General features: G+C 60.0%; 426 protein-coding genes, 4 tRNA genes, 1 other RNA gene, 5 pseudogenes and 1 riboswitch (2 of these 437 cut by a window edge). Of the genes and pseudogenes, 237 read left to right on the forward strand and 199 right to left on the reverse strand.

Annotated elements, in window-relative coordinates:
• Positions 1 to 910 carry the 5' portion of a WD40 repeat domain-containing protein gene (locus tag ACS5RD_RS10700; RefSeq protein WP_489931168.1) on the reverse strand. Its footprint begins 197 nt before the window's first position, so the window shows 910 of its 1107 coding nt (coding positions 1–910); its start codon is at positions 908 to 910; the stop codon falls past the left edge of the window.
• Between the two features lie 14 nt (positions 911 to 924).
• Positions 925 to 1305, reverse strand: coding sequence for a hypothetical protein (locus ACS5RD_RS10705; protein ID WP_489931169.1), 381 nt, complete (start codon positions 1303 to 1305; stop codon positions 925 to 927).
• Between the two features lie 312 nt (positions 1306 to 1617).
• On the opposite strand from ACS5RD_RS10705, the gene ACS5RD_RS10710 reads away from it, so the two are divergent.
• The 10 genes from ACS5RD_RS10710 to ACS5RD_RS10755 all read left to right on the forward strand — a co-directional run bounded on the left by ACS5RD_RS10710 (position 1618) and on the right by ACS5RD_RS10755 (position 11799).
• Complete coding sequence (locus tag ACS5RD_RS10710; protein WP_054007555.1) at positions 1618 to 3285, forward strand: aromatic/alkene/methane monooxygenase hydroxylase/oxygenase subunit alpha; 1668 nt, start codon at positions 1618 to 1620, stop codon at positions 3283 to 3285.
• 100 nt (positions 3286 to 3385) lie between these two features.
• Positions 3386 to 4450: an NADH:ubiquinone reductase (Na(+)-transporting) subunit F gene (locus tag ACS5RD_RS10715; protein WP_489931170.1), complete on the forward strand. Its 1065-nt coding sequence runs from the start codon at positions 3386 to 3388 to the stop codon at positions 4448 to 4450.
• A 37-nt stretch (positions 4451 to 4487) separates the two neighbouring features.
• Complete coding sequence (locus tag ACS5RD_RS10720) at positions 4488 to 5546, forward strand: aromatic/alkene monooxygenase hydroxylase subunit beta (protein ID WP_489931171.1); 1059 nt, start codon at positions 4488 to 4490, stop codon at positions 5544 to 5546.
• Positions 5547 to 5557: 11 nt separating this feature from the next.
• On the forward strand, positions 5558 to 5926 hold the full coding sequence (locus ACS5RD_RS10725) for an MmoB/DmpM family protein (RefSeq protein ID WP_489931172.1): 369 nt from the start codon (positions 5558 to 5560) through the stop codon (positions 5924 to 5926).
• 58 nt (positions 5927 to 5984) lie between these two features.
• The gene (locus ACS5RD_RS10730; protein WP_489931173.1) at positions 5985 to 7010 is read left to right on the forward strand and encodes an amidohydrolase family protein; all 1026 of its coding nucleotides are present in this window, start codon (positions 5985 to 5987) and stop codon (positions 7008 to 7010) included.
• 5 nt (positions 7011 to 7015) lie between these two features.
• Positions 7016 to 7822, forward strand: a complete 807-nt coding sequence (locus ACS5RD_RS10735; protein WP_489931174.1) for an iron-sulfur cluster assembly protein — start codon at positions 7016 to 7018, stop codon at positions 7820 to 7822.
• Positions 7823 to 7873: 51 nt separating this feature from the next.
• Positions 7874 to 9505, forward strand: a complete 1632-nt coding sequence (locus ACS5RD_RS10740) for a molecular chaperone GroEL (protein ID WP_489931175.1) — start codon at positions 7874 to 7876, stop codon at positions 9503 to 9505.
• Between the two features lie 35 nt (positions 9506 to 9540).
• Entirely contained in the window at positions 9541 to 10584 is a 1044-nt protein-coding gene (locus tag ACS5RD_RS10745; protein ID WP_489931176.1) for an NAD(P)-dependent alcohol dehydrogenase, read from the forward strand.
• Between the two features lie 214 nt (positions 10585 to 10798).
• Positions 10799 to 11314 carry a DUF1097 domain-containing protein gene (locus ACS5RD_RS10750; RefSeq protein ID WP_054007563.1) on the forward strand — a complete coding sequence of 172 codons (516 nt, stop codon included), beginning with the start codon at positions 10799 to 10801 and terminating at the stop codon, positions 11312 to 11314.
• 83 nt (positions 11315 to 11397) lie between these two features.
• Positions 11398 to 11799 carry a VOC family protein gene (locus ACS5RD_RS10755; RefSeq protein WP_489931177.1) on the forward strand — a complete coding sequence of 134 codons (402 nt, stop codon included), beginning with the start codon at positions 11398 to 11400 and terminating at the stop codon, positions 11797 to 11799.
• Between the two features lie 93 nt (positions 11800 to 11892).
• Here the strand turns inward: ACS5RD_RS10755 and ACS5RD_RS10760 are convergent, their stop codons facing one another.
• From ACS5RD_RS10760 to ACS5RD_RS10790, 7 genes are all read right to left on the reverse strand, one after another.
• Complete coding sequence (locus tag ACS5RD_RS10760) at positions 11893 to 12348, reverse strand: DoxX family protein (RefSeq protein WP_489931178.1); 456 nt, start codon at positions 12346 to 12348, stop codon at positions 11893 to 11895.
• A gap of 81 nt (positions 12349 to 12429) precedes the next feature.
• Positions 12430 to 12822, reverse strand: coding sequence for a hypothetical protein (locus ACS5RD_RS10765; protein ID WP_489931179.1), 393 nt, complete (start codon positions 12820 to 12822; stop codon positions 12430 to 12432).
• 59 nt (positions 12823 to 12881) lie between these two features.
• Entirely contained in the window at positions 12882 to 14126 is a 1245-nt protein-coding gene (locus ACS5RD_RS10770; protein WP_489931180.1) for an ABC transporter substrate-binding protein, read from the reverse strand.
• Between the two features lie 72 nt (positions 14127 to 14198).
• A complete protein-coding gene (locus ACS5RD_RS10775) occupies positions 14199 to 15251 on the reverse strand; it encodes an aldo/keto reductase (protein WP_489931181.1) in 1053 nt (350 codons plus the stop codon).
• A complete protein-coding gene (locus tag ACS5RD_RS10780) occupies positions 15248 to 15589 on the reverse strand; it encodes a TIGR04076 family protein (RefSeq protein WP_489931182.1) in 342 nt (113 codons plus the stop codon). The genes ACS5RD_RS10775 and ACS5RD_RS10780 overlap by 4 nt, the downstream gene beginning before the upstream one ends.
• Positions 15589 to 16062, reverse strand: coding sequence for a DUF3830 family protein (locus tag ACS5RD_RS10785; RefSeq protein ID WP_489931183.1), 474 nt, complete (start codon positions 16060 to 16062; stop codon positions 15589 to 15591). The genes ACS5RD_RS10780 and ACS5RD_RS10785 overlap by 1 nt, the downstream gene beginning before the upstream one ends.
• On the reverse strand, positions 16059 to 16766 hold the full coding sequence (locus ACS5RD_RS10790) for a GntR family transcriptional regulator (protein WP_489931184.1): 708 nt from the start codon (positions 16764 to 16766) through the stop codon (positions 16059 to 16061). The genes ACS5RD_RS10785 and ACS5RD_RS10790 overlap by 4 nt, the downstream gene beginning before the upstream one ends.
• Positions 16767 to 16857: 91 nt before the next feature.
• Between ACS5RD_RS10790 and ACS5RD_RS10795 the strand changes: the two genes are divergently transcribed.
• Genes ACS5RD_RS10795 through ACS5RD_RS10815 form a run of 5 tightly spaced genes read left to right on the forward strand, consistent with a single transcriptional unit; the run spans position 16858 to position 21500 of the window.
• The gene (locus tag ACS5RD_RS10795) at positions 16858 to 17622 is read left to right on the forward strand and encodes an ABC transporter ATP-binding protein (RefSeq protein ID WP_489931185.1); all 765 of its coding nucleotides are present in this window, start codon (positions 16858 to 16860) and stop codon (positions 17620 to 17622) included.
• Positions 17619 to 18356: an ABC transporter ATP-binding protein gene (locus ACS5RD_RS10800; RefSeq protein ID WP_489931186.1), complete on the forward strand. Its 738-nt coding sequence runs from the start codon at positions 17619 to 17621 to the stop codon at positions 18354 to 18356. The genes ACS5RD_RS10795 and ACS5RD_RS10800 overlap by 4 nt, the downstream gene beginning before the upstream one ends.
• Entirely contained in the window at positions 18353 to 19261 is a 909-nt protein-coding gene (locus ACS5RD_RS10805) for a branched-chain amino acid ABC transporter permease (RefSeq protein WP_489931187.1), read from the forward strand. Before ACS5RD_RS10800 ends, ACS5RD_RS10805 begins: the two co-directional genes overlap by 4 nt.
• Positions 19258 to 20202 (forward strand): branched-chain amino acid ABC transporter permease, encoded by a 945-nt coding sequence (locus tag ACS5RD_RS10810; RefSeq protein ID WP_489931188.1) that lies wholly within the window; start codon positions 19258 to 19260, stop codon positions 20200 to 20202. Before ACS5RD_RS10805 ends, ACS5RD_RS10810 begins: the two co-directional genes overlap by 4 nt.
• Positions 20202 to 21500: an NAD(P)/FAD-dependent oxidoreductase gene (locus ACS5RD_RS10815; protein ID WP_489931189.1), complete on the forward strand. Its 1299-nt coding sequence runs from the start codon at positions 20202 to 20204 to the stop codon at positions 21498 to 21500. Before ACS5RD_RS10810 ends, ACS5RD_RS10815 begins: the two co-directional genes overlap by 1 nt.
• 197 nt (positions 21501 to 21697) lie before the next feature.
• Here ACS5RD_RS10815 and ACS5RD_RS10820 read toward each other — a convergent pair whose 3' ends face one another.
• The gene (locus tag ACS5RD_RS10820; protein ID WP_489931190.1) at positions 21698 to 23041 is read right to left on the reverse strand and encodes a sigma-54-dependent transcriptional regulator; all 1344 of its coding nucleotides are present in this window, start codon (positions 23039 to 23041) and stop codon (positions 21698 to 21700) included.
• Positions 23038 to 24675: a sensor histidine kinase gene (locus tag ACS5RD_RS10825; RefSeq protein WP_489931191.1), complete on the reverse strand. Its 1638-nt coding sequence runs from the start codon at positions 24673 to 24675 to the stop codon at positions 23038 to 23040. Before ACS5RD_RS10825 ends, ACS5RD_RS10820 begins: the two co-directional genes overlap by 4 nt.
• A 209-nt stretch (positions 24676 to 24884) precedes the next feature.
• On the opposite strand from ACS5RD_RS10825, the gene ACS5RD_RS10830 reads away from it, so the two are divergent.
• The 12 genes from ACS5RD_RS10830 (at position 24885) to ACS5RD_RS10885 (ending at position 37307) form a co-directional block, all read left to right on the forward strand.
• Positions 24885 to 26246: a dicarboxylate/amino acid:cation symporter gene (locus ACS5RD_RS10830; RefSeq protein ID WP_054007579.1), complete on the forward strand. Its 1362-nt coding sequence runs from the start codon at positions 24885 to 24887 to the stop codon at positions 26244 to 26246.
• A gap of 267 nt (positions 26247 to 26513) precedes the next feature.
• Positions 26514 to 27869, forward strand: coding sequence for an MATE family efflux transporter (locus ACS5RD_RS10835; protein WP_489931192.1), 1356 nt, complete (start codon positions 26514 to 26516; stop codon positions 27867 to 27869).
• Between the two features lie 74 nt (positions 27870 to 27943).
• Positions 27944 to 28036: riboswitch (glycine riboswitch) on the forward strand.
• A gap of 137 nt (positions 28037 to 28173) precedes the next feature.
• On the forward strand, positions 28174 to 29310 hold the full coding sequence (gene gcvT, locus ACS5RD_RS10840) for a glycine cleavage system aminomethyltransferase GcvT (protein ID WP_489931364.1): 1137 nt from the start codon (positions 28174 to 28176) through the stop codon (positions 29308 to 29310).
• A gap of 9 nt (positions 29311 to 29319) precedes the next feature.
• Complete coding sequence (gene gcvH / locus ACS5RD_RS10845; protein WP_054007582.1) at positions 29320 to 29679, forward strand: glycine cleavage system protein GcvH; 360 nt, start codon at positions 29320 to 29322, stop codon at positions 29677 to 29679.
• 93 nt (positions 29680 to 29772) lie between these two features.
• On the forward strand, positions 29773 to 32613 hold the full coding sequence (gcvP, locus tag ACS5RD_RS10850) for an aminomethyl-transferring glycine dehydrogenase (RefSeq protein WP_489931193.1): 2841 nt from the start codon (positions 29773 to 29775) through the stop codon (positions 32611 to 32613).
• Between the two features lie 171 nt (positions 32614 to 32784).
• A complete protein-coding gene (locus tag ACS5RD_RS10855; RefSeq protein WP_489931194.1) occupies positions 32785 to 33495 on the forward strand; it encodes an AzlC family ABC transporter permease in 711 nt (236 codons plus the stop codon).
• Positions 33485 to 33799 (forward strand): AzlD domain-containing protein, encoded by a 315-nt coding sequence (locus ACS5RD_RS10860; RefSeq protein WP_489931195.1) that lies wholly within the window; start codon positions 33485 to 33487, stop codon positions 33797 to 33799. The genes ACS5RD_RS10855 and ACS5RD_RS10860 overlap by 11 nt, the downstream gene beginning before the upstream one ends.
• A 94-nt stretch (positions 33800 to 33893) precedes the next feature.
• Positions 33894 to 34214, forward strand: coding sequence for a DUF3775 domain-containing protein (locus ACS5RD_RS10865; protein ID WP_162232893.1), 321 nt, complete (start codon positions 33894 to 33896; stop codon positions 34212 to 34214).
• Positions 34215 to 34217: 3 nt separating this feature from the next.
• Positions 34218 to 34655: a thioredoxin TrxC gene (gene trxC / locus ACS5RD_RS10870; RefSeq protein ID WP_489931196.1), complete on the forward strand. Its 438-nt coding sequence runs from the start codon at positions 34218 to 34220 to the stop codon at positions 34653 to 34655.
• An 84-nt stretch (positions 34656 to 34739) separates the two neighbouring features.
• Entirely contained in the window at positions 34740 to 36113 is a 1374-nt protein-coding gene (locus ACS5RD_RS10875; protein WP_489931197.1) for a sensor histidine kinase, read from the forward strand.
• Positions 36110 to 36751, forward strand: coding sequence for a response regulator (locus tag ACS5RD_RS10880; RefSeq protein WP_054007589.1), 642 nt, complete (start codon positions 36110 to 36112; stop codon positions 36749 to 36751). Before ACS5RD_RS10875 ends, ACS5RD_RS10880 begins: the two co-directional genes overlap by 4 nt.
• Positions 36752 to 36875: 124 nt before the next feature.
• The gene (locus tag ACS5RD_RS10885; protein WP_489931198.1) at positions 36876 to 37307 is read left to right on the forward strand and encodes a hypothetical protein; all 432 of its coding nucleotides are present in this window, start codon (positions 36876 to 36878) and stop codon (positions 37305 to 37307) included.
• A gap of 102 nt (positions 37308 to 37409) precedes the next feature.
• Here the strand turns inward: ACS5RD_RS10885 and ACS5RD_RS10890 are convergent, their stop codons facing one another.
• The 4 genes from ACS5RD_RS10890 to ppk2 all read right to left on the reverse strand — a co-directional run bounded on the left by ACS5RD_RS10890 (position 37410) and on the right by ppk2 (position 41856).
• Positions 37410 to 37787, reverse strand: coding sequence for a hypothetical protein (locus ACS5RD_RS10890; protein ID WP_054007591.1), 378 nt, complete (start codon positions 37785 to 37787; stop codon positions 37410 to 37412).
• 181 nt (positions 37788 to 37968) lie between these two features.
• On the reverse strand, positions 37969 to 39363 hold the full coding sequence (rimO, locus tag ACS5RD_RS10895) for a 30S ribosomal protein S12 methylthiotransferase RimO (protein WP_489931199.1): 1395 nt from the start codon (positions 39361 to 39363) through the stop codon (positions 37969 to 37971).
• A 295-nt stretch (positions 39364 to 39658) separates the two neighbouring features.
• Positions 39659 to 40660, reverse strand: a complete 1002-nt coding sequence (locus ACS5RD_RS10900; RefSeq protein ID WP_489931200.1) for a sensor histidine kinase — start codon at positions 40658 to 40660, stop codon at positions 39659 to 39661.
• Positions 40661 to 40923: 263 nt separating this feature from the next.
• Positions 40924 to 41856, reverse strand: a complete 933-nt coding sequence (gene ppk2, locus ACS5RD_RS10905) for a polyphosphate kinase 2 (RefSeq protein WP_489931201.1) — start codon at positions 41854 to 41856, stop codon at positions 40924 to 40926.
• A 152-nt stretch (positions 41857 to 42008) separates the two neighbouring features.
• On the opposite strand from ppk2, the gene ACS5RD_RS10910 reads away from it, so the two are divergent.
• Positions 42009 to 44000: an AsmA family protein gene (locus tag ACS5RD_RS10910; protein ID WP_489931202.1), complete on the forward strand. Its 1992-nt coding sequence runs from the start codon at positions 42009 to 42011 to the stop codon at positions 43998 to 44000.
• Positions 44001 to 44151: 151 nt separating this feature from the next.
• Here ACS5RD_RS10910 and ACS5RD_RS10915 read toward each other — a convergent pair whose 3' ends face one another.
• Complete coding sequence (locus tag ACS5RD_RS10915; protein WP_489931203.1) at positions 44152 to 44778, reverse strand: GcrA family cell cycle regulator; 627 nt, start codon at positions 44776 to 44778, stop codon at positions 44152 to 44154.
• A 158-nt stretch (positions 44779 to 44936) separates the two neighbouring features.
• Between ACS5RD_RS10915 and ACS5RD_RS10920 the strand changes: the two genes are divergently transcribed.
• Positions 44937 to 45251: a hypothetical protein gene (locus ACS5RD_RS10920; RefSeq protein WP_054007597.1), complete on the forward strand. Its 315-nt coding sequence runs from the start codon at positions 44937 to 44939 to the stop codon at positions 45249 to 45251.
• Positions 45252 to 45569: 318 nt separating this feature from the next.
• On the opposite strand, the gene ACS5RD_RS10925 is transcribed toward ACS5RD_RS10920, so the two are convergent.
• A complete protein-coding gene (locus ACS5RD_RS10925) occupies positions 45570 to 45872 on the reverse strand; it encodes a hypothetical protein (protein ID WP_489931204.1) in 303 nt (100 codons plus the stop codon).
• An 87-nt stretch (positions 45873 to 45959) separates the two neighbouring features.
• Here ACS5RD_RS10925 and ACS5RD_RS10930 point away from each other — a divergent pair.
• The 3 genes from ACS5RD_RS10930 (at position 45960) to ACS5RD_RS10940 (ending at position 48200) form a co-directional block, all read left to right on the forward strand.
• Positions 45960 to 46717 (forward strand): IS5 family transposase gene (locus tag ACS5RD_RS10930; RefSeq protein ID WP_489927796.1). Its coding sequence is split into 2 segments (ribosomal slippage): positions 45960 to 46278 and positions 46278 to 46717, totalling 759 coding nucleotides; the frame shifts between segments, so codons are not numbered across the junction.
• Between the two features lie 84 nt (positions 46718 to 46801).
• Positions 46802 to 47559 (forward strand): IS5 family transposase gene (locus ACS5RD_RS10935; protein WP_489927796.1). Its coding sequence is split into 2 segments (ribosomal slippage): positions 46802 to 47120 and positions 47120 to 47559, totalling 759 coding nucleotides; the frame shifts between segments, so codons are not numbered across the junction.
• A 428-nt stretch (positions 47560 to 47987) separates the two neighbouring features.
• Entirely contained in the window at positions 47988 to 48200 is a 213-nt protein-coding gene (locus ACS5RD_RS10940) for a DUF1993 family protein (protein ID WP_489931205.1), read from the forward strand.
• A 1615-nt stretch (positions 48201 to 49815) separates the two neighbouring features.
• Here the strand turns inward: ACS5RD_RS10940 and ACS5RD_RS10945 are convergent.
• Positions 49816 to 50736 carry a LysR family transcriptional regulator ArgP gene (locus ACS5RD_RS10945; RefSeq protein WP_489929215.1) on the reverse strand — a complete coding sequence of 307 codons (921 nt, stop codon included), beginning with the start codon at positions 50734 to 50736 and terminating at the stop codon, positions 49816 to 49818.
• 194 nt (positions 50737 to 50930) lie between these two features.
• Between ACS5RD_RS10945 and ACS5RD_RS10950 the strand changes: the two genes are divergently transcribed.
• On the forward strand, positions 50931 to 51884 hold the full coding sequence (locus ACS5RD_RS10950; RefSeq protein WP_489931206.1) for a fatty acid desaturase family protein: 954 nt from the start codon (positions 50931 to 50933) through the stop codon (positions 51882 to 51884).
• Positions 51885 to 51922: 38 nt separating this feature from the next.
• Here the strand turns inward: ACS5RD_RS10950 and ACS5RD_RS10955 are convergent, their stop codons facing one another.
• The 7 genes from ACS5RD_RS10955 to ACS5RD_RS10985 all read right to left on the reverse strand — a co-directional run bounded on the left by ACS5RD_RS10955 (position 51923) and on the right by ACS5RD_RS10985 (position 59201).
• Complete coding sequence (locus ACS5RD_RS10955; protein WP_489931207.1) at positions 51923 to 52954, reverse strand: hypothetical protein; 1032 nt, start codon at positions 52952 to 52954, stop codon at positions 51923 to 51925.
• Between the two features lie 142 nt (positions 52955 to 53096).
• Positions 53097 to 53771: an IS110 family transposase gene (locus ACS5RD_RS10960; protein WP_489931208.1), complete on the reverse strand. Its 675-nt coding sequence runs from the start codon at positions 53769 to 53771 to the stop codon at positions 53097 to 53099.
• A 206-nt stretch (positions 53772 to 53977) separates the two neighbouring features.
• A protein-coding gene (locus ACS5RD_RS10965; RefSeq protein WP_489928006.1) for an IS3 family transposase occupies positions 53978 to 55065 on the reverse strand; the annotation gives its coding sequence in 2 pieces (ribosomal slippage) (positions 53978 to 54810 and positions 54810 to 55065; 1089 coding nt in all).
• Positions 55066 to 55476: 411 nt separating this feature from the next.
• On the reverse strand, positions 55477 to 56943 hold the full coding sequence (locus ACS5RD_RS10970) for a DUF3644 domain-containing protein (protein ID WP_489931209.1): 1467 nt from the start codon (positions 56941 to 56943) through the stop codon (positions 55477 to 55479).
• A 368-nt stretch (positions 56944 to 57311) separates the two neighbouring features.
• Positions 57312 to 58202 carry a DMT family transporter gene (locus tag ACS5RD_RS10975; RefSeq protein WP_489931210.1) on the reverse strand — a complete coding sequence of 297 codons (891 nt, stop codon included), beginning with the start codon at positions 58200 to 58202 and terminating at the stop codon, positions 57312 to 57314.
• A 64-nt stretch (positions 58203 to 58266) separates the two neighbouring features.
• Positions 58267 to 59007 carry a gamma-glutamylcyclotransferase gene (locus ACS5RD_RS10980; protein ID WP_489931211.1) on the reverse strand — a complete coding sequence of 247 codons (741 nt, stop codon included), beginning with the start codon at positions 59005 to 59007 and terminating at the stop codon, positions 58267 to 58269.
• A complete protein-coding gene (locus tag ACS5RD_RS10985) occupies positions 59004 to 59201 on the reverse strand; it encodes a hypothetical protein (protein ID WP_489931212.1) in 198 nt (65 codons plus the stop codon). Before ACS5RD_RS10985 ends, ACS5RD_RS10980 begins: the two co-directional genes overlap by 4 nt.
• Positions 59202 to 59372: 171 nt before the next feature.
• On the opposite strand from ACS5RD_RS10985, the gene ACS5RD_RS10990 reads away from it, so the two are divergent.
• Positions 59373 to 61301 carry an AfsR/SARP family transcriptional regulator gene (locus ACS5RD_RS10990; RefSeq protein ID WP_489931213.1) on the forward strand — a complete coding sequence of 643 codons (1929 nt, stop codon included), beginning with the start codon at positions 59373 to 59375 and terminating at the stop codon, positions 61299 to 61301.
• A gap of 275 nt (positions 61302 to 61576) precedes the next feature.
• Here ACS5RD_RS10990 and ACS5RD_RS10995 read toward each other — a convergent pair whose 3' ends face one another.
• Complete coding sequence (locus tag ACS5RD_RS10995) at positions 61577 to 62734, reverse strand: acyl-CoA dehydrogenase family protein (RefSeq protein ID WP_489931214.1); 1158 nt, start codon at positions 62732 to 62734, stop codon at positions 61577 to 61579.
• A gap of 114 nt (positions 62735 to 62848) precedes the next feature.
• Between ACS5RD_RS10995 and ACS5RD_RS11000 the strand changes: the two genes are divergently transcribed.
• On the forward strand, positions 62849 to 63769 hold the full coding sequence (locus ACS5RD_RS11000) for a LysR substrate-binding domain-containing protein (protein ID WP_489931215.1): 921 nt from the start codon (positions 62849 to 62851) through the stop codon (positions 63767 to 63769).
• A 649-nt stretch (positions 63770 to 64418) separates the two neighbouring features.
• Here ACS5RD_RS11000 and ACS5RD_RS11005 read toward each other — a convergent pair.
• Together ACS5RD_RS11005 and ACS5RD_RS11010 are read right to left on the reverse strand one after the other, a co-directional pair.
• Entirely contained in the window at positions 64419 to 65966 is a 1548-nt protein-coding gene (locus tag ACS5RD_RS11005) for a L,D-transpeptidase family protein (protein ID WP_489931216.1), read from the reverse strand.
• Entirely contained in the window at positions 65963 to 66958 is a 996-nt protein-coding gene (locus ACS5RD_RS11010; protein ID WP_489931217.1) for an ABC transporter ATP-binding protein, read from the reverse strand. The genes ACS5RD_RS11005 and ACS5RD_RS11010 overlap by 4 nt, the downstream gene beginning before the upstream one ends.
• Before the next feature lie 129 nt (positions 66959 to 67087).
• Between ACS5RD_RS11010 and lysA the strand changes: the two genes are divergently transcribed.
• Positions 67088 to 68383 (forward strand): diaminopimelate decarboxylase, encoded by a 1296-nt coding sequence (gene lysA / locus ACS5RD_RS11015; protein ID WP_489931218.1) that lies wholly within the window; start codon positions 67088 to 67090, stop codon positions 68381 to 68383.
• A 210-nt stretch (positions 68384 to 68593) separates the two neighbouring features.
• Here the strand turns inward: lysA and ACS5RD_RS11020 are convergent, their stop codons facing one another.
• Positions 68594 to 73612 (reverse strand): RecQ family ATP-dependent DNA helicase, encoded by a 5019-nt coding sequence (locus tag ACS5RD_RS11020; RefSeq protein WP_489931365.1) that lies wholly within the window; start codon positions 73610 to 73612, stop codon positions 68594 to 68596.
• Between the two features lie 514 nt (positions 73613 to 74126).
• On the opposite strand from ACS5RD_RS11020, the gene ACS5RD_RS11025 reads away from it, so the two are divergent.
• Positions 74127 to 74759 carry a tyrosine-type recombinase/integrase gene (locus ACS5RD_RS11025; protein ID WP_489931219.1) on the forward strand — a complete coding sequence of 211 codons (633 nt, stop codon included), beginning with the start codon at positions 74127 to 74129 and terminating at the stop codon, positions 74757 to 74759.
• Positions 74760 to 75052: 293 nt separating this feature from the next.
• Complete coding sequence (locus tag ACS5RD_RS11030; RefSeq protein ID WP_489931220.1) at positions 75053 to 75451, forward strand: hypothetical protein; 399 nt, start codon at positions 75053 to 75055, stop codon at positions 75449 to 75451.
• 549 nt (positions 75452 to 76000) lie between these two features.
• Here ACS5RD_RS11030 and rlmF read toward each other — a convergent pair.
• Positions 76001 to 76906 carry a 23S rRNA (adenine(1618)-N(6))-methyltransferase RlmF gene (gene rlmF / locus ACS5RD_RS11035; RefSeq protein WP_489931221.1) on the reverse strand — a complete coding sequence of 302 codons (906 nt, stop codon included), beginning with the start codon at positions 76904 to 76906 and terminating at the stop codon, positions 76001 to 76003.
• Positions 76907 to 77055: 149 nt separating this feature from the next.
• On the opposite strand from rlmF, the gene ACS5RD_RS11040 reads away from it, so the two are divergent.
• A complete protein-coding gene (locus tag ACS5RD_RS11040) occupies positions 77056 to 78495 on the forward strand; it encodes an IS1182 family transposase (protein ID WP_489931222.1) in 1440 nt (479 codons plus the stop codon).
• Between the two features lie 342 nt (positions 78496 to 78837).
• Here ACS5RD_RS11040 and ACS5RD_RS11045 read toward each other — a convergent pair whose 3' ends face one another.
• The 9 genes from ACS5RD_RS11045 to ACS5RD_RS11085 all read right to left on the reverse strand — a co-directional run bounded on the left by ACS5RD_RS11045 (position 78838) and on the right by ACS5RD_RS11085 (position 86476).
• Entirely contained in the window at positions 78838 to 79860 is a 1023-nt protein-coding gene (locus ACS5RD_RS11045) for a 5-oxoprolinase subunit C family protein (protein ID WP_489931223.1), read from the reverse strand.
• Positions 79857 to 80582, reverse strand: a complete 726-nt coding sequence (locus ACS5RD_RS11050) for a 5-oxoprolinase subunit B family protein (RefSeq protein WP_489931224.1) — start codon at positions 80580 to 80582, stop codon at positions 79857 to 79859. Before ACS5RD_RS11050 ends, ACS5RD_RS11045 begins: the two co-directional genes overlap by 4 nt.
• 75 nt (positions 80583 to 80657) lie before the next feature.
• Positions 80658 to 81419, reverse strand: a complete 762-nt coding sequence (locus ACS5RD_RS11055; protein WP_489931225.1) for a LamB/YcsF family protein — start codon at positions 81417 to 81419, stop codon at positions 80658 to 80660.
• A gap of 6 nt (positions 81420 to 81425) precedes the next feature.
• Positions 81426 to 81869, reverse strand: a complete 444-nt coding sequence (locus tag ACS5RD_RS11060; protein ID WP_489931226.1) for a VOC family protein — start codon at positions 81867 to 81869, stop codon at positions 81426 to 81428.
• Positions 81870 to 81874: 5 nt separating this feature from the next.
• A complete protein-coding gene (locus ACS5RD_RS11065) occupies positions 81875 to 82648 on the reverse strand; it encodes an SDR family NAD(P)-dependent oxidoreductase (protein ID WP_489931227.1) in 774 nt (257 codons plus the stop codon).
• Between the two features lie 11 nt (positions 82649 to 82659).
• Positions 82660 to 83835, reverse strand: coding sequence for an NAD(P)/FAD-dependent oxidoreductase (locus tag ACS5RD_RS11070; protein WP_489931228.1), 1176 nt, complete (start codon positions 83833 to 83835; stop codon positions 82660 to 82662).
• Positions 83836 to 83839: 4 nt separating this feature from the next.
• Entirely contained in the window at positions 83840 to 85306 is a 1467-nt protein-coding gene (locus tag ACS5RD_RS11075) for an aldehyde dehydrogenase (protein ID WP_489931229.1), read from the reverse strand.
• A gap of 25 nt (positions 85307 to 85331) precedes the next feature.
• Positions 85332 to 85916 carry a thiamine pyrophosphate-dependent enzyme gene (locus tag ACS5RD_RS11080; RefSeq protein ID WP_489931230.1) on the reverse strand — a complete coding sequence of 195 codons (585 nt, stop codon included), beginning with the start codon at positions 85914 to 85916 and terminating at the stop codon, positions 85332 to 85334.
• Between the two features lie 5 nt (positions 85917 to 85921).
• Positions 85922 to 86476 carry a hypothetical protein gene (locus ACS5RD_RS11085; protein WP_489931231.1) on the reverse strand — a complete coding sequence of 185 codons (555 nt, stop codon included), beginning with the start codon at positions 86474 to 86476 and terminating at the stop codon, positions 85922 to 85924.
• A gap of 100 nt (positions 86477 to 86576) precedes the next feature.
• Between ACS5RD_RS11085 and ACS5RD_RS11090 the strand changes: the two genes are divergently transcribed.
• The 7 genes from ACS5RD_RS11090 (at position 86577) to ACS5RD_RS11120 (ending at position 94753) form a co-directional block, all read left to right on the forward strand.
• The gene (locus ACS5RD_RS11090) at positions 86577 to 87560 is read left to right on the forward strand and encodes a LysR family transcriptional regulator (RefSeq protein ID WP_489931232.1); all 984 of its coding nucleotides are present in this window, start codon (positions 86577 to 86579) and stop codon (positions 87558 to 87560) included.
• A gap of 78 nt (positions 87561 to 87638) precedes the next feature.
• A complete protein-coding gene (locus ACS5RD_RS11095; RefSeq protein ID WP_489931233.1) occupies positions 87639 to 88799 on the forward strand; it encodes an acyl-CoA dehydrogenase family protein in 1161 nt (386 codons plus the stop codon).
• A gap of 8 nt (positions 88800 to 88807) precedes the next feature.
• Complete coding sequence (locus tag ACS5RD_RS11100) at positions 88808 to 89548, forward strand: NAD(P)H-dependent oxidoreductase (RefSeq protein WP_489931234.1); 741 nt, start codon at positions 88808 to 88810, stop codon at positions 89546 to 89548.
• Positions 89541 to 90668 carry a CaiB/BaiF CoA transferase family protein gene (locus tag ACS5RD_RS11105; protein WP_489931235.1) on the forward strand — a complete coding sequence of 376 codons (1128 nt, stop codon included), beginning with the start codon at positions 89541 to 89543 and terminating at the stop codon, positions 90666 to 90668. Before ACS5RD_RS11100 ends, ACS5RD_RS11105 begins: the two co-directional genes overlap by 8 nt.
• Entirely contained in the window at positions 90665 to 91507 is an 843-nt protein-coding gene (locus ACS5RD_RS11110; RefSeq protein WP_489931236.1) for an HTD2 family dehydratase, read from the forward strand. Before ACS5RD_RS11105 ends, ACS5RD_RS11110 begins: the two co-directional genes overlap by 4 nt.
• Positions 91501 to 92301 carry an HpcH/HpaI aldolase/citrate lyase family protein gene (locus ACS5RD_RS11115; protein ID WP_489931237.1) on the forward strand — a complete coding sequence of 267 codons (801 nt, stop codon included), beginning with the start codon at positions 91501 to 91503 and terminating at the stop codon, positions 92299 to 92301. The genes ACS5RD_RS11110 and ACS5RD_RS11115 overlap by 7 nt, the downstream gene beginning before the upstream one ends.
• A 622-nt stretch (positions 92302 to 92923) precedes the next feature.
• Entirely contained in the window at positions 92924 to 94753 is a 1830-nt protein-coding gene (locus tag ACS5RD_RS11120) for a TniQ family protein (protein WP_489931238.1), read from the forward strand.
• A gap of 104 nt (positions 94754 to 94857) precedes the next feature.
• On the opposite strand, the gene guaD is transcribed toward ACS5RD_RS11120, so the two are convergent.
• Positions 94858 to 96174, reverse strand: coding sequence for a guanine deaminase (guaD, locus tag ACS5RD_RS11125; protein ID WP_489931239.1), 1317 nt, complete (start codon positions 96172 to 96174; stop codon positions 94858 to 94860).
• Between the two features lie 119 nt (positions 96175 to 96293).
• Here guaD and mgtE point away from each other — a divergent pair, with 119 nt between their 5' ends.
• The gene (mgtE, locus tag ACS5RD_RS11130) at positions 96294 to 97664 is read left to right on the forward strand and encodes a magnesium transporter (protein ID WP_054007600.1); all 1371 of its coding nucleotides are present in this window, start codon (positions 96294 to 96296) and stop codon (positions 97662 to 97664) included.
• A complete protein-coding gene (locus ACS5RD_RS11135) occupies positions 97664 to 98212 on the forward strand; it encodes a 5-formyltetrahydrofolate cyclo-ligase (RefSeq protein ID WP_489931240.1) in 549 nt (182 codons plus the stop codon). The genes mgtE and ACS5RD_RS11135 overlap by 1 nt, the downstream gene beginning before the upstream one ends.
• Before the next feature lie 168 nt (positions 98213 to 98380).
• Here ACS5RD_RS11135 and ACS5RD_RS11140 read toward each other — a convergent pair whose 3' ends face one another.
• The 14 genes from ACS5RD_RS11140 to ACS5RD_RS11205 form a co-directional block, all read right to left on the reverse strand.
• Positions 98381 to 99697, reverse strand: a complete 1317-nt coding sequence (locus tag ACS5RD_RS11140; RefSeq protein ID WP_489931241.1) for a DUF8689 domain-containing protein — start codon at positions 99695 to 99697, stop codon at positions 98381 to 98383.
• Between the two features lie 63 nt (positions 99698 to 99760).
• Entirely contained in the window at positions 99761 to 100252 is a 492-nt protein-coding gene (locus tag ACS5RD_RS11145; protein ID WP_489931242.1) for a prepilin peptidase, read from the reverse strand.
• Position 100253: 1 nt separating this feature from the next.
• On the reverse strand, positions 100254 to 101099 hold the full coding sequence (locus tag ACS5RD_RS11150; protein ID WP_054007604.1) for a tetratricopeptide repeat protein: 846 nt from the start codon (positions 101097 to 101099) through the stop codon (positions 100254 to 100256).
• A gap of 62 nt (positions 101100 to 101161) precedes the next feature.
• On the reverse strand, positions 101162 to 101731 hold the full coding sequence (locus ACS5RD_RS11155) for a tetratricopeptide repeat protein (RefSeq protein WP_489931243.1): 570 nt from the start codon (positions 101729 to 101731) through the stop codon (positions 101162 to 101164).
• A gap of 36 nt (positions 101732 to 101767) precedes the next feature.
• Positions 101768 to 102751 (reverse strand): type II secretion system F family protein, encoded by a 984-nt coding sequence (locus ACS5RD_RS11160; RefSeq protein ID WP_489931244.1) that lies wholly within the window; start codon positions 102749 to 102751, stop codon positions 101768 to 101770.
• Positions 102752 to 102756: 5 nt separating this feature from the next.
• Positions 102757 to 103725 (reverse strand): type II secretion system F family protein, encoded by a 969-nt coding sequence (locus tag ACS5RD_RS11165; protein WP_489931245.1) that lies wholly within the window; start codon positions 103723 to 103725, stop codon positions 102757 to 102759.
• Positions 103726 to 103732: 7 nt separating this feature from the next.
• The gene (locus ACS5RD_RS11170; protein WP_489931246.1) at positions 103733 to 105163 is read right to left on the reverse strand and encodes a TadA family conjugal transfer-associated ATPase; all 1431 of its coding nucleotides are present in this window, start codon (positions 105161 to 105163) and stop codon (positions 103733 to 103735) included.
• A gap of 23 nt (positions 105164 to 105186) precedes the next feature.
• Positions 105187 to 106485, reverse strand: a complete 1299-nt coding sequence (locus ACS5RD_RS11175; RefSeq protein ID WP_489931247.1) for a CpaE/TadZ family protein — start codon at positions 106483 to 106485, stop codon at positions 105187 to 105189.
• Between the two features lie 261 nt (positions 106486 to 106746).
• Positions 106747 to 107403, reverse strand: coding sequence for an OmpA family protein (locus tag ACS5RD_RS11180; RefSeq protein WP_054007610.1), 657 nt, complete (start codon positions 107401 to 107403; stop codon positions 106747 to 106749).
• A gap of 4 nt (positions 107404 to 107407) precedes the next feature.
• A complete protein-coding gene (locus tag ACS5RD_RS11185; RefSeq protein ID WP_054007611.1) occupies positions 107408 to 108802 on the reverse strand; it encodes a type II and III secretion system protein family protein in 1395 nt (464 codons plus the stop codon).
• 206 nt (positions 108803 to 109008) lie between these two features.
• On the reverse strand, positions 109009 to 109851 hold the full coding sequence (cpaB, locus tag ACS5RD_RS11190) for a Flp pilus assembly protein CpaB (RefSeq protein WP_489931248.1): 843 nt from the start codon (positions 109849 to 109851) through the stop codon (positions 109009 to 109011).
• Positions 109852 to 109908: 57 nt separating this feature from the next.
• Positions 109909 to 110097, reverse strand: a complete 189-nt coding sequence (locus ACS5RD_RS11195) for a hypothetical protein (protein WP_489931249.1) — start codon at positions 110095 to 110097, stop codon at positions 109909 to 109911.
• A gap of 203 nt (positions 110098 to 110300) precedes the next feature.
• Positions 110301 to 110498, reverse strand: a complete 198-nt coding sequence (locus ACS5RD_RS11200; RefSeq protein ID WP_054007702.1) for a Flp family type IVb pilin — start codon at positions 110496 to 110498, stop codon at positions 110301 to 110303.
• Between the two features lie 532 nt (positions 110499 to 111030).
• On the reverse strand, positions 111031 to 111228 hold the full coding sequence (locus tag ACS5RD_RS11205; RefSeq protein ID WP_054007702.1) for a Flp family type IVb pilin: 198 nt from the start codon (positions 111226 to 111228) through the stop codon (positions 111031 to 111033).
• A gap of 363 nt (positions 111229 to 111591) precedes the next feature.
• Between ACS5RD_RS11205 and ACS5RD_RS11210 the strand changes: the two genes are divergently transcribed.
• Positions 111592 to 112461, forward strand: coding sequence for a lytic transglycosylase domain-containing protein (locus ACS5RD_RS11210; protein ID WP_489931250.1), 870 nt, complete (start codon positions 111592 to 111594; stop codon positions 112459 to 112461).
• A 107-nt stretch (positions 112462 to 112568) separates the two neighbouring features.
• Here ACS5RD_RS11210 and ACS5RD_RS11215 read toward each other — a convergent pair whose 3' ends face one another.
• Genes ACS5RD_RS11215 through ACS5RD_RS11225 form a run of 3 tightly spaced genes read right to left on the reverse strand, consistent with a single transcriptional unit; the run spans position 112569 to position 114175 of the window.
• Positions 112569 to 112853: a GNAT family N-acetyltransferase gene (locus ACS5RD_RS11215; RefSeq protein WP_489931251.1), complete on the reverse strand. Its 285-nt coding sequence runs from the start codon at positions 112851 to 112853 to the stop codon at positions 112569 to 112571.
• On the reverse strand, positions 112846 to 113472 hold the full coding sequence (locus ACS5RD_RS11220; RefSeq protein ID WP_322323971.1) for a 3-oxoacid CoA-transferase subunit B: 627 nt from the start codon (positions 113470 to 113472) through the stop codon (positions 112846 to 112848). The genes ACS5RD_RS11215 and ACS5RD_RS11220 overlap by 8 nt, the downstream gene beginning before the upstream one ends.
• Before the next feature lies 1 nt (position 113473).
• Entirely contained in the window at positions 113474 to 114175 is a 702-nt protein-coding gene (locus ACS5RD_RS11225; protein WP_489931252.1) for a CoA transferase subunit A, read from the reverse strand.
• 156 nt (positions 114176 to 114331) lie between these two features.
• Here ACS5RD_RS11225 and ACS5RD_RS11230 point away from each other — a divergent pair.
• From ACS5RD_RS11230 to ACS5RD_RS11250, 5 genes are all read left to right on the forward strand, one after another.
• Positions 114332 to 114417, forward strand: a tRNA-Leu gene (locus ACS5RD_RS11230).
• A 502-nt stretch (positions 114418 to 114919) separates the two neighbouring features.
• On the forward strand, positions 114920 to 115786 hold the full coding sequence (locus tag ACS5RD_RS11235; RefSeq protein WP_489931253.1) for an FAD binding domain-containing protein: 867 nt from the start codon (positions 114920 to 114922) through the stop codon (positions 115784 to 115786).
• On the forward strand, positions 115783 to 116262 hold the full coding sequence (locus tag ACS5RD_RS11240; RefSeq protein WP_489931254.1) for a (2Fe-2S)-binding protein: 480 nt from the start codon (positions 115783 to 115785) through the stop codon (positions 116260 to 116262). Before ACS5RD_RS11235 ends, ACS5RD_RS11240 begins: the two co-directional genes overlap by 4 nt.
• Entirely contained in the window at positions 116262 to 118514 is a 2253-nt protein-coding gene (locus tag ACS5RD_RS11245) for a xanthine dehydrogenase family protein molybdopterin-binding subunit (RefSeq protein ID WP_489931255.1), read from the forward strand. Before ACS5RD_RS11240 ends, ACS5RD_RS11245 begins: the two co-directional genes overlap by 1 nt.
• A complete protein-coding gene (locus ACS5RD_RS11250; RefSeq protein ID WP_489931256.1) occupies positions 118507 to 118749 on the forward strand; it encodes a MoaD/ThiS family protein in 243 nt (80 codons plus the stop codon). Before ACS5RD_RS11245 ends, ACS5RD_RS11250 begins: the two co-directional genes overlap by 8 nt.
• A 136-nt stretch (positions 118750 to 118885) precedes the next feature.
• On the opposite strand, the pseudogene ACS5RD_RS11255 reads toward ACS5RD_RS11250, so the two are convergent.
• A pseudogene (locus ACS5RD_RS11255) lies at positions 118886 to 119857 on the reverse strand (IS5 family transposase).
• A 380-nt stretch (positions 119858 to 120237) separates the two neighbouring features.
• Between ACS5RD_RS11255 and ACS5RD_RS11260 the strand changes: the two are divergent.
• The 6 genes from ACS5RD_RS11260 to ACS5RD_RS11285 all read left to right on the forward strand — a co-directional run bounded on the left by ACS5RD_RS11260 (position 120238) and on the right by ACS5RD_RS11285 (position 128957).
• Positions 120238 to 121428 (forward strand): transporter substrate-binding domain-containing protein, encoded by a 1191-nt coding sequence (locus tag ACS5RD_RS11260; RefSeq protein ID WP_489931257.1) that lies wholly within the window; start codon positions 120238 to 120240, stop codon positions 121426 to 121428.
• Between the two features lie 128 nt (positions 121429 to 121556).
• On the forward strand, positions 121557 to 122141 hold the full coding sequence (locus ACS5RD_RS11265; RefSeq protein ID WP_162232894.1) for an ANTAR domain-containing response regulator: 585 nt from the start codon (positions 121557 to 121559) through the stop codon (positions 122139 to 122141).
• Between the two features lie 376 nt (positions 122142 to 122517).
• Positions 122518 to 122721, forward strand: coding sequence for a hypothetical protein (locus tag ACS5RD_RS11270; protein WP_489931258.1), 204 nt, complete (start codon positions 122518 to 122520; stop codon positions 122719 to 122721).
• A 105-nt stretch (positions 122722 to 122826) separates the two neighbouring features.
• Positions 122827 to 124899 carry a hydantoinase/oxoprolinase family protein gene (locus tag ACS5RD_RS11275; protein ID WP_489931259.1) on the forward strand — a complete coding sequence of 691 codons (2073 nt, stop codon included), beginning with the start codon at positions 122827 to 122829 and terminating at the stop codon, positions 124897 to 124899.
• 35 nt (positions 124900 to 124934) lie between these two features.
• Complete coding sequence (locus ACS5RD_RS11280; RefSeq protein WP_235815682.1) at positions 124935 to 127022, forward strand: hydantoinase B/oxoprolinase family protein; 2088 nt, start codon at positions 124935 to 124937, stop codon at positions 127020 to 127022.
• Positions 127023 to 127322: 300 nt separating this feature from the next.
• A complete protein-coding gene (locus ACS5RD_RS11285; protein WP_489931260.1) occupies positions 127323 to 128957 on the forward strand; it encodes a purine-cytosine permease family protein in 1635 nt (544 codons plus the stop codon).
• A 387-nt stretch (positions 128958 to 129344) separates the two neighbouring features.
• Here the strand turns inward: ACS5RD_RS11285 and ACS5RD_RS11290 are convergent, their stop codons facing one another.
• Positions 129345 to 129806 carry an Lrp/AsnC family transcriptional regulator gene (locus ACS5RD_RS11290; RefSeq protein WP_489931261.1) on the reverse strand — a complete coding sequence of 154 codons (462 nt, stop codon included), beginning with the start codon at positions 129804 to 129806 and terminating at the stop codon, positions 129345 to 129347.
• A gap of 105 nt (positions 129807 to 129911) precedes the next feature.
• Here ACS5RD_RS11290 and putA point away from each other — a divergent pair, with 105 nt between their 5' ends.
• The 3 genes from putA (at position 129912) to ACS5RD_RS11305 (ending at position 134537) form a co-directional block, all read left to right on the forward strand.
• Positions 129912 to 133343: a bifunctional proline dehydrogenase/L-glutamate gamma-semialdehyde dehydrogenase PutA gene (gene putA, locus ACS5RD_RS11295; RefSeq protein WP_489931262.1), complete on the forward strand. Its 3432-nt coding sequence runs from the start codon at positions 129912 to 129914 to the stop codon at positions 133341 to 133343.
• 90 nt (positions 133344 to 133433) lie between these two features.
• The gene (locus ACS5RD_RS11300) at positions 133434 to 133703 is read left to right on the forward strand and encodes a hypothetical protein (protein ID WP_054007629.1); all 270 of its coding nucleotides are present in this window, start codon (positions 133434 to 133436) and stop codon (positions 133701 to 133703) included.
• 96 nt (positions 133704 to 133799) lie between these two features.
• Positions 133800 to 134537 (forward strand): rhomboid family intramembrane serine protease, encoded by a 738-nt coding sequence (locus ACS5RD_RS11305; RefSeq protein WP_489931263.1) that lies wholly within the window; start codon positions 133800 to 133802, stop codon positions 134535 to 134537.
• Between the two features lie 71 nt (positions 134538 to 134608).
• Here the strand turns inward: ACS5RD_RS11305 and ACS5RD_RS11310 are convergent, their stop codons facing one another.
• The 6 genes from ACS5RD_RS11310 to ACS5RD_RS11335 form a co-directional block, all read right to left on the reverse strand.
• A complete protein-coding gene (locus ACS5RD_RS11310; protein ID WP_489931264.1) occupies positions 134609 to 135397 on the reverse strand; it encodes an inositol monophosphatase family protein in 789 nt (262 codons plus the stop codon).
• Between the two features lie 86 nt (positions 135398 to 135483).
• Complete coding sequence (locus tag ACS5RD_RS11315; protein WP_489931265.1) at positions 135484 to 136998, reverse strand: ATP-binding cassette domain-containing protein; 1515 nt, start codon at positions 136996 to 136998, stop codon at positions 135484 to 135486.
• A gap of 212 nt (positions 136999 to 137210) precedes the next feature.
• Entirely contained in the window at positions 137211 to 138740 is a 1530-nt protein-coding gene (locus ACS5RD_RS11320) for a DHA2 family efflux MFS transporter permease subunit (RefSeq protein WP_489931266.1), read from the reverse strand.
• Between the two features lie 6 nt (positions 138741 to 138746).
• Positions 138747 to 139895 (reverse strand): HlyD family secretion protein, encoded by a 1149-nt coding sequence (locus ACS5RD_RS11325; protein WP_489931267.1) that lies wholly within the window; start codon positions 139893 to 139895, stop codon positions 138747 to 138749.
• Position 139896: 1 nt separating this feature from the next.
• Complete coding sequence (locus ACS5RD_RS11330) at positions 139897 to 140358, reverse strand: MarR family winged helix-turn-helix transcriptional regulator (protein WP_489931268.1); 462 nt, start codon at positions 140356 to 140358, stop codon at positions 139897 to 139899.
• 71 nt (positions 140359 to 140429) lie between these two features.
• Positions 140430 to 141335 (reverse strand): LysR family transcriptional regulator, encoded by a 906-nt coding sequence (locus ACS5RD_RS11335; RefSeq protein WP_489931269.1) that lies wholly within the window; start codon positions 141333 to 141335, stop codon positions 140430 to 140432.
• An 89-nt stretch (positions 141336 to 141424) separates the two neighbouring features.
• Here ACS5RD_RS11335 and metF point away from each other — a divergent pair, with 89 nt between their 5' ends.
• The 4 genes from metF (at position 141425) to ACS5RD_RS11355 (ending at position 145059) form a co-directional block, all read left to right on the forward strand.
• Positions 141425 to 142303 (forward strand): methylenetetrahydrofolate reductase [NAD(P)H], encoded by an 879-nt coding sequence (metF, locus tag ACS5RD_RS11340; RefSeq protein ID WP_489931270.1) that lies wholly within the window; start codon positions 141425 to 141427, stop codon positions 142301 to 142303.
• A gap of 140 nt (positions 142304 to 142443) precedes the next feature.
• Positions 142444 to 142881: a type II 3-dehydroquinate dehydratase gene (aroQ, locus tag ACS5RD_RS11345; RefSeq protein ID WP_489931271.1), complete on the forward strand. Its 438-nt coding sequence runs from the start codon at positions 142444 to 142446 to the stop codon at positions 142879 to 142881.
• A gap of 73 nt (positions 142882 to 142954) precedes the next feature.
• Positions 142955 to 143989, forward strand: coding sequence for an AMP-binding protein (locus ACS5RD_RS11350; protein ID WP_489931272.1), 1035 nt, complete (start codon positions 142955 to 142957; stop codon positions 143987 to 143989).
• Positions 143986 to 145059, forward strand: a complete 1074-nt coding sequence (locus tag ACS5RD_RS11355) for an acetyl-CoA C-acyltransferase (protein WP_489931273.1) — start codon at positions 143986 to 143988, stop codon at positions 145057 to 145059. Before ACS5RD_RS11350 ends, ACS5RD_RS11355 begins: the two co-directional genes overlap by 4 nt.
• Positions 145060 to 145364: 305 nt before the next feature.
• Here ACS5RD_RS11355 and ACS5RD_RS11360 read toward each other — a convergent pair whose 3' ends face one another.
• Positions 145365 to 146495 carry an oxidoreductase gene (locus ACS5RD_RS11360; protein ID WP_489931274.1) on the reverse strand — a complete coding sequence of 377 codons (1131 nt, stop codon included), beginning with the start codon at positions 146493 to 146495 and terminating at the stop codon, positions 145365 to 145367.
• A gap of 48 nt (positions 146496 to 146543) precedes the next feature.
• Here ACS5RD_RS11360 and ACS5RD_RS11365 point away from each other — a divergent pair.
• Together ACS5RD_RS11365 and ACS5RD_RS11370 are read left to right on the forward strand one after the other, a co-directional pair.
• Positions 146544 to 146816: pseudogene (locus tag ACS5RD_RS11365) on the forward strand (LysR substrate-binding domain-containing protein); the annotation flags it as partial.
• The gene (locus tag ACS5RD_RS11370) at positions 146791 to 146979 is read left to right on the forward strand and encodes a hypothetical protein (protein WP_489931446.1); all 189 of its coding nucleotides are present in this window, start codon (positions 146791 to 146793) and stop codon (positions 146977 to 146979) included. The pseudogene ACS5RD_RS11365 and the gene ACS5RD_RS11370, both read left to right, overlap by 26 nt.
• A gap of 230 nt (positions 146980 to 147209) precedes the next feature.
• On the opposite strand, the gene ACS5RD_RS11375 is transcribed toward ACS5RD_RS11370, so the two are convergent.
• From ACS5RD_RS11375 to ACS5RD_RS11395, 5 genes are all read right to left on the reverse strand, one after another.
• Positions 147210 to 147374: a hypothetical protein gene (locus ACS5RD_RS11375; RefSeq protein ID WP_489931447.1), complete on the reverse strand. Its 165-nt coding sequence runs from the start codon at positions 147372 to 147374 to the stop codon at positions 147210 to 147212.
• 225 nt (positions 147375 to 147599) lie between these two features.
• Positions 147600 to 147974, reverse strand: a complete 375-nt coding sequence (locus ACS5RD_RS11380) for a hypothetical protein (RefSeq protein ID WP_054007641.1) — start codon at positions 147972 to 147974, stop codon at positions 147600 to 147602.
• A 259-nt stretch (positions 147975 to 148233) separates the two neighbouring features.
• Positions 148234 to 148773, reverse strand: a complete 540-nt coding sequence (locus tag ACS5RD_RS11385; RefSeq protein WP_489931275.1) for a biotin transporter BioY — start codon at positions 148771 to 148773, stop codon at positions 148234 to 148236.
• Between the two features lie 127 nt (positions 148774 to 148900).
• Positions 148901 to 149485: an energy-coupling factor transporter transmembrane component T family protein gene (locus tag ACS5RD_RS11390; RefSeq protein WP_489931276.1), complete on the reverse strand. Its 585-nt coding sequence runs from the start codon at positions 149483 to 149485 to the stop codon at positions 148901 to 148903.
• Positions 149460 to 150185: an energy-coupling factor ABC transporter ATP-binding protein gene (locus tag ACS5RD_RS11395; protein ID WP_489931277.1), complete on the reverse strand. Its 726-nt coding sequence runs from the start codon at positions 150183 to 150185 to the stop codon at positions 149460 to 149462. The genes ACS5RD_RS11390 and ACS5RD_RS11395 overlap by 26 nt, the downstream gene beginning before the upstream one ends.
• Positions 150186 to 150508: 323 nt before the next feature.
• Between ACS5RD_RS11395 and ACS5RD_RS11400 the strand changes: the two genes are divergently transcribed.
• Entirely contained in the window at positions 150509 to 151459 is a 951-nt protein-coding gene (locus tag ACS5RD_RS11400) for a bifunctional helix-turn-helix transcriptional regulator/GNAT family N-acetyltransferase (RefSeq protein WP_489931278.1), read from the forward strand.
• Positions 151460 to 152187: 728 nt separating this feature from the next.
• On the opposite strand, the gene ACS5RD_RS11405 is transcribed toward ACS5RD_RS11400, so the two are convergent.
• Entirely contained in the window at positions 152188 to 153465 is a 1278-nt protein-coding gene (locus ACS5RD_RS11405; protein WP_489931279.1) for a 4-aminobutyrate--2-oxoglutarate transaminase, read from the reverse strand.
• Positions 153466 to 153772: 307 nt separating this feature from the next.
• Between ACS5RD_RS11405 and dprA the strand changes: the two genes are divergently transcribed.
• Both dprA and topA read left to right on the forward strand, forming a co-directional pair.
• Positions 153773 to 154876: a DNA-processing protein DprA gene (dprA, locus tag ACS5RD_RS11410; protein WP_489931280.1), complete on the forward strand. Its 1104-nt coding sequence runs from the start codon at positions 153773 to 153775 to the stop codon at positions 154874 to 154876.
• Positions 154877 to 155120: 244 nt separating this feature from the next.
• On the forward strand, positions 155121 to 157886 hold the full coding sequence (topA, locus tag ACS5RD_RS11415; RefSeq protein WP_489931281.1) for a type I DNA topoisomerase: 2766 nt from the start codon (positions 155121 to 155123) through the stop codon (positions 157884 to 157886).
• A gap of 1 nt (position 157887) precedes the next feature.
• Here the strand turns inward: topA and choV are convergent, their stop codons facing one another.
• Genes choV through ACS5RD_RS11430 form a run of 3 tightly spaced genes read right to left on the reverse strand, consistent with a single transcriptional unit; the run spans position 157888 to position 160758 of the window.
• Positions 157888 to 158910, reverse strand: coding sequence for a choline ABC transporter ATP-binding protein (gene choV / locus ACS5RD_RS11420; protein ID WP_489931282.1), 1023 nt, complete (start codon positions 158908 to 158910; stop codon positions 157888 to 157890).
• 3 nt (positions 158911 to 158913) lie between these two features.
• Positions 158914 to 159762, reverse strand: a complete 849-nt coding sequence (choW, locus tag ACS5RD_RS11425) for a choline ABC transporter permease subunit (RefSeq protein ID WP_489931283.1) — start codon at positions 159760 to 159762, stop codon at positions 158914 to 158916.
• A gap of 60 nt (positions 159763 to 159822) precedes the next feature.
• Entirely contained in the window at positions 159823 to 160758 is a 936-nt protein-coding gene (locus ACS5RD_RS11430; protein WP_489931284.1) for a choline ABC transporter substrate-binding protein, read from the reverse strand.
• Between the two features lie 86 nt (positions 160759 to 160844).
• On the opposite strand from ACS5RD_RS11430, the gene betI reads away from it, so the two are divergent.
• The 4 genes from betI (at position 160845) to ACS5RD_RS11450 (ending at position 165036) form a co-directional block, all read left to right on the forward strand.
• Positions 160845 to 161429: a choline-binding transcriptional repressor BetI gene (gene betI, locus ACS5RD_RS11435; RefSeq protein ID WP_156317622.1), complete on the forward strand. Its 585-nt coding sequence runs from the start codon at positions 160845 to 160847 to the stop codon at positions 161427 to 161429.
• Entirely contained in the window at positions 161426 to 162877 is a 1452-nt protein-coding gene (gene betB / locus ACS5RD_RS11440) for a betaine-aldehyde dehydrogenase (protein ID WP_489931285.1), read from the forward strand. The genes betI and betB overlap by 4 nt, the downstream gene beginning before the upstream one ends.
• Positions 162878 to 162984: 107 nt before the next feature.
• Positions 162985 to 164649 carry a choline dehydrogenase gene (gene betA / locus ACS5RD_RS11445; RefSeq protein ID WP_489931286.1) on the forward strand — a complete coding sequence of 555 codons (1665 nt, stop codon included), beginning with the start codon at positions 162985 to 162987 and terminating at the stop codon, positions 164647 to 164649.
• A gap of 150 nt (positions 164650 to 164799) precedes the next feature.
• On the forward strand, positions 164800 to 165036 hold the full coding sequence (locus tag ACS5RD_RS11450) for an HP1242/YdcH family protein (protein WP_489931287.1): 237 nt from the start codon (positions 164800 to 164802) through the stop codon (positions 165034 to 165036).
• Between the two features lie 261 nt (positions 165037 to 165297).
• On the opposite strand, the gene ACS5RD_RS11455 is transcribed toward ACS5RD_RS11450, so the two are convergent.
• The 3 genes from ACS5RD_RS11455 to ACS5RD_RS11465 form a co-directional block, all read right to left on the reverse strand.
• A complete protein-coding gene (locus ACS5RD_RS11455) occupies positions 165298 to 166695 on the reverse strand; it encodes a helix-turn-helix domain-containing protein (protein ID WP_489931288.1) in 1398 nt (465 codons plus the stop codon).
• Positions 166696 to 166743: 48 nt separating this feature from the next.
• Entirely contained in the window at positions 166744 to 167961 is a 1218-nt protein-coding gene (locus ACS5RD_RS11460) for a multidrug effflux MFS transporter (RefSeq protein ID WP_054007657.1), read from the reverse strand.
• Between the two features lie 98 nt (positions 167962 to 168059).
• Complete coding sequence (locus ACS5RD_RS11465) at positions 168060 to 168413, reverse strand: DMT family protein (RefSeq protein WP_054007658.1); 354 nt, start codon at positions 168411 to 168413, stop codon at positions 168060 to 168062.
• 345 nt (positions 168414 to 168758) lie between these two features.
• Between ACS5RD_RS11465 and ACS5RD_RS11470 the strand changes: the two genes are divergently transcribed.
• From ACS5RD_RS11470 to ACS5RD_RS11500, 7 genes are all read left to right on the forward strand, one after another.
• Positions 168759 to 169250, forward strand: a complete 492-nt coding sequence (locus ACS5RD_RS11470; protein WP_489931289.1) for a cell wall hydrolase — start codon at positions 168759 to 168761, stop codon at positions 169248 to 169250.
• A gap of 122 nt (positions 169251 to 169372) precedes the next feature.
• Positions 169373 to 170899 (forward strand): acyl-CoA carboxylase subunit beta, encoded by a 1527-nt coding sequence (locus ACS5RD_RS11475; RefSeq protein WP_489931290.1) that lies wholly within the window; start codon positions 169373 to 169375, stop codon positions 170897 to 170899.
• 48 nt (positions 170900 to 170947) lie between these two features.
• A complete protein-coding gene (locus ACS5RD_RS11480) occupies positions 170948 to 171322 on the forward strand; it encodes a DUF6497 family protein (protein ID WP_489931291.1) in 375 nt (124 codons plus the stop codon).
• Positions 171323 to 171524: 202 nt separating this feature from the next.
• Positions 171525 to 171665: a hypothetical protein gene (locus tag ACS5RD_RS11485; protein ID WP_156317624.1), complete on the forward strand. Its 141-nt coding sequence runs from the start codon at positions 171525 to 171527 to the stop codon at positions 171663 to 171665.
• Between the two features lie 366 nt (positions 171666 to 172031).
• Positions 172032 to 172433, forward strand: a complete 402-nt coding sequence (locus tag ACS5RD_RS11490) for a hypothetical protein (protein ID WP_054007662.1) — start codon at positions 172032 to 172034, stop codon at positions 172431 to 172433.
• Between the two features lie 331 nt (positions 172434 to 172764).
• Entirely contained in the window at positions 172765 to 172974 is a 210-nt protein-coding gene (locus ACS5RD_RS11495; protein WP_489931292.1) for a YMGG-like glycine zipper-containing protein, read from the forward strand.
• Positions 172975 to 173081: 107 nt separating this feature from the next.
• Entirely contained in the window at positions 173082 to 175085 is a 2004-nt protein-coding gene (locus ACS5RD_RS11500) for an acetyl-CoA carboxylase biotin carboxylase subunit (protein ID WP_489931293.1), read from the forward strand.
• 75 nt (positions 175086 to 175160) lie between these two features.
• Here ACS5RD_RS11500 and ACS5RD_RS11505 read toward each other — a convergent pair.
• Positions 175161 to 175918, reverse strand: a protein-coding gene (locus ACS5RD_RS11505) for an IS5 family transposase (RefSeq protein ID WP_489931294.1) whose coding sequence is annotated in 2 segments (ribosomal slippage) — positions 175161 to 175576 and positions 175576 to 175918 — 759 coding nt in all. Because the reading frame shifts where the segments join, the coding sequence is not laid out codon by codon here.
• 111 nt (positions 175919 to 176029) lie between these two features.
• Between ACS5RD_RS11505 and ACS5RD_RS11510 the strand changes: the two genes are divergently transcribed.
• Genes ACS5RD_RS11510 through ACS5RD_RS11520 form a run of 3 tightly spaced genes read left to right on the forward strand, consistent with a single transcriptional unit; the run spans position 176030 to position 179937 of the window.
• Positions 176030 to 177262: a Y-family DNA polymerase gene (locus ACS5RD_RS11510; protein WP_489931295.1), complete on the forward strand. Its 1233-nt coding sequence runs from the start codon at positions 176030 to 176032 to the stop codon at positions 177260 to 177262.
• 45 nt (positions 177263 to 177307) lie between these two features.
• The gene (scpA, locus tag ACS5RD_RS11515; RefSeq protein ID WP_054007666.1) at positions 177308 to 179434 is read left to right on the forward strand and encodes a methylmalonyl-CoA mutase; all 2127 of its coding nucleotides are present in this window, start codon (positions 177308 to 177310) and stop codon (positions 179432 to 179434) included.
• Positions 179431 to 179937 carry an MAPEG family protein gene (locus tag ACS5RD_RS11520; protein ID WP_489931296.1) on the forward strand — a complete coding sequence of 169 codons (507 nt, stop codon included), beginning with the start codon at positions 179431 to 179433 and terminating at the stop codon, positions 179935 to 179937. The genes scpA and ACS5RD_RS11520 overlap by 4 nt, the downstream gene beginning before the upstream one ends.
• Here the strand turns inward: ACS5RD_RS11520 and ACS5RD_RS11525 are convergent.
• The 7 genes from ACS5RD_RS11525 to ACS5RD_RS11555 form a co-directional block, all read right to left on the reverse strand.
• A complete protein-coding gene (locus tag ACS5RD_RS11525) occupies positions 179934 to 180152 on the reverse strand; it encodes a DUF4287 domain-containing protein (RefSeq protein ID WP_489931297.1) in 219 nt (72 codons plus the stop codon). The genes ACS5RD_RS11520 and ACS5RD_RS11525 overlap by 4 nt on opposite strands.
• Positions 180153 to 180812 carry a ThuA domain-containing protein gene (locus ACS5RD_RS11530; RefSeq protein WP_489931298.1) on the reverse strand — a complete coding sequence of 220 codons (660 nt, stop codon included), beginning with the start codon at positions 180810 to 180812 and terminating at the stop codon, positions 180153 to 180155. It lies immediately after the preceding gene.
• A 115-nt stretch (positions 180813 to 180927) separates the two neighbouring features.
• Entirely contained in the window at positions 180928 to 181917 is a 990-nt protein-coding gene (locus ACS5RD_RS11535) for a potassium channel beta subunit family protein (protein WP_489931299.1), read from the reverse strand.
• 76 nt (positions 181918 to 181993) lie between these two features.
• Entirely contained in the window at positions 181994 to 183331 is a 1338-nt protein-coding gene (gene proS, locus ACS5RD_RS11540; RefSeq protein WP_489931300.1) for a proline--tRNA ligase, read from the reverse strand.
• Positions 183332 to 183559: 228 nt separating this feature from the next.
• The gene (locus ACS5RD_RS11545; RefSeq protein ID WP_489931301.1) at positions 183560 to 184084 is read right to left on the reverse strand and encodes a helix-turn-helix transcriptional regulator; all 525 of its coding nucleotides are present in this window, start codon (positions 184082 to 184084) and stop codon (positions 183560 to 183562) included.
• Positions 184085 to 184091: 7 nt separating this feature from the next.
• On the reverse strand, positions 184092 to 184748 hold the full coding sequence (locus tag ACS5RD_RS11550) for a cytochrome b/b6 domain-containing protein (protein WP_489931302.1): 657 nt from the start codon (positions 184746 to 184748) through the stop codon (positions 184092 to 184094).
• Positions 184748 to 185014, reverse strand: a complete 267-nt coding sequence (locus tag ACS5RD_RS11555; RefSeq protein WP_489931303.1) for a PepSY domain-containing protein — start codon at positions 185012 to 185014, stop codon at positions 184748 to 184750. Before ACS5RD_RS11555 ends, ACS5RD_RS11550 begins: the two co-directional genes overlap by 1 nt.
• 268 nt (positions 185015 to 185282) lie before the next feature.
• On the opposite strand from ACS5RD_RS11555, the gene ACS5RD_RS11560 reads away from it, so the two are divergent.
• Genes ACS5RD_RS11560 through ACS5RD_RS11600 form a run of 9 tightly spaced genes read left to right on the forward strand, consistent with a single transcriptional unit; the run spans position 185283 to position 194058 of the window.
• Positions 185283 to 186362 (forward strand): AI-2E family transporter, encoded by a 1080-nt coding sequence (locus tag ACS5RD_RS11560; RefSeq protein ID WP_489931304.1) that lies wholly within the window; start codon positions 185283 to 185285, stop codon positions 186360 to 186362.
• Positions 186359 to 187030, forward strand: a complete 672-nt coding sequence (locus tag ACS5RD_RS11565) for a P-loop NTPase family protein (protein WP_489931305.1) — start codon at positions 186359 to 186361, stop codon at positions 187028 to 187030. The genes ACS5RD_RS11560 and ACS5RD_RS11565 overlap by 4 nt, the downstream gene beginning before the upstream one ends.
• 44 nt (positions 187031 to 187074) lie before the next feature.
• Positions 187075 to 189237 carry an RNA degradosome polyphosphate kinase gene (locus ACS5RD_RS11570; protein ID WP_489931306.1) on the forward strand — a complete coding sequence of 721 codons (2163 nt, stop codon included), beginning with the start codon at positions 187075 to 187077 and terminating at the stop codon, positions 189235 to 189237.
• Positions 189238 to 189288: 51 nt separating this feature from the next.
• Entirely contained in the window at positions 189289 to 190824 is a 1536-nt protein-coding gene (locus ACS5RD_RS11575) for a Ppx/GppA family phosphatase (RefSeq protein WP_489931307.1), read from the forward strand.
• Positions 190824 to 191438 carry a VOC family protein gene (locus tag ACS5RD_RS11580; RefSeq protein ID WP_054007676.1) on the forward strand — a complete coding sequence of 205 codons (615 nt, stop codon included), beginning with the start codon at positions 190824 to 190826 and terminating at the stop codon, positions 191436 to 191438. The genes ACS5RD_RS11575 and ACS5RD_RS11580 overlap by 1 nt, the downstream gene beginning before the upstream one ends.
• The gene (locus tag ACS5RD_RS11585) at positions 191435 to 191908 is read left to right on the forward strand and encodes a GNAT family N-acetyltransferase (RefSeq protein ID WP_054007677.1); all 474 of its coding nucleotides are present in this window, start codon (positions 191435 to 191437) and stop codon (positions 191906 to 191908) included. Before ACS5RD_RS11580 ends, ACS5RD_RS11585 begins: the two co-directional genes overlap by 4 nt.
• 31 nt (positions 191909 to 191939) lie before the next feature.
• Positions 191940 to 192653, forward strand: a complete 714-nt coding sequence (locus ACS5RD_RS11590; RefSeq protein WP_054007678.1) for a tellurite resistance TerB family protein — start codon at positions 191940 to 191942, stop codon at positions 192651 to 192653.
• Positions 192650 to 193687, forward strand: coding sequence for an endonuclease/exonuclease/phosphatase family protein (locus ACS5RD_RS11595; protein ID WP_489931308.1), 1038 nt, complete (start codon positions 192650 to 192652; stop codon positions 193685 to 193687). Before ACS5RD_RS11590 ends, ACS5RD_RS11595 begins: the two co-directional genes overlap by 4 nt.
• 35 nt (positions 193688 to 193722) lie before the next feature.
• Positions 193723 to 194058 (forward strand): GAT domain-containing protein, encoded by a 336-nt coding sequence (locus ACS5RD_RS11600; protein ID WP_489931309.1) that lies wholly within the window; start codon positions 193723 to 193725, stop codon positions 194056 to 194058.
• Positions 194059 to 194070: 12 nt separating this feature from the next.
• Here the strand turns inward: ACS5RD_RS11600 and ACS5RD_RS11605 are convergent, their stop codons facing one another.
• Positions 194071 to 194466, reverse strand: coding sequence for a hypothetical protein (locus ACS5RD_RS11605; protein WP_054007681.1), 396 nt, complete (start codon positions 194464 to 194466; stop codon positions 194071 to 194073).
• 137 nt (positions 194467 to 194603) lie between these two features.
• Between ACS5RD_RS11605 and ACS5RD_RS11610 the strand changes: the two genes are divergently transcribed.
• From ACS5RD_RS11610 to ACS5RD_RS11620, 3 genes are all read left to right on the forward strand, one after another.
• On the forward strand, positions 194604 to 195890 hold the full coding sequence (locus tag ACS5RD_RS11610; protein ID WP_489931366.1) for a lipoprotein-releasing ABC transporter permease subunit: 1287 nt from the start codon (positions 194604 to 194606) through the stop codon (positions 195888 to 195890).
• Complete coding sequence (locus tag ACS5RD_RS11615) at positions 195883 to 196566, forward strand: ABC transporter ATP-binding protein (RefSeq protein ID WP_054007683.1); 684 nt, start codon at positions 195883 to 195885, stop codon at positions 196564 to 196566. The genes ACS5RD_RS11610 and ACS5RD_RS11615 overlap by 8 nt, the downstream gene beginning before the upstream one ends.
• 63 nt (positions 196567 to 196629) lie before the next feature.
• The gene (locus tag ACS5RD_RS11620; protein WP_489931310.1) at positions 196630 to 197043 is read left to right on the forward strand and encodes a c-type cytochrome; all 414 of its coding nucleotides are present in this window, start codon (positions 196630 to 196632) and stop codon (positions 197041 to 197043) included.
• A gap of 117 nt (positions 197044 to 197160) precedes the next feature.
• Here the strand turns inward: ACS5RD_RS11620 and ACS5RD_RS11625 are convergent, their stop codons facing one another.
• Positions 197161 to 198396: an aminopeptidase gene (locus ACS5RD_RS11625; RefSeq protein ID WP_489931311.1), complete on the reverse strand. Its 1236-nt coding sequence runs from the start codon at positions 198394 to 198396 to the stop codon at positions 197161 to 197163.
• A 234-nt stretch (positions 198397 to 198630) separates the two neighbouring features.
• Here ACS5RD_RS11625 and ACS5RD_RS11630 point away from each other — a divergent pair, with 234 nt between their 5' ends.
• Genes ACS5RD_RS11630 through ACS5RD_RS11660 form a run of 7 tightly spaced genes read left to right on the forward strand, consistent with a single transcriptional unit; the run spans position 198631 to position 205897 of the window.
• Positions 198631 to 200235: a peptide ABC transporter substrate-binding protein gene (locus ACS5RD_RS11630; protein ID WP_489931312.1), complete on the forward strand. Its 1605-nt coding sequence runs from the start codon at positions 198631 to 198633 to the stop codon at positions 200233 to 200235.
• Between the two features lie 48 nt (positions 200236 to 200283).
• Entirely contained in the window at positions 200284 to 201246 is a 963-nt protein-coding gene (locus ACS5RD_RS11635; protein ID WP_489931313.1) for an ABC transporter ATP-binding protein, read from the forward strand.
• The gene (locus tag ACS5RD_RS11640) at positions 201243 to 202166 is read left to right on the forward strand and encodes an ATP-binding cassette domain-containing protein (RefSeq protein ID WP_489931314.1); all 924 of its coding nucleotides are present in this window, start codon (positions 201243 to 201245) and stop codon (positions 202164 to 202166) included. The genes ACS5RD_RS11635 and ACS5RD_RS11640 overlap by 4 nt, the downstream gene beginning before the upstream one ends.
• Positions 202163 to 203092, forward strand: a complete 930-nt coding sequence (locus ACS5RD_RS11645) for an ABC transporter permease (protein ID WP_489931315.1) — start codon at positions 202163 to 202165, stop codon at positions 203090 to 203092. The genes ACS5RD_RS11640 and ACS5RD_RS11645 overlap by 4 nt, the downstream gene beginning before the upstream one ends.
• A complete protein-coding gene (locus ACS5RD_RS11650; protein WP_489931316.1) occupies positions 203089 to 203952 on the forward strand; it encodes an ABC transporter permease in 864 nt (287 codons plus the stop codon). Before ACS5RD_RS11645 ends, ACS5RD_RS11650 begins: the two co-directional genes overlap by 4 nt.
• A 1-nt stretch (position 203953) precedes the next feature.
• Positions 203954 to 205144, forward strand: coding sequence for an aminotransferase class V-fold PLP-dependent enzyme (locus ACS5RD_RS11655; RefSeq protein WP_489931317.1), 1191 nt, complete (start codon positions 203954 to 203956; stop codon positions 205142 to 205144).
• 27 nt (positions 205145 to 205171) lie between these two features.
• A complete protein-coding gene (locus ACS5RD_RS11660; protein ID WP_489931318.1) occupies positions 205172 to 205897 on the forward strand; it encodes a FadR/GntR family transcriptional regulator in 726 nt (241 codons plus the stop codon).
• Between the two features lie 77 nt (positions 205898 to 205974).
• On the opposite strand, the gene ACS5RD_RS11665 is transcribed toward ACS5RD_RS11660, so the two are convergent.
• Positions 205975 to 207270, reverse strand: coding sequence for a D-amino acid dehydrogenase (locus ACS5RD_RS11665; RefSeq protein ID WP_489931367.1), 1296 nt, complete (start codon positions 207268 to 207270; stop codon positions 205975 to 205977).
• Positions 207271 to 207715: 445 nt separating this feature from the next.
• Between ACS5RD_RS11665 and ACS5RD_RS11670 the strand changes: the two genes are divergently transcribed.
• The 4 genes from ACS5RD_RS11670 (at position 207716) to ACS5RD_RS11685 (ending at position 211844) form a co-directional block, all read left to right on the forward strand.
• Positions 207716 to 208840, forward strand: coding sequence for an extracellular solute-binding protein (locus tag ACS5RD_RS11670; protein WP_489927563.1), 1125 nt, complete (start codon positions 207716 to 207718; stop codon positions 208838 to 208840).
• Positions 208841 to 208953: 113 nt separating this feature from the next.
• Positions 208954 to 210036, forward strand: coding sequence for an ABC transporter ATP-binding protein (locus ACS5RD_RS11675; RefSeq protein ID WP_489927564.1), 1083 nt, complete (start codon positions 208954 to 208956; stop codon positions 210034 to 210036).
• A complete protein-coding gene (locus tag ACS5RD_RS11680) occupies positions 210037 to 210960 on the forward strand; it encodes an ABC transporter permease (protein ID WP_489927565.1) in 924 nt (307 codons plus the stop codon). It begins immediately after the preceding gene.
• 11 nt (positions 210961 to 210971) lie between these two features.
• On the forward strand, positions 210972 to 211844 hold the full coding sequence (locus ACS5RD_RS11685) for an ABC transporter permease (protein WP_489927566.1): 873 nt from the start codon (positions 210972 to 210974) through the stop codon (positions 211842 to 211844).
• Positions 211845 to 211923: 79 nt separating this feature from the next.
• Here ACS5RD_RS11685 and ACS5RD_RS11690 read toward each other — a convergent pair whose 3' ends face one another.
• A complete protein-coding gene (locus ACS5RD_RS11690; protein ID WP_054007695.1) occupies positions 211924 to 213144 on the reverse strand; it encodes an acyl-CoA dehydrogenase in 1221 nt (406 codons plus the stop codon).
• Between the two features lie 92 nt (positions 213145 to 213236).
• On the opposite strand from ACS5RD_RS11690, the gene ACS5RD_RS11695 reads away from it, so the two are divergent.
• Together ACS5RD_RS11695 and ACS5RD_RS11700 are read left to right on the forward strand one after the other, a co-directional pair.
• Positions 213237 to 214121: a LysR substrate-binding domain-containing protein gene (locus tag ACS5RD_RS11695; protein WP_489927567.1), complete on the forward strand. Its 885-nt coding sequence runs from the start codon at positions 213237 to 213239 to the stop codon at positions 214119 to 214121.
• A gap of 205 nt (positions 214122 to 214326) precedes the next feature.
• Positions 214327 to 215712, forward strand: a complete 1386-nt coding sequence (locus ACS5RD_RS11700; protein WP_489927568.1) for an NAD(P)/FAD-dependent oxidoreductase — start codon at positions 214327 to 214329, stop codon at positions 215710 to 215712.
• 23 nt (positions 215713 to 215735) lie between these two features.
• Here ACS5RD_RS11700 and yghX read toward each other — a convergent pair whose 3' ends face one another.
• The gene (gene yghX, locus ACS5RD_RS11705) at positions 215736 to 216623 is read right to left on the reverse strand and encodes a YghX family hydrolase (protein ID WP_489927569.1); all 888 of its coding nucleotides are present in this window, start codon (positions 216621 to 216623) and stop codon (positions 215736 to 215738) included.
• A 445-nt stretch (positions 216624 to 217068) separates the two neighbouring features.
• On the opposite strand from yghX, the gene ACS5RD_RS11710 reads away from it, so the two are divergent.
• The 13 genes from ACS5RD_RS11710 to ACS5RD_RS11770 all read left to right on the forward strand — a co-directional run bounded on the left by ACS5RD_RS11710 (position 217069) and on the right by ACS5RD_RS11770 (position 230920).
• Positions 217069 to 217323: a thiol-disulfide oxidoreductase DCC family protein gene (locus ACS5RD_RS11710; protein WP_489927570.1), complete on the forward strand. Its 255-nt coding sequence runs from the start codon at positions 217069 to 217071 to the stop codon at positions 217321 to 217323.
• A 1164-nt stretch (positions 217324 to 218487) separates the two neighbouring features.
• Complete coding sequence (locus ACS5RD_RS11715) at positions 218488 to 219687, forward strand: tyrosine-type recombinase/integrase (RefSeq protein ID WP_489931368.1); 1200 nt, start codon at positions 218488 to 218490, stop codon at positions 219685 to 219687.
• Positions 219680 to 220372, forward strand: a complete 693-nt coding sequence (locus ACS5RD_RS11720; RefSeq protein WP_489927571.1) for a hypothetical protein — start codon at positions 219680 to 219682, stop codon at positions 220370 to 220372. Before ACS5RD_RS11715 ends, ACS5RD_RS11720 begins: the two co-directional genes overlap by 8 nt.
• A 56-nt stretch (positions 220373 to 220428) precedes the next feature.
• Positions 220429 to 220632 (forward strand): helix-turn-helix transcriptional regulator, encoded by a 204-nt coding sequence (locus ACS5RD_RS11725; RefSeq protein WP_489927572.1) that lies wholly within the window; start codon positions 220429 to 220431, stop codon positions 220630 to 220632.
• 156 nt (positions 220633 to 220788) lie between these two features.
• The gene (locus tag ACS5RD_RS11730; protein WP_489927573.1) at positions 220789 to 221151 is read left to right on the forward strand and encodes a winged helix domain-containing protein; all 363 of its coding nucleotides are present in this window, start codon (positions 220789 to 220791) and stop codon (positions 221149 to 221151) included.
• A 2-nt stretch (positions 221152 to 221153) separates the two neighbouring features.
• Positions 221154 to 221564, forward strand: a complete 411-nt coding sequence (locus ACS5RD_RS11735; RefSeq protein ID WP_489927574.1) for a hypothetical protein — start codon at positions 221154 to 221156, stop codon at positions 221562 to 221564.
• Between the two features lie 290 nt (positions 221565 to 221854).
• Positions 221855 to 222085, forward strand: coding sequence for a hypothetical protein (locus tag ACS5RD_RS11740; protein WP_489927575.1), 231 nt, complete (start codon positions 221855 to 221857; stop codon positions 222083 to 222085).
• Positions 222086 to 222396: 311 nt separating this feature from the next.
• Positions 222397 to 222807: a hypothetical protein gene (locus ACS5RD_RS11745; RefSeq protein ID WP_489927576.1), complete on the forward strand. Its 411-nt coding sequence runs from the start codon at positions 222397 to 222399 to the stop codon at positions 222805 to 222807.
• A 350-nt stretch (positions 222808 to 223157) separates the two neighbouring features.
• Entirely contained in the window at positions 223158 to 224873 is a 1716-nt protein-coding gene (locus tag ACS5RD_RS11750; protein ID WP_489927577.1) for a site-specific DNA-methyltransferase, read from the forward strand.
• Positions 224874 to 224913: 40 nt separating this feature from the next.
• Positions 224914 to 227586, forward strand: coding sequence for a DEAD/DEAH box helicase (locus tag ACS5RD_RS11755; protein ID WP_489927578.1), 2673 nt, complete (start codon positions 224914 to 224916; stop codon positions 227584 to 227586).
• A 118-nt stretch (positions 227587 to 227704) separates the two neighbouring features.
• The gene (locus ACS5RD_RS11760) at positions 227705 to 228316 is read left to right on the forward strand and encodes a hypothetical protein (protein WP_489927579.1); all 612 of its coding nucleotides are present in this window, start codon (positions 227705 to 227707) and stop codon (positions 228314 to 228316) included.
• A gap of 170 nt (positions 228317 to 228486) precedes the next feature.
• Positions 228487 to 229455 (forward strand): winged helix-turn-helix domain-containing protein, encoded by a 969-nt coding sequence (locus ACS5RD_RS11765; RefSeq protein WP_489927580.1) that lies wholly within the window; start codon positions 228487 to 228489, stop codon positions 229453 to 229455.
• Positions 229415 to 230920 (forward strand): hypothetical protein, encoded by a 1506-nt coding sequence (locus tag ACS5RD_RS11770; RefSeq protein WP_489927581.1) that lies wholly within the window; start codon positions 229415 to 229417, stop codon positions 230918 to 230920. The genes ACS5RD_RS11765 and ACS5RD_RS11770 overlap by 41 nt, the downstream gene beginning before the upstream one ends.
• Here the strand turns inward: ACS5RD_RS11770 and ACS5RD_RS11775 are convergent, their stop codons facing one another.
• On the reverse strand, positions 230921 to 231136 hold the full coding sequence (locus tag ACS5RD_RS11775) for a WYL domain-containing protein (protein WP_489927582.1): 216 nt from the start codon (positions 231134 to 231136) through the stop codon (positions 230921 to 230923).
• Between the two features lie 561 nt (positions 231137 to 231697).
• On the reverse strand, positions 231698 to 232906 hold the full coding sequence (locus tag ACS5RD_RS11780) for a tyrosine-type recombinase/integrase (protein ID WP_489927583.1): 1209 nt from the start codon (positions 232904 to 232906) through the stop codon (positions 231698 to 231700).
• Positions 232907 to 233434: 528 nt separating this feature from the next.
• Between ACS5RD_RS11780 and ACS5RD_RS11785 the strand changes: the two genes are divergently transcribed.
• The 6 genes from ACS5RD_RS11785 to ACS5RD_RS11810 all read left to right on the forward strand — a co-directional run bounded on the left by ACS5RD_RS11785 (position 233435) and on the right by ACS5RD_RS11810 (position 235858).
• Positions 233435 to 233974: a hypothetical protein gene (locus ACS5RD_RS11785; RefSeq protein WP_489927584.1), complete on the forward strand. Its 540-nt coding sequence runs from the start codon at positions 233435 to 233437 to the stop codon at positions 233972 to 233974.
• A complete protein-coding gene (locus ACS5RD_RS11790) occupies positions 233971 to 234252 on the forward strand; it encodes a hypothetical protein (RefSeq protein WP_489927585.1) in 282 nt (93 codons plus the stop codon). Before ACS5RD_RS11785 ends, ACS5RD_RS11790 begins: the two co-directional genes overlap by 4 nt.
• Before the next feature lies 1 nt (position 234253).
• Complete coding sequence (locus ACS5RD_RS11795) at positions 234254 to 234736, forward strand: hypothetical protein (protein ID WP_489927586.1); 483 nt, start codon at positions 234254 to 234256, stop codon at positions 234734 to 234736.
• A 70-nt stretch (positions 234737 to 234806) separates the two neighbouring features.
• Positions 234807 to 235049, forward strand: a complete 243-nt coding sequence (locus ACS5RD_RS11800) for a hypothetical protein (RefSeq protein ID WP_489927587.1) — start codon at positions 234807 to 234809, stop codon at positions 235047 to 235049.
• Positions 235050 to 235065: 16 nt separating this feature from the next.
• Positions 235066 to 235395 carry a hypothetical protein gene (locus ACS5RD_RS11805; protein ID WP_489927588.1) on the forward strand — a complete coding sequence of 110 codons (330 nt, stop codon included), beginning with the start codon at positions 235066 to 235068 and terminating at the stop codon, positions 235393 to 235395.
• A 202-nt stretch (positions 235396 to 235597) separates the two neighbouring features.
• Positions 235598 to 235858: a hypothetical protein gene (locus tag ACS5RD_RS11810; RefSeq protein WP_489927589.1), complete on the forward strand. Its 261-nt coding sequence runs from the start codon at positions 235598 to 235600 to the stop codon at positions 235856 to 235858.
• A 119-nt stretch (positions 235859 to 235977) separates the two neighbouring features.
• Here the strand turns inward: ACS5RD_RS11810 and ACS5RD_RS11815 are convergent, their stop codons facing one another.
• Entirely contained in the window at positions 235978 to 236151 is a 174-nt protein-coding gene (locus ACS5RD_RS11815) for a hypothetical protein (protein ID WP_489927590.1), read from the reverse strand.
• Between the two features lie 302 nt (positions 236152 to 236453).
• Here ACS5RD_RS11815 and ACS5RD_RS11820 point away from each other — a divergent pair, with 302 nt between their 5' ends.
• The 7 genes from ACS5RD_RS11820 (at position 236454) to ACS5RD_RS11850 (ending at position 247160) form a co-directional block, all read left to right on the forward strand.
• A complete protein-coding gene (locus ACS5RD_RS11820) occupies positions 236454 to 236765 on the forward strand; it encodes a hypothetical protein (RefSeq protein ID WP_489927591.1) in 312 nt (103 codons plus the stop codon).
• 292 nt (positions 236766 to 237057) lie between these two features.
• Positions 237058 to 237255, forward strand: a complete 198-nt coding sequence (locus ACS5RD_RS11825; protein WP_489927592.1) for a hypothetical protein — start codon at positions 237058 to 237060, stop codon at positions 237253 to 237255.
• 135 nt (positions 237256 to 237390) lie between these two features.
• Positions 237391 to 240672: a DUF927 domain-containing protein gene (locus ACS5RD_RS11830; RefSeq protein ID WP_489927593.1), complete on the forward strand. Its 3282-nt coding sequence runs from the start codon at positions 237391 to 237393 to the stop codon at positions 240670 to 240672.
• 1127 nt (positions 240673 to 241799) lie between these two features.
• On the forward strand, positions 241800 to 241967 hold the full coding sequence (locus tag ACS5RD_RS11835; RefSeq protein ID WP_489927594.1) for a hypothetical protein: 168 nt from the start codon (positions 241800 to 241802) through the stop codon (positions 241965 to 241967).
• 326 nt (positions 241968 to 242293) lie between these two features.
• Positions 242294 to 242995: a recombinase family protein gene (locus ACS5RD_RS11840; RefSeq protein ID WP_489927595.1), complete on the forward strand. Its 702-nt coding sequence runs from the start codon at positions 242294 to 242296 to the stop codon at positions 242993 to 242995.
• Positions 242996 to 243581: 586 nt separating this feature from the next.
• On the forward strand, positions 243582 to 246812 hold the full coding sequence (locus ACS5RD_RS11845) for a phage tail tape measure C-terminal domain-containing protein (RefSeq protein ID WP_489927596.1): 3231 nt from the start codon (positions 243582 to 243584) through the stop codon (positions 246810 to 246812).
• Positions 246813 to 247160, forward strand: coding sequence for a phage tail protein (locus ACS5RD_RS11850; protein ID WP_489927597.1), 348 nt, complete (start codon positions 246813 to 246815; stop codon positions 247158 to 247160).
• Positions 247161 to 247461: 301 nt separating this feature from the next.
• Here ACS5RD_RS11850 and ACS5RD_RS11855 read toward each other — a convergent pair.
• The 9 genes from ACS5RD_RS11855 to ACS5RD_RS11895 all read right to left on the reverse strand — a co-directional run bounded on the left by ACS5RD_RS11855 (position 247462) and on the right by ACS5RD_RS11895 (position 252952).
• Positions 247462 to 247537: transfer RNA gene (locus ACS5RD_RS11855), tRNA-Phe, on the reverse strand.
• Positions 247538 to 247635: 98 nt separating this feature from the next.
• Positions 247636 to 247812 (reverse strand): DNA gyrase inhibitor YacG, encoded by a 177-nt coding sequence (locus ACS5RD_RS11860; RefSeq protein ID WP_489927598.1) that lies wholly within the window; start codon positions 247810 to 247812, stop codon positions 247636 to 247638.
• Positions 247809 to 248834: a ribonuclease E/G gene (locus tag ACS5RD_RS11865; RefSeq protein WP_489927599.1), complete on the reverse strand. Its 1026-nt coding sequence runs from the start codon at positions 248832 to 248834 to the stop codon at positions 247809 to 247811. Before ACS5RD_RS11865 ends, ACS5RD_RS11860 begins: the two co-directional genes overlap by 4 nt.
• Positions 248831 to 249406: a Maf family protein gene (locus ACS5RD_RS11870; protein ID WP_156317338.1), complete on the reverse strand. Its 576-nt coding sequence runs from the start codon at positions 249404 to 249406 to the stop codon at positions 248831 to 248833. The genes ACS5RD_RS11865 and ACS5RD_RS11870 overlap by 4 nt, the downstream gene beginning before the upstream one ends.
• Position 249407: 1 nt before the next feature.
• Positions 249408 to 249626 (reverse strand): translation initiation factor IF-1, encoded by a 219-nt coding sequence (gene infA / locus ACS5RD_RS11875; RefSeq protein WP_054005112.1) that lies wholly within the window; start codon positions 249624 to 249626, stop codon positions 249408 to 249410.
• Positions 249627 to 249831: 205 nt separating this feature from the next.
• Positions 249832 to 250716: a carbon-nitrogen hydrolase family protein gene (locus ACS5RD_RS11880; protein WP_489927600.1), complete on the reverse strand. Its 885-nt coding sequence runs from the start codon at positions 250714 to 250716 to the stop codon at positions 249832 to 249834.
• Between the two features lie 251 nt (positions 250717 to 250967).
• Positions 250968 to 251573 carry a GNAT family N-acetyltransferase gene (locus tag ACS5RD_RS11885; RefSeq protein WP_054005110.1) on the reverse strand — a complete coding sequence of 202 codons (606 nt, stop codon included), beginning with the start codon at positions 251571 to 251573 and terminating at the stop codon, positions 250968 to 250970.
• On the reverse strand, positions 251570 to 251977 hold the full coding sequence (locus ACS5RD_RS11890) for a nuclear transport factor 2 family protein (RefSeq protein WP_054005124.1): 408 nt from the start codon (positions 251975 to 251977) through the stop codon (positions 251570 to 251572). The genes ACS5RD_RS11885 and ACS5RD_RS11890 overlap by 4 nt, the downstream gene beginning before the upstream one ends.
• Positions 251978 to 252115: 138 nt before the next feature.
• Positions 252116 to 252952, reverse strand: a complete 837-nt coding sequence (locus ACS5RD_RS11895) for an SDR family oxidoreductase (protein WP_489927601.1) — start codon at positions 252950 to 252952, stop codon at positions 252116 to 252118.
• A gap of 101 nt (positions 252953 to 253053) precedes the next feature.
• Here ACS5RD_RS11895 and ACS5RD_RS11900 point away from each other — a divergent pair, with 101 nt between their 5' ends.
• A complete protein-coding gene (locus ACS5RD_RS11900) occupies positions 253054 to 253416 on the forward strand; it encodes a winged helix-turn-helix transcriptional regulator (protein ID WP_489927602.1) in 363 nt (120 codons plus the stop codon).
• A 79-nt stretch (positions 253417 to 253495) separates the two neighbouring features.
• Here the strand turns inward: ACS5RD_RS11900 and ACS5RD_RS11905 are convergent, their stop codons facing one another.
• The 5 genes from ACS5RD_RS11905 to ACS5RD_RS11925 form a co-directional block, all read right to left on the reverse strand.
• Positions 253496 to 253948: an arsenate-mycothiol transferase ArsC gene (locus ACS5RD_RS11905; RefSeq protein WP_322326519.1), complete on the reverse strand. Its 453-nt coding sequence runs from the start codon at positions 253946 to 253948 to the stop codon at positions 253496 to 253498.
• Positions 253949 to 253950: 2 nt separating this feature from the next.
• Positions 253951 to 254430: a UPF0262 family protein gene (locus ACS5RD_RS11910; RefSeq protein WP_489927603.1), complete on the reverse strand. Its 480-nt coding sequence runs from the start codon at positions 254428 to 254430 to the stop codon at positions 253951 to 253953.
• On the reverse strand, positions 254427 to 255737 hold the full coding sequence (gene hisD / locus ACS5RD_RS11915; protein WP_489927604.1) for a histidinol dehydrogenase: 1311 nt from the start codon (positions 255735 to 255737) through the stop codon (positions 254427 to 254429). The genes ACS5RD_RS11910 and hisD overlap by 4 nt, the downstream gene beginning before the upstream one ends.
• A 157-nt stretch (positions 255738 to 255894) precedes the next feature.
• A complete protein-coding gene (locus ACS5RD_RS11920) occupies positions 255895 to 256293 on the reverse strand; it encodes a helix-turn-helix domain-containing protein (protein WP_489927605.1) in 399 nt (132 codons plus the stop codon).
• Positions 256293 to 256901: an AraC family transcriptional regulator gene (locus ACS5RD_RS11925; RefSeq protein ID WP_489927606.1), complete on the reverse strand. Its 609-nt coding sequence runs from the start codon at positions 256899 to 256901 to the stop codon at positions 256293 to 256295. Before ACS5RD_RS11925 ends, ACS5RD_RS11920 begins: the two co-directional genes overlap by 1 nt.
• Positions 256902 to 257068: 167 nt before the next feature.
• Between ACS5RD_RS11925 and ACS5RD_RS11930 the strand changes: the two genes are divergently transcribed.
• Complete coding sequence (locus ACS5RD_RS11930; protein ID WP_489927607.1) at positions 257069 to 257851, forward strand: sulfite exporter TauE/SafE family protein; 783 nt, start codon at positions 257069 to 257071, stop codon at positions 257849 to 257851.
• A gap of 67 nt (positions 257852 to 257918) precedes the next feature.
• Here the strand turns inward: ACS5RD_RS11930 and metG are convergent, their stop codons facing one another.
• The 3 genes from metG to ACS5RD_RS11945 form a co-directional block, all read right to left on the reverse strand.
• Positions 257919 to 259637 carry a methionine--tRNA ligase gene (gene metG, locus ACS5RD_RS11935; protein ID WP_489927608.1) on the reverse strand — a complete coding sequence of 573 codons (1719 nt, stop codon included), beginning with the start codon at positions 259635 to 259637 and terminating at the stop codon, positions 257919 to 257921.
• A gap of 82 nt (positions 259638 to 259719) precedes the next feature.
• The gene (locus ACS5RD_RS11940) at positions 259720 to 260259 is read right to left on the reverse strand and encodes a cytochrome b (RefSeq protein ID WP_489927609.1); all 540 of its coding nucleotides are present in this window, start codon (positions 260257 to 260259) and stop codon (positions 259720 to 259722) included.
• The gene (locus ACS5RD_RS11945) at positions 260260 to 260820 is read right to left on the reverse strand and encodes a YceI family protein (protein ID WP_489927610.1); all 561 of its coding nucleotides are present in this window, start codon (positions 260818 to 260820) and stop codon (positions 260260 to 260262) included. It abuts the gene before it with no gap.
• A 151-nt stretch (positions 260821 to 260971) separates the two neighbouring features.
• Here ACS5RD_RS11945 and ACS5RD_RS11950 point away from each other — a divergent pair, with 151 nt between their 5' ends.
• Genes ACS5RD_RS11950 through ACS5RD_RS11960 form a run of 3 tightly spaced genes read left to right on the forward strand, consistent with a single transcriptional unit; the run spans position 260972 to position 263049 of the window.
• Positions 260972 to 262015: an aldo/keto reductase gene (locus tag ACS5RD_RS11950; RefSeq protein WP_489927611.1), complete on the forward strand. Its 1044-nt coding sequence runs from the start codon at positions 260972 to 260974 to the stop codon at positions 262013 to 262015.
• A 9-nt stretch (positions 262016 to 262024) separates the two neighbouring features.
• The gene (locus ACS5RD_RS11955; RefSeq protein WP_489927612.1) at positions 262025 to 262570 is read left to right on the forward strand and encodes a hypothetical protein; all 546 of its coding nucleotides are present in this window, start codon (positions 262025 to 262027) and stop codon (positions 262568 to 262570) included.
• The gene (locus ACS5RD_RS11960) at positions 262558 to 263049 is read left to right on the forward strand and encodes a lipocalin family protein (protein ID WP_489927613.1); all 492 of its coding nucleotides are present in this window, start codon (positions 262558 to 262560) and stop codon (positions 263047 to 263049) included. The genes ACS5RD_RS11955 and ACS5RD_RS11960 overlap by 13 nt, the downstream gene beginning before the upstream one ends.
• Here the strand turns inward: ACS5RD_RS11960 and ACS5RD_RS11965 are convergent.
• The gene (locus ACS5RD_RS11965; RefSeq protein WP_489927614.1) at positions 263043 to 263942 is read right to left on the reverse strand and encodes a helix-turn-helix domain-containing protein; all 900 of its coding nucleotides are present in this window, start codon (positions 263940 to 263942) and stop codon (positions 263043 to 263045) included. The genes ACS5RD_RS11960 and ACS5RD_RS11965 overlap by 7 nt on opposite strands.
• A gap of 68 nt (positions 263943 to 264010) precedes the next feature.
• Between ACS5RD_RS11965 and ACS5RD_RS11970 the strand changes: the two genes are divergently transcribed.
• The 14 genes from ACS5RD_RS11970 to recN all read left to right on the forward strand — a co-directional run bounded on the left by ACS5RD_RS11970 (position 264011) and on the right by recN (position 279040).
• A complete protein-coding gene (locus ACS5RD_RS11970; RefSeq protein WP_489927615.1) occupies positions 264011 to 264928 on the forward strand; it encodes a fatty acid desaturase in 918 nt (305 codons plus the stop codon).
• A gap of 174 nt (positions 264929 to 265102) precedes the next feature.
• Positions 265103 to 266266 carry a peptidoglycan glycosyltransferase FtsW gene (locus ACS5RD_RS11975; RefSeq protein ID WP_054005096.1) on the forward strand — a complete coding sequence of 388 codons (1164 nt, stop codon included), beginning with the start codon at positions 265103 to 265105 and terminating at the stop codon, positions 266264 to 266266.
• Complete coding sequence (locus ACS5RD_RS11980) at positions 266266 to 267345, forward strand: UDP-N-acetylglucosamine--N-acetylmuramyl-(pentapeptide) pyrophosphoryl-undecaprenol N-acetylglucosamine transferase (protein WP_489927616.1); 1080 nt, start codon at positions 266266 to 266268, stop codon at positions 267343 to 267345. The genes ACS5RD_RS11975 and ACS5RD_RS11980 overlap by 1 nt, the downstream gene beginning before the upstream one ends.
• A gap of 8 nt (positions 267346 to 267353) precedes the next feature.
• Positions 267354 to 268763, forward strand: coding sequence for a UDP-N-acetylmuramate--L-alanine ligase (gene murC / locus ACS5RD_RS11985; RefSeq protein WP_489927617.1), 1410 nt, complete (start codon positions 267354 to 267356; stop codon positions 268761 to 268763).
• On the forward strand, positions 268760 to 269026 hold the full coding sequence (locus ACS5RD_RS11990; RefSeq protein ID WP_489927618.1) for a DUF2484 family protein: 267 nt from the start codon (positions 268760 to 268762) through the stop codon (positions 269024 to 269026). Before murC ends, ACS5RD_RS11990 begins: the two co-directional genes overlap by 4 nt.
• On the forward strand, positions 269023 to 269268 hold the full coding sequence (locus ACS5RD_RS11995; protein ID WP_489927619.1) for a DUF2484 family protein: 246 nt from the start codon (positions 269023 to 269025) through the stop codon (positions 269266 to 269268). The genes ACS5RD_RS11990 and ACS5RD_RS11995 overlap by 4 nt, the downstream gene beginning before the upstream one ends.
• Before the next feature lie 31 nt (positions 269269 to 269299).
• On the forward strand, positions 269300 to 270223 hold the full coding sequence (gene murB, locus ACS5RD_RS12000; protein ID WP_489927620.1) for a UDP-N-acetylmuramate dehydrogenase: 924 nt from the start codon (positions 269300 to 269302) through the stop codon (positions 270221 to 270223).
• Positions 270224 to 270266: 43 nt separating this feature from the next.
• Positions 270267 to 271187 carry a D-alanine--D-alanine ligase gene (locus tag ACS5RD_RS12005; RefSeq protein WP_489927621.1) on the forward strand — a complete coding sequence of 307 codons (921 nt, stop codon included), beginning with the start codon at positions 270267 to 270269 and terminating at the stop codon, positions 271185 to 271187.
• Positions 271188 to 271255: 68 nt separating this feature from the next.
• Positions 271256 to 272080 carry a cell division protein FtsQ/DivIB gene (locus ACS5RD_RS12010; RefSeq protein WP_489927622.1) on the forward strand — a complete coding sequence of 275 codons (825 nt, stop codon included), beginning with the start codon at positions 271256 to 271258 and terminating at the stop codon, positions 272078 to 272080.
• The gene (gene ftsA / locus ACS5RD_RS12015; protein ID WP_054005088.1) at positions 272077 to 273411 is read left to right on the forward strand and encodes a cell division protein FtsA; all 1335 of its coding nucleotides are present in this window, start codon (positions 272077 to 272079) and stop codon (positions 273409 to 273411) included. The genes ACS5RD_RS12010 and ftsA overlap by 4 nt, the downstream gene beginning before the upstream one ends.
• Positions 273412 to 273624: 213 nt before the next feature.
• Complete coding sequence (gene ftsZ, locus ACS5RD_RS12020) at positions 273625 to 275253, forward strand: cell division protein FtsZ (RefSeq protein WP_489927623.1); 1629 nt, start codon at positions 273625 to 273627, stop codon at positions 275251 to 275253.
• A 200-nt stretch (positions 275254 to 275453) separates the two neighbouring features.
• On the forward strand, positions 275454 to 276371 hold the full coding sequence (gene lpxC, locus ACS5RD_RS12025) for a UDP-3-O-acyl-N-acetylglucosamine deacetylase (RefSeq protein ID WP_489927624.1): 918 nt from the start codon (positions 275454 to 275456) through the stop codon (positions 276369 to 276371).
• Positions 276372 to 276497: 126 nt separating this feature from the next.
• A complete protein-coding gene (locus ACS5RD_RS12030) occupies positions 276498 to 277352 on the forward strand; it encodes an outer membrane protein assembly factor BamD (protein WP_489927625.1) in 855 nt (284 codons plus the stop codon).
• A gap of 50 nt (positions 277353 to 277402) precedes the next feature.
• On the forward strand, positions 277403 to 279040 hold the full coding sequence (gene recN, locus ACS5RD_RS12035) for a DNA repair protein RecN (protein WP_489927626.1): 1638 nt from the start codon (positions 277403 to 277405) through the stop codon (positions 279038 to 279040).
• Positions 279041 to 279052: 12 nt separating this feature from the next.
• Here recN and ACS5RD_RS12040 read toward each other — a convergent pair whose 3' ends face one another.
• From ACS5RD_RS12040 to ACS5RD_RS12055, 4 genes are all read right to left on the reverse strand, one after another.
• A complete protein-coding gene (locus tag ACS5RD_RS12040; protein ID WP_489927627.1) occupies positions 279053 to 279433 on the reverse strand; it encodes an SgcJ/EcaC family oxidoreductase in 381 nt (126 codons plus the stop codon).
• A 150-nt stretch (positions 279434 to 279583) separates the two neighbouring features.
• Entirely contained in the window at positions 279584 to 280225 is a 642-nt protein-coding gene (locus ACS5RD_RS12045) for a DUF1638 domain-containing protein (RefSeq protein ID WP_489927628.1), read from the reverse strand.
• Complete coding sequence (locus tag ACS5RD_RS12050) at positions 280216 to 280371, reverse strand: hypothetical protein (RefSeq protein ID WP_489927629.1); 156 nt, start codon at positions 280369 to 280371, stop codon at positions 280216 to 280218. The genes ACS5RD_RS12045 and ACS5RD_RS12050 overlap by 10 nt, the downstream gene beginning before the upstream one ends.
• Before the next feature lie 88 nt (positions 280372 to 280459).
• Positions 280460 to 281155, reverse strand: coding sequence for a corrinoid protein (locus ACS5RD_RS12055; RefSeq protein WP_054005081.1), 696 nt, complete (start codon positions 281153 to 281155; stop codon positions 280460 to 280462).
• Between the two features lie 177 nt (positions 281156 to 281332).
• Between ACS5RD_RS12055 and ACS5RD_RS12060 the strand changes: the two genes are divergently transcribed.
• A complete protein-coding gene (locus ACS5RD_RS12060; RefSeq protein WP_489927630.1) occupies positions 281333 to 282394 on the forward strand; it encodes a PA0069 family radical SAM protein in 1062 nt (353 codons plus the stop codon).
• A gap of 92 nt (positions 282395 to 282486) precedes the next feature.
• Here ACS5RD_RS12060 and bmt read toward each other — a convergent pair whose 3' ends face one another.
• The 4 genes from bmt to ACS5RD_RS12080 form a co-directional block, all read right to left on the reverse strand.
• Positions 282487 to 283503: a betaine--homocysteine S-methyltransferase gene (bmt, locus tag ACS5RD_RS12065; protein WP_054005079.1), complete on the reverse strand. Its 1017-nt coding sequence runs from the start codon at positions 283501 to 283503 to the stop codon at positions 282487 to 282489.
• A 216-nt stretch (positions 283504 to 283719) separates the two neighbouring features.
• The gene (locus ACS5RD_RS12070; RefSeq protein WP_489927631.1) at positions 283720 to 284034 is read right to left on the reverse strand and encodes a DUF1476 domain-containing protein; all 315 of its coding nucleotides are present in this window, start codon (positions 284032 to 284034) and stop codon (positions 283720 to 283722) included.
• 183 nt (positions 284035 to 284217) lie between these two features.
• Positions 284218 to 284460: a hypothetical protein gene (locus ACS5RD_RS12075; RefSeq protein WP_489927632.1), complete on the reverse strand. Its 243-nt coding sequence runs from the start codon at positions 284458 to 284460 to the stop codon at positions 284218 to 284220.
• A gap of 38 nt (positions 284461 to 284498) precedes the next feature.
• Positions 284499 to 284660: a hypothetical protein gene (locus tag ACS5RD_RS12080; protein ID WP_489927633.1), complete on the reverse strand. Its 162-nt coding sequence runs from the start codon at positions 284658 to 284660 to the stop codon at positions 284499 to 284501.
• A gap of 244 nt (positions 284661 to 284904) precedes the next feature.
• On the opposite strand from ACS5RD_RS12080, the gene ACS5RD_RS12085 reads away from it, so the two are divergent.
• From ACS5RD_RS12085 to ACS5RD_RS12110, 6 genes are all read left to right on the forward strand, one after another.
• Positions 284905 to 285669 carry a phosphoribosylaminoimidazolesuccinocarboxamide synthase gene (locus ACS5RD_RS12085; protein ID WP_054005076.1) on the forward strand — a complete coding sequence of 255 codons (765 nt, stop codon included), beginning with the start codon at positions 284905 to 284907 and terminating at the stop codon, positions 285667 to 285669.
• A 63-nt stretch (positions 285670 to 285732) separates the two neighbouring features.
• Entirely contained in the window at positions 285733 to 285972 is a 240-nt protein-coding gene (purS, locus tag ACS5RD_RS12090; RefSeq protein ID WP_054005075.1) for a phosphoribosylformylglycinamidine synthase subunit PurS, read from the forward strand.
• A 151-nt stretch (positions 285973 to 286123) separates the two neighbouring features.
• Positions 286124 to 286807, forward strand: coding sequence for a phosphoribosylformylglycinamidine synthase subunit PurQ (gene purQ, locus ACS5RD_RS12095; RefSeq protein WP_489927634.1), 684 nt, complete (start codon positions 286124 to 286126; stop codon positions 286805 to 286807).
• Between the two features lie 58 nt (positions 286808 to 286865).
• On the forward strand, positions 286866 to 288602 hold the full coding sequence (locus ACS5RD_RS12100) for a sensor histidine kinase (RefSeq protein ID WP_489927635.1): 1737 nt from the start codon (positions 286866 to 286868) through the stop codon (positions 288600 to 288602).
• A 7-nt stretch (positions 288603 to 288609) separates the two neighbouring features.
• A complete protein-coding gene (locus tag ACS5RD_RS12105; protein WP_489927636.1) occupies positions 288610 to 289938 on the forward strand; it encodes a sigma-54-dependent transcriptional regulator in 1329 nt (442 codons plus the stop codon).
• 452 nt (positions 289939 to 290390) lie between these two features.
• On the forward strand, positions 290391 to 293147 hold the full coding sequence (locus tag ACS5RD_RS12110) for an Rne/Rng family ribonuclease (RefSeq protein ID WP_489927637.1): 2757 nt from the start codon (positions 290391 to 290393) through the stop codon (positions 293145 to 293147).
• A gap of 48 nt (positions 293148 to 293195) precedes the next feature.
• Here the strand turns inward: ACS5RD_RS12110 and ACS5RD_RS12115 are convergent, their stop codons facing one another.
• Complete coding sequence (locus ACS5RD_RS12115) at positions 293196 to 293423, reverse strand: sulfurtransferase TusA family protein (protein WP_489927638.1); 228 nt, start codon at positions 293421 to 293423, stop codon at positions 293196 to 293198.
• 136 nt (positions 293424 to 293559) lie between these two features.
• Here ACS5RD_RS12115 and ACS5RD_RS12120 point away from each other — a divergent pair, with 136 nt between their 5' ends.
• The 3 genes from ACS5RD_RS12120 to ACS5RD_RS12130 are packed head-to-tail and all read left to right on the forward strand — an operon-like array spanning position 293560 to position 296924.
• Positions 293560 to 294300 carry a cytochrome c biogenesis CcdA family protein gene (locus ACS5RD_RS12120; protein ID WP_489931369.1) on the forward strand — a complete coding sequence of 247 codons (741 nt, stop codon included), beginning with the start codon at positions 293560 to 293562 and terminating at the stop codon, positions 294298 to 294300.
• A gap of 60 nt (positions 294301 to 294360) precedes the next feature.
• The gene (locus ACS5RD_RS12125; RefSeq protein WP_489927639.1) at positions 294361 to 295584 is read left to right on the forward strand and encodes a hypothetical protein; all 1224 of its coding nucleotides are present in this window, start codon (positions 294361 to 294363) and stop codon (positions 295582 to 295584) included.
• Positions 295581 to 296924 carry a cytochrome P450 gene (locus ACS5RD_RS12130; RefSeq protein WP_489927640.1) on the forward strand — a complete coding sequence of 448 codons (1344 nt, stop codon included), beginning with the start codon at positions 295581 to 295583 and terminating at the stop codon, positions 296922 to 296924. The genes ACS5RD_RS12125 and ACS5RD_RS12130 overlap by 4 nt, the downstream gene beginning before the upstream one ends.
• Here ACS5RD_RS12130 and ACS5RD_RS12135 read toward each other — a convergent pair.
• The 9 genes from ACS5RD_RS12135 to ACS5RD_RS12175 form a co-directional block, all read right to left on the reverse strand.
• Positions 296921 to 297136, reverse strand: a complete 216-nt coding sequence (locus ACS5RD_RS12135; RefSeq protein ID WP_489927641.1) for a ribbon-helix-helix domain-containing protein — start codon at positions 297134 to 297136, stop codon at positions 296921 to 296923. The two genes, ACS5RD_RS12130 and ACS5RD_RS12135, sit on opposite strands and share 4 nt — an antisense overlap.
• Positions 297133 to 297321 carry a DUF4169 family protein gene (locus ACS5RD_RS12140; protein ID WP_054005065.1) on the reverse strand — a complete coding sequence of 63 codons (189 nt, stop codon included), beginning with the start codon at positions 297319 to 297321 and terminating at the stop codon, positions 297133 to 297135. The genes ACS5RD_RS12135 and ACS5RD_RS12140 overlap by 4 nt, the downstream gene beginning before the upstream one ends.
• Complete coding sequence (gene fumC / locus ACS5RD_RS12145) at positions 297321 to 298715, reverse strand: class II fumarate hydratase (RefSeq protein WP_489927642.1); 1395 nt, start codon at positions 298713 to 298715, stop codon at positions 297321 to 297323. The genes ACS5RD_RS12140 and fumC overlap by 1 nt, the downstream gene beginning before the upstream one ends.
• A 91-nt stretch (positions 298716 to 298806) precedes the next feature.
• On the reverse strand, positions 298807 to 299361 hold the full coding sequence (locus ACS5RD_RS12150) for a class I SAM-dependent methyltransferase (RefSeq protein WP_054005063.1): 555 nt from the start codon (positions 299359 to 299361) through the stop codon (positions 298807 to 298809).
• A 26-nt stretch (positions 299362 to 299387) separates the two neighbouring features.
• A complete protein-coding gene (locus ACS5RD_RS12155) occupies positions 299388 to 299837 on the reverse strand; it encodes an SspB family protein (RefSeq protein WP_054005062.1) in 450 nt (149 codons plus the stop codon).
• 62 nt (positions 299838 to 299899) lie between these two features.
• Positions 299900 to 301144, reverse strand: a complete 1245-nt coding sequence (gene chrA, locus ACS5RD_RS12160) for a chromate efflux transporter (RefSeq protein WP_489927643.1) — start codon at positions 301142 to 301144, stop codon at positions 299900 to 299902.
• Entirely contained in the window at positions 301141 to 301941 is an 801-nt protein-coding gene (locus tag ACS5RD_RS12165) for a chromate resistance protein ChrB domain-containing protein (RefSeq protein WP_489927644.1), read from the reverse strand. The genes chrA and ACS5RD_RS12165 overlap by 4 nt, the downstream gene beginning before the upstream one ends.
• Before the next feature lie 187 nt (positions 301942 to 302128).
• Positions 302129 to 302486: a transfer-messenger RNA gene (ssrA, locus tag ACS5RD_RS12170) on the reverse strand.
• 165 nt (positions 302487 to 302651) lie between these two features.
• The gene (locus tag ACS5RD_RS12175) at positions 302652 to 303701 is read right to left on the reverse strand and encodes an extracellular solute-binding protein (protein ID WP_489927645.1); all 1050 of its coding nucleotides are present in this window, start codon (positions 303699 to 303701) and stop codon (positions 302652 to 302654) included.
• Positions 303702 to 304218: 517 nt separating this feature from the next.
• Here ACS5RD_RS12175 and ACS5RD_RS12180 point away from each other — a divergent pair.
• From ACS5RD_RS12180 to ACS5RD_RS12200, 5 genes are all read left to right on the forward strand, one after another.
• A complete protein-coding gene (locus ACS5RD_RS12180; RefSeq protein WP_489927646.1) occupies positions 304219 to 305451 on the forward strand; it encodes an aminotransferase class V-fold PLP-dependent enzyme in 1233 nt (410 codons plus the stop codon).
• Positions 305452 to 305608: 157 nt separating this feature from the next.
• A complete protein-coding gene (locus tag ACS5RD_RS12185) occupies positions 305609 to 307060 on the forward strand; it encodes a cryptochrome/photolyase family protein (protein ID WP_489931370.1) in 1452 nt (483 codons plus the stop codon).
• Positions 307060 to 308289 carry an SAM-dependent methyltransferase gene (locus tag ACS5RD_RS12190; RefSeq protein ID WP_054005057.1) on the forward strand — a complete coding sequence of 410 codons (1230 nt, stop codon included), beginning with the start codon at positions 307060 to 307062 and terminating at the stop codon, positions 308287 to 308289. The genes ACS5RD_RS12185 and ACS5RD_RS12190 overlap by 1 nt, the downstream gene beginning before the upstream one ends.
• A 27-nt stretch (positions 308290 to 308316) precedes the next feature.
• Complete coding sequence (locus ACS5RD_RS12195; RefSeq protein WP_489927647.1) at positions 308317 to 308757, forward strand: TrgA family protein; 441 nt, start codon at positions 308317 to 308319, stop codon at positions 308755 to 308757.
• Positions 308733 to 309878, forward strand: coding sequence for an NUDIX domain-containing protein (locus ACS5RD_RS12200; RefSeq protein ID WP_489927648.1), 1146 nt, complete (start codon positions 308733 to 308735; stop codon positions 309876 to 309878). Before ACS5RD_RS12195 ends, ACS5RD_RS12200 begins: the two co-directional genes overlap by 25 nt.
• Before the next feature lie 74 nt (positions 309879 to 309952).
• On the opposite strand, the gene ACS5RD_RS12205 is transcribed toward ACS5RD_RS12200, so the two are convergent.
• The 3 genes from ACS5RD_RS12205 to ACS5RD_RS12215 are packed head-to-tail and all read right to left on the reverse strand — an operon-like array spanning position 309953 to position 313213.
• Positions 309953 to 311113 (reverse strand): Gfo/Idh/MocA family protein, encoded by a 1161-nt coding sequence (locus ACS5RD_RS12205; RefSeq protein ID WP_489927649.1) that lies wholly within the window; start codon positions 311111 to 311113, stop codon positions 309953 to 309955.
• A 3-nt stretch (positions 311114 to 311116) separates the two neighbouring features.
• Positions 311117 to 312172, reverse strand: coding sequence for a sugar phosphate isomerase/epimerase family protein (locus ACS5RD_RS12210; protein WP_489927650.1), 1056 nt, complete (start codon positions 312170 to 312172; stop codon positions 311117 to 311119).
• A gap of 9 nt (positions 312173 to 312181) precedes the next feature.
• Positions 312182 to 313213, reverse strand: coding sequence for a LacI family DNA-binding transcriptional regulator (locus ACS5RD_RS12215; RefSeq protein WP_489927651.1), 1032 nt, complete (start codon positions 313211 to 313213; stop codon positions 312182 to 312184).
• 350 nt (positions 313214 to 313563) lie between these two features.
• Here ACS5RD_RS12215 and ACS5RD_RS12220 point away from each other — a divergent pair, with 350 nt between their 5' ends.
• The 15 genes from ACS5RD_RS12220 to ACS5RD_RS12290 all read left to right on the forward strand — a co-directional run bounded on the left by ACS5RD_RS12220 (position 313564) and on the right by ACS5RD_RS12290 (position 331236).
• Positions 313564 to 314793 (forward strand): ABC transporter substrate-binding protein, encoded by a 1230-nt coding sequence (locus ACS5RD_RS12220; protein ID WP_489927652.1) that lies wholly within the window; start codon positions 313564 to 313566, stop codon positions 314791 to 314793.
• An 83-nt stretch (positions 314794 to 314876) separates the two neighbouring features.
• The gene (locus ACS5RD_RS12225; RefSeq protein WP_489927653.1) at positions 314877 to 315770 is read left to right on the forward strand and encodes a carbohydrate ABC transporter permease; all 894 of its coding nucleotides are present in this window, start codon (positions 314877 to 314879) and stop codon (positions 315768 to 315770) included.
• Positions 315763 to 316674, forward strand: coding sequence for a carbohydrate ABC transporter permease (locus ACS5RD_RS12230; RefSeq protein ID WP_489927654.1), 912 nt, complete (start codon positions 315763 to 315765; stop codon positions 316672 to 316674). Before ACS5RD_RS12225 ends, ACS5RD_RS12230 begins: the two co-directional genes overlap by 8 nt.
• A 3-nt stretch (positions 316675 to 316677) precedes the next feature.
• Positions 316678 to 317760 (forward strand): ABC transporter ATP-binding protein, encoded by a 1083-nt coding sequence (locus tag ACS5RD_RS12235; RefSeq protein ID WP_489927655.1) that lies wholly within the window; start codon positions 316678 to 316680, stop codon positions 317758 to 317760.
• A 1-nt stretch (position 317761) separates the two neighbouring features.
• Positions 317762 to 320155, forward strand: coding sequence for a beta-mannosidase (locus ACS5RD_RS12240; RefSeq protein WP_489927656.1), 2394 nt, complete (start codon positions 317762 to 317764; stop codon positions 320153 to 320155).
• A gap of 10 nt (positions 320156 to 320165) precedes the next feature.
• The gene (locus ACS5RD_RS12245; RefSeq protein WP_489927657.1) at positions 320166 to 320915 is read left to right on the forward strand and encodes a sugar phosphate isomerase/epimerase family protein; all 750 of its coding nucleotides are present in this window, start codon (positions 320166 to 320168) and stop codon (positions 320913 to 320915) included.
• A gap of 9 nt (positions 320916 to 320924) precedes the next feature.
• Entirely contained in the window at positions 320925 to 322058 is a 1134-nt protein-coding gene (locus tag ACS5RD_RS12250) for a Gfo/Idh/MocA family protein (protein ID WP_489927658.1), read from the forward strand.
• Positions 322059 to 322121: 63 nt separating this feature from the next.
• Positions 322122 to 323699 carry a glycoside hydrolase family 43 protein gene (locus tag ACS5RD_RS12255; RefSeq protein WP_489927659.1) on the forward strand — a complete coding sequence of 526 codons (1578 nt, stop codon included), beginning with the start codon at positions 322122 to 322124 and terminating at the stop codon, positions 323697 to 323699.
• A 69-nt stretch (positions 323700 to 323768) separates the two neighbouring features.
• Positions 323769 to 324422, forward strand: coding sequence for a GntR family transcriptional regulator (locus ACS5RD_RS12260; RefSeq protein ID WP_489927660.1), 654 nt, complete (start codon positions 323769 to 323771; stop codon positions 324420 to 324422).
• A gap of 121 nt (positions 324423 to 324543) precedes the next feature.
• On the forward strand, positions 324544 to 325929 hold the full coding sequence (locus ACS5RD_RS12265) for an aspartate aminotransferase family protein (protein ID WP_489927661.1): 1386 nt from the start codon (positions 324544 to 324546) through the stop codon (positions 325927 to 325929).
• Positions 325930 to 326372: 443 nt separating this feature from the next.
• Complete coding sequence (locus tag ACS5RD_RS12270; protein WP_489927662.1) at positions 326373 to 327407, forward strand: cysteine synthase A; 1035 nt, start codon at positions 326373 to 326375, stop codon at positions 327405 to 327407.
• Positions 327404 to 329893: a DUF3772 domain-containing protein gene (locus tag ACS5RD_RS12275; RefSeq protein ID WP_489927663.1), complete on the forward strand. Its 2490-nt coding sequence runs from the start codon at positions 327404 to 327406 to the stop codon at positions 329891 to 329893. Before ACS5RD_RS12270 ends, ACS5RD_RS12275 begins: the two co-directional genes overlap by 4 nt.
• Positions 329890 to 330612: an alanyl-tRNA editing protein gene (locus ACS5RD_RS12280; RefSeq protein ID WP_489927664.1), complete on the forward strand. Its 723-nt coding sequence runs from the start codon at positions 329890 to 329892 to the stop codon at positions 330610 to 330612. The genes ACS5RD_RS12275 and ACS5RD_RS12280 overlap by 4 nt, the downstream gene beginning before the upstream one ends.
• A gap of 99 nt (positions 330613 to 330711) precedes the next feature.
• Positions 330712 to 330801: transfer RNA gene (locus ACS5RD_RS12285), tRNA-Ser, on the forward strand.
• A gap of 204 nt (positions 330802 to 331005) precedes the next feature.
• Entirely contained in the window at positions 331006 to 331236 is a 231-nt protein-coding gene (locus ACS5RD_RS12290) for a hypothetical protein (protein WP_489927665.1), read from the forward strand.
• A 439-nt stretch (positions 331237 to 331675) separates the two neighbouring features.
• Here ACS5RD_RS12290 and ACS5RD_RS12295 read toward each other — a convergent pair whose 3' ends face one another.
• The 4 genes from ACS5RD_RS12295 to ACS5RD_RS12310 are packed head-to-tail and all read right to left on the reverse strand — an operon-like array spanning position 331676 to position 332807.
• Positions 331676 to 332074 carry a hypothetical protein gene (locus ACS5RD_RS12295; RefSeq protein ID WP_489927666.1) on the reverse strand — a complete coding sequence of 133 codons (399 nt, stop codon included), beginning with the start codon at positions 332072 to 332074 and terminating at the stop codon, positions 331676 to 331678.
• Complete coding sequence (locus ACS5RD_RS12300; protein ID WP_489927667.1) at positions 332071 to 332280, reverse strand: hypothetical protein; 210 nt, start codon at positions 332278 to 332280, stop codon at positions 332071 to 332073. The genes ACS5RD_RS12295 and ACS5RD_RS12300 overlap by 4 nt, the downstream gene beginning before the upstream one ends.
• Complete coding sequence (locus ACS5RD_RS12305; protein ID WP_489927668.1) at positions 332277 to 332477, reverse strand: hypothetical protein; 201 nt, start codon at positions 332475 to 332477, stop codon at positions 332277 to 332279. Before ACS5RD_RS12305 ends, ACS5RD_RS12300 begins: the two co-directional genes overlap by 4 nt.
• Positions 332478 to 332522: 45 nt before the next feature.
• A complete protein-coding gene (locus ACS5RD_RS12310) occupies positions 332523 to 332807 on the reverse strand; it encodes a hypothetical protein (protein WP_489927669.1) in 285 nt (94 codons plus the stop codon).
• 91 nt (positions 332808 to 332898) lie between these two features.
• On the opposite strand from ACS5RD_RS12310, the gene ACS5RD_RS12315 reads away from it, so the two are divergent.
• Positions 332899 to 333159 carry a helix-turn-helix domain-containing protein gene (locus ACS5RD_RS12315; RefSeq protein WP_489927670.1) on the forward strand — a complete coding sequence of 87 codons (261 nt, stop codon included), beginning with the start codon at positions 332899 to 332901 and terminating at the stop codon, positions 333157 to 333159.
• A 35-nt stretch (positions 333160 to 333194) separates the two neighbouring features.
• On the forward strand, positions 333195 to 333545 hold the full coding sequence (locus ACS5RD_RS12320; protein WP_489931371.1) for a Rap1a/Tai family immunity protein: 351 nt from the start codon (positions 333195 to 333197) through the stop codon (positions 333543 to 333545).
• Between the two features lie 93 nt (positions 333546 to 333638).
• Here the strand turns inward: ACS5RD_RS12320 and ACS5RD_RS12325 are convergent, their stop codons facing one another.
• Positions 333639 to 334172 (reverse strand): HGGxSTG domain-containing protein, encoded by a 534-nt coding sequence (locus tag ACS5RD_RS12325; protein WP_489927671.1) that lies wholly within the window; start codon positions 334170 to 334172, stop codon positions 333639 to 333641.
• A gap of 44 nt (positions 334173 to 334216) precedes the next feature.
• Entirely contained in the window at positions 334217 to 334492 is a 276-nt protein-coding gene (locus ACS5RD_RS12330; protein WP_489927672.1) for a hypothetical protein, read from the reverse strand.
• Positions 334493 to 334972: 480 nt separating this feature from the next.
• Between ACS5RD_RS12330 and ACS5RD_RS12335 the strand changes: the two are divergent.
• Positions 334973 to 335200 (forward strand): annotated as a pseudogene (locus ACS5RD_RS12335) (transposase); the annotation flags it as partial.
• A 12-nt stretch (positions 335201 to 335212) separates the two neighbouring features.
• Here ACS5RD_RS12335 and ACS5RD_RS12340 read toward each other — a convergent pair.
• Positions 335213 to 336151 carry an IS110 family transposase gene (locus tag ACS5RD_RS12340; RefSeq protein ID WP_489927673.1) on the reverse strand — a complete coding sequence of 313 codons (939 nt, stop codon included), beginning with the start codon at positions 336149 to 336151 and terminating at the stop codon, positions 335213 to 335215.
• A gap of 213 nt (positions 336152 to 336364) precedes the next feature.
• Between ACS5RD_RS12340 and ACS5RD_RS12345 the strand changes: the two are divergent.
• Positions 336365 to 337279: pseudogene (locus ACS5RD_RS12345) on the forward strand (IS3 family transposase); the annotation flags it as partial.
• A 75-nt stretch (positions 337280 to 337354) separates the two neighbouring features.
• Here ACS5RD_RS12345 and ACS5RD_RS12350 read toward each other — a convergent pair.
• From ACS5RD_RS12350 to ACS5RD_RS12360, 3 genes are read right to left on the reverse strand one after another with little or no spacing between them, the layout of a single operon-like run.
• On the reverse strand, positions 337355 to 338542 hold the full coding sequence (locus ACS5RD_RS12350; RefSeq protein ID WP_489927674.1) for an AAA family ATPase: 1188 nt from the start codon (positions 338540 to 338542) through the stop codon (positions 337355 to 337357).
• Complete coding sequence (locus tag ACS5RD_RS12355; protein ID WP_489927675.1) at positions 338539 to 339279, reverse strand: toprim domain-containing protein; 741 nt, start codon at positions 339277 to 339279, stop codon at positions 338539 to 338541. Before ACS5RD_RS12355 ends, ACS5RD_RS12350 begins: the two co-directional genes overlap by 4 nt.
• Positions 339276 to 339992 carry an ABC transporter ATP-binding protein gene (locus ACS5RD_RS12360; RefSeq protein WP_489927676.1) on the reverse strand — a complete coding sequence of 239 codons (717 nt, stop codon included), beginning with the start codon at positions 339990 to 339992 and terminating at the stop codon, positions 339276 to 339278. The genes ACS5RD_RS12355 and ACS5RD_RS12360 overlap by 4 nt, the downstream gene beginning before the upstream one ends.
• 460 nt (positions 339993 to 340452) lie before the next feature.
• Here ACS5RD_RS12360 and ACS5RD_RS12365 point away from each other — a divergent pair, with 460 nt between their 5' ends.
• Both ACS5RD_RS12365 and ACS5RD_RS12370 read left to right on the forward strand, forming a co-directional pair.
• Positions 340453 to 342003, forward strand: a complete 1551-nt coding sequence (locus ACS5RD_RS12365; RefSeq protein ID WP_489927677.1) for a bifunctional aminoglycoside phosphotransferase/ATP-binding protein — start codon at positions 340453 to 340455, stop codon at positions 342001 to 342003.
• A gap of 200 nt (positions 342004 to 342203) precedes the next feature.
• On the forward strand, positions 342204 to 343886 hold the full coding sequence (locus ACS5RD_RS12370; protein ID WP_489927678.1) for an acetate--CoA ligase family protein: 1683 nt from the start codon (positions 342204 to 342206) through the stop codon (positions 343884 to 343886).
• Here the strand turns inward: ACS5RD_RS12370 and ACS5RD_RS12375 are convergent.
• Both ACS5RD_RS12375 and ACS5RD_RS12380 read right to left on the reverse strand, forming a co-directional pair.
• A pseudogene (locus ACS5RD_RS12375) lies at positions 343802 to 344410 on the reverse strand (transposase); the annotation flags it as partial. The gene ACS5RD_RS12370 and the pseudogene ACS5RD_RS12375 overlap by 85 nt on opposite strands.
• Positions 344411 to 344804: 394 nt before the next feature.
• Positions 344805 to 345107, reverse strand: coding sequence for a transposase (locus ACS5RD_RS12380; protein ID WP_489931372.1), 303 nt, complete (start codon positions 345105 to 345107; stop codon positions 344805 to 344807).
• Between the two features lie 131 nt (positions 345108 to 345238).
• On the opposite strand from ACS5RD_RS12380, the gene ACS5RD_RS12385 reads away from it, so the two are divergent.
• On the forward strand, positions 345239 to 345601 hold the full coding sequence (locus tag ACS5RD_RS12385; RefSeq protein WP_489927679.1) for a hypothetical protein: 363 nt from the start codon (positions 345239 to 345241) through the stop codon (positions 345599 to 345601).
• On the opposite strand, the gene ACS5RD_RS12390 is transcribed toward ACS5RD_RS12385, so the two are convergent.
• Positions 345598 to 346748, reverse strand: a protein-coding gene (locus ACS5RD_RS12390) for an IS3 family transposase (protein WP_489927680.1) whose coding sequence is annotated in 2 segments (ribosomal slippage) — positions 345598 to 346457 and positions 346457 to 346748 — 1152 coding nt in all. Because the reading frame shifts where the segments join, the coding sequence is not laid out codon by codon here. The two genes, ACS5RD_RS12385 and ACS5RD_RS12390, sit on opposite strands and share 4 nt — an antisense overlap.
• Positions 346749 to 347186: 438 nt before the next feature.
• Here ACS5RD_RS12390 and ACS5RD_RS12395 point away from each other — a divergent pair.
• Complete coding sequence (locus ACS5RD_RS12395; RefSeq protein WP_489927681.1) at positions 347187 to 347378, forward strand: hypothetical protein; 192 nt, start codon at positions 347187 to 347189, stop codon at positions 347376 to 347378.
• On the opposite strand, the gene ACS5RD_RS12400 is transcribed toward ACS5RD_RS12395, so the two are convergent.
• Together ACS5RD_RS12400 and ACS5RD_RS12405 are read right to left on the reverse strand one after the other, a co-directional pair.
• Positions 347360 to 348643, reverse strand: a complete 1284-nt coding sequence (locus ACS5RD_RS12400) for a tyrosine-type recombinase/integrase (protein ID WP_489927682.1) — start codon at positions 348641 to 348643, stop codon at positions 347360 to 347362. The genes ACS5RD_RS12395 and ACS5RD_RS12400 overlap by 19 nt on opposite strands.
• Before the next feature lie 119 nt (positions 348644 to 348762).
• A tRNA-Tyr gene (locus ACS5RD_RS12405) sits at positions 348763 to 348846 on the reverse strand.
• A 131-nt stretch (positions 348847 to 348977) separates the two neighbouring features.
• On the opposite strand from ACS5RD_RS12405, the gene rlmB reads away from it, so the two are divergent.
• Together rlmB and ACS5RD_RS12415 are read left to right on the forward strand one after the other, a co-directional pair.
• Positions 348978 to 349763 (forward strand): 23S rRNA (guanosine(2251)-2'-O)-methyltransferase RlmB, encoded by a 786-nt coding sequence (gene rlmB / locus ACS5RD_RS12410; RefSeq protein WP_054008674.1) that lies wholly within the window; start codon positions 348978 to 348980, stop codon positions 349761 to 349763.
• Positions 349764 to 350067: 304 nt separating this feature from the next.
• Positions 350068 to 350502: a CoA-binding protein gene (locus ACS5RD_RS12415; RefSeq protein ID WP_489927683.1), complete on the forward strand. Its 435-nt coding sequence runs from the start codon at positions 350068 to 350070 to the stop codon at positions 350500 to 350502.
• 34 nt (positions 350503 to 350536) lie between these two features.
• Here the strand turns inward: ACS5RD_RS12415 and ACS5RD_RS12420 are convergent, their stop codons facing one another.
• The 3 genes from ACS5RD_RS12420 to ACS5RD_RS12430 all read right to left on the reverse strand — a co-directional run bounded on the left by ACS5RD_RS12420 (position 350537) and on the right by ACS5RD_RS12430 (position 352126).
• Positions 350537 to 350791 (reverse strand): Ada metal-binding domain-containing protein, encoded by a 255-nt coding sequence (locus tag ACS5RD_RS12420; RefSeq protein ID WP_489927684.1) that lies wholly within the window; start codon positions 350789 to 350791, stop codon positions 350537 to 350539.
• Positions 350782 to 351654: a DMT family transporter gene (locus ACS5RD_RS12425; protein WP_489927685.1), complete on the reverse strand. Its 873-nt coding sequence runs from the start codon at positions 351652 to 351654 to the stop codon at positions 350782 to 350784. The genes ACS5RD_RS12420 and ACS5RD_RS12425 overlap by 10 nt, the downstream gene beginning before the upstream one ends.
• Positions 351655 to 351733: 79 nt before the next feature.
• Positions 351734 to 352126 (reverse strand): DUF2147 domain-containing protein, encoded by a 393-nt coding sequence (locus ACS5RD_RS12430; protein ID WP_489927686.1) that lies wholly within the window; start codon positions 352124 to 352126, stop codon positions 351734 to 351736.
• 132 nt (positions 352127 to 352258) lie between these two features.
• Here ACS5RD_RS12430 and hisA point away from each other — a divergent pair, with 132 nt between their 5' ends.
• The 3 genes from hisA (at position 352259) to ACS5RD_RS12445 (ending at position 354139) form a co-directional block, all read left to right on the forward strand.
• Positions 352259 to 352978, forward strand: coding sequence for a 1-(5-phosphoribosyl)-5-[(5-phosphoribosylamino)methylideneamino]imidazole-4-carboxamide isomerase (hisA, locus tag ACS5RD_RS12435; protein WP_489927687.1), 720 nt, complete (start codon positions 352259 to 352261; stop codon positions 352976 to 352978).
• Between the two features lie 94 nt (positions 352979 to 353072).
• A complete protein-coding gene (hisF, locus tag ACS5RD_RS12440; protein ID WP_322320444.1) occupies positions 353073 to 353834 on the forward strand; it encodes an imidazole glycerol phosphate synthase subunit HisF in 762 nt (253 codons plus the stop codon).
• Complete coding sequence (locus tag ACS5RD_RS12445) at positions 353831 to 354139, forward strand: phosphoribosyl-ATP diphosphatase (RefSeq protein ID WP_489927688.1); 309 nt, start codon at positions 353831 to 353833, stop codon at positions 354137 to 354139. The genes hisF and ACS5RD_RS12445 overlap by 4 nt, the downstream gene beginning before the upstream one ends.
• A gap of 152 nt (positions 354140 to 354291) precedes the next feature.
• Here the strand turns inward: ACS5RD_RS12445 and ACS5RD_RS12450 are convergent, their stop codons facing one another.
• From ACS5RD_RS12450 to hisB, 3 genes are all read right to left on the reverse strand, one after another.
• The gene (locus ACS5RD_RS12450) at positions 354292 to 355197 is read right to left on the reverse strand and encodes a glutaminase (protein ID WP_489927689.1); all 906 of its coding nucleotides are present in this window, start codon (positions 355195 to 355197) and stop codon (positions 354292 to 354294) included.
• The gene (gene hisH, locus ACS5RD_RS12455) at positions 355198 to 355836 is read right to left on the reverse strand and encodes an imidazole glycerol phosphate synthase subunit HisH (protein ID WP_489927690.1); all 639 of its coding nucleotides are present in this window, start codon (positions 355834 to 355836) and stop codon (positions 355198 to 355200) included.
• A gap of 89 nt (positions 355837 to 355925) precedes the next feature.
• Complete coding sequence (gene hisB / locus ACS5RD_RS12460; protein WP_489927691.1) at positions 355926 to 356513, reverse strand: imidazoleglycerol-phosphate dehydratase HisB; 588 nt, start codon at positions 356511 to 356513, stop codon at positions 355926 to 355928.
• A 128-nt stretch (positions 356514 to 356641) separates the two neighbouring features.
• On the opposite strand from hisB, the gene ACS5RD_RS12465 reads away from it, so the two are divergent.
• On the forward strand, positions 356642 to 358015 hold the full coding sequence (locus ACS5RD_RS12465; protein ID WP_489927692.1) for a phosphohexomutase domain-containing protein: 1374 nt from the start codon (positions 356642 to 356644) through the stop codon (positions 358013 to 358015).
• Positions 358016 to 358137: 122 nt separating this feature from the next.
• Here the strand turns inward: ACS5RD_RS12465 and ACS5RD_RS12470 are convergent, their stop codons facing one another.
• Positions 358138 to 359661, reverse strand: coding sequence for a UxaA family hydrolase (locus ACS5RD_RS12470; RefSeq protein WP_489927693.1), 1524 nt, complete (start codon positions 359659 to 359661; stop codon positions 358138 to 358140).
• Positions 359662 to 359713: 52 nt separating this feature from the next.
• Between ACS5RD_RS12470 and ACS5RD_RS12475 the strand changes: the two genes are divergently transcribed.
• Entirely contained in the window at positions 359714 to 360445 is a 732-nt protein-coding gene (locus ACS5RD_RS12475; protein ID WP_054008687.1) for a GntR family transcriptional regulator, read from the forward strand.
• A 114-nt stretch (positions 360446 to 360559) separates the two neighbouring features.
• Here the strand turns inward: ACS5RD_RS12475 and ACS5RD_RS12480 are convergent, their stop codons facing one another.
• The gene (locus ACS5RD_RS12480; protein ID WP_489927694.1) at positions 360560 to 361579 is read right to left on the reverse strand and encodes an aldo/keto reductase; all 1020 of its coding nucleotides are present in this window, start codon (positions 361577 to 361579) and stop codon (positions 360560 to 360562) included.
• Positions 361580 to 361672: 93 nt separating this feature from the next.
• Between ACS5RD_RS12480 and ACS5RD_RS12485 the strand changes: the two genes are divergently transcribed.
• The 4 genes from ACS5RD_RS12485 to ACS5RD_RS12500 are packed head-to-tail and all read left to right on the forward strand — an operon-like array spanning position 361673 to position 365602.
• Entirely contained in the window at positions 361673 to 362482 is an 810-nt protein-coding gene (locus ACS5RD_RS12485) for a BtpA/SgcQ family protein (RefSeq protein WP_489927695.1), read from the forward strand.
• Positions 362482 to 363567, forward strand: coding sequence for a M42 family metallopeptidase (locus tag ACS5RD_RS12490; RefSeq protein WP_489927696.1), 1086 nt, complete (start codon positions 362482 to 362484; stop codon positions 363565 to 363567). Before ACS5RD_RS12485 ends, ACS5RD_RS12490 begins: the two co-directional genes overlap by 1 nt.
• The gene (locus tag ACS5RD_RS12495) at positions 363564 to 365057 is read left to right on the forward strand and encodes an FGGY-family carbohydrate kinase (protein WP_489927697.1); all 1494 of its coding nucleotides are present in this window, start codon (positions 363564 to 363566) and stop codon (positions 365055 to 365057) included. Before ACS5RD_RS12490 ends, ACS5RD_RS12495 begins: the two co-directional genes overlap by 4 nt.
• Positions 365054 to 365602, forward strand: a complete 549-nt coding sequence (locus ACS5RD_RS12500; RefSeq protein WP_489927698.1) for a phosphoheptose isomerase family protein — start codon at positions 365054 to 365056, stop codon at positions 365600 to 365602. The genes ACS5RD_RS12495 and ACS5RD_RS12500 overlap by 4 nt, the downstream gene beginning before the upstream one ends.
• 224 nt (positions 365603 to 365826) lie before the next feature.
• Here the strand turns inward: ACS5RD_RS12500 and rbsK are convergent, their stop codons facing one another.
• Genes rbsK through ACS5RD_RS12515 form a run of 3 tightly spaced genes read right to left on the reverse strand, consistent with a single transcriptional unit; the run spans position 365827 to position 368317 of the window.
• Positions 365827 to 366762 carry a ribokinase gene (gene rbsK, locus ACS5RD_RS12505; protein ID WP_489927699.1) on the reverse strand — a complete coding sequence of 312 codons (936 nt, stop codon included), beginning with the start codon at positions 366760 to 366762 and terminating at the stop codon, positions 365827 to 365829.
• A 1-nt stretch (position 366763) separates the two neighbouring features.
• The gene (locus ACS5RD_RS12510) at positions 366764 to 367219 is read right to left on the reverse strand and encodes an RbsD/FucU family protein (RefSeq protein WP_489927700.1); all 456 of its coding nucleotides are present in this window, start codon (positions 367217 to 367219) and stop codon (positions 366764 to 366766) included.
• Positions 367220 to 367264: 45 nt separating this feature from the next.
• Complete coding sequence (locus ACS5RD_RS12515) at positions 367265 to 368317, reverse strand: ABC transporter ATP-binding protein (protein ID WP_489927701.1); 1053 nt, start codon at positions 368315 to 368317, stop codon at positions 367265 to 367267.
• Between the two features lie 267 nt (positions 368318 to 368584).
• Here ACS5RD_RS12515 and ACS5RD_RS12520 point away from each other — a divergent pair, with 267 nt between their 5' ends.
• From ACS5RD_RS12520 to ACS5RD_RS12535, 4 genes are all read left to right on the forward strand, one after another.
• Positions 368585 to 370222 carry an ABC transporter substrate-binding protein gene (locus ACS5RD_RS12520; protein ID WP_489927702.1) on the forward strand — a complete coding sequence of 546 codons (1638 nt, stop codon included), beginning with the start codon at positions 368585 to 368587 and terminating at the stop codon, positions 370220 to 370222.
• A 127-nt stretch (positions 370223 to 370349) separates the two neighbouring features.
• Positions 370350 to 371456, forward strand: coding sequence for a carbohydrate ABC transporter permease (locus ACS5RD_RS12525; RefSeq protein ID WP_489927703.1), 1107 nt, complete (start codon positions 370350 to 370352; stop codon positions 371454 to 371456).
• The gene (locus ACS5RD_RS12530) at positions 371453 to 372400 is read left to right on the forward strand and encodes a carbohydrate ABC transporter permease (protein WP_489927704.1); all 948 of its coding nucleotides are present in this window, start codon (positions 371453 to 371455) and stop codon (positions 372398 to 372400) included. The genes ACS5RD_RS12525 and ACS5RD_RS12530 overlap by 4 nt, the downstream gene beginning before the upstream one ends.
• Positions 372401 to 372856, forward strand: a complete 456-nt coding sequence (locus tag ACS5RD_RS12535) for an RbsD/FucU family protein (RefSeq protein ID WP_489927705.1) — start codon at positions 372401 to 372403, stop codon at positions 372854 to 372856.
• Here ACS5RD_RS12535 and ACS5RD_RS12540 read toward each other — a convergent pair.
• The 6 genes from ACS5RD_RS12540 to ACS5RD_RS12565 all read right to left on the reverse strand — a co-directional run bounded on the left by ACS5RD_RS12540 (position 372853) and on the right by ACS5RD_RS12565 (position 379635).
• Complete coding sequence (locus tag ACS5RD_RS12540; protein WP_489927706.1) at positions 372853 to 373668, reverse strand: ATP-binding cassette domain-containing protein; 816 nt, start codon at positions 373666 to 373668, stop codon at positions 372853 to 372855. The genes ACS5RD_RS12535 and ACS5RD_RS12540 overlap by 4 nt on opposite strands.
• Entirely contained in the window at positions 373661 to 374530 is an 870-nt protein-coding gene (locus ACS5RD_RS12545) for an ABC transporter ATP-binding protein (RefSeq protein ID WP_489927707.1), read from the reverse strand. Before ACS5RD_RS12545 ends, ACS5RD_RS12540 begins: the two co-directional genes overlap by 8 nt.
• Positions 374527 to 375378 carry an ABC transporter permease gene (locus tag ACS5RD_RS12550; RefSeq protein ID WP_489927708.1) on the reverse strand — a complete coding sequence of 284 codons (852 nt, stop codon included), beginning with the start codon at positions 375376 to 375378 and terminating at the stop codon, positions 374527 to 374529. The genes ACS5RD_RS12545 and ACS5RD_RS12550 overlap by 4 nt, the downstream gene beginning before the upstream one ends.
• Positions 375371 to 376381 (reverse strand): ABC transporter permease, encoded by a 1011-nt coding sequence (locus ACS5RD_RS12555; RefSeq protein ID WP_489927709.1) that lies wholly within the window; start codon positions 376379 to 376381, stop codon positions 375371 to 375373. Before ACS5RD_RS12555 ends, ACS5RD_RS12550 begins: the two co-directional genes overlap by 8 nt.
• Positions 376382 to 376515: 134 nt before the next feature.
• Positions 376516 to 378036, reverse strand: a complete 1521-nt coding sequence (locus ACS5RD_RS12560) for an ABC transporter substrate-binding protein (RefSeq protein WP_054008701.1) — start codon at positions 378034 to 378036, stop codon at positions 376516 to 376518.
• Positions 378037 to 378069: 33 nt separating this feature from the next.
• Positions 378070 to 379635, reverse strand: coding sequence for a phytoene desaturase family protein (locus ACS5RD_RS12565; protein ID WP_489927710.1), 1566 nt, complete (start codon positions 379633 to 379635; stop codon positions 378070 to 378072).
• A gap of 99 nt (positions 379636 to 379734) precedes the next feature.
• Here ACS5RD_RS12565 and ACS5RD_RS12570 point away from each other — a divergent pair, with 99 nt between their 5' ends.
• From ACS5RD_RS12570 to ACS5RD_RS12620, 11 genes are all read left to right on the forward strand, one after another.
• Positions 379735 to 380523, forward strand: coding sequence for a cyclase family protein (locus tag ACS5RD_RS12570; protein WP_054008703.1), 789 nt, complete (start codon positions 379735 to 379737; stop codon positions 380521 to 380523).
• 3 nt (positions 380524 to 380526) lie between these two features.
• Positions 380527 to 382098 (forward strand): phytoene desaturase family protein, encoded by a 1572-nt coding sequence (locus ACS5RD_RS12575; protein ID WP_489927711.1) that lies wholly within the window; start codon positions 380527 to 380529, stop codon positions 382096 to 382098.
• Entirely contained in the window at positions 382095 to 382565 is a 471-nt protein-coding gene (locus ACS5RD_RS12580) for a MarR family winged helix-turn-helix transcriptional regulator (protein WP_489927712.1), read from the forward strand. Before ACS5RD_RS12575 ends, ACS5RD_RS12580 begins: the two co-directional genes overlap by 4 nt.
• A complete protein-coding gene (locus ACS5RD_RS12585; RefSeq protein WP_489927713.1) occupies positions 382566 to 384710 on the forward strand; it encodes a thiamine pyrophosphate-dependent enzyme in 2145 nt (714 codons plus the stop codon).
• Entirely contained in the window at positions 384707 to 386233 is a 1527-nt protein-coding gene (locus ACS5RD_RS12590; protein ID WP_489927714.1) for an indolepyruvate oxidoreductase subunit beta family protein, read from the forward strand. The genes ACS5RD_RS12585 and ACS5RD_RS12590 overlap by 4 nt, the downstream gene beginning before the upstream one ends.
• A gap of 512 nt (positions 386234 to 386745) precedes the next feature.
• On the forward strand, positions 386746 to 387714 hold the full coding sequence (gene ytfQ, locus ACS5RD_RS12595; RefSeq protein WP_489927715.1) for a galactofuranose ABC transporter, galactofuranose-binding protein YtfQ: 969 nt from the start codon (positions 386746 to 386748) through the stop codon (positions 387712 to 387714).
• 100 nt (positions 387715 to 387814) lie between these two features.
• Complete coding sequence (locus ACS5RD_RS12600; RefSeq protein WP_489927716.1) at positions 387815 to 389350, forward strand: sugar ABC transporter ATP-binding protein; 1536 nt, start codon at positions 387815 to 387817, stop codon at positions 389348 to 389350.
• Positions 389347 to 390345, forward strand: coding sequence for an ABC transporter permease (locus tag ACS5RD_RS12605; RefSeq protein WP_489927717.1), 999 nt, complete (start codon positions 389347 to 389349; stop codon positions 390343 to 390345). The genes ACS5RD_RS12600 and ACS5RD_RS12605 overlap by 4 nt, the downstream gene beginning before the upstream one ends.
• Positions 390342 to 391319 carry a galactofuranose ABC transporter, permease protein YjfF gene (gene yjfF / locus ACS5RD_RS12610; RefSeq protein ID WP_489927718.1) on the forward strand — a complete coding sequence of 326 codons (978 nt, stop codon included), beginning with the start codon at positions 390342 to 390344 and terminating at the stop codon, positions 391317 to 391319. Before ACS5RD_RS12605 ends, yjfF begins: the two co-directional genes overlap by 4 nt.
• 1 nt (position 391320) lies before the next feature.
• Positions 391321 to 392055: a FadR/GntR family transcriptional regulator gene (locus ACS5RD_RS12615; RefSeq protein ID WP_489927719.1), complete on the forward strand. Its 735-nt coding sequence runs from the start codon at positions 391321 to 391323 to the stop codon at positions 392053 to 392055.
• Between the two features lie 3 nt (positions 392056 to 392058).
• Complete coding sequence (locus tag ACS5RD_RS12620) at positions 392059 to 393039, forward strand: aldose epimerase family protein (RefSeq protein ID WP_489927720.1); 981 nt, start codon at positions 392059 to 392061, stop codon at positions 393037 to 393039.
• Here the strand turns inward: ACS5RD_RS12620 and ACS5RD_RS12625 are convergent.
• The 5 genes from ACS5RD_RS12625 to ACS5RD_RS12645 form a co-directional block, all read right to left on the reverse strand.
• Positions 393036 to 394607, reverse strand: coding sequence for a CRTAC1 family protein (locus ACS5RD_RS12625; protein WP_489927721.1), 1572 nt, complete (start codon positions 394605 to 394607; stop codon positions 393036 to 393038). The two genes, ACS5RD_RS12620 and ACS5RD_RS12625, sit on opposite strands and share 4 nt — an antisense overlap.
• A gap of 3 nt (positions 394608 to 394610) precedes the next feature.
• The gene (locus tag ACS5RD_RS12630) at positions 394611 to 395909 is read right to left on the reverse strand and encodes a vanadium-dependent haloperoxidase (protein WP_489927722.1); all 1299 of its coding nucleotides are present in this window, start codon (positions 395907 to 395909) and stop codon (positions 394611 to 394613) included.
• Between the two features lie 63 nt (positions 395910 to 395972).
• Positions 395973 to 396731, reverse strand: a complete 759-nt coding sequence (locus tag ACS5RD_RS12635) for an ATP-binding cassette domain-containing protein (protein WP_489927723.1) — start codon at positions 396729 to 396731, stop codon at positions 395973 to 395975.
• An 11-nt stretch (positions 396732 to 396742) separates the two neighbouring features.
• Positions 396743 to 398098 carry a sugar ABC transporter permease gene (locus ACS5RD_RS12640; protein ID WP_489927724.1) on the reverse strand — a complete coding sequence of 452 codons (1356 nt, stop codon included), beginning with the start codon at positions 398096 to 398098 and terminating at the stop codon, positions 396743 to 396745.
• 194 nt (positions 398099 to 398292) lie between these two features.
• Positions 398293 to 399318, reverse strand: a complete 1026-nt coding sequence (locus ACS5RD_RS12645; RefSeq protein ID WP_054008717.1) for a substrate-binding domain-containing protein — start codon at positions 399316 to 399318, stop codon at positions 398293 to 398295.
• A 213-nt stretch (positions 399319 to 399531) separates the two neighbouring features.
• Between ACS5RD_RS12645 and ACS5RD_RS12650 the strand changes: the two genes are divergently transcribed.
• A complete protein-coding gene (locus ACS5RD_RS12650; RefSeq protein ID WP_489927725.1) occupies positions 399532 to 400809 on the forward strand; it encodes an ROK family protein in 1278 nt (425 codons plus the stop codon).
• A gap of 99 nt (positions 400810 to 400908) precedes the next feature.
• Here the strand turns inward: ACS5RD_RS12650 and ACS5RD_RS12655 are convergent.
• From ACS5RD_RS12655 to ACS5RD_RS12665, 3 genes are all read right to left on the reverse strand, one after another.
• Positions 400909 to 401666, reverse strand: a protein-coding gene (locus ACS5RD_RS12655; protein ID WP_489927726.1) for an IS5 family transposase whose coding sequence is annotated in 2 segments (ribosomal slippage) — positions 400909 to 401324 and positions 401324 to 401666 — 759 coding nt in all. Because the reading frame shifts where the segments join, the coding sequence is not laid out codon by codon here.
• Positions 401667 to 401735: 69 nt separating this feature from the next.
• Positions 401736 to 402713, reverse strand: coding sequence for an NAD(P)-dependent oxidoreductase (locus tag ACS5RD_RS12660; RefSeq protein ID WP_489927727.1), 978 nt, complete (start codon positions 402711 to 402713; stop codon positions 401736 to 401738).
• A gap of 47 nt (positions 402714 to 402760) precedes the next feature.
• Complete coding sequence (locus tag ACS5RD_RS12665; protein ID WP_156317777.1) at positions 402761 to 402919, reverse strand: hypothetical protein; 159 nt, start codon at positions 402917 to 402919, stop codon at positions 402761 to 402763.
• A gap of 300 nt (positions 402920 to 403219) precedes the next feature.
• Here ACS5RD_RS12665 and ACS5RD_RS12670 point away from each other — a divergent pair, with 300 nt between their 5' ends.
• The gene (locus tag ACS5RD_RS12670) at positions 403220 to 403684 is read left to right on the forward strand and encodes an RrF2 family transcriptional regulator (protein ID WP_054008720.1); all 465 of its coding nucleotides are present in this window, start codon (positions 403220 to 403222) and stop codon (positions 403682 to 403684) included.
• Positions 403685 to 403693: 9 nt separating this feature from the next.
• Here the strand turns inward: ACS5RD_RS12670 and ACS5RD_RS12675 are convergent, their stop codons facing one another.
• The 5 genes from ACS5RD_RS12675 to ACS5RD_RS12695 all read right to left on the reverse strand — a co-directional run bounded on the left by ACS5RD_RS12675 (position 403694) and on the right by ACS5RD_RS12695 (position 409196).
• The gene (locus ACS5RD_RS12675; RefSeq protein ID WP_489927728.1) at positions 403694 to 405757 is read right to left on the reverse strand and encodes an oxidoreductase; all 2064 of its coding nucleotides are present in this window, start codon (positions 405755 to 405757) and stop codon (positions 403694 to 403696) included.
• Positions 405758 to 405847: 90 nt separating this feature from the next.
• Positions 405848 to 406792 (reverse strand): LysR substrate-binding domain-containing protein, encoded by a 945-nt coding sequence (locus tag ACS5RD_RS12680; protein ID WP_054008722.1) that lies wholly within the window; start codon positions 406790 to 406792, stop codon positions 405848 to 405850.
• 63 nt (positions 406793 to 406855) lie between these two features.
• On the reverse strand, positions 406856 to 407527 hold the full coding sequence (locus ACS5RD_RS12685) for a DUF1028 domain-containing protein (protein WP_489927729.1): 672 nt from the start codon (positions 407525 to 407527) through the stop codon (positions 406856 to 406858).
• A gap of 88 nt (positions 407528 to 407615) precedes the next feature.
• Positions 407616 to 408032 carry a RidA family protein gene (locus tag ACS5RD_RS12690; RefSeq protein WP_054008724.1) on the reverse strand — a complete coding sequence of 139 codons (417 nt, stop codon included), beginning with the start codon at positions 408030 to 408032 and terminating at the stop codon, positions 407616 to 407618.
• A gap of 30 nt (positions 408033 to 408062) precedes the next feature.
• Positions 408063 to 409196 (reverse strand): aromatic ring-hydroxylating oxygenase subunit alpha, encoded by a 1134-nt coding sequence (locus ACS5RD_RS12695; protein WP_489927730.1) that lies wholly within the window; start codon positions 409194 to 409196, stop codon positions 408063 to 408065.
• Between the two features lie 237 nt (positions 409197 to 409433).
• Between ACS5RD_RS12695 and ACS5RD_RS12700 the strand changes: the two genes are divergently transcribed.
• The gene (locus ACS5RD_RS12700; RefSeq protein WP_489927731.1) at positions 409434 to 410651 is read left to right on the forward strand and encodes a flavin-containing monooxygenase; all 1218 of its coding nucleotides are present in this window, start codon (positions 409434 to 409436) and stop codon (positions 410649 to 410651) included.
• 35 nt (positions 410652 to 410686) lie between these two features.
• Here ACS5RD_RS12700 and ACS5RD_RS12705 read toward each other — a convergent pair whose 3' ends face one another.
• The 5 genes from ACS5RD_RS12705 to ACS5RD_RS12725 form a co-directional block, all read right to left on the reverse strand.
• A complete protein-coding gene (locus ACS5RD_RS12705) occupies positions 410687 to 411298 on the reverse strand; it encodes a hypothetical protein (protein ID WP_489927732.1) in 612 nt (203 codons plus the stop codon).
• Positions 411299 to 411352: 54 nt separating this feature from the next.
• Positions 411353 to 411823, reverse strand: a complete 471-nt coding sequence (locus ACS5RD_RS12710) for an SPFH domain-containing protein (RefSeq protein WP_489931373.1) — start codon at positions 411821 to 411823, stop codon at positions 411353 to 411355.
• Positions 411778 to 412104, reverse strand: a complete 327-nt coding sequence (locus ACS5RD_RS12715; protein ID WP_489927733.1) for a hypothetical protein — start codon at positions 412102 to 412104, stop codon at positions 411778 to 411780. The genes ACS5RD_RS12710 and ACS5RD_RS12715 overlap by 46 nt, the downstream gene beginning before the upstream one ends.
• Before the next feature lie 83 nt (positions 412105 to 412187).
• Positions 412188 to 413207, reverse strand: coding sequence for an ACP S-malonyltransferase (locus ACS5RD_RS12720; RefSeq protein WP_489927734.1), 1020 nt, complete (start codon positions 413205 to 413207; stop codon positions 412188 to 412190).
• The gene (locus ACS5RD_RS12725) at positions 413204 to 415384 is read right to left on the reverse strand and encodes a dehydrogenase E1 component subunit alpha/beta (RefSeq protein ID WP_489927735.1); all 2181 of its coding nucleotides are present in this window, start codon (positions 415382 to 415384) and stop codon (positions 413204 to 413206) included. The genes ACS5RD_RS12720 and ACS5RD_RS12725 overlap by 4 nt, the downstream gene beginning before the upstream one ends.
• Before the next feature lie 202 nt (positions 415385 to 415586).
• Between ACS5RD_RS12725 and tpa the strand changes: the two genes are divergently transcribed.
• The 10 genes from tpa to ACS5RD_RS12775 all read left to right on the forward strand — a co-directional run bounded on the left by tpa (position 415587) and on the right by ACS5RD_RS12775 (position 430583).
• A complete protein-coding gene (tpa, locus tag ACS5RD_RS12730) occupies positions 415587 to 416969 on the forward strand; it encodes a hypotaurine--pyruvate aminotransferase Tpa (RefSeq protein ID WP_054008729.1) in 1383 nt (460 codons plus the stop codon).
• A 522-nt stretch (positions 416970 to 417491) separates the two neighbouring features.
• The gene (pdxR, locus tag ACS5RD_RS12735) at positions 417492 to 418952 is read left to right on the forward strand and encodes a MocR-like pyridoxine biosynthesis transcription factor PdxR (RefSeq protein ID WP_489927736.1); all 1461 of its coding nucleotides are present in this window, start codon (positions 417492 to 417494) and stop codon (positions 418950 to 418952) included.
• A 190-nt stretch (positions 418953 to 419142) separates the two neighbouring features.
• Positions 419143 to 420915 (forward strand): sulfoacetaldehyde acetyltransferase, encoded by a 1773-nt coding sequence (xsc, locus tag ACS5RD_RS12740; protein ID WP_489927737.1) that lies wholly within the window; start codon positions 419143 to 419145, stop codon positions 420913 to 420915.
• Positions 420915 to 421655 carry a TSUP family transporter gene (locus ACS5RD_RS12745; RefSeq protein ID WP_489927738.1) on the forward strand — a complete coding sequence of 247 codons (741 nt, stop codon included), beginning with the start codon at positions 420915 to 420917 and terminating at the stop codon, positions 421653 to 421655. The genes xsc and ACS5RD_RS12745 overlap by 1 nt, the downstream gene beginning before the upstream one ends.
• A gap of 1 nt (position 421656) precedes the next feature.
• Positions 421657 to 422727 (forward strand): acetate/propionate family kinase, encoded by a 1071-nt coding sequence (locus ACS5RD_RS12750; protein ID WP_489927739.1) that lies wholly within the window; start codon positions 421657 to 421659, stop codon positions 422725 to 422727.
• Positions 422728 to 422875: 148 nt separating this feature from the next.
• On the forward strand, positions 422876 to 425659 hold the full coding sequence (locus ACS5RD_RS12755; RefSeq protein WP_489927740.1) for a molybdopterin-dependent oxidoreductase: 2784 nt from the start codon (positions 422876 to 422878) through the stop codon (positions 425657 to 425659).
• Complete coding sequence (locus tag ACS5RD_RS12760; protein ID WP_054008736.1) at positions 425656 to 426393, forward strand: 4Fe-4S dicluster domain-containing protein; 738 nt, start codon at positions 425656 to 425658, stop codon at positions 426391 to 426393. The genes ACS5RD_RS12755 and ACS5RD_RS12760 overlap by 4 nt, the downstream gene beginning before the upstream one ends.
• On the forward strand, positions 426393 to 427262 hold the full coding sequence (locus ACS5RD_RS12765; protein ID WP_489927741.1) for a dimethyl sulfoxide reductase anchor subunit family protein: 870 nt from the start codon (positions 426393 to 426395) through the stop codon (positions 427260 to 427262). Before ACS5RD_RS12760 ends, ACS5RD_RS12765 begins: the two co-directional genes overlap by 1 nt.
• A gap of 8 nt (positions 427263 to 427270) precedes the next feature.
• Positions 427271 to 428143, forward strand: coding sequence for a phosphotransferase (locus ACS5RD_RS12770; RefSeq protein WP_489927742.1), 873 nt, complete (start codon positions 427271 to 427273; stop codon positions 428141 to 428143).
• Positions 428144 to 428150: 7 nt separating this feature from the next.
• Entirely contained in the window at positions 428151 to 430583 is a 2433-nt protein-coding gene (locus ACS5RD_RS12775; RefSeq protein ID WP_489927743.1) for a GcvT family protein, read from the forward strand.
• Positions 430584 to 430585: 2 nt separating this feature from the next.
• Here ACS5RD_RS12775 and ACS5RD_RS12780 read toward each other — a convergent pair whose 3' ends face one another.
• From ACS5RD_RS12780 to ACS5RD_RS12830, 11 genes are all read right to left on the reverse strand, one after another.
• Positions 430586 to 430900, reverse strand: coding sequence for an L-rhamnose mutarotase (locus ACS5RD_RS12780; protein WP_054008739.1), 315 nt, complete (start codon positions 430898 to 430900; stop codon positions 430586 to 430588).
• A gap of 2 nt (positions 430901 to 430902) precedes the next feature.
• The gene (locus tag ACS5RD_RS12785) at positions 430903 to 431712 is read right to left on the reverse strand and encodes a sugar phosphate isomerase/epimerase family protein (protein ID WP_489927744.1); all 810 of its coding nucleotides are present in this window, start codon (positions 431710 to 431712) and stop codon (positions 430903 to 430905) included.
• Between the two features lies 1 nt (position 431713).
• Positions 431714 to 432763, reverse strand: coding sequence for a Gfo/Idh/MocA family protein (locus ACS5RD_RS12790; RefSeq protein WP_489927745.1), 1050 nt, complete (start codon positions 432761 to 432763; stop codon positions 431714 to 431716).
• 1 nt (position 432764) lies between these two features.
• On the reverse strand, positions 432765 to 433481 hold the full coding sequence (locus ACS5RD_RS12795) for a FadR/GntR family transcriptional regulator (RefSeq protein WP_489927746.1): 717 nt from the start codon (positions 433479 to 433481) through the stop codon (positions 432765 to 432767).
• Positions 433478 to 434437 (reverse strand): ABC transporter permease, encoded by a 960-nt coding sequence (locus tag ACS5RD_RS12800; protein ID WP_489927747.1) that lies wholly within the window; start codon positions 434435 to 434437, stop codon positions 433478 to 433480. The genes ACS5RD_RS12795 and ACS5RD_RS12800 overlap by 4 nt, the downstream gene beginning before the upstream one ends.
• Positions 434434 to 435450, reverse strand: coding sequence for an ABC transporter permease (locus ACS5RD_RS12805; RefSeq protein ID WP_489927748.1), 1017 nt, complete (start codon positions 435448 to 435450; stop codon positions 434434 to 434436). The genes ACS5RD_RS12800 and ACS5RD_RS12805 overlap by 4 nt, the downstream gene beginning before the upstream one ends.
• Complete coding sequence (locus tag ACS5RD_RS12810; protein ID WP_489927749.1) at positions 435450 to 436949, reverse strand: sugar ABC transporter ATP-binding protein; 1500 nt, start codon at positions 436947 to 436949, stop codon at positions 435450 to 435452. Before ACS5RD_RS12810 ends, ACS5RD_RS12805 begins: the two co-directional genes overlap by 1 nt.
• A 57-nt stretch (positions 436950 to 437006) precedes the next feature.
• On the reverse strand, positions 437007 to 438047 hold the full coding sequence (locus ACS5RD_RS12815; RefSeq protein ID WP_054008746.1) for a rhamnose ABC transporter substrate-binding protein: 1041 nt from the start codon (positions 438045 to 438047) through the stop codon (positions 437007 to 437009).
• Positions 438048 to 438113: 66 nt separating this feature from the next.
• Positions 438114 to 439067 (reverse strand): C-terminal binding protein, encoded by a 954-nt coding sequence (locus ACS5RD_RS12820; protein ID WP_489927750.1) that lies wholly within the window; start codon positions 439065 to 439067, stop codon positions 438114 to 438116.
• Entirely contained in the window at positions 439064 to 439828 is a 765-nt protein-coding gene (locus tag ACS5RD_RS12825) for an acetoacetate decarboxylase family protein (RefSeq protein WP_489927751.1), read from the reverse strand. The genes ACS5RD_RS12820 and ACS5RD_RS12825 overlap by 4 nt, the downstream gene beginning before the upstream one ends.
• Positions 439825 to 440952, reverse strand: a complete 1128-nt coding sequence (locus tag ACS5RD_RS12830) for a mandelate racemase/muconate lactonizing enzyme family protein (RefSeq protein WP_054008749.1) — start codon at positions 440950 to 440952, stop codon at positions 439825 to 439827. Before ACS5RD_RS12830 ends, ACS5RD_RS12825 begins: the two co-directional genes overlap by 4 nt.
• 110 nt (positions 440953 to 441062) lie before the next feature.
• On the opposite strand from ACS5RD_RS12830, the gene ACS5RD_RS12835 reads away from it, so the two are divergent.
• From ACS5RD_RS12835 to ACS5RD_RS12850, 4 genes are read left to right on the forward strand one after another with little or no spacing between them, the layout of a single operon-like run.
• Positions 441063 to 441824: an SDR family oxidoreductase gene (locus tag ACS5RD_RS12835; protein ID WP_489927752.1), complete on the forward strand. Its 762-nt coding sequence runs from the start codon at positions 441063 to 441065 to the stop codon at positions 441822 to 441824.
• A 35-nt stretch (positions 441825 to 441859) separates the two neighbouring features.
• Entirely contained in the window at positions 441860 to 442594 is a 735-nt protein-coding gene (locus ACS5RD_RS12840; RefSeq protein ID WP_054008751.1) for an SDR family oxidoreductase, read from the forward strand.
• 9 nt (positions 442595 to 442603) lie between these two features.
• Complete coding sequence (locus ACS5RD_RS12845; protein ID WP_489927753.1) at positions 442604 to 443443, forward strand: fumarylacetoacetate hydrolase family protein; 840 nt, start codon at positions 442604 to 442606, stop codon at positions 443441 to 443443.
• Positions 443444 to 443494: 51 nt separating this feature from the next.
• Positions 443495 to 444334 carry an amidohydrolase family protein gene (locus ACS5RD_RS12850; protein ID WP_489927754.1) on the forward strand — a complete coding sequence of 280 codons (840 nt, stop codon included), beginning with the start codon at positions 443495 to 443497 and terminating at the stop codon, positions 444332 to 444334.
• An 83-nt stretch (positions 444335 to 444417) separates the two neighbouring features.
• Here the strand turns inward: ACS5RD_RS12850 and ACS5RD_RS12855 are convergent, their stop codons facing one another.
• The 5 genes in view from ACS5RD_RS12855 to ACS5RD_RS12875 are tightly spaced (at most 9 nt apart) and all read right to left on the reverse strand, a layout consistent with a single transcriptional unit that may run on beyond the window.
• Positions 444418 to 445911, reverse strand: coding sequence for an alpha-glucosidase/alpha-galactosidase (locus ACS5RD_RS12855; RefSeq protein WP_489927755.1), 1494 nt, complete (start codon positions 445909 to 445911; stop codon positions 444418 to 444420).
• Position 445912: 1 nt separating this feature from the next.
• The gene (locus ACS5RD_RS12860; protein ID WP_489927756.1) at positions 445913 to 447280 is read right to left on the reverse strand and encodes an alpha-glucosidase/alpha-galactosidase; all 1368 of its coding nucleotides are present in this window, start codon (positions 447278 to 447280) and stop codon (positions 445913 to 445915) included.
• A 7-nt stretch (positions 447281 to 447287) separates the two neighbouring features.
• A complete protein-coding gene (locus tag ACS5RD_RS12865; protein ID WP_489927757.1) occupies positions 447288 to 448901 on the reverse strand; it encodes an ABC transporter ATP-binding protein in 1614 nt (537 codons plus the stop codon).
• Between the two features lie 9 nt (positions 448902 to 448910).
• Positions 448911 to 449702 (reverse strand): ABC transporter permease, encoded by a 792-nt coding sequence (locus ACS5RD_RS12870; RefSeq protein WP_489927758.1) that lies wholly within the window; start codon positions 449700 to 449702, stop codon positions 448911 to 448913.
• Positions 449639 to 449807: the 3' end of a hypothetical protein gene (locus tag ACS5RD_RS12875; RefSeq protein ID WP_489927759.1), read on the reverse strand. Its footprint extends 233 nt past the window's final position; the window shows 169 of its 402 coding nt (coding positions 234–402); its start codon lies beyond the right edge, outside the window; its stop codon occupies positions 449639 to 449641. The genes ACS5RD_RS12870 and ACS5RD_RS12875 overlap by 64 nt, the downstream gene beginning before the upstream one ends.

Raw genomic sequence — 449807 nt, forward strand, 5'->3', positions numbered from 1 at the left:
GATTGCGGTTGGGGCAGGTGGCCACCGCATTGACGAGCACCAGGCCCGCCTTGCCCGTCACCACATCGCGGCCATCCTCCAGCGCCCATGCGGCGACGCGGAACGCGCCCGAGGCAACAACGGTCTTGGTATTTTGCCCAAAGCCAGTGCTGTGCACGGCAGCGGGGAAGTTGCTGCGGTGAAGGGCATGGTTGCGGGCAGTGTCGATCATATAAAACCCGTCCGCCGCCGCCCGGCACACCAGCCAAGTGCCATCCGGGTGCCACTGCAAGTCGGTGGCGGGTTCGGCAAGCACGGTTTCAATCGGAGGGCTGTTAAGATCCTTAAGGGGCAGTCGCCAAACGGCGTTTCCCTGCGCCACGGCCAGCGTCAGCCCATCGGGCGAAAACGCCACGGCGCTGATCATATCCGGCAGCGCAATCATCTGTGGGTCGGTGGTTTCGGCACTGGCAACATAAAGCTCAGTACCGCTGGCATAGGCCAAGGTCTTGCCATCCACTGACGCCGCCAACACCCCAATCGCCGCCTGCGCGCGCGGTGGGATGTGATAGGCGATCCCTCCCGCCGACAGCGCGTTGATCCGCCCACTGGTCTTGGCAAAGGCGAAACCCTGCGCGCCAAACGCCACCACTCCCGAACTGCGCCCCTCCGTAAACTCCGCCACTTTCAGCGGCAGAAAGGGCTTCTCGCGCGCCGCAATCGTCAGCCGCCCGGTGTCAATCGCCCGTCGCGTGCGCAGGGTGGGTGAGGCTTTATCAGCAGTGGCCGCCAGATGCACCGAGCCATCCGCACAGGCGAAAGCGACGGCGGAAATATCGGCGTTAAAGCTGATCTGCTCCACGGGCGAGGCCAACTGCCAATCGCGGGCAATCAGGTCAAAAAGCTGCAAATGGGCGCGTTCGTCTTTCATGGTGGTTCCCCCGTTTATGATTGGCACAGCGCGGAAATATCAGCCCCGATCCGAGCCAGTAAAGCTTCCAGCTTCTCAGCTTCCTGCTCGGTTTCGGCCAAGGCCTGCTGGGCAGAACTCTGCTCCAGGTAGAGTTGATCCAGTGCGGCCTGCGCGGCGGACTGATCGACAGATTCGATCAGGTCACGCTCAGCACACATCACTTCAATCTCTTTGCCCGCTACCCGCTGACGCTTGCTCAACAGCTTGCAGTTCTCTTGGCACAGCAAACCCACCACCGCGACCCGCAGCTTTTGCAACTCAGCCATCTTGTCAGAAATCTGTTTTAAATCAGACATATGCCTGCTCCGCACCAAAACCGGATCACCCGATTTTTCCTCCGCAGCCCACAGCATATCTACCGCCGCCAACATTGCGACAAATTATGAATCCGTAACCATTCATTACAATTCGTAGCCGTTCGTTACAAAAAATTATCTGTTTGGCCGCAGCGGATTTTGGCCCCTACATTGCCTCATCGAAGAAAAAGAAAAGCCGCCGCGACAACTCAAGGTGGCTCAAAGAACGAAGGAAGGGAGGCCTGCGTTGCGAATGAAATTCACATCCCGTGAAACTGATCCGACGTCTTGGATGGCTGCGAAACGCAGTTCTCTGACCTTTGCCGACGGTCCTGCCCACAGCAACTCGAACCAAAAAGGTGAGCAACAATGTCGACTCTGACACTCAACAAAATTACCGCGCAAAAGGGCATTTCGGTGGCCGATGCGACCCGCAAATGCGCCGATCTGGGGTGGAATCCTTCCTACGTTCAGGAAGCGATGACCTACCCCAGCGACTACAAGATCACCAAAGCCCCGCGCGATCCGATGAAGCAGGTGCTGCGGTCCTACTTCTCGATGCAGGAAGAAAAGGACAACCGGGTTTACGGTGCCTTGGACGCCGCTCTGCGCGGCGATATGTTCCGCAACGTCGAACCCCGTTGGGTCGAATGGATGAAGCTGTTCCTGGCGATCATCCCGTTCCCGGAAATCAGCGCTGCCCGCTCGATGGCGATGGTCAGCCGTCTGGCACCGGGAGAAGACCTGCGCACCGGCTTCACCATGCAGATGGTCGATGAATTCCGCCACTCCACGATTCAGATGAACCTCAAAAAGTGGTATATGGAAAACTACATCGACCCGGCGGGCTTTGACATCACCGAAGAAGCCTTCGGGAAATGCTATGCCACCACTATCGGGCGTCAATTCGGCGAAGGCTTCATCACCGGCGATGCGATGACCTCGGCCTGCATGTATCTGACCGTTGTGGCAGAAACCGCGTTCACCAACACGCTGTTCGTGGCTATGCCGTCCGAAGCTGCCCGCAATGGCGACTATGCACTGCCCACGGTGTTCCTCTCGGTGCAGTCCGACGAATCCCGTCACATCGGCAACGGCCACTCGCTGATGATGGCTGCGCTGAAAGAGCCGGAAAATCACCTGCTGATCGAGCGTGACATGAAATATGCCTTCTGGCAGAACCATGCCATCGTCGATGCGGCCATCGGCACGTTCATCGAGTACGGCACCACCGACCGCGACAAGAACAAGGAAAGCTATGCCGAGATGTGGCATCGCTGGGTCTACGAAGATTACTACCGCACCTACATGCTGCCGATGGAAAAATACGGCATCAAAATCCACCATGATGACGTGACCTTGGCGTGGGAGCGGATCACCAAGAAGAACTACGTCCACAAGGTCGGGCAGTTCTTTGCAGTCGGTTGGCCGGTCAACTTTTGGCGGATCGAAGCGCAGACCGAGAAAGATTTCGAATGGTTCGAGCATAAATATCCCGGCTGGTATGCTGAATTCGGCGATTTCTGGAAATGGTATGCCAAGCTGTCGAAGCCCGGCCAGAAGGTCATCACCTTCAACGAGGAAGTCGGCTACGTCTATCCGCATCGTTGCTGGTCTTGCTTGGTTCCCTGCCTGATCCGCGAAGATATGGTGGTGGATACCATCGACGGCCAACTGCACACGTTTGCGCATGAAATCGACCGCTGGACGGCGGTTGAGGCTTTCGCTGACGAATACCAAGGCCGTCCGACCCCCGCGATGGGCCGGTTCTCGGGCAAGCGCGAATGGGAAACGCTGTATGATGGCGTCGATCTGGCCGATGCGATTGTCGATCTGAACTTCGTGCGTTCGGATGGCAAAACCCTGATCCCGCAACCGCACTTGCGCTTTGATGACAAGGATATGTGGACGCTGGACCATGTGCGCGGCCACACACTCGGCTCGCCACTGAACGCCCTGCGCGGCATGGATGAGGCAACCCGCAAGGCGCATCTCGCCGACTATGCCAAGGGTTTCACCATCAACCCCTGCAACTAACCCCCTGATTATGGGCCGGAAACCCCGGCCCATACCACCCCACACCGCTGCCCGCTTGGGTAGGGGATTGAAACCTGCACTCTGCAAAAGGCCGCATCAGATGTCAGAAACCTTCACCGTTCGATTGGAACCCGTCGGGGTCGAATTCGAAGTGGCCTCCGGCGAGACCGTGCTGGACGCCGCCTTCCGTCAGGGCATTTCGCTGCCGCATGGCTGCAAGGAAGGCCAGTGCTCGGCCTGCAAATGCAACCTTGTCGAAGGCGAGGTCGAGCTTTTGAAATACTCCACCTTCGCCTTGTCGGATGGCGAGCGCGATCAGGGCGGTATCTTGCTCTGCCGATCGCTCGCACAAGGCGATCTGACCATCGAGCTGTTGAATTTCGACGAAGAGCTGCTGTCGAAATCCATCGCGGTCAAAGACTTCAAGGGGAAGATCACGGCCAAATCCAACCTGACGCATGACATCCGGGCCATCGAAATTGATATCGAAACGCCGATCAAATTTTGGGCCGGACAATATGTCGACATCACCGTCAGAACCAAAGATGGGGAGGAGATTACGCGCTCGTTCTCCATGGCAAATACGCCGGACCAAACCCAAAAACTCCGGTTCATCATCAAAAAATACCCCGACGGAAAGTTCAGCAATGAACTCGACGCAGGCGGTATCGAAGTCGGCGCCGCCGTCAACGTCCGTGGACCCTACGGCACCTGCTTCCGCCGCGAAGGACGCCAAGGACCGATAGTGCTGGTCGCCGCAGGCTCGGGCATGTCGCCGATCTGGTCGATCCTGCATGACCACATCGCTAGCGGTGAAAGCCGCCCGGTGCATTTCTTCTACGGCGCACGCACCCAGACCGATCTGTTCTATCTGCCGCAGATCGCCGCGATCACCGCCGCCCACCCGGAAATCACGTTCACCCCGGTTTTGTCGCACGCCAGCGACGATGCCGATTGGCACGGTGCGCAAGGTTTTGTGCATCAGGTGGTCGGCACTGAACTCAAGCGCTTGGGCATCGAAGATGGCGATGCCTATGCCTGCGGCCCACCGCCGATGATCGACGCGCTCAGCCCGGTTCTGTTCATGCTCGATTTCGACCCCGAGCGCACTTTCTACGACAAGTTCACCCCGTCCACCGCACCCGCGCCCATCAAAGCGCATTGATACCAAAGGGTTAAAACCCACCACAAGGGAGAGAGACATGGTTGCCACATCAAGCTCGGTTGGCTCAGGCGCCGCAGGGGCCGCGATTTTCGCCGACAGCGAAAGCCGCAAATATCGCTACTTTGAACCCCGCGCCAAGCGCGCCACCCATTACGAAGATGTGACGGTGGACGTGCAGCCCGACCCGGAGCGCTATTTGATCCAGGATTGGATCATCTCGTTTCCGGATGGTCGCGGTGCCTATGAGAAAAACAACACCAAGGCGCAAAGCAGCAACTGGCACGCTTTCCGCGCCCCCGATCAGGAATGGGAGCGCACGCATTACCAGCGCCAGTCGCGCATCGAGGTGATGGTGCAGGCGGTGATCGCCAATGGTCGCAAGTCCGGCGCGCAGCTGGCGTTTGATGCCGCTTGGGGCAAGACCTTGCAGAAGCATCTGGGCGCTTGGAAACACGCTGAATTTGGCTTGGGCTGTGCGCTGATGCAGGCACAGCGCGGCGGCTACACCCAGATGATCAACAACGCGACGCTCACCAATTCGTCGTACAAACTGCGGTTGTCGCAGGACATCACGCTGTATCTCGCCGAGATCGGCATGGATATTGCGGGTTGGGATGACGAGGCGGGCAAAACCGGCTGGCTGGAAGACCCGATGTGGCAAGGCACCCGCGAAGCCGTTGAAACCATCATGGGCACCGAAGATTATCTCGAACAGTATTTCGCGATCAATCTGGTGTTCGAGCCGCTGGTGGGCGAGCTGTTCCGCTCGGGCTTCCTGATGCAGTTCGGGGCTGCCAACAACGACTTCATGACCCCCTCGGTGATTGCGGCGGCAGAAGGTGATTATGAGCGCAACCTTGCCAATGCCATCGACCTGATCTGGCTTTTGGCCAATGACGAAAAGTTCGGCGCGCAGAACCGCACGTTGTTCCAATCCTGGGTCAAGAAGCACGCAGCGCTGGCCGATAAAGCCGCCCGTCAGTTGCAGCCGATCTGGTCAAAGCCGCATTCCAAGCCCGTCAGCTTTGAAGAAGCGCGCGCCGTTTCCGAAGAGCGCTTCGCCAAGATCCTTGGCGAAGTTTCCCTGTCCCGCTGAAAGGAAGTCCCATGTCAACCATTGCACGCGACAATTCGCACGACAACATCTTCAAGGCGATGAAGGACATCACCTTTGAGAAAACCGTTTCGCATCAATGCGGTGTCACCATGTCAGATTCGGTCGAGGCCCGCGCCATCGCTGAATTCATGGATGCCAAACCGGGGGTGACGGTGACGTATAACCCGGCGCTGATCCGCATTGATGGCTCGGGCAAGCTGATCTTCAAGATGGATGAGATCGGCGAATTTCTGGGCCGCGAAATGACCGCCGAGTTGTTCGAGGTGAATTCCTCGACCCATTACGGCCGCATGGTGCGCACCGACGACAACACGGTGATCCTGTTCGGCGATATGAACGAGATGCTCGAATACATCTGAAAACCCGGCGCGGGGGACACCCCGCGCCCCCTTTCAACCCATTCCAAAGGCAACGAAGATGTATGTAACCCCCGAAGGCAAAGAGATTTTCGTGGTCGATGGCCACGCCCATTTCTGGGACGGCAGCCCGGAAAACCAGAAGAACATCCATGGCAAGCAGTTCATTGATTGCTTTTATGCCTACCACACCGGCCTTTCCCCGAAAGAGCAGCTTTGGCAGAAGTCTAAGTTCGAGAAATACAGCGCGGATGAGCTTTACAATGACCTGTTCATCGACGGGCCGGACGACATCGCCATCTTCCAGACCACCTCGCTGAGCGATTTCTACAAGACCGGCTTTGGCTGCATCAAGCGCACCAGTGAAATCGCCAAGAAATATCCCAATCGGTTCATCGTCAACGGCGCATTTGATCCGCGCGATGGCGAAAAAGCCTTGGAATACATCCACTTCATGAAAGAGACCTACGACATCAAGGGGGTGAAAATGTACACCGCCGAGTGGAATGGCGAATCCAAGGGCTGGCGGCTGAACGATCCGGCGGCTTACAAATGCTTCGAGCTCTGCGACAAGCTCGGCATCAAGAACATCCATGTTCACAAAGGCCCGACCATCCTGCCGCTGAACAAAGACGCCTTCGATGTGCATGATGTGGACTACGCCGCCACCGATTTCCAGGGCCTGAACTGGATCATCGAGCATTGCGGCCTGCCGCGTCTGGATGATTTCTGCTGGATCGCGACGCAGGAAACCAATGTCTACGCGGGCCTTGCCGTGGCCCTGCCGTTCATCCATTCCCGCCCGCGCTATTTCGGCGAGATCATGGCCGAACTGCTGTTCTGGCTGGGGCCAGAGAAGATCCTGTTCGGCTCGGACTATGCGATCTGGACGCCGAAATGGCTGGTCGAAAAGCTGTGGGCCTTCCAAATCCCCGAGGATATTTCGGCGGAACGCGGTGGCGTGCAGCTGACCGATGAGATCAAGGAAAAGATCCTCGGTCTCAACGCGGCACGGCTTTACAACATCGACGTCGCTGCGCGCAAAGCCGAATTTGCCGCACACCCGATCTCTATCGCAGCCGAGTGATGACCATGACCGCGCCCATATCCCTTGTCTTGGATGATGCCCCGCTGAACCAAGTTTGGGCGCGGCTTGATCTGGTGATGGACCCCGAACTTGATGAACCCGTGACCGATATGGGCTTCATCGAGGCGGTGTCGATCACCAGCCCCCCCGAGCAGAACACCTCGACGGTGCATGTCAGCTTCCGGCTGCCCACCTATTGGTGCTCGCCGAATTTCGCCTTCCTGATGGCCGAGGGCATCAAGCGGCAGATTGAAGTCCTGCCTTGGGTCGGCCAAGCCGTGGTGACGTTGCAAGACCACATGGCGGCCGAGGAAATGAACGCCGCCATCAACGCCGGGGCCAGTTTTGGTTCGGTCTTTGCTGAACTTCACCCCGACGAAGACCTTGGCGCGCTGCGTGAAAAGTTCGACATCAAGGCGTTTCAGCGTCGGCAAGAAGTGGTGATCAAAGCGATGATTGCCGTGGGTTTCTTGCCTGCTGAAATTCTGACCATGCCGCGTGCCCTGGTGGAAATCGCCGAGTTTACCGACCCTGAGACTATCCGCCAAAAGGCTCGCTATCTGGCGATCCTCGACGAAAAACACCTCGCCCCCAGTCCACGCGATCTGGCGTTCCCGACCTATCAGGGCACCCCAATCAACGATTACGCCACCTATATGGGCCTTCTGCGCTCGGTCAGGATCAATATGGAATTCTCCGGCTCGCTCTGCCGGGGGCTGAAACGCAGCCGCTACCAAGAGGCCGATCTGTCCGGCGATATCCCGGTTCTGGTCGATTTCACCACCCACAATCCGACCCACGCCTGCCGCTGACAGGCGATCCCAAAAACACTGCAAAATCCGGCTTTGGCCGAAGGAGGAACTATGCCCAAAATCATGATCCACGGTAACGACGCCCGCCGCGCTTTGGCGCATGGCGTGCAGAAATTGTCGGCGGCGGTTGAATCAACGCTGGGCCCAATGGGGATGAACGCGATGATTGATCGCCCGATGGGCACCCCCCTGATCAGCCGCGATGGCGTGTCGATTGCCTCGGAAATCGAGCTGTTCGACCGCTTTGAGAATATGGGCGCGCAGGTGGTGCGCGAAGTCTCGATGCAGACCAACGACGTGGCGGGCGACGGCACCACCACCTCGATCGTGCTGGCCAATGGCATGATCCAGTCTGGCGTGGTGCTGATCGAAAAGGGCGCAAAGCCGGTCGATCTCTGCCGTGGCATCGCGATGGCGGTAGAGGCCACCACCCATGCCCTGCGCGCTGCAGCCAAGCCGGTGAAAGATCATGCGGTGCTGTCGGCGGTGGCCAAAATCTCCGCCTCCAGCACGGAATTGGGCGCGCTGGTCGCCGAAGCCTTCCGCCGCGTCGGCGCGCAAGGCGTGATTTCCACCGACTACGGCACCGGCAACACCTCGACCCTGCAAGTGGTCGACGGCATGGCGTTTGAGCGCGGCTATATCTCGCATCACATGGTCACCGATCTGGATGCAATGCGCGCCGTGGTGCTGAACCCCTATATCGTGCTGACCGATATCAAGATGAAGTCGCCCAGCCAGTTGGACGCTGCCAAAGCGATTGCTACTGAGGATGGCCGCCCCTTGGTGATCATCTCGGAAGAAACCTCGCCCGAAGTGCTGCTGACACTCTTGGGCAAAGACGGCCCCGGCAAATTCCTCGTGGTGCATCCGCCAGAATTCGGCCACTGGCGCCGCAACATGATGGAGGATCTGGCGATCCTCACGGGAGGCAAAGTTCTGGCCCGCGATCTGGGCGACAGTCTGGAAAACATCACCCGGCTGGATATGGGCAGCGCCGAGCGCGTAGAGGCCACCAATTCCGACACCATGATCATTCGCGGCAACGGTGATCCGCAAGCCATCGCCGCCCGCCGCGCGCAAGTGCAGCGGCTGTATGAGGTCGCCCCGCCCAACATCGACAAAGACAAGCTGCAAGAGCGCCTCGCCAAACTTTGTGGCGGCACCGCGACGATCTTCGCGGGCGGCGTCACCCCGGTTGAACAAAAGCGGACCATCCAACTGATCGAGGATTCGCTGAACGCCGTGCGCGCGGCCTCGGACGAAGGCGTTTTGGTCGGCGGTGGCGTGGCACTGGCGCGGATTGCGCCCTCGCTCGCTGAACTGGCGCTGGCCGAGCAGGGCGATGTGCGCCGGGGGATTGAACTCGTGCAATCGGTGTTGACCCTGCCGCTGGCCCGCATCGCCTTTAACGCAGGCGCTGAACCCAACGACGTGGTGCGCAAGGTCTGCGCTTTGCATGGCGATCACGGCTACAACGCCGCCACTGGCACCTATCAGGATCTGATGAAATCCGGCGTCATCGACCCCGTCCGCGTCACCTATTCGGCGCTGATGAATGCCGCTTCCGTCGCCACGCTGATCCTGACCACCGAAACCCTGATCGCCGATCTGGCCGAGGATGAAGATCCGACCGCAGGCGCTGCCTTGGGTGGCGGGGCCGAAAAGCTGGGCCGTAAGTGATTGGCTGACCATATAAATCAGGAAAGGGCTGCGCCATGAAAGCCGCAAGACTTTACGAATACGACCCCGCGATGAACGTTCAGTTGAAGATCGAAAACGTCAAAGCCCCCACCATTATGGGGCCAACGGATGTGATCGTCAAAGTCGGCGCGGCGGGCCTCTGCCGCACTGATCTGCACATCATCGAAGGCGTGTGGAAAGACATCATGGATCAGGGCGGCAATCTGCTGCCCTATATCATGGGCCATGAAAACGCCGGTTGGGTCGAGGATGTCGGCTCCGGCGTCACCTCGGTGAAACCCGGCGATACGGTGATCTGCCACCCGCACCGCACCTGCGGCATTTGCCTGTCGTGTCGGTATGGCGATGACATGCACTGCGAACACAGCCTGTTTCCGGGGCTGGGTCTGGACGGCGGCTTTGCCGAATACTTCCTGACCTCTGAGCGCAGCCTGATCAAGTTGAACCCCAACATCACGCCGCTGGATGTAGCGCCAATGGCCGATGCCGGCATCACCGCCTACCGCGCCGCGAAGAAAGCCGCCAAAGCCCTGCGCCCCGGTGCCTATTGTGTGATCGTCGGGGTAGGGGGTTTGGGTCATATCGCCCTGCAATGCCTGCATGAAATCTCGGGCTGTCGCATCATCGCTGTGGACCGCGAACCCGCAGCCCGCCAGCTTTGCAAAGACCTCGGCGCAGACTTTGTACTGGATGGCGGCCCGAATATCATCGAGGAAATCAAGCAGATCACCGGCGGCGGCGCGCAAGTGGTGATGGATTTCGTCGGCGAACTCGGCGTCGAAAACCTGTGCTGGAAAATGGTGCGCCCCGGTGGGGAGCTGATCATGATCGGCTACGGCGGCAAGATCGAAGTGCCCACCGCCCATCTGGTGATCAATGAGATCAACATCGGCGGCAGCCTTGTCGGCAATTACACCGAACTGGTCGAGTTGATGGAGCTGAACGCAGACGGCAAGGTCAAGATGCACTATGCCGAATACAGCTTGGATAACATCAACCAAGCCCTCGATGATTTCAAACACCGCCGCTTTGCGGGCCGTGGCGTGATCGTGCCGTAAGGCCAACCGCCGCCCAGCCGCAGCACATCCCAAGGCAGCGGTGGCAGATCGCGGCTGCCTTGCGGTGGCGTGTTGCGGTCTGTCCCGCCGAAAGCGCGGTGGCCTGAACGAAACCGGGGAAGGGCAATCCTGCCTGCTGCTGGCATTTCCTCGGTTCCTGCAACGTCCAGCACCTAAGAAGAACAGCCAGAAATCTGGCAAGAGGGAGAGAGAAGTGGATATCATAACAGCATTGGCGGTCTCAATCGGCCTGTTGGGCGCGGTTGCGACCTATCTGTTCCTGACCATTGGCACCATCCAGATTTGGGTGGCCTTCATCGGTTGGGCAAGTTTTTACCATTGCGGCGGCGGTGTGGATGGCTTGCGCAAATCGGTCTGCGCCAATCTGTGGGGCGTGGTGATGGCTTACATCGCGCTGCTGTTGATCACCCAAGTCGACTCGGGCTTGCCGGGGGTGCTCTGGCCATCGCTGGTAGTCGGGATAACTGCGGGCATCCTGGTGATGGGGGCGAAAATCGAGGCGTTCAGCATCATCCCCGCCACAGTCTACGGCTATGCCTCGACCGCGGGCTACGGCTTGTTATCGGGGGCATCGTTGACCGCGCTGACGGCGGCCAATCCGCTGATCTGCGTCGCGGTTTCTCTGGTGATTGGCGGTGTGTTCGGTTTGGTGTCCGAACGTTTCGCTGCTATGCTGAAACGGCCTGAGACTCGGGCCTCAGAAGTTTAACCCAGCACATGGGCGGGGCAGGTGGGTTTGACCGACCTGCCCCGCCTGTTCAGCCTACGCGCAACTCTATGGAGAAACGCATCATGTCAAATCTCATCCATGCGATGATCCGCGTTTTGGACGAAGCGCGCTCTATCTCGTTTTATGAACAAGCCTTCGGGCTGCATGTCGCGGATCGCTTGCCGTTTGACACCTTCACGCTGGTCTATCTCAGCAACCCCGAATCCGAATCCAATTTTGAACTTGAGCTGATCATCAATTCCGGGCGCACCGAGCCTTACAACATCGGTGATGGCTATGGCCATTTGGCGCTGTCGGTCGCCGATCTTGAGGCCGCGCATAGCCGTCTGACAGCCGCTGGACTCGCCCCCCGCAAGATCGTGGAATTTGCCCCGGCGGGTGAGGTTATTGCGAAATTCTTTTTCATTGCCGACCCGGATGGCTACCAGATTGAGGTGCTGCAGCGCGGGGGGCGCTACCGTTAGACCGCAAACTGGCTCGGCTAAAAAGCCAAACGGGCCGGACGCAGCTCCATCCGGCCCGCAGCAATTATAGGTATCGCAATCATAGATATCGCGTCAGATCTGGCGTCCAATCAGACGGTCCACCGAATACCGCCCCGCGCCGTTCAGCGCGAAAAACAACGTCACGCTGGCCCAGATGATCGAAAGCTCGGCGCCTTTATAGCCCTGATCTAGCTGGACCCAGTGGAACCACACCGTCACCAGCAGCACCACGGTTGTCGCCAAAGCGGCGGGACGCGTCAGCAAGCCCACAATCAACAGCAAACCACCAAAGAACTCGGTCGCAGCCAAAGCGGTGGCCCACAACCAGCCCGGATAAAACCCGATGCTCTGCACCATCTCGACCGCGCCCAGCGGATCCTGGATTTTCGGCCAGCCGTGTATCACGAAAGCCACGCCGACCACGACGCGCAGCAGCGTCTCGGCCAAGGGCGCAAGCCGCGCGTAAACCGGCGCAAGCGCGGGGATCACATAGCGGGCATCGCCGCTGTTTTGAGTCGTATTAATCATGTCATATCTCCTAAAACCGCGCATCCGGTCTTTCCGGGGCGGCACTGAAATCGGTTTGGCCCCAAAGGACCAGCACAGCTTTCAGACAGAGACTCGCGGCGGTTTCCAAGGCGCGACAGGTGAGGATTTCGGCTTGCCCAACGCCAACTCGGTCGAAACTGCAACGCATGCGCCATCCCGATCAACCGTCACATCGCCCAGCAAAATCGCATCGAAGCACTTCTTGCCAAGCGCATCGCCAGAGGCCTCGGCAGTCGCCCGCAGCGCAGGATCCATGCACATCTCAACGCTTGAAAGCTTCAAACAACCGCTGCCAGAATGCTGCACCCCCGCCGTGCCAAGCGCTGCCACAAGGGCGACGACAACGAGCAGATGGATCAATCGGAGTAGCAAAGACATGCAGGACTTTTCGGTAAGGGCAGCGCCCTCATACCAGTAAAGCCCGCGGGCGGCCAGTAGGGCGGGTTTCGCCATCCGGCCAGAAGGCTACTTTGGGCGCGACAACAGGGCCGCGCCCAAAGCCTGTGTTTAGCTTACTTCACCTCGGCCTTGACCTTATCGACATCCGCCGTGGTCATCTCGCCAATCGTGGTGACTTTGCCATCCACGATCTGCCACAGCCGGAACGGCCCCGAGATATCGCCGTATTGGTCGAAATTCACCGGGCCAATCACCCCCTCATAGCGGATCGCCTTGCCGTCTTTGATCAACGCCAGCGCCTTGGTGAATTCTTCCTTACCTGCATAGATCACCTCACCCGCCGGATCGACCGCCTTGCGCAACGCCTCTGGCAGTTTCGCCGCATCCGGCCCGCCCGCGATGGCGATGGCCAGACCCACCAAAGCGCCCGCATCATAGGAACGGTCAGCCGCAGGGGCTGCCGGGTCCAGCCCCGAGAACGCATTGTAGTTGGCATTGAAATACTCGGTCGAGGCCGAAGCCACGCTGCCCGATGAGGTGCCATAAGCGTTGCCCAGGTATTCCTTGCCGACAGCGGCCACGAAATCATCCGAGTTCATGCCATCATTCAATAGGAATTTCTGCACCCCGCCTTGGCTGATCCATGTCCGCGCGATGGTGGCCCCATCGACCGGATCCGAGATCAGATACAACGCATCCGGCTCGCCCGCCAAAGCGGCGGTGACTTCTGACGCATAGCTGGATTGCTTGGCGTTGTAAGGCGTGACCGAAACCACCGTGCCCCCCAAAGCCGTGTAAGGGGCGGTAAATTCCTTCACCAGATTGACGCCGAAGTCGTTGTTCTGATGGATGATCACGATTTTCTTCATGCCCTGATCCATCGCGAACTTCGCCGCTGCCACGCCTTGCAGCGCGTCCGAAGTGATGGTGCGGAAGAACACGCCATTGGTTTTGCCGTCTTTGCCAAGTTCGGTCAGCGTCGGCGAGGATGAAGCAGGCGAGACTTGCAGCACCTTGGCTGGCCCCGTGACCGAAGTCAGGATCGGGATCGACATCGGGCTGATAATGCCGCCGATGATCGCAGGCACATGCGCCACCTGCACCAGTTGCGTTGCCGCATCCACCGCCAAGTTTGCTTGCGTCTGGCTGTCGCGGGTGTCGGTTTTCAGCGTGCAACCCGCCACACCCCCGGCATCGTTCAGATCGCGGAACGCCATCTCAACCGATTTCGCCCCGGCTTGTCCGTAAGCCCCGGCCTCACCCGTCAGCTCAAGCACCAGCCCGACGGTGATATCGCAGGCCTGAGCGCCGAGCGGCATCAGCGCCAAGGTAGCGCTGGCTAGAAGTAACTTTCTCATGTTGTCCTCATCTGTTGAATTGGCCTTTTGTTATCCGCGCAGGAACAGGCAACTCTGCGCGCCAGCGCCCGGTCAGGACGCCTTATTCAGATTGTATTTGATGATCTGGCCGTGCCTCCCCTGACGGTCACGCTCCAACGTATAGGTGTCGCCTTCGGGGACATGGCCCTGCGCCAGCACCGCTGCGATTTCCGCGCGGTCTTGCGCTGTCAAAGCCAACCCCGCCACCTTCAAATTCTGCGCCAGATGGCTGCGATTGCGTGCCCCCACAATCACCGCCGCGACGGCTGGCCGATCCAGCATCGCAGCACTGGCGACGGTGGCGATATCGGTGTCATGCCGATCCGCGATCCCCCGCAAGCAGCGCAGCAAGGCCTGAAACAACGCCCAGCCGCCAAAATCATCGATGATCAGCTTGTATTTGGTCAGCGAGCGGTTTTCCAATGGATGCTCCGGCTCGGTCACACCCAGCCAGCGATCCCCCAAGAACCCGCCCGCCACGGTGCCATAGCAGAAAATCCACATGCCATTTGCGCTGGCCGCCTTGGCCATCAACCGCTCCGCCCGCGTATCCAGCAGCGAATACTGCACCTGCATCGACAACAAAGGCACCCCGGCCTCGATAATCTCCAGCGTGCGGGCGGTGTCGAAATTGGTGCCGCCGATCTGGTCAACCTTTCCTTCCAGCCGCATCTCATTCAGCCAACCCACGGCCTCCAGATACCGCGGCACCGCGTAGTCCCACCAATGGAACTGCACCAGATCCAACCGCTTCATCCGCAGCCGTGACAGCGAGGTTTCCACGCTGCGCCGGATGCTGGCACGATCCACCACTGCCAAAGCCGCCAAATCCGGCACCAGTTTGGTATGCACCTTGATCCGCGCCAAAGCCTCGGCCCCGCGCTGATTGCCATAAGCGGTGCGGAACGCGCCGATCAATTCCTCAACACCCGTGTAAATATCCGCACAGTCAAAGCTGGTGATCCCGGCATCAGCGAAGGCGATCATATCATCGACCTGCTGCGCTGCATCTACCGGGCCATGCCCGCCCGCCAACTGCCAGCCACCGCGAATGACCCGCGAGGTGGTATAGCCGGGGCGCAACTCTAGGGTTGGAACGCTCATTCTGCGGACTCCTCAGGCAAAGGAACGGCGGTGGTATCAGCATGCGAGAACCGCCGCTTGCCCAACCGGGTGATGCGCAGCCGCGACGGGCAGTGCGGATCAGGGCAGGCCACCTCGGCGTCCGAGGTCATCCAGTCATTCGGATGCGTCACCCGCTGTTTGGCGGGCAACAAAGGCAGGATCGACGCCAGTGAATAGATCGAGAAACTTTGCCCCGGCGGCATGTGCAACTGCTCACCCCGCAACTCAAACCAATCGCCGACGGTGCCGCAGTAAATCTTCGCCCCCTCAGGAGCCACCAATTCCACCCGCAGATCGTAAAGCTCAAACTCATCCATCATGCGACCCTTTCAAACGTGATCTCACAAGCTCCAGAACGCCGGATTCTCCCACAAGCTTCGGCCAAAGCCACGCGATCTTCCGAGCGCACCTGTGCCACAACCGACCCCGCCAGCCAGCCAATCGGAAACAGCATCCGAGCGCCGGGGCCATAAAACAGCCCGATGTCAAAGATCGGATCAGGATTGCCCCCCCACATCCGCGCCGGCACATAGGCCAGCACAATATCCCCCGGCTGCGGGTGCAACGTCGCATTCTCGGGCGGCAATGCAGTCTCGGGCGCGCTGAAATGCGCCGTGGGGATCGGGCAGGAAATCTCTGGCCCGGTCCACATCGCATGAATCCCCGGCACCACGCGCGGGGTTTCCAGATAGCGCCACAGGAAAGCCGCGTTGACCGGAGCTTTCTCGGGGCTCAACACCGCCAAAATATCCATACCCGAGGCTGCGTGGCTGATGCGAATAGAATTCATGCGGCGATCTCCTTCGACAAAAGTTTCTTGCGCAAAAACGCAAAGGGGCGGCTGATATCGGCGACCAAAGCCTCCCGCGCGGCTTGCGCGCGGCCATTGGCCAAGGCGTCGATCATGTTCAGATGGAAATGCGCCGAGTCACTTTCCCCCGCTTCGGAAAACGCGAAAATCGCCGCCCGCGTGCAGGGACCGGATTGCAGCCACAGGCTTTCGATCATCGGGATCAGCACGGGCGAGCCGCAGGCATTGTAAATCTCAAAGTGAAACGCCTGATTGAGGGCAGCTTCCTGATCTACCGTTGCCGGATCGCCATCCAGCCGCAGCACTTGCCACTCCGCCATATAGGCCCGCAACGTGGCGATGATCGCTGGTGTCATCCGGGGGGCAGCCAAAGCAATCGCCTCGCCCTCAATCAAAATCCGCGTGCGCAGCAAATCGTCAATCCGCTCCAGCGTCATTGGCGGCACCCGGATGGATCGGTTCGGCAGCGCCTCTAACGCGCGTTCACTGATCAGGCGCCCCAAAGCATCGCGGACGGGCATGGTCGAGGTCATCAGCGCATCCGACAACTGCCGGATCGTCACCACTTGCCCCGGCGCGAACAGGCCGCTGACCAAAGCGCGGCGCAACTCGGTATAAACCCGATCCTGCACGCTTTCGCGCCCCACCGGGGCCAGCGTCAAACCTGTGTCACCAACCGCCATCTGAACCTCACGAATCATCTTGCTAGATCAAATTAGACGCTCATACTGTGATCAAATCAAGTGTGATCACAGATCAAACATCAAGGTGACCATGACAGTTCTGGAAGCGATCAATGTGTCCAAACGGTTCGGCGGCATCACTGCCGTTGATCAGATGTCATTCTCGGTGGCTTCGGGTGAAATCCTTGGCCTGATCGGACCAAACGGCGCGGGCAAGACCACGATGTTCGACCTGCTGGCAGGCTCGGTTGCAGCTACCTCCGGGCAAATCAAGCTGATGGGGCAGGATGTGACGAAATCCCCCGCGCATCGGCGCTTGGCCGGGGGGATGGGTCGCACCTTCCAAATCCCGCGCCCGTTTCCCGAACTCTCGCTGCTCGATAACATGCTGCTCGCCCGCCAGGGCCAAAGCGGCGAACGCCTGTGGGCCAATTTCACCTCGCCCCGCCGTATCGCCGCCGAGGAACGCGCCGCGCGTGACAAGGCTTTGGGCCTGCTGGACGTTGTCGCCCTGCGCCGATTGGCCGATGATCCGGCGCGTATTCTGTCGGGTGGTCAGCGCAAATTGCTGGAACTCGCCCGCGTGATGATGGCCGACCCCAAGGTGGTCTTGCTGGATGAACCCGCCGCAGGCGTAAATCCCACCCTGCTGGAAGTCCTGATCGACCGCATCCGCGAAATCAACGCCAACGGCGTCACCTTCGTTTTGATCGAGCATAACATCGACATGGTCACCCGCCTTTGCCACCGCATACTGGTGATGGCTTCAGGCTCTATGCTCTGCGAAGGCGCGCCCGACGAAGTCGCCCGCGACCCCCGCGTGATTGAAGCCTATCTCGGAGGAACCCCCGCATGAGCATCCTCGATGTGCCCATCCTTGACGTAAGGGACCTGATCGCAGGCTATGAACCGGGGCTCTCCATCGTCAAAGGCGCGTCGATCCACGCCGATGAGAAAGAAATCGTGGTGATCCTCGGCCCCAACGGCGCCGGAAAATCCAGCTTTATCAAGGCCATCGCGGGCCTTGTTCCCATCACCGGCGGCGAAGTCCTGCTAGACGGCAAAGACATAACCTACGGAGCCGCCCACCTGCGCGTCCGCCAAGGTCTCGCCTTCGTGCCGCAAACCGAAAACATCTTTCCCCTGATGACGGTTGAGGAAAACCTCCGCGTCGCAGGCGGCGTTCTGCCCCGAGCCGAGGTTCAATCCCGCATCGACGAAACCTACACCATGTTCCCCGACCTCGCCCGCCAACGCAAACTCGCCGCAGGCAGCCTTTCCGGCGGTCAGCGCCAAATGCTCGCCGTAGGCCGCGCCCTGATCGTGCATCCCCGCGTGTTGATGCTGGATGAACCCTCAGCGGGCCTGTCGCCGAAATTCGTCGAAATGGTCTTCACCCGTCTCAATGAAATCCGCCGCGCCGGCCTCACCATCGTCTTGGTCGAACAAAACGCCCGCGCCGCGCTTGCCATCGGCGACCGCGCCTATGTGCTGGTCGAGGGCCGCGAAGCCCACGAAGGCCGCGCCGCCACCCTCTGGGACGATCCCGTGGTGGCAGAACTCTACCTTGGCCAGCGGAGGCACGCATGAACCTGCAATTCATCGTAGACGGTCTAATCTCCGGCAGCCTGATCGGCCTCGGTGCCATCGGCATCACGCTCACCTATTCCATCCTGCGCTTTTCCAACTTCGCCCACGGTGATTTCATGGCCTGGGGCGCTTACGGCACTCTTAGCGTCGTCGCCGCCATCGGCGCACTCGTCGGTACTACCGCCCCAATCGGCGTACTCTCCTTCGGCTGGCCGCTCATCGCCGCCACCCTAGCAGGCATGACCCTCACCGCCTGCCTCGCCCTCTTGCTCGACTGGCTGCTGTTCGCCCGCCTGCGCGACAAGGGCCAGTCGATCATCGTCGTCATGGCCTCCTTCGGCGCATCCATGGCCCTGCGCAGCCTGCTCGAATTCATCTTCACCTCCAGCCCGACCTACTTTTCACGCGGCATCCAAATGGCCATCCCGGTGGGCTTTGGCATCCGCATCACCCCCGATCAAATGGTGATGCTGGCGACCACGATCGTCCTCGTCACCGCCATGCACCTGTTCATGTCGCGCAGCCAAACCGGACGCGAGATGCGCGCCTACAGCCAGAACCCTGCGCTTGCCCGCGTCGTCGGCATCGACACCGCCCGCGTGGTGCGCGCCACATGGATCATCGGCGCGGCCCTCGCCTGCGCGGCGGGAGTCATGGTTGGCATCCTCGTGCAAATCCGCCCGCTGATGGGCCTAGACTTGCTGCTGCCAATGTTCGCCGCAGCCATCCTCGGCGGCATCGGATCGGTTCCCGGAGCGGTGCTCGGAGGCCTCATCATCGGCCTGTCCGAAGCCGCCGCCGTGCAACTGATCGGCGCGGAATGGCGCGCTGCTGTCGCCTTCGCCATCCTGATGGCGGTGCTTCTCGTCCGCCCGATGGGCTTGTTTGGAAGGGCAGAAAGATGATCGACTTACTTGGCTACGGCGCGTTCTTCATGTCCAGTGCCTTGATTTTCGGCCTGATCGCCTTGGGCCTCAACCTGCAATGGGGCCAAACCGGGCTGTTCAACGTCGGCATCGCGGGCTTCGTCGCGATCGGGGCCTATACCTCGGCCATCCTCACCACGCCCGACACAGCCGACCGCATCGGCGGTTTCGACTGGCCAATCCTCGCAGGCTGGCTTGCCGCCGCAATAGTCACCGCCGCCGCCGCCGCCTTCACCGGATTTGCCACGCTGCGATTAAAATCCGACTACCTCGCCATCACCACCTTCGGCGTCGCCGTGGTCGTGCAACTGGTGGCGCTGAACGCCCAATCCCTCACCGGAGGCCCCTTCGGCGTCGCCTTCATCCCGCGCCCCTTCGCGGGTCTGCAAGACCAACCGGCGCTGTTCAATTTCATCAACCTCGGTGTGATCGCCGCTGTCACAATCGCCGTCTACCTCGCCCTCGAACATCTCTCGCGCAGTCCGTGGGGCAGGGTACTGAAAGCGCTACGAGAAGACGAACGCGCCGCGATCTCCTTGGGGAAATCCGCGCGATCTTACCGCATCCAAGCCTTCGCCGCAGGCGGTGCCGTCATGGGCCTCGCCGGGGCCGTGCAAGCGCATTTCATTGGCTTCATCGCCCCGAACGGCTACCTGCCGACCCTGACCTTCCAAGTCTGGGCGATGCTGATGGTCGGCGGATCAGGCTCCAACCGGGGCGCAATCCTTGGCTCGGTCGTGGTTTGGGCAATCTGGGTCGGGGCAGGGGCCTTCAGTGCCGCCGTGGTGCCGGGCGATTGGCAAGCCCGCGCGGCATCGCTGCAAATCGTCGCCATTGGCGTGATGCTCTGCCTGATCCTGCTCTGGCGTCCGCAAGGCTTCTTCGGCCCGCAAGGCCTGTTCGGAAAACGCCGCTCATAATGAACCCCGAACCCGCAACCCTCTGGCACGCCACCGCCGCGCCCGCAGCCTTGCGTCCCACAGCGCAAGGCGAGATTACCACAGACCTGCTGATCATCGGCGGCGGTTTCGCGGGCTTGTCCACCGCCTTGCACGCCGCTGAAGCAGGTCTAAAAGTGGTGTTGCTGGAAGCCAACCAAATCGCCCATGGTGCCACAGGCCGCAACGCGGGCTTCATCGTGCCGAACTTTGCCAAGGTTGATCCCGAAGCCGTCCGCGCCGCTCTGGGCGAAGGCAAAGGCACCCAACTGGTGCAAATGGCAGCAGGCAGCGCCGACTTGGTGTTCGATCTGATTCAGCGCCACGCCATCAGTTGCGACGCGAAGCGCTCCGGTTGGATACAACCCTCACACTCCCCCGCAGCCCTGAACCGTGCCAAAGATCGTGTCCGGCAATGGTCCGCCGAGGGTCGCCCAGTCGAATTCCTATCCGCCGCGGCCGTGCAAACCCTAACCGGAGCGCAGGGCTGGCTTGGCGGCTGGATCGACCATTCCGGCGGCGTGTTGAACCCCGTCGCCTATGCCCGCGGTCTGGCCCGCGCCGCCGAGAAAGCGGGCGCGCAACTCCACGAATCCTCCCGCGTCACGAGCCTCACCGCCACGCCCGAAGGCTGGCAGGCCCGCACCGAAACCGCGACAATCCGAGCCCGCCGCGTTGTCAACGTAACCAATGCTTACGCCGATGGCCTGATCCCCGGCCTCGCCCACAGCTTTTTCCCGCTGAAAGTGTTCCAGATCGCCACCGAACCCTTGCCGCAATCTGTCCGCGAACGGCTGCTGCCCGGCGGCCAATGCGTCTCCGACAGCCGCCGCAACCTGTTCACCTTCCGCTTCGATGCTGCCAATCGCCTGATCACCGGCGGGATGCACATTCTTGGAATAGGGGCTGACGTCCGCGTGCCCAAAACCATCCACCGCCGCATGGCCCAAATGCTCAACCTGCCCGACCTGCCGCCGCTGCAATACGCATGGTCCGGCATCGCCGCCGTGATGCCCAACTTCCTGCCCCGCCTGATCACGCCAGCGCCCAACCTGATCGCAGGCATTGCCTGCAACGGACGTGGCATTGCGATGACCACCGCGATGGGCCGCGAGCTTGCACAATGGGCGACAGGCAGGCCGCCTGAGGCGCTGGCGATCCCGGTAAGCACTCCCGCGCCGATCCCCCTGCACGCCCTGATGCGCCACGCCCCCAACGCTTTGCTGCCGATCAGCCAGTTGCGCGACTGTATGGAAAGCCCGGCAGGACTGGGCCGCTAAAGCCCACCTACCCTACGCCGCCCCGGACTTGATCCGGGGCTTCATGCGTTTCGGGTCAGACCTTGAGGCCCCGGCTCTAGTCCGGGGCGGCGTAGAGTAAAATGGCAGCACCACGCAAAGATGAACGAGTTGTTAATGGGGGCCGCGTAACCCATTGATCTATATAAGAGCAGACCCCTGTCCACGCGTGGACAGTTCTATTTTCTCCGGTTCCGAAACTCCTCTGGCCTAATCCCCAACCGATTCACCTTATCATAAAACGTCTTCCTCGGCAGCCTAAGCCGCTCCATCGCCCGACTAACGTTCCCCCCACAAATCAACAATGCCTCCCTAATCACCCCCGCCTCATACCCCGCCATCATCTCCGCCAACCCCACCACTTCCTCGCCCACATTTCCGCCAAATGCAGGCAAGCCCAAAGCCACCGACTCCGCAAACTGCATCAATTCCCGCGCATTTCCCGGCCAACTATGGGTGGCCAACCTCGCCTGCGAAAGCGGCGTAATCTGTGGCACCGGCAGGTTCAGCCGCCCGCAAGCAGCCAGTAAGAAGTGCCGGAACAAGATCGCAATATCCCCGCGCCGATCCTTCAACGCAGGCACATGCAGGGTCACGCCCGACAGCCGATAATATAGGTCCGGCAGAAACTCCCCCCGCGCCACCATCGCGGCCAGATCAGCTTGAGAGGCCGCCAGAACATGCAAATCCACCGCCCGCGCAGCAGCGGCCCCCGTAGCCCAGACCTCACGCGCCTCGATGACATGCAGGATGCGGGCCTGCTGGGCGAGGCTCAACCGATCAATCCGGTCCAGAAACAACGTGCCGCGATGCGCCTTCTCCAGCCGCCCCACCAGCCGGGCATGGCGCGGCGCGCCGGGCTGGCCTGCCTCGGCGCCGATGAAATCCAGATCAAACCGCGCGGCGTCCAAGGCATCGCAGGCGACGTGCACGAAAGCGCGCGCGTGGCGCGGGCCTTCACGGTGGATCGCGCGGGCGAGCAGGGTTTTGCCCGCCCCGGATGGCCCGGTGATCAGCGCATCTACCCCCGCCTCGGCCAGCCGCGCCATCGTATCACGTAGGTGCACCATCGCGGTGCTGTCGCCCAAAAGCCGCCCATCTGCCACCGGAACCCCGCGCAGGGCGCGCAACTGGCGGTTTTCCAGCACCAAAGCGCGGGCTTGTGCTGCACGGCGCAGCGCCGCGGTCAGGGCATCCAATCCCACCGGCTTGGTCAGAAAATCCCAAGCCCCATCGCGGATCGCCGCCACTGCCATCGCGACATCGCCATGCCCGGTCAGCAGGATCACCGGCAGTTCGGGGTCCATCGCGCGGATATGGCGGAACAGCTCAAACCCATCCATGCCGGGCATCCGCACGTCTGACAGGACCACGCCGGGATAATCGGCATCAAGGCCCTGCAAGGCGGCAGCGGCCGAGGAAAACGCCTCGGGCTGAAATCCGGCGATACGCAGGCTCTGGGTCTGCGCCTCCAGCAGATCGGCGTCGTCATCGACAAGGCGGACCAAGGGCCGCGCGGTCATGCGCGGGTCAATCTGATGCGGAATGTGGCACCTTGATCGGGCAGGGGGGGATCGGCGGTCAATTCATTGCCCAGATCGCGGACGATGTCTTGTGCGATCACAAGGCCAAGGCCCAGACCATCGGGCTTGCTGGTGGCGAAGGGGGTGAACAGTTGTGCGGCGATGTCGGGGCGCAGGCCGGGACCGTTGTCGGCAACGCTGATCGTGACATGGGTTGCGTCGGCTGAGACGGTGATGCGGATTTCGGGGTCGGGCCGCCCCGCCAAAGCCTCTTGCGCGTTCTGGATCAGGTTGACCAAGACCTGTTCCAGCCGCACCGCTTCGGCCCGCACCATCAGATCAGGCGACGCGCCTTCGATCACCAACCGCGCGCCTTCAACCCGGCGGCGCGAAGCGGTTAGCATCACCGAGGCGTCGATGGCTTCTTTCACGCTGATAGAACCGACTTGCCCGGTCGCCTTACGGGCAAAGCCACGCAGATGGGTGGTGATCTGGCCAATGCGTTCCGACATCCGCACGATCTTGCCAAGGTTCTCTGTGACCTCGTTTTGCGCGGTGTTTTGCAAAGCCAGCGCGTTTTCGGCCAGCAGCCGGATCGTCGCCAACGGCTGATTGACCTCATGCGCGAGGCCCGCCGTGACCTGCCCCAAGGTTGCCAGCTTGTTGGCCTGCACCAGATCGGCCTGCATCCGCGCCAAACGCGCCTCGGCCGCGCGGCGTTCGGCCATCTCGGCGGTCAGATCGCGGGTGCGATCTTCGACGGCGCGTTGCAGATCGGCGGTGTAGCGGCGCTCGGTTGCAACTGCGTTCTGGGCCCGCCGCTTCGCCCGCCCCGCCCGCCAGATCAGCGCACCGAGGATAATCTCAAACCCTAACGCAGCCCCCGCAGCCAAAACCCCGGCCTGCCGCGCCGGGGCGATTGAGGTGCTGAGGGTGAGCGTCCAATCGGGCACCCCCGGCACCGGGCGGGTCATGTTCAGTCGGTCTTGCAGGCGTGGCATCGGCTTGAACCGTTCATCGCTGGCGGATGACAGCAACACTATGCCAGTGCTGTCGGTGACCCTCGTTTGATCGGGGCTGCGAGCCCAACTGGCTTCCAGCGCGTCAAACTCCATCTTGACGACCACGACGCCGACCACCGCCGCGCCGTCCGACACCACATGTGATAGATACAGACCGGGGCGTTTGCTGACTGTGCCAAGCGCGAATTCCAGGGCGGTGCCCTTGGCCATCGCATCGGTGAAATAACGCCGGAAACTATAGCTGGTGCCGACAAACGACACAGGCTCGTCCCAGTTCGAGGCCGCAATCGCGGTGCCTGTGATGTTGAGAAGATAGATCACATTGCTGCCGGTTTCCCCGCGCAACTGATCGAGTTTGCGCGAAACTCCCTGTTGCGCGCTGGTGGAGCCTAGCCGCAGGGCGTCTTTGACCAAGCCATCATCCGACAAGATTGCGGCGACCGCGCGCTGCGTCGCCAGCACACTTTCCAGTGCCTGCACCCGAGATTCCGCCGCAGCCGTGGCCTGTTCGCCCAGCCGCGACACAGCGCTTGCCTGACCGAAATAGAACACCAGCGCCAGCAGGCTAAGCGCGGCACTGGCAAGGATAAAGCGCGGAAGCGCGCGGTTCATGCGATGGATCATCTGCGGCCTGTTGTTCCTATTTCCACACTATCATTAAAAATATGTGTGGAAAAGCATACATATATTGATGCCGATCAGAACGAAAATCCTATGACATCAATGCATTGCCGCCAGTCGCCTCATTTCTACGCAGCCGAACGGCAGCCTGTCATCATAGCATCACAGATTCGTCATCCGCATGTTGGGAGGAGACCACAATGCAGATTAACACCACTTCCGTGGCGCAAGTGCCGCGTCCATTCTATCGCACGCTCTATTTTCAGGTCATCTTCGCCATCATTCTGGGTGCGTTGATCGGGCATTTCTGGCCAAGCGTCGGTGAGTCCCTAAAACCGCTTGGCGATGGCTTTATCAAACTGGTGAAAATGATCATCGCCCCGGTGATCTTTCTGACCATCGTCACCGGGCTTGCTGGCATGACCAGCCTGCGCGGTGTCGGATCGGTCGCGGCCAAGGCGTTCGGCTATTTCTTCGTGTTCTCGACACTGGCTCTGGTGGTTGGCTTGATCGTCGCCAATGTTGTGCAGCCGGGTGCTGGCATGAACATTGATCCGTCGACGCTGGATGCCTCTGCGGTGCAGGGCTATAGCGAGAAGGCGCATGAGACCACGGTGACGGGCTTTATGTTGGGCATCATCCCCGACACCATGGTTTCGGCCTTTGTCGATGGCAACATCCTGCAAGTGCTGTTCATCGCCATCCTGTTCGGCGTGGGCGTGATCCTGATTGGCGAGAAAGCGCGGCCCGTGGTCGATCTGTTTGAAACGGTCAGCCGCGTGGTGTTCCGCATTGTCGATATTCTGATGAAAGCGGCTCCGATCGGGGCGTTCGGAGCCTTTGCCTTCACTATCGGCAAATATGGCATCGGGTCGGTGGTGAACTTGGCGGCTTTGGTGGGCACGTTCTATCTAACCTCGGCCTTGTTCATCATCGTGGTGCTTGGCACGGTTTGTGCGCTGAACGGGTTCTCGATCTTCCGGCTGATCTCGTATCTCAAAACCGAGATTCTGCTGGTTCTGGGCACCTCGTCGTCTGAATCGGCGCTGCCTGCGCTGATGGAGAAGATGGAGCGCGCTGGCTGTGCCCGTCCGGTGGTGGGTCTGGTGGTTCCGACGGGGTATTCGTTCAACCTTGATGGCACCAACATCTACATGACTTTGGCCGCGCTGTTCATTGCACAAGCGACCAATATCGACCTGTCCTTGGGCGATCAGATCACGCTGCTTGCGGTGGCGATGCTGTCGTCGAAGGGTGCGGCTGGGGTAACGGGTGCGGGCTTTATCACGCTGGCCGCGACCCTGTCAGTGGTGCCGACGGTTCCGGTGGCAGGGATGGCGATCATCCTTGGGGTGGATCGTTTCATGTCGGAATGCCGCTCGATCACCAACTTCATCGGCAACGCGGTGGCGACGGTGGTGGTCAGCCGCTGGGAGAATGCGCTGGATCGCGGCAAGCTTAACGCAGCCCTGCGGGGGGAAGAACTGCCGAATTCGTTCGTGCCAGTGCAAGATCTGCACGCCCCAGCGGGTCTGCAACTCGGCGAGACAAGCGCTGACTAAACCCACGGCCTGACAGCTGAACATGCAAGACGCGGGGGCCAGTTTGGCTGCCCGCGTTGAGCATTTATAGGACCAGATGGCTGTACCGCCGCAAGCCCGCTGCCGATTAACGCGCGAGGGTTCTGCGGGGATACAGGGCAGGCTGCGGCGTTCGGTCTTGAACCCCCGCAGTTGCGGATGCAAAGCTGCGCTTCGGTCCAATCTGGGTAAATTTCCGGATAATCTGAAGCAAAAGGTGGCGGAGGGGCAACTTTCCGCAGGGTGTAGATGGCAGAGCAAGCGGTAAAAGCGCCGGATCAACAGCCGAAATTTGTCGAGGGCAACCTCTTTCGCCATATCACGGTGATGTCGCTTACCAATTCGGTCGGGCTGATGGCGATTTTCGCGGTCGATCTGATCAACATGGTGTTCATCTCGATGCTGAACCAAGAGGATATCACGGCGGCGGTGGGCTATGCCGGGGCGATCCTGTTCTTCACTACATCGTTCGGCATTGGCCTTTCCATCGCGGTTTCGGCGCTGGTGGCGCGCGCGGTGGGACAGCGTAATCTGGTGATGGCGCGGGAGAAGGCCACCAATGGCATGATCCTCGGCATCGGCTTTGGCATCATCTTTGCCGCCGTGGTTTGGGCGTTTCTGCCGGGTATTGTCAGCCTGTTGGGCGCGGTGGGGCGCACCCACGCGCTGACCGTGCATTTCTTGCGCATCGTCATTCCGGCGCAACCCTTTCTGATGGTGGGCATGATCGGCGGCGCGATCCTGCGCAGCCATGGCGACGCCAAGCGGGCGATGGCGGCGACTTTGTGGGGTGCGGCGGCCAATGCGGTGCTGGACCCGATCCTGATCTTTGGGCTGCATATGGATCTGACCGGGGCGGCAATCGCCTCTGTGGTGTCGCGGATCGTGATTGCAGGTGTGTCGCTGGTGCCGGTGATCCGGCATCACGGCGGTTTTGACAGACCGTCGGTTGAGGGGCTGAAGGCGGACCTCGCGCCAGTCTATGCCATTGCCGGGCCTGCGATTTTAACCCAAGTCGCCACCCCTTTGGGACAGGCGATGGTGACCCGCATGGTGTCGGGCTATGGCGAGGCTGCGGTGGCAGGCATGGCGATCGCCGGGCGGTTGACCCCTGTGGCGCTGGGGGTGATCTTTGCACTGTCGGGCGCGATTGGGCCGATCATCGGGCAGAATTATGGGGCCGGTCGGATGGACCGGGTGCGCCAAACCTTCCTCGATGGGCTGAAGTTTACGGCCATCGTCGTTGCCATCGTCACGGTGATCCTGTTCGCCCTCCGCGCACCGATTGCCGATCTGTTCCACGCGCAGGGGCTGACTCGCGATCTGGTCTATCTGTTCTGCGGCCCGCTGTGTCTGCTGTTTTTCTTCAACGGCGCAATCTTCATGGCCAATGCCGCCTGTAACAACTTAGGCAAACCCTTGATGTCGACCCTGATCAACTGGGGCCGCCACACCATCGGCACCGTGCCGTTCGCATGGTGGTTCTCACACTATTGGGGCGCGCAAGGCGTGCTGATCGGGCAGGCCTTGGGCGGGGTGATCTTTGGCATCCTCGGTGTCTGGCTGGCCTATCGGATGATTTTGGCCACGCCAGCGCGGATTTAGGCGTGTCGTAAAGCAGGTGCATACCGTCGCATTCTTTTCACTTGCAAGCCCCACAGCCTCTGCGCTAGCTAAAGGCATCAGGATCGGGAGAATCCAGTAGGAAACTTCTGGTGCCGAAGGAGCAACCGCCCCGGTAAACTCTCAGGCTCAAGGACCGTTCTGATAACAGACTCTGGAGAGTGGTGCCACAGCACCCGCCGAAGGGATAACGATCTCAGGCGCCCAAGTTGGGTATAGACAGAGGGGGCATCGAGGGGTGGGGATTGGCCCGCCTGATCGGTGCCGGATTCCGTTTCCGGCAGTTATGGGGGCGGCTTTGGCCGAAGAATTGTTAAGATTGGGTCTGCATGATCTGCATATCAGCTTGGGCGGCAAAATGGTGCCGTTCGCGGGCTATGAGATGGCGGTGCAGTATCCCGCAGGCGTGATGAAAGAACACCTGCACACCCGCGGCGCTGCGGGGTTGTTCGATGTCAGTCATATGGGGCAAGTGATCTTGCGCCCGAAAACCAGCTATGAAGCCTTGGCCTTGGCCTTCGAAGCGCTGATGCCCGTCGATGTGCTGGGCGTGGCGCAGGGTCGCCAGCGCTATGGGCTTTTCACCAATGAAACTGGCGGCATTCTCGACGATCTGATGTTCGCCAATCGGGGCGATCATATCTTCGTCGTGGTCAATGCCGCCTGTAAGGCTGCCGATATCGCGCATATGCAGGCGTATTTGTCGGAGGACGCCGAGGTGATCCCGGTCACGGATCGCGGCCTTCTGGCGCTGCAAGGCCCGCAGGCCGAGGTGGCTTTGGCGCGGCTGGTGCCCGGAGTGGCTGCGATGCGCTTCATGGATGCAGCCATGTTGCCGTGGCAGGGCGGGGATCTGTGGATTTCCCGCTCGGGCTATACCGGCGAGGATGGCTTTGAAATCTCGGTCCCTGACGCGCACCTGCGCAGCTTTGCTGAGGCGCTGCTGGACCAGCCCGAAGTCATGCCCATCGGCCTCGGCGCGCGCGACAGCTTGCGGCTGGAAGCGGGCCTCTGCCTCTACGGCCATGACATCGATACCACGACCAGCCCGGTGGAGGCGGGCCTGACCTGGGCGATCCAGAAGGCCCGCCGTGCAGGTGGCGCACGCGCCGGCGGCTTCCCAGGCGAAGCGCGTATCCTGCAAGAACTGGCGGAAGGCCCCGAGCGCAAGCGCGTCGGCTTGCGCCCTGAAGGCCGTGCGCCGATGCGCGAGCATACTGATCTGTTCACGCCCGATGCCACGCCTTTGGGCCAAGTCACCTCGGGCGGCTTTGGCCCAAGTGTCAACGCGCCGATTGCAATGGGCTATGTCGCAGCCGCGTTTGCCAGCCCGGGCACCGCACTCGAAGGCGAGGTGCGCGGCAAGCGCCTGCCTGTCACCGTCGCGACCATGCCTTTCCATCCAACCACCTACAAACGCTGAGGACGTCAGATGAAATACACAAAAGATCACGAATGGCTGCGCGTCGAGGGCGATGTGGTGGTTGTCGGCATCACCGAACATGCCGCAACCGCGCTGGGCGATGTGGTGTTTATTGAGCTGCCCGAAGTGGAAACCGTGGTCGCCGAAGGTGACGAGGTTTGTGTGATTGAAAGCGTCAAAGCAGCGTCGGATATTCTGGCTCCGCTGGATGGCGAGATCACCGAGGTCAACACAAAACTGGTCGATAACCCGTCCTTGGTGAACGAAGACCCGACCGGGGCCGCTTGGTTCTTCAAGATCAGGATCGACGATCTGTCGGTGCTGGATGCCTTGATGGACGAAGACGAATACAACGATCTGATCGGCTGATCGGCTGATCGGGGCGTCAGGCCCGCAAGATTTCTGCGAACATTCTGGCCCCCGATTCCCGGGGTCTGGTTCTTGCATCCAAAGGGGAGCGCCATGAGCTTCACACCCGTTGACTATGATCCCTACGATTTCGCCAACCGCCGCCATATCGGCCCCTCGCCGTCCGAGATGGAGGCGATGCTGAAAGTGGTCGGCGTGGCTGACCTTGACGCGCTGATTGATGAAACCGTCCCCGCCTCAATCCGCCAAAGCATTCCTTTGGGCTGGGCCCCGCTGTCGGAACATGACCTGCTGGCGCGGATGCGCGCGGTGGCTTCGCGCAACAAGGTGATGACCAGCCTGATCGGGCAGGGCTATTATGGCACCGTCACGCCGCCCGCGATCCAACGCAATATTCTGGAAAACCCAGCGTGGTACACCGCCTATACCCCCTATCAGCCCGAGATTGCACAGGGGCGGCTTGAGGCTTTGCTGAACTATCAGACCATGGTCGCCGATCTGACCGGGCTGCCGGTTGCCAATGCTTCGCTGTTGGATGAAGCCACAGCGGCGGCAGAGGCGATGACCATGGCCGAGCGTGTAGCCAAGTCGAAGGCAAAAAAGTTTTTCGTGGACGAGCATTGCCATCCGCAAACCATCGGTGTGATCGAAACCCGGGCCAAGGCTTTGGGCATTGAGGTGGTGGTCGGCGATCCAGATGCGATGCAGGCCAGCGACGTGTTCGGCGCGATTTTCCAGTATCCCGGCACTTGGGGCCATGTCCGCGATCTGACGCCGTGGATTGAGGCTTTGCACGCCGCCAAAGCGGTGGCGGTGGTGGCCACCGATCTCCTCGCCCTATGTATGTTGCGCGAACCGGGAGCGATGGGGGCTGATATTGCCGTCGGCTCCAGCCAGCGCTTTGGCGTGCCGTTGGGCTACGGCGGGCCACATGCCGCGTTTTTCGCCTGCAAGGACGAGCATAAACGTCAGATGCCGGGGCGGATCGTCGGCGTCTCCATCGACTCGCATGGCAACAAGGCCTACCGTCTGTCGCTTCAAACCCGCGAGCAACATATCCGGCGCGAAAAGGCGACTTCCAACGTCTGCACCGCGCAGGCTTTGCTGGCTGTTATGGCCAGCATGTATGCGGTGTTCCACGGGCCGCTGGGTCTGCGCGCGATTTCCGAGCGGGTGCATTCGCTGACCGTGCGTTTGGCGAAAGCCCTACGCGATGCTGGGGCGACCCTGCCGCAAAAGCAGTTCTTTGACACCATCACCGTTGAGGTCGGCGTCGGCCAAGCCGGGATTCTGGCGGCGGCACGGCTGGAGGGGCTGAACTTCCGCAAAGTCGGGCGCGATCATATCGGGATTTCGCTGGATGAAACCAGCAACGAAGACGTGCTGCGCCGGGTGCTGCGGGCATTTGGGATTCAGGACTCGCCCCCCGCGAAGGCAGAACTGGGCTTTGCCGAGGCGATGCTGCGGGAAACGGAGTATCTGACCCATCCGGTGTTCCACATGAACCGCGCCGAGTCGGAGATGATGCGCTACATGCGCCGCCTGTCGGATCGAGATTTGGCGCTGGATCGTGCGATGATTCCACTCGGGTCTTGCACGATGAAGCTGAACGCGGCGGCGGAAATGATGCCGATCACTTGGCCGGAGTTTGGCTCGCTGCATCCCTTCATCCCCGCCGATCAGGCCTTGGGTTACCGCGAGGCGATTGAGGATTTGTCGGGCAAGCTGTGCGAAATCACTGGCTATGATGCGTTCTCGATGCAGCCGAACTCGGGCGCGCAGGGCGAATATGCCGGGCTTTTGACGATCTCGGCCTATCACCGTGCCCGTGGTGAGGGCCATCGCAACATCTGCCTGATCCCGGTATCGGCGCATGGCACCAATCCGGCCTCCGCCCAGATGGCAGGGATGGAAGTGGTGGTGGTGAAGGCCATGCCGAACGGTGACGTGGATGTGGAAGATTTTCGCGCCAAAGCGGCAGCGGCAGGCGCGAATTTGGCGGCTTGCATGATCACCTATCCGTCCACGCATGGGGTGTTTGAAGAAACCGTCCGCGATATCTGCCGGATCACCCATGAGTGTGGCGGGCAGGTTTATCTCGACGGTGCGAATATGAATGCGCTGGTGGGGCTGGTGAAACCGGGGGAAATCGGCTCGGATGTCAGCCACCTTAACCTGCACAAAACCTTCGCGATCCCGCATGGCGGCGGCGGGCCAGGGATGGGGCCGATTGGGGTGAAATCGCATCTTGCGCCGTTCCTGCCGGGACATTCTGAAACGGGGGGTGACGAGGGGCCGGTTTCGGCGGCACCTTATGGCAGCGCCTCAATCCTGCTGATCTCATGGGCCTATTGTTTGATGATGGGCGGTGAGGGACTGACGCAGGCGACGCGGGTGGCGATTTTGAACGCCAATTATATCGCGGCACGGCTGAAAGGGGCGTATCCGATCTTGTTCATGGGCAACAAGGGGCGGGTGGCGCATGAGTGTATCTTGGATACGCGGCCATTTGCTGAGGTCGGGGTTACGGTGGATGATATCGCGAAGCGGTTGATCGACAATGGCTTCCATGCCCCCACGATGTCTTGGCCGGTGTCGGGGACGTTGATGGTGGAGCCGACGGAATCGGAAACCAAGGCCGAGATTGATCGCTTTATCACCGCACTTCTGGCGATCCGGGCGGAGATCAAGGCGGTCGAAGACGGTGAGATTTCCAGCGAGGACAGCCCGCTGCGGCACGCGCCGCATACGGTGGAGGACCTGGTTGCCGATTGGACCCGGAAATACCCGCGCGAGCAGGGCTGTTTCCCGCCGGGGGCGTTCCGGGTGGATAAATATTGGCCGCCGATTGGGCGGGTTGATAACGTCTATGGTGACCGGAATCTGATCTGTATTTGTCCGCCTTTGGAAAGCTATATGGAGGCGGCGGAGTGAGGGTCCCAACTCGGGACCTTTTGGAAGTGTTTGTTATCAGAGGCTTAGGGTTATCGATTTAACCCTTTGTTAAGAAATGGCCCCGCCGTCGCATCGGTGGGGCCATTTTCTTATGGCGCGGCAAAAAAGGGGTGCGTTGACCAAATCCGCCGAACCGCTTAGCAAAGCGCCATGAGCCTTCACGCGCCAAAATCCACCTTCACCGCAGGCCTTGTCACCGCCTTGCCGATTGCTTTGGGCTATTTCCCGATCGCGTTTTCGTTTGGCGTGGCCGCCACGCGGGCGGGGCTTTCGGGGCTAGAGGCGTTCGGGCTGTCGCTGATCATCTATGCTGGGGCCGCGCAGTTTCTGGCTTTGGCTTTGATCACCGGCGGCGCTCCGATCTTGGTTTCGGCGTTTACGCTGATCGCGATGAACATCCGGCATGTGCTGTATGGTCCGGCCTTGATCAAAAGGGTGGGGTCGGGCGCGCGCACCAAGCACGCTTGGGCTTGGGCGTTTGGGCTGACCGATGAGGTGTTTGGTGCCGCGCTGGGCGCATTGGCGCGGGGAAAAGTGGTATTTTCCGAGGCGTTCATGTTTGGTCTGGGGCTGGCGGCCTACGGGTCTTGGCTGTCGGGCACGGCTTTGGGGGCGTTTGCGGGCGGGGCTGCCTTGCAGGAGTATCCGGTGATTGACGCGGCCTTGGGTTTCATGCTGCCTGCGTTGTTTCTGGCGCTGCTGCTGTCGATCATCTCGCGGCTGCAACTGCCGGTGATTGCGGTGGCGATGGCGGCCACGGTGGCGGTGACGCTGGCGTGGTCGGGCACGGCTGGGATTTTGGCGGGCATGGTTGCGGGCGCGCTGAGCGGGTTGTTGGTGAGGCGCAATAATGCGGCTTGAGATTTTGACTCTGGCGTTGATCGTGGGGGCCTGCACTTGGGCGTTTCGGTTTTTTCCGACCAAGGCGGATTTGTCGGCGATCAAGCCCGATGGCGTGCTGGCGCGATTTTTGGCCTCAACCGGACCTGCGGCGATTGCTACTTTGTTTGTGGCTTCGTTGCTGCCGATGGTGAAGGGCGGCGTGCCACTGCCGTTGGTGATTGGCACGGCGTCGGTGCTGGCGGTTTATGCGGCCATGCGCTCGGTGGTGCTGGCGACGCTGGCGGGGTCGGTGGGTTATGGGCTGACGGTCTGGTTGCTTTAGCGGGATGCGCTTTAGGGTGATGGATACTCACCCTGCTTTAGGTCATAGTCGGGCCTAGGCCTTGTGCTAAAATGCGGGCGAACAGGAGATGATGATGTTGGAAATTGCAGCCGCGAAAGTGGTGGAAATTATTTACCTGTCGCGCGAAACCACAGCCTCGGCAGAGGCCGAATTGCGCGGCTTGCTGGATGCGTTGAACGTCGATGAAAAGGCGCATCTGACGGCGCTGGCTTGGGTCGGGCGCGGCACCTATACGGCAGATGAATTTGGTCAGGCGGTGGTGGTGGCGGAGGTTGAGGCCTCGGCCCCGACGGCGGAATATCTGCTGGGCATGACCGATCTTGCCGAGAATCTTGAAGCCGGGTTAGAAGCGATGGGCATTGATGTGACCGGCGAAGAAGAGGATTTGCTGTAAGCGATGGCAGACGCGGTGAAGCTGAGCTGTGCCACTTGCGGGCAGATGAACCGGGTCGCGGCGGATCGACTGGCGGCTGGGCCGAAGTGCGGCGCTTGCGGTGATCCGTTGCTGGATGGCCGGGTGATCGAGTTCGACGCGGGCGGGCATGACAAGGCGACGCGCGGCGATGAATTGCCGCTGCTGGTGGATTACTGGGCGCCGTGGTGCGGGCCGTGTCGGGCGATGGCACCGGAATTTGTCAAGGCGGCCAAGGCGTTGCAGGGCCGCGCCCGTTTGGCCAAGCTGAACACCGAGGATAATCCGCAGATCGCGCAGCGGGCGCGGATTCAGGGGATTCCGGCGCTGGTGCTGTATCGGCGGGGCCGCGAGGTGGCGCGGCTGGCGGGCGCGCGTCCGGCCAGTGAGATCGTGGCGTTTGTGCAGAACAATCTGGGGTAGCCGCGTCGCAAGCCATGCGGCGAAAAGCATTAGGATGTCTTGGCGGTAAGCGGTGTAAGATCGCCGCACAACACCGGAGTGCCGATGGCGAATTTCGACTTCACTGCATGGTCAAAGCTGTCACTGGTGCAGCAATTCGCGCTGGCGGGCGGCGTGGTGATGTTGGTCTCGGCGGGTTTGGGCGGGTCTGTCGTCTCAAACCGTATCGAGGAGGTGGTGGTGCGCAACACCGCCAATGCCACGGCGCTGTATATGGAAAGCTTTATCGCCCCGCTGACGCAGGATCTGGCGCGGCGTACCGATATGACCGAGGAATCGCGGGTGAAGATTGGCGAGCTTTTGGCCGATACTGCGTTGGGCAAAAGGGTGGTCAGCTTTAAGATCTGGCGGCCCGGCGGACTGGTGGTGGATGCCTCTAATCTGGAAACCGTGGGTAAGCGGTTTCCGCCGACCGAAAACCTGAAAAAGGCTTGGGGTGGCGAGGTGCGCGCCGATTTCAACGACACCAAAGACGAGGAAGATAAGGCCGAGCACGCTTTGGGCATCCCGCTTTTGGAGATTTACAGCCCGATCCGTGAGATCAAATCCGGCAAGGTGATCGCGGTGGCGGAGTTTTACGAGGTCGCCACCCAGCTGAAGCAAGATCTGATCCGGGCGCGGGCAATCGGCTGGTTGACGGTGGCGGGCGCGATGGGGCTGATCGCGGTGGCGATGTTTGCGGTGGTGCTGCGCGGCTCTCGCACCATTGATCGCCAGCTGGGCGCGTTGAAGGATATGGCGGCGCGTAACCTTGCTCTGCGTCTGCGGGTGCAGGGAGCGGCGGCGCGGTTCGCCTCTGTCAACGATCAGGCGCTCAGGCGGATTGGGGCTGATCTGCACGACGGGCCGGCGCAACTGATGGGCTTTGCGGCGCTGCGTTTGGATGCGTTGCAGGGGCAGGTTTCGGGGCGGGCAGCGGAGGATTTGGCGGCGGTGCAGCGAGCGGTGAAGGATTCAATCTCGGAAATTCGCAGCATCGCGCGCGGTCTATCGCTGCCCGATATTGAGCAGAAATCGCTGGAGGATATTCTGCGCGGTGTGACCGAGGCCCATGCCGCCCGCACCGGCACGGCGGTGGCCCTGCACTGTCAAGCTGTCAGTGGCCTGCCTGCGGCGGTGAAAATCTGCTGCTTTCGTTTCGTGCAGGAAGGGCTGAACAACGCGTGGCATCATGCCGAGGGGCAGGGCCAAGAGGTGCGGGTCAGCTTGCGCGGCGATCTGTTGGAGCTGCTAGTGTTGGACCGGGGCGCGGGATTCGCGCAGCTTCCGGTGGATTTTCTGCGCGAGGATGCCGGACTTGGCCTTGCGGGATTGGCGGATCGGGTGGAAAGTCTGGGCGGCCATATCAGCTTTGCCAATCGCAGCGATGGCCTGGGCGCGCAGTTGCGGATGACATTGGATTTGAAGGAAGCGACATGAGCGATATCCGTCTGGTTCTGGCCGATGATCACCCGATTTACCGCGACGGCGTGGCGCGCACGCTGGCGGACGCGGGCGGCATTGATGTGGTGGGGCAGGCGCAAGATGGCGAGGCAGCGGCGCGGCTTTGTGCCGAGTTGAAACCCGATCTGGTGTTGCTGGATGTCTCGATGCCGAAAGGCGGGGGTTTGGGGGCTTTGGCCCTGATCATGAAGATGGACAAGCCGCCCTTGGTCGCGATGTTGACGGCCTCGGAAGATGAGGGCGATCTGATGACGGCGCTGAAGGCGGGGGCGGCGGGCTATATCCTGAAGGGGGTGGGGGCCAGCGAATTGGTCGAACTGGTGCGCGATCTGGCGGCGGGGCGGTCTTATGTCTCGCCCGGATTGGCGGGGCGGCTGCTGGTGGCGATGCGGGGCAAGCCGGTCGGCGAGCCCAATCCCTTGGCCGATCTGTCGCGGCGCGAGGAGGATATTTTGCGACTGGTCGCGACCGGGCTTTCCAACAAGGAAGTCGGCCGCAAGCTGGATATTCAAGAGAAAACCGTCAAGCATTACATGACCTCGATCCTGCAAAAGCTGCATGTGCGCAACCGGGTCGAGGCGGCGATGCTGGCGCGGGTTCATCTGAAGGACTGAGAGTTTATCAGACCATTGGCCGGTTTTACCCGCGAAGATCGCTGGGCGATGGTCCCTGATGTGCGGGGCTTGGGGGGCGTAGATTGAGGGTACGAACAAACAACCTCATGCTATGGAGCGTATCATGTCTCATTCCTCTCTCACCAAAATCATCGCGGCTGGCGCAGTTGCGCTGTCGCTGACGGGTGCCACCGCAGCCATTGCGATGGTGCAAGATACTGTGCTGCCACAGTTTTCCGCAGCCCTGTCGGGCACGGCCAGCGATGACAGCCTGCTGTTGTCGCGGCGTGGCCGTGGTGCCGATGATGCGGCAGGCCATATCCGCGGTGGCAAGGGCAAGGATGATGGCGCTGGCCACACCTCGCTGACGTTGCCCGCACTGGGGCAGGAATTTGCCCGTCGTGGCCGTGGTGCCGATGATCCGGCGGGCCACATTCGCGGCGGCAAAGGCAAGGACGATCCGGCGGGCCATGCCGCTTTGACCGTTCCGGTGGATCACAGCCTTGAATTCGCCCGTCGTGGTCGCGGCAAGGACGACGCCGTCAACCACGGTTGATCGCTTACTCCTGAACGCCAAGGCGGCCGAAGTGGTCGCCTTGGTTTTTTTGCGTGACGCCGGGTTTTGGCTACAGGTGCCCGTCGCGTTTCTGGTTGGTCGCTACCGGGTGGCGCGGATGATATTGGCCAGCCACGCCAGCACGCCGAGCGCGACCAGTCCCTCGCCGATCGGCATGAACGGGCCGATTGTAGCCTCGGGAATGGTTCCCGACATCAGCAGATACAGCGCAACCAGCAGCGCCAGCGTTCCGATCTGGTGCAGCCAGAAATGCGCCAGCGCCAGCGCGCCGGTGTTCAGCGCCGGGATCAGCCGATAGGCCAGCCCGAACAGCGTCATCAGCGTAAAGCCCAGCAGATTGATATGGGCGTGAACCGGCGACAGCGTGTGGTCGCCAGATGCACCCATATGCATGCCCAATGCCAAACCGACCAGTAAATACAGCGCACCGATTACCAGAAACCCACGAGAAATATTCATGTTCCTGTCCCTTTGTTTGGGCGGGTTAAAATCCCGCTCGCAAAGGTTATCCTGAAATTCGGCTTTGTGGGTTAATTTTGAAGTCGTGTTTGGGGGGCTTTGCAAACAGTTGCGGCCATCACCGTGGGGTGATGGCCGGGAAATTTTGGACGTATAGGAGGAGCGCTGGCCAAAGGCCGGATCAGACGCGACGACCCCAAAGATCGTATTCGCCGGCTTCTTCCACCGTTACCGTGACCATATCGCCGGGGGCGAGGCCCTCAAACCCCTCATCAATGAACAGATTGCCGTCGATTTCCGGCGCATCCGCCATGGTGCGGCAGGTGGCCCCTTCGTCGTCAACTTCATCGACGATGACTTGCAGGGTATGGCCGACTTTCGCTTCCAGCTTGGCTTCGGAAATGGCTTGGGCCTTTTCCATGAAGCGATCCCAGCGTTCTTGTTTCACCTCATCCGGCACATGATCGGGCAGATCGTTGGAGCGCGCGCCAGCGACGTTTTCGTATTGGAAGCAACCGACGCGATCAAGCTGCGCCTCGTCCATCCAATCCAGCAGGGTTTGGAACTCGGCTTCGGTTTCGCCGGGGTAGCCGACGATGAAGGTGGAGCGCAGGGTGATGTCGGGGCAAACGCTGCGCCATGCGGCGATCTCATCCAGAGTTTTGGCGGCGGCGGCGGGGCGGGCCATGCGTTTCAGCACGCCCGGATCGGCATGTTGGAACGGGATGTCGAGATAGGGCAGGATCAGCCCTTCGGCCATCAGCGGGATCAGTTGGCGGACATGCGGATAGGGGTAGACGTAGTGCAGGCGGACCCAAGGTTTGGTGTCGCCGCCCAAATGGCCCATGGCGCGGGCGAGGTCGGTGATATGGGCGCGGACTTCGCCGCCTTTCCACGGGCTAAGGTCATGCTTGCGATCAACCCCATAGGCCGAGGTATCTTGGCTGATGACTAGAAGCTCGCGCACGCCGTTTTCGACCAGCTTTTCCGCCTCACGCAGCACGGCATGGGCGGGGCGGCTCTGCAGCAGGCCGCGCATGTCGGGGATGATGCAGAACTTGCATTTGTGGTTACAGCCCTCGGAAATCTTGAGGTAGCTGTAGTGGCGCGGGGTGAGGGAGACCGCGCTGGCCGGGAGCAGATCAATGAACGGGTCCGGCTTGGCGGGCACGGCTTTGTGGACGGCATCGAGCACCGCCTCGTATTGATGCGGGCCGGTGACGGCCAGCACTTTCGGATGCGCGCCGGTTATGTATTCAGGTTCGGCCCCGAGGCAGCCGGTGACGATGACACGGCCGTTTTCGGCGAGGGCCTCTCCGATGGCTTCCAGGGATTCAGCTTTGGCGCTGTCGAGGAAGCCGCAGGTGTTCACGATCACCGCGTCGGCGCCCTTGTAATCGGGGCTGATCGCGTAGCCTTCGGCGCGCAGGCGGGTGAGGATGCGTTCGCTGTCCACGAGAGCTTTTGGGCAGCCGAGGCTGACCATGCCGATGGTGGGCTGGCCGGGGCGGACCTTCTCGCTGAAACTGGGTTTCGGGGCGAGGTCTGGGCGGAGATTTGGCGGATTTTGCGACATGGGGAGGGGTATATATTGAAACGCTGCGTGGCGGTAGGGGGGGGGCCACGCGTGGACAGCGGGGCGGTTTGTGGGATTTCAAGGGGTTAGGCTGGGGGCGTTCAGGATTTGTTAAGGTTTGCCGGTGAGAGGGCGTGTTTTCTGTGGCACCGCAGCAGGGGGCATGCAAAGCCGCGCCGGATTTAGCTCGGGCGGGAGTGATTTCAGCGTGAGATCAATGCCCGCAGCATCAGCACTTGCACCGTATCAGCCTGTTTGCGTTATCGGGATTATCAGATTTTCGGGATTATCGGGCCTAAGTTTCCAACAGAGTGGCTTTTACATCCAAGATCACCGAAATGCCGGTTTTCGACCAGTCATATTCGATTGATCCCCCCAGCGACCCTTCGACGGCGTTGCGCACCAAAGTGCGGCCATAGCCTTTACGGTCTAATGGGTTGGAGGCATCTGGACCGCCTTGTTCGGTCCAAACAAAGCGCACTTTGTCTTCGACAATCGTGCCTGATACGTCCAGCACACCGTCTTCCGACGAAAGGGATCCATATTTCAAGGAGTTTGTCGCAAGTTCGTGCACGATAAGGGCCAAGGCGGTTGCCGCATTTTCACCAACGCCCATCCTTGGAACAGAAATGCGGATGCGCCCGGCGAACGCCCCTTGGTTATCATATGGTGCCAGCAAAACCGCAAAAATATCTCCAAGAAGGGCCGCTGTGCCCTGATGCCCCGGCAAAGGTCGGACCAGATCGTGCGCGCGACCCAAGGCCGTAAGTCTGTTCATCAACTGACTTGTCATATCCTCGATGCCAGAGGCGGACCGGGAGGTGATTTTAGCCAGCACCGATGCAATGGTAAGAAGGTTCTTCACCCGATGGCTCATTTCACCGGCAAGCAGTTCGTTGCTTTCCTCCGCCTGTTTGCGGGCGGTTACGTCGAGGAACACACCCATCATCACGCGCCTTGAGATATCTTCATCGCTGCCGCGACCCCGCGCCGAAATCCACCGAACCTTTTGTCCAATGAGGGTTCGGAAATCTATTTCATAAGGCCCAACAATAGACCGGGTCGCCAAAAAGGCAGCCTGCACGCGATCGCGATCTGCTGGGTGAATTTTTGCTGAAAGCTGGGCAAAAGTTACATCATCATCTGCAAGAACATCCCATAAGTCGATGCCGCGCTCGTCCATGTCAAGCTTGTCTGTGTCGACATTCCATGACCACAAAGCGATGCCCGCCGCGTCAACGGCCCTGCGCAGCGCGTCTTCGCTCCATCTTTCCAGTGGGTTGGGTTTGTTGTCCACGGTGCCTCTAGAGCTTGGGAGTATAAAGTATATCGCCAAAACTTAGATGATGATTGTCGGATGCCGTCAAGTACCGAGTGCCAGCCTCATCAGGCACGACTTGATTGTAGAGGGCTTCAGCGGTGACTGAACGCCGCTTGCGAAACGGTGTTTTGCGTCATGCGCAATCTAGCAAATATTCCGCTCTGCCCTTGAGCCGGGGGGCGTTACCTGCACGGCAGGAAGCCCCGGCTTGAAGCCGGGGCGAGAGAGACTTTGGGCGCTTAATACTTCCCCGGCACATACAATTCCGGCGGCAGCACGGCGCGTTCATACTGCGGATTGAAGACGCGGTTGGGCAGGGTGACGTCGTCGTGCGGCACCGGTTCGTAGGGGAATTGCTGGAGCAGGTGGTCGATACAGTTCAGCCGCGCGCGTTTTTTGTCGTTGCCTTCGACGATATACCACGGGGCTTCGGCGATATTAGTGCGGGCCATCATTTCTTCTTTGGCTTTGGTGTAGTCTTCCCAGCGGACGCGGGATTGCAGATCCATCGGGCTGAGCTTCCATTGTTTCATCGGATCGTGGATGCGCATCAAGAAGCGCATCTGTTGTTCTTCATCGGTGATCGAGAACCAGTATTTGATCACGGTAATCCCCGAGCGCACCAGCATGCGTTCAAATTCGGGCACGTCGTTGAAGAATTGTTCGACCTGATCTTCGCCCGCGAAACCCATCACGCGTTCGACCCCGGCGCGGTTATACCAAGAGCGGTCGAACAGCACGATTTCGCCGCCTGCGGGCAGGTGGGGAACATAGCGTTGGAAATACCACTGGGTTTTTTCGCGGTCGGATGGCGCGGGCAAAGCCACGACGCGGACGACACGGGGATTGAGGCGTTGGCTGATGCGTTTGATTACGCCGCCTTTGCCCGCCGAATCGCGGCCCTCAAACAGTACGACGACCTTTTTCTTGTGATAGGATACCCAGTCTTGCAGCTTGATCAGTTCGGATTGCAGCCGGATCAGCGATTGGAAATAGGTGTGGCGATCAATGCCATCGGGGTGTTTGTCTTTGTAAATCTTGGAGATTTCCAACGAGAGCTGGGCGTCTTCCAGCTCCAGCTCGTATTCCTCATCAAAGGCATCGGCGAGTTCGGCTTCCAACCAGTCAAGCGCTTGCGGGGATGCGGTGTTGTTTGAGGTTGTATCGGGCATGCTGGCCTCCTGTTTCCGTCGCGGTAAATCAGGGCAATGTAACAGGGCGGTGACGCGGGTCTATCTGGCGGAGGTTTGCCAATCGGCGGGGAGTGGCTTGTTTGCGTGAGGGTTGCGCGTAGACTCGGGGTGTGGGTCAAAGTGAGGGTAGTATGCGCTGGATCATCCGTTCGGTTATCGCGTTGGTTTTGTTGGCGATTGTGCTGGTGGGGTCGGTGTTTCTGATCCCAGCAGAGAAGGTGGCCGGGATTGCGGTGGCAAAGTTTAACGCGCTGACCGGGCGGGAATTGGTGATCTCGGGTTCGGTGCGCCCCACGATCTGGCCGCAGCTGGGGGTGACGACCGGGCCGATCTCGATTTCCAATGCCGAGTGGTCGAAAGAGGGGCCGATGGTGCAGGCCGAGGGGCTGTCGATCTCGCTGGATCTGGCGGCGCTGATCGCAGGGGATGTGAAGATCACCGGGGTGGAGGCGATCAATCCAAAGATCGTGCTGGAGCGGTCAAAAACCGGGGCGGAGAATTGGGTGTTTGGCGGCGACGCTGGCGGCACGGTGTCGGAGGCGACGCCAGGGGTGGCGCAGCCGTTCACTTTGGATCGGGCCTCGGTTTCGGGCGGCACGCTGGTGTTTGCCGATCATGCGGCGGGGGTGCGCTATGAGGTGAGCGGGATTGCGGCCACGGCGGCGATTCCGCGTTATACCGGGCCCGCCACGCTGGACATGGCGGCGGTGATGAACGGGCAGTCGTTTTCGCTGACCGGCGAGGTTGGCGCGTTTCAGGATTTTCTCGATGGCAAGCTGGTGGACAGCGATCTGAAGCTGGTGGCGGGGGCGGCTGAGGTTGGCTTCAAAGGCAGTGCGGGGTTGGGGCCGGAGGCAAAGGGCGAGTTGAGCGCCGATCTGGGCGATCTGGCGGCGGTGTCGGCTTTGGCGGGGATGGCGGCACCTCGGTTGCCAGCGGGCTTGGGGGCTTTGGACGTGCGCGTGTCGGGGGCGGTGACGCTGACCACGGCGGGGTCAGTGCATTTGCGCTCGGGCGCGGTGGTGCTGGATGGCAACAAGCTGGCGGTGGACGCTGATTTGGTGACGGCGGGGCAGCGTGCCAAGCTGTCGGCCAAGGTGGTGGCGGGCAGCTTGGACTTGGCCGGGGTATCGGGCGGGCAGGGTGGCGGCGAAAGCGGTGGGGTGCAGGCGGCGGGCTGGCCTGCGGATAAGATTGACGTGAGCGGGCTGTCGGGCTTGGATGCGGTGGTGGCGCTGACGGCGGACAGTATGGATCTGGGCATGGTGAAGTTTGGGCCGTCACAGATCGTGCTGACCAATGAGCGTTCGCGGCTGGTGGCGGAGTTGCGCAAGGTTGCGGCTTATGAAGGCGTGATCTCGGGACAGTTCGTGGTCAATGGCCGCAAGGGGTTGTCGGTGGGGGGCGATTTGTCGTTTGCGGGCATGGCGTTGCAGCCGATGCTGGCGGATTTTGGCGGGTATGAGCGGCTGGTTGGCACCGGGGATATGCGGGTGAAGTTCCTCGGTTCAGGCGCGTCGGTGGATGCGATCATGCATTCGTTGGAGGGGTCGGGGTCGCTGGCTTTGAGCAATGGTGAGATTTTGGGCTTGGACATCGCGGGGATGCTGCGGACGCTGGATACGTCTTATGTCGGCGAAGGCCAGAAGACGATTTTTGACAGTTTGGGCGGCAGTTTTACCATCGCGGGCGGGGTTCTGCACAATGAGGATTTGGTGCTGAAATCGCCCTACATCACGGCGCGCGGCGTGGGGGATGTGGGCTTGGGCGCGCGCAATCTGGAGTATCGCATCAAGGCCACGGCCTTGGCGGATGATACCGGCGCGGGCGGGCTGACGGCGCCGTTGTTGATCAAGGGGTCTTGGGCAAACCCGAAGTTCTCGCTCGATTTGCAGGCAATTGCGGATGAGAAACTGGCCGAGCAGAAGGCGGCTTTGCAGGCGCAGGCCGAGGCCAAGCGGGCGGAATTGGAGGCTGCGGCCAAGGCCAAGCTGGAATCAGAGTTGGGCGTGGTGCAGCAGGAGGGCGAAAGTCTGCAGGATGCGGCGCGGCGGCGGATGAATGAAGCGATGGACGCCGACGCGCAAAAAGCATTGCAGAAGTTGCTGGGCCGGGGGAATTGAGGGTGATGGTGTGGCGCTGAAGCCCACCGCGAAGGGGTGCGGTGGGTTGAAAACCCACCCTACAATGCCGATCAGCGGCGCGAGGCATGCAAAAGGCGCGAGGGATGCTCGCGCCTTTTGGGTTTTCGGGCTTAGGCCAAATCAGCCTGCCTTAGCGGCGACGATCACGCCGCGCAGACATCGGTTGGAAGGCGACGCTGACATGGGCCTCGCAATAGGGTTTGCCAGGCACCGAGGGCAGACCGCAGAACCAGAAATCTTCGGTGGCGGGGTCGCCGATTGGCCATTTGCAGGTGCGCTCGGTCAATTCCATCAACGACAGGCGCTTGGCGCGCTTTTCGACCTCGCGCACGGAAGCCAAGGCCTCGGGGGAGATTTCATTGGCAGAGGGCTGCGGCGGCAAAGGTTGGCCCGCCGGAATGATCGCCTTGCGCAGCGGGATCGGCAAAGTGGTGACGCTGGCCGCGGGGGCTGCCGGCGCGGGGGCTGCCGGGCGCGGCTCTGGCACCACGCGCTCGGGGGCAACGGCGCGCACCGGGGCTTCGACGACCACGGGTTTGGGGCTAGGTTCGGGGCGCGGCGTGACGGGGGCTGCGACCTCGGGCTCATCGGCTTCGACAGCGCTGCCGCCGACGCGATTGGACAGGCCAAGTCGGTGCACTTTGCCGATCACCGCATTGCGGGTGACGCCGCCAAGCTCTTTGGCGATCTGGCTGGCAGACTGGCCCTCGGCCCACATTTTCTTGAGCGTCTCGACGCGCTCGTCGGTCCAGGACATAGCGAACTCCGGTTCAGGGGGCTTTTGCGGGCCCGAGGGGCCCTGCGTGACAGCAGACCCTATTCTAATCTTGAATGCAGCGGATACAAGGCGGACGCGGCAATATCAAGCGCTGCGTGATTCGGTTTATCTGGGTGCGCGGGCAAAGGGGGCAGATCATGCATAACTTTCAGGAACAGCGGGCGGATACGTTTGAAACCTTTGCCACGGTGGGCCGCGGCGTGAAGCTGCCGAAGCTGTCGGTGGTGGTCTATGAATTCGTCGCCGAAGAGGTCGATACCAAATGGGCGGCGGTGGAAAAGGCGCTGCGGGCGAAGGGCTTCAAGACCAGCCATGCCGGCGATGTGCTGCAAGCCCGGATCGGGCCGATTGCGATTGATGCCGAGACGGTGTGGCAATGGGAGCGGCTGGCCACAGAAATCGTGCTGCCGTTTGAGTTCTACCCAGACGGATGGGAATTGGGCGACGAATAGGCTGTTCGCGCGATAAGCAAATGGGGCGGCTTTGCGCCGGGGCAGTTCGGGTGGGCGGCGGTTCTGTGGTGGGGTGCTTGGGGGGGATGTGGAAGCCTCCGGCGGGAGCATTTGCGCCAAGATGAAATTGCTCTTTTTCAAATACTCCCGCCGGAGGCACCCCGAAGCTGCAGAGCGCGGTGCCTGTGCCGCGTAAGGCGACCGCCACAGGCCTGCGGTGGAAACGCCGCCGAGCGGGGGCTCCGCTCGGCGGGAAAACGCGCCCCGGCGCGTTTTCTAATCCGCCTCCCACCCCCGAGGCGGCACTGGTATTGGGTGTTAGCCGCAGTTCAGCGCGTAGCTGCGCCGGGCATCGTAACCATCAGAACTGCTGCTCAGCAGGCGACCGGGGGCGCAGTTGGTGGCGTCCTCAACATACGAAGCGGTTTCGGCATCGGTCAGCGGATAACGGGCGGGGTAGCGTAGGTGGGCTTGGCGGCCATCTGTCATCACCGTCAACTGCGAGCCATCGGCCAGGGTGAACAGGCGGGCGGTGTCGGGGCGCGGGCCGGGGCTTGGCTCAGGGGTGACGCAGGCGGTCAGGCACAACGTGGCGATCAGGGCGGCGATTGGTTTCAGCATGGGGGTCTCCTTTTGCACCACGCTAGGGTCAGGACCTATTGATTTTGCAACGCAGCCGTGATTCAGGCTCCGCAAGGAGACTGAGCAATGAGCAACCTTTACTGGCTGACGGACGAGCAGATGGCTCGACTTAAACCCTTCTTTCCCAAGAGCCACGGGGTGCCGCGTGTCGATGATCGTCGGGTCTTGAGCGGCATTATCTTCATCAATCGCAATGGCTTGCGTTGGTCTGACGCGCCGAAGGAATACGGCCCGGCGAAGACGCTTTACAACCGTTGGAAGCGATGGGGCGACATGGGCGTCTTTGCCCGGATGATGGAAGGGTTGGCCTCCGAGGCGGCGGTCCCGAAGACGGTGATGATCGACGCGACCTATCTCAAGGCGCACCGCACGGCTTCAAGCCTTGGGGTGAAAAAGGGGGGCGCGGTCGTCTGATTGGCCGGACCAAAGGTGGCATGAATACCAAACTGCATGCCGTCACTGACGAAAACGGCCGACCGATCCGCTTCTTCATGACCGCAGGTCAGGTCAGCGATTACACCGGCGCTGCGGCCTTACTGGGCAGCTTACCCAAAGCGACGTGGCTGCTGGCTGACCGGGGTTATGACGCCGACTGGTTCCGAGACGCCCTGAAAAACAAGGGGATCACGCCTTGCATCCCCGGCCGGAAGTCACGCGCGAAGCCTGTCAAATACGATAAACGCCGATACAAACGCCGCAATCGGATTGAGATCATGTTTGGCCGTCTCAAAGACTGGCGGCGGGTGGCAACACGTTACGACAGATGCCCAAAAGTCTTCCTCTCCGCCGTCGCTCTCGCCGCAACCGTCTTGTTCTGGCTTTGACGATCAATGAGTCTGGACCCTAGGGTCAGGACCTATTGATTTTGCAACGCAGCCGTGATTCAGGCTCCGCAAGGAGACTGAGCAATGAGCAACCTTTACTGGCTGACGGACGAGCAGATGGCTCGACTTAAACCCTTCTTTCCCAAGAGCCACGGGGTGCCGCGTGTCGATGATCGTCGGGTCTTGAGCGGCATTATCTTCATCAATCGCAATGGCTTGCGTTGGTCTGACGCGCCGAAGGAATACGGCCCGGCGAAGACGCTTTACAACCGTTGGAAGCGATGGGGCGACATGGGCGTCTTTGCCCGGATGATGGAAGGGTTGGCCTCCGAGGCGGCGGTCCCGAAGACGGTGATGATCGACGCGACCTATCTCAAGGCGCACCGCACGGCTTCAAGCCTTGGGGTGAAAAAGGGGGGCGCGGTCGTCTGATTGGCCGGACCAAAGGTGGCATGAATACCAAACTGCATGCCGTCACTGACGAAAACGGCCGACCGATCCGCTTCTTCATGACCGCAGGTCAGGTCAGCGATTACACCGGCGCTGCGGCCTTACTGGGCAGCTTACCCAAAGCGACGTGGCTGCTGGCTGACCGGGGTTATGACGCCGACTGGTTCCGAGACGCCCTGAAAAACAAGGGGATCACGCCTTGCATCCCCGGCCGGAAGTCACGCGCGAAGCCTGTCAAATACGATAAACGCCGATACAAACGCCGCAATCGGATTGAGATCATGTTTGGCCGTCTCAAAGACTGGCGGCGGGTGGCAACACGTTACGACAGATGCCCAAAAGTCTTCCTCTCCGCCGTCGCTCTCGCCGCAACCGTCTTGTTCTGGCTTTGACGATCAATGAGTCTGGACCCTAACTCAGAAGCAAATATAGTAAACACGCCACGCAAGTGGCCGACTCAAGTACTGGCAAACTGTAAAGGAAGTCGCGCAGCGCATTCGGCGGAGCAAAGACATTACGAGCCATATTGTACGAAGATCGATGTAGATCAATAAATCGCAACATTTCACCCTCTACGTGCACATTGTTTCCAAACCTGTTATGCATAACAAATTCTTATGTGCCATTAGATATATGACAAATTATGTTCGGCATAGCTGTCTTTTTAGACAGGCATTGCCGATCGTGGCTCACCACCGTCAAAGTCACCATGATTGGAAATTTGCAATAGTGAGTACGGGTAGGCATCGCGCGTAAAGAGTTGATCGCGGTAGACCAGACCGGGCAGCGCCATCGGTTTGCGCCGCAGGGCATGGATCACATGGCGGTAACGCATGGCCGGGCAAAGCTCTCGATATCACGATTACGCATCTCAGCCCTAAACCGACGCCCTTTAAGTCTGAGACATTTTTGCTGTCATTTCTTGCCGAATTTTCATTTTCACGCAGTCGCGGCTTATGACATCCTCCGCACGCGCGGCGTCCCGATTGGCAAGCGTGACTATGAAGGCCCGTTGCGAACGCGTTCAGTTTGACAGGGCGGGCCCGGGCAACTCAAGCCCACTTGATCTACCACACCACCACTTTAATGAGTGGACGTTCCGGCGCGGTGCTTGAAACTGATATTCAGTGCACCCAGTCGCCAACATTTATCCAATGTGACCGAGCCTCCAGATTCTCACCAAGCGCCCGCAGGTTCATCATATCATCGGTCATCGGTGGTCCTTTCGGTTCCGGGTTGGCGTATGCAACCAAACCCTAGCCGGAAAATGCCGGTAACCGCCTCAACCAGAACCTACACCACGCGGCGCGACACGATCCTTAAGTCATTAATAGAGACCCTCAGGTAGTGGGATTGGTGGGGCTATGTGGTCAATAAACATTGAAAAAACACGCAGGCCGTGATGAAAATCCCGATAAAATATGCGTGTCTTCTGGCAGCCCTCGCTGATGCACAAGCGTCTGGAATTTGCCCAAGGAAATTTTCCTCCAGAAGGCTTCGATAATCGGTCATAGACACCTGGTGGTAGTCCATCGCTACTCCATTTTTTGCATCCCCAATAGAGCTCGAGCTTGGCAAAGGCCGCGCGGGGTGACCTACGCGGGCATACTCGTTAACAATTTACACTTTTTAAGCAATTCGACTCGTTATTTGCAACGGGCTGGTTAAAAAACACTAATGCAACATAAGAAGATATAATAGTAAGTATTTTCGAAACAATGTGTTTACAAAACAGCGAATGGCTTCGATCCTCCTTCTACTCGGATCACTCGCGCCTCGAGACCACGTCCGCTTCGGGTTGAAACGCCATATGGAGACAAATGGGTTTGCCGACCCTCTTGGGCCACCAGCCAAGAAGCAGCGCTGGTCGGATGCGATAAGGGCTGCTTTCTGGCTGAACTTCTGGTGCCCAGCACATCGTTCGACGAGGGTATGCGGGGGAATCTGCACGGATTCATCGTAGCACTCACGGCGCTAACAGCGCTGTTCAGACCACTCTCAATCAATTTTCAGAGGCAGGCAGTCCGTATGCAAGAATGATTCCATCGAGTGTCATGCGAGCGATGACTTCGGTCCCCGTCACGTCCTCGATTGCTAAGGCACCGCAGCGTGTTAGTTCATTAAGGGTTGCGCGAATGGACCCCTGGGACTGAGTTTGGTTTCGTCTAGCACATGACAAATTTGCGGCAGCCAGGTGCCTATACAGGTCAGCACCGGTTGCCTCCCCTCCAAATTCCTCGATCAGCGTGCGCAAAACCAAAACATGAACGCCGACATCCCCTGTAACAGCCGACTCGCTGTGCCTCGCTCGCGCAATATAGGGGACGGCCGCGGTAAGCGGAGCGAATTGTACAGGGCGTGAGAATCTCCAAGCGTAGAGTTGCAACATGCGTGGGAACAAAATGCGATACTCCACTTTTTTAAAGATCTTTCGCAGAACCTCGACTGACGCAACTAGCGTGGATCAATGTGGCGCGATGATGCCTGTGGAGGGGTAAAGTTTGGGCACTTTAGGCGGAAGGGTCGGGTCAATGCGACCTGCCAAGCTGCTAACCATGGACTGCCAGGAGTGAGACTATACGATCAACCGTACGGTGCTCTTTTCCCCTTGGCTTGTGCCAAGCCAACAGGACCAAAAATTTGGGGTTTCACTCAAGCCTAAATGCATCAGGGATAAGATGCTTGGTTGCCTCTTCAAGCACGAGATCGCCAAGGCGCGTTAGGATTTCGCTTGATTGCATACTCGCCTGCCAATGCAACGACACCCGCACTGCCTTGCCGGGACTTAACTCCACCAGCTCGCCAAGCTCGACCAAGGGTATTGCAGAGATGCTGGGTACAAGTCCCCATGCCGTCCCGTTCCTGCAGCAAGCAATGTAGCCCTCATAAGATGGCACGAAATGGGTAGACAAAGGCACGGTTTGGCCGAAGCAAAGTGTCATCCATTGGTTTTGGATATTGTCCTTACGATTGTAGGCAAGACAGGTCGATCCACGCAGAGTATCGAGCGACACCCCCTTCGAAAACTCCGCGAGAAAGAATTCGGGCGATGCTACGGCGATGTAATCCATCGATCCGAGAGAAAGCCTGCGGCACCCGTGTATCGGCGTTTCGAGGGCCGTTATCACCGCAAGCGCGTCTCCTGACTTCAGGCTCGCTTCGGTATGGTCCTGATCATCAGGAAGGACGTCTAAGCGGATCACCAGTTCCCGTGACGCTCGCTTGATCACATTTGGGAACCATGTCGCCAAGCTGTCGTTGTTCACTCCAAGGCGGATCGTTGCCGCCCCGGCAATGTCGCCCCCCACCAGCGCGCGCATGCGTTCGTCGAGTTCTTGTTGAAGAAGTGTCACTTGTTCGACATGTCGACAATACTGTATCCCGGCCTCCGTCGGCAGGCATGGGCGTCCCCTGGCGACCAGAACGACGCCGGCTTTTTCTTCCAACTGCCTGATTCGTTGACTGACCGCAGACTGGGTCACTTTCAGCGATTTGGCGGCAGCTTCAAAGCTGCCTTCTCGAACTACGGCAGAGAGAATGATGAGAGAGTCGTAGTCGATGCGCGACATTTTTCACCTTTCTGCATAAGATTCACTAATGCATGGTGCAGACTTTTACTGGAAAAATTGCAACAAACAAGGGTGGATGGCTACACTTGCATTAGCGCTCCTCATGGAGGCGGAATTTTTGAGCATCCGTCTTCCGAATTTGTGCAAATGGTTCAATAATTTGGGTATCATGAACCCGTTGGGTCGGGGGACACATGTCAGGACAATCACTGCGCAGGAAGTACATCCTGCGGTTTTTCGGAATGAAACGGTATTCGCGCATGATCGCCTGGATGATCGTTTGTGCGTATTTTGCTTTGATAGTAGCGGCCATCTGGTTTGGAAATTACCTGCTGTCGCTCACTACTAGTGTCGGGTCCGTGCTCATGATGACGGCGACCGCGATTTTCATCGGAACGCGGTTCAGAGGGTTAAACAATATCGTCCATGAGTGCTGTCATTCGTCGTTTTCGGAGAATCGCCAAGACAACGTGCTGATCGGGCGGGTATGCGCATCACTGTTGATGAAAACGTTTCGAAAGTATCGGGATGACCATCTGTCGCATCACGCAAACAACGGAGACTACGACAATGATGCGGAGTTCGCGGTCATTCAGAAGTTCCGTTTACACGATGCGCTGAATTGGCGGACCATCATTAGGCACATTACGACGCCATTAATGGGACGGCACCTGCGCGCGTACACAGGCATCAGCCTGTCGGGCGATGACGGTCGCTTCTTCGTATTTTTTAAACTGGTGCTCCTCGCTCTTATCGTGGCGTTCACTGTATTCGCTCCGGCGGCGTCTTTTACCTTCGTCATCGTCCCCCTGTTCTACATTTATCCAACGTTGAATTTTTGGACGGATTGTTTGGATCATGCGGGACTCGTGGGTGCAAATGATGAACTTGAAAGCTCGCGGAACGTCCTTGCGCCTGCCTTGGTTCGCCTGCTCTTTTTTCCTCGGAACGATTCCTATCACCTTGTTCACCACCTGTTCCCGCAGATTCCGGCGCGCCACCTCGATTTCGCTCATACTGAGCTTTGCAAAGATCCGAGCTACAGAAGTCAGCCCACCGCAGTGCGTACGCGCCTTGCGGGATTTGCGAAGCTTCAATCAATGTTTCCATGGAAGGGCCGAGACGGCGTTGAAAATCCGCATCCCTAAAATGGAATCTTGAAACAGATGCGAGCTCGAACGCGCGTTTAGACACCAGCCAGCGCCGCCATGTGTTGGCCGATGGTGCCCTCGATAGCGGTGGCAAATAAGCCGGTCAGCACCATCAGCCGGGCCGATAACTTCATGTCTTCGCCCTTCAGCAGCGAGTATGTCATCACGGCAGCCCCCAGCGGTGCCCAGACTAAGATCAGCGTGGCGTTCAGTGCGTGAGCGGTAAGGCGTAGCTGAGTGCTCAGGGGGGCCGGGATCTCCTCGGGATCTGCTTGATAAAGTGCGTCACGGAGCCAGGCAAGTTCGCGGTTGCGCGGCGGCGGCAGTGTAGGCCGATCATTTGCGATCTCGGATGGGGGTGATGCTAGGGCGCGGGCACGTGCTTTGGCCCGTGCCCGCGCTCTGGCGGTCGCTGATTCGCCTGAGAATTTCAGCGTGATAAGTTCGGCACCCTTTTCGTCCCGCTCCAGTGCCAGATCGGCGACGTTCTCGACGACTTGCTCTGGATTGGGCTGAGCAATCGGCGCGGATTCCTTTGTAGCAATCTCGGGCTCGCTCATCTCTTCTGCACCCCGCAGCGCCACTGCGCGGCCAGGTGACTGACGGGTCATCGCATCTGCCACCCAATCGGGTTCCTGAAATGGGAAGAGTTGCATCAGCGGGGGAAGTTGTTCGACCAAGCGGTCGAGCAAATCGCTGGTCAGCTGCTCCTCGGTCTGATGCCATAGGATCGCTAACGCCGGAAAGCGGCCATGCAGCCGTTCGACAATTCGCGAACAGATTTCTTCATACCCATCGTTTGCGAGCAGCAACGGGATCCCCGGCAGGGTCCCGACCGATACCGTCATGCAAGCCGAATAACCTTTGCCAGGCCGATCGTCCCACCCCAGCGCAATTCGGGCGGCTGGCAGGTCGAATAAGGCGATATCCTCGCAATCCCATTCAAACGATACCTCCAGGCCGTCAACCTGCACCAAGATGGAGTGAAGATCGCCAACAAGCCGGGCAAAATTCAGCGGCTGTTTGTCCGCGTAGACCAACTGCGCAACTGTTCCGATCTGAGACATGGTGATATCGCTCTCCCTTAAAGGTTGAGTTGGGGCGGATATTACGACCGAAGTTGGAAAGAACTGTGGCATTTACAAGAAATTAACCATGTACTTGAACTTGGCGCGAGAACCGCAAGCGTCTGATCGACCAGGTGCAGTGCTAGCAACTGTGTTTACGTGACCGGGTTTTGTTGCCATGGGACGCCCGTTTTGAGGATCGCGTTTGCGATGGTGACCAGCCTGCGGGCGATGGCGACGATGACGAGTTTGTGCGGCTTTCCTCCTGCGCGATGACGCTTTCGATCCGTCGCTCAAGGTCACCGATCTGGGTGTCCAGCATGGCTTTGAGGTCCGCATCGATGCTCTCGAGATCGGCGGGGATGTCTTGTTTCCTGCGCGCCGCGATCTGCGCCGAAAGCCGCTTGCGCATGTCCACTATCTGCGCCCTGCGTGTCGTCAAAGCCCTGAGAATACGCAGATTCTCGCTCGGCAACCCTCGACCGCCTTCCGGTCGGAACTGCATGAACCGGGCGATCATCTCTGCATCGATCCGGTCTGTCTTCGCCCGCGTGCCCCGGGAAAGGGCAAAGGCCTTGATCTGGGCCGGGGGCAACTGGCCTGCATCGATCCCTGCCGCAACAAGCGTGGCCCAGAGCACCCATTCCTGACCGCCCGTCGCTTCAAACCCGATCTTGACCGGGCCAGGCATCTCCCGGATCGCCGCGACCAACAGTTGGTGGCCCTCTGCCGAGTTCGCCAGTCGGAACCTTTGCTCGCCGGGAAAGCAAAACCCGTCCAGCCAATCGCGGGACACATCTATCCCGACCACGGTCATTGCTGTTAAGGTAGCTCCGGTCGCCAAACTCAGAGCCCGAAGGTCAGCCCGATTCGTCATTCCACTGAAGAACAGCCAGCAGGGGCAGAACGTGTGAAAATGTCTCGTGAGACGCGATGTCGAGTGTTCAAGAGTGCCTCGCCAGGACGGCAGAAGTGCCCTGCTGGGGTAATCCCCCCATTTTTAACGGGGTGCATCCGTAGAACTTACGCGGCCATTTTCAGTTTCTGGGCGGGTGTGATGCCGCCGATGCCCATGTTCGGGCGGTCGTTGTTGTATGTCCATAGCCATTGTGTGGCGTGATCCTGTGCCTCCTCGATGGTTTCGATGATGTATTGGTCGAGCCATTCATGCCGGACGGTGCGGTTGTATCGCTCGATGTAGGCGTTCTGCTGCGGCTGGCCGGGTTGGATGTGCTGGATCGTGATGCCCTGTCTCTCAGCCCAGATCAGCAGCTTGCCACTGATGTATTCCGGGCCGTTGTCGACCCTTATGGTGCCGGGTTTGCCGCGCCATTCGATGATCCGGTCCAGGCTCCGGATGACCCTTTCGGCGGGTAGCGAGAAGTCAACCTCGATACCCAGCCCCTCGCGGTTGAAGTCATCCAGCACGTTCAGCAGCCGAAACGCACGGCCATCACCGAGGCGATCTGCCATGAAGTCCATGGACCAGGTCATGTTGGGTGCCTCGGGCACAGCAAGCACATCAGGTTTGTCCCGCTTCAGCCGCTTGCGGGGCTTGATCCGCAGGTTCAGTTCCAAGGCGCAATAGATCCGATAGACGCGTTTGTGGTTCCACGGATGGCCCTTCACGTTGCGCAGATGCAGAAAGCACAGCCCAAAGCCCCAGGTCTTGCGGGCGTCGGTCAGACCCACCAGAAGGTCGGCGATCTCTTCGTTCTCGGCTTTTAACTTCGGGCCATAGCGATAGCAGGTCTCGCTGACCCCGAAGGCCCGGCAGGCCAGCGCAATGCTGACCTTGTGTCGCGCCACCGCTTTCTCGGCCATCTCGCGGCGTTGAGATGGCCGCGTCATTTTTTTCCGAGAGCCTCTTTCAGCAGGTCGGCTTGCATGCTCAGGTCCGCATACATCCGCTTCAGCCGGCGGTTCTCGTCCTCGATGGCCTTCATCTGGCTGATCAGCGACGCATCCATGCCGCCATACTTCGCCCGCCACTTGTAGAACGACGCATTGCTCATGCCATGCTCGCGGCACAGCTCTGCCACCGGCACACCGCCTTCGGCCTGACGCAGGATCGCAAGAATCTGCGCCTCAGTGTATCTGCTTGTCTTCATTCAGAATCTCCTCGTTCATCTTGGCGAGAAAATTCTACTTATGCAGCCCCTTACTTTCGGGGGGGATTACCCTGGTACAAGCCATGAAGTTTGAAAGCCCATTATCTTCCCAATCACACGTGTCACCGTCAAGCTTTTCAGCTTCCGGCTCGGTCATGGTCGCCGGGGTCTGGGGCCGGAACTGGAATGGGTTGATGATCATCCGTCACCTCACGCGCAAACACAGCGCGATCCTCGAGATTGCGACGTCCGGCTTCTTCCTAAATGGCCGTCAATGTCACCACCGAGGGGCGCCGTGTGCAGGTCCGGCGATAATGGAGCAACCAGTGTCAGACCTGTCCCCTCCAGAGCGAATTCGCGACCGGTGTGGAACTGCGTCAGGTAATGGGAACTTTTTGTCAGGCGCCCTCACTAGATCGGCTCCTTAAACCCATATAACTTCTTATTTTCGCTGCAGTGTGTACTCACAAGATCGATCCAGCCGTCAGACCAAAGCCATTGATTTCGAACCGCGCCAATCCGACCGAATCCGTTTGCAGGGTTCTTTGCGTCCATGGATTTCCAAAGCTTTCCGTGCTCACTCTCCCTAAACAGTCGGTATCCTTCCGCCTTCATTTTCGCGACAACTGACCTTTGAGTGTATTCGCGGAGCGGGACCTGCTTCTCGACCACTTCCTTCTCGATCTGCTTCTTCATGACGACGGTAACGCTGGGCTCAGTTTCGCAGCCTTCCGTGTAAGGCGCGAACTTCACCACCGCCTCTGCCTGGTGAGCATTAGCGACGGATACTTTGGTGAAAGCTGTTCGGACTTGGTATGCAGGATCTGCGAGCTGTTCCGGCGTCAGGTGTTGGTTGAACCCGTCGATGTAGGATGAGATATGTGCCGGGAGGTTCGCGGTTTTCAAAACGTGTCTTTGATCTCGGTCGAACGACCTAAACTGCAAAGCGATGCTGACGCGTTTTTCCAGACCCAAGCGCTCACCGAAGAGGTGTTTTAACGTGTCGTTGAAATTGATGCAGCACGCCTGCATCTGCATCGAGACCACCTCATCGATCTGACCTGTCGCCCGGTGTTCGATTTCGTCGCGGAGACCGGAGAGGAACTTTATGTTCTCTTTGACAAGCTCTGGCAGCGGCGAGGCACCTGTTGTGATGCACTGCTTCAAATCCCAGAGTCGAAGGAAGTCTTCACCTTCACGCTTCGGGTATGTGTGAGGCAAGCCCTTGTTGATGTAGTAAGCCAGCATCAGATACGTCCAAGCAATCATCGATGTGACCACGAACAGTTCGGCTTTAAATGTCAGCCCGGCGCCATTATGCGTGTGAACCGCTGCTATCATCGCTTCGCGGGCTTTGATGACGAGTTCATCTCCGCGCGCGCTGAGGCCAGTGTCTTGGTCAGAGTCCGGCCAAACCGTTAGGAACTCGCTCATCTCCTCTGCTGTGGCGGCAGGAATGGCCGCTCCGCGCTTTCCGCTATTGATCTGTGAGATCACCCTCGGATTGACCGTTCGGGTGGGCCGGGTGAAGTAGGACAGGATAGACTGCTGATCAAAATTCTTGGTGTTGAGCATCGTCTTGACGATGGCAGTCTCCCAGTTCTCAATCGCTGGCCGGCGGGGCGGCCCCGGCTTGCGTTTTGACTTCGGCTTTGACTCGCGCGCACTGGCCACTATCGGCGATTTTGACGCCACAGAGATCCGATCCGATGCAGCAAATGGTGCCACACCGTCGTCTATGGCGTCGACGCCCCCGGGCTGACTTGCAAATCTGGCCTCGATTTCCTTATCGGGCACCTCAGGGGTGGCCAGCCATGCGCGAACGTCTTCTGGTAGCGCTTCTACCGGCGGGTTCAGGTCGCTCTCTTGATCGGGCATAGACACTCCGCTGGCTCACTGGAACAAGCCTATGCTGTGACCTGTCGCGGCATCGCGCAAGCCAGATTTAGCGCCGTGGGCAATATCTCGGCGGGCAAATGGTTGGTGCAGCACAGGATAAACACCATCATGCCGCGCCTAAAGCGGCTGCAGCGTAATTGCACAGTTTTTTTCAGTGGCGGAGGTCGAAGTAAACTCGGCCCAAACCCGACGATCGGCCGTGCCTTATGCTGCTCGGCAGCATGCCCGAAGCTGCCGCTTAGACCGGGCGCGCCGAAATCTGCGTCGCAAAGGTTTTTGCGTGACAACGTTGCCGTTCACAGCATGTGCAACGTAGAGCAGTGATTAGTTACGCGCTTACCATTCTCTCAAGGTATTGTGGCTGCCCGTTGCATCGTAACCTTTTGCGTATCGGAAAAGGCAAGATGACCGATGGCTGCCAGCATTAGCGCGGCGCCGAACAGCCCAAGGGTCGTGATCCGCTCGTCGAGGAACATTGACGCAGCCATCGCTCCGAAGACCCCTTCTGCGCTAACGATGATGGCGGCGTGAGAGGCGGGCGTGTAGCGTTGCGCAATGGTCTGGAACCCGAAGGCCAGCGCGGTCGATCCGATGCCAAGCAACAGAAGTTCCGGCCCGGCCGCGATCGCCGTACTAACTGAAAGAGAACCCCAGATACCGCCGATCGGCAATGCGATGGCCGCGGTCAGCAGGAACTGCGTGCAGGTGGTTTTGACGGGGTGGCCAAAGGTCTGCATGTGACGCCCCAGCTCGATCATCCAGGCCGCGTAGAACAGCGCCGAAAGGAGGGCTACCGCGTCTCCCTGGCCAAAACCCTGCGGTCCCCCGCACAGCAGGAACACCCCGACCAGCGTGACACTTGCCACACCCCAAACCTGCGGCCCCACCCGTTCGCGCAACACGACCCAAGCCAGGATCGGCGTGATCACGGTCGCGGTGTTGACGAGGAAACCCGCGTTGGTGACCGAGGTTGACAGATGGGCGGCCTGCTGCACCACCAATGCCAAGGCGAAGATTGCCGCGACACGGAAGGCACTGGGCCAGTATCCGGTCGCAAGCGGCCCGTGACGGTCAAGCCGCATCTGAGGCAGCAACACCATGCCACCGATCAGACACCGCAGACCCACCGCGCTGAACGGATCGAGATGGTCAAGCACGGTCTTCTGCGCGACGTTCCCCACAATACCGCCGCAACAAGGAGGAGCAGATTGGCCTGTACTCTCGACATGTCGGGTCACCTTTCGGATCAGGGTTGTTCAAAAACCGAAGTAGAAACTGCATGAATGGGTCGAACGGCCCGGGTCAGCGTGCGGAATCGAAATGGATCTGCTTGATTTCGTTCGCGACGAGGTGCTGAAGCTGCCACAGGTGCGGGTCGTGGATCTCGATGACTTGCAGCGCGGCCACCGTCTTGAACAGGTACTCCGCGCCCGATCCGGCGTGGCCGCAGGCGCGGGCAAGGATTGCTGCAACTTCTGCGACGGGCAGTTCGGGCCGGTCGGCAACATCCGGGGGATCGGCATAGAAGCAGAGCGCCCGGAGCGGACCATCCTCCGTGTGCAAATCGATCAGCCGCAGCGCCGCGTACCCGTTCGGGCCGCCGATTTCGCGCCTCAGAAGCTTGACCATCAGGGCGTGCCGATCCTCGCCCAATGGCCGTTGTGCCAATCCAGTGCAAGACCCACCACGGCGCAGGGCCATCATCAGACCGGGCTGTTCGGGACAACCGCGCCAGCTTCGCATTTCAATGCAGAACGACCGGTGCCAGCCAAAGGCAATGCCCCGGCGTTGTTCGGCAATGTCGGATGCCGGTTTCCAGATCAGGGAGCCATAGGCGAACACCCAGATCGGCGCGCCGCCGAGTTTTGCAAGGACCTCGGTTGCCGCACGGTCGAAGTCGGCATCCGTGAACCGGATCAGGTCAGGGTCGCGGGCCGGTTCGGGAATGTCACGGTGGCACAAGGCCACAAGGTCAGCCGTCAGGGACATCGTGCCGCGATGCGCTGCCTCTGAAAGGACATCCGGGTTGAACAGGCTGTTCATTTCCAACGCGGCCCCAGATGATCCAGAAACGTGCGGGTGTTCTCGTCGCACATGGAGGCGGCAAGTATCTCGTCCCACATCGAACCAGAAAGGGAATGTCGTTCCTGAACGTCGGGCGCGGACTCTCGCCCGGCCATTTGCGCTGAATGCCCCGACGAAAAGAACGCGGCCACCCGATTTGCGTAGTGCTTCATATCCTGTCTCCCTGATAACGGGGCTTCAATGCAATGATCGTGGACCCGCCCCGTGAAATGACCGGGTGGCAAACCGTGAAAAGCTGGTGTAAAAACAGGTTGAACTTGGCGCGGATCGTGAATTCAGTGTAAAAAGTGCTTTGAGATGCCCTGAGCGAAAGGACGTCCGTCGTGCCGCACTGCAAACTCACCCTGTTCGGCGGCTGGTCCCTGACGGGCCCTGATGGGTCGGATTTGTCGCTGCCGACCCGAAAGGACCGACAACTGCTGGCCTATCTGGCGGCACAACAGGGTCGAGCACACGCGCGGGAAATGCTTGCCAGTCTGCTCTGGTCGGACCGCGCCGAAGAGCAGGCCCGCGACAGCCTGCGCCAATCCCTGGCGGCCCTTCGCCGGACATTTCGTGCAACGGGTGTGGACGCGCTGATATCCGACCGCAACAAGGTCAGCCTCGATGCGACCGCGCTGTCAACCGACGTGGTGACGTTTGCCGCGGGCTGCATCGGGTCGGTGCTGTCAGCCACATTGGCCGGGCTGTACCGGGGGCCGTTCCTCGAAGGGCTGGACGCATCCACCCCGGAGTTCGAGCGATGGGTGACCCAGGAACGCCAGCGTCTCGCGGCTTTGGCCGAGCAACTGGTCTGCGCCGCGTCGATTTCGGTTCTTTCTGTCGCCGACAGGGACGCAGCCCTGCAGCTTGCCCGCAGTCTGCTGGCGGAAGACCCGGTGCTGGAGTCGGTCTATCGCGCCACGATTCGACTCTGCCGGGTAGCAGGCGACCGTGTTTCGGCACTCAAGGTCTATGCGACCTGCCGAGATACGCTGAAGGCAGAGTTGGGGGTCGAGCCGGATCATGAAACGGAAAGGCTTTATCGGGAAGTGCTGACGGACGACTCTGCGGCGACAAGGTCACCCGAGGATGTTCGGGCGGAATTCGTGTCCGCCAAACCGTCGATCGCGATTCTGCCGTTTGCAAACCTGACCGGCAATGACCGACTGAACTTCCTGTGTGAAGGGCTCGCCGAGGATGTCTCAACCGGGCTGGGGCGGTTCCGGTCCCTGTTCGTCATCGACAGATATTCAGCCGCAACGGTCGCAACGGCCACGGCGGACACTGTTGAAATCGGAAAACGACTGGGTGCGGCGGCGCTTGTGCAGGGCAGCATCCGGGCGTCCGCCTCGCGCCTGCGGATCACGGTGCGCATTGTCGACAGCGCAAGCCGGGCACAGACGTGGAGCGATGTCTTTGATTGTGCCTCCGGTGACGCGCCGGGCATTCCCGACCAGATCGTAAACGCGATCATCGCAACAGTGCAAAACCGCGCGGAGAATACTGTCACGGATCGCAGCAGGGGATTGCCATCGTTGGCAGCCTATGAGTGCACGATGCGGGGCATCAAACATCTTCGCGGTTATGCAGCCGACGACAATGAAAAGGCGATCTTCCTGTTCCGGGAAGCTTTGAAAGTGGACCCGCATTACGCCTTGGCGCAAGCCTATCTCGCCTTTGCAGAAGCGGTCACTAACAACTACGATCTCGCCCCGCGCGCACTGCTTGTTGATTGCAAGACCCGTATCGATCAAGCCATGGCCATCGATCCCGATGACGGGAGGATTCATTGGCTTCTTGCCCATGTGCATAATTACCTGCGTGAATTCGATGACGAGAAACGGCAATTGGAGCAGGCCCTTGCACTGAACCCGAACGACTCCAACGCAAAGGCAACTTACGGAGTTGCACTTGCCAGAGTGGGTTTGCACAACGAAGGCGTGCTCCATATCCGAGAGGCGATGCGGTTAAACCCGTTTCATCCGGAATGGTATTGGTTGTCGCTTGGAAATGTTTTTTTGACTGCGAGGCGCTACGCGGATGCAATCGAGGCGTACAAAAGAAGGACTCGGCCGCAGGTCTGGGTGCTGAGCCGACTGGCAATCTGCTACGCCCACTTGGGCCGGACCGATGAGGCGAAAGAATTGGTGGCGCGAATCCTGGAACTCAATCCGGGGTTCCGGGTATCCACGTCAAGACGAGGCGTATGGTCGGATGAGGACCTTGACCATCTGCGCGAGGGCATGATCCGGGCTGGTTTACCTGAATAACACCGTCGATCATGGGTTCGGTAGCGCTTCAACCTCAAAAAAGGCAAGATGTCACGATCAGCTTTTGTGGCACTGTCATGTGTGCACGGCTCCGTATGTGCAAGGATTGATTTGAGCTTCTTTTGATCGTTGCGGGGTGCGGTCATGTGTCCGGCCTGTTGACGCGGCGCATGTGACCGCTGGCCTTGATGAAGTCGGCAGACCAGGTTCCGATTTGAGGATCGAGCTATGATTCCCACACAGTGCCACAGGGTAGCCGTAGCACCCCTGCAGCCTCAAAATCGTTTTCCGGTCATGTCGAATCCCAGCATCATCTGACCGCCAACCGTGAAATTATGTGGAGACATTGCCACGTGTTTCACGGCCGCCTGAATGTCGCGCAGGCAGCGCTCCAACCGACCATTTTCTGAAATGGCGGAGGCCCCGGCGGCCGCGGCCAATATCTCGACCGCGCGCAGCGATGCCTCGGCCGAATGCGCCAATGCCACGCGAAAGAAGGCGCGCGCCGCGATCAGGGGTGGGCCTCCGATGACTAGTGCGTCTTCCAGGTCCTGCAAAGCCGACAGGATCAAAGCCTTGCCGGACCGGCGCAACGCCTCAGCACGAGCGAGGTCGGTCTGGATCATCTCCCGCTCTCTCATCGGCAGCGAGGTGCCAGCCGTCGTGCGACCTGAAAGGGCGATGAAGGCATCAACGGCGGCCTTTGCGATGCCCAATGGCACGATCGACACGCTGAGGGTCAGCATCGGGACGATCGGGAAGCGGTAAAGCGGGCCGTCATGGCAAGCAGTCGCATCGACGAAGCCATGGGTGTGCTCAAGTGGCACAAACAGACGATCGACCGCAAAGTCGTTGCTGCCGGTGCCCTTCAGGCCAGAAACGAACCATGTTTCCGTGATCTGGACCTGGCTTGCAGCGAAATGGCAGAAGATCAGCGCTGGATTTGTTGGCTCTCCCTCACCCTCGATCTGACAAAGGCCGATGATGCGCCGTGCTGACGGAATGCCGCTGGTAAAGGGCCAGCGGCCCGTGACCTCGAACCCGCCTCTGACACGGCGTGCGTTGCCCAAGGCGGCTGTCGATCCTGCCATCTGGCAATCAGGCCCCGCAACCCAGTCGCGCACAACTTCCGGCGACAGGTAGGCTATCATCCGTCCAATGGTATTCGCGTTCGTCAGGCACCAGCCAAAACTGCCATCCAACGCAGCGGCCGCCTCGATCACCTCGACCAGGTCTTGCGGGCTGATCTCTGCGCCGCCCAGGGCTCGCGGGGTCCACAGTCGGAACAGGTCCGCCGCAGCCATGGCATCTGTCACGGGCTCGGGCAGCCGGCGCAGGCTGTCAAATTCAGCGCGGTGCCGATCCACAATGGATGCGAGCGCCTGAATACGGCCAATCAAATCTGGCAGCAATTCCCTATGAGAGCCATCCATGATCAGTTACCTTTGCAAGTTCGCCTGCGCTCAATGTGCGCCAGCATCCCAAGTGATGCAAAACCGATGTTTTCATGTTAGGGTGAATTTCATTCATCAAGACAGAAAGATCTGATGCGAACGCTTCCCCCGTTGACCGCACTTCGCGCCTTTGAAGCCGCAGCACGGCTGATGAGCTTTCAGAACGCCGCCAAGGAACTGGCGCTGACACCGACCGCGATCAGCCACCAGGTTCGCCTGCTGGAGGAGTTTTGCGGCAAGCCTCTGTTTCAGCGCCGCCCGCGCCCTCTGTCGTTGACCCTGGCCGGGGCCAGACTGCTGCCGTCCATCAGCCTGGGACTGGACCACTTTGCCGAAGGGCTGGCCGCAGTCTCCAGCCCGTCCAACCAGCGGTTGAGGATTACCGCGACCAATGCCTTTGCCGCGCGCTGGATCGTACCGCGCATGCCCTCGTGGCGCATCAGTCACCCCGATGTCGGGCTCGACATCATGGGCACGGACCAGTTGCTGGACCTCGCAGCGGATCAGGTCGATATCGCGATCCGTTACACGCGCACGGCTCCAAAGGGATTGGTGTGCTCTGAAGTTGGTCGCGACAGCTATATCGTGGTCGCCAGTCCTTCCCTCGTCGGGCCTGTCCCGATTGACCTTTCGCCCCGAGACTTGCTGCGGTTTCCCCTGATTGACGGGCAATGGCCCGAAGAGTCTTCCAATCCACCAATGTGGTTTGAATGGGTCCGGGCGGCACGGGCCAATGGGATGGATGTTCCGGACCTTGCCAAACACGCATCCCTAAGTTTCCGGGAGGACCTCCACGGCATCGAAGCAGCCATCGCCGGCCACGGCATCGCCATTTGCAGTGATATCCTTGTGGCGCCTGAACTGGCTAAAGGTGCGCTGCTGAAGGTGTCATCCTTGGCTCTGGACGGCTATGGGTTCTTCTTCGCGCATCGCCCCAAACACCCCCAACAAAAGACCATCAAGGCCTTCGAGTCCTGGATCGTGGGACAATTCAATTCTGCGCAAGCCCTTTGAAAAAAAAAGGGCGTGGATTGCGTCGCCTTGCATTGGTCATCGGCTTGCATTGGTCATCTGCTTGCATCTCTCGAAGGCTGAGCCGCGTCGATCAATCTCCGATCTTTGCTGACGTTTGGGATCATCGTGTCCGACTTCTGCGCCCCGCCCCCCCCGACGAACCATCGCGGAAGTTCCAACAGCACGATCAAAGGGCCGTGTGTGCCTGATTTCGCGACTCTTCAGCGGCAGCCGCGCCAGTCCGCTCTTCTGAAGGTTTTTCGACGTGGACCGCAGCGCGACATCTGCCGCCCAGAGATGGCGGTCCACGTTGACAAACCTCGGAAGGACGAAGCCGCGGGGGGCCGGGTGTTGTCTATGGGGAAAGACCGCCGACGTCAGGGGCTTGCATGATGATCAGCATTGGCTTGAGGCGTGAAGAATGGGCGCAAAGGGAGCCTTTGCCGAATATTGCCGATGCGCCGGTGACTGGATCAAGAGAGAATCTGGAGATCTGCGTGGGCTCGTGCTGCCTTGGACAATCGTCTGCGGACCGGTGCACATGCGGGAACCGGGGCTGGATCAACCTGGGTGACGGGCGTTTCATCATGCTGACATCTCCCGGGGCGGTGCCCGTGATTGCGGCTTTTTCCCTCTCTGGAAGGCAACTTCAAAAACGTTCACTCTTGCGGCACATGAAGCATAGCTCGGTGCCTGCTGCGGCGCTGACGCTCGCGAAGATTATCGCACCGTCATAGGGCGCAGCAATCTGCGCTCCTGTTGCCCGTGTCCCGATCACCTGACCGGCGCTAATCGCTTCACCCGCGCGGTAAACGCGTAGAAGTCGATCTTCATTGGACAGCGCCAAAATGGGTTCGATAATCTCTATCGCCCGGTAGGTCTGCATTTCCTCACTTAACTCTTTGATGAGCCCAAGATGCGCCAAGCCTCGAACGGTGGCGACGGTTCCAACGCGCGGCGCCTGCGCATCTTCGTGCTGGCCGCATTCGACAGTGACACCGTAGCCGCCCACGAACCGCATGTATTCTGTGGTGCCGATCGCTGTCGCTGAGGCCGCTTTTGACGCTAGGCCTGCCTGCTGTCGCAGCACCAGTGCTCGCTCATGAGCGGCGAGCCAGCCGTGGACGATCAGCGGCATGCCGAGCGCCTTTGCCAGTGAAGCCTCGGCCGCTGCGTGGTGAAAGGCTTCCAGCGGCGCGTCGTTGTCGGTGGGGCCGAGCAGCACCATCGGCTCGCCTTCCGCCGAAAACGAATGCAAGTCTATCAAGATGTCATGAGCGCGCAAGAGCGGGCAAAGCACGTTGGCGATGCGATCCTCGTTGTCCTTGGGCACCACTTTTTCGGAAAGATCGCGGTTCAGGTTGCGGTCGCCCTCGCGTTGGTTGAGCGCAAAGGCCAGACGGTTCACCACTGGCACGAAGGTGACGCTGCCACGCAGAAGTTCCAGCTCGCCCGACCGGAAACTCTGGATCACCCGCGCGATGGCGCGGGGGCCCGCAGGTTCATTGCCGTGCACCCCCCCTGTCACAATGACGCGGGGGCCAGGGTTCAGGCCCTGAAAGCTGACGGTTTCAAGGCTTTGCGGTTTGGCGATTGCGGGCGTGGCCAAGGCTGTGACGCCAGCTTCGACAGGGGCGATATCGATCATCATGCCGGGCCGCAGGCGGCGCACCAGTTGAGGCACCTGATCATGTGCCACCACCACGCAACCCGCCGTGGGCGTGAAATCGGGGCGGGCCACATGCAGAAAGATTGCCGATCCACCAAAGGCACGCGGGGTCGCATCGTTCCAGCCGATCGGCACGATCAGATCGAAGATCCGCTCGCCCAGACGCGAAGGTTCTGCGGGGTCCAGGTTGTAGACGAGGCGGTTGTAAAAGGGGCTGAAGCCGTCCTCCGGCCAGTCGTAGTTTGCGGGCTTCGGCACGAACGGAAAGGCGAGGCCGCCAAACGCTTCGGCAGGAAAGGCGGTGGGATCGTAAAAGCCATAGCGCAGGGGAAAGCACCCGATCGGGGTGGCGCCGTCGCCCTCACGCTTGGTGTCTGGATGCACGAGCCCGCCGCGCCCGGTAGCACACGGCACCGTCCAGTTGTCGATGGTTAGAGTGCCCTGATGTGGCTGGGAAGGGTTTTCCCCAACCCGCACCCGGATGACCGGCATCTCATGAAAGCCGATCCTTTCGCTTGAACTTGTCACGCAGAAACCCCTTCTTGCACCAGATGACACCGTGCCTCATGCCCCGGTTCCAGTCGCGTCACACCTGGCCCGTCGCCACTGCGGCAGGCCTCCATCGCCAGCGGGCACCGCGGATGAAAAGAGCAACCCGGCGGGGGCCGCAAAGCCGAGGGTGCTTCACCGGTCATCCGGATACGGCCAACGCGGTCCTTGTCCATTCCGGGCACCGAAGCTAGTAGCGCCCGGGTGTAGGGATGCGCTGGTTGTGACAGCACTTGGTCCCAACGCCCTTCTTCGACAAACCGACCCAGATACATCACGGCGATTCGGTCGCTCATATGCTCAACGACGCCCAGATCGTGTGAGATCATCAAAAGCGCAAGACCAAGCTCGTCCTTCAGCCGCAACAGAAGGTTGATGATCTGCGCCCGGATCGAGACGTCCAGCGCCGAGACCGGTTCGTCACAGATCAGGATTCGCGGCTCCACCACCAAGGCGCGGGCGATGCAAAGGCGCTGACGCTGGCCGCCGGAAAAGGCGTGCGGGTAACGGTCTACGGCGTCCGGTTCCAGGCCGACACGTTCCAGAAGCACGCGGATGCGTCCCTCGACCTCATTTGCGGGGCAGAGCCGGTGCAGATGCAGCGGAAGGGAGAGCGTCTGCCGGATCGTCAACCGCGGGTTCAGCGAGGAATAGGGGTCCTGAAACACCATCTGGATGGCGCGGGCCCGTGCCAGTCCGCCGATGGGTCGCGAAGGGTCGGCGGTGATGCCGTCGAGTTCCACCTGTCCCGAGGTTGGCGCCACGATGCCCATGATCGCTTGCGCGAGGCTGGACTTGCCGCAGCCGGATTCGCCCACCAGACCAAGGCATTCCCCTTCGTTCAGGTGCAACGATACGCCATCCACCGCCTTCAGGACGCGGCGCTGCAATCCCTGTCGGACGTTGTAATTCACATGCAGGTCATTGACGCGCAAGACGGGAGAAGATGGCGGCGCAACTGTTTCAGTCATGATGAAAACAGCTCGCCTTGCCGCCACCGGAAATGGCGCTGAACGGGGGAAACGCGGCGCGGCAATCGTCCTGCGCCCGTGGGCAGCGCGGCGCGAACTGGCACCCTTTCCATCGGCGCCCCCGCCGTTTTGCCTGCGCAACCCGCTGCAGAGCGGTGGCTCGCCCGCCGCGACGGTGAGCTTTATGCCGAGGGCGTTGCCCTTAGCGACATCGCAGCCGAGGTGGGCACCCCCTTCTACTGCTATTCGGCCAGCGCGCTTCGCCAAAGCTATGGCGAGCTTTCGGCAGCCGTCACCCCGCTTGGCGTCTCTATCTGCTTTGCGGTTAAGGCCAACAGCAATCTCAGCGTTCTGGCTGAGTTCGCCAGCCTCGGCTGCGGCATGGATATCGTCTCGGGCGGCGAGATGGAGCGCGCGCTGGCCGCAGGCGTGCCTGCGTCACGGATCATCTTTTCAGGCGTGGGCAAGACCCGCGCCGAGATCAAACGCGCGCTGGCCGAAGGATTGCATCAGATCAACGTTGAATCTGTTGCCGAACTGGACGCCATCGCAGAAATTGCCCGCGACATGGGCCTGCACGCACCAGTCGCGCTGCGGGTGAACCCCGATGTCGATGCAGGCACCCACGCCAAAATCACCACCGCTCGCAAGGACAGCAAATTTGGCATCGCCATCGCCGGGGCCGCAGCGATTTACGCCCGCGCCTCTGCAATGCCGGAACTGGAGATGCAGGGGCTGGCAGTTCACATCGGCTCGCAAATCCAGAAACTGACCCCCTTCCATCGCGCATGGTCCGCTCTAGCCGAGCTTGTTTGCCAGCTGCGCGCCGCAGGCCTGCCTGTGTCACGGCTGGATCTGGGCGGCGGCCTTGGCGTTGGCAGCGATACTGAAGCTGCCCCCGATCTTGCAGCCTACGCCCGCATCATCGCCGAAACCGTGGGCGGTCTGGGCTGCGCGCTGAACGTCGAACCGGGGCGCTGGCTTTCGGCGCGCGCGGGCGTCCTGGTTACCGAAGTACTGTCCGTAAAGGAGTCGTCGGGCACGCATTTCGCCGTAGTGGATGCCGCGATGAACGATCTGATGCGCCCCGCACTTTACGATGCGCACCATCCGGTGCTGGGCCTGCATGCCCCTCGCGCCAAGGCGGGCCCGACTTGGCGTATCGTTGGCCCTGTCTGCGAAAGCTCTGACATCTTTGGCAGCTATCCCAATCTTGGTCCTCTGCAGGCAGGCGATCTTCTGGCTTTCGATCATGCGGGCGCTTACGGCGCCACGATGTCTTCGACCTATAACTCGCGCCCGCTCGTGCCCGAGGTGATGGTCGACCAGACCCGTTTCCGCATCATTCGCAAACGCGCTGGAACCGAGGTGTTCTTGTCTCTGGAAACGCCCACGCCGTGGCGCGACCTCCGCCAAATGGAGTAATCGGCAGGGAGCCAACCCCGTCAGGCCAACCGATCCAGCGTATGGTCAATGGGTAGCACGAGTGGCCGCTTTTTGAAGTTTCTGCGGTTGCCATGCCGCGCCACCTTCAGTCAGCTCTCCGCCCTTTACATAGGAAAGGGCATTTCATCGTTATCAACCGTTTGGGCCAAACCCTCGGGTTCCAATCCGCAGTTCTAACTTGCCGCAGCCTCAGCGATCACCGCTTCGTCGGAACATGAACTCCGGCAGAATGGTCTCCCATTCGCTGCGCTTCATGGAAGTCTGGTAGGCTTCCGTGCTGTCTGCCTTGCGCCAGCGGACGATGGCGCCGACTTTGCCCGAGACAAGATGGGTGCTCTCGGGCGGCGACCAGTTTCCCGCCATGCGGCCGAGCACGCGTCCTTGCGTGTCGAGAACCATCCATTTTGCCTCGCGGCGCTCCAGTGTCACCGTGTCTTCGATCTGTGCTTCGGCAATGGCGACAAGCGTTTGGCTTGTCTCGGGGAGGCGGCCGGCATAGGACAGATCGACCGAGCCCATGTCTGGCAGCTGATATTGGTCGGGCTCGGGCAGGTCGGAAGGTCGACCTGCCTCGACCGGGCGCAAAAGTTCGCTCTCGCTGTCAGCACGGACGAAGGCATGAGCCCCACGGGTCACCACGGCTAGGCTACGGCGCGCGCGGGTCATCGCGACATAGAAAAGCCGACGTGGAGCCTCTCCATCTTCGCCCTTCGAGAGCGCTTGCCAGCCGCCGTTCAAGATCACCACATGGTCGAATTCCAGGCCCTTTGACCGGTGGGCTGTGAGGAGCAAAAGCCCGCGCTGCGTGCCTCTGACGTCTTGCGCCCATTCCGCCAGCCATTCCAGCGCGTCGGGAACAGGGATCGTCCTAGGCCCAAGTTCGCGGGCAAGGTCCGCGACGCCTTCGGCAATCAGATCGACCCAGCGCGTGTGACGCTGCTGGTTCAAGACGTCGAGGATGTCCTGAATCGTGAGCATTGCTGCAGGGCGCTGCCACAGACCAGCAATCAGATTTTGCATCTCGCGGAGCCGCCAGACGCTGGGGAGCTTTTCGTTGGCCATCTCGACTTTAAGCCCAAGCTTTTCAGCATAGGACCGCACCGGCCCAAGCCGCCGCCAGTCGCGCGAGATGATCGCCGTGCGCGACCAGGAGAAATCCGGATCGAGGTGGGAAAGTCGGACCAGCTCGTCCACCGCTGCCACCCCTTGGGCTACATCATCCCCCGGCACGTCGAGGAATTGCACACGTCCCCGTGCCACGGGATCGTAGGTTGCCATGGCACCGCCGCCGGGGTGGAGGCTGCGCAGCTTGTCCACCGTGATCGGGTGGCCTGCCTTCATCCGCTCCTGCGCAAGCTCGATCACCTGGTTGGCCGCGTCGATGATATAGCGGGTCGAGCGGTAGTTCTCGGTCAGGAACTTGGGCTTGGCGCGGTAATCCTCTTCGAAGCGGCGGATGAAGGACACAGAGGCCCCGGTGAAGGCATAGATATTCTGGTCGTCGTCCCCCACCGCAAAAAGACTGAGGCGCTGGTCCGGGTCCTCGAGCGAGCGCCCGGCCACAGCGGCAATCAGGGCATATTCTTCGGGGCCGATATCCTGATATTCGTCGACCAGAATCCACCGGTAGCCCTGGATCAGGGCCTCTCGTTGCGCCTCGGCCTCGGCGCGGCTGAGCCCTTCACCTGTGATCAACCGAACGGCATCACGCAGGATGGCGTCGAAATCGAGGGTCTCGGCGGCACCGCCGGCAAAACTTGCTCCCACCAGTCGCATGGCAAGCGCGTGGCAGGTGGAAACGTTAACCCAAGCGGCGTCCTCGCCGACCAGGTGGCGCAGGCGAGCACGGATTTCGGCCGCGGCGTGCCGGTTGTAGGTCAGGACGAGAATTCCATGCGGATTTTCGCGCCGGACGCGCAGCAAATAGGCGATGCGGTGCACCAGCACGCGTGTTTTGCCCGATCCGGGACCGGCAAGAACGAGAACGTTTGTCTCGTCTCGGTCATCTGCCACGATGTCCTGCTGGGTGGGGTTGCCGAGGTCCTCCACGATCTGCTTCCACGCCCGACCCGTGGTTTGGCGGCGGATTTCCACGCTGCGCCCCGGCATCCAGCGCCGCAGGAAGCGGTCTTGATCCAGCGTGAAATAGTCCTGTGAAAGACGCTGTGCCTCCTCGATCCGCTCCAGCCCTTTTTCGGCATAGGCAGCCATGACATGGGTCTGCAGCGTCTGTTCGCGGTAATGGTCCTGCAACGGCAGGAAATCCTTGGCGGTAAAAGGCGCACGCTCGGGGCTGAGGTGGATCGTCATGGCCGAGCGGAACACCGTCAGCCCCTTGCCGAGCGTCAGCACGTGCTGTTCGTGCAGCCACAGCAAGGCACGCTCCATCAGCTTGGTCATGTCTTTGACGCCGGATGTCTTGATGACCGCATCCCCATTCAACACGGCACAGAGGTCGCCCAAGGTGGTTTCGACTTGGATGTCCTTGCCCTTTATACCGGTCGGGACCTTGGAGACCAGAAATTCCAAGAGCCGCTCTGCCGCCATCCAGCGCAGCGCCGCAGTCTGGTCCACCACGCGCCAAGACCGTTGCAAGACAATCTCAAGCGTCTTCGACGACAACTTTCTCAGCCGTATATTGCCTTGGCCGCCGTCCTCGTCGCGCCCGTCGCGTTCGATGCTGCGCATGAGCCGTTCTATGATGTGCGGACCGGCACCGGTATTGCCCATCTCCCGCATCTTCTGGCTGGCGACCGCCAGGTCCAGCAAGGCACCTCCACCCGCATCGCCCTGTGGCGCCATTTCCCGCATCGTGCCGATCAGCGCGCCCTCCAACGCCCGCGCGGCCGCGAAGCGTTGCCGGGAGGCATTCTCGATCCCGACGTGGATTTGCACGGTTATGGCAATAGCGTTTCGCGCAAGGCCCATGGTCTCGAGGTCAGCCATCGCCTTGGAAAGCCCACGATGGGTCAGGCCCGCGATGCCGGTCAACTCGTCGGTCGAGATGCCTTGGTCGGCGGGCGTGTTCATCAGGTGGCGGACGATGTTCAATAGCTGCTTGCGACGCGCGCCGGTGATCTGTGCCTGATCGAGCAGGACTGATGCCTCGTTCAAGGTGTGCACCATCAACGAAGAAGGAAAGACCTGCACCCGGTTCTCTTCGCGCGAGACAAGGGTTGCCTCTTCCAGCCAGGACACTGCCGTCTTGACCCGTGTATCTTCCGTGGCGCTGTCGCGCTGAAAATCGCGGTCCTTTTCCTCGCGCACGATCTCGCCTGCGGTGGCCACCACCTTGCCACCATTCCGTCCCTGCTCGTCGATCCGGCGCAGCGCCTTGAGGATCGCGCCGATCTCATGCCGCTCCAGCCGCGATCTTGCCGCCAAGGTGAACTGCCGCTCGACATCGTCAGTGTGATACAAAAGCACGCAATCGGCGGGCATCCGGTCCCGCCCGGCCCGCCCCGCCTCTTGCAGGTAATTCTCCAGCGAGCCAGGAATGTCTGCATGGATGACCAGCCGGATATCGGGCTTGTCGATCCCCATCCCAAAGGCATTGGTGGCCGCGATTACCCGCAACTCCCCCACGCGGAACGCTTCCTGCACGGATCGCTTGTCGTCGACGGTCAGTCCGGCGTGGAAATGGGCGACGGCCAGTCCCTGAACCTTGAGAAAGGCCGCGACCCGCTCGGTCTCCTTCCGCGTGGCACAATAGATCACCGCGCCGGAGCGTCCTTCGGGCAGGCGCTCCTGAATGACCGTCAGGATATCGCCGAGCTTGCTCTCCTTTCGCGTCGCCAGCACGGAAAACGACAGGTTGGTCCGTGTCGCACCACCGTCGAACAGGCCAAGATCGATGCCCAGCCTGTCGCGGAAATGGTCGGTGATGTCGCGCACCACCTCGGGCTTGGCGGTGGCGGTCAGGCACAGCACCGGCGCGGTCGGCTGATCGCCGGAAAATTCGCGGATGAAGCGACCGATATAGCGGTAATCGGGCCGGAAATCGTGCCCCCACTTTGAGACGCAATGCGCCTCGTCGAGGACCCAGAACCCGACCTCGCGCTGTTTCAGGACCGAACGCACCGAGACCGAGCGCAGTTGCTCGGGAGAGATCAAAAGGATCGCAGCCTGACCCAGGCGGACGCGGTCCAGCGCCTCTTGCCGCTCGGGCATCGACAGCATGCCGTTGATCGTCACGGCCGAGGAAATTCCCGCCCGCTCCATCCCCTGAACCTGGTCGGCCATCAGCGCGACGAGGGGGGAAATGACCACCGTCAACGCCCCCGTCTTGTCATAGAGGCTCAGTGCGGGGACCTGATAGCAGACCGACTTGCCCGTGCCCGTGGGCAAGATGCCGAGCACATGTGAATGCGCCATGGCTTGTTCGACGATGACCTCTTGCAGCGGACGGCCCTCGGCGTCGCTCGGTTCCGGGCGGTAGGCAGGGAAGCCGAACCACTTCGCCAGCGCTCCTTTAGGATCGTTCATCGTGGCGCACCACGCGCAAGAAGGTGTGCCGCAGTTGGTATCGCGCAACTGGCGGACAATCAGCGCCGCCTGTGGAAAGGCGGCCCGAACCCAAGGCGGCATGACAGATTCCCCGCCCGAGACCGAGATCCATGCCAGGGCATAGGCCAGCGGCCAAGCCATCTGCCGATCCTTCAGCACCTCCAGCTCCGGTCCGATCTGTGCACCGCAAGCCTGCCGCTCCAACAGCCTCTGGATCGCCGCGAGCGCAATGCCCCGATCGGGCGCGGTCGCATTCCGAACGAGCTGAAAGACCGCATCGAAGCCCTCCGAACGATCCGTCCGGGTAACAAGATGGTGCCAGGCCAGCAGCAGATCGGGCGGCTGTGCCTTGAGTGCCTCGATCTGGTTGGCCAGCACGTCGAAGACCAGGCGGGCATCCAGCTCGGGGTCGTTCACATGGCCAGCCTGCAAGCGCCCGTCGTGATGGTGTTTGACCAGGTGATGATAGGGATTGCGCGGAAAGGCCAAGGGATTCAGCCACAGCGTGTCAATGGGCGCCATCATCTTGTCGCGCAGCGTTGGCCGAGCGGCGAGCAGGTGCTCGATATCGTGACGCAGAATGTTGTGGCCGATGATATGGCTGGTCGTCTTCAGCGCCGCTTCGAGCTTGTCGAGCGATTGCTCAAGCCGTCCTTTTCCGGAGACGACCGCAGGGCCAGACCCATCGCGAACGGCGGCCAGGTCGAAGATTATTGCTTTCTTCGGATCAACTTCCAGATCCACTGACAGGCAACGCTCCAACAGGGGCAGCTTGTCTTCGGATCTTGGGCGCAAGAAGCTGAGAAAAGGCATGTAGTCCAGTCACATAATAATCAGATGATTGTCCCAGTGTTATGGCACGCTTAGCCGCCGGGCAACTTAATTGCCCACCTATAAGCGTGGGAGAGAACAATTGTCGGACCTATGGTCCTTGTCATTCGCGCGGGGGAGCTCGGGGAAAACAGCTTCTGGAAGGTGCTTGAAGGGTGAAGGTGGCCCGTACGAAGGCGTCAACGCCCGATGTTCCAGCGGTATCGCTAACGCCGCAGATCGGACGAATGGCGGCTCTGGCAGGATGCTGCGATTGTCAAGCTGCAACGCCGCATGTCCGCTCACCGCCCGATACGATTGATCAGCACAGAAATGACGGCCAATGTTACACTGCCCTGTCGGCGAAGCCGAGGACGTGGCGGGTTTGGCGGACAGGAGAGAAGCCATGTCCATCGAAACCTTACCCGCCCTTCGTCCCACGCGCGCGCCTTGGAACAAAGGGCGCATCATCGGCCAAAAGCGCCCGCTTTTGCCCAAACATGTCTGGTCTATCCGCGTGCGGCTGGAAATGGCTGACAACAAGCGTGATCTCGCATTGTTCAACATGGCCGTGGATAGCAAACTCCGAGGCTGCGATCTGGTCTGCCTGAAGGTGAACGACGTTTATGCGGTAGGCCGTGTCAAGGAACGAGCTTCGGTCACTCAGAGCAAGACGCGCAAGCCGGTGCGCTTCGAGATCACCGAGACCACGCGCCTGTCGGTGGAGCGATGGATCAAGGATCCTGAAATGATCGGTTGCGAATACCTCTGGCCAAGCCGTGTCCATGCCAGCCCGCACTTGTCCACGCGCCAATATGCCCGCATTCTGCGGGATTGGGTTATCTTGATCGGGCTGGAACCAAGCGCTTATGGCACCCATTCGATGCGGCGCACCAAGGTCGCACAGATTTACAGGAAGACAGGTAATCTTCGAGCAGTTCAGCTGCTCTTGGGTCACACGAAGATGGACAGCACTGTGAGATACCTTGGTGTGGACCTCGATGACGCCTTGATACTTTCTGAAGGCATCGATCTCTGATGAATCCCCGCCCGGCGCGAAATGCATCGGGCGGCCCTCTTCTGCCGTTCATCGTTGACAGAGAGCTGCGTTGCGGCTTCACTGAACCAGTCATTCGTTCTTGTCGCAGCAATTCTTGCCAGTCTATGTCGCTTATGCGGACCTTCCGACACACGCAAAGTGTTGACGCCTTGTGATTCGTGTGTCAGAATCATAAATCTCCAAGAAACGCAACTCGATTATCAGAGTATTTGCGATTTCAAGGTTATGCACGACCAAACCCTTTGTGCTCCCTAAAAATTAGAGGACAAGTCATGGCCAGATCATCGTGCTTCACAGACTATCAGAATTGCATCGGAGACCCGCTCGACATCCTCAATAATTTGAATTGCGCGGTCGACTTGGCGCGCTGTCTGAAGGATGCCATTTCCGGTGCCGACCTATCCGCCCTGGATGACACGGAACCGCAACCGGAAGGCGGCGGAGGGCGACGTGAGACCGAGGGCAACTTCGGAGCAGGCGGTACTGTAGAGCGACCCCCGGTCGACGTCGGGGACGGGGGCGGTATCCTTAGGGGTGGTGCAGGTGGCGGTGGGATGATGACGATGCCGTCCGACGCCGCTCTCGCCCGACTGCCAGCAGAGACGGCCGACGCGGTGCGTGATTCTGTCCACCTCATCAATTCGCTGCGCAGCTTGGCGCGCAGCGAGTAGGCATACCTTCAAGGGCGCTTCTGGCGTACGACAGCGACGCTGATGTGGAGCGGAATGCGAGTGAGTGCGCATTCTGACGATTATCGTCGCCGTTCCATAACGCTCTCGCCTCATCGTGGCAGCGTAAACGATGGGGTTGTGCGCTGACATCGCAGGTGAAACGCAGATTGAAGCCCTCGCGTGTGAACTCACTGACCGGATCGAGGCGCTTTCTCCATGGACCCAGTGGAACGGAGCGGGAGCGCGAGGCAAGTAGTGTCTTGCGCGAATGTCCGCAGTGGACCAAGCGTGCAGCCGCGTCTGCACTGAGGGCGAGTTCTCAGCCGTGAGAACGACCGTCTGCAAAAGGGCTCCTCGCGTCGATCTGCAGCGCGGCATGGGTCCGTCTCTCCTCCGAGGTCGGTCCGCGATGAAGGCGGCCCATTGCCGCCGCTCGAGAGGGTGCCGCCGCTGCGACGCGGCGTTCCCTAAAGCGGTCGCTCATCATGGAACGCCGCATTTTAAGCTGATGAGTGTCTGCGCGCTGACCTGTTGCTTAACCTGATCAGACTATAAGGATCTTTGCCGTTCTGGATAGTAAGTCCAAGCAATAAACCGACTGGTCTTCTGGCCCTGCGCCATTTCGACAACCTTGAATTCGACAACCTTCGCTTTCTTCAGCAGTCTGGAGAGTGGCTTGAGGCTGTCTTTCTTGGACACCAAGCAGGTGAACCACAGGCATTGTTCGGCAAAATTCATGCTCTGCTCGATCATTCGGGCGATAAAGCCGATTTCACCACCTGGGCACCAGAGCTCGGCATTCTGGCCGCCAAAATTGAGTTCAGCAGAGTGGCCCTTGCCAAGATTTCGCCACTTGCGCAGCGTGCCCTCTTGCGCCTGCGCAAGCGACGCATGAAACGGGGGGTTGCAGAGGGTGACATGGAAAATATCATCCGAGCCGACAACGCCTTCGAAAATATCCATCGCGTTGTTCTGACGTTTGAGCCTTATATTCAGCCCGTTTCGTTCGCAGATCTGCCGTGCTGATTTGATCGCGACCGGATCGATATCAACGCCTGTGAAGTCCCAACCATATTCATGCTGACCCGTCAGCGGATACACAAGGCTCGCACCCGTCCCGATGTCCAGCGCCTTGATATCGGACCCATGCGGGATCTCTTGGCCATTACTCTTGGCAAGCAGATCCGCCAAGTAGTGAATATAATCAACACGCCCCGGGATCGGGGGGCAGAGGTAAGAGACAGGAATATCCCAGAAATCAATCTCATAGTGGGTCATCAAGAGCGCCCGATTGAGCGTACGGACCGCGTCCACGTCCTGAAAATTGATCGTCCTCTGACCGCGCGGGTTTCTTGTCATGAATGCCTCCAATTCGGGAGATTTCACGATTAAGCGTTCAAAGTCGTACCCCTCTCGGTGTTGGTTGCGGGGGTGCAACATGAGTTTGACAGCCATGGGAAACCTTCTAGCCTATTGGTCCAGGCAGCCTGCCCGACAAGGTATCAAGCTTAGAGCTTCCTAGCTGCCTAAGGAATACATGAACGGCCGAGGCTGTGTGGAAACACCAAGATGTGGTATGCTTCCTTAGATAAAGGGGTGCATCTATGTCAGGTTTCATTGAAGGGGTTGGGCGGGATCAGGTCACGCTTTTTCCGGAACGTCTCGAGGACTGGATTGGCGAAGATCATCTGGTTCGGGTGGTGGATTTGTTTGTCGATCAACTTGATCTGGCAGAGCTTGGCTTCGAGCGCGTGGCGCATGCGCGAACTGGGCGGCCCGGTTATCATCCGGCGGTTCTGTTGAAACTGTTTATTTATGGCTACCTCAATCGGTTACCGTCCAGCCGCAGGTTGGAGCGCGAGGCGGGGCGCAATGTCGAGGTGAAGTGGCTGATCGGGCGACTGGTCCCCGATCACAAGACGATTGCAGATTTCAGGCGCGATAACGGGGCCGCCATCCGCAAGACCTGCGCGCAATTTGTGGAACTATGCCGCCGGATCGGCACACTGAAAGGCGATTGCGTGGCAATCGACGGCAGTAAGTTCAAAGCCGTCAACAATCGCGACAAGAACTTCACCAAGGGCAAGATCGCCAGCCGCCTTGAGCATCTGGAGGCTGATGTCGAACGCTATATCACCGAGCTGGTGCGCATCGACCGGCAAGAAGAAGGTGAAGCGCGGACCGAGAAGGTTGCGCATCTGGCACAACGATATGGGCGCTTAAAGCAAGAAATCGAGAGACTTAAGTCAATGGACAAGGCTTTGGCCGATGCACCTGACGGCCAGATATCCCTGACAGATCCAGATGCCCGTTCCATGGCCACCAGCGCGCGCAACAGCGGACTGGTGGCATATAATGTGCAATCTGTCGTGGATGTTGAGACCCACATCATCGTCAGCCACGACGTCACGAACAAAGGATTCGACCGTGATCAACTCAGCCCGATGGCGATTGCCGCTAAGGAAGCGCTCGGACGGGAAGATTTGCATGCCCTTGCTGACAAGGGCTATTTCAGCGGCGTAGAGATTGCCGCCTGCGACAAGACAGGCATCATGGTAACGATGCCGCGCCCTGAAACATCCGGAAATCGCAGCAAGGGCATGTATGTGAAAGCCGACTTCAAGTATGACGCCGTGCGGGATGTCTACATCTGCCCAACAGAAAATGAGCTAACCTACCGCTACACGCGCGAGGAAGACGGGCTCAATGTCGCGCGATATTGGACCAATGAATGCCACCATTGTCCTGTTAAGTCGCGCTGCACAACGGGCACGGAACGCCGTGTCACCCGTTGGGAATATGAGCATCTGGTGGATGAAATGCGCGACCGCCTACGCAGCGCCTCTGATCCGATGACACAGCGCCGCAGCACGGTCGAGCACCCCTTCGGGACGATAAAGGCCTGGATGGGGACCACCCATTTCCTGATGCGCCGCCTGAAGAATGTCAGGACCGAAATGGCGCTGAACGTGCTGGCTTACAACATCAAGCGCATGGTCGCCATCATCGGGATCAGCGGACTGATGGCGGCCATACCCGCCTGAAAGGGGGGGCAGTCCCCAAAAGCCCTCAAAAGGCCCACAGCAACCGCTGATATGGGCGCGCCCACAAGGTTGGATAGGCCCAAACAGGCCAAAGCACCGCGTCCAATGCCGTCACATTGTGAGCCGGCTTTCGCGCGAGTGTTTCCACACAGCCTCGGCCCATTGCTGCCGTCCAATGTGCGATCGGTTTCGTTGAGGGCGTGTCCAAAGCGGTCATTCGCACATCAAATTGCATTTAGCTTGGGCGAAGCGATCCCTGAACAATCGATCGAACTCAGTAGGGCTGAAATGCTTCCAGACAAGCTGCTGCCGGCAGTCAGCCGATTGCGTCATCCAATTATTTTACGTCAGAAAAACGTCTTTTGCATTTATCGCGCCGCCAATCAGGTTCTCGGACCGCAAACGCCAATCGAGGCTGCCGCGCGCCTGCGATATGGCGCGCTGATGGCGCTGATCCGCCGCGATGGAAGCGCGGGCAATGGCGATGGCGTCTTGCGGGGAAACCGGACGAAAGGCGACGCCGTCGCGGGGGCGCAGTTGCACAAGGGCGTCGATGTCACAATCCAGAACCGTCGCGATCTTGGGGTAGCCGCCGGTGGTCTGATGGTCGGAAAACAGGATAGAGGCGACGCCGTCTCCGGCAACTTGCACAGAACCGCGCACGATTGGCTCTGACGGCATGTCCAACGCGGCATTCGGGGCGATCAACGGCCCGGCAAGACGAACCCCCATCCGGTCCCAAGCATCGGTCATGCGCCAAGAGCCGGCGGCAAAGCTTCTAAGCGCATCCCCGCCAAAGAAGCGCTGCTGCGGCCCCATGGTGACGCGGACTTCGTGCCGGGGGCGGGCATTGACCGGGCAGGGTATGTCGCCTTCACGATCCTCTCGCTGCGCGGCATCTGTGACGGTCAGTTTCATGCCTGAGTTCAACTTTCCCCCGCCAAGCCCCGACATGGTATGGGTTGATGTGCTGCCCAACCAGCGGTCGGTTTGCAAGGTTCCGGCTAAGGCCAGATAGCACCAACTGCCCCAAGGGCCTGGGCGAATGGCCAGTTTCTGACCCGGCTTCAAGGTAGCAATGATCCACGATCCGCGTTTATGGCCCGCATGGTCGATGATGAAGCCGCCGCCCGCCACGGCGAAACTGACGGTGCCGGCCAGGCATTCCAACATCAAGCCGCCCAGTGAAACCTCGATTGCAGCCGCATCGGCGCGGTTGCCAAGGGCGATGTTGGCGGCGGCAAAGGATCTGCGATCCATTGGCCCCGACCACGGCACGCCAAAGCGCATGAAACCTTTACGTCCGGCATCTTGCACCGATACATGTGGCCCGGCAAAATTGATGGAGAGGACAGCATCACTCATCTGATGAGCTGTTCATCATATTCGGCACGGCTGATGCGGCGGAACCGAACGCTGTCACCTACATCAAACAGAAAGGGGCCGGCAGGATTGCCGGTGAGTATTTTGGTCGGCGATCGGCCAATCGCCCACCAGCCCGTTGGCATGGTGATGGTCGATACCAGACACTGCGGACCGGCGATCAGAACGCTTCCAGCGGCAACACCGCGCACAGCGGCGGGCTTTCGCGGCAGGCGGATCGCCTGCGGCACCCCGGCCAGATAGGCGTAGCCGGGCGCGAAGCCATACATGAAGACACTATACTGCCCCGCCAAATGCGCCGCGATGACGGCCTCGGGCGAAAGCCCGCTCGCCGTGGCCACGGCTCGCAAATCGGGGGCAAGGTCAACGTCATAACAGACCGCGACATCGCTGTGTCCTTGGGCGTGGTCGAGCGCGGCGGTATGGTCCAACAGGTGCCGCAACTGCGTCTCGACAAGGCTGTGATCGCGGATCATCGGATCAAATCGGATGAGCAGGCTGGCATAGGCGGGCACGGCTTCGACAAAGCCGTGAAACGACGTCTCGGCCAAAGCCCGATCCAGTTGAAGCACCTTGGCGTTGATAGAACGGTCGATGTGATCGCCAAATTCCACCAGCAGGCTATGCTCGGCCATGGCGCTGAAAATGGGGAAGTGCCGTTCCATGCGGGGCGTCACTGGCATGTCATGCAGTAGTTTCGGCAAGAACGGCGGCGCCTTGGCCCTTGCTCACGATGATCTGTGCAATCAGATGGCCTTTGCTCATTGGTCTGCCCTGGTTCAGGTATTTAGAAAGGGTGCGACGCTGATGCCGGCTTTGCCAAGATGCACGCGGATCACACGGGCCATGTCGAGCGCACCCGGACTGTCGCCGTGAACGCAGATCGAATGGGCCGTAAGTTTGATCGGGTCGCCACCCATCACCGGCATCAGCCCGGTTTGCAGAAAGCGGATCAGCCGTTCGGCGGCATCATTCGCGTCATGCAGCACCGCCCCCGGACGCGCGCGGGGCACAAGGCGACCATTCGGCAGATAGGCGCGGTCGGCGAAAATTTCCGAAAAAACCGGGACAGCAGCGGCCCTTGCGGCACTCTCCAACTCGGTGCCGGAAATCGCCAGTATCGCCAACGGACCGGGCAGTGCTGCCACCGCCGCCACGATGGCATCCGCAACGGTGCGGTCATCCGCCGCCAGATTGCCAAGCGCGCCATGCGGTTTGACATAGCGCAAGCTGGCATCGGCCAGCGCCGCCACGCCTGCCAGAGCGCCGACCTGAGCCACAACCATCCGTCCGATCTCGGCCGGGGTCATCGGGATCACCCGGCGGCCAAAGCCGATCTTGTCGGCATAGCCGGGGTGCGCCCCGATGATCACGCCGCGATTTCGGGCCTCGGTTACGGTCTGAAACATCGTCTCAGGGTCGCTGGCATGGCCGCCGCATGCAATGTTGGCCGAGGTAACAAGCGCCAGCATCGCCGCGTCGTCGCCCATCACCCATGGGCCAAAGCTTTCGCCCAAATCGGAATTAAGGTCGATCTTCATCATGGCTCAGGTGCCGGGCTTGTTGGTGGCACGGGTCAGAAGGATGACACCGGCATCGCCTGCCGTGTCGTAATAGGTGAAGCCAGTGCGGTTCTCGCGGCGGCCTTTCATCTTGACCGCAATGCCGGACGCTGCCTCGGCCGCATCGGCGTCTGGCACTTCGAAACCAAGGTGAAACACACCCTCGCCCTTGCTGTCCAGATGCAGACGCTGCGGGCTTGGATTGTGGTCCGGCTGGCAAAGTTGCAGCTGGATGTTCGGCATGTTGCAGATGCGGTATTGCATCGCCATGAATCCCTCGCGGCTTGGCACGTCGAGGGCTTCATATTCCACCAGCGGCGGGTAGGCGATCCACGGGCCGACACCGATGGATTCGTAATAGGCTTGGGTCTTGTCTATATCGTGCACAACCAGACAGATGTGGTGCAGTTTGTTGAAAACCGGATTCATGCGGCTCACTCCTTGACCGGGACGGTGTAATTCAGGATGCGACGGCCGCCATCCGGGTAGATCGTTTCGCCCGTAATGTAGGACGCATCATCCGAGGCGAGAAAGGCCACCACGCCCGCGATTTCCTCAGATTCACCCAGACGTCCCAACGGGGTGCGGGCGAGGATCGCGTGCATTCCGGCGCGCTCGGTGAAGGCACCCTTGATGATCTCGGTCGCGATGGTGCCGGGGCCAACGCCGCAGACGCGAATACCATGCGGAGCGAAGGCCACAGCGGCAGTGGTGGTGACTTGGTTCATGCCGCCTTTGGAAATCGCATAGGTGGCGACGTTGGGGTTGGCTAAGCCAGAGTTGATCGACGACATGTTGATGATCACGCCGCCTTGCCCCTGCGCGATCATCGCCCGCGCCGCCGCCTGCGTGCCAAGGAAAGCCCCCTTCAGGTTCACCTCCAGCACGCGGTCATAGACTTCTTCAGTCACGTCAAGGAACTCCATGACAGGGGCTATGCCTGCGTTGTTCACCATAACGTCGATCCGGCCAAACTGCGCGACGGCCTTGGCAATCAGTGCATCGACCTGATCTTTGCGGGCGACATCGGTGAGAACGGCAAGCACAGTGTCGGGCGAGCCGATCTCTTGCGCGGTTGCTGCCAGCCTTTCGGCATTCACGTCCGCGATGACCACCTTGGCCCCTTCAGCCAGAAAGCGCACGGCGCTGGCACGCTCAATGCCCTGCGCAGCCCCGGTGATGACGATAACTTTGCCTGCAAACCGCATGGTGTTCTCCTTCAATAGACGATGCTCTCAGGCAACGGCGTGCCCGTGCGAATTCTGCCATAGCCAAGTGGCGACAAATCAAGACCGACAAAACCGCCATGGATGATCAACTCGGCCATGCCGCGCCCAGCGGCGGGCGCGTGCATAACGCCATGCCCGGAAAAGCCGGTGGAAAGCACAAGGTTGGCGATTTCGTCATGCAGCCCCACCACGCCATTATGGTCAAGCGCATTCACCTCATAATGACCCGCCCAAGCCCGTTCCAGCCGCAGTTCTTCCATCGCCGGGATACGGGCCGCCAAAGCGGGCCAGAACACATCCTGCATCAAGCTGTGGTCCGGCTCGAAATCACCGGTTGCAACAGGATCGCGGTCTGCCGGAGGCTGGATGCCGCCGATGAAACCGTCGCCCTCGGGGCGGATCCAGATACCCGAATTGTCGAACAGCATCGGGAAATTGCCTGCCTTCAAGGGAGCGCGAAAGCTGAACACAGTGCGTTTGCGCGGGCTGACCGGAAGCGGCTGGCCAAGTGCCGCCATCAACCCACCCGAGGCAGCCCCGGCCGCCATGACACACCAATCACAAGACAGGCTTTCCCCGCCTGCCAGACGCACGGACTGAATGCGGTCGCCGGACTGATCAAAGCCTGCAACCTCGCCCGCGACATACCGCACGCCCAAATCCTTCGCCGCCGCCCGCACCAGCGACAATAGCGACCACGCATCAAACCAGCCTTCGCCCGTAGCGCCAAAGGTGCCAATGCCCACCCCCTCCATCGACATGTATGGGAAGCGTGCTGCGATTTCGTCCGGTGTCAGCGCCAACACATCTGCCCCTTCGGCGCGCTGCATCGCCGCAGCGGCGTGGCGAGCCGCCACTGTTTCCGGTCCGCCCAGGATCAGATAGCCCTTTTCCCGATAGCCAATATCGGCGGCGGGACCAAAGCTCTGCTTGATCTTGCGGAAGAAATCCACGCCGAACAGGCTCATCTGGATGTTCACCGGCGTGCCGAACTGGGTGCGGATCGCGGCGGCAGACAAGGCGGTAGAGCAGAACCGATAGCTTGGGTCTTTTTCGATCACCGTGATCTCTCCGGAGAAACCTTCCCGGCGCAGCGACCATGCCGCAAAGCTGCCCATGATCGCCCCGCCGACGATGACAAGCTTTTCCCGCGCGCGGTCCCTCATCGCGTCACCGGATCACGAAAGGGTTGGCGACCGTTCCCGCGGTATCGATCCAGACGGTCTTGGTCTGCAAATAGGCGTTGATCGCCTCTTGCCCGCTTTCCCGACCGACGCCGCTGCGCTTATAGCCGCCGAACGGCGCCATATAGCTGACGGCGCGATAACAATTCACCCAGACGGTGCCCGCCTCCAGCGCGGCACTGCCCCGCAAGGCCCGACCCATATCAGCAGTCCAAAGCCCCGCCGCCAAGCCATAGGGGCTGTCGTTGGCAATCGCATAAGCCTCGTCTTCGTCATCGAAAGGAATGATCGACAGAACCGGACCAAACACCTCCTCGCGGGCGATGCGCATCTGATTGTTCACGCCGGTAAAAATTGTGGGTTCGACGAACCAGCCATCCCCCAGCCCCTCGGGCACCTTGCCGCCCAGAACCGCCTCGGCCCCCTCATTGCGCGCAATGTCGAGATAGGACAGCACCTTGGCCCGCTGCGCCTGCGTGGTGATCGGGCCGACTTGGGTATTCGTATCGGCGGGGTTGCCGATCCGCGCAGTGGCCGCCAGTTTGACCACGCCTTCCACTACCCGGTCATGCACGGCGCGCTGCACCAACAGCCGCGAGCCCGCGATGCAGGTCTGCCCGGTGGCCGCGAAAATTCCCGAGATCGCCCCGTTCACCGCATTGTCGATCTTGGCGTCGGCAAACACGATATTGGCGGATTTGCCGCCCAGTTCCAGCGTGACGGTTTTCAAACCCTCGGCAGCGGCGCGATACACGGCGATGCCACCCGGCTCGCCGCCCGTAAACGCAATCTTCGCCACATCCGGGTGGTTGACCAATGGCACGCCGACCTCAAGCGCCATGCCGGTGACAGTATTGACCACGCCGGGCGGAAAACCGGCCTGTTCAAACAGTTTCACAAATTCCAGTGTCGAGGCCGAGGTATGCTCGGATGGCTTGATCACCACGGTATTGCCCGCCGCCAGCAGTGGGGCGAGTTTCCACGTCAGCAACATCAGCGGCGAGTTCCACGGCACAATCGCAGCAACCACCCCCAATGGCTCGCGGCGGGTAAAGGCGAACATGCCCGCCTTATCGATCGGCAGAACGGCACCTTCGATCTTGTCGGCAAGCCCGCCGAAATAGCGAAACCATTCGGGGATATAGCGCAGTTGCGCCCCCATCTCAGCGATCAGCTTGCCATTGTCGCGGGTTTCCAGTGCCGCAAGGCGGTCGGCATGGACAGCGATCAGATCGGCCAGCCGCACCAGAAGTTTGCCGCGCGCGGTGGCGGTCAATCCGGCCCAGTTCGGCGCACGGAATGCGGGTTTTGCGGCGGCGACAGCAGCTTCAACCTGCGCGGCACCATCTGCGGGGATCAGCGCCCAAGGCTTGCCAGTGTATGGGTCGAAGGATTCGAAAGTGTCGCGCACTGGCATAAGAGCGCCGCCAACCGTATTCTGGAATCTTTCCATGATCTTCAGCCTCCTCTTGTCGGGTTCAGCACGTTTCCAACCCAAGCTGAGCGCGGAAGCGGTTTTTGATGAACACCGCATCGCGTGGCGGTAGCGAGCGCGGCAGATTCTCGGCCTTGATCTTCAGCACGAAGAACCTTGGCCCAACGGCGGGCTTGCGCAAGCGCGCGGCCAAATCGTCGACCTCGGCAAGACTGTGCAATTCGCCGGTTTCAGCAAACCCTGTGGCCTCGGCGATCTTGTGCAGCGCGATGCCGCGTCCGGTGTGGCTGCTCTGCATCCCGGTTTCACCGAAATGCTGGTTGTCCAACACGATGATGTCGAGGTTGCGCGGCGCTGCCACCGCAATCGTCGCCATCGCCCCGAAGGCCATCAGCATCTCGCCATCCCCGGTGATCACCATGACGCGTTTGTCGGGTTGCGCCTGCGCCAGCCCCAGACCCGTCAGCGCGGCCCCGCCCATCGCGCCCCACAGGTAAAAATTGCCGGCGACATCGCCTGCGGCATGAACGTCATAGCTGGGTGAGCCAAGACCCGTTACCACCAGCGCCCCATCGCGCGCCGCCAGAAGCGTGTTGACTGCCGCCCGACGATCCATCGTCGCATCCATCCCGCTCACCATTTCTTTTTGCCCAGAAGCCGCTGACCGATCAGCACAGCGATCTGCTGGTCGGCATCAAAAGCCATGCCCGCCGCTTGCGCGACAATCTCGATCAAATCCTCGCCGGTTTCGGCGCGCAGAACCGTCACGCCTATCGCTTTCAGCGAAGCCTCGGTTGCCTGTCCCATTGGCATTTGCCACGGGTTGAATTCGGCCCATTCACCGCGCATCGTCACCAGCATCAACAGTGGCGTGCGGGTTTGCACCGGCAAAGACAGCATATTGATGCAGTTGCCCACGCCCGAAGATTGCATCAGCACGACCGAGCGTTGGCCACCAAGCCATGCGCCCGTGGCAATGGCGATGCCTTCTTCTTCGGTTGTCAGGACGTTGGTTTTGACCGTGGGGTCCGCGTTGAACAGCCGGATCAGGGTGGAATGCCCAGCGTCAGGCACATAAGACATCTGGCGGATGCCAGCGGCTTTCAACACGTCAAAAAGTTCAAGTGGCCAGTCTTGGGCCAGATCCCGGGGTGTATCCCCCATTGAGATCGCTTCAGCGACAGTCATTGCACATCTCCCGGTGCCGCAAGTTTGACCCTGTATAGCCTTACCAATCCGTGCTTACGTCGACCCTTTTTATTGAACAGATATAGCGGTATTGTATGGCATGGAACTTTCACAGCTGCGCACCCTGATTCACGTCGCCGAACTTGGCAGCCTTTCCAAGGCCGCAGACCGGCTGCACATCGCGCAACCCGCCTTAAGCCGTCAGATCCGGCTGCTTGAGGAGGAACTGGGCGTGCGGCTGTTTGATCGGCACGGGCGCGGTATGATTGCCACCGATCACGGGCAAGAAGTGCTGCGCCACGCCTTGCGGGTGTTGGCAGAGCTTGAGGAAATCCGCGCCTCGGTCAGTGATGAGGACGCGCCATTGCGCGGCCATGTCTCGATCGGGATGCCGCCGACGGTGGCCGATATCCTGTCCGAACCCCTCGTCGCCGCCTTCCGCGAGACCCACCCCGATGCGACTCTGCGCATCGTCAGCGCTTATTCCGGCTATCTGCTGGATTGGATGCACCGCGGCGAGGTCGACGCGGCCATCCTCTATGATCCAAAATCTGCGCGCACGTTGCGGGTTCAACCGCTGCTGGAGGAGGTGCTGTTTCTGATCGGCCCGCCCGGCTCTGGCCTGTCGCAGGACGCTCCGGTGGATTTCAGCGAGTTGGAAGGCGTGCGGCTGTTGTTGCCCAGCAAAGGGCATGGGTTGCGCGCCATCCTTGATAAATGCGCGGATGATTGCGGCTTTGCCCTGAGTGTCCCAGTTGAGGCTGACAGCTATTCCACCTTGAAATCTCTGGTCCGCGCCGGGCATGGCTCGACCATCCTGCCCAAAGCTCCGATCCACCGTGATCTTGCATCGGGCGAGCTTTGTGCCGCCCCCTTGCACAACCCAGTTCCAATGCGGCGGCTGATCCTGTCCTATCCGACCGACCGACCAATTCCCCGGTTGGCCCGGTTTGCGGGGCAGATCATCGCCTCCAATGTGGCGGTGATGGTTGAACAGGGCGTTTGGCCGGGGCGGTTGTCGCCGCATGAACCAGCGATGGAGCCGCGCAGCACACGACGGAAGTCCGATAGAATTCCGCTATAGCTGATCTATCTGACTTGTCGTTGTCGGCATGGCTATTCTGCGGCACTTAGGGTGGATAGGCCAAAGGAGTTGCCGGGCATGACCAGCGCCATCGAAACTTACCCCGAAATTCGTGAGGCGGTGGCAAAGCTGTGCGCGAAGTTCCCCGGCGAGTATTGGCGCAAACTGGACCGCGACATGGCCTATCCGCAGGCCTTCGTTGATGCACTGACCGAGGCAGGTTGGCTCGCGGTTCTGATCCCCGAGGAATACGGCGGCGCGGGTCTGCAGCTTTCGGCGGCAGCGGCGGTGCTGGAGGAAATGCAGCGCGCGGGCTGCAATGGCGGGGCATGTCACGCCCAGATGTACACGATGGGTACGCTCTTGCGCCACGGGTCAGCCGAGCAGAAGGCCACATACTTGCCGCAGATTGCCAGCGGGGCCTTGCGACTTCAGGCTTTCGGCGTGACTGAACCCAGCAGCGGCACCGATACAGGTGCCTTGAAAACCACCGCGCGGCTGGACGGCGACCACTATGTCATCAACGGCCAGAAAATCTGGACCAGCCGGGCCGAGCATTCCGACCTTATGCTGCTGCTGGCCCGCACCACGCCGCTGGTCGAGGGTATGAAAAAGACCGAAGGCCTCTCGGTGATCCTCGTCGATATGCGGCAGGCTGTGGGCAACGGGCTGACCATCCGTCCGATCCGCACCATGATGAACCACGCCACGACCGAAGTGTTCTTCGACAATCTGCGGGTGCCTGCGGAAAATCTGATCGGCGAAGAAGGCAAAGGTTTCCGCTATATCCTGTCGGGCATGAACGCCGAACGTATCTTGATTGCCGCAGAATGTGTGGGCGATGCCAAGTGGTTCATCGACAAATCTACCACCTACGCCAAGGACCGCCACGTCTTTGGCCGCGCCATCGGCCAAAATCAAGGCATCCAGTTCCCCATCGCCAAAGCCTACGCCAACATGCGCGCGGCTGAACTGATGGTGCGTGAAGCGCTAACGCTCTACGAGGCGGGCCAGAACCCCGGCGCCGAGGCGAATATGGCCAAGATGCTGGCGGCGGATGCCAGTTTTGAGGCGGCGAATGCCTGCATCCAAACTCATGGCGGTTTTGGCTTTGCCGAGGAGTTCGACATCGAACGCAAGTTCCGTGAAACCCGGCTCTATCAGGTCGCGCCGATTTCGACCAACCTGATCCTGTCTTATCTGGCCGAGCATGTGCTTGGCCTTCCCCGCTCTTACTGAGGCGCCCCATGCAAGTTCTGATCGTCTACGCCCACCCCGAACCGACCTCTTTCAACGGCGCAATGCGCGATCTTGCGGTGGCGACCCTGACCAAGCAGGGCCATGAGGTAGAGGTTTCCGATCTTTATGCGATGGGTTGGAATGCGGTTGCAGGGCCTGCTGACATTGACGGCGCTCCGTCTGACTCCGCGCGGTTCAGTCTGGCGCGCGAACAGACTGTGGCAATGGAAAATGGCTCCATCGCCGCCGATATTGCAGCCGAGCAGGCCAAATTGACCCGCGCCGATCTGGTGATCTTTCAGTTTCCGGTCTGGTGGTTTGGGATGCCCGCCATCCTGAAGGGCTGGGCTGACCGCGTCTTTGCCCGCGGCTTTGCCTATCTGCCGGGGCGCAAATATGACACCGGCATGTTCAAGGGCAAGCGCGCGATGCTGGCCGCAACCACTGGCACCTCTGCCGACACCTACGCGCCTGACGGGATCGACGGCGATATTTTGACGGTGTTCTGGCCCATTCATAACGGGCTTTTGAAATACACTGGCTTTGACGTGCTGCCGCCCTATGTAGCCTATATGCCGGGCCGGGAGGATGACGTCACGCGCGCCCAGCAACTTGACGTCTACGCCAAGCGGCTGGAAACCCTCGACGCAACCCCGCATCTGTTCTTCCATCCCGCCGAAGACTACGGCCCGAACGAGCGCTTGAAGCCGGGCGTGCTTGCCCGATCAGGCCAGCAGCGCAATGTCTAAGGGGCCGCTTTCGGGGCTGTTGGTGATTGCCATCGAACAGGCGGTGGCGGCCCCAATGTGCACCGTGCGCTTGGCCGATGCCGGGGCGCGGGTCATCAAGATCGAACGCGACGGCGGCGAGACGGCGCGCCATTACGATGCTGCGGTGAAGGGGACCAGCGCCTATTTCGCATGGCTGAACCGGGGTAAGCAGAGTGCCGTGCTGAACCTGAAGGACGCTGCCGAGCTTGATCTGCTTTTCAACATGCTCACCCGGGCCGATGTGCTGGTCCAGAACCTTGTTCCCGGTGCGCTGTCCCGGATGGGTCTGACGCCCGAGGTGATCGCCACGCGGTTTCCCCGTCTGATCGTGGTGTCGATCAACGGTTACGGCCAAGACACCGCCTATGCGCCGATGCGAGCCTATGACATGTTGGTGCAGGCCGAAAGTGGGCTGTGCGCCGTGACCGGAACGCCGGATACGCCGTCGAAAGTCGGCGTGTCGGCGGCCGACATTGCCACCGGCATGAACGCCCATGCGGCGGTGCTTGAGGCCTTGATCGAACGCGGTCAGACTGGGCAAGGCAAGCAGATCGAGATTGCGATGTTCGATGCGATGGCCGATTGGATGGCGGTGCCGCTTTTGCATTATGAACATGCGGGCCGTGAAACCGGGCGTTATGGCTTGTCACATGCCGCGATCTATCCCTACCGCCCCTTCGCCTGCGCCGATGGCACGCTGCTCGTGGCGGCGCAGAACAACGGCGAATGGCTAAGACTGTGTCAGGGGCTCAGCCGCGCCGACCTGACGGCTCGTGCCGATTTTGCCACCAACGCCTTGCGCGTGACCAACCGGGTGGCATTGGATGCCGAACTTGAGCCCTGTTTCGCGGGCTTGACCATCGCCCACGCCATCGCGCTGCTGAACAGCGCCGAGATCGCTTGGAGCCGCTACACGGAAGTGCGCGACCTTGGCCAGCACCCGGCCTTGCGCCGTGTTAAGGTGACGCTTGCGGATGGGCAAAGCATCACATTGCCGCGTCCCGCTGGCAGAGACGCAAGCTTTCGCCCCGGTGCAGTCCCCGCGACAGGGGCCGATACCGCGGCCATCCGCCAAGAATTCACTGGCAGCACGCCATGAGCCTGCCATCGGATCTTGCGCATCTCTCTCCGTGGATCGGACGACAGGAATGCATCGAGGATATCGTTGCGCCCGCGCTGGTCCAACGCTTCAACGCCACCTTTGACCGCGCAGGGTCAACCCGGATGGGTGCCGAGGCACCGCCCATGATCCACATTTGCCTCTGCCTTCCAGCGGTTCCGACCGCAGAGCTTGGCCCTGACGGGCACCCCGAGCGTGGCGGCTTCCTGCCGCCCGTCCCATTGCCGCGGCGCATGTGGGCAGGGGGCAACTTTGTGTTTCATGCCCCGCTGCATATCGGGGCTGCAATCCAGCGCCACACCCGAATCGCGGACATATCGGCAAAGCAAGGGCGAAGTGGTCGGCTGTGCTTTGTGACCGTCGAGCATGAGATATTCGAGGCTGGCGTGCTCGCCATATCCGAGCGGCATGACATTGTTTACCGCGATGTCACCCCAGATGCGCCTGAAATCCGCCACCCCGAGGCCACCCCCCTTGGCGCGCACAGCCGGACTGTTGCCACGACAGCACCGCGGTTGTTCCGGTATTCTGCGCTGACCTTCAATGCCCACCGGATTCACTACGATGCGCCCTATGCGACAGGGCAGGAAACCTACCCGGGACTGGTTGTGCATGGGCCGATGCAGGCCACGCTTTTGTGCCAGTTTGCCGCTGACCTTAAGGGCACCCCCCCGACAAGGTTTGATTTCCGCAGCCTGTCGCCGCTGTTTGATACCAGTGATTTCAGCCTGAACGCGGAATCCGCAGCCGATGGCCTAAGGTTGTGGACCGCGCGTAGCGGCGGACCCGTCGCGATGGAAGCGCAGGCGCGATGGTAACCGCAATCCGCGCACCATTGTTCGTTCCCGCCGACCGGCCAGAGCGGTTTGCCAAGGCGGCGGCATCAGGGGCGGATGCGGTGATCCTTGACCTTGAAGATGCCGTGGCACCCACGAACAAAGATCAGGCCCGTGCCGCGTTGGTGGGTCTTCCCGACACTGTGCCGATAATTGTCAGGATCAACGCCGTTGGCACATCGTGGCACGATGCCGACCTTCTGGCGTTGCGCGGACTTTCTGTCGCGGCCATCATGCTGCCCAAGGTGGAGGATGTGGCCACCATTGCCGCCGTCGCGAACGCTTTGGTGGATCAAGTTCCGATCATCGCACTGATCGAATCCGCGAAGGGCCTTGCCGAAGCGCGCCACATTGCCGCCACCCCACAGGTGGTGCGGCTTGCCTTTGGCTCGGTTGATTTTTGTGCTGATTTAAGGATGCAGCATCTGCGCGAGGCACTGTTGCCCGCGCGGGTCGAACTTGTGCTTGCCTCGCGGCTAGCGGGAATTGTCGCACCAATAGACGGGGTCACAACCAGCATCGACGATCTGACTCTTGCTGCTGAGGATGCCCGCCATGCCCGCGACCTTGGGATGTGGGGCAAGCTGTGCATCCATCCGCGTCAGGTGCCCGAGATCAAACGCGCCTTTGCGCTCACTGAAACCGAAATGGACTGGGCACGGCGTGTGCTTGCAGCTGGGCAGGGTGCGGTGATCGTCGATGGAGCCATGGTGGATGAACCAGTGCGCCTGCAAGCGCGTAAAATCCTTTCGGAAGCAAAGGCCTTCGATCAGTGATCGGACATCAAGTGAAATCCACTTTGGCCTTCATGATGAAGCAATGATTCGGCGAGGTGAGGCAAAGGGATGGCGTTATGGAGCATGGTTGGGCGCCTTGGACATCACCAAAAGAGCAACACTTGCGAATGCCCTGCCTCGAATGACTGGTGTCGAAAGATAACTCTTAACTGAAACAATCAATCGAACGGCCGCTGTCCGCCCTTTGCGTCGATCTCAGTTCGAAATGCTGCGCGATGATCGAGCGTCCGCTTCGGCTCGATGCTAAATCGGCCAAGTCGCATTGCCGATTGACACTCTGCGCCCCCCGCGTTGATCGTGGCCGTCACGACGAAGTCGGCCTTTTGCGCTCTCAAATCTACGCTCCGGCTCGGCAAGGGGCCGCCGTCTGGACACGGATCGCTCTCTTTACTTTACCTTTTCAGGCCAAGGCCGTTTTGTCCTGCCTATGATGCTAACCTCGCCCATGGACATGTTTCCTCCGTAAAGGTGTTTCAACACCCGCTACGTTGGCACATTGATGCCGCAGAGGGGCGTACACCCCATCGCTTGCTGTGGTGTTGTGTTTACCTCACCCAGAGTGCATCCAGCAGGCCGATAGGTGCGATCCAAAGGAGGTCTGATGCCAAGATTGCCATTGTGCTTAGACTACATCACTGGCGAGACAGCCTTTTCCTTTGCTTCGCGCCTTGCTGCCAGAAACGGCCTGCCCATGTCTGAGTTTCTTTCGGATATGGGGATTAAATTCAATGCATTGCAGGCAGGCGATCTTAGCGTCTTGGGGCGGATTGCCGACATTGGTGACGCCCCATTGGACGCGCTGCGAGACGCCACGCCGGTAGAGGTGGCGCCACGGATTTACCAACTGTTGGGGCATGAGTTTCCGGTCGAGGCGATACGCGCGAAAGAAGTGCGTGGTTGTCCCGACTGCCTGAGACAGGATGCAGCCGTTGCAGGCGAGCCCTCCATGGCGATGGCAATAAGGGGGCATTGGCTCGTTTCCCACTACAACATCTGCCACCGGCATGGACGGCCTCTGGTTACGCTGTGGTCGGAACATGATCCTGCCGTTCGGTACGATACGGTTATGTGCCTGCGAAAAATCACTTCTGAGTTAATGGACAACTTGATCGATGCCCCTTTCCGCGAGCCTTCGGAGTTCGACATCTGGCTGAATGGCCGACTTCGGGGGCCGAAACAACCGGCCGTCTGGTTTGACAAACTTCCCCTGCACGCGGTGAGCGTGTTTTGTCGGGAAATAGGTCGTGCAACCATCGCAACAAAGCTACCGAAATGGCGCAAGCTGCGCGAAGCTGATGCGTGGTGGCCGTATGCTGTTGGATTTCTCCTTTGCCACGAAAGCCAGGACCGGATCGGTGTCAATCTGGGGTTGCTACAGCGCATGATGGGCACGCCGGAAGAGGGGCCAAAGAAGATATTCGGGGGTTTGTATGATCTTCTGGCCGACGGCGATCTGGCTGACGGTTTTTTGGGTTTTCGCGATGTGTTGCGCAACCATATCGAAATGACATGGCCGCTCGGGCCAGGGCATGAGTTGATGGGTGAACCGGTCCTAAGGCGTCGACACCATTCTGTGGTGACTGCGGCGAGGGCTGTCGGTCGGCCTGCTGACACTGTCCGCGCGGCATTAAACGCTTCGGACGTCCTGAAGAATGTGGATGAGACGGCCGATGACGCGTGGGATGTCTTCCAAGTTCGGGACAGCGCCAGTGTCCTGAACGAACTCAACGTTCCGGTTAGCGAAGTTGCATTTGCGGCAGCACTGAGCATCCCAGTCGGAGCATTTGCGAATTTGCGCGATGACGGAATTTTCGATGTGGCTCGCCTAGAGGGAAAAGGTGACAATTGGGATGTCATGGTTGGCCGACATCATATTGAGCAAATCTTGCTTGGGGCCGAGACAGTCTATGTTGCCATGCATGAGTGGTTTGATGTGTGCGGCGCTGCAAGACAGCTCCGGGTTCAACCCTCCGAGATTTGGCGCAGGATCCGCGACGGTCAGCTGGCGCGCATCGGCCACTATGTTCAGCGGGATGGATTTGCGGCTATTGTTGTAGATCTTGCAGGACTTACCGATGGTACGGATGAATTGAGTGTAGACATTGTTGCAAGATCAAAAGGCTTGAAACCGGCCGATTTGGGCAGATTGCTAGGGCAGGGGCACACGCCGTCTCGAACGAGGCAAGGTCCGCGATCGGGCAAGCTTCAGGTTGTGTTGTCGGGAGAAGATCTCGTTGCACTCAACGAACGCTTCATCAGTCTGCGGGAACTGGGTCTTGCCGCCGGTCTGAGTTGGTCTGAGTTGCGTGCCTGCCTCGCGTTCGAAGCAATTGCGCCGTTCAGCCCTGACGGGCGCAACTACGGGCCCTTATATCAGCGGCAGGACGTTCAGCATCTGATCGCGGGCCAAAGCGGTGATCTGGCCCGGTAACATCAAGATATTCCCTATCAATCAGAGGGCCTGCACATTCATTGCCGTTGCGCTGGATTTCGCTTGACAGACTTTGCGCACGCTATTGCTTTCTTTTGCGCACTCTATTCCTTTTTCTGGCAGTCTGCCGCGAGGAGCGGTCGCGGTGAGTGGGGTTTGCCGCCGATCCATGTCGCGCGGATGGCACGGTCGTCGCCGAGCATGATGGTGGGGAAGATCGCCTGCCAGATGTCGCGCGCGCGGCGGGTCGCTTGTTCGATGGCGGGGGTGGACTTCAGATCAAGGATGGTCAGGTCGGCCTCCATGCCGGGGGCGATGTTGCCGATCTGGTGTTCGGCATGCAGGGCGCGGGCGGAGCCTACGGTCGCGAGCCACCAGAGTTGGCTGGGGTGAAGGGCCTCGCCGCGCAGCTGCGCGACTTCATAGGCAGCGGCCATGGTGTGCAGCATTGAGAAGCTTGAGCCGCCACCGGTGTCGGTGGCAAGGCCGACTCGCAGGTGGTGGGCGAGGCTCATATCAAACAGGCCGGAACCGATGAAGGTGTTGGAGGTCGGGCAGTGGACGAGGCTTGCTCCGGCTTCGATCAGGCGGTCTTTCTCGCGTTGCGTCAGATGGATGGCGTGGCCGTAGACGGCGCCTTCGCGCAAGAGGCCTTGGGTCTCATAGGTGTCGAGGTAGTCGCGGGACTGTGGGAACAGCTCTTTCACCCAAGCAATCTCATCCACTTGCTCAGACAGGTGGGTTTGCATCAGGCAATCGGGGTATTCGCGCCACAGTTGGCCCATGGCTGCCAGTTGTTCGGGGGTAGAGGTGGGCGAGAACCTTGGGGTGATGACGTAGGACAGCCGGTCTTGGCCGTGCCACTTTTGCAGCAGGCGTTTGCTGTCGTCATAGGCGGATTGCACGGTGTCGCGCAGGCCTTCGGGGGCGTTGCGGTCCATGCAGGTTTTGCCAGCGAAGGCGCGCAGGCCGCGCGCTTTGGCGGCCGTGAAGAAGGCGTCGACGCTTTCGGGGTGGATGGTGGCGTAGCTGCACATCGAGGTGGTGCCGTGGGCCAGCGCCAGATCGAGGTAGCGGTTGGCGACCTCATCGGCGTAAGCCCGGTCGGCAAAGCGCATTTCCTCGGGGAAGGTGTAGCTGTTCAGCCAGTCGATCAGCCGTTTGCCCCAAGAGGCGATGATTGCGGTTTGGGGATAATGCACATGCGCGTCGATGAAGCCCGCCGAGATCAGGCATTGGCCGTAATCGGTGACGCGGGCCTGCGGATAGGCGGCGCGGATGGGGTCGGCGGGGCCGGAGGCTATGATTTTGCCGTTCTGAATGGCGACGGCACCGTGGGTTTCATGCCGGGCGGCGTCGGGGCCATCCGCAAACGGATCGCCTGCGAAGGACAGCACTTGCCCCAGAAGAATGTCGGTCATTGCATACTCCGCTTGCCAAACCCGGTTATGGTATAGGCTTATGGCGTTTAGGTAAATTTCGGCCTGCCCTCTGTTTCATTGAAACAGCTTTCTGTAAGCAAGCGGCAAAGGAGTGCGTCATGGCGGAAGATCTGGCACTGATGGACGAAGATGAAGTCCACGCCGACCGGGTGGAAGCGATCCTTGATGCGGTAGAGGCAAAGGATGCCGCCCGCGTCACCGAATTGCTGGAGCCTTTGCACGCCGCTGATATCGCCGACTTGCTGGAGCAGATCGGTGGGGCGGACCGGCGTGCCCTGCTAGCGTTGTGGTCGGGCGAGATTGACGGTGAGATTCTGTCCGAGATTGACGAATCGATCCGTGAAGAAGTCATCGAATCGCTGCCGCATTCGGTGGTCGCCGAAGCGATGCGCGAACTCGACACCGATGATGTGGTCGATATTCTGGAAGACCTTGATCTGCCGCAACAGGGCTTGATTCTGGATGCGCTGGAAGATGTGGACCGGATCGCCGTGCAGCAGGCGATGGGCTATCCGGAGGAATCCGCCGGCCGTCTGATGCAGCGAGAAGTGGTGGTGGCACCTGAGCATTGGACGGTGGGCGAGGCGATTGATTATCTGCGTGAAGTGGAGCATCTGCCGGATCAGTTTTATCATGTCATTCTGACTGATCCTCGCATGAAACCAACGGGCTATGTGACCTTGGGGCGGTTGTTGTCGTCTCGGCGGAATGTGCGGTTGAAGGATATTCTGGAGGACAGTTTCCGCACGATTCCGGCGACGGAATCCGAGGCCGATGTCGCCTATATGTTCAACCAGTATCACCTGATTTCAACCCCGGTGGTTGATGCGACGGGGCGGCTGGTCGGGGTGATCACCATCGACGATGCGATGAACGTGCTGGATGAGGAACACGAGCAGGACATGCTGCGTCTGGCCGGGGTGGGCGATGATTCGAGCCTGTCGGACGGGGTTTGGGCCACGGCAAAACAGCGGTTGCCTTGGCTGGTGGTGAACCTGTTTACCGCTTCGATTTCGGCGTTTGTGATCTCGCGGTTTGAGAGCACGATCGCCAGTTTGGTGACTTTGGCGGCGCTGATGCCGATTGTGGCGTCGACGGGCGGGATCGCCGGGACGCAATCTTTGGCGGTGGCCGTGCGGGCTTTGGCCACGCGTTCGCTGACCTCGGCCAACGCCAAACGGGTGGTGTTGCGGGAACTTGTGGGCGGGCTTTTGAACGGATTGGCGCTGGCCTGCCTGCTGGGCTTGGCGGGGACCGTGATCTTTGGCGATTGGAAGCTGGGGCTGGTGTTGGGGGCTGCGATGATCACCAATCAACTGGTGGCGGCGATGGGCGGGGTGTTGGTGCCACTGGGGTTGCATCGTTTGGATCTGGACCCGGCCTTGGCGTCAGGGACGTTTGTGACGACTTTGACCGATGTGCTGGGCTATCTGGCGTTTCTGGGATTGGCGACGTTGGTGCTGCTGTGATGGAGTCCGGGATCGACAAGGCCGAGGCCCGCAAGGCGGCGTTTGCGGCGCGGAAATTGGCGTTTGCAGCGGGGCAGGGGCAGGCGGCGGAGCTGTTGGCTGATGTGCTGGCCGAGCATCGCGGGCGTGCTTTGGCCGGATATATGGCGATGCGCACCGAGGCCGATCCGATGGCTGCGATGCTGGCGCATCAGGGGCCGGTTTGCGTGCCGGTGATTGTGGCGCAGGGTGAGGCGTTGCGGTTTTGCGAATGGTCGCCGGGATGCGCGATGGAGATCGGAGCGTTTGGGGCTTTTATTCCGTCTGAAGGGGCGTGGATTGAGCCGGAGGTGCTGATCGTGCCTTTGGTCGGGTTCGATGCGCGCGGGTATCGCTTGGGCTATGGCGGCGGGTTTTATGACCGGACCTTGCAGGGGTTAAGGGGCAAGCGGGCGACTTTGGCGGTGGGGTTTGGCTTTGCGGCGCAGGAATTGGATCAGGTGCCGATTGATGAATACGATCAGCGGTTGGATATGATGGTGACGGAGGCGGGCGTGCGGCGGTTTTAGCTGCGCTTGGGGCTGGCCGCTGGGGGTTTCACACCCCCAGACCCCCGTGGGATATTTGAGCACAGAGGATGACAATTTTAATCAAATTAATCGGATTTTTGAAGCAGAGCGGGTCTGATCGCGGTTAGCGATCAGGCGCTGATGTAAGGAGTCGATCTGTCTGATTGCTTACTTCGCAATCGTCTCTTGGCGCACGAACATGTTGCCCCAGGCGCGGTCCATCAACTCGGGGGACATTTGGTAGGGGATGCCTTCAAATTCGCAGACCGCGATCATCTGGTCGATCAGGAAGGTCGGTTGGTAATTGGCGAAGTTGTTGGCGATGGTGGGGTATTTGCTTTTCAGCATGTAGATCAGGGTGGCTTCGTCGAGCGGGACTTTCTTTTTCTTCGCGACCATGGCGAAGATTTTCAGGAACATCTCTTGGTTCGGGCCGTCGATTTTGATCTTGAAGAAGATCCGGCGCAGGGCTGCGCCGTCGAAAATCTCATTCGGGTGGAAGTTGGTTGAGAAGATCACAAGGGTGTCGAAGGGAACGGTGAATTTCTCGCCTGACTGTAACGCCAAGATATCGCGGGATTCTTCGAGCGGCACGATCCAGCGGTTGACCAGTTTTTGTGGCGGTTCGGCTTGGCGGCCAAGGTCGTCGACGATGAAGATGCCGCCGGAGGCTTTCAGCTGCAATGGCGCTTGGTAGGTGCGGGCGGTGGGATTGTATTTCAGATCGAGCATGTCGAGCGTGAGTTCGCCGCCAGTGATCACCGAGGGGCGTTCGCAATAGACATAGCGGTTGTCGTAGCGGTTGCCGGTGCGGCGCAGGGCATTGGGGTCGTCGATGGATTCCTCGGCAGAGGAATGCACGATTGGATCGAAAACGGTGATCACCTGACCGGAATATTCGATCGCACGCGGGATGTAGATCTTATCGCCCAAAGCGGCGCGGATGCCGTTGGAGATTGAGGATTTGCCGTTGCCAGGCGGGCCATACATCAGGATGGATCGGCCCGAGGTGACGGCGGGGCCAAGGTTGGAAATCAGATCGGGCGGCAGGATCAGATGGCCCATGCCCTTCATCAACTCGGGCCGGGTCAGCTTGATGTCGCGGACGGATTGGCGTTTCATCTGCGCGGAATAGGCGGCGAGGGGCAGCGGCAGCGCGCCATAGTATTCCGATTGCGACAGTGCATCCAGCGCGCGGGCTTTGCCAGCGTCGGTCAGCTGGTAGCCCATTTCATTGCTGGTCGAGGTGGCGTTCAGCGTGCCTTTGGCTTCGAGCAGGCGTTGCTGGCGGGCGGCGTCGACGAGTTCTTGGGTGAGGACCACCGGCAGGCAAATCGCGCGGGAGAGGTCCGTCACCATGTCGAGGTTCATGCGGAACATGGTTTTGAGCAGGATGTCGCGCATCATCACCGAGCTCAGGCCGGTTTCGGCCAAGGACTTCGGTTGCGGCGGGGCTTGCACACCCATCGGCACTTGCATGTTCATCGGCGGCACCTTTGCATTGGCGGGGCGACTGTTGCGCCCGAAGCTTCAATGCCAAGGATTGACCTAGAAAAGCGGCAAGAGTGCGGCCAAAAGATAGAAGATCAGTGTTCCTGACAGCGCCAGACCCATCGGGAAGTCTTTATGGGTCCAGCTTTGCCAATCCTCTGTCGCCGCACGAAACGGCGGGATCAGGCGGGCAAGGCGGTGGGCGGCGAAGGCCCCGAGCAGGCAGGCGGCGTAGAGGCCGAGCACGAAGCGGATGTCGGCATGGATGAAGATCGGGGCCATTGAGGCCGCGAATTTCGCATCGCCCGCGCCGACAGCGCCGCCCGCGTTCAGGATAAAGCCTGCGACCAAGACACAAGCGGCCAAAGCCCAGCCCCAGAGCCAGAGTTTGAGCGGCACCAGAATCAGCCCCAGCACCAGCCAGAGGATCAGCAGCGCCAATCCGGCCTTATTAGGGATTTTCATGAATTTCATATCGCTCCACGACACCCAGATCGCGACGGCGAAGCAGAACGGCAGGAAGATTAGGGCAATGTAGGGAGAGATCATATCAGCCACTCAGCGCTTTGAGACTGCGCTCGGCGGCCTCGAAATAGGTTGGGGAGGTGTCGACGGCTTGTTGCAGCAGTTCGCGGCCGACGGAAGTATCACCCTGTTTCACGGCAGCGAGGCCGAGAGTGTAGTAGAGTTGGGCGCGCTCGGTCTGGGTCATCTCAATCACCGGCATGTCGTATTTGCGTTGGCCGGCGCGGGCGAGGATCAGGTTGTTCTTGGCGGTGAACAGGTTGGAATCGTAGGTGAGGGCTTCGAGGAACAGTTTCTCGGCCCCGGCATTGTCGCCGCGCGTCAGCTTCGAGAAGCCCCAGTTGTTGTAGATGCCCGAGGGTTTGTTGGTGAGGCCTGCGGCGATGTCGTAGAAGCTGTCGGCTTTCTTCCAGTTTTTCTGGCTGTCGGCGACCATGGCTTCAAGGCGATAGCGCTCGAAGGTTTCAAAGGTCGGCGGGATGGTGTTCAGCGTGGCAGCGGTGGCGGTCCAGTCTGAGGTGCGCATCTGCGCGTCGGCCAGACCGACACGGTCGTCGTTGGTGCCTTCGGGCGAGGCGATGATGGCGGTGTAGACGCTGATGGCCTCAGACGGTTTGTTGGCGCGGATCAGCGACTTGGCCAGGCCGCGTTTAAGATCAATGCGGTCGGGGTTTTCGGCGCTGGTTTTCTGGAAATAGGCGACGGCCTCATTCGGGTCGCCCACGGTCAGCATGATGTCGCTGAGGTTGGATTCATCGACGACATTGACCGATTTCAACGCGCGTTTGGACGCGGCGTCTCGGGTGCCTTGGCAACCCGCCAAAGCGGTTGCGCCGATCAGGCACAGCGTAAGCAACACAGGTTGGCGCATTTTGCGTCCTTTTTGGTCTACTGCTCAGTCTTCAAATTCTGGGTCTTCAAGTTCCGGGGGCTTCAAAGTTGCGACAGCAAGACGTAAGAGCCTTGCCCGCGTCGCACCAGTTTCATCACGGGTTTTTCGTCCTGAACCGGATCATATACAGAGGCTTCGCTGCGCGCTATCGCCAGCTTGAGATTTTCGCGAATGGAGTCCGATTGGCCACTGTCCAGCGCGAAAGCTTGCTGAAACACCCGGCGGGCTTCGCCGGATTTGCCTTGCTCCATCAGCACACAGCCGAGGTTGTTCAGGGCGGGGACGTTGCGCTCGTCGGCCTCAATGGCGCGGCGCAGCACTTGTTCGGCCTGACCCAGACGGCCCAGTTTCAGATCGGCGGAACCGATGGCAGAGAGCACATCGGCGTTCATGCCTTGTTCAGACGCGGCGCGCAGATAGGCTTTCATTGCCAGTTCATACTCGCCCACCTCCATCAGGCGGTGGCCGACCAGCAGGCCATCGACGCCCTGTTCACGGCTATCGGCACCGTAGGGCACGTTGCGGGGTTTGCCGGATGCGGCAAGGCCGCCCGTATGCTGACAGGCGGCCAAAGGGATGCAGATCAACAAGACAATCACCGCGCGCGTCACTTAAAGCCCCATATGCTTGGGCTTGACGCCCGTGGTTCAGCCGCCACCGAGGGTTTTCGAGATCCCGTAAACCGATGGTCCGATCAAGATAATCAATAGCGGCGGCAGCGTGAACAGCATAGTGCCGAGGGTGAGTTTTGTCGGCAATTTGTTTGCCAATTCTTCCGCCCGCATGATGCGTTTGTCGCGCATCTCGGCGGAATACACCCGCAGGGCGTCCGACATCGAGGTGCCGAAGGTCGCCGATTGCACAAGGGTGGTGCAGAACGACGAGATATCGGCGATGCCGACGCGTTCGGACATGTCTTTCAGAACCTTAACGCGCTCTTTGCCGGCCTTGACCTCTTGCGCCACGGTTTCAAATTCTTCGGCAAGCGCCGGGCAAGAGTTGCGGCTTTCTTTGGCGATGCGGTTGATGGATTGATCCAGCGATTGGCCCGCCTCAACACAGACCAGCATCAGATCGAGTGCGTCAGGGAAGCCCGAGACGATTTCGGCTTGCCGCTTTTGCACCCGGCTGTTGACCCAATACATCGGGAAGTAATAGCCCAAGCCCCCCGGCAGCAGGGTGGAGATGATCATCACTTGGGTGGACACCTCGGCGCCGTCATTTCCGGTGAAGGTATACAGCATCCCCAAACCCAGCAGACCGACGCCCAAGGCCAGTTGCGCGAAGTGAAAGGTGCGGACGGCGTTTTTCTGTTTGTAGCCGGCGCGCACCATTTTCAGGCGCGAGGCGGTCATGGTCTGTTCGTCTTGCGGTTCCAGGAACGAGGCGAATTTCTCGAGCCTGTCGGCTTTTTCACTGTGGCGCAGGTTGGCGCTTTTTTGGGATTTGCTGGCGTTTTCGATGTCTTTGCGCAGGGCTTTCAGCTTGTCGAACGGCTCGGGTTGCTTTTTCAGCAGCATCGGCAGCACGGCGACAATCAGCGCAAGACCCAGCAGACCAAGTGCCAGCAATGGCCCGAGCGGACCGAAGGTGTCAGTCAGTTGCGTGTTGATATTGTTGAGGAAATCCATGACGCTTAGACCTTAATGTTGACCATGATACGCATGAAGATGATGTTGATGACGAGGAACACCGCGACGGCAAGGCAGGCCGGGATGAACACCGCGGATTTCGCGACATCGTCGTAGTAATCAGGTTTGATGATGTTGATCATGACGATTGCACCGATCGGGAACATCGACAGGAACATGCCCGACCATTTCGCCTCGCCGGTGATCGCCTTGACGCGGCGAAACAGTTTGAAGCGGGCGCGGATGACTTTCGACAGGCCCTCGAGGATTTCGGCGAGGTTGCCGCCCGAAGTTTGCTGGATGGTGACGGCGACGGCGAGGAAGCGTAGATCCTGACTGTCCATGCGTTCGGCAAAGGCTTTCAGGCTGTCGGCGACGTTGCGCCCGTAGGCGGCTTCGTCCGAGATCATGCCAAATTCAGTGCCCAAGGGATCGGGGACTTCTTTGGAAACGATGCCGATGGCGGAAGCAAACGGGTGGCCGACGCGCAAAGACCGCACCATCAATTCGACCGCGTCGGGCAGTTGTTCATCCATCAAAGCGATGCGCTTTTTGGCCTTGCCGTTGACCCAGAAATAAACTCCGCCCACCCCCATGCCGACGGCGACCACCACACGGATCGGCAAGGCGACTTGGGTGCCAAAGGTCAGGCCCGTGAACGCCACGCCGACCATGCCGATCATGATCATCACCAGTTGCTGCGGGCTGAAGGCGATGTTGGCCTTCTGCGCTTTTTTGGCGAGGATCGAATACAGTGGGATGCCGCGCGAGTTGACGTGCTGCTCGGTTTCCTTGCGCAGCTGCTCAAGCACCTGTTCGCGGTTGTTGTTTTTCTCCAGCAGAGCCAGACGGCGGCTCATCCGGTTGTTCAGGCTAATGGATTTGCCGAACACCACCAGATAAAGGCCGTTCACCATCACCACGACGGCGACGAAGATCAGGATGTAGATAAGCGGGGCGGCTGAAATGGTCATGATACCCTCAGTTGATCGGTTCGTAGATCGAGGCAGGCAGGTCGTAGCCCCATTGCTTGAAGCGGTCGGAATAGTGGCTGCGCACGCCGGTTGCGTTGAAGCGGCCAATGATCTTGCCGTTGGGCTCAACGCCGAGGCGTTCGTAGCGGAACACCTCTTGCATCGAGATCACTTCGCCCTCCATGCCGGTGATTTCGGTGATCGAGACCATGCGGCGCGAACCGTCTTGCAGACGCGAAGCCTGCACGATCAGGTTCACAGCCGAGGCGATCTGGCTGCGGACGGCCTTTAGCGGCATTTCAATCCCGGCCATGGCGACCATATTCTCCAGACGGCTGATGCCATCGCGGGCCGAGTTGGCGTGGATGGTGGTCATCGAGCCATCGTGGCCGGTGTTCATCGCTTGCAGCATGTCGATGACCTCCTCGCCACGGGTTTCGCCGACGATGATACGGTCCGGGCGCATCCGAAGCGCGTTGCGCAGACAGTCGCGTTGGGTGACGGCACCTTTGCCTTCGACGTTGGCGGGGCGGCTTTCCATCCGGCCAACATGGACCTGTTGCAGCTGAAGTTCGGCGGTGTCTTCGATGGTCAGCACGCGTTCGGTGTTGTCGATGAAACTGGACAGCGCGTTCAACGTGGTGGTTTTCCCCGACCCCGTACCGCCCGAGACGATCACGTTCAGGCGACACGACACGGCGGCTTGCAGGTAAAGCCCCATTTCCTCGGTGAACGCGCCAAAGCGGACCAGATCGGGAATACCCAGTTTCTCTTTTTTGAACTTCCTGATCGAAACAAGCGATCCGTCAACCGCAACCGGCGGTACCATGCAGTTGAAACGGCTGCCATCGGCCAAACGGGCGTCGCAATAGGGGTTGGATTCGTCCACCCGGCGGCCCACAGCAGAGACGATCTTGTCGATGATGCGCAACAGGTGGCGTTCATCTTTGAAGGTGATGTCGGTCAGGGTCAGTTTGCCGTTGCGTTCCACGAAGATGCGGTTCGGGCCGTTGACGAGGATATCGTTGACGGATTCGTCTTTCAACAAGGGTTCCAGCGGGCCAAGACCCATCACTTCATCGTAAAGTTCCTGGTTCAGCGTGGTGCGGTCTTCTTTTGACAACGCCACCGACATCTCATCCAAAGCTTCGGCGGAGATCGCGGCGATTTCGGCTTTGAGATTGGCTTCCGAGGCCTGTTCGATCGCGGCGAGGTTGAGGTTATCGAGCAGACGCTTGTGCAATTCCTGCTTCAACTCGCCCAGACGTTCTTTGCGCTTCTTTTCCTTATCCGCTGCAACCGCCTCAGCGGGCGGGCGGGCGGGGGCCACCGCAGGGCGGCTGATGCCGGGCTTTGGCGCGGGGGCCGGAGCCGCCGGGCGCGCGGCGGCGGCGCTGGCGCTTGGGCCGGCTTCCGGTTTTTTGAAACGTGAGAACATCGTTAACCCCCAAAGTCCGAGCCTTAGCCCCTGCCGGTTTCCACGGCTTTGTTCAGATCAAACAGCGATTTCGCAAGCTTCTGGATTTCTTTGCGCAACGGGTTTTTGCCCGCATTTTCCGAGAGTGGCAGGCCGTGGTCATTGGCCTGTGTGATCTGCGCGCCGCCATCGGGAAGCTGTACTTCGATCGTGATATCAAGGCTTTCCGCCATCCGCTTCACCCGGCTTTTCGCCGAAAGATCGGTGAATTTCGGCGCGCGGTTCAATACATAGCGCAACTTTTCATGCGGTAGACCCTCGGCTTTCAGCGCCCGCACCAGACGCAGCACGTTTTGCGCCGAGCGCAAATCCAGCTCCATCAGCGCGAAGTAAACATGGGCGCGGCTGAGCACGGTTTCGGTCCAAGCGACGATGGTGCGTGGCATGTCGATGACGACAAAGTCGAAATTCGCCCGCGCCATGTCGATGATGCGGCCAATATCTTCCGGGCTGACGATATCCAGCGGCAGCATGTCGGACGGTGCGGTCAGCACATGCAGCTTGTCGTTGAAGGTCAGCATCGCGGCCAGCATGGTATCAGAGTCGGCATGGCCGGTGTCGGTCAAAAGGTCAAACACCGCCTCTTTGCGCGGCAGGTCGAGATAGGTGGCAGCCGAGCCATATTGGAAATCAAGATCGATCAGGCAGACGCGCGGGGCGTCGGTTTTCGACAAAGTTGCCAACTCCCACGCGAGATTGGCGGCGAAGGTTGAGGCACCGCAGCCACCTGCAAGCCCATGCACTGGAAGCACCACCGCGTCTCGGTCGCCTGTGGCTTTGAACGCCGGGGTCTTTTCGGCATGGGGTTCATCCGAGATGATTGGCGCTGGAGGCGGAGCGGGGGCAGGTGCCGCAGCGGCAGCTTCAGCCGGTTTGGCTTTGCGGATGCGTTCAATGGCTTCGTGCAGAGCGCCATCAGGCAGCGGATAGGGCACAAAATCTTCGGCACCCAAGCGCAGCAGTTGATGCAGCGCGGCGGGGCCGACCTGATCGGCGATCAGGATCACTTTGATCGACTTTGCCCTGGCGGTGCGGATGATCTCGGTGATCCGCGACAGATCGACCTCATCTTCGGCATCCACCGCGATTGCGACAAACTCCAGCGTGGCAGATTCGGGCTGGCCCAGGAAAATCAGCGCATCGTCAAAGCCGAGATCGCCCCAAGCCTCACCGAGCTCGTTTTCCATATCGTCGATCAGCAGATCAAAGTTCTGCACATCGCGCGAAATCGTGCACGCCAGAATGGGTGCCGGATCGGGTTGTAAGTTGGCCACGCTCGTCATCGTTTCATCGTCCTTCTCAAGACATCCCACCACCGACCCCGGCCAAAATTAAGGCGCGAATGGGGCCAATCGGGGGAGCATACCTGGCCTTCGGCGCGGCATTGTTCCCATTGGGTGCAAGATGCTGGAGGATGGTGGCGAGATTGGGGCTAAAACAGCGTCAATCTGGGGTATTTCGCGCGTCAGACCGCAATTTAGGAAACGAATTCAAAAACAAAGCCCCCGCGCTTGTGCGCAGGGGCTGAGAAAGTTCCAAGTGGTTTACTGGGCCCCGTCGGGGGCGACTTGGGTTTCGATAATCTTGTTATTGGGATGCGGCGGGATCGCCCCGGCGACATAGCTTCGCCAGATGATCGCGGCATATTTGCCGTTCAACACCATCGGGTTACCTTTCACAAAGCCCGAAACCTCGGTCACTGTGCGGCGGTTGCGCTGTTCTGGGCCGGAGGTCTGGATCACCGGACGGGTTTTGCCGAACGAGGCCACGGCCTCAAGGCGCGAGCCTCCAATGCCGAGGCTGGAGAGATAGCGCACGGCGGCCTTGGCGCGGCGCAGACCCAAAGCTTTGTTATAGGCGTCAGAGCCGACCAGATCGGTGTGGCCATAGACCCGGAAGCGGACTTCGGGGAATTGACGGATCCAATCGGCCTGTTGCGTCAGCGTGGCGCGGGCTTCGGGGGTCAGCTCCGAGCTGTTAAAGGCGAAGGTGATCGTGCTGGGCACTTCGCGGGCAAAGCGTTCTGCCAGCGCGATGGTGTAGTCGCGTTCTCCCGACATCACCATGGTGTTGTTCATCGTCGAGTGGCCGAAGCCGCCTTCATCAACTTCGGCACCAGCTTCGCTGGTGAAACTCGTTGGATCGCAAGCTGCAAGACAAAGCAGGGCTGCGGCAATTAGGGGGAGGGATCGCAGGTGCATCAGATCACTCCATCACATAGCCGTAAGAGCCGCTGAAATCTTGCCGGGCGACATCGCCCGCAGCGCCTTTTTGTTTACCCGCCACGTTGCCGAACAGGAAAAGATCCTTTTCAGACGGCAGTTTAACGCGGTCAGTCGGCAGCGCCAAGGCTTCGCCGCGCGTCGGCGTGACCAGATGTGGCGTGACGATGATCACCAGTTCCGACTGCGCGCGCTGATATTCCGCCGAGCGGAACAAAGCGCCGATGATCGGGATATCGCCCAGCCACGGCACTTGGCCGTTCAGATCCCGGAAATCGTCTTGCAACAGTCCGGCAATGGCAAAGCTTTCGCCGTCGCGCATCTCGACGGTGGTCGAGGTTTCGCGGCGTTTGAAGGCATTGACCGAGAAGCCCGAGGTTGTCACCGAGGTTGTCGTGTCGACCGAAGATACAGCTGCGTTGATCACCAGGTTGATGATATCGCCATCGACCACGGTGGGGGTGAAGTTCAGCTCAACGCCGAAGGGTTTATATACAACGGTGATACCATCCCTGCTGGACACCGGGATCGGATATTCACCACCCGCGAGGAACTTCGCCTCTTGCCCGGACAGCGCGGTCAGGTTCGGCTCGGCCAAGGTGCGCACGACGCCTTTGGATTCCAAAGCCTCTAGCAGCACCGCGAATTCCAGCGAACCTGCGGTGAAGCCAAAGGCCACCGCACTATTGGCACTGTCGCGCGGGACAATGGTGCTGTTATTGATGCTATTGTCACCGTTCAGCCAAGTGCCAGTTTCACCGGTGACGCCAAATTTTTTGCCGCCAGACACCGCCAGCGACGAGGACAGGTTTTTGGAGACCGAACGCTGCATCTCGGCAAAGCGTACTTTCAGCATCACCTGCTGGGTGCCGCCGACGCCCATCAGGTTCGACACCCGTTTTGGCGCATAGCGTTCGGCCAGATCCAGGGCGCGATCCAGCTTGGCGGTGGAGGAAACCGTGCCCGACATGACGATGCCGTCATTGGCGGTGCGGACTTCGATCTTCTCACCGGGCAGGATTTGTTGCAGGCGTTCCTTAAACTCGGCAATGTCGGGCGTGACATGCACATCGACGTTTGAGATCAGCTTGCCATCCGGCCCCAGCAGGGTCAGCGTGGTGCGGCCTGGAGTTTTGCCCAAAACGTAGATCGACTTGTCTGACAGCGTCGAGATATCGGCGATACCGGGGTTGGCGATCGACAGCTCGGCAAACGAGACATCGCTTTCCACAACCACGGCGCGGTTCATTGGCACGTTCAGGGGGGCCGAAGCCGACCCCTCCATCACCCGCAGCGTCTGTGCTGACAGCGGGCTGAGCGCCGAAGTTGCAAGGGCAAGCCCCAAGCAACCGGCGGTCAGGAATTTGCGCATATTCATGTGACCTGCCCTTTCGATCACGCCTCTGGTCGGGTCTTGTTATGCCCAATCCAATTCGCAAGATGACGTAAGTGTCGTTTTTTTGCAAGAATCAAATGGTTGGAGGCCATTCCTTATGTGGATAACTTGCAACAGCAGGCTACCAAATGCGGAAGATGAAACTTGCCGCCACTATAGGAAGTGGCGGCAAGATTTGTTTTTCCAACTTAGTTGGTGCAAGCGATCGGCACTTGGGTCGCGACGCCGCCCTGACGCATGGTGACAAAGCAAGTTTTCGGCGCCTCAACCACTGCCACCGGGGCGGCAGCTGTGTCGCCATTGATGTCTTTCGTCGTCACTTTGATCTGGGTCGGATCGGTGGCAGCGCTGCTGTCATTGCCGACCAGCGACATCACCAGACGCCCGGTGGCCTGCGCTTGGGCCAGACGACCCACCTGCTCGGGCGTCGCGGCCACGGTCATGGTGCGGCTTTGAATTTCACCCGCTGCCACGGTGGCCTTGGCGTTGCGATCCACCGCGATGATCTTGACCGCGTTTTCGATGCGCTGGGTGATTTCTGAGCCCGAGGCATCCGAGGAGCCTGTCCAGTAGATATCCACCCGGTCACCGGGTTGCAGGAAGTCTGCGGCATCAACCTTGATCGCAAACGCCCGCATGCCCTTTTCAATCGAGCCGTTCAGGCCCGCCTGCTCACCCGGAGCGGTGACTTTGACGGCTAGGATCGGTTCAAACTTTTCCATCTGCCGCACCACATAGCGCGGGTCCTTGGCATCTTTCGGAAACAGCAGCTCGCCATCCTCAAACGCGCCTTCCGGCAAAGCGTTTTTCGGCCAGTAGATGCGTTGCACATCCTCTTTGGTCAGCGGATCGCCGTAATTCTTCGCTTTGTTGACCACGAACACCATGGTCAGCCCGCCGGTATCGGCCATCAGCTGCTTTTCGCGCGTCGCCGCCGATTGCTGATCGCCGATGAAATTCTTTGCCATGAACACGGCGGCACCCGCCAGCATCATGCCGACCACCAGCACCAATCCAAAGATCATTCGCATGTTAACCCCTTTCCCAGTTGTTTCCGCAGCGTTGCAAGCCTTGCGGAAAACCCCAACTCATCTGTCGTAACCCACGTCTACGCCGTCGATGTAATCCGCTACGCCCTGCGTCGAGCTTTCCGTGCTTAACGCAACTGGCCACAGCACGAGCATCCCGAGCCCGATCACCGCTGCAGACAGTGTCACCCATTCGACAGTGACCGCGCCGTCGGTTTTTCGGATGAATTTCTTCAACCAGCGTTGCATCTTACCTCCTTCGCGGCTTTCGCTCCGGCTACTCAGAACACCCACAATCATCGCTATAGCGCGGGATTGTGGCCGGAATCGGGATGGGCCCGTGGCGGCAATGTGGTCTAGTGCCAGATTTTGACCCGGATTTCGCACATGGAAAAGGCCGCATCCCGTCCCGGATGCGGCCCTCACCTCTGTCAGGTGATCGAGAAAACCGATTACTGGTTTTGGTAGCCCGAAGAGCGGCCTTCCAAATCGGTCACGATCGCGTTGCCCAGACCTTCGATGCCACCACCAACGGTTTTCATCACGACCATGCCGAGGCCAACGATGGCAGCGGTCAGCACGACCCAGTCAACGGTCACAGCGCCGGATTCGTCAGCGCGGAAGGATTTGAACAGCTTGCGGAGTTTCAAAGTCATCATTTTGGATTTCCTTATCTAGGAGTTGCTCAGGTCTCACCGCTTTGGATCGTCACGTTCTGGCCTCTGTTCCAGTTCGTTCACCGCTTCGGCTTGGATTGATAAAGCCGTGTGATCGTGGCGCGATTGCGGCGGGGTTAGGGTCTTTTTGGGGTGATTGCAGCGTTCACCATCTTGTCTTGGGGTTCTGTCGAAGCGCGGCGTTTCTGTTTTGGAAACAAAGCTCTGGCCAAATTATCGGAAAGCCGCCGCTTGGCAGATGCGAGTGGTCGCCTCAGGATCAGAAGCGGCCTTGTTTGGATGCGATCAGTTTGATCGTATTCAGCGACCTTTGATCTTGGCGACGTTCCGAGGCCGCGACTGCGCTTTGTTTGGCACGGCTTGACTTCGCTGAGCTGGGCAAGGCTATGATCGAAAAATACTGCAGTCGTGATCGAAGGTTCAGCGCATTTGTTTCGCAAATGGAAAAGGCCGCATCCCGTCCCGGATGCGGCCCTCACCTCTATCAGGTGATCGAAAAATCCGATTACTGGTTTTGGTAGCCCGAAGAGCGGCCTTCCAAATCGGTCACAATCGCGTTGCCCAGACCTTCGATGCCACCACCAACGGTTTTCATCACGACCATGCCGAGGCCAACGATGGCAGCGGTCAGCACGACCCAGTCAACGGTCACAGCACCGGATTCGTCAGCGCGGAAGGATTTGAACAGCTTGCGGAGTTTCAGCGTCATCATAATGTGGTCCCTTTCTGGGGATGCTCAGGTTTCTAACCGTTCCGGCTCTGTCAGCTGCGACCTCTGTTTCGCCGCTTGCCGTTCGGTATGACCCTATATGGCGCTGTGAACGTGGCGGCAGTTTGGTCAGGGTAGGGCGTTTTTGAAGCGCTGCGATATAGCCGAAAAAATCATTCAACACGCTGAAATGTAAAGATATATATTTTAACCTCTGCTTAACCCCATGCCGCGTAACCGTTGCTTTCGCGCCGATTTGGGCAAAATTGCCATGATTGGCGCAGGCAAACGTGGAAATTGGTGGGTGATTCTGCGACAGTTCAGGCAATGAAAACAAGGCAGGCGGCATCCAACGTGATGCGACGGGCACAAGGCGCAGTTCTGGCAGGGTTGATTCTTCTGCTGCCGATCCCGGCAGCGGCGGAAATCATTATGAATTCCGCCAGCGGTGAGGGCTTCAAGCGCATCAAGGTCAGCGACAACCTGCCCGGCAAGCGCATCACCGTGCAGATTGATCCCGCCGAACAGGCCCGGCTGCTGGCGGCCTTGCCTGAGGTAGAGGCGCGGGTGCCCGAGGTGCCCGCCGACCCCGAAGCGGCACCGACCCCCGCCCTGCCGACCCCGGCCACGGCGCAATATGGCTGGTTCTGGGATGCGGTGCCGGTGCAGCGCGATCAGGTCTCGGGGCGGTTCCCCTTGGCGCTGGCGACTTTAAGCCAAGGGCCGGGCGGGGCGCGGGTGGCAGCGCCCCGGATGCAGCATATGCAAGAGATCGCTTCAAACTATGGCACCGAGATTTTGAAGGCGACGATCGGCACCGATGTCTCGCCCGCTTTGGTGCTGGCGGTGATCGGGATTGAGAGTGCCGGCAAACCCAATGCGATCAGCTCGGCGGGGGCACAGGGGTTGATGCAGTTGATCCCGGCGACGGCGGCGCGGTTTGGGGTCAGCGATTCCACCGATCCGGTGCAGAATATCAAGGGTGGGGTGGCGTACTTAGACTGGCTGATGAAGCGGTTCGATCATGATCCTTTGATGGTGATCGCGGCCTATAACGCCGGGGAGGGCGCGATTGATGCCAATTCTGGCGTGCCGCCGTATGCCGAGACCCGCGATTATGTGCCCAAGGTTTTGGCGGCATGGCAGGTGGCGCAGGGGTTGTGTCTGAGCCCGCCGGAATTGGTCACCGATCCTTGCGTGTTCAAGGTGATTTCGGCGACGAATTGAAAGGGTCCCGACTGGGGACCTTTTCAGAAGTTTTTATAATCAATGATTTACGGGTAGGCGGTAAGGGGATCTTAACGATTTCGCCAGAATCCCCTGACCTTGTTGACCTAAGCCGCGAACACATCCGCCCATTCGGGATGCTTTTTTCGCGTTGCGTTCACAAAAGGGCAGAGCGGCATGATCTTAAAGCCCTCCGCCCGCGCATCGGCAACAAACTGCGTCAGCATCGCCACGCCCGCGCCAGTGCCGCGAAAGCTGTCCGGCACGGCGGTGTGGTCGGCGATCACCAGCGTCGGCGTGGTGACCGAATAGGTCATCTCGGCCTCCTCGCCGTTCTGACAGATGACGTAGCGGCCTTTATGCGCGCCCTTTTCGCGGAGAACCTCAGTCAACGATGGTGCCTTCCGTGGCTGCGCGCAGTTCGGCCTCGGTGACGCCCTCGGCAACTTCGACGATCTTCAGGCCGCCGGGGACCACATCCAACACGCCAAGGTTTGAGATGATGCGGTTGACCACGGCTTTGCCGGTCAAGGGCAGGGTGCAGGCCTTCAGCACCTTGGATTCGCCATGTTTGCTGGTGTGATCCATCACCACCACCACACGACCGACGCCTGCGACCAGATCCATCGCCCCGCCCATGCCTTTGACCAGCTTGCCGGGGATCATCCAATTCGCCAGATCGCCATTCTCGGCGACTTCCATCGCGCCCAAGATCGCCATGGCGATTTTGCCGCCGCGGATCATTGCGAAAGACTGGGCAGAGTCGAAATAGGCGGTCTGCGGCAATTCGGTGATAGTTTGCTTGCCGGCATTGATCAGATCGGGGTCTTCTTCGCCTTCATAGGGGAAGGGACCCATGCCCAACATGCCATTTTCCGACTGTAAGGTGACGTTAACACCTTCGGGAATATAGTTGGCCACCAGAGTGGGGATGCCGATGCCAAGATTGACATACCAGCCGTCTTGCAACTCGCGCCCGGCGCGTTCGGCCATTTGGTTACGATCCCACATCTTAAGCTTCCTTCTTGCGAGTCGTGCGATTCTCAATACGTTTTTCGTGCTGGCCCTGCACAATGCGGTGCACATAGATGCCCGGCAGGTGGATGCTGTCAGGGTCCAGCGCGCCCAGTGGCACGATTTCTTCGACCTCGACCACGCAGATCTTGCCCGATGTCGCCGCTGGTGGGTTGAAGTTGCGCGCGGTTTTGCGGAACACGAGGTTGCCCGAGGGATCAGCTTTCCACGCCTTGACGATGGCGAGATCAGCAATGATGCCGGTTTCCAAGATGTAGGTCTTGCCGTTGAAATCGTGGTGTTCCTTGCCATCGGCGATCACTGTGCCAACGCCTGTAGCAGTGTAGAAACCGGGAATGCCCGCGCCACCTGCGCGCAGACGCTCGGCCAAAGTGCCTTGCGGGTTGAATTCCAACTCCAACTCGCCCGACAGGTATTGCCGCATGAATTCAGCGTTTTCGCCAACATAGGACGAGATCATTTTCTTGACCTGCCGGGTTTCCAAAAGCTGGCCAAGCCCGAAGCCATCGACGCCCGCATTGTTCGACGCGATGGTCAGATTTTTGGTGCCCGCATCGCGGATCGCCGCGATCAGCAGTTCTGGGATACCGCAGAGGCCGAAACCGCCGCTCGCGATCAACATGCCGTCAAACAACAGCCCGTCCAGCGCCGCCGCCGCGTTGGGGTAGATTTTCTTCATAGGGGACCCTCGCAAACTCTCGCAGCTATAAAAGCGGGGATTTCGGTGAAGTCAATCGCCGCAGCGCAGCAGTTTGTTGCAAGCAATATGATTTCGAGTGCTTTACCCCGCCGCGCAGATGGCTATGGTGCGGCAGATTGCCAAACCCGCATGACTGCCCGCGTGGTGAAATGGTAGACACAGGAGACTTAAAATCTCTAGGCCGAACGGCCGTGCCGGTTCAACTCCGGCCGCGGGCACCAATATTAACAACAGGTTATGATTTTCATGCGATGTGTTGGATTTGAACGCGCGACCAGATCGTGACCCCCGCTGCGCGTTTCGAATACTTGTAGACTCGCAGGCGCGTGAAGAGTTAGCGAACAGTTTGTTGGCTTTTGGCCACGGGTCGCGGCAGAACGTGGTGGCGTTAGCTGCGACGGACAGCCGGACGGTTGACGCAGGTTCGCCCCTGCGAGTTGTGCCAACGGCCTTGAGTGGGGAAACGGTGACGCCGCGCCCGCGATCCCGAGCCTACAGAGCGAAAATCGACGGGGTTGTTTGAAAGCATTCGATGACGGACAGGCAGCGAGAATGAACCGAACCTGATCCGCCACCTAAAAAAAGCGACGTTGCGGTTGAACATAGGGGTTCGGACTGTTGCCGATGCGGCCGACTTCCCGCAGGATAGCCATCATACTCGGGCAGTGCTCAGCGGTGCTTTGACTCTGACTGGACGATGACCATCACCTTAGGGGGGGCAGGATGCGATTTCACACGCCAAAGACTTTTGAACAGGCGGCAACGATTGCGGCGGGAGCGTCGGGGCTGACACGGTTTCTTGCGGGCGGAACGGATGTTCTGGTGCAGTTGCGCGCAGCGATTGTGACGCCGGATGATCTGATTGATCTCAAACATATTCCCGGCGTTAAGGACATCAGCCGCACCAATGATGGCGGCTGGCGGATTGGCATTGCGGTGTCGGGGGCGGAACTCGGGCGGCACGCTGGGGTTTGCGCTGATTGGCCGGGTGTTGTTGAAGGCATGCAGCTGGTTGGGTCGACGCAAGTGCAGGGCCGCGCCACGCTGGTGGGCAATCTGTGCAACGGCTCGCCCGCCGCCGACAGCGTGCCGGGGATGATGGCTGCAGGCGCTATGGTGTCGGTGATCGGGCCGCAGGGCAGCCGCGCGGTGGCGGTCGAGGATATTCCCGCGGGCCCCAGCCGCACCACCTTGCTGCCGGGTGAGGTGATCACTGCGATCATCTTGCCGCCGCGTGGGGCGCATGGCGGCGACGCCTATCTGCGGTTCATCCCGCGCACTGAGATGGACATTGCTGTGGTGGGCGTGGCGGTGAACCTGCGGCGTGATGGCGCGCGGATCACCGAGGCGCGGATTGCGCTGGGGGCGGTGGGGCCGAAGGTCATGCTGGCACCCGCCGCAGCGCAGGCGATCATTGGCACCACGCTGGACGCAGCGGCTTTAGCTGCGTTGTCCGCAGCCGCGATTGCCGCCAGCACGCCGATTTCCGACAAACGCGGCACCGCCACGTTCCGCAAAGATATCGTGGGTGTCTTGGTGCAGCGCGCCGCCCGCATCGCCTACGCCCGCGCAGAAGGAGCCTCAGCATGAGCAAAATCCACGTCTCCACCACGGTGAACGGCGATGCGGTCGAGTTTCTGGCCGATCCGCGCGACACGCTGCTGGATTGCCTGCGCGATCAGTTGGGCCTGACCGGCACGAAAGAGGGTTGCGGGACGGGCGATTGCGGCGCCTGTTCGGTGCAACTGGACGGGGTTTTGGTGTGTTCCTGCCTTGTGCTGGGGGCGGAAGCCGAAGGTAAAACGGTGGCCACGGTCGAGGGTCTGTCCAATGGCCCCGACCTGCATCCGCTGCAACGCAAATTCATCGAACATGCGGCGCTGCAATGCGGGTTCTGCACGCCGGGGATTCTGGTCGCGGCGAATGCTCTGCTGGCGCAGAACCCCGATCCGACTGAGGTCGAAGTGCGCTACTGGTTGGCGGGCAATCTCTGCCGCTGCACCGGCTATGACAAAATCATCCGCGCTGTGATGGATGCAGGCGCTGAAATGCGGGGGGCGAACTGATGCCGAAGGATGATCTGAAAACCGCCTACCGTTTGGTTGGCACGCGCCCGAACCGCCCCGATGGGCTGGATAAGGTGACAGGCCGCGCGCGTTATGGCGCGGATATTTCTGCGCCGGGGATGCTGCACGCCGCCGTGGTGCGCTCGCCCCATGCCCATGCGCGGATCATCCGCATTGATGCCTCAAAGGCGCTGGCGCTGGAGGGTGTGAAGGCGGTGATCACCCGCGCCGATTTTCCGACTGGTCTGACCGGCGAAGATTGGAACCTGCAAGAGAACACCCTTGCGGGCGATGTGGCGCTTTATGACGGCCATGCGGTCGCCGCGGTCGCGGCGACCTCGAAACTGCTGGCGCAGGATGCGGCCCGCTTGGTTGAGGTCGAATATGAAGTGCTGCCGCATGTCATCGACGTCGATGCGGCGATGCAGCCCGATGCGCCTATCATCCGGGCGGGCACCGCTGACCATTCGGTGCCAGAAGGCATGCACCCGAATGTGGTGAAATACATCGAGTTCGGCCATGGCGATATGGACGCTGGCTTTGCCGCCGCCGATCTGGTGCGCGCGCAAAGCTACAAGACCGAAGCCACCCATCAGGGCTATATCGAGCCGCACGCTTGCCTTGGCCAGATGGGCGAGGATGGCAAAGGCGAGATGTGGGTTTGCACCCAAGGCCAGTGGTATATCCGCCGGATGTGCTCGGCTGTGCTGGGCACCGAGGCGTCGCAACTGCGCGTGACACCTTCGGAAATCGGCGGCGGGTTTGGTGGCAAGACCACGATCTTCATGGAGCCACTGGCGCTGGCTTTGTCGCGCAAGGCCGGCGGCCGCCCGGTCAAGCTGGTGATGAGCCGCGCCGAAGTGCTGCGCGCGACTGGTCCCACGGCCTCGGCCTCGATGGATGTGAAGATGGGGATGAAGGCCGATGGCACGATCACTGCCGCTTCGGTGAATTTCCGCATGCAGGGCGGTGCCTTCATCGGATCATCGCCTGTCGGTGAGGCTTTGTCTTGCGCCTTGGCCTGCTACACCGTTCCGGCGGTGTTTCACCAAGGCTATGAGGTTCTGGCCAACCGCCCCAAGGCAGCCGCTTACCGCGCGCCCGGATCGCCGATGGCGGCGTTTGCGGTGGAAAGCCTGCTCGACGAGATGTGCGTTGAATTGGGGCTTGATGCGCTGGCCGTGCGTTTGAAAAACGCCGCGCGCGAAGGGGCGAAGGCCAGCTATGGACCAACTTACAATCGCATCGGACTGGTTGAGTCGCTTGAGGCGGCGATGGCCCATGCCAACCTGAAGGTGCCGCTTGGCCCCAATCAGGGGCGCGGCTCGGCGGCGGGGTTCTGGTTCAACCATGGCGGCGAGACCTCGGTTTCGCTGGCGATTGGCGAGGATGGCACGGTGACGGTCTCGGTCGGCACGCCGGATGTGGGCGGCAGTCGGGCCTCGTTGGGGATGATGACGGCAGAGACGCTGGGCATCGCCTACGAGTCCGTGCGGGTGAATATCGTCGAAACCGGGGCTTTGGGCGTGAATGAACCCACGCATGGCAGCCGCGCGACCTTTGCCAGCGGTTTGGCGGCGGTTGAGGCTGCCAAGCAAGCCATTGCCCAGATGTGCGCTCGTGCCGCCGCCGAATGGGGGATTGATGCCGAGGCGGTGGAATGGCTCGATGGTGCAGCGGTGCCTGCTGGCCCGAATGCCGGAAAGTTCCCACCGATGTCTATTGCCGAAATCGGGGCCAAGATGGGCAGCACCGGGGGGCCGATCTCGGGTCACCACGAAGTCACGGCGGGCGGGGTGGGGGCCAGCTTTGGCGCACATGTGGTGGATGTCGAGGTTGATCCCGAAACCGGGCGCACCACGGTTTTGCGCTATCTGGTGGTGCAGGATGCGGGCCGCGCGATCCATCCGGCCTATGTCGAAGGCCAGTATCAGGGTGGTGCGGTGCAGGGCATCGGCTGGGCGTTGAACGAGGAGTATGTTTACGGCGCGGATGGGCGGCTGCAAAATACGGTGTTTCTGGACTACCGCATTCCCGTCGCCTCTGACTTGCCAATGATCGACACGGTGATTGTCGAGGTGCCAAACCCCGGCCACCCCTACGGCGTGCGCGGCGTTGGCGAAACCGGGATCACCCCGCCTTTGCCCGCGCTGGCCAATGCGATTGCCGCAGCCACCGGCGCTCGGTTGCGCAGTTTGCCGATGTCGCCGCCCAAGGTTTTGGCCGCCATCAAGGCCAAAGCGCATGGTTGAGATCAACCTCTGGTCCGGTCTGCGCAGGTTTGCGGGGGATCAGGTGGTGATTTCTGTCAAGGGTGACACTGTCCGCGAGATTTTGGATGCGCTGGTCACGGCGCATCCCGCCCTGACGCCGGTCATCAAGGCGGGGGTTTCGGTTTCTGTGAATGGTCAAATCGTCACCAACATGTCCGCCGCTATTGATCCCTTGGACGAGATCTATCTGATTCAACGCATTAAGGGCGGCTAAACAATATCTAGGGCTGTGATTAATCTGCGCCCGAAAAAGCAGCCATCTTCTGTGATGCCGTTCGCGCGGATTGCTTGGGCGAGGTTCTGTTGCACAAATCGGCTGACGGTCGGACTGCCGCTATCGCTTGACCGACCTATCCTGCGGCCTTCGTAACCGGGATGCCGAGCGCGGTGCAGCTATTGAGCACAGCAACACGAACCTGGAACTCCGCGACCTGGCGGTCGAAGTCCCGCGCCATGAGGCGCTGACCCAGCAGTTTTACACAGGGCATTTTCGTCTCTGCACGGCTCCGGCGGTGGTAGCCGCTCCATCGTCGCCAGAGTGCCCGTCCGAGATGTTTCGATGCCCGACGAGCTTCGTTGCGCGCGGCTGCCCCCGGTGCTTGGCCTTCCACGGCTTGGCGTTCTTGCGAGGTGGAATGACGGCGGCAGCACCGCGTTCGGCAATCGCATCGTGGCACTTGCGCGTGTCGTAGGCGCTCCGTCCGTTGCCCTCTCACGGTTCGCTTGCAAACCGTGAGAGGCGGCAGTGACGCTGGCAATCTCCTGATCGGGAGATATCTGGCTGAGCAATTCGGGCAGCATAGGGGCATCGCCCACATCGCTGATGGCGACTTCAACAGCCCGAACTTCCAGTGTTTCCTCGTCGATCCCAAGGTGGACCTTGCGCCAGACACGGCGCTTTGGACCACCATGCTTGCGCGCGCTCCACTCACCTTCGCCCTCGACCTTGATGCCGGTGCTGTCGATCAGCAGGTGCAGCGGGCCCTGCGCCCTCCGTGCGGGATCTTCACGGCAAGGGGCTTCTGGCGACGGCTGAGCGTGCTGAAGTCCGGCACGTCCCAATTCAGGCCGATCAGGCAAAGCAGGCTCTCGACGAAGCCGACCGTCTGTCGCAACGCCATGCCGAAAAGGACCTTCATCGTCAGGCAGGTCCGGACGGCAGCGTCGCTGTAGACGGGCTGTCGCCCACGCGTGCCGGTCGGCTTCGCAGCCCCTACCATGTCAGGATCGAACCAGACCGTCAGTGATCCCTGGCGCTTGAGCGCCTTGTTATAGGCGGGCCAGTTCAGGGTTTTGTAGGTCGGTATGTTCGGTCTGCTCATGACATCCAGCTATCACGCTGGTTTCACAAGATGAATCCCACATGGGATTTGTGCAACAGAGCCGTGGAGATCCGAGGGAAACATGGGCGATCCAAAAGCCGTGGCCGCACAGATCCGCATGAAGCTGCCCAGCCTGACGCCGCTGGAAGGCAAAGTCGCCAGCGATATTCTGGCGCAAGGATATAGATGCAGCAACACGCTTGCCGGAGCCTGCATCCCCAGTGCCAAGATCACCGGTCAGTCCTTCGCCCGCGGCCCGAACATGTTGACCCGTCCCCCAGACTCGCCTAGCGTTGCGGTAGGTTGGCCGAAGGGGCCGAATTGTTGGGATTGTGCCGTTCATGATCGTCCGCTTGGTTTCCTAGGAAGGTTTGCGCAAGATGAAAAGCGACCAACCGATTTATATAGGGGTACTCTTTTCCAAAACAGGGCGAACTTCCGTAACCGAACGGAGCATGCTGGCAGCGACTGAATTTGCCATCGGAGAAATTAACGAGGCCGGGGGCATTAATGGGCGTGAACTGGTTCCGCTTTACGGCGATCCAATGGGCGAGCCGGCAAGCTATCAGAAATTGGCTGCGAACCTTTTGACTGAAAGCAAGGTCAAAGTTATATTGGGCGGCTATACGTCGAGTCAGCGCAAGGCTGTTCTGAGCGTCCTTGACCGAGAGCCTGGGCTTCTGTGCTACCCCGCGCAATACGAGGGGTTTGAGTATTCGGAAAACATCATATACTTTGGCGCTGTTCCAAATCAAAACAGCTTGTTTTTAGGTAGTTATCTTCTTCAGAACTATCCACCTCGCCTGTATGTTGTTGGATCGGACTATGTTTGGCCCCGTGAATCTGGAAGGATCATGGGCGATCTGATCAGGTCAGGCGGTGGCGAGATATTGGGACAATACTATATTGAGGACGGCGCACCCGCAAAAGATTTTGACGTCATGATGAAGCATATCAAGAAATGCAGCCCGGATATCATTTTCAACAATTTTGTCGGCCAATCAAATCTGCAGTTCTATAATGCTTACATTGAGAACGGTCTTGACGCAGATCGGATGCTGGTCGCAAGCCTGACGACCAGTGAGGCAGACATTCAGGAAATCGGTGCCTCGGCCACCGCGGGTCATATTACCGCTGCGACGTATTTCGCATCGCAATCCAATCTGACCAACATATCCTGTCTTGATCGTTACAGGGCGGTGCGGGGCGAAGATCCACATGCGAATATGTGTTGGGATGCGGCCTACACACAGGCGCATGTGGTTGCTCAGGCGATGAGCAACAACGGCGCCGACAGCATCGGTTCGATCCGGTCGGGCATTCTAGGTGCGTCGTTTAATGCGCCTCAGGGGATGATCAAGATCGACGAATTGAACTCGCACTGCCATGTCTGGCCAAAAATCGGGATCGCTCGCAGCGACGGTCAATTCGAGATCGTCGCCCAAACCAGCCATGCCATCTCGCCGGACCCGTATCGGACGACCTATTCACTTGCCCCCGACGAGGGCGAGGCCCCGCTGGACACCGCTCTGTCTGTGCGATTGCCGGGTGCACAAGGCCTCCAAGACTGAACGTGCGTGACCATTAATGGTATTGAATGTGCGTACTTCGGGCAAGAGGATCTGAAATGCGGCCTGGACGAAACGAGCCCTTCGCCAGCGAGAAGGAACAGCCTTTTTTGATCAAGGATCTACGGTCCTTGAAGTTCTTGCTTGTCCAGCCGCAGGACAGCGAGGGGCTGGCGCTACGCTCGCATCTGGAGCGGATCGGGTGTCAGGTCCAAGAATTTTGGCCACCACCACTGTCCTATGCCGAGGATATCGACATCATTTTCGTCATGGTTGACCGGGTGATCGAAAGCAAGCTGACTTTCCATTGGCAGGCTGACGCCCAATCTGCCGTGCTGATCGCAGTCATAGATTACGAAAATCCGCTGTCGATCGACCGTCTGCTGAACATGCGCGTGAATGCGGTGATCGGCCTTCCGATCCGCCCCTTCGGAATTCTCACCAACCTGCTTACAGCAGTCAACAATCACCGCCGAGAACAGCGGCTGCGGCTGAATATTGACCGGCTGCAGGCCAAGCTTGAGTCCAGTCGCATCGTTGAACGCGCCAAACTGGCGATCATGTTGGCCGATAGCTATTCTGGGCAGGAAGCGTATCGCGTGCTTCGGCAGCTGGCGATGAAGCGGCGAACCACCGTCGATGTCGTTTCCGGCGAGATTCTGTCCGGGCTTCACTGGCGCGACGACGAAAACACCCTCATGCGGGAAGACGAGTAGGCTGCGGAAAAAGCCCGGCCCGCGCGCGACAGCACCCAACCGACCGGAGATTTCCTCCAAACACCGCCGACACTACCTGCCGTGGCGACGAGAGTTGCGCAGGATTGGACGGATTTTCACACGGGGCCGGCCAGAAAAATTCAGCAAGCTATTCGAGAAATAGGCTGCGAGTGCTGCAACCGCTGCCTGTCTTGTCCGGGCGGTCGACCTGTAAAATTGCAACAGGGCTCGGGGGTATGTCGGCCGCGGTCGGCGCATGCGCTGAGAAACGGCAGGACCGTTGCCCTATCACAGGTTCGAGGTGATTCGCCTCCACCCCTCGTCCGGCAAAATCGACGACACCAAGTTAACCTAGCGGCAAGCTGCGAGGTGGCAGTTGTCCACGCAGACGATGCGTTTCTGCATCGCAGCACGGCAGGCATGGCGCCATTTCATTGTTTTACTTGCAATATTTAAAATAAAAATCGCAGTTGCGGCATTTAAAAAATCATTTGGAGATTTGGACAGTCATCGCGTAATGTCGAAATACGCATTCAACAACGAATGCGATTTATCGCTGGATGCCGTGCGCGTCGAGTGATGCCATTCCCCCCTATCAAAATGAAATGTCGGTGCAACCGTTCGCAAAGCGTATTTCGCTCTTTGTGGTTCGCTTTGCGCAACGCAAGTGGAAAGGAATAACCCCATGAGTATGGACGGAGCAGACGTAGGCTCGACGCCAAAGCGGGCGCGCACACGGTTGGCAATTGACGTTGGCGGAACGTTTACCGATGTATTCGTTCTGGATTCGAACGGAAACCAGACCGTTGCGAAAGTTCCCAGCACGGCGAATCCGATTGATGCGATCATGAATGGCGCAGAAGCGGCTGACATTGATTGGCATGATGTCGATCTGTTCACGCATGGAACGACAGTTGCGACCAATGCGCTGATCACGCGCAATTTCAAGCCTGTGGCGATGGTGACCACCGAAGGCTTCCGCGATATTCTGGAAATCGGGCGCGGCACCCGCGAAGATCCTTGGGATGCCTATAAGGAGGGGACACCGCCCTACGTGCGGCGGCGCGACCGCTTTACCGTCCGCGAGCGCATCAATTACCGTGGCGAGGTCATTGAGGCGCTGGATGAAGAACAGGCGCGTGAAGTGGCGCGCATCCTGCACAAGCGCAAAGTGCATGCCGTGGCCGTGTGCTTCATCAACGCCTATGTCAGTGGCGTGCATGAGCAGCGGATGGCGGAAATCCTTGCTGAAGTGTTGGGGCCGGATGTCGCCATTTCCACCTCGCATGAAACCCATCCCGAAATATTTGAGGATGATCGTTTCTCGACCACCGTCGCAAATACAATCCTTGCGCCGATCATCCGTCCCTATGCACGCGATCTCGACCGCAGAACATCCGAAGCCGGATACGAGGCCGATGTACTGCTGCTACATTCCGGCGGCGGTGTGATGACGCCCGCAACGGCCGAGAAATATGCCGCACGCCTTGCCGCCTCCGGCATCGCAGCAGGCGCGATTGCCAGCAAATACTTCGCCGAATTGTGTGGTTATCAGAACTCGATTGGTCTGGATATGGGCGGGACTTCGGCGGATATTTCGCTTGCCGAAAATGGCCATCTGCGCATGACCAATAAATGGGAGGTGGATTGGGGCCATCCGATTTGTTTCCCGTCGATCGAGGTTTTGACCATCGGCGCGGGAGGTGGCTCGATCTCTTGGCTCGACAAGGCAGGCTCGCTGCGGAACGGCCCGCAATCGGCCGGATCAACGCCGGGACCGGCGTGCTACAAGGCAGGCGGGACAGAGCCGACCAATACCGATGCGAACATCATTCTGGGACGTATCGGAACCGCCCTCGCCGGCGGAAAGAAGTCTCTGAACCGAGACGCGGCGCTTGAGGCGATGGGTAAGATCGCCAAACCGCTTAATCTTGATCTGGTCGAAGCATCGCTTGCCACGCTGCGCGTCGCAAATGCCAACATGGCCGACGCGGTTCGCCTGATCTCGATTGCCCGGGGGCACGACCCACGCGACTTCGCGCTGGTGGCGTTCGGCGGAGCTGGTCCGCTCCACGGCGTCGACATTGCACGCGAACTCAACATCCCTGTCGTCATCGTTCCCCCGAATCCCGGTGTGACCTCGGCGGTTGGCTGCATGCTGGTCGATGTTCAGCACGACGTGACCCAGATGTTCTTCAAGGATGCTGCCTTGGCTGATCCGGCCGATATCGAGACCGCCTTCAGGAAGCTTGAGCTTGAGGGGCGCGACCGACTGGAACGCGATGGCGTGGCCGCAAAGGACATGACGTTCCAGCGCTTCGTCGACATGCGCTATCGTGGTCAGTGGCGCTCGCTGGCGGTCCCGGTTCCGGGGCAGGTCAAGTCGATGGATGAGGCGCTGGCCATCTTCCACAACGAATACGAGAAGGCCCATAACTTCCGCCGCGAGGATTTTCCGGTGGAAATCTACCGGCTGACGGTGCGCGCGATCGGTATCACGCCCAAGCCATCCTTCCCGAAAGTCGTGATCGACAAGAACTCCAAGGCGGTTCCCAAGGGCACCCGTGAGGCGTGGTTCCATGGCCATGCCAAGGCTATGACCACCAATCTTTATGACCGCGAAAACCTGCCGGCTGGTGTCACGATCAACGGTCCGGCGGTCATCGACCAGCTCGACTCGACCACCGTCATCCCGCCCGGAGACGTGGCCTATATCGACGAGTGGCTGAACATCCAGATCAAGCTTGGCGCAGCATGAGCGGCGCTTCACCAGAAACAAAGAGGAGGACCGGCATGACCGGCAAGACCAAAATCATCGAACTGTCCGACAAAGGCATCCAGTTTCCCCCGCCCCACTCCGAACGCATGACGGTGTTCAAGTCCGAGCTTGACCCGATCACGTTCGAGGTGTTGCGCAACGCCTTCGTCAACATCGTCGATCAGATGGCCGAGCAGTTGCTCAGAACCTGTTATTCCTTCGTGATCTATTGCCGCGACTTCTCGTCCGGCCTCAGCGATCCGCAGGGCAACCTCGTGATGCAAGGAACTGGCGACATTGCGGCGCATGTCGGCACACTTCACTACACCTGCAAGGCGGTGATCGAGGATTTCGGTGACGATGTCCATCCGGGCGATGTCTTCATCATCAACGATCCGTTCCGCGGTGGCAGCCACTTCAACGATACCCGCATCCTGCGCCCGATGTTCTACAAGGGCGAGATGATCGGATGGTCTCAGGCAAATGGCCATTGGGCTGATATGGGCGGCGCAACCCCGGGGTCGTTCAACATCACCGCGCTGGACCATATGGGCGAGGGCTTGCGGATTACCCCGATGCGGGTCTGGAGCAAAGGTGTCTGGCTTGGGGATGTGGCCCGGATGATCGCCTCGAACACCCGCAATCCTAGCGATGTCATCGGCGATATGCAGGCGCAGGCCGAGGCGACCGCTGTCGCCGAACGCGAGATCCAGCGGCTCTGCGATAAATATGGCGTCGAGACCATCAAGACCGCCTTCAGGGAGGTGCAGGACTGGGTCGAGGTTCTGATGCGCAATCGCCTCGCCGAACTGCCGGACGGCACCTGGTATGCTGAGGACTACATCGACCAGGATCCGAAGCTGGAAGAGGGCCTGATCCCGATCAAGATCAAGTTCACTATCGACGGCAATCATGCCCATTACGATCTTTCGGGATCGCATCCCCAGATCTCGACCTTTCTCAATGCGGCCTACGGCGGGTCTTTCGCGGGCATCGTTGCGGGAACCAAGTATCAATTCCCGGATCTGCCGCTGAACTCGGGTCTGTATCGGGCGGTGACGGTCAACGTCGGGGAACCCGGCACAGTGGTCAATGCCGAATGGCCGAGCCCTTGCGCCGGCTTCTGTTCGGGACCGTTCGAAAAGCTGATGAACTCGGTCTTTGGCCTCTGGGCAGAGATCTTGCCGGAAAGAACCATGGGCTGCGCCTTCAACCTAGAGTATCTGCTGGTCGGTGGGCGCGACACCCGGTTTGAGGGCCGTCCCTACTTCATGTGGTACGACTGGATGGCCGGCGGCTGGGGTGGACGCAACGGGCGCGATGGCTTCAACGCCACCGCTCCGGTCTTCGGTGCCCAGTATGGCGTCCAACCGCTTGAGGGACAGGAACGACTGGCACCGGTGCTGACCAAATGCCACGATTTCGTGCAGGACTCGGCCGGTCCCGGCGAGTCGCGTGGCGGGCTTGGTGCCGAGAAGGGCGGCTCGGTTTTCGAGGGCGAGCGCATTGTGGTGTCTTATTGCTGCGACCGCGAGCGTTCCGTCACTTGGGGCATGTGGGGTGGCCTGCCGTCGATCCCGCATGGCGTCTGGCTGAACAAGGGAACCGAGAAAGAGCGTTATCTTGGCTCGATCTTCTCGAACCTGCCGATTGAGTTGGACGATGTGTTCACCCGTCCGTCCGCCGGTGGTGGCGGGGTTGGTGATCCCCTGCTGCGCGACCCAGAACTGGTTTGCGAGGATGTCACCGAAGAATATGTCAGCGTGGAGCGTGCACGCATCGACTATGGTGTTGTCATCCGTGTGGTGGACCGCGATCTCGCGCTTTACGAGGTCGATGAGGCGGCGACCATAGCAGAGCGCAAGCGTATCGCCGACGCCCGTCTGGGCTGGCTCGACGCCGACCCCGAGATCATCGCGGCCGGCTACCGCTCAGGCGAGTTCAATGTCATGGACTGCGTCCGGCAGTATGGGGTGATCCTTGACTGGGGCAACGGCCAACTGCTTGCAAACACCACGCGGCAGTTCCGCGAGATGATGCAACGACGGGCTGTCCCCTATTGGGGCAGGACGCTTGCCGTGCTCAGCCAGGAAGCCACGGAAAGGGTGCGGGTCGCCGCCTGACGGCAGTATCTCCGAAATTTCGGGGCGGCGAGGCAACCCGCCGCCCCCTTGTCTGGTCCACTTAGCAAAATCCACTGAATTCAAACGGATGCCGGACTGCGGACACTGCCCACCGCCAGCTTTGATGCCTTTCCAAATCAGCCTTTCAATATGATGCGACAAGCTCAAAACTGTTTCAGGCGGGTCACTACCAACAGCTTTCCATGAGGCTATGCGATCAAGCGAACCGCGGCCTTCCATGTCGCCTGTATGTTCCGATTTTCGATTTTGAAGGAAGTTCAACGATAGGAGTTGGAAGTCATGATCACTGCCAGAACCATTCCGCGCCCCGAAATCATCTACCATGACGAGCCTGAAGTCCTGCGCCAGGCTGCCGCCGAGGACTTCTCCCTGCACATTGTTCCGCCCAGTTGGCGAAGCTCGCGCTTCTCACTTTCGATGGCCTGGTTTGGCCTGATGAGCGCGATGTTCTGGGTGGTCGTCGGCAGCACCGTCGCCTTAACCGTCGGCACGATTAATACGCTGATCGGCATCGCGCTTTCGTCCGTCGTCTACGGCATCCTGTGCAGTATCGCCGCGCGTTTCGCCGCACGCAGCGGCACCAGCGTCGCGCTGTTTTCCCGTGCGGTCTTCGGACAGGTCGGGGCAACCTTTGCGGCGCTGCTGTTCGGGGTGACGATCACCTATTACGCCATTGCCGAAGGATCGATCGTCGCCATCGCCCTTCAGGACTACTTCGGCGGGCCGATGAGTCTTTGGTATTTCATCGTCTGCCTCTATAGCGCGCCTCTGGTGATGCGAGGTGTGCGGACTTGGCTGGACCGGATCAACGGCATCCTGCTGCCGCTCTATGTCTTCGGCCTGCTGGCCTGTGTGATCTGGGCCATCGCCAAGCATGGCTACTCGGCGGACTGGCTGACTCAGCTTCCGGCAGCGGGCGTCGATCTTGGCGTGCCGGGTTGGTGGTTCGCGTTCACGGTCTACATGGGTGTCTGGGTCGTCGTGATGATGACTTGGGACGTCGCCCGATTTGGCCGCAGCAAGGATGCCTCTTTCAACGGCAATTTCACCTTTGGCATTCCCTTCTACGTGGTGACACTGCTGGTCAACGCTGCCGTCGGCATGTTCATCACTTATACCATCCCGATCGAGGGGCAATTGTCGGAGACTTCGGCAATCATCGGCATTGTGGCGCTGATGGGGCCGTTCGGTGTGCTGCTGGTCTGGGTCAGCCAGACCCGGATCAACACCATCAATTTCTACCTGTCTTCCACAAACATGCAGAACTTCTTTGCGCGCGCCTTCAAGATCTCATGGCCGCGCACAGTCTGGGTGGTCATCATGACCGTCGTGATTTTCCTGGTCATGCTGACAAATGTCTTCGGTTATTTGCTGCTGACGCTGCAATTCCAGGGCGTCATCATCGTGGCTTGGGTCGGCGTCGCGATGACCCATATCGCTTGGTGCTACCTGCGCGGCATCAAGGCCGAAGCGCTTGAGTTCCGGCCAGGCAGGGTTCCGCTGATCAATCCAGGCGGTTTGGGTGCCTGGGTCATCGCCTCGGCTGTTGGCTGCTTGATGATGGTCTTTGGGGGCAGCTTCGGCGGTATCTGGGCACCTCCGATCACGCTCGCCATCGCCGTGGCCATCTATGCGGCCTCGCTCATGGTTGCGCGACGTAGTTGGTTTGTCGAGGATCGCCCGCACGATCCCCGCAACGAAGTCGACGATCCTTGGTCGGCCCGCATCCGCTGCCACCATTGCAGCCAAGCGTATATCGCCCATGAAATGGATCGCGATCCGTCCTCACATCATGAGCCGATCTGCCTTGCCTGTGCATCTGACCGCAGCGAATTCTTGGTTGCCGCCCGTGCAGAGGCCCGCGCCTACAGCGGAACCGTCAAACTCGATGATCTTGCGGCGCAATCGCAGTAAAGCGCCCCCCCGAGCTTTGGGCCGCACGTTTGTTCGTGCGGTCCATTTTTATAATATGATCAGAGACTTGCGGGCCACGCAGAACGGAGAGCCGGGTTGCCTGAGCGCATAGCCTGCCTCGCCTCAGTCCGAGAGTGCTGCTTGAAAGCTTTGGACAAAGCAGCAATCACCCGGTTTGCAGTTGCAGGAGTTTCTGACAGGCCAGAGTGAAGGCGGGCAATAAGTGCATCACCACTGACAGAGTTTTGCAATTAAAATTAGGAAGTTAGAAGCTTGACGAAACAACGAGAACCTCGGTGAAACACACGAAGGGAAGACTTAAAATCTCTAGATCGAACGGTCGTGCCGGTTCAACTCCGGTTGCGGGCACCATTGCAGGAAAAGTGTTCAGAACAGTTCCTTGACCGCTTCCATCGCCACATAGGTCGAAGTGGACGCAACATGCGGCAGCGCCGAGATGCGTTCGGCCAGCACGCGGCGGTAATCTTGGATATCAGTGGTGCGGACTTTCAACAGATAATCGAAGCGGCTGGCGATCATATGGGCTTGCTCAACTTCTGGCACCGCCAGCACCGCCTTGTTGAATGCTTGCAAAGCGGCTTCTCGCGTATCGGAAAGCCGCACTTCGACAAAGGCCACATGGGCCTGGCCCATGCGGATCGGGTCGAGATTGGCGCGGTAGCCGGTGATCACGCCGCCGTCTTCCAGCCGTTTCATCCGGGCTTGGGTGGGCGATTTTGACAAGCCGATGCGGCGGCCAAGTTCGGTGGCGCTGATCCGGCCATCCACGCTGAGTTCGCGCAGGATGGCGTGGTCGAAACGGTCAAGCTCGGCCCGGTCGATTGGCATGGCGCGGTGATCCTTTTACGGCGTTTCGGCTGATAATAACTCTATAATGAGGGAAACAGCCTGTCAAACCTGCGCTATCATGGGCGAAATCTTTGGGGGGCTGCTATGAGCAATGCGTGGGCTGTGATTGAGCGTGATTCTCTGCGCGATGAGGCGGCTTTGGTCGCCGCATTGATCGCCGAGGCGGGGATGGATGGCGCGCAGCGTGCTCGGGTGACGGCTTTGGGCGCGGATTTTGTGCGCCGGATCCGGGGTAGCGCCAAGCCGGGGCTGATGGAGGTTTTCCTCGCCGAATACGGGCTTTCGACCGATGAAGGCATAGCACTCATGTGTCTGGCCGAGGCTTTGCTCAGGGTGCCGGATGCCGAGACGATGGATGCACTGATCGAGGATAAGATCGCGCCATCGGATTGGGGGCGGCATTTGGGTAAATCGGCGTCGTCGCTGGTCAATGCCTCAACCTGGGCCTTGATGCTGACGGGCAAGGTGCTGGACGAGCGCGAGCCCGGCGTGGTGGGCCATCTGAAAGCGGCGGTGAAACGGCTGGGCGAGCCGGTGATCCGGGGGGCGGTGACGCGGGCGATGAAAGAGATGGGGCGCAACTTTGTGTTGGGCGAAACCATTGAAAAGGCGATGAAACGTGCCACTGTGCTGGAAGGGCAGGGCTATACCTACAGCTATGATATGCTGGGGGAAGCCGCGCGGACGGAAAGCGACGCGCGGCGCTATCATCTGTCGTATTCGGCGGCGATTACCTCGATTGCGAAGGCGGCGGTGACCGGGGATATTCGCAGCAATCCGGGGATTTCGGTCAAGCTATCGGCGCTGCATCCGCGCTATGAGGTCGCCAAGCGCGCCCGCGTGATGGAAGAATTGGTGCCGCGGGTGCGGGCTTTGGCGGGCTTAGCGAAGGCGGCGGGGCTGGGCTTCAACATTGATGCCGAGGAAGCCGATCGGTTGGCTTTGTCGCTGGAGGTGATCGAGGCGGTTCTCAGCGATCCGGCGTTGCGCGGTTGGGATGGTTTTGGCGTGGTGGTGCAGGCTTACGGGCGGCGCGCCGGGGCGGTGATCGACTGGCTTTATGCGTTGTCAGTCCGGTTGGACCGCAAGATCATGGTACGGCTGGTGAAGGGGGCCTATTGGGACGCGGAAGTGAAGCGGGCGCAGGTTTTGGGGCTGGCGTCGTTTCCGGTGTTCACCCGCAAACAGGCGACGGATGTGAGCTACATCGCCAATGCGCGCAAGCTGCTGGGCATGACCGACCGGATTTATCCGCAGTTTGCAACGCATAATGCGCATACAGTGGCGGCTATTTTAGAGATGGCAGACGATAAGAAGTCGTTTGAGTTCCAGCGCTTGCATGGCATGGGCGAGCGGCTGCACGATATTGTGCTGACCGACAATGCGACGCGCTGCCGGATTTATGCACCTGTCGGCGCGCATCGCGATTTGCTGGCGTATCTCGTGCGGCGGTTGTTGGAGAATGGCGCGAATTCCAGTTTTGTGAACCAGATTGTCAATGAAGAGGTCAGCCCAGAAACCGTGGCAGCTTGCCCGATTTCGGCGATGGCGGCAATGCATCCGGTGACAAGCCCGGCGATTGCGACAGGGCCGGGGCTGTTTGGCGCGCGCAAGAATGCCAAGGGCTGGGATTTGACCGACGCGGGCGATCTCGCAGCGATTGCGGCGGCGCGGGGGCCGGATGAGGTGACATTGTTTGAGGCGCGGCCGATGCTCGCGGGGCACAGTGTCGGCGGATTGCGGCAAGAGGTGCGCAATCCGGCGACGGGGGCGCTGGTTGGGCATGTGCTGGGCGCGTCAGAGGCGGATGTAGACACGGCTTTGCGGCTGGCTGAACCTTGGGCGGCGGATGCCGAAACCCGTGCAGCCGTGCTGCGGCGGGCGGCGGATTTGTATGAGGCCGAGTTTGGCGCGATCTTTGCGCTGCTGGCGCGGGAGGCGGGGAAGTCCTTGGCCGATGCGGTGTCAGAATTGCGCGAAGCGGTTGATTTCCTGCGCTATTATGCCGATGGCGCAGCGGGTCTGACGGCCCCTGCACGCGGGGTGTTTGCCTGCATCAGCCCGTGGAATTTCCCGCTGGCGATCTTCTCGGGGCAGATCGGCGCGGCGCTGGCGGCGGGCAATGCCGTGCTGGCGAAACCCGCGCCACAGACGCCGCTTATCGCTGCGCTGGCGGTCGATCTGCTATGGAAAGCCGGAGTTCCGGCCAGTGCTTTGCAACTGCTGCCGGGCGATGGCGCGGTCGGCGGGCTGATCACGCGGGATTCGCGCGTCAAGGGCGTGGCCTTTACCGGATCGACAGAAACCGCGCTGAAAATCCGCCGCGTGATGGCGGAGAACCTTGATCCAACCGCGCCGTTGATCGCGGAAACCGGCGGGCTGAATGCGATGCTGGTGGACTCAACTGCGCTGCCAGAGCAGGCGGTGCGCGATATTCTCGCCTCCAGCTTCCAATCGGCGGGGCAGCGCTGTTCGGCGTTGCGCTGTCTGTATGTGCAGGAAGATGTGGCGCATGCGGTGCAGGAAATGCTGTTCGGCGCGATGGATGAGCTGGTTTTGGGCGACCCTTTGGATTTGGCGACCGATGTCGGCCCGGTGATTGATGCGACAGCGCAGGGCGGTATTCGCGATTATATCGCGGCGGCGCGGGCGGAAGGCCGGGTGTTGCGCGAAATGCAGGCCCCGGCGCAGGGGACGTTCATTGCCCCGACGGTGATCAAAGTGGCAGGGATTGCCGCGATGCCGCGGGAGATCTTCGGCCCGGTGCTGCATATCGCCACGTTCAAGGCGGGCGAGGTGGATCAGGTGGTGCAAGCGGTCAATGCCACCGGCTACGGGCTGACCTTTGGGCTGCACACACGCATTGATGACCGGGTGCAGGCGGTGACCGAGGCGCTGCATGTCGGCAACCTCTATGTCAACCGCAACCAGATTGGCGCAGTGGTGGGCAGTCAACCCTTTGGCGGCGAAGGGCTTTCTGGCACCGGGCCGAAAGCGGGCGGGCCAGAGTATTTGCACCGCTTCACGGTGACGGCGGCTGCGGTGTCGAGCGGGGGCAGCCCGGATTTACCCGAGGCTGAGGTGGCCAAGGCGCTGAAAAACCTGCCCGCGCCGCAGGACGCTGCCCATGCGCGGGTGTTGCCGGGGCCTACCGGCGAGTCGAACCGTCTGACCGCCAGCCCGCGCGCGCCGCTGCTCTGCCTTGGGCCGGGGCCGCAGGCGGCTGAAGCGCAGGCGCAGGCCGTACGCGCTTTGGGAGGGCAAGCGGTGCTGGCGGATGGGCTTGCTCCGCTGGCGCTGACCCGGCTGGAGGGGTTTTCCGGGGCTGTGTGGTGGGGCGATGCCGAACAGGGGCGCGCAAGGGCGCAGGCCTTGGCCGCGCGCAAGGGGCCGATTTTGCCGCTTATCGGCGATATGCCGGATGTGGCGCATGTGATGCTGGAACGGCATGTCTGCATCGACACCACGGCCTCGGGCGGCAATGCGCAACTGCTCGCCGAGGTTTCGGGGGAGTAGAGGTATAAGCTTTGGGCGGCCTTGGCAGGGTTTTGCGGCAATGCTAGGCCGTCTGAGAGCGTGTTGCTCGGGTTAATGTGGAGTTTTACGATGCGTTTGATCGCCCCCCTCGCGGTGCTCGCCACCGTGCTGAGCCTGTCGGCTTGCAAAGAAGAAAAAGCTGTCTGCACACAGGAAGAGGCGCAGAAGAAGGTCACCGAAATGATGACCAAGATGCAGGATGTCGCCACCAACCACCCGGAAAAAATGGAAGCTTTGAGCAAAAAGGCGCAAGAGCTGCAAAGTGATCTGTCGGGTGTCGCCAATGACCCGGCCAAGGCCTGTGATGCGGTTGATCAACTGATCAAGGCTATGGAATAGACTGATTTTATGTAGAGCCTGCCCCGGATGCGGGCGGGCTCTTGCATCTGTGAGCGCAGGCTTTAGGATTTCAGCGATATCCGAAAGTCAGGCCAGATGTTTCCCATCCGCGATCATAACCCTTCGGGCCGTGCGCCCTATGTGACCTATGCGCTGCTTGCGGTGAATATCGCGGTGTTTTTGTTCTATTGGTTCAGCCTGCCCAGCGAATTTGCGCTGGCGAAGTTCTACTACACTTGGGGTCTGGTGCCGGCTTGGCTGATGCAGGGTGACGGGTATTCTGGCCTGATCACCCATATGTTCCTGCATGGCGGCTGGATGCATCTGGCGGGTAACATGCTGTTTTTGTGGATCTTTGGTGACAATCTGGAAGACCAGATGGGGCATGTCAGCTATCTGCTGTTCTACCTTGCCTGCGGGGTGCTGGCAGCCGGGTTGCAGGTTGCGGGCGATCCGGGGTTTGACGGGCCGCTGATCGGGGCCTCGGGGGCGATTGCAGGCGTGCTGGGTGGCTATTTGGTGCTGTTTCCGCGCGCCAAGATTGATGTGTTGTTCATCTTCGTGATCTTTTTCCGGGTGTTTTCGATTCCGGCTTGGGTCGTGCTGGGAGTTTGGTTCGCGGTGCAAAGCTTCAATGGCTATTCCGCGACCGAGGATGGTGTGGCCTATCTGGCGCATATCGGCGGGTTTATTGCCGGGGCGGTGTTGGTGCTGCCTGTGCTGATGCGGCGCGGGGGGGCCGGGTTTTGGGCGCAGAACAGGGGCAAGCCACCGCATCCGGCAGCGGAATATCCGGTCAGCCCCAGCCGCATCCCGCGTGTGCCCAAACGTTAATTTAGGGCGCTAGGGGTGCAGGCCGGGGCCACGATTTTTCTCAAAAATCGGTTTCGCGGAGCATCGCGCGCTTATGCGTCGCGGATGATTTTGGTCAATGGCGCGAACAGGTTTTCATTGGCGCAGATCAACGCGCCTTTTTCCAAGATGTCATAGCCTTCACGCACCGGGCCGATCAGGCCACCGGCTTCTTTCACCAGCAGGATGCCAGCAGCGATGTCCCACTGCTGCAACTCACGCTCCCAATAGCCGTCAAAGCGGCCAGCGGCGACATAGGCGAGGTCCAGCGAAGCCACACCCCAGCGGCGCATCCCGGCACAGGCGGGCATCAGGCGGGCGAGGTCGGCGAGGGTGGCGGGCAGGGTTTTCTTGGTGCTGAACGGCACCCCGGTGGCGAAGACGGCTTCATGCATGGCGCGACGACCAGACACCCGCAGGCGGCGGTCGTTCATCCAAGCGCCCGAGCCTTTTTCGGCCCAGAACATCTCATCCTTGGCGGCATCGAACACCACGGCGGATACAATCTCGCCCTTGTGCTCCAGCGCGATGGAAATCGCCCAATGCGGCATGCCGTGCAGGAAGTTGGTGGTGCCGTCCAACGGATCAACGATCCAGCGGCGGGTCGGGTCTTGGCCGTCTTGCTCGCCCGTCTCCTCGCCAAGCCAGCCATAGGTGGGGCGGGCGCCCATCAGATCCTCTTTGATGATCCGCTCGGCTTCGCGGTCGGCTTTTGTGACGAAATCACCAGGGCCTTTGGTCGAGACTTGCAGGTTCTCGACCTCGCGGAAGTCTTTCACCAGCGCTTTGCCAGCGCGGCGGGCGGCCTTGATCATCAGGTTGAGGTTGGCACTGCCTTGCATGGGCGGGGACTCCGGTGGCGTCTGGGGTGGGGCGTAAGCTGGGGGGCATACACGGGTGGGGGAAAGAGCGCAAGGCGGCGGGGGCGTTAAGGCTGGCGGTTCAGTTCCGCTGTGAAGAAGGCTTCCGGGCTGTCGACCTCAATCAGACGGCGCTTTTCGACTTGCCAGAAGCGCGAGCCTACGGCGCGGATGAAATTGCGGTCGTGGCTGACCAGCAGGCAGGTGGCACCTTGAGTGAGCAGTTCTTGTTCGAGCGCCTCTTGGCCTTCGATGTCTAGGTGGTTGGTCGGCTCGTCCAGCAGGTAGAAATTGGGATTTGAGAGGCGGAGGAGGAGCATCGCAAGCCGGGCCCTTTGGCCGCCTGACAACTTGCCGAGGGGGCGGGGTTGCCAATCGGGTTTGATGCCAGCGCCTGCGAGCAGGGTTTTGGTGGTTTGATCATTGGCGTGCTGGCTGATCAGGGCTTGCGGGGTCATGCTGTCAGGCAGTTGCGCGAGGTTTTGGTCGGAATAGCCGAGGGCGAGGCTGGCGGCTGCTTTGATCGTTGGGTGTTGGCCTTGGATCGCAGCGAGCACGGCGCGGATCATTTGGGATTTTCCGGTGCCGTTTGCGCCCAAGATCACCACGCGGTCGCCGCGTTCGATCCATTTTTGCCCGGTGTGGAACAAAGGCCGCGCGTCGGGGGTGGTGATGGCGGCATCGTTCAGGGTGATCAGGGCTTTGGCATGGGTGCCGGAATTCGCCAGTTTGATCGCGCCGGATGAGGTTTCGCGATGGGCGGGGCGGGCGCTCGCCTCTAGCTTTTCGGCGCGGTCTTTCAGCTGTTTGGTCTTGGTGATCAACAGATCAGAGCCGGAGTTGATGCCGATGTTTTTCAGCTTGGCGGCTTGGCGGCGCAACTGGTCGGCTTTGTTCAGAGCATTCTCAAAACGGCGAGAGTCGGCGGCGTCGGTTTCCTCCAACGCGGCGCGGGCGCGGGAATAGGGCAGCGCGAACATCCGGCTGGAGGTGGCGCGCAGGAAAAGGCTGCGCGTGGTGGCTGCATCAAGGAAGGCGCGGTCGTGGCTGGTGGTGATCACGGCGGTATCGCGCGGCAGGGCGGTGAGCCAGCGTTGCAGGATGCCGATGCGGGAAAGGTCGAGATGGTTGGTGGGCTCATCCAGCAGATAGAGGTCAGGCTCATGGATGGCGGCGCGGGCCAACAGAGCAGTGCGTTGCCAGCCGCCAGAGAGGGCAGACAGGGGCGTGTCACGCAGGGCTTCGGGCACGGAGAGGTCATCCAGCACAATCTCGGCCCGCCACGACTCATATGCGGCTTGATCGGGCGGCAGGGCGGCGAGGGTGGCCTCGCGGAAGGTCAGGGGCAACAGGCTGGCGGGAACATCTTGATCGACCAGCGCGGATTTTAACCCACGGGTGCGGGTGATTTCGCCAGAGGTCGACTCCAAGGTTCCGGCCAAGCAGCGCAGAAGTGAGGATTTTCCGCGCCCGTTGGCGGCGATCAGGCCGAGGCGGTCGCCGCGCTCGATAGAGAAGGTCAGATCGCTGAACAGGGGTTGGCCGAGGGTCAGAGCCAAGGATTTGGTGGCAAGCAGGGTCATGGGTTTATCCGCATAGGAAATAGCGCGAAAGCGCCGTTAGGGGCGGACCGGGAAACCTGCGATGCGGCTCGGGTCAGCCCTGCGACAAAGGCAGGGCCGCTGCAGGGCCATCGGTGCGTGGGTGGCAGATCAAGATCATGCACCCCTCCTGTGGCTTCGTGTGCCCCGACAGGCTACATTTTGCCCGAACGAAGGTCAATCAGCGGCGGAGATCAATCATGCGCAACCGGGGCTTCACCGGGAGCCATCACGCGCGGTTGCGCCTTTTTCAGAAACCACGCCAAGGGCAAAGCGCACAGCGTGATCACCATCATCAGATAGAAATCGTCGATGTAGCTGATCATCAGCGCTTGGATCGCCACCAACCCATCCATCTGTTGCAGCGTTGCGGCGGTCAGCGTGCCGGGCGGCACCACCATGTTAAAGTTCGGATTAAACGATGAGATCGCCACCGACAGATCGGCGTGGTTGACCTGCACATTGCGGGTCAGCATCAGCGTCACCATCGAAATCCCAATCGACGAACCGATATTGCGCACCAGTGAAAACAGACTGGTGGCGTCGGCGCGCAGTTCCGGTGCGATGGTGGCGAAGGCGATGGTCGACAGGGGCACGAACACCAGACCAAGGCCCAGACCTTGCAACACGCCCGTCCAGATCACCGGGCCTGGGCCCATTTGCGGGGTGAATCCGGTCATAAAATACAGCGAGGCGGCGGTCAGGATCAGGCCCACTGACACCAGCAAGCGCGCATCGGTTTTTTGCACCAAGCGCCCGACGATCAGCATCGAGGCCATGGTGCCCACCCCGCGCGGACCCATCACGAGCCCGGTGGTGATGGTCGGATAGCCAAAAATGCGCGACAGCATGGGCGGCAGCAGGGCAAGCGAGGCCAGCAGGATGATGCCGATGATGAAGATGAACACCAATCCGGTGGAAAAATTGCGATCCAGGAACATCCGCGGCTCTAGGAAGGGTTTGTCGGCCCCCATGATATGGATGACGAACACCCACATGCCCGTCAGGGTCAGAAACAGATAGAGCCAGATTTCGGTGGACGCGAACCAGTCAACCTCACCGCCGCGATCCAGCATCAGTTGCAATGCGCCGATGCCGATGGACAGCATACCAAAGCCGAAAAAATCAAAGCGGCGTAGGCGTTTGACGGATTTCGGCAAATAGGCGGCGCATCCCAGAAAGGCGATGATGCCGACGGGCAGGTTGACGAAAAACACCCAGCGCCAGTTGAAGCTTTCCGTCAGCCAGCCGCCCAAAGTCGGGCCGATGATCGGGCCGACCATGATGCCAGCGCCCCAAAGCGCCATGGCTTGTCCAGCTTTTTCGCGCGGATTGATGTCCAAGAGGAAGGTTTGCGACAAGGGCACGATGGCCGCGCCGAAGATGCCCTGCAGCAAGCGGAACAGCACCATCGATGGTAGGCTCCACGCCAGACCACAGGCAATTGAGGTGATCACGAAGCCCGCGATAGAGATCAGGAAGAACTCACGTTTGCCGATGCGGTCGGAAATCCAGCCCGTCGCCGGGGTCATGATCGCGGAGGCGACGATATAGCTGGTCAGCACCCAAGTGATGGTGTCTTGGGATGCGCCAAGGTCGCCCGTCATGGTCGGCAAAGCGACGTTGGCGATGGTGGTGTCGAGCACCTGCATGATCGTCGCCAGCATAATCGACAGCGTGATCAAGCCCTTATGCGGGACTTCTGTGGTGGGGGCGGTGCTCATGGCGGGTTACTTCAGGAAGCTGGGGAGCAGGTCTGACAGGCTGCGGTGGCGGCCCGTGTCGACCGACACAGAGGCACTGACGCCCGAGGATAGGCCTTTGGCATCCTCGGGGTTGAGCAAGCGCAAAGTGACGGGAACGCGCTGGGTGACTTTGACCCAGTTGCCAGTGGCGTTTTGGGCGGGCAGCAGCGAGAACTCGGATCCCGTGCCTGCGCCAATGGCGGCCACGACCGCCTCGATCTTGCGACCGGGGTTCATGTCAAAGGTGATTTCTGCCGGAGAGCCGACGGTAATGCCTTCCAACTGGGTTTCCTTGAAGTTGGCATCGACCCAAGTGTCATCGGTCTGCACCAGTGCAAACAGGCTTTGCCCGGCGGCGACCATCTGGCCCGGTTTGAACGACGAGGCTTGGTAGATCACGCCATCGGCGGGGGCTTTGACCACGGCATTGGCGTAGTTGTAGGCGGCCTGCGCGCTGGCGATCACGGCGGCGCGGACGGCGGGGTGGTTGTCGGTTGGGATCAGCGGATCACCCCCGATGGCCGCCAAGGCCGAAGCGACGGCTTGCTTGGCGAGATCGCGTTTGTCGAGGGCGGTGCGTTCATCATGGCGGGCGTCGATCAGGTTGGAATCGGTGGCCACACCCTTGGCACCAAGGCTTTCCTGCCGCTCACGCTCTGTGGTCTGGTACGCGGCTTCATCCTCGGCCAGTTGCAGGTTGGATTGGGCGGTGCCATAGGCCAGCTTCAACTGCTCGACCGTGATGCGGGCGGCGGTGACAGCGGCATCGGCTTGGGCCTGCGCCAGTCTGTAGGGCACCGGATCGACTTGGAACAGCACGTCGCCAGCTTTGACGGTCTGGTTGTCTTTCACCAGCACTTTATCAATCCGTCCCGCCACCGAGGAGGCGACCGAGATGCGGGCCTGGTGCAGGTAAGCGTTTTCGGTTTCCTCGTAGCGCCCGCCCATCAGCCAATAGGCCCCGGCAGCGACCAGCAGCACCAAAGGCCCTGCGATCATCAGCACCCGGCGCTTTTTGCGCGGGGCTGGGGTGGGGGCATGCAGTATCGCTGTCGGGGTGATGGCTGCTGGGGTGATCGGGGTGACGGTTGCCGGGGCATTTGCAGCGGGGGTGTTGGTCGAAGTGGCGGTCATATCAGATGTCCTTCACGTCTGCCGCTGCATCGCAAACGGCCTGAGACAATGTTGCGGTCACCGAGGTAAGTCCGGCGATCAAAGCGGTGCGCGCTTCGGGCGCTAGGCCCGACAGCGCTTCGGCAAAGACGGAATCCGCCATTGCCTTCAGGTCATTACGGATCAGCAGGGTGGAGGCCGTCGGCACGATCACCCGCACGCGGCGATCCTCGGGGTCAGGCTCACGCGCGACCCAACCGGCTTGCTCCATCCGGTCGACAAGCCGCGAGACCGAAATCGGCTCAATCTCCAACTTATCGGCGATGCGGGCTTGGCTGGCGCGACCTTCGCGCAACACCACCGCCAAAAGTCGCCACTGCGCCGAGGACAGGCCATATTCCGACGCCCGCTGCGCGAAGCGTTTGCGCACCAGACGGGCGGCGTCGTGCAACAGGGGGCCGAGCTGATCTTGTGCAAAATTCATTGTGCATAGATATAATAAGCCTGCTTATTATTCCAATGCGTTTCCTGCATGGCTGGGATGCGACAAACGCCTTAGCCGCGTTGCAGCTTGACCGCTTCCGAGCGCCCCAGTTTCAGGAAATGGCCGATATAGGGTTTGGCCGCGTCTTCTTCGCGCGTCGCGGCAAAAAGGCGTTTGGTGATGCTGCCCGGACCCAACGGTCGGGTGACGTAATCGGCGTTGGATTTCACGTCGCGCAGCACCCAATCGGGCAGCACAGCGACACCGCGATTGGAGCCCACCAACATCAGGATCACCGCGGTCAGTTCCACCGGGCGCTGGGCGCGGGGCTCGATGCGGGCGGCGGTCAGCAGTTCGGTGAACACGTCGAGCTTATCGCGCGGCACGGGGTAGGTGATCAGGGTCTGGTCGCGGAAATCTTCCGCTTCGATCATTGCCTTCGCCGACAGCGGGTTCTGCGATGAGGCGATGAACATCGGGTGATAATCGAATAGCGGGTTGAAGGAGATACCCGGCAGCGGTTCGGGGTTGGACGAGATCACCAGATCGACCTCTTCGCGCAAAAGCGCGGGGAAACTGTCAAAGGCGAGGCCCGCACGGATATCGACATCGACTTCTGGCCAAGCGTGGCGGAACAGTTCCAGCACTGGAAACAGCCAATCGAAACAAGCGTGACATTGGATGGCGATGTGCAAGCGGCCAGTTTTGCCCGCTTGCAGCGCGCGGAATTCTTCCTCCAGTGCGGTGATTTCTGGCAAGATGCGTTCCGCCGCGCGCAACATACGGATACCCGCCGCCGACAGCGTCATCGGTTTGGAACGGCGCACAAACAACTCCATCCCGACCTGCGCTTCCAGTCCGGCGACCTGATGCGACAGCGCCGATTGCGTCATGTTCATCAGATCGGCAGCACGCGCCAGGCCGCCGGCCTGATGGATGGCTCGGATGGTGCGCAGGTGGCGGAGTTCCAGGTACATGCGTGACTTTCATCATTATGGTGAAAACTATGAATTGGCTTCAATTTACGCGCGGTGGCATAACGGGGTCAAGTAAAAGGAGCTTCCCCATGCCTGCACCGCGTATCTCATTTGAATTCTTCCCGCCGCAATCTTTGGACGCCTCGTTCAAACTGTGGGAAACCGTGCAAGTGCTGGCACCGATGCAGCCGAATTTTGTCTCGGTCACCTATGGCGCGGGCGGCACCACCCGCAAGCTGACGCATGACGCAGTGGCCACGATCAAGCGCAATTACGGATTGAACGTCGCCGCGCACCTGACCTGCGTCGATGCCAGCCGCGCGGAGACGCTTGAGATTGCAGAGGCTTACGCCGAAGTCGGTGTGACCGAGATTGTCGCCCTGCGCGGCGATGCCCCGAAAGGCGCGGATCGCTTCACGCCGCATCCGGACGGTTTTGCATCTTCGGTGGAACTGGTGGAAGCCTTGGCGAAAACCGGGAAATTCAAGCTGCGTGTGGGGGCTTACCCCGAGCCGCACCCGGATGCTGCGGATAAATTCGCCGATGTAAGCTGGCTGAAGCGCAAGATTGACGCCGGGGCCAGCACTGCGATCACGCAGTTTTTCTTTGAGGCGGATACGTTCTTCCGCTTCCGCGATGCTTGCGTGAAGGCGGGCATCCATGCCCCGATCATTCCGGGCATCCTGCCGATCCAGTCGTGGGACGGCACCAAGAAATTCGCCGCGCGCTGTGGCACGAGCGTGCCGCAGCGTCTGGACGAGGGCTTTGCGATGGCGAAACGCGATGGGCGCGAAGATTTGCTGGCGCTGACCCAATGCACCACCCTGTGCAGCCGTCTGCTGGAAGGCGGCGTTGAAGATCTGCATTTCTATACCCTCAACCGCCCGGAACTTACCCGCGAAGTTGTCCGCGCTTTGGGCATTGCGCCCGAGCTTTCACCACAAATCGCACTCGAAAAGGTCGCTTAAGCGTTAACGTCTCCCTGACGGCAGGTCCCCCAGGATCAGCGACCCCACTCGCGCGCCTCCCCCCACGGGAGGCGCGTTTTTTCTATGCGGGAGCGGGCAGGATGCGGTAAAGCTTGGAAAATATCGTAAGGATGCCCGCAATGAAGCCGATTTTCGTTCTGAATGGCCCGAACCTGAACATGCTTGGCCTGCGCCAGCCCGAGATTTACGGGCAGGAAACCTTAGCTGATGTGGTGGCTGGGCTGTCGGGGCTGGCGGCAGAATTGGGGCTGGCGGTGGAATGTATGCAATCCAACCACGAGGGCCAGCTGGTCGATTGGATTCAAGACGCGCGTGGGGTGGCGGCGGGGATCATCATCAATCCGGGCGCCTATTCGCACACATCGGTGGCGATTTTGGATGCGCTGAATGTGTTTGAAGGGGTGGTTTTGGAGGTGCATATCTCCAACATCCACAAGCGCGAAGCGTTTCGGCATCATTCCTTCGTGTCGGGGCGGGCGGAGGGCGTGATTGCGGGCTTTGGCACCGAGGGCTATCTGCTGGCGCTGCGGCGGATGGCGTCTTTGCTGAAGCGCTAGGGTCGTGGCGGCCTCCGGCGGGAATATTTTTACCAGTATGAAATGCTTTCGATGGCATCCTGAGGCGAAGGTCGTGGGCGACGATCGGGCGTTGTGTGACGCGTTGGCGGTGCCGGGGCGGGCATTTCGGATTGGCGGGGCGGGCGCACTGCCTGTGGGCGAGGGGGTGTTTGAGACGCTGACTTCCGGCTCCTCGGGGCAACCCCGGCGGATTCTGCGCAGTATGGCGTCGTGGACTGCCAGTTTCGCGATGAATGCGGGGTTGTTTGGCATTGGCCCCAAAGCCCGCGTCGCGGTGCTGGGTGATCTGGTGCATTCGCTGGCGCTCTATGGCGCGCTAGAGGGGCTGCATCTGGGGGCCGAGGTGGTTTTGCTGGGCGGCGTACGGCCGGATCGGCAGGTGCGGGCTTTGGCGGGGGCTGGGGTGATTTATGCTACGCCTGCGCAACTAAGGCTGTTGGTGGAGGCCGGGTGGCAGGCCTCTGGGCTGATCCTGGTTGGCGGATCAAAGCTGGACGCGGGGCTGCGGGCGGCGTTGAGCGGCGCTGAGGTGCGCGAGTTTTATGGCGCGGCGGAGGCGAGTTTTATCACTTTGGCGGGGCCGGATGCGCCTGCAGAGTCGGTGGGCGCGGTTTATCCCGGCGTCGAGCTTGATCTGCGGGCGGGACAGATCTGGGTGCGCTCGCCCTATCTGTTTCAGGGCTATGCCGGGGCGGATGCGGGCGGGGCAGTTTGGGATCAGGGCTGGCTGTCGGTGGGCGAGATGGGAAGGCTGGAAGGCGGCTATCTGTATCTGTCGGGACGCGCCGGGCGGATGGTGACCGTGGCCGATCAGAACGTGTTTCCCGAGGAGATCGAGAGCTTTATCGCGGGCTTGCCGGGGGTGGCGCGGGTGGCCGTGCTGCCGCGCCGCGATGCGTTGCGGGGGGCGGTGATGGTGGCGGTGGTGCAGGGGGATCGTTCGGCTGAGGCAGCGATATTGGCGGCCTGTCGGGGGCGATTGGGCGCGCTGGTGGCCCCGAGGACGGTGATTTGGGTGGCGGAGTGGCCGGTGTTGGCCTCGGGTAAGACCGATCTTGTGCGGTTGGCGGGCGAGGTCGGGCTGTGAGCGTGATTTTGGCGGCGAAGCGGACGGCGGTGGTGCCTCGGGGCGGGGCGTTTGCGCGGTTAGAGATTGAGGATCTGGGCGCGCCTGTGGTGCAGGCTTTGCTGGCGGCGGCGGGGATGGCTGCGGCTTCGGTGGATGAGTTGATCTGCTCCAACGCTTTAGGGGCGGGGGGCAATCCGGCGCGGCGGGTGGCTTTGGCTGCTGGGTTGCCGGAGCGAGTGGCGGGGCTTTCGGTAGACCGACAATGCGCGGGGGGGCTGGATGCGGTTTTGTTGGCGCGGGCTTTGGTGGATTCGGGGGCTGCCGAGGTGGTGATCGCGGGCGGGGTCGAGAGTTATTCTCGGCGTCCGTTGCGGCTGCGGACCGATCCTGAGGGGGCGGCGGCGGTGGCCTACGATCAGGCGCGGTTCACGCCTTGGAGTGATCGTGATCCGGGGATGGCGGAGGCGGCGTTTGCGCTGGCGGCGCGGCTGGGGATTTCGCGGGGCGCGCAGGATGTTTGGGCGGTGGAAAGCCACGCCAAGGCGCGGGTGTGTGACGGCGAGATTGTCGAGGTTGCGGGGCAGGTTCGGGACGCGTTTGCGCGGGGCTTGAGTTTGGCGGTGGCGGCGCGGGCTAAGGTGGTCTGTGGCTCGATCACGGCGGCGAATGCGGCGGTGGCGGCGGATGCTGCAGCGTTTGTTTTGGTGGTGTCGGATCGGGTGGCAGCGGGGCGGGGGTTGCGGATTTTGGGCGGGGTGACGCTGGGGGGCGATCCGGTGGAGCCGGGGTTGGCTCCGGTGGCGGCCATTCGGGCGGTGTTGGATCGGGCTGGGGTTTCGGCTGAGAGGGTGGCGGTGGCGGAGATTATGGAGGCCTATGCGGTGCAGGCGATGGCTTGTGTGAGCGGGGCGGGGTTGGATGTACGCCGCGTCAATATCGGGGGCGGGGCACTGGCGCGCGGGCATCCGATTGGGGCCTCGGGGGCGGTGCTGGCGGTGCGGTTGTTTTATGAATTGCAGGCCGGGATTGGCCTTGCCGCGATCGCAGCGGCGGGGGGGATTGGGACGGCTTTATTGGTGGAGAGATAGGTGTGTCCACGCGTGGACAGAGAGGCGGATTATGTGATTTCAATGGGTTATGGGGGGATCATTAGGGATTTGTTAAGCTATTCACTTGCGCCATATAGCTATGCTGGTACGGGCGTTTATAGCCTGATCTGAGTTTGTGGTGGGCAAGGCAAGCCCGAATCAATGCGTGCCTCGTCCCATGATTTTTGACAGAGCGCCTAAAGTGGTATCCGTTTTATCTGACCCAGAAGCCTCACAATGCGCGCAGCAGTTGGCGCGCAGGTCTTGGCGCGCAGTGTATGGGTCAAGATAAACGAGAAACCGCTCTAGGCATTGGCCACGCGCTTGGTGCTGGCTTGCGGTGTCAGGGCGAACCAACCCGGCGTGGCGTCAATCACCGCCCAAAGTTTTTCGGGGATGGCGAGGGCGGTGACGTGCTGGGGGTCGAGCATGGTTTCGATCTGATCGGCGGGCCCGGTTTCAGCGAGTTCGACCCAATCGGGGTTCATCACCAAGTCTTGACCGACAGCCGCGACCGAGAGGCCGAGGGCCAAGGCTTGGCTGGCCTGTTCGGGCGTGCGCAAACCGCCCGCAGCGATCACCGGAATTCTGCCAGCGGCATAGGCTGCAACGCGCGCGGCAATCGTCTCGCCGTTTGGATTGTTCATCGGGCGGTCGTTCAGCACGCTGGCGGGCGAGGTATGGATATAGTCGATGCCAGCGGTGATCAGATGATCCAGCAGCGCAAGGCTGTCGGTGACGCCGTAGTCATTCTCACCGGGTTCTTCGGGCGAAATCCGGCAGCCGAGCACGAAGAGGCGCGGGGCGTGGGCGGCGATCACGCGTTTGACCTCGGCCACCACCGACAGGGCAAAGCGCATCCGGTTTGCGGGAGAGCCTCCCCATTGATCGCTGCGCGGGTTGCTGGCAGGCGAGGAGAAATTCTGCAGCAGAAAGCCGCGTGCGCCGTGCAACTCGATGCCGTCAAATCCGGCCTCAATCGCGCGGCGGGTGGTTTGGCCGAAGGCTGCGATCAGGTCGTGGATTTCGGACTCACGCAGGGCGCGCGGCGTTTGCGCTGGGGCGAAGGGGGTGGGAGGAGCGAGGATGGCGCTGTTCGGCGTCAGGTCGGACAGAGCTTTGGCCCCCGCATGAAACAGTGGCAGGATGGCAGGCCCGCTGCCGCTTTTGGTAGCCTCGGCCAGCTTCTTCAGGCTTGGCAGATAGCTGTCGTTGGTGGCGGCAAATTCGTGGCTGAAGCTGATACCGTTGGGCGTGACTTGGGTGCAACCGGTGATCACCAGACCGACTGCGCCTGCAAGGCGGCGGTAATAGACCGCCTCGGCGTCGGAAATCGTCAGATCGGGATTGGCGGCCCAAGTGGTCATCGGGGCGCTGCGGTTGCGCAGCGGCAGATTTGCAAGATAAAGCGCGTGGAACAGCGGAGCGGCAGACATTGGAACCTCTTGGGCTGGTTTGGTTGAGGGCAGCAGGTGGATCAGGATATGACCGCGCTGCGAATTGGGCCGGATTTTAGGCAGGTGATAGTCTGTGCGCCGGGTTATCTGGCGGCGCGTGGGGTGCCTCAGGTGCCGCAGGATTTGCTGGCGCATGACGCGGTGATGCTGCGCCTGCCCAGATCTGGCGGACTTTATCCGTGGAGTTTCGCACGCGATGGCCAAGAATTGACGGTGCGGCCAAAGGGCCGGGGGATTTTTAACACGGTGGCGCTGCTGCAGCAGGCGGCGCTGGATGGTTTGGGGTTTTGTGTCGCTGCCCGAGGATCTGGTGGCGGGTTTGATCGCCGAGGAGCACTTGGTGCGGCTGCTGGCCGACTGGTCACTGCTGCGGTCGGGGTATCATTTGTACTGCCCAAGCCGCAGGCAACCCTCGCCCGCGTTTGCGATCGTGCTGGAGGCGTTGCGGCGGTTTCGCGGCTGAGGCGAAGGCGATTTTCGCGCGAAAATCAGGGGGCGTTCTCGCCCCCTCGGCCTGCGGCCTCACCCTCCTTTGGGATATGGGGGGCGGGACGAATTGGTGGGCGAATTGGTGGGGGATTTGGTTTGGCGGTTTGGCGCTGTCACAGGTGTTTGGTGCGGCTTGGGGCCGGAAGTATCGCTGTGGTTGGTGGGGAAGCGGCGCAGATAGGCGCGCGCCGCTGGACGCGCGCGTCAGGCGGGTTTGAAACGAGCGGTGAGGATGACCGCGCCTTTAATGACCACAACGCATACCCCAATGGCAGCTATGAGGGCGGCGTTTGTGGAGAGCACGGCTGCCAGCAATGCCCAAAGCGAGAAGACGACGGGCAGTTGGATGAAGGCGAGGAGAACGCTCATGAAGATTGCACTGGCACGCGACAATTTCAGCTTGCTGCCGCAGTTTGTGCAGGTCGTGCCGCCGCATTAGGCCTCGATCCGGTGTTTTAGGGTAAGGCTGCGCTGCTGGCAGTTTGGGCAGGCGCTGAAGCCTGCAGGAAACTTTGGCAGGGTTGGTTTGCTCTTGCGCGATTAAATCTGAAATGTGGACTCACAGTTGCAGAAATCTCTAATGCGGTGGGTGGTCTAGCATATCTGCGTTTGACCACAGCGCTCTGGTGCGAGGCCACTGGCCGCTTGCAGCAAGGTGAGGTCTGCGGCCTGACGCGCGCGTTCTTGCTGGATCAGCGGATGCGAGAGCAAGCGGGTTTCGGCGTCTTTGCTGTCTGGGAAGCCAAATGCCTCGATTGCGAGCTTGTCGGTGGCCTCGTAGCTGCGGCGCGCGGCCCAAGCAGCTTCTTGCGGGGTTGGATCAAGAAAACACTGCAACGCGTAGATAGTTGCCACAATGGCGTCTTCGCACAATGCGGCGGCTTGGCCGGGAATGTCGAAGATCAGCTCCATCATGGGGTCTAGCTGGGTCAGCATCGCCTTGACCTCGGCGCGGGCTGCGTGGGGCATGCATTGCGGTCAACAGGCCTTTGGTACGGGATTGGGCAATGTGCAGGGCTGACGGATCAAGGCTTTCCGTCGTTGTGGCAAAGGCTTGGTATGATTTTATCAACCTTGCGGCAGCAGCCAATGCAAAGCTTACGCGTTGGGCTCTTCCGAGCGTTTCCAGTGCGGCAAGGTTTAGCTTTTCATCATATCTGAGCAAAGCGACCTCGGTGTGGCAGCAAGCGACGGGTGTATCCCGCCGCTCTGGTTCCGGTGCTAAGATCTACCCACGCGACAGCAGGGCTTCGGGGCGCATTTGGGCGATGGATTTGGTGATCAAAGCGGCGAGGGTGGCTTTGATCAGATCACCGGGCAGGAAGGCCACGGCAGCGAGAGCCATGTCGGGCAACGGTTTGTTCAGCATGATCGCCATGCCGGGGATGCCGAAGGCATACATCACGACGATACCGCCCAAGATGGCGCCTGCGAAGGCCGCCGGGAACAGTGCCAGCTTGGTGTTCTGGGTGATCAGGCCTGCAACAAAGGCGGCAATCGGGAAGCCGACGATATAGCCGATGCTGGGCGTCTGGATTTTCTGCCATGTCGTCATAAAGCCGGGGAACACCGGCACGATCAGGCCAACCACAAGGAACAAAATCACCGCCAGCGCGCCACGTTTGGCCCCCAACATGGTGCCGCACAGCATGATCCCCATGCTTTGCGCGGTGATCGGCACGCCTGCGGCCAGATCAATTTTTGGCACGAGGCCCAGCACCGCGATCAAGGCGGCGAAAAGGGCGATGTGGGTGAGGTTCTTTTCCATACGGGCTCTCCTGCTTGCGTCGCGGCAGTTAGGCTGCGGCTCTGGCAAAGGGCAACTGCTATTTTTGGACAACCGGGTTCGGGGGTTGTCGGACATGGGGCGCTGAAATCTTGGTGCGGGCTGGGGTTCAGCCGAGGCCACCACGGGCGCGCAGAGCCTCGGCGGTGTGGGTCGCATCATCGAGGGCGGCGAGGGTGGTGGGCAGGAAGATCCGCCAGCCGGGGCGTTTGGGGGATCTGGCACGCCAGCTTTCCGTGATTTGTTCGGCGCGCATCAGCATGGTGGGGATGAAGCGGATGGTGAGGCCGATGGCCAGCGCGAGGGTTTTCGGGGCGATGATCGGGCTGAACGGACGGGCGAGGGTTTCGACCGTGCGGGTCATCTCGGTCAGTTTGCTGGTCATGGTGACGAAATTGGCGGCTGCCACGCCGATGATCATTCGGGTGATCAGGATGATGCCAGCGGGGTCGCGCAGCCAGAGGTGCCAGAGTGCAAGGATCAGGATGAGGGGGATCAGCGGGCGGAGGTTTGTCAGGCTTTGCAGCGCGAATTTGGGGCCGCAGGACAGAATCAGGGCGGCGATGGGCGGGGCGATCAGCCATGGCTGCGGGGTGGCGAACAGCCCCACGGTGAGTGCCACGAAGGCGGCCATTTTCACGGCGGCGGGGATGCGGTGGGCGTAGGTTTCAATCGGGGAGGTGAGTGTCAGCATCTTGCTCTCCCAGTATGGCCATCTCAGCGGTGAAGGCTTGCAGGGTGGGGCCGGGCGGGCCGTCGGCGCGGATTTCTCCGGCGTCGAGCCAGAGCACGCGGTCGCATTGGGCGACGGCGGCGGGGTCGTGGGTGATGGTGATCAGGCGTTGCGGCAGGGCTGCAAGGCGGCGGGCGAGGCGGATTTGGGTGGGCAGATCAAGGCCTGCGAAGGGCTCGTCCAGCAGGATCGTGCTGGGCTGCATCAAGAGGATCGAGAGCAGGCACAGGTAGTGGCGCTGGCCTTGGGAGAGGGTGTGGGTCAGGGCTTTGGCCCAATGGGCGCGGGACTCTTCTTGCAGCAGTTGGGTGACGGCTTGGTTGGCTGCGGCCTCGGTTTGGCCTTGCTGACGCAGGCCGAAGGCGAGCTCTTCGGCCACGGTGGGGAAAAGGATTTGGTGGTCGGGGTTTTGAAACAGGATGCCGAGGCGGGGCAGGATGGCTTTGCGGTCGCTGGGATCGAAGCCGTCGATGCGGACGCTGCCGGTGGTGGGGGGGATCAGGCCAGCCATCAGGCGCAGAAGTGTGGTCTTGCCCGAGCCGTTTCGGCCGATGATGCCGATGCGGGGTTCGGTGAGGGTGAGGGAGAGGTTCGACAGGATGGTTTTGCCGCCGAGGGTGACGGCGGCTTGGTTGAGGGTGATGCCTTGGGTGGTGGTCATGGATGCTCCCTGCTTCGGGAGGGTGATAGCGCGGGGCGGGGGAGGGGGGAAGGGGGTGAGGGTATGGCCGGGGGGGGCCACGTGTAGACAGGGGGGCGGTTTATGGGGAATCAAAGGGTTAGGCGAGGGGGTGTTAAGGATTGGTTAGGGTTTATCCTAGGCTCGGGGCGGGGGATTGGTCAGCGTGACGGGTGGGCGCAATGTTGCTGTCCAGCGATGGGGTGGCATCGGGCTGGAACGGTCGTCGTGTGCGGGATTTATTAGAATTGACAGGATCGGCAGTACGGAAATATAGTTGCATTATACAACTAGGGAATTACCCAATGCCCAACGCTCGGCCTGCAGATTCTGTCGAGGCCATCCGCAGCGCGGCGCGGTTGCTGGTGCGGGAACTCGGGTTCATGGGTGGGGATTTCGCGGGGGGTGATCTGTCGCCTTCGGCAGTGCATGCGCTGATCGAGATTGAGGCGAGTGGGGTGACGGCGCGCGATCTGGGGCTGCGGCTGCATCTGGAGAAATCCAGTGTCAGCCGGATGCTGCGCAAGCTGATTGCTGGCGGTGATGTGGTGGAGCAATCCGCCGAGGATGGCCGGGTCAAAATCTTGGCGCTGACCGAGGCCGGGCAGCGGCGGGTTGCGGGGATCCATGCTTTCGCACGGTCGCAGGTGTCGGCTGCGCTGGTGCGGTTGCAGCCGGGGCAGGATCGGGTGGTGCTGGAGGGGTTGCGGCTTTATGCCGAGGCCTTGGACGCGCCTGTGCCGCCTGCGCCCGCGCTGCCTGCGGTCGAGATCGTCGAGGGCTATCGCTGCGGGTTGATCGCCCGGATCACCCAGATGCACGCGCTGTATTATGCGCAAAACGCGGGCTTCGGGCAGCGGTTTGAAGCTTTGGTGGCGGGCGGGCTTGCCGGGTTCAGTGATCGGCTGGACAGCCCGCGCAACGCGATCTGGTCGGCGCTGCGGGGCGGTGAGATTGTGGGGGCCATCGCGATTGACGGCGAGGATTTGGGTGGCAATTTGGCGCATCTGCGCTGGTTTATCACCGATGCGGCGGTTCAAGGCTCGGGGGCGGGGCGACGGTTGCTGTCGGCGGCGCTGGGCTTTGTCGATGCGCAGGGGTTTGAGGCGACGCATCTGTGGACCTTCAGCGGGCTTTCAGCGGCGCGGCATCTGTACGAGGCACGAGGGTTTGAGTTGGTGGAGGAGAGGCCGGGGCAGCAATGGGGCAAAGAGGTGCTTGAACAAAGGTTCGTGCGGCGGGGGAGGCTAAGCTGAGCGACCTTTGTCGATCAAGCTTATATCGGCGTCTCTTACGCTGTGCCCACAGCGACTAATGTATGCCATCTGGCTAGGCCGCGACATCAGGCGGCGATTGCCGTATCCTTATTGCGAAAGCTATGGGCAGCCAAAGGCTAACCAGTAACCACAGCGCGACATAAAATATCTCTTGACCATCGTGTTCATAGGGCGATCCGGTTAGCACCTCACAAGCACTTGATCCGAATACCCAAACGCGCACCGCCAAATTGAGGGCAAAGGCAGTCTGCCATACCAAGACTGGGAGGATAGCAACGCAGATGATTGAGATTGCGCGATGACTTTTGCTGAATATCGCGCAAATCATTGTCACACCGTAAAAGGGAATGGCCAATGCGATGCTAACAAGCTGGCCCGCATCGCCCATCGTGCAGGTCCCTGTTTGCACAAGCGAGAAAGCAAGCCACCCAAATATGTGGCGAGTATGGCAATAATCGACAATACCTTTTTCCTCAACGGATGCGTCTCGCATGCATGCTGGTCAACGAGGTTTGTTTACAACCTATAGACCTGAGGGGAACGAAAGCGAGAGGTTGTTTGCCGCAGTATAACGCATCTTCTTTCAGCTGGTCGTAACGAACGCCGCACTTTCGAAGGCATTTCAAACTTGGCCTCACCAATGATGCAAAAGGCCGGAACGCCGCTGCGTTCCGGCCCGGTTTTATATCGCCCCCTAAGGCCAAGCGTTATGCTTGGCGTGCCGCAGCCACCGCCGCCTCAAGAATATCCATCGCCTCGGCGAAATGGGCATCCGGAATGGTGATCGGGGCCAAGAACCGCACGACGTTTCCGTAGACGCCGCAGGTCAGCAGGATCAGGCCGCGTTTTTGCGCCTCAACCCGGACGCGGGTGGTAAAGCCTGCGTCGGGTTCGTGGTTGGAGGGGTTGGCGAATTCGACCGCGACCATGAAGCCTGGGCCGCGGATGTCGGCGATTTCCGGGGTGACGGAACGGATGGCCTCAAGACGCTGTTTCAGGCGGCCACCGAGTTCGTTGGCGCGGGCACAGAGTTGTTCTTCCTCGATCACGTCCAGCACTGCGTTTGCAGCGGCGATGCCGATCGGGTTGCCGCCATAGGTGCCGCCCAGGCCGCCCGGGTGGGCCGCGTCCATCAGGCTGGCTTTGCCGGTCAGCGCCGCCAGCGGCAGACCGCCCGCCAGACCCTTGGCCATGGTGGTGATGTCGGCGCTTACACCGGACTGCTCCATCGCGAACATGGTGCCAGTGCGGGCAAAGCCGGTTTGCACCTCATCCGCGATCATCACGATGCCGTTGTCGTCACACAGCTTGCGGACGGCACGGAGCAGGTCTTTCGGCGCGGGGTAGAAGCCGCCCTCGCCCTGCACGGGTTCAAGGATGATCGCGGCGACGCGGGTTGGGTCTAGATCGGCTTTGAACAGTTTGGTGATGCCCGCCATCGCGTCATCAGTAGAGATGCCGTGGATCTCTTGCGGGAAGGGCACGTGATAGACATCGGGCATCATCGCGCCGAAGCCTTTTTTGTAGGGGTCAACCTTGCCCGTCAGCGACATGCCGAGCAGGGTGCGGCCGTGGAAAGCGCCGCCAAAGGCGATGATGGCGTTGCGCCCGGTGGCGATGCGCGCGACTTTCACCGCGTTTTCAACGGCTTCGGCACCCGTGGTCACGAACACGGTTTTCTTCGGGAAATCACCTGGGACAAGGGCATTCAAACGCTCGGCCAGCCGGACATAGTTCTCGTAGGGCAGGACTTGGTGGCAGGTGTGGGTGAATTTCGCCAGCTGAGCGGTGACGGCGGCCATGACTTTGGGGTGGCAATGGCCGGTGTTGACCACGGCGATGCCCGCGGCGAAGTCGATATAGCGGTTGCCCTCGATATCCCAGACTTCGGAATTCAGCGCGCGATCAACGTAGATTTCGGTCTGCACCCCCACCCCGCGAGAGATGCTGTCGGTGCGGCGGCGGGCGATTTCGGCATTTTTCATGGTGGTTTCCTTGGTGGTGATCGCCCGGTTGCGATGTTGGGGCGCGTTTTCTTTGCACGCATTTGATCAAAGAATGATGCGGCGGGCAATCGGCCCAGAGGCGGTTTCGATAAGTCCAGATATGGGGGTGGGTCAGTCCAGTCTGGGGGCGGATCGAGCCAAAGCGGGTGGCGATGTTAAAGGGGGATTCATCTGTTGTTAACCGATCCCATCGCAGACTGCGAATCGTGAATGAGGCGAGGCGTAGATGGCGACGGGTCTGAACACACACCATAACCCCAGTTCCGCACCCTCGGACGCAGACCCGATGGCTTGGCTTCGCCTCATTCGCTCGCGTCGTGTGGGGGCAGTGACGTTTCATCGGCTGGTCGCGGATCATGGCGGGGTCGAGGGCGCGCTTGCGGCGCTGCCGAGGATCGCGCGGGCGGCGGGGGTGGAGGAGTATAGCCTGTGTCCTCTGGAAGTGGTGCGGGCCGAGATGGCGCAGGCGCGGCTGGCACGGGCGCAGGTGCTGCTGTGGGGGCAGGCGGGCTATCCGCAGGCGCTTATGGATTTGCCGGATGCGCCGCCTGTGTTGTGGGCGCAGGGCGATATTGGCCTGTTGGCACGACCGATGGTGGCGCTGGTTGGAGCGCGGAATGCGTCTTCGTTGGGGTTAAGGATGACGCGGCGGTTGGTGGAGGGGCTGGCGCAGGCGGGGCAGGTGGTGGTCTCGGGCCTTGCGCGCGGCATTGATGCCGAGGCGCATCAGGCGGCGCTGGAGACTGGCACGGTGGCGGTGCAGGCGGGCGGGGTGGATGTGATCTATCCGGTCGAGAATACCGAACTCGCGGTGGCGATTGCAGCGCGGGGTTGCCGGATTTCGGAACAGCCGATGGGGCTGGTGCCGCAGGCGCGACATTTCCCGCAACGAAACCGCATCGTGTCGGGGCTGGCGCGGGCGGTCGTGGTGGTTGAAGCGGCAGCACGCTCGGGCAGCTTGATCACCGCGAAAAACGCCTTGGATCAAGGGCGTGAGGTGCTGGCGGTGCCCGGCCATCCGTTTGATGCGCGCGCTGCCGGATGCAATGTGTTGCTGCGCGATGGCGCGGTTTTGGTGCGATCCGCGCAGGATGTGTTGGAGGCGATTGGGGTGCAGGGGCATTTCCTGGCGCAAGTGCCGCTGCCCGTTGAAGCGGTTGCTGTGCCTGATCCTTTGCCTGGTCCAGTGCCGCAGCGACGTGCGCTGGCTGATATTGCCGCCGTGCACAGTCAGATCTTGGCGCGACTTGGCCCCAGCCCCTTGGCTGAAGATCAACTGATCCGCGATCTGGCCTTACCGCCGGGGATGCTGTCGCCCGCACTGATCTCGTTGGAGCTAGAGGGGCGGATTTTGCGGCAATCCGGTGGGTTGCTCAGTCGGGTAGATTGAGCGCTTATCGCTCCCTTGCGGGCGCTCTGCACTGCGGGTTTCATCTTGGCTCAAATATCCCCGCCGGAGGCATCCGACACGGACGTAGCAAGCCTCCGGCGGGGATATTTGAGCCAAGATGAAAGCGATAAGTACCCGCAAGCAAGCAACGCGCGCGGGCTTTGCCAATCGCCCCGGTTGACATCCCCGCACAAACCCCCACATGGTGCCTCGCCGCACATATGCCTGTTTTCAAGGGAATTTCATGCCCGTTGTCGTTGTAGAATCGCCCGCTAAGGCCAAGACAATTAACAAATATCTTGGCTCGGACTATGTGGTTTTGGCCTCTTACGGCCATGTGCGCGACCTGCCGCCGAAGGATGGTTCTGTCGATACCGAGAACGGATTCGACATGCTGTGGGAGGTGGCGGCCGACAGCAAAAAGCACATTCGTGCGATTGTTGAAGCGCTGAAAACCGACGATACCCTGATCCTCGCGACCGACCCTGACCGCGAGGGCGAGGCGATTTCTTGGCATTTGCAAGAGGCGCTCGCCAGCACGCTGAAGAAGGGCAAGAAAGTGTCTCGGGTGACGTTTAACGCCATCACCAAAGAGGCGGTGACCGAGGCGATGAAGCATCCGCGTCAGGTCGACCAACCCTTGGTGGACGCTTATCTCGCGCGGCGGGCTTTGGATTATCTGGTGGGCTTTACGCTGTCGCCGGTACTGTGGCGCAAACTGCCGGGCTCGCGTTCGGCGGGCCGTGTGCAGTCGGTCTGCCTGCGCTTGATCGTTGAGCGTGAGATGGAGGTTGAGGCGTTTCGGGCGCGGGAATTCTGGTCGGTTTCGGCGGTGCTGAACACGCCGAGAGGGCAGGAATTTGAGGCGCGGTTGACGGTTCTGGGTGGCCGGAAACTGGACAAATTCGACATTCCGACGGTGGAAGCGGCGGAGTTGGCGGTGCAAGCTGTCACTTCTCGAACATTGAGCGTTTTGTCGGTTGAAGCCAAGCCTGCTTCGCGCACCCCCTATCCGCCATTTATGACCTCGACCCTGCAACAGGAAGCCAGCCGCAAATATGGCATGGGCGCGAAGGCCTGTATGTCGGCGGCGCAACGGCTGTATGAGGCGGGCCACATCACCTATATGCGGACCGACGGCATTGATATGGCGCCGGAAGCAGTGACGGCGGCGCGCGCGGAAATTGGCAAACGCTTTGGTCCGGCCTATGTGCCGGACGCGCCGCGCATCTACAAAAACAAGGCGAAAAACGCGCAGGAAGCGCATGAATGTATCCGCCCGACCGATATGGGCGTCGCCCCGGCGGAGTTGCGGTTGTCGGAACGCGATCAGCAGAACCTGTATGAACTGATCTGGAAGCGCACCATTGCCAGCCAAATGGCTGGCGCGCGGATGGAGCGGACGGTGGTGGAAATTGGCAGCGCCGATGGCCAGGTGGGCCTACGCGCCAACGGCCAAGTGGTTCTGTTTGATGGATTTTTGAAGGTCTACGAGGAAGGCCGCGACGACGAAGACGAAGACGAAGGCCGCTTGCCACAGATCATGCAGGGTGAGGCCGCTGCGCCGAAAAAGGGTGGCTTTGAGGCGGCGTTCAAAAAGCAAGCCGACGCTGTGGGCAAGGATGATTTCGATCTGATCGAGGCTAAATCGGCGTTACGTCGGGTGCCTTCGGCGGTGATCAGCCCGGATGGTGCTATTCTCGCCAGCCAAAGCCACACCCAGCCGCCGCCGCGTTATACCGAGGCGACTTTGGTGAAGCGGATGGAGGAGTTGGGGATCGGGCGGCCCTCGACCTATGCCAGCGTTTTGACCACGATTGTGGATCGCGAATATGTCCGCAAGGATAAGAACCGGCTGTTCCCCGAGGATAAGGGGCGCTTGGTGACGGCGTTTCTGACCAACTTTTTCCGCCGCTATGTCGAGTATGATTTCACCGCCGATCTGGAAAGCCAGCTGGATGACGTCTCAGCCGGTGAGCGGGATTACAAGGAAGTTCTGGCGCGGTTCTGGCGGGATTTCTCGGCGGCGATTGCCGAGACGGCGGATCTGCGTATTGGCGAAGTGCTGGATAAGATTGACGATTTCCTGAGCCCGCATCTGTATCCGTTGCGCGAAGATGGCTCTGATCCCCGGATTTGCACCAGCTGCGGCACGGGTCGACTGCATCTGAAAACCTCGCGGTCTGGCGGGGCGTTTATCGGTTGTGGCAACTATCCAGAGTGCCGTTATACCCGCCCGATTTCGGGCGAGGAGGGTGGCTCGGTGGATGGCCGGGTTTTGGGCGTCGATGCCGATGGCGTGGAAATCAGCCTGCGCGCCGGGCGGTTTGGGCCCTATGTGCAGAAGGGCGAGGCGACTGAAGAAGCGCCGAAGCCGCCGCGTGCCAGTCTGCCGAAAGGGTGGGAATCGGGGGCTTTGACGCTGGAGCGGGCGATTGAGCTGCTGTCGTTGCCGCGCCAGATCGGGCCGCACCCGGAAGATGGCGTGATGGTCGAATCGGCGATCGGGCGGTTTGGGCCTTATGTCAAACACGGCACGGTCTACGCCAATATCCCGGATGTTGAGGAAGTCTTTACCATTGGGATGAACCGCGCGGTTGAGGTTTTGGCGCTGAAGGCGGCGGGGCGGCGTGGCGCTGCGGTGGCGGAGCCGCTGCGGGCGTTGGGCGAGCATCCTGACGGTGGGCCGGTGCAGGTGATGCCGGGGAAATATGGGCCCTATGTCAAATGGGCCAAGGTCAATGCGACCTTGCCGAAGGAGTTGACTCCCGAAGCGGTGACTTTGGAGGAAGCGCTTGCTTTGATTGCAGAAAAGGCTGGGAAGTCGGGTAAGAAGGCCCCTGCGAAGAAGGCGGCAGCGAAGGCTCCGGCCAAGGCTGCGGCTGCGAAGAAGCCTGCGGCGAAGAAGGCTGCGGCTAAGGCCCCGGCGAAAGTGACGGCCGCGAAAAAGCCTGCGGCAAAGAAAACGGCGGCCAAGGTCGCCGCTTCTGAGGATGTTTTAGACAGCTGATCTAAGCGCGCGGGTTGATGAGTTTGGCCATCAACCCGGCGGCTCGGATCACGCCGATATGGGCACCGTTTTCGGTGACGTTCAGTTCCGGCTCGTCATTGCACAGCCGGGTCATCACGGTTTTGACGGGCATTTCGCAGTCAATCGACGCGCCGTCACAAGAGCCCGCCTGCATCACATCCCGCGCAGTCAGCACGCCGAGCGGGTTCATATGCGCCACAAAATCCGCCACATAGTCGCTGACCGGATTGGCGATGATCTCCCGCGCGGTGCCGATTTGCACGATGCGGCCACCCTCCATCAAAGCTATGCGGTTACCGAGTTTGAAGGCTTCGTCCAAGTCGTGTGACACAAAGATGATGGTGCGTTTCAGTTTGGCTTGCAAATCAAGCAGTTCGTCTTGCAACCTGGCGCGGATCAGCGGATCGAGCGCCGAGAACGGCTCGTCCATCAGCAGGATCGGGGCTTCGGTGGCGAAGGCGCGCGCAAGGCCGACACGTTGCTGCATCCCACCAGAGAGTTCGCCGACTTTGCGCTCGGCCCATTGCGACAGGTTCACCAACGCCAGTTGTTGGTCAACCTTGGCGCGGCGTTGATCGACGGATTGCCCTGCGAGTTCAAGGCCTAAGCCGACATTGTCGCGCACCGAGCGCCACGGCAGCAGGCCGAATTGCTGGAACACCATGGCGATTTTCGATAGCCGCAAGCCGCGCAGGGATTCGCCTTTGGCCTTGGTGACCGAGACCATTTTCGCGCCGTCCCACACCCGGACTTCACCACGCACCACCGGGTTCAGCGCGTTGACGCCGCGCAACAGGGTAGATTTTCCCGAACCGGACAGGCCCATCAGCACAAGGATTTCGCCCTCGGCCACCGTCAGCGAGCAGTCATGCACACCAAGGATTTGCCCAGTTTGGGTCTGAATATCGCTGCGCGACATGCCCTGATCCATCAAGGGCAAAGCGCGGTCGGGATGGTCGCCGAACACAATGGAGACGCGATCAAATTCTACTGCATTTACCATGGGTTACACCTTGCGCTGGAAGGTGGCGCGCAGAGCGATGGCGACCACGACGATCACGAAACCGGACTCAAAACCCTTGGCAGCGTTGACGGAAGCCAAGGCGCGCATCACCGGCACGCCCAAACCATTCGCACCGACCATTGAGGCGATGACGACCATGGACAGCGACAGCATGATGGTTTGGTTCAGCCCGACCATGATTTGCGGCAGCGCCCAAGGCAGTTCGACTTTAATCAGCCGCTGGCTGGGGGTGGCCCCAAAGGCGGTTGCGGCCTCTAGCAAAGCGGTGGGGGTGGAGGCGACGCCAAGCTCGGTCAGCCGGATCGGCGCGGGGAGGACGAAAATCACCGTGGCGATCAGGCCGGGAACCATGCCGATGCCGAAGAAAATGATCGCGGGAATCAGGTAAACGAAGGTCGGCAGGGTCTGCATCAGATCCATGACGGGCGACAAAGCGGCATTCAGTTTGGCGTTATGGGCGCAGGCGATGCCGATGGGCACGCCGATGGCCATGCAGACGGCGCAGGACGACAGGATCAGCGTCAGGCTCTCGGTGGTTTCTTTCCAGTAGCCTTGATTGACGACGAACAGAAAGCCGAGCCCGACGCCGACGCAGATTTTCCAATTGCGTTGCAGCACCCATGCGAGGGCCACAAAGATCGCGATGATGACGATGGGGTGAGGTGCTTGCAACAGCCACAGAAAACCGTTGATCAAGCCTTCCAGAGCATCGGCGATAACGTTGAACACCGCGCTGAGGTGGGTTTTCATCCAGACGAAAACCGCATTTGCCCAGTATCCGATTGGAATCTTGTAGTCAGAGTCGCCCGTCAGCCAGCCTAGAAGTTCCATTCACCGTCCCCGTGTTGGATAGAAAAAGGCCCCGATCTTCCGCCGGGGCCTTGGTTTCGCTTATTGCAGAGCGGCCGTGACAGCGGCTTTGGCATCGCCACCGTCTTTGGTGGTGACACCATCCAGCCATGGGCCGATCACATCGGGGTGGGCGGCCAGCCAGGTTTTGGCAGCCTCGCGCGGGTCGGTGCCATCATTCAGGATCGCGCCCATGATTTCGTTTTCCATCGCCAAGCTGAACGACAGATTCGACAAGAGTTTGCCGGTGTTCGGGCATTCTGCGACGTAACCCGCGCGGGTGTTGGTGGCGACGGTGGCGCCGCCAAGGTTCGGGCCGAAGAAATCATCGCCGCCGGTGAGGTAGGTCATCTTGAAATTGGCGTTCATCGGATGCGGTTCCCAGCCGAGGAAGATGATCGCTTTGCCCTCATTATCGGCGCGGGCGACTTCGGCCAACATGCCTTGCTCGGAGGATTCCACCAGTTCGACCCCGGCGGCTTTCAGACCGAAAGCGTCTTTGTCGATCATATCAAGGATCAGCTTGTTGCCGTCATTGCCGGCCTCAATGCCAAAGATTTTGCCATCCAGATCAGCGCTATGCGCGGCGATGTCTTTGAAATCCTTGATGCCGAGTTCAGCGCCTTTGGTGTTGGTCGCAAGGGTATATTTCGCGCCTTCAAGGTTGGTGCGCACGGTATCGACGGTTTTGGCATCGCGGTAGGGGGCGATGTTGCTCTCCATCGTCGGCATCCAGTTGCCGAGGAACACATCAACGTCGCCGGACGCGAGGCCTTCATAGGTCACCGGAACCGACAGCACTTTGGTTTCGGTCTCATAGCCCAAAGCCTCTAGCACCAGCGAGCTGGCGGCGGTGGTGGCGGTGATGTCGGTCCAGCCGACATCCGAGAAGGTGACTTTATCGCAGCCCGCCGCGAAAGCGGAGCCAGCAAAGGCGAAGGTGACGGCGGACGCGAGCAGCGTCGATTTAAGAGTCATGTTGGGCTCCCTGTTTTTGTTGATTGACGAGTCAATAAACTTCAAGCTAGCTGCCTTTGGCAAGCATTATTATCAAGGGCCGCAACATGCCGAAGCTTGGAATGGAGCCTATCCGAAAGGCGGCGCTCGTCAAAGCCACGATTGTCGAAATCGGGCGGGTGGGGTCGTTGGACGTGACGGTCAGTCAGATCGCCAAACGCGCGGGGATGTCCTCGGCGCTGGCGCATCATTATTTTGGCTCCAAGGAAGAAATGTTCTTGGCGGCGATGCGGCACATTCTGACGCTTTATGGCGCCGAGGTACGCGGGGCTTTGGCGCTGGCGGAAGGGCCGGAAAGCCGGTTGCGCGCGGTGCTGGCGGCGTCGTTTAGCGCGGCGAACTTCCGGCGCGAGGCGGTCGGGGCTTGGCTGAACTTCTGGGTTTTGGCGCAGACCGTGCCCGAGGCGAAGCGGTTGTTGAAGGTGTATCAGGGGCGGCTGAGGTCGAACCTTTTGGCGGGGTTGCGGCCTTTGGCGGGGGATCGTGCCGAGCCGATCGCCGATGGTCTGGGCGCGTTGATTGACGGGCTCTACCTGCGCGAAGTGTTAAAATCAGGGCCACCGGATCGGGAGGCGGCCATTACTACTGCGTTGAATTATCTCAATTCTAAGTTGGAAGGGGCGCGCCCATGATGGCACAGCCAAAGGCCAGTCATTTCATAGATGGCGTCTATGTCGATGATACTGCGGGTGCGGTGATCGAGGTGATTTACCCGGCCACCGGGGCGGTGATTGCGCGTCTGCACGAAGCGACGGCGGCGGTCATCGAGCAGGCTTTGGCAAGTGCGGCGCGGGCGCAAGCTGCGTGGGCCGCGACGCGTCCGGTCGAACGCGCGCGGATATTGCGGCGGGCGGCGGATTTGATCAGACTGCGCAACCCTGAACTGGCGCGGCTGGAGACGTTGGATACGGGTAAGCCCATTCAGGAAACGCTGGTCGCCGATTGGCCCTCGGGCGCGGATGCATTGGAATATTTCGCAGGGCTTGCCCCAAGCGTGGGCGGTGAGACAATCCCGTTGGGGCGCGATTTTGCCTATACGATCCGAGAGGCTTTGGGGGTGTGTGTTGGGATTGGCGCGTGGAATTACCCCAGCCAGATCGCCTGCTGGAAGTCGGCTCCGGCCTTGGCTTTGGGCAATGCGATGGTGTTCAAGCCGTCTGAAGTCACGCCTTTGGGGGCTTTGAAGCTGGCGGAGATTTTCATCGAAGCGGGGTTGCCTGCGGGCCTGTTCAACGTGGTGCAGGGGCGCGGGGTGGTGGGCTCGACCTTGGTGTCTGATGCGCGGGTGGCGAAAGTGTCGCTGACCGGATCGGTGTCGACCGGGCAGAAGGTTTATGCGCTGGCGGCGCAGGGCGTGCGGCATGTGACGATGGAACTCGGGGGGAAATCGCCGATTCTGGTGTTCGATGATGCCAGCGTTGAGGATGCCGTGGGGGCTGCGATGCTGGGGAATTTCTATTCCGCTGGGCAGGTGTGCAGCAACGGCACACGGGTGTTTGTGCAAAAAGGCATCAAGGCTAAGTTTCTGAAAAGGCTGGCGGAACGTACGGCGGCGATCCGGTTGGGCGACCCGTTGGATGAAGCCACACAGATGGGGCCGCTGGTGTCTGGGGCGCAGCTTGCGAAGGTGCTCGGCTATATCGAGACGGCTAAGGCCGAAGGTGCGACTCTGATTTGCGGCGGCGGGCAGGCGGGGGTTGAGGGCGCGTTTGTATTGCCCACCGTATTCGCGGATGTGACCGACGCTATGACGATTGCGCGGGAAGAAGTGTTCGGCCCGGTGATGGCGGTGCTGGATTTCGACAGCGAAGACGAAGCGGTGGCGCGGGCCAATGCGACCGAGTTCGGCCTCGCGGCGGGGGTGTTTACCGCCGATATCACGCGGGCACATCGGGTGATCGGCGCGTTGCAGGCGGGGACGTGCTGGATCAACGCATATAATTTGACTCCGGTCGAGATGCCGTTTGGCGGATCGAAGCTGTCGGGTGTGGGGCGTGAAAACGGCCATGCGGCGGTGGAGCATTATTCACAGGTGAAAAGCGTCTACGTCGGCATGGGGCCGGTGGACGCGCCTTACTAAGCGCGCCCCGACGCGCCTCCCACCCGCCCACCCCGGCGCGTCGGGGCGCTGTGGTGGTGCGGGTTTAAATGAAAGATGCGCCCGGTTCGGTCGGGCAGGAGAGAGATATGACGGCGGAATATGTGATCATTGGATCGGGGTCAGCGGGGGCGGCGATTGCGTATCGTTTGGCCGAGGCGGGCAAGCGGGTGGTGGTGATCGAGCAGGGCGGCAGCGATATCGGGCCGTTCATCCAGATGCCTGCGGCGCTGTCTTATCCAATGAATATGGGGATTTACGACTGGGGGTTTCAGTCGGAACCCGAGCCATACTTGGGCGGTCGGCGGTTGGCGACGCCGCGCGGCAAGGTGATTGGCGGCTCATCCAGCATCAACGGTATGGTCTATGTGCGCGGCCATGCGCGGGATTTTGACTCTTGGGAGGAGATGGGCGCGCAGGGCTGGTCCTATGCCGATGTGCTGCCCTATTTCCAGCGGATGGAGACTTGGCACGGCGAGGCGGATGGCTCTGCCTCGGGCGACGCGGCGTTTCGGGGCTCAAACGGCCCGCTGCATATCAGCCGGGGACCGCGCAAGAACCCGCTGTTCAACGCTTTCATCGAGGCGGGGCGGCAGGCGGGCTACCCGGTGACCGAGGATTATAACGGTCAGGCGCAGGAAGGTTTCGGCGCGATGGAGGCGACGATCTTTAAGGGCGTGCGCTGGTCGGCGGCGAATGCTTACCTGCGGCCCGCCCTGAAAACCGGGCTTGTGAAGCTGGTGCGCGGCTTTGCGCGCCGCGTGGTGATTGAGGATGGTCGCGCGGTAGGGGTCGAGATTGAGCGCGGCGGTGTGGTCGAGGTTATTCGCGCCAGTGCCGAGGTGATCGTGTCGGCCTCTTCGATCAACTCGCCGAAGATCCTGATGCTGTCGGGGATCGGCGATGCGGCGGCTCTGCGCGCGCATGGCATCGAGGTGGTGGCGGATCGGCCCGGTGTTGGGGCGAATTTGCAGGACCATCTTGAGATTTACATGCAGTTTCAGGCCGCCAAACCGATCACTTTGTATAAATACTGGAACCTGTGGGGCAAGGCGCTGATCGGGGCGCAGTGGTTGTTTACCGGCAAGGGCTTGGGCGCGTCGAACCAGTTTGAATCTTGCGCGTTTATCCGCTCGAAAGCCGGGGTGGATTACCCGGATATCGAGTATCATTTCCTGCCGATTGCGGTGCGCTATGATGGTAAGGCGGCGGCCGAGGGCCATGGCTTTCAGGTGCATGTCGGGCCGATGCGCTCAAAATCGCGCGGGGCGGTGACGTTGCGGTCAGGCAATCCGAAGGATGCACCGAAGATCCTGTTCAACTATATGTCGGAGCCATCGGATTGGGAGGATTTCCGGGCCTGTGTGCGTCTGACGCGGGAGGTATTTGAACAGCCTGCGATGCGAGAGCATGTGAAGGCGGAGATTCAGCCGGGGGCTGGGGTTCAGACGGATGCGGAACTGGACGTCTTCCTGAAAGAGCATGTCGAGAGCGCCTATCACCCTTGCGGGACCTGTCGGATGGGCCGGCGGGATGATCCGCTGGCGGTGGTCGATGAGGAATGTCGGGTGATTGGGGTCGAGGGGCTGCGGGTGGCGGACAGCTCGATCTTCCCGCAGGTCACCAATGGGAATTTGAACGGGCCGTCGATTATGACCGGGGAGAAGGCGGCGGATCATATCTTGGGTAAGCGTCTGGCGCGGTCGAATTTGCAGCCAGTGATCAATGAGAACTGGCGGGTGTCGCAGCGCTGAGGTCCTCACATGGACCGATTTGACTGTGTTTATTTATCAAAGGGTTAGATTTTTGGCTTAAGCCTTTCTTAACTGTTTGGGCTTGATCAAGGTCAAAGCTGTGGCGTGGCGTTAAGCCTAAGCTGGGGTAGTAATAACAGGAGAGACCCGATGACGCATACCCCGCATAGCTTGGCCGCCGAGTTCCCGGACTTCGCTGTGAAGATTTCCGCGATGAAGGAGAAAGACGCGCATTTTGCCAATCTGGTGGCCGAATATGACGCAGTAAATGGCAAGGTGCATCGCGCAGAGGCGCGGCTGGATCTGTTGACCGAGGCTGAGGAAGAAGTTCTTCGCAAGCAACGGGCGGCGCTGAAGGATCATGTCTGGATGCATTTGAAGGGGTGAGCGGGCTTTTAGATTTAGCAAAGGCGGGCTTTGGCCCGTCTTTTCATTTGGGGCCTGCCGATACGGCGGGGCGGTCTTGGCCGCCATCGAGGCGGCACGCGACCGCCGCTGCCGCGCGGTGAGTTTGAAATGGTGCGTTTTGGTTTGCTGTTGATGCCTCCGGCGGGGATATTTAAGCCAACGTGAAATTCTTGGTATTTCATCTTGGTCTAAATACTCCCCGCGGAGCGTTCAACATTTCTGCCCGTGCTGCGGTTAGGCTTAGTCGGCGATGTCGTAGGGCAGCAATCCGCGTTTGTCGGGATCGACTTTCAGGCGGCGCTCTAAGGGCGGCACCGAGCGTTGGTGGCAATTTTGCCGTTCGCAGATCCGGCAGGAGATGCCGATCGGCTCGAAGCGGCCCTTCAGGTCTAAGCCATCGGAGTAGACGAGGCTGGAGGCGTGGCTGATCTCACATCCCAGACCAATGGCGTAGCGGCGGACGGGGGCGAGGAAGGCCCCGCCGGGTTTGGAGACATCGCGGGCGAGGCAGAGATAGCGCACGCCGTCGGGGGTTTCGGCCAGTTGGCGCAGGAAATGGCCGGGGGTCTCGAAGGCGCGGTGGACGTTCCAGAGCGGGCAAGCGCCGCCGAAGCGGGCGAATTGCAGGCGCGTGGCAGAGTGGCGTTTGGTGATGGTGCCAGCCTGATCGACGCGGACGAAGAAGAACGGAACACCTTTCGCGCCGGGGCGTTGCAGAGTGGAGAGGCGGTGGGCGACTTGCTCGATGGAGGCGCCGAACTGGTCGGCGAGGCGTTCGAGGTCGTGGCGGGTGGTTTGGGCGGCCTCCAAGAAGGCGCGGTAGGGCATCAGGGCAGCGCCGGCGAAATAGTTCGCCATGCCGATTTTGGCGATGTCGCGGGCTTCTGGAGTTTGAAATTGCGCGAGATCGAGAGTGGCTTCGATCAGCTCGTTCTGGGTTTGCAGGGCGACTTGGTAGAGCAGTTGAAAGCGCTGGGTGGGGCTTGCGGCGCGGGCGGAAAGCGCAAGGGTCCGGGTGGTGGGGTCAAAGTGACGCAAGGGGCCAGTGTTGGAAAATTGAACATTGATACCGCGTTTGTTGAGCGCATCAGTTGCGATGATCAGGGCGTCTTTCCCGATACCTGCAGCGGTTATGAAATGTTCGGCGGCGCGGTCGACGGAATCGACGTAATTGTCGCAATAGTGAAAGAAATCGCGAACCTCCTCCCACGGGGAAGCGCGCAGGGCGGTGTCTTCGCGGCCCAAAGCCTCATCCAGCGAGGCAAGGCGTTCGTGGCTTTGGCGGTAGGCACGGTGCAGGTCGAGAAAGGCGCGCGCAAAGGCCGGGGCGTTGGAGGCGGCGAGGCGGAGATCGGCCAAGGGCGGGGTGGTTTTGGCGAACACCGGGTCGGCGAGGGCCTCGCGCATATCTGACACCAGCCGTTCGCCTTCGCCAGCGTTAAGTTCAGTGACGTCGAGGCCGAATTCTTGCGCGAGCGCGAGGACTACGGTGGCGGAGACTGGGCGGTGGTTGTTCTCCATCTGATTGAGGTAGGGCAGCGAGACGCCGAGTTTATCCGAAAAGGCGCGTTGGGTCAGGCTGAGGCGGCCACGGAGTTCGCGGAGTTTGGCACCTGCGTAGAGTTTTTGGATGGCCATTGCGCACTCCTTTGCAAAGCCCAAGGTAGGCTTTGCAAAGTCAGGCGGTCAAGCGGCAATCCCTAAGCTGCGGGCGCGGCGAATGACCGCAAGGATGCAGAGAGTGGAGAGTACGGAAGAGGCCAGCATCAACAGGATCAGCGGCATTTCGGTGGAACCGGGGGGCAGCACGGCTCCGGCCAAGGCGGCAAGGGCGGCACCGCCGCCAACCATGATCGCACCGCCCAGGCCCGAGGCGGTGCCTGCGAGGTCAGGGCGCACCGAGAGGATGCCCGCGTTGGCTGAGGGCAAAGCGATGCCGTTGCCGAGCCCCATGGTGATGGTCAGGCTGAAGAAAACCACGGCGCTGGAGAGATTCAGCGCGGCGACGAGCGCCAGCAGCGCCATGCCGAGCGTGGTGACAGTGGTGCCGATCAGCACCATTTTGTTCATGCCTAGGCGCACCGAATAGCGGCCGGCGAAGAAGTTCCCGGCCATGTAGCCGACGGCGGTGATGGCAAACAGCAGGCCGATACGGGACGAGGTGAGGTGGTAGACCTCGGTTCCGACATAGGGTGCGCCGCCGAGGAAGGCATAAAAGCAGCCCGAGGAGAAGGCGGCGGCTCCGCAATAGCCCCAGAAGCGGCGCGATTTCAGTAGGCTGGGGTAGCTGCGCAACTGATCCTTGAACGACCGGCGTTGCAGGGTGGCGGTCTCGCCCAGATCGGCCCAGCAGAGGGCCAAGACGATCAGACCGAGGCCGAGCAGCAGGCCGAAGTTGGCTTGCCAGCCGAAAGCCTCATCAAGGATACCGCCGATCACTGGGCCAATCATCGGCACCAGCGACATCCCCATGGTGACATATCCGATCATCGAGGCGGCCTCGGCGTCTGACACCATATCACGCACGACGGCGCGGGACAGCACCATGCCTGCGGCGATCACCGCTTGTGCCATGCGGAAGATTAGGAAAGTGGTGGCATTGGCAGCGGTGAGGGTGCCGACGGTGGCGATCAGGAACAGCACCAGCGCAATCAGGATGGTGTTGCGGCGGCCGTAGCGGTCGGAGATCGGGCCGATCAGGATTTGCAGCACGGCTGAGAGCGCGAGGTAAAGCGCCACCGAGAGTTGCATCAGCGCGTAGGGGGCGTCGAAATAGGCGGCCATGCCGGGCAGCGACGGCAGGAAGATGTTCATCGTCAGCGCCGAGAGGCCCGCGAGCAGGGTCAGGGTGAGAATTTTCGGCGGGGTTTGGCGGTTGAGGAAGATCGCCTTGGGGTGGGGCATTCGGGGCTTTCTGGGGTAGTGCGTGCGGATAGCGCGATGCCTCCGGCGGGGATATTTGGGCGCAGAGGATGAGCTAAGAGCGCGGCTTTAGGGAGGGCTCAGCTCCATTTGTGGAAGATGAAGAACGCGCCCAGTGCAATAAAGGCGAAGCCGAGGGCGTGGTTCCATGTCAGCGGCTCTTTCAGGTAGAACACGGAAAACACGGCGAAAACCGAGAGGGTGATGACCTCTTGAATGGTTTTGAGCTGGGCGCCGTTGTAGATGCGGGAGCCTACGCGATTGGCGGGGACCATCAGGCAATACTCGAAGAACGCGATGCCCCAAGAGATGAAAATCACCGTGATCAGCGCGGTGGATTTGTGCTTGAGGTGGCCATACCAAGCGAAGGTCATGAAAATGTTCGACAGGGTCAAGAGGCCGATGGTGATGAGAGGGACGGGAAGGGTGGGCATGGGGGTTCTCGGATGCAAATTCTGCTGATCGGGGACGTATATAGAACAAAAACCAAGTTTGCCATCAATGACGGTATTTGAGGCAGTTGGTCGCCACAGGTGTTTCTTAGGGTGCGGGTCGTGAGCTTAGGTGCCTGCACATATCAGTTTCGACCCTATAGCCGGTGTGCGGGTCTGCGTAACCAAGGCTGAGGGAGGGGGCTTTGGGAAGGCTATCTCGCCGCGAAAAAGTGACTGCACTTGCGCAAAGCGCCGCTGGGTCGGGTGAGGATGCAAGGAAAACGCTGCATTCCGGCGCGTTTTGCGCTAGGATTGCAAAAAAACAAAACGAGCAGGACTGATAAAATGACCCTCATCCGAACCGCGCGGCATCTTTTCGGTGCCGGTTTCGCACTGGCGCTTCTGGCAAGCTGCGGGCATAGCGAACTCGAATGTATGGAGCGGGCGATGTATTTCGAATCCAACCGCTCCAGCCGGGATGGCATGGTTGCGGTGGGCAGCGTGGTGATGAACCGCGTCGAGTCGGGGAAATATCCGCGCAATGTCTGTGGCGTGGTGGGGCAGCGCAAGCAATTCGCGCCGGGGGTGATGAGCAAGCGCATGAACACGCGCACCGCACCGCAGCTGCGCGACGCGGCGGAGTCGGTGTTGCAGGGCGAGCGGCATCCGCTGATCGGCAATGCGCAGTTTTTCCATACGGCAACCTACAAGGCAGGCTACAACAACATGCAGTATGTGCTGACCACCGGGGGCAATGCGTTTTACGAACGCGTCGATCCGGCTTTGGTCACCCAGCCCCTGCCATTGCCGCCGATTGAGGGCATTACCGGGAAGTGATGAATTTGCAGATTTGCAATTTGCATTTCTGACGCTTCACAGGGTTTGCATATTTTCGATGTTGCGCTTTGCGGGCGGGTTGTGGGGCGCTATGCTGGCCGCGATTTGAGGGGGAGCCTGCGATGAAAGATATCCTGCAACAGTTGGAAGACCGCCGCAATGTGGCGCGTTTGGGCGGCGGGCAGCGCCGGATTGACGCGCAGCACGCCAAGGGCAAGCTGACCGCGCGCGAGCGGATTGAGCTGTTGCTGGACGAAGGCTCGTTTGAAGAATTCGACATGTTTGTCGCCCATCGCTGCACCGATTTCGGCATGGAGGCGGATCGTCCGGCGGGGGATGGCGTCGTGACCGGCTGGGGTACGGTGAATGGGCGGATGGTCTATGTGTTTTCGCAGGACTTCACCGTGTTTGGCGGATCTTTGTCGGAGACCCATGCGCAGAAGATCTGCAAGATCATGGATATGGCGATGCAGAATGGTGCGCCTGTGATTGGGCTGAACGACTCGGGTGGGGCGCGGATTCAAGAAGGCGTGGCGTCACTGGCGGGCTATGCCGAGGTGTTTCAGCGCAATGTGATGGCGTCGGGCGTGGTGCCGCAGATCTCGGTGATCATGGGGCCTTGTGCGGGCGGGGCGGTGTATTCGCCAGCGATGACGGACTTTATCTTTATGGTGAAGGATTCGTCTTACATGTTCGTCACCGGGCCGGATGTGGTGAAAACCGTGACCAATGAGGTGGTGACGGCGGAGGAGTTGGGCGGGGCGTCGACCCATACCAAGAAGTCATCGGTCGCGGATGGTGCGTTTGAGAATGATGTCGAGGCTTTGGCCGAGGTGCGTCGTCTGGTGGATTTTCTGCCGCTGAACAACCGCCAGAAGGCTCCGGTTAGGCCGTTCTTCGATGATCCGGCGCGGTTGGAGGCCAGCCTTGATACGCTGATCCCAGAAAACCCGAACCAGCCCTATGATATGAAAGAGCTGATCGAGAAGCTGGCCGATGAGGGCGATTTCTTTGAAATTCAGCGCGATTTTGCCGCCAACATCATCACCGGCTTTATCCGGTTGGAGGGGCAATCGGTGGGGGTGGTGGCCAATCAGCCGATGGTGCTGGCGGGGTGTCTGGATATTGACAGCTCGCGCAAGGCCGCACGGTTCGTGCGGTTCTGCGATGCGTTTGAAATTCCGATCCTGACGCTGGTCGATGTGCCGGGATTCCTGCCCGGCGTGGCGCAGGAATTGGGCGGGGTGATCAAACATGGCGCGAAGCTGCTTTTTGCCTATGGCGAAGCGACGGTGCCGAAGGTGACGGTGATCACCCGCAAGGCTTACGGTGGGGCTTATGACGTGATGGCGTCAAAGCATTTGCGCGGTGATTTCAACTATGCGTGGCCGACGGCAGAGATTGCGGTGATGGGGGCAAAAGGGGCGACCGAGATTATTCATCGCGGCAAATCATCGGAAGACATTGCCCGGCTGACCAAGGAATATGAAGGCCGTTTCGCCAACCCTTTTGTGGCCGCCGAAAAGGGCTTTATCGACGAAGTGATCATGCCGCATTCGACCCGTCGCCGCATCGCGCGGGCATTTGCAAGCTTGCGCGGTAAGAAGCTGGCGAACCCGTGGAAAAAGCACGATAACATTCCGCTGTGACCTAAGGAGAACAGCAATGCGTGCGGGCAGCGGAAAAGCGGTGCGGCGATGACCGATCCGAATACAACGGAAAGTGCAGAGGCGGTTGTGGTGCCGGTGCCCTCGGGGCAATGGGTGCGTTTCGTCGATGTGGTGATGAACGCGCCGGGACCGGACGGCTTGACCGCGCGGTTTCGCTTTGTCGCACCCGCGATTGCCAAGCAAACCGGATCGGTGGATTTCGAGGTGGCGGCGACGGATATGGAACATTTGTGCAAGAGTTTCGCTCTGCCGCGTATCGCCTCAACCGGGCCGCTGCCAAGCCAGATCGTGATTTCACTTTCCGACCGCGACGTGCCGTTTGGCGAAGCTGCTCCTGAGGCCACTCAATTCTTTGAGGCGTATCGTGTCGAGGGCGACGCCTGTATATGGGAGGCTTTTTGATGAAAGCACAAAATCTAGCGGCTTGGGCCGCTTTGCAACCGATGGCTGATGTAGCCTTGCCACAGCTTGGGGCATTTGACCAATTTGCGTGTCAATTCCGCAGTTTATCGGCTAGAGTTCATGTAGGCCGAACCCAAGCGGCCTTTCCTTCGCAGAAGGGGGCGGCACAAAGCACGCCTCCAGCAAATAAATGGAGTCGAGGATGTCGAGCACTAAGTTTACCGTACTGGCACTGTGCCTGGTCGCTTTCGTGGCAGGTTGCGCTAAGAAAGCCGAAGACGTGGTTTACGTGGACCAACCGGCTGTCACCACCGAGCCGACCTACACCGGCAAATACAAGTAAGACTAAGGGGCGGGCGCTTGTGGGCCTGACGGCCCAGCCCGCCCTTTTTCTATCTGTTGCAACGGCTTACGGGGCGTCGGCAACAACTGTCCTAGCGGGGGCGAACCGCTTTGCACTTGATCTGACCAGCACCTATGGTGCGAGCGTCATCAACGCTGCAAACTGGAGTATCCCATGCGTTCCGCAACAATCCTTGCCTTCATCGCGCTTAGCGCTTTCGCTGCTTGCGCTAAAAAAGAGGCTCCTATGGAGCCTGCGCCGGCACCAATTTCGGTTGAGCCGACCGAGACCGGCAAATACAAATAACAGCCATGGGCGGGGTTTCGGCTCCGCCTTCGCTCTCACCTCTGCGCAAGAGGTGGCATCATGCTGAAGCATCGCGGTTTTCCCGGCCGCCTGACCGGCACTGATTTCCAGTTTGTGATCCGGCGCGCCAATATGAAGCAAGGCGCGGCCAAGATCATCAAACGCGAACGTTTCGCAGATCGCAAAAACGCTGACCGGATGGCCGATAAGGGCTTTATGGCGGCCTTATGGGCGCAGTTCGGCGAGGACGTTTTCGAGCGTGGCAATCTGGATGCGGGGCGGCTGTCGTGGCTGTTTGGCCGCGAGGTGGTGCCCGCTGAAGATCCGTTCAACCCAGCGTCTTATGATGCGCTGCTGAAGATCAATCTTAAAGTCGCACAAGTCTCGTTCCCTGAGATTTTCGCCCCCGATGCCGAGCCTATGGACTTTGGCGACTGGGATGACGACGAGGATCAGGACTAGGCATGATTCCGCGCAAGCCTTTGGCATCTTGGCAGCAATTCGCGCAAGCCTTCGGGCGGGGCGAAGTAGGCTTTGCGCCAAGCGCGGGCTTGCGCGATGATCAATCTGTGCTTGGGGCGTTGCTTGCACCGCAATGCCTTGGGCAAGACTGTTACCCTTTCCCTACCCTCTGGCCTGACTCCTTCGGGGTCAGGCCTTTTTTTGCATCGGCTGCGGCACCGCTTTGGCGGCTTGTTGCCAGTTGCGCGCGGGCGGGCTTTTTTCAGTTTGCATCGCTGCAAGATTCAGTAGAATCTGCGCACAGAACAACAAACAAAAGAGGCAGTTCAAAATGCGGAAATCTTTCCTTCTTCTCGCCCTTCTCACCATGCCGCTGGCTGGCTGTCTGCAAGACCCGGCTTCGCGCGGGTTGGCAGGCGCTGCAGCTGGCGCGGCCATTGCCGATGTCACCGACAACAATGCGGTCACGGGTGCGGTCATCGGCGGCCTTGCGGGCGCTGCAACCTGCGGCGTCAACATCGGCCTGCCGCCCTGCTACTGATCTAATCGCCGCTTACGCGGCTAATGCTATGACGGCCAGTCGGGGTGTTCCCTCGGCTGGCCGTTTTGTTTTGTGCGTCCCGGCCCGGACGCGAAGGGGAGAGAGCTATGTTTAAGAAAATCCTGATCGCCAATCGGGGCGAGATCGCCTGCCGTGTGATCAAGACTGCCCGCAAGATGGGGATCAAGACGGTGGCAGTGTATTCCGACGCCGACCGGGGTGCCCTGCATGTGAAGATGGCGGATGAGGCGATCCATATCGGGCCGTCACCTGCCGCGCAGTCTTACATCGTCATTGAGAAGATCATGGCGGCGGTGAAGGCCTCGGGGGCCGAAGCGGTGCATCCGGGTTATGGGTTTCTGTCTGAAAACATGAACTTCGCGGCGGCGTTGGAAGCGGCGGGCGTGGTGTTCATCGGGCCACCTTCCCCCGCGATTGAGGCGATGGGCGATAAGATCACCTCGAAAAAGCTGGCGATGGCTGCGGGGGTTTCCACCGTGCCGGGGCATATGGGCCTGATTGATGATGCCGAACATGCGGTGAAAATCGCCTCGGAAGTCGGCTATCCGGTGATGATCAAGGCTTCTGCTGGCGGTGGCGGCAAGGGGATGCGGATCGCTTGGGATGACGCCGAAGCGCGGGAAGGCTTTCAGTCTTCCAAGAATGAGGCGGCGGCGAGTTTTGGCGATGATCGGATTTTCATTGAGAAATTCGTCACCCAGCCGCGTCATATTGAAATTCAGGTTTTGGGCGATAAGCACGACAATATCGTCTATCTGCATGAGCGCGAATGTTCGATCCAGCGCCGGAACCAGAAGGTGATCGAGGAAGCGCCGTCGCCATTCTTGGATGAGGCGACGCGCAAGGCGATGGGTGAGCAGGCCTGCGCCTTGGCCCGCGCGGTGGGCTATACTTCGGCGGGGACCGTGGAGTTTATCGTTGATGGCAGCCGGAATTTCTATTTCCTTGAGATGAACACGCGGTTGCAGGTGGAACATCCTGTCACCGAACTGATCACCGGAGTTGATCTGGTCGAACAGATGATCCGGGTGGCTTATGGCGAACCCTTGCCGTTCAAGCAGGAAGATCTGAAGATCAACGGCTGGGCGATGGAAAGTCGTTTGTATGCCGAAGATCCCTACCGCAACTTCCTGCCCTCGATTGGCCGCCTGACCCGCTATCGGCCTCCGGTGGAAGGCACCACGGCGCGGGGCGGCATCGTGCGCAATGACACTGGGGTGTTTGAGGGCGGCGAGATTTCGATGTTCTACGACCCGATGATCGCGAAACTGTGCACTTGGGGGCCGACGCGGGCGGATGCGATTGAGGAAATGCGGCTTGCGCTGGATACGTTTGAGGTTGAGGGCATCGGCCACAACCTGCCCTTTGTCGGCGCGGTGATGGAGCATCCGCGCTTTCAATCCGGCAATATCACCACGGCGTTCATTGCCGAGGAATATCCTGATGGTTTCCAGGGTGCCACGTTGGACGCGGATACACTGGCACGGGTTGCGGCAAGTGCCGCTGCGATGAACCGGGTGGCGGAAATCCGGCGCACGCGGATTTCTGGCACGATGGATAACCACGAGCGCCGGGTCGGTGATGATTGGGTGGTGACGCTGCAAGGCGTTGAACATGTGGTGAAAATCGCCGCCGATCCGGCGGGCTCAACCGTGACGTTTGAAGATGGCCGCAGCCTGCGGGTGACCTCGGCTTGGGTGCCGGGGCAGGCTTTGGCCAGCATCATGGTTGATGGCGCGCCTTTGGTGATGAAGGTCGGCAAAATCTCGGGCGGATTCCGGCTGCGGCTGCGCGGCGCTGATCTGAAGGTGCATGTGCGCACGCCAAGGCAGGCTGAACTGGCCAAGCTGATGCTGGAGAAGCTGCCGCCGGATACGTCGAAATTCCTGCTCTGCCCGATGCCCGGCTTGATCGCCAAGATCATGGTCGCGGTCGGCGATGAGGTGCAGGAGGGGCAGGCTTTGGCGACGGTTGAGGCGATGAAGATGGAAAACATCCTGAAAGCCGAGCGCAAGGGCGTGGTCAAAGCGGTGAAAGCGGTGGCGGGCAGCAGCCTGAAGGTCGACGAAGTGATCATGGAGTTTGAATAGGTGGCAGGTCGGGGGCGATCAGCGACAGGCGAGACTCGACAAATGTTCGTATTTTGTTCTAGGGACCGTGGACATTTAGCGCAGCGCAATGATTGTTGCGGCGATGCTCCACGTTGCGCGGTAGCTTGTGTCGGTTTTGTCGTACCTTGTGTTTACGCCTCTGAACTCCTTGATCTTGCTGAAGTAGTTTTCGATGAGGTGTCGCCATTTGTAGGCTTCGGCGTCGTGGGGAATGTGCAGGATGCGGTTGCGTTTGGCGGGGATGACGGCTTCTGCTTGCCTGCGGTCCAACTCGGCGCGCAGGTGGTTTGCGTCAAACGCTTTTTCGGCCATCAGGGCGTTGAAGCTCAGCCCCTCGATCAGGTCCGGCACCCCGGTAATTTCGCTGCGCTGACCCGGCAGAAGCACAAAGCGCACCAGATTGCCAAGCGCGTCTGTCAGCGCCAGAACCTTCGTCGTCAGCCCGCCTTTCGAGCGCCCAATCGCTTGATTTCGAGTCCCCCTTTTGCGCCGCTCGCCTTCTGATGCGCGCTGATGATGGTGCCATCAACGAGGACGTATTCAAAGTCAGGCTCCCCCGATATGGCGTCGAAAATACGTTGAAATACATCGGCTTGCGCCCAGCGGCGAAACCGCCGGAACACAGAGTTCCAAGCGCCAAAACCCGGCGGCAGGTCACGCCATGGACCGCCAACCCTGACCTTCCAAAGGACGGCTTCAAGAAACAGCCGATTGTCCTTCGCCGTCACCCCGCGCGTCCGCAACGAGCCCGGCAAAAGCGGCTCGAGAAGCCGCCAACTCCGGTCAGAAATGACAAAACGTTCAGCCCGCATTCATACCTCCTCAAAAGGAAGCTTGAATCACGATATCCACCCAATGGGAATCCTAAATGTCCACAGCCCCTAGTCTGATGGCTTGTTTACGCATCCCCGACTCGAGGCCAGATGTCCGCGCGCGTCTCCACCCTGTTCTTCGATATGAACAGCTTTTACGCTTCGGTCGCCCAGGCCGAGGAGCCTGCGCTGATGGGCCGCTCGGTGGGGGTGTTGACGGCGGATGCGCCGAATGCGGCCTGTATTGCCGCCAGTATCGAAGCGAAACGCTGCGGTGTCGGCATGGGCACAAGGCAAGACGAGGCGCGCGCGCTGTGCCCCGGCATCGTGTTTCGCCCGGTGAAGCACGATGTTTGCGTGCGCTATCATCATGCGATTTTGCGCGCGGTGGACACGGTTTTGCCGGTGCATCGGGTGTTCTCTATCGACGAATGTTCCTGCCTGTTGATGGGATCGCAGCAGGAATTGGCCAAGGCTGTGGGCCTCGGGCGGGCGTTGCAGGCGGCTGTGTTGCGGGACGTCAACCCGGCGTTGCGCTGCTCGGTCGGCTTGGGGCCAACGCGGCTGCTGGCGAAACTGGCGGCGGGGTTGGAAAAACCCGGCGGGTTGCACTGGCTGTTGCCGGAGATTTTGCCGGACCGGATTGCGCATCTCGGCTTGGACGATCTGCCGGGGGTTTCTTCGCGGATGCGGGATCGTTTGTTGGCGGCGGGGGTGCCGGATGTGCGGGCGCTTTATGCGCTGGACCCAAAGCGGGCCCGGGCGATCTGGGGCAGCGTTTTGGGCGAGCGGTTCTTGCGCGAACTCCGCGGCGAGGTGGTGATCTGGCCAGAGACGCAGCGCGGCATGATTGGGCACGGGCAGGTGTTGACGGCGGGCAACAAGACAGCGGAGGGTGCGCGGCTGGTGGCGCGGCGTTTGCTGGTCAAGGCTGCGGCGCGGTTGCGGCGCGAGGGTTTTGTGGCGCGCAGCCTGCATCTGTCTCTGCGGTTGCAGGAGGGCGGGCATCCCAGTGCCGAGGGCCAAATTCGTGCAACGCAGGATACGTTTTTTCTGCTGGAAACGCTGGACCGCTATTGGGCAAAGCTGCCGCGCGGACGGATCAAGGCGGTGAATGTAAGCTTGGGCGGTTTGCTGCTCGTGGGGCAAGCGACGGGCGATCTGTTCGACGCCCCGGTGGCAGAGGACGCGCCCGTGGGCCTCTGCCATGCCATCGACCGATTGAACCTGCGCTACGGTCAGAACACCGTGCGTTTTGGCGAATTGCCACCGCATTACGTCGCCTATACGGGGGCAAAAATCGCCTTTGGCCGCATTCCGGTGGCCGAGGATTTTCTGGAGTAACCGCATTGCCCGCGCTGGCCCGCGTTGGCTGCAAGGGAGCAGAGCATGACTGATCTGAACGCATGGGCGGCTTTGGCCGCGAAAGAAATGAAGGGCGGCGACCCCGCTAGCCTGACGTGGGATACGCTGGAAGGCATCGCAGTGAAGCCGCTTTATACGGCGGCGGATGTTGCAGGCCTGCCGCAGATGGGCGAGATGCCGGGCTTTGCGCCGTTCACGCGGGGGGTGAAAGCGACGATGTATGCCGGGCGGCCTTGGACCATTCGGCAATATGCCGGGTTCTCGACGGCTGAGGCGTCGAACGCGTTTTATCGGAAAAATTTGGCGGCGGGGCAGCAGGGCGTGTCTGTCGCCTTCGATCTGGCGACGCATCGGGGCTATGACTCGGATCACCCTCGGGTCGAGGGCGATGTTGGCAAGGCTGGGGTGGCGATTGATAGCGTCGAGGATATGAAGATCCTGTTCGACGGGATTCCACTGGAAAAAGTGTCTGTTTCGATGACGATGAACGGCGCGGTGATCCCGATTTTGGCCAGCTTTATCGTGGCGGGCGAGGAACAGGGGGTGGATCGGTCCCTGCTGTCTGGCACCATTCAGAATGACATTCTGAAGGAATTCATGGTGCGCAACACCTATGTCTATCCGCCAGAACCTTCGATGCGGATCATCGCCGATATTATCGAATACACCTCGGCGCATATGCCGAAGTTCAATTCGATCTCGATCTCTGGCTATCACATGCAGGAGGCCGGGGCGAATTTGGTGCAGGAATTGGCCTATACTTTGGCTGACGGGCGCGAATATGTCCGGGCCGCGCTGGCGCGCGGCATGAATGTCGATGACTTCGCCGGGCGGCTGTCGTTCTTCTTCGCCATCGGGATGAATTTCTTCATGGAGGCCGCGAAGCTGCGCGCGGCGCGGCTGCTGTGGCACCGGATCATGGCGGAGTTTGCACCGAAAAAGCTCGGCTCATCGATGCTGCGGACGCATTGCCAGACCTCTGGCGTGTCCTTGCAGGAAGCCGACCCCTATAACAACGTGATCCGCACCGCTTATGAGGCGATGTCGGCGGTTTTGGGCGGCACGCAGTCCTTGCACACCAACGCTTTGGACGAAGCCATTGCTTTGCCTACGGAATTTTCCGCCCGGATCGCGCGGAACACCCAGTTGATCTTGCAGGAGGAAACCGGGGTGACGCATGTCGTCGATCCGCTGGCAGGGTCCTATTACGTCGAAAGCCTGACGCATTCTTTGGCGGAAGAAGCCTGGAAGCTGATCGAGGAAGTCGAGGCGATGGGCGGCATGACCAAGGCGGTGGCCTCGGGGATGCCGAAACTGCGGATTGAGGAATCGGCGGCGCGGCGGCAGGCGGCGATTGATCGTGGCGATGAGGTTGTGGTCGGGGTGAACAAATACAAACTCGCCAAGCAGGACGCGATCGACATTCTCGACATTGATAACGTGGCGGTGCGGCAAAACCAGATCGAACGGCTGCACGCCACGCGGGCGGCGCGCGATGAGGCAAAAGCGCAAGCGGCACTGGACGAACTGACCCGGATCGCGGGCCATGACGGCAATCTGCTGGCGGCAGCGATTGAGGCGGCGCGGGCGCGGGCAACGGTGGGGGAAATCAGCATGGCGATGGAGAAGGTGTTCGGGCGGCACCGCGCCGAGGTGAAAACCCTCGCCGGGGTTTACGGCGCGGCCTATGCGGGTGACGCGGGCTTTGCCGCGATTCAGGCGGATGTTGAGGCCTTTGCCGAGGAAGAAGGCCGCCGTCCCCGCATGCTGGTGGTGAAGATGGGGCAGGATGGCCATGATCGCGGTGCCAAGGTGATCGCGACGGCTTTCGCCGATATTGGCTTTGACGTCGATGTTGGGCCGTTGTTCCAGACGCCCGCCGAGGCCGCGCAGGATGCCATCGACAACGATGTGCATGTGGTGGGAATCTCGTCGCAGGCGGCGGGGCACAAGACCCTCGCGCCGAAGCTGGTGCAGGCGTTGCGCGATGCGGGCGCGGGCGAGATTCTGGTGATCTGCGGCGGGGTTATTCCGCAGCAGGATTATCAGTTCCTCTACGACGCCGGGGTGAAAGCGATCTTCGGGCCGGGGACGAATATCCCCGAGGCGGCGAAGGATATTCTTGATCTGATCCGCAAGGCACGCACATGAGCTTCAGTGCCAACCAGCGCGGGGTTTTGGTTGGCATGGCGGCAGCAGTGATCTGGACGGCTGCGGTCTTCGCACTGGCTCCGGGCTGGATCACCCCCAGCGGCACGCCGTTGGAGCTGGCGGTAAAATGGCTGTGCTTGCCCGCGCTGGCGCTGCTGGCGATGATCGGGCGGATGGCAAATATGCGGTTTCTGGATGCCAGTTTGATTGACGGGCAGGACGGCGGCGCGGGCTCGGCGGCAGATCGGGCGCAACGCGTGCTGCGCAATACCACCGAGCAATGCGTGTTGGTGGCGCTGGCTTGGCCCGCGCTGGCGATCCAGCTTGCGCCCGCGCAGGCCGGGCTGTTTCCGGCGCTGGCGGTGACATTTCTGATCGGGCGGCTGGCGTTCACGCTGGGTTACGCGAAGGGTGCTGCGGGTCGGGCGTTTGGCTTTGGCCTGACGTTTTACCCGACCGTGGTGGTGGTGATCTGGGCCAGCTTGCGCGCGGTGCTGGGTTAGCTCGTCTTACCCTTCAACAGCGCGAAGATTGCCATGGCATGGCCGTGGCCCAGATCAAACTCGGCCTTCAGCCAATCGGTGATCTGGGTGGCTTTGACGCCCGCAGCGATTCCATCAGTCGTGGCAAAGCCGTTCGCTTGCGCCAAGGCTTTGAAATCGGCGGGGGTTTTCCCGGTTTTGGCTTGGATATTGTCCAGATAGGCTTGGAACGACATTCACCCCTCCAGTTTTGCCACCCACAAAAGCCCGCGCCGCATAAGTTCGCGGGCGGGGCCGTGGTTGATGACATCGGCCTGATGGCCCAAAGCGTTGTAATAGACCCGGCCTTGGCCCCAGAGTTTCGAGAACACCACCGGCATCGCCACCGGGCCGTTCGGCGCATGAGGCCCGTCGACTACCGGGAAATCGCAGACCGCATGAACGTGCACGGCGGGGTCGACGTGCAGGTAGTATTGCTCGGTCGCTACATCAAAATCAGCGATCCCGGCCACCAGCAGATCGTCCGAGACCATCCGCACCCGGTAATTCACCCCGTCATTGCCCGGATGCGCCACCCATTGCGCCCCGGTCATGAACTGCCACAGTACATCGGTACGGAAAGCGTCGCACATACCGCCATGACAGCCTGCCAGACCCACGCCCGCCGCCACCGCTGCCGCGACATTCTCGGATTGGTGCGGCTCAATGCTGCTCATCGTCCAGACCGGGACGATCAGGCTGAGGTCGGCCAAAGCCCCCGGATCATCGAAACAGCCAAGGCTATTCGTGACCTCCACCTGCATCCCCGCCGCGCGCAGTTCCTCGGCGAAGAACGCCGCAACCTTATCCGGCTGATGGCCGTCCCAGCCGCCCCATGTGATCAGCGCTTTGGTCATGGTCATCCTCTGTGCTCAAATATCCTCGGGGGGAGGATTTGCTTGGCAAATCCGTGGGGGGCAGACAGCCCCCCGACTTCGCCGCAGAGTTCCCACTGTTGGCAGGATCGTCAACCTAGAACCGTTGCGCTGCCGCTGGTTTATTGCCCATGATCGTCTCGATCTCGGCCATGACCTCGGGTGTCAGTTTGGCTTTATGCTGCAAAGCGGCGAGGTTATCGGTCAACTGGCTGGCGCGCGAGGCCCCCAAGATCACCGTCGAGACGCGCGGGTTCTCAAGGCACCAGAGTAGCGCCAGATGTGCGAGCGGCAGGCCGGCTTTGTCGGCGAGATCGCTCAAGCTGCGGGTTTTCGCCAGCTTTTCTTGCCCCGCCTCCGAGGCCAGCATATCGCGCAGCCATTCATAGCCGGGCAGGGTCATTCGGCTGTCGTCGGGGATTGCCGCGTTATATTTCCCGGTCAGAATGCCCGAGGCCAAGGGCGACCAGATCGTGGTGCCAAGACCGTAAGTGTCGTAGATCGGCGCGTAATCGGCCTCGACCTTCTGACGCTCGAACAGGTTATATTGCGGTTGCTCCATGGTCGGGGGCGTCAGGCCAGCGGCGCGGGCCACCGCATGGGCTTCGGTGATCTGTTGGGCCGACCATTCCGAGGTGCCCCAATACAGCACTTTGCCCTGCAAAATCAGGTTATGCATCGCCCGGACGGTTTCTTCGATCGGGGTGTCGATGTCGGGGCGGTGGCAGAAATACAAATCCAAGTAATCGACTTGCAGGCGGCGCAGGGCGGCGTGGCAGGCTTCGGTCACATGCTTGGCGGAAAGCCCGCGCTGGGTGGGTTTCTCGCCGCCCCAGAACACTTTGGACGAGACAATATAACTGTCCCGCGTCCAGCCAAGGCTGGCCAGCGCCTGACCCATCACAAGCTCAGAGTTGCCAGCCTCATAGCCCTCGGCATTGTCGAAAAAGTTGATGCCTGCGTCATAGGCGATGGTCATCAGGGATTTGGCATCATTGCCATCGACCTGTTTGCCAAAAGTGACCCAAGAGCCAAAAGAAAACTCGGAAACCTTCAGGCCCGATTTGCCCAAGCGACGATAGTCCATGCGGATGCTCCAAATGAAAATGCCCTGTGCAGGCGGTCTGCACAGGACATAAGGCATTTGCGATGGAATGTTAGGCTCAGACGCCTGCGTAAATCTCGGCAATCCGGGCGACGGCGGCTTCTGGCGTGAGTTCTTCCGAAACCCCGGTGCGGCGCGAGGTTAGTTCAACCACGCCATTCGCCAAGCCTCTTGGCCCGACGGTGATGCGCCACGGCAGGCCGATCAGGTCCATCGTGGCGAATTTCGCCCCGGCGCGTTCTTCGCGGTCATCGTAGAGCGCCTCAAGGCCCTGCGCTTTGAGGGCTTTATAAAGGCCCTCGCAGGCGGCATCGGCTGCGGCATCGCCTTGTTTCAGGTTGACGATGCCGACCGGGAACGGGGTGACGCCTTCGGGCCAGATGATGCCCTTGTCGTCGTGGCTTGCCTCAATGATCGCGCCGAGCAGGCGGGAGACGCCGATGCCGTGTGAGCCCATCTCGACCGGAACTTTCGACCCATCTGCGGTGACGACCGTGGCACCCATGGCTTCGGAGTATTTGGTGCCGAAGTAGAAGATCTGCCCCACTTCGATCCCCCGCGCCACCTTGCGGCGGTCTTCGGGGATGGCGTCGAACAGGGCCGCATCGTGGGTCTCATCGGTGCGGGCGTAGAGGGTGGTGAATTCTTTGCAGACGTTTGCGACTTCCTCGCGGTTGTCGTAATCGACCTCACGCGTGCCAAGCCGCAGCTCGGTCACGGCGCTGTCGAAGAATACCTCGGATTCGCCAGTTGCGGCCAGCACCAGAAACTCATGGGTATCCTCACCGCCAATCGGGCCGGAATCGGCGCGCATCGGGATCGCGGTCAGGCCCATGCGTTCATAGGTGCGCAGGTAGCTGACCATATGGCGGTTGTAGGCGTGCAGGGCGGCAGGCTTGTCGACGTCAAAGTTATAGCCGTCTTTCATCAGGAACTCGCGCCCCCGCATCACGCCGAAACGTGGTCGCATCTCGTCGCGGAACTTCCACTGGATGTGATAGAGGGTCAGCGGTAGGTCTTTGTAGCTGTTGACATGGGCGCGGAAGATGTCGGTGATCATTTCCTCGTTGGTCGGGCCATAGAGCATCTCGCGATCCTGACGATCCTTGATGCGCAGCATTTCCTGGCCGTAGTCGTCATAGCGGCCCGACTCGCGCCACAGATCAGCCGGTTGCAGGGTGGGCATCAGCAGGGGAATGTGACCCGCGCGCTCTTGTTCCTCGTTCACGATCTGTTGGATGCGGTTCAACACCCGCAGGCCCAAGGGCAGCCATGAATAGATCCCGGCGGCTTGCTGTTTGATCATTCCCGCCCGCAGCATGTAGCGGTGCGAGACGATCTGCGCCTCGGCGGGGTTTTCCTTCAGGACGGGCATAAAGTAACGGGAAACGCGCATCGCGGCCTCATGAGATAGGGTTTGGGCTTTCCTAACGGGTTGAGGGGGGGCAGGCAAGCGGCGGGTTTGGGGGCGGGCTTTGCGGCGGCAAGCGGTTGTCCACGCGTGGACACTCTATCAGATCTATTGTTTTCAATGGGTTACAATGGCGTATTCAGAGTTTCTTTACCAATGGCCGCACCGCGTTTGGTGCAAACCGAAGGTGCCAAAAGGCGCTGTGCCGCTGGATCAGACCAGTGGAGGATCGCCGGGCAAGCCTTCGGCCAGCAAATCCTCGACGAAATGGGCGGCGAATTGGGCGCGGCCACTGATGCCAGCCTTGCCGTAAATCGCGGAAAGCTGGGCGCGTACGGTGCCGGGGGCGGCGTTGCGGGCAGAGGCGATTTCCGCCACGTCGAGGCCCTTCAGCGCGAGATAGGCCACGTCGCGCTCGGCGCGGCTGAGTTGCCATGTATCAAACTGGCGCTGCACCACCTGATGCATTTCACCACTGGCCTTGGCGATGGTGGCGTCTTGGTCCTGCTGATGGTTAAGCGCGCGGCGCAGTTCCAAGGCACCCAAAGCCACCCCCAAGATCAGCGACAGTGTCACCAGCGTTTGCATCCACAGTTGCGGGCCGAAGCCATCTTCCCCCCATTCCGACAAAGCATTGGCGACAAAAAACACCGCCGCCGAGGTTTGCAACAGCACCACCAGCGCAAGCACGGCGGGGCGGCCGCCCTTGCTGTCTTTCAATCCGCTGAGAAAGGTCATCGGCTGCTTACTTCCCGAATTTATCTTTGCGGCGTCCCACCAGCATCGCTGGAACCAGATTGTGTCGCATCATCACGCTTTCCACGATCACGCCACCAATATGCAGCGCCACCAAAAGCAGGATCAGGTTGGCGGTAATTTCGTGCACGTCTTTCACCCAACCAGAGCCTTCCTCCTCGCCACCCTCGCCTGCATCGGCGATTTTCACAAGCTTCGACCAATCTCCACTGTCGATAATGGCTTGGCGTTCGGCCACCGCGAAGGGATTGGGGCCGGACATGGTCAGACCCGTCGCCACCATGACAGCGATGCAGGCCCACAAGGCATAGGCCATCAGTGCCCCGGCCGGGTTGTGTGAGGCGTAGCTGCGCGGTTTGCCCACAAAAAGCTGTTTTATATGGCCGAGGGCGGCTAAGGGATTGGGCGGGAAGGCAGAAAACCGGGCTTCCGGGTTGCCTACGATGCCCCAAGCCATGCGCAACACCAGCAAGACCAGCCCGCCCCAGCCAAACCAGACATGCACCGGACTGCCGCCCTTGGTGAAGACCTCATTGGCCAGAATGACGATGACGATGCCCCAATGGCTGATGCGCACGATGCGATCCCACAGGATCGGTGGGTGCGGGGCCGGGGGGCGGGTGCCCCCCAGTTCTGCTTGTGCCATCAATCGTTGCTTCCTTTGATGGTCAGAATCGCGCCGTTGGCCGGGTCGATGGTGATATCCATCTTCTTGGAGGTGGCGGCGTCGGTGCAGATGGCTTCGATCTTGCCATCTTCGGATTCAAAGGCGTTGACGGGGCAGCCAGCTTTTTCCAGCGCGGCCTTGGCAGTGTCGGCGTTGGTGCCGACGATATCGCCCACGGCGGGCATCGCAGAGGCGGCAAACGGGGCAGCAAGCAGAGCAAGGGCCAGAAGCAAAGTGCGGGTCATCGGATCGTCCTTTTGATCGTGAATGTGCCAGAGATTGGCAAGCCCTTCGCCGCGGTGTTGCGGCTGGGGCATGGCCTGAGATGTCAGGCTCTGGCAGGAGATTCTATTGACCTGCGGCTTAGTCTTGCGGGCATAAGCGCGTGCTTATGGGATTTTTGGCGCGCTTAGGCTGGCTTGCAGCAGGGGAAAGCCCGCCGCGCCATGCCCGCCCCCTTGCAACGCAAGCCTCCAAAGGCGATATGTCTGGCGAGCGAAAAGGGGCGATGACATGGCACATCCGGTGCGCGAGCAGGTCAAATACTGGTGCATCGCTTTGCTGGTGTTGTTTGCGCTGCTGCTTTTGCTGGGCTCGGTGATGCTGCCTTTTCTGGTTGGCGGCGCGCTGGCGTATTTTCTGGACCCGGTGGCGGATCGGTTGCAGCGCTGGGGATTAAGTCGCGTGGCGGCAACCACGGTGATCACGCTGGTGGGCCTGCTCGCGATGGTGCTTTTGGTTTTGTCGGTGATCCCGACGTTGATCCAGCAAACCTCGGCTTTGATCAATGCGGCGCCCGAAATTGCCCGGCGTTTGCAAGGCTTTATGATCGAGAAATTCCCGGAATTGACCGATAGCACCTCGACCATCCGCACCACATTGGCCGAGATTGGCGCGGCTATTCAAGCCAAGGGCGCGGCTCTGGCGCAGGGGGTTTTGACCTCGGCGCTGAGTTTGCTGTCGGCGGTGGTGTTCATCGTCGTGGTGCCAGTGGTGACGTTTTATATGCTGCTCGACTGGGATCATATGGTGGCGCGGATTGATGCGATGCTGCCGCGCGATCATGCCCCGGTGGTACGGCGCTTGGCGGGGGAAATCAACGATGCGCTGTCGGCGTTTGTGCGCGGGCAGTTGACGGTGTGTCTGAGCTTGGGGGCGTATTATGCCACCGCGCTGATGCTGGTGGGCTTGCAGTTTGGGTTGGTGGTGGGGGCGATTGCGGGCGCGATCACCTTTATTCCTTATATTGGTGCGCTGGTTGGCGGGGCTTTGGCGATTGGTCTGGCCTTGTTCCAGTTCTGGGGCGATTGGGTGTCGATTGGTCTGGTGGCAGGGGTGTTCGCCATCGGGCAGTTCCTTGAGGGCAATGTGTTGACGCCGAAACTGGTGGGCAAATCGGTGGGGCTGCATCCAGTCTGGCTGATGTTTGCTTTGTCGGTGTTCGGGTCTTTATTCGGCTTTGTTGGCATGTTGGTGGCGGTTCCGGTGGCAGCGGCGATGGGGGTGCTGATCCGGTTTGCAATTGCGCAGTATCAGGCGAGCCTGTTGTATCAAGGAGTTACCGGGCAGGCGGGCGATGAGGACGACGCGTGAGCCGTCAGCTGGCCTTTGACCTGCCCAGCGGCGAGGCGTTTCGGCGGGCTGATTTCTATGCCTCGCCCGCCAATGCGCAGGCTTTGGCTTCGGTAGAGGCTTGGCAGGATTGGCCGGGTGGCAAGTTGGTGCTGGTGGGGCCTGCGGGGTCGGGCAAGACGCATCTGGCGCATATCTGGGCGACATTTGCGGGGGCTGAGGTGATTTCGGCCGCCAAACTGCTGGAAACTGATCTGCACGATCTGGCGCAGGCTCCGGTGGCGATCGAGGATGCGGACACGATTGCGGGCGACCGCGAGGCTGAGGTGGCTTTGTTCCATCTGCACAATCTGCTGAATGGGCGCGGGCTGTTGGTGACGGCGGCGAGTGCGCCGCGCGATTGGCGGCTGGGATTGCCGGATCTGCTGAGCCGGATGCAGGCGGCACCCGTGGCGCAGTTAAATCCGCCGGATGATCTGCTGCTGTCGGCGGTGCTGATCAAGCTGTTCGCCGACCGTCAGATCGTGGTGCCGCCGAACCTGATCTCTTACCTTGTGTCGCGGATGGACCGCTCGATTGCCGCCGCGCGCGAATGGGTGAAGTTTCTCGACGCCCGCGCGCTGGCTTTGGGCCGCCCGGTGACGCGGGCATTGGCCGCCGAGGTGCTGGACTTGGCGCAGGCGGGGTGAGACTATGTCACCGATGCGTTACCTTTGATCAGCATGAAGGCCCGATGACCCAATCCGATTTTCTCAAGCACGACTTCCCCGCCGCTGTTGAGGTGCCCGAGGCCGAAATCACCGGCCCGCGTCGGTTTTTCAACCGCGAACTCAGCTGGTTGGCGTTCAACTGGCGGGTGCTGGATGAGGCGTCAAACCCCGCCGTGCCGCTGCTGGAACGGCTGCGGTTTTTGTCGATCTCGGCGACAAACTTGGATGAATTTTACACCGTGCGGGTGGCGGGTCTGCGCGCAAAGGTGCGGGCGCGGAACATGACTCCGTCGGAAGATGGTCGCTCGGCTGCCGAACAGTTGACGCTGATCCATGCCAATGCCCGGCGCTTGATGCACACTCAGCAGGCGGTGTTCAACAAGCTGAAAAAGCTGATGGATGTGCAGGGGATCACGCTGCTGACGCGCTCTAAACTGACAGTGCGCGATCTGAAATTTTTGGAAGATCACTTTCTGAACAAGGTGTTCCCGGTTTTGTCGCCCCTCGCGATTGACCCGGCGCACCCGTTTCCGTTCATCCCGAACACTGGGTTTTCGCTGGCCTTGCAGTTGGAGCGCGAGACCGATCATCGCAGCCTGCAGGCGCTTTTGCCGATCCCGCAGCAGATCGCCCGCTTCGTGCGACTGCCCGACAAGGATGGCGAATATCGGTTTTTGCCGCTGGAAGAACTGCTGCTGATCCATCTGGATATGCTGTTTCCGGGCTACACCGACCGCGGGCATTGCCTGTTCCGGGTGCTGCGCGATAGTGATCTTGAGGTCGAAGACGAGGCCGAGGATCTGGTGCGCGAGTTTGAAACTGCGCTGAAACGGCGCAGGCGCGGCGAGGTGATCCGGCTGAAGCTGTCGTCCGGCGCGCCGCCCGAATTGCGCGCGCTGATCATGGAAGAACTGGGCGTGACGCCCGATGAAATGGTCGAGGTGCGCGGGCTTTTGGGCGTCGCCGATCTGAAGGAACTGGTGCTGTCGTCTCGGCCTGATCTTTTGTGGCCACGGTTTACCCCAAGGGTGCCGGAACGAGTGCAGGACCATGATGGTGATCTGTTTGCGGCGATCAAGCAGAAGGATATTCTGCTGCATCACCCCTATGAGACCTTTGATTTGGTGATCAATTATCTGGAACAGGCGGCGCGCGATCCGAATGTGCTGGCGATCAAACAGACGCTCTATCGCACGTCATGGGACAGCCCGATTGTCGCCGCTTTGTGTGAGGCGGCGGAGGCGGGCAAGTCGGTAACGGCGCTGGTTGAGCTGAAAGCGCGCTTTGACGAGGCGGCGAATATCCGGCAATCGCGGCGGTTGGAGCGCGCCGGGGCGCATGTGGTTTATGGCTTTATGAACTACAAAACCCACGCCAAAATCTCGACCGTGGTGCGGCGTGAGGGCGAAAATCTGGTCACCTACACGCATTATGGCACCGGGAATTACCACCCCATTACCGCGAAAGTGTATACCGACCTGAGTTTCTTCACCTGCGATGCCGCTCTGGGGCGCGATGCGACGCGGGTGTTCAACTATCTGTCGGGCTATGTCGAGCCGCAAGGGCTTGAAAACCTTGCAATTTCACCGTTCACCCTGAAATCGCGGCTGCTGGAGATGATTGCCACCGAGGCGGATCATGCCCGCGCCGGGCGACCTGCGGAAATCTGGGGCAAGGTCAATTCTCTGATCGACCCGGATGTGATTGACGCGTTTTATGCGGCCTCCAAAGCCGGGGTGAAGATCAGCCTTGTGGTGCGCGGGATTTGCGGTGTTCGCCCCGGAATCAAAGGCTTGTCCGAGAATATTCGGGTGAAATCCATCGTTGGGCGATTCCTAGAGCACAGTCGGATCATCTGCTTTGGCAATGGTCATGGCTTGCCCTCCAAACAGGCGCGGGTGTTTATCTCCTCGGCGGATTGGATGGGGCGCAATCTGACGCGGCGGGTGGAAACCTTGGTGGAAATCCACAATCCAACCGTGCAGGCGCAGATTGTCGGGCAGATTATGGCCGCCAATCTCGCCGATGAGACGCAATCCTGGGTGTTGCAACCCGGCGGCGCTTACAAGCGCGAGCAGGTGCCTGTGGACGGCAGCGCTTTCAACTGTCACCGTTTCTTTATGGAGAATCCTTCGCTGTCCGGTCGCGGCACGGCGGGTGCGAAGGATGTTCGAAACCTTGCCTGAAGCCTCTGCGACATGACGATTTGCGGCTGAATGACCTGAACGGAAATACCTATGACCGAAGACCATGACGACGATCACGGCCCGTTTGGCCGCCCTTTGTTTGACGACCCTTCGGCGCGGGCCTTAAGCCGCGTCGGGGTGGTTGATGTCGGATCAAACTCGGTGCGGATGGTGGTGTTTGATGGCGCGGCGCGGAGCCCGGCCTATTTCTACAACGAAAAGCTGATGTGCGGTCTGGGCAAAGGGCTGGCGGAAACTGGCAAGTTGAATCCAGAAGGGCGCAGGCGGGCGCTGGTGGCGTTGAAAAGATTCTCGTTGCTGGCCAAGGGAATGGGGATTGAAACGCTGACCGTTGTGGCGACGGCTGCGGCGCGTGAGGCGTCTGACGGCCCGGCGTTTCAGGCCGAAGTGCTGGCGCAAACTGGGTTGAAAATCTGGGTGGTGGACGGCGACGAAGAAGCCCGTCTGTCGGCGCAGGGCGTGCTTTTGGGCTGGCCGGAGGCGAAGGGGATTGTCTGCGATATTGGCGGCAACTCGATGGAACTGGCGAAAATCGGCGGTGGCACGGTGGGGCAACGGGTCTCTACGCCGCTGGGGCCGTTTCGGTTGCAGCAGGTGGGCGACACGCCGAAAAAGCGCGCCGCCCATATTGATAGCATCCTGAAAGACTGTCAGGCGCGGCTGAATTCGGAAGGCGAGCGGATTTTTCTGGTCGGCGGCTCGTGGCGGGTGATCGCGCGTTTGGATATGGAGCGGCGCGGCTATCCGCTGACAGTTTTGCACGAATATCGTATGCTGCCCAATGACTTGCTGGAAACGCTCGATTGGATTGCCGCAAGTGATCTAAGCCAGTTGCGCAGTAAAACCGGCACTGGGGTGGAGCGAATGGAGCTGGTGCCGCTGGCCTGCGAGGTGATGCGCGAGCTGATCAAGATGCTGAAACCGTCGGAGATTGACGTCTCGGCTTACGGCATCCGTGAGGGGCTGTTGTTTGAGCAGATGCCGGAAAAACTGCGCGCCCGCGACCCGCTGATTGAAGCGGCGCGGATGGCAGAGAAGCTCTCGTCGCGGATACCGGGGTTTGGCAAGAAGCTCTATGAATTCCTGCTGCCTTTGTTCCCCGAGGTGAGTGAGGAGCGGCTGCGGCTGATCAAGGCGGCTTGTTTGCTGCATGATACGACATGGCGGGCGCACCCAGATTACCGTGCCGAGGCGTGTTTTGACAATGCAACACGGACGAATTTGGGCGGTTTGGATCATCCGGGCCGGGTGTTTTTGGGGCTGGCGCTGCTGCATCGCTATAAAAACAGCCGCAACGGCTCGCGGATGGAGCCACTGTTCAAGCTGCTGCGCGAGGATGAATTGCAGGATGCCGAGGTCTTGGGCAAAGCAATGCGGTTTGGCGCGATGTTTTCGGTCGGCGATCCGGGGCGGGCGGGGCGGCTTGTCTGGCAGCCTGCGACGCGGCTGTTGGAACTGCAACTGACCGAAGAAGGTCGCGGGCTATTTGGCGAGGTGGCCGAGGCGCGGTTTATGTCGCTGGCGCAGGCGTTGAAGGCGCAAACCACTTTGGGGGTGAAGGCGTGATGCTGCAGTTTGATCATCTCGCGGTATCGGCGCTGGATTTGGCCGAAGGCGTGGCTGCGGTCGAGGCGGCTTTGGGCGTGGCGCTGGCGGGGGGTGGGCAGCACCCGCATATGGCGACGCATAATCGGCTGTTGGGGCTTGGCGATTTGTATCTGGAGGTGATCGCGGCAGACCCGGCGCAGGTCGCCCCGGTTTGGCCGCGATGGTTTGATTTAGACAATTTTCAAGGCGGTCCAAGGCTCACAAACTGGGTTGCATGTTGTGATAGTATAAGCACTGCGGTGGCGGCTAGCCCGGCTGGGGTAGGGATTCCGGTGGCGTTGCAGCGCGGCGATTACCGTTGGCAGATGGCGGTGCCCGCCGATGGCAAGCTGCCGTTTGACGGCTGCTTCCCGGCTTTGATCGAATGGGCGGGAGCTTTGCATCCGGCGCGGGCGTTGCCGGAAAGTGGCGTGCGGTTGCAGCGGTTTGAGATTGCGCATCCCGAGGCGCGGGCGTTGAAAGCTGCGCTTACGGGGGTGTTTGAGGATGCCCGCGTGGTGATCGTGCCGGGGGTAGCGAAGGCGATGCGGGCGACATTTACCACCCCGCATGGGCTGCGTGTGCTGGAATGATCCGGGCGGCTTTGCCGGAAGATGCGGCTGCACTGGCGGCTTTGTGGAACCCGTGGATCCGCGATACGGCGGTGACGTTCAACTCGGCCGAGAAGTCTGAGGCCGATCTTCTGGCGATGATTGCGGCGCGGGAGTGCTTTCTAGTTTACATCAACAACGGCGTGCAAGGCTTTGCGACCTATAGTCAATTTCGCGGCGGCCCCGGCTATGCCACCTGCATGGAACACTCGGTGATCCTGTCGCCCAACGCGCGCGGGATGGGCGCGGGGCGGGCGTTGATGGTGGCGGTGGAGGATCATGCACGGGCCGCTGGTGCGCATCAGATGATTGCGGGCGTGTCGGGAGAAAACCCGGAAGGCCAGCGGTTTCATGCAGCCCTTGGCTATCACGAGATCGCGATCATTCGCGAAGCGGGCTTCAAATTCGGCCGGTTTATGGATCTTGTGCTGATGCAGAAATTCCTGTCCTGACAGCCGCCAACGAAACCGATAAGCTGACCTCATGTCGATCTGGACCCGCATCACCGAAGCCATCGCCGCCCTTGCCTCAGGCGAGGGGTTGGCGGCTGTGTTTGACCGCTTGCGTGGCGGCGCGGCGCCGGAACGCTCGGTCGGTTTCACCATCGCGGTGATCGCTTTGGGCGCGAAGATGGCCAAGGCGGATGGCGAGGTCACCCGCGACGAAGTGGCGACGTTCCGGCGGATATTTTCGATCTCGAAAGCCGAAGAAGCCAACGCCGCACATGTGTACAACTTGGCGCGACAGGATGTGGCGGGGTTTGCCTCTTACGCCCGTAAGATCGCGCTTTTGTTCAATAAACCTGGATTGCCGCTCTGTGCTGATGACCGCAACGTGCTGATCGACATTCTGGAAGGGCTGTTCCAGATCGCGATGTCGGATGGTGAATATCACCCGGCAGAGGATGCGTTTTTACGCGAAGTAGCGCAGATTTTTGGGCTGGATGACCGCTGTTTCCGCGTGCTGCGGGGGCGCTTTGTCGATGGCGCGCCGCGCGATCCCTACGATGTTTTGGGGATTCCGCATCAGGCGAGCCTCGACGATGCCCGCGCGGCATGGCGGGCGGCGGTGAAAGACAGCCATCCCGATGTGATGATTGCGCGCGGGGTGCCTGCCGAAGCGGTGCAACTGGCGACGCGGCGGTTGATCGCGATCAATGCGGCTTGGGACGAGATTCAGGCCAAGGTCGCGGCATGAGCGAAAGGCTCAGACTGGCTAGCTACAACGTCGAATGGTTCAACGCTTTGTTCGATGACCGGGGGCATCTGCTGGAGGATCGCGAGTATTCGGCGCGTTACAAGATCACCCGGGGCGAACAACTGGCGGCTTTGGGCATTGTGTTCACCGCTTTGGATGCTGACGGTGTGATGATCATTGAAGCGCCGGATACCAACAGTCGCAGGTCGACCGTGACGGCGCTGGAGAATTTTGCGGCGAAATATGGCTTGCGGGCGCGCAAGGCGCTGATCGGTTATGTTTCTGAAACCGAACAGGAAATCGCGTTTCTGTATGATCCCGACAAGCTCTCCGCGCGGCATGATCCAAAGGGCGATCCGGCCCCGAGCCACGGCGCGCCGGGGGCTCCGCGTTTTGACAGCCAGTTGCGGCTGGATATCAATAGCGATGGGGTAGAGGATCTGGTGCGGTTTTCCAAGCCGCCGTTGGAACTGGCGGTGACGACCACATCGGGGGGCGAATTGCGGCTAATCGGGGTGCATGCAAAATCGAAGGCGCCGCATAGCGCCGACGATGATGCCGCGTTCACGCGGATTTCGATTGAGAACCGACGCAAGCAGTTGGCGGAATGTCTGTGGCTGCGCGCCCGGATTGATCGGCAGTTGGAGGCGGGCGATGGCCTGATCGTGATGGGCGATTTCAACGATGGTCCGGGGTTGGACGAATATGAAAAGCTGTTCGGCCATTCCGGGATTGAGATTGTGTTGGGGCAGGGTGGGCAGACCCGGCTGCATGACCCGCACGCCGAAATGGCGCTGACCCAGACCAATGCGCTGGCCCCGAGTTCGTCGCGGTTCTGGCTGCAACCGCAGAAGCGTTATTTCGAGGCCCTGTTGGATTTCATCATGGTCTCGCCCGATCTGGCGGCCGGCAAGCCGGTATGGCGGATTTGGCATCCGTTCAATGATCCCGGCGTGCTGGCGGTGCCGGAACTGGCGGATGCGCTGCTTTCCGCCTCTGACCACTTTCCGGTGACGCTGGATTTGGCATTGTGATTTGAAATGTGCCCTAAGCCGGGCATAGTCGGGGGATGAAACATCTCATCTTCGCCCTGATGCTGTTGCCTGTACCCGCTTTGGCGCAGACCCCACCGCCGTCTGATGCGGACAAGGGGCTGAGCCTGATGCAGCAGGGGGCGGAACTGTTGTTCAACCATATGATGGGGCAGGTCGAACCCAGCCTGCAAGATATGGCGCAGGCGCTGAAAGAGGCGCAGCCGAAGCTGATGCAAATTCTGGGTATGATGGATGATCTGAAGAACTATCATGCGCCGGAAAAGCTGCCGAATGGCGATATAATTCTGCGGCGGAAAACCCCGGCCGAGTTGAAGCTAGAGGCTTTGCCGGGCGCGGAGACTGAACTTTAGCGAGACTGGTCTCTAAAATGCGTGCGACGTGGCGAGGTAAAGGTAGAAACGCGGCCCCGATCCGCGCCGCCCGCCGCCGCCGCCGGTGCTGTTCCAGACGCGGTCGTCGGCTTTGATATATTGGAAATGATCAACCAGATTGGCCTCCAGCTGGCGGGTGTGCCGCTCGGATGAGGATTGATAGATCAGGTTCATGCGGGTGGTCTGATACTCGAGCTTTTTCTGATCAATCCGCCGCGCGAGGGCCGAATAATAGTCATAGCCGCTCGCGACACCGATGTAATACAGGTACACCGAGCGATCAAAGCGGCAGATTGCCGAGATTGAGCGCACCAGGGTGGAGAAAATCATGCTCGGGTGGCCGGTGAAATAGCTGTCGGTGATTTCGACGCCGCGATAGGTTTCCATGGCTGTAATCCGGTGTGCTAAAATGCCCGTTCAGGATGCCTGCAACCCAAGCGTGCGTCAAGTCTGCGGCGTCACACAAGCGTTCCTTGACCCTGCTGCTGTAACGTTGCAGTTTGGCGCGAAAAAGAAAGAGCAGCATCTTGGCCTCCACCTCTCCGTTCTCGCGCTTTGAATTCATGATTGCGTGGCGCTATTTACGCGCCAAACGCGCCGAGGGTGGCGTGTCGGTGATGACTTGGATCAGCCTGATTGGCATCACTTTGGCGGTGTTCGCGCTGATTGTGACGCTGGCGGTGCGGTCGGGGTTTCGCACCGAATTGGTGTCGACGTTCCTTGGATCGAACGCGCATGTGACGGTGTATTCGGCGGGGCATATGGACGCTGATGGCCAGATGGTGAAGGGTTTTGCCGATTACGATGCCATCGCCGCGAAGCTGGCGGCGGTGCCCGGAGTGACCGAGGCGGCCCCCCAGATCAAGGGGCAGGTGATGCTGACGGCTGGCGAGGGTTCCAGCGGCGCCGAGGTGTTCGGGCTGCGGCTGGCCGATCTGCGCCGGATTCCGCGTATTGGCGATGGCGCGGATGCTTATGGCAATCTGGATGATTTCGACCAAGGCATCGCGATTGGCTCTGGTTTGGCGCGGACTTTGGGCGTGACGGTGGGCGACAAGCTGCGGGTGATCTCGCCCTCGGGGGTGAAATCGCCGTTTGGGTCGAGCCCGCGGGTGAACGCCTATCCTGTGGTTTATATCTTCACCTCGGGCAATTATCTGATCGACCAAAGCCGGATGTATATGCCGTTCGCCGAGGCGCAGTCGTTCTTCAACCGTGACAATCTCGCCGATGAGTTTGAGGTGATGGTGACAGACCCCGAAGCCATCGACAACTACCGTGATGCGGTGATGGCGGCGGGGGGACAGGATGCGATGCTGTGGACCTGGATGGACAGCGCCGGAAGTTATCTCAATGCCTTGAAAATAGAAGACAATGTGATGTTCCTGATCATGTCGATCCTCGTGCTGATCTCGACGCTGAACATCATTTCCGGCCTGATCATGCTGGTGAAAAACAAAGGCCGCGACATTGGGATTTTGCGCACGATGGGCCTCACCGAAGGCTCGATCCTGCGGATTTTCTTCATCTGCGGCGCGTTTACCGGGGTGGTCGGCACGCTGATGGGGGTGGTGATCGGCTGTCTGTTTGCAACCTATATTGATGATGTGGTTGCGCTGATCAATCTGGTGACGGGCGGCGATGTTTGGGATCCGTCGATTAGGGGGATTTACGCGCTACCGGCTGAGCTGAAACTGGGGGATGTGGCCTCGGCGATGGCTTTGTCTTTGGGGCTGTCGTTTATCGTCACGATTTTCCCCGCGCGCCGTGCCGCCCGGATGAACCCGGTGGAGGCGCTGCGTTATGAGTGAGTTTGCGCTGGAACTGGCGGGCATTGAGAAATGCTACAATCGCGGTTTGCCGTCGGAAGTGATGGTGCTGCATGGCGCGACACTAGAGGTAAAGCGCGGCGAGGTGGTTGCTTTGGTCGCGCCCTCTGGCGCTGGCAAATCGACGCTGCTGCACATCGCGGGGCTTTTGGACACACCGGATGAGGGCTCGGTGGCTTTGAGCGGGCGCAATATGGTGGGTTTGGGCGACAAGGCCCGCACCGAGGCGCGGCGCAATGATGTGGGCTTCATCTACCAGTTTCACCACCTTTTGCCCGAATTCACCGCGCTTGAAAACGTGGTGATCCCGCAGTTGGCCAATGGTGTGCCGAAGGCAGAAGCCGAAGCCCGCGCGCGCGATCTGCTCGCCCATGTCGGGGTATTGCCGCGCGCCAGTCACCGCCCGGCCGCGCTGTCGGGGGGCGAGCAACAGCGCGTCGCCTTCTGCCGCGCGCTGGCCAATAAGCCGAAACTGCTGCTGGCCGATGAACCCACCGGCAATCTTGACCCTGTCACCTCGGATCAGGTTTTCGCCGCTCTGATGGCTTTGGTGCGCGAAACCGGCCTGAGCGCGCTGATCGCCACCCATAATATGGAGCTTGCCGCCCGGATGGATCGTGTGGTGCGGCTGGACAAAGGCCGGGTTGTGACATCCTGATATAGGTCAAGGTAGACGCTTTGCATCTGTGCAAGAAAGCGTCCCACTGATCAGGAGATCGCCATGCACATCATGCCAGTTGTCACCGCCGTCGGGCTTTCTGCCTTGCTGTTCGCTTGCGTCGAGTATGGCAAACCGCCCGAGAAAACCACAGGGGCGCATGATTACAACGACTACTGTGCGGCCTGTCATGGCCCGACGGGCAAGGGCGATGGCGAAACGGCAGCAGGCTTGGGCAAAAAGCCCGCCGATCTGACCACCCTTGCCGCGCGCAACAAGGGCGCGTTTCCAACGACGAAGGTGATGGCGCAGATCTGGGGCTATGCGGGCAAAAAGGGCAAAGGTGTGATGCCCGACTTCGCGCCGCTGCTGGAGGGCGTCACCGTGCCTTATGATGGCGGCGACGGCATTGCGACGCCGACGCCGATTCGGTTGGTGGAACTGGCGGAATACCTTAAGACGCTTCAGGTGAAATAGCGGTGGGCTGGCCGCAAGAGCTAACGATTTACCTAAAATTTGCTTTCATCTGGCTCAAATATCCCACGGGGGGCTGGGGGTGTGAAACCGCCAGCGGCCTGCCGCAAACGCCGCGCCTCAAGCCCATTCGCCGCGCCGGAACACCGGTTCCGCCGCGCCGTCCGCGCCGATGCCGTCAATATCGACCTGCCCCGAGCCGATCATCCAATCGACGTGGATCATGCTGGCATTGCCGCCTTGGGCCGCGATCTGTTCTGGTGTCAGCGCCGCGCCGTTCAGAAAACACTTGGCATAACACTGGCCCAAAGCGATGTGGCAGGCGGCGTTTTCATCGAACAGCGTGTTGTAAAACAACAGCCCAGATTGTGAGATCGGCGAGCCGTGTGGCACCAGCGCCACCTCGCCTAAGCGGCGCGCACCCTCGTCGCTATCGATCAGCTTCTGCAAAACCGCCTCGCCCTTGGTGGCTTTGGCCTCGACAATCCGGCCTGCCTCAAAGCGCACCTGAATGTTTTCAATCAATGTGCCCTGATGCGCCAAGGGTTTGGTGGCGCTGACAAATCCATCCACGCGCAGCGCGTGCGGTGTGGTGAACACTTCCTCGGTCGGGATATTGGCGTTGCAGGTGACACCGTTTTTTGCGGTAGAGGCCCCACCCTGCCATTCGTGGCCATCGGCCAAACCCACGGTCAGATCGGTGCCGGGGCCGGTGAAGCGCAGGGCCGCAAAGCGTTTGCCGTTCAGCCATTTGGTCCGCGTCCGTAAGGCGGCATTATGCATGGCCCAAGCCGAGACCGGATCGGGTTGATCGACGCGCGAGGCCGCAAAAATCGCCTCGGCCAGTCGATGCACGGCGGCGTCTGCGGTCAGTTCAGGGAAGATTTGCCGCGCCCAAGCCTCACCCGGATAGGAACAAATCGACCAGTTGATATCAAAGCCCGCGATCTTCGCCAAAGCCGGTTGGTAGGCGAGCGAGTTCGCCTTGCCTGCGCAGGCGACCTTTGTGGGGTCTTCATTGGCCAGCAGCATTGGGTTGTCGCCGACAATCGCCATCCGGGCGGCACCGTTGGCGAAGGCCTCGGCCATGCCGTTGTAGAGCCAGTTCGGGGCGGTGTCGAAACTGGCATCGCGCCCGTGCTGATAGCGCGCTAAGGCAATCGCCTCATCCGCGAAAATCGGCGTCACCACGCCCGCGCCGGCGCGATAGGCGGCGGTCGCGATCAGCCGGACCAAGGGCAGGGCGGTCATCGGGGCGGTCAGAATCAGATCCTGCCCCGGCTGCAGGGCCACGCCGACATTCACCGCCACCTCGGCCAGTTGCGCCAGCTTCACGGGGTTAATCGAGGGAGTCATCGCGCCATCCTTTGCCTGTTTTGCCGCAGACCATAGCCGCAGGCCGGGCAGGGTCAACCGTTTGAGAAAAATCTGCGCCGCATCGCAACGGGCGTCTTGCGCGACGGTTTAGAATTTGTCAGACATTTGGAATTGGCCCCACGTCATCCGACGCTTGCGGTCAAAATGCACCGAGCAGACTCGGGCATCCTGCCAATGAAAAGCCCACATACGGGCGTCAACACGGAGGAATAGATGCGACAGTTCCTGAAACTCGCGGGGGCGCTGGTGACAGCCACGCTGCTTGCGACGACGCCCATTGCGGCGCAGACCACTGTATATAGTGCGGGGGATACCACCTCTGGCACATATATGGATTACATGAAAACCGTCTATGCTCGCGCGGGCAACCCCGAGATCATCCAGCTGCCGCTGACCAGCTTCGACAACGACTATGTGCTGAACCCGATGGCGGCTGAGTCGTGGACGCAATCCGAAGATGGCCTGACCTGGACCTTCAAGCTGCGCCCCGGCCTAGTGTGGTCGGATGGCGAGCCTTTGCGCGCCTCCGACTACATCTTCGCGCTGCAACGCGCAGCCACCACCGGCTATGATTTCGCCTGGTATTGGGGCTATGCGGGCGGGATTGAGAACTGGGATGCGGTGACCAAGGGCGAGAAAGATGTCGCCACTTTGGGCATCAAAGCGGTGGATGATCTGACGATTGAGGTCAAAACCGCAGCGCCGAAACCCTATCTGCCAAGCGTGGTTTCGCTGTGGTATCCGGTGCCGAAACACGTCTGGGACAAGCTGGGTGACGATTACGCCGCCAATGTCGAGACGCTGGTGTCCTCTGGCCCGTTCATCGTCGAATCGTGGGAAAAGTCCAACAACAAGATGGTTCTGGTGAAGAACCCGACCTACACCGGGCCGTGGCAGCCTCAGGTGGATCGGTTGGAAATTGACCCGACTTTGGGTGCGCCAGAGGTCGGTCTGCCCGCCTTCATGGCGGGCGAGGCGGATTTTTCCTACTTGAACGCGGGCCAAATTCCGTTTGTGGAACAACGCTTTCCGGGCCAAATCGCAAAAAATGCGGTGTTTGCCACCAGCTATATCTCGTTCGGCCTCGATATGCCGCCCTTCGACAATATCAACGTCCGCAAAGCGTTTCAGGCCGCGATCAACCGCGATGAGATGACCGCGACCGTGCTGAAAGACCTCGCCATCCCCGGTAAGTCACTGCTGCCGCCGGGCTATCCTGGCTACAACGACGTCATCACCTCTCAGGCGGTGTTTGACCCGGAAAAAGCCAAGAAATTCATGGCCGATGCGGGTTATCCGGATGGCAAAGGCTTCCCAGAGGTCGAGATTTGGTATCGCGATCAGGGCGGCTATAACGGCGCAATTTCGGGCCCGATGCTGCAATATCTGCAAGCGCAGTTTAAGGATATTCTGGGAATCACCATGAATATCAAGATCCTGCCGCAGAAAGACTGGATGGCGGGCATGATGGAGAAGAAGAACAATCTGTTCCTCGCGCCCTATGAATACGACTATCTCGACCCGTCAAACTTCTACGGCATCTTCTACAACGGCGGCCGTCACGACCACCATTTGCAAGCCTATGATGATCTGGTCGCCAAGGCCGATTCTGCCCCGAAATGGGAAGACCGTGAGAAGCTTTATGAGCAGGCCGAGCAGGTGCTGATCGACAACGCCTCGTTCGTGCCGCTGGTGCATCCGATCACCAACGCGGTGGTGTCGGCGGACCTCAAGGGCGATGGCACCAAGCCGAATAAGCTTGGCTTTTCACCACTGCGGCAGTTGGCGCTGTATTTCTACACGCATGTGTCGAAATAACCCCCCATGCCCCCCGGCCTGATTCGGGGGGCTATTTTCGGAGCGCCAATGACCCTGCTGAATATCGAAAATCTGACCGTCAGTTTTCCGCAACACGATGGCGTGGTGCAGGCGGTGCGTGGGGTATCCTTGCGGGTATCGCCGGGCGAAAGCATTGGCATTGTTGGAGAATCCGGCTCTGGCAAGTCCGTCACCTGCATGGCGGCGCTGCGTTTGCTACGCGAGCCGCCGTCGCGGATTGTGGCAGATAGGCTTGAACTCGGCGGCGTTGATATGTTGCGGGCAGGGCGCACGCAACTAGCTGCGGTGCGGGGCCGGATCGCGGCGATGGTATTCCAAGACCCGATGACGGCGTTTGATCCGGTGTTCACCATTGGCCATCAGATCGTAGAAACCATCCGCGCGCATCGCGATCTGTCGAAATCAGCGGCCACCACCGAGGCCGCTGCCCTGCTGGCGCGGGTGGAAATCAAGACTCCCGACGCCATTCTGAACAGCTATCCACACCAGCTTTCCGGCGGCATGTTGCAGCGCGCGATGATCGCAATGGCGCTGTCCTGCCGCCCACAAATCCTGTTCGCCGATGAGCCGACCACGGCGTTGGACGTGACGATTCAGGCGCAGATATTATACCTTATCAAGCAGTTACAGGCTGAACTGGGCATGGCGCTGATCATGGTGACGCATGATCTGGGTGTGGTCGCCGAAACCGTGGACCGCGTTGTGGTGATGTATGGCGGCCGGGTGATGGAAACCGCCCCGGTGCAGGATATTTTCGACGCACCCTTGCATCCCTATACGCAGGCGCTGATGGCCTCGATGCCCGGACGCACCCCCGGCAAACAGCGCCTGATTGAGATCGCAGGGGCGTCGCCAAACCCCGCCAACCCGCCCACGGGCTGCCCGTTTCATCCGCGCTGCGCCGTGGCTGATGCGCAATGCGCCGCCGAAGCCCCGGCGTTCCGCGCCCTGTCAGAATCCCGCGCTGCGGCATGCTGGAGGCTGGCATGACCCCGGCGCTGGAGTTGAAAAGCGTCTCAAAAACCTATCAGTTGCGCCAATCAGGCGGGTTTTTCGCCCGCACGACCGATCATCTGGCGGTGAACAACGTCTCTCTCACCCTGCCGCGCAATCAGATCTTGGGGCTGGTGGGGGAGAGTGGTTCGGGAAAAACCACCACTGGCATGATGGCGATGCGGCTGGTGGAACCCTCGGCGGGGCAGATTCTGGTCGATGGCACGGACATCACCGCTTTGGGCCATGCCGCGCTGAAGCCATTCCGGCGCAAGATGCAGGTGGTGTTCCAAGACAGCTATTCCGCGCTGGACCCGATGATGACGCTGGCGCAGATCGTGGCCGAGCCGTTGCATATCCACGGCCTTGGCACCGCTTCCGAGCAAACCGAGCAAGCCCTTGAGATGCTGGTGAAAACCGGCCTTGATCGCTCTTACGGCAACCGCTATCCGCACGAACTTTCCGGCGGTCAGCGCCAGCGTGTGGCGATTGCGCGGGCGCTGATCCTGCGCCCGCAAGTGCTGGTTGCGGACGAGCCGACCTCGGCGCTGGACGTGTCGGTGAAGGCGCAGATCATCAATCTCCTGCTGGATTTGCAGGCGGAAATGGGCTTGTCGATCCTGTTCATCAGCCATGATCTGTCGGTGGTGCGCTCCCTCACAGACAAGGTCGCGGTGATGTTCCAAGGCCGGATCGTCGAGGAGGCCCCGACGGAGACCATCTTCACCGATGCCCGCCACCCCTACACCCGCAGCCTGCTGGATGCGATTCCGGTGCTGAACCCGCGCGAGCGGCGCGCGAGAACTTTCCTGAGCCGCGCGCAGATCGAGGCCGCAACGCCCCGGCTTTCCGGGCAAGACGGCACCCCCGAATTGCACGACATAGCCCCCGGCCACCGATTGGAGGCGATCCGATGATCCGCTATATTCTGGGCCGTCTCGCCTCCATCGCGCTGACCTTTACCGTGGTCTCGATCATCGTTTTCCTGATGATGCACGCGGTGCCCGGTGGGCCGTTTGATGGCAATGACATGCCGGTCAATGATGCGGTGAAGGCCAAGCTGAACGCCTCGCTCGGCCTCGATCAACCGCTTTATGTACAGTATTTCAAATACATGTGGGGTGTGCTGCATTTCGATTTCGGCGTGCCGTTCCAATCGCCGGGCGAAACCGTGCTGCAACTTCTGGGCCGCGCTTGGCCGCCCAGCCTGATCTTGGGCGGCGCAGGCGTGCTGATTGGTGCACCTTTGGGCATCCTGCTCGGCATGGCCGCCGCCCTGCGCCGCAACACTTGGATCGACTATCTCGCCTCGGCCTTCGCCACTTTGGGGCTGACGATTCCGGTGTTTGTGATCTCGATGGCCTTGATCATGGTGTTCGCGGTCTGGCTGAACTGGCTACCGGCAAGCGGTTGGGGCAAACCCCGCAGTTGGATATTACCGATCATCGCCTATGCCGCGATCCCGATGGCGACCTATGCACGCTACACTCGCTCTGCCATGCTCGATGTGCTGACCAAACCCTTCGTCACCGTGTTGCGCGCCAAGGGGCTGTCGGAGCGCCGCATCATCTTCCAACATGTGCTGCGCAACGCCGCTTTGCCAATGGTGACGGTGTTCCTGCCGATGTTCATTGGCACGGCCACAGGCTCAATTTTCGTCGAGGCGATGTTCCGGGTGCCGGGGCTTGGTGCCTATTTTGTCAGCTCAATCGAGCTGCGCGACTATAGTCTAGAGATGGCGCTGATCCTGATGATCACCATGATGTTTTGCGTGGCCTATCTGATTTCCGACGTCATCTATGCGCTGCTCAATCCCCGCATCCGGTTCGGAGATGGCAAATGACCGCTTCACCCCCCCGCAGCCCGCTCTATTTCGCATGGCGGCGCTTTGCCGATAACAAGGCCGCTCTGGTCGCTGGAGCCATCCTGCTGCTGATCATCCTGATGGCGATTTTCGCGCCGCTGATCAGCAAAACCGGCTATGCGGACCAGAAATTCCTCACCCAAGCCTATGCCTTCCCGCAGGCCGAATTCTGGTTTGGCGTCGATGATCTCGGTCGTGATTTCTTCACCCGCATCGTCTATGGCGCGCGGGTTTCACTGACGATTGGCTTCACCGCAGCGGCGTTTTCGCTGCTGATCGGCATCCCTTTGGGGGCCATCGCGGGCTATTACGGTGGGCGGGCGGATTGGTGCGTGATGCGGCTGATCGAGTTGTTTTCGGTGGTGCCACCCCTGCTGGCCGCGATGCTGCTGGGGGCGCTGACCAACGGCGGCTTTGTCACCATCGTGCTGATCGCGGCATTGTTCGGCTGGGTGCAGGTGTGTTTGCTGGTGCGCGCGCAAGTCAAAGCGATGGCGCAGAAAGAGTTCGTCCGCGCCGCGCAGGCTTTGGGGGCAACCCCCGGCTATATCATCCGCCGCCACCTGATCCCCAACGCGATCTCGCCGATCATCGTCGGTTTTGTGCTGGCGATCCCACTGGCGATGATGCTGGAGGCCAGCCTTAGTTTCCTCGGCATTGGCGTGCCGCCGCCAATCCCAAGTTGGGGGCAGATGATCAACGTCGGGATGAATTTCATGTATTTTTACTGGCACTTAGCGGTGTTCCCGACTGCCGCCCTTGCCATCACCGTGCTTGCGACCACCCTGTTTGGCGATGGCTTGCGAGACGCTCTTGATCCGACCCTGAAAGGGCGCTGAATTGCAAAACCTTGATGCCTTCTTCCTGTTGCGCCCCGACGTGACCTTCCTGAACCACGGCTCTTTCGGGGCCTGCCCTCGGCCGGTTTTCGAGGAATATCAGCGATGGCAGCTGCAACTGGAAAGCCAGCCGGTGGCCTTTCTGGACCCTGCGCGGGGTCTGTCAGGTTGGATGCGCGATGCGCGGGTGGCGATGGCCGCGATTTTGGGCACCTCGGCAGAGAATATCGTCGGGCTGACCAATGCCACCTACGCGCTGAACATCGTGGCGCAATCGTTGGACCTTAAACCCGGCGACGAAATCCTGACCACCGATCATGAATATGCCGCGCTGGAGAAGACTTGGGCCTATGTCTGTCGCAACACCGGAGCGGTGATCAAAGTGGTCAACGTGCCGCTGCCGCTGACCAATGAGGCGCAGTTCACCGACGTCATTCTTGCGGGTTTCACCGACAAAACCCGCGTGCTGTTTCTGTCGCATATCACTTCGGCCACCGCCTTGGTGTTCCCGATTGAACGCTCGGTTGCCGAGGCCCGCAAGCACGGCATCTATACCGTGATCGACGGCGCGCATACGCCGGGGCATATTCCGCTGGATCTGGACGCGCTGGATGCGGATTTCTACGCTGGCAACTGCCACAAATGGATCATGGCCCCGAAGGGCTCGGCCTTTCTGCATGTCCGCCCCGAATTGCAAGCGATGCTGAACCCGCTGGTGATCAGTCACGGCTGGACTGCAGACGCAAAAATCCCCGGCACCAAAGGCGTGTTCGGCAATTCGCCGTTCATCGACGGTTTGGAAATGCAGGGCACGCGCGACCCTTCGGCTTGGCTGACCGTGCCTGCTGCGCTGCAATTCCGCCAAGATCACGATTGGGACAGGGTTGCCAAAGCCTGCCAAAGCCTTGCCCAAGACACCGCCGCGCGGGTGCGCGCGCTGACAGGTCTGCCTGCGCTGAGCAGCCCGGCGTTTTGCGCGCCACAAATGGTGTCGATGCCGGTGCCGCGCTGCGATACAGCCGTGCTGAAAACCCGGCTTTATGACGACTACCACATCGAAATCCCCTGCTTTGACTGGCAGGATCACAGCATCGTGCGGGTCTCAGTGCAGGGCTATAACACCGAATCCCAGATGGACCATCTGGTAACAGCCTTGACAGAATTGCTGCCGCAGCTATCAGCCAAGACCTAAAGCGCGCCCTTGCGCACCGGAGAGATCATGTCGCGCGCCGCCATTCGCTACCTTGAGCCGATTGAAACCGCCGCGCGTGGGGTGGCGGTGCTGGATGCTTTGGCCGAGATGATCGAACGGGCGGGGCTGCAAGTCGGTGATCGTCTGCCGCCCGAAGTGTCGCTGGCAGCCGCGTTGGGGGTAGGGCGGTCGACCATCCGTGAGGCGCTCAATCGTTGGGAAGGTTTGGGGATCATCCGGCGGCGTCGCGGCGATGGCACCTATCTGACCGCGAAAGTGCAAACCTCGCAGGGCCCGCTACCGACGATGATCCAACTGGAGGGTGAGGCGATTCTGCGGCTGCTCGACATGCGCCGGGTGATCGAATCCGGCACGGTGCGGCGGGCGGCGCTGAATGCCACCATAGCACAGCGCCAGCAGATCAGTCGCTTGTGCGATGTGTTGTTGCAGATTGTTGATACGGGTGAGCCCTACCGCGCCGCCGATATGGCGTTTCACAGTGCGATTTGCGATGCCACCTGTAATCCGATGTTCGGGCAAGTGCTGGCGAAAATGGATGACGCGTTCGAGCGTTCGGCGGAATCGCCGTTCTCAGTGCCGGGGTTTGGTCTGGCCAGCTTCCCACCACACCGCGATCTGGCCAATGCGATTGTCGCGGGTGACCCCGACGCGGCAGAGGCTGCCATCAACACCATCCTCGATTCCGTCGAATCCGAGATCAGGCAGATCATTTCGCCAACAGATAACGCCTAAAACTTATCTAAAATTGTCATCCTCTGTGCTCAAATATCCTCGGGGTCCGGGGGCGAGCCCCCGGCCATCAGCCGCCATTACGCCGCTTGATACCGCGCATACCCCAAATCTGCCGTCTCAATCTCCGCCGCCTTACCAGAAATCAGATCGGCCAACACCCGACCCGAACCCGCCGCCATGGTCCAACCCAACGTGCCATGCCCGGTGTTCAGGAACAGGTTGCCAATCGGCGAGCGGCCCAGGATCGGCGTGCCATCCGGCGTCATTGGCCGCAGGCCGCACCAGAACGTGGCGCGCGATTGATCGCCCGCGCCGCCGAACAGATCCTCCACCGAATGTACCAAAGTCTCGCGGCGCTTGGCGTGCAGGGTCATATCGAACCCGGCAATCTCGGCCATACCACCGACGCGGATGCGGTCCCCCAACCGGGTGATGGCGATCTTGTAGGTCTCATCCATCACGGTTGATTCGGGCGCGCGGGCCGCGTCCACAATCGGCACGGTGATCGAATAGCCCTTCACCGGATAGACCGGCAGTTTGATGCCCAAAGGCCGCGCCAAAATCGGCGAATACGACCCCAAGGCCAGCACAAACGCATCCGCAGTCATCCGACCTTCCGAGGTATGCACGGCGGAAATCTTGCCGCCCGCAGCCTCCAGCCGATCAATCCGCACGCCGTAGCGGAAGCTCACGCCCGCCGCGATCGCCATATCTTGCAGAGAGTTGGTGAACTTAAAGCAATCACCGGTCTCGTCGCCGGGCAGCAGCAAACCGCCTTTGATGGCGTCACGACGCGAGGCCAAACCGGGCTCGGCCTTGATGCAGCCGTCCGCGTCTAAGACCTCAAACGGCACGCCGTCGGCCTTTAACACCTTGATATCTTTATAGGCCCCGTCCACCTGCTTCTGGGTGCGGAACAGCTGCAACGTGCCCTGCATCCGCTCGTCATAAGAAATCCCGGTGTCGCGGCGCAAATCCATCAGGCAATCGCGGCTGTATTCGGCCAAGCGCACCATCCGGCTTTTGTTCACGCCATAGGCGGCGCTTGTGCAGTTCAGCAGCATCCGCATCACCCAAGACACCTTTGCCAAATCCGGCATCGGCTGAATGATCAGCGGCGCATGGCGCATGAACAGCCATTTCATCGCCTTGGCGGGGATGCCGGGGGCTGCCCAAGGGCTGGCATAACCGGGGCTGATTTCGCCCGCATTGCCAAAGCTGGTCTCCAAAGCCGGGCCGGGTTGACGGTCAATCACCGTAACCTCATGCCCGGCTTTCGCCAGATACCAAGCCGAGGTGACACCAATGACGCCTGCGCCGAGAATGACGATCTTCATATGCAACCCCTTGGTGTGTAGACCCTGCTGTTGCATCGCAGCATAGCGCAAATCCGTGAAAGGAGTTTGGAATGTCATCGGAGTTTTGCGAAAATATACGTATATTATTCTAATTTTTTGCAAAAATATGAAATATTACACGCCTACATAACAAAAAAGCCGCATATCACACCTTTCACCGCAAGGTATTTTCAACTCTGGCGTTAGAATATTGCCGCTGCGACGCAGCGCCATACAGCCATGCGCGTCTGTTTTGCTGCCCGATTTGCAAGCATCTGCCCGGACAAGATCCAAATCGCGCGATTTCTTGATCCACCAATCAACAACTCTTGTTGACAGAATCCCCCCGCTCGGGAGTAGGCTTCGCGCATGGCTCCGCCTCACCGTCATAAAACTGTCATGCGGGAGGAGCTTCTAAAACAAGATGCGCAAAGCATCTGCTGCCATCCGCCAAAAGCGGATCAACACTAGGGAGACTTTCGTGAAAAAAGATATCGCACTGAACCGCCGCAGCTTTCTGCAATCGTCGGCCATTGGCGTGGGCGCATTGGCGGCCCCCGCGATCATTTCCTCCAAGGCGCTCGCCTCGTCGGGCGAGCTGAACTTCACCGGCTGGGCCGGTTATGACAAACTCTCGGCTGTGGTGATCCCGGCGTTCACCGCCGCCACTGGCATCAAGGTCAACTTCAAAGAACTGCCCGACCAAGACACGATGTTTGGCGAAGCCAAGGTCGCGCTGGAAGCTGGCGGCATGGATATGACCGAACCGACCATCGAACGTGTCGGCGCGTGGAACTCCAACGGCCTGCTCGGCGCTTGGGACCCGGCGAAGCTGGCGATGGACAATTATCTGCCCGGCCTGGCCGATGGCTCGGCGGGCGAGCGGTCGCATATCGACGGCAACCTGATGTATGTGCCGTCGAACTGGGGCACTGAATCGCTGGTCTACAACAAAGAAACCGCGAAACTGGGTGAGCCGCCGACTTTGGGCGCTTTGTTCGATCCGGCCAACCAAGTTGTGCTGCGTCCACATTCCTCGCTGGCGGCAATGGGCCGTTGGCTCGACGCACAAGGCAAGCTGCCGTTCCCGTGGATCGACGGCTATTCCGACATGGCCAAGATGACCCAACTGTGGGACATCGCGTTGGCTGAGGCGATCAAGGCCAAGGGCAACGTCGTGCAGTGGTGGTCGGGCGAGAACGAGGCCAACGCAGGCTTCACCGCCAATGGAGCGACCGTCGGTCTGTGCTGGGATTCGACCGGCTTCAACCTGCGCAATGATGGCTACGGCTATATGGCACCGGTTGAGGGCGCGTTTGCGTGGCACCAAGGCTTCGTGCTGCTGAAAAACGCCGTCAACGTTGATCAGGCGCATGAATTCGCCAAATGGGTTTCCACCCCGGAAGGTGCGTCGATGTGGGCAACTGCCTTCTCGTCGAACCCGGTTGGCAAGGGCGCGTCCGATCTGATGGATCCCGATGTCGCCGCTTACTACAAAGGCACCTTCAACGACGAAGCGCTGGCGAAACTGTGGTGGTGGCCGAACCAATCGGCGGAATTCCTGACCAAACGGGCGGAATATGCTGACAAGTTCAAGGCCGCGTAAGCGATCACACTGAACCAGACGCCGGGTCCGCAGGGGCCCGGCGTTGATTTTTCTACTGCCCAATGGCCAAAAAGGCCTCATAACAAAAACATATCAGGGGGAAAGACGATCCGATGAGTGCTGGGATTGATCTTCAAAATGTCTGCTGCGACTTTGGCAGCTTCCGCGCGGTTGATAACGCCACTGTGGCGATCAAACCCGGAGAATTCTTTTCCTTTCTAGGGCCGTCTGGCTGCGGCAAGACGACGATTTTGCGGATGATTTCCGGCTTTATCGAACCGACGCAGGGCACAATCCGCATCGGTGACAAGGATATGAAGGGTCAACGCCCGAACCAGCGCCCGACCGCGCTGATCTTCCAGAATTTGGCTTTGTTCCCGCTGATGCCGATCTGGGAGAATATCTCGTTCGGTCTCGAAGTCCGTGGCGTCGACAAAGCCACCCGCCGCGCCAAGGCGCAGGCGCTGCTGGAGATGGTTGATCTGCCCGGCGCTGCCGATAAGATGGTCAGCCAGTTGTCCGGCGGCCAAAAACAGCGCGTCGCCATCGCGCGGGCTTTGGCGGTGGAACCCAAGGTGATGCTGCTGGACGAGCCGCTGTCGGCTTTGGATTTGAAGCTGCGCCAGCACATGCGGGCGGAACTGCGCGCCATTCAAAAGCGCACCGGGGTGACCTTTATCTACATCACCCACGACCAAGGCGAAGCGCTGGCGATGTCGGACCGCGTCGGCGTGATGAGCCAAGGCCGAATCCAGCAAGTTGCCGACCCGCGGGAGATTTACAACAACCCGGTCAATGGGTTCGTTGCGTCTTTTGTCGGTGAAAACAACATCTTTGCGGGCTCGGTCAGCAATGCCTCGGGCGGTATGGCCGGGTTTGACACAGCGCTTGGTCCATTCCGCGCCCGTCTGGGAGAACTCGCAAAGGGCAACAATATCAAGCTCTATGTCCGCCCCGAACATACCGTTCTGTCGGAAACCCAAGCTGCGGAAAACTCGGTGCCGGTGACGGTGTCGGAAGTCTCGTTCGAGGGGGCGTTCATCGCGGTGCATGGCCAAACCACAACCGGCCAGACCATCGTCGCCGAAGTGCGCAATGACGGTTCGGCCACGGTGCCAGAAATCGGTGCGGCGCGGTTTGCGCATTTTGACGCAGCACATGCCTCGATCCTGCCCGACTCAACCGTGGTGGCGTAAATGAGCAATATGATCCGCCGCTACGGCGCAAGTCTGACCCTGCTGATCTGCCTGCTCACCGCATTCTGGCTGCTGATGCTGGTGATCGTGCCGAACATCACGCTGCTGGAAAGCTCGTTCCGCCCCTATCTGCCCGTCACCGAAATTGGCGGCCCGAAAGACCTCTACACCGCCGCCAACTACATGAAAGTGTTCAACGGCGCGATTGAGGTCTCGCCCTTCGGCTTCACCTTCCACATTCCGGTGCATGTGCTGACCTTCAGCCTGACGCTGTTCTACTCGGTGGTGGTCACGGTGATCTGCTTCATGTTGGCCTATCCTTTGGCCTATTTCATGGCGAAAATCCTCAGCGCGCGCTCGCTGCCCACCATGTTCTTGCTGCTGTTCGTGCCCTTGTGGGTGTCCGAAGTGCTGCGGGCGTTTGCGTGGTGGATGATTCTGGCGCTGAAAGGCCCGCTGTCATGGATCTTGTTGAAACTTCACCTGATCGACCACGAGGTGCGCTGGATCACCGGCTATAACGGCGTGATGATCGGCCTTGTCTACACCTATGTGTTGTTCATGATCTTCCCGGTCTACAACGCGATTTCTTCGCTGGATTCCAACCAGATCGAGGCGGCCGAGGATCTTGGCGCCCCGTGGTGGCGCATCCATTGGCGCATCGTGCTGCCGCACGCCAAACCCGGTATCGCAAGCGGCGCGGTGATGGTGTTCATGCTCTCGGCAGGCTCACTTCTGGTGCCGTCGATCTTGGGCTCGACCACCTCGCAATGGTTCACCCAGACCGTGCAGCAATGGATGCTGGATGCGTTGGATTGGAACACCGCCGCCGCCTATGCCTTCTTGCTTTTGCTGATGTGCACCCTATTCGTCAGTCTGGTGATGAAGGTGTTCCGCGTCAAACTGTCCGACATCGCGAATTAAGGGGGGATCACATGCACAAAATTCGCCAAACCCTCGCCCGCGTTTATGCCGGGGCCTTCATCTTCTACATGCTGCTGCCGCTGGTGATCATGTCGGCGGCGGCCTTCAACAACACCGACAAAATCCCGGCTATCGTGCCGTGGAAGGGGGCAACGACGAAGTGGTTCAGCGCCCTTTGGGCCGATGACCGGATGTGGCACGCCTTTCAGAACACCATTTTCGTCGCCATCGCGGTGGCGCTGATCGCGGTGATTGTGGGGACGGCTGCGGCGATCCTGATCAATTCGGTGTCAGGCAACCTGCGCGCGGCTTTGTATGGCACGATGATCTCGACCATCCTGATCCCCGGTGCGGTGATCGGGATTTCCACCATGATCATGTGGACCAAGCTGGGCCACGCTTTGGGCAGTGAGTTCATTCTGTTCAACCCCGGCCTGCATCTGTCGGTGTTGGGGCAGGTCAGCTACATCGCGGCCATCGTGATGCTGCTGGTTTTGGCGCGTCTACAAAGCTTTGATCAGGGGCTCGAGGAAGCCGCCCTTGATCTGGGTGCCAACCATGCGCAAGTGATGCGCCGCATCCTGTTGCCGCATCTTTATCCGGCGATCGGGGCAGGGGCGGCGGTGTCGTTCTTCCAGTCGATCGAGAACTTCAACGTCACCCAGTTTACCCGCGGTGGTGCGGATACGCTGACGATCTATGTGTTCTCCAAAGTGCGCTCTGGTATCAGCCCCACCATCAACGCGCTGGCGTTCTTGTTGATCGTGGTCACCTTGGCGATGGCGGTGCTGTATGAGCTGAAACGCCGCCGCAACGCGAGCGTCGAGGCCGCGCGTGAGGCCGAGGCCCGCCGCGCCGCCGCCTTGGAAGAGGCTGTTATCTAACGTAAAAGGCTCGGAGCGATCCGGGCCTTTTACATTGAAATACGCAGGGAGGGCAAAGCCCCCCGCACCCTCCCCGTGCTTAGAAAAACGCCTGCAACCCGGTTACAGCCCGCCCCAAGATCAGCGCATGCACGTCATGTGTGCCTTCATAGGTGTTGACCGTCTCAAGGTTCACCATATGCCGCATGATCTGGTAATCTTCCTGAATGCCGTTGCCGCCATGCATATCGCGCGCCCAACGTGCCGCATCCAAAGCCTTGCCACAGTTGTTGCGCTTGATGATCGAAATCATCTCAGGCGCCGCATTGGCCTCATCCAACAACCGCCCGACCCGCAACGACGCCTGCATCCCCAGCGAAATTTCCGTCAGCATATTCGCCAGCTTCAACTGATAAAGCTGCGTCTGCGCCAAAGGCTTGCCGAACTGCTTGCGATCCAGCCCGTACTGACGCGCCGCCCCCATGCAGAACTCGGCAGCCCCCAACACGCCCCAGGAAATCCCGTAGCGCGCCCGGTTCAAACAGCCAAACGGCCCCTTCAGCCCTTCAACATGCGGCAGCAAAGCGTCTTCGCCGACTTCCACATCCTTCAAAACAATCTCGCCGGTCACCGAAGCCCGGAGGGAGAGCTTGCCGCCGATCTTCGGTGCCGTGAGACCCTTCGTGCCCTTATCAAGCACAAAGCCCTTAATCTTGCCGCCATGCGCTTCGGATTTCGCCCAAACCACGAACACATCGGCAATCGGCGCATTGGAAATCCACATCTTCGCGCCGTTCAAAACGTAGCCATTGGCGGTTTTCTTCGCCACGGTTTTCATCCCCGCCGGGTCAGAGCCCGCATCAGGTTCGGTCAGGCCAAAACAGCCAATCCACTCCCCCGACGACAGCTTCGGCAGATATTTCATCCGCTGCGCTTCGGTGCCGTAGGCATAAATCGGATACATCACCAAGCTGGATTGCACCGACATCATCGAACGATAGCCCGAATCCACCCGCTCAACTTCCCGCGCGATCAGCCCGTAGGCCACATAAGACGCGCCCAGCCCGCCGTATTGCTCGGGAACAGTGACGCCCAAAAGCCCCATCTCGCCCATTTCGCGGAAGATCGCCGGATCGGTGGATTCCTCGCGATAGGCCGCGATCACCCGAGGTTGCAGCTTTTCCTGCGCATAGGCCCGCGCGCCGTCGCGCAGCATGCGTTCTTCCTCGGTCAGCTGATCTTCCATGCGGAACGGGTCTTGCCAATCAAACCGCCCTAGATCGGGCGCGTCTTTGGCTTTCAGCTTGGGTCTATCGGTCATGGCGGAATCTCCTATGGTTTTGCCGATTATATTGCACAGGCCAGCCAAAACGCCTAACGAGGTTCTGGCAACAAAACATGAGGAAACCTCATATGCTCTCGCGCCGCTATCTGCCCTCAATGCCGTCGTTGCTGGCCTTAGAGGCCGTCGAGCGTCTGGGTTCCGCCTCTGCTGCAGCCGAGGAGCTCAACCTGACGCAAAGTGCGATTTCGCGGCAGTTGCAAGTGCTTGAGGGTCAGTTGGGCCTGTCGCTGATCATCCGCGACAAGCACCGGCTGCGCCTGACCCCGGCTGCGCAAGACTACTGCCGCGAGATCCGCCGTGCTCTGCAGGCGCTGAACCAAGCCAGTCTGACTCTACGCGCCAATCCCAATGGCGGCACACTCAACCTCGCGATTTTGCCGGCCTTTGGCATGCATTGGCTGGCCCCCCGGCTTGCCCGTTTCGCCGCCCAACACCCCGAGGTGACAGTCAACCTCTCGACCCGCCTGCAACCTTTTGACTTTGCCATCAGCCATTTCGACGCCGCCATCCACTACGGTCGACAAGATTGGTCGGGCGTCGATTACCTGCCCTTGATGGCGGAAGACTTGCTGGCCGTTGCTTCCCCCGGTTTACTGAAAACCCCGCTCACCCAAGCCAATGACATTCTCTCATACCCCCTGCTGCAACTCGAAAGCCGAACCGGAGATTGGGGCCGCTGGCTTGCGCATCACGGCCACCCCAACCAACGCCCACCCGCCATGCTGTTCGACCAATTTGCCACCATGACCCAAGGGGCCATCCACGGCCTTGGCTTGGCTTTGCTGCCGCTGTTCCTGATCGAGCGCGAACTCGCCGAGAACCGCCTGACGCCGGTTTTCGGCCCCGCCATCCCGTCGCTTGGCAGCTATTATCTGGTCTGGCCAAAAGACGCCGCGCCGCGTGCGCCGCTCGCATCATTCCGCAACTGGATTGCCGCCGAACGAAACGCCTAGAATTTAGCTCCCTGTATCATCCTTGGGCTGAAATATCCTCAAGGGGGTGCGGCGCGCCCGGAAAGCCTTCCAGTGGAAGGGTTTCAGCGCCGAACGGACGCGAACGCTTTCGCGCCCCGGATAGGCCGTAGGCCGAGGGAGCGGAAGCCCCCCTTGCTTTTGATCAAACGCCCCGGCACTCTCACGCCAAACAAAGAGGCCAAGCATGCACCCCAACCACATCGGCGACGTGTCCTTCTGGTATGCCGACATCGGTCTGCCGCAAACCCGCCGCCCCGCGCTTGCCGAAAACACCACGGCTGACGTGGCGATCATCGGTGCGGGCTTTACCGGCCTCTGGACCGCCTATTATCTGAAAAAGGCAAATCCGGTGCTGAATGTGCTGGTGATTGAGAAAGAATTCGCAGGTTTTGGTGCATCGGGTCGCAATGGTGGCTGGTGCATGGGCACTTTTGCCTGGAACCACGAAGCCTATGCTAAAGCCACCAGCCGCGACTCCGTGCTGGAAATGGTTCGCGAACTTGAAACCACCGTGTCCGAAATCACCCGTATCTGCGCCGAAGAAGGCATCGACGCCGATATCATCCCTTCCGAAGAATTGATGCTGGCGACCAACCCCGCGCAACTGGCGCGGATGCATGAATCCATCGCCCACCATCAGCTTTGGGGCAATGCCCACCGCGTCCGCGAACTCTCGCCTGCCGAGGTCAAACAACGTATCACAGCGCCGAATGTTCTGGGCGCCATGGTGGTCTCTGGCATGGCCCGCATCCAACCCGCCAAATTGGTGCGCGGTTTGGCCGAGGCGTGCGAGCGGATGGGCGTGCGGATTGCCGAGGCGACCGAGGTTCTCTCCTACGACCAGGGCGAAGTCATCACACCGAAAGCCACCATCAAAGCCTCAATCATCCTGCGCTGCACCGAAGGTTTCACCGCCACTTTGCCGGGCCATAAACGCGAATGGTTGCCGCTGAATTCCGCCCAGATCGCCACCGTGCCATTGCCGCCGGAAGTCTGGGAGAAAATCGGCTGGGACGGCCATGAGCTGATCGGCGATATGAACAACGCCTATTGCTACTGCCAGCGCACCCGCGAGGGCCGGATCACTGTCGGCGCGCGTGGGGTGCCGTATAAGTATGCGTCACAAATGGATAAAAACGGCGAACCGGATGCGGAAACCATTCGCCGCCTCACCGAAACCCTGCACACGCATTTCCCCGAAGCCGCCAGCTACCCCATCGACCACGCCTGGTGCGGTGTCATCGCCGTGCCGCGCGATTGGTGCGCCACCGTCGGGCTGGACCGCAAGACCGGCCTCGGCTGGGCCGGCGGCTATGTCGGCACGGGCGTGTCCACCGCCAACCTCGCGGGCCGCACTTTGGCCGATCTCGCCTTAAACCGCGACACCAAAATCGCGAAATTCCCTTGGGTCAACCGCCGCGTGCGGCAATGGGAACCCGAGCCGTTCCGCTGGTTCGGCGTGCATCTGATGTACAAACTCTTGCGCATCGCCGATCAGCGCGAGGCCAAACTCGGCATCCCGCCATCGAAATTCGCAGCCTTTGGCAACTGGCTGACTGGGCGGCACTAGCCCCCAACGCCAGCCAGCCCGATCTACGCCAAACTCCCACGGAAAAACGCTAAGGTCCGATCCCAAGCCAGATCCGCCGCCGCCTTGTCATAACGCGGCGTGGAATCGTTGTGGAAGCCGTGGTTGACGCCCGGATAAATGAACGCCTCATACTTGGTCCCAGCGGCTTTCAACGCCGCCTCATAGGTGGGCCAGCCCTCATTCACCCGGGTATCCAACTCGGCATAATGCAGCAATAACGGGCACTTGATCTTCGCGACATCCTCAGCCTTCGGCTGCATCCCATAGAACGGCACCGCCCCGCCCAATTCGGGATAGGCCACCGCCGCCGCGTTCGACACCCCGCCACCATAGCAGAATCCAGTGATCCCGACCCGGCCGGTGGAGCCTTCATGCGCCATCATCCACTCAATCGCCGCGAAAAAATCGTTCATCAACTTGGTTGGGTCGACCGTCGATTGCAGCGCCTTGCCTTCCTCGTCATTGCCCGGATAGCCGCCGACGCTGGTCAACCCATCCGGGGCCAGCGCCAGAAATCCGGCCTTGGCCAGCCGCCGCGCCACATCTTCAATGTAGGGGTTCAGTCCACGGTTCTCATGCACCACCACCACGCTGGGCAATGTCCCCACCGCAGCCGAGGGCCTCACCAGATAGCCGCGCACATTGCCGTTGCCATTTGGCGAGGGGTAAGTGACGTAATCCGCCACAATATTTGGGTCGTTAAAGCTGACCTGCTCGGCCAAAGCATAATTCGGCGACATGATGTCCAAAAGTGCTGCCGCCGTCAGCCCGCCGACAGTAAACTTGGCTGCCTTATCCAGAAACTCGCGCTTTGAAATCCGGCCATGCGCGTAAAAATCATAAAGCTCCAGCAATTCCGGGTTGAAATCCTTTGCGGTCATTCGGGTCATCGCACGCTCCATGGTTATCAACATGAAAAATCTAGGCCACAGCCTGCATCTGCCCAGTCACGCTTGTGTGATCCGCACAGCTTTGGCGGCATCGCGCCAATTTGCCTTAAATTCTCATCCTCTGCGCTCAAACATCCCGGGGTGAGCCCGCAGGGCGAGGGGCTGGCCCCTCTGCGACATGACAGCCTCTCGCCCCGCCGCAAAACCTGAGCCAGACTTCTTCCATGCAAACCGCCAACCTGCCAAACCCGCTCAACCACCACGTCGCAGGCAAAACCCTGATCGTGTTTGACGGTGAATGCGTGTTCTGCCCGGCCTTCTTCCGTTTCATGCTGCGCCACGATTGTGTGCAAAAAATTCCACTATGCCACTGCGCAAAGCCCGCTCGGCCAAGCGCTTTACACCGCGCTGAACCTGCCTCTGATCGATTTTGGGGACCAACCTCGTGACCACCCACGGCGAGATCAACCAGCGCCTCGATGCCTTCGCCGCGGCAATGGCGGAACTGCCAAGCCCGTGGCGCTGCGCCCGCATCATCCGTTACCTGCCGAAAGCGCTAAAAGACGCGATCTACAAACCGATCGCCCGCAACCGCTACCGCATCTTTGGCCGCTGTGATGCGTGCCTGATCCCCGACTGTGTGTTGGCACTAGAACCTGCAGAGAAGCGGAAATATCCGGAAATTGATGAGAACAGGTGACAATCGTCGTAATTACGGTGGCTTAAGAGCTAATGAATGGCGGGAAGGGGTGCGCGCGGCAGAGTTGGCAGAAAGGCGGCAAATGGCCGGTGACGGTGCGTACATGGCAGTTTCCCCCATTGGCTCGCGGCATATAAGGCACCCTTTAAACGCTAGTAAAATAAAGGTTTTATGTTGGATTCTTGCTCAGTTTAAGCTGCCTTTTGGGGATTTTTGGGTGCCAGTACATGCAGATGGCGTTGCATGTTCGCCCAACCATTTGCATGTAGGATAAGGCATTGATATTCAAACGGAAAATCGCCGCGTTCGATGGAAGCTCGCTCGAGCAATATGCAACAGATTATTTGGCGGGAGCGTCGGATCTGCGTCATGCTTGTAGGAAAATCCATCCCTTGGTTTTGGACGAGTGAAATGTGGGTTTGAAACCGAAGCCGCCAATCGCGCAGGCCAAAGCATGCCCAAACAGACTCGCAGTCGCAATGGAGCTCTCAACCCTTTGCGGTCTTTCGCTCCTGCCGAATGCTGCGCGGCAACGATCCCAAAAGCGTTCCCTCTTTGTTGCCGCAGATACAAAAACTTCACGCCAGCATGCTGGGGCGAGGATCAGTATCACGGAACGCTAGAACCGGTCACTGTCGCGGAAACTCTCGAGCAGAGATCTGGCCCTCGCTCTCAGTTTTTCGTTGGCAGCAGTCTCCGCCAAGTTGGTAATGCGCGCTCCTACCGGCTCATAATCGACAAGCGACGCGATGTTCCTCCGCGCGAGATTGCCGATCTACTCGGGCAGAAAACCGAAAGCATGGCGCATCATTATTCTAGGAATGCGCGCCTTGCAGATAGCAACCGCAAGACCATTGAAACACTAGAGGTTGAGACTGAATGGTGAACAAAAGTTGTCAAACCTTTTCCCAAAACCGTCAAACCGTAAGAAAGGGCATTCAAAATACAAGCCGAATTTATTAGCAATAACAATGGGATGAAGTGGTGCCCGGAGACTGCAACGGATGGCAGTTTCCCTTGCTCTCGCTTGATGTCAGCATGTCTCGTTTCTCTTTTGGAAACATACTGTTGACAGTCTCAGACAGTCTTTCCGCGTGTCATGTGATGCCAATGCGTCCTAAGATAGAAGGGGGACACAAGGGTGGATTGAAAAAGGTCGCATACATGCGTGCAACGAACAGATTGACTGCCAAGGGCATCGCTGCGGCAGCCCAAGGAAAATACGCAGATGGCGGCGGCCTGTGGCTGGTGAAGCGTGAAGATGGCGGCGCGCAATGGGTTTTGCGGGTAACTGTTCACGGCAGGCGCAGAGAGATGGGCCTCGGAGCTTTTCCCGTTGTTACTTTAGCAGAGGCCCGCCGAAACGCGGAGGATGCGCGTTCAAAGGTGCGCGATAATGTTGATCCGATCAAAGACCGAACACGCCTGAAACGAGAGGCCGCCAGAAATCTGCACATTTTCAAAGATATTGCGAATGATGCCTTCGAGAGCCGTAAGGCTGAACTGAAAGGGGATGGAGTAGCAGGGCGTTGGTTCAGCCCGTTGGAACTGCATGTGCTTCCGAAGCTGGGCAAAGTGCCCGTCTCGGACCTTGATCAAATCGACATCCGCGATGCGTTGGCCCCAATTTGGCACAGCAAGGCTGAGACAGCACGCAAGGCGCTAAACCGAATTGGCATCTGCTTGAAGCACGCAGCCGCACTTGGTCTGATCGTGGATTTGCAAGCGCCGGATAAGGCCCGCGCCCTTCTGGGAAAGCCGCGTCACAAGCCCGAACACATCCCGTCTTTGTCGTGGCAGGACGTTCCCACATTTTATGCCAGTCTTGATGAAGGCAGCATTGCCCACCTTGCTTTGCGGTTTTTGATCCTTACCGGAATGCGCTCCGGCCCTGTCCGCTATCTGCACGAAGACCAGATGGTGGGACAAGTCTGGACCGTTCCCGCCGAGCAAATGAAGGGTTTGAAAGACGCGACGCAGGATTTCCGTGTGCCGTTGTCCCCTGAGGCTTTGGCAATCATCGAAGAAGCGCGGAGATTTTCCCGCGACGGATACCTGTTTCCAAGCGTGCGGAAAGGCGTGATTTCTGATGCGACCATGGCTCGGCTGATGGAACGCCGCGAGATGGTAGCCCGCCCACATGGGTTCAGGACAAGTCTGCGGATATGGCTGTCTGAGACCACCAACGCGCCCTACGAAGTGGCCGAAGCCATGTTGTCCCATTCTGTAGGTAACAAAGTGGCCAAGGCATACAACCGCACCGACTTTCTGGAACAGCGCGCGGTCTTGCTGACCCGCTGGGCGCAATTCGTTACCGGCAAGTCATCGGGGCAGGTTGTCCAACTGGCGGTGGGCAATGAGTGACAGGGAGCTTGCGGTGAAACAGGTTGCAACGGGCACCACCGTGGAAACCCGTTCTGACGCCATGTCATCCAGCACAACTATTCGGGTCGTCATCCCGCAAGTGGGGCCATGCGTAACCCCGGAGGAATTTGCAGCGGTCTTGGAAGCGCACCGAAGCGAAGAGTATCGGCGGCTATCTGATGTTGAGGCGTTCCTTCGGCAACTCTCCCCCGCGCTGGACGAAGCCGAACATCATCCGCTTTCGCAAGCGGCATATCTTCACCGTGCCCGAAAACAGATCGACCGGATACATGATTTGACGGCTGGCCTGCCCCCGGAACACACCGAGACCGTCCGGCAGGCGCTGGACCTCGCATTCGGGATCGGGATTGTCATGACCACATCCCGGCTTCGGGACCGACATCTTGCAGAAGTGGCGCGGGAGCATGTGATGCAACGGGCTAGAAAAGACGGAGGGCAACAACGGAGAGGGAAAGTCAAAACCGATACTTTTTTTCTTGTCGAGGCGATGAAGCGCTTGATCGAAAGCGGACAGACTGTTCGCTCGGCAGCTATTGTTCTATCGCGGCGTGATCCCAAGCATTTCGATCCGCTGCGAAAGGGGGTTGCGGCCAGCCCCGACGCTATACGGCAGAGATTTATTGCAAATTTGGCGGCGGAAAAAACTGGAAGGGATCAGTCCTAACCTTCCGGCGTGTAGGTCATCAAGAGATCATGAAACACTAATCAAGGTCTCATGATATGCACGCTAATCACCTTCCCGGCAAACTCGGTTCTGCCCGCGACGTGGCAGATTTCTACGGTATTGGTCTTTCGACCCTTTGGCGCTGGCTAAAGCTGGGCCTGATCCCGGAACCCATTCGCATCGGTCGCCGCACCTTTTGGGAGATGGCTGTTCTGGAACAGCACATCGCAAGCCTGCGCGCCGAACGCCCTGCAGCCTAAAGAAAACCCCGCCGCACAGGATGCGCAACGGGGTCGCTCAATCTGACTGGTTTGCAGGGTCGGATTTTAGCGCAAACTGGGCGTTTCCTCAAGCGGATTTGATAATTCCCAAAGGAAATCAAAATCATGACGATTGAAAGTAACCCTCGCGGGGGTATGAGCTATCATGTCCAGCACCCTGATGATGAAACCCGTCCTGTCTTTTTCGTTGTGCTGCGCCACAGCCGTGAACGGGACACACTTGAAGCCTTGATCCGGGCCGGTGCAGCGGGGTGCAGTTTCTACGATGACCCCGCGCCCCGCTGGGCATCTTCGATTCACCTCCTGCGCAAGCGCGGCATCAACATCGTCACCATCCGGGAGCCTCATGACGGCGAACATCCGGGCACCCACGCCCGCTATCAACTGATTTCGGTGGTGACGCGCGCGCAGCGACCTTGCGCGTCAGAGCCGAGCAATTTGCAACCCGTTGCAGAACTCGGTTTCCAAGTTCGCCAACTTACAAGGGTCGGGGTGTAATGATGAACGAGATTGAGAAAATTGATCACGCGTTGAGAAAGAATCAAGAAATTGGAGTTTTGGAAAAGTTAATAGTCTACCAGTTTATGAGCCGTGTCTGGCGTCGTTACCTCACCCCGTATGAAATCGCCGTAATGACATATTGTGTCGACCGCTCGGTTGGCTGGGGAAAAAATAATTTTACGGCGTGCCATGACAACATTCTTCGTGGCACCGATGACTATGCTGGCATTGGGTTGACCGAGCGCACCAATTACAAGACATTAAAATCTCTTGTGGAGATGGGTCTGATCACAAGAAAGAGCCGTCGAGACCGGGTGACGATAGTGGTGAATGTTGCTTGGCGAGCTGATGAATATTTAACACCGAAAAAGCTGGCCGCAGAGGACAACATAGTTAAGTTCCGACGATAATGCCGGATTTGGTACTCCTAGAACTGCCGGAGATGCAGTTACGACTGCCCCTTTGGCAGTTCTGAACTGCCTGACAGGCACACTGAATACAGTAATAGGAATACAGTATTTTAGAATACCATAAAGACTCCTAGCCGGAGCCGCTGCTTCGCAGCCCTCCGGCGCACTGTTCGAAGAAACAGGAAAAGTTTCGCCGGGAAGAAAGCCTCCTCACCCCCAACCCCCGCTCCTCCGGCAAAACCCGTTTAGCCCGGTGTAATGCCCCGTTCATCAAACGAAAGCCAATTCCCTTGCACAACTTGAGTATCCCAATAGCCGCTCTCTACCTCGCCACCGGAGCCTTCTGGTGGCGGCGTATCGTCTTGCCCGGCCCAACGCGGGGCGAACCCGAAGATTGGCGTGTGTACCTCGCACATTCCGCCCAGCGCGGTGATGTCACGCTGTTGATCGCCAAGGGCACGTTTGTGGTGCTTTGGCCGATTGTGTTGGCCCTTGGCTGGGTTGCGGCGCGGATTGGCTAGCTGAGTCAATTCGCGCCATCTACGCAGTTTTAGGTCATTCCAACCCATTCGCGGCTTGGACCGCTGGCTCAGTCGCTGACACAATTTTTGGCTGTCGTACATCCTAACATATCGTAAGGCTCCCTTAGCGTTGCGCTCCGGGCGTCAGCGGGCGGTGCAGTGCGGGCTGCGGCACTTCGCGGCAGGTTTCTAATGACAGATAGTCAACCGCCAGCCTCTGGTTTCGGTTAGGGCGTAATTTATAATAGTGTTTATTTTCAAATGCTTACTGTGCTAATCTTGGCTATCGAAACCCAAGAGAGATAACCCATATGCTTCCCCACGACCTTCGGGCCTACGTCGAAAACATCGACCCGCTCCTGCCGCGCTGTCGCAGGATGGAACTTGCGATTGGGGTGGGGGTCGGGCTTGGCAACGCGCTTTACGGCTCGCAACAGCAGCACTGGCTGGAATGGCTCGATGATCATGCAAGGCGCGAAGCCGAGGGGGTCGCTGGCCATCGGCCCCGGACTGCGGCGTTCATCTATAATCGGATCATGTGCCCGCCGATGCTCTACTGGCTGGCCGAGGGGGCAGGGGTGCCGGAGGTTTATCTTGATCGCGCCTTTGCCGCTGTCCTGGATGTTCCGCCGCGTCCCGCGTCTCGATGTGCTGCACTGCGCTGGGTCATTCCATGGGCAACGGTCGAGTTCGCGTTGCTGAACGGCGGCGATGCCCGCTAGGTTTGGACCGGATGTTGCAGTCAACTCGGCCAATGTGAAGGCAGATTTGCAACCCGTTGCAGCGGGAGGATGAGCATATCGCGCCCTGTTTCCGGGAACTGCACAGCGAATTGCAAGTAGTTGCGCGGAAGTTCCGCAGGTAATGAAATGTCGTCTTGACGCTTTTCTGTGCCTGACGCTTGGGCCGACTAGCAGTGCTGCCAGCGTTACGCGATCATTTTTGCAACGCGTTGCAACTTTTCCTCTACCGTCTCCGGCATCCCGACGCCCCGCCATAGTGCCGGGAGCAGTTGCTGTTTTGTGCGGCATCCTGCACAAGATGGAAAACGCAGAATGCAGGGGGCGCGGACATGCCGACACTTGATTGGATTGGCAAACAGGCCGTAGTCAACCATCATCGCGAGGTGCCCTATCGGCTGATCCACTGTGACGCGGCGCTGTCTGAGGGCGACCCCGAGGCGGGCAACCTTCTGGTGCAGGGCGATAATCTTGAGGCGTTGCGGGCGTTGCTGCCCTACTACGCGCGCAAGGTGAAGTGCATCTACATCGACCCCCCTTACAATACCGGTAATGAAGGCTGGGTTTACAACGACAATGTGAACTCGCCCGAGATGCGGGAGTGGCTAGGTAAGGTGGTCGGCAAAGAGGCCGAAGACCTGTCGCGCCACGATAAATGGCTTTGCATGATGTATCCGAGACTGCGGCTTCTGCGCGAGTTTCTGCGTGATGATGGCGTGATTTTCGTTTCATTGGACGACAACGAGGCTGCGCACCTTGTTCCGCTAATGGATGAAATCTTTGGTCGGTCCAACTGGGTTGGAACGATTGTTTGGAAGAATGTAACGGACAACAATCCGACAAACATCTCAATAGAGCACGAATACATTGTTTGCTACGCACGCCGTAAGGCTGATCTTGAGCCGGTCTGGAAGAGCCGCACTTCACCCGTTCGAGAAAATATGATTGAGGTCGCTCGTGATCTGATTTCTCAGTTCCCAGATGAATTGCAATTAAATGATCTGAAAGTGGCCTATCGCCAATGGTTTAGAGAACAAAAGCCGTATCTGTGGCCTTTTCAAGAATACGACGAAATTGATCATGGCGGCATATATACGGGTAGTAGGAGCGTTCACAACCCCGGAAAAGATGGCTATTTTTATGATATCCCCCATGAACTGACTGGTAAGCCAACAAAGAAGCCTCTCATGGGCTATCGCTTTCCCGAGGAGACCGCGAAAGACCTTCTTGCGCAGAAGAGATTCATTTTTGGAGCCACCGAAGACAAGATTGTCGAATTGAAACTTTATATTGAGGAATGGAAGGCAAAGCTGCCGAGCCTAATTGAGTTAGATGGCAGGCGGGGGCAAAATGAACTTAAGGCTATTCTCTTTGAAAAGAAGCGGTCTTTCGACACACCACCTAAGCCAGTCGAATTGGTAGCGGATTTGATTAGCTTTGTGGCAGGTGATGGCGATTTAATTCTGGACTCCTTTGCCGGTTCTGGGACTACGGGCCATGCCGTGCTGGACCTTAACAAGCAGGATGGAAAAAGTCGTCGTTTCATTCTGGTGGAAATCAACCCTGACATAGCGGCAGATGTTACTGCCGAACGCTTACGGCGGGTCATCACTGGCCACGACAAGGGTGGCGACCCCGCGAAGCCCGTGGAAGGATTGGGCGGCGGCTTTCGCTTCTGCCGTCTTGGCGTGCCGCTGTTCGATGAGTTTGGCGACATCGCCTCCGAGGTGACATTCACCGACCTTGCCGCCCATATCTTCTTTTCGGAAACCGGCGTGCCCATCCCGCACCGGGCGCAATCGGAATTGTTGGGCGTCCACCAAGGCCGCGCAGTGTATTTGCTGTATGATGAAGCTAACCTACAGACGCCGCGCGAAGCGTCCGGCAATGTGCTGACGCCAGACAGGCTTGCCTCTCTGCCACGGCCCCCAGAGGGCTTCGCAGGCGTGCTGGTTATCTATGCCGAGGGCTGCACAGTGTCTGCCGACCGGCTGCGAGCGGCGGGTGCCGTGTTCAAGCAAATCCCCTATCAGATTGCGGGGGTATGAGATGGCGGCGGTGAATTTTTGCATTACACGGGGGTATTAGATGGCTGCGGTGAACTTTGCATTGCGCAGCTATCAGAACGAGGCGTTGCGCGCCCTGCGGACCTATCTGCGCAAGGTGGTGCGCATGGATGGGGTGGCGAACAACCCCGCCAAAGCCGCCTTCACCGATGTGGCAGAAGGCAACTATTGGCCCGCACCCTTAGTGAACGAACAGACGCCCTATGTCTGCATCCGTATCCCGACCGGCGGTGGTAAGACGATTGTTGCGGCTCATGCAGTGGGTGTTGCGGCGAAGGAATACCTGCAAGCCGACAACCCGATGGTGCTGTGGCTGGTGCCCTCGACCGCCATTCTTGATCAGACGCTGAACGCTCTGCGCAATCTCGATCACCCTTATCGGGCTGCGCTTGCCACTGAATTTGGCCGCAACCTGACGGTCATGACCGTGGCCGAAGCCTTGTCCCTATCGCGCCCCGATGCAACGGGCGGTGCCTGCATCATCGTGGCGACGATTCAGGCGTTCCGTGTAGACGATACGGCAGGCCGCAAGGTCTATGCCGATGCCGGGGCTCTGATGGATCATTTCAGCGGTCTTGCCCCCGAGCAGATTGCGCGGCTGGAAAAGGTTGAAGGCTCTGACCGGCCCGTGGCGTCACTTTGCAACGTGTTGCAACTGCACCGCCCCATGGTCATCGTGGATGAAGCGCACAACGCGCGCACGCCACTGTCGTTCGAGACGCTGAAACGCTTTGACCCCTCGATCATTCTGGAACTGACCGCAACGCCGCAACTGACCAAGGATGTGGCGAACGAGGTCTATCCTTCCAACGTGCTGTTCCACGTCTCTGCCGCTGAATTGAAAGCCGAGGAGATGATCAAGCTGCCGATCAGGCTGAATACCGATGCGGATTGGCGCAAGGTTATCGGTCAGGCATTGGATTGTCAGGCCGGGCTGGAAACGGCGGCAGAGGCCGAGCGTGCCGATACCGGCGAATACATCCGGCCCATCATTCTGTTTCAGGCACAGGCAAAGTCAAAGACCGACCCGCATCGCCTCACGCCCGAGGCGGTGGTGCAGTTCCTGACAGATGATAAACGTATCCCGCGCAATCAGATTGCCATTCACGCAACCGGCCATGCCGAGTTGGACGCCATTGCCGACATTGCATCGCCTGACTGCCCAGTTCGCTACGTGGTGACGGTGCAAAAGCTGCGCGAGGGCTGGGATTGCCCGTTCGCATACATTCTGTGTTCGGTGGCAGAATTGAACTCGCCCACGGCGGTCGAGCAAATCCTTGGCCGTGTGCTGCGAATGCCAAAGGCGCGACGCAAAACCCGCGATATGCTAAACCGCGCTTATGCGTTTGTGGCATCCAACAGCTTTCAGACTGTCGCGGAACGCCTGAAAGATGGCCTCGTCGATGGTGCAGGTTTTAACCGGCTGGAAGCCGAATTGCTGGTCAAGCAGCATGGGGCTTTCGAGTTTGAAGACGAACGCGCAGACTACATCCACAAGTCAGATGCGCTGCCGCACGCCCCCAGCGCCTCGGCGGAGGCCGTTGTGGCTGCGATTGAGAAGCTACCACCTTCGCTCAAGTTGCGCGTGCAGTTCGACCCGGAAACGAGGGAAATCGGCGTGCTGCGCGCCCTGTCGCGCGACGAGCGCAATCTGATGCAACTCGCCTTCGCCAAAGTGCAGGGTGCAGAGAGGGTGATTGACCGGCTGTTCATCAAATCCAACCGGATACAGGCGAGCGAAATGCCCGAGGGTGAGAAGCCACCCTTCCTCGTGCCCCGGCTGTGCATCCGTCGCCAAGGTCTGTTGGAACTTTTCGGGCCGGACCATTTCCTTGATCTGCCTTGGAACCTTGCCGATTGTGACCCCACGCTTTTTGCAACGCGTTTCAATATTCATGCCGACACGCGCGCCGGAGAGATTGACGTAACCGATGCCGGACACATGCAGATCGCCTTTGTCGGCCAGTTGCACGATCAGCTTTCGATGGCAATTCAGGAAGCGGCTTGGACATTGCCCCGGCTGGTGAACTGGATTGACCGGGGCATCCCGCACCCTGATGTGACCAAGCCAGCTGCGCGGGTGTTCATCCAGCGTGCGCTTGAAGCGGTGATGCAGTCGAAGGCTTACACCTTGGACCAGCTTGCCCGCTACAAATACGAGGTGCGGCGCGCGCTCACCGAAGAAATCCAATCTCTGCGCGCCCAGCGCGAGGAAGGGAATTTCAAAGCCCTCTTTGCCGTGGATACGGCGAGTTTCGAGACAAGTTCCGATTTGGCACTACTGTTCGATGAACAGACCTATGCCTACAACCAGCCCTACCGAGGGGCGCGGACCTTCAACAAGCATTACTTTCCGATTATCGGCGACCTAAAGCCTGATGGCGAAGAATTCCGCTGTGCGGTTTTTCTGGACGAGCATCCGGGGGTGCGTTTCTGGGTCCGCAATGTTGATCGCAAGCCCAACGCCTTCTGGCTGCAACTATCAGGTGGACGCTTCTATCCTGACTTCGTGGCCATGCTGACCGATGGCCGCATTCTTGTAGTCGAATATAAAGGTGGGCATCTCGCCGAGGAAGCGAAGGAAAAGCGGATGATTGGGCAGCTTTGGGCAGAAGCCAGCGCGGGGCAATGTCTGTTCGACATGCCGATGGCAGAAGATTTCTCGAAGTTGATTGCTGTCTTGCCTGCAAATTGACGGGCAGGCTGTCCACGTTGCAGACACTATGTTCTGAGTTCAGCCTTCTCCACGGTTGTCTAAAAGACCGTTCCTCTGGCACGATAACAGAGCACAGCCACCATAGGGCGATCATCAAATGAATGATTCTGAACGGGCTACGGATTCGCTGCAGAAACAAGTCAACAATTCCTTGCCAGCGTTCATTCTCCGTTCTCTATGTCGGAACATTGAGAAAGAGCCCTCGCTTTACATGGAATCATTTAGCGCCGCCGTGGCGGGTGAACCCGAAGACGGAGCTGCAGCTTACATCGCCACTCTTATATCCGAAATACCCAAAGATAGTGGGCTTAACGACCATTGTTTTGGGATGATGTGTGAGTGCGCCGATAGTCTTGTGACGAAGGAAAACTACCAAGGAGCCTATTTCATCTTGGCGCACGTCGTGAACTTGGCGGTTGATAGAATTCCTCCGAATGATATCGAGAAGCTAGCTGTAATTAGAGATAGTTTTTTCGTTGAATATGCGCTTCGTGTGACCCGCCGTGATGATTTGGATTTGGACAAAATTGAAATTGGCCTCACCCGGCTTGAGGCGGAGGCGGCTACTTCCAGTCTGAAAGCGATTGCCCGCGCAGCGCTCAAATCGTTACGTGGCAGTCGGAAAAAGACGGAAAAACAATTTTGGGGATGGTTGCTCATTTGTACAACAGTCTTACTCGGCATCGCGTTTTCTCTGACTCCCAGTTGAGTTTGGGTCTTGGCGCTTACCCACTGCAGAAGGCCAGAGATTGCTCGACCAATGCGTGTCGAATCGTAGATTTAGGAAAATACTTCTTGTAAATCAGCGGCTTGAACTCCGATTTGCTACATCCGGCAACCCTCGCTAGAGTGGGGCGATACTCTGGTGACCGATGTGGTATGAACAGCTATCTGACTATAGCTCAACAAGTTCTTCGAGAAGTGCGGCGACCATTGTCGGCGCGCTCTATTTTACGGTTGGCCTATCAGCAAGGCCTAGTGTCGGCTCATTTATTCGGCACCACTCAGCACAAGACTATGCAGGCACGGCTCAGCGAGGACATTCTTCACGGTCGTGAGAAAAGCTACTTTTTTCGTACAGAACCCGGAAAATTCTTCCTGCGAGAATTTCTCAGTGACGCAAGTATACCAGCCGTCTATCGGCGGGAAATGCGGGCGCGGCGCAGAACCAGAGACCTTCTTCGAGGACCAGCGCTTGCACTTTCTAAGCGCTTTCTTAAGGGGCTTTCCATTCTGGGTGGGCAAAACCAGCATGCCGCAATGCTGGACGAACTAGGTCGTACCGATCAGTTTGTTTATGTTGAGCCGAAGGCCGTACCCGGCGATCTGGCGTTACTTTGGTCCATAGCGACCGTTCGCAGAGACAACTACGTTCTGACTTATCGAACCGGACGCTACCGTGATGATCGAGATACATTCGCGCAAATGCGGTCTATCTGCTTTGCCAGCTTGGTGCTGGAAAGCGACCAAACGCTATTCGACATGAAAGGTCTTGGTATTGTTGAAGCAGCACTCACAGCTGTATCAACAGACCTCAATGTGCCGGTTGATCACCAATTTGATCCAAACTCACTTTCGGCAAGCTTTTCGTCTCAGTTCAGATGCTTGCTCTCAGACACTGATCGGCCTGCAGAGGTCTTGGCCGTAGTTGAGATATTTGCACCTGACTGGTTCGAACCAGCACAAAGCCGACTTTCAATAAACGATTTGCATTGGATGGATCTGGAGGCTCCTACCAACAACATGAACGACTTCGACCCGTGGTCCCGGTCGCTTCTTCAGAAGTGCTTTAATCGTGGGATGGGTAATGGCGGTCAGGGGCGGAACATTAATCATTCCGTCGCTTGAAGCGGCTTACCTCAAAGCCGCAATCGAGTCGGGGAAAAATGAACACGCAAAGCGTGCACTCCAAGCTGTTTGCAAACTATACTGGCAGGGTGCGAGACTGAACTCTGTCGATCTCAACGGCTTTGAGACGACCGTTTTGGGAGCCCTTTCCCGAGGTAACTCCGACGAAAAAGTTCGGCGTTGGGCGCTGAGTGCCTTGGCACAGTTCGGCAGGCAAGCAAGCAGTTGGGAGGCGGTAATCTCTACGCTAGTCAGCCATCAGCATGAACCACAGGTAATCTCCGCAGCTATCGCCGCCGCTTTCAAACTGAAGCCAAATACGGCGCATACTGAACTCAATGCCTTAGCTTTTGTATCCCCTGAGTTCTTGGCGCTTTCTGCCCTACAATCGGTTACCGCCAGCAAGCTGAAGGGTGAGTTCCCCAAAATCGACGTCGACTGCGCGACCGCCACAAATCTGAAGCTTGCACTGATACTTGTTGGCCTTGAAAAGGCTCCGAACAATCTGTTTGACCCGCGCTTTGGAAATCACGAGCTCGTACGCGCGCTTGGAGGGCATCACGAACCGTTAGTATCTCAGTACTCGATCTGGGCGGCTGCTGAAAATCCAAATCTTTCCGCAAAAGACCTCGGAATCGACCCGTTTAGTATCGAGAGCAGGCCCGTTAACATTCGTTCATATGTGTATAGACTTTATGCGTCAGAAAGTGACTGCTCTGATACTAGGCACCAGCTCATCGAGTTAGGTAGCCAAGACCAAGAAAAAGAGGCTCGCATCGGGTGCGCCATCGGCCTGAGAGACTCTTGGTATGACGGCGTGGAACCGCTCGTTGTGGACTGGTATTTTTCTGAGGCGGATGAGGAAGTTCGTGGCTATCTGCTCGAACATTTGGTCCGGCAAGCTGAACGCGGAAGCGGATACAAAGAGCTGGCGATTGGTCTTTATGAGAGCGCTGAGAATGACAAAGGACTCAGGGAACTTATGAGGGCAGCGGCAGCAGGTCGGAACGATTTATTTAGGGAGTTCCGCAAGATTGACTATCAAGAAGATTTCGGATTGTTCAACGCATCGGGAGATACCTACGTGAGTAACACCACCACCAACAACAACGCGATAAACATCAATAATAGCGGCTCGATTGGTCAAGCTGCTGTCTCCGGCTCCGGGGACGCAACGAGCTCGGGTGCAGCGCAGTTGCTATTGAAAGCAGATTTTAACGATATCGTTCAACAAGTTCGGGAACTTTTGAACGCCAGTCCGCTAAGTGCTGAGCTGCTGTCCCAGACGAATGCGCATCTCGATGCGGCGGTAGTTGAACCTTCGCCGGAAAAGCTCGGCTTGGCAGTTGGATTTTTGGAGAAATGCAAGGACGGATTAAACGCCCTAGATGGGATGGCGGAAACTGCGGCTAAGTTGGCCGGGCGTATCGCGCTTTTGTTGGCAGCAAGCGGGGTAGTGGGTTAGTCACTGTGGGGGCTGGAACACGATGTCGGTCAAAGCAAAGTCACGTACTTCGCCCTTTTCTACATCCAAACCTTGTAAGAACCATTGAGATCCCGAGTGCCACTCGCTTTCGCCAAACCAGATATGGTGAGGCAAAACTTGGCGTGTCGATGTGTCGCCGCGCCAGTTTTTGTAGGCGAAGACAATCTTCTGGTCGGCCTTGCTGAATTCCGCCACGTTGGCCTCCATCCGTGTCATTGACCCATTTGCCGTTCATGCCATGTGAAGGACAACCCGACAAGACCGACCAAGTAGAGACCATGACTTTAGGCGATCAAACGTAAGCCATCACATGCGTTTGATGAACGCCTTGATGATGCAAAGCACCGGTCAAAATCAGCGCTGCTGCCTATCACTGTCTTCATATCATTGCTTTGCTACCCCGCGAAGATTTCCGTGCAGAAGCTAGCGGGCAGTTGTTCAGAAGCCACCGTGCCGCAACAGGCGTGAGGTAGTGCTGAGCCTGCCTTTGGAATTGAGTGCGTAAGTATCCATCTGACGTCAGAAACGCTGACGCGGTGGACGTGCGGGGGATAGCTGGGGGGATTGATACTGTCCAATTAAAGCTATGCTTTTGTTATTATTTTGTTTTTTTAATATAAATGGTGCCCGGAGACGGAATTGAACCGCCGACACGCGGATTTTCAATCCGTGAGAGTATTTCCGGCAAGTAATTGCAATAACGTCGCTAAATGGCCCTTTTCTGGTTCACCGATTCACCTCAGATTCACCTCGTTTCTAAATGACCATCTTTTCCATCACGCTTTTCGTGTTTTCGTCGTCTTGGAACAGGTGACCATAAACGCGCAAAGTGAACGCCGGGTCATTGTGGCCCACCCACGTTTGAAGCTGTTTCAGGTTCGCGTCAGCGGCGATCAATCGGGAAGCGTAGGCATGGCGGATGGCATGAAATCCGTGGAAAGGTACAGCTTCGATATTGTCAGGATCGGCCTTAGCCAATTCATTCGCGCGCGCCACCAGAGGCTTCAACATCCTGTTGTAGAGGTTGTGATACTGCATCGGCTGACCGCTCGCTGTGCTGAACACCAGATCGCGCTTATGGGCTTTCAGGGCGGCTCTCATAGGCTCAATAAGGCCCGCGTTGATTGGGATGTTGCGGACTCCGTCTATTGACTTGGTGCCTCCGACTTCACCCTTTTCCGCAGCCCGCTGACGAATCTCAATCAGGCCCTTTTTCTCGTTGAACGATTTGCGGGGGAAGCCGCGCGCCTCCGAGATACGGACTCCCGTGTGTATCAGGAGGTACGCAAGCGGGCGATACAACACCCACGCATTGCGTCGGGTCTTGTTCTTGTCGGTGGCGAGACTGTCAGCCGCTAAGAGTAGGCTCTTGATCTGGCGGGGGGTGAACACCGCGTCCAAGCGGTCAGCGCGTTCAGCGGTCTTTTCAGCGCGTGTGCGAACGATTGTAACCGTACTGCCCGGAACAGCGGCGATGTACCCCCTCGCCACCGCAAACTTCAACACCGCCCGCGTGAGCCTCAGGACTTCCCGCCCGGACCGTGACGACAGGTTATTCTTGTGAGTCATCACCCGGTCACGGATTGCTTCTATGTCCGCTTCGGTGATCGTGCCGAGTGTGCCGCCCTTATCCGCAAAGTAGGGGAGGGCGTGGTTCGTCAGATAATCGGTGTAGGTCCGCAGCGTTTGGGCCTCTAGCGGCTCTTTACCATTGTGACCAACTTTGAGGGCGTAAAGGTAGTCTTTCGCCACGTCCAGAAAGGTCAGCTTGGTGACATGAATTTCTGCCTTGGCTTCCTCTTTCGCTTCATGCTTGAGGTGCATCGCATCCGAGAACTTCTTGGCTTCCTTTTTTAGCGCAAAGGTTTTCTGCTTAGCTTTTCCATCTTCTTGCCAGCGTGCATAGTACACGTTGAACTCTTTGCCCTTGGCGTCAAGTTTCGTTTTCGTCAGAACATACGCCATAAATTCACCTCATGATTCCGCGTGTCGGTGTGGTGTAAGCGGTTTATGCTTCAAGAGCAATAGGGCAGGGCGCTACAGGCCTCTGACGACGCTGACGCGTCCGAGCAGGGCGGGCCTCCTGACGCCGCTTGACCCAGCGTCACTTCGGTGCAAGGCTGACATACTTACTATTCCAGTTAGTTCCAACTCCCAACCGCCCAGAAGTACCTCCCCGGTGCTCTGGGCGGTTTTTTCATACTCGCCTCACACATCCTCACACAGACCCAACACGCGCTCCAGCATGCTGATTCAATGGGCGTGGTGGTGTTGGGTTTTTGGATTTTGGGGGTGTGGAATTGATGCCTCGACAGGGTGGTGAATTGAAACCTGTACGCGTCAGCGTGAATAACCCCCGATCAAATCAACACCAATAATCCCATTTCCCCGGAGTAACTCGGCTTTTGAACCGTTCTGTAGCGGTTTTTGACTTTCATCACGGTGCAAGCTATAAATAGGCAAGCCATAAATAAAGGTATCGGGACAACAAAATTGACACATATCATCTCACAGGTAAAAATCGCGGAGGTTCTAGGGATCACGGAAAACACCGTAGCAACTCGAATGAGTTCCGCGCCGAATTGGCGGGACGGGCCATTGAAATTCTATCATACATCGGAAGTATTCGTGTGGTGTAATAAGTACACACGTGGACGCGCAAAAGCAATTCTGGACGCGTCAGACGAGACCGGGGAACTGTATGTCGGATCAGAATCAATTCCGCTTGGAAAATCCTTTGAAGTCGCAGCAACAAATCTTTTCTCCGATGGTGTGAACGTTGCAAATCGCATCCAGCACGTGCGAAATACTTTCACCTCGAACCTTGCGTTCTGTGATGGAAGCCGCGCGTATTGGCCTCACATTGAAGCACTGCGGATCAAGCTTTTGCTTAACGGCGGCATTCAACGCTTCATCCTTCTGGACGAGCGGGAATCCCTTCCAGAGTGGACGGCTTTCACCCCGGCCTTCGCACTTCTGAATTCTCAGATCGGCCCGCGTGAGCTGGAGTCAGTGCTTAGGTGGGCAGCATGAGTGCATCTTACCTCAATCAAATCAGGGGCTTGGTTTTATCAAATCAACGCGCGTTGCTGTCGGTATACCGCTGCGCAGATGGCAATGAGACGAACATCCTAAAAATTATGGATGACGAGTCACGGCTGACCGGAATCTTGAAAGCGGTGACTCGACTGAAACGGGATCAAGTGGAAGGTGTGCTGAGTCGAATGCCAGCGCCCGCAATTCACCGTCAAGCTAATATGAATGATGTAGAGGCCGTGCTTATGGCCCGCCGATGCGCGATAGGATACTAATATGGACGATCAAGCGAAACTAGCCTTCATGCACCATGTAGACTCTTCCCAATTCCTAACTGAGAAATTCAAGCACATGGTGGACAAGGTCAATCTCGACGCAAAGCGCTTATTCGGCATGGAATTGACGCCCGACGAGGTCCTTGACCTAAACGAGTGCAAGTTGGGAGTCTTTGGGTCCGCGTTCGAGCAGGAAGCTTACGAACGTGAACTAGAAGCGCATCCAAAATTTGCCACTATCCAGCGTGAAAAACGGATTGCTTCCGGTGATCTGGATGAACGCGCGAAGGCAATCGCAGAGTGCTTGGAAGAAAAGACACCGATGCGGCGAATGATTGCCGCGCGGAAGCTGGGATTAAAAGACAGCCCCGCACCCGTCAGTGCGAACATGAGCAAAGAAGATCGCATCAACGCCGTGCTGGCGATTCCAGCGGCAAAGCTGGCGGATCGTATCGCGCTTGCTAGATCGCTAGGATTAGCGTGATGCGTCTTGGAGTAGGCCTAGGCCTCACACACCCCCGCCCTGCATCACCACCACCGCCGGAGGTGCAGCAATGACCCCGCTTGATCACGTGGCCAAGCATAATTTGGCAGCTAAAATCGTTAACGAGAATCTGGACGTTACCACGGTATTCTCAGAACCAACCCTCGCCGGAACCCGTGAAAGCATTTTTGGCGGTTACATCCAAGATGAGGACTACGCCGCCTTCCTCGAGCAAGTGCGAACGACTGCAGCCGCAGTCAGTTTGAAGGCCGGATATACAGCCGCTTGGAAAATAGCGAATGGACAGTACTAAAATGAAAGCAAAAGCAATGAACCAATCTACCAATATCAAAGCAGACGGCAACCCCGCCACAATCCGCACAAAGGCACCACTGCGCCGCGCAATGGACACCAGCGCCAGCCCCGCCGTGGACCGCGTAAAACCTATCGCCCGCGTCTATATGACCAATGAGGCGATCACAGAGCTATGTGTTGTCGTCGTGCTGGGCGGGATCGAACCCAACGCAGTGTTCGGGCAGACTGTGGATGGCGCGCGCACTTCTATTTTTGGCGGTAGTATCCTCGAGCAGGATCACCCGGCAGTTCTGGCGCGTATGCAGCTTGCGGTGACCAACGCACAGAAGGCGGCGGGGCAATGACAAACCACATTGTGGGGCGAAATATGCTGACCCCAAAAGCCCCGACGCTCTCTGAGATCATCGGTTTGATCAAATCGACGTGTAAGCCCCCCGCGCAATTCTTTGCCGCGCCCGACGAATACGGGAACCGCATTTGCGCGTTCGGGGGGAAGTGGACGCCTGCTGAATACAAGGCTGTCCTTGATCGGCTTTTGATCCAATGGTGACGCCGTCGATTAAAACCCTCCCGTTCGGGCTGTCGCTGATTTGTAGTGAGATCAAGGCCTCAGGCAAACACTACGCCGCGTTCTTCACCGTGGAAGCGGTGGACGGTTCGCGGGGGGTGCTTGTAGGGCCTAGCGGCTTGCGCGTCAGCGCTGCGGAATACGACTTGATCCGTCAGGCCTGCCCCCCTCCAGAGGGGCCGAGTCAAGAGCAGCTTGCGACGTGGCGGCTGCAACGCCGCGCGGGACGCGACGATTAATAGAATAGGCTGGGGGTGGTCCTGAGCTACCCCCAGCCGTGGCGTCGGACATGCTCCAGCCGATGCCCAAGGCCTCCAGCGATTAGCCATGCGCTGGAGGCCTGCACTATATAGTGCGGTCAGTGATCGCCGCGACGAAGCGCGGACACCTCAGACAGTGCCTCGCCCACCGCGTCGAACTGTACGAGCCAAGCAAGCTCGTTGCTGTCGGTGTCCTCCAGCATCGTTAACGCTGCGAGTTGGTGGGTGGTTTTGATCAGGCGGCTTTGTGCCTCGAACATTTTCTCTTCCATCGCTCTATCTCCATACGTGGTTACCGTGTGGACGTTATGACACAATGTTTTCGGGGCGGCGAGTCTTTTCTACAGCGTTTTCAATGGGTTGAGGTAAGCCAAACCTTACCAAATGTCACGCAGAATTGCCCGGTGTTGTAAAAATGTTCGGTAAAAAACCGTTGTGTTCGGAAAATTGACAATGAAAGCCAATGTGATATGCGTTGCTTACACCTGTGATGCCGAAAGCTTCGAATCACCTCAGGACTACTTTAGCAGATAGAGCGTCGTCTTCAAGCGCAAAACAACAGAAAGAGAAATAAATGTACGTCACGAAAAAAGACATCGAGTCAGCCCTGCGGGTCGGAAAAACAACCTTCGCAAGCTTCCTCACGATGACAAATAACGGCGAGTTCCGCCCGCGCCGTTTCAAGATCGGCGATGAAAACGTAACGATTTACGAGCTTGATAAGGCCGCGCGCTTTCTGGCGCGTCATTCGTTCCGGTTCGACGCTGAGGCGGAGACGAGGTTGCAGTCCAGTGCGTTCACGCTGGAGGGCCTACTGGAGGCGTATAAATCACGCATGCTGGCGAAAGACCAAGCCGACCTCGACGCACACTTGGCGGGTGCGTAATGGTTGCCGCTGGTATTTCAAAACCTCGTGTGGACGGGGTCAATCCATCTCGCGGACCGCGCGATGAGGCTCTCGACCTACTAACCCAATTCCGGCGGAAATTGAACGGGATCAAACGAGAACAATTGAAGACTCCCGAGACTTCCGACCCCGCGCGGCTGGCCGCATTGGAAGCGCGGCTGGTACTGTTGGAAGCCGAATGGCGCTCTCTCTCAGAGCAGGCGCGAGCGTTCCGGGTGACTCCAAAAACGGACAAGCCACATAATCCGCTGCCCGTCGGCTGGGGTGCATAGTGCCGCGCAAGGACAAATCAAAACAGGACCCCGCCGTGATCAAAGCGCGTCAGTTGAAGTGGTTACATGCACGCTGGAAACGGGAAGCCATGACAGCGGAACATATCGCAGATGAGCAAGAACTGCTTGATGTCGATATTCTCACCTCGATTTACGTCCGCGAACTTGAAGCAAACGATTGGGCAATTCCAGACTGATGCCCCGAAAAGAAAAGAGGCCAGCGTGACGAGCGCTGACCTCTAAAATGCAAGACGGGCGCTGAAACACCCGTGGGCTACTCGGAACAATATAGCCCAGAACAATGTAAAATGCAAATGCAAGAAGGCTACAAAATGAAGCACTACAAAGCACAAAAGACCAACGCGGACTCGATCCAAGACGACCCTAAGTTTATGGCCGAAGTGATCAGCTTAGCTGAAAGGTGGGCGGCCAAACATCCCAACGGCCAGCCACCCATTGATCCTTTCAAAGGGCTGCGCCCAAAGGCCCCTCAGGAAGCCCCCGATCGCCGTGACCCGTTGTCGGGGGACACAGATTCAACACTGCATGATGCACATATCAGCGGACCCGATAGCCCGGAATGGCAAGCATTGCTGGCGCGTCCTATGACCTTGTTCCTACCGAAGAACATTAACAAAGACGCTAAGCAGTACGACTGGAAAAACAGTAAGCCGCATGCGCTGCGTGAATGGCTGGACGGCGTAGAAGGCGCATCTCTCGCCACCCACGCCGAACGCAAGGTGAAGGGGTTCTATCCTATTGTGTTCGGGGAATCCGCTACCAGCAGAGAGCAGGGGTTTTCTCGCCGCACCAAAGAGGGCATGAAAACAGTCGAGTTCGTGTTGGGAGATTTCGACGCGGGCGATGAATATCAAGCGGCGCTTGATGCCGCGAAGGCTGCAGGCTGGGCTTGTATTGGCTACACTTCATTTACTCACCGGAAGCAGCACAGCACCGAAAAGCGTAGCGTGGTGCTCAATAAACTCAAAATTGCACGGGACCCAACCGACGACGAATTGAAAAACTTCCTGCAGCAAGAAAACAAGCTGCACCAGCATATCATAGACTCGGTTAAGATCGTGACGCAGTCCGAGCACACCGGGGCAGGCGTTCACATAGTTTTCAGCCACGACCCGATTCAAAAATTTCGCTTGATGCATCCACTGGCGGAGGCTCAGACAATCACGGAGCTTGACCCAAGATCACACGAAGACTCGATGGACCTCTACGGACGAAAAGTTCGCGCACTGTCAGAGAAACTGGGCCAAAAAATTGATGGGGCTTGCCTAGACGTTTCGCGCATCTTCTACATGCCCGCGCATCCGCCCGGTGCTGAATACCGCGTCGACGTCATCCGTGGTCGCGGTCTGACGCTTGACGAAATCGCTGTAGCAGAAGTTGTCACAGAGGAACCAGCGAAGGCTAGCAAGCCAAAAGTCGGTGCAGTGAAAGCCAAAAAGACAGAGACCACAGAGACCGTTGGAAAGATCGCGGGGCTTACGACGAACGTCTGGATCGCAAGGTTCGGGCATCGCCTGCGGATTGGCGCGCTGCTTGCTGAGTACGCACCGGAACGCGTCCGCCGCCAAGACGATGACGGTCTGCTGGTGGTGGAATGTCCTTTCGATGCATCGCACACTAACACGGGGGACACCACCGACACCGCTTGTCACGTCCGGAACGCGGACGACAAAGGGGCGTACGTTTGGGAGTGCAAGCACGGCTGCGCGGAACGTCATGACCGCCTCGCCATGGTCGCGGAGGCCGTCAAAAATAAATGGTTCGATGAGAACTTGCTGACCGATGAGAGGTTTCTTCTCAAACAAAGCGCGGACGACATTGCGAAGGGAAAAGCGCGCGAACGCGGGATGGAAACCGACGAGTTCCTTTTTGAGCCTGTCGATAGCTGGATGCCGCGCGGATATGAAATGGAGAACGGCTCAATCTGGAAAGTCGGAAAGCCTACAGCGGAGGGAGAGGTCACAAAAACCCGCCTATGTCAGGCCTTCAACGTTGTAGGCCGTGCTTCAAATCTCGCCGGGGACGACGAAGCGGGACGGATTATCGAATTCAAAAACGAGAACGGAATTGCAGTCGAGGAAACCATATACATGGGAGAACTGGCCAGCTCTTCCGGGGGGGACATCGTCAAGGGACTCGCAAAGCGAGGGATGAAAATTTACGCCCTGCGGAATAAGAACGATAAGGACGATCTGCTGGACCTCTTCAACCTCATGCGGGTGAAACGCCATATCCCGACGGTGCCGCGTCCGGGTTGGGTCCGCGATGGCGGCGGAAACATTGTTGGGTACATGGGGCCTTCGGGTGCTTACATTGAGATTGAACCAGCCCAGTTGTTCAGGCTTTCGACGAAAGCCACCATGCGGGACAAAAAAACGGCAGGCACACTGGACGGTTACCGGGTTTGCGCTGACGCGGCGCTGGGGCATGTCGATAACTTCTACTGGGGTTATGCGGTGGCGGCAGCCTTTGCAGGCCCACTGCTGGGGCTTGCTGACATGCCTGCCTGTGGTGCTCATTTCTCAGGCCAAACGTCGCTCGGCAAGTCTCTGGCGCTGCAGCTTGCTGCAGCAGCTTGGGGGACAACCGCGAGCACGAAGGGATTGATTTTCAAGGCCAGCGCCACCTCAAATGCGCTTGAAGATATCGCGTCCATCGGCTCGGAATCTTTCGGCGCGATAGATGAAACCGCCATGATCCCCGATCCACGTGACTTCTCCACCTGCCTGTTCATCCTTGCGGAAGGTGTCGCCAAGGCACGAAAGAGTGGACGTGGTGCTGGGCTGGTGGAGGGTGTAGATTACCTCGTTTACATGCTGATGACGGGCGAGCGGTCACTCAAAACCATCATCGAAAATGCAGGCGGCGACTACAAAGCAGGCATCGGTGTACGGTTCCCCGACATCCCCGTATCATCGGGAAAAACGATTACGGCAGCAGAGATTGCAGTGATGGCAAACGTGACTCGCAACTATGGCCATGCGGGGCCTGCGTTCGTCCGATGGCTGATTGCGCAGGGCTGGCACAAGCGCGGGTCCGATCTGCGCAAGCGGATTGAGGATGCTGCGCTCAAGCTCACCGGCGACAAGGCGACAGCCGCACAAGTTCGCGCAGCCAAGACGTTTGCGCTGGTACAGATCGCCGGGGAGTTGGCGATTGAGGCGGACATCCTACCGAAAGATAAGAAGGACAGAGTCGCGGATTGCGTCAAGGTCGCGTGGAATTCTTTCATGGCGTCGGACGAAGGGCGGGCAACCGATGCCGAGTCTTCGTTGCTGGATGACTTCCGGTCGTGGTGCATATCGAACAAGGGCCGACAACTTACGGTCTCACCGCAAGATGAAGCACACGACGCCAAGACCACACAGGAACGCCGGGGCTGGTGGACTGAGACCCAAATAGTTCTGCTGTCGGCTAAGATCGATATGAAAGCGATGGGCCTGAAAGGCACCAAACAGGATTTAATGAAGGTGCTGGCGTTCGCACTTGATATGAGCGGAGTGAGAAACAACACCCACAATAAACTCCCGACGGTTTGCGGTGGCGGTACCGTAAGCAATGTTCGACTCAACCTCGTAAGGCTTGGATGCTGACAAAGTTTTCAGGAGAATATGGAGAAATTGGGCCCGTTAGGGCCCTCTTTCATGCCCGAAACATCCAAGGGCGGACACGGGCGGACAGATTTTCCACCAAATCCGCCCGGATTATCCTTTAAAATCAACGCGGGCGGACAGGGCGGACAAGGCGGACAAGAATATAGAGTAAAGTTATTTTAAGGCTGTTCTTCTGTCGCTGTTTCTTCTCTCTTTTTCTTCTCTCTGTTCGCGGGAGTAATCCTGAAACTGAAAAGAAATCACATACACACCTTTTTCCCGTCCGCCCGGTCCGCCCTGTCCGCCCGCGTTGATTTTAAAGGATAATCCGGGCGGATTCGGGGAAAAATCTGTCCGCCCGTGTCCGCCCTTGTGTGGAGACCTCCGGCATGTTAAATTTGCACTGCAGCCGACGCTGATGCAGAACAATGCCGAGGGCAACCGCAAGGACCCGTCAGCAACTCTCGCCCTCCACGCGGTCTGCCGATGCTGATGCAGAATACTGCCTTGGGGTATCCCGGCAACTCTCGCGGTTCACGCAGCCTGCCAAACGCTGATGCAGAACAATGCCGAGGGCAACCGTTAGGACCCGTTAGCAACTCTCGCAATCACGCGCCCCCCGCAATTCACCCTTGAATTTTAGCTTCCTTTCGGAGGTCGCCATGGCTGAGCTGTATGCTTGGTGGGGCGGTCTGAGTGTCACAGATAAAACTGCGATACTTGGCCTCGTGCTCACTGCCATAAATCTGCTGAAATAATGGAGAGGGCGGCTTCGGGCCGTCCTTTCTATCCCCGCCGACCCAGACCCTATGCACGCTGTTTAGCGCTGCCTCTCGCCCTCAATCCGAACGTCCCCACCCCCATGAAAAAACCCGCCTCGGGAGGGAGGCGGGCAAGTAGGGCGTTAAGCCCCAACCACATAGGGACTATGCGGTCGTGCATCGAAGATACACAAAAACCCCACCGCCTGCCAACACATTGACTCGCCTGTAATTCACACCGCACCGACCTAACACACGTTCCCGTGTCAGCCGTTTTCCGCCCACTTGCCCTTAGGACACCACACTATTCCGCCGACTCACCTAAGAAGGATGTATCCTTAGGTTGCATTTGGGAGGGATGCGAACATGGAACCCATCGTAAAAATCTCTCTGTTAGTCCTAGCCGCGATCTACATGATCGCCGCTGCGCAAATGATTATATTGGTTCAAGACCAACCCAGCGCTGCGGGGATAGCCCAGCCGACACTTGCCGCCGATGTCGTAATTCGACCGGAATTGTACGTGCTGCGCTAGTCAAATCGACGCGGGAGCAAGCTCAACTCCGCCCCCGCGTTTTCACCTCAACGATACCCAATCTGTACAACTCCACACCACCCGCAACGTTCTTGCAGGTCAATATCTGAACATTGTTAATGGATCGATGCCGATTCAGGCCTGATAGTGGCTACGCGTCATTGATTTATTACTTCACACGTTAAGTTATAGATGGTTGCATATGCAACGACTTTTTCAGGCATCCGAAAAACGCTAACCGTTCTCAAAATCACGAGACTCAGGCCCGAAAATGTGTTACTAAACTGAAGTACAGTAACGAAATTATCTGCAAAGGCTTGATTCCAATGGAGAATAGCAAAACAAAGATTCCCGCGTTCGCCTATTTGCGTACATCATCGGCAACAAACGTGGGTGAGGCCAAGGATTCCGACAAACGGCAGTCTCTCGCCATTGCAGCCTTTGCACGCTCACGCGGGTATGTGATTGTCGAGACGTTCTATGACGCCGCCGTATCAGGTACAGACCCAATCGAGACCCGCCCCGGCATGCTGGCCCTGCTTGACGCTGTGCTTGCCAACGGCACCCATACAATCCTTGTTGAATCTCCAGATCGCTTTGCCCGTGATGCTATTGTGCAGGAACTCGGACACCGCTTGCTGAAAGAGCGGGGCATTGATCTGATACCTACCACCGCGCCCGATTACTTCACAGTCGATACACCCACCACACAGCTTGTACGAACCATACTGGGGGCTTTCAGCGCGTTTGAGCGTATGACGTTGAATGCTAAGCTGAAAGGCGCAAGGGACCGCAACAGCGCTGCCCTAGGGCGTCGTGTGGAAGGCCGCAAGCCTGTTGCTGACGCAACCATATTAGAGGCCAAGCGCCTGTACCGTAAGAACCCCAAGTCAGGCCAGCGCCGCAGCCTCCGAGACATCGCAGCCGAACTGGAAACTCTCGGACACACGAACAACGGCAAGCAATACAATCAAGGCAGCATTTGCCAAATGCTTAAACGTGCTGGAGTCTACGAAGCCAAGGCATAGGCCGCTGACGCGGCGCTGTATCACCTCGACATGATCATATGCCGCCCCCTCGACAAGGGTACGAAGTACCTCCGCCATCACCTCGACATGGTCAAACGGATGCACGGCGATGACATTGCAGGGTCAAAGGCCCGCCCGCCGCCCGCTTGTCAGGGTGTGACTCGGTGGCTTGTCCGACTTGCTGACATTTGACCGACCGCGTCAGAGGTAAGTCATTGATAACAAACAATAGTCTAGGGTCCCAAATGGCGATATGCCTATTTTTTAGGCAGACCCCCAGTACCCGTATGGAGTTACAAGGGCAACCCGGCGGTTTTGGACTCTACGAATCCAAATCATATTTTAACACTGCCCTCTGAAAATTTTTCCAGCTTCAGTTTCATTTCAGTTTAAGCGGATAACCGCTTATGCCAATTCCGTGACATTTTACCCCTATTTTGCTATGATTTGGGAGTCCTCCGTGGGCATAGGCAGCGGGGAGTTTAAGCCAATTTCGCCCCGCTGCCCAACATAAAAATGTGATGCCCGCTTGTACGTTTCGCGGGCATCACCACCCAAAACCCCCACATTTATGAAACGATACGCCATGAGCGCAGCCACAACACATTCCATGCGCGTCGAGATCGACGCAAGCGCTGCCAAGCAGGGCGCTTCCCAATTCGAAGCCGCGATTAATGCTATAAAGGCCGCGATGGCTGGGCTTTCCAGAGATACTGACGGTGCGTTCAAAAAGCTGAACATTGGCCCGAAGATCGACACGGCAAGCCTCACCAACGCCAAGAAAGCTGCAGCCGACACCGCCAAGAGTATCAACACTGTGGATGCTGCCGCAGCCAAATCTGACGCAGCATTGCGCCGCCTTGCCCTGTCCGCTGACTCTTCCCTGCGCATCGCCACCAATGCCGCTGCACGCCTCTCAGGACGCCTCGCAGATATTGGGGATTCCAGTGGCATCGCGCGAATTCAAGGCCAGCTTACCAACCTAAAGACCTCTCTAGGGTCCGCGACCTCCACCCTAGACGTTCGTGAAGCCCGGAACGAATATGACAATCTGCAATCGAGCTTGAACCGTTCGGCTATGGCTGCACAGGATTTCAGGTGGCAGCAATCACAAGCGGGTATGGCAAGCGCTGCGGCTGCGAAAGCTACGGACGCGCACAAGGCCACGCTGGAGGGACTTCGGTCGGAATTTCTTCCTCTGCATTCTGCTACACGCCAGTATGAATCCACTTTGGAACGGCTTGCCATGGCGGAACGTGAAGGCATTGTGACCGCTGATCAAGCAGCCGCTGCCCGCATGAAAGCCGCCGCAGCCCTGCAAGCCGCATCGGTATCCACAAACAGCTTCACCGCCTCGACTAAGAACAATTCCGCCGCAACACAGCAGGGTATCATGGCGGGGCAGCAACTCTCCGACGTGCTGGTGACGGCGCAAATGGGCTTCCAGTCCGTTGGCACAATCGCGCTGCAGCAGGGGTCACAGCTAGCTGCCCAACTCAATGGAATCCGGGCATCCGGGCAGGGTGTATTCTCGACTCTGCTATCCGGCGTATCATCGCTGATCAATCCGCTTTCCATTATCACCATTGGGGCCACTGCACTCATTGCCGTGTTCGCCAAGTGGGCATTCTCGACCGAGGAAGTCGCCAAGAAAACCAAAGAGGCAATCAGTCCAATCGACGCCATGGCGCAAGCGCAACGCAATCTTGAATCTGCCGTGAAATCTCAATCGCAGCCTGTTGACGAACTGCGCGAGAAATACAAATCCATGGGCAGCGAGATGTCGCGCGTCTTGGACCTTCAAAGTCAGATCGCACAGGGTGAAGCTATCAAGGGCCTAAAAGGCGGTTCCGCAGATGTGGCGAGTCCCCTGACTGGTGGTGATCTATCATCTTCTGAATCCATGGTCGCCAGTTTTGAACGATTGGAACGACTCAAGTTTGAACTCGCGAACACGATTGCAGATCAATCCAGCGACCCGGCTGCAAACTTGCTAAAATCCCTCGACATCCGCGCGGAACTTGAAGGCCTGCGACACGTCGAAAACAACGTGAATCGCATCTCCACAGCCTACAAGATTTCCGCACGCGATGCTGAAAAGCTGTCGATTGCTGCGGCAAAACTGAGAGAGGCCAGCACGCCAAACGAAACGCTAGCCGCAGCCAAGGGCCTGCAAGCTGCTATGGTCTCGGTGTTCGGCTCCAGCGCCAAGGCATCGGCTGCAACTGGTGACGTGTGGAAGAATCTTATCGGTGTGCAACAGGCAGCGGTGGAAGTCGGGGCAAGCCTTGGAAAGGTTCCGACCCATGTAAATTCCAGCCTCACCTTGTCCAAGTCGCTGGAACAATCGTTGCGCGAGTCGGCTGTGGCTTCGAACCTGATCGCCGGGGCCAATATGGCGGGCAGCATTGCCAACGCTGTGGGGCCCGCTTTGAGCCTTGCCGCAGCCCTCTGGGATGCCGCCGCAGCGCAAGCACAGGGGCGCATTGCGGGAAGCAAAGTGCGTACGATTGTAGGCGGCGTTGACGCGGTGAACCGGGGGGAAATGCAGATACGTGATTCCGGTTTCAAACGTCCAGTGATCTACACGCCACCGAAGACAGGCGGCGGCGCTGGTGGCGGCGGTGGCGCAAGCACAGGCCGCGATATCCGGAAAGACATTGAAGAACGCGCCAAGGCTCTGAACGAAGAGTCTACAGCGCTACAAGCGCAAATCGACGGCACCTATCGCAGCACAGAAGCAGCTAAGTTGTACGGCGAAGCCATGGCAGCGGGCGGCGGTGCCATCAGTGACACAACCCGCCAAATGCTTTCCCAGATCGACGCCGCCGCAATGTTGAACGAACAACTTACCCGCGCTGCGAAAGACCCTGTCCGTGAATTCCTTGCAAGCGTACCTTTGTGGGAAGAGGCCAGCCGCAGCATTCAAGGTTCAATCATCAATAACATGTCAGACACCCTCGCCAACTTCTTCAAAACTGGAAAACTCGACCTAGCCAGCTTCGCGTCGTCTGTCGCCGGAACGATGGCGGATATCCTAGCCAAGCAGACCACAGGGATGATCCTTGGTAAGATCGGGATCACAGGCGCTATCAGCGGCGGCAAGGGCGGGGAAGTTGCACAAGGCGGACAAATCGCAAGCGGCATGATTTCCAACGGCATGATATCAGCCGGACAAACGGTCGCGGGCATGTTGCATTCTTCGCTTGTGTCGGGTGCAAGTTCTGTCGGTTCAACCGTGACAACTACTATGAGTACAAGCGGCTACACTGCGGGAAATGCACTGAAGCAAGGCGTCGAGTCAGGTTCAACCACTGGTGCACAGACCTTCGGACAATTACTCGGACAACTATTCAGCGGCGGCGCTGGTGGCGGCGGCGGCTTCCTTGGCTTTGTCGGAACACTGCTAGGCGGAATGTTCCAAGAGGGCGGCTATTCAGATAGCCCAGCCATGAGTAGCGCCCGCGTGTCGCCTGCAATGTTCCGCAACGCCCCGCACTATAGGGAAGGCACCCCCAACACCTCAGGCGGGATACCTGCCATCCTTCACCCTAACGAAGCGGTCATTCCGTTGTCAAAAGGTCGCAAGATCGGAGTCGATCTGAAAGGTGCGGGCATGGCCTCAGGCGGTGGCGCGGTGTTCAACGGCGGTATCAACACAAACGTAACGATTGACGCGGGCGGCGATATATCCGATCCGGTGAAATCGCAGGCCATGGCGGAACAGGTCGCGACCATGATTAACCTTAAGGTCAAGGAAAGCATGGCAGAGGCCGCTAGGTACGGTGGCATGATGAATCCACGTGGGGGGCGATAAGTGCCCGACACTTTCCCCGCCATCGCTCCGGACACCAAATCCAAACGACAACGCGCTGCCCGTATCCTTGTCGCTGACTTCGGAGACGGGTACGCCCAAGCGGGACTCGATGGGATCAATACTACTGTCGAATCGTGGGATTTGAGCTTCGAGAATTACACCATCTCGGACGTTACTACCCTGACAACATTCCTCGACAGTCAGGCGTCCTACAAGTCGTTTTACTGGACCCCGCCCAATGAGGCCACGCCGAAGCTGTGGCGGCAGGACGGCCCGTATGACTTGGGATTCCCCGGACCCCTGACTCGGTCATTGTCGGTGAAGATCAAGCGAGTCTATTCGATGTAGGGCAGGGTGCTGACGCGCCTCTGTCTCACCCCGTTCTGACGTGAATCTGACGTGAATCCTAAACCCGCCAACTTGCGCTTGAAGCAAACACACAAGCCGATTCTGGGTCAAAAAATACCTGCGCTTGAAGCTTACGGATTCACCTAGGATTCACCTCGTTTCGGAAAGAGTCACCCCAAAACACCCTAAAACAGCCAAAATCGGCATCTTTTGATCAAATCTATAAGGGGCAAACCCATCAGAACGCATCACGCTATGCGCTTGAAGCGAAAGGATTTTATCTTGAAGCGGAAAAAATCGGTGGTGCCCGGAGACGGAATTGAACCGCCGACACGCGGATTTTCAATCCGCTGCTCTACCAACTGAGCTATCCGGGCACATCTGCAAGGTGTTATCTTGCTTGGTGGCGGGGTGATACGTTACGGGCGCGGGGCTGTCCAGAGGGTTTTGGCAGAAAAATGCAGCCGACGGCAGATCATTGCGGGCGATGTTTCGGGTCGGTTAAATCTTCGGGGTTTTCGTCGTCAATCGCGGCCGCTGGGATGGCATAACTGCCCGTAAGCCATTTGCCCAAATCAACATCTGCGCAGCGGCGCGAGCAGAATGGTTTGTATTTCTCGTCCGATTTGCGGGCACAAATCGGGCAGGTCATGCCAATATCTCGGACAAAGGTAAACGGTCGCGTTTGCGGGTGATCTCGTAGAGGCCAAGCGTGGTCCAGCCTGCGAGATTGACCTCGGATTCCGATTTGAACGCGGCGCGGATGACTTGGTCGAGGATAGCGCGGTCTTTTTTCGGCATTGGGGCGAAGTCGATCACCACTTGGCCGCCAAGCCCACGCAGGCGCAGTTGGCGCGGCAGTTCGCGGGCGGCGGCGATGTTGGCTTTCAGCGCAGCACCGGGGGAGGTGTCATTGCCAGTGTTCACATCAACCGCCAGCAGGGCGCGGGTGGGCTCTATCATCATATGACCTTGGCCGAGGTCAACGCGCGGGGTCAGCAGGGCGTCGATCATTTCCAGCACGTCATGCTCGGCAAAGCCGCCTTCAATGACTTCATCCGGTTCGGGATCGGCCCAGTCGCGCCACGCGGTTTCGTGTGCGCCAGCACCTTCGACCAGCAGTTCGGCATTGCCGATGGTGTCGGCCAGCACGGCTTGGGCGAGTTCCCGCATCGCGGCGATGTCTTCGGCGATTTCATCGTCATTGGCATGGGTGCAGGCCGAGCGCAGGATCAGGCCAAGCGCTTCATCTGCGCCTTGCATCGCGGTTTTTGCCAGCGCTTCCAGATCATCGCGCATCGGCTCATCTTTGATGCGGCGTGAGATGTTCAGACCGGGCGCGCCGGGGGTGACGATGGCGTAGCGGGATTTGAACAGCAGGCGGGTGGTGACGGGGTAAGCTTTGCCCGCCTCGGCTGGGCCAGTGATCTGCACCAGCAGGCGCTGACCCGGCGCGATGCCTGCGGTTTGGCGCAGGAAGCCTGAGCCTTCCGGCAGCTTCACGAACAACCCGCCTTGGCCCTTCATCGGGCGGTCGGCGATGGCGCGGTAGATCGCGCCGGGTAGGGGGGCGTCGGTGATCGGGTCGATGGCCAGATCGTGCAACTGGCCGTCCACGATAAGTGCTGCGGCGGGGCGGTCTGTTATCGTGTCGAGCAGGACGGTGCGGGTCATTGGCTTTTCCAGACGGGGTAGCCTGCGGCGGCAAGCAGGGCTGCGGTTTCAGCCAAGGGAAGGCCAACGATGCCAGTGAAGCTGCCGGAAATCCACGGGATGAACGCGCCAGCTGCGCCTTGGATGGCGTAGGCACCAGCTTTGCCCTGCCATTCCATTGAGGCGAGATAGGTGTTCAGCTCCACGTCGGACAGCCGTTTCATCTTCACGGCGGAGACACTTTCGCGGCTCCAGATTTTGTCTCCGCGTTTGACGGCGATGGCGGTGATCACTTGATGCCGCCGCCCGCCAAGATCAGTCAGAAACCGCGCGGCCTCACCGGCATCGGCGGGCTTACCAAGGATACGGCGGCCGAGGGCGACCGTGGTGTCGGCGGTCAGGATGATGTCATCGGGGTCCGCCGGAATCGCTGCGGCCTTCTCGCGGGCGAGGCGGGCGCAGTAGGGGCGGGGGAGTTCGCCCTTCAACGGGTCTTCGTTGATGTCGGGGGGGAGGATGGCGTCGGGGATGATGCCAAGCTGCGCCAGAAGTTCCTTCCGGCGCGGGCTGCCTGATCCGAGGATGAACTTCAATTTACTTGAAGCGGTAGTTGATGCGGCCTTTCGACAGATCATAAGGCGTCATTTCGACCTGCACCTTATCGCCTGCCAGAACCCGGATGCGGTTTTTGCGCATCTTGCCTGCCATCACCGCGATCAATTCATGGCCGTTGTCGAGTTCAACCTTGAATGTCGCGTTGGGCAAGAGTTCCTTCACGACACCGGGGAATTCGAGGATATCTTCCTTGGCCATGGTCTCTCCAATAGGATTTAGCCCGCGGGAACCGCAGGCATCGGCGGGGATATGCGCTTGTTGGGGGGGATTTTCAAGGGGGAAAATCGGGGGGTGGTTTGGTAGAAAAGAGCCTCCGGCGGGATATTTGGGCGCAGAGGATGGGCTGGTCCCAACTCGGGACCTTTTTTTGTTGTGATGTTTCAATAGGGTGGCGTGGCGTCGTTTAGAGATTTTTAACGATTTCGAGGGTTTGCGCGGCGCGGGCGGCTTGTTCGGGCCAGTGTTGGTGGTTGAAAACCGAGCCTGTGGCACGCACGGATTCGATGGCGGAAAGGTCGATTTCGGCGATGGCCCAACCGGGTTCGTTCAGCGCGGTTTGGGCGAGAATCCCGGTCTCGGGGAAGCCTTTGTCAGAGGGGCCGTAGATCGCGGCGGCGCCCACGTTTTCGTCGACAGCGGGGCAGAAATCGCACAGGCCCACGGTGGGGGCGTGGACGACCACACATTGGCCTTCCAGCGCGCGGGCCATGCTGCCGACTTTGACGCGGGTGTATCCGGCCAGAGTGTCGGTGCAGGACGGCACGAGCAGGATTTGCGCGCCCGCCTCGATCAGCGCGCGGGCGAGCAGGGGGAATTCGCTGTCATAACAGATCAGCACGCCGATCTTGCCCAAGGGCGTGTCGAACAGTTGCAAGGGGTTGCCTGCGACCACATTCCAAGTCTCGCGCTCAAACCGGGTCATCATCTGTTTGTCTTGATGGCCGATGATGCCCTTGGGGCCGTAGAGGGTGGCGCGGTTGGTGGGGCGAGTGTTGCCGAAATACGGGGCCGAAGCGCCGAGGATGTAGAGGTTATGCTTGGCTGCGAGTTGACAATGCAGGCCTGCGGCGGCGGGACCATGGCGAGCGACTTCGTGCAGCGCGGCTTCAAGGTCTTCCGAAACTTCGAGGGGGGCGAGCGAGGCCAGCTCCATGCTGCCATATTCCGGGAACACCAGCACGTTCGCGCCCATCGCTACGGCATCTTCAACCCATATGGTGAGTTTGTTGGCATATTCCGCGAAATCGACAAGGTGGGAGAGCGGGTAGGCGGCGGCTGCGAGGATCATTTGGGACCTTGGGATAAGAGGACTTTGCGCCATTATGGCAAGATGTGCTGCGGTTGAAAGACCGGACCGAACCGCAAACAAACTCTGCGGGGCAGAGTTCGTCGGTTCGTTGCTCAAAAGGCGGGACGCCGTTGAGCAAGGGGAGTTGGGCAGCAAGCCATTCCACAGGGTAATCGGGCCGCGCCTGCCGGGGGCAGGCAGGCGGGGCCCGATTTGTCGCGGGACAAATCGGGCAAGGGGGCGGTGTTAGGTTAGAGTTTGCGCATCCAGAATTGCAGCGGTTTCACGGTCTCTTCACTGTCGCCCACATCTTTCCACGCAAATTCGGCCAGCACGCCGGGCAGCGGTTCGTAGCCCCGGCCCCTCCAGAAGGCATCGTTTGAGCGGGCGTTTTCTGGCTTCATCGGATGACGCTCCGGGCGTTTGACCGAGCAGAACGCGACATAGGCGCGGTGCATGGCGCGGGCGTGGTCTTCGCGCAGATCAATGAAGCGGTGGCCCAGACCAATGCCGCGATAGGCGGGCAGCAGCACGGATTCGGCACCGTAAAGGATGTTTTCCAGTGGGATGTTCAGCGCGCGGAACGGGGCGGAAAACGCTTCGGCATGATCTTCCATCAGGGTGGAGGTCGAAGCGCCAATCAAGCGGCCTTGGTGGAAGGCAGCCACCAACAGGGCGCCGGGGTTGTCGCGATAGGTTTTCAGATAGGCGCGTTCGTAGTCGAGGTTTCCGTCGTAAAGGTAAGGCCAATCCCGAAAAATCGCGATGCGCAGCGCGGCTACGCCATCCAGAGCGGCCTCCAGTGCGGGGCCAGTCAGGGCGCGGACTTCGATTTCGGCGGCCAGATCTGCGGTCATGCCGAGACCTGAGCGATCCAGTCGTTGAGATTGTAGAACGTGGTGATGCGGGAGATTTTGCCCTCTGTCAGATCGAAGAACGACCCGGCGGGCAGGATGTAGGTCTGGCCATTCGCTTCTGGCAGGCCGGGGTCGGTTTTGAGATATGCGCCGTGGACCACGAATTCGGCGGCGGCGCGGGTGCCTGCCGCGTTGACGAAAATCTCAATGTCTTTCAGTTGCTCGCGGTAGGACACGCCCATATGCGCGCAGAATTCGGCGAACTTTGCGCGTCCAAGCCGGATGCCACCTTCGTTGACGCGGTGCTCAATGCCGTCGGTGACGCAGGCGAGCATGCCCATGGGATTCTCGGCGTTGAACGCGGCGTAATAGGCGGTGACGGTGTCGCGGGCGGATTGGGTCATGCGGGCCTCATACAGAATTTGGCGCATGGTGGCACGCGGAAGCAGCCCGGTCCAGACCGGGATCGGCAGGATGGCGGTGGTTTGCGACAGCGGTTGCCTGCTGTCGCAGTTGGTTCAGAGTGCCGACTGGCGCGCGCTTTACAGCGCCGCCTTGATCGTGGTGGCGATCGGCGTGGTTGGGCGACCGATCAGTTTCGACAGGGTGTGGCTCTCGTCCAGCAGAGACCCGCGTGCTGCGGTGTCATCGCTGTCGGCGAGGATATTGGCGAAACCTTCCGGCAGACCAAAGCTTTGCAGGATGCCCGCATAGGTGTCTTTCGGCAGAGTGTTGAACGGGATGGTTTTGCCGGTCTGTTTCGAGACTTCGGCAGCGAAATCGGCCATGGTGTGGGGCGTATCGCCCGCAAGTTCGTAGGTCTTGCCCGTATGGCTGTCGTCGAGCGCCGTAACCGCAATGGCTTCGGCATAATCGGCGCGGGCGGCCGAGGCGATGCGACCGTCAGCAGAGGACCCGATCAGCGCGCCGTGTTCAACCGAGGCTTTCAGCGATCCGGTGTAATTCTCGGTATACCAGCCGTTGCGCAGAATGGTGGCGGGGATGCCAGAGGCTTTCAGCACGGCCTCAGTCGCGATGTGGTCTTGCGCCAAGATCATCGGCGAGGCGTCACCCTTCAGGATCGAGGTGTAGATGATCCGCTTGACGCCTGCGGTCTTGGCGGCGGTTATCACGGCGCGGTGCTGGCCGGCGCGGTCGTTGAAATCGTTCGAGGAAATCAGCACGAGGGTGTCGATGCCTTTGAGGGCGGGGGCAAGGGTTTCAGCTTTGGTGTAATCAAAGGCGCGGGCCGGGGTGCCAGTGATTTTCGCCGGATCGCGGACGAGTGCGACGACATCGGCCTGCGGCGCGCGGGCTTTTAGGGCTGTGAGGGCAAGTTGGCCGAGGGCACCTGTGGCGCCGGTGATTGCGATGGTCATTTTGATCTCCTGTTTGGATGCGCCAGAGATACGCCTTTACTTACGAAAGGGAAGTACATACATTTTTGTTAGTGTAAGGTTTTGCGGCGAAAGGGTGCAGAATGAATGTCGAGGTGGAATTTCCGCCGAATGTGTTGGCGGCAGATTGTCCGTCGCGGGCGGTGTTGAAGCATCTCACCAGCCAGTGGGGCGTGCTGGTGATGTTTGCCTTGCAGGATGGCACTTTACGATTCTCGGCCCTGCGGCGCAGGGTGGGCGGCGTGTCGGAACGGATGCTGGCGCAGACTTTGCAGGCGCTGGAGGGCGACGGGCTGGTGCTGCGGGTGGCGCATCCGGTGGTGCCGCCGCATGTGGAATATTCGCTGACTGCCTTGGGGCAAGAGGCGGCAGTGCTGGTGGCGGCGTTGGGTCGTTGGATTGAGGCGAATTTGCCGCAGATGCAGGCGGCGCGGGTGGGGGCGTAGAATTGGGGGTTTCACACCCCCAAACCCCCGTGGGATATTTGAGCGCAGAGGATGACAATTTTAGATAAGTTTTAGGGAATTAGAGTTCCGTCGGCGGGCCGAAACGGTCGAGCATCCGGGTTTTGATCTGGTCGCGGGCTTGGCGGTAGGCGGAGAGTTTGGCGTCGCGGCCCTCGCCCAAGGCGGTGGGGTCGATGATCGGCCAGTATTCGACCTCTAGATGGTAGGATTTGGTCAGATCAAGCGCTGCATGCTGGCTGGCGGGGGACAGCGCGATAATCAGGTCGAACTGGCCTAGATCGTCGCCGAGGTTCTGCATTTCCTCGAACGAGCGCGCGCGGTGGCGGGCGAGCTCGATGCCGAGTTCTGCACAGACGGCGATGGAAAAGCCGTCGACCTCCATATCGTTCTTCACCCCCGCCGATTGCACATAGGCGCGTTGGCCGTAGAATTTCTTCATCATCGCCTCGGCCATTGGCGAGCGGACGGCGTTGTGATCACAGCAAAACAGCACAGCTTGCGGAAATGCCATCATCAGCCCCAGTGCAAAACGCAGATCAGGGTGAACAGGCGCCGTGCGGTGTCGATATCGACCTCGGCCTTGCCCTCAAGGCGTTCCTGCAACACCCGCGCGCCTTCGTTGTGGATGCCGCGTCTTGCCATGTCGATGGCCTCGATCTGGCTGGGGGGCAGGCGTTTGACGGCCTCGAAATACGACTCACATATCTGGAAGTAGTCTTTCACCACTTGGCGGAACGGGCCGAGTGACAGATGGAATTCGCCAACTTTTTCCGTGGTTTCCGTGGCGATATCAAACACCAGCCGCCCCTCGCGGATCGCCAGCCCCAAACGGTACGGCCCCGGCAAGGTCGGGCGATCGTCGCGGGTGGGCAGCGCGAAGGAGTTGTCCTCCAACAGATCAAAGATCGCCACATTGCGCTCTTGCTCAATCGTGGGGGTGACACGGGCGAGGCCTTTTTCGTCAATATCGATGGCGCAGATCCGGTTGGTCATGCCGTCCCCCCATTCAACCGATCCAACCGCGCGCGCACCGACAGGCCATGCGCTTGCAGGCTTTCCGAGATCGCCAGCCGTTCGGCTGCGGGGCCAATCTGCGCCAGCGCCTCGGGGGTCATTTTGGCCAGGGTCGTGCGTTTGACAAAATCCATCACACTCAATCCAGAAGAAAACCGCGCCGAACGGGCGGTGGGCAACACATGGTTCGGCCCGCCAACGTAATCGCCGATGGCTTCCGGTGTCCATGCCCCTAAAAAGATCGCGCCAGCATGGGTGATTTCAAGGCTCAACGCCTCGGGATCGGCGGTGCAAAGCTCCAGATGTTCGGGGGCGACGCGGTTCGACAGGGTGGCGGCCTCGTGCAGATCGCGGGTGATGATCACCGCGCCATTGTCGCGCCAAGATGCCCCCGCAATATCGCGACGCTCCAGCGTGACAAGGCGTTTTTCGACGGCTAGGGCAACGGCTTCGCCAAAAGCGGCATCATCGGTGATCAGGATGGATTGCGCAGAGGCGTCATGTTCGGCTTGGCTGAGCAGGTCGAGCGCGATCCAGTCGGGATCATTGTCACGGTCGGCAATCACCAGAATTTCCGAGGGCCCAGCGATCATGTCGATGCCAACGCGGCCAAACACCCGGCGCTTGGCTGCCGCCACATAGGCATTGCCCGGACCGGTGATTTTATCCACCGGGGTAATGGTTTGGGTGCCATAGGCGAGGGCCGCCACCGCCTGCGCGCCGCCGATGCGGTAGACGGTGTCCACGCCTGCGATGCGGGCTGCCAGCAGCACCAGCGGGTTCACAATGCCGCCGGGGGTGGGGCAGGTGATCACCAGCCGTTGCACGCCCGCCACTTTGGCGGGGATGGCGTTCATCAACACTGAGGACGGATAAGACGCGGTGCCGCCGGGGACATAGAGGCCAGCCGCCGAAACGGGGGTCCAACGCCAGCCCAAGCTTGCGCCTGCGCTGTCGGTCCACATCTCATCCTGCGGCAGCTGGCGAGCATGATAGGCGCGGATGCGGTTCGCGGCGAGCGCCAAGGCTGCGCGATCCTCGGGCGAGACTTTCGCACATTCGGCGTCGATTTCTTCCGGGCTGAAGGCAAGGGTTTCCGCTGTCAGCGTCAGGCGGTCGAATTTCGCGGTCAAATCCAGCACAGCCTGATCGCCGCGCGTGCGGACATCGGCAATGATCGCCGCCACGGTGTGATCAACATCCTCGGCCTCTTCGCGCTTCATCCCCAACAGGGCTGCGAAGCGGGCCTCAAAATCGGCATCACGGGTCGAGAGATGGGTTGGCATGGCGGCCTCCGGGAATTGCTGCGCTTGCATAGCGGTTGGGGCAGGGTGCTGCAAGAAAAACGCGGGGCACAGGCGGTGATGCCGCATTCCAACTGCGCGTAAGCGCTCAAGAGGCTTGCGGCGTAAGCCGCGCCATCAGATCACCTTTGCAGTCGTTCTATCCTCCGAAATGCGAGAACCTATAGGGCGAGGTGCCATATTTCTTGCGGAACGACTTCGAGAAATGCGAGGTCGAGGCATAGCCGCAGGCCACTGCCACCTCTGTCACCTTCAGATCGGTTTCGGCCAGCAGCGCCCGCCCGCGCGCCAGCCGCAGATCGTTCATATACCGCACCGGTGTGATGTTCAGATAGCGGTTGAACAGCCGCTCAATCTGGCGGCGCGACAGCGACAGATGGGCTGCGCAGGCGTCCAAGTCGAAGTCTTCTTCGATATGCGCCTCCAGATAAGCCGCCGCTTGCAGCAGTTTGTCGTGGCGGGTGCCAAGGCGGGCGGCGAGCGAGGTGGTTTGCAGATCCGCTTCCTGCCGGCGCTGCGTCAGCAGGCACATATTCATCACCGCTTGCCCCAAGGGGGGCCGAAGCGGTCATTGATCAGCTTTAACATCAGATCGGCGGCAGCGACGCCACCAGCGCAGGTCATCACGCGGTCGTCGATGCAGAACACTTGGCGGGCTGGCAGCATATCAGGATTGTTCTCGGCAAAGGCGTCGATATTGTCCCAATGCATGGTAAAGCGGTGGCCCTTCAGGATGCCCGCCTGCGCCAGAGCATAGGCCCCGGTGCAAAGACCGCCCACCACACGGCCCCGCCGCCACAACGAACGCAGCCAATCCCCCAAGGCCTGGCTGGCTTTGCCTTCGGGCTCTACCCCCGAACAGACCAGCACAATACCCGCCGGGCTGGCTTGGCCCCAAGCGCCATCAACCATGATCGGAACGCCGTTGGAGCAGGCCACCGGTGCGCCATCGTCGGACAAAACCTGCCAGCGAAACAGCACCTGTTGCGTCAGTTGATTGGCCATCCGTAACGGCTCAATCGCCGATGAAAACGCCAGCATGGTGAATTTCGGCAGCAAAACGAAGGCCACGTCCAGCGGCTCTACCTGCGCCGGCAGGGTGACATGCGCCGAGCCTTTGGCGACGAATTTGGCAATGTCGTTCATCGCTTCTCCTTTGCTGCAATCCTAGCAGAGACCCAGAGCAAACGCATTAGCTTCTGGGGGGCGGTAGGGTTACATAATCTCGCTAAAGTCTATAGAGATTAAAAGTTCAGTTGACGGGTTTGATTTTCCTGCCAAACAGGGTGAGCGCAGTAGGGAGATTCTCTGAAATGGCATTTGCAGATATAAATCTTCTCTATTCGCTGTCGGGCTTCTTTGTTGGCATGATCGTGGGCTTTACCGGGGTGGGTGGCGGATCATTGATGACGCCCGTGCTGGTTTTGCTGTTTGGGGTGCATCCGGCGACGGCGGTGGGCACGGATCTGCTCTATGCTGCGGCGACGAAATCGGTCGGGGCTGCGATCCACCACAAGGCCAAATCGGTGGATTGGCGGATTGTGCGCAGGCTGGCGACCGGATCGGTTCCGGCAACATTTGTGACGTTCGCGGTGATGAACTATTATGGTGTGCACACCAGCAAGGGCGGGATTTTGGCGCTGATGCTGGGGATCGTGCTGCTGGCGACCTCGGCCACCCTGCTGTTTCGCGACCAGATTGTCGAGTTTTTCAGCCGCTTTGCCAGCACCAACGAGACGAGGGTGGCCGCCCAAACCATCGTAACCGGGGTGATCCTTGGCGCGCTGGTGACGACCACATCGGTGGGCGCCGGGGCGATTGGGGTGACAGCGCTGTTGATCATCTATCCGCGCCTGTCGGTATTGCGGATTGTTGGGTCTGACATCGCCCATGCGGTGCCGCTGACGCTGATCTCGGGTCTGGGGCATTGGTGGTTTGGTGATGTGGATTTCGCGATGCTGATCTCGCTGCTGATCGGGTCCATTCCGGGGATCATCGTCGGCAGCACATTAGCGCCACGCCTGCCGGAAAAGGCGCTACGGGTGTTTTTGGCGATCATTCTGGTACTGGTCAGTCTGAAGCTGATCTTCAGCTAAGCGTTTGGTCTAAATGCAAAAGGCCGCAGGATTGTCCTGCGGCCTTTTGCATTTCATCTGCAGCTATTCAGGTCCGAATGCCCGCAAAGCGTTGTTGCCAATCGGCGCGTTCTTCGTCGGTGATCTTGCGGAACAGGTTTTCCGGCACCGTAAAGGCATGGCCTGCGGGCAGGGCGGCCATTGCTGCGGCCACATCATCGGGCCAAGTCCAATCATCCGAGCCCATTGCGGCCATCATGGTGGCACTCGCATCGGGAATGAACGGTGCTGACAAGATCGCATAGACCCGGATCAGGTTCAGGCTGAGGCGGATCATCGCTTGCGCGCGCTCGGGGTCGGTTTTCACCACCGTCCAAGGCGCTGCGGCTTGCAGGTATTCGTTGCCGATAACCCAAATCGCGCGCAACTCGGCAGAGGCCTTGCGGACCTCCATCGATTCCATACAGGCGGCGTAGTCTTTGATGCGGGTGCCGAGTTCTTCAATCAGGCGCGCTTCTTGCTCGCCAAACTCCCCGGCGCTGGGCACTTCGCTGCCGAATTTCGCGACGCAGAACTTGGTGACGCGGGAGACGAGGTTGCCCAAAACATCGGCGAGGTCTTTGTTCACCGAGACTTGGAAATTCTCCCATGTGAACTCGCTGTCCGCCGATTCCGGGGCGTGGCTCAGCAACCACCAGCGCCAGTAATCCGACGGCAGGATCGACAAAGCCTGATCCATGAAAACGCCGCGCCCGCGCGAGGTGCTGAACTGGCCGCCGTCATAGTTGAGGTAGTTGAACGACTTCAGGTAATCGACCAGCTTCCACGGCTCACCCGACCCCAGAATGGTGGCGGGGAAGCTAAGGGTATGGAACGGCACGTTATCTTTGCCCATGAACTGGTAATAGGTCACATCCTGCGCGCCCATATCGGTGCGCCACCAGCGTTGCCACGCGGCATCTGGCAAGCCCTGCGCATCGGCCCATTCCGCAGTGCAGGCGATATATTCGATTGGAGCGTCGAACCAGACGTAGAAAACTTTGCCCTCCATCCCCGGCCAGATCTGATCGCCTTTTTTGACCGGGATGCCCCAGTGCAAATCGCGGGTGATGCCGCGATCTTGCAAGCCATCGCCGTCGTTCAGCCATTTCTTGGCAATCGAGGTGGTCAGGATCGGCCAGTCTTTTTTACTGTCAATCCAAGCCTCTAGCTTGTCCCGCAAGGACCGCTGGCGCAGATAAAGGTGCTTGGTTTTGCGCACCTCAAGATTGGTCGAGCCGGAAATCGTCGAATGTGGGTTGATCAGATCGGTGGGATCAAGCTGCTTGGTGCAGTTGTCGCATTGATCGCCACGCGCAGACTCATACCCGCAGTTCGGGCAGGTGCCCTCGATATAGCGGTCGGGCAGAAAGCGGTGATCGTCGATGGAATAGATCTGGCTTTCCTCGACCTCGCGGATCAGCCCAGCCTCGGCCAGTTTGCCGGCGAAATGCTGGGTCAGCAGATGGTTACGCTCGCTGGACGACCGCCCGAAGTGGTCAAACGACAACCGAAAGCCGCGCGCAATCTCGGCCTGCACCTTGTGCATCTCGGCACAATATTCGGCGACAGGTTTGCCCGCTTTGGCCGCCGCCAACTCGGCCGGGGTGCCGTGTTCATCCGTGGCGCAGATGAACATCACCTCATGGCCGCGCGCGCGGTTGTAGCGCGCAAACAGATCGGCGGGCAGTTGGCTGCCCACAAGATTGCCCAAGTGCTTGATGCCATTGATATAAGGAATGGCGGAGGTGATCAGAATCCGTGCCATGCGATGCCCTTTCCCGTCAGTTGCGCCTCGTTTACCCGATGCGAGGGCCAAGGGCTAGACGAGGTTAGGGCATAGACCGGGATTATAAGCCTTTTGTGATGCGCCGCAGCGTACCGTCACCCTTTAGCCCACGCAGAACCGCACCCGCGATATGGGCCAGCAGCAGCGCCATCAGCAGCTTAGTCAGGATGCCATGCATGGCAAAGCCAGCGTTTTCAAGCGCTTCCGAAGTGGGAGTGATGGCGGGCAGGGTGATCTGGCCAAAGATCACCACATCCAGACCCGTGGCGGAACTGGCGATCCAGCCGGACAGCGGGATCGCCAGCATCAGCAGATAAAGTGCGAGATGCGTGGCGCGGGCGGCGCGGTTTTGCCAGTGCGCAGTGGGGCCAAGCGGCGGTGGCGGCGGGCTGATGCGGTGCCAAATCAACCGGATCACGGCGAGGCTGAGTGACGTCAGCCCCATGGTCTTGTGCAGGCCATAGAGCCAAAGCGTCGAAAGATTGGGCTTAATCCAGCCAAGTGCCGTGCCAAGCACCAGCAAAGCCAAGATCAGCGCCGCCATGGTCCAATGCAGCAGGCGCGAGATGCGGCCAAAATGGCTGGGAGAGTTCCGCCACATCTAGTCACTGCGTGCAATGCGGGCCAGAATATCTAGGCGCACCTGATCACCGACCATGTCCGACCAGCCCACCGCGCCAAAATCCGAGCGGTTGACCGCACCCGTCAGCCGGATGGTCAGATGGCTGAGATCGCCCGCCTGATGCCCCTTCTGCCGCCAGATCATCGCCAGCATCACCATGGGCTTGGTGACGCCACGAATGGTCACACGACCCTTGACCTCGGCGCCTTCGCCCTTGGCGGTCACCGAGGTGCTCTCGAAACTTATCTGCGGAAAATCCACCGAATCCAGTACCTTGGGCCCTTTCATCGCCTGAGCCGCAAAGGGAAACGAGGCCTCGGCATGGGCGGAATCCAGCGTCACGGCAACATGGCTGGCGCTGACATTCTTAAAATCGAGCGTGAGATCGGCGCGGGTGATCGGCATTTGCCCGGTGATTTTATCGGTGCCAAAATCAGTTTCAAACCCGATAAGCGATGCATCGGGTTGCAGGGTATATTTGGCAGGGGCAGCGAAGGCGGGGCTGGCACCGAGCGCCAAAAGCAACAGCAGCATGCGCATGTAAGCCTCCTTATCCTGAGGTAATGTAACATTAAAATGGTCAAGACTGCGCAAATTCGCGTGAGGTCAGACTTCAGTCTGATCGGGTCCTGCACGGGGGCTTTCCTTGTCGGGGCGCGCCGCCTAGTCTGCGCTGAAACAGGAGGGCGCGATGCGGCAAGTGCGATTGGGGCAGACGGGGCTTTCGGTATCGGCGATTTCACTGGGCACGATGACTTGGGGCAGCCAGAACTCCGAGGCTGACGGCCATGCCCAGATGGATATGGCGCTGGGGCACGGCGTGAATTTCTGGGACACCGCCGAGATGTATCCGGTCAATCCGGTACGGGCTGAAACCGTGGGGCGCACCGAGGAGATCATTGGCAGCTGGCTTGCGGCGCGGGGTGGGCGTGATCGGCTGGTGTTGGCGACCAAGGTAACGGGAGAGGGGCAGGACGCGGTACGCGGTGGCGCGCCCTTGACCGGAGCGGTGATGCGGGCGGCGGCGGAGGATTCATTGCGGCGGTTGAATACCGACTACATTGATGTGTATCAACTGCACTGGCCCAATCGCGCCGCCTATCACTTTCGCGACATTTGGCACTTTGACCCGAGGGGCGGGGATAAGGCGAACATTGAAGCGCATATGCTTGAAATGCTTGAGGTATCGACCGATCTGATTGCTGAAGGGAAAATCCGCCATATTGCACTTTCCAATGAATCGGTCTGGGGAGCAGGACGCTGGCTGGCGCTGGCGGACAAGCATGGTTTGCCACGAATGGCGGCGGTGCAGAATGAGTATTCGCTGCTGTGTCGTCAGTTTGACAGCGATTGGGCCGAACTTTCGGCGCTGGAAGACATGCCGCTATTGGCGTTCTCGCCTTTGGCCACCGGGCTGCTGACGGGCAAATATGCCGGCGATGTGATCCCGGAAGGTACGCGGCGGGCGCTTAATCCGACGCTGTCGGGGCGCATCACGCCACAGGTGTTTCCGGCGGTGGAGGCCTATTTGGGCATTGCGGCGCGGCACGGGCTGAATCCGGCGCAGATGGCGATTGCGTTTTGCCTGACGCGACCGTTCCCCTGTATTCCGATCATTGGCGCCACCAATCTGGCACAGCTTGAAGTGGCTTTGGGGGCTGCAGATGTCGAGTTGGATGCTGAGGTTTTGGCCGAAATTGATGCCGCGCATCGCGCGCATCCGATGCCATACTAGGTGCGCGCGATGCGGTTTTGCATGATTTTGGCGGTTGTGTTGGCGGGCTGCACCTTGGGCGGCGGCAAACTGGCGAAGCCCAGTGATACCGCCAATCCGATCACCGGCGATGCGATTGCGGTGATCTCTTTGGATGCGCCAGCTGTTGTGGTTGCGGCTGATCCGGCCAAGCCAGCGGCGGATGTCGTGAAACCTGCAAAGCCGGACGCAGTACAACCTACATCCGCGCAAGTTACACCAGCGCAGCCCGATCCCGCAGCTGTCGATCCCGCCAAAGCCGCGATGCCGCCGGTGGCCGAAGAACCAGCGCGGGTGCTTGGGCCGGAAGAACTGGCCTGTGTCAAAAAGGGGGGGCAATGGGCCGTCGCAGGCAAAGCGGGCGGGATGAGTTGCGTGCGTAGGATGCGCGATGCGGGCAAATCTTGCCGTAAGAAAAGCGATTGCGAGGGTGATTGCCTTGCCAGATCAAATACTTGTGCGCCAATCGCGCCTTTGTTTGGCTGTAATGAAATTTTGCAGGATAATGGCGCAATGGTGACCCTTTGTATCGATTGATCGCGCTTTTGCTGCTGAGCGCCTGTGCGGCTGCCCCGAAAACCGTGGCGGTGGGGCGCTACCGCGCGCCGGATGCGCCGATGTATTCCAATGCGGTGATGGATCAAAACCGTCTGGTTGGCAGTTGGAGCCAAGTGGCGGCTTTCGGCGGCGAGGGGTGCAAGCCGGGCGGCGCCGAGATTTCTCAAGGCGCGGGCGGGCTGCAAATCCGCTACCGTTTGTGCGAATCTGGCGTGCAGATGGCGGGGACGGGGCCGATGCAATCCGATACCGTCGGGCGGTTTGCGGTGCCGGGGCAGCCGGGGCCGTGGTGGATTTTGTGGGCCGATGGCGATTATCGCACGTTGGTGGTCGGCAGCCCGAATGGGCGGCTGGGCTTTATCTTGAACCGCGGGACTTTCCCGCCGGATCGGCTGAAAGCGGCGCGGGATATATTGGAATGGAACGGCTATGATCTGCGGCGGCTGGTGGTTTACTGATCCATAACCCTCTGCAATCGCGCCAGATGATCGCGCACGCCACGCGCGCCGAACGGGGCGGCGCGCACCAGTCCGTCAAAATGTTGCAGGATGGATTGCACCCGGTCAGGGTCGCGAAACACGATGTACTGGCGGCCGAGATAGACAGCGGCAAGGTGCGGGCCGAACACCGTAACCGGGCTGGAATAGACCCGGTGCGCGTCGAACAGATACAGCCGCAGCGACGGATAGAGCGTGTCGCAAAGCGCAATCAGATGATCCATCTGCGCTTGGCGGGCGGAAAGCGGCAGGCCAGACCAATAGCCTAAGCCTCTGGAAAAGTTTGATATTTCATGCAGTGGCATGGCGATTTCATAATCGGATTGCGCGGATTTCATCCAATCCAGCTGATCTTGAAACGCCGCAATCGCCTGATCGGCCGAGCGGCCAAGGTAGTCGGCATATTCCCACGCCACCACCTCGGGCGTCTTCAGCATATCGGGCAGGCTGGCGGGGACATGGCGGATTTTGTAGCCAGCCGCCGCACGGTGCCAGCCGATGAGCTCTTGGTCAAACAAAGCACGCGGCGCTTCGGAAAGGGTGACGGAACTGGCAAGCAGCGCATCCACCGGCTCGGGCCGATCGGTCATGCCGAGAAGCCAGTCGCAAGACACCCCCAAAGCGGTGGCGCAATCGGCGGTCAGTTGCGCATTGGGCAGCCGGATGCCGGGGGCGAGCAGGGCCGAAACCGTCGAGCGATCCGCCCCGGTGGCGCGGGCTAGGGCAGCTTGGCTGGTGCCCTGCTGCGCCATCGCCTCGGCCAGACGGATGCGAAACAGCGGGGCGCGGTCGCGTTTGTCGATAAAATCCGGCATCTGTTTGTTTTTATCCGCAATGGTGATGAGATGTTGCATATCCTCTGAGTTCCGCCACGGTTTGGCAAGTGTTAGCATACGCCCATAACCCCTTGATGAGGAAAGATATGCCGCAGAGTCGCGTTATCGAGTGGCCAACTGTGGCGGTGTTGCTGGGAACTTATACCCTCTTTGCAGTGGGCGGCTGGGTTTGGCCCGGCACGGGCGCGGTGTCGATCCTTCTCACCGGGATCGCCTTGGCGCAGTTTTCGTCCTTGCAGCATGAGGTGCTGCATCGCCATCCGTTCCGTGCGCAGTGGGTGAACGAGGCGCTGGTGTTTCCGGCGCTGATGCCCTTCGTGCCCTATCTGCGCTTCAAGGACATGCATTTGCAGCACCATTTCGACCCGGCGCTGACAGACCCCTATGATGACCCAGAGTCGAACTATATGGAACCTGCTGTCTGGGCCAAAACCGCGCCGCTGCTGCAGGTTTTGCTGCGCTGGAACAATACCTTGGCCGGGCGGGTGCTGCTTGGCCCCGCTTTGGGCAGCTATATCTTTCTGCGCGATGAACTGGCCTTGCTGCGCGCGGGCGATGGCCGGGTTTTGCTAGCGTGGGGGCTGCATCTTATCGGGTTGGTGCCCTTGGTGCTGTGGCTGCAATGGGTGGGGATGCCGATTTGGGCCTATCTGCTGGCAGTTTACCTCGGCACGGCATTGCTGAAAATCCGCACCTATCTGGAGCACCGCGCGCATGAGGCGTTTCGCGCCCGCACCGTGGTGATCGAGGATCGCGGCCCGCTCAGCTATTTGTTTTTGAACAACAATTTCCACGTTGTGCATCACATGCATCCGGCTGTGCCGTGGTATGAGTTGCCAGCGCTGTATGCCAGTCGGCGCGAGCATTACCTGCGCCGCAATGAGGCCTACGTCTATCGCAGCTATGGCCAGATCATCCGGCAGTATTTCTGGCACGCAAAAGACCCGGTGCCGCATCCGATCTGGCCGGTTCGGCACGATGCTGCCGGGCAGGATCAGCTGTAGCGGCGGCGCACGGCTTTTGCGGCGGAGAATCGCCACAGAAGTGATTCGTGACCCCTTGTTTCTGCTGGCCTTTGTGATCCGTTTTGGCTAGTCTTGGCCTTAGACCGGGACAACCCGGCAGTATCGGGGAAACCTGGTATCGGCAGAGCAGACGAAAATACAGGCGGATTTTCCATGACTGAGATGGTCTATGGCTCGATGCCCAGCAGGGTATCGGAACCGGTGATTCCCCGCTGGTGGCGGACGATTGACAAATGGACGCTGACGGCAGTGTTGGTGTTGTTTGCCATCGGGTTGCTGCTGGGCCTGGCGGCCTCGGTGCCCTTGGCTGAGCGCAACGGGCTTGACCCCTATTACTATGTCACACGACAGGCGTTTTTCGGCGGCATGGCTTTGGCCGCGATTTTCGGCGTGTCGATGATGTCGCCTGCGATGGTGCGCCGGCTTGGCGTGCTGGGCTTTGCGGTGTCGATGCTGGCGCTGATGCTGTTGCCGATGTTTGGCACCGATTTTGGCAAGGGTGCGATCCGCTGGTTCAGCTTTGGCTTTGCCTCGGTGCAACCGTCTGAGTTTCTCAAGCCCGGTTTTATGATCGTGATCGCTTGGCTGATGGCCTCTAGCCAAGACCTGAACGGCCCGCCCGGCAGACTGATTTCCTTCGCTTTGACCGTGACCGTGGTGCTGTTTCTGGCGTTTCAGCCGGATTTCGGCCAGGCCATGCTGGTGCTGTTTGGTTGGGGCGTGATCTATTTCGTCTCGGGCGCGCCGATGATTCTGATCGTGACGGCAGTGGGGTTAACGGGTTTGGGTGGCTTTACCGCCTATCATTCCTCGGAACACTTCGCGCGGCGGATTGATGGCTTTCTGAACTCGGATGTCGATCCACGCAGCCAGATGGGCTATGCCACCAGTGCCATTCAAGAGGGCGGCTTCTTTGGGGTCGGCGTCGGCGAGGGCCAGGTGAAATGGACGCTGCCGGATGCGCACACTGACTTCATCATCGCGGTCGCGGCGGAAGAATACGGCCTTGTTCTGGTGCTGGTGATCATCGCGCTTTACGCGACGGTGGTGGTGCGCAGTCTGGTGCGGCTGACGCGTGAGCGTGATCCGTTCACCCGGCTCGCGGGCACGGGTTTGGCTTGTATTTTCGGGGTGCAGGCGATGATCAACATGGGCGTGGCGGTGCGCTTGCTGCCTGCCAAGGGGATGACCTTGCCGTTTGTGTCCTATGGCGGGTCTTCGGTGATCGCGGCGGGGATTACCGTGGGCATGTTGCTGGCGATGACGCGCAGCCGTCCGCAGGGTCAGATGTCTGATATTTTTAAGCGGGGGCGCTGATGCCTTTGCTGTTGATCGCAGCGGGCGGCACCGGCGGGCATATGTTCCCGGCGCAGGCTTTGGCCGAGGCAATGATCGCGAAGGGTTGGCGGGTGAAGCTGTCGACCGACGCGCGGGGGGCACGCTATGCTGGGGGCTTTCCAAAGGCGGTTGAGATTGTCGAGTTGTCCTCGGCGACCTTCGCGCGCGGTGGGCTGGCGGCCAAGTTGGCGGTGCCGTTTCGGATTGCGGGCGGCATCGTCTCGGCGCTGCTGTCGTCTTTGCGCGACAGGCCCGATGTGGTCGTGGGCTTTGGCGGCTATCCGTCGATCCCGGCGCTGACGGCGGCGTGGATTTTGCGCAGGCCCCGGATGATTCATGAGCAGAATGGCGTGTTGGGGCGGGTGAATACGCTGTTCGCTGGGCGCGTCGATAAGGTGGCCTGTGGCACTTGGCCGACGGCTTTGCCTTCGGGCGTGGAGGGTATTCATACCGGAAATCCAGTGCGGGCTTCGGTTTTAGAACGCGCAGGGGCAGGCTATATTGCGCCCGGCGATTATCCGATGGAACTGCTGGTGATCGGTGGTTCTCAGGGCGCGCGCATCCTGTCGCAAGTGGTGCCTGCGGCGGTGGCGGCCTTGCCAGAGAGCCTGCGGCGGCACCTGCGGGTGGCACATCAGGCGCGGGCGGAGGATTTGGCGGCAGTGGTGCGAGCTTACGCCGATGCTGGCGTGCGGGCGGAAGTGGAGCCGTTTTTCACCGACATTCCGCGCAGGCTCTCCGAGGCACAACTGGTGATTTCCCGCTCGGGGGCATCGTCGGTGGCGGATATCTCGGTGATCGGGCGGCCCTCGATTCTGGTGCCGTTCGCGGCGGCGATGGGCGATCATCAAACCGCCAACGCGCGCGGTTTGGTTGACGCGGGGGCAGCCGTGCTGATCGCAGAGGCTCAGCTTGATGCGAGCGGCTTAAGCGCCCAAATGGCGGCAGTTCTGCAAAATCCGCCAAGGGCGGAAGATATGGCGCGTAAGGCGCAAGCACAGGGACGGCCAGATGCGACCGACCGTTTGGTGGCGCTGGTTGAGGCTTTGGCGAGTTAGGAGAGACGATGAACGCGACAAAACTTCCGATGGAACTGGGGCCGATCCACTTTGTGGGCATCGGCGGTATTGGCATGTCGGGCATCGCCGAAGTGCTGATGACGCAGGGTTTTCGGGTGCAGGGTTCGGATGCGAAGGCTTCAAAAATCACCGATCGACTGGTGGCTTTGGGGGCGGTGTTCTTTGAGGGCCAAGCGGCAAGCAATATCGGCGAAGCGGCGGTTGTGGTGATTTCTTCGGCGATCAAAAAGGGTAACCCGGAACTGGAGGAGGCGCGGCGGCGTGGCCTTCCGGTGGTGCGCCGTGCCGAAATGCTGGCGGAATTGATGCGGCTGCGCTCGAATATCGCCATCGCGGGCACGCATGGCAAAACCACGACCACGACGATGGTGGCGACTTTGCTCGACAAGGGGGGCTTTGATCCGACCGTGATCAACGGCGGGGTGATCCATGCCTATGGCTCGAATGCCCGTGCCGGAGAAGGCGAGTGGATGGTGGTGGAGGCTGACGAGTCGGATGGTTCCTTCAACCGCCTGCCCGCCACGATTGCGATTGTGACCAACATTGACCCCGAACATATGGAGCATTGGCACACCTTCGACGCCCTGCGCAAAGGCTTCTATGATTTCGTCTCCAACGTGCCGTTCTATGGCCTCGCGGTGTGCTGCACCGATCATCCCGAGGTGCAGGCTTTGGTTGGCCGCGTCACCGACCGCCGTGTGGTAACCTTTGGCTTTAACGCCCAAGCCGATGTGCGGGCGGTGAACCTGACCTATGACAACGGTGTTGCGCATTTTGATGTGGCCTTGCAGGGCGAAGGGCAGGGGGCTGTCATTGAGGGCTGCGTGCTGCCAATGCCTGGGGATCACAACGTCTCGAATGCGTTGTCGGCGATTGCGGTGGCGCGGCATCTGGGTATGAAGAAAGAAGAAATCCGCGAGGCTTTGGCTGGATTTGCAGGCGTCAATCGCCGCTTTACCAAAGTGGCGGAAGTGAATGGTGTCACCATCATCGACGATTACGGCCATCACCCGGTGGAAATCGCCGCTGTGCTGAAAGCCGCGCGTCAGGCCACCAAGGGCCGGGTGATCGCGGTGCATCAGCCGCACCGTTATTCGCGGCTGTCGAATCTGTTTGAGGAATTCTGCACCTGTTTCAATGAGGCCGATGTGGTGGCCATCGCCGAAGTCTACGCCGCAGGTGAAGACCCCATTCTGGGCGCATCCCGCGATGATCTGGTGGCCGGCCTGATCGCCCACGGCCACCGCCACGCCCGCGCCATCACCGATGAGGCTGATCTGGCGCGGCTGGTGAAAGAACAAGCGCAGCCCGGCGATATGGTGGTTTGCCTTGGCGCAGGTTCGATCTCGGCTTGGGCGAATGGCTTGCCCGCACGGCTGACGGGCAAAGCCGCATGAGCCTGCCGCTGATCATGGGCTGCCTCTGGGTGATCGCCGCGACGATCACCGCCATGCTGCCGATGAAGCAACAGATGGTGCCGGGGATGACGTTGCTGGTGCTGGCCCCGGTGCTGTTGCTCTGGATCGGCCTAACGCATGGCTTGCTTTGGGTCGGGCTGGGTCTGTTTGCGTTCTTGTCGATGTTCCGCCGCCCGCTGATCTATTTCGCCCGCCGTGGCCTGGGCCTGCCCGTCGAACTGCCGCCGGATTTGCGGAAATGATCTCACTGGTCGCCGGGCTGATCTGGCTGGTGGTGGCCAATCTTACGGGCATGTTGCCCAGCAAAGACTACCACTGGCGCAATGCCTATTGGCTGATTGCGGTGGGTCTGCCGCTGCTGATCTGGCTGTGCTATGAAAATGGCCCGTGGTTGGGTCTGGCCTTTCTGCTCGCGGCCGGATCGGTGCTCCGCTGGCCGCTCAGGTATCTGTGGCGGTGGATCCGGGCGCGGGTTGGGGCTTGAGGCTTGGCGCAATTTGCCTAAAAAGGCGGGCATGACAAATACAATGCCCCCCGTTCGCGGCACTTTGACGCCGCATCGCCCTTTGGCAGACCTTACCTGGCTGCGTGTCGGTGGGCCAGCCGACTGGCTGTTTCAACCTGCCGATGAGGCGGATTTGTGCAGTTTCTTGGCCGCGCTTGACCCCGATGTGCCGGTGTTCCCGATGGGGGTCGGCAGCAATCTGATCGTGCGCGATGGTGGTCTGCGCGCGGTGGTGATCCGGTTGGGGCGGGGTTTTAACGCGATTACTTGCGACGGCACCGTTACGGCAGGTGCTGCGGCGTTGGATGCCCATGTTGCCCGCAAAGTCGCCGAGGCGGGGCTGGATCTGACGTTTTTGCGCACCATTCCGGGTTCTATTGGCGGTGCGGTGCGGATGAATGCGGGCTGCTATGGGTCTTATGTCGCCGATCACCTGATCTCGGTGCGTTGCGTGACGCGGCAGGGTGAGGTTGTCGAACTTGCCGCCGCCGATCTTAAGCTGGCTTACCGTCAAAGCCAGTTGCCCGAGGGTTGGGTGGTCGTCGCCGCGACCTTCCGCGCAGCGCCCGGCGATCCGGTGATGCTGGAGGCGCGGATGACCGATCAAATCGCCAAACGTGACGCCAGCCAGCCGACGAAAGACCGCTCGGCAGGGTCAACCTTCCGCAATCCGGTCGGCCATTCCAGCACAGGTCGCGCGGATGACAGCCACGAGCTAAAGGCATGGAAAGTCATCGACGATGCGGGGATGCGCGGGTTTTCGCTGGGTGGTGCCCAAATGTCGCCGATGCACTCGAATTTCCTGATCAATACCGGAGAGGCCAGTGCCGCCGATCTCGAAGATTTAGGCGAGGAAGTGCGAAAAAGGGTTTTCCAACAGAGCGGTATCACGTTAGAGTGGGAAATTATGCGGGTCGGCGAACGTATCGCATAAATAACAATATCATGGACCGAAAAAGGTCTGGATGAGGCAGTAGATGGCGGGCGGCTTATCAAAAGCGGCTTCCAAAGTGGCGGTGTTGATGGGTGGGCCTTCCGTAGAGCGGGAAGTCTCACTGGTCTCTGGTCGTGAATGCGCGACAGCACTTAGGGAAGCAGGGTATCAGGTGGTTGAGGTCGATTGCGGCCCCGACTTGCCCGCACGGCTGGCTGAAATCAAACCTGATGTTTGCTTCAACGCTTTGCATGGCCGTTGGGGTGAGGATGGCTGCGTTCAGGGCCTGCTGGAATGGCTGAAAATTCCCTACACCCATTCTGGCGTGCTGGCCTCGGCCTTGGCGATGGACAAGGCGCGCGCGAAAGAAGTCTTTGCCGCCGCTGGCCTGCCGATCGTGCAATCGGTGCTGGTTGCGCGGGAAGACGTCAGTAAAGGCCATATCCTGCCGCCGCCCTATGTGGTGAAACCGAACAACGAAGGCTCCTCGGTTGGGGTTTATATCGTCCGCGAGGGCAGCAATGCGCCGCGTCTGGCGGAAACCATGCCGGAGCGGGTGATGGTGGAAACCTATGCGCCGGGGCGGGAATTGACCTGCGCGGTGATGGGGGATCGGGCGCTATGTGTGACTGACATCATCACCAACGGCTGGTATGACTTTGATGCGAAATACAAAACTGGCGGCTCGCGGCATGTTTTGCCCGCTGAGTTGCCCGAAGACATCACCGCCGCCTGCCTTGATTACGCCCTGCGCGCCCATAACGCCCTTGGCTGTAGGGGCGTCAGCCGCACCGATTTCCGTTGGGATGAAGCGCGCGGTCTGGCGGGGTTGATCCTGCTGGAAACCAACACCCAGCCGGGGATGACCCCAACCTCGCTGGCCCCCGAACAAGCGGGCCACTTCGGCATCTCCTTCCCCGCGTTCTGCGCTTGGATGGTGGAGGACGCCTCATGCAATCGCTAGGCCGCAATCGCTCACTTCCAGCTAATGGCATCCGCCGTGATCCTGCGCCAAGCCGGTGGCAATACCGGATGCAACGGCTGTGGTTGACGCCGCTGTTTCGGGTGGTCTGCCGTCTGGGACTGCCGTTGACGGTGGTGGCGCTGATCGCCTCTGGAGTGCTGTACAGCGACGCCCGCCGCGCTGCTATTGTGCAAAGCTTTGTCGATCTGCGCACCAAGTTCGAACAGCGTCCCGAGTTTCGCGTAGGGCTTTTGTCGGTTGAGGGTGCCTCGCGCGATCTGACCGATGCGGTGCGGGCCAAGCTGGCACTGAAGCTGCCGCAATCCTCGTTTGATCTGGATATGACCGAGCTGCGCGCCCGGGCCGAAGCCTTAGACGCGGTCGCCTCTGCCGAATTGCGCGTTCGCTCGGGCGGCGTGCTGCAAGTGATCTTGACCGAGCGTGTGCCAGTCGTGGTGTGGCGCGGGGCGGCTGGTTTGCAGCTTCTGGATGCCACCGGCCACCGTGTGGCGGGGCTGTCTGCGCGCGCGGATCGGGCCGATTTGCCGCTGGTGGCGGGCGAGGGCGCAGATGCGGCGATGCCAGAAGCTTTGGCGATTTTCGACACCGCTCGACCGATCGCTCCCCGTGTGCGTGGGTTGATCCGCGTGGGCGAACGCCGCTGGGATCTGGTGTTGGACCGTGATCAGAGCATCTTGCTGCCCTCGGTGAACCCGGTGGCGGCGGTCGAACGCCTGCTGGCGCTGAACGCCTCTGATAAATTGCTAGAACGCGACATTCTTTCGATAGACCTAAGAAATCAAGACCGCCCGGCGATCCGGCTGGCTCCGTTCGCGATGAACGAAGTCCGCCGTGCGCAAGGGCTGGCACCGACGACGGAGAGCGGATTATGACAGACCTTTACCAATCCCAACGCGCAATGCGCAACATGCGGCGGGCAGCGATGCAGCGCGGTGTGGTGGCGATTTTGGATGTCGGCACCTCGAAGATCGCCTGTCTGGTGCTGCGGTTTGACGGCATCGAGGATGACCGCGATCAGGATGGCGTGGGGCCGATGGCCGGGCAATCATCGTTCCGCGTGATCGGGGCTGCGACAACGCGGTCGCGCGGCGTGCGGTTTGGCGAAATCGCGGTGATGAATGAAACCGAGCGGGCTATTCGGACGGCGGTTCAAGCCGCGCAGAAAATGGCGAATGTGCGGGTTGATCATGTGATCGCCTGCTTCTCGGGGGCCGAACCGCGCAGCTATGGCCTTGCTGGCGAATGGGAATTGCAGGATTCGGTGGTGACCGAGCAAGACGTGGCCCGCGTGCTGGCGGCCTGTGATGTGCCGGATTTCGGCGATGGGCGTGAGATTTTGCACGCACAGCCGGTGAACTTCGCTTTGGATCATCGCTCGGGCCTGGGCGATCCGCGTGGGCAGATCGGCAATCGTCTGGCCTGCGATCTGCATATGCTGTCGGTCGATGCCTCGGTGGTGCAGAACCTGCTGTATTGCATCAAGCGCTGTGATCTGGAACTCGCCGGTATTGCCTCGTCGGCCTATGTTTCGGGGATTTCCTCGCTGGTCGAGGACGAACAGGAACTCGGTGCGGCTTGTATTGATATGGGCGGCGGTGCGACCGGCATTTCTATCTTTATGAAAAAGCACATGATCTACGCCGATTCCGTGCGGATGGGCGGCGATCATGTGTCCTCGGATATCTCGAAGGGCCTGCAAGTGCCGCTGGTGGTGGCGGAACGCATCAAGACCAAGCACGGCGGCGTGCATGCGACGGGCATGGATGACCGCGAGATGATCGAGATGGGTGGCGATTCGGGCGATTGGGAGAAAGACCGTCGTCAGATTTCGCGCACCGAGCTGATCGGCATCATGCGGCCTCGGGTCGAGGAAATTCTGGAAGAAGTCCGCGCTCGCTTAGACGCGGCGGGTTTTGACAGCCTGCCCAGCCAGCAGATCGTGCTGACCGGGGGCGCAAGCCAGATCCCCGGACTGGATGGATTGGCCAGCCGTATCCTTGGCCAGCGCGTCCGCATGGGTCGGCCTTTGCGGGTGCAGGGTCTGCCGCAGGCGGCAACCGGGCCTGCTTTTTCCAGCGCCGTGGGCCTGTGTCTGTTCGCCGCCCATCCGCAAGACGAGTGGTGGGATTTCGACATTCCGGCCGAACGTTACCCGGCGCGATCCCTCAAACGTGCCTTCCGGTGGTTTAAGGACAACTGGTAATCCGCTAAATCGGGTAACATTGGCGAAATACCGCTAATACCAGCAACACTGGCCCCATATTTTGTGGGGCCAGTGTGTTTTTTGCGTGACCTTCGGGCTATCTGTGGATAGAATTGAGGATAATTCGGCACACTCTGCTTCGGGACAGGCGGGGGAAGACCGATACGGCAAACCGGCGGCGGCAGCCCGCGTAATAAGAACAGGCGGATAAAAATGGCATTGAATCTGATCATGGCCTCGGCGCGCGAAGAGCTAAAGCCGCGTATCACGGTGTTTGGCGTCGGTGGCGCGGGCGGCAATGCCGTCAATAACATGATCGAGAAGAACCTTGAGGGGGTCGAGTTCGTTGTCGCCAACACCGACGCGCAGGCGCTTCAACAATCGAACGCGCCGGTGAAGATCCAGATGGGTCTGCGGGTGACTGAGGGTCTAGGGGCAGGGGCGCGTCCGACCGTTGGGGCAGCTGCGGCTGAGGAGACGATTGAAGAAATCGTCGATCACCTCGCAGGCGCGCATATGTGCTTCATCACTGCGGGCATGGGTGGCGGCACTGGCACCGGGGCTGCCCCGATCATCGCGCAAGCCGCGCGTGAATTGGGCGTGCTGACCGTGGGCGTTGTCACCAAGCCCTTCCAGTTTGAAGGCAACAAACGGATGAAGCAGGCCGAAGACGGCATCATTGCGCTGCAAAAAGTTGTCGACACGCTGATCATCATTCCGAACCAGAACCTGTTCCGCCTCGCAAACGAACGAACCACCTTCACCGATGCGTTCGCGATGGCGGATGATGTGCTGTATCAAGGCGTTAAGGGCGTCACTGATCTGATGGTGCGCCCCGGCCTGATCAACCTCGACTTCGCCGACGTGCGCGCGGTGATGGATGAGATGGGCAAGGCGATGATGGGCACCGGTGAGGCCACCGGCGACAACCGCGCGGTTGAGGCTGCCGAGAAAGCCATCGCCAACCCGCTGCTCGATGAGATTTCGTTGCATGGCGCCAAGGGTGTTTTGATCAACATCACTGGCGGCTATGATCTGACGCTGTTTGAGCTTGATGAGGCCGCCAACATCATCCGCGAAAAGGTCGATCCTGACGCGAATATCATCGTGGGCTCCACCTTGGACACCTCGATGGAGGGCACATTGCGGGTCTCCGTGGTCGCCACGGGCATCGACGTTGGCCAAAACCGGGCTGAGATGCCCGCCACCCGCCGCTCGATGGCGCAACCCCTCGCGCCAGCCGCCGCGGCCCCCGAGCCGAAAGCGGCAGCGCCCGCTCCGGTGCAACAGCCTGTTGCGGCGCAGCAATATCAAGCCCCGGCGCAGGATCTGTTCCACGCCCAGCAGCCCAGCTTCCACGATCACGCTGAAGAGATGATGGAAGACGATCTGCCGACCCCGGTTTACCGCCCGGCACAACAAGCTCCGGTGCAACAGCCGCGTGCGCAGGCTCCGGCACCCTTGTCGCTGGACAATGACGCAGGCAGCTTTGTCGCCCCGCGTCCGCGCGCCGCTGGCACGCCGTCGCCCGAGGCTCTGGCCCGTCTGCAAGCCGCTGTGTCGAAATCGCCGTCGCAAGCCGGTGCGGCCCGTCAGCCCGCGCAACAACCGCAACAGCGGATGGCGGCCCCAGCGCCCGCACCGAAATCCGCCGAGCGTGCGCGTTTTGGCATCGGCAGTCTGATCAACCGTATGGCGGGCGGGGCAGCTGAACAGCCGCAGGAACGCCAGCAGTCCGCGCGTCAGCAACCGCCCGTCACCGCCTATGATGACGAGCAGGAACTGTCGGCAGATCAAGAGCGGATCGAGATTCCGGCCTTCCTGCGCCGTCAGGCCAACTGAGTCGGGTATAGAGACGACTTAACGCGAACGTAACAGGCCCGGAAATATCCGGGCCTTTTTCTTTTTAGATCAATGCCTTATGCCTTTAGAATCCTGTTACACTCCGTTACAAACTGTGAGTTGAGATAACGCCCCCGCGGACTTAGATCATTGCTGCGGCCATAGGTCTGGCCAAAGAGTTAACGTCTCGGAGAGTTCCGTTGCAACATACGCTGAAAACCACGGCTGTCTTTACCGGCTTCGGCTTGCACTCGGGTGCTGCCGTTACGATGAAAGTGCATCCTGCGGCAGCGGACCATGGCATCTGGTTCCTGCGCTCGGATGTATCAGGCGATGCGCTGATCCCCGCGCGTTGGGATGCGGTTGTGCCGTCGAAACTGTGCACGCTTGTGGCCAATTCCGCTGGCGCAAGCGTGTCGACCATCGAACATGTTATGGCGGCGCTGGCTGGTTCGGCGATCAGCAACGCGGTGATCGAGATTGACGGGCCGGAAGTGCCGATCCTTGATGGTTCGGCTGCGCCCTTCGTTGAAGGCTTTCTGAACGCAGGCATCGTGAAGCAAAACGCCCCCGTGGTGGCGATCCGTATCTTGCGCACCGTTGAAGTGCGTGATGGCGCGGCATTTGCCCGGCTGGAACCGTCTGACATGCTGGAAATCGACTTCAAGATTGATTTCGAGGATGCCGCGATTGGCAAGCAATCGAAAGTGCTGAACATGTCGAACGGCGCGTTCGTGCGTGAACTCTCGGACAGCCGCACCTTTTGCCGCAACGCCGATGTGATCGCGATGCAAGAGCGCGGGCTGGCTTTGGGTGGTACGCTGGAAAACGCTGTGGTGTTTGATGGCGCGAAAGTGCTGTCGCCGGGTGGTTTGCGCCATTCGGATGAACCGGTGCGCCACAAGATGCTGGATGCCTTGGGCGATCTGGCTTTGGCGGGTGCGCCGATCCTTGGCCGCTATACCGGTGAGCGGGCGGGACACGCGATGACCAACCGGCTTTTGCGCGTGCTTTTTGCCACGCCCGGCGCTTGGATTGAGCAAGATTGTGAAGGCCTTGCGGGCGGAAAGCTGCCCGGCGTTGGCGTTCATCGTGGTGATCTGCCTCTGCGCGGCTAAAACCATTCGGCAAAGCGTGAAAGCCGTTTTGCGCCTGCGATTTTTCTGTGCTACGAGGGGCGAAAGCGCGGTGAACGCGGCCCCATCTTTGGGGCCCTCGGCGCGGGTTATTGGGGTAGGCGGAAGATGGCAGGCGGACAGTCGGGCAAAGCTCTGCGGATGCTGGGTATGGTGGTGCTTGTTGCCAGTTTGGCAGCCTGTTCACAGAAAAAGCAGAATGATACTGCGGCGTTAGACAGCCTGACGGCTGAGCAGCTTTACAAACGCGGAGAGCTGGCGCTGGAAGTGCGCCAGGGCAAGAACGAAGATGCTCTGGCGGATTTTGAAGCGGTAGAGCGGCTTTATCCCTATTCCGAATGGGCCAAGCGCGCGCTGATCATGCAGGCGTTTACGCAGCACAAGAATAAGAAATACGAAGAAGCCCGCATTGCCGCGCAGCGCTATCTCGATTTCTACCCCGGCGATGAAGATGCGGCCTATGCGTCTTATCTGCTGGCCCTGTCCTATTACGACCAGATCGACGAGGTGGGCCGCGACCAAGGCCTGACCTATCAGGCGCTGCAAGCCCTGCGCGTGGTGATCGAGGAATATCCCGACAGCGAATATGCCAAATCGGCGACGCTGAAGTTCGATCTCGCTTTTGATCACTTGGCGGCGAAAGATATGGAAATCGGGCGCTACTACCTCAAGCGCGGCAACTTCACGGCGGCGATCAACCGTTTCCGCTCGGTGGTGCAGGATTTCCAGACCACCACCCACACCGCTGAGGCGTTGGAGCGGCTGGTTGAGGCTTACCTTGCGTTGGGTCTGACCGATGAGGCGCAGACCGCAGGCGCGATCTTGGGTTATAACTACCAATCCTCGCCATTCTACCAAGACGCCTTCAACCTGCTCAAAAAGCAAGGTCTGTCGCCGGAAGCCAAAGGCACCAGCTGGCTGTCGCAAATTTACCGGCAGACGATCAAGGGTGAATGGTTGTGATACCCCTGCGCTGCGGCGCAGGCGCCCGATTGGTCTGCAAAGGGTAGGGGATGCTGCGCAGCCTTGATATCCGCGATGTGCTGATCATTGATCGGCTGACCTTGGAGTTTGCTCCGGGCCTGAACGTGCTGACCGGGGAAACCGGGGCGGGCAAGTCGATTTTGCTCGATGCTTTGGGCTTTGTGTTGGGTTGGCGCGGTCGGGCTGAACTTGTGCGGGCAGGGGCAGCACAGGGCGAAGTGGTGGCGGAGTTTGATCTTCCCCCCGGTCATGCTGCCCGCGCGGTGCTGACTGAGGCAGGCTTCGATGACCCGGATGAATTGATCCTGCGCCGCGTCAACACCGCCGATGGCCGCAAAACCGCCTTCGTCAACGACCGCCGGGTGTCGGGCGATGTGCTGCGCGATTTGTCGGATACTCTGGTCGAACTGCATGGCCAGAATGACGACCGGGGATTGCTGAACCCACGCGGCCACCGCAACCTTTTGGACAGCTTTGCAGGCCTCGATACCGCCGCCGCGCGCAGTGCATGGCGGGCGCAAGCACAAGCGCGTGACGCTTTGGCAGTGGCCCGCGCGGCACTGGAGCGCGCGCAGGTCGAAGAAGACTTCCTGCGTCATGCCGTCGCCGAACTTGATAAGCTGAACCCCGAACCGGGTGAGGAAGCCAGCTTGGACACCCGCCGCCGCGCCATGCAGGGGGCCGAGCGCATCCGCACCGACGTGCAGCGCGCCCATTCGGCGCTGAGCGAAGGGGCCGAGAATGCCATCAGCGACGCGCTGCGCTGGCTGGAGGCGGCGGCTGACAAGGCCGAAGGCCGCCTTGATACTGCGCTGGCTGCCTTGGGCCGCGCCTTGGTGGAGTTGGGTGAAGCGCAAGACGGCATCGAATCCTGCCTGCGCGGGTTAGATTTCCGCCCCGGCGATCTGGAGAACTTGGAAGAACGCTTGTTTGCCATCCGCGCTTTGGCCCGCAAGCATGGTGTGCTGGCGGATGATCTTGGCAATTTCGCCGAAAACGCCCGCGCGCGACTGGCGGCGATTGACGGTGGGGCTGCGGGTCTTGCCAAGCTGGAAAAGGCGCTGGCTGAGGCGGAACTCGCCTATCAGCGCGAAGCGATGGCGCTGTCAAAAGCCCGCAAAACCGCCGCTGTGCGTCTCGACAAAGCTATGGCCGCCGAACTCGCCCCGCTGAAAATGGAACGCGCGGTGTTCACCACCGAAATCTCTGCGGGTGATCCTGGCCCCGATGGCACCGACGCGGTACAATTTACCGTCGCCACCAACCCCGGAGCACCGTCTGGGGCGCTGAACAAGATCGCCTCGGGCGGTGAGTTGTCGCGCTTCTTGCTGGCGCTGAAAGTGTGCCTGACCGCCAACACCCCCGGACTGACGATGATCTTCGATGAGATTGATCGGGGGGTGGGCGGGGCCACTGCGGATGCCGTCGGACGTCGCCTGAAAGCCCTCGCCAGCTCTGCGCAAGTTCTGGTAGTCACCCACAGTCCGCAGGTCGCGGCCTTGGGCGGGCATCACTGGCGGGTCGAAAAACGTGTCAGCAAAGGCCAGACCCTGTCCACCGTCATCGCCTTGGGCGACGACGCCCGCATCGAGGAAATCGCCCGCATGTTGGCGGGCGACCGGGTCACCGAAGCCGCGCGTGAGGCGGCGCGGGCTTTGTTGGCATAAACATGGGCTGGCTTAGGGCAGGGCTGTAAAGCTGAGGTTCAACGCCAGCCAATCCGCAGGGTCGACCTCCAACACCGCCACCAACATCGCGCCAAAACGCGGCAGATCGGCACCGGACTGATCCCGTGCCCCCGACACGGTGTAGCGCTGGCGCAATAAGGCATTATGCGGCCCCAGCGCCCGGATCTGGGCCTTGCCGGTGACCAGACGCGCGCGGGCAAAAATCCCCGCCGCCTCTGCCGCAAAGGCGCTTTCGATTTCTTCTGGTGATTCTGCCCAAAGCCCGGTCAGGCTTTGTAGCGTGCCATCAGGCGCAATCAGCGCAGCAAGACCTGCGGCATCTTGCGCGGTGAAGGCCTGCGCAAAGCGGCGCGGAAAATCTTCAAGACTCATGCCAAGACCGACATCGGGCGCGGGTGGTTTTCAAACAGGGTGACGGCTATTTTGCTCATGACGACACAATAGACCCTGCGCGCGGCATTGCCAATCGACACACCAAAACCCGCGCGGAATTTGCGTCGCACAGTCAAGGCCTCGGCGGATTTATGTCGCCGCCGCCTGCGCCATCACCACCGCCAGATCGCCATAGCCAGTGAACCGCCGCTCGTAGGCCAGCCCCAGCCGTCGGGCGCAGTCTTCGGCCTTGGCGTCCAGTGCTGGATCATTGGTCTGCGCCTGATAGACCAGCTTGGTGTAATTGCCGAAATACATATCGCGCAGTTGCGGGTGGCGATCAAGGCCCATCGGCCGCCAGACAAAAGCCTCAAACTGCCGCACCAGAAAATCGGTGAGATAAAACGCGGTGAACTCATCGGGATGGGCGGCAAACACCGCATTGCCTTCAAAGAACGAATAGCAATGCGGGCCCTCAATCATCTCAACGCCCAATTCCTGACAGCGCGCCAACAACAGCCCGCCGGTGCCGCAATCGGCATAGAGCACGAACATGCTGTCATATGCTCCTCGCTGCGCTTCCACCGCGCGCGTCACCGCCTCCGTGATCCGGTCGGGATAGAGATGCAGATTGGCAGGCAGGCATTGCAGATCGAGATGATCCCAACCATTCACGCGCTTCAGTGCCAGCACCTCATGCGCCAAAGCGCCGCAAGCGATCAACAACACCCGGCCCTGATGCGCAGGCGCCAGACCCTCAGCGGTCAGCAGATCATCGCTGATCAGTGCCATCGCAGGGTACGGACGAACAACGCGAGGCACAGGGCCAACAGCCCGAGCCAGACAAACGACAAGCCCGTAACCTGAATCACGGCAATTGAGGCTCCGGCAGCAAGAATTACCCCGAAAATCAGGGCCAGAAAGGTTGGGAGCGGCATTGGCATCCTCCTTATTGTCCTCTTAACGTGGCAATTAAAAAGCCTCGGGGCAAGACCCCGAGGCTAAAGAACCAGCGTCTCGGCTGATTTAAGCGGTCAACTGGTTGTGCTTGCGCAAAACCAAGGCCTTGGCGGTTTCCACAGCCACGGCGGCGTCGCGGCAATAGGCATCCGCGCCAATCGCCTTGCCGAATTCTTCGTTCAGCGGCGCACCGCCGACGAGAACGATATAGTCCTCGCGCATGCCCTTCTCTTTCATCGTGTCGATCACGACTTTCATATAGGGCATCGTGGTGGTCAGCAGCGCCGACATGCCAAGGATATCGGGCTTTTCTTCTTCCAAAGCGGCGAGATATTTCTCAACCGAGTTGTTGATGCCAAGATCGCGCACCTCAAAGCCCGCACCTTCCATCATCATACCGACAAGGTTTTTGCCGATGTCGTGGATATCGCCTTTGACGGTGCCGATCACCATTTTGCCCATCCGCGGCGCGCCGGTGGCGATCAGCAGCGGCTTGAGGATGAACATGCCACCCTTCATCGCATTGGCCGCCAGCAGCACTTCTGGCACGAACAGGATGCCGTCGCGGAAGTCAGCGCCCACGATGGTCATGCCCGCAACCAAGGCTTTGGTCAGCGTGTCATAGGGCGTCCAGCCACGGCTGATCAGAATGTTAACGCCTTCTTCGATCTCTTCCTTCAGACCATCGTAGAGGTCGTCATGCATTTGCATAACCAGTTCGTCATCGGAAAGATCAGCAAGGATGATTTCGTCGTCGGCCATCTGGGAACTCCTTGGGCGGTTGTCAGTGTGATGGGGCCAAAGCCCGCCAGACACTGTTCGAATAGCGACATGCGCCAACAGAAAGCCGACTTTGTAGGGCAGGAAATGCAGAAATCGCTTGGGATTGTTCTTGATATGTTCTAGTTTGACGGGGTGGATAAGTCAGAGAGCACAATCATGCCGGGGGTGCGCCCGCGCGGGCGCGGCGCATTGGGCAATGCGGTGGGGCGGTTTGAAGCTGCCGCTCGGCTGGCGTTTGAGGATGGCTGGGAACCGCCTGAGGAGCGGGTGTTGCGCACCGAGGTCCGGCTGGAAGTGCCGCGCTCGGCTGTCAGCTACAACACCTCGCCCGACCTGCGGTTTGACCGCGCGATCAACCCCTATCGCGGCTGCGAACATGGCTGCATCTATTGCTTTGCGCGCCCGAGCCACGCGTTTTTGAACCTGTCGCCGGGGTTGGATTTTGAAACCAAACTGATCGCCCGTCCGGGGATTGGCGCGGTGTTGGAAAAAGAGCTGCGGGCGAAATCCTATAAGGTCGCGGTGATGGCTCTGGGCACCAATACCGACCCTTATCAACCCGTCGAGACCGAATATGGCGTGATGCGCGAAGTGCTTGAAGTGCTGCGCGCGTTCAAGCATCCACTGGCAATCACCACAAAAGGCACTTTGATCGAGCGCGACATTGATCTTTTGTCCGAGATGGCAGGGCAGGGCCTGTGCCGCGTCGGGGTTTCGGTGACCACGCTGGATACAGACCTCGCGCGCAAGATGGAACCTCGGGCGGCGGCACCCAAGCGGCGGTTGCAGACCATCACGCGGCTGGCGCAAGCCGGCATCCCGGTGCGGGCGATGATCTCGCCAATGATCCCCGGCCTGACTGATCACGAGTTGGAACCGATCATGGCCGCCTGCCGCGATGCCGGGGCGACGGCGGCGAGCTATATCTCGCTGCGGCTGCCGCGCGAGGTGTCGCAACTGTTCCAAGATTGGCTTGCCGAACATGTGCCCGACCGTGCCGCGAAAGTGATGGCGCGGGTGCGCGAGTTGCATGGTGGCATGGATTACGACCCGGCCTTTGGCAAACGGATGCGGGGAGAGGGGCCGTGGGCTGATCTTATGGCGCGGCGGTTTCGGGTGGCGCTGGATCGGTTGGGTCTGTCGGTAAAGCTGCCGCCGATGCGCTGCGATCTCTTTGCAGCCCCGGCACGGGCGGGCGATCAGCTCAGCCTGTTCTGACGGCCAGCCCCGGCGCAACCGATTTCCGAAACGGAAATCGTGCCGGAATTTCTCAAATTCCGTAGCACTTGGGCCAAGCGCCCCGCTTCACATCACCCGCGCCGATTGCGCCGCTCACGTTTCGGATCGGCCGACGTATCCCCGGTGCCGTCTGAGGACGAAGAAAACGCCCCCAGCTTGGCGGTGATATCCTCTTGCGTCGGCAGCGGACCCTTCGGCGTGTTCTCCAACGCCTTGCGCATCGCCGCCAAATGCTCCGGCATCGTCCCGCAGCAACCGCCAATGATCCGCACCCCGGCATCGCGCGCCAGGACCGCATATTCCCCCATCAACTCCGGCGTGCCATCGTAATGGATATGGCCGTCATGATATTTCGGAATCCCGGCATTGCCCTTGGCAATCAGCGGCCGCGCCGAGCCAACAGCCGCAAACCCGAGCACAGTCCGCATCAGATCCGAGGCCCCGACACCGCAATTCGCGCCAAACGCAATCGGCGGATTGGCCAGCTTTTCCACCATCTCGGCCATCGCGGACGAGGTCATCCCCATCATCGTGCGCCCTGCGGTATCGAAACTCATCGTGCCGCACCATGGCATGCCCGCCAAAGCTGCAGCCTCCGCAGCCGCCGCATATTCCTCGGGTGCCGACATGGTTTCCACCCACAGCACATCCGCGCCGCCTTCTTTCAAGCCCTCGGCTTGCTCATGGAACATCTCGACCGCGACGCGATGTGTCAGCGTGCCCATCGGCTCAAAAATCTCCCCCGTCGGCCCGACCGAGCCCGCAACCACCACCACACGCCCCGAGGCGTCGGCAATCTCGCGCCCTAAAGCAGCACCCACCCGGTTCAACTCACGCACCCGGCCTTGGGCTGCGTGCAGTTTCAAACGGCTGGCATTGCCACCAAAGGTGTTGGTCAGGAAAATATCCGATCCGGCATTCACCGCATTGCGATACAGAGTGCGGATATTGTCGGGCTTGTCGGTGTTCCAAAACTCTGGCGGCTCGCCTGATTCCAAACCCATGTTGAACAAATTGGTGCCGGTGGCCCCGTCGGCCATCAGCCAATCGCGGCTGGCGAGCAGTTTCGAAAGCGCATCTTGGGACATCGGCAGACCTCGTCTGGTTCAGAGCGAACCTATGTTTCACGTTGACCCTGTGTTTGCCATGCGCGGCGGAGCGAGGCAAATCTATATTCCTCATAACACTATGCGCCGCAGCACATGATGCGCCGCAAAGCCAGTCGCATCCGTAAACGCCGCAGCAAAAAGGCCGCGCACCAAACCCGGCGGCGGCCTCTTGAAACGCTGCCGTCGCAGGTGGGCTTAAAACTCGTTCATCAGCTCGGCTTTGGCCACCGGCAGCAGTTCGGCCATCTTGGCGCGCACGGCATCGGCGCTCGACAAGCTGCCCAGATCGCCCGCGACCTTGCGCACCACATCTTCAATGCCGGCTTCTTCGAAATCAGCACGCACAACCGACATCGCATATTCTGCCGCCTCATCGCCGGATTTGCCGAGCAATCCCGCCGCCCACAGACCGGTCAGCTTGTTGCGCCGCGCCTCAGCACGGAACTGCATTTCGGCATCGTGGGCATATTTGGATTCAAAAGCGTGTTCGCGGTCGTCAAATGTGGTCATGGCTGGCCCTCTGGGTCATGGAAAGTTATCCCCCATATGCCCATCCCGCGCCCGCCGTTCAAGATAAAAAGCCACGGCTGGGCTGTGGCAGATCGGCCATCAGCGCACCCGAGCGTAGCCGGTGGTAGTGTGCAGCGCCGAGACCGCACAGGATTTGCTGTCGATGAACCCGGCACCCCGCATCTACGCGCGCAAATCGGCCTCGGAAAACCCCCGCGTCGTGCCTTTCCGCGTCACCCCCCCCCAGAACCGTGCCTGCGGCTGCGGGAGGATCACCGCCAAGGCGACCTCAAACGCTGCCTGATCCGGCAATTCAGCGACGAACAGCGCCGCATCACCCGAAGTGCAGCCTTGCAAGGCGGCAATCAGCGCCGCATCGCTGAGATTGCCGATCACACAGGCCGGGTTTTGCGGGCTGATCCCCAACTTGGCGGCAAGACTAGGGGCGGGCTTTTGCAGCGTCTTCAGCCAAAGTGCTGCCTGCGCGGCACCAAAGAAACCCGCAACGCGCCCGCAGGCGTCAGCACCACCAGATCGTCGCCCTCAACAGCAAAGCCTGCCAGATCGGCGCGGGGAATACGGGCTTTGAGCGCACCGCGCAGGAGCAGCTCCGTCGCTTCCAGCACGATTTTCCCCCGCCGCTCTGCCCGGCAAATAGCATCTGCGCTTCAGCCTCGCGTCCCACCCTCAGTTTCCTTTTTTGTACCGCAGCTGGACAAGCACCACCGCCCCGCATTCCCGTCGAAGATCAAGCCGTCCTACGCCTTGCCCCCGTATACCTTGCCCCTCGTCGCAGCTTGGCATATAGCCGGGAAAAAGGGCAGGGGGTGGCGTTGGCCGCCCCCGTGCCCGTTTGGCATCGGAGCATTCATGGCGCGCAGGAAGAAGGTTTACGAGGGCAAGGCGAAGATCCTGTATGAAGGACCGGAACCGGGCACTCTGATCCAATATTTCAAGGACGATTCCGCGCCCACCGCAGCCGAGGCCACCCCGGCTGCGGTCGAAGGTAAGGGCGTGTTGAACAACCGTCTGTCAGAGTTTTTCATGTCGGGGTTGAATGCCATCGGCGTGCCCACCCATTTCATCCGCCGCGTCAACATGCGCGAGCAACTGGTGCGGATGGCCGAAATCATCCCGCTGGAAGTCGTGGTGCGCAACTTTGCTGCTGGTGAAATTTCCGAGCGTCTCGGCATCCCCGAAGGCACCCCACTGCCGCGCCCGATTGTCGAATATTACCTGAAAGACGACCGACTGTCGCTGCCGATGGTCGCGGAAGAACATATCGTCGCCTTTGGTTGGGCCACCCAGCAGGATCTGGATGACGTGATCGCGCTGGCGTTGCGGGTGAATGATTTCATGTCCGGCGTGATGCTGGGCGTCGGCATCCGCTTGGTGGATTTCCGCATCGAAGTCGGGCGGATTTGGGAAGGCGATTACATGCGCCTGATCGTCGCCGATGAGATCAGCCCGGACAGCTGCCGGTTGTGGGATCTGCGCGGTTTGGTCGATCGTGGCGACGGCCAACCGATCCCCGAGCCGGGACCGCTGCCCGATGTCTACACCGAACTCGCGCGGCGCTTGGGCGTGTTGCCCTCCAACGTCACGCATACGGTGAAGCCGACTTTGATCAACTAAGGCTTGCCCGTCAGGGCAAGCGGCGGTATCGGGCGGCCAACCGCCCCCTTTTTGGAGATTGCTATGAAAGCGCGCGTAACGGTCATGCTGAAATCTGGCGTTCTGGATGTGCAAGGCGAGGCGGTGCGTCACGCGCTTGGCACGCTGGGCTTTGCTGGGGTGAACGGTGTGCGGCAGGGTAAAGTGATCGAGCTTGATTTGGCAGAGACAGACAAAGCTGCCGCCGAGGCTGCTGCCCGCGCCATGTGTGACAAGCTGTTGGCGAATGCGGTGATTGAAAGCTACCGGGTCGAATTGATCTAAATCCGGTGCGTGCAACAACGCGATTTTCGCGCGAAAATCGTGCATGGAATTCGTGCGAGTTCCGTGCCGGGGCTTCAACGGGATTTTTGGCTGGAAGCACCATGCGGATTGCGTTATGCGCGGGCCATCCCAATTTATCGGAGTGCTGCCCATGAAAGCCGCCGTCGTCACCTTTCCCGGCTCGAACTGCGACCGTGATCTTGCTGTAGCATTTGAGCGCGTCGGTTTTGAGGTGTCGCGGGTCTGGCACAAGGACACGGCGCTGCCAGCAGGCACCGATGTCGTCGGGGTTCCGGGCGGGTTTTCCTTTGGTGACTATCTGCGCTGCGGCGCGATTGCGGCGCAGTCGCCGATTGCGGCGGCCATTCGCAGCCATGCTGACCGGGGCGGCTATGTGTTGGGGATTTGCAACGGCTTTCAGGTGCTGACCGAAATGCAACTGCTGCCGGGGGCGTTGATGCGCAATGCGGGCCTCAAGTTCATCTGCAAAACCGTTGGCTTGCAAGTGGCCACGGCTGACAGCGCGTTCACCAGTGCTTACGCCAAAGGCCAGCAGATCGCGGTGCCGGTGGCGCATCACGACGGCAATTATACCATTGATGCCGAAGGGCTGGCTGCTTTGCGCGCCGAAGATCGCATCGCTTTCACCTACACCCAAAATCCCAATGGCGCTGCGGCTGACATCGCGGGCGTGCTCTCGGCCAACCGTCGCGTGCTGGGGATGATGCCGCATCCTGAGCGGGTGGTGGATGCCCGTACAGGCGGCACCGATGGTGCTGCGCTGTTTGCCAGCCTGATGGGCGGGATGGCGCTGGCCTGTGTCCCTTCGGCTTGAGGCCGGGCTTGGGCGGGCTTAAACTTACGCGATGCAAAGCCGCAGCCGATCCAAACGTATGTCAGATGCAGCGCCGGGGAAATCCTGGCGGATTCGGCTGGCTGCTACCCTATTGATCTTGCTGGCAGTCGGCGTGGTCCTGATCACCAACCGCTGGCTGTCAGAACGCTTTACTGAGACCACCCGCAACCGGGCCGAACTGCGCTTGGCGCTCTATTCCGGCAATATGCTGTCAGAAGTGCAGCGCACGGCGGTGGTGCCGCTGTTGCTGGCCGATGATCCGGCGATTCGCGACTCGTTGAAAAAGAATTCGTTTTCCCGCACCACCTTGCGGTTGATCGAGGTGCAAAAGGAAATCGGCGTCGCCTCGATCCTGCTGCTCGACAAAGACGGCTGGACGGTGGGGGCGACCAATCGCAATCTGCTGGGCACCTCGCACCGCAATGACGGCTATTTTGTCGATGCCAAGCGCACCAAGGACACGGTGTTCTCTGTCACGCCACAGCCCGGCGGTGCCTATGATTTCACCTATTCGCGGATGATTGAGGCGGATGGTCAGGTGCAGGGCGTGATCGTGGTTGCGGTCGACATGATGAAGCACGAGCGCGCTTGGGCGGGGTTGCAGGATGCGGTTTTGGTGGCCAATTCCGAAGCCACCGTGATTCTTGCGACCGAGCCTTCGTGGCGCAGCAAGCCGGTGGCGCAGGCGCTTTCGCCGACCGACAGCCCCTCGGCCTTGGATCGCGCTTTGAAGGGGGCTGCGGATTGGGCGCAGAATCCGCCGGATGCTTATGTGTCCGGCGAGGCGGTGTTGCGCACCGAGGCGCGGGTGCCATTTCAGGGTTGGAAGATGGTGACCTTCACCGCCTACGATTCTGTGCGCGAAAGGGTCAACGGCGTGATTGCATTGGAAATCATGGGCTTCGCGATTTTCACCGCTTTGACGTTTTATGTGCTGTCGCGCCGGGCTTGGTCGCAATCGGTGTCGTTCCAGCGCGAATCGGCGGAACTGAGGTTGCTGAACGCGCGTTTGAGCCGAGAGATTGCCGAGCGGGAAAAGGTGCAGAAGACGCTGGAAGTGGCGGAGCTGACCCTCGCGCAATCCTCGAAGCTTGCGGCTTTGGGCGAGATGTCAGCGGCGGTGAGCCACGAGTTAAACCAGCCTTTGGCCGCGATGAAAACCTATCTCGCGGGCGCGCGGCTGCTGTTACAGCGCAAGCGCCCAGATGAGGCTTTGTCCAGCTTCCAACGCATTGATGATCTGATCGACCGCATGGGAGCGATCACCCGGCAGCTGAAATCCTACGCGCGTAAGGGAGGCGAGGCGTTTGAGCCTGTCGATCTGCGCGCCTGCATCTCTTCAGCTTTGGCGATGATGGAACCACAGTTGAAACAGCGCGTTGTGAAGATAACCCGGACTGTGCCACGTCAACCGGTGATGGTGATGGCGGATCGGCTGCGGTTGGAGCAAGTTATTATCAATTTGTTGCGAAATGCGCTGGATGCCACCAAAGACTCGCTTGATCCGCAGATCGACCTCTTGTTGACGGTGGGTGAGAGCGCCACGTTGGCGGTACGCGATAACGGCATTGGCATTGGCGATATCGGCTCGATCTTTGAGCCGTTCTACACGACGAAAAAGCCGGGCGAGGGCGTGGGCCTTGGTCTGGCGATCTCTTCGGGCATTGTCACCGATCTGGGTGGGCGCTTGACGGCGCATAACCCCGAAGCTGGTGGCGCTGTGTTCGAAGTTCAACTGCCCCTGTTGGGCAAAGAAGCAAAAGCAGCGGAATGAGGGCGGCATGGCACGGGCGATGAAAGTGGCGATTGTGGACGACGAGGCCGATATGCGCGCCTCGATCAGCCAGTGGCTGGCCCTGTCGGGGTTTGACACCGAGACATATGCGAGCGCGGAAGAGGCGTTGAAGGCCTTGGGGCCGGAATGGCCGGGGGTCGTGGTGTCTGACATCAAGATGCCGGGCATGGATGGCATGGCGTTTTTGAAGCGGCTGATGGGGATGGATTCCGGCCTTCCCGTGATCCTGATCACCGGGCATGGCGATGTGCCGATGGCGGTGGAGGCAATGCGGGTTGGGGCCTATGATTTCCTCGAAAAACCGTTCAACCCGGACCGGATGACCGAACTTGCCAAACGCGCGACGATGGCGCGGCGGCTAACGCTTGATAACCGGGCTTTGCGGCGTGAGTTGTCGGATGGCTCGATCCTGATGAAAAAGCTGGTTGGGGCCAGCCCGGCGATGGAGCGGCTGCGCGAGGATATTCTCGATCTGGGACAAGCCGATAGCCATGTGCTGATTGATGGTGAGACCGGGACGGGCAAGACCTTGGTGGCCCATGCTTTGCACGCTGTCGGGCCGCGGGGATCGAAGAAATTCGTCACGGTGTCTTGTGCGGCGTGGAGCGAGGATCAACTGGCGGCCAAGCTGTTCGGGCCTTCGGATGATGGCAACCTGCCACTGGTCGAGGAAGCCCGTGGCGGCACGTTGTGTCTTGAGGATATTGAGGCACTGAGCCATCCGCTGCAATCGCGCCTGCTGACGCTGATCAATGAACAGGGCATGCCACCGGAAACCCGCATCATAGCGATCTGCAATGAACACGCGCCGGATAAGACGTTGGAAGACGTGTTGCGGTCCGATCTGTTTTACCGTCTGGGCGCGATGACCATCATCTGCCCGCCGTTGCGCGCACGGGGTGAGGATATTCTGACGCTGTTCACCCGGTCGTCGGAGCAATTTGCCGAGGAATATGGCTGCGATGCCCCGCAGGTGACAGCACAAGAGGCCGCGCAACTGCTGCAAGCGCCATGGCCGGGCAATGTCCGGCAACTGGTCAATATTGCGGAACGCGCGGTGTTGCAGAATCGGCGGGGGTCCGGCTCGATTGCCTCGCTGCTGATGGCGGATAACGAGGCTTCCGGGCCTGCGCTGACCACTGAGGGCAAGCCGCTGAAAGACTATGTCGAGGCGTTCGAGCGCATGTTGATCGACAACACCATGCGGCGGCATAAGGGTTCGATTACCGGCGTCATGGATGAATTGTGCCTGCCACGCCGGACGCTGAACGAAAAGATGGCGAAGTATGGTTTGCAGCGGCAAGATTATGTTTAAGCGGCAGGCTGGGTGGTTCCGCGCCAAGCGCAGAACCACCCAGCCTGCACCCTGCAACCAACGCAAATCACCCATTGTCATCGCTGCCCGTTTCCCGTTAGGGTTACAGCCAAGCGATTTTATATCGCCAAAGAATTCTCTGCCTCAGCAATCTGGCGCGCTCACCGCGCCGAAAACCGGGGTGGTCGGATCGGCCGCAAGGCCGGATTATTGCTCGTAAGTGACTGATAACACAGGATCAAACCGGGCTTTTTTAGGTGGGCGGCGTAAGCTGTCCAAACGTGAACCGCGATGATGTGCGCGACATTGGCAATTCAAGGCGAGGGGTGCCCACCGGGCACAGCCCGCCTATTTGCGTTGCGCGCAGCCGCCCGAACAAGTCGCCTCTTTGTGTCAAACACCCGCTTTGGTCCGCCAAGCGGGTTTTCGCATGACAGGCGCAATGGATTGATATGTCAAAGAAAATGCTTATCGACGCCACCCATGCCGAGGAAACTCGGGTTGTTGTGGTCGATGGAAACAAGGTCGAAGAATTCGATTTTGAAACCGTAAACAAGCGCCAGCTTGCCGGAAATATCTACCTCGCCAAAGTGACCCGCGTGGAGCCTTCGCTGCAGGCGGCCTTTGTTGAATATGGCGGAAACCGTCACGGCTTCTTGGCTTTTGCCGAAATTCACCCGGATTATTACCAGATCCCCGTGGCCGATCGCAAAGCCCTGCTGGACGAAGAACGCGCCTTCAACCGCGCGCAGGATGAAGAAGACAACCGCCGCTCGCGCCCGCGTCCCAAGCCGCAACAGCAGCGCCCGCGCGCTGAAGCCGTTGAGGGCGACGCTGTACAGTCGTCTGAGATCAGCAGCATGGATGTGGTGGATCTTGGGGATGAAACTGGTGCCGATGCGCTGGTGCAATCCGCGCCCGCCGATGTGGTGGAACAGCCGCATCACGACCACGATCATCACGATCACAGCCATACCCACAACGTCGCCTCGGTGGATGCCGAGGAAGGCGACGCGGTCTATCGCTCGATTGATCACGCCTCGGACACAGACGATGAGATCGAATCCATCGCCGAAGAAGATGTGTCGGAAGAAATTTCCGCGCCGCGCAAGCCTCGGGCCCGGCGCTATAAAATCCAAGAAGTGATCAAGGTCCGGCAGATCATGCTGGTGCAGGTGGTCAAGGAAGAGCGCGGCAACAAGGGCGCTGCCCTCACCACCTACCTCAGCCTTGCGGGCCGCTATTGCGTGCTGATGCCGAACACCGCGCGCGGCGGCGGGATTTCCCGCAAGATCACCCAAGCCGCTGACCGCAAAAAGCTGAAAGAGATCGCCACCGAAATCGAAGTGCCGGAAGGCGCGGGCCTGATTATTCGGACGGCTGGTGCCAAGCGCACCAAGCCCGAGATCAAGCGCGACTACGAATACCTGATGCGGTTGTGGGAACAGATCCGCGAACTGACCCTGAAGTCGATTGCGCCCGCCGCGATCTACGAGGAAGGCAATCTGATCAAACGCACGATCCGCGATCTCTATAGCCGCGAGATTGACGAGATTTTGGTTGAAGGCGAGGCGGGTTACCGCACCGCGAAAGACTTCATGCGGATGATCATGCCAAGCCACGCCAAAGCGGTGGTGCGCTATGATGATCCCACCCCGCTGTTCGCGAAATATCAGGTCGAAAGCTATCTCGGCGGCATGTTCAACCCGACGGTGCAGCTGAAATCCGGCGGCTATATCGTGATCGGCATCACCGAAGCGCTGGTGGCGGTCGACGTGAACTCCGGTCGCGCCACCAAAGAGGGGTCCATCGAGGACACCGCTTTGAAGACCAACCTTGAGGCCGCCGAAGAAGTCGCACGCCAACTGCGTCTGCGCGATTTGGCTGGCCTGATCGTGATTGACTTCATCGACATGGAAGAGCGCCGCAACAACGCAGCCGTCGAGAAGAAGCTGAAAGACAAACTGAAAACCGACCGCGCGCGGATTCAGGTCGGGAGGATTTCTGGCTTTGGTCTGATGGAAATGTCGCGTCAGCGGTTGCGTCCGGGGATGCTGGAATCGACCACACAGCCCTGCTCGCATTGCCATGGCACCGGGCTGATCCGCTCGGATGATAGCCTTGGTTTGCAAGTGTTGCGCGCGTTGGAAGAAGAAGGCACGCGGAAACGCTCGAAAGAGGTGCTGCTGCGCGCGCCGATTGGCATCGTGAACTTCCTGATCAACGGCAAGCGCGAGCATATTGCTTTGATTGAGGCCCGCTATGGCATGGCGGTGCGGATTGAATGTGATCCGGCAATGATCAGCCCAGATTTCTCGATTGAGAAGTTCAAAACCGCGACCCGCGTGGTGCCGGAAGGCTCCTCAGTCATTTCGGGCAATGCCTCGCTGATGGGCGCGCCGGTGGCGGAAGAAGACGACGAAGATATCATCGACGATGTGGATGATGTGGATGAGTCCGAAGTGGTTGAGGCGGCCCCGGTTGCGGCGGCAGCGACGGCTGCGGCGACGAATGGCGACGGTGGCACTGGCAAAAAACGCCGCCGTCGGCGTCGTCGCAAGAAGCCCGGTCAGTCGGGTGAGGCTATCGCTGGATCGGATGCTGAAGGCGACGACGGCGATGATGATGGCGACGACGAGGCGGGCGATGATGCGCCCTCGGCGGTCACCGAAATCGCAGCAGAGGCCCCGGTAGAGGCGGCCGCTGAGGTCGAAGTGAAAAAGCCAACCCGCACCCGCGCGCCGCGTGGCAGCAAATCTGCGGCGGCAGGGGCTGCGGTAGTGGCTGCAGCGGAAGCGCCCGCAGCCGAGGCGGTCAAGCCCGCCCGCAGCCGCTCGCGCGGCAGGGCCGTGAAGGTGGAACCTGTGGCGGAAGTCGCGGCCGAAGCTCAGGTCGCGGAAACCCTCGTTGTGGCTGAAGAAAAGCTGAAACCGACGCGCAGCCGCACTAGCCGCGCTAAGCCGAAAGCCGAAGTGGTGGTTGAAGCTGTTGTATCTGAGGTGCCCACCTCGGTCGCGGTTGAAGCTGTCGCAGAAGCTGCTCCGGTGGCAATCGCACCGGTTCTGCAAGCCGATCCGGGTCTGGTTGAAGCGGCCCCTTCGGCCAGCCCGCATGTCGATCCCGGCCTTGCCGACGCCGCGGTGGAGCCCGCCGAAGACGATGGCCCCGCCAGGCCGAAAAAGCGCGGCTGGTGGTCTTTGGGCCGCTAAAGCTCAGAATTTGATTGGGGGGCGGTGGGAAAACCCGCCGCCCTTTCTCTATCCGCGCCGGATCAAATAGGCGCTGCCGCCATCCACGTCGCTGGCTCCCAGATAATCATGCCCGGCTCCAGCGCAGAAATGCGGCAGATCAATCGCCGCCATCTTGTCACTGGCCAGCACCCGCAAAACCTGACCCGCAGCCATACCGATCAACCGCTTGCGCGCCTTGAGCACGGGCAGGGGGCAAAGCAGCCCCAAGCAATCCAACTCCACATCCCAATCCATACCAAGCCCATCCTCTGCGCTCAAATATCCCCGCCGGAGGCTTTGATGCCAGCCCAAAATGCCGCACGCAGACGTGAGGCGGCCTCACGTGACCTTTGCCGCCAACTGCGATAGACCCGTGCAAAACGGAGTTTTCATGTTCGGCATCGACATCTTTGACGCAAGCCTGATCCCGGCGATGCTGGTGGCCCTAGTGGCGGGCATACTGTCGTTCCTGTCGCCTTGCGTGCTGCCCATCGTGCCGCCCTACCTTGCCTATATGTCCGGCATTTCAGTCACCGAGATGAAAACTGGCCGCTCGCCGCTGCTCGCCGCGCTGTTCTTCGTGCTTGGCCTCTCGACCGTGTTCCTACTGCTCGGCCTCGCCGCCTCGACCTTTGGCGCGTTTTTCCTCGGCAATGCCAGCACCTTCGCCACCATCGCCGGAGTGGTGGTGATGATCTTCGGTGCGCATTTCATCGGCATCTACCGCATCGGCTTTCTTGATCGTGAGATGCGGCTGGATGCAGGCGATCAAGGTGGCTCGGCCTTCGGCGCTTACGTTCTCGGCCTCGCCTTCGCCTTCGGCTGGACACCCTGCATCGGCCCGCAACTGGGCGCGATCCTGTCCCTCGCCGCACAAGAAGGCAATGTCGCGCGTGGCATGACCCTGCTGGCGGTCTATGCGGCGGGTCTGGGCATCCCCTTCCTGTTGGTCGCCGCCTTCTTCACCCGCCTTGCCCCCTTCGTGGCTTTCATGAAACGCCACGCCGAGCGGATCGAGAAGATCATGGGCCTGCTGCTGTGGACCATTGGCCTGTTGATGCTGACGGGTGGTTTTTCATCCTTCTCCTACTGGTTGCTGGAGAATGTGCCCTTCCTCGCCAATCTGGGTTAGAATTCTCCCCCTTAAAATCGCCCAATTCCTCTGCCATGATGCCGTCAACTGGACAGAGGCATGATGGAACCGATCACCCCGCAAGCATTTCCCGATCAGCGCGTGCATCGCAGGTGGGTGTTTTATATCCCCGGCTACGATCCAATTCATCCGCGCCGCTACCGCGAGCTTTACCGCAAGGAAGGTCAAGCGCAGGCGCAGATCTCGGGCTATCAGCTTGCTTTGAAACCGAAAAAGACTGGTGGTCCTTATGGTTGGCATGTGACCGGCACGATGGATGGGGCGGTGACCGAGGCGGATGTCGAGGTGCTGGTGTGGTCTGATATCGTCAAAACCTCGATGGCGCGGGGGATTCTGGCGACCTATCTGCAACTGCTGCACACCGCCTATGCCTATATCGGCTCGGGCGCGGTGTTTCGACTGGCGGGTTTGCGCAAGGGGCCGATGATCGCGGCCCTCTATCCGTTTGTGTTTCTGCTGGCAGAGTTGCTTTTGGCTTGCTTGGCAGGTTGGGGCGTCGGTGAATTGGTGGCTTATGCGCATCCGGCTTTGGGCTGGGCGGCGGGTCTGGGGGTGATCTGGGCGCTGCTGCGGGCCTTCAAGCGCTGGGATAACAAGATTTTCGCCTATTACCTCATGCATGATTACGCCTATTCGGCGCAGGCGGGCGGGGCCAATCCGCCGGAACTCGAAGCCCGGATGACGGCGTTTCGTCTGTCGATCCGCGACGCTATGACGGCGGGTTTTGATGAGATTCTGGTGGTTGGCCATTCCTCGGGCGCGCATCTGGCGGTGTCTATTCTGGCCGATCTGCTGCGCGAAGGTCTGCCCGCAAAGGCGGCGCGGCTGGCGTTTTTGTCACTGGGGCAGGTAGTGCCGATGGTGTCCTTCTTGCCGAAAGCCAAGCGTCTGCGTGCGGATCTGCACTATCTCTCCGCAAGCGAGGAACTGGTTTGGGTCGATGTGACCGCCCCCGGCGATGGCTGCGCCTTTGCGTTATGCGATCCTGTGGCGGTGACGGGTGTGGCTCCGCCGGATAAACGCTGGCCCCTGGTAATATCGGCCGCGTTCACCCAAACCCTGTCTCCCACACGGTGGAAAGAGTTGCGCTGGAAGTTTTTCCGGCTGCATTTTCAATACCTGTGCGCCTTTGATCGCCCCGGTGACTACGATTACTTCCAGATCACTGCCGGGCCGCTTAGTTTGGCCGACCGCTACCGCGACCGCGCCCCCTCAAAAAACCGCATCACCCGCCCCGCTTCTGGCTACCGGGACATGGCATGATCCCGCCTAAGCCGCGCCCGCGCGCCGACAAGGTTTCGCTGCTGCAATATCTCCGGTTGTTCCGCGCCGATATCCTGTCGGCACAACCCGCGCGGCTCTATCGGGCCTGGATGGCCGAGTTCCGCACGCCATTCTTCCGCAGCTATATGTGCAACGATCCGGCTTTGGTGAACCGGGTTTTGATCGAGCGGCCCGATGATTTCCCCAAATCCAACCGCATCCGTGAGGGGCTGAACCCGCTGCTCGGCAATTCGGTTTTTGTGACCAATGGCGAGGTCTGGAAGCGTCAGCGTCGTATCATCGACCCGGCATTTGAGGGCGGGCGGCTGCGCGATACTTTCCCCGCGATGTGGGCGGCGGGGCAGGCGGCGGTGGCGCGGATGCCGCTGGGGGAGGTCGAGGTTGAGGCGGAGATGAGCCACGCGGCGGCGGATGTGATCTTCCGCACGCTGTTCTCAATCCCGATTGAGCATGAGGTGGCTGCGGCGGTTTTCGCCGAATTCCGCACTTATCAGCGCGCGCAACCCATTCTCAACCTTGCGGCTTTTCTACCCTTGCCGAAATGGGTGCCGCGGTTTCATCGCCCTGCCACCAAGCGTTCGGCGGCGGTGATCCGGGGGCTGATCACGCGATTGACGGAAGGACGCGCGGTTGAGATTGCGGCGGGGACGGCGCCGGATGATTTGGCGACCAAGATCATGACAACCGCCGATCCGCAGACAGGAGAACGGTTTGAAACCGCTGAGATGGTCGATCAGGTGGCGATTTTCTTTCTGGCCGGGCATGAAACCAGCGCTTCGGCTTTGTCATGGGCGCTGCTGATGCTGGCGATGGACCCCGATGTGCAGGAAAAGGTCGCAGGCGAGGCGCTGGCTTTGGGCGATCGGCCGGAATTTTCTGCGCTGTCCAAATTGCGCTTCACCCGCGATGTGTTCCGCGAGGTGCTGCGGCTGTATCCTCCGGTGCCAATGATGGTGCGCGAAAATGCGGTGCCCGAGGAGATGCGGGGGCGTAAGGTGGCTCGCGGGGCGCAAATTGTGCTTAGCCCGTGGCATCTGCACCGCCACGAACGCATCTGGGCGCACCCCGATGAATTTGACCCAAGCCGTTGGCAAACTGAGGAAAACCGCGCCTGCGCCCGCGATGCCTATATGCCGTTCTCGGCGGGTCCCCGGGTTTGTACTGGCGCGGGTTTTGCGATGGTGGAAGGTACTCTGCTGCTGGCACTGCTCGTGCGGGCGTTCCGGTTTGAATGTGTGGCGGGGCGTGAGGCTGTGCCCATGGCGCATCTGACGGTGCGCGCGAAAGACGGTATTTGGCTGCGGATCAGTCGGCGTTAACGGCGTAACTGAGCTAGCACAAACAACCGGATTGCCGAGGCGAGGCCAATGTCATCCGCGCGGCCCGCGTCGATTTCTGCGGCCAGGGCGTTCAGGGTTTGGCCGCGCGCGCGGGCGATTTCGCAAAAGCCGTCCCAAAATGCGGCTTCCAGCGAGATCGAGGTGCGGTGGCCCTTCAGCGTCACCGAATGTTTGACGGGCCTGCCGCTCATTCCGGGTCTTTCGGGGTCAGCGCGTGGCCATCAAGATCGCGCTTTTCCTTATCCAAACGCGCAGCTTCCAGCGCCTTATCACCTTTGCGGCGGCCAAATTTCACAGCATTGGCATCCGCCTGCGAGCGGGCTTCAAGCCGATCTTTGGCCTTCCGCACCGCGCGCAGGTTGATAATCTCAGCCATTAGCCTTTCGGCCCAATCATATCCTCGGGCCGCACCACGCGGTCAAAGGTTTCGCTGTCAACATAACCCAAAGTGATGGCTTCCTCGCGCAGGGTGGTGCCGTTTTTATGCGCGGTTTTGGCGACTTTGGTGGCCGCATCATAGCCGATGGTGGGGGCCAAAGCCGTCACCAGCATCAGCGATTCTTTCATCAACTTGTTGATGCGGGCGATATTGGCTTGGGTACCGACAACCATATTGTCGGTGAACGACCCCGCCGCATCGCCCAAAAGCTGCATGCTTTGCAAGACGTTATAGGACATCATCGGGTTGTAGACATTCAATTCGAAATGCCCCTGCGATCCCGCAAACCCCACAGCTGCGTCATTGCCCATCACCTGCGCGCACACCATGGTCAAAGCTTCGGCTTGGGTCGGGTTGACCTTGCCCGGCATGATGGAACTACCGGGCTCGTTCTCTGGCAGGATCAATTCGCCCAAACCGGAACGCGGGCCAGAGCCCAAAAGGCGCAGGTCGTTGGCGATTTTGAACAGCGAAGCGGCGACAGTTTTCAACGCCCCCGAGAACATCACCATGGCATCATGGGCGGCCAAAGCCTCGAACTTATTCGGGGCGGTGACAAACGGCAGGTTGGTGATCTCGGCAATCGCCGCAGCAACCCGAACATCCCAGCCGACGCGGGTGTTCAGGCCTGTGCCAACAGCGGTGCCACCTTGAGCCAATTCATAAATGTCGGGCAGGCACATCTTCACCCGCGCGATGCCTTTTTCAACTTGCTTGGCATAGCCGGAGAATTCTTGGCCCAAGGTCAGCGGGGTCGCGTCTTGGGTATGGGTGCGGCCGATCTTGATAATATCTTTAAATTCAATGGCCTTAGCATCCAAAGCCGCATGTAGCTTGACCAAACCCGGCAGCAGCACATCGCGCGCCATCATGCCGATAGCGACATGCATCGCGGTGGGGAAGGTGTCGTTCGACGATTGCCCCATATTGACGTGATCGTTCGGATGCACCGGCTTTTTGCTGCCCTTCACGCCGCCCAGCATCTCAATCGCGCGGTTTGAGATCACTTCGTTGGCGTTCATGTTCGACTGTGTGCCAGAGCCGGTCTGCCAGACCACCAGTGGGAAGTTGTCATCAAATTTGCCGTCGATGACTTCTTCCGCGGCTTTGGCAATCGTCTCGCCCAAGCCCAGATCAATGTCGCCCTGGGCGATGTTGACCAGCGCGCAGGCCTTTTTGATCACGCCCAAAGCGCGGACGATGGCAATCGGCTGACGCTCCCAGCCAATCGGGAAGTTCTGGATCGAGCGCTGGGTTTGCGCGCCCCAGTATTTATCGGCGGGAACTTCCAGCGGGCCAAAGCTGTCGGTTTCGGTGCGAGTGGCGGACATCTGCAAGCCTCCAAATTAAGATGCCTGCGGCTTAGCGTGGCAGGCTCAAAAATTCAATCGGTATGCAGCGGTATACCGAAATTTTCCGAACTCAGGCGCGCTGGAAGATGAAAATCCGGGCGGGCGGGATATTTAGCCAGACTTTCGGCCCCGCGATAACCTTTAGACCCAACCGACCCAACTGTTCGGTCGACAATGCTGGCTTGGCGCCGTAAGTGAATTGGACATAAGTTCCGTTGGGGCCGAGGATTTCAAACGCGGCCTTCACGATGGATTCGCGCACCGCTATGGGCATCGACAGCAGCGGCAGGCCGGAAATCACCGCCTCAACGCCGGGTTCGACGTTGCCAACAACCGATTGTGCGGCAGCGTTGTGCACGGTGATGTTGGGGAATTTCTGCCGCAGCAACTCGGTAAAGCTGGGGCTCATCTCATACAGAGTCAGGTTTTCCGGCGGCAGGCCGGTTTCCAAAATGCCGCTGGTCAGAACGCCGGTTCCGGGCCCGAATTCAACCACACGCCCCGAATTTGGCCCTAAACCTTGCGCCATGGCGCGGGCCAGCCAACGAGAAGACGGCACCACAGAGGAGACTTGCAGCGGATTGCTCAGGAATTGACGCAAGAACAGTGTGGTTTCTTTGGGCATCGCAGCCTCCTGTAAAACATCCAAGTCTATTGCTTGCGGAATTTATCCAGCCGGACAATCTGCGCTTCGCCCTGTGGCGGCGGCGGATCGTCTTCGGGGTCTTCATCTTCGTCGTCTTCGTCTTCATGAGTTTCAAACCGCAGACCAAACTCAACCGACGGGTCAACAAAGGTGCGCACGGCGTCGAAAGGGATCACAAGATGCTCGGGTTGGTTGCCGAAATTCAGCGTGATTTCAAAGCCTTCGTCGGTGACGATCAGGTCTTCAAACCAATGTTGCACCACAATCGTCATCTCACCGGGGTAGCGTGAGCGCAGCCAGTCGGCCATAACAACCTGCTCAACCGTGGTGTCAAAGGTGATGAAGAAATGATGCGCGCCGGGGAGACCGTGGACCGACACATCCTTGAGAACGGTTTGAATCAATCCCCGCATCGCGCGGTGCATGAGGTTTCCGTAATCAATCGACTTCGCCATGAGCCACCCCTTCGTAATGCTGCCACCATAGGGGATTCGGGCCTAAAGGGAAGGGGGGCGGCTCAGAATGCTGCAACTGCAGCGGAAGTTATCGCGCAGAGGGCGAGGACCCCCAGCAGCGGCCAGTGGCGGCGCAGCAGCAGGTAGGCGGCTATGCCTGCAAGGGCGGTAGGTAGGGTTTTGAGGCTGGTGGGGTCGGGCCAGATCAGTTGCAGCGGGCCGAGACTGAGCGGGGTGACGCTGGCGAAGATCACATGGGCCGCGAACCACAGCGACAGATTGGCGATGACGCCGACGACGGCGGCGGTGATGGATTTGAGCGCTTGGCTTAGGCGCGGGGCGTGGGTGAGGCGTTCGATCCACGGCGCGCCTGCGAATATCCACAGAAAGCAGGGGGCGAAGGTCATCCAGAGGGTGATCAGCGCGCCTGCGAGGCCCATGGCAATGCCCTGTTTGGCGGCGGCGAGGTAGCCGACAAACTCGGTGACAAGGATCAACGGGCCGGGGGTGGTTTCGGCAAGGCCCAAGCCGTCGATCATCTGTGGTAGGGTAAGCCATTGTTTTTGCTGCACCACATCCTGTGCCATCCATATCAGCACCGCATAGGCACCGCCGAAGGTCAGCATCGCGAGTTTGGAGAAGAACAAAGCGATGTCGGCGAGAATAGCGGGGGCGAACAGCACAATCAGGGCAAGCGGCACCAGCCAGACCGCGCCCCAGATCGCCGTGGCGCGCAGGGATTCCGCCCAAGGGGTGGGCATGGCTGTGGTGGTGGAAGAATTTGATTTTGCGGTAAAAAATCCCCAGAGGCCAGCGGCAAGAATCACGGCGGGGAAAGGGGCAGCGAAGAAGAACAGGGCTGCGAAGGCGAGAGCCGCGGTGATCCATTGTGGGCGGGATTTCAGGGCGCGTTTGGAGACGCGCAACAGGGCCTCGATGACCACGGCCAAGACGGCGGCTTGTATGCCTGTGAACATAGCGGCGACGAGTGGCAGGGTGCCCCATGCGGCGTAGATCATTGATAACGCTAGGACGATGAGCGCGCCGGGGAGGACGAACAACCCGCCGGCGATCAGCCCGCCGATTGTGCCGTGTTTGCGCCAGCCGATCCATGTGGCGAGTTGCATTGCCTCGGGGCCGGGCAGCAGCATGCAGAACGACAGGGCCGAGAGGTACTCCTCCTCGGTCACCCAGTGTTTCTCGTCGACCAATTCGCGGTGCATCAGGGCGATTTGGGCGGCGGGACCGCCGAAGGACAGGATGCCAATGCGGGCAAAGGCGCGGGTGAGGTCGGGGAGCGTGGTCATGCGCTGCGGCCTACGGGCCAGTCGTGGCCTTCATCATGACCATCGCGCGCCCAGCGGTAGAGGGCATCGTAGATTGTCATCCCGACGGCCAGTTGTTCAAGGTCGTCACGGTATTGCCGGGACAGGCCGACAGAAATTGCAAGCAGGCCAGCGGCTTGGGGGGATAGGTCGTGACGGTCGGTGTCTGCGGCACGCACGACCAAGGCAAGGCGTTGCAGAGCATCGATGTGCAGCGCGAACTCGGTTATCAGGCTGTCGAAGGTGCAGGTGTCACCGCGGTGGCTGTAAAAGCAGTCTTCGATGTCGAAGGGGGTGGCGTTGAAACGGACGGCGACGGATTGGACCTCGGACGGGGCGACGAACAGGAAGCGGGCGGTGGGGTCGATGAAGCGGCGGATCAGCCAAGGGCAGGCGATGCGGTCGATTTTGGGGCGGTGGCGGGTGACCCAGAGGTTTGTTGGCGGTAGGGCTTTGAACGCGATCATTGGAAGGCCTGCCCCGGCCCAAGCCATTGAGCCACCTTCCAAAACCTGCGCGTCAATCGATTGGCTGCGCAGGAGGGCTGCGACGCCTTCGGAAAGTTTGCGGCCCTTTTGGCAGACGACAATGACTTTTTGGCCCAGCAGATTGGTCGGGGCGGGATCGAAGCGATCATGCGGCAAGGTGAAACTGCCGGGGATCAACCGGGGATCGGCGGTGAGGTCTTCGGCAATGCGGATATCGACGATGGTCGGGGCATCGGGCAGGCCGATCAGGCGCATCAGTTGGGCGGGGGTGATCTGGTTTGGTCCGGGCATGGGGCATCCTGTGCGGTGACATGGGATGCGAGCCTTGGGCCTAAGCCTCACGGGGTGTTCGCGGACCCCATGAGTTTGGATAGGAAATTCGGGCGGATGCGTCAAGCGCGGACAAGCCAGTGCTGGATATTTTGCGCAGAATGCGAAGACAAACCAGCGCGCAATATTTTGAAAACAAAGAGGTAAAAGTGCCGGATTCTGTTGCCAGGTTCCGGCGGACCCCGCCTTACGCGGCTAAGCGCAAGGACTTAGTTTCGGCGACTCGAACTGCTTACGCAGCCAAAGCCATTGCCGGAGCACGGTTGTCATTTGCAACTGTACGTTTGGACCGATAACGGTGGTACCTCACCGAGCAAAAGCTGGCCCCTTTAGACGTTCGTCGATCCTGTTTCGACCCCACACGCCCCAAATGAAAGGGTGAATTGGTGGAGTCGCCGGGTACCGCCCCCGGGTCCGAGCCGTTTATTATGGGTGCGTTTATCGCCATAGTCCGAGTTACCCCGGACAGGGTGAATATAGGGGCAGGGGACTGGCGGCGCAAGGTGGTGTGCGGTCCCAACTCGGGACCTTTTTTATATGTTTTATATCAATGGGTTGTCGGTGTTGATTTAACACTTTGTTAAGGATTGCCGTGGTTTCTTGCGAGGCGCGCCCGCGCAAAGCAAAACGCCCGCAATGGATTGCGGGCGTTTTGGCAGTTTTGCAATGGATCAGAAGCCGGATTTGATCATCTCAAACTCTTGCGTCATGCGGTCGCGCATCGCCGGGTCGATCGGCACCTGCGACAGCAAAATACCATCGACCGGATCGACGTCATGCGCCTTCAACTCCTCCAGCGGGATGTCTTTCATCGCCACGTCATTGGCGTGGACATAGCCGAAATTGTCCAAAAGCCCCTTGGCCGAACCGTGATCGAGCCAAGCGTTGATGAAATCATAGGCCTTTTCTTCTTTGCCGGGGCCGTCCTTGAAGTTGACATAGCCGCAGAACCAGTTCGCCACGCCTTCTTTCGGGGTGCGCTGGAACGCAACTGGCACGCCTTCTTTTTTCATATTGGCGACGCCATCGTTCCACGTCCAAGCGATCACCACTTCGCCGGTTTTCATCAGCTGCGCCAGCTCCGACGGATCGGCCCAGTAGGTGCGGACATTGGCATGGGCCAGACGCAACCAAGCGGCGGCGGCGGCAAATTGTTCGTCGGTCACATGGGTCCAATCCGAAACGCCTGTGGCCAGCAGGGCCAGCGACCAGGTGTCATCGGTGTTGTCGGGCAGCGAGATTTTGCCCGCGAAGGCCGGATCGACGAAGACTTGCAGCGAGGCGACCTGCTCGGGCTTCACCAGATCGGTGTTATAGGCCACGGCGGTATAGGCACCGTCGGTGGGAATATACCACACGCCCGTGTCATCGGCGAAGATCTTGGAGTTCTTGTAGCGCTCGCCGATCTCACCATAGAGCGGGATTTTGCTGACATCCCACGGCTCGATCAGGCCCGCGTCACGGTATTTCTGCACCATCTGCGCGCAGGGATGGGCGACATCGGCTTTGAAACCGTTGGAGACTTTCTGGAAGGCTTCGTCATCGTCGCCGAAGAAGGAATAGGTCGGCATATCGCCGTTTTTGGCAGCGTAAGCCTCGATCAATGCCTGATTCTCAAAGCCCGCCCAGTCGAAGACGGTGAGGTCTGGGTCGGCGGCATGGGCAAGACTGGCGAAGCTGAGCGCGATGGCCGTGCTGGCGAAAAGTTTCGTGAGGCGCATGGGGTTCCTTCCGGCTGTTAGGGGGCCACTTATGTCTGCTGCGGCCTGAGGATGGCGCAAGGCTAGAGCGGGCGTCGGGTTGGCTCAAGACCTTATTGCAGGTTCGCTCGGGTTGCGCGGCTTTTGCAGCGGGCGTCTGGTTGAATTTTGGTCAAAGCACGCGGGCGTGGCACTATTCGCTGCGCTTTGGCTGACTGGCCTTGCGGCTTTAGACGAGCCAGCGGCTTTGGGGGGCCAGCGGTTTTTGGGGCCAGCCCCGAGCCGCATCGGGTATTTGGGCAGGGCGGACGCACAACCGCATTCCAAGCGTCGGGAATTTGGCAGTGTCTCAGTTTGAAATTTGCCGGGTTTACGCCTTGGCCATCCTTGGTTAAGTTTGCTTCGAACTCGCTCTTAAGCGGGGTCTGCCACAGCACCTATGCGGGGCTGCGGCTTGGCTGGAAGACCTGCCACGGCCTTTGCAAAACCCGTGGACTCCAGCTGGGCCGTTTGTCTGAACCGCAATGAGAGGTGTTTGATGACCAAGCTTGATCTGAATTTCGTGCGCAGCCAGTTTCCGGCTTTTGACAGCCCGGTGCTGTCGAGCCATGCTTTTTTTGAGAATGCCGGGGGATCTTACCCCTGCCGTCAGGTGGTGGACCGGCTGCATCGGTTTTATCTGGATCGCAAAGTGCAGCCCTATGGCCCCTATCCGGGGGCGCAGGCGGGCGGGGCCGAGATGGACGAGGCGCGCGCGCGGCTGGCGGGGCTGATGGGGGTGAAGGCGGAGCAGGTGTCGTTTGGGCCCTCGACCAGCGCCAATACTTATGTGTTGGCGCAGGCGGTGCGGGTGTGGCTGAAAGGGACCAATGCCGCGATTGTGGTGACAAATCAGGATCATGAGGCGAATTCTGGGGTGTGGCGGCGGTTGGCCGACGAGGGTATTGAGGTGCGCGAGTGGCAGATTGATCCGCAGACCGGGAGTTTGGACTCGGCGGATTTGAGCGCACTGCTGGCGGATGGCAAAGTACGGATGGTGTGTCTGCCGCATTGCTCGAACGTGGTGGCTGAGATCAATGATGTAGCGGCGATTTCCGCACTGGCCAAGGCGGCTGGGGCGCGGGTGGTGGTGGATGGGGTGTCTTACGCGCCGCATGGGCTGCCGGATTTTGCGGCTTTGGGCTGCGATGTGTATCTGTTTTCGGCCTATAAGACCTATGGGCCGCATCAGGGCATCATGCTAATCTCTGAGGAATTCGGCGCGGAATTGCCGGCGCAGGGGCATTATTTCAATGCAGGCAGCCTGTATAAGCGCTTTACGCCTGCCGGGCCGGATCATGCGCAGATCGCGGCTTGTGCCGGGATGGCGGATTATATCGACGCTTTGCACGGGCATCATTTCGGGGCCGAAGCGGATGCTGCGGCGCGGAACCGGGCGGTGCATGATCTGATGCGCAGCCATGAGATTACCGTGGTGGCACCGCTGCTGGACTATCTCGCGGCGCGCAATGATCTGCGGTTGATCGGGCCGCGGGCGGCAGAGGCGCGTGCGCCCACGGTGGCGGTGGTGCTCGATCGCGCGGCGGAGCCTGTGTCAGAGGCTTTGGGGCGCGAGGGCATTGCGTGCTGGGCGGGCGATTTCTATGCGGTGCGGCCATTGACGGCGATGGGGGTGGATCTGGAGCAGGGCGTGCTGCGGATGTCGCTGGTGCATTACACCTCGGCGGCGGAGGTTGCGCAGTTGATCGGGGCGCTGGACCGGGTGCTGTAGCGATTTTTGAGAAAAATCGTGGACGATTTCCGTGGCGGAAATGGGGGGGGCTGTGCGCCCCCCGCTCCGCTCCCCCCCTCAGGATATTTGAGCAGAGCGGACGGGCAAGTGATCTGATCGGGCGGTGGCTGCGTAAGCAGTTGAAACGATGTGGGATGTGATGGCAGATCAGCCTTTGATTTTATGGTTTCGGCGGGATTTTCGGCTTTCAGATCACCCGATGTTGGCGGCGGCTGTGGCCTCGGGTCGGCCGTTGTTGCCGGTGTTTGTGCTGGATGCTCAGGCCGAGGCTTTGGGCGCTGCGGCGAAATGGCGGCTGGGGCTGGGGCTGGTGCGGTTTGCCCAAACGCTTGCCGCGATGGGGCAACGGCTGATCCTGCGGCGCGGCGATGCATTGGCGGTGTTGCAGGGTTTGATTGCTGAAACCGGGGCTGCGGGGGTGATGTGGCAGCGGATGTATGATCCGCAGGCGGTGGCGCGCGATACCGGCGTGAAGGCGGCGCTGAAGGCGAAGGGGCTGGTTGCCGAAAGCTTTCCGGGGGCGCTGTTGATCGAGCCTTGGGACGTCGCGACCGGGCAGGGCGGCTATTACAAGGTCTATTCGCCGTTCTGGAAGGCTGTGTCGGCGCGTGGGTTTGCGCCTCCGGTGCCTGCGGTGACGGCGATGCGTGCGCCTGATATTTGGCCTGCCTCAGAAGATCTGGCCGATTGGCAGATGGGCGCTGCGATGCGGCGCGGGGCGGTGGTGTGCTTGCCGCATCAGCGGGTGGGCGGGGCGGCGGCGCTGGCGCGGCTGGATGAATTTATTGATACGGCGGTGGAGCGTTACCGTGTGGCGCGGGATTTTCCGGGGGTGATAGGTGCTACCTCGGGTCTGTCGGAAAACCTCGCTTGGGGCGAGATCGGGCCTCGGACGATTTGGGCGGCGGGGCAACGGGCGCTGCATCAGGGCGATGCCGGGGCGGAGCAGTTCTGCAAGGAACTGGTCTGGCGCGAGTTTGCTTATCATCTGATGCACCACTCGCCGCATATCCTGACGCAAAGCTGGCGTGAGGGTTGGGAGGATTTCCCGTGGCGCGGTGACAACCGCCAAGCCGAAGCGTGGCGGCGTGGCATGACCGGCGAGCCGTTTGTCGATGCGGCGATGCGCGAGATGTATGTCAGCGGGCGAATGCACAATCGGGCGCGGATGGTGGTGGCCTCATATCTGACCAAGCATCTGCTGACCGATTGGCGGCTGGGGCAGGCGTGGTTTGCCGAGTGTCTGACCGATTGGGATGAGGCCGCCAATGCGATGGGCTGGCAATGGGTGGCAGGCTCTGGCCCCGATGCGGCACCCTATTTTCGCGTGTTCAACCCCGCCGGACAGGCTGAAAAATTTGACAGCGATGGGGCATATCGGCGACGCTGGATTGCAGAGATATCGGCCAAGCCGGGGCCAGAGGCGCAGAGCTATTTTGCAGCGGTGCCAAAGCGCTGGAACCTCGCGGTGACGCAGACTTACCCGGACCCGATTATCAGCCTCGCCGACGGGCGGGCGCGGGCACTGGAGGCCTATGCTGCGCGGGGTCGCGCTGCGGGGCAAACCGAGAAAGATGGGAGAGAATGATGGAGGTGTTGACGACGACCAAAGGCGAAAAGCACCTGCCGCGCTATTTTTCCGCCGTATTCGAACTGGCGCAAAAGCTGCGCAACGGGCGGTTGGATTTCGTCCTGCCGGATGGCCGCCGCTTTCGCGTCGAGGGGCAAAATCCGGGGCCAGTGGCGGAGATTACCGTACACGACCCGGATCTATTCGCGCGGCTGATCCGCGAGGGCGATCTGGGGTTTTGCGAGGCCTATGTCGAGGGCGGCTGGTCCAGCCCTGACCTGATGACCTTCATGGATCTGGTGCATGAGGGCAATGGCGAGGTCTACGATGCCTTCCCCGGCATGGCTTTGGTGCGGGCGTATGAGCGGTTTCGGTTCTGGCTGCAATCGAACTCGAAACGCCAAGCCAAGAAGAACATCGCGCATCACTATGATCTGGGCAATGACTTTTACCGCCTGTGGCTGGACGATACCATGACCTACTCGTCAGCGATTTACCGCACTGGGCAGGAAAGCCTTGAGACCGCACAGGCGCAAAAATATGCCTCGATGGTGGATCAGATGGGCGCGCAGCCCGGTGATCATGTGCTGGAGATCGGCTGCGGCTGGGGCGGGTTTGCCGAATATGCCGCGAAAGAGCGTGGTCTGCGGGTGACGGCTTTGACGATCAGCCAAGCGCAACATGATTTTGCCGTGGCGCGGATGCAACGGTTGGGGCTGCAGGATAAGGTAGAGATCAAGCTGCAAGACTATCGCGATGAGACTGGGCTTTACGACGGCATCGCCAGTATCGAGATGTTCGAGGCGGTGGGTGAGAAATACTGGCCAGTATATTTTGACACCGTGCGCAATCGCTTGAAGCCGGGGCGCAATGCGACGTTACAGATCATCACCGTGCAAGAGGCACGATTTGAAATCTATCGTAAAAGCGTTGATTTCATTCAGAAATACATTTTTCCCGGCGGGATGCTACCCAGCCCCTCGGTGCTGAAGCGTGAGGCGGAACGCGCCGGGCTGCGGGTCAAAGGCTCCATTGAGTTTGGCAAAAGCTACAGCCAGACGCTGCGGCGCTGGTATGCCACGTTCAATGCGCGCTGGGCCGAAGCGGCTGGGCTTGGCTTTGATGAGAGATTCCGGCGGATGTGGAACTTTTATCTCGCCTCTTGTGCTGGCACGTTTGAGGGCGGAAACTGCGATGTAACGCAGATCACGCTGACCCGCCCGATTGCAGAGGTGGGGACGGCGTGATCTGAGCTACAGCCAAGAAGGATCGCCATGCCCACTGCCTCTAAACTTGTCGCCGCGGTGGCTTATGCGCTGCTGGGCTTTCTCGCAGCGCAGACTTTTGTCAAATATCTGCCCGAGGGCACGCCCTTGGGCTATTTCCGCGAGATCACGGCAGCGATTGGCTTCATCACCGGCTGGCTGGTGATGGGCAAGCTGACCCGCAAGGGCTACCGCGAGGCGATAAACTCGGGGCTGGTGACGGCGCTGCTGTTGGTGTTCTGGGCGCTGCTCGCGTTTTCTCTGTACTTCATGATCAAGAAATCCATGCGGATGATGTATGACGGCCCGATGGAAGCGGTTTTGGGGGTGTTCCAGCTGATGTTTGATTACGGCAAAATGCTGTTGGTGCCGGATATGCTAGGGGTGATCTTGGTGGGTGGCATTGTCGCTGGCATGGTCACCGAATGGGCCGGGAAGCGCTGGTCTTGAAGCATCCGTATTTCTTCTGCGGTGCCTTGCGGTACCAGCCGCTGCTCGAGGCCGTGCTGGGGCATGAGGTGGCGGCCACCCCGGCTTGGTTAGCGGATTATGCGCTGTATTGGGTGAAGGATCGCAGTTTTCCGATCCTGATTGCAGAGCCGGGTGCGCAGGTCGAGGGGATTTTGGTCACGGCTGGCTCTGAGGCCGATGTGGCGCGGATGGATTTCTTTGAGGGCGGTTTTGGGTATAGCGGCCGCGCCATGGCGGTGATGCAACACGACGCGGTGGTTGAGGCCGTGGTGTTTCACCCCGAGGCTTGCGCGTCGCAGTGTGAGCGCGGCGGTGTTTGGGCGTTGGAGCAGTGGCAGTCGCAATTTGGCGCAGAATTTGTCGCGATGGCCAAGGATTATCTGGCGCTGTTCGGGGTGAAGCCGCCGCGCGCGGTAGCGGCACGGTTTGAGCAGATGCTGGCGCGCGGGGCGTCTCGGGTGCGGGCATCTGGTGCTGCACCGACAGACCTGCGCCATCGCGCCGGGGTGGGGGATGTGTCGGTGGCGGCTTTGCGCGAACCCTACGCGCGGTTTTTCGCGATGGAAGAAATCGACGTCAGCTTCCGCCGCTTTGACGGCAGTATGAGCCCGCAGGTGACGCGGGCCGGGTTCATCGGCTGTGATGCGGTGACGGTGCTGCCCTATGATCCGCTGCGTGACCGGGTGCTGGTGGTCGATCAGTTCCGTGCCGGGCCCTATCTGCGCGGCGATCCGCAGCCTTGGCAGATTGAGGCGATTGCGGGTCGGATTGACCCGGGAGAAACGCCGGTTGAGGCGGCGCGGCGTGAGGCGGTGGAGGAGGCAGGCTTGGTGTTGACCGATCTGCTGCCGGTCGCCAGCTACTATCCGACGCCGGGGTGTTCGGCAGAGTTCTTGTATTCATTTGTTGCGCTGACCGATCTGCCCGATACGGCGGCGGGGGTGTTTGGGGTGGAGGGCGAGGCGGAAGATATTCGCGGCCATCTGATCAGCTTTGATCGGCTGATGGCGCTGGTGGCTTCGGGAGAGATTTCCAACGCGCCGACCGTGCTGACCGCGTTTTGGCTGGCACAGAACCGGGATCGGTTGCGCAAGGCCTGACCCCGCGCAACCGATTTTTGAGAAAAATCGTGCCGGAATTTTCGAAAATTCCGGTTGCGCGGGGGTAGGCGGTGTTACAGCGCCAGCTTGGTCCAAGCGCCGTTTCTGGCCGATGAGCGCACGCAGGCATCGACAAAAGCGACGCCTTCAAGGCCCTCTTTCAGCCCCGGAAAGCTGACCGCGCTGTCCAGTAGGCTGCCGTCGCGGCGGGCGATAATGGCGCGGCCTGCCTCGGCATAGATATTGGCAAAGCCTTCCAGATAGCCCTCGGGGTGGCCGGGGGGGATGCGCGTCAGGCGGGCGGCTGCTTCGCCCGAGCCTGCGCCGCCACGGGTCAACCGATAGCGCGGCGCGCCCAAGGGGGTGACCCAGAGGTAGTTGGGGTTCTCTTGCTCCCATTCAATGCCCGCTTTGGTGCCGTACATCCGCAAGCGCAGGCCGTTTTCTTGGCCTGCCGCGACTTGGCTGCACCACAGCATCCCGCGCGCGCCAGAGGTATAGCGCAGCAGGACATGGGCGTTGTCATCAACGCGCCTGCCGGGGACGAAGCTTTGCAGGTCGGCGGCGAGTTCGGCCAGCGTCAGACCGCTGACGAAATTGGCGAGGTTGAAGGCATGGGTGCCGATATCCCCCGTCGATCCGCCCGCACCGGAACGGGCCGGATCGGTGCGCCAATCGGCTTGTTTGTTGTCGACCTCATGCGCCAGCCAATCTTGCGCGTATTCAACCTGCACAAGCCGGATGTCGCCGAGATCGCCTGCCTGCACCATGGCTTTGGCTTGGCGGATCATCGGGTAGCCGGTGTAGTTGTGGGTTAAAGCGAAGACGACGCCCGAGGCTTCGGCGGCTTTCGCGAGTTTCTTGGCCTCGGGCAAAGTCGCCGTCAGCGGTTTGTCGCAGATGACATGGATGCCGCGTTTCAGGAACTCCAAGGCGACGGGGGCGTGCATGTGGTTGGGGGTGACGATGGCGACGGCCTCAATGCCGTCCTTCCGACGCGCCTCTTTCTGCGCCATTTCGGCGAAAGAGCCATAGCTGCGTGCCACGCCCAGATCGGCGGCAGAGGCGGCGGAGCGTTCGGGGTCGGATGAAAACGCGCCTGCGACCAATTCGTATTGGTCGTCGATGCGCGAGGCGATGCGGTGGACGGCGCCGATGAAAGCGCCGCGGCCGCCGCCGACCATGCCAAGGCGGATGCGGGGGCTGCGGGCGGTATGGGCTGCGGTGATCGCCATGGTTTACTCCAATCCCAACATGCGGCGGTTGGCGGCGCGGTCGGTACCTGCGTCTGCGAAGTCGTCGAACGCTTTCTCGGTCACGCGGATGATCTGTTTGGCGACATAGGCAGCCCCTTCGCGCGCGCCGTCCTCGGGGTGTTTGATGCAGCATTCCCATTCGACCACCGCCCAGCCGTCAAAGCCGTATTGGGTGAGTTTTGAGAAGATACCGCCGAAATCGACCTGCCCATCGCCGACCGAGCGGAAGCGGCCCGCACGATTGATCCAAGACTGAAAGCCACCATAGACGCCCTGGCGGCCTGTGGGGTTCAACTCGGCATCCTTGACGTGGAACATCTTGATCCGCTCGTGGTAGATGTCGATATGCTCAAGGTAATCAAGATGTTGCAGAACGTAGTGGCTGGGATCATACAGCATGTTGGCGCGGGGGTGGTTGTTGACGCGCTCTAGGAACATCTCAAACGAGATGCCGTCATGCAGGTCTTCGCCGGGGTGAATTTCGTAGGCCAGATCAATGCCGCAGGCATCGGCATGGTTCAAAAGCGGCGTCCAGCGACGGGCGAGTTCATCAAAGGCTTCTTCAACCAGACCCGCCGGGCGCTGCGGCCATGGATAGAGATAAGGCCAGGCCAGCGCGCCCGAAAAGGTGGCATGGGCGGTGAGGCCAAGGTTCTTGCTGGCGGTCAGGGCTTTGGTGACCTGATCCACCGCCCAAGCCTGCCGGGCCTTCGGATTGCCACGCACTTCGGGGGCGGCGAAGCCATCAAATTGAGTGTCATAGGCGGGATGGACGGCGACCAACTGGCCTTGCAGGTGAGTCGAAAGTTCGGTGATTTCGACGCCATTCTGCGCGGCGATGCCAGTCAATTCGTCGCAATAGGTTTTCGAGCTGGCGGCTTTGTCCAGATCAATCAGCCGCGCATCCCATGACGGCACCTGCACGCCCTTGTAGCCACAATCGGCGGCCCATTTGGTGATCGAATCGAAGCTGTTGAACGGGGCCGCGTCGCCTGCGAATTGCGCCAGAAACAGCGCCGGTCCTTTGATCGTCTTCATAATCTCTCCCTAGTTTCCCGTGCGGAAGTCCGACGCTTGCGGCACTTCCAGTGCTTGTCCTTCATCCGGCGCGCGACCCTCAATCGCGGCCACCACAGCGCGGGCCAGAAAATTTCCGGCGCGGGCCACATCCTCATTCACCACGATCATCTCTTTGCGAAAGCGGTGCAACAGCCGGATGGCTTCTTTTGACACAACATCGAAATCCTGGCCGATGCGCAAGCCTGCGCTTTCCGCTCCTGCCACTGCCGCAATCGCCCCGGTGGTGGAGCCTGCGATGATCGCATCTGGTGCCGTCCCAGAAAAGCTACGTGCAATGTCGGCTTCGATGTCATCGGCGGAACTGTCCGAGGTGACGCCATCGGCCAATTCAAACCGCATACCCCGCGCGGCGGCTTCTTGGCTGGCCCCCATGATCATATGGCGGGCGTACATGTGGTTGCGCGGCGGGGCGATCATATAGACATGACCACGCTGCCGTTCAGCCAACGCCTGCACGGCAAGGCGACCGAAGCTTTCATTGTCATAGTCGAAATACGGGTGATCGAGCCCCATATCGGTGCGGCCATGCGTGGCGAAGGGGATGTGATGCTCGGTCATATAGCGGATGCGCGGATCGTCGGGCTTGGTCTGGTTCAGGATGATGCCATCGGCGCTTTCGGTTTCAACGATGTAGCGCACCGGGTCCATCGGGTCTTGGTCGCGGAAGAACGGCATCACCACCAGATGGTAGGCGGTACCGCGCAGGGCATCAGCGATGGAGTATAGAAGTTTCGAGGTGTGGTTCATCACATCGGATTCGGTGGACAGCAGCAGGGCAATCACATTGGTCTTTCCTGTGCGCAAACGCACAGCGGCGCGGTTCTGCCGGTAGCCGAGTTTCAACGCAGTTTCGCGCACCCGGCGCTTGGTTTCCTCACCAATATCGGGGGCATCTTTCAGCGCACGGCTGACCGTGGCAATCGCAAGGCCGGTGGCGGCTGCGATGGTTTTCAGCGTGGGCCGTTCCGCCCCGACAAGGGGCAGGGGTGATTCTGTCATCGCATCCATTCCCGAAGCCTGCCGCTTCTTTTGGCGGTATTCCGCGCAATCTTCCAGCCCAGTGATTCGCCCTTTCCCTTTGCGACCTGCGGCGGATGTCCGGTTCAGAGTGATCGTAATCCGCGCCAACTTGCCCATAATTTCAGAGGCTTCCTCGCACGCAAGCAGCAACGCCCAAGCCGAAGATCCTGCACATACCACCCGCAATCAAGGCGCAGAATTTTACAACCGACAAGCGAAAAGATTGCTTGATTGGGAAAACTATAACGTTATAGGATCAAACTATAACGATATAGACGACAAAAATATCAAGCGATTTGGCAGAATGCCAAACGATCTGGGAGGATCACATGAAGAATTGGAAACTGGCCGCTGGCCTGTTGTTGTCGGTTGCGCTGCCGTCTGGGGCCCATGCCACCGATCTGGAAGTTACGCATTGGTGGACCTCTGGCGGCGAAGCGGCGGCGGTGGCTGAGCTTGCGAAAGCCTTTGACGCGTCGGGCGATCACTGGGTTGATGGCGCGATTGCAGGCGGCGGCGATACCGCCCGCCCGGTGATGATCGCACGCATCACTGGCGGTGATCCGATGGGGGCGACGCAGTTCAACCACGGCCAGCAAGCGCTGGAGCTGGTGCAGGCTGGCTTGATGCTGGATCTGACTGATGTGGCCGAAGCCAACAAGTGGCGCGACGTGATCAACCCGATCTCGCTGCTGGACGGTTGCACGATTGACGGCAAGGTCTACTGTGCGCCAATGAACATTCACTCGCCGGAATGGCTGTGGATCAACAACAAGATTTATGAAGATCTGGGCATCCCGATCCCGACCAACTGGACCGAATTTGTGGCCTCTGCCCCGCAAGTGGAAGCCGCTGGCAAGATCCCGTTGGCACTGGGCCGTCAGGCTTGGCAATCGAACCTTGCGTTCAACGCGATTGCGGTCGGGATTGGCGGGCTTGATCTGTGGAAGAAGGTCAATGTCGATAAGGATATGGAAGCCGCTGCTGGCCCCGAAATGCTGAAAGTGTTCCAAGCCTCGGCCGATGCGCGCAAACTGGCGTCGAAATCGACCGTGCAGGACTGGAACCAAGCCACCAACATGGTGATCACCGGCGAGGCTGCGGGGCAGATCATGGGTGACTGGGCGCAGGGTGAATTCGCGGTTGCGGGCAAGGTTGCGGGCAAAGATTACACCTGCCTGCCGGGTCTTGGGCTGAACGCTTACCTTTCGACTGGCGGCGATGCATTCTATTTTCCGAAACTGGCGGACCCTGAGAAGGAAGCCGCACAGAAGCGTCTGGCTGCGCTATTGGTCAGCCCGGATGTGCAAGTCGCTTTCAACCTGAAGAAGGGCTCGCTGCCGATCCGGGGTGATATCGACATGTCCGCTGCCAACGACTGCATGAAGAAGGGTCTGGAGATCCTGAAATCCGGCAACGTCGTCCCCGCTGGCGATCAGGTCTGGTCGCCGGATGTGCAAACCCAGTTGGGCGATATGCAAAGCGAATTCTGGAGCGGCGATATGACCCCAGAAGACGCTCAAGCGCGCTACGTCGAAATCCTGAAAACCGGGCTTTAAGCCTTCGACTGCAAAAGCGCCGCCCGACCCGTTCGGGCGGCGCTTTTGTGACCAAGTGCGGATTTGGGGGGGAGAAGCAGAGCATGGCAGGAAAACCTAAGGGGCTGCGGCTGTTTCGCAACCTGAACGCCAAGGTCGCAGCGGTGCCGATGGTGCTGACCACCATGGTGGTGTTTGTCGGCGGCACGTTGTGGACGGTGCTGTATTCCTTCACCAATTCCAAGCTGTTACCGAGGTTGGAGTTTGTCGGCATCGACCAATACAAGCGGCTTTGGTCGAACGATCTGTGGAACGCTGCGATCTGGAACCTCGCGTTTTATGGCGTGATGTCGCTGGTTTTCACCATCGTGATGGGTTTCGTGCTGGCGGTGCTGCTGGATCAGAAAATCCGCTTTGAAGACACTTTCCGCACCATCATGCTGTATCCCTTTGCGTTGTCTTTCATCGTCACGGGTCTGGTCTGGCAATGGATTTTGAACCCCGAGATGGGGATTCAAGAGGTGGTCCGCCGCATGGGGTTTGAGACCTTCACCTTTGATCCTTTGCACAATCCGAATACCGTTCTCTATGGCCTGCTCATCGCGGGGCTGTGGCAGGGCACCGGGTTTACCATGTGTCTGATGCTGGCGGGTCTGCGCGGCATTGACGAGGATATCTGGAAAGCCGCCCGCGTTGACGGCATCCCGAAATGGAAAACCTATATCTTCGTGGTGATCCCGATGATGCGCCCGGTGTTTATGACCACTTTGGTGATCGTCGCGGCTGGCATCATCAAGCTGTATGATCTGGTGGTGGCGCAAACTTCGGGTGGGCCGGGCAATGCCAGCCAAGTGCCTGCAATGTATGTCTATCGCTACATGTTCACCGCACAAAACCTCGGCCAAGGCTTTGCCGCCAGCACGATGATGCTGTTGTCGGTGCTGATCGTGCTGGTGCCTTGGGCCTATCTGGAATTCGGAGGCAAAAAGCATGGCTGATGTAGCAATTCACGCCGCGACCGTCGTGCAGCCACGCGGGGCCAAGCCGAAGCGACGGTTCTCGGGCGGCAATATCATGCTCTATGGCACGTTGTTTGTGGTGTCGGTCTACTACCTGCTGCCGCTTTGGGTGATGGTGATGACCTCGCTCAAAGGCATGCCGGAAATCCGCATGGGCAATATCTTTGCGCCGCCGGTCGAGATCACCTTTCAACCTTGGGTCAAAGCATGGTCCGAGGCTTGCACCGGGTTGAACTGCGACGGGCTCTCGCGCGGCTTCTGGAACTCGGTGATGATCACGGTGCCCTCGGTGATCATCTCGATCATTGTGGCCTCGGTGAACGGCTATGCGCTGGTGAACTGGCGCTTCAAGGGGTCGGAGGTGTTCTTCACCATCCTGATTTTCGGCTCGTTCATCCCCTATCAAATCATGCTCTATCCGATCGTGATCCTGCTGCGTGAGATGCACATTTACGGCACCCTCTACGGTCTGATCCTTGTGCATACGATCTTCGGGATGCCGATCCTGACCCTGCTGTTTCGCAACTATTTCAGCAGCTTGCCGGAAGAATTGTTCAAAGCTGCGCGCGTCGATGGCGCCGGGTTCTGGCGGATCTACTTTCAGATCATGGTGCCGATGAGCCTGCCGATTTTCGTCGTCGCGCTGATCTTGCAAATCACCGGCATCTGGAACGACTTCCTGTTCGGCGTCGTGTTCACCAAGCCCGAGATTTACCCGATGACGGTGCAGCTCAACAACATCGTCAACTCGGTGCAGGGGGTGAAGGAATATAACGTCAACATGGCGGCGACGTTGCTGACCGGCCTTGTGCCGCTGATCATCTACTTCGTCTCTGGCAAACTTTTTGTTCGCGGCATTGCTGCTGGCGCCGTGAAAGGCTGACCCATGACCCATTCTATCCAAGTCAAAGACCTGAGCTTGAATTTCGGTTCGGTTTCGGTGCTGAAAAACATGAATATCGACGTGGCCGAGGGCGAGTTTATCGTGCTGCTGGGGCCGTCTGGCTGCGGGAAGTCGACGCTGCTGAACTGTCTGGCGGGGCTTTTGGACATCACCGACGGTGAGATTTGGATCAAGGGCAAGAACGTCACTTGGGCCGAACCCTCGGAGCGGGGCATTGGCATGGTGTTCCAATCCTATGCGCTTTATCCGCAGATGACGGTGCGGGGAAACCTGTCGTTCGGCTTGAAAAACGCGCGGATGCCGAAGGAGGAAATCGACAAACGCATCGCGCGGGCGGCGGGGATTTTGCAGATTGAGCCGTTGCTGGACCGCAAGCCCGCGGCTTTGTCGGGCGGGCAGCGCCAGCGGGTTGCCATCGGGCGGGCGCTGGTGCGCGATGTCGATGTGTTCTTGTTTGACGAGCCGTTGTCGAACTTGGATGCCAAGCTGCGCAGCGAATTGCGTGTGGAAATCAAGCGCTTGCACAGCCGTCTGAACAACACGATGGTCTATGTGACGCATGACCAGATTGAGGCTTTGACGCTGGCCGACCGCATTGCGGTGATGCGCGGCGGCCTTATCCAGCAACTCGCTGCCCCGCAGGAAATCTACAACCGCCCGTCGAACCTGTTCGTGGCGGGTTTCATCGGCAGCCCGTCGATGAACTTCCTGCATGGGGCGACGATTGACGGCGGTGCGGCGTTTCAATTCGCCAGCACTAAGATCAGTCTGGCGGGCTACGAGGGCGGTGCGATCTTGGATCGCCCCAAAGCCATCCTCGGCCTGCGCCCAGAGCATCTGCATATTCAAGACCACGCGGAACCGGGCCTGACCATCCCGGCAGTGGTCGAGATTGACGAGCCGATGGGGGCCGACAGTTTGGTCTGGCTGGAGGCCGAAGGCGGTCTGAAAATGTCGGTCCGCGTGCCGGTGGAACGCCGCATGGCCTCCGGCACAACTGTGCATCTGAAAGTGGATATCCCGAAAGCGTCGATCTTCGACACGGTGAGTGAACAGCGGGTCTGACATGATGGATTTGGCCGAAGGCTGGACGCTTTCTGACGAAAGCGGTGCATATTCTGTAGCCTTCACCCTGCCGGGGGATGGCATCAGCGCGTTGCATAGCGCGGCCGCGATTGCCGATCCCTATTGGGGCCGCAACGAATACGATCTGCGCTGGATTTGTGGCCGCGATTGGGTCGCCAAGCGCAGCTTTAGCACCAGCCGCACTGACCTTGTGCTGGTGGTGTCGATGCTGGACACTGTGGCGGAAATCGCGGTGAATGGCGTCACGGTGTTGGCATCGGACAACATGTTCCGCAGCTACCGCGTCGATCTTTCCGATGCGCTGCGCTTGGGCGAGAATGACATCGCGATCACCTTCCGCTCGCCCGAGCTGGAGGCTGCCAAGCGGCAGGCCGCACAGCCGTATTTCGTGCCGTTCTCTGCCAACAACACCCCCATCCACAATGGCAATATGCTGCGCAAGCCGTCGTGCGATTTTGGCTGGGATTGGAACATCGCTCTCGGCAGCTTCGGTGTTTACGGCGACTTTTATCTCGAACCGCGGGCCCAAACGCGCATCACTGCGGTGGGGGTTGCGCAGTCGCATTCCGCCCATCGCGCCGTGGTGACGGTGACGGCGGATGTCGAAGGTGAAGCTGAGGGGGCTGAAGTGTCCTTTGCGCTGTACGGCCTGACCACCCAAGCCAAAGTGCAGCGCGGGCAGGCGATAGCAGCGCTGGTGGTGGAAAACCCGGCTTTGTGGTGGCCGGCAGGGCAGGGCGCGCAGCCGCTGCATGATCTGGTGATCGAATTAGGCGATCAAGTCTTGATCCGTCGTATCGGCCTGCGCGATGCCGCCTTGGTCAATGTCAAAGACGCCGCAGGCCTGGGCTTCAAGTTCCGCATCAATGGCCGCGACATCTTTGCCAAGGGCGCGAACTGGATTCCGCAGGATGCTTTGTCGGGCCGCATCACCCCTGAAGCCACCCGCGATCTGCTGCAATCAGCAGTCGATGCCAGTATGAATATGATCCGGGTCTGGGGCGGTGGGCGCTACGAGCCGGACTGGTTCTACGATCTTTGCGATGAACTCGGCCTGATGGTCTGGCAGGATTTCATGTTCTCTTGCCATATCTATCCTGCCGATAGCGCGTTTCTGGCGGATGTGGCGATTGAGGTGGCCGAACAGGCCAAGCGGTTGCATTATCACGCAAGTCTGGTGCTGTGGTGCGGTGATAATGAATTGATCGGGGCGCTGACATGGTTCCCTGAAACCCGCGCCAACCGTGATCTCTATCTGGTCGGCTATGACCGTCTGAACCGCACGATTGAAACCGCGTTGAAGGCAGCGGTGCCGGGGGCGGTCTGGTGGCCCTCCAGCCCTAGCCCCGGCCCGATGGATTTTGGCGATGCTTGGCATGATGATTCAAAGGGCGATATGCACTTCTGGTCGGTCTGGCACGAGGGCCGCGATTTCGACCATTACCGCGATGTAAGCCCCCGGTTTTGTTCAGAGTTTGGCTTTCAAAGCTATCCGTCGATGGATGTGATCCGCAAATTCGCCGATCCGAAAGATTTCAACATTGCGGCCCCGGTGATGGAAAGCCATCAGAAGAACGCTGGCGGCAATGCCCGGATTGCCGAGACGATGTTCCGCTATTTCCGCTTCCCAGTGGATTTCGAGAATTTCGTCTATCTCAGCCAAGTCCAGCAGGGCTTGGCGATCAAAACCGCCGTCACGCATTGGCGCAGTCTGAAACCGCATTGCATGGGCGCGCTGATCTGGCAGTTGAACGACACTTGGCCGGTGTGTTCGTGGTCGAGCCTTGATCACGGCGGCGTCTGGAAACTGCTGCACCATATGGCGAAACAGTTCTTCCAAGCGGTGTTCGTCTCGGCGGTTCCGGTCGCGGGCGGCATCGAATTGCGCGCGATCAACGATGGCACGGCGCTGGATGTGACAGTGAAAGCGATGGCTGTGGCGATGGATGGTAGCATTCGCGACTTGGCCGAAGCCACGGTCAATGTCGCCGAAACCGCCGTTCTCGCCCTGCAAATCGACGCCACCGATCTCGGCGCGCAAGAGATGCTGGCCTACACTTGGTCTGACGGCAGCACGCTGATTTCCGGCGATACTTTCGCGCCAAAGCCTTACAAACACTACGATCTTCTGCCCGCGCATCTGACCCATCAGGTCCGCCAAACCAATGGCATCTACGAAATCACCCTCACCGCCGAGGCCCTCGCGCTGTTTGTTGCCGTCGAATCCGATCAGCCGGGGCGGTTCTCGCACAACGCCGTGACGCTGTTCCCCGGCTATCCCGCCACGATCACCTTTACCCCCGCGCAACCTGGTGCTGCGCCCCGTTTCACCATCCGAGACCTTCATTCCGCGACCTATGGTCCGACTGCCTGAGGAGGCACTTATGTTCAGCTATCAACTCTATTCCTCGCGCAACTTCCCGCCCTTGGCTAAGACCTTGGAAATGCTGGCGCAAACGGGCTACCGCGCCGTCGAAGGCTTCGGCGGGCTTTATGCCGACCCAGCGGGCTTGAGCGATCTGCATGCGGGTTTGCAGGCCTGCGGGCTGAAAATGCCTTCCGGCCATTTCGGGCTGGCGCAAGTCGAAGATACCCCGGATTGGGCGATCACAGTCGCCAAGACTTTGGGCATGGAACAGGTGATCGTGCCGTGGATTCATCCCGATGAGCGCCCCACCACCGGCAAAGGCTGGCATGATCTGGGGGTGCGTTTGCAAAAGGCGGGCGGGCCGATCCGCGATGCCGGGTTGAAATTCGGCTGGCACAACCATGACTTTGAATTCGTCAAAACCGCCGACGGTGCCATTCCGCAAACCGCTTTGTTTGAAGGCGGGCCGGACCTCGCATGGGAAATGGATGTGGCTTGGGTGGTGCGCGGTGGTGCGGACCCGTTGGCGTGGATTGACACCCATAAATCCCGCCTCATCGCCGCCCATGTCAAAGACATCGCCCCGAAGGGCGAAAATCTCGCCGAAGATGGCTGGGCCGATCTTGGCTATGGCGTCGTGGACTGGGCGACGATCCTGCCCGCTTTGCGCAAAATCGGCGTCACGAACTTCGTGATGGAGCATGACAACCCCACCGATCACGCGCGCTTTGCAAGCCGCTCGCTGGCCTCGGCGGAAAAGCTGTAAGGAATTATCATGGCAAATCTGGGCATTGGCATCATCGGATGCGGAAATATCTCGACCTCTTACCTGCGGCTGGCACCATTGTTCAAAGGGCTGGAGGTGCGGGCGGTGGCCGATATGAACATGGCCACCGCGCAGGCGCGCGCGGCGGAGTTTGGCGTCAAAGCGCAGTCGGTCGATGACCTGTTGGCGAATAGTGACGTCGATGTGGTGATCAACCTCACCATCCCCGACGCGCATTATGCGGTGACCAAACGGATTCTGGAGGCTGGCAAGCACGCCTATTCCGAAAAGCCGCTGGTGCTGACGCTGGCGGAAGGCGTGGCGTTGCGCGATCTTGCGGCCAGCAAGGGCCTTGCGGTGGGTTGCGCGCCGGATACGTTCTTGGGCGGCACCCATCAGCAGGCCCGGGCGCTGATTGACGAGGGGAAGCTGGGCACGATCACCACCGGCTGCGCCGCGATCCAAGGCCATGGGCCCGAAAGCTGGCACCCCAGCCCGGAGTTCTTCTACCTGCCCGGCGCAGGACCGATCATGGATATGGGCCCCTATTACATCGCCAATCTGATCAACCTGCTCGGCCCGGTGCGTCGTGTGGGGGCGCTGACCTCATCGGCCACCCCGACCCGCGCCATCGGGTCCGGCGATCGGGCAGGGCAAGAGATTGCGGTGAAAACCCCCAGCAATATTCAGGCGTTGCTGGAGTTTCACTCAGGCGCCACCATTAGCTTTTCGGCAAGCTGGGATGTCTGGCACCACAAGAGCAATCATTTTGAACTCTACGGCAGCGAGGGCACGCTTTATGTCCCTGACCCGAACTTCTTCGGCGGACCGCTGGAAATGGCGGGGCGCGACGGTGTGCTGCAGACGGTTGCGGCTTGGGATCATCCGTTTAGTATCGTCAACCAGAAGGGCCATCGCGGCGAGGATCAGGCGAATTACCGCACCGCGGGCATGGCCGATATGGTGCTGGCGATCACCGAAGGCCGCGATGCGCGCTGCTCGCTGGAGCGGACCCTGCACGGCGTCGATGTGATGACGGCGGCTTTGCGGTCGGGCGAGACGGGGGAGTTCATCACCCTGACCACCACCTGCACCCGCCCCGCCGCTTTGGGGCCGGATCAGGCGCGGGCGTTGCTGCGCTAAGGCTGGAACCGGGGGTTTTCCAACCCCCGGACCCCCTTAGGATATTTGAGCCAGAGGATAACCATGATCGAGAACCCGGTGCTGCGCGGCTTTAATGCCGATCCGTCGATCTGCCGGGTGGGCGGCGACTACTACATCGCCACCTCAACCTTTGAGTGGTATCCTGGCGTGCAAATCCACCATTCCCGCGATCTGGTGAATTGGCGGCTTGTGGCGCGTCCGCTCAACCGTGCCAGCCAGTTGGACATGCGCGGCAATCCTGACAGCTGCGGGGTTTGGGCACCTTGCCTCAGTCATGCCGATGGCAAGTTCTGGCTGGTTTACACGGATGTCAAACGCCTCGACGGTGCGTTCAAGGATGCGCACAACTACATCGTCACCGCTGAAGCGATTGACGGCTATTGGTCGGACCCGATCTATGTCACCTCCTCGGGCTTTGACCCCTCGCTGTTTCACGATGACGATGGCCGCAAATGGTTCACCAACATGCGCTGGAACCATCGGCCCATCGGCAGTGGCCTCAACCCCGCGCAGGATCGCTTTGATGGCATTGAAGTGCAGGAATGGCACCCCGAGCGCGGCCTTCTGGGTGAGGTGACCACGATCTATACCGGCACATCTCTGGGCCTGACCGAAGCGCCGCATCTCTTCAAACGCAATGGCTGGTATTATCTGACCACGGCAGAGGGCGGCACGGGCTATGATCATGCAGTGACAATGGCGCGGTCGCGTCAGCTGCACGGGCCTTACGAAACCCACCCCAACCAACACCTGATGACCGCCCGTTTCGCCCCCGGCAATCCGATCCAGCGCGTCGGGCATGGTCAGTATGTCGAAACGCCTGAGGGCGAGGCCTTCCACAGCTACCTCTGTGGGCGGCCCGTGCAGGGACCGCATGGCGCGTTCTGTGCGATGGGGCGCGAAACCGGGCTGGCCAAATGTATGCGGGTGGAGGATTGGCTTTACCTTGAGGGCGGCGGGCTGGTGCCGCCTGCCACCCTGCCTGGGCCTGCGCGCGCGGCGGGCCCGCCGACCGTGCATGATCTGACCACCACTCTGCCGCCTGAATTCCAATGGCTGCGTACCCCGTATCCCGAGCGGATTTTTCAGATGACCGGGCAGGCTCTGCGCCTGATTGGCCGCGAAAGCTTGGGCAGCTGGTTTGAACAGGCCCTTGTCGCCCGCCGCCAAGAACACCAAGCTTACCACGCCGAGACCACCCTCAACGCCGATCCGCCCAACTGGCAACGCGCGGCGGGCCTCACCACCTATTACAACCGCCACAAATTCCACGCCGCTTTGATCACCGATGAACCCCAGATTGGCCGTTGCGCCCGCATCATCTCTTGCATCGGCGATCCGACCGAGGCGTTGACCTTCACCGACCCGGTGCCGCTGCCAGATGGCCCGATCACCCTGTCGGTCAAAGTCGACCGCACCAGCCAGCAATTCTTCTGGGCGCAGGGCGCAGCACCGCAACCGCTTGGCCCGGTGCTCGATGCCTCGGTGATCTCGGATGAAGGCGGGCGCGGTGAACATGCCTCGTTCACGGGAGCCTTTGTTGGCATGATCGCCTACGATCTGACCGGGCAGGGCTGGAGTGCCGATTTCACCCGTTTCGCTTATCATCCCGCCGCCTGATAAACGCCGGGCTTGCAACGCAGGCCATTGCCGTCATAAACGGCGCTCAGAGCAATGAGTGCAGGCCGCATGACCGACGATACCCGTAAAATACCGACCCATGAGGTCATCTACGCCCGCCTGCGCGACATGATTCTGTTTGGCGTGCTGCAGCCCGGTCAGCCCGTGACGATCCAAGGCCTGACCGCAGGTTTAGAGGCCGGAATGACTCCAGTGCGCGAAGCCATCCGCCGCCTTGCAGCCGAAGGCGCATTGCTGCCACAAGGCAACCGCCGCGTAACCGTTCCGCGCCTGAGTGCTGCCGACCTCGATCAAGTCGCCTTCGCCCGCTTGACGATAGAGCCGCATTTGGCGGGCCTAGCCGTGGTTACGCCCGCGTTGATCGAAAAACTGGAGGCACTGGACGCTGCCGTCGACGCAGCAATCCGCGCCGATGATGTCTCGGGCTATCTGAAAAGCAACCACGCCTTCCACTTCGCTTTGTATGAGGCGGCGGGGGCGGGCGTGCTGTTGGATATGGCGCGCTCGCTTTGGCTGCGCTTTGGTCCCAGCCTGCGGGTGGTCTCGTCGCGCAGTGGGGCGACGAGCCTGCCGGATTCGCATAAAGAGGCGCTTGCGGCGATGCGGGCAGGCGATGCCGCTGGCCTGTCCGCCGCGATGCAGCGCGACATTGCGCAGGGCGTTGATCAGGTCCGCGCCGCCTTGCAGCGCGGTGAAATTTAGGTCCGTAAATCCGCCCCAAAATAATTTGATCAAATTTCTTGAACGCCGCTGCGTTTGATCATATCCTGATCCAAAGGCCACCGGATTCGGGCATGGCCGCGCGTATCAAGAGGGTCATGCGATGAACAAAATCACCAACCACATGCCGACGGCTGAACTTCAGGCGCTGGATGCAGCCCACCACATGCACCCGTTTACCGCCAACACCGCGCTGGGCAAAAAGGGCGCGCGGATCATGACGCAGGGCAAGGGCGTCTGGTTGACCGACAGCGAAGGCAACAAGATCATCGACGGCATGGCCGGGCTGTGGTGCGTCAACATCGGCTATGGCCGCCCGGAACTGGGCGAAGTTGCCAAGCGGCAGATGGATGAGCTGGCCTATTACAACACCTTCTTCCAGACCAGCCATGTCCCCGCCATCGCTTTGGCCGCGAAGATCGCCGAACTGGCGCCTGCGGGGATGAACCATGTGTTCTTTGCGGGCTCGGGCTCGGAAGCCAATGACACCAACATTCGGCTGGTGCGGCGCTATTGGGACATCAAGGGTCAGCCGGAAAAGCGGGTGATCATCGCACGGACCAATGGCTATCATGGCTCGACCATCGGTGGCGGCTCGTTGGGCGGCATGTCGGGCATCCATGCCCATGGCGGCAAGCTGGCCGGGATCGTCCATATCGGCGAGCCGAACTATTGGGATCAGGGCGGTGATATGACGCCCGAGGCGTTCGGTTTGATGCGGGCGCAGGAACTGGAAGCGATGATCCTGAACCTCGGCGTCGAAAACGTCGCGGCCTTCATCGGCGAGCCTATTCAGGGCGCGGGCGGGGTGATCGTGCCGCCGACGACTTACTGGCCGGAGATTCAGCGCATAGTCGACAAATATGGCATCCTGCTGATCGCGGATGAGGTGATCACCGGGTTTGGGCGGACGGGTAACTGGTTCGGCAGCCAGACCTTCGGCATCAAGCTGCATATCATGACCATCGCGAAAGGCTTGTCCTCGGGCTATCAGCCGATTGGCGGCTCGATCGTTTGTGACGAGGTCGCTGCGGTGATCGGCAGCGATGAGTTCAACCACGGCTACACCTATTCTGGCCATCCGGTGGCGGCGGCGGTGGCGTTGGAGAACCTGCGGATCATGCAGGAAGAAAAGATCGTCGAGCATGTCCGCGATGTGGCGCATCCCTATCTGGCGGCGAAATGGGCCACGCTGGCGGATCATCCGATGGTCGGAGATGCGCAGCTGGTGGGGTTGATGGGGTCGATTGCGCTGACCCCGAACAAGGCGACGCGGGCGAAGTTTTCCAGCGATACCGGGACTGTAGGCTATCGCTGCCGTGAGCGGTGTTTTGCTAACAATCTGATCATGCGGCATGTCGGGGATCGGATGATCATCGCGCCGCCGCTGGTGATCACGCCGGACGAAATTGACGTGCTGATCGCGCGGGCGAAGATCTCGCTGGATGAATGCTATGCGGGGTTGAAGGCCGACGGGTTGTTTAAGTGATCTGAAGCCGATTTTTGAGAAAAATCGTGGGCGGGGCTGTGAGGCTCCGCCCTTTTCTGTGCGGTGTCCACGCGTGGACAGATTGGGACATGACGTATTATCAAAGGGTTGAATATTTGAGTTTAGGATTTGTTCATCTTTGTCGCAGGCAATCTGCGCGACTGGGTCAGGATGTGGCCACGATTTTTCTCAAACATCGAGATCGGGTCGGGTGTTTTGGGGGAGACAGTTCTTTTGGCTGGCGTTGAAGCCTCCGGCGGGGATATTTAGGCCAAGATGAAAGCCGAAGGGTGGGGAATGTTTGGGCAGGTGCTCGATTGCTGGAACGCAGTTCGGTGTGGGCTTGCACAAGCCGTGTGGTTTTCCTTTTCGACAGCCGCGCGCTTGAGTTTGCCTGTGCGCTCGCCTATTCCTTTAGCAACGGTATAAAGGATGGTTTTCCCATGCGGATTCACAGTGACCTGGCTGACACGATTGGCAACACCCCGCTTTTGAAGCTGAAACGCGCGTCCGAGATCACCGGTTGCACGATCTTGGGCAAATGCGAGTTCCTCAATCCCGGTCAGTCGGTGAAGGATCGCGCGGCCTTGTATATGATCCGCGATGCGGTCGCCAAAGGCCAGCTGAAGCCGGGCGGCACCATTGTCGAGGGCACGGCGGGCAACACCGGGATTGGGCTTGCGTTGGTCGGCGCGAGCATGGGATTTCGGACGGTGATCGTTATTCCTGAGACGCAATCTCAGGAGAAAAAGGACATGCTGCGCTTGGCGGGGGCGGAATTGGTGCAGGTGCCAGCAGCCCCCTACAAGAACCCGAACAACTATGTCCGCTACTCGGGCCGTCTGGCAGAGGCTTTGGCGCGGACCGAGCCGAATGGCGCGATCTGGGCCAATCAGTTTGACAATGTCGCCAACCGTCTGAGCCATATCGAGACAACCGGCCCAGAAATTTGGGAGCAGACCGGCGGCAAGGTGGATGGCTTTATCTGCGCGGTTGGCTCGGGTGGCACTTTGGCGGGGGTCGGCATGGCGTTGCAGCCGAAGGGCGTGAAGATTGGTCTGGCGGACCCGGAAGGGGCGGCGCTGCACGCGTTCTACACCACGGGCAAGTTTGACAGCCCCGGCACCTCGATCACCGAAGGCATCGGGCAGGGCCGCATCACCGCCAACCTCGAAGGCTTTACCCCCGATTTCAGCTATCGCATCCCGGATGCCGAGGCGCTGCCGTTGTGCTTTGAAATGCTGGAGGATGAGGGGATTTGTCTGGGCGGCTCGTCTGGCATCAACATCGCAGGCGCGGTGCGGATGGCGCAGGAAATGGGGCCGGGGCATACCATCGTCACCATTCTGTGCGATTACGGCAACCGCTATCAGTCCAAGCTCTATAACCCGGCGTTCCTGAAGGAAAAGGGTCTGCCGGTACCGAAATGGCTGGACCGCGCGCCGTCGAATATCCCGACGGTGTTTGAAGACGCATGATTGGTCTGATGCTGCGCAGGGCGCTGCTGGTTCTGGCGCTGCTGGCGGCGCTGGGGCAGGCTGGCCCCGCCCTTGCGCAAGACGCGCTTAAACCTGACGACTACAACACCTTCGACACCACGGTGTCGCAGATTGAGGATGTTGTCGTCAAAGCGCAGGTCGATGACGAACGCCTGAGCAATATGCGGGCCGAGATGGTAAAATGGCGCTCGACCTTCAGCGCCGCACAAGGCAGCAACGCCGACCAGATCGCCACGGTGAAAAACCAAATTGCCGCGCTGGGCCCGGTGCCCGCCGAGGGCCAGACCGAAGATGCGATGATCGCCAAGCGGCGGGGCGAGCTGAGCGCTGAGCTGGCCAAGCTGCAAGCGCCCGTGCTGACCGCCACCGAGGCCACCACCCGTGCCGACAGCACAATCGCCTCGATTGATAAGCTGATCCGCGAGCGTCACGCCGATAAATTGCTGCGCTTGTCTCCCTCGGCGCTGAACCCGGTGAACTGGCCGACGGCGGCGTCGATGTTCCGCTGGATGGGGCAGTGGATCTGGGATGAAACCCGCTGGCGCTTCACCCGGCCGATGAACGTCGATCAACTGCGCGACAATGCGCCGTTGATTGTGGTTCTGGTGCTGTCGGCGCTGCTGTTGTTGGTGCGCGGCGGCCATTGGATGCGGCGGTTGACCTACTGGCTGCTGACGAAAACCCACATGCGCGGGCGCAATCTGATCTCGGGCTTTGTGTCTTTGGGTCAAGTGGCTTTGCCCGTGGTGGGGGCGGTGTTGCTGTATATGGCGCTGGAGCGGGCCTCGCTGTTTGGGCCGATCATCCTGTCGCTGTTTGCAGCGCTGCCCGCCGTGGTGTTGGTGATTTTCCTGACACGCTGGCTGGCGCATCATATCTTCCCAACCGATCCTGCCACGGAAAGCGCCATTGGACTTGGGCCCGAGGGCCGTGCCGAGGGGCGGCTGCAAGCGGTGTTGCTGGGGGTCTCGGTTGCCGTTTACGATCTGGTGGCGGCGTGGATCGTGCCGAGGGCGGCGAATTTTCTAGGCGGGGCTGCCAGCAACATCGGGGCGGATCGCGCGCAGCAGGTGGCGCTGGCAACGGATGCGGCGATTTCGGTGATCGTGGTGCCGTTGCAGATTTTCGCGGCGGTTGCGCTGTATCGGCTGGGCCAGATCTTGCGGCGGCAAAGCGCGGTGGGGCGCAGCGGTACGGACGGCGCGTTCCGGTTTGAGCTGATCTATTGGGTATCTTCTGCCGCCATCGCCATCGCGGTGGTTGCCCCGGCTCTGGGCGTGATCGGCTACGTCAGTGCCGCCAATGCGCTGATTTGGCCTGCGATCAACACCTTGTCGCTGTTTGCGATGGTGGTCGTGCTGCAAGGCTTCTTTGCCGAATTGTATGTGACGGTGGCGCGCACGCCTGAGGCCCGGCACGATGGCTTGATGCCGATCATCGCCGGTCTGGTGATCACCTGTGCGGCGCTGCCGCTGCTGGCGCTGATCTGGGGCGCGCGGGTGGTCGATCTGGTGGATCTGTGGGCGGCGTTCCGCTCTGGCGTCTCCTTGGGTGGCGTGCGGATCTCGCCGACCAGCTTCATCATCCTCGTCGCGGTGTTCGGGGTCAGCTATGCGGTGATGCGACTGGTGCAGGGGGGCTTGAAATCCTCGATCCTGCCGCGCACCTCGCTGGATCAGGGCGGCAAGAACGCCATCATCTCGGGCGTGGGCTATGCCGGGGTGTTTTTGTCGGCGCTGCTGGCGATCACGGCGGCGGGGATTGATCTGTCGGGCTTCGCACTGGTGGCCTCGGCCTTGTCGGTCGGCATCGGTTTTGGCTTGCAGACGATTGTGTCGAACTTTGTCTCGGGCGTGATCCTATTGGTCGAACGTCCGGTGTCAGAGGGAGACTGGATTGAGGTCGGCACCACCTCCGGCATCGTCAAGGCGATATCGGTGCGCTCGACCCGGATCCAGACCTTTGACCGCTCTGACGTGATCGTGCCGAACTCGGATCTGATCACCGGGCGGGTGACGAACTGGACCCGGTTCAACATGTCGGGCCGGATGATTGTGCCGGTCTCGGTGCCGTTTACCAGTGACAGCCGGAGGGTGGAGGCGATCCTGCGCGAGATTGTTGAGGCGCAGCCTTTGGCGATTTTGACGCCGCCGCCAATCATCGCGCTGATGGGCTTCACCGGCGAATTGATGAATTTTGAGATCCGCGTCATCGTGCGGGATATCTATTTTCAGGTGCCGGTGCGCTCGGAGATCAACCACCAGATTGCCGAGCGGTTCCACGCCGAGGGCATCTTGTTCACCAACGCGCATCGCGATTACCTGAAGCGTCTGGCGGATGAGGCGGCGGCGGATGCCGAAGCCAAGGCCGAGGAACAAGCTGCGTTGGACGCCGTCGCTGTGTTTTTGGCCGAGCCAGACGCCGCCCCATCAAGCCGCCCAAAAGCCAAGGACACCGACGCATGACCACCACCTTGCTGTTTCGCGACGACGCCTATCTGCGCGAGGCCGAGGCGACCGTGCTGGCGCATACCCCCGAGGGCGGCATCGTGCTGGATGCCTCAATCTTCTACGCTACGGCAGGCGGGCAGCCGGGGGACAGTGGCTTGATCGTTTGGGCGGGCGGGCGGATGCCGATTGCAACGGCAGTCAAAGTTGAAGGCGGGCTGATCGCTTTGGTGCCAGCCGAGGCCACCGCCTTGCCACCGGTGGGCAGCAAAATCACCCAGCGCGTCGACTGGCACCGTCGTCACCGCCATATGCGGGTGCATACAGCACTACATTTGTTGTCGGTGGTGATCCCCCTGCCAGTGACCGGCGGGCAGATCGGCGCTGATAAAGGCCGTCTTGATTTTATGATGCCAGAGCCGCCCACCGATGTAGCCGCGTTGAACACTGCACTTAACCTATTGATCGAGCGTGATCTTCCGGTCACAGACACATGGATCAGCGATGCCGAATTGCTGGCCAATCCGCAGCTTGTCAAAACCATGTCGGTCAGCCCACCGATGGGGCAGGGCCAAATCCGTCTGGTGCGGATCGGCCAGGGCGAGGCGCAGATTGATCTGCAACCCTGCGGTGGCACCCATGTCGCCCGCACCGCCGAGATCGGCCGGATTGAGATCGGCCGCATCGAAAACAAAGGCAAACAAAACCGCCGGGTCAACCTGCTGCTGGTCGATTGACCACAGGCAGCCCATGGGCAAAAATCCCACCAAATCGCCAATAAAACCAAATCGCCCCCCCTTGCGCCCGCTTGGCGTTGCAGGCTAAACACCCGCAACGGATCGGTGGCCGAGTGGTCGAAGGCGCACGCCTGGAAAGTGTGTAGGCGGGGAACCGTCTCTAGGGTTCGAATCCCTATCGATCCGCCAATATCTACACATAACATATTGAAATTATTAGATATTACGGAAATTTTGGCTTTCCATCCCCCACATTGCAGAATTGGCCGTGCCTTTCATGTCACGGCTTGGGGAAAACGCTCAGATCGATGCCCCCTTGCGCCAATAGTTCACATAGTCATATCGAAAGTGCACGTTTTGCTCTACGCTTAGCGAAAAGCTTGGGAGGCGCGCATGACGTTCAAAGGCTTTTTGGAACTCCGCAAGACTACTTATGATGCGGAAGGCGACTTTGCACGCCTTGCTCTGACCGATCCAGAGTTGCCTGACGCAGCCAATTGGAACGAATTCCGACTCTACTTTTTCCAGCGCCATAAACATGAAGGCATGACTGATGCTGGCGCGCATGTATGGAAGGAATACCAAGCGGCGAAGAGGAAAGAAGACAAAGCAATGAAAGCTTAAAAGATGGGGATCTGTGCGCGACGCAACACACTTCCCATGCGCCTATTGCGCCGCGATTAGGCTATCACCCTATTCCCCCGCGTGCGTGTACCTCTGCCAGAATACCGCATGTGAGGTTTTCGCAGGTTAGCCCAGCGCATTTCCAACCTTAACAAAGCTTAACATGCGCGACGATTCAACGGCGCGGCAATCTCAGGTTTTGTCAGGTTCCTGTCAGCTAGATCGGCTTACCCCTACCCCCTTTCAGCCTTGTTCCCCGCGCGAAGGAAGGCTCCCAAGCGGTCCCCCGGCGCGAAGGCGGCAGAGAATTGATACACCCCCTACACATGCGAAAGCCCCGCGCTGGGCGGGGCTAACACTCCATAGGCGGGGTGAGAAACCTTAGGGTAATCTTAGGGTCATACTCACGCATTTTGCCCCCATGGGCTGAACCCCGGCGCTATTTTTCGGGCACCCCCACCAGCGCCTCAATTTCCAGAAACAGCGGCTCATAGCTCGGGCAGCGATCAACCACATCGCCAGTGTGTGCCGCGTAAATCTTCATTGCCAGATCGGCGGGGGTCTTTGCCGGAATGGGCATCATCGCATCCTCTGCCCGCATCATGGCTTCAAAGTGCGGGTCAGGCTCATTGTCAAAGCGCCCATCTTTCGCACGAAGGTTTAAGGCGGCGCGGGCAGCGGTCCACTCTGCAAACAGGCGGGCAATCTCGGACGGTGGCGAGGTCATGCCTTGCTTAAGCATCCGCAGAGGTTCCCGGCGCTGCCATGCGGTGCGAGGGTCAAACAGCCAATTCAGATTGAGGCGAAGCGCCACAGCGGCGCGAAGGGCAATGTTCATGGCAGGGCCTCGATTTGATCGGGCAAGCCCACGGTCTGGGCGAGGGTCATGCGCAAGAGCGCGTCCAGTTGATCCATGCCCCGGATGCGGTGGCCGTTGGCGTCCACGAAAGGCAACTCTGCCACCAGATCAAGGGCGAGGCCCAGAAGGTTGTAGACATCCTCGCAACGGACGGCGATGGTGTTGCGATCAATGGTGGTGGTCATTGCGCCACCTCGGCCATGCCGGGGATAAGGGTTTTCAACCCGGTCAGTGCTCCATCAAGCAGGGTGGTGACGTGAAAGGCCACGGCAGCAATCGCCTTGGCTTCATCATCGTCGGGGTTGCCAAACGCCATGCGGATAGCCTCGGCAAAGTGGCGGGCATCGCTGATTGTGTCCATCGCATCAAGCAAGTCTTTCATCGGCTTTCCTTTCAGATTGGGGTTTTGTCGGTCAATTCGGTTTTGTCAGGCGGCAAGGGCTTCGCGAGCCTCGGCTTGGGACAGGGCAGCGCGCTTGGCATCAAGGCGGGTCCAGTCAGAACCGCGCATGGTGTCCTTGCACTCGAAGGCCCACAGATCGGCGCGAAACTGGGCTGCGGTGGAGTTTGTCGCAGCTTTGGCGGCACGCTTAGCCTCGCCCCATGCGTCTTGCAGGGCATAGCGCAGGCGGCGCAGGCGATACTTCTGCCACTCGCTGCCCTTTTTCACGATGGCCCAAGCGCGGCGCATGATTTCCGACTTGTTGAACATGGCGGCTTCCCCTATCAGGTTTGATAGATTATCTATACATAACGACAGACCGCATATCAATAGATATTCTTGCTGTTTTGATAGATATTCTATGAAAGGTGAGGCTATGAACGGTGAGCAGATCAAAGCGGCTAGAATGCTTGTGGGCTGGACAGCGGCAGACTTGGCGGAAAGGTCGGGCGTTAGCTATCCGACAATTCAACGGCTGGACGCCACGAAAGGCCCGGTGGGCGGTAGGCATGAAACGGTAGAAGCCATCCGCAAAGCCCTCGAAGCCCAAGGCGTCCAGTTCTTAGAGGCTGGGCAGGTTACAGCTGGGCTTGGTGTAGCGCTTGTCAGCGTGAAGTCATGAACACACGGGTGTCCATCGTTGTGGCATTGGCCTTCATGGCTCCGAACCAAAGTTTCGCACTCACTGGGAATGATTTACTACAGCAGTGCAGTGGCGGGGAGTTAGGATACTGCCTTGGATACATCACTGGGGTTCATGATGGCATGCTCGCGGGGGGAATAGCCTCAATACGTCACCTAGCTCCTGAGTTAAAAAACGACGAAGCACTGTCACAGTTCGACAAAGCAGTTTCGTATTGCCTGCCGAACGGCGCTACGAAGCTACAGGTAAGAGACGTCGTCACAGACTTCCTGAAAGCTAATCCGACATCTCGTCATAATGACGCCGCCCTTCTGATATGGGTCGCGCTTTCGAATGCGTTCCCGTGCCAACCCGCCATTGAGTAGCCATCGGCATGCCTATGGGGATAGCTGAATCAGGTGGCGAAAGCAGCTTCACTCTGCGTCAGATTCGACCCGCCCATGCCGTTCGCGAACCGTCTATGGGCTACGACGTGCTAGCTGGGAGTCACGCAACAGCGCCCAGCGCCGCCTCTGGGCCTCTGCAATGCGGGCGAGGCCCTCGGGCGTCTTGGCCCCGGTGGATTTACCGCCATGAAACTTGCAGCGGCGCTTGCCCGGTTCGGACTTGTTCCGGCATTGCCCGCCCTTGCGCGTCTTGGCCCCGCATATGACGCGAAGGGTGGCGATGCGCTGGGCTTCGCGTGCTTTGGTGCGGGCGAGATAGGCGGCAAATAGCGCCTCGGCTTGGGCGTCGGCTTGTTCTTGCCAGCTAATACCCCATGCCCCCGCGCGCGCGGTCGGCTTCCAATTAATCCGCAGGCCAAGCGCCTCGGCCATGCGTTCACCAGCACTGTGCCGCCCGATTTGGGGCTTGGCTTCCCAATACTGGACGGTATCGCGGGTCACACCCACACGCTTGCCCAGATCGGCTTGGGTTAGCTTTGCCGCCTTGCGCGCCGCCCGCAGATCGGCCCCGGAAATGTTGCGGTTTATGTCAGACGGGCTTGGCATACGGTCCCTTTCGATTGACGCCCCAGACATTTGATGCCCCCCCGTCACACAACGCTCTTGCGCGCCCGTGCGGCCCGCTTGCGGCACCCCTGCGAACAATAGCAGGCATCGGCGCGGCGATAGATCGGCACGGCGCGGCGGCACCAACGGCATAGCCAGCCACGGCACAGCCGCCTTAGAACGGCCTCGGCGCGGGCGTTGCGGTGTCGCATGTTGCCGCCGCCATAAAGTATGTTGGCATCGCTGCGATACACCAGCACCGACAGGCGGCGGGGGTAGTCGTGGCCTAGTTCGATTCCGTTTGGCTCTGGGCCGGGCATTTTGATTTTCCTTTGATTGATTTCAACCTTCGCCAGCTAACGCTATGATTTCACAATCCCCTTAGAGCTGACTTGTCCCGTAATTCCGGGGCCATAGGCGGGCTAAAGGGTTGATTTGCCATGACGCGTTGATTTTAACCCCCTCGGCCATCATCGCGGCACAACCCCAGACAAAGCCGCCAACAGGTCACGGCATAGGGTGAGGGTTGCCGATGGTGTTAGAGGCACGGCGGCGACTTCCTTGCTGCCTTCCCAGAGGTGCAAGACGGGGCCGGGGCGAATGGTGATTAGCATTGCAGGCCCGCCGATCTGGGCGCGAAAGTCTAAGCCGTGAACATCGCGAGGTGGGGGAAAGGTGGGGGCGCTTTTTACTTCCCCCACCCCCACCCCCACACCCCTAGAGAAGGTGGGGGTGGGGGGTGAATAGCCCCTAGATTTGTAGACGCCTTGCTTGGTAATTTTGGAAGCAAGGAGGACGAGATGTCCGGAGCTAAATTCACAGACGAGTTCAAGCGTGATGCGGTGGCCCAGGTCGAGGATCGGGGTTATCCGGTCCGCGAGGTGGCCGAGCGTTTAGGGGTCAGCACTAAGTCGATCTACACATGGCAGCGGCTGTTTTCGCGGCCGGCGAAGGTGATCCAGGAAGTCGATGCACAAGCCGATGAGATCCGCCGCCTGAAGCGCGATTTGGCGCGGGTGACGGAGGAGTATCCGTCTTGGTCAAGTCGGTTTTGCGGCCCATTTTCTATCGTCGCGCAGCAGAGCATTTGCTAACACAAGAAGCTTTCGCATGACGGCTGTGATCGCGACCTTCTTTTCTTTCCCCGCAGCGATCAGGGCTGCGTATTTCAGCTTCATATCCAAATTGAACCTGATCGCGACAAGTGCGGGCATAAATATCGCATGGCGCAGGTTGGGACGTCCGCCCAAAATCCGCGCCTTGCCCTGCCATTTCCCCGAGCTTTGTGACATCGGAGCAAGACCCGCGAGGCTGCCGACTTGTTTGTTGGTCAGGCTGCCAATCTCGGGCATGTCAACTAAGATCATGAGCGCCGTATTTATACCGATCCCTGGTATGCTGATCAATTGCTCCATCCGCTTTGCCATGTTCTGATCTTTGCTGGCCACTTCCAACATTTGCGCATCGATCTTGCCGATGTCGTCTGCGATCTGGCGCAGCCTTCTGTCGAGTTGGACCTTGATCAACGCTACGGTGCTGGTCGCTCTTCGCGTCTTGGCGGCAGTCCGATCCTTGATCAATGCCCGCCGCGCTGCCAGTAACTCTTTAAGATCATACAGATTTTCCGCCTGTATTGTCTTTGGCGTCAACTGTAACGCCACGCCCATCCTTGCCAGCATTTCGCTGTCAACGCGGTCCGTCTTTGCCAACTTGCCGCTGGCTTGGGCAAACCGGCGTGCCTGCTTTGGGTTCACTTTTACAAAGGACAAAGCCTTTGCCCCAAGTCGCCGTTCAAGCTGTCGATGATATGCACCCGTCGCTTCATATATTACCAAGGGCAATGATGGCAGCGTCTCAAGCCATTTGAGCAATTTGCTATGGCCAACTGTCCCATTTGGAAACTGGCGGTTTGATCCATCTGCAAGCCGATGGACGTCAAGCGTGTCTTTGGAAACATCAATTCCGATGATATCATCCATGTGTCTTTTCTACCTTGTCTTGTCATACGGGCCCAAGGCCCCAGTATCCGTTCAGGTCAAGAGAAAAGACGAAGGCGACCATACTCCTCCACGGTCCAGCACGACCAAGCGGGAAACGATCCGACCCCCGTCGTTGCCCGGCATAAATGCCGTGCCGGGCAACGGCTCCAGTATCGCACAAGAGCTGGATTCAGGATAAGACAAGAGGGACATCTTAAAAAAGACGACCGCATACTTCGCCAGGGAATCCCGGTGAGGTATGCCTTCATTGCCGAGAATCGGCTGATCTTTGCAGTCAGGGCCATGTGTCGGATGCTTCTGGTTCATCCCAGCGGCTTCTATGCGTGGCTGCGCGAACCCTTTTCCCAACGGGCGCTGGAGGATCAGCGCCAAACTGTGCTGCTGAAGCAGGCTTGGGATGACAGCGGCGAGGTGTATGGATATCGCAAGCTGCACGATGATCTGTGCGACCTCGGCGAAGACATCAGCCCAAACCGGGCTTGGCGTCTGGCCCGTCTGGCGGGCATAAGGGCCCAGATTGGTTACAAAAAGAAGCCTGGCTCTTATGGCGGCAGCCCGGCCGTCGTGGCGGATAATACGCTGAACAGGGAGTTCGACGTCGATGCGCCTGACCAATTTTGGGTCACCGACATCACTTACATCCGCACGCATGAGGGCTTCTTGTATCTTGCGGTCGTGATCGATCTGTTTTCCCGACGCGTCATCGGTTGGTCTATGCAGGGCCGCACCTACACCGACCTGCCGCTGCAGGCTCTGCTCATGGCCGTCTGGCGGCGCAAACCAAAGACCAAGGTCTATGTGCACTCCGACCAAGGCTCCCAGTTCACCGGCTATGAGTGGCAGGAGTTTCTTGAGCAGCACAATCTGGCCCCCAGCATGAGCCGCCGTGGGAACTGCTGGGATAACGCGGTGGCGGAGAGCTTCTTCAACCTGCTCAAACGTGAACGCATCCGGCGAAAGAAATACAAAACCCGCGAAGAGGCGCGGCGGGACGTGTTCGACTACATCGAGTTCTTCTACAACCCGCAGCGCAAACACGTTAGAAACGGAATGCTGTCACCAATCGCCTTCGAACAGCAGCGGAAACTGAAACTGCAAGGCGTCTAGCAAACTAGGGGCTATTCAGGGTGAGGAAATGGGTTTTTGCGAGGTGGGGGGAAGTGGGGGAAGGTGGGGGAATTTTCATTCTTCCACCGCTGGGTTATTCTCGCCTGCAAATACAAAAGGTGCGGTCTTGCCCTTATCACCATGCGGCAAGTTTTCGATCCGCAGAACATCGGTTTCAATCCACTTTTTCAGCATGGTCTTGACCCTTGCCTTTTCTGACGGCTTCGCCAGATCAAGGCCCAGCACCTCGGCAATTACCTTCCCAGCCCAATCCCCGGCTTGACTGCTTTCACGCGGTGGAGTTTCACGGGCGGCAATCGCGGTGCGCACACGGCAAGTGTCGTTCACTGTGATGCCGCTAAATGCCTCGGGCCAAACCCAAGGCCGGATGGTGGCGACGTTCTCGCCATTGGCAATCATTACCCCGGATTTCTCGAACCACCGGTTTCGATCCGATGACGGCGGCGCGAGGTTGCTTTCGGCCTCACCAATGCGGAAATAGTGCCGGAAGTCGTCAACACCCGCCTGCGCGCCCTCGGCCTCGGTCATAGGCACCAGCAGGCGGTTGAAACGCGCCACGCCCCGCAGCGCCGATCCACCCCGGCCATCATCGAGGGTTGGCGCAATGCCGGGGGAAGGTTTGCGCGTGTGATGCACAAGCCCAATAGCGGCCCCGGTTTCGGACGCAAGAGCCCGGATGCGCCCACCCAGCGCCCGGAAAACTTCGTTTGTCTCGGGGCTATGGCTCAGGTCTTGCAACGGGTCGAATATGGCGAGGGCAATGCCTTCCCGCTTGATCAGATCGGAAAGCGCCAGGAATGCGGATTCGGCAATGTCGCCTTTCTCGCCCTTGATCAAAACGACAGGGCTTTCAGCCGATACCCCCGATACCGCGAACAGCCGCCCCGTGATTTCGGCTTGCGGGATTTGCCACGCCTGCAACACCGCAGCCACCCGGCCCTGAATTACAGCGGAATCATCCTCGGCATTGTAATACAAAACCTTAATCGGCGCGGCGGGCTTGCCTGTCAGAAACCCGCGCCCCGTGGCGGCGTCTATCGCCTCGGACAGCGCCAAAAGGCTCTTGCCTGTCTTGGGGGCGGCAAAGGTGACGCTCAGGTATCCCGCCGCGAAGGTGTCGACATAGACAAACCGCAGCCGGGGGATTTGCGCCGGGTCAATCTCTCGCCACGGCTGAAAATCATAGATCAGCGGCGGGGCCTCGGCCTGCGGCGTGAAGGGAATGGGTTTGGGCGCGTTCAAGCGGCAATCCCTCCACGCAGGGCGTCATTCCAGTCCAAGCCCTCGGGGGCGGGCAGCACCGACACTGCCCAGCCCCGCGCCGCCGCGCGCTCGGCCAAGGCATTGCCTGCCTGCCATCCGGCCCCGGCATCATCGGAATCCGTCGCCACAATCAATTCGCCGGGGGCGCTGGGCAGGGCGAGGGCTTTCATGCCAGAGGTAGACAGCGCGGCCCAAACCGTTGCAGGGCCAGCCAGAAGCCCGCTTAGAAGGCTTAGGCCCGTTTCTATCCCCTCACACACCACCAGCGGCCCCGGTGCCTCTGACAGCGCCACAGCACCGCCTGCGCAGGGGCCTTGCATCATCTTGGCTTGGCCCGCGATGCGCGCCCCGGTTTTCTCGAAATATGTGCGATGCACGCCGCCCGTGGACACGTCCCCCACCATTGCCGACAGCCAGCGGGCGCTGGGCGCGTGGAAGGCAACAGAGGCCCAGCCAAGCTGGCAACGGGCAGGTGATACCGCGCTCGCGCAGGTAGGTTTCGCCCTTGGTGCGTTGCAACGGGTTACATCGGCAAAGACATCGGCGAAACGGTTCTGCTCGTAATACCGCGCGCGGGCCTCGAATAACGAGGAATAGGCCCCATTTCCCAGGATCAGTGTCGCAACCCCGGCGGCAAGCACCAGCGCAATGGCCAGAACCTGCGCCCAAAGCCTGACAAGATCGCGCAGCACCTTGCGCCGGAGGGGGGCGATCACCATACCACCTCCGATGCCGCCTTTTTGGTGGTGTTCACGCTTTCTTCGACGATCCGCCCGTCGGCAAAGCGGATGCCACGATCAGCGATATCCCGGATTGCGGCGTTGTGGGTGATGACAAGCGTCGTGGCCCCGACCGTCCGGTTGACCTGCGTAAACGCCCCTAGCACCTTGATCCCTGTGGCACTGTCCAACGCCCCGGTGGGTTCATCACATAGCAGAACCTCGGGGTTCTTGGCGATCGCGCGGGCAATGGCGACGCGTTGCTGCTCGCCACCAGACAGCTGGGCTGGGAAGTGATCGGCCCGTTCCGAAAGGCCGACCAGCGCCAACGCTTCATCTGCTGTCATCGGGTGGCGGGCGATTTCGGTGACAAGCTGCACGTTTTCGCGCGCGGTCAGGCTAGGGAAAAGATTGTAGAACTGAAAGACAAAACCGACGTGGTCGCGCCGGTACTGGGTCAGCCCCTTTTCGTTCAGCGCAGTCAGCTGGTGATCTGCGAACCAAGCCTCGCCAGCGGTTGCCGTATCAAGCCCGCCGACGATATTGAGGAACGTCGATTTGCCCGAGCCAGAAGGGCCAAGGATCACAATAAATTCGCCTTTTCGGGCCTGAAAGTTGATGCCGCGCAGGGCGTGAACCTCCAAGGCCCCGTTGCGGTACACCTTGGTCAGACCGCTGGCGCGTAAAATAATATCGGGGTTTGGCGTCATGGCATGAAGGCTCCTTACCCATTCAGCGCGTTTGCAAAGATCAGCGCCCAAGGTGTGCTGCGCACTTGGCAGCACAACAAATCACCCACGCGGTCCTTCCTTCTGACGACGCCCAGTAGTGTCTTGAGCAGCGCAGGCGGCATCGCAAGGCAAGAGGCCACCACCGTGAGACTCTACGGATTTTCCCGCCAGGCGGCATTGACCTTGATCAACCCGGTTGGTGCCCCTTTAGTGGAGAGCAGCGACGATAGGACCGCCTCGGCTGACTTCGCATTGCCTTATCGCGTCCACGTAATCGGTGCGATCCGCCGCAGGACTGGCCGGTTGACGTATGCCCCGATAGGTTTTTTCAACACCCTCGGCCAATGGGAGATGCACTTGGGTTGACGTGCGTCAAAGCCGCGGGCGGCGAATGGGTGGAAAGTTCCGCTTGGGTCCATCAGGGGGTGAGATTTCAGCAATGATCAACGGCAACGAGAAAGATGAAGTGATTAGCTTTTTGCAATCGGGGGGCGCATTTTCTACAGCCAGTCCGATTGATCACGTGCAGACCCATTGTGCGCATGTGTTTCTGTGTGGCGATGCGGCGCTGAAGATCAAACGTGCAATCCGCTACGACTATCTTGATCAGTCCACCTTGGATCAGCGCCACGCCCTGCTGAACCGCGAGTTGTCGCTGAACAAGCCAACCGCTCCGATGATCTACCGTGACGTGGTGCCTGTCACCCGGGCCTCTGATGGTGGGCTTGAAATGGATGGTGCCGGGCCGCCCGTTGAATGGGTGCTGATGATGCATCGGTTTGCTACGGAATGTGAAATGACGGCGGTTGCCACCAGCGGCAGGTTGACCGATCACGTGGCCGAGGCATTGGGGCAGGTCGTTCAGCGATTTCACGCCACCTGTCCGATACTTAAAGACCGGGGCGATGATCTGATCCGTGACATTCTTGACGAGTTAGACCGGGTGATGACTCCGCTTCAGGAGGGCGTCGGTGGCGGTCTGGTCGGTGCATTTCTGGGACGATCGCGGCAACAATTGGCTGCTCTGGCCCCGATCTTGCGGGAACGCTCGGCGCTGGGTCATGTCAAGCGCGTGCATGGCGATCTGCATCTGCGCAATCTGGTCCTGATCGACGGGCAGCCGGTGCTGTTCGACGCACTGGAGTTCGACGAGCGGCTTGCCACATGTGATGTGCTCTACGATATGGGCTTTCTGCTGATGGATCTGTGCCATCGTGGGCTGGTGCGGCAAGCCAACATCGCGACAACCGCCTATCTTCTGGCAGCGCGCGGAGCCGAGGATACCGGAATTTCGGTGCTACCGTTGTTTATGTCTGTCCGCGCCGCCATTCGCGCGATGGTGCTTTTGCAGACAGATCAGGCGACAGGCCAGAGCGGCGCGTCAATTGGCGAAGCGCGGCTATATCTGACGCAAGCCGTTGGGCATGTTGAGACAACAAGGCCGATGCTTGTTGCTATTGGTGGGGTTTCCGGCACGGGCAAGACGGTTTTGGCGGGTGATCTGGCGCCAGATATCGGTTCTTGTCCGGGTGCGGTGCATCTGCGCACCGACACCGAGCGCAAGGTGGAGGCAAGCCATCTGGACTACACGCCGAAGGGACGTGGAGCGATTTACGAACGGTTGTTCGCGCGGGCCGCGAACCTGTTGGCGGCGGGCAGAAGCGTTATTCTTGATGGCACGTTTCTTGACTTGGCGCAGCGCGTTGCCGCCGAAGATCTGGCCTTGCGTTCCGGCGTTGACTTCTTAGGGCTGTGGCTGACGGCACCACAGGCTGTTCTTGAAGACCGGGTCACGTCACGGCGGGGTGATGCGTCCGATGCCGATGCGGCTGTGGTGCGGGCTCAGATCGCTTTGGCAGGGCCAGTCGTGTCACAACAAAGTTGGGTCAGCATTGATGCAGGCGGTCCCAGACAGAAGACAACTGCCGCAGCGCGCGCGGCGCTTGAATGCACCTTTCGCGCTGTTGGAAGCGAGACAGTGAAGACCTGAATTGCTTTGAGCGAGATCTTGCGCTGGCTCTCGACTACGGTGCAGGCAGTGGTGAGCCGCCCGAAACCATATCGTCAATGGGCGTACGATCACAGGTGCGAAACCGGCCTTGCGCCAACAGGATGCCGTGTCTTGATCTTGATCAATGTGGCAATGTGAGAAAACGGCTTTTGGTGGTTGATCACCTAAGGCTTGATCAAATGAGCACGCTACCCGAAACGCCAAGTCGCCATCCGCTGTCGCCGCTGTTCGACCCCGAAAGTATTGCTCTGTTTGGGGCGAGCAATCGGGTGGGGTCTGTGGGTGGCATCTTACTGGCAAACTTGCGGCGTTCGGGTTTTGGCGGCGTGTTGGTTCCGGTGAATCCGAAGCATCGCAGTATCGACGGGTTGACGTGTTATCCGCATCTGGCGGCATATGGCAGATCGGTGGACCTTGCGTTGATCGCCACGCCTGCCAGCGCCGTGCCGGGAATCGTGGAAGATTGTGCGAGGGCCGGTGTGCGGGCCGCTATCGTGCTGACTGCTGGTTTCGGCGAGACAGGTCCCGAGGGACGCAGCAGGCAGGAAGCGATGGTCGCCGTCGCGCGGGCGGCCGGACTGCGCCTTCTTGGTCCGAATTGCGTGGGGCTTTTGCGGCCGCCTCATGCGATGAATGCAACCTTTCTGCCCGGAATGCCGCCTGCGGGCAAGCTTGCGCTGGTGTCGCAATCTGGCGCGATCTGTGCCGCGATTGCTGACGGTGCCGCGCCCAACCATCTTGGATTCTCTGCGATGGTCTCGCTTGGAAATGCGGCGGACCTGGATGTGGGCGAAATCGTCGATTTTCTTGCGCAGGACCAAGCGACAGCGGCGATCCTGCTTTACTTGGAAGGTATCCGGAATGCGCCCGAATTCGTCAGCGCGCTGCGGCGGGCAGCGCGGACGAAGCCGGTCGTGGTGTTGAAGGCTGGCCATGGCGATGTGGGGGCAAGGGCCGCGGCGACCCACACGGGGGCGCTGCTTGGGTCCGACGCTGTGTTCAACGCGGCGCTTGAGCGCACCGGGGCGGTTCGGGTGACAAGTTTTGCGCAGTTGTTCGCCGCTGCTGAATTGCTTTGTCGATGGCAAAGGGTCTCGGGCCAGCGTCTTGCCATCGTAACGAACGGTGGCGGGGTCGGTGTGCTGGCGGCAGACCGAGCCGCCGATCTTGGCCTGGAATTGCCGCCCCCGTCTGCGGCAACCGTTCAGCGCCTTCGCGGCGTGATGCCACCTTTCTGGTCGGCGGCAAATCCTTTGGACATTCTCGGCGATGCTCGGCCAGAACGGTATACGGCGGCCTTAGAGGCCTGCCTTGCGGATGCCTCGTTCGACGGCGTTCTGGCGATGCTGACACCCCAAGCGATGACCGACCCGGTGGGCGCGGCGGATGCAATGATCGACGCTGCGCAGAAAGCTCGCGACAAGCCACTTTTGTCGTGCTGGATGGGGGAAACAACCGTGGGGGCTGCAAGAGCAGCAATTTCGGCAGCAGGTATCCCGGACTATGAGACGCCCGAGGCGGCGATTGATGCCTTTTCGTGCTTGGGTCGTCATGCCATCAATCGCCGGCTTGCTTTGGAACTGCCTGGCCCCCGCGCCGGTATCGAACCAGATCGACAGGCTGCCAAAGACATTTTGAGCGCCGCGATCAAAGACGGTCGGGAAGCATTGACGGCCACCGAGGCGCGCGCGCTGCTGTCAGCCTATGGTATTCCAGTCACAGAGATCGTCCTGGCAGCGAATGCCGCAGCCGCCGTCGCGGCCGCTGATAGAGTTGGGTATCGTTGTGCCAGATGCGCAACCTTCTCGGTCCGCGCTTCACCTTCTTCTTGCCGGTCGATGCGCACCAGCTCGGTGATATAGCGTTCGACATCAGCCTCCAGATGCTCAAGGCGGCTGGCGATCTTGCCCTTGGTGAAGTTCTTGTCGCGATTGTTGACGGCTTTGAACTTACTGCCGTCGATTGCCACGCAATCGCCTTTCAGTGTGCCGATCCGGCGGCATAGTTCCACAAATTGCGCGCAGGTCTTGCGGATGGCGGCCCCGTTATCGCGCCTGAAATCTGCAATCGTCTTGTGATCGGGGACCAGTCGCCCGATCAGCCACTTCACCTCGACATTGCGCCCCGCCTCGCGCTCCAACCTGCGGCTGGACGGTAACCGATTGAGGTAGCCATAAATAAACAGTTTCAACAGAACCGCCGGATGATAACCGGGCCGCCCAGTTCGCGCATGCGCCACGCGCTCGAAGCCAAGCTCTGCCAGATCAAGTTGATCGACAAACAAATCCACCACCCGAACCAGATGATCTTCGCCAATCCAGTCCTCGAGACGTTCCGGAAAAAGCGTGACCTGATCCCGCCCAACCCCTTCAATGAAACCTGACATAGATGCACCCCTTTATCTAAGGAAGCATACCACATCTTGGTGTTTCCACACAGCCTCGGCCGTAATCGGTCCCAGCGCAGCGTTGGAGGTGAAAATATATGGCCTTTTGTTCGGAAAAAGCCGAATCCTATCGAAAGGCATAAACTGCGGCCACTGGATTGCAATGTGGTATATTATTTGTGTATTAATTTTTTAGCGGTTATAATAATTATTTAGTGGTGTAGTTATAAAGAATATCAATCCGCCACTTGCCCTCGCGAAAGCGTTCTCCTCATCCGGCTCCGGCCGAATTTTTGCGTTGTTTTTGGGGGTTATGTGGGTGGGGCTGTTAACCGGTGCCTGCGCCAACAGGCCCGAACGTGGTCTTGTATCGACCCAGCGGAATCTGCACAGGTTAAGCCGCTAAAGCGAATGCCTCAGCTGGGGTTTTCATGTCCAGCGCCTGATGGGGGCGGTGGCTGTCGAAGCTGATCCAGTCGTCGATGGCGTGTGTCGCATGCTGGACGCTGTCGAAACGCTGCCGGTGGATGCACTGTTCCTTCAGTGTTCGGATGACGCGTTCAACCATGCCGTTCTGCTGGGGGCAGTGCGATGTGATGAACTCCTGCTTCAGCCCATAGCTGCGGACAAGCGCCGTGTATCGCCGACTGGTGAAGACGAGGCCATTGTCGGACCTCAGAAGGAACTCGCGATTCACCTTGCCCAAGGTACCGAACCGGCTGATCAGCGCATGCTCCAGTGCGCTGGCAGCAGTCGTGGACTTGCCGGATCACGACAGATGCCAGCCCAGAAGCTCGCGGGTATGACATCCATATAAGGATTAAAAAGATGACCGCACCTACTAATGTTACCACGACTACCCCCGATGCGGCAACGCCGGTTACGATCTTGATGGAATCCGATACCTTCTATCGCTGGCTTTGCGAAGTGCAGGATATTGCCGAAGGCGGAACTTACGACGCACCTCACTTGCATATTGAAGACTTGAACACTCTGGAATCGCCCTATTCCGATGTTGAGGTCTATCTCAACACCAGCGAAGGCACGGTGATTGCGCGACACTTGCGCAATAGCGATACGGTCAAGGTGACGATGCGGTGCGAGAAGCCCGGCGCAAGCGTTATGCGCACCGTGCGTTCGATGCTTGGTGAGCTACTCCCCAACTCTTGGACAGATTTCCGGGTGAGTTAAGCTACTGCCTGCCTCTGCTGATCGGTTTCGATTGCGTTGAAGTAGACCACGGCGGGCGGTTGTCCGCCATGGGCGGCGTGGGGCCGCAGGTGGTTGTAGAAGGTGATCCAGCGCCCGACGCCGGCTTTGGCCTGTGACCCGGTTTCCCAGGCGTGCAGGTAGACGCATTCATACTTCAGGGAACGCCAGAGACGTTCAATGAAGATGTTGTCGAGGTAGCGGGCTTTGCCGTCCATCGAGATTTTGGTCTTTGCCCGCTTCAAGCGGTCGGTCCAGTCGAAGGAGGTGAACTGGCTGCCCTGGTCAGTATTCATGATTTCGGGCGGGCCGAACTTGTGGATGGCGTCGTTCAAAGCCTCCAGGCAGAAGTCGGCCTCCAGCGTGTTGGAGATGCGCCAGGCCAGCACCTTGCGGGTGAACCAGTCCATGATGGCCACCAGATAGAGGAAGCCTTTGCGCATGGGCAGGTAAGTGATGTCGGCGCACCAGACTTGGTTGGGCCGGTCGATCCGCAGCCCACCCAGCAGATAGGGGTAAGTCTTGTGCCCCTTCGCAGGCCTGCTGGTGTTGGGTTTTTGGTAGATCGGCATCAAGCGCATAAGGCGCATCAGACGCCGGATGCGCTTTTCGTTCACGGCATGACCTTCATTCTGCAGGTGCCATGTCATTTGCCGGACGCCATAGAAGGGCGTCTCCAGAAACTGCTTGTCGGCCAGCAGCATCAAGTCGAGGTTCATCGCAGTCTCTCCTTGCGGCGCGTAGTAGAACGACGACCGCGAGATCGATAGCAGTCGACACTGCGCCCCGACCGACAGCGTGGGGTGGGTCCGTTCGATCATGCCACGCCTCACTTCCCGGTCCAGGGCTTGAGCTTTCTTGCCAAAAAATCGTTGGCGACCGCCAGTTCTCCGATCTTGGCATGCAGCTCGCGGACCGTATCCTCGGCGACCTCAGCGGTGGCGACCGCCTTGCTGCCGCGCTCAAAGATGCCCGTGGCACCTTCCAGAAGTGCCTTTTTCCATTGATGGATCATCGTCGGATGGACCTCATAGGCGGTCGCCAATTCCGACACCGTGCGCTCACCCTTCAACGCCTCCAACGCCACACGCGCCTTGAAGGCTGCGTCATGGTTCCTGCGTTTCGACATCTCTGTTCTCCTCGTGCTTGGAGACCAGCAGACTTCAGATCGTAGCTTCCGTCACTGTCCGATTTTCGGGGGGTAGCTCATGGCGAGGAAGGGGAGGCTGCCTGATCTGCGCCACCAGCACCACAAAAGCGGGCGTCACCAACGCCCGTTTTTTCTTCCCATCCCAACCGACAACTTCCCGGCGCGAACGTATGAACACTTTGTAGGGTTAGCGCGCCCGTGGGGGCTTCACCACAAATGCGCTGCGATAAGTCGGTGAGTGCGCGGTTTCATGAAAGCCATAACCCCGACACGGCACGGCGGCTCTGTTACTCCGGCTGCGCGGTGCCGATGATACCAAAGAGGGCAGGGCGAAAGCCTTGCCCTTTTTTCTTCATCCCAGCGAACGAATTCCGCCCGCGCGCATAAAGGCTTAGGGTAGCAACCCGAGTTCGCCCCATGCCTGCGCCCGTCATTCTATCCGATCTGCAACGACTACACGCTGCCCAAGCCAAGGTCGCAAAGCTGGTGGTTTCCGACCCGGCCTATGCGCCGATCTTTGTTCGCCTTGAACATGAAACCTCTCTAGCCCAAGCAGAGGGCGACGTGATGGCCCGCGCCATAGTCGCCCGTCAAAGCGCTATGGCTTGAATTAGGGTGTGGAGGTGCGCAAGATCAGCACCTTCGCCATAGCGTTCGCGTGTGAGCCGATGGCCCATAAGATCGCGCCGGATGCGTTCATCTACGCCCGCTTTCAACATGCGATCTTCAAACGAGTGCCGAAGCGAATAGAGGCTATGGGCGGGCGTCTCTCGCAGGTTGTTCGCTGTCATGTAGTCACTTATCGCCTTCGATAGCCCTTCGCTTTCCCGGTAGTGCAGGAAGCCGTCTGCGAAGCCACGCATGGCCTCTAGGCTGGCACCGACAAGCGGAATCTTCCGGCGCGAGTGTTTGGTTTTCAACTTCCGCCCGTCCGGTTCAATGCTGATGTGTGGCACATTGGCTGTAAGGTGGATTGTGCTTTGCGTAAGGGCGCATATCTCGGAAGGTCGCGCGCCAGTGTTTACCATGATCAGCAAGACCGCGCGGGCTTCGGCGTCCAGCCCGTCAAGCGCACCCGGCTTCAAAAGCGTGTTTTTGATCCAGCCGAGAGAGAAGGGCGGGCGGGTGTTCTTTTCGCCTTCCTCTAGGCGCAGCCCGCCAAGGGGCAGAGTTAGCCCGAGGCGCTTTTCTTCGTTCACCAGTTTCAGCACCTTGCCGAAGTGATCCATATTCTTGTTCACGGTGGACGGGTTCAGGTCTTCCGTTTCAATGCGTTCAAGCCACCAGTCGCGGAACGACCGAACATCATCTCGGGTGATCTCATGTATCGCCTTATCGCCAACAACCGCGATGAAGTCGCGGATTGCCTGCTTGATCGGGCTTTTCCATTTCTTGACCTGCGCCTCTGACTTTCCGAGCGTCTTGGCCTTTGCCAGCGTCCAGAACAGCTCTAGTGCGCGGGAAACGGTGATCGCGGGTTCCGCCACTACACCCAAGATCGCAGCCGCTTCGGTCTTTACAGGTGCATCGCCCGAGGTCTGGACGGCTTCAATGCGCTGCAACAGTTCTTCCCGAGGCAGCTTCGCTACTCGGGAAGCGGGCAGGTATCGAAAGCCCCGCATGGCAGCGAGTTCCTTTGCAGCATCAAATTGAGTTTCGGCATCTTGGGAATCGCCCGCCAACCTGGCCTCCCATGCCTCAATCATCTGCGCCCAAGCTAAAGGTGCTTTGACCTTGGCTGCGGTTTCGCTGTCGGTGTGCAGGCTTATCCAAACGGTTTCGCGCGCCTCTACCGGCTGGTAGCGCCGGGGGACACGTTGAACGAGTTGGTATATCTTGCCGCGTTTCTTGATTGCCATGTGCAAGAAATGCATCGGAATCGCCGTGTAATCAAGGGAGGGTGCCTAGCAGATTGTGCAGCGAAATGTGCAGCACTTTTGGCCTCGGCGGCTGGCTGATCTTCTCAAATCTGCCGTAAGTCATTGATTTTATTTGGTGGGCGATCTTGGAATCGAACCAAGCATGAGTCGCCTCGGCGGAGTTACAGTCCGCTGCCGCACCTTGCAGCATATCGCCCACTGCGGCGGTGATTACCGAAGCCCCAAGCGGGCGTCAAGGGCGGAATGCGGGATTTCTGAAAGCTTTCGCCTTGCGCCCAAACTGCGCAACCCGCATTGTCGTGACCGCATGATATGGGGCTGATACGCGATGTCGGGTGATAAAAAACCAACTTGGGTTGTGGACAAAGAACGCAACCGCCGGGCTGAGGCGCGCGAAACCGTCTGGCTGTTCGGCCTGCACGCGGTGCGTGACGCGCTGATGAACCCCGCGCGCGAGAAAATCCGTCTGGTTGTCACCAAGAATGCGCTCGACAAGTTGGAGGAAGCGGTGGCTTTCGCCAAGATGGAGCCTGAACTTTCCGATCCGCGCAGTTTCTCGGTGCCGATCGACGAAGGCTCGGTGCACCAAGGCGCGGCACTTGAAGTCAAAGCGCTGAACTGGGGCAAACTGGCCGATGTGGCGATTTCGGGGGCAGGTGAGCCGCTGATCGTGCTTCTGGACCGCGTCACCGATCCGCATAACGTCGGCGCGATCCTGCGCTCGGCCGAGGTGTTTGGCGCGCGTGCCGTCGTCGCCCCCCGCCACCATTCCGCCCCGGAAACCGGGGCTTTGGCCAAAACCGCCAGCGGCGCTTTGGAGCGTCAGCCTTACCTAAAAGTCACCAACTTGGCCGAAGCGATGGTTGAGCTGAAAGCCATGGGTTACACTCTGGTCGGCCTTGATGGTGATGGCACGGTGGAGTTGTCCGAAGCGATGGCCTCCGTCGGCAAGCGCCCCGTCGCCTTGGTCTTGGGTGCCGAAGGCCCCGGCCTGCGTGAGAAAACCCGCGAAACCTGCGATATGATCGCCCGCATTCCGTTCGTGGGGGAGTTTGGCAGCCTCAACGTCTCGAACGCAGCAGCGGTGGGCCTCTACGCTGCCGCCACTCGCTAAACTTTATCTAAAATTGTTATCCTCTGCGCGTAAATATCCTTAGGTGCGTAGAAGTTTGCTCCGAAGGAGCGAAGAAACGTCGTAGCGGCGGGCTAGCCGCTCAGGCTTTGCCGCAGCTGCATCATCACAAATACGCGACCGCCTCTTAAATCCGGCGCTGTGGTATCCATATCATCATGACGCGAGCCGGAACTCTCGCGGTGCCTGTTTACTGTCCCTCGTTCCACACCTTGACGTCCGGCCCACGGGTTGATCCTGTGCCCCGGACGTCTTTTTATTCACAGCCTACACTCTGGAGCCTGCCATGCTGCACAGCACCGATGCCGAAATCCGCGATATCTTAAGCGCAGTGCAGACCATCGCCGTTGTTGGCTGGTCGCCGAACCCCGACCGCCCGAGCCATGGCGTGGCGCGGTTTTTGGCGCAGCAGGGCTATCGGGTGATCCCGGTCAATCCGGGGCAGGCGGGACAGGTGGCCTTGGGGGAAGTGGTGCGCGCCAGCCTGTCCGAGATTGAAGGCGGGGTTGATATGGTCGATATCTTCCGCCGATCTGAGGAAGCGGGTGCGGTGGTGGATCAGGCTTTGGCAGCTTTTCCCAACCTCAAAGCCGTCTGGATGCAGCTAGGCGTGACAGATGCCGAGGCCGCCAAGCGCGCCGAAGCCCGTGGGGTAACAGCGATCATGAACCGCTGCCCCGCCATCGAAATTCCCCGCCTCGGCATCGCGCGAAAATCTTAACAAGCGGTAAACGCCCGACCGTAACCTATTGATTTCATATAGGCGTAGCCCCTGTCCACGCGTGGACATCCCGTGCCGCACAGCGATTGCACCGCCGATAGCCGCCGGCCTCAGCTTGCTCTGCGGCTGCAAAAATCCGCAAATTCTTCCGCAGCGGCGGGCGCGAGGGGCAGCCGAAATCACAATAAATCCCGGTGCTCTCCACCCCATAAAACCCCGCCCGCGCGACCTTGCCCAGCAAATCCTGCCAGTCCTGATCCAAAGCCTCGCATCCGCCCGTCAAAGCCATTTCAAAACCCGCCCATCCAATGCCACCAATCCCGCCGCGATCAATCCAAACCCGGCCAACTGCCGCCCCGAGATCGCATCCCCTAGAAACACCGCCCCCAGCAGGCAAGCCGACACTGGCACCAAAAACGTCACCAGCATCAGATTGGTCGGCCCGGCTGACGCCAGCAGACGGAAATAAATCAGATAGGCCAGCGCCGTGGAAAACGCCGCAATCGCCAGCACAGCCGCGATGACGGGAAGCCCCGGCACCGGCAGGCTCCACGGCCGATCCACCACCAGCCAGATCGGCAGCAACAGCACCGCCGCCGAAATCACCTGCCCGAAAGCCGTCGCCAGCGGCGGCACCCCTAAGCTTCGAAACCGCCGCCCCCAAATCCCCGCCAGCCCATAAGAAAACGCCGCCCCCAGACAGGCAAGACTGGCCCAGAGATCGCCCACAGCCGCCCCGCCCATCATCACCACCACGCCGGCAAAGCCGCAAGCCAGCCCTGCGGCCTTCGGAACAGTGATCTTCTCATCGGTCAACAGATGCGCCAACAGGACGCCCCAGAGCGGCGTCGTGGCGTTCAGGATCGAGGCCATCCCGCCACTGATCCGCCCCTGTGCCAGCACAAACAGCGTGAACGGGATCGCATTGTTCAGCAGCCCCATCACTGCAAGCGCCCGCCACACCGGAACGCCTTTCGGAAACGCCGTGCCACTGACCCACAAAGCCAGCGCGAGAAAGCCAGTGCCAAGCCCAACCCGCCCCCACACGACACTCAACGTCGGCAGGCCGTGCAGTGCGATCGCCACAAAGAAAAACGACCCGCCCCACAGCAGGGACAGGATCGCCAGACGAAACCAATCATTAGCGGACATTGCAGGCTCCCTTCACAGGTCGCCAGATAAACCGGACCGCCCCAGAAAAGCGACCCGCTTTATGCTATTTCTTCCGCAGCTACTTCACCCGGGTCCAAGTGCCGCCATCGCGGCAAATCCCGAACACGCAACCCCGCACCGCCAGCTTGTTACCCGCCAGCGTCATGTCCGAATTATAGGTCTTGTCGCGGTCCGGCGACCAGATCTGGCCATCGTCGTAAAGCCCGTCCGAGTAGGCGACCATATCCCAGACGATCTTCTTGCCGACGTTCTCACTGGCTTTTTCTTTGCCATCCGCGCCAAACGCCTTGATCAACGTGCCACAAAACGTCGCGCCACAGGGCTTGATCTGCACATAACCGAAATTGCCATTGTCATCGGGCTTGGATTTCCAAATCCCCTCCACCGGGTCGGCGAAAGCCGCGCTTGCGCCAAAGGTCAGCGTGGCGGCGAGTATCAGTTTCTTCAGCATGGTTTCCTCCCTCAAGGTCTTTCACAGGTTTGCGCGCAATCTTGGGCAAATCAACACTGACGTGGGGTCGCGCGGGTCTTGGCAATCGCGTCCCAGCACCCTAAAGCCTGCGGCAGAGATACGGAGGCTGTGATGATCCTATACCCGGCGATTGATCTGAAAGACGGCCAATGCGTGCGGCTGCTGCGCGGTGAGATGTCAGAGGCCACGGTGTTTGGCGATGACCCGGCGGCGCAGGCGCTGAAGTTTCAGGACGCGGGCTGCGCATGGCTGCATCTGGTCGATCTGAACGGCGCGTTTGCCGGGGCTCCGGTCAATGCGGCGGCGGTTGAGGCGATCTTGGCCCGCGTGCGCGTGCCTGCGCAGTTGGGCGGCGGTATCCGCGACATGGCGACGATCGCGATGTGGCTGGAAAAGGGCCTGTCGCGGGTGATTTTGGGCACGGTGGCGGTGGAAAATCCGGCGCTGGTGCGTGTGGCGGCAAAAGCGTTCCCCGGTCAGGTTGCGGTGGGGATTGACGCCCGCAAAGGCTTCGTGGCGACCAAAGGCTGGGCGGTCGAAACCACAGTGAAGGTCACTGACCTCGCCCGCAGTTTTGAAGATGCTGGCGTCGCTGCGATCATCTACACCGACATCGACCGTGACGGCGCGATGCAGGGCCCGAACATCGAGGCGACCGAGGCTTTAGCACGGGCCGTCAGCATCCCGGTGATCGCGAGCGGGGGCGTCAGCCGGATGGAGGACTTGATCGCTTTGCGTGATACGGGTGTTATCGCGGGTGCGATCTCGGGGCGGGCGCTGTATGACGGGGCGATTGATCTGACCGCCGCGCTGAAGGTTCTGAGCCGCTAGGTCATCCTCTGTGCTCAAATATCCTCGGGGTGAGGCGAAGCCGAGGGGGCGAGCCCCCCTTTCGCCGCACAGTCCCAAGCGATAAGGTCAAATCATGCTCAAAACCCGCCTGATCCCCTGCCTTGATGTTGCCGATGGCCGCGTGGTCAAAGGCGTGAATTTTGTCTCGCTGCGCGACGCGGGCGATCCGGTGGAAGCCGCGCGGGCCTATGATGCGGCGGGCGCGGATGAGCTGTGTTTTCTGGATATCCACGCGACGCACGAAAATCGCGGCACCATGTTTGATCTGGTGACGCGGACGGCTGAGGCTTGCTTCATGCCGCTGACCGTGGGCGGTGGGGTGCGCACGCATGAAGATGTGCGGGCCTTGCTGCTGGCCGGGGCGGATAAGGTCTCGTTCAATTCTGCGGCAGTGGCGAACCCGGACGTGGTGGCCGAAGCGGCGGATCGGTTTGGCAGCCAGTGCATCGTGGTGGCGATTGATGCCAAGACGGTTTCTCCGGGGAAATGGGAGATTTTCACCCACGGCGGACGGAAAGCGACCGGGATTGATGCGGTGGAATTTGCGCGGCTGGTGGTCGCCAAGGGGGCGGGCGAGATTTTGCTGACCTCGATGGACCGGGATGGGACGCGGGCCGGGTTTAACCTTGGTCTGACACGGGCGGTGTCAGATGCGGTGTCGGTTCCGGTGATTGCGAGCGGAGGAGTGGGCACGTTGGAGCATCTGGTGGAGGGCGTCACTAAAGGTGGTGCCTCTGCGGTGCTGGCGGCTTCGATCTTCCATTTCGGTGAGTTCAGCATCGGCGAGGCCAAGCAGTATATGGCGGCGGCGGGTATTCCGATGAGGTTGACATGAGCGCGTTGGAAAGATTGAGCGAGACGATTTTGGCCCGTAGATCGGCGGACCCAGAAAGTTCCTGGACGGCGAAACTGCTGGCCAAGGGGCCGGAGAAATGTGCGGAGAAGTTCGGGGAAGAAGCCATTGAGGCGATTATTGAGGCGGTGAAGGGGGATCGCGTCAAGCTGACATCAGAGGCGGCGGATGTGGTCTATCATTTGCTGGTGATGTTGGCGGCGCGGGACGTTTCGTTGGGGGATGTTCTGGCGGAATTGGAGCGGCGCGAGGGGGTTTCGGGGATTGTGGAGAAGGCGGCCCGGTAAGTGGTCCCGAGTTGGGACCGTGAGGGGTATTGAACAATATCAATGCGTTGTATTTTCGATTTAGAGATTTTTAACGATTGCGCTGGGTGAGGTGGTGGAGCCTCCGGCGGGGATATTTAGGCCAAGATGAAATTGTTAAGGGGGTTGCGGGTTTAGCCGAATACCGACCAACCCATGCCGCGCGCCAGTTTTTCCACCGCGATGGAGCCGAGTTTGGAGTTGCCATAGTCGTTCAGACCCGGCGACCAGACCGCGATTGAGGCTTTGCCGGGGGCGATCGCCAGAATACCGCCGCCGACCCCGGATTTGCCGGGAAGGCCGACGCGATAGGCGAATTCGCCCGAGGCGTCGTAGTGGCCGCAGGTCATCATCAACGCGTTGATGCGGCGGATGCGGGCGATTGAGACGAGGCGAGGGCAACCGGGCGCACCGAGCAGGAAGCGGCCCGCGCGGGCGAGTTGGGCGGTGGTCATCTCAACCGCGCATTGGTGGACATAGGTGCCGATGGCAAGCGCGGTCGGGTTGCGCAGGTTGCCCATCGCGGCCATGAACGAGGCGAGGGCGATGTTGCGGTGGGCGGTGGCTTGTTCGGATTTCGCCACCGCTTGGTTGATGGTGATGGTGTCATCCTCGGCGGCGGCTTGGATGAAGCGGAGGAGTTCGGCCAGTACTTCGCGCGGTTGGCGACCTTGCAGGATGGCATCTGTGACGGCGATCGCGCCCGCATTGACGAAGGGATTGCGCGGGATGCCGTTTTCTTGTTCCAGCTGCAGGATTGAGTTGAAGGCGAGGCCGGAAGGTTCGCGGCCAACACGCGCCCAGATTTGATCACCCAAGCGGCCAAGGGCGATGGCGAGGGTGAAGACTTTTGAGATCGACTGGATCGAAAACGGGGTCTCAGAATCGCCTGCGGTGAGGGTCTCGCCAGAGGGCAGGGCGACCGCAATGCCAAATTGCTGCGGGTCGATTTTCGCCAGTTCCGGGATGTAATTCGCGACTTTGCCGCGATCTGTGGCTTGAGCCATCTCGGTGGCGATCTGGTCGAGCAGGTCCTGCATCTATGGCTTCCAGCGCAGGAAATTGCCGATCAGGCGCAGGCCGGTGGCTTGGCTTTTCTCGGGATGGAACTGCATCCCGAGCATGGTGTCGCGGCCAATGATCGCGGTGATGTCGCCCGCGTAATCGACATGGGCAAGGCGCTCGGCGGGGTTTTGCACGCGGAAATGGTAGGAATGTACGAAATAAGCGTGGTCGCCGGTTTTGATGCCTGCGAGCACGGGGTGCGGGTGGTCGATGATCAGGTCGTTCCAGCCCATATGCGGGACCTTTAGGCTCGGATCGCTGGGGGTGATTTTCACCACTTCGCCTGGAATCCACGCAAAGCCTTTGGTGTCTTCGTATTCGCGGCCCCATGTCGCCATCATCTGCATGCCGACGCAGATGCCAAGGAAGGGGCGGGCGCGGGCAGTGACGGCTTCCTCAATGGCCTCAAACAGCCCGCCGTAAGTGCCCAAGGCGCGGCGGCAGGCGGGGAAGGCGCCGTCACCGGGCAGCACGATCCGGTCGGCGCGGGCGACATCCTCGGGGCGGGAGGAGACCAGCACTTCGCCCGCATCGGACTCCGTAGCCATGCGTTGGAACGCCTTTTCAGCCGAGTGCAGGTTGCCGGAATCGTAGTCTACGAGGACGGTGAGCATTTTGACGGGCCTTGGGTTGCTGGGGCGTCGGATGCCTCCGGCGGGGATATTTGAGCGCAGAGGATGGGTTGAGCGGCAAAAAGCAGGGGCTAGAGTGCGCCTTTGGTGGAGGGCAGGACGCCTTCCATGCGGGGGTCGGGCTCGACGGCTTCGCGTAAGGCCCGCGCGACGGATTTGAAGGCGGCTTCGGCGATGTGGTGGCTGTTGATGCCGTGGATCAGATCGACATGCAGGGTGATGCCGCCGTGGGTGGCGAGGGCTTGGAAGAATTCGCGCACCAGTTCGGTGTCAAACGTGCCGATTTTGGCGGCGGTGAAGGCGATATTCCAGACGAGGAAGGGGCGTGCGGAGAGGTCTAACGCGCAGGCGACTTGGGTGTCGTCCATCGCCAGCTGGAAATGGCCGTAGCGGCGTATGCCTTTCTTGTCGCCCAAAGCGCGGGTCAGGGCTTGGCCGAGGGCGATGCCGACGTCTTCGACGGTATGGTGATCGTCGATGTGCAGATCGCCCGTGGCCTGAACGGTGAGGTCGATCAGCGAATGGCGGGCGAGTTGATCGAGCATGTGGTCGAAGAAGCCGACGCCGGTTTTGATCTTGGCTTGGCCGGAACCGTCGAGGTTGATCGCGACTTCGATCTTGGTCTCATTGGTGTTGCGGGTGATCTCGGCTGTGCGCATCGGCGGCTCCGGTGTCAGGGTTGCGGCCTTATAGGGCGGGGGGGGCGGTTTGGAAAGGCTTTGGCTGCTGGACCTTTGGCGCAGGCCGCCTATTGTGGCGCGGATATTTGGCGGCAATCTGGTGAGACATGACAACTTATACCTGCTTCAAGGCCTATGACATTCGCGGCAAACTCGGACCCGAGCTAAACGCCGATATTGCGCGGCGGATCGGACGGGCGTTTGCCGAGGGCTTGGGGGCAAAGCGCGTGGTGCTGGGGCAGGATTGCCGGGCGTCCTCGGCGGAACTGGCGCAGGCTGTGGCCGAGGGGCTGGTGGCGGCGGGGGTCGAGGTGATGGATCTGGGCCTGTGCGGCACCGAGGAGATGTATTTTGCCACCACGGCGCTGGAGGCGGATGGTGGCATCGAGGTGACGGCCTCGCACAATCCGATGGATTACAATGGCATGAAGATGGTGCGGCGGGGGTCTGCGCCGTTGGATGCTGCGACTGGGCTGGCGCGGATCAAGGCTTTGGCGGAGAGCGGGGCGTTTGCTGAGGCGTTACCTGCGGGGCGTGTGGTCGATGCTAGCGGGGCTCGGGCGGGGTTTGTCGAGCGCGTGTTGTCGTTTGTCGATGTGGGCGCGCTGCGGCCTTTGAAGATCGTGGTGAATGCGGGCAATGGCGCGGCGGGGCCGACGTTTGATGCGATTGCTGAGGCTTTGGCGGCGGCGGGGGCTCCGCTGGAGTTTGTGCGGATGCATCATCAGCCGGACGGCAGTTTTCCGAACGGCATCCCGAACCCTTTGTTACCCGAGAACCAACCCGTGACGGCGGCGGCGGTGATTGCGGCTGGCGCGGATATGGGCGTGGCTTGGGATGGCGATTTCGACCGTTGCTTCTTGTTCGATGCGAGCGGTGGCTTTGTGGCCGGGGAATATCTCGTCGGGTTGTTGGCGGAAGTGTTTTTGGCGAAAGAGCCGGGGGCCGTGATCATCCATGACCCGCGGGTGATCTGGAACACGCAGGATGTGGTGGCGCGGGCGGGCGGGGCCACGGTAGCGGCACCGACAGGGCACGCGTTTCTGAAGCAGGCGTTACGCGATACCGGGGCGATTTATGGCGGCGAGATGTCGGCGCACCACTATTTCCGCGATTTCATGGCCTGCGATTCTGGGATGATCCCGTGGCTGTTGGTGGCGGAGCTGATGGGGCGGTCGGGGCTTTCGCTCGCCGATCTGCTGGCGGCGCGGCGGGCGGCGTTTCCGTCTTCGGGTGAGATCAACTTTCGGGTCAAGGACGCCAAGGCCACGGTTGCGCGGATCGAGGCGGTTTATGCGCCGCAAGCGGTCGGGCGGCAGGATATCGACGGGTTGTCGCTGGAGTTTGGCGATTGGCGGTTCAATTTGCGGTCTTCCAACACCGAGCCGTTGCTGCGGCTGAACGTGGAATCGCGCGGGCGGCTGGATCTGGTAGAAAAGGCCGTGGCGGAGATTTCGGCTTTGATCGGGTCGGCGGGCTGAGATGCCGGATGCCTCCGGCTAGCCGGAATGCTTTAGCATTCCGGACTGGATATTTGGGCCAAGATGAAAGCCCCGAAGGGATTTGCTCTTTCTTAAATACTCCCGCCGGAGGCTCTTTCTTGTTACATCACCGCACCGATTTGCCATGGCACGAACTCGGCCCCACCAAAGCCGAGGTCTTCCGAGAAGGTGCGCTGGCCTGACGCCACAGCGATGACTTTCTCTAGGATTTCAGCACCTTTCGCGGCGATGCTCACACCGTTTGTGAGGATGTCGCCGCAGTTGATGTCCATATCTTCGGCCATGCGGGCATACATTTCACTGTTAGTCGCAAGCTTGATGCAGGGGCTGGGTTTGTAGCCGGAGACTGAGCCGCGTCCGGTGGTGAAGATGATCATCGTGGCCCCGGAGGCGATTTGTCCGGTGACGGAACAGGGATCATAGCCGGGGCTGTCCATATAGGTGAAGCCGGCCGTGGTGATCGGTTCGGCGAATTTATAGACGCCGACGAGGGGGGCTGTGCCGCCTTTGGCGACGGCGCCGAGGGATTTCTCCAGGATCGTGGTCAAGCCGCCCTTTTTGTTGCCGGGGGAAGGGTTGTTGTCCATCTCGCCGCCGTTGCGGGCGGTGTAATCTTCCCACCACTGGATGCGTTCCAGCAGTTTCTCGCCAACCTCTTTCGAGACGGCGCGGCGGGTCAGCAGGTGTTCGGCACCGTAAATCTCGGGGGTTTCTGACAGGATTGTAGTGCCGCCCATCTGCACCAGCAAGTCGGACATATGTCCAAGTGCCGGATTGGCGGTGATGCCGGAATAACCGTCCGAGCCGCCGCATTGCAACCCGATGATCAGCTTGGAGACTGGCGCAGGGGCGCGGGCGGTATGGCTGGCGACCTCGGCCATATCCCGCAGAACCTTCAGGCCAGCGGCAATCGTGGCGCGGGTGCCGCCGGTTTGCTGGATGGTCATGTAGCGGAAATTGCCGTCGGGGCGCAGGCGGCCTTGGCCGACCAGATCAGGCACCTGCATCACTTCGCAGCCCAACCCCACCAGCAGGATGCCGCCGAAATTGGCGTTGCGGGCGTAGCCTTTCAGCGTACGCATCAGGGTGTCGTAGCCCTCATTCACGCCAGACATGCCACATCCGGTATTGTGCACGATGGGCACAAAGCCGTCGATATTCGGCATTGCCGACAGCAACGGGTCTTTCTCGGCGGCTTCGGCGATAAAGCGGGCGACCGAGCCGGAGCAGTTCACCGAGGTGAGGATGCCGATGTAATTGCGGGTGCCGACTTGGCCATCGGCGCGGTGGTAGCCCAAGAATTCACGCGGCGGCAAAGCGGGCAGCGGGTGGCTTTCGCTGCCGATGGCGTAATCGTCGGTATGTGGCCCCATTCCGAGATTGTGGCTGTGAATATGCGCGCCGGGGGGGATATCGACCAAGGCTTGACCGATGATCTGGCCGTAGCGGATCACCTGCTCGCCCGCAGCAATCGGGCGGGTGGCGATTTTGTGGCCACGGGGAATCGCTTGGGTGGTGGCAATCTCCAGACCGCCCGGCTGCGCCCCTGCGGGCAGATCGACCAAGGCGATCACCAGATTATCGGCTGGATTCAACCGTATCACACTTTGATTGCTTTGTAACATTTTGCTGTCGCCTTTGCTTGATCCCGAGGCTTGGCTCGGCTAACATGTTAGCATGTTACAGCTCGATGACGCCTTCTCACAAGACCCGATCGCGGATAATCCCCGCTTGCAACCGCTTGAAGCGTTCTCTGGATCGCTGGGCGCAAAAGTCTATCAAACGCTGCGGCAGGCGATTTTATCGCTGAGTTACCGCCCCGGTGAAATCCTGCGCAAGCCCGAGATTTGCGCGGAATTGGGGGTGTCGCGCAGCCCGGTGTCGGATGCGGTGGCGCGGCTGGCGGGGGAAGGGCTGGTCGATGTGGTGCCGCAAGCGGGCACCTATGTCGCGCGATTCTCGATGGCCGAAATCCGCGAGGGCGCGTTTCTGCGTGAGGCGATTGAGTTGCAGGCGATCGAGCTGGTGGCCGACAGCATAAGTGATGAGCAGTTGGTGACCTTGCGGCGCAATATCACCGTGCAGGCGGCGCTGCTGGCCGATGGCGATTTTCCGGGGTTTTATCAACTCGATGGCGAGATGCACGAGTTGATCCGCAGCTTTACTGGCTTTCGCAAGCTGTCGGCGGTGGCAGAAACCGCTTGGGTGCATGTCGAACGCGCGCGCCGGTTGGTGCTGCCGGTGGATGGGAGGGTGGCGGCGACTTTGGAAGAGCACCGCGCGATTCTGTCGGCATTGGAGGCGCGTGATCCGCAGGCGGCGCGGGCGGCGATGCGGCTGCATTTGCGGAAATTGGTGACCTATCTGGAGCCATTGGAGCGCAGCCACCCGGAGTTGTTTAATCCTTAACGCACGATCTCGCTGCGGGCGTGGGACGGGGGGGGCACCCCCCCGCGTGGTGCAGGGCCGCTTTCCCCGCGGGATATTTGTGCATAGAGGATGAAGTTTTTAGGTAGATTTTAGTCAAACCGGAGCGTCCGGGTGCAGCAGGCCTTGTGCCTTCAGATCGGCCCAGAGAGCGGGCGGAATCTTGGTCTGTGCTGCGGTGACGTTGCTGTCCATTTCGGCCACACCCTGACCGCCGGGGATGTTTGAAATCACCGCTGGATGGAGCAAAGGAAACTGGAAGGCGGCATCGACGAGGCGAACGCCATGGGTTTGGCAGGCGGCTTGCAGGGCGGTGACGCGGGCGAGAATGTGGTCTGGCGCGGGGTCGTAGTTATAGAACGCGCCGGGTTTTGGCCCGGTGGCGAGGATGCCGGAGTTGTAGGGGCCGCCGATGATGATACCGACGCCGCGTTTTGTGGCGAGCGGCAGGAAGCTCGCGAGGGGGGCTTGTTCGAGCAGCGTATAGCGGCCCGCGAGCAGGAACAGGTCGAAATCGCCGCGCTCCAGCAGCCATTGGCAGGGTTGCCATTCGTTGACGCCCGCGCCGAAGGCTTTGATCACGCCTTGGTCACGCAATTCGATCAGGGCGCGGTAGCCGCCCGACATGAACTCGGACAGTTTGGCGTCAAGACCGGATTGCGAGCGGTGGTTGGCGATGTCGAGATCATGGGCGTAGAGGATGTCGATGCGGTCAAGGCCTGTGCGTTCGAGCGAGGCGTCGAGCGACCGCATCACGCCGTCATAGCTGTAATCGTAGACCTCATTGCGCGCGGGCACCTCGAACCATTTGCCCATACCGTCACGCTGATCGGGCGGGCAGGGGCGCAGATGGCGGCCGATTTTGGTCGAGATGACATAGGCATCGCGGGGCTTGCCACGCAGGAAATGGTTCAGCCGGGTTTCCGACAGGCCCAGCCCATAGAGCGGGGCGGTGTCGAAATAGCGCACGCCAGCCTCCCAAGCGCGGGTCAGCACGGCTTGGGCGTCGGCTTCGGAAATCGCGCGGTAGAGGTTGCCGATTGGGGCGGCACCAAAGCCCAGTTCGGTGAAATCCAACCCACCATTGCCCAAACGATCCCAGTGTCTGATCCGCATCTTCGTTCCCTCGATTTTCACTGACATGCTAGTATGTTCTGCCTTCCCGGCCAATGGCTTTCGCGCTAGCCTTTGCAAAACGGGAGGGTTTTTATGACACGCTTTGCACAGGTGTTTGGGGCGAAGAAGCCGGTGATTGCGATGGTGCATCTGGGGGCGATGCCGGGCACGCCGTTGCATGATCCCGAGGCCGGGGTGGAGGGGATTATCGCCGGGGCCTTGGCGGATTTGGCGGCATTGCAGGCGGCGGGCTTTGATGCGGTGATGTTTGGCAATGAGAATGACCGACCCTATGAATTGAAGGTCGATCAGGCCAGCACGGTGACGATGGGCTATGTGATAGGCCGCCTGCGCAGCCAGATCACGGTGCCGTTTGGGGTGAATGTTTTGTGGGACCCGATGGCGACGATGGCCTTGGCGGCGGCGACGGGGGCGGCTTTCGTGCGGGAGATTTTCACCGGCACTTATGCCAGCGATATGGGGGTTTGGGCGCCGGATGCGGGGGCGGCTTTGCGCTATGGTCAGCGAATTGGCGCGGGCGGTTTGGCGAAATTGTATAACGTTTCGGCAGAGTTCGCTGGATCTTTGGATCCGCGCAGCTTGCCGGATCGGGCGCGTTCGGCGGTGTTTTCTTCGATCCCCGACGCGGTGCTGGTGTCGGGGGCGATCACTGGCGAAGCCGCGAAGATGGTCGATCTGGAGGAGGTGAAGCGGGTATTGCCCAATACGCCCGTGCTCGCGAATACGGGCGTCAAGCATGACACCGTGGCCGAGGTGTTGCGGGTGGCGGATGGTTGCATTGTCGGCTCGGCGTTGAAGCAGGGCGGCGATACTTGGGCAGCGGTGGACCCTGCGCGGGCGCGGGATTTCATGGACCGCGTGCGCGCGGTGCGGGGGGCATGATGCGGGCGCTTTTGACCGAATTGATGCTGATCCCCGGTCTGTCGGGCTATGAGGAGCGGGTGGCGGGCTGCATAGCGCGGCATCTCGATAGCTTGGGGATTGCGCATCGCAGCGACCGTTTGGGCAATCTGATCGCGACCTTGCCGGGTGATCCGGAGGCACCCTCGGTGATGGTGTTCACCCATATGGATCAGTTGGGCTTTATTATCCGCAAGGTCGAGGAGTCTGGCCTGATCCGGCTGGAGAGATTGGGCGGAGTGCCGGAACGCGCTTTGGCCGCGCAGGCGGTGCTGATCTGCACCGAACAGGGCGATCTGCCGGGGCTGATTGCCAACAAAAGCCACCACGCCACTACACCGGACGAAAAATACCGGGTGGTGCCCTATGCGGAACTTTACGTCGATGCGGGTTTCGCCAGCCGTGCCGAAGCCGAGGCGGCAGGGGTGAAAATTGGCTGCCCGGTGGTCTATCTGCCGCGCGTGATTGACCTCGCCGGGGATCGGTTGGCGGGCACGTCGGTGGATGATCGCGCGGGCTGTGCGGCGCTGATTGATCTGGGGCGACGGCTGGTGGGGCGGAAATCCGGCCCGACGGTGCATCTGGTCTGGTCGGTGCAAGAGGAATACAACCTGCGCGGCGTGTTGCCTGCGGCGACCGCCTGCGCGCCGGATATTGCCCTGCAGATTGATCTGCTGCTCGCCTGCGACACCCCGGATATGACCCAGCGCGGCGAAGTGACTTTGGGCGGAGGGCCGGGAATTTCGCTGTATTCTTTCCACGGACGCGGCACCTTGAACGGGGTTATTCCGCATCCAGCATTGGTGAAGCTGTTCGAGGCTGCGGCCGAGGCGCGCGGCTTGCCTTTGCAGCGCTCGGCCCATACCGGGGCGCTGACCGATCTGTCTTATATTCAGTTCATGGGGACCGGAGGGGTTGCCTGTTTGGATGTGGGATTTCCGATGCGTTACAGTCACTCGGCTCTGGAAGTGCTGGATATGGCTGATCTTTCGGGGATGGTCGACTTGTTGGAACAAGCTTTGTCGCAGATTGGTCCGGGCTTTGATCTGAGCCGGAGGCCGCGATGAGCTACACCCTCGGCATCGACATTGGCACGTTTGAGACCAAAGGCGTGCTGGTAGATGCCTCGGGTGTCATCGTCGCACAAGCCACGCGGTCGCATAAAATGCTGGTGCCGCAGTCGGGCTGGGCGGAGCATCGCGCTGAAGAAGATTGGTGGGGTGATTTTGTTTTTGTTACCAAGATGTTGTTGGTAGAATCTCAGGTAAAACCTGAAGACATTGTGGCGGTGGCCTGCTCGGCCATTGGCCCCTGCATGCTGCCAGTGGACGCGTCAGGCAAGCCTTTGATGAATGGCGTGCTCTACGGCGTGGACACGCGGGCGGCGGCGCAGATCACCGAGCTGACCGAAAAGATTGGTGCTGATCTGATCATGGCGCGCTGCGGCAATGCGCTGACCTCGCAATCGGTGGGGCCGAAGATTTTGTGGCTGAAACAAGAGCGCCCCGAGATTTACGCGCAGACGGCTATGGTGCTGTCGGCGACGCCGTATCTGACGTGGAAGCTGACCGGTGACTATGTGATCGACCATTATACGGCGGCGAATTTCTCGCCACTTTACGATGTGAACCGCTTGGCTTGGACGGATGAACTCGCCGCCGATATCCTGCCGTTGAACCGCCTGCCGCGTCTTGCGTGGAGCACCGAAATTGCGGGCCATGTGACGGCGCAAGCGGCGGCGGAAACCGGGTTGGCCGTGGGGACGCCGGTGACGGTTGGCACGATTGATGCGGCGGCAGAGGCGGTTTCGGTGGGGGTGAAAGACCCGGGCGAAATGATGATGATGTATGGCTCGACCATCTTCATCATCCAACTCACGGCGCTTCCAGTGCGCGACCCTCGGATGTGGTACGCGCCGTGGCTTTATCCCGGCCAACATGCCTCGATGGCGGGGTTAGCTACCTCGGGCACGCTGACGCATTGGTTCCGCGACCAGTTTGCGCGCGACTTGGACGCGGGCGCGTTTGGCGTGTTGGCGCGCGAGGCGGCCGCCAGCCCGAAGGGGGCGAAGGGGCTGCTGTGCCTGCCGTATTTCTCAGGGGAACGCACGCCGATTCATGATCCGCAGGCGGTGGGGGCGTTCTTTGGGCTAAACCTGACTCATAGCCGGGGCGATCTGTTCCGCGCGGTGTTGGAGGGGATCGCGTCGGGGACGGCGCATGTGATGGAGGTGTGTCGCGAATTGAAGGCGGAACCTGTGCGGGTGCTCGCGGTCGGCGGTGGCACCAAGAATGCGGTCTGGATGCAGGCCACCTCCGATCTGGGCGGGGTGCCGCAGATTGTGGCGGAAAAGACCGTCGGCGCGAGTTATGGCGACGCGTTTTTAGCGGCGGTGGCGGTGGGGCGAGTGTTGCCGGAGGAAATCGCTGAGTGGAACCCGGTGGCGCGGGTGGTGCAGCCTGTGGCCGAAGCGGTCTATGCGCGGCAATATCCGTTGTGGAAGCGGCTCTATCAGCAAACTCGAGATATTGCGCAGGAATTGGGGGGCGGGGTGTGAAGGATTTGATGCGGGGGGCGCTGGCGGAATTGGCGGCGGTGGCGGATCGGGTGGATCAGGTGGCGGTGGAGGCGGCTTGCGGGCGGATTTTGGGCGCGCGCCGGGTGATGCTCTATGGCTGCGGGCGTGAGGGGCTGATGATGCGGGCGCTGGCGATGCGGCTGTATCATCTCGGGGTGGCGGTCTCGATGCAGGGCGACCTGACCGCGCCGCCTTTGGGGGTGGGGGATTTGTTATTCGCCGCTTGTGGGCCGGGGGAGCTATCGACTGTCACGGCTTTGGCGGGGGTGGCGCGGGCGGCGGGGGCGGGGGTTTTGATGGTGACAGCGGAGGCTTCGGGGGCCTCGCTCGCGCTGGCGGATCAGGTTTTGGTGATTCCGGCGCAGACGATGGCGCGGGATGTAGGCGGGGATTCGGTGCTGCCGATGGGGTCGCTGTTTGAGGGGGCGATGTTTTTGGTGTTTGAAATTATGGTGCTGCGGCTGCGGGAGATGAAGGGTGAGCCGGCGGAAGCGATGCGGGCGCGGCATACCAATATGGAGTGATGTCCACGCGTGGACAGAGGGTGCATGTTAGGGAAATCAATGGGTTATCTGGGGGTGATTCACCTTTTGTTAACCTGCGCCACGGGGGGCCGATTTCAAATCGGGTGCGCTTTGATCTGCGGTGAACCCTCCGGGGGGAGTATTTCAGAAAGAGCAATGCAGAGAAGCCGTATTTGCTCTTTTTGAAATACTCCCGCCGGAGGCATCCGACATCAATGAAGCAATCAGGCGTTTTTGGCGAGGAGCGCGTCGATCTCAGCGCGCGACGGCATCGAGGGGGCGGTGCCGGGGCGGGTGACCGAGATGCCGGCGGTGGCGCAGCCGAAACGCACCGCTTCCACCACGTCGCGGCCTTCCGACAGCGCCACCGCAAAGCCGCCGTTGAAGGCATCGCCTGCGCCGGTGGTCTCGACCACTTTTCCAGCCGACATGACAGGGACGTGGACGGAGCGGGTGCGGTCGCGGTAGAGCGCGCCTTTCTCGCCGAGGGTCATCACCACGGCGCCGACGCCGCGGCCCAGCAAAGCGTCGGCCGCGATTTCCGCTTCGGAAATCGTTGTCACAGGGAGCCCGGTCAGGGCTTCGGTCTCGGTTTCATTCGGGGTGACGTAATCGCAGAGCGCGAGGATATCATCGCCGAGGGTCGCGGCGGGGGCGGGGTTTAGGATGGTGGTGACGCCAGCGGCACGGGCGATTTCCAGCGCGCGTTTGGCGGCGGGGATCGGTTGTTCCAACTGCGTCACGAAGATCGCGGCAGAGCGGATCAGATCGGCTTTTTCTTCAACGTCTTGCACCGAGACGCGGCCAGCGGCACCGGGGGATACTATGATGGCGTTGTTGCCAGTGGCTTCTTCGATGAAGATATAGGCCGCCCCGGTGTAGCTTTCGGCGTCGATTTTTACTTCCGAGATCACGCCCGCCTTCGCCCATGTGGAGCGCGCGATTTCGGCGAAGGCGTCATCGCCGAGGCGGGTGATGAAATGGGTTTTACCGCCCGCCATCGCGGCAGCGACGGCTTGGTTGGAGCCTTTTCCGCCCGGCCCCAAGACGAAGGAATTGCCCAAGATCGTCTCGCCCATTTTGGGCTGACGGGCGGCGCGATAGGCGGTGTCGGCAACGAAAATGCCAAGGATAACAATCGGTTTTGCGGCTTTATTCATCTCATTTGACCTCTGGCGGGATCACGCCTTTACGGAACATGAAGCAGCCGTAGAAGCGGCGCTCTCCGGTTTGGATCACCGCATAGGCCTCGCGGGCCATGTCGTAGAAGGCGAAACGCTCGATCGAGATCATCGGGCGATCAGAGCCTTCGGCGGCGTTGATTTCAGCTTGGACCTCGGCTTGCACCGGGGGGATTTCATCGGGGCTGCCTACGACTTCCATGCGGCCCGCGAAATCGGCCACGAAAGTGTCGAGCGGATAGACCGAGAGGATCGCTTGGGCCGCTTCGGCGCAGGTAAGGTTTTCCATCCTGAGCAGTTTGCCCGTGACCGTGGCGCGGGCCACCGAATCCGACGGGAAATTGGTATCAGCCAAGATCAGCACATCGCCGTGGCCCATCGCGCGCAGGCAATGCAGCACTTCCGCGTTCAAGCGCGGGTCAATTCCTTTGAGCATGGTGCCCTCCCTTTTGCGGCTAATGTGCTGGATTTCCGCGAAGGGTCAAGCCAGCCTTTGCCCGCTGGCTTTGTCGAAGATATGCGATTGGGTGGCGTCGGGGGCGAGGGTGATGCTTTCGCCGGGGCGGAAGCTGACACGCTCGCGGAATACGGCGGTGACTTCGCGGCTTGGGGTTCGCACGACGACATGGGTTTCTGAGCCTGTGGGTTCCACCACGGCGATGGTGCCTTTCAGACCTTCACTGCCTGCGGTGAAGGTTTCGGGACGCACACCGTAGACGATCTTTTGGCCCTCGGTCGCGGTCGATCCGGGCGGCAAAGCCAGTCGCGCGCCGTCGACATCGACCATGCCGCCTTTCACCACGCCGTCAATCAGGTTCATCGAGGGTGAGCCGATGAAGGAGGCGACGAAGATATTGGCGGGGCGGTCGTAGAGTTCCAAGGGTGCGCCGACCTGTTCGATGCGGCCGCCCTGCATGACGACGATTTTATCGGCCATGGTCATCGCCTCGATCTGGTCGTGGGTGACATAGACCGTGGTGGTTTTCAGGCGCTGGTGCAGTTCTTTGATCTCGGTCCGCATCTGCACCCGCAGTTTGGCGTCGAGGTTGGAGAGCGGCTCGTCAAACAGGAACACTTTTGGGTCGCGCACGATGGCGCGGCCCATGGCGACGCGTTGGCGCTGGCCGCCGGAAAGCGCACGCGGGAAGCGGTCGAGATAGGGGGTGAGGCCAAGGATTTCACCCGCGCGTTCGACTTTGGTGCGAATCGCTGACGCCTCCATGCCGCGCATTTTCAGCGCAAAGCCCATGTTGGCGGCGACGGTTTTATGCGGGTAGAGCGCGTAGTTCTGGAACACCATGGCGATGTCGCGCTCGGACGGCGGCAGGTTGTTGACGCGGGCGGTGCCGATGCTGATATCGCCTGCCGAAATCTCCTCCAGCCCCGCTAGCATGCGTAAAAGCGTGGACTTGCCGCAGCCGGAGGGGCCGACGAGCACCACGAACTCGCCATCCTTGATATCCAAGTTCAGGCCATGAATCACCTGCACCCCGCCATAAGCCTTGCGCAGATCGCGGATTGTGACTTCAGCCATGTGGTTCCCCCTCGTTGTTGCCGCAAGAATAGTCACGCCGGGGGGCGCTGTCTATCTGCTGATCATACTAACATGTTAGAATCTTGACAGGGGCATTGCCACAGGCCAAGCTAAGGCCAAGGAAGGTGTTTGCGGTGGGAGGGGAGGCCTGCGTGCAGGGTGTGCCGGACGGGCCACCGGGTTCCAAAAGTTTAGCGGTTCCAAAGTTTCGACAGATAACAGCTCGGCGGTCTTTGACCGCGCAAGGGCAAAAAGGGAGGAGACGTCTTGAAAGTAGAACTTTATCAGGCCGCAGTTCAGGCCACGCTCAGCCGCCGTCGCATGTTGCAAGGGGCGACGGCGCTGACCGCACTCGCGGTGATGCCGAAGGTGATGGGCTATGGCCCCGCCATGGCACAAGATTCGGTGCGGGCGCAGATTTTGCAAATTCCGGGTGTGGGCAAAGGCTCGCCCACCGATGCGGATTGGCAGAAGGTTGGCGAGATGTGCCTTGATAGCACCAAGACCAACGTAGCCGAGGGCGAGTTTGCGGGCGTTGAGCTGACGTTCTTCGGCATCAATAACAACGGCTTGCACAACATCCTGTTCCGGGGCCTGTTGAAGGGCTGGGAGGCTTACACTGGCGCCAAGATCAACTGGATTGACCTTGCGCAGGCTGATTATAACCCGCGTCTGCAGCAAAGCATCGCCACCGGAACGGTCGATTTCGACATTCTCGCGATGGGTGCGCCGCTGGAGGGCGATACCGCCAGCAAAGGCCTGCTGGATGAGATGCCGGATTGGGTCAAGACCCAGATCGACATGGATGATTACGTGAATTACCTGAAGGCCCCGGTTGGGACATGGGATGGCAAAACCTACCGGATCTCGATCGACGGTGACTGCCATACCTTTGCGTATCGGACCGATTACTTCGGTGAGGGCGCTATTTCTGGCATGGCGGAGCCGCCGAAGACTTGGCAAGAGGTTAACGCCTATTCCAAGGCTATTGTCGGCAAGACCGATCCTTTGACCGGGCAGCCCGCGATTGGCTATCTGGACCCGTTGAAGGGCTGGGGCGGCTTTGGCTTCTACTTCCTTGAGAACCGCGCGGCGGCTTACGTGAAGCATCCGTCCGATCCGGCTTGGCTGTTTGACCCGGAGACGATGAAACCGCGCGTCAACAATCCGGGTTGGGTGCAGGCTATCCAAGACGTGATGGACCTGATCGCCACGCCGGGGGCCTATCCGGCAGACCAGATCAACGCGGATCCGGGCACCACGGCGTTCTCGCAGTTCCTTGCCGGCACCGGGTCCAGCCTGATGTGGTGGGGCGATGTGGGCTCGAACGCACGCACCTCGGATACCTCGGTGGTCGGTGATGTGGTGGGCTTTGGCATCAACCGCGGCTCGGACAAGGTCTACAACGCGAAAACCTCGGCTTGGGAAGAAACCTATAACGAATCGCCGAACATGGCCTTCCTCGGTTGGGGCGTCTATGTGACCAACCGCGTCTCGGCGGATGAGAAAAAGCGCAAGGCGGCTTGGTCTGCGGCGGCGCATCTGGGCGGCAAGGATATTTCGCTGTGGATGGCGGCCTATCCTTCGGGTTTCCAACCTTACCGCAACAGCCAGTTCCAATACGACGAATGGGTGGCCGCAGGCTATGACAAGGCGTTCATCGAGGATTACCTCGGCTCGAACCTTGACAGCTACAACCACCCGAACGCCGCGATTGAACCGCGTATTCCCGGCATCTTCCAATACTATTCGGTCGCCGAGGATGAATTGGCCAAGGGCTATTCCGGCCAATACAAATCGGCACAAGAAACCGCCGATGCGATTGCGGCGGCTTGGGAGAAAATCACCGACCAGATCGGGCGTGACAGCCAGATTGCGCTGTATAAGGCGTCGCTTGGGATGTGAGTTCGGCGTAGCGGTGGGTTGAAAACCCACCCTACGATAATCGCATAGGGGATTTTTAACCTTATGCTGGCATGAGGGAGGGTGCGCATGGTTTGCGCACCCTAATTTTCCCAAGCGGGGCGATGCGGTGAGCGGTTCAGGCGATCTTTTACACGTTGTCAGCAATGACAACATCTCGGACAGCCGAAGGGCGCTGGGGCGGGGCATCATCTGGGGCTCGGCTTTGCTGATGGCGCTGGTGGCGCTGGCGCAGCTGATGCAGGTGCAGGGCATGCACGACTTTGGCCTGACCAGTTGGCGGCCGACGCTCTATGCCTATATCCTCTGGGCAATTTGCCTCAGCTGGGGGCAGGTTTTGCTGCATGGCGAGCATGGCAAGCGCACGCTGTTTGTGCTGCCTGCTGCGTTGTTTGTAATTTCCTTGACCGTTTTCCCGCTGCTGTTCGGGCTGATCATTGCGTTTTCGGATTGGAACCTGTCCAGCCCTACGGGTCGGCATTTCAACGGTCTGACCAATGTGCGCCAAATGTGGGCTGATCCGTTTTACTGGAACGCGTTATTGAACATGGTCTGGTATGTGCTTGCGATCCTTGTGGAATATACGATTGCTTTTGGGCTTGCTCTGGCTTTGAACGCCGAGATCAGGGCGCGGAAGTTCTTCCGGGTGGCGTTTCTGCTGCCGTTGATGCTGAGCCCCGTGGCGGTCAGTTGGATGATCGGCAAGTCGATGCTGGAGGCGCGGTTTGGCCCGGTGGCGCGGTTGGCGCGGTTTCTGGGCTGGGAGACGCCGTCGTTCTTTGGCACCCCCGGCGTGGCTAAGGCAACGATCATGCTGATGGATGCGTGGACCTTCATCCCGTTTATGATGATCATGATTTTGGCGGGCTTGCAGGCGATCCCGAAAGAGTTGAACGAGGCGGCCAAGGTCGATGGCGCGAATGGCTGGCGGGCGTTTTGGGAGGTCACGTTCCCGATGATGCTGCCAGTGTCGATCACCGCCATCCTGATCCGGATTATCTTCAAGCTGAAGCTGGCCGATATCGTGATTGCAGTCACGTCCGGTGGGCCGGGCGGGGCGACCGATACGGTGACTTCGTTCATTTTCCGTGAGTATAGGGACCGCTCGAACGTTGGCTACGGCACGCTTCTGGCGATGTTCTATTTGGTGCTGATCATCGTCGTGATGACGATTTTGATGAAGCTTGCGGATCGGTTTGCGAGGCCCCGGACATGAGTAAAGCTGGCATGAGTGAGGCCAATATGAACGGGCAGATTTTCAAGGATTCGGCCGCCGACCGCAGCTTTCGCCCAAAATGGTTCACCGGGCGGCTGTTCGTTTATGGCCTGCTGATCCTGTGGGCATTTATCTGTTTGTTTCCAATCTATTGGACGCTGACCACCAGCTTCAAAATGGCCCCCGACGTGATGAAGGGCAATCTGATCCCGTGGTGGGATTTCACCCCGAAATGGCTGGGCTGGAAGTCTTTGGGTCTGTCGCCCGATACGATTGGCGCCGATAGCACGGTGCGCGATGAGTTTATGAAGCGCTTCACCAATTCGGCGATCACCTCGGTGACATCCTCGGTTCTGGCGGTGATGCTGGGGTCGCTGGCGGCTTATGGGTTGAGCCGCTTTAACTATAAATTCCTCTGGATGGGCAATAGCGACATTTCATTCTTTTTCCTAAGCCAGTTGATCCTGCCGCCGGTGGTTTTGGCGCTGCCGATGCTGGTGCTGTATAAAGAACTGGCGCTGCTGGATACGCGCATCGGCTTGATTTTGCTCTATACTCTGTCGGTGCTGCCGATCGTGATCTGGATCATGCGCGACCAGTTTTCCTCTATCCCTACCGAGTTGGAGGAGGCGGCATTGGTCGATGGCCTGTCGATCTGGGGCGCGTTCATCACCATCATTCTGCCGATTGCATTGCCGGGGATGGTGGCGGCGTTCATTCTGTCACTGGTGCTGACGTGGAACGAGTATTTCTTCGCGGCGCTGCTGACCTCAACCCATGCCAACACCTTGCCGGTGATGGTGGCCTCGCAAACCGGGTCACAGGGGATTTCGTGGTGGTCGATGGCGGCGCTGTCTTGGGCGGCGATCTTGCCGCTTATTGTGATCGGCGTGGTGCTGGAGCGCTATATTATCAAGGGCATGGCGGCTGGGGCGATTAAGTAAATGCTGAAGGGGATTGATCGGCATCTGTCGGCGGAACTGGTGCATGTGCTGATGCTGATGGGGCATGGTGACGCGCTGGTGATTTGCGATGTGAACCATCCGGCGGCGACGATTGCGGCGAAAACCACGCATGGCCGGGTTGTCGATATGGTCGGCTGCGATATCCCGACCGGGCTGGCCGCGATCCTGACACTGATGCCGCTGGATACATTTGTGGATACGCCTGTCGCGCGGATGCAGGTGGTCGGCGATGCGGGGGCTGAGATGCCGATATTCGGGTTGGTGCAGGGCGTGATTGACGCCGCCGAGGGGCGAGCGGTGCCGATGCAAGCGCTGGAGCGGTTTGCGTTTTATGAGGCCGCCGGGCGGGCCTTTGCCATCGTGCGCACCTCTGATCCGGGGCCCTATGGTTGCTTTATCCTGAAGAAGGGCGCGGTGGATTTGGCGCGGCTTTAGACCCAGATTTGGTTAGGGTCGGGCAGTGGGATCGCGTCTAGCAGATCGCGGGTATAAGCTGCTTGCGGGTTAGCGAACAGCTCGGCGGTGGCGGCATTTTCCACGATCTGACCTTGGTGCAGCACGAGGATGCGGGTGCAGAGACGGCGGATCACGCTTAGGTCGTGGCTGATGAAAGCCAGTGTCAGACCAAGATCTTTCACCAAGGATTCCAGCAGGTTGAGAATTTGTGCTTGGCTGGAAACATCAAGGCCAGAGACGATCTCATCCGCCAGAATGAACTCGGGTTTCAACGCAATGGCGCGGGCGATGCCGATGCGCTGGCGTTGACCACCCGAGAGTTCATGCGGGAAGCGCGCGGCGAAAGCGCGGGGCAGGCCGACGTGATCAAGCGCCTCAAAAGCCCGCTGTTTGGGATTGTTAAAGTCGTGCAAAGACAGCGGGGCGGCGATGATTTGGCCGATACGGTGGCGCGGATTGAGGCTGCTCATCGGGTCTTGGAAGATCATCTGAAAGCGGCGGCGCAGCGGGCGTAAGTCACGTTCGGTGAGGTGGGTGATATCTTGGCCGTCGAATTTTATCGTGCCGCCCGAGGGCTCTAGCAGGCGCACCAAAGCGCGGCCAAGCGTGGATTTGCCGGAACCGGAACCGCCGACGATGCCAAGGATTTCGCCTTTTGGGATGCTGAAGCTGAGCCCCTTGAGGATTTCGAGCCGGGGTGCCGCCCCGATCAGCGGTTTTTGTGTCATATCGGCCAGTGACAGCCGCAAATTATCAATTTGGTAAAGGTTTGGGGGGTAGATTTCAGACATGCGCGCTCCGATCTGCGGCTTCGACTTCGGCGCGGGTGGCTGCGATCACGGCATCGGACACCGGGGTCAGGCTGCCGTCGGGGTCGGTGTATTTGGGGGTCGCGGCCAGCAGAGCGCGGGAATAGGGGTGTTTGGGGGCATGAAAGAACTCAGGGATCGTGCTGTCTTCCAGCACATAGCCCGCATAAAGCACCGACAAGGTTTGGCAAACCTTGGAGACCACGCCCAGATCATGGGTGACAAACAGCAAAGCGGTGCCGTGACGGGCTTGCATCGCCGCGATCAGCTTGAGGATTTGTTTTTGTACGGTGACATCCAACGCGGTGGTCGGCTCATCGGCGATGATCAGCTTGGGTTCAGCGGCAAAGGCCGATGCGATCAGGATACGCTGACGCATCCCGCCAGACAATTCATGCGGATAACTGCGCATCACCCGTTCGGGGTCGGGGATTTGCACCTCGGTCAAAAGGTCACGGGCGCGTTTTTCGGCATCGGCGCGGCTCCAGTGCAGGATATCGACCAGACGGTTGGTGATCTGGGGCCCAATGCGGCGCGACGGGTTCAGCGCGGTCAGCGGGTCTTGTGGGATCAGCGCGCATTTCGCCCCGATCAATGTGCGGCGCTGTGCGGCGGGCAGGCTGAGCAGATCGGTGCCGTCGAGGATGATCTGACCACCAATGATCTCTACCGATTGCGGCAAAGTTCCCAGAATAGCTTTTCCAATCATAGACTTACCCGCGCCGGATTCGCCGACCAGACCGCGCACTTCGCCAGCGGCGACCTCCAGAGACACCCGGCGCAGGATTTGATCAGGCCGACCTTTCAGGCGGGCCGAGAGATTGCGGATCGAAAGGTAGCTCATCGCAGCACCGGATCGAAGCGGTCTTTCAGCCCTTCGCCCAGTTGCGAAAAGCTTAAAACGGTGAGGAAAAGCGTGATCAAGGGGAACACCAGCACCCACCACGCTTGGTGGATCGAGGCACGACCTTCGGCGATCATGCCGCCCCAGGTCGGATCATCGGTGGAGATGGAGAGGTTTACGAAAGACAGGATGGCTTCAACGATGATGGCAATTCCCATTTCCAGGGTCAGAAGGACGGTGATGGTGGGCAGCACATTGGGCAAAATCTCGGTCAGCATGGTGGACAGCCGGGTGCGGCCTGCGACTTGGGCGGAGGCGACGTAATCCATAGCACCTTGGGTCATCGCCTCGGCCCGGATGACGCGGGCGAAGCGGGTCCAGTCGATCACCACGATGGCAATGATGATTGAGGTCAGGCTGGGGCCCAGCACGGCGATCAGCAGGATTGAGAACAGAACCGGCGGGAAGGCCATCCAGATATCAATCGCGCGGCTGATGACTATATCAACCCAACCGCGCAGGAATCCGGCGAGCAGGCCCATGGTGGCGCCGATGATGCAGGTGATTGTTCCGGCTGTCAGAGCCACGATCAGGGCCAGTCGCGCACCGTAAAGGATGCGGCTGAGCACGTCGCGGCCCAGGGAGTCGGTGCCGAGGAAATAGCCCGGCTCGTGCCCCTGCACCCAGAACGGCGGCAGTTGGCCAAGGAACAAGTCTTGCGCGAGCGGGTCTTTTGGCGCGATCAGTGGCGCAAACACGGCGGCAAGCGCCAGCAGGGTCAGCCATGTGGCCGACAAAACCAGCCGCGTGGGCAATTTGCGCCTGATCGCGCTGCGTCCGTCAAGCATGGCGCAACCTCGGGTTCAAAGCGGCATAAGTCAGGTCTACCAATAGGTTAACTCCGGTGAAGATCACCGCGAACAGGATGACGATGCCTTGGATCAGCGGCAGATCGCGGTTGATCACCGCATCAATCGCCATATTGCCGAGGCCCTCGTAGGAAAACAGCCGCTCGATGATCACCGTGCCACCGATCAAGAAGGTGAACTGCACGCCGACCAGCGTCAGGGTCGGCAGGATGGCATTCGGCAGCGCCTCGCGCAGGATGACATGGGTTTCTGAATAGCCCTTGGTGCGGGCAAGGGTGACGTAATCCAAATGCATGGTCTCTTTAAGCGATTGTTTAAGAAGTTGGCCGATGATGGCCGCAAGGGGAATCGCAAGGGCCAGGGCCGGCATGAACATATGGGCTGCGATATCCAGCCATAGATCGAAGCGCAGGCGCAGTAGGGATTCGGTCAGGTAGAAATTCGTGCTGAACGGCAGGGGGAGCGAGGGGGTGACGCGGCCCGAGATGTGAAAGATTGGGATCAGCACGCCGAAGGCAAGGATCAGGATCAGGCCCCAGAGGAAATCCGGGATCGACAGCGCCATGCCGTTGCCGATGTCTATCGCGGCTTCGGTTTTGCTGCCGCGCAGGCGGGTGCCTGTCAGCGCCATGAAACCGCCGATGATGATGGCGATGATCAGCGCCATCACCGAAAGCTCTAAAGTCGCGGGGAGGCGGCTGAGCACCAGCTGCAACACCGGTTGTTTGGTGGTGATCGAGGTGCCGAAATCACCTTGCACCACACCGGACAACCAGATCAAAAATTGCTGCGGGATGGATTTATCCAGCCCGTAAAGCGCTGTCAGCCGGGCGACATCTGCCTCGGTCGCGCCGGGGGGAAGCATCATGGCGATCGGGTTGCCGGGCACCACGCGGATGACGAAAAACACGATCACTGCCACGCCTGCCAGCGTGATCAGGGTGGTGCATAATCGCAGAAGCACCGATTGGAGAAATTGCATAGGCGGGGGCTTCCTAGGTGGGCGTGCAGGGATCAAACGGTTTCGACTGCTTTTTCAGGGGCAGAACTATCCCGTAGGGGGACTGGGGGACGCGAAGTCCCCCAGTCGTTGACAGGAAAGTTAAGCGAAATCAGCTACGCCCGCTTCATCAGATAGGGCAGCAGCGCCCCAGAGGCATGTGGCGTCACCACAACGCCCTTGGCCGACAGGATCGGCTGCACATATTGCAGCAGCGGTATCACCAGCGCATTCTCGGCAATGAACGCATCGACCTTTTTCCAGCCGTCGATGCGCTTTGCCTCGTCCTTTTCGCCCCACAAAGGCCCGATCATGTCGATCAGATCCTTGCCATCCCAGACCGAATGTGGGCTTGGGCCGAACATCGCAAACCCGGTTGAAGTGGTCGGATCGCCTACCGAATTGCCCCAGTTGTAGAAGGCGGCGGGGGCGAGTTGGTCTGCGGCGCGCAGTTCATAGTGCTTGGCGATCTCGTAGACCTCGATCTCGGCCTCAATGCCAACCTTGCGCCACAACCCGACGATGGCTTGGATCATCTCATAGTCTTTGGGTTTGAAGCCCTTGGTGGTTTGAATTTTGAATTTCACGGGATTATCAATGGAATAACCCGAGTCCGCCAACAGTTTCACCGCCAGATCAGGATCGTAGGGTACCTTGATGCTGGCATCATAGGCGTCGTATTGCGGGGTTTCCAGCGTATCAATCGCCACGCCGTAACCCTTGAGCAGACGGTCGATGATGGTCTGTTTGTCGATGGCATGGGCGGCGGCTTTGCGCACATTCGGGTCCAGCATCACCTCGATATCGTTGAGGAAAATCATGCCGATGTCGGAAATTGGTGTTGCGGTTCCGGTCAGCGTGGCCTTCAGGCGGTCATATTCCTCGTATGGCACCTCCAAAGTGACATGGGAATTGCCGGATTCGACCTCGGCCACGCGGGCGGCGGCGTCGGTGACGAATTTGATCGTAACGGTTTCAAATTCCGGCTTGCCGCCCCAGTAATTCGCGTTGGCTTTCAGCCGCACAAAGGCGTCGCGCTCAAATTTCTCCACCATATAGGGGCCAGAGCCGATCGGGGCAGCCTCAAAGCCTTCGGCGCCAACCTTGGTGTAATAGGCTTTCGGCAGCACATAACCGGTCAGGAAATACATCCATTTGAAGATGGTGGGGTCGAATTGCGCGACATCGGCCAGCACTTTGTTGCCCTCAACGCGGTGATTGGTCAGCGTGCCCCAGACAAACTGGATCGGGCTGCCAGTGGCCGGATCGGCGACACGGGCAAGGCTCCACGCCACATCTTCCGCGGTGAGGGGCGAGCCATCATGCCATGTCACGCCGTCGCGGACGGTCATCCAGACTTGGGTTTTGTCGTCATTCCAGCCCCATTCAGTCAGAATGCCGGGGGCTGGTTTCAGATCGGGTTGTTGCAGAATGTATTGGTCAAACACCGACTGATAGATGCCCTGAATCGTCGGATTGACCGCCGAAGGCCCGGTCGTCGGATCCCAGGCGGGCAGGTTGACGTTATAGGCGATCACCAGTTCTGCGATGGCCTGCGCACGAAGCGGCAGGCTGAAGGCCGCAAGCGCGACACTCGCGGCGGAGAGTTGTAAAAGCGCACGACGGTTGAGTTTCATAGCAATTCCCTGAGGTTATGGATGAAGCCGGGGTTATTTCCCGGTCAGTTTTTGGGCGAGAAGATAGCCAGATCCGGCCCCCAGACCCGCACCGGGCCAAACGGCGGCTCCGGTCAGGTGCAGGTTTCGGATCGGAGTGGAGCCGTCCGCAAACCCACGCACCGGGCGGAACAGAAAGTTCTGCGCAAGGTGGTGGCTGCCGCAAATCTGATCGCCGCCGACCAGATTGGGGTTGTCGGATTCAAGTTCGGTCGGCGGTACGATGCGCAGACCGAGGATTTTGGCCCGGGTGCCGGGGGCGTAGGTCTCCAGAATATCCAGCGCGCGTTGGGCGAAGGGTTCGGCGGCCTGCGGCCAATCCGTAGCGCTGATTTCGCCTTTGGCGTCACCTTTGATTGCACCCGGTGCCATGCGGATTTGCAACCAAAGCGTGTGTTTGCCCTCAGGCGCGCGGCTTGGGTCAACGCTGGTGGGTTGGCCGACAACGATAATCGGCTCGTCCGGCAACAGGCCCGCTTTGGCCTGCTGATAGGTGCGCGCCATTTGATCAAGGCTGGGGGAAAGATGCACATAAGCGAATGATTTCAGATCATTGCCAGATTTCCAATCGGGTAAATCGGACAAAGCCAGATGGATCATCATCGTGCCGGGGGCGTGGGTGAAGGCGGTCAGGTTGGCGTCAAAATCGCTGGTGGTCCCGGTCAGACGTGGCAGGGCACGCGGCGCAACATTGGCAATCACGGCGCGGCGGGCGGTGATTTCGCGGCCATCCGCCAGCACGATTCCGGTGGCTTTGCCGTTGGTGTGCAGGATGCGGTTGACAGTTTGGTTGGTTTCAATATGCCCGCCGCGCGCGGTGATCGCGGCAACCAGCGCGCGGATGATCGTATCCGAGCCACCCTTGCCCAAAACCATGCCAAAAGCTTGGCCCGCCATGCCCTCCAAATAGGGAAACAGCGCGCCGCCCGCGACATCGGGGGCGAAATCGAGATGCATGCCCCATGCGCCGAGCATCGCCTGCACTTTGGGCGACTCAAAGGTCTGCGTCAGCCATTGGCGGGGCGATTGCAGCAGGAACCTGGTCATGTCCAGTGTGCCACCAAGGCCTTTGGTGCGGAGTGCTTTGAACACGAAATATGCAAGCGCATGTAATTTCATCCGTGCGCCAAGAAGGCCAAACAGGTGCGGGGCTTCAGACGCGAAACCTTCCGTCAGCCGCGTCCAAGTGGCAGCATCCGCTTGCGACAGCTTTGCAATGCGGGCGCGGGTGGCGGCGGCATCGGTAGAGACGCCGCACCATGTGCCATCGGGGAATACAGAGGAGAAGGGGTTGGCAACAGGCGCAAATTCCAACCCATGTTGCGCCAATTCCGCGCCATAGACCTTCATAAACGGTGATCCGGCAAACAGAGACAGGTTCATCGCCGCCCAGTCATGCTGAAATCCCGGCAGCGTATAGGCGCCGGATTTCACCGCTCCGCCTGCAACTGCAGCCTGTTCAAACACGGCCACTTTCCAGCCGGAAGCGGACAGATGCAGGGCAGAGGCAAGGCTATTATGGCCCGCGCCGATGAAGACCGCGTCGTAGCGTTCGGACATATTTCGCTCCGGTTGACTTAAGGATATTTGCAAATGCATTTAATTCTGTCTAGTCTTATTCCGTAAGGCGGGACAGCCGCCGCAATCAGGGAGATAGCGATGAGTTCAGCTGATGTGTTGGCCGGTCTGGCCGGAATGCTCGCCTCGGGCGGGGTGGAAGTGGTCGATTGCACTGGGGTGCTGGGGCCGAACACGCCGCTGTTGAAGCTGCCGCCCGATTTCGCCAAGGACACGCCCGCGATCGAGATTCACCGGATTTCGGAATACGACGCCGATGGCCCGTTCTGGGCGTGGAACTGGTTGAAGGTTGGTGAACATTCCGGCACGCATTTTGATGCGCCGCACCATTGGATCACCGGCAAGGATTATGCTGACGGTTATACCGACACGTTGCCAGTGCAGCGCTTGGTTGCTCCCGTTAACGTTTTGGATTTCGCGGCGGAATGTGGGGCGAACCCGGATTTCCTGCTGACGATTGAACATGTGAAGGCGTGGGAAGCCAAGCATGGCGCGATTGGCGCGGGCGAATGGGTGGTTTTGCGCTCGGATTGGGACAAGCGCAGCCATGACGAAGCGCTGTTCCTGAACGCCAATGAAACCGGACCACACACGCCGGGGCCAACCGCTGAAGTGATTGAGTATCTGATTTCAAAGGGAATTGTCGGCTGGGGCAGCCAGTGCATCGGCACCGATGCGGGGCAGGCGGGCGGGATGACTCCACCGTTCCCGGCGCATAATCTGCTGCACAAGAACAACTGCTATGGTCTGGCGTCCTTGGCCAATCTGGACCGGCTGCCTGCCAAGGGGGCGATCCTGATTGCGGCACCGCTGAAGATTGAGAACGGCACCGGCTCGCCCATTCGGGCCTTGGCGCTGGTGGCGCGTTAAGCAATGGCCGCCGATCTGGGGAAATTCGATCACGTCATCATCGGCTCGGGCATCAACGGGCTGGTGGCGGCCAGCATGCTGGCGCTGAAGGGCGCGCGCGTGCTGGTGTTGGAGCGGGAAGACCGGATCGGCGGCTGTCTGTTGACCGAGGAAATCACCCTGCCGGGGTTCCGCCATGACGTGATGGCGGCGACCTTTGTGTTGTTCATGACCTCGTCTGCGGGGGCTGCTTTGGGACCGCATCTGGCGCGGCATGGCTTTGAATATTGCCATTCGCCGCATCCAACGGCGGTGCTGCGACCGGATGGGACAGCGCTGGTTTTGACCATGGATGCGGCGAAGAATGTGCGTTCTTTCAATGCCTTGTCGGCAGGAGATGGCGATCAGCATGCGTGGGATGTTGGTGGCATTGCAGCCGATGCGCCGTTCCTGTTCGCGCTGTTGGGTGGGAATCTATGGTCTTGGGCCACAGCGAAACTGCTGTTTGGGCAGGTGAGAAAGCGCGGATTGCGCGGCCTTGCGGCCTGGATGGGGAGTGCTTTGACCCCGGCGCGGGGTTGGTTGCAGAGCAATTATCAAAGCCCGCTGGTGCAGGCGTTGTGGGCGCCTTGGGTGTTACATTGTGGGTTAACGCCAGAGTCCACCTATTCGGCGCAGATGGGTAAAGTGATTGCTTTCGCGCTGGAAGCGGCGGGCGCGCCGATCTTGAAAGGCGGGGCGGGGCAGGCCGCTTGGGCGTTTCGGCGGTTGATTGAGGCGCATGGTGGGGTGATCCGTACGGGCACTGACGTTGAGAAAATCACCACGCACGATGGTCGGGTGACGGGGGTGCGGCTGGCAGGCGGCGAGGCGATTGCTTGCGCGTCTGTGCTGGCTTCGGTCGCGCCGGATCAGCTTTACCGGCGGTTTCTGGATGTGAACCTGCCGGAAGAACAGGCGGCGGTGCGGCAGTTCCGGCATGGGCGTGGCAACTTCCAGTTGCATTATGCACTGGATCGGCATCCTGAATGGTTAACGGCTGGCTTGGATGATGTGGCGCTGATCCATCTGGCGGATGGTGTGGATTCGGTATCGAAATCCGCCAATGAGGCCGAGCGCGGGATGCTGCCCGCCACCCCCACGATTTGCGTAGGGCAACCGCATCGATTGGATCCAAGCCGCTGTCCTGAAGGCAAGGCAATCTTGTGGTTGCAGATCCCCGATGCGCCACGCGTGATCAAGGGCGACGCAAGCGGTGAGATTGCAGCGCAGGATTGGGAGGGCGCGCGGGAAGCGTTTGCGGACAGGATTGAAGTGATTTTATCACGCCATATCAAAGATTTCGACAAGATCAAACTGGCGCGGAAAGCCTATTCCCCCGCTGATTTGGAGCGGATGAATTGCAACCTTGTCGGCGGCGACCCCTATGGCGGGGCGTGCAGCATTGATCAGTTTTTCATCTGGCGACCGTTTGCCCATTCGACGAATGGCACAGGCCCGGTGCGCGGGTTGATCCATATTGGTGCCTCGACCCATCCGGGGCCGGGCTTGGGTGGTGGCTCGGGATTTAACGCGGCAAAGAGGTTGGGCGCATGAACGATGAAACCCCCGCAGTGCCGCGTTTGGGTGAGATTGGCTTAACTAATTTCGCCCCCTATCTGATGAACCGCATCATGGGGCGCTACAACGCCAGCTTGCGCGATGAGATGGCCGATCTGGGGCTTTCCACGCCGAAGATGCGCGCGCTGGCGGTGCTTTCGGTGGTTGAAGGCCCGCTGATCCGGGAACTCGCAATCTATACGGTGGTTGATCCTTCCACCCTCAGCCGCAGTTTGGACCAGTTGCAGGCCGATGGGCTGATCCGGCGCGAGGTTGACAGCGCCGACAGCCGCGCGGTGCGGGTGTTTGTCACCGAGACCGGGCGCAGCACATTTGAGTCGCTCTGGCCGCATATGGCGAAGGCGCAGGCGCGGATGTTCAGGGGAATCCCCGAGGCTGAACGGCAGGCCTTCACCGCTACCCTTCAGAAAATGCTGACAAATATCAGAAAGCACGAGATTTAGATGGCAGAGCGTTCGTTCAAAGCCGAAGTCGAAGACCTGCGTTTGGGCGCGGGCGAAACCTTCACCGGCGAGGGGATTTTGGCGCTGACCAAGGCGCTTTTGGAAAACGGCGTCGCCTATGTCGGCGGCTATCAGGGCGCGCCGATCTCGCATCTGATGGATGTTTTGGCCGATGCGCAGGATTTGTTGGGTGAACTCGGCGTGCGGTTTGAAGCCAATGCCAATGAAGCGGCGGCGGCGGCGATGCTGGCGGCGTCGGTGCATTATCCGATGCGCGGCGCGGTGACGTTCAAGGGTTCGGTCGGGGTGAATGTGGCCTCGGATGCTTTGGCGAATTTGGCGTCATCGGGTGTGACCGGCGGCGCTTTGGTGATTGTCGGCGAGGATTACGGCGAGGGCTCCAGCATTATGCAGGAGCGCACCCATGCTTTTGCGATGAAATCACAGTTTTGGCTGCTGGATCCGCGCCCGAACCTGCCCAGCATAGTGCAGGCGGTTTCCGACGGGTTTGAGCTGTCAGAAGTCAGCAATACGCCTGTCATGTTGATGGTCCGTATCCGGTCGTGCCACGTCACCGGATCGTTTCAAACCCGCGACAACCAGCGCCCGAAGCTGACGGTAAAAGACGCCTTGTCGAACCCACGCAGCGATTTCGCGCGGGTGGTTTTGCCGCCGATGTCTTTCGCGCATGAGCAGGATAAGGTGAAAAACCGCTGGCCTGCGGCGGAGAAATTCATCCGTGAGCGGGGGCTGAATGAGGTGTTTGGTCCGAAATCCGACTTTGGCATCGTGGTGCAGGGCGGGATGTATAACGGGCTGATTCGGGCGTTGCAGCGGCTTGGCTTGGCGGATATTTACGGCGACAGCCAAGTGCCGATCTATGTGCTGAACGTGACTTACCCATTGATTTCCGGGGAGTTTCTGGAATTCTGTGCTGGCAAGGATAATGTGTTGGTGATCGAGGAGGGCCAGCCGGAGTTTATCGAAACCCAGCTGGGAAGCTTCCTCTATCGGGCGGAATCGGCGGTGAAATTGCACGGTAAAGGGCTGTTTCCTCTGGCCGGGGAATACACGGGCGCTGTGATGCTGGAGGCGGTGACGGGCTTTCTGAAAACTGCCGCCCCCGCGATGCTGGCAGCAGTCGTGCGCGCCCCAAATATCGACCGTCCCGCGATTCCTGACCTGTCAAAAACCGTGCCGATCCGTCCGCCGGGGTTCTGCACCGGTTGCCCGGAACGCCCGATCTTCTCGGCGATGAAGCTGGTGGAAAAGGAACTCGGCAAGCACCAGATTGCTGCCGATATTGGCTGCCATTTGTTCGCGAGCCTGCCACCGTTTGAGATTGGCGGGGCGACGATGGGCTATGGTCTTGGCCCTGCGGCGAATGCGGCCTTTGATGGCGGTGGCGAGCGGCGTCCGATTGCGATCATCGGCGACGGCGGGTTTTGGCACAACGGATTGAGCTCGTCGTTTACCAATATGGCGTTCAATAAATCCGATGGCGTGGCGATTGTGGTCGACAATTTCTACTCGGCGGCGACGGGCGGGCAGGATGTTATGTCCAGCCGCGCGGACAATGCGACCAAGGCGACGAAGAACCCGATTTCCAAGGCTTTGGCCGGTATCGGGATTGAGTGGGTGCGCCAGATTGACCACACTTATGACGTCAAAAAGATGCGCGATACGATCCGCGAGGCGCTGACCACAGATGCGCCGGGGCCGAAGGTGATCGTGGCCTCAAGCGAGTGTATGCTGAACAAACAGCGCCGCGAAAAGCCGCTGCGGGCGGCGGCGATCAAATCAGGCCGACGGGTGGAAAGCCCACGTTTTGGCATTGATGAGGCGGTTTGCACTGGCGATCACGCCTGTATCCGGCTGTCGGGCTGCCCGTCTTTGTCCTTGAAAAAGCTCGATGATCCGCTGCGTGATGATCCGGTGGCCTCGATTGACCAATCCTGCGTCGGCTGTGGCAACTGCGGTGAAGTGGCCGATGCGGCGGTACTGTGCCCCAGCTTTTATCGCGCCGATGTTGTGCATAATCCAAGCGCGTTTGAGCGGCGTTTGGCCGGATTTCGCGGCAGGATGATCGGCTGGCTGCAACGGCGACGCGATGCGAAACGCTTGGTATTCGGGGGGGCGGCATGAGTTTGCATCAGGCGATTCCAGCGGGCGGCAAGGGTATGGACGGCGTGATCAAACTCGCCCTTTTGGCGGTGGGCGGGCAGGGCGGCGGCGTACTGACGGGCTGGATCGAGGCGGTGGCGCGGGCAAATGGCTATGTCTGTCAGGCGACTTCGGTGGCTGGGGTGGCGCAGCGGACGGGCGCTACGGTTTACTATGTTGAGATGGCCCCCACTGGCCCGCGCGCGCCAGTGTTCTCGCTGATGCCAGCGGCGGGCGATGTCGATATCATGGTGACGGCCGAGATGATGGAGGCTGGCCGCTCGATCCTGCGCGGCTTTGTGACACCGGATCGCACCACTCTGATCACCTCGACGCATCGGGCCTTGGCGGTTTCGGAAAAGATGGTGCCGGGGGATGGCATTGCGTCGTCTGAAGAGGTGATTGCGGCGGCGGAAGTGGCGGCGCGCAGGTTTATCGCTGCGGATTTCGATGCATTGGCGATCGCGCAGGGCTCGGTGATTTCGGCGAGCCTGTTTGGCGCGCTGGCAGGGGCCGAGGTGCTGCCGTTCGCGCGTGAAGCGTTTGAGGCGGCGATCAAATCGGGGGGTAAGGGGGCCGAGGCGTCTTTGCGGGCGTTTGCGGCCGGCTATGCGGCGGCGCAGGGGCCGATTGCGATGCCGGTTGTTGCGGTGGCGATTGCGGCGGCTCCGATCGGGTCGGCGCGGTTGCTGGCGGCGTGGCAGGCACTGGTGGATCGGGCGGGGCGGATGCCAGAATCGGTTGCCGAGATGGCGGTTTTGGGCTTGCGCAAAGTCGTGGAGTTTCAGGATCTCCCCTATGGCGCGGTCTACTTGGATCGGGTGGAGGCGGTACTGGCGCGGGACAGAAGCCCGTTTGAACTCTCAAAGCAGGCGGCGAAGTATATCGCCAATGCAATGGCCTATGATGATGTGATCCGGGTCGCTGACCTCAAAACTCGCGCCGGGCGGGCGGAGCGGATTGCGCTTGAGATGGGGGCGAAGGCTGGCAATGTGGTGCAGCTGACCGAGTTTCTGCATCCTCGGGCCGAGGAGATTGTCGGGCTGTTCCCGGTGAAGCTTGGGGCGAAACTGGAGGCCAGCCCAGTTTGGATGGCGCGGTTGGACCGTTGGTTCAACAAGGGGCGCCGGATGCGGACGGATAGTCTGCGGGCCTATCTGATGCTGTATGTTTTGGGCGGGATGAAACGGCGGCGGTTGGGGTCGCTGCGGTACGCGCAGGAAGTGGCGCATCTGGAGCACTGGTTGGCGGTGGCTTTGGGGTATTTGCCTGTGAATTATGATCTCGCGGTCGAGGTGATCCGGTGTCGGCGGCTGGTGAAGGGCTATTCGGACACCCATGCGCGCGGGCTTTCCAAGTTTGATCGGGTGCTGGATGGTATCGCTTTGGTGGCGGGCAGACCCGATGCGGCGGATTGGGCGCGGCGGTTGCGGGAGGCGGCTTTGATGGATGAAGAGGGCAAGGCTTTGGACGGGGCTTTGGAGACGGTTCGGAGCTTTGTTTAAGGCGGTCCCAACTCGGGACCCTATTTAATTTATTAATTACAATGTGTTGATGGTGTGCGGTAAAGGGATTCTTAACCTTTGGGCGGCCGAAAGCTAGGGAGCCTCCGGCGGGAGTATTTTGAAAAGAGCAACTGATGGGGGCAGTCCCTTGGAATTGCTCTTTCCGAAATACTGCCGCCGGAGGCTTCTGATTTTAAGGCGGCCAAGCACGCTCTCAGAATGAAATCATTTTTCAGCGTGAAGGAATCTCGTGGCTTTCGGTGATTCTCTTGCTTGACTCCGGCATGGCATATGCGGTGCTCGCTGCGCTGCGGCTGGAAAATGCTGCGGATGCGCCCGCTGTCGCCGCGTTCAAGCTTCTTTGATTTCGCAACAGGTTAGCTTCACGGATCGCCCAAAATATCGGCAAAAACATCCCTCAAACTTCGCATTTTACATATAGTAATACTTTTGCTAGCTTTGTCTCAGGCCGGTGAGGGAAGACACCTGCCACAAAATCCTAGGGAGGGATCATGTCCATTATCAAAAAACTCGCGCTGGCCGCGGGTGCCAGTGCCCTATTGTCTTCGGCGGCCTATGCCGACCTGTCGGGCAAAGTGATCGGCTTTTCGCAGATTGGCTCGGAATCGGGCTGGCGGGCGGCGGAGACGTCGGTGACCAAATCCGAGGCTGAAAAGCTGGGGATTGATCTGAAATTCGCCGATGCGCAGCAGAAACAAGAGAACCAAATCAAGGCGATCCGGGGCTTTATCGCGCAGGGTGTTGCGGCGATTCTGGTGGCTCCGGTGGTCTCAACCGGCTGGGAAGAAGTGCTGACCGAGGCGAAGGAAGCCAATATTCCGGTCATCCTGCTCGACCGTGGTATTGATGCGCCGCAGGATCTGTATCTGACCTCGGTGGCGTCGGATCAGGTTAAGGAAGGTCATGTGGCGGGCGATTGGCTGGTGAAAACCGTCGCCGACAAAGACTGTAAAATCGTGGAACTTCAAGGCACTGTCGGCTCATCGCCTGCGATCAACCGCAAAAAAGGCTTCGAAGATGCGCTGGCGGGCCATGCGAACCTTTCGATCATCCGCAGCCAAACTGGCGATTTCACCCGCGCCAAAGGCAAGGAAGTGATGGAAGGATTCCTGAAAGCCGAAGACGGCGGCAAGGGCATCTGCGCGGTTTATGCGCATAACGACGATATGGCGGTTGGGGCGATTCAGGCGATCAAAGACGCGGGCCTGAAGCCGGGGACCGATATTCTGGTGGTGTCGATCGACGGCGTGCCGGATATTTTCCAAGCGTTTGTGGCGGGCGAAGCCAATGCGACGGTCGAGCTGACGCCGAACATGGCGGGCCCGGCGTTTGCGGCGCTGGACGCTTATCTGACTGCGGGCACCGTGCCCGAGAAGTTCATCATCACCGAGTCGAAGCTGTATACGCCTGCGGATGATGCGCAGGGCGAGTACGACCGCCGCAAGGGTCTGGGCTATTAAGCTGACGTAAGCTGACAGCGTCGGCCGGAGCGATCTGGCCGGCGTTGCTTTATCTGGGCTTTCGCGCAGAGTGGGGAGCAGGGTTTTGGGGAGCAGGGCTATGGTCGAGGGCGTGGAGCCAGTCGTGCAAGCGCGCGGTATTGTCAAGATTTTCGGCCAGCATCGGGCTTTGGACGGCGTTGATTTTGCTGTGCGCCCAGGTGAGGTTCATGCGTTGCTGGGTGAGAATGGCGCCGGAAAATCCACGCTTATCAAGATCTTGACCGGGGCCTATCAGCCGGATGGCGGCGAGGTTTTGCTGGAAGGCGCGCCTGTGCGGTTCTCGGACCCGCTGGATGCGCAGCGCCATGGCATCGGTACAGTATACCAAGAAGTGAACCTGTTGCCGAACAGATCTGTCGCTGAAAATCTTTTTCTCGGCCATCAGCCGACGCGGTTTGGCATCGTGCAGCGTAAGGTGATTGAGGCGCGGGCGCGGGATTTGCTGGCGGGTTACGGTTTGGAAATCGACGTGAAGGCGGAACTCGGCAGCTATTCGGTGGCGGTGCAGCAAATCGTGGCGATTGCGCGGGCGGTGGAGCTTTCTGGCAAGGTTTTGGTGCTGGATGAGCCGACCGCGAGCCTTGATCGCAACGAGGTCGCCAAGATGTTTGAGGTGGTGGGGCGGCTGAAGGCGCGCGGGCTTGGCATTATCTTCATCACGCATTTTCTCGATCAGGTGTTTGAGATTGCCGACCGGGTGACGATCCTGCGCAACGGCAAGCTGATCGGCACCAAAGTGCTGTCTGAGGTGACGGCGACGGATGTGGTGCGGATGATGCTGGGCAAGGATCTGGCGTTTGATCATGGCGGTGTCGGCGTGGCGGAAGCTATGCAAGGTCCGGTGCGGGTGGAGTTTAAGTCTTTGGGGCGGCAGGGAAAAGTGGCTCCTTTTAGCCTGGCTTTGCATGAGGGCGAGGTTGTTGGGGTGGCGGGATTGTTGGGGTCTGGCCGTACTGAGATGGCGCGGTTGATGTTTGGGGTGGACCCGGCGGATGGCGGCGAGATTTCGGTGGGCGGGCGGGTTGTGAATATCCGCAACCCGGCGCAAGCGGTGGCGGCGGGGTTCGGGTTTTGCCCGGAGGACCGCAAGCTGGATGGAATTTTCGGCGATTTGTCGGTGCGCGAGAATATCATTATCGCGTTGCAGGCGAAATTGGGCTGGTTCCGGGCGCTGAACCGCGATGAGCAGATCGAGATTGCCGGCAATTATGCCGAGGCGTTGGATATTCGGGCGGCAAACCATGAGATGCCGGTGAAGCTTTTGTCGGGAGGCAATCAGCAGAAAGTGATCCTTGCGCGCTGGCTGGCGATTGACCCGAACTTCCTGATATTGGACGAACCGACGCGGGGGATCGACGTGGGAGCCCATGCCGAAATTGTGCGCACGATCAATCGGTTGCGCGAAGAAGGGTTGGCTTTGCTGGTGATCTCATCCGAGTTGGACGAGGTGGTGGCCTATTCCAACCGCATCGTGGTGATGCGGGACCGCGAGATGGTGGCGGAACTCAGCGGCGCCGATATTGCGCCCTCGGTGATTGTGGCGGCGATTGCGGATAATCCTGGAGCCAAAGTTACGGCGGAGGTGGGGGCATGAGGCGGATCGACTGGCGGGGCGCGCTGCTGCGGCCGCAATTTATGGCGCTGGCGGCGGTGTTGCTGATCAACTGGCTGCTGTTTCCGGGGTTTTTCGACATCACTTTGCAGGATGGCCGGCTGTTTGGCAGCGTGATTGACGTGCTGAACCGCGGCGCTCCGGTGGCGATTTTGGCGATTGGCATGACGGCGGTGATCGCGACCAAGGGGGTTGATCTATCGGTTGGCGCGGTGATGGCGATTGCAGGCGCAGTGGCGGCGGTGCTGGTGACGGGCGGATCGTCGGCGGTGGTGGCGGTTGCGGCGGCGCTGGCGGTGGGGCTTCTGTGCGGGCTGTGGAACGGGATTTTGGTGACCTATCTCGAAATCCAACCGATCATCGCGACGCTGGTGTTGATGGTGGCGGGGCGCGGATTGGCGCAGCTGGTGACGGAAGGGTCGATCGTGACATTCTCCGATCCGGTGCTGATTTTCATCGGCACGGGGTCGCTGTTCGGGATGCCGATGCCGATTGTGATCGCTGCGGTTTTGGCGATTGGGGCGACGCTGATCGTGCGCAAAACCGCGTTGGGATTGTTGATTGAGGCGGTGGGAGTGAACCGCTCGGCTGCCAGATTTTCGGGCATTTCCAGTGGCTTGCTGCTGGTGGTGGTCTATACGTTTGCCGGGTTTTGTGCGGCCACTTCGGGGCTGATCGTGGCGGGGGATATTCGCGGCGCGGATGCCAATAACGCCGGGTTGTGGCTGGAGTTGGATGCTATTTTGGCTGTGGTGATCGGCGGCACCTCGCTGCTGGGGGGGCGGTTTTCGATCCCGATGTCGGTGGTGGGGGCCTTGATCATTCAGGCGATGAACACCGGGATTTTGATTTCGGGCTTCTCGCCAGAGTTCAATCTGGTGGTGAAATCCGGGGTGATCATTCTGATTTTGGTGTTGCAAGCGCCGATGACCAGCCAATGGCTGCGCAAGCGCATGTCGGAAGGGAAAGCCCAATGAACCGCGCTTTACGGCCTTTGGTGGCGACGACGGCGATCTTTGCGCTGGCCTATCTTGCCGCCGTTATCCAGTTTCCGGCGATGCTGTCGACGCGGGTTCTCGGTAATTTCCTGACCGACAATGCGTTTCTGGGCATCGCGGCGGTGGGGATGACCTTTGTGATCATCTCGGGCGGGATTGACCTTTCGGTTGGGGCGGTGATCGGCTTTACCACGGTGTTGAATGCGGTTTTGATCATGTGGCTGGGGCTGCATCCACTGTTTGCCTTTGCGATTTCGCTGACGGTGGCGGCGGGGTTTGGTGCGGTGATGGGGGCGGCTATTCATTATCTGAAGGTGCCAAGCTTCATCGTCACGCTGGCGGGCATGTTTCTGGCGCGCGGTGGCGCATCCGTGCTTTCCCCCGATAGCATTGGCATCAAGCATGAGCTTTATACAACAATTTCAAAAAGCTACATTCTGATGCCGGGCGGCGGTCGGCTTACGGTTATCGGCATGATCATGCTGCTGGTGTTCGTATTCGGCATCATTTTGGCGCATCGCACGCGGTTTGGCTCGTATGTCTATGCGCTTGGTGGGTCGGAGGTTTCGGCAGGATTGATGGGTGTTCCGGTCGCGCGCACCACGATCTTGATCTACACCTTGTCGGCGACTTTGGCGGGGCTCGCGGGGATTGTGTTCTCGCTTTACACCTCGGCGGGCTATTCGCTGTCGGCTTTGGGGGTGGAGTTGGACGCCATCGCGGCGGTGGTGATTGGTGGCACCTTGCTGACCGGGGGCTACGGATTCATCGCGGGCACGTTTATCGGGGTGATGCTGCAAGGCTTGGTGCAAACCTACATCGTGTTTGACGGCAGCCTGTCGAGTTGGTGGACCAAAATCGTCATCGGCGGCTTGCTTTTCCTGTTCATTTTGTTGCAAAGGCTGGTGTTCTCGGCGGCATCTCCGCGCAGGAAAGTGTTTTGGAAAACCTAGCATGAGCGAACCCGGCAGCCTTGTCCGCGCGCTGTCCGGGCGGCAGGTGGCGCGCAATTTCCATTCTTATGTGATCAGCGAAGTCGGCATCGGCATCGCCTCGGGGCGGCTTGCGGTGGGCTCAATCCTGCCGAATGATGCCGAAATGATGGACACCTACAACGTCTCGCGCACGGTTTTGCGTGAGGCGCTCAAGACGCTGGAGGCCAAGGGGCTGGTCGAGGCGCGCGCCAAAGTGGGCACAAGGGTGCTGCCACGCAGCCGCTGGAATCTCTATGATCGTCAAGTGCTTGGCTGGATTCAAGAGGCGGGACCGGGGTTGGTTTTTCTACAATCCTACGTCGAGTTGCGCGAGATGATTGAGATGCAAACCGCGCGATTGGCGGCGCAGAGGCGCTCTGCCGAGCAGGTGCGGATGCTTTTGTACTGGCTGAACCAGCGCAGCATGACGGCGGCCTTGGCCGAGCCTTTCGCGCTGGCGGAGTTTGAATTTCACCGGATGCTTTGTGAGGCGAGCCAGAATCCGTTTCTGCGCGCGGCCTCGGCTTTGGTGGAATTCGGAGTGGTGCAGGCGATTGCACCGCAGCTGCGCGCGGGGCTTGCGGATTTCGCTGTCGCCAAAGCGTCCATGTATCAGGCTTTGGCCGATGCGGTGGGGCATGGTGAGGCTGACGCGGCTGGGGCGGCGATGGCTGATATTCTGGCGGTGGACCGGGTTTGGATTTTAGGGGCTTGAAGAATGGATGCGGAGGTTTTCATAATCAGCGATGGGGCGGATTGTTCAGCGGTTTTAAGCTCTTATGGGGCAAGGCTGATGCAGTTGTGGGTTCCTGGGCGGGGCGGCGCTTTGGCTGACATTGTGCTGGGGCATGATGATGTGCAGGGCTATCTCGACCATCCGGGGACGTATTTTGGCGCGACCTGCGGGCGCTATGCTAACCGGATTGCGGGCGGGCGGTTTGCGTGGGCGGGCGGCGTGGTGCAGCTCGACTGCAACGAGGGCGTTAACCATTTGCACGGCGGCGCGCTTGGGTTTGATAAGCGGGCGTGGGAGGTGCTGCGGGCGGATGCGCGGGGCGTGACGTTTGGACTACATTCGCCTGATGGTGAGATGGGGTTTCCGGGCGCTTTGGAGGTTGAGGTGCGGTACGAGTTTACCGCGCCGGGGCGGTTGCAGATTGTGATGCTGGCGTGGGCGGCGGCGGATACCGTGGTTAATCTGGTCAACCACGCCTATTTCAACATGGCGGGGCAGGGCAGTGGGGCGGCGGATGGCCAGCTGTTGCAGATCGGCGCGGATTGGTATTTGCCCGTCGATGCTGCGTTGCTGCCGTTGGGTGCGCCTGTCGACGTGGCGGGAACACCGTTTGATTTCAGAGAGTTACGAGCGATTGGCGTGGATGTGCCTGCGGGTGGGTTTGATCACAACTTTTGTCTGAAGGACGGGGCGGGGCCCGCGGTGGTGGCGGTTGATCCGGTGTCGGGGCGGGGGATGCGGTTGTTTACCAATCAGCCGGGCGTGCAGCTTTACACTGGATCTTATCTGCCGGAGGGGCTGCCGGGCAAAGTGGGTGCTGCTTATGGCGCGCGGGCCGGGTTTACGTTGGAGACGCAAGTTTGGCCGGATAGCCCGAACCATGCCGCGTATCCCTCGGCCGTGGTGAAGGCCGGAGGGGTTTATCGGCATGAGATGGCGTTTGAATTCTTCGTGGCCGATTAGGGCTTTTGCAAGTGATACGCCGCGTTGGCGTTAAGCATTTCCCACGCGCCCGTCGTGCCATCCGGCCAGATCACCCGGACCTCGGCCTGCGCCAGATCGCCTAGACCGAAATGACTGGGGCCGAGATTGCCGCCGGCTTGACCGCCACCGATGGTGATTTCACGGCGCTGGATATGGTCGGGCATCTTCACCTCGACCCAAGCGCCGATGGCATCGGTGTTGGGGGCAGTTTGAGTGAGCGTCAAATCAAGCCAGTGGTTGGGGGATTTGGTGGTGTTGCGCCAGATTTGCGCAGGCTCGCGGCGGTTAACCACGACCAGATCGACCAGGCCATCGGCGTTCAGATCGGCGAGGGCGGCACCGCGCGACAGGCCGGTTGCAGCGACGCCCGCGCGGTCACCGGATTCTTCAAACGTGCCATCGGCGCGTTGTAGCAGCAGGTTGTTGGGATCCTTTAGAGCGAAATCCGGCATCGCATCGACGTTGCCTTTGGCGATAAACAGGTCGGCGAGGCCGTCATTGTTGAGGTCTTCAAACTGGGCGTGCCAGCCAGTGGAGGGGTTGAGATCGCCTCCGGTATAGGGGCGTTGCGCGATGGCGTGTTTGGGATAGGCCACGTCTTTAAAGGTGGCTTTGGGGGCGCCGTCGGATGGGATTTCTGTCAATGTTTGCAGCTTGTTATCGGCCATTGAGGTGACGAAATACTCTGGGTATCCGTCGAAGTTCAGATCGTAGCTGGCGAGCCCCATGCCCCAGATGCGCAGGCGTTTCCAACCTTCTTTCTCGGTGTAAAGCGCGGGTTCCTTGCCGGGGTCGATGTGCCAGAGTTGCTCTTGCCCGCCTTTGTAATATTCGCGGTCGTTGGCGATGCGCAAGCTGGGGGTGCCGGAGCGGTTCCAGTCGGAGAACAGCATCGACAGGGCGCAGAAGCTGGGTTTGAGCGGGGTGGGCGGGGCGAATTTTTGGCTGTCGGGGCGGTGCAGCCAGTTGTCGGTGCAGGAGCCCCAAGGGAACATGTCTTGGGTGACGTCGATGTAGTTACCGATGGCCAAGGTGGGCCAGGATTGGTCTTTTTCCCAAGTGGCGGCGAAGGCGGCGGACCAGGCTTTGCCGCCATCGAAGCCCCAAGCCTCATTCGCGCGTTCAAATTTGCAGTTGCCGAGGCCCTTCATCACTTCGTTTTCGCCTTGGCGCAGCAGGACGATGTCGGGGATGGTGTCGCTGTCGATGTCGATGGGATAGGCACCGAGGACGCTCGTGCGCTCTAAACCGCTTGGGGTTTCGGTAAAGCTAAGATCGCCGCCGTTTTCGCTTTGGTTGACGAACAGTTTCGCCGGATTGGTGCCGCCTGCGATGATCAGATCGGGGCGGGAGTCGGCGTTGCAGTCGAAGGTTGAGACGCCGCCGCCGACCATATATTCCCAATCGCCTGCGTAGATATGATTGACGCCTGCGGTGGCGGTTTGTTCGGTGAAGCTGGGGACCAAAGGTGCGGGTGGTGGCGGTGGGGTGGTTTCGGCGTAAGCCGCGAGGGGCAGCAGCGTGAGGGCGAGGCTGGCGATTTTCATGGATCAGGCCAATGTTTTCAAGGCGTTGATGAAACCGCCGACTTCGACGCCCTGGCGCAGGCCGTTCTCGTTTGCAGCGCGGAAATGGATGCCGCCGTAGAGGCGGGAGATTGCGGCCTCGGCGGCAGCGCTTTGGAAATCGGCGAAATGGCGCGGTTTGATGCCGTCATCGGCGTGGGTGGCATCGTCAAACGCGAAGTTCTCACCGAACACCGCTGTCAGCACCACGGCGGCGGCACCCGATTGGGTGGAATGGCCCGAGGGATATTCGGCGAAGGGCGGGGTAATCAGCAAAGGCTCCCATGTTTTATCAATCACCCGCTTGATATAGGTGACCGGGCGGATGCGGTTGTAGTGGATTTTGTCGGCCCAGCAGGCGATGAAAGCGTCGTTCACCACCATGCCGACACGGGCCAAAGCGTCGGCGGCGTGCAGGGCATCGGGGCTGTCGCGGTGCAGGATTTGCAGGGTGATCGAGATCCAATGGCCGGGCGGGGTGGGCGACAGCATCGGGTCATCCGACCAGAACCGCGCGATGGCTTTCTGCTCATCAGTCAGGGTTTTCGAGGTGTCGTAGACCTCCATCGCCTCTTTGTAGAACTCGGAAGTGGGGTCTTCGGAATAGGCGGGGGGATCGCCTGCGGTGCAGGGCGCGTCAGCGGGCATCGCGAAGGGGCGATTTTTGCCCCATTCGGGCAGCAAGGGGGCTTGCTGCTGGACGATCACGTTGGTCGGCACCCAGAACTCCGGGCCTTTTTGCAGCGTCCATTGCATCGGGAAGCCCATGTTTTTTACATCATGGCCGCCGTCGGATGTGCTGTAGTCTTCAATATGTTGCGCGACGGCAAGGCCATAGGCGGCGGAACGGGCGGCCACATCCTCGGCCACGCCTTCGTGCAGTTTTGCGCCCAGCTTGTCGCGCATCGCAGCCATGGCGCGCTGGCCTGTGGGGCCGGTGTTGCCGAAGAAGGTCTCGACAGCCTCGGACATCACAGCGTGCAGAACGAGGGATTCGTCGTAGCTGCCTGCGGGGCGTGGGGGCAGGGCGGTGAGGCCGTTGATCTGGCCCGCTAGGCTGGTGGCCCCGCTGGCCGAGGCGAGGGATTCGTAGGCCGCGACACCTAGATAACCAAAGGCGCGGGCGGCGACGGGGGGGGTATAGGTGGCGGTGTGGCGGACCAGTTCCAGCACCAGTTTGTACCATGTCAGCAGGGTATCGCTTGGGCTGGTAGCCGCGTGCAAGGGCAAAGCCGGAAGGGCGAAAACGGCCCCGGTCAGGGCGAGGAAATGACGGCGCTGCATGGGGGCTCCTGATCGGGGATCGTGATAGAGAAAGGGCGCGAGGTTGCCCCCGCGCCCGAAGTTTCAGACAGCTTGCGGCGGTTTTTTGCCCATGATGATCATGCCAAGGATGTCTTCGTCGGTGACTTCATTGACGTTCACCGTGCCGACGCGATGGCCGTTTTTCATCACCACGGCGCGGTCGCACAGATCCATCACGGCGTGAATGTCGTGCTCGATCAAGAAGATGCCAAGGCCTTGTTTTTTCAGCTCTTGGATCAGCTCGGCAACCATCTGGGTTTCTTGCGGGCCCAAAGCGGCGGTGGGTTCATCCATGATCAGGATTTTAGCGTTGAAATAAACCGCGCGGGCGATGGCGACGGATTGGCGTTGGCCACCCGACAGGGCGCTGACTGGCACGTTGAACTTGCGGAAGTTCGGGTTCAGCCGCGCCATGATCTTGCGGGTTTCAGCCTCCATCGCGCTGTCGTCGAGGAAGCCGCCAGCGCCAACAATTTCGCGACCTAGAAACAGGTTCGAGGCGGCGTTGAGGTTATCGGCCAGCGCAAGGGTTTGGTAGATCGTCTCGATGTTATACTCGCGGGCGTCGCGGGGGTTGTTGACGTCGACCTTGGTGCCGTTGATGTAGATCTCGCCCGCGTCGGCTTTGTAGGCGCCGGAAAGGCATTTGATCAGCGTGGATTTGCCCGCGCCGTTATGGCCCAGAAGGCCGACGACTTCACCGGGATGCAGATCAATCGAGACATGATCGACAGCCTTGATGCCGCCGAAGGCGATGGAAATGTCGCGCATCTCGACCAGAGGTGTGCCTGTGTTTGCCATGGTGTCACCCCTCACTTGGTTTTCTTGCGATACAGATTGTCGAGATAGACGGCGAGAACCAGCGCCACGCCGACGGCGATCATCCGGTAAGATCCATCGCCATAACCGATCAGCACCATGCCGGTTTGCAAAGATTGCATCACCAAAGCGCCGATGATCGCGCCGTAGATGGTGCCGACACCGCCCGCGAGCGAGGTGCCGCCGACGACCGCCGAGGCGATGACGTACAATTCATCCAGCGTGCCCAAGGCGTTGGTCGCGGCGTTGAGGCGGGCCGAGGCGACGACAGCGGCAAGACCCGAGAGCAGGCCCATCAGCGAGAAGATCTTCAGCGTCATCCATTTGGTGTTGATGCCGGACAAAGCTGCGGCCTCGGGATTGCCACCGATGGCGAAGACGTAGCGGCCAAAGCGGGTGCGGGTCATCAGGATGGTCATCAGGATGCCGACGACGATCAGGATCAGCACCGGGATCGCAAAGCCGGTGGAGATTTGCAGACCGCCTTCGGGGACAACCACGTCGGGGTTGGCTTTGACATAGGCGTCAACGATGCCTTTCGGCCAAGTGTAGGCGTTGACCACCAGAACAGCGCCAATCAGCACGCCGCAGCCGAGGATGGTGAGGACGCCTTCGGCCCACATCGGGCGCTGCGGGAAGCCGTGTTTGGTGCGCGTTTTGCGGCCGGCTTGGATGATCCAGAGTACGGCGATGCAGCCGAGGATGCCGACGATCCAGCTGCCAACCGCGCCGACGGAGCCACTCGGGCCACCGCCGAGCAGGGCGAAGGTGGTGTCGACCGGTGCGATGGTTTTGCCGTCAGCAGTCAGGAAGGCAGCACCGCGCCAGACCAACATGCCACCCAAGGTGACGATGAACGAGGGGATCGCGCGGTAGGCGATCAGCCAGCCGTGAAAGGCACCAATCGCAGCACCCAGAACGATGCCGATCAGGGCGGTGATGATCCAGATCACTGGGCTGCCAAGACCGACAAGCGGCGGAAGGAAGTTGACCTGCACGATGCCCATCACCATGCCGGTGACGCCGACAATGGAACCGACCGAGAGGTCAATGTTGCGGGTGATGATCACCAGCACCATCCCCGTCGCCATGATCCCGGTCATCGAGGTTTGCACCGACAGGTTCCACAGGTTGCGCGGGGTGATGAACAGGCCCGCGCCCATGTTCAGGCCGTTGCCGCTTAGAAGGCCCGCAATAATCGGATAAAAGTGAAACGCGGACCAGATCAGCAGCAGTGCGCCGACCATGCCAAGCATCCGGGTGTCAAGTTCGGTGTCGCGGATAAAACGCGCGATGGGGCCAAGTTTGGCATCGCTGCCCTGTGGGGCGTGGGTGGGGGTGTCTGTCATATCCTCGTCCGGCTTGTGAGAGGGGGGGCGACGCGGGCTGCCAAATCTGGCTTTGACCCTATGCGAATAGGCCTTTGATCAGGCTGCGGCTTTGCGTCTTGGGAAAAGCCCGACGCCCGCACAAAGGCTGACGCCGGACCGTTAGTTTCGTGCGTTGGCAGACCCGCTTTGCGCAGATCTGCCTGCTGTGCCGCTTATTGGCAGGCAGCAACGCCTTCCATAGCGCCTTCGCAGGCTTCGGCTTTCGAGATATGGCCGCCGTCGATTGCGAGGTTCAGCGTGTCTTTGGTGATCGCGGTCGGGGTCAGCAGGATCGCGTTCATCTCGACATGCTTCTCGCCGTCGCTGAACTTGGTAGCACCAGCAATCGCGTCAATCGCGGTGCCGCCAGCCAGTTGCGCTGCAATCTCGCCAGCCGCTTTGCCGAGTTGACGCGAGTCTTTCCAAACCGAAACGGTCTGGGTGCCACGTGCCACACGGTTGATTGCTGCCAAATCGCCGTCTTGGCCGCCCAACGGAACCACAAGTCCCTGTGCCGCCAAAGCAGCAGATGCGCCGCCCGCCATACCGTCGTTTTCAGCCAGAACGGCGTCGACAGCGTTGTTGTTGGCGGTCAAGATCTGCTCCATGTTCTTCTGAGCATTTTCTGGCTTCCAGCCATCGGTATAAACTTCGCCGACGATCTTGATGGTGCCAGCTTTTACAGCCTCGCCAATGACTTGCTCCATGCCCGAGCGCAGGAAGTCCGCGTTCGGATCACCGGGATCGCCCTTGATGATGGCGTAGTTGCCATCGGGTTTGGCCTTCATGACTTCTTCGGCGATGATTTTGCCAACGCCGACGTTGTCGAAGGTCAGGTAGAAGGCGCGCGCGTCTTCGATCAGACGGTCGTAGCCGACAACCGGGATACCTTCGGCAGCGGCTTTCTCAATGGCTGGGCCAATGGCGTCTTTGTCCCATGCATTGATGATCAGAACATTGGCGCCCTGAGCGATCAGCGCGTCAACATCGGACAGTTGTTTCTCTGATGACGACTGCGCGTCAGCCGAGATATATTCGTCGCCAGCGGCTTCGATCGCGGCCTTCATTGCGGCTTCGTCGATCTTCCAACGCTCTTCTTGGAACTGCGCCCAAGACACGCCAATTTTTTTGCCTTCTGCCAAAGCAGCCGACGAAAAACCCGCTGCGGCGATGACCGCAAGCATAATGACCTTACGCATTTTTATCCTCCCTATGGATTCGGCCAGCGTATGACCTGTTCCGCAGATTCGCTAGAACTGTGCGAAAATTGCCGCGAATAAATTCAGTTGTCAAAATAAAACTGATAGACGAGAACAGAAGTGCCGGAATATCTCGCAAATCTGCGCTGCATTGCAGCAATAATAGATCGTGTGAGAACAATTTCGCCTTGTTTTTGTTCGGAGATCAAATAAATGGCGGGTTTTGGCGGCGCAGAAACGGCAAAAGCGGGGGGCTTGGGTTGTGGCCCACTGATTGCTCCGTTGTCCGAATCAATGCGACCCTTGCGCCAGCAGGTGTTTGAGCGGGTGCGCGCTGCAGGGCTGATTGCAAGGGTGCAGGTGGCGAAAGATTTGGGCGTCTCGCCGGCCTCGGTGACGACGATTACCTCGGAATTGATTGAGGCCGGGTTGATCGAGGAGGTCAGCGCGCCGCGGGACCCTGAACTGGGGCGGGGGCGGCCAGCGGTGGCTTTGGGGGTACGCGCACAGGCGCATCTGGTGGCGGGCATGAAGATGTCCGACCGCGAACATTCTGCCGTGATCGTCGATTTCGCGGGCAATCTGCTGGCGAATGAGGTGGTGCCGCGCAGGCCCGGCCCGATGCCCGTGTTGGAAATGCTGGACGCGATGGAGGCTTTGCTGAACCGGGTGTGTGAGAACGCCGGGATCGCGCGGGCGGCTTTGTCGGGGGTGGGGGTCGGCCTGCCGGGGTTTGTCGATCAGGCGGAGGGTGTGGTGCTCTGGTCGTCGACCCTGACCGAGCGCGCGGTGCCTTTGGCACTGGCTGCGCAAGAGCGGCTGGGTCTGCCTGTGAGCATCGACAACGACGCCAATCTGGTGGCTTTGGCGGAATTATGGTTCGGGGCAGGGCGGAGTTTGGCGGATTTCGCAGTGGTGACGTTTGAGCATGGCGTGGGCATGGGCTTTGTGATGAACCACCGGATTTATCGCGGCGCGCAACGCCTGGGGTTGGAGTTGGGCCATACCAAGGTGCAGCTCGATGGCGCTTTGTGTCGCTGTGGGCAAAGGGGCTGTCTGGAGGCTTATGTCGCCGATTACGCCTTGGCGCGCGAGGCGACCACGGCGCTGAATTGGGGGCATCGCGATGGCCAGTCGATTTCGGTGCTTTTGGAGAGTCTCTATGATCACGCGCAGGCGGGCGACGCCACGGCGCGCAGCATTTTTCGACGGGCGGGGCGGTATCTGGCGGTGGGGTTGGCGAATGTGGTCAATCTATTTGATCCGGCGCTAATCATTCTGTCCGGCGAGCGACTGAAGTTTGACTACCTTTATGCGGCGGAGACTTTGGCCGAGATGGACAATCTGGTGATCAACACCGGGCGTCCGCGGCCGCCGATTGAGATCCACGCTTGGGGCGATCTGCTCTGGGCGCATGGCGCGGCGGCTTTGGCTTTGTCTGCTGTGACCGAGCGGATTTTGACCGCCCCGCGCGAGTTGGCGGCGCAGTAGGTTTGCGGGGTTGAACTGGGGGTTTCACACCCCCAGACCCCCGTGGGATATTTTCGCCAAGATGAAAAATTTTAGATAAGTTTTAGGGACCGTGGACATTTAGCGCAGCGCAATGATTGTTGCGGCGATGCTCCACGTTGCGCGGTAGCTTGTGTCGGTTTTGTCGTACCTTGTGTTTACGCCTCTGAACTCCTTGATCTTGCTGAAGTAGTTTTCGATGAGGTGTCGCCATTTGTAGGCTTCGGCGTCGTGGGGAATGTGCAGGATGCGGTTGCGTTTGGCGGGGATGACGGCTTCTGCTTGCCTGCGGTCCAACTCGGCGCGCAGGTGGTTTGCGTCAAACGCTTTGTCGGCCATCAGGGCGTTGAAGCTCAGCCCCTCGATCAGGTCCGGCACCCCGGTAATTTCGCTGCGCTGACCCGGCAGAAGCACAAAGCGCACCAGATTGCCAAGCGCGTCTGTCAGCGCCAGAACCTTCGTCGTCAGCCCGCCTTTCGAGCGCCCAATCGCTTGATTTCGAGTCCCCCTTTTGCGCCGCTCGCCTTCTGATGCGCGCTGATGATGGTGCCATCAACGAGGACGTATTCAAAGTCAGGCTCCCCCGATATGGCGTCGAAAATACGTTGAAATACATCGGCTTGCGCCCAGCGGCGAAACCGCCGGAACACAGAGTTCCAAGCGCCAAAACCCGGCGGCAGGTCACGCCATGGACCGCCAACCCTGACCTTCCAAAGGACGGCTTCAAGAAACAGCCGATTGTCCTTCGCCGTCACCCCGCGCGTCCGCAACGAGCCCGGCAAAAGCGGCTCGAGAAGCCGCCAACTCCGGTCAGAAATGACAAAACGTTCAGCCCGCATTCATACCTCCTCAAAAGGAAGCTTGAATCACGATATCCACCCAATGGGAATCCTAAATGTCCACAGCCCCTAGGGAATGCCGTTCAGCTTGGCGGTGAAATCGGCGAGATGCGGGACATAATCTTCTGGGCCATCGCCGCCATTGGCCATCGCATAGGCGAAGGCGTTTTTCGCCGCAGAGGCCATGCTTGTCACCACTTTGGCATCGTTCGCCATTGATTCCAGATAGCGCAAGTCTTTGTAAGCATTGCTGATGGTGAAGCGATGCGCCTCGCGGTTGCCCTCCAAAGCACAGGCCATAAAGGTTTGATAAAAGCCGCAGTCCATCCGACCGCCGCGAATAACGCTGTCAAACTTGGCAATCGGGATGCCGACTTTTTCCGACAGCGCAATCGCCTCGGCATAGATCGCGGCATAGCCGAGTGAAATGAAATTGTTCAGCAGTTTCATGCGGTGGCCATCGCCGACCCCGCCAATATGCACGATCTTGCCCGCCCAAGTGGCGATGATTGGCTGGATGCGGGCGAACAACTCAGGCGTGGCCCCCACCATGCAATCGAGCGTGCCCGCCCAAGCCTCTTTCGGGGTGCGGCTGAGCGGGGCGTCGGCGAAATTAACGCCGATGGCTGCCAGATCGCGGGCCAAGCTTTCGGTCACCACCGGGTCGGAGGTGGAGCAATCGACCAGCACCGCACCGGGGGCAAGGCCGGGTTTAAGGGCGGCCACCACCTCGGTCACCTGCGGCGAGCCGGACAGGCAGAGGAAGATCACATCGCAAGCACGAGCGAGGTCGGCCAAGGATGTGGCCTCGGCCGCACCACGGGCGATCAGATCCTCGACGGGCGCGCGGTTGCGGTGGGCGTAGACCGTCAGCGGATAGCCCTTAGCCACGATGTTCGCGGCCATGCCCTGACCCATCAGGCCCAAACCGACAAAACCCACCCGCACCTGCGCCATGCTCGCCCCCAATGTTTGGGGCAGAGTTACATCGCGGCGGCGGAGTTTCAAGCTGGGTGTCGTTTGAGGCAGCGCGTCAAGCGGAGTCACAACGCAAAAGGCAGGCCGCGCCGGCCTGCCTTTCGTGATGGATCTGGTTATTCGGTCTGCTCTGCCGACATCAGCGGGTTGCGGCTGGAAAGGCTGCCTTCGGGGGCGAAAATGATCACCATCACGCCGATATAGGCCAAACCAAACACAACCAGAGCAAGATACGTGGCGCGCCGCGACGGGCGCTGAGACATGGTCTGAGTCATTTGAACATCCTGTGCAGCTTTGGATGGATCGTGCCACTATATTATCAAGCTTTTGTGAGTCGCGAAAGCATTATTAATCTATCAAATATATCGTGATTGATTCGGGTGGCGTGGATGGGCGGTTTTCGCAGTGATTTCTGGGGTTTCAGGGCTGCTGATCCATCGGCGATTGTTGGCTTGTAGCGGGCTCCGGCAGCAATCCCCTGCAAAACCGTCACGCAGACGCTTTGCTGTCAAGTTTTTTTACAATCCCGCCTCGCGCGGATTGATTCCTTTTTCCACGCCAGTTAGGTCTTGGAGATGATTACACAAAAGATGAAATATGCGTTGAAGGCGCTGTTGGTGTTGGCGGATGCGGCAGCGATGCCCGCGCCCGAGGCCTTGACGATCGAAGCGATCGCCAAGCGCTCTGGCACGCCGAAACGGTTTTTGGAGCATATTCTGCTGGAAGTGCGCAACGCGGGTATTATCGCGTCAACCCGCGGGCGCTCGGGCGGCTATCAGCTGATCAAACCGCCTGCGGAGATTTCGATTTCCGAGCTGCTGCGGCTGATCGACGGCCCGATTGCGCCGTTGCCGTGCCTGTCGCGCCGCGCTTATCAGCGTTGCGAGGATTGTGTTGACGAGGAAAGCTGCCGCATCCGCAAGGTGTTTGCCGATATTTTCTGGTCATACCTGCTGCTGATTGAATCGCTGACCTTGGCGGATATGCTGCGCTCGGGTGCGGTGGCTGCCCAAGTGCTAAGCGAGCCGTTGGCGTCTTAAGCGCTGGGTTTAGTCTTGCAACGCCGTGACTTCGCGGCGGAACGACAGGGCGTCGCCGAGATCGGGCATGTCCAATTCGCGGGCATAGCGATGCCCCGCATAGGTCGCCCAAGCAATCGGGCCGGGGGCGCAGGCATCGCCGATCACTTTGACCGATTGGATGCCTGCGTCGGCCCAGTCAGCTTCGCGGGCTTGCAGATCGCGGTAAAGCTGGTCTTGTGCGATGCGGCTGGCAACCATCACGACGGATTCCGCGTCAATGTGGGATTCGGCTCCGGTGTAGACGCAAGCCGTTGTAACACCCTGCGGGTTAAGTGAAATCATCCCGGTGTTCAGCACAATCTTGACACCAGCGGCTGCCAGTTTGCGATGGATCGAGGCTTGCTCAAGCGTGTTCAGCGTCCAATCCGAGACATAGGCCGACGGGGTTATCAGCGTCACCTCACAGCCATTTTGCGCCAGAAGTTCCGCCAAAACCCCGCCCATGTAATAGTGATCGTCATCAAACACCGTGACACGACCCTTGGGCAGGCTGCCCGCCATAAGATCATCCGGGGTGTAGACGGGCAGGCCCGCATTGGGGATCGGCTCGACATGCATTCGGGCCACGCCATCCGCCCGCCACAGCGCACCTGTCGCTATGGCGACGTGCTGGAAGCCGAAATCGAGGATATCGGAGGCACTCAGGCGGCTGTCGAAATAGGTCTGCACATTCGGGCGCTGGCTGATCTGATAGGCGCGATAATCGGCAACACGGCCCCAAGCCGACAGCCCCGGTAGCAGGCGTTCCTTGGCGACGCGGCCGCCGAGGGTTGTGCCTGCTTCGGCCAAGGCCACATCATAGCCGCGCAGTGACAGGGCGCGGGCGGCTTCCAGACCCGCCGGACCAGCGCCGACGATCAGCACGTTCTGGCTGGGACCTTTGGCGTTCATCGTCTCGGGATGCCAGCCTTTGCGCCATTCTTCCATGAAGGTCGGGTTCTGCGTGCAGCGGCTGATGCTTTGGGTCATGTCACCGGTGACGCAAATATTGCAGCCGATGCATTCGCGGATATCTTCGATGCGGCCTTCCTCGATCTTTTTCGGCAGGAACGGATCGGCGATCGAGGGCCGCGCACAGCCGATGAAATCGAGCGTGCCTTGACGGATCATTTTCGCCATCACATCAGGGCTGGTGAAGCGACCGACGCCCACGACCGGGCGGCTGGTCAGCTCGCGAATGCCTTTGACAAGGGTTTCTTGCGCGGCTTCCTCTTTGAAACGACTTGGGCCAGAGCAATCCTCCCAAGTGCCTTGTGCCAGATCCCAAAGGTCGGGCAGATCGCCATTCATTGCGATGAAATCACGCAGTTCGGCATTGGAAAAGCCAAGCTTTCCAATTTGTTCATCGAGGCTGACCCGCATGGTCAAAGCCATCGTATCGCCCACGGCGTCGCGCATATCGGACAGCACTTCGCGGGCAAAACGCGAGCGGTTCTCCAGGCTGCCACCATATTCATCGCTGCGCTGGTTGGTGGCGCGGGATAGGAAATGTTGAAAGATTCCAAAGCCATGCGCGCCGTAGAGACAGATCAGATCAAAGCCCGCCAGTTTGGAGCGTTTCGCCGCATTCACGAACCAGCGCCGCAGGTTTTTGATGTCGGTTTTGTCCAAGCCCCGCGCCTGCACCGGATCATTGGTGAAGGTGCGAATGGGGCCGGGCGAGACTGCCATCGGCACCTCCTTGGTGTAAAAATTCGGGCCGTTGATGCCCGAATATGCGAGTTGAATCCCCGCTAGACCGCCGTGGGTTTTCATCGCGGCTGCCATCTTGGCGATGGCCGGAATGTCCTGATCCTCCCATAGCCGCAGCTCAATAAACGGTGTGATTTCAGAGGTATGGTGCATTTCGGTCTGTTCGGTAAAGATCACCCCCCAGCCGCCCTCGGCCTTGATGCCGCGCATCGCCGCTGCGGCAGAGGGGTCGCGGTAGCCAGCACCATTGCAGTGCGGTACCTGATAGAAGCGGTTTTTTGCGATCAACGGACCAATGGCTTGTGGCTGAAACAGAATGTCATAACGAGGGTCGCGCATGGTCCGGCCTTTCGGGTGGGGTCGCAGCACTTTGGCCAGCTTGGATCTGGCATAAAGCACGCGTTGGTGAAGCGTGACTTAGGCTACGCCTTATCTGCTGCGCGGCACTTTCAGATGCAGGCCGGGGGTGGAATCCAGCGTGATCTCGGCGCGGGCGTGGTCGATAAAGGCTTGCACGGTTAACGAAATCCCGGCGCCTTCGGCCAAGGCGAGGCCAAGTTTCATCGGACGCACCGCCCCTGTGAGCGGCACATAGCGCAGGCGGCGGCCATCGGGGGCGGCGTCGGTCAAGGGGCGGATATTGGCGATGGAATAGCCAAAACCATTGGCGACCATCGACTGCATCACGCCCATGTCACGCGTGCGCTCGACGATATTGGGGCGCAGGTTGTTGGCGCTGAAATGTGACAGAAAATAGTCGGACGACAGCGGCAGATCGAGCAGGATCATCGGATATTCCGCCAGATCGCGCGGGGTGACGTGATCGCGCTGTGCAAGCGGGTGATGCAGGGGCATCACCGCGTAGGGCGGCAGCGTAACAAGCGGGACGAAGCTGAGATCAGAGGGAATATCAAGGTCATAGGTAAGTGCGATGTCGAGATTGGCCGAACGCAGGGCGGCGAAGATTTCGACTTGGTTCAGCTCGACTTGGGTGAAATCCACCTCGGGGAAGGCCTGCACAAAGCTGTGGCGCAGTTGCGGCAGAACCATCTGCGCGAAGGTGACGAGGCAGCCGACGGAAAGTGGGCCGCGCACTTTGCCAGTGATCTGATTGGCAAGTTCGTTCAGCTTTCCGGCCTCGGTCAGCACCTGCTTGGCCTGGGCGACGAATTGCTTGCCGCCTTGGGTCAAGGATAGGCCGTGCGCGTGTTTGCGCACGAACAGGGCGAGGCCAAATTCCGCCTCCAGCTGCGAGATCGCGGCGGAGATCGAGGGGCTGGAGACGTTAACCTTTTCCGCCGCAAGCGCGATCGAACCGCTATCGCCGACGGCGACGAGGTATTCCAACTGACGAAGCGTGAAGCGAAGCGGCATCTGGGGCTGTTCCCGGTTTTGGATTAGGGACAGCCTAAGCATATTGCGATACCCGCGGCAAATCTATTCGTCGCCGGGCACACCGTAAGACGGGGCTTGAGTAGGATCTTGCGCGCGCTGAACATAGGCTGCCATCTGCGGGCGGTAAATTTTCCAAGCAATTTCAAGGTCTTGGATCGGGGTGTCGGACCAATCAATCCGCAGGTCGACCAAGGGCCAATCGAGTGTGTCGGCGATTTTCATCCCCGCCGAATGAACCGGGCCAGCCTCACCGCCCGCCGCCAGACCTGCGGTCAAAGCGGCAATCAGGCGGTCGCCGAGATGGCCTTTGGTGGTCTCAAACGCGGTGATCATCGCGGTGGGGATGCTGGGATTGGCGAGTAGATTGCCACCAGCAGCGCAATCTTGGCCTTGGGCTTCGCCCCAGGTGCCGAGGACTTGCGTGCCAGAGTGGATGGCGGTTTTGCCTTGGGTGTCGATCGCCAGAAGTTGTCTGTAATCAATGTGTTGACGGTCCTTGGTGATTTCCGCCAAAGCCTGATCGGCAGGTTCGCCCTTGGCCAATGCGTCCAGCAGCAGCGGGCCCAAAGCCGGGTCGGTGATGTTCTGGCTGGCAACCGCACCCACGCCCGCCCGCACATGCGCGCAGCGGGCGGCGACGGCGGGGGAGGAGGATGCGATCACCATGCCGAATTGTCCGGTTTTGGCACAGCGGGCGATGAGGGAGAAGGTCATATGTCGTCCTTTTGGCCAAGCGCCGGGGGCTTTCCGCCCCCGGACCCCCGAGGATATTTGAGCACAGAGGATGAACCTTGGCGGAAGGTTAATCTGGGATCACAGCGGTCGCGTCAATCTCAACCAGCCAATCAGGGCGCGCGAGCGCCACAACGGTCAGCCCGGTGCAGACCGGATGCACGCCTTTGATATATTCGCCCATCACCCGGTAGACGGGTTCGCGGTGGCGCACGTCGGTCAGATAGACGACAAGTTTGACCAGATGCTCCATCCGCCCGCCGGCTTCTTCGATCATCTGTTTGATATTGCTCATCACTTTATGGGCCTGCTCGGCGGGATCGTGGCTGCCGAGGTTCTCGGCGGTGTCCAGATCCTGCGGGCAGGCGCCGCGGAAATACAATGTGGTGCCGCCACGGGTGGCGACAAGATGGCAGAGGTCGTTGTCGAGGTTCTGCTCAGGGTAGGTGACTTTGGTGTTGAATTTACGGTAGCGGGTGATGGTCATTTTGTCCTGCTGGGTTGGGGCGTTTTCGGGTCAGGCTGGGATGCGGCTGGCGAGGTATTGCGCGAATTCGTAGTTTGGCCGCTCGAGATGCGACAGCGGGCCGGGGGTTCCCATGCCGGACAGCAGGCCGCGATAGACTTTCTCGGTGCAGCCTTTGTCCTCGATATTCACATCATCAAGCAGGGCTTTGACCTTTGCCAGATGCGCCGGGGCTTCTGGGTCGGCCAGCCAATCGGCGCTCATCCCCATGCCGAACAGCACGTTGACGCGACCGGGGCCATCGGGGGTTAGCGACAAATACCAGAAATAGCCCGGCGTGAGGGTGATCAGCAGCGAGGGGTAAATCGCCAGCAGCCAGGTCTTGCGGCGATCATCGCCTTGCAACGTGGTGTTGGCGGGATGGGCGAGGGCGAGGGGAACGGAATCGTTTTTCAGAATCCAGTGATAGTTGAAGGCCTCGGTGCCTTCGGGGCAGGTCATTTCATCCAGCTTTGTCGCGCCGCCAATGGTGCCCGCGTGGCACATCGGCAGGTGGTAGGATTCCATGAAATTTTCGGCCAGAACCTTCCAGTTCGTCGCCCAGTTAAAGCTTTCCTGATACGTCTCGGTATAGGTGGACATATCCAGATTGGGGATCAGATCGCGCACCCCGGCGAGGGCGATTTCGGGATCGGGCGCGTCGGGGTTCAGGCTGACCATGATCCAGCCTTGCCAGACTTGGCAGCGGATCTGTGGCAGCGACAACTGGTCTTTGCAGAAGCCCTCGTTCAGCGTCATCGCCGCGGCCCCGCGCAGAGTGCCGTCGAGATTATAGGTCCAGGCGTGATAGGGGCAGACGATGGCGCGGGTCGTGCCACGGCCTTGCAGCAGCGTGGACATCCGGTGGCGGCAGACGTTGGACATCGCGCGGATTTCACCGTCACGGTCGCGCAGCACGATCACCGGCTCGCCTGCGATCTGCATGGTCAGGTAATCGCCGGGGTTGGCAAGGGTTTCGGCGCGGCCGGCGCAAAGCCATTCCTGCGCGAAGATGTGTTTCTGCTCCTGCGCGAGGAAGGCGTCGCTGGTGTAAAGCGATTTTGGCATCGCATGGGCCTGATTGAACGGCACCGAGACATTGGCGTGCAACGCGGCGGCGGGGGGGAGGCTGTGATGCTGGTTCATGGCGTGCTCGCGGCTGAGGGTGCTCGGGGGTCAGAAGCTGAACTTTGCCCGAAAGCGACGGTGCGAGCCATCAGTGTTTTGCTCAGCTTTGCTTAGGCGGGGCTTAAGCCAATCTGCGGCGTGGCTTTGGGCCTAGCCTAATCAATGCTGCGTGAAATCCTTATTTGCGCTGGGCGGTGGCTGTCTTACAGGATGGGGAACTGCCGATGAGGCCACCCACAGCAAAAGGACGCCGCGATGCCCACCGAACATATTGACACGCTGATCATTGGCGGCGGGCAGGCCGGGCTTGCGATGAGCGCGCAGTTGCGGGAGCGCGGGGTGCCGCATCTGGTGCTGGAGCGGCACCGGATTGCCGAACGGTGGCGCACGGAACGTTGGGATTCGCTGGTGGCGAATGGCCCGGCTTGGCACGACCGCTTTCCGATCCTGACCTTTGACGAGATCGACCCGGATGCTTTCGCGCCGAAAGAGCAGATTGCGGCGTATTTTGAGGCGGTGGCCGAGAAGATCGCAGCGCCGATCCGTTGTGGGGTTGAGGTGACTTCGCTTGAGCCTTCGAGCGCGGGGTTTGTGGCTGAGACTTCGGCGGGGCGGGTTGAGGCTCGCAATGTGGTGGTGGCGACGGGGCCGTTTCAGAAGCCGTTGATCCCAACTTTGGTGCCGGAAAGCGCCGGCATCGTGCAGATGCATTCCAACGCCTACCGCAATCCGGGGCAGTTGCCGGAGGGCGCGGTGCTGGTGGTGGGCGCGGGGTCTTCGGGCGCGCAGATCGCTGATGAATTGATGCGGGCGGGGAAGAAGGTTTATCTGTCGGTCGGGCCGCATGACCGCCCGCCGCGCGCCTACCGGGGTAAGGATTTTGTCTGGTGGTTGGGGGTGCTGGGGCAGTGGGACGCGCGCGCGAAAGAGCCGGGGACCGAGCATGTCACGATCGCGGTATCGGGGGCGCGGGGCGGGCATACGGTGGATTTCCGGCGATTGGCGGCGGGGGGGATGACCTTGCTGGGCCGGGTTGGTGAATATCGCGACGGGGTGTTGCAGGTGGGCGGCGATCTGGGCGCGAATATTCGGCGGGGCGATGAGAATTATCTCGCGACGCTGGATCTGGCGGACGCTTACGCGGCGACTGAGGGGTTGGATCTGCCTTTGGAGCCGGAGGCGCGGCTGATTGGGCCGGACCCGGACTGTGTGAGCAATCCGATTTTGGCGCTGGATTTGCAGGCGGCGGGGATTTCGTCGATCATTTGGGCGACCGGGTTTGGCTTGGATTATGGTTGGTTGAAGCTGGATGCGTTCGATGAAAAGGGCAGGCCTGCGCATGATCGCGGGGTGGCAGGGGTTCCGGGATTGTATTTTCTGGGGCTGCCCTGGCTGTCGCGGCGGGCTTCTCCGTTCATTTGGGGGGTCTGGCATGATGCGGATTATTTGGCGGGGCATATCGCGGCAAGGTAGTGTCCACGCGTGGACAGAAAGCGCCGCAAGTGAAATCAATCACTTGCGGCGTGTCGTTCAGGATTTGTTAAGCTGTAGGCGTTTGATATGACATCGGGCGGGCTGTCTGGCGCGTTTGCTGGGGCGGGCGTCACAATAGGCGTGGCGGGCGGGGCAACGGGTTTGATCGCCTTATCCAGAAACGCCTTGCCCAGCGGGCTTTGCGCGAAAGCCTCGACCGACGCGGCCAGATGCGTGCCGCCTTTTGAGGTAAACAGATCCATCACCGAACTCATCCCCTCAGCGGGATTTCCGGTATTGGCGATCACCTTGACATCGGCGCTTTGCAGCGCGCGGGCCTGTTCGCCACCGACGACAATATAGCCTTTGATGCCCTCGATCGTCATCAGATATTGCTGGTAGCTGGCATTCTCGCCGATCTCTTTGGCCAGCACGATTTGCGCCTCAACCGGGGCGAGTTGCATGGCTTTTTCGGCGGCGGCGCGGGCCTCGCCCAAGGCCTGAATACCCTCGGCTTCGCGCTGTTGGGCGGCGAGATTGCCCTCGGCGATGATCACCGTGGTTTGCTTGTCTTGCTCGGCGGCGACGACCTGTTTGTCGCGCTCAATCTCGGCGCGGCGGACCTCATCGACGCGGGTGACGGCCATGTGACGCTCGCGGGTTTCCTTTTCTTGGGTCAGAATTTCCTGCCGCGCCTGTTCCTACGCGATGCCGACCGCCTTTTGCTTTTCGGCGGTCTTCTCGCCCACCGCGCGCTCGGCTTCCTGCTTGCGCATGTCAATCTCGCGCTGCGCTTCAATCTCAGCAGTTTCTGCGGCGCGCTTGTTTTCGGCCACTTCGCGGCGGCTTTCCATCTCGATATGCGAGATTTTCTTCGCCATGATATTCGAGATCACTTTTGAACCGCTGGCGTCGCGAATATCCATCAACTCTATAGACTTGACGGGTTCAACGCCCCATTGCTTGAGCTGCTCGATCACTTCAGAGGTAAACGCCGCGCCGAATTTGGAGCGTTCCAGCATGATGGCGTCGATCTTGTCCGAGGCCAGCACTTTGCGCACAGCGCCTTGCACGATCTGCATCAACTGCTCTTTCAAAGCCGCAATGGAATCAACGCGCTGCGCGGCTAACGCGGTGTCGGCGATGCGGAAAAACGAGGTGACATGCACCATGAACGGCACGCGTCGGTGTCATAAGCTTCATAATCCTCCAGCGTCAGATCGAAGTTGCTGACCGGCAGTTGGATCACATTGACGCCAAAGCGCGGAATCCACGACGGCCACGCGTAATAGACGTTTCCGGCATCGAGGTTGGTGCCATAGGGCGTGGTGGCGCGGCCGCGTTGGATGATGTGCACGACATTGGTGCTGACCACGCGGCGAAACAGGATTGCCAGCAGGAGGGCAAGTACGACCAGCGCCACGGGGGCGAGGATCAAAGGCAATAGCGGCATAGCAATCTCCTGAATTGAATGGCCGGAGTTTGCGATGGATCGGGTTAAAATACAATCAAGGCGGAGGGGGAGTTTTGCGCGGGTTAAGTCACCATCGCGCGTTGCTCGGACAGGCCCATGGAGATGACGAGAGGGTTTTGGGCTTGGCGGGTTTGGAAATCTTGTTTGCTGACAAGGTGTTGGTGGTTGGCTAGGATCAGGCTTTGCGCGACCGCGCCGCCCAAAGTGGTGCCGGGGCCCGCGATGATGAACAGATCGGGGGCAAATTCGCGGGCGGCGGTGCGGATGGCGGCGGTGAAATCGTAGGGTTCGGTGACTTGGTGGCCGAGGGTGTAGGCGTGGAGTTGGTCGGTTTTGGTGGCGCCGGGCCACCAGATGCTGCCGCGCCCGTCGATCAGCGGTTTTTGGGGCTGTTGGAAGAGGGCTGCGCGGAGTTGGGCGCGGCCTTGCGCGGCGACTGGCGCTTGCAGGACGGTGTGGAAGGCCGCGTGGTTGGCAAGGCGCATAGGGAAGCGGGATTGTTCGGGCGGGACGGCGGATTCGAAGGCTTTTAAGCCCGCTTCGTTGCCTGCGAGGACGAGCATTCCGCCGAGGTCGATGGAGAGGGTGAGGGTGTGGTCGGGGCGGGTGTTGATTTCGGCAGCTAGGCGCAACAGTTCGGCTTTGCGGGCGGGGTTCGGGAGCCAGTTTTCGGTTAGGAACGGATGGATGATCTGGCCGCCGATCAGGCTTTGCTGCATCAGCGTGCCCATGGTGTTGACGACCTCGAAGCCGTTCTCGGGGGTGAGCGCGCCTGCGCAGGCGAGGGCGGAATACCAGCCCATGGAATTGCCGGTAACGGCTGTGATTTCAATGTCTTTTAGGGAAAGCGCATCGCCCAGAGTGCAGGCATAGATCAGGGCGGAGGCGTTGTCGCCTCGGGTGTGTTTTGACACCGAGTAGGTGGCGGCGCTATCGAGCGCGGTCAGGGTTTCTTGGTTCAAGGCGCTGCGGCGGGCGTCGAAATGCGCCAGCAGCTTAGCGTCGGGGAAGCGGGTAAGGCTGCCCAATTCGGTCTTGGTATAGGTGCCACGGCCGGGGCAGATCAGGACGGCTGTTCTCATTTGCAAAGCTCCACGGCGGCGGCGGTTATCGAGGCGGCGGAGGGCATCGTGGCGGCATAGGCGGGGCCGGTGGCGATGAAGCTGTCTTGTGCCGTCAGGCGGGCGAGGTTGGTGGGTGGGCCTTCGTGGAACAGCGCCATCAGGGCCTCGGCGACGCCGCCAGAGTGGCGGGTTTCATCGACGATCAGGATGTTTTTGCAACCTTTGGTGGCGGCGAGCAGGGCTTCGATGGGGAGGGGGGAAAGCCAGCGGGTATCAATGATGCGGGTCTTGATGCCAGCGGCCTCGATCTGCAGAAGCGCTTGATGTGACAAGTAATTACCATTGCCGAAGGTGACGATGGCGAGGTCGGTGCCGTCGCCGTGGATACCTACCTCGCCGAAGGGAATGGTCTGGTCGGGGGCGGGGTAGCGCTGCATCCATGCGCCGTCTTTATCGGCGTGCAGATCGCGCATTGGATAGAGCGCGATGGGTTCGAGGAAGACGACGAGGCGCTGTTCTTCGCGGGCAAGGCGGGCACATTCACGCAGCATTTTGGCGGCATCGGCTCCGTTGGAGGGCACCGCTAGGATCAGGCCGGGGATGTCACGCAGCACGGCCACCGAATTGTCATTGTGGAAATGGCCGCCGAAGCCCTTTTGATAGCCAAGCCCCGCGATGCGCAGCACCATTGGGTTGCTGTATTGGCCGTTGGAGAAGAACGGCAGGGTGGCGGCCTCACCCCGAAGCTGGTCTTCGGCGTTGTGCAGATAGGCGAGGAACTGGATTTCTGGAAACGGGATGAAGCCGTTTTGCGCCATGCCGATGGCAAGGCCAAGGATGCTTTGTTCATCCAGCAGGGTGTCGATCATCCGGGCGGGGCCGAAGCGCTGGGTCAGCTTTTGGGTCACGCCGTAAACGCCGCCTTTGCGGCCGACATCCTCGCCCATCATCACGATTTCAGGGTGGGTGAGCATCAGATCGGTCAGCGCCCAGTTGATCAGGCGCGACATGATTTGCGGCTCGTCCATCTGTTTGAGGTCGCCTCCGAAAGCCGTGGCGCGGGCGTCGGGGTTGGGGCCGTTGCTGGGCTTGCAGGGGCGGTGCGGCGGGATGATGGCGGCCATCACTTCCGTAGCGGTTTTCAGATGCGGGCGGGTGGTAGCCTCGGCTGCGATACGGGTGATGCGCTGGGCGGTCTCGTTATAGATTTCAAGGGCTTGAGCGGCGGGCATGGCGCTTGCTTGGTCGAGTTGGCGGACCATATGCAGCAGGGGGTCATGGGCTTCCTCGGCCTCGACCTCCTCGCGCGGCAGATAGGTGGTGGGCATATCGGCTCCGGCGTGGCCGTAGAGGCGGATGGTTTTCAGGTGCAGGAAGGCGGGTTTGCGGCGGGTGCGGACGTAAGCGGCGGCTTCTTGGGCGACGCGGTACGTCTCGTAAATATCAAGGCCATTGGCGTGAAAATACTTCAGGCCGGGGCGGTGTTTGAAGCTGTTGGCGATCCAGCCGGTGGGGGTTTTGGTGGAAATGCCGATGCCGTTGTCCTCGCAGACGAACAGCAGGGGGAGGGGGAGGCTTTGGTAGGAGGTCCAGCCTGCGGCGTTGAAGGCGCCTTGGGCGGTGGAATGGTTGGCGGAGGCATCGCCGAAGCTGCAATAGACGATGGCATCATCGGGAAGCTGCGCATGCTCGGGGCGGTTTTTCTTGGCAGCGCCAATGGCATAGGCGGCGCCGACGGCTTTAGGCAAATGCGAGGCGATGGTGGAGGTTTGCGGGGGAATGTTCAAAGATTTGCTGCCCAGAACCTTGTGCCGCCCGCCGGAAATTGGATCATCTGACGAAGCGGCAAAGCTGAGCAGCATGTCATAGGCGATGGTTTGGCCCGGCACTTGCCCCGCGCGGGCGATCTGGAAGGCGGCATCGCGGTAGTGCAGGAAGGCCATGTCGGTGGGGCGCAAGGCGAGGGCAACCGCCGCCAGCCCCTCATGCCCCGACGAGCCGATGGTGTAAAACCCGGTGCCTGCACGCTGCATCTCGCGCGAAGTGCGATCCAGCGCGCGGGAGGTGCAGGCGGCGCGGTAAATGGCCACGGCATCTTCGGAGGTGAGGGGGCCAGTGGCAGGATTGCCGGGCGGAAAATCGCGGGCAGCCACCCGGCGCAGGAAGTTTTCGTGAACGATGACAGAGCGGCCCATATTTCCCCCATTTTGCCCAATGTTTAGCCGATTGTCGGCGGGGGAGGAAACGAGAAGAAGGCATGGGGCTATGTGGAAACGGCATAGATCCGCTCTGGCCTTATCGGCCCTTGCGGTCTGGACATAAGAGGAAGCCGGATGATCCCGGATTATGGCGCGAAATCTGACCGCACGGGGCGGTCTAGCAAAGTGAGGTTCGGCCATGCAAGGCTATACAAACGCCAATGACATTTCTGCGGTGGTGGCCGCCGACAAGGCGCATGTCTGGCACCATCTGAGCCAGCACAAGGGCTACGAGAGCCCTGATGTTGACCCTCGGATCATCGTTGAGGGCAAGGGTCTGCGGGTCTGGGATGCGCGCGGCAAGGAATATATCGACGCGGTGTCTGGCGCGGTCTGGACAGTGAACGTCGGCTACGGGCGTGAAAGCATCGCCAATGCGGTGCGCGATACCTTGTTGAAAATGAACTATTTTGCCGGGGTTGGCGGATCTATTCCGGGGGCTTTGTTTGCCGAACGGCTGATTTCGAAGATGCCGGGGCTAAGCCGGGTCTATTATTCGAACTCGGGGTCCGAGGCGAATGAGAAGGTCTATAAGATGGTGCGCCAGATCGCGCACAAGCATCACGGCGGCAAGAAGTGGAAGATCCTGTACCGCGAGCGGGATTACCACGGCACCACGATTGGCACGCTTGCCACCAGCGGCCAGTTGGAGCGGGCGGCGCAGTATGGGCCTTACCCGGATGGCTTCGTGATGGTGCCGCACTGCTTGGAGTATCGCAAGCAATGGGATGTTGAGAACTACGGCGAGCGCGCGGCGGATGCGATTGAGGAAGTCATTCTGCGTGAAGGCGCGGATACCATTGGTGCGCTGGTGCTGGAGCCTGTGACCGCAGGTGGTGGTGTGATCACGCCTCCGACCGGGTATTGGGAGCGGGTTCAGGAAATCTGCAAGAAATACAATATCTTGCTGCATATTGATGAAGTGGTTTGTGGCGTCGGCCGCACCGGGACGTGGTTTGGCTATCAGCACTACGGCATCAAGCCGGATTTCGTGACGATGGCAAAGGGCGTGGCCTCGGGCTATGCGGCGATTTCTTGCACGGTGACCACCGAAGCGGTGTTCGACATGTTCAAGGATGCTGGCGATCATATGTCGTATTTCCGCGATATCTCGACCTTTGGCGGGTGCACGGCGGGGCCAGCGGCAGCGCTGGAAAACATGCGGATCATCGAAGATGAGGGGCTGCTCGACAACACCCTGAAGATGGGTGCGCGGGTGATGGATAACCTTAACGCTTTGATGGAAAAGCACAAAGTTATCGGCGATGTGCGTGGCAAAGGGCTGTTCTGCGGTGCGGAATTGGTGGCGGATCGTGTCACCAAAGAACCGATGGATGAGAAAAAGGTCGCCGCTGTGGTCGCCGCCTGCAACGCGCAGGGCGTGATCATCGGCATGACCAACCGCTCGATCCCCGGTCTGAACAACACGCTTTGCCTGTCGCCTGCGCTGATCGCCACGCCGGATGACATTGATCAGATCACTGGGGCGATTGATAACGCGCTGACGACGGTGTTTGGTTAAATTAACATCCTTGCAGCCGGGGCATCATTAGTCCCGGCTGCGCAGGACCCTTGCTAGCACGGAGCCTGCGTAAATGAGCAGGATGAGTGGGAGCAAAGGTGCCACGACCAAGAACCTTACAAGGATCTCAGGCCCCAAGGGTCCGTTACAGGTGCTTAACGTATTCAAGACGCTTCCGTCGCACAGCAGTTCCGGCAGCGATATCATGATGAGCGCAAAGAACCACAGGACCACAAGTGCAGACGTGAGTTTCTTGATGGTCGGTGAGCCACGCCATAGCGCCTCTGCCCAAAGCATGAGCGGCAAAATGCCAAGCACAGCAATCGCGACAACTGTCGCACCAAAATCTTGCATCGTAGGGAAAGTCCTTCTTTGAACGATAGTACAGCATGGGTGCGGAAAGTTTCCAACTTTCATAGTTAATTGAAGGGCTGCCTTGTTTGATTTCAAGCGGGGCGGTGGTTGACTTGCGGGGCGTAACTGCGACTTATAAGTCCAGAAATCCGCAGCCATGAGGCCAGAATGTCGATCCCCGCCGAAGCTTTCGTGCTGCCGCCCGCTGCGCGCGGTACGTTGCAGCAACGCATCCGGCAGATGGTGACGGAAGGGGTGTTGTCGGGGCGGTTTCGCGCCGGGCAGAAGATGCCGTCGTCGCGGGGGCTGGCCGAGCATCTGGGCATCAGCCGGATCACGGTGACGTTGTCTTATGCGGAACTGGTTAGCGCGGATTATCTGATGGCGCGGGGGCGGTCGGGGTATTTCATCTCTGAGAATGCCCCGCGCGCGCCGGAGTTGCAGGCGCGGGCTCCGCGTGCCGAGGGCGTGGATTTCGCAGCCATGACAGGCGGGCGGTTTTCGCGGTTGGCGACGGTTAAGCGGCCCCTTGATTGGGAGAATTATCCGTTTCCGTTCATTTATGGTCAGGCCGATGCCAGTTTGTTTGATCATCAGAACTGGCGTTTGTGCGCGTTGCGGGCGCTGGGACGGAAGGATTTCGCCGCGCTGACCTCTGATATGTATGACCGCGATGATCCGTTGTTGATCGAGCATTTGCTGCGCTCGATCCTGCCGCGACGCGGGATTGCGGCGCGCGAGGATGAGGTGTTGCTGACGATGGGCGCGCAGAATGCTTTGTGGATCACCACGGCGGTTCTGCTCGGCGCTGGGCGGCGGGCGGTGGTGGAGAATCCGGGCTATTCGGGGCTGCGCGGGGTGCTGGAGCCTTCGGGGACGGAAGTGATCTCGGTCGATGTCGATGCTGATGGGCTGCCGCCGGATCGGTTGCCTGCGGGGGTGGATGTGGTGTTTACCACCGCCAGCCATCAATGCCCGACCAATGCGACCATGCCGTTGGAGCGGCGGCTGGCGCTGTTGGAGGCGGCGTCGCGCGAGGATTTTGTGATTGTGGAGGACGATTACGAGTTTGAGATGTCTTTCCTCAAACCCGTGTCGCCCGCGCTAAAGTCTTTGGATAGCGAGGGGCGGGTGATCTATGCGGGGTCGTTCAGCAAGTCGGTGTTTCCGGGGATGCGGTTGGGCTATCTGGTGGGGCCTGCGAGTTTTATCCGCGAGGCGCGGGCGTTGCGGTTGATGATGCTGCGGCATCCGCCGGGGCATATTCAGCGGACGGTGGCGTATTTTCTAAGCCTTGGGCATTATGATGCACTGATCAATCGGATGCGGAACGCGTATCGGCGCCGTCGGCAGGTGATGGAGGAGGCGATCCGCGACAATGGCTTGACGGTGGCCGGGCAGGGCGGCTTTGGCGGATCGAGTTTTTGGATGCGAGCCCCTGCGGGGGTGGATACGGAAGCGTTGGCTGAGGGATTGCGGGCGGAAGGCGTGTTGATCGAGCCGGGGCGGGCATTTTTTGACCCCGCGCAGGCGCCGCGGAATTTCTATCGGCTGGGGTATTCCTCGATTTCGCCCGCGAAGATCCCGGAGGGGATTGCGCGGATTGGGCGGGCGATCCGGGGGGCGTGAGGGAGTGTCCGCGCGTGGACATGAATTTTAATCTAGGTTTGGCAATGGCTTAATCTGTCATCTTCAGGATTTGCTAAGAGATTGCGCCCGCCGTGTTATCTGGACTTACCACGGTCTTCCTTCTGGCCCTAAGGCGGGATTGGACGGAGGGATAGAACGAGCTTAACCACAGAATTTCAGGAGATGCGCGATGCGGATGACCACGGAAGAAGCTTTTGTCAAAGTGCTGCAAATGCATGGCATTGAGCACGCGTTTGGGATCATCGGCTCGGCGTTCATGCCGATCTCGGATTTGTTTCCGCGTGCGGGCATTACGTTCTGGGACTGCGCACATGAAGGTTCGGGCGGGATGATGGCGGATGGCTACACCCGTGCGACCGGCAAGATGAGCATGATGATCGCGCAGAACGGGCCGGGGATTACCAACTTCGTCACGGCGGTGAAAACCGCCTATTGGAACCACACGCCGCTGTTGTTGGTCACGCCACAGGCGGCGAATAAGACGATCGGGATGGGGGGATTCCAAGAGGTTGAGCAGATGGCTTTGTTCGCCGATATGGTCGCCTATCAGGAAGAAGTGCGCGATCCGAGCCGGGTGGCAGAGGTGCTGAACCGGGTGATCATCAATGCCAAGCGGGCGAGTGCGCCTGCGCAGATCAACATGCCGCGCGATTACTGGACGCAGGTGATCGACATTGACCTGCCCGCGATTGTCGAATTTGAGCGGCCTTCGGGCGGCGAGGCGGCGATTGCGGCTGCGGCGGAATTGCTGTCATCGGCGAAGTTTCCGGTGATCTTGAATGGGGCTGGTGTGGTTTTGGGCGGGGCAATTCCTGCGAGCATGGCGCTGGCCGAAAGGTTGGATGCGCCGGTCTGTGTGGGCTATCAGCACAACGATGCATTTCCAGGCAGCCACCCGCTGTTTGCCGGGCCTTTGGGCTACAATGGCAGCAAGGCGGCAATGGAGTTGATTTCTGCTGCGGATGTGGTATTCTGCTTGGGTACCCGATTGAACCCGTTCTCAACGCTTCCCGGATACGCGCTGGACTATTGGCCTAAACAGGCCAAGATCATCCAAGTCGATATTAACCCTGATCGGATCGGGTTAACGAAGAAGGTGACTGTTGGCATTGTCGGCGACTCGAAAAAGGTCGCCGAGGCGGTTTTGGCGCGATTGGCCTCTACCGCCGGTGACCATGCGCGCAGCGAACGTAAAGCCAAGATCGCACAGACCAAATCGGCATGGGCGCAGGCTTTGTCCTCGATGGACCATGAGGAAGACGACGCGGGCACCACATGGAATCAGCGCGCACGGGCGGATAAGCCAGAGTGGATGAGCCCCCGGATGGCGTGGCGGGCGATTCAGGCGGCTTTGCCGAAAGAGGCAATTATTTCTTCCGACATTGGCAATAACTGCGCGATTGGTAATGCCTATCCGACGTTTGAGGCGGGGCGGAAGTATCTGGCTCCGGGCCTGTTCGGGCCTTGCGGTTATGGCCTGCCTGCGGTTGTGGGGGCGAAAATCGGTTGCCCGGATGTGCCGGTGGTCGGGTTCTCGGGCGATGGCGCCTTTGGCATTGCGGTGACGGAATTGACCGCGATTGGCCGGGGCGAGTGGCCTGCGATCACCCAAGTGGTGTTCCGCAACTATCAATGGGGCGCGGAGAAGCGCAACTCGACCTTGTGGTATGACGACAACTTTGTCGGCACCGAATTGGATACGCAGGTGTCTTATGCAGGCATTGCAAAGGCTTGCGGGCTGCAAGGTGTGGTGGCACGGACGATGGACGAGCTGACGGCGGCACTGCGGCAAGCGATCATCGACCAGAAGGCGGGCAAAACCACGTTAATTGAGGCGATGATCAATCAGGAGTTGGGCGAGCCGTTCCGCCGCGATGCGATGAAGAAACCCGTGGCGGTGGCGGGGATTGATGCGGCTGATATGCGCCAGCAGGTTGTTTGATGCCGTTTGATCTGGGGCTGGGCGCAAGCATCTGGATGGCGGTGGCGATTTTGGTCGCGGCCTTCATCCGGGGCTATTCCGGCTTTGGCTATTCGGCGATGGTGATTGCGGCCTCTGGCGTGGTCACCAATCCGCTGCATTTCGTGGCGGTGGTGGTGATCCTGGAGACGGCGATGAGCCTGCAAGCCGCGCGGGGGATCGGCGGCGATGTCGATTGGCGCAGGGTTTGGCTGATGATGGCGGGGGCAGCGGTTGGCCTGCCGCTGGGCTTGTGGGCGCTGACGGGGATCAGCGAGGAAGCGGCGCGGGCGGCGATCTCGGTCTATATTCTGGTGATGTGTGGGGTGTTGCTGGCAGGTTGGCGGCTGCGCGCGGAGGTGCGGGGGGCGGGCAATCTGGCAGCGGGGGTGGTCTCGGGTCTGGCCAATGCGCCGGGGATGGGCGGCTTGCCGATTGCGGCTTTCTTTGCCGCGCAGCCGATGCAAGCGGCGACGTTTCGCGCCACATTGATCGCGTTTTTCCCGCTGCTCGATCTCTATTCAGGGCCTTTGTATTGGTGGCATGGGCTGGTGACGTGGGACACGCTTTGGGCGGCGCTGGCGGCCTTGCCGCTGACGTTCTTGGGCAACTGGCTGGGATCACGGCATTTTCTGAACACCGATCCGCAGGATTTCCGCCGCTTTGCGATTTTGCTGCTGGGCGGGCTGGCGGTGATGGGGCTGATCAAGGCGGTGCTGTAAGATGTTGCTGGTGGTCAATGCCGGGTCATCCTCGGTCAAGCTGGCGGTGTTTGACGCGGATTTGCGCGAGGTTCTGGCGGGGTCGGTGACCGAGATTGGCGGGGCGGGACGGCTGAAAGTCGGCACTGTCGATCAGGATTGTGCGGCGGTTGATCACCAAGCGGCTTTGGCGCTGGCGTTCAAGGCGATGGCAGCGCAGGGCATTGGTTTGGGTGATCTGACGGCGGCGGCGCATCGGGTGGTGCATGGCGGTGAGGCTTTGGTGCGGCCGATGCGGGTGACAGATGCGGTGATTGCGGGGATTGCGGCTTGTGTGCCGCTGGCCCCGCTGCACAACCCTGGCAATCTGACGGCCATTCGGGCGCTGCAGGCACTGGCCTCCGATCTGCCGCAGTTTGTCAGCTTTGACACTGCATTTCATGCCAGCAACCCGGCGGTGGCGGTGACTTATGCGCTGCCTGTGGCAGAGCGGGCGCGCGGGCTGCGGCGCTATGGCTTTCACGGCATCAGTTACGGCGGTCTGGTGCGGCATTTGCAGGGCTTGGGCGCTTTGCCCGAGCGGTTGCTGGCGCTGCATCTGGGCAATGGCGCGTCGCTTTGTGCGATCCGGGGCGGCGTGTCGGTGGCAACGACGATGGGCTATTCGCCGCTGGACGGCATCACCATGGGCACGCGGACGGGCGGCATAGACGGCAATGCAGTGTTGCGGCTGGCGGAGCTGCACGGGATCGCGGGCGCGGGGCAGATTTTGAACCGCGAGAGTGGGTTGCTGGGCCTTGGCGGGTATAGCGACATGCGGGCGTTGCACGCGGCGGGCACGCCAGAGGCGGCGTTTGCGGTCGAGCATTTCTGCTATTGGGCGGTGCGGCACGCGGGCAGCATGATTGCGGCGATGGGCGGGCTCGATGCCATCGCCTTCACCGGTGGCATTGGCGAGAATGACGCGATGGTGCGTGGGCGGATTGTGCGCGGTTTGGCATGGGCCGGGGATGCTCCCGTGCATATCGTGGAGGCTGAGGAAGAACGCTCGATTGCGGTCGAGGCCTTGGCGCTGCTGCGGTCTGGTGCGTAACCACATGGGGGCGTGGGTTTTTCCGGTTTTACGATGGCGGGGCGGAGGTTTTTCCGAGATTGCGGCGAATGTCGTGACCCTGTGTCGCAATCGGGCTTGTTTGGTGGAAAACTTCCGTCCAGATTGACGGTAGACGCTTGGGGGGAAGATGACTGTTCAGCCGAAGATTGACACCTCGCCCCCGGTTTCGGACGAAATCCGCAAGACCACCTGCTATATGTGCGCCTGCCGCTGCGGCATCAATGTGCATCTGAAGGAGGGCCGCGTCAGCTATATCGAGGGCAATCGCGACCATCCGATCAACAAGGGCGTGCTTTGTGCCAAGGGTGCGTCGGGGATCATGCAGGTGACGGCGCCGTCGCGGTTGCGCGCGCCTTTGCGCCGCGTCGGGCCGCGTGGATCGGGGGCGTTTGAGGAGATTTCCTGGGACGAGGCTTTGGCTTTGGCAGTGTCCTGGATGAAGCCGTTGCGCGAAACAGCCCCCGAGAAGCTGGCGTTTTTCACCGGGCGCGATCAGTCGCAAAGCTTTACCGGCTGGTGGGCGCAGGCGTTTGGCACGCCAAATTACGCGGCCCACGGTGGGTTTTGTTCGGTGAACATGGCGGCGGGCGGGATTTACACTATCGGCGGCGCGTTCTGGGAATTTGGCGCGCCAGATTGGGAGCGCACCAAGCTGTTCGTGCTGTTCGGTGTGGCGGAAGATCACGATAGCAACCCAATCAAGATCGGTCTGGGCAAGTTGAAAGAACGCGGAGCCCGCGTGATCGGCGTTAACCCCATTCGCACCGGCTATAATGCGGTCGCCGATGACTGGCTGGGCATCACTCCCGGCACCGATGGGCTGTTGATCCTGTCGCTGATCCACTGTCTGCTTGCGGCTGGCAAGGTCGATCTGGAGTATCTGGCGCGCTACACCAATGCGCCGTTGCTGGTGGTGGAGGATGGCCCGGAAAAGGGGCTGATCGCGAAGAATGCCGAAAGCCAACCCTTTGTGATTGATCGCAGAACCGGCGCGTCAGCGCCTTGGGACGGCAAGGGCGTGCAGCCCGATCTGGGTGCCAGCTATCAGGGCAATCGCACAGTGTTTCAGCATATGGCGGAGAAATATCTGTCGGATGACTACGCGCCCGAAGCGGTGGCCGCGCGCTGCGGTATTGCGGCGGATCGCATCCGGGCTTTGGCCGCCGAACTGGCGCATGTGGCGTTTGATCAGGCGATTGAGATTAAGCAATCCTGGACCGATTTCCGCGGCGATTTCCACGAAACGATGCCGGGGCGGCCTGTGTCTTTCCACGCCATGCGCGGGATTTCGGCGCATTCTAACGGCTTTCAAACCGCCCGCGCTTTGCATCTGTTGCAGATCGTTCTTGGCACGGTGGAAGTGCCAGGCGGATACCGTCTGAAGCCGCCCTATCCAAAACCGATGGAGGCGCATCCGACGCCGCATTTTGTCACCGCCCCCGGAAAGCCGCTGTCAGGGCCGCACTTAGGCTATGTGCGCGGGCCGGAAAATCTGGCGTTGAAGGAAGACGGCTCGCCGGTACGGATTGATAAGGCGTTTACGTGGGAGAACCCTTTTTCGGCGCATGGGTTGATGCATATGCTGATCCCGAATGCCCATGCCGGCGATCCGTATCGCATTGATACACTGTTTCTCTATATGGCCAATATGGCGTGGAATTCTTCGATGAATTCGGCTAAGGTCATGGAAATGTTGACAGATAAAACGCCGGATGGCGAATATGTCATCCCCCGCATCATCTATTCTGACGCCTATGCCAGCGAAATGGTGGCCTATGCCGACCTGATCCTGCCCGATACCACCTATCTGGAACGGCACGATTGCATTTCGCTGCTCGACCGCCCGATTTCCGAACCGGATGCGGCGGGCGATAGTATTCGCTGGCCGGTGGTGGAGCCCGACCGCGATGTGCGGCCGTTCCAGTCGGTGTTGCTGGATCTGGGCGCGCGGCTGGGGCTGGCGCCGATGGTTAAGGAAGATGGCACGCCGAAGTACAAGGACTACGCCGATTACATCGTGAACCACATTCGCCGCCCCGGCGTCGGGCCGCTGATCGGCTTTCGCGGCGATGGCACGGCAGAGGGGCGCGGCGATGCCAACCCCGACCAACTGGCGCGCTACATCGAAAATGGCGGGTTTTATCAAGCCCATGTGCCGGAGGAGGGGGCCTTCTACAAGCCGTGGAACATGGCCTATCAGGACTGGGCGGTGAAAACCTCGTTTTACGAGTCTCCGCAGCCCTATCTGTTCTCAATCTGGTCGGAGCCTATGCGCAAATTCCAGATGGCCGCCGAGGGGCTGGGGGCGATTCAGCCGCCCGATCATCTGCGCGCGCGGCTGAAACAAGCGATGGAGCCGCTGCCGATCTGGTATCCGCCGTTTGGCGATCTGGAGGCCACTGGCTGGGGCTACCCGATCCACGCGATCACGCAGCGCCCGATGGATATGTATCATTCCTGGGGCAGTCAGAACGCGTGGCTGCGGCAAATTCGGGGCACGAATTTTCTCTATCTGCCGACGAAAATCTGGGTTGAGCAAGGCTTTGCCGAGGGCGATTATGCAAGGGTGATCTCGCCCAATGGCGGCATCACAGTGCCTGTCGCGCATATGGCGGCACTGAACGAGCACACGGTCTGGACGTGGAATGCGATTGGCAAACGCAAGGGCGCTTGGGCGTTGGACGCGGGTGCCTCCGAGGCCACGACGGGGTTTTTGCTGAACCATTTGATTTCCGAACTTTTGCCGGACAAGGGCGATGGTGCGCGGCTGTCGAACTCTGATCCGGTGACGGGACAGGCCGCGTGGTTCGATTTGCGGGTGCGGATTGAGCGGGTTGGCGCAAAGACGCAATCTGAACCAAGCTTCGCGCCGATCCCGCGCGTGGTGCCGCAAGGGGGGGAGCGCGCATGACCAGTTTACCCGTTTCGACAGAAAAGCGGCTGGGTCTGGCAATCGATCTGGACACTTGCGTCGGATGTCAGGCTTGCGTGACGGCTTGCAAGGGCTGGAACGATCAGGGCTATGGCGTGCCTTTGTCAGATCAAAATCCTTATGGTGCAGAGCCTTCCGGGGTATTTTTAAATCGGGTTCACAGCTATGCCGTGCAACCTATTGATGGCGCTGCACAAACGATCAATTTCCCGCGTTCCTGCCTGCATTGCGAAGATGCGCCCTGCGTCACGGTTTGCCCGACCGGGGCGAGCTATAAGCGCAGCGAAGATGGCATCGTGTTGGTAAATGAGGATGCCTGCATCGGCTGCGGCCTGTGCGCTTGGGCCTGCCCTTATGGCGCGCGCGAGATGGACGCGGCAGCGGGGGTGATGAAGAAATGCACGCTCTGCGTGGACCGGATTTACAATGAAAACCTGCCCGAGGAAGACCGCGAGCCCGCCTGCGTGCGCGGCTGCCCGACAGGCGCGCGGCATTTTGGCGATTTTGCTGACCCGGATAGCAAGGTCAGCCGGTTGAGTGCCGCGCGCGGGGGCTATGCTTTGATGCCCGATCTGGGGACCAAACCGGTTAACCGCTATCTGCCGCCACGTAAGAAGGATGTGCGGCAGGATGCCAGCATTCTGGCACCTCTGTTGGACATTAAGGCCAGTGGTTTTGCCGGATGGCTTGACCGCGTGTTGGGGAAGATCTGATGCATCCGGCACCTTCGGTTATTGTGTTTTCGGTGCTGTCGGGGGCAGGGTTTGGACTGCTGTTCTACCTTGGGTTTGGCTTTGCACATCCGTCCGGGCTCATGGCCTTTCTGTGGTGGGGCTTGGGCTATAGCCTTGCGGTGATTGGTCTTTTGGCCTCGACCTTCCATTTGGGCAATCCAAAGCGGGCGTGGCGGGCGTTCACGCAATGGCGGACAAGCTGGCTTTCGCGCGAGGCTTGGGCTTCGGTTGCGGCCTTGGTTTTGTTGGCTCCGATGGCGCTGTCGGATTGGTTGGATTTGGGCCTGCCGCGCCCGTTCGGCTGGCTTGGTGGGGCGTTGGCGCTGCTGACGGTGTTCACGACTTCGATGATTTATACGCAGATCAAAGCGGTGCCGCGCTGGCATCATTGGTTAACACCCGTGATGTTTTTAAGCTTTGCGCTGGCAGGGGGGGCGGTGCTGGCGGGGCAAAGCTATGCTGCAGTGTTGCTGGCTGCTCTGGTCGTGATGTTGCTGGCGATTTGGCAGGTGGGCGATGACCAATTTGCGCGTCGGGCACAGACTTTGGGCACCGCGACTGGGCTTGATCGGATCGGCGACGTGACGGTGTTTGAGCAGGCGCATACGGCGGGAAATTATCTGCTGCGCGAGATGATTTTCGTGGTGGGCCGCAAACATGCACAGAAATTACGGGCGATTGCATTGGCACTGGCGGCGGTAATTCCGGCGGGTTTGCTGGCGATTTCGGGCGAGGTTTGGGCTTTTGCCTTGGCTGCGATATGCCATTTGATCGGCGCTTTGGCCGCCCGCTGGTTGTTCTTTGCAGAGGCCGAGCATGTGGTAGGCTTGTTTTACGGCAAACGCTAGGAGGTGCGATGACTCCGCTGCAAAGGGTGCAAAATCTGCCGATCTGGCAAGGGGTGGTGCGGGTGGAACCCCTCGGTGGTGGCATCACCAATCTGAACTTTATCGTGGAAGATGATGCACAAAAGGTGGTGGTGCGGATCGGCGACGACATTCCGCTGCACCAGATCTTGCGGTTCAATGAATTGTCGGCCAGCCGCGCGGCCCATGCGGCGGGAGTATCACCAGCGGTGATTTACCATGAACCGGGGGCCCTGGTGATAACCCATATTCAGGGCCGCACCATGACGCCTGCGGATTTTGCCGATGATGCGGTGCTGGATCAGGCCTTGGCCTTGGTGGCGCGGGCACATCGCGAAATTCCGCTGCATTTACGGGGGCCTGCGCTGGTGTTCTGGGTGTTTCATGTGCTGCGCGACTATGCCGGGACGCTGCGGGATGCGGGATCTGGCTATGCCTCGGCGCTGCCGGAATTGTTGGCGCAGGCTGCGCTGCTAGAGGTTGCGGTGGGGCAGATTGACTTGGTGTTTGGGCATAACGATCTGCTTGCCGCGAATTTCCTGCATGATGGCACGCGGATGTGGTTAATCGACTGGGATTATGCCGGGTTTAACGCGCCATTGTTTGATCTCGGCGGGCTGGCGGCGAACACTGGCCTGACTGCGGCGCAAGAAGCGCGGATGCTGGGGGCCTATTTTGATCGGGCGCCAGACGGTGATTTATGGCGCAAATACAAAGCGATGAAGGCGGCGGCGGCGCTGCGCGAGACGCTGTGGAGCATGGTGTCTGAGATATATTCCGAGATTAATTTCGACTATGCCGCCTACACTGCGCAAAATCTTTCCACCTATCGGGCAGCGTTTGCAGCCTTTGAAACCGCTTGAGGATAACATGGTTGACTTACCCACGACCGCGCGAGCTGTCATCATTGGCGGCGGGATTATTGGCTGCTCGACCGCCTATCACATGGGGAAATTGGGCTGGACTGACACGGTTTTGCTGGAAAGGAAAAAGCTAACCTCGGGGACGACGTTTCATGCGGCGGGGTTGGTGGGGCAGCTCAGAACATCGGCTAACATCACGCAATTATTGGGCTATTCGGTGGAGTTGTACAAACGTCTTGAATCCGAGACGGGGTTGCAAACCGGTTGGAAAATGAACGGCGGCTTGCGTTTGGCCTGCAATGAGGCGCGCTGGACGGAGGTGAAACGTCAGGCGACGACGGCGAAATCTTTCGGTCTGGAAATGCACTTGCTGACGCCGCAAGAGGCGCAGGATTTGTGGCCATTGATGACGATTGAGGACCTTGTTGGGGCGGCTTACCTGCCGACGGATGGGCAGGCGAATCCTTCAGATATCACGCAAAGCCTCGCGAAAGGCGCGCGGATGGCGGGGGTGAAGATTTTTGAAGACACGCCGGTGACGCGGGTGATCGTTGAAAATGGCCGGATTCGGGGGGTGGAAACGCCGTATGGCGTGGTGGAATGCGAGAAGGTGATTTGCTGCGCCGGACAGTGGACTCGAGTTTTGGCGGGCTCGGTGGGGGTGAATGTGCCGCTGGTTTCGGTGGAACATCAGTATATGATTACCGAGCGTATTGAAGGGGTTACACCGGGTCTGCCAACCCTGCGCGACCCGGATCGGCTGACCTATTGGAAAGAAGATGTCGGTGGTTTGGTCTGGGGTGGCTATGAGCCAAACCCGAAACCCTGGGCGGTGAAGGGCATCCCAGAGGACTTTCATTTCGATCTGCTGACCTCGGATTTTGACCATTACAGCCAGTTCATGGAGGACGCGATTGCGCGGGTGCCTGCGCTGGCGACGGCGGGGGTGAAGCAGCTGTTGAACGGGCCCGAGAGCTTCACGCCGGATGGCAATTTCATCTTGGGCGAAGCACCAGAGTTGAAGAATTTCTATGTGGGTGCAGGTTTTAATGCCTTTGGCATCGCCTCGGCTGGCGGCGCAGGCATGGCTTTGGCGGAATGGGCGGCGAAGGGGGAAGCGCCGTATGATCTGTGGCCGGTGGACATTCGCCGCTTTGGCCGTGTGCATCAGTCGACCGATTGGGTGCGGACGCGGACACTGGAGGCTTACGGCAAACATTACACCATCGCTTGGCCGTCTGAGGAAATGCAGTCGGCGCGGCCGACACGACGCTCGGCTTTGTACGGGCATTTGCAGGCGGCGGGGGCGTGTTTTGGCGAGAAATTGGGCTGGGAGCGCCCGAATTGGTTCGCCGATCTGTCAGTTGGCGAAGTACCGGTCGATTGCTATTCCTACCAGCGCCCCGGTTGGTGGGATCAGGTGCGGCGCGAACATTTGGCGTGCCGGGAAGGAGCGGTGCTGATTGATCAAAGCTCGTTCGCGAAGTTTGTGCTGAAAGGGCCGGATGCAGCCAAGGCATTGAATTATATTGCAGCGGGGAATGTGGATCGGGCGGTGGGGGGGCTGACCTATACGCAGTTGTTGAACGCGCGCGGCGGGATTGAAGCTGATGTGACGGTGGCTCGGACAGCTTGGGATGAGTTTTACATTGTCACCGGCACCGGCTTTGCGACGCATGATTTCGACTGGATTTCACGCAATTTGACCGGGAATTGTCAGTTGGTCGACGTGACCTCGGGCTCGGCGGTGCTGTCGCTGATGGGGCCGGTGGCGCGCCGCGTTTTGGCGCGGGTGTGCCCGGATGATCTGTCGAATGAGGGGTTCAAATTTGGTACCGCGCGGCGGATTTCGGTGGCGGGTTGCCCGGTTTTGGCGTTGCGGGTGACCTATGTCGGCGAGCTCGGCTGGGAATTGCACATGCCGACCGATGCGGCAGTGACGGTGTATGAGGCGCTGATGGCGGTCGGCGGTGTGGTGAACGCAGGCTACCGCGCGATTGAAACCTTGCGATTGGAGAAGGGGTATCGGGCTTGGGGTGCGGATATTGGGCCGGATCATACGCCGGTTGAGGCAGGTTTGCTTTGGGCCTGCAAGATGAAATCCGGGGTGGATTTTCTGGGCCGTGCGGCGCTGGCAGCACAGCTTTCGGGCGGGGTTAAGAAGCGGTTGGCGGCGTTTACCGTCGATGATCCCTCGGTGATTTTGCTTGGGCGGGAAACAATCTACCGCAATGGCGAGCGGGTGGGTTGGCTGTCTTCGGGCGGGTTTGGCCACACGATCGGCAAGCCGATTGGCTATGGTTATGTGCGCCACGCGGGCGTGGACGAGACGTTCATGACAAGCGGCAGCTATGAGCTGGAGGTCGCGTCAGAGCGGGTCGCGGCCAAGCTGCATCTGGGTGCGCTTTATGATCCGACGGGGGCGCGGATCAAGGCGTAAGATCACGCCATGTAGAACTGTTTTGGCAGCAAATACGGGTAGTTGGTGGTGGGGTCGATCTCGATTTTCATGATTGGGGCCATCCATTCACCCCAGCGTTTGTCGACGGGCGATGTCCGCAGATAAGCTTTGGTGGCCTCTAAATCATCGGTTTCAAAGAAGCCGAACAGGGTTAATCCGTGGCGGAAAATGTTGTAGTTGCGGATGCCGGCTGCGCGCAGGGTCTCCAACATTTCGGGCCAGATTTCGTCATGGCGCTTGAGGTATTCAACCTCGTATCCGGGGCGGACTTCCAGCACCCAAGCATATCCGGGCATAGTTAACCTTTCCAGTTTTGGAAACAATCGCGCAGCAGGATGGTTTCTGTCAGCACGTCTTCTGTGAGAGTGTTCATGTAATCCTGATGCACGACCTCAAGGGCGAGGTGGCCCTGATAGCCAGCGTCGCGCAGGGTGGCGAACATGGCCGGGAAATTGAGGGTGCCTTGGGCGAATTTGGTTTGCAAATAGCCCATTTTGGCTTGGCGCAGATGGACATGGGTGGCGTGTTTGGCGAGCGGGTCGATTTCGTCCTGACGGTAGCCGAGGCAGGTGAAGTGGCTGTAATCTAACGCCAATCCGATGCCGGTCTGGTCGATCAGGCGTTGGGTCAGGGCGGGGCTTTCGGCCCAACTTTGCACATGGGGCTCAACGCAGAGTTTGGCGTTGTGGTGGGTCGCGACTTCCAGCAGGGCTTTGATCGATTCGGTGGCTTTCTGGGCGGCTTGATCGCGGGATTGGCCGGGATTGATGATGCCGGGCAGGATGAACACCGAGGCGATATCGGCAGCATCGGCAAAGGCCAGAACGGATTCTATATCTTTGATATTTAGGGAGATTGTGCCGGGGAGCGATAGATTTTGGCCGCTGAGGCCTTCGCCAAACAGATGGTAATAATTCGGGACGGTGACGCCAAGGCTGCGCAGCGGCTCTGCCGCCGCTTTCGGATCGGCAAGAATTTCCGATTTGTTAAGACCTGAGCGGTAAGACAGACCCACATCCAGCGCGCCGATGCCCAAAGCGCGGCTGATGGCGGCACATTCTTGCAAACTACAAGCGGGGAACGACCATGACGTAAGTGACAGTTTCATCTTAACCCTCGATCTGCACGGCAGCGCCTGCGGCCGCAGAGGCATACATCGCGGCGATTGCCTCGGTGACGCGGGCGCCATTTTCGCCGTTTGCCGGGTTGCCGACGGGTTGTCCGGCGCAGAGGGCGGCGAAATGCGTGACGGGGAGTGTGCCGTCGTAATCGGCCTCTCCGGGGGCCATTGCGTAGGTTTCATTGCTGCCGTCAAGACGCGACAGTTCAAGCCGGGCGCGGCCGGATTCGCAATCAAACCAGATGACACCTTCGGTGCCGTAAAGGCGGATGTCGGTGTGCATGCCGCGTTGTTTCGGCACGGTGGAGGAACCGGATAGGGCTACGGTCGCGCCATTGGTGCAGCGTCCCACGGCGGCGTCGTAGTAATCGACCCCGGTTTTTGATTTGCCATCAAGGCAGTAGATGGATTGGAATTTCACATCGGCGACATGACAGAGCCATGCCAGCGAATGGCTCATCTGGCCCCAAGCGTAACCGCCAGCTTTCGCCGGATCAGACCATGTCGAGGCCGGGGGGCGGAACAGGTGGTTGGCGGTTTCCAGCATCGGCTCACCCGCCATCAGATCATCCAGCGCGCTGCCCATTTGGCAGACGGCGTGGCGGATCTGGCCGATTTTGCCGCTGCGCACCCATGTGGCGGCTTGGGCGGTGAAGCTTGTGTAGTTGAGGCCGGTGGAGATCAGAACTTCTCGGTTGGCCGCAATTCCGGCGGCGGCTATGGCACGGCCATCGGTGGCGGATGTGGCCATCGGCTTTTCGACCAGAACATGGGCGCCAACTTGCAGAGCGGCGATGGCGGGGCGGGTGTGGGCGACGTGGGGGGTGGAGATGATCACGCCGTCGAGGGCTTCGGCTTTGATCATTGCGGCCACATCGCTGTAGCGCGCGGTGATGCCAAATTGGTCGCCGACTTGTTGCAGGCGCGCTGGATCAAGATCACAAATGGCGATTTTGTCAACGTTGCCAGAGGCTTGAAGCGCAGGAATATGATTGAAGCAGGCCCACCAGCCGATGCCGACGACTCCGATTTTCGCCATGTTAATCTTCCTGTGCAACGGTGGATTGGTAAACGTTCTGCATATGCGCCTCGGCTGCCGCTGCTGCCGCTGCCGGGTCGTGGGCTTTCAGGGCGTCCAGAAGGCGGCGGTGGTCTTGCAGCGATTGATCCAGAACGCCAGGGCGTTCCGAGGCGCGTTTGCGGAACTCTAGCCCAATGACGTTCAAGGTTTCGCCGATGCGTTTCAGGAAAGCGTTGCCGGAACCGATCCAGATGATTTCGTGGAACTCAAAGTCGGATTTACGGAAGGCCAGCGCATCGCCAATGGTGTCGTGTTGGGCGGTGAGGACGGCCTCAAGCCGGGCCAGATCGGCGTCTGTGATGTTGACGGCGGCGCGCCGGGCGACGTCGGATTCGATGAGGGAGCGGGCGTCGTAAAGCTCACGGATGTTCATCTGTTCGAGCGACAGGTAGAACTGGATCGGGCCAAGCAGCGCATCTGGGCCAAGATCAGAGATATACGCACCGCCGCCTTGGCGTGATTTCACCACGCCCAAGACCGCCAGCCCCCGCATCGCCTCGCGCACCGAGGGGCGCGAGACGTCCAGCGACAGCGCCAGATCACGCTCGGGCGGCAGGGCGTCTCCGGCTTTCAGCACGCCGGATTTTACCATGTCGAGGATGCGGCGGACCACCATTTCAGCGACGGATTCGCGCTGGATCGGGGTTTCAAATTCGATGCGGATGGGATCGGTCATGCTGCAACCTCGGGCTTGAGGGACCTAGGGGTAGGGAGTTTGATGCGCGGGATCACTACGGATGCGATCAACAATAGACCAATCACTCCGGTTTGGATATGGCCGGTGATGCTGAGCAGCGCCATGCCATTGCGCAGGTTTAGCACGATCAGGATTGAGAGCAGGGTGCCGATCAAGGTGCCTTTGCCGCCGAAAATGCTGACGCCGCCCAAGAGGACGATGGTGATCACGTCAAGCTCAAAGCCGGAAGCGACATCGCCGCGCACGGCCCCTACGCGGGCGGCATAGAGCAGGCCTGCGAAAGCGGCGGCGGTGCCGGACATGGTGAAGATGATGATCTTGTGGCGGGCGGTGTCGATGCCTGCAAAGTCGGCGACGTCACGGTTTGAGCCGATGACATAGGTTTTGCGCCCGAAACCGGAGCGTTCGAGCAGGATATAGAGCAGGACGAACAGCACGATGAAGGCGATCAGGGCGAAGGGCACCGGGCCGATCAAGCCCTTTTGGCCCAAGGCTGCGAACCAATCGGGGAAACTGCCGATGCCGCGATCTTCCAGCATGACGCGGGCGAGGCCGCGAAAGCCGATCAGGGTGGCGAGGGTGACGACAAGGCTGGGCAGGCCCAAACGGGCGACAAACCAACCGTTGAACAGGCCGCCTGCAACGCCGATGCAGAGGCAGATCAGGATCACCAGCGGCGCGGGGACGCCCATTTGGTAAAGATAGCCGAAGGTGCAGGCGGAAAGCCCCATCATCGAGCCAACCGAGAGGTCAATCTCGGCGTTGATGATCACGAAAGTCATCACGAGGGCGAGGATGATTTTCTCAATCGACAGTTGGAACAGGTTGATTTGGTTTGATATGCCAAGGAAATCCGGGGCGGCGATGGCGTTGAAGGTGAAGATCGCCACGAGGCAGGCGAACAGGAAGCCTTCCCAGCTGAACAGACGACTCATTTTGCAGCCTCCTTGGATTTTTTGGCGCGGAGTTTGGCGAGGCGGCGCGACAGGATGGTGTCGGTGGCGACGGCGAGCAGGATCAGCGCGCCAAGCACCGCCTCGCGCCAGAACTCGCTGACCACGGCCCAACGAACGAGGGAGGTTTCCAACAGATCGACGAGGATTGCGCCGAGGAACGCGCCGATCACCGAACCCGATCCGCCGAAGATATTGACGCCGCCGACGACCGATGAGGCGACGGATTTCAGCTCAAACCCCAGCCCCGCGACCACGGTGATATTGCCGAAACGGGCGAGGAACATGAAGCCCGCAAGGCCCGCCATCAGGCCGGAGAGGGCGAAGGCGGCGAAGACCACGCGCTTGGCGTCGATGCCGGCCATGTCGGCTGCTTCGGGGTTGGAGCCGACGGCGAATAACGCGCGGGCGGGGCGCAGGCGGGTGAGGCAGAGGTGGACGAGGATGACGACGACGAGGCTCGCGGTGAAGCCGGCGCGGAATTCCAGCGTGCCGATCGAGAACACCGGCAGGTTGGGGAAATCGGTCAGCCATGCGGGCAGGCTGTCGGAGGTGATGGATTTGGCGTTGGAATATTCGACGAGAAACGAGCGGAATAGGGCCATTGTGGCGAGGGTGACGATGATCGACGGCACGCGTGCATAGGCGACCAAGAGGCCGTTGACGGTGCCAAAGCTGATGCCGACGAGGGCGGAGTAGAGCAGCAAAAGCAAGGGGTTGAGGTCGGGGTGGTTGGTGATGATGGAGCCGGTGGCGAAGGCGGTAAAGCCCACAACAGAGCCGACAGATAGGTCGATATTGCGGGTCAGGATCACCAAGGTTTGCCCGGTGGCGATCAGCGCCATGATGGCGACCGACGACGAAATCCGGTTGAACAGGCGGCCGTTCAGGTAGCCTTCGATCTGGGAGGCGAAGAACAAAATGACGATGGCAAGCACCGCGAGCAGCGCAAGGATGCGCAAAGCGGCGGGGGAGAGGCGGGAAAGCAGAGCCATCAGGCGGCGTCCTTTTGTCCGGTGGCAAGTGCCATGATGGATTCTTGGCTGGCGTCGTCGTGGTTAAGGATCGCCATCTGACGACCCTCGCGCATCACCAGAATACGGTCGCCGAGGGCGAGGACCTCTGGCAGATCGGAGGAAATCACCAAGGCGGTGCCGCCAGCCGCTGTGAAAGCGCGGATCAGGGCGTGGACCTCGGCTTTGGCGCCGACGTCGATGCCTCGGGTGGGTTCATCGACGATCAGAAGGTCGGGCGCCATGTTCAGCCATTTCGCCAGCATCACCTTTTGCTGGTTGCCTCCCGAGAGATTGCCTACGGCGATATCTGTGTTCGGCGTACGAATGTTCAGTTTTTGCTTGTAGTCCCAAGCGGTTGCGATCTCGGCATGGGTGTTGATCAGACCCATGGGAGTCAGGTATTTTTGCAAGGTCGCAAGGCTGATGTTCCAGCGGATCGGCAGCGCCATCGCCAGACCCAGCTTGCGGCGATCTTCGGACACATAAGCGATGCCTGCGTCAATCGCCTGCCGCGACGAGGTGACTTTCAAAGGCGCGCCTTTGTAAGTCACTGTTCCGGCGCTGGTTTTCAGCATCCCGAACAGCGCCAAAGCCACATCAGTGCGGCGTGCGCCGATCAGGCCCGCCATCGCAAGGATTTCACCGCGTTTGATGTCGAAAGAGATGTCTTGAAACACGCCATCGACGCTCAGGCCCTGCACAGACAGCAAAGTTTCCGATGTGGCGGTCGAAGGCATCTTGGTGAAATAATTGCCAACCTCACGTCCGACCATCTCGGCGATGAGGGTTTGCGGATCGGTGTCGGCGATCCGTTTGGTCGAGATATGCTTGCCATCGCGGATCACCGAAACCCGGTCCGCAAGCTGAAAAACCTCCTCCAATCGGTGCGAGATATAGACCACAGACACCCCATCATCGGCCAAAGCGCGGGCGATGCGGCGGAGTTCACTGGCCTCATGCGCGGAAAGGCTGGCGGTGGGTTCGTCCATGATCAGCACGCGGACGTCTTGGGACAGGGCACGGGCGATTTCAACCGCTTGCTGCTCGGCGAGCGACAGGCCGGATGCGATGCGGTCCACGTCCAGCGTCATTCCGATCCGGGCAATGAGATCTCGCGCGGCGCGGCGCATGGCGGGGCGGTTGAGGAACAGACCGGAAGTAGCTGAAATAAATATGTTTTCGGTGACATCCAGATCGGGAAACACCATCGGTTCTTGGTAAATTGCAGCAATTCCCCGCAACCGGGCGGCTTTCGATCCGTTCAGCACGACGGGGGCACCGTCAACCTCCAGCACACCCGAGGAGGGTTGGTGAATCCCGGTCATGATTTTGATCATGGTAGATTTGCCCGCACCGTTCTCGCCGACGATGGCGTGAACCTCGCCGGGAAACAGTTCCAGCGTCATATCGGTCAAGGCGGCGGTCATCCCGAAATTCTTCGAGACTCCGCGCAGCGCGAGCGTGGGGGCTAAGGTCATAGGGTCAATCCGTCGAGAGGGACGCGGCCGGATCGACTCCGGCCGCGCGAAAAATCCTTACTTTGCAGCGGCTTCGACGTTGTCTTTGTTATAGACGGTGAATGGCCCCATCAGGATGCGCTTGGCGCCTTCACGGCCCGGATCGGCCTCAATGGTGTAATCACCCATGCGGCCCGCGGTAAAGGTCTCGCCGATGTCACCCTTGAGCTGGCCCGTGGCCAGACCGTAAGCGGTAAAATAGGTGAGGTAGCCCAGATCGCGGAAGTCCCACAAAGCGAATTCCGGCGCACAACCGTTCATCGTGTAGCTGACCATTTCAGACGGAAGGCCGAGACCCGACACTTTAACTTTGTCGCACAACCCTTCGTCCTGCATGGCTTTTGCCGAGGCCTGGATGCCCACGGTGGTTGGCGACATGATCAGGCCAAGGTCAGGATATTTATCGACCAAAGCCAGCGCGCGGTTGTAGGATACTTCGGCTTGGTCATCGCCATAGACCACGTCGACCAGTTCGATGTCTTTATACTTCGGATCGGCGGCGAGGGCGGCCTTCATCGACTCGATCCAAGCGTTCTGGTTCGAGGCATCTGGGGTCGCCGACAGCACGGCCATTTGACCTTTGCCGCCAAGGATGTTCAGCGCCATATCGGCCATCACAGTGCCGATCGAGCCGAAATCGACCTGTGCCACGAACACGCTTTCGCCTTTGCCACCGGGGATCGGGCTATCCCAAGTCACGACTTTGGTGCCAGCGGCTTGGGCGGCTTCTGCCGAGGGCACGATCTGGTCGCCCGCGTTGTTCGACAGCATCACCGCGCCCTGTTTTTGGGTGCCGGCGGTGGTCATGATCTCAATTTGGCCAGCGGTTGAATTTTCCGGGGTAGGGCCGGTGAATTCCAGTTTGCCGGGGTTGGCGAGTTCTTTGTGGGCTTCCTGCGCGCCCTCATTGGCCTGATCGAACACCAGAATACCAAGGAATTTCGGCAGCAGAACCATGTTGGTTTCTTTGCCGGGCTCTAGTTTGATGGTGTCGGCATAGGCGAAATTCGCGGTTGTCAGCATCAGGGCTGCGGCTGCGCCGAGTAGAACGTGTTTCATTGTAATCCTCCCAGATTTGGTTGGCACGAACCCCGTGCCGGGTTATTTCCCTTGGTCGCCCGTGGGTTAGTGTGGAACAGGTTTGCGCGGGCCTTGGCCTGCAAGCGCGCGGGTGATGTCTTGGGCCACCAGATATTGCAGCTGATGGATCGCGGCTTCGGAATACCAAGCGGCGTGCGGGGTCAGCAGCAAGTTCGGGGCTGTGCGGAGCGGGCTGTCGGCCTGCAAGGGTTCCACATGGAACACATCGAGGGCGGCGGCGGCGATGGTGCCAGCGGTGAGGGCTGCGGCCAGATCGGATTCGTTGATCAACTGACCTCGGGCAGAATTTACCAGCATCGCATGCGGCTGCATGGTTTTCAGGCGGGTGGCGTTGAAATATTCGGTGGTTTCCGCCGTCGCCGGGGCGTGCAGGCTGATGATATCGGCCTCGCGCAGCAGGGCGTCGGGAGTGACTTTACGGACGCCCATTTCCGCCGCTTGTGCCTCGGTCAGACCGGGATCGGCGGCGAGAAATTGAAAGCCGAAGCCCTTCAGGCGGGCATGGACGGCGCGGCCGATGTTGCCGAGGCCAAAGAAACCAAAGTTGGTTTTGTTGAAGGGTTTCATTGGCTTGGCGAATTTCACTGCTGCCCATTCGCCTCGGCGCACCGAATTGTCCATCGCCACCAGTTTGCGCAGCAAGTTCAATGCAGCGGCGGCAGTGTGGTCGGCGACCTCATCAGCGCAATAGTCGGGGACATAGCCGACGCGCAGCCCGTGTTTGGCGCAGGCGGCGAGGTCGATGTTGTTATAGCCAACGCCGTAGCGGATCACGGTGGCACCCGGTTTGACGGCGGCGGCGGCTTCGGGGCCGAAGCTGGCGAATTGCACCACAGCGACATCGGCTCCGGCAACGGCTGCAGCGACTTCCTCGGCGGATTTGCATTGATGTGCTGCGAAATCGGCTCCGGCCGCGCGGGCCGCGGCGGATTCTTGATCCAACGCGGGGAAGGTGTAGTCGGTGACGACGACTTTCATGGGTGAACCTTTAGGTAGTCGTGAATGATCTCGCCGGGGACGAGGGTGAAATCGGCGCGCCAGTAGAAGCCTTGCAAGGGTTCCAGCACGGGCAGGCGGAAGATCGGCATCTGTGCATTGGCGCGCAGTTCCACCGTGCAGGGGCCTTCCCAACATTCATGCACCACCACATCCGACAGCTTACGCGAGGTGAGTTGGCGGATCGCCGGGGTGCCGTCGATGTGGTCGATGGCTTTCAGGTTCAGGTTGGTGGCAAAGTCGAAATAGGGCTTCAGGCGGGCCGGGTCGCAGGGGCGTTGTTTGTAGGGCAAGGTGGTGGTCAGCACGTCAATGCCGTTGCGTTCAACGGTGCCGACGAACAGATCGCCGCGCGCCTCAAGCATTGGTTTTCCTAGCTTTTTCGGCTGACCGTGGATTTCTCGACCATGGGTGACGCCGACATCCGAGGACAGCACCAGATAGGGCGAATAGGCGCCTTGCCGATTTTCAAAAGACGCGCCGAACATCACATTGGCCTCGGCATAGGGGCCAAGCCAATCGGTGTCGTTCATCTTGTAGATGTGGCAGCAGGCGATATCGCCCTCCGGGCGCAGGGGCGGCGGCAGCAGGAAGGCCATCGCCGCCGGGTCTGTGCGCCAATACACCGTCAGGATTTCGGCATTGCGAAACCGAAACGGAAACGGCGGGATCATCGGCGCATCCCACGGGGTGGAGAAGCCGCCTTTGCGGATATCGTCCTCGGTGGGAGGCGTTAAAGTCATTGCATCGCAATCCGGCGCACAACGTCTTCTTGCACCTCGATGCCAAGACCGGGGGCGTGGATTGGATAGGCCCAGCCGTCTTTATGCCAGATTTTCTCGGCCAGTAACTCGTCCTGCACGATCACCGGGAAGGGTTTGAATTCAAAGAGTTCGGTGTTGGGGGAAGCCAAGGAAAGATGCAAGGACGCCGCCGTTGTGATACCCGTAGACCAAGCGTGCGCGTTCACTTTCTTGCCGTATTGCATCGCCAAAGCATCGACGCGGCGGAAGCCGGTGATGCCTTCGACGCGGGCGGGGTCGACGCCGTAGACGTCGACAGCTTGGACAAATTCCATCTGGCGGCGATAGCCTGCTTCGGTGAATTCGCGCTCGCCTGAGGCCAAGCGGACCTTGGTATTGGCACGGAGTTTGCGGTAGCCCGCGTCATCGGTGACATAGAGCGGCTCTTCGTACCAGCCGATGCCGAGATCATGCATCCGGTTGGCGACCGAAATCGCGGTATCGACATCCCAACGCACGCCGTTGCCGATATCGACCAGAATTCCCGCATCGGGGCCGAGCGCAGAGCGCAGGGCGCGGATGAAGGAGACATCCACATCCGGGTCGCCGCCGATATTGCTTTCGCCCTTTTTGGCAAAGCCCAGTTTGGTGGAGCGGAAGCCGTTGGCGAAAAAGCCTTCGACATCGGCGACGCAGGCGGCCTCGCCCTTCTTGTTGACATGGCTGGAGGCATTGGCGAGCAAACGGTCATGCTTCAACCCGCCGAACAGCTCATAGAGCGGTTTGCCTTCGATCTTGCCCTTGATATCCCACAAAGCCATATCGACGCCCGAGATCGCCAAGGAGGCCACGCCACCCTCGCCATACCACCAGACATGGCGGCGCATCTTCACCCAAAGTGTTTCAATATCAACCGCTTCGCCCAGCAGGATCGGCGTTAACCCTTCGCGGATCACCAAAGCCGTGGCCTTGCACGCCTCGGGCCACATCGCGATGCTTTCACCCCAGCCGACCACGCCGTCATCGGTTTCAACCCGCACCAAAACCGTGCGCCGAATGGTGCCGAAATCATTCGGATCGGGGTATTCAATCGGGATCGGCTCGATCCGCGCTATTTTCGTCATATTCCCCCCTCACCGCGTTTGGCTTTATCTTTGACTTGGTCGCCATATCGCGATATTTCGATAATTGGTAAGGCCAATTAACAACGCTTAGCAATCTGAGGTCAAGAAAAATGTTCAACCTAGCTCCTGTTCCCGTGCCAGATCTGAGTGGCCGCACCGTTTTAGTGACCGGGGCGGGGAAGGGGATTGGCGCGGAATTGGTAAGGATTCTGGTGGCCAACGGGGCAAGGGTGTTCGCTGGAGTGTTCTCGGGCGAAAGCGCGGAAGACCTGCCAGAGGCGGCCACCGTGCTGGTGCTGGATGTGACCAAACAGGCAGATGTGGATGCGGCGATGGCGCGGATTGCCGCCGAATCGGGGCGGTTGGATGTGCTGGTGAACAACGCCGGCATGATAACGCCGATCGGGCCGCTGGCGGAACTGGCGTCGGATGCGCTGGCTCCGGCCTTTGCGGTCAATGTGATCGGGGTGCACCGGATGGCGATTGCGGCGCTGCCACTGCTGCGGGCCTCAAAAGGCGTGATCGTGAATGCGGGGACTGGAGCGGCGACCACGCCGATGGAGGGTTGGACCGTGTATTGCGCCACCAAAGCCGGGATGCGGATGCTGACGCAGATGATGGCGATGGAGCTGGCACCGGATGTGAAAACGTTTTTCGTCGGTATCCCGCCGACCGATACGGCGATGCAGGGCGCGATCCGCGACGCGGGCTTCAATCCGATCAGCAAGATCCCACAAGACAAGCTGGTGCGCCCGGCGGTTCCGGCAAGCGTGATGGCTTGGATGTGCGGACCGCAGGCGCGGGACGTCGATGAGGTTTTGCTCGACGTGCGGCAAGAAATCTTTACCAATTTGATGGACCTGACCGCCTGATGACGGCATGGTGCGCGGCAAAAGCGGAGGGTTACATGGGACGACTTCAGGGTAAACGCGCGCTGATCACGGCGGCGGGGCAGGGCATCGGGCGCGCCTCAGCGCTGATGCTGGCGCGCGAGGGGGCAAAGGTTCTGGCCACCGATGTGAATGAAAAGGCGTTGGCGGAATTGGCGGCAGAGGGCATTGAGACGCGTGTGTTGAACGTGCGCGATCCGGCTGCGATTGCGGCAGCGGCAGCGTTGGGGCCGTTTGACGTGCTGTTCAACTGCGCGGGCTTTGTCGCGGCGGGGTCTATTCTGGACTGTGATGAGGAGCAGTGGGCGTTCAGCCTTGATCTGAACATGACGGCTATGTACCGGATGTGTAAGGCATTTTTACCAGGAATGATTGAGAACGGCGGCGGGTCGATCATCAACATGGCCTCGGTGGCCTCTTCGGTGATCGCAGCGCCGAACCGCTTTGTCTATGGCGCGACCAAGGCCGGGGTAATCGGCCTCACCAAATCCATCGCGGTGGATTTCATCGGCAAGGGCATCCGCTGCAACGCGATCTGCCCCGGCACGGTGGAAAGCCCCTCGCTGGAGCAGCGCCTGCGCGATACCGGTGATTATGAGGCCGCCCGCGCCGCCTTTATCGCCCGCCAACCGATTGGCCGGATTGGCAAAGCCGAAGAAATCGCGGCTTTGGTGACCTATCTCGCTTCCGACGAATCCACCTACACCACCGGCGTCGCGCATGTGATCGACGGCGGTTGGGCCAACGCATAAGGATTAATCATGAAACTGCTTCGTCATGGGCCCGCAGGGGCCGAAAAACCCGGTATTTTGCACAGCGATGGTACGGTGCGCGATCTGTCGGCGATTGTGTCGGACATTGGCGGCGACGTTTTGTCGGATGCTGGCATCGCGAAAGTCCGTGCGGCGGACCCGGCGCGGCTGCCGATTGTGCAGGGCGCGCGGCTGGGGCCTTGCGTGGCGGGCACTGGCAAGTTCATCTGCATCGGGCTGAACTATTCGGATCATGCCGCCGAAACGGGTGCTACGGTGCCGCCCGAGCCGATCATTTTTATGAAGGCCACCAGTGCGATTTGTGGCCCGAACGATCCGATTATCATTCCCCGCACCTCGGAAAAGACCGACTGGGAGGTTGAGCTGGCGGTGATTATCGGCAAGAAGGCCAAATACGTCAGCGAAGCTGAGGCGATGGATTACGTCGCGGGCTATGCGGTGACCAATGACGTGTCGGAGCGGGCTTTCCAGACTGAGCGTTCGGGGCAATGGACCAAGGGTAAATCCTGCGATAATTTCGGCCAGATCGGTCCGTATTTGGTGACGCGGGATGAGGTCGCCGATCCGCAGAATTTGGCGATGTGGCTGACGGTCAATGGCACCAAGATGCAGAACGGCTCCACCAAGACCATGGTGTACGGGGTGAAATATCTGGTCAGTTACCTCAGCCAATTTATGACCTTGCATCCGGGCGATGTGATCTCGACCGGAACGCCTCCGGGTGTGGGCTTGGGGATGAAGCCGCCGAAATACCTGAAGGCCGGGGATGTGGTGGAACTTGGCATCGAAGGCTTGGGCCAGCAGCGGCAAGACGTGATCGCGGATTGAATTCAAGGCCCGGTGGCAACGCCGGGCCTTTTGCCTTTGGGGAGGGCTAAGATGGATCTGATTGACACCCATCAGCATCTGATTTTGCGCGATAAGTTGGGCTATGCTTGGACGACAGGCGTGCCACCCTTGCAGGGTGATTTTGCGCCCGAGGATTACGCGCGGCTGGTGGCGGGCAAGGGCGTGATCGGCACGGTTTTCATGGAAACCGGGGTCGATGACGGCGACTATCAGGCCGAGGCGCGGCTGATCGCGGAGCTGATAGGCTCGGGCGGCATGCTGGGGCAGATCGCCTCTTGTCGGCCCGAGAGTGACGCAGGCTTTGACGATTGGCTGGAGGAGTGTCGCGGGCTTTCGGTGGTGGGGTTCCGGCGCTTGCTGCATGTGGTCGATGATGCGATAAGCCAAAGTGACGGTTTTCGCCGCAATATCCGTAAGATCGGGGCGGCTGGTTATACATACGATATGGTGTTTCATGCGCGCCAACTTGGTATTGCTGAGGCTTTGGCGCGGGCCTGCCCGGATCAGCTGTTGGTGCTAGATCATTGCGGCAACCCGGATGTGGCGGGCGATGGCTTTGACGCTTGGTTGTCGGGGTTAAAGCTGATGGCGGCACTGCCACATGTTTGGTTGAAATTCTCTGGCATTACCGTGAATTGTACGCCCGGCACGGCCTCCGTCCCGTTATTGCAGCGCTATACCGATGCGATGCTAGAGGTGTTTGGCCCGGCGCGGATGATCTGGGGTGGCGATTGGCCAGTGGTGAATTTGGCCATAGGGCTGCCGGATTGGATTGACATGAGCCGGGCGATGCTGAGCGATTTGTCAGCGGATGAGCAGAAGATGATTGGCCATCAGAACGCGCGGCGCGTTTATGGGCTGGCGGGCTAAGGGGGGCTTCACGCCCCCCTCGCTGCGCTCCCCCCGTGGGATATTTGCGCGCAGAGGATGACAGTTTTAGATAGATTTTAGGCTTAGCCCATCACCTTGGTGCCCAAACTGTGGCCCTCAGCGGCCTTTTTCTTCGTGCCAGCCGCGCGCAATTCTTCCACCGAGCGCACCTCTAACCGCGCGGCACCGGCCCAGTCGCGGGTCTTCACTTTCGGGGTTTTCAGCCGCTCAATCGCGTCGGGGATCGCATGTGCGTATTGCGGCAGCCATTGCGCTTGGGCGACGAGCAACTCATCGACCATCTGCCAGACCTCCTCCGGCGTGCAGATCGCTCCGACCAGTGGATCGTGCAGAACGGCCTGCTTCAAAAGGTCAACGTCACCCGAAATCGCGGCTTTCATGCCCATCCGCTGCACCGACACCGAGACGTTGCAGGTGGCCGCACAGGCGTCGGGCAGGGTGACGCCCTCGATCATATTGATGCCGAAACGGTCGACAAAACCGGGGCTTTCGATGATGCAATCTGTGGGCAAGTTTTTGATAATGCCACCATTTTTCACATTGAAATGGCCGCGATAAGTGCGCCCTGTTTCCAAGGCCTCAAGGATATGCGAGGCATGTTCATCGGTGCGCTGGTAGTCGGAGAGCGGCTTGCCTGCTTCCTCCAGAAACACCGGGAAATCGGTTTCAAACCAGTTGCGATTCTCGGTGGTGTAGCGCAGATAACCGCCGGTTTCGCCGTGAATCCGATCATCCATGCTGATCCAATTTTGGATTTCCTCAGGGCGCTTGCGATACCACGGCAGGTATTCCGACAGATGGCCGTTGCTTTCGGTCGAATAGAAGCCAAAGCGTTTCAGCACGTCGATGCGGACTTTTTCCTGTTTTGAAAAAGTCGGATGGCGTTCAAACGCTGCAAGCAGTTCGGTTTGGCTGACTTTGCGACCCTGATGGCGGATGTCGAGATACCAGGTTTGATGGTTAATGCCAGAACAGATCACATCAACCTCGTCCATCGGCACCCGCAAAGCGGCGGCGATCTGGCGGTGGCCGTTTTGGACGCCGTGACAGAGGCCGACCGTGTTGACGCCGCCATGATCAATCACGGCCCAAGTCATCATCGCCATCGGGTTGGCGTAGTTGAGCAAAAGTGCGCCGGACTCAGATACCTCTTTGATATCCTTGCAAAACTCTAGCACCGCCATGATGCCGCGCTGCGCATACATCAGCCCGCCCGCGCAGATCGTGTCGCCGACGCATTGATCAACGCCGTATTTCAGCGGGATGCGGATATCGTCGGCAAAGGCCTCAAGCCCGCCGATGCGCACCACGTTCATAATATAGCGCGCGTCTTTCAGCGCTTCGCGCCGGTCAGTCGTGGCGGTGACGCGGGCCGGCAGGTTGTTCACCTTCACGATGAGCGAGATGATTTGCTGTACCATTTCAAGATTATGCGCGTTGATATCGGTCAGCGCGATCTCAATCCCCGCGAATTCCGGCACTTTCAGGATGTCCGAGCAGAGTTTTTTGGTGAAGCCGACCGATCCGGCTCCGATGACGGCGATTTTGAAGGTCATCTTAGCCTGCCTTCCGCGCCGAAACCCGCGCCCATTGCGGCAGCCAATCGTCGTGGGCGGCGAGCAGGTCATGGGTCAGGTTCCAGATTTGGTCGAGATCAAGCTCGGCCCCGGTGTGGGGATCAAGCATGGCGGCGTGGTAGATGTGTTCGGGGTTCTCATTGACCAAAGCCGCGACGGTGAGTTCCTGCACGTTGATATTGGTGCGCATCAGGGCGATGAGTTGCGGGGGTATGTCTTTGACAACAGTGGGTTGCAAGCCATTGCTGTCCACAAGCGTCGGCACTTCAACAGCACAACCTTCGGGCAGTTGCGGGATGAACCCCTTGTTGGCGATGTTGCCGTAGATCGCCGAAGGCTCGCCCGTCACCACCGAATTGACGATCTGGCTGGCGTATTCGTGCGATTCTTTCAGCTCTACCGTGTTGGCAGATTTCAGCGTCGCGGCTTCTTTCTTCCAGCGCGCAATTTGTTCAACGCAGCGTTTGGGGTATTCATCCAGCGGGATACTAAATTTCTCGATCAGGTCGGGGCGGTCGCGTTTGATGAACCACGGGGTGTATTCGGCGAAATGCTCGGAGGATTCGGTGACGAAATAACCGAGGCGGGTGAGCATTTCGTAACGGACTTTGTTCGGGCAGCGTGGGTTCCAATGCGACGGTTTCGGGAAGCGGCCTTCGCAGTAACCCTTTAGCAAGGCTGGATAAAGATCGACGAAAGAGCCATCCGGTTGGCGGTGTTCAAAGTTCAGATAGAACGACATATGGTTGATGCCACCCGCGCGGTAGCGGATTTCCTCGACCGGGATGTCCAGATCGCGGGCCAATTCGTAAGCGGTGCCTTGCACGGAATGGCAAAGGCCAACCTGCCGGATTGTCGGGTATTTCGCGGCAATCGCCCAAGTGTTGATCGCCATCGGGTTGACGTATTGCAGCAAGATGGCGTTGGGGGCGACGGCGAGCAGGTCTTCGCAGATGCCCCAGAGCACGGGCACGGTGCGCAGGCCGCGCATGATACCGCCGACGCCGAGGGTGTCGGCAATGGTTTGGCGCAGACCGTAGGCTTTGGGGATCTCAAAATCGGTGACGGTGCAAGGCTCGTAGCCGCCGACCTGAAAGCAGCAGACCACGAAATCGGTACCTTCCAAAGCGCGGCGCTGGTTGGTGTAGGTTTTGATTGTGGCTTTGCCGCCAAGGGCTTGCGCCAGTTTGCCGACGATGATTTCGGATTCTTCTAAGCGTTGCGGGTTGATGTCCATTAGGCGGACTTCGGCACCGGAAAGGGCAGGGCGTTGCAGGATGTCGCCTGCGATGTTCTTGGTGAATACGGCGGAGCCTGCGCCGATGAAGGTGATGACGGGATTAGCCATGATTTCCTCAGGTTGCGATTTCAAAAGCCGCGCGGACAAGGCGGCGGGTGTAGGCGGTTTGCGGGTTTTCCAGCACGTCAGCGACCGGGCCTTGTTCAACGATCTGGCCGTTTTGCATGACAATAACGCGGTGACACAGGGCGCGGACGACCTTGAGATCGTGGCTGATGAACAGGTAGGACAAGCCGCGATCACGCTGAAGTTTGCGTAAGAGTTCAATGATTTGCGCTTGAACGGAGAGGTCCAAGGCAGAGGTGGGTTCATCCAGCAGGATGAATTCGGGCTCCAAAGCGATGGCGCGGGCGATGGCGAGGCGTTGGCGTTGGCCGCCGGAAAATTCATGCGGGAAGCGCGCCAGAATGGTGTCGGGCAGGCCCGCATCGCGCAGGGCGGTTTTGACCCGATCGATCCGTTCGGCGCGGGTTTTGCCGATGCCGTTGACGATTAATCCTTCCTCGATCAGTTGGCGCACCGACATGCGGGGGTTGAGGCTGCTGAACGGGTCTTGGAACACGATCTGCATGCGTTGGCGGTAGGGTTTCATCCCGGCGCGATCCAAGCTGTCGATGCGGTTGCCGAGGAAATCAACCTCGCCGCCGGTCAGCTTGTTCAATCGCAGCAGAGCTTGGCCGAATGTGGTCTTGCCGGACCCGGATTCACCAACCAAACCAAGGGTTTCGCCGCGTTTCAGGTTCAGGGAAAGTCCGTCCACCGCTTGCAGATCGTACAGCGTGCCCCGAAACGCGCCGCCCTTGCGCAGCGTGTAGGTGACGCGGATGTTGCGGCCCTCCAGCACGGTTTCGGGGCAGCCTTGCAGCATGTTGGCGGTGCCCTTGGGTTCCGAGGACAGCAGGCGCTTGGTGTAGGGGTGCTGCGGGTTGGTAAACACGGATTCGGTTGCGCCTTGCTCGCGCACCAAGCCGTGTTGCATGACATAGACATGGTCAGCAAACTGGCGCACGACGGTCAGATCGTGGGTGATCAGGATCACCGCCATGCCGTTTTTCTGCTGCAAAGCTTTGATCAAGTTTAGAATTTCGGCTTGCACCGTCACGTCCAGTGCTGTGGTCGGCTCGTCCGCGATCAGCACATCGGGGTTGTTGGCCAAGGCCATTGCGATCATCACCCGTTGGCGTTGACCGCCGGAGAGTTGGTGCGGGTATTGCCGCACACGCGCTTCCGGGTCGGGGATTTGCACTTCGGCCAGCAGTTCTACCGCGCGTTTTAATGCATTGGCTTTGCTGATCTTTTGGTGGATGCACAGCACCTCGGCCAGTTGCGCGCCGATGGTGTAGACCGGGTTCAGCGACGACATTGGCTCTTGAAAGATCATTGTCAGGCGGTTGCCACGCAAGCCCCGCATTTCGCGATCCGACAGGCGGGCCATGTTTTTTCCGCCGTAGTTGATCTCGGTTTTCTCGGAAACCCGCGCCCGCTTTGACAGCAGTTTCATAATGGCGCGGGCGGTGACGGATTTACCCGAGCCGGATTCCCCCACCAAAGCAATGGTTTGGCCTTTGTGCAGGGTGAAGGACACATCCTTGACGGCCTGAATCTGGCCGCCGTCAACTTTGAAGCTGACGCCGATGTTGCGGGCCTCAATGGCGATTTCTGTGCTCATGTTCTGGTCTCAATACGGGTCAATGGCGTCGCGCAAACCGTCACCCAGCGCGTTGAAGGCGAAGACGGCAAGCAGCACGAAGCCGACGGGCGACAGTATCCACGGGTAGGAACCGATCACGGAAAAGGTACCCGCGTCTTGCAGCATAAGGCCCCAGGAAATCAGCGGCGGTTTGACGGCGAAGCCGAGGAAGCCGAGGAAAGACTCGAGCAGAATGATTGTCGGGATGCCAAGGGTGACGGCGACGATGACGTGGCTCATCACATTGGGCAGAATATGCCGCGTGATGATGCGGCGATCCGAGGCTCCCACGGCCATCGCGGCGCGGACGTAATCGACGCGGGCCATCGACATGGTTTTGCTCCTGACTTCGCGCGACAGTTGCGCCCAGCCGAGGCCGACGATGACTAAGATCACGAAGCTGAGGAAGATGTAGGAGGGCGCGGTGACGGGGATCAGCGTGGTGAGGGCGAGGTAAAGCGGCAGTTGCGGGAATGCGAGGATAATCTCGACAAAGCGTTGAAACCACATATCAAATCTGCCGCCAAGGTAGCCCGAGGTGATGCCCGCCAAGGTGCCAATCACGGTGATCAGGGTGATCGAGACCAGCGAGATCATCAGGCTGATCCGGCTGCCGACGATGCCGCGTGACAGGATATCACGGCCCAATTTATCGGTGCCAAGGATGTGCAGCGGGCTCCCATCAGAGACACCCAGGAAGTGGCGGTTGGTCGGGATCAGGCCGAGGAATTTGTATTCCCAGCCTTTGGCGAACAGGGCCAGCGGGCGAGGGTTTTCCATGTCGGGGCCCATGAGGGGCTGGTAGGTGACGGGATCAAGCTCGGCGCTTTCGGTGATCGCGTAGGCGACCGGCCAAAAGGTGAAGCCGTCTTTGGTGAAGAAGGA

The organism is Cypionkella sp. PAMC25878 (assembly GCF_058135695.1).

Excerpts from the sequence above, each read along its gene's own strand:
- ACS5RD_RS10705 (WP_489931169.1), bottom strand. The coding sequence starts at position 1,305 with ATGCTGTGGGCTGCGGAGGAAAAATCGGGTGATCCGGTTTTGGTGCGG.
- ACS5RD_RS10710 (WP_054007555.1), top strand. The coding sequence starts at position 1,618 with ATGTCGACTCTGACACTCAACAAAATTACCGCGCAAAAGGGCATTTCG.
- ACS5RD_RS10715 (WP_489931170.1), top strand. The coding sequence starts at position 3,386 with ATGTCAGAAACCTTCACCGTTCGATTGGAACCCGTCGGGGTCGAATTC.
- ACS5RD_RS10720 (WP_489931171.1), top strand. The coding sequence starts at position 4,488 with ATGGTTGCCACATCAAGCTCGGTTGGCTCAGGCGCCGCAGGGGCCGCG.
- ACS5RD_RS10725 (WP_489931172.1), top strand. The coding sequence starts at position 5,558 with ATGTCAACCATTGCACGCGACAATTCGCACGACAACATCTTCAAGGCG.
- ACS5RD_RS10730 (WP_489931173.1), top strand. The coding sequence starts at position 5,985 with ATGTATGTAACCCCCGAAGGCAAAGAGATTTTCGTGGTCGATGGCCAC.
- ACS5RD_RS10735 (WP_489931174.1), top strand. The coding sequence starts at position 7,016 with ATGACCGCGCCCATATCCCTTGTCTTGGATGATGCCCCGCTGAACCAA.
- ACS5RD_RS10740 (WP_489931175.1), top strand. The coding sequence starts at position 7,874 with ATGCCCAAAATCATGATCCACGGTAACGACGCCCGCCGCGCTTTGGCG.
- ACS5RD_RS10745 (WP_489931176.1), top strand. The coding sequence starts at position 9,541 with ATGAAAGCCGCAAGACTTTACGAATACGACCCCGCGATGAACGTTCAG.
- ACS5RD_RS10755 (WP_489931177.1), top strand. The coding sequence starts at position 11,398 with ATGTCAAATCTCATCCATGCGATGATCCGCGTTTTGGACGAAGCGCGC.
- ACS5RD_RS10760 (WP_489931178.1), bottom strand. The coding sequence starts at position 12,348 with ATGATTAATACGACTCAAAACAGCGGCGATGCCCGCTATGTGATCCCC.
- ACS5RD_RS10765 (WP_489931179.1), bottom strand. The coding sequence starts at position 12,822 with ATGGCGAAACCCGCCCTACTGGCCGCCCGCGGGCTTTACTGGTATGAG.
- ACS5RD_RS10770 (WP_489931180.1), bottom strand. The coding sequence starts at position 14,126 with ATGAGAAAGTTACTTCTAGCCAGCGCTACCTTGGCGCTGATGCCGCTC.
- ACS5RD_RS10775 (WP_489931181.1), bottom strand. The coding sequence starts at position 15,251 with ATGAGCGTTCCAACCCTAGAGTTGCGCCCCGGCTATACCACCTCGCGG.
- ACS5RD_RS10780 (WP_489931182.1), bottom strand. The coding sequence starts at position 15,589 with ATGGATGAGTTTGAGCTTTACGATCTGCGGGTGGAATTGGTGGCTCCT.
- ACS5RD_RS10785 (WP_489931183.1), bottom strand. The coding sequence starts at position 16,062 with ATGAATTCTATTCGCATCAGCCACGCAGCCTCGGGTATGGATATTTTG.
- ACS5RD_RS10790 (WP_489931184.1), bottom strand. The coding sequence starts at position 16,766 with ATGGCGGTTGGTGACACAGGTTTGACGCTGGCCCCGGTGGGGCGCGAA.
- ACS5RD_RS10795 (WP_489931185.1), top strand. The coding sequence starts at position 16,858 with ATGACAGTTCTGGAAGCGATCAATGTGTCCAAACGGTTCGGCGGCATC.
- ACS5RD_RS10800 (WP_489931186.1), top strand. The coding sequence starts at position 17,619 with ATGAGCATCCTCGATGTGCCCATCCTTGACGTAAGGGACCTGATCGCA.
- ACS5RD_RS10805 (WP_489931187.1), top strand. The coding sequence starts at position 18,353 with ATGAACCTGCAATTCATCGTAGACGGTCTAATCTCCGGCAGCCTGATC.
- ACS5RD_RS10810 (WP_489931188.1), top strand. The coding sequence starts at position 19,258 with ATGATCGACTTACTTGGCTACGGCGCGTTCTTCATGTCCAGTGCCTTG.
- ACS5RD_RS10815 (WP_489931189.1), top strand. The coding sequence starts at position 20,202 with ATGAACCCCGAACCCGCAACCCTCTGGCACGCCACCGCCGCGCCCGCA.
- ACS5RD_RS10820 (WP_489931190.1), bottom strand. The coding sequence starts at position 23,041 with ATGACCGCGCGGCCCTTGGTCCGCCTTGTCGATGACGACGCCGATCTG.
- ACS5RD_RS10825 (WP_489931191.1), bottom strand. The coding sequence starts at position 24,675 with ATGAACCGCGCGCTTCCGCGCTTTATCCTTGCCAGTGCCGCGCTTAGC.
- ACS5RD_RS10830 (WP_054007579.1), top strand. The coding sequence starts at position 24,885 with ATGCAGATTAACACCACTTCCGTGGCGCAAGTGCCGCGTCCATTCTAT.
- ACS5RD_RS10835 (WP_489931192.1), top strand. The coding sequence starts at position 26,514 with ATGGCAGAGCAAGCGGTAAAAGCGCCGGATCAACAGCCGAAATTTGTC.
- gcvT (WP_489931364.1), top strand. The coding sequence starts at position 28,174 with ATGGGGGCGGCTTTGGCCGAAGAATTGTTAAGATTGGGTCTGCATGAT.
- gcvH (WP_054007582.1), top strand. The coding sequence starts at position 29,320 with ATGAAATACACAAAAGATCACGAATGGCTGCGCGTCGAGGGCGATGTG.
- gcvP (WP_489931193.1), top strand. The coding sequence starts at position 29,773 with ATGAGCTTCACACCCGTTGACTATGATCCCTACGATTTCGCCAACCGC.
- ACS5RD_RS10855 (WP_489931194.1), top strand. The coding sequence starts at position 32,785 with ATGAGCCTTCACGCGCCAAAATCCACCTTCACCGCAGGCCTTGTCACC.
- ACS5RD_RS10860 (WP_489931195.1), top strand. The coding sequence starts at position 33,485 with ATGCGGCTTGAGATTTTGACTCTGGCGTTGATCGTGGGGGCCTGCACT.
- ACS5RD_RS10865 (WP_162232893.1), top strand. The coding sequence starts at position 33,894 with ATGTTGGAAATTGCAGCCGCGAAAGTGGTGGAAATTATTTACCTGTCG.
- trxC (WP_489931196.1), top strand. The coding sequence starts at position 34,218 with ATGGCAGACGCGGTGAAGCTGAGCTGTGCCACTTGCGGGCAGATGAAC.
- ACS5RD_RS10875 (WP_489931197.1), top strand. The coding sequence starts at position 34,740 with ATGGCGAATTTCGACTTCACTGCATGGTCAAAGCTGTCACTGGTGCAG.
- ACS5RD_RS10880 (WP_054007589.1), top strand. The coding sequence starts at position 36,110 with ATGAGCGATATCCGTCTGGTTCTGGCCGATGATCACCCGATTTACCGC.
- ACS5RD_RS10885 (WP_489931198.1), top strand. The coding sequence starts at position 36,876 with ATGTCTCATTCCTCTCTCACCAAAATCATCGCGGCTGGCGCAGTTGCG.
- ACS5RD_RS10890 (WP_054007591.1), bottom strand. The coding sequence starts at position 37,787 with ATGAATATTTCTCGTGGGTTTCTGGTAATCGGTGCGCTGTATTTACTG.
- rimO (WP_489931199.1), bottom strand. The coding sequence starts at position 39,363 with ATGTCGCAAAATCCGCCAAATCTCCGCCCAGACCTCGCCCCGAAACCC.
- ppk2 (WP_489931201.1), bottom strand. The coding sequence starts at position 41,856 with ATGCCCGATACAACCTCAAACAACACCGCATCCCCGCAAGCGCTTGAC.
- ACS5RD_RS10910 (WP_489931202.1), top strand. The coding sequence starts at position 42,009 with ATGCGCTGGATCATCCGTTCGGTTATCGCGTTGGTTTTGTTGGCGATT.
- ACS5RD_RS10915 (WP_489931203.1), bottom strand. The coding sequence starts at position 44,778 with ATGTCCTGGACCGACGAGCGCGTCGAGACGCTCAAGAAAATGTGGGCC.
- ACS5RD_RS10920 (WP_054007597.1), top strand. The coding sequence starts at position 44,937 with ATGCATAACTTTCAGGAACAGCGGGCGGATACGTTTGAAACCTTTGCC.
- ACS5RD_RS10925 (WP_489931204.1), bottom strand. The coding sequence starts at position 45,872 with ATGCTGAAACCAATCGCCGCCCTGATCGCCACGTTGTGCCTGACCGCC.
- ACS5RD_RS10940 (WP_489931205.1), top strand. The coding sequence starts at position 47,988 with ATGGCGGTAACGCATGGCCGGGCAAAGCTCTCGATATCACGATTACGC.
- ACS5RD_RS10945 (WP_489929215.1), bottom strand. The coding sequence starts at position 50,736 with ATGTCGCGCATCGACTACGACTCTCTCATCATTCTCTCTGCCGTAGTT.
- ACS5RD_RS10950 (WP_489931206.1), top strand. The coding sequence starts at position 50,931 with ATGTCAGGACAATCACTGCGCAGGAAGTACATCCTGCGGTTTTTCGGA.
- ACS5RD_RS10955 (WP_489931207.1), bottom strand. The coding sequence starts at position 52,954 with ATGTCTCAGATCGGAACAGTTGCGCAGTTGGTCTACGCGGACAAACAG.
- ACS5RD_RS10960 (WP_489931208.1), bottom strand. The coding sequence starts at position 53,771 with ATGACCGTGGTCGGGATAGATGTGTCCCGCGATTGGCTGGACGGGTTT.
- ACS5RD_RS10970 (WP_489931209.1), bottom strand. The coding sequence starts at position 56,943 with ATGCCCGATCAAGAGAGCGACCTGAACCCGCCGGTAGAAGCGCTACCA.
- ACS5RD_RS10980 (WP_489931211.1), bottom strand. The coding sequence starts at position 59,007 with ATGAACAGCCTGTTCAACCCGGATGTCCTTTCAGAGGCAGCGCATCGC.
- ACS5RD_RS10985 (WP_489931212.1), bottom strand. The coding sequence starts at position 59,201 with ATGAAGCACTACGCAAATCGGGTGGCCGCGTTCTTTTCGTCGGGGCAT.
- ACS5RD_RS10995 (WP_489931214.1), bottom strand. The coding sequence starts at position 62,734 with ATGGATGGCTCTCATAGGGAATTGCTGCCAGATTTGATTGGCCGTATT.
- ACS5RD_RS11000 (WP_489931215.1), top strand. The coding sequence starts at position 62,849 with ATGCGAACGCTTCCCCCGTTGACCGCACTTCGCGCCTTTGAAGCCGCA.
- ACS5RD_RS11010 (WP_489931217.1), bottom strand. The coding sequence starts at position 66,958 with ATGACTGAAACAGTTGCGCCGCCATCTTCTCCCGTCTTGCGCGTCAAT.
- ACS5RD_RS11025 (WP_489931219.1), top strand. The coding sequence starts at position 74,127 with ATGTCCATCGAAACCTTACCCGCCCTTCGTCCCACGCGCGCGCCTTGG.
- ACS5RD_RS11030 (WP_489931220.1), top strand. The coding sequence starts at position 75,053 with ATGGCCAGATCATCGTGCTTCACAGACTATCAGAATTGCATCGGAGAC.
- rlmF (WP_489931221.1), bottom strand. The coding sequence starts at position 76,906 with ATGGCTGTCAAACTCATGTTGCACCCCCGCAACCAACACCGAGAGGGG.
- ACS5RD_RS11040 (WP_489931222.1), top strand. The coding sequence starts at position 77,056 with ATGTCAGGTTTCATTGAAGGGGTTGGGCGGGATCAGGTCACGCTTTTT.
- ACS5RD_RS11045 (WP_489931223.1), bottom strand. The coding sequence starts at position 79,860 with ATGAGTGATGCTGTCCTCTCCATCAATTTTGCCGGGCCACATGTATCG.
- ACS5RD_RS11055 (WP_489931225.1), bottom strand. The coding sequence starts at position 81,419 with ATGAAGATCGACCTTAATTCCGATTTGGGCGAAAGCTTTGGCCCATGG.
- ACS5RD_RS11060 (WP_489931226.1), bottom strand. The coding sequence starts at position 81,869 with ATGAATCCGGTTTTCAACAAACTGCACCACATCTGTCTGGTTGTGCAC.
- ACS5RD_RS11065 (WP_489931227.1), bottom strand. The coding sequence starts at position 82,648 with ATGCGGTTTGCAGGCAAAGTTATCGTCATCACCGGGGCTGCGCAGGGC.
- ACS5RD_RS11070 (WP_489931228.1), bottom strand. The coding sequence starts at position 83,835 with ATGAGGGACCGCGCGCGGGAAAAGCTTGTCATCGTCGGCGGGGCGATC.
- ACS5RD_RS11075 (WP_489931229.1), bottom strand. The coding sequence starts at position 85,306 with ATGGAAAGATTCCAGAATACGGTTGGCGGCGCTCTTATGCCAGTGCGC.
- ACS5RD_RS11080 (WP_489931230.1), bottom strand. The coding sequence starts at position 85,916 with ATGGATGCGACGATGGATCGTCGGGCGGCAGTCAACACGCTTCTGGCG.
- ACS5RD_RS11085 (WP_489931231.1), bottom strand. The coding sequence starts at position 86,476 with ATGACTGTCGCTGAAGCGATCTCAATGGGGGATACACCCCGGGATCTG.
- ACS5RD_RS11090 (WP_489931232.1), top strand. The coding sequence starts at position 86,577 with ATGGAACTTTCACAGCTGCGCACCCTGATTCACGTCGCCGAACTTGGC.
- ACS5RD_RS11095 (WP_489931233.1), top strand. The coding sequence starts at position 87,639 with ATGACCAGCGCCATCGAAACTTACCCCGAAATTCGTGAGGCGGTGGCA.
- ACS5RD_RS11100 (WP_489931234.1), top strand. The coding sequence starts at position 88,808 with ATGCAAGTTCTGATCGTCTACGCCCACCCCGAACCGACCTCTTTCAAC.
- ACS5RD_RS11105 (WP_489931235.1), top strand. The coding sequence starts at position 89,541 with ATGTCTAAGGGGCCGCTTTCGGGGCTGTTGGTGATTGCCATCGAACAG.
- ACS5RD_RS11110 (WP_489931236.1), top strand. The coding sequence starts at position 90,665 with ATGAGCCTGCCATCGGATCTTGCGCATCTCTCTCCGTGGATCGGACGA.
- ACS5RD_RS11115 (WP_489931237.1), top strand. The coding sequence starts at position 91,501 with ATGGTAACCGCAATCCGCGCACCATTGTTCGTTCCCGCCGACCGGCCA.
- ACS5RD_RS11120 (WP_489931238.1), top strand. The coding sequence starts at position 92,924 with ATGCCAAGATTGCCATTGTGCTTAGACTACATCACTGGCGAGACAGCC.
- guaD (WP_489931239.1), bottom strand. The coding sequence starts at position 96,174 with ATGACCGACATTCTTCTGGGGCAAGTGCTGTCCTTCGCAGGCGATCCG.
- mgtE (WP_054007600.1), top strand. The coding sequence starts at position 96,294 with ATGGCGGAAGATCTGGCACTGATGGACGAAGATGAAGTCCACGCCGAC.
- ACS5RD_RS11135 (WP_489931240.1), top strand. The coding sequence starts at position 97,664 with ATGGAGTCCGGGATCGACAAGGCCGAGGCCCGCAAGGCGGCGTTTGCG.
- ACS5RD_RS11140 (WP_489931241.1), bottom strand. The coding sequence starts at position 99,697 with ATGAACATGCAAGTGCCGATGGGTGTGCAAGCCCCGCCGCAACCGAAG.
- ACS5RD_RS11145 (WP_489931242.1), bottom strand. The coding sequence starts at position 100,252 with ATGATCTCTCCCTACATTGCCCTAATCTTCCTGCCGTTCTGCTTCGCC.
- ACS5RD_RS11150 (WP_054007604.1), bottom strand. The coding sequence starts at position 101,099 with ATGCGCCAACCTGTGTTGCTTACGCTGTGCCTGATCGGCGCAACCGCT.
- ACS5RD_RS11160 (WP_489931244.1), bottom strand. The coding sequence starts at position 102,751 with ATGGATTTCCTCAACAATATCAACACGCAACTGACTGACACCTTCGGT.
- ACS5RD_RS11165 (WP_489931245.1), bottom strand. The coding sequence starts at position 103,725 with ATGACCATTTCAGCCGCCCCGCTTATCTACATCCTGATCTTCGTCGCC.
- ACS5RD_RS11170 (WP_489931246.1), bottom strand. The coding sequence starts at position 105,163 with ATGTTCTCACGTTTCAAAAAACCGGAAGCCGGCCCAAGCGCCAGCGCC.
- ACS5RD_RS11175 (WP_489931247.1), bottom strand. The coding sequence starts at position 106,485 with ATGACGAGCGTGGCCAACTTACAACCCGATCCGGCACCCATTCTGGCG.
- ACS5RD_RS11180 (WP_054007610.1), bottom strand. The coding sequence starts at position 107,403 with ATGCACCTGCGATCCCTCCCCCTAATTGCCGCAGCCCTGCTTTGTCTT.
- ACS5RD_RS11185 (WP_054007611.1), bottom strand. The coding sequence starts at position 108,802 with ATGAATATGCGCAAATTCCTGACCGCCGGTTGCTTGGGGCTTGCCCTT.
- cpaB (WP_489931248.1), bottom strand. The coding sequence starts at position 109,851 with ATGCGAATGATCTTTGGATTGGTGCTGGTGGTCGGCATGATGCTGGCG.
- ACS5RD_RS11195 (WP_489931249.1), bottom strand. The coding sequence starts at position 110,097 with ATGCAACGCTGGTTGAAGAAATTCATCCGAAAAACCGACGGCGCGGTC.
- ACS5RD_RS11210 (WP_489931250.1), top strand. The coding sequence starts at position 111,592 with ATGCGACGGGCACAAGGCGCAGTTCTGGCAGGGTTGATTCTTCTGCTG.
- ACS5RD_RS11220 (WP_322323971.1), bottom strand. The coding sequence starts at position 113,472 with ATGTGGGATCGTAACCAAATGGCCGAACGCGCCGGGCGCGAGTTGCAA.
- ACS5RD_RS11225 (WP_489931252.1), bottom strand. The coding sequence starts at position 114,175 with ATGAAGAAAATCTACCCCAACGCGGCGGCGGCGCTGGACGGGCTGTTG.
- ACS5RD_RS11235 (WP_489931253.1), top strand. The coding sequence starts at position 114,920 with ATGCGATTTCACACGCCAAAGACTTTTGAACAGGCGGCAACGATTGCG.
- ACS5RD_RS11240 (WP_489931254.1), top strand. The coding sequence starts at position 115,783 with ATGAGCAAAATCCACGTCTCCACCACGGTGAACGGCGATGCGGTCGAG.
- ACS5RD_RS11245 (WP_489931255.1), top strand. The coding sequence starts at position 116,262 with ATGCCGAAGGATGATCTGAAAACCGCCTACCGTTTGGTTGGCACGCGC.
- ACS5RD_RS11250 (WP_489931256.1), top strand. The coding sequence starts at position 118,507 with ATGGTTGAGATCAACCTCTGGTCCGGTCTGCGCAGGTTTGCGGGGGAT.
- ACS5RD_RS11260 (WP_489931257.1), top strand. The coding sequence starts at position 120,238 with ATGAAAAGCGACCAACCGATTTATATAGGGGTACTCTTTTCCAAAACA.
- ACS5RD_RS11275 (WP_489931259.1), top strand. The coding sequence starts at position 122,827 with ATGAGTATGGACGGAGCAGACGTAGGCTCGACGCCAAAGCGGGCGCGC.
- ACS5RD_RS11280 (WP_235815682.1), top strand. The coding sequence starts at position 124,935 with ATGACCGGCAAGACCAAAATCATCGAACTGTCCGACAAAGGCATCCAG.
- ACS5RD_RS11285 (WP_489931260.1), top strand. The coding sequence starts at position 127,323 with ATGATCACTGCCAGAACCATTCCGCGCCCCGAAATCATCTACCATGAC.
- ACS5RD_RS11290 (WP_489931261.1), bottom strand. The coding sequence starts at position 129,806 with ATGCCAATCGACCGGGCCGAGCTTGACCGTTTCGACCACGCCATCCTG.
- putA (WP_489931262.1), top strand. The coding sequence starts at position 129,912 with ATGAGCAATGCGTGGGCTGTGATTGAGCGTGATTCTCTGCGCGATGAG.
- ACS5RD_RS11300 (WP_054007629.1), top strand. The coding sequence starts at position 133,434 with ATGCGTTTGATCGCCCCCCTCGCGGTGCTCGCCACCGTGCTGAGCCTG.
- ACS5RD_RS11305 (WP_489931263.1), top strand. The coding sequence starts at position 133,800 with ATGTTTCCCATCCGCGATCATAACCCTTCGGGCCGTGCGCCCTATGTG.
- ACS5RD_RS11310 (WP_489931264.1), bottom strand. The coding sequence starts at position 135,397 with ATGCAAGGCAGTGCCAACCTCAACCTGATGATCAAGGCCGCCCGCCGC.
- ACS5RD_RS11315 (WP_489931265.1), bottom strand. The coding sequence starts at position 136,998 with ATGACCCTGCTTGCCACCAAATCCTTGGCTCTGACCCTCGGCCAACCC.
- ACS5RD_RS11320 (WP_489931266.1), bottom strand. The coding sequence starts at position 138,740 with ATGAGCACCGCCCCCACCACAGAAGTCCCGCATAAGGGCTTGATCACG.
- ACS5RD_RS11325 (WP_489931267.1), bottom strand. The coding sequence starts at position 139,895 with ATGACCGCCACTTCGACCAACACCCCCGCTGCAAATGCCCCGGCAACC.
- ACS5RD_RS11330 (WP_489931268.1), bottom strand. The coding sequence starts at position 140,358 with ATGAATTTTGCACAAGATCAGCTCGGCCCCCTGTTGCACGACGCCGCC.
- ACS5RD_RS11335 (WP_489931269.1), bottom strand. The coding sequence starts at position 141,335 with ATGTACCTGGAACTCCGCCACCTGCGCACCATCCGAGCCATCCATCAG.
- metF (WP_489931270.1), top strand. The coding sequence starts at position 141,425 with ATGCCTGCACCGCGTATCTCATTTGAATTCTTCCCGCCGCAATCTTTG.
- aroQ (WP_489931271.1), top strand. The coding sequence starts at position 142,444 with ATGAAGCCGATTTTCGTTCTGAATGGCCCGAACCTGAACATGCTTGGC.
- ACS5RD_RS11360 (WP_489931274.1), bottom strand. The coding sequence starts at position 146,495 with ATGTCTGCCGCTCCGCTGTTCCACGCGCTTTATCTTGCAAATCTGCCG.
- ACS5RD_RS11370 (WP_489931446.1), top strand. The coding sequence starts at position 146,791 with ATGGTTTGGGGTTTTGTGTCGCTGCCCGAGGATCTGGTGGCGGGTTTG.
- ACS5RD_RS11375 (WP_489931447.1), bottom strand. The coding sequence starts at position 147,374 with ATGAGCGTTCTCCTCGCCTTCATCCAACTGCCCGTCGTCTTCTCGCTT.
- ACS5RD_RS11380 (WP_054007641.1), bottom strand. The coding sequence starts at position 147,974 with ATGCCCCACGCAGCCCGCGCCGAGGTCAAGGCGATGCTGACCCAGCTA.
- ACS5RD_RS11385 (WP_489931275.1), bottom strand. The coding sequence starts at position 148,773 with ATGGAAAAGAACCTCACCCACATCGCCCTTTTCGCCGCCTTGATCGCG.
- ACS5RD_RS11390 (WP_489931276.1), bottom strand. The coding sequence starts at position 149,485 with ATGCTGACACTCACCTCCCCGATTGAAACCTACGCCCACCGCATCCCC.
- ACS5RD_RS11395 (WP_489931277.1), bottom strand. The coding sequence starts at position 150,185 with ATGACCACCACCCAAGGCATCACCCTCAACCAAGCCGCCGTCACCCTC.
- ACS5RD_RS11400 (WP_489931278.1), top strand. The coding sequence starts at position 150,509 with ATGCCCAACGCTCGGCCTGCAGATTCTGTCGAGGCCATCCGCAGCGCG.
- ACS5RD_RS11405 (WP_489931279.1), bottom strand. The coding sequence starts at position 153,465 with ATGAAAAATGCCGAAATCGCCCGCCGCCGCACCGACAGCATCTCTCGC.
- dprA (WP_489931280.1), top strand. The coding sequence starts at position 153,773 with ATGGCTTGGCTTCGCCTCATTCGCTCGCGTCGTGTGGGGGCAGTGACG.
- topA (WP_489931281.1), top strand. The coding sequence starts at position 155,121 with ATGCCCGTTGTCGTTGTAGAATCGCCCGCTAAGGCCAAGACAATTAAC.
- choV (WP_489931282.1), bottom strand. The coding sequence starts at position 158,910 with ATGGTAAATGCAGTAGAATTTGATCGCGTCTCCATTGTGTTCGGCGAC.
- choW (WP_489931283.1), bottom strand. The coding sequence starts at position 159,762 with ATGGAACTTCTAGGCTGGCTGACGGGCGACTCTGACTACAAGATTCCA.
- ACS5RD_RS11430 (WP_489931284.1), bottom strand. The coding sequence starts at position 160,758 with ATGACTCTTAAATCGACGCTGCTCGCGTCCGCCGTCACCTTCGCCTTT.
- betI (WP_156317622.1), top strand. The coding sequence starts at position 160,845 with ATGCCGAAGCTTGGAATGGAGCCTATCCGAAAGGCGGCGCTCGTCAAA.
- betB (WP_489931285.1), top strand. The coding sequence starts at position 161,426 with ATGATGGCACAGCCAAAGGCCAGTCATTTCATAGATGGCGTCTATGTC.
- betA (WP_489931286.1), top strand. The coding sequence starts at position 162,985 with ATGACGGCGGAATATGTGATCATTGGATCGGGGTCAGCGGGGGCGGCG.
- ACS5RD_RS11450 (WP_489931287.1), top strand. The coding sequence starts at position 164,800 with ATGACGCATACCCCGCATAGCTTGGCCGCCGAGTTCCCGGACTTCGCT.
- ACS5RD_RS11455 (WP_489931288.1), bottom strand. The coding sequence starts at position 166,695 with ATGGCCATCCAAAAACTCTACGCAGGTGCCAAACTCCGCGAACTCCGT.
- ACS5RD_RS11460 (WP_054007657.1), bottom strand. The coding sequence starts at position 167,961 with ATGCCCCACCCCAAGGCGATCTTCCTCAACCGCCAAACCCCGCCGAAA.
- ACS5RD_RS11465 (WP_054007658.1), bottom strand. The coding sequence starts at position 168,413 with ATGCCCACCCTTCCCGTCCCTCTCATCACCATCGGCCTCTTGACCCTG.
- ACS5RD_RS11470 (WP_489931289.1), top strand. The coding sequence starts at position 168,759 with ATGACCCTCATCCGAACCGCGCGGCATCTTTTCGGTGCCGGTTTCGCA.
- ACS5RD_RS11475 (WP_489931290.1), top strand. The coding sequence starts at position 169,373 with ATGAAAGATATCCTGCAACAGTTGGAAGACCGCCGCAATGTGGCGCGT.
- ACS5RD_RS11480 (WP_489931291.1), top strand. The coding sequence starts at position 170,948 with ATGACCGATCCGAATACAACGGAAAGTGCAGAGGCGGTTGTGGTGCCG.
- ACS5RD_RS11485 (WP_156317624.1), top strand. The coding sequence starts at position 171,525 with ATGTCGAGCACTAAGTTTACCGTACTGGCACTGTGCCTGGTCGCTTTC.
- ACS5RD_RS11490 (WP_054007662.1), top strand. The coding sequence starts at position 172,032 with ATGCTGAAGCATCGCGGTTTTCCCGGCCGCCTGACCGGCACTGATTTC.
- ACS5RD_RS11495 (WP_489931292.1), top strand. The coding sequence starts at position 172,765 with ATGCGGAAATCTTTCCTTCTTCTCGCCCTTCTCACCATGCCGCTGGCT.
- ACS5RD_RS11500 (WP_489931293.1), top strand. The coding sequence starts at position 173,082 with ATGTTTAAGAAAATCCTGATCGCCAATCGGGGCGAGATCGCCTGCCGT.
- ACS5RD_RS11510 (WP_489931295.1), top strand. The coding sequence starts at position 176,030 with ATGTCCGCGCGCGTCTCCACCCTGTTCTTCGATATGAACAGCTTTTAC.
- scpA (WP_054007666.1), top strand. The coding sequence starts at position 177,308 with ATGACTGATCTGAACGCATGGGCGGCTTTGGCCGCGAAAGAAATGAAG.
- ACS5RD_RS11520 (WP_489931296.1), top strand. The coding sequence starts at position 179,431 with ATGAGCTTCAGTGCCAACCAGCGCGGGGTTTTGGTTGGCATGGCGGCA.
- ACS5RD_RS11525 (WP_489931297.1), bottom strand. The coding sequence starts at position 180,152 with ATGTCGTTCCAAGCCTATCTGGACAATATCCAAGCCAAAACCGGGAAA.
- ACS5RD_RS11530 (WP_489931298.1), bottom strand. The coding sequence starts at position 180,812 with ATGACCAAAGCGCTGATCACATGGGGCGGCTGGGACGGCCATCAGCCG.
- ACS5RD_RS11535 (WP_489931299.1), bottom strand. The coding sequence starts at position 181,917 with ATGGACTATCGTCGCTTGGGCAAATCGGGCCTGAAGGTTTCCGAGTTT.
- proS (WP_489931300.1), bottom strand. The coding sequence starts at position 183,331 with ATGCGCGTTTCCCGTTACTTTATGCCCGTCCTGAAGGAAAACCCCGCC.
- ACS5RD_RS11545 (WP_489931301.1), bottom strand. The coding sequence starts at position 184,084 with ATGACCTTTCTCAGCGGATTGAAAGACAGCAAGGGCGGCCGCCCCGCC.
- ACS5RD_RS11550 (WP_489931302.1), bottom strand. The coding sequence starts at position 184,748 with ATGGCACAAGCAGAACTGGGGGGCACCCGCCCCCCGGCCCCGCACCCA.
- ACS5RD_RS11555 (WP_489931303.1), bottom strand. The coding sequence starts at position 185,014 with ATGACCCGCACTTTGCTTCTGGCCCTTGCTCTGCTTGCTGCCCCGTTT.
- ACS5RD_RS11560 (WP_489931304.1), top strand. The coding sequence starts at position 185,283 with ATGGCACATCCGGTGCGCGAGCAGGTCAAATACTGGTGCATCGCTTTG.
- ACS5RD_RS11570 (WP_489931306.1), top strand. The coding sequence starts at position 187,075 with ATGACCCAATCCGATTTTCTCAAGCACGACTTCCCCGCCGCTGTTGAG.
- ACS5RD_RS11575 (WP_489931307.1), top strand. The coding sequence starts at position 189,289 with ATGACCGAAGACCATGACGACGATCACGGCCCGTTTGGCCGCCCTTTG.
- ACS5RD_RS11580 (WP_054007676.1), top strand. The coding sequence starts at position 190,824 with ATGCTGCAGTTTGATCATCTCGCGGTATCGGCGCTGGATTTGGCCGAA.
- ACS5RD_RS11585 (WP_054007677.1), top strand. The coding sequence starts at position 191,435 with ATGATCCGGGCGGCTTTGCCGGAAGATGCGGCTGCACTGGCGGCTTTG.
- ACS5RD_RS11590 (WP_054007678.1), top strand. The coding sequence starts at position 191,940 with ATGTCGATCTGGACCCGCATCACCGAAGCCATCGCCGCCCTTGCCTCA.
- ACS5RD_RS11595 (WP_489931308.1), top strand. The coding sequence starts at position 192,650 with ATGAGCGAAAGGCTCAGACTGGCTAGCTACAACGTCGAATGGTTCAAC.
- ACS5RD_RS11600 (WP_489931309.1), top strand. The coding sequence starts at position 193,723 with ATGAAACATCTCATCTTCGCCCTGATGCTGTTGCCTGTACCCGCTTTG.
- ACS5RD_RS11605 (WP_054007681.1), bottom strand. The coding sequence starts at position 194,466 with ATGGAAACCTATCGCGGCGTCGAAATCACCGACAGCTATTTCACCGGC.
- ACS5RD_RS11615 (WP_054007683.1), top strand. The coding sequence starts at position 195,883 with ATGAGTGAGTTTGCGCTGGAACTGGCGGGCATTGAGAAATGCTACAAT.
- ACS5RD_RS11620 (WP_489931310.1), top strand. The coding sequence starts at position 196,630 with ATGCACATCATGCCAGTTGTCACCGCCGTCGGGCTTTCTGCCTTGCTG.
- ACS5RD_RS11625 (WP_489931311.1), bottom strand. The coding sequence starts at position 198,396 with ATGACTCCCTCGATTAACCCCGTGAAGCTGGCGCAACTGGCCGAGGTG.
- ACS5RD_RS11630 (WP_489931312.1), top strand. The coding sequence starts at position 198,631 with ATGCGACAGTTCCTGAAACTCGCGGGGGCGCTGGTGACAGCCACGCTG.
- ACS5RD_RS11635 (WP_489931313.1), top strand. The coding sequence starts at position 200,284 with ATGACCCTGCTGAATATCGAAAATCTGACCGTCAGTTTTCCGCAACAC.
- ACS5RD_RS11640 (WP_489931314.1), top strand. The coding sequence starts at position 201,243 with ATGACCCCGGCGCTGGAGTTGAAAAGCGTCTCAAAAACCTATCAGTTG.
- ACS5RD_RS11645 (WP_489931315.1), top strand. The coding sequence starts at position 202,163 with ATGATCCGCTATATTCTGGGCCGTCTCGCCTCCATCGCGCTGACCTTT.
- ACS5RD_RS11650 (WP_489931316.1), top strand. The coding sequence starts at position 203,089 with ATGACCGCTTCACCCCCCCGCAGCCCGCTCTATTTCGCATGGCGGCGC.
- ACS5RD_RS11660 (WP_489931318.1), top strand. The coding sequence starts at position 205,172 with ATGTCGCGCGCCGCCATTCGCTACCTTGAGCCGATTGAAACCGCCGCG.
- ACS5RD_RS11665 (WP_489931367.1), bottom strand. The coding sequence starts at position 207,270 with ATGCAACAGCAGGGTCTACACACCAAGGGGTTGCATATGAAGATCGTC.
- ACS5RD_RS11675 (WP_489927564.1), top strand. The coding sequence starts at position 208,954 with ATGAGTGCTGGGATTGATCTTCAAAATGTCTGCTGCGACTTTGGCAGC.
- ACS5RD_RS11680 (WP_489927565.1), top strand. The coding sequence starts at position 210,037 with ATGAGCAATATGATCCGCCGCTACGGCGCAAGTCTGACCCTGCTGATC.
- ACS5RD_RS11685 (WP_489927566.1), top strand. The coding sequence starts at position 210,972 with ATGCACAAAATTCGCCAAACCCTCGCCCGCGTTTATGCCGGGGCCTTC.
- ACS5RD_RS11690 (WP_054007695.1), bottom strand. The coding sequence starts at position 213,144 with ATGACCGATAGACCCAAGCTGAAAGCCAAAGACGCGCCCGATCTAGGG.
- ACS5RD_RS11695 (WP_489927567.1), top strand. The coding sequence starts at position 213,237 with ATGCTCTCGCGCCGCTATCTGCCCTCAATGCCGTCGTTGCTGGCCTTA.
- ACS5RD_RS11700 (WP_489927568.1), top strand. The coding sequence starts at position 214,327 with ATGCACCCCAACCACATCGGCGACGTGTCCTTCTGGTATGCCGACATC.
- yghX (WP_489927569.1), bottom strand. The coding sequence starts at position 216,623 with ATGACCCGAATGACCGCAAAGGATTTCAACCCGGAATTGCTGGAGCTT.
- ACS5RD_RS11715 (WP_489931368.1), top strand. The coding sequence starts at position 218,488 with ATGCGTGCAACGAACAGATTGACTGCCAAGGGCATCGCTGCGGCAGCC.
- ACS5RD_RS11720 (WP_489927571.1), top strand. The coding sequence starts at position 219,680 with ATGAGTGACAGGGAGCTTGCGGTGAAACAGGTTGCAACGGGCACCACC.
- ACS5RD_RS11725 (WP_489927572.1), top strand. The coding sequence starts at position 220,429 with ATGCACGCTAATCACCTTCCCGGCAAACTCGGTTCTGCCCGCGACGTG.
- ACS5RD_RS11730 (WP_489927573.1), top strand. The coding sequence starts at position 220,789 with ATGAGCTATCATGTCCAGCACCCTGATGATGAAACCCGTCCTGTCTTT.
- ACS5RD_RS11735 (WP_489927574.1), top strand. The coding sequence starts at position 221,154 with ATGAACGAGATTGAGAAAATTGATCACGCGTTGAGAAAGAATCAAGAA.
- ACS5RD_RS11745 (WP_489927576.1), top strand. The coding sequence starts at position 222,397 with ATGCTTCCCCACGACCTTCGGGCCTACGTCGAAAACATCGACCCGCTC.
- ACS5RD_RS11750 (WP_489927577.1), top strand. The coding sequence starts at position 223,158 with ATGCCGACACTTGATTGGATTGGCAAACAGGCCGTAGTCAACCATCAT.
- ACS5RD_RS11755 (WP_489927578.1), top strand. The coding sequence starts at position 224,914 with ATGGCTGCGGTGAACTTTGCATTGCGCAGCTATCAGAACGAGGCGTTG.
- ACS5RD_RS11760 (WP_489927579.1), top strand. The coding sequence starts at position 227,705 with ATGAATGATTCTGAACGGGCTACGGATTCGCTGCAGAAACAAGTCAAC.
- ACS5RD_RS11765 (WP_489927580.1), top strand. The coding sequence starts at position 228,487 with ATGAACAGCTATCTGACTATAGCTCAACAAGTTCTTCGAGAAGTGCGG.
- ACS5RD_RS11770 (WP_489927581.1), top strand. The coding sequence starts at position 229,415 with ATGGCGGTCAGGGGCGGAACATTAATCATTCCGTCGCTTGAAGCGGCT.
- ACS5RD_RS11780 (WP_489927583.1), bottom strand. The coding sequence starts at position 232,906 with ATGGCGTATGTTCTGACGAAAACGAAACTTGACGCCAAGGGCAAAGAG.
- ACS5RD_RS11790 (WP_489927585.1), top strand. The coding sequence starts at position 233,971 with ATGAGTGCATCTTACCTCAATCAAATCAGGGGCTTGGTTTTATCAAAT.
- ACS5RD_RS11795 (WP_489927586.1), top strand. The coding sequence starts at position 234,254 with ATGGACGATCAAGCGAAACTAGCCTTCATGCACCATGTAGACTCTTCC.
- ACS5RD_RS11800 (WP_489927587.1), top strand. The coding sequence starts at position 234,807 with ATGACCCCGCTTGATCACGTGGCCAAGCATAATTTGGCAGCTAAAATC.
- ACS5RD_RS11805 (WP_489927588.1), top strand. The coding sequence starts at position 235,066 with ATGAACCAATCTACCAATATCAAAGCAGACGGCAACCCCGCCACAATC.
- ACS5RD_RS11815 (WP_489927590.1), bottom strand. The coding sequence starts at position 236,151 with ATGGAAGAGAAAATGTTCGAGGCACAAAGCCGCCTGATCAAAACCACC.
- ACS5RD_RS11820 (WP_489927591.1), top strand. The coding sequence starts at position 236,454 with ATGTACGTCACGAAAAAAGACATCGAGTCAGCCCTGCGGGTCGGAAAA.
- ACS5RD_RS11830 (WP_489927593.1), top strand. The coding sequence starts at position 237,391 with ATGAAGCACTACAAAGCACAAAAGACCAACGCGGACTCGATCCAAGAC.
- ACS5RD_RS11835 (WP_489927594.1), top strand. The coding sequence starts at position 241,800 with ATGGAACCCATCGTAAAAATCTCTCTGTTAGTCCTAGCCGCGATCTAC.
- ACS5RD_RS11840 (WP_489927595.1), top strand. The coding sequence starts at position 242,294 with ATGGAGAATAGCAAAACAAAGATTCCCGCGTTCGCCTATTTGCGTACA.
- ACS5RD_RS11845 (WP_489927596.1), top strand. The coding sequence starts at position 243,582 with ATGAGCGCAGCCACAACACATTCCATGCGCGTCGAGATCGACGCAAGC.
- ACS5RD_RS11860 (WP_489927598.1), bottom strand. The coding sequence starts at position 247,812 with ATGACCTGCCCGATTTGTGCCCGCAAATCGGACGAGAAATACAAACCA.
- ACS5RD_RS11865 (WP_489927599.1), bottom strand. The coding sequence starts at position 248,834 with ATGACCCGCACCGTCCTGCTCGACACGATAACAGACCGCCCCGCCGCA.
- infA (WP_054005112.1), bottom strand. The coding sequence starts at position 249,626 with ATGGCCAAGGAAGATATCCTCGAATTCCCCGGTGTCGTGAAGGAACTC.
- ACS5RD_RS11880 (WP_489927600.1), bottom strand. The coding sequence starts at position 250,716 with ATGATCCTCGCAGCCGCCGCCTACCCGCTCTCCCACCTTGTCGATTTC.
- ACS5RD_RS11885 (WP_054005110.1), bottom strand. The coding sequence starts at position 251,573 with ATGACCGCAGATCTGGCCGCCGAAATCGAAGTCCGCGCCCTGACTGGC.
- ACS5RD_RS11890 (WP_054005124.1), bottom strand. The coding sequence starts at position 251,977 with ATGACCCAATCCGCCCGCGACACCGTCACCGCCTATTACGCCGCGTTC.
- ACS5RD_RS11895 (WP_489927601.1), bottom strand. The coding sequence starts at position 252,952 with ATGACCATCGCAATCACCGGCGCCACAGGTGCCCTCGGCCAACTTGCC.
- ACS5RD_RS11900 (WP_489927602.1), top strand. The coding sequence starts at position 253,054 with ATGAATGTCGAGGTGGAATTTCCGCCGAATGTGTTGGCGGCAGATTGT.
- ACS5RD_RS11905 (WP_322326519.1), bottom strand. The coding sequence starts at position 253,948 with ATGGCATTTCCGCAAGCTGTGCTGTTTTGCTGTGATCACAACGCCGTC.
- ACS5RD_RS11910 (WP_489927603.1), bottom strand. The coding sequence starts at position 254,430 with ATGACCAACCGGATCTGCGCCATCGATATTGACGAAAAAGGCCTCGCC.
- hisD (WP_489927604.1), bottom strand. The coding sequence starts at position 255,737 with ATGCCAACCCATCTCTCGACCCGTGATGCCGATTTTGAGGCCCGCTTC.
- ACS5RD_RS11920 (WP_489927605.1), bottom strand. The coding sequence starts at position 256,293 with ATGAATATGTGCCTGCTGACGCAGCGCCGGCAGGAAGCGGATCTGCAA.
- ACS5RD_RS11925 (WP_489927606.1), bottom strand. The coding sequence starts at position 256,901 with ATGAACGACATTGCCAAATTCGTCGCCAAAGGCTCGGCGCATGTCACC.
- ACS5RD_RS11930 (WP_489927607.1), top strand. The coding sequence starts at position 257,069 with ATGGCATTTGCAGATATAAATCTTCTCTATTCGCTGTCGGGCTTCTTT.
- metG (WP_489927608.1), bottom strand. The coding sequence starts at position 259,637 with ATGGCACGGATTCTGATCACCTCCGCCATTCCTTATATCAATGGCATC.
- ACS5RD_RS11940 (WP_489927609.1), bottom strand. The coding sequence starts at position 260,259 with ATGTGGCGGAACTCTCCCAGCCATTTTGGCCGCATCTCGCGCCTGCTG.
- ACS5RD_RS11945 (WP_489927610.1), bottom strand. The coding sequence starts at position 260,820 with ATGCGCATGCTGCTGTTGCTTTTGGCGCTCGGTGCCAGCCCCGCCTTC.
- ACS5RD_RS11950 (WP_489927611.1), top strand. The coding sequence starts at position 260,972 with ATGCGGCAAGTGCGATTGGGGCAGACGGGGCTTTCGGTATCGGCGATT.
- ACS5RD_RS11955 (WP_489927612.1), top strand. The coding sequence starts at position 262,025 with ATGCGGTTTTGCATGATTTTGGCGGTTGTGTTGGCGGGCTGCACCTTG.
- ACS5RD_RS11965 (WP_489927614.1), bottom strand. The coding sequence starts at position 263,942 with ATGCAACATCTCATCACCATTGCGGATAAAAACAAACAGATGCCGGAT.
- ACS5RD_RS11970 (WP_489927615.1), top strand. The coding sequence starts at position 264,011 with ATGCCGCAGAGTCGCGTTATCGAGTGGCCAACTGTGGCGGTGTTGCTG.
- ACS5RD_RS11975 (WP_054005096.1), top strand. The coding sequence starts at position 265,103 with ATGACTGAGATGGTCTATGGCTCGATGCCCAGCAGGGTATCGGAACCG.
- ACS5RD_RS11980 (WP_489927616.1), top strand. The coding sequence starts at position 266,266 with ATGCCTTTGCTGTTGATCGCAGCGGGCGGCACCGGCGGGCATATGTTC.
- murC (WP_489927617.1), top strand. The coding sequence starts at position 267,354 with ATGAACGCGACAAAACTTCCGATGGAACTGGGGCCGATCCACTTTGTG.
- ACS5RD_RS11990 (WP_489927618.1), top strand. The coding sequence starts at position 268,760 with ATGAGCCTGCCGCTGATCATGGGCTGCCTCTGGGTGATCGCCGCGACG.
- ACS5RD_RS11995 (WP_489927619.1), top strand. The coding sequence starts at position 269,023 with ATGATCTCACTGGTCGCCGGGCTGATCTGGCTGGTGGTGGCCAATCTT.
- murB (WP_489927620.1), top strand. The coding sequence starts at position 269,300 with ATGACAAATACAATGCCCCCCGTTCGCGGCACTTTGACGCCGCATCGC.
- ACS5RD_RS12005 (WP_489927621.1), top strand. The coding sequence starts at position 270,267 with ATGGCGGGCGGCTTATCAAAAGCGGCTTCCAAAGTGGCGGTGTTGATG.
- ACS5RD_RS12010 (WP_489927622.1), top strand. The coding sequence starts at position 271,256 with ATGCAACGGCTGTGGTTGACGCCGCTGTTTCGGGTGGTCTGCCGTCTG.
- ftsA (WP_054005088.1), top strand. The coding sequence starts at position 272,077 with ATGACAGACCTTTACCAATCCCAACGCGCAATGCGCAACATGCGGCGG.
- ftsZ (WP_489927623.1), top strand. The coding sequence starts at position 273,625 with ATGGCATTGAATCTGATCATGGCCTCGGCGCGCGAAGAGCTAAAGCCG.
- ACS5RD_RS12030 (WP_489927625.1), top strand. The coding sequence starts at position 276,498 with ATGGCAGGCGGACAGTCGGGCAAAGCTCTGCGGATGCTGGGTATGGTG.
- recN (WP_489927626.1), top strand. The coding sequence starts at position 277,403 with ATGCTGCGCAGCCTTGATATCCGCGATGTGCTGATCATTGATCGGCTG.
- ACS5RD_RS12040 (WP_489927627.1), bottom strand. The coding sequence starts at position 279,433 with ATGAGTCTTGAAGATTTTCCGCGCCGCTTTGCGCAGGCCTTCACCGCG.
- ACS5RD_RS12045 (WP_489927628.1), bottom strand. The coding sequence starts at position 280,225 with ATGGCACTGATCAGCGATGATCTGCTGACCGCTGAGGGTCTGGCGCCT.
- ACS5RD_RS12050 (WP_489927629.1), bottom strand. The coding sequence starts at position 280,371 with ATGCCGCTCCCAACCTTTCTGGCCCTGATTTTCGGGGTAATTCTTGCT.
- ACS5RD_RS12055 (WP_054005081.1), bottom strand. The coding sequence starts at position 281,155 with ATGGCCGACGACGAAATCATCCTTGCTGATCTTTCCGATGACGAACTG.
- ACS5RD_RS12060 (WP_489927630.1), top strand. The coding sequence starts at position 281,333 with ATGCCGGGGGTGCGCCCGCGCGGGCGCGGCGCATTGGGCAATGCGGTG.
- bmt (WP_054005079.1), bottom strand. The coding sequence starts at position 283,503 with ATGTCCCAAGATGCGCTTTCGAAACTGCTCGCCAGCCGCGATTGGCTG.
- ACS5RD_RS12070 (WP_489927631.1), bottom strand. The coding sequence starts at position 284,034 with ATGACCACATTTGACGACCGCGAACACGCTTTTGAATCCAAATATGCC.
- ACS5RD_RS12085 (WP_054005076.1), top strand. The coding sequence starts at position 284,905 with ATGGCGCGCAGGAAGAAGGTTTACGAGGGCAAGGCGAAGATCCTGTAT.
- purS (WP_054005075.1), top strand. The coding sequence starts at position 285,733 with ATGAAAGCGCGCGTAACGGTCATGCTGAAATCTGGCGTTCTGGATGTG.
- purQ (WP_489927634.1), top strand. The coding sequence starts at position 286,124 with ATGAAAGCCGCCGTCGTCACCTTTCCCGGCTCGAACTGCGACCGTGAT.
- ACS5RD_RS12100 (WP_489927635.1), top strand. The coding sequence starts at position 286,866 with ATGTCAGATGCAGCGCCGGGGAAATCCTGGCGGATTCGGCTGGCTGCT.
- ACS5RD_RS12105 (WP_489927636.1), top strand. The coding sequence starts at position 288,610 with ATGGCACGGGCGATGAAAGTGGCGATTGTGGACGACGAGGCCGATATG.
- ACS5RD_RS12110 (WP_489927637.1), top strand. The coding sequence starts at position 290,391 with ATGTCAAAGAAAATGCTTATCGACGCCACCCATGCCGAGGAAACTCGG.
- ACS5RD_RS12115 (WP_489927638.1), bottom strand. The coding sequence starts at position 293,423 with ATGGATTGGGATGTGGAGTTGGATTGCTTGGGGCTGCTTTGCCCCCTG.
- ACS5RD_RS12120 (WP_489931369.1), top strand. The coding sequence starts at position 293,560 with ATGTTCGGCATCGACATCTTTGACGCAAGCCTGATCCCGGCGATGCTG.
- ACS5RD_RS12125 (WP_489927639.1), top strand. The coding sequence starts at position 294,361 with ATGATGGAACCGATCACCCCGCAAGCATTTCCCGATCAGCGCGTGCAT.
- ACS5RD_RS12130 (WP_489927640.1), top strand. The coding sequence starts at position 295,581 with ATGATCCCGCCTAAGCCGCGCCCGCGCGCCGACAAGGTTTCGCTGCTG.
- ACS5RD_RS12135 (WP_489927641.1), bottom strand. The coding sequence starts at position 297,136 with ATGAGCGGCAGGCCCGTCAAACATTCGGTGACGCTGAAGGGCCACCGC.
- ACS5RD_RS12140 (WP_054005065.1), bottom strand. The coding sequence starts at position 297,321 with ATGGCTGAGATTATCAACCTGCGCGCGGTGCGGAAGGCCAAAGATCGG.
- fumC (WP_489927642.1), bottom strand. The coding sequence starts at position 298,715 with ATGTCCGCCACTCGCACCGAAACCGACAGCTTTGGCCCGCTGGAAGTT.
- ACS5RD_RS12150 (WP_054005063.1), bottom strand. The coding sequence starts at position 299,361 with ATGCCCAAAGAAACCACACTGTTCTTGCGTCAATTCCTGAGCAATCCG.
- ACS5RD_RS12155 (WP_054005062.1), bottom strand. The coding sequence starts at position 299,837 with ATGGCGAAGTCGATTGATTACGGAAACCTCATGCACCGCGCGATGCGG.
- chrA (WP_489927643.1), bottom strand. The coding sequence starts at position 301,144 with ATGACCACGCTCCCCGACCTCACCCGCGCCTTTGCCCGCATTGGCATC.
- ACS5RD_RS12165 (WP_489927644.1), bottom strand. The coding sequence starts at position 301,941 with ATGCCCGGACCAAACCAGATCACCCCCGCCCAACTGATGCGCCTGATC.
- ACS5RD_RS12175 (WP_489927645.1), bottom strand. The coding sequence starts at position 303,701 with ATGCGCCTCACGAAACTTTTCGCCAGCACGGCCATCGCGCTCAGCTTC.
- ACS5RD_RS12180 (WP_489927646.1), top strand. The coding sequence starts at position 304,219 with ATGACCAAGCTTGATCTGAATTTCGTGCGCAGCCAGTTTCCGGCTTTT.
- ACS5RD_RS12190 (WP_054005057.1), top strand. The coding sequence starts at position 307,060 with ATGGAGGTGTTGACGACGACCAAAGGCGAAAAGCACCTGCCGCGCTAT.
- ACS5RD_RS12195 (WP_489927647.1), top strand. The coding sequence starts at position 308,317 with ATGCCCACTGCCTCTAAACTTGTCGCCGCGGTGGCTTATGCGCTGCTG.
- ACS5RD_RS12200 (WP_489927648.1), top strand. The coding sequence starts at position 308,733 with ATGGGCCGGGAAGCGCTGGTCTTGAAGCATCCGTATTTCTTCTGCGGT.
- ACS5RD_RS12205 (WP_489927649.1), bottom strand. The coding sequence starts at position 311,113 with ATGGCGATCACCGCAGCCCATACCGCCCGCAGCCCCCGCATCCGCCTT.
- ACS5RD_RS12210 (WP_489927650.1), bottom strand. The coding sequence starts at position 312,172 with ATGAAGACGATCAAAGGACCGGCGCTGTTTCTGGCGCAATTCGCAGGC.
- ACS5RD_RS12215 (WP_489927651.1), bottom strand. The coding sequence starts at position 313,213 with ATGACAGAATCACCCCTGCCCCTTGTCGGGGCGGAACGGCCCACGCTG.
- ACS5RD_RS12220 (WP_489927652.1), top strand. The coding sequence starts at position 313,564 with ATGAAGAATTGGAAACTGGCCGCTGGCCTGTTGTTGTCGGTTGCGCTG.
- ACS5RD_RS12225 (WP_489927653.1), top strand. The coding sequence starts at position 314,877 with ATGGCAGGAAAACCTAAGGGGCTGCGGCTGTTTCGCAACCTGAACGCC.
- ACS5RD_RS12230 (WP_489927654.1), top strand. The coding sequence starts at position 315,763 with ATGGCTGATGTAGCAATTCACGCCGCGACCGTCGTGCAGCCACGCGGG.
- ACS5RD_RS12235 (WP_489927655.1), top strand. The coding sequence starts at position 316,678 with ATGACCCATTCTATCCAAGTCAAAGACCTGAGCTTGAATTTCGGTTCG.
- ACS5RD_RS12240 (WP_489927656.1), top strand. The coding sequence starts at position 317,762 with ATGATGGATTTGGCCGAAGGCTGGACGCTTTCTGACGAAAGCGGTGCA.
- ACS5RD_RS12245 (WP_489927657.1), top strand. The coding sequence starts at position 320,166 with ATGTTCAGCTATCAACTCTATTCCTCGCGCAACTTCCCGCCCTTGGCT.
- ACS5RD_RS12250 (WP_489927658.1), top strand. The coding sequence starts at position 320,925 with ATGGCAAATCTGGGCATTGGCATCATCGGATGCGGAAATATCTCGACC.
- ACS5RD_RS12255 (WP_489927659.1), top strand. The coding sequence starts at position 322,122 with ATGATCGAGAACCCGGTGCTGCGCGGCTTTAATGCCGATCCGTCGATC.
- ACS5RD_RS12260 (WP_489927660.1), top strand. The coding sequence starts at position 323,769 with ATGACCGACGATACCCGTAAAATACCGACCCATGAGGTCATCTACGCC.
- ACS5RD_RS12265 (WP_489927661.1), top strand. The coding sequence starts at position 324,544 with ATGAACAAAATCACCAACCACATGCCGACGGCTGAACTTCAGGCGCTG.
- ACS5RD_RS12270 (WP_489927662.1), top strand. The coding sequence starts at position 326,373 with ATGCGGATTCACAGTGACCTGGCTGACACGATTGGCAACACCCCGCTT.
- ACS5RD_RS12275 (WP_489927663.1), top strand. The coding sequence starts at position 327,404 with ATGATTGGTCTGATGCTGCGCAGGGCGCTGCTGGTTCTGGCGCTGCTG.
- ACS5RD_RS12280 (WP_489927664.1), top strand. The coding sequence starts at position 329,890 with ATGACCACCACCTTGCTGTTTCGCGACGACGCCTATCTGCGCGAGGCC.
- ACS5RD_RS12290 (WP_489927665.1), top strand. The coding sequence starts at position 331,006 with ATGACGTTCAAAGGCTTTTTGGAACTCCGCAAGACTACTTATGATGCG.
- ACS5RD_RS12295 (WP_489927666.1), bottom strand. The coding sequence starts at position 332,074 with ATGAACATTGCCCTTCGCGCCGCTGTGGCGCTTCGCCTCAATCTGAAT.
- ACS5RD_RS12300 (WP_489927667.1), bottom strand. The coding sequence starts at position 332,280 with ATGACCACCACCATTGATCGCAACACCATCGCCGTCCGTTGCGAGGAT.
- ACS5RD_RS12305 (WP_489927668.1), bottom strand. The coding sequence starts at position 332,477 with ATGAAAGACTTGCTTGATGCGATGGACACAATCAGCGATGCCCGCCAC.
- ACS5RD_RS12310 (WP_489927669.1), bottom strand. The coding sequence starts at position 332,807 with ATGTTCAACAAGTCGGAAATCATGCGCCGCGCTTGGGCCATCGTGAAA.
- ACS5RD_RS12315 (WP_489927670.1), top strand. The coding sequence starts at position 332,899 with ATGAAAGGTGAGGCTATGAACGGTGAGCAGATCAAAGCGGCTAGAATG.
- ACS5RD_RS12320 (WP_489931371.1), top strand. The coding sequence starts at position 333,195 with ATGGCTCCGAACCAAAGTTTCGCACTCACTGGGAATGATTTACTACAG.
- ACS5RD_RS12325 (WP_489927671.1), bottom strand. The coding sequence starts at position 334,172 with ATGCCAAGCCCGTCTGACATAAACCGCAACATTTCCGGGGCCGATCTG.
- ACS5RD_RS12330 (WP_489927672.1), bottom strand. The coding sequence starts at position 334,492 with ATGCCCGGCCCAGAGCCAAACGGAATCGAACTAGGCCACGACTACCCC.
- ACS5RD_RS12340 (WP_489927673.1), bottom strand. The coding sequence starts at position 336,151 with ATGGATGATATCATCGGAATTGATGTTTCCAAAGACACGCTTGACGTC.
- ACS5RD_RS12360 (WP_489927676.1), bottom strand. The coding sequence starts at position 339,992 with ATGACGCCAAACCCCGATATTATTTTACGCGCCAGCGGTCTGACCAAG.
- ACS5RD_RS12365 (WP_489927677.1), top strand. The coding sequence starts at position 340,453 with ATGATCAACGGCAACGAGAAAGATGAAGTGATTAGCTTTTTGCAATCG.
- ACS5RD_RS12370 (WP_489927678.1), top strand. The coding sequence starts at position 342,204 with ATGAGCACGCTACCCGAAACGCCAAGTCGCCATCCGCTGTCGCCGCTG.
- ACS5RD_RS12385 (WP_489927679.1), top strand. The coding sequence starts at position 345,239 with ATGACCGCACCTACTAATGTTACCACGACTACCCCCGATGCGGCAACG.
- ACS5RD_RS12395 (WP_489927681.1), top strand. The coding sequence starts at position 347,187 with ATGCCTGCGCCCGTCATTCTATCCGATCTGCAACGACTACACGCTGCC.
- ACS5RD_RS12400 (WP_489927682.1), bottom strand. The coding sequence starts at position 348,643 with ATGCATTTCTTGCACATGGCAATCAAGAAACGCGGCAAGATATACCAA.
- rlmB (WP_054008674.1), top strand. The coding sequence starts at position 348,978 with ATGTCGGGTGATAAAAAACCAACTTGGGTTGTGGACAAAGAACGCAAC.
- ACS5RD_RS12415 (WP_489927683.1), top strand. The coding sequence starts at position 350,068 with ATGCTGCACAGCACCGATGCCGAAATCCGCGATATCTTAAGCGCAGTG.
- ACS5RD_RS12420 (WP_489927684.1), bottom strand. The coding sequence starts at position 350,791 with ATGGCTTTGACGGGCGGATGCGAGGCTTTGGATCAGGACTGGCAGGAT.
- ACS5RD_RS12425 (WP_489927685.1), bottom strand. The coding sequence starts at position 351,654 with ATGTCCGCTAATGATTGGTTTCGTCTGGCGATCCTGTCCCTGCTGTGG.
- ACS5RD_RS12430 (WP_489927686.1), bottom strand. The coding sequence starts at position 352,126 with ATGCTGAAGAAACTGATACTCGCCGCCACGCTGACCTTTGGCGCAAGC.
- hisA (WP_489927687.1), top strand. The coding sequence starts at position 352,259 with ATGATCCTATACCCGGCGATTGATCTGAAAGACGGCCAATGCGTGCGG.
- hisF (WP_322320444.1), top strand. The coding sequence starts at position 353,073 with ATGCTCAAAACCCGCCTGATCCCCTGCCTTGATGTTGCCGATGGCCGC.
- ACS5RD_RS12445 (WP_489927688.1), top strand. The coding sequence starts at position 353,831 with ATGAGCGCGTTGGAAAGATTGAGCGAGACGATTTTGGCCCGTAGATCG.
- ACS5RD_RS12450 (WP_489927689.1), bottom strand. The coding sequence starts at position 355,197 with ATGCAGGACCTGCTCGACCAGATCGCCACCGAGATGGCTCAAGCCACA.
- hisH (WP_489927690.1), bottom strand. The coding sequence starts at position 355,836 with ATGCTCACCGTCCTCGTAGACTACGATTCCGGCAACCTGCACTCGGCT.
- hisB (WP_489927691.1), bottom strand. The coding sequence starts at position 356,513 with ATGCGCACAGCCGAGATCACCCGCAACACCAATGAGACCAAGATCGAA.
- ACS5RD_RS12465 (WP_489927692.1), top strand. The coding sequence starts at position 356,642 with ATGACAACTTATACCTGCTTCAAGGCCTATGACATTCGCGGCAAACTC.
- ACS5RD_RS12470 (WP_489927693.1), bottom strand. The coding sequence starts at position 359,661 with ATGTTACAAAGCAATCAAAGTGTGATACGGTTGAATCCAGCCGATAAT.
- ACS5RD_RS12475 (WP_054008687.1), top strand. The coding sequence starts at position 359,714 with ATGTTACAGCTCGATGACGCCTTCTCACAAGACCCGATCGCGGATAAT.
- ACS5RD_RS12480 (WP_489927694.1), bottom strand. The coding sequence starts at position 361,579 with ATGCGGATCAGACACTGGGATCGTTTGGGCAATGGTGGGTTGGATTTC.
- ACS5RD_RS12485 (WP_489927695.1), top strand. The coding sequence starts at position 361,673 with ATGACACGCTTTGCACAGGTGTTTGGGGCGAAGAAGCCGGTGATTGCG.
- ACS5RD_RS12490 (WP_489927696.1), top strand. The coding sequence starts at position 362,482 with ATGCGGGCGCTTTTGACCGAATTGATGCTGATCCCCGGTCTGTCGGGC.
- ACS5RD_RS12495 (WP_489927697.1), top strand. The coding sequence starts at position 363,564 with ATGAGCTACACCCTCGGCATCGACATTGGCACGTTTGAGACCAAAGGC.
- rbsK (WP_489927699.1), bottom strand. The coding sequence starts at position 366,762 with ATGAATAAAGCCGCAAAACCGATTGTTATCCTTGGCATTTTCGTTGCC.
- ACS5RD_RS12510 (WP_489927700.1), bottom strand. The coding sequence starts at position 367,219 with ATGCTCAAAGGAATTGACCCGCGCTTGAACGCGGAAGTGCTGCATTGC.
- ACS5RD_RS12515 (WP_489927701.1), bottom strand. The coding sequence starts at position 368,317 with ATGGCTGAAGTCACAATCCGCGATCTGCGCAAGGCTTATGGCGGGGTG.
- ACS5RD_RS12530 (WP_489927704.1), top strand. The coding sequence starts at position 371,453 with ATGAGTAAAGCTGGCATGAGTGAGGCCAATATGAACGGGCAGATTTTC.
- ACS5RD_RS12535 (WP_489927705.1), top strand. The coding sequence starts at position 372,401 with ATGCTGAAGGGGATTGATCGGCATCTGTCGGCGGAACTGGTGCATGTG.
- ACS5RD_RS12540 (WP_489927706.1), bottom strand. The coding sequence starts at position 373,668 with ATGTCTGAAATCTACCCCCCAAACCTTTACCAAATTGATAATTTGCGG.
- ACS5RD_RS12545 (WP_489927707.1), bottom strand. The coding sequence starts at position 374,530 with ATGAGCTACCTTTCGATCCGCAATCTCTCGGCCCGCCTGAAAGGTCGG.
- ACS5RD_RS12550 (WP_489927708.1), bottom strand. The coding sequence starts at position 375,378 with ATGCTTGACGGACGCAGCGCGATCAGGCGCAAATTGCCCACGCGGCTG.
- ACS5RD_RS12555 (WP_489927709.1), bottom strand. The coding sequence starts at position 376,381 with ATGCAATTTCTCCAATCGGTGCTTCTGCGATTATGCACCACCCTGATC.
- ACS5RD_RS12560 (WP_054008701.1), bottom strand. The coding sequence starts at position 378,036 with ATGAAACTCAACCGTCGTGCGCTTTTACAACTCTCCGCCGCGAGTGTC.
- ACS5RD_RS12565 (WP_489927710.1), bottom strand. The coding sequence starts at position 379,635 with ATGTCCGAACGCTACGACGCGGTCTTCATCGGCGCGGGCCATAATAGC.
- ACS5RD_RS12570 (WP_054008703.1), top strand. The coding sequence starts at position 379,735 with ATGAGTTCAGCTGATGTGTTGGCCGGTCTGGCCGGAATGCTCGCCTCG.
- ACS5RD_RS12575 (WP_489927711.1), top strand. The coding sequence starts at position 380,527 with ATGGCCGCCGATCTGGGGAAATTCGATCACGTCATCATCGGCTCGGGC.
- ACS5RD_RS12580 (WP_489927712.1), top strand. The coding sequence starts at position 382,095 with ATGAACGATGAAACCCCCGCAGTGCCGCGTTTGGGTGAGATTGGCTTA.
- ACS5RD_RS12585 (WP_489927713.1), top strand. The coding sequence starts at position 382,566 with ATGGCAGAGCGTTCGTTCAAAGCCGAAGTCGAAGACCTGCGTTTGGGC.
- ACS5RD_RS12590 (WP_489927714.1), top strand. The coding sequence starts at position 384,707 with ATGAGTTTGCATCAGGCGATTCCAGCGGGCGGCAAGGGTATGGACGGC.
- ytfQ (WP_489927715.1), top strand. The coding sequence starts at position 386,746 with ATGTCCATTATCAAAAAACTCGCGCTGGCCGCGGGTGCCAGTGCCCTA.
- ACS5RD_RS12600 (WP_489927716.1), top strand. The coding sequence starts at position 387,815 with ATGGTCGAGGGCGTGGAGCCAGTCGTGCAAGCGCGCGGTATTGTCAAG.
- ACS5RD_RS12605 (WP_489927717.1), top strand. The coding sequence starts at position 389,347 with ATGAGGCGGATCGACTGGCGGGGCGCGCTGCTGCGGCCGCAATTTATG.
- yjfF (WP_489927718.1), top strand. The coding sequence starts at position 390,342 with ATGAACCGCGCTTTACGGCCTTTGGTGGCGACGACGGCGATCTTTGCG.
- ACS5RD_RS12615 (WP_489927719.1), top strand. The coding sequence starts at position 391,321 with ATGAGCGAACCCGGCAGCCTTGTCCGCGCGCTGTCCGGGCGGCAGGTG.
- ACS5RD_RS12620 (WP_489927720.1), top strand. The coding sequence starts at position 392,059 with ATGGATGCGGAGGTTTTCATAATCAGCGATGGGGCGGATTGTTCAGCG.
- ACS5RD_RS12625 (WP_489927721.1), bottom strand. The coding sequence starts at position 394,607 with ATGAAAATCGCCAGCCTCGCCCTCACGCTGCTGCCCCTCGCGGCTTAC.
- ACS5RD_RS12630 (WP_489927722.1), bottom strand. The coding sequence starts at position 395,909 with ATGCAGCGCCGTCATTTCCTCGCCCTGACCGGGGCCGTTTTCGCCCTT.
- ACS5RD_RS12635 (WP_489927723.1), bottom strand. The coding sequence starts at position 396,731 with ATGGCAAACACAGGCACACCTCTGGTCGAGATGCGCGACATTTCCATC.
- ACS5RD_RS12640 (WP_489927724.1), bottom strand. The coding sequence starts at position 398,098 with ATGACAGACACCCCCACCCACGCCCCACAGGGCAGCGATGCCAAACTT.
- ACS5RD_RS12645 (WP_054008717.1), bottom strand. The coding sequence starts at position 399,318 with ATGCGTAAGGTCATTATGCTTGCGGTCATCGCCGCAGCGGGTTTTTCG.
- ACS5RD_RS12650 (WP_489927725.1), top strand. The coding sequence starts at position 399,532 with ATGGCGGGTTTTGGCGGCGCAGAAACGGCAAAAGCGGGGGGCTTGGGT.
- ACS5RD_RS12665 (WP_156317777.1), bottom strand. The coding sequence starts at position 402,919 with ATGACTCAGACCATGTCTCAGCGCCCGTCGCGGCGCGCCACGTATCTT.
- ACS5RD_RS12670 (WP_054008720.1), top strand. The coding sequence starts at position 403,220 with ATGATTACACAAAAGATGAAATATGCGTTGAAGGCGCTGTTGGTGTTG.
- ACS5RD_RS12675 (WP_489927728.1), bottom strand. The coding sequence starts at position 405,757 with ATGCGCGACCCTCGTTATGACATTCTGTTTCAGCCACAAGCCATTGGT.
- ACS5RD_RS12680 (WP_054008722.1), bottom strand. The coding sequence starts at position 406,792 with ATGCCGCTTCGCTTCACGCTTCGTCAGTTGGAATACCTCGTCGCCGTC.
- ACS5RD_RS12685 (WP_489927729.1), bottom strand. The coding sequence starts at position 407,527 with ATGACCTTCTCCCTCATCGCCCGCTGTGCCAAAACCGGACAATTCGGC.
- ACS5RD_RS12690 (WP_054008724.1), bottom strand. The coding sequence starts at position 408,032 with ATGACCATCACCCGCTACCGTAAATTCAACACCAAAGTCACCTACCCT.
- ACS5RD_RS12695 (WP_489927730.1), bottom strand. The coding sequence starts at position 409,196 with ATGAACCAGCATCACAGCCTCCCCCCCGCCGCCGCGTTGCACGCCAAT.
- ACS5RD_RS12700 (WP_489927731.1), top strand. The coding sequence starts at position 409,434 with ATGCCCACCGAACATATTGACACGCTGATCATTGGCGGCGGGCAGGCC.
- ACS5RD_RS12705 (WP_489927732.1), bottom strand. The coding sequence starts at position 411,298 with ATGGCCGTCACCCGCGTCGATGAGGTCCGCCGCGCCGAGATTGAGCGC.
- ACS5RD_RS12710 (WP_489931373.1), bottom strand. The coding sequence starts at position 411,823 with ATGGTGCATGTCACCTCGTTTTTCCGCATCGCCGACACCGCGTTAGCC.
- ACS5RD_RS12715 (WP_489927733.1), bottom strand. The coding sequence starts at position 412,104 with ATGCCGCTATTGCCTTTGATCCTCGCCCCCGTGGCGCTGGTCGTACTT.
- ACS5RD_RS12720 (WP_489927734.1), bottom strand. The coding sequence starts at position 413,207 with ATGAGAACAGCCGTCCTGATCTGCCCCGGCCGTGGCACCTATACCAAG.
- ACS5RD_RS12725 (WP_489927735.1), bottom strand. The coding sequence starts at position 415,384 with ATGGGCCGCTCTGTCATCGTTCACGAAAACTTCCTGCGCCGGGTGGCT.
- tpa (WP_054008729.1), top strand. The coding sequence starts at position 415,587 with ATGCAAGGCTATACAAACGCCAATGACATTTCTGCGGTGGTGGCCGCC.
- pdxR (WP_489927736.1), top strand. The coding sequence starts at position 417,492 with ATGTCGATCCCCGCCGAAGCTTTCGTGCTGCCGCCCGCTGCGCGCGGT.
- xsc (WP_489927737.1), top strand. The coding sequence starts at position 419,143 with ATGCGGATGACCACGGAAGAAGCTTTTGTCAAAGTGCTGCAAATGCAT.
- ACS5RD_RS12745 (WP_489927738.1), top strand. The coding sequence starts at position 420,915 with ATGCCGTTTGATCTGGGGCTGGGCGCAAGCATCTGGATGGCGGTGGCG.
- ACS5RD_RS12750 (WP_489927739.1), top strand. The coding sequence starts at position 421,657 with ATGTTGCTGGTGGTCAATGCCGGGTCATCCTCGGTCAAGCTGGCGGTG.
- ACS5RD_RS12755 (WP_489927740.1), top strand. The coding sequence starts at position 422,876 with ATGACTGTTCAGCCGAAGATTGACACCTCGCCCCCGGTTTCGGACGAA.
- ACS5RD_RS12760 (WP_054008736.1), top strand. The coding sequence starts at position 425,656 with ATGACCAGTTTACCCGTTTCGACAGAAAAGCGGCTGGGTCTGGCAATC.
- ACS5RD_RS12765 (WP_489927741.1), top strand. The coding sequence starts at position 426,393 with ATGCATCCGGCACCTTCGGTTATTGTGTTTTCGGTGCTGTCGGGGGCA.
- ACS5RD_RS12770 (WP_489927742.1), top strand. The coding sequence starts at position 427,271 with ATGACTCCGCTGCAAAGGGTGCAAAATCTGCCGATCTGGCAAGGGGTG.
- ACS5RD_RS12775 (WP_489927743.1), top strand. The coding sequence starts at position 428,151 with ATGGTTGACTTACCCACGACCGCGCGAGCTGTCATCATTGGCGGCGGG.
- ACS5RD_RS12780 (WP_054008739.1), bottom strand. The coding sequence starts at position 430,900 with ATGCCCGGATATGCTTGGGTGCTGGAAGTCCGCCCCGGATACGAGGTT.
- ACS5RD_RS12785 (WP_489927744.1), bottom strand. The coding sequence starts at position 431,712 with ATGAAACTGTCACTTACGTCATGGTCGTTCCCCGCTTGTAGTTTGCAA.
- ACS5RD_RS12790 (WP_489927745.1), bottom strand. The coding sequence starts at position 432,763 with ATGGCGAAAATCGGAGTCGTCGGCATCGGCTGGTGGGCCTGCTTCAAT.
- ACS5RD_RS12795 (WP_489927746.1), bottom strand. The coding sequence starts at position 433,481 with ATGACCGATCCCATCCGCATCGAATTTGAAACCCCGATCCAGCGCGAA.
- ACS5RD_RS12800 (WP_489927747.1), bottom strand. The coding sequence starts at position 434,437 with ATGAGTCGTCTGTTCAGCTGGGAAGGCTTCCTGTTCGCCTGCCTCGTG.
- ACS5RD_RS12805 (WP_489927748.1), bottom strand. The coding sequence starts at position 435,450 with ATGGCTCTGCTTTCCCGCCTCTCCCCCGCCGCTTTGCGCATCCTTGCG.
- ACS5RD_RS12810 (WP_489927749.1), bottom strand. The coding sequence starts at position 436,949 with ATGACCTTAGCCCCCACGCTCGCGCTGCGCGGAGTCTCGAAGAATTTC.
- ACS5RD_RS12815 (WP_054008746.1), bottom strand. The coding sequence starts at position 438,047 with ATGAAACACGTTCTACTCGGCGCAGCCGCAGCCCTGATGCTGACAACC.
- ACS5RD_RS12820 (WP_489927750.1), bottom strand. The coding sequence starts at position 439,067 with ATGAAAGTCGTCGTCACCGACTACACCTTCCCCGCGTTGGATCAAGAA.
- ACS5RD_RS12825 (WP_489927751.1), bottom strand. The coding sequence starts at position 439,828 with ATGACTTTAACGCCTCCCACCGAGGACGATATCCGCAAAGGCGGCTTC.
- ACS5RD_RS12830 (WP_054008749.1), bottom strand. The coding sequence starts at position 440,952 with ATGACGAAAATAGCGCGGATCGAGCCGATCCCGATTGAATACCCCGAT.
- ACS5RD_RS12835 (WP_489927752.1), top strand. The coding sequence starts at position 441,063 with ATGTTCAACCTAGCTCCTGTTCCCGTGCCAGATCTGAGTGGCCGCACC.
- ACS5RD_RS12840 (WP_054008751.1), top strand. The coding sequence starts at position 441,860 with ATGGGACGACTTCAGGGTAAACGCGCGCTGATCACGGCGGCGGGGCAG.
- ACS5RD_RS12845 (WP_489927753.1), top strand. The coding sequence starts at position 442,604 with ATGAAACTGCTTCGTCATGGGCCCGCAGGGGCCGAAAAACCCGGTATT.
- ACS5RD_RS12850 (WP_489927754.1), top strand. The coding sequence starts at position 443,495 with ATGGATCTGATTGACACCCATCAGCATCTGATTTTGCGCGATAAGTTG.
- ACS5RD_RS12855 (WP_489927755.1), bottom strand. The coding sequence starts at position 445,911 with ATGACCTTCAAAATCGCCGTCATCGGAGCCGGATCGGTCGGCTTCACC.
- ACS5RD_RS12860 (WP_489927756.1), bottom strand. The coding sequence starts at position 447,280 with ATGGCTAATCCCGTCATCACCTTCATCGGCGCAGGCTCCGCCGTATTC.
- ACS5RD_RS12865 (WP_489927757.1), bottom strand. The coding sequence starts at position 448,901 with ATGAGCACAGAAATCGCCATTGAGGCCCGCAACATCGGCGTCAGCTTC.
- ACS5RD_RS12870 (WP_489927758.1), bottom strand. The coding sequence starts at position 449,702 with ATGGAAAACCCTCGCCCGCTGGCCCTGTTCGCCAAAGGCTGGGAATAC.